The following is a 458259-nucleotide window of genomic DNA, read 5'->3' as shown; positions in this document are numbered from 1 at the left end:
GCTCCGGGCGGCTTGGCCGCCTCCCAGGTGCCCCTGCCGGCCTCCGTCGCCTCCAGCCAGAGGCGGGCCTCCGTAGGAGTACGGTCGCCGCACGCCTGGGCGCGATAGGCGTACAGGGCGGCGCGGTGGCCGTAGAAGGTGAAACCGTCCTCGATCTGCCGGTCGGCGGCGCGGCACATCCGCCCCGGGACACCGCCGTAGCCCGCCTCGGGCCGGTAGTCGGCGTAAGCCTCCAGTTCCGCGTCGGTGGCCACTCCCCAGGACGGGTCGCACAGGTCGGGGTTGCTCGCGAGGAACGCGTCGACCTCGACCCGCCACGCGGGGACCGGGCTCATCCGGAGCCTGGGCCAGACCACAGCTCCGGAGGGCGCGAAGGCGTAGGTGGCGGCCTGCTCGATGTCGTCCCAGGCGGTGGCGGCCTCGGCGGACCACTCCAGTTCGCCGGCCGGTCCCGTACGGTGTATCGAGTCCACGAGCCGCTGTACGGCGGGCAGTATGCGCAGCGCGAGCGCATGCAGTTCCTCGGCGGTGAAGAAGCGCCAGGAGTAGCCGAGCTGCTCGTCGTGCGCCAGGTGGGTCAGCAGGTACACGAGAACGCCGGGCGCCGGCAGCGTCCCGTCGCCGAGTGCGCTGCGCGGGACACCGGGGAGCTGGCGCTCCAGGTGCTCGCGCGAGGCCCGCCAGTCGACGTCCCCGAACCAGACCGCACCGCTCTGCGCGTCGATGGCCAACCACTGGTGGTATCCCACGCCCGGGCCGTACCGCTCCTCTTGCTGCTCGGCGTCTTCGTCGTGCCAGACGTACTCGGCGGGGGGCGGGTTCAGCTCCACGGCCACGAAGCCGTCCTCCGGGCGGTAGCCGGTGAGGACGCGGGCCGTGATCGGTGCACTGTCGGCGGCGGTCATGAGGGGTTTCCTCTCGGTGGAACAGCAACCGCCGCAAACCGTAGTGCGCCCGTCGGCCATTAGTTCAATTTTCAGTCATTCACGCCTGGCTCGACACGGCAGGCGCGCACCGCCGGGGCCTCGGCGTCACGCGAGGTCTACGCGCGTGCAAGTGGCCATCAGGTTGGCCACATTTCACGCGGCCTCCACGTTTCGCTCACTTCACGGGATGCTTTCGCGGCCCGCCCTCGATCGATTCGAAGACACGTCGGGCGCATGCGGCCGCATTGGACACCGGTCGCCAGGTCGGCAACACCCTGCTAGTTTAACATTCTACTACTTACCGGTGCGGCACGCTCCCCGCGAACGCGACGTGCTCGACGCCAGCCGCCGCCGACCCGGCGCAACCTTTCACCACCGGCATCCCCCGAAAGGCTCCGACCCTGAACACCGCACTCGCAGAAGCCCTCTCCGTCGCCCTGCTCCTGGCGGTGTTGGCATGTGCGGTGATCCGGCCGTGGGGCTGGCCGGAAGCGGTCGTGGCCGTCCCTGCCGCCGGAGTGGTCATCGCCACCGGCGCGATCTCCCTCGACCACGCGGCAGTCGAGGCAGTCCGGCTGGGCCCGGTGATCGGCTTCCTCGCGGCCGTCCTGGTCCTGGCCCAGCTGTGCGACGACGAAGGGCTGTTCCACGCCTGCGGCGCCTGGATGGCCCGCAGGGCGGCCGGCCGCCCCCGTCGTCTGCTGGTGCTGGTGTTCGTGATCGCCTCGCTGATCACCGCGGTGCTCAGCCTGGACGCCACGGTGGTGCTGCTGACCCCGGTGGTGTTCGCCACCGCCGCCCGACTGGGCGCCCGCGCCAAACCGCACGTATACGCCTGCACCCACCTCTCCAACACCGCCTCGCTGCTGCTGCCCGTCTCCAATCTCACCAACCTGCTGGCGTTCGCCGCCAGCGGCCTGAGCTTCACCCGCTTCGCCGCCCTGATGGCGCTGCCCTGGCTGGTCGCGATCGGTGCCGAGTACGTCGTCATCCGCCGCTTCTTCGCCACCGACCTGGACGCCGGCGCCCAGGCCCCGCCCACCGACGAACGCCGCGAACTGCCGCTGTTCGCCCTGGTGACAGTGGCGGGCACCCTTGCGGGCTTCGTGTTGACCTCGGCGGTCGGCATCAACCCGGCCTGGGCCGCCGCCGCGGGCGCGGCCGTTCTGGCGGCCCGCGCACTGGCCCGGCGCCGCACCACACCCACCGCGATCGTCCGGTCCGCCGCCCTGCCGTTCTGCGCCTTCGTCCTGGCCCTGGGCATCGTGGTCCGGGCCGTGGTCGACAACGGACTCGCCGACGCGCTGGGCCACCTGGTACCCGGCGGCACAAGCCTCCCGGCCCTCCTGGCCATCGCGGCCCTGGCAGCCGTACTGGCCAACATCATCAACAACCTGCCCGCCGTCCTGGTCCTGCTCCCCCTGACCGCCCCCACCGGCCCCGGCGCCGTCCTGGCCGTCCTCCTCGGGGTCAACATCGGCCCGAACCTCACCTACGCCGGCTCGCTGGCCACCCTGCTGTGGCGGCGCATCGTGCGCGAACACGACACCGACGTGGCCCTGGGCGAGTTCACCCGCCTCGGCCTGCTCGCCGTACCGGCCGCCCTGCTGCTCGCGGTGGTGGCACTGTGGACCTCACTCCGAACCATCGGAGGCTGACCACCGTGAGCGTCATCGCCTGGATCGTCGAGGGCACCTGGCCCGCCTGCGTCGACGCCGCACGCACCCACGCGCCCGCGGGCGCCGACACGGTGCTGCTCCACGTCACCGGCCACGAGGCGCCGGACGCCGCGCACGGCGCCTACGCCGGACTGCTGGGCCGCGCACGCCCCGACCGCGACCCCGGCACCGCCGTGGAACACCTGGCCGCCGCCTCCGCCGAACAACTCCTGGCCAGCGCGGCCGCACGACTGGGACGCCCCTGCACCCGGCAGGAACGCTCCGGCCGAGCCGAACACGAGGTCGTGGCCGCCGCAGAAGGCGCCGACCTGCTGATCCTCGCCCGCGACGGCGACCGCACCCACCTCGGCCCCCGCAGCCTGGCCCCCACCAGCCGCTTCATCGTCGACCACGCCCCCTGCCCCGTCCTCCTCGTCTGGCCGGAGACCGCGCCCAGCACCGCCACCGTCCCTCCACACCGCCGCTAGTACTCCTAGTACTCCAGCTGGTAGGAGACGTCACCTGAGCTGGCTCTCCTTTTGTTGCTCGTCGTCCCATCCCATGGCGGACTCGATCGGGCTGGTGAGCTGCTTCGCCTCCTCAGCCGGGGCGTCGGACGACGCCGACCGATGACCGCGGCTGACACAGCGTTGCTCATCTACGACTGGTTCATCGACGGCGCAGGGGCCGACGGCAACCGGCTCACTCGCGCCGGGCCTGAGCCCGGCGCCACGCCGTCGACCTGCGGTCCTCCCGATCGCCTGGTCCCCGGTCCGCGATCCGCCGCAACCCGGCGGCCCTGGCGGGCCGGGCGCGGTCGTTGCGCGGCCCGAGCGCGGTCGTGGCGCGCAGGTGGCGATAGCCCCGTGCTATAAGCCCCTGACGCCTCAGCCGCCGGGGGTCAGCATGCCGCCGTGCCGGACCAGCCAGTCGTGGTACGCCTCGCTGGCCCAGGCGATCTCCGTGTACGCGGCGGTGAGGTCGACGAACAGGTCGCGGGCGGAGGCGGCCGGCGGGCCGTCCACGCGACAGGCCATGAAGAGCCGGACCGCCAGCGGGTCGCCGTGCAGCGGGCGGATCGCCATGCCGGGGCGGGAGCGGGCGGTGGGCTGGCAGGGGGTGACCACCTCACCGGCCATGACGAGGTCCACGGCGGTGAGGTAGTCGCCGTGCACCACCCGGGGATTGATGCCGGCGGCGGCCCAGATGCGGCGCAGCCCGGCCCACTCGCCGTCCACCGTCGGATCGACCATCCACTGGTCGGTGGCCAGGTCGGCCACCCGGACGACGCTGCGCCCGGCCGCCGGGTGGTTCTCCGCCAGGGCGATGAACTGCGGCTCCCGGGCGAGGAGTTCGAACTCCGCCACGCCGTCGGGGACGCGCAGCGGGGCGCCCTCGACCTCGTGCACGAAGGCCGCGTCCAGCTGCCCCATCGCCACCATGTGGAGCAGGGCGTTGGCGGACACATCGGTACGTATCGTGGTGTCGGTCTCGGGCAGTCGGGCGCGCAGCCGGCGCAACCAGCCCGCGACGGCCGGGCTGTTGGTGCTGCCGATCCGCAGCCGGGTGCCCTCCTCCCTGACCGAGACCGAGGCGATGTCCTCGACAAGTGCCCGCATCTCGGCCACTATCGGCCGGGCGCGACAGAGCACGGAGTGCCCGAGCGGGGTGGGGCGGCTGCCGGTCGGCTCACGGAAGAAGAGCTGACCGCCCAGGGCCTTCTCGATGCGGTGGAGCTGGGTCGTCAAGGAAGGCTGCGTCATCCCCAGCTGGCGGGCCGCCTTGCGCACGCTGCCGGTGTCGGCGATGGCGCACAGGGCGCGAAGATGCCTTACCTCTAGCTCCACGCGGGGAGCATAAACGCGCGGGCGCGGCTGACACCAGACTCTTCGGCCGGCTCGAACTCCGGCTCTTCACCAGCACGTTGGCCCGCCGTCACCAGGGGTATTGGTTCGGGCTATCGCCACCTGGCATCTCCGTCCCACGGGTGAACTCCGTCCACACTCAACGGCACCAAGAAATCCGCAGGGCCCCGGCCGCCGCCCCACACGGCGGCCGTACGGCCCCTCGGAAATTAAGGAGCCCCCCACATGAGATCTCCCAAGACGGCGCTGTCGGCTGCGCTCGGTCTGGGCCTCGCCGCCGCGCTCGCCGCGGCCGCACCGGTGTCGGCGACCTCCCCCGCCGCACACTCCACCCCCCACCACAGCACCCCCGCCTCGATCGCCGCCTACACCGGTTCGGCGAAGGAGAAGGCGGACACCAAGGCGTTCTTCGACGCCGTCATGAAGTCGGCCAGGGCCAAGCTGAAGGCCGACCCGAACCTGAAGTCGGTGACCGTCACCTACGACGCGAGCGCCGCACCGTCCTTCGCGGACCAGATATCCCAGAGCGCCTCCATATGGAACAGCGCCGTCAAGAACGTCAAGCTCCAGGCGGGCAGCGGCGGCGACTTCCAGTACAAGGAGGGCGACGACCCGCGCGGTTCGTACGCCAGCACCGACGGCCACGGCAAGGGCTTCGTCTTCATCGACCACAGCCAGGCCCAGCAGTACAACTCCGTCCGCGTGGTCGCCCACGAGACCGGCCACGTACTGGGCCTGCCGGACCACTACGAGGGCCCCTGCAGCGAGCTGATGTCCGGCGGCGGGCCCGGCCCGTCCTGCCAGAACACCCAGCCGGACGCCAACGAGCGGGCCAAGGTGGACCAGCTCTGGGCGAACGGCCTGGCCGGGGCCCGCTCCGGCAGCTGACCCGGGCCGATCCCTGGACGCGGCACGGCGGTCGGCCCGCCGTCCCCGGCCGGGCTGACGGTGGCCGGGCAGGCGGCGGTCCGGGGCTGACGGAGCCGGTACCTGGCGGCCGGCTCCGTACCCCCCACCAGCCCTGACGTTCCGTACGTCCGCCCTTGCGGTGGGGCTCCTTCCCGAGCCCCACCGCTCGCGTGTGTACGGGCAGTCGGGCCGGCCCCGGTGGCGGACCGCGGCGTCAGGACCAGAGGACCCGGCCGAGGGCGACGCCGGCGAAGGCGGCGGCCAGTCCGGCCGGCAGGCTCAGCGCGACGTTGAGCAGGGCGTACCGGCGCGCCCCGTCGACGGCCAGCCTGAGGGTCTCATAGGAGAACGTCGAGTACGTCGTCAGGGCCCCGCACAGGCCGGTGCCGATCAGCAGCTGGGCATGCGGGCCGGCGGCGCCGACGGCGACCGCGCCGGTCAGCAGGCCGAGGATCAGGCTGCCGACGACGTTGACGGCGAACGTCCCCCAGGGGAGGACGGTGTCGTGCCGGGCCTGGACGAAGCGGTCGGTGAGGAAGCGCAGCGGTGCCCCGACCATGGCACCGGCCACCACGAGCAGCCAGTTCACCCCTGTGTGTCCTCCCCGCCGGCGGTACGGTCCGCCCGGCCCCGGAACGCGATCATCTCGCACGGGTCGAGGGTCACCAGTCCCCCGCCCGCGAGGAGTTCGGACAGCTGCGGCAGGAACGCCCGCACCCGCTCCTCGGTGTCCACCACGACCACCGCCACCGGCAGTTCCTCGCTGAGCGACAGCAGCCGCTGGGTGTGGATCAGCGAGGTCGCCCCGAAGCCCTCGACGCCGCGGAAGACGCTCGCCCCGGCCAGGCCCGCGGCGCGGGCGCGGTGCACGATCTCCGCGTAGAGCGGCCGGTGGTGCCAGACGTCCTGCTCGCCGACGAGGACGGTCATCCGCAGGGCCGGGCGGCCGGCGGGAGGCGCCGGTGTGTGCGCCGCGCGATCGGTCATGCCGGCCGCCGCAGTCCGAGGAGCGCCCGGGTGGCGGCCCCGGCCAGCGCCACCGCCGCCATCGCGGCGATCAGGGTGCCGGCGAGATAGGCCAGGGCGAGCGGCAGCCGTCCGGCGGACACCAGGCGCTGGACGTCCACGGCGTAGGCGGAGAAGGTGGTGAAGCCGCCGAGGATGCCGGTGCCCAGGAACGGCCGGAGCAGCCGGTGGGCGGTCCACACCTCGGAGATCAGCACCATCAGGACGCCCATCAGCGCACAGCCGACCACGTTGATCACGAGGGTGGTCCAGGGGAAGCCGGCGTCGGCGGTCGGCCGGAGCAGGCCGGCGCCGTAGCGGGCGGCGGCGCCGAGGGCACCGCCCACGGCCACCGCGCCGATCACCGGCCACTCGCCCTGCCAGGGCATCGGCCGGCGGGCTCGCTCGTCCATCGTCCGCGGCTCTCCCTGTCTGTGTGTCCAGGTCTGCGTGTCCGTCCGCCGAGGGGCGTCACCGCCCTCAGGCTAAGCCCCGCCATTTGACAGCGCTAAACATGGGATGTTCCCATCACCGGTGGAATCGCTGGTGGAGACACCGGAGAAAACGAGGTGCCCGGTCGGCGGGCACCGGCGGACGCAGACCCGCGGAGCGCGGGCGAGAGGACGGCGCCGATGCCGCTGCGCAGCACCGCCCGCACCAGCCTCGTCGAGCTGGTCATCGAGCAGATGGAGCGGCTGATCGCCGACGGCGAGTGGCCGGTCGACACGAAGATCCCGGCCGAGCCGGTGCTCGTCACACAGCTGGACGTCGGCCGGAACACCGTCCGCGAGGCGGTCCGCGCCCTGGTGCACACCGGGATGCTGGAGCCCCGGCAGGGCGACGGGACGTATGTCCGCGCCCGCAGCGGCTTCGGCGCCGCGGTCCGGCGCAGGCTGCGCCGGGCCGCCAACTTGGAGGCGTACGAGGTCCGTTCGTGCCTGGAGCGGGACGCCGCCCGCCACGCGGCCGAGCGCCGCACGGACGAGGACCTGGCCGCGCTGCGGGAGGCACTGGCGGTGCGCAACCGGGCCTGGGACACCGGCGACATCGACCGCTTCGTCGACGCGGACCTGCGCTTCCACCGGGCGATCGCGGCCGCCGCGCACAACAGCCTGCTGGCCGAGCTGTACGAGCAGTTCGGCGACGCCCTGCGGGACGCCGTGGCGGCCGTGGTCGGCACGCCGCTGCTGCCCGACGCGGTCCGCCACCAGTTCGACGCGCACACCGCGATCGTCGACGCCATCGAGGCCCGGGACCCGGAAGCCGCCGAGCAGGCGGCGCTGGCGCACCTCGCCGAGGCCGCCGCCGCGCTCCGCGACCCGGCCGACGGCGGCAGCAGCGGCAGCGGCAGCGGCAGCGGCAGCGGCAGCGGCAGCAATGACGAGGAGACCGCGCCGGACGCCGGCGCGGACGGGAACGACAGGACACAGGAGGAAACCCGGCCATGAAGCACGGACCGGCATCGGGCATATCGCAGGCGCCGCCGCGGCCGGCCGGACCGGCCGCGGCGGCGGACGGGACCGGACCGGACCCGGCCGGCGGCACCGGCCGCCGCGCCCTGTACCTCGGCATCGGCGTCGTGCTGCTCGCCCTGAACCTGCGGCCCGCGCTGGTCGCGGTCTCCCCGCTGGCCGGCACCATCCGCGCGGACAGCGGGATGTCGGCGGCCGCCACCAGCCTGCTGACCGCGCTGCCGCTGCTCTGCTTCGGACTGCTGGCACCGGTCGCCCCGCGGCTGGGCCGGCGCCTGGGCATGGAGCGCTCGCTGCTCGGCACCATGGTGCTGATCTGCCTGGGCACCGGACTGCGGCTGCTGGACTCGGTGGTGGCGCTGTTCGCCGGGACCATCGTGATCGGCGCCGGCATCGCGGTCGCCAACGTCCTGCTGCCGGGCCTGATCAAGCGGGACTTCCCGGCGAAGGCCGGCCTGATGACCGGGCTGTACTCGATGTCGCTGTTCGGCGGCGCGGCGCTGGCGGCCGGCATCACCGTCCCGGTGCAGCAGGCCGCCGGGCTCTCCTGGCAGGCCACGCTGGCCTGTTGGGGCGCGCTGGCGGTGCTGGCGCTGGTCGTCTGGCTGCCGCAGGTCCGGGCCCGTACGCGGGTGTCCGGGGCCGCCGCCCGGCAGGCCGCGCACCCGGTCCGCGGCCTGTGGCGCTCACCGCTGGCCTGGCAGGTCACCGGCTTCATGGGGCTGCAGTCGCTGAGCTACTACGCGGCCGCCGCCTGGCTGCCGACGATGCTGGAGGACGCCGGAACGAGCGCGGGCGACGCCGGCTGGATGCTGTCGTTCTCCTCGCTGCTGGGGATCGCGGGCTCGTTCCTGGCGCCGGTGATCGTCGGCCGCCGGCTGCGGGCCGGCACGCTGGCGACGCTGGGCGCGGTGCTGTGCGCGGCGGGCTTCGCCGGGATGTGGGCGGCGCCGGTCGGCGGCGCGTACCTGTGGATGACGCTGCTGGGCCTGGGGCAGGGGACGGCGATCAGCCTGGCGCTGCTGTTCATCGTCCAGCGCGCCCCGGACACCCGGCACGCCGCCCAACTCTCCAGCATGGCCCAGTGCTTCGGCTACGTCCTGGCCGCCACCGGCCCGGCGGTGCTGGGCGCCGTCCATGACGCCTCGGGCAGTTGGGCCGGCCCGCTGGTGGTGCTGCTGGTGTTGCTGGTGCCGCAGGTGGCGGCGGGACTGGGCGCCGCCCGGCCCCGACACGTCGCGGGACGCTGAGCCCCGGGGCGGCACCCCGCACGGGGGCCGTCCCGCCCGGCGCACCAGGGCCTACAGCCAGCCGTTCCGCTTGAAGCCGCGGTGCATCAGCCAGCAGACCCCCACCATCACGGCCATCACCAGCGGATAGCCGAACGGCCAGCTCTTCTCCGGCATGTACTCGAAGTTCATGCCGTACACGCCGGTGACCATGGTGGGGACGGCCAGGATCGCGGCCCAGGCGGACATCCGGCGCATCGCCTCGTTCTGGGCGTTGGCGACCTGGGCAAGGTGGGCCTGGAGTATGGAGTTGAGCAGTTCGTCGAAGCCGGTGATCCGCTCGCGGACCTGGTCGAGGTGGTCGGCGACGTCCCGGAAGTAGGTCCTGGTCCGGGGGTCGATGAACGGCAGGGAGCGGTTGGCCAGTTCCTGGAGGGGGCGGTCCAGCGGGACCACCGCCCGTTTGAACTCCAGGAGTTCGCGCTTGAGCTGGTAGATCCGGTCGGCGCCGCGGCTGCCGCGGACCGAGAAGACCTCGCTCTCGACGTCGTCGATGTCGTCCTGGACGTGGCCGGCGACGTCGAGGTAGTCGTCCACGACGAGGTCGGCGATGGCGTGCAGCACGGCGGACGGGCCGAGCGCGAGCTGGTCCGGGTCGCGCTCCAGCTGCTCGCGCAGCGGGCCCAGGGAGCCGTGGCCGCCGTGCCGCACCGTGATCACGAAGTCGGCGCCGGTGAAGACCATGATCTCGCCGGTGTCGACGACCTCGCTGGTCTCGGTGAGCTGGTCGTGCTCGACATAGCGGACGGTCTTGAAGACGGTGAACAGCGAGTCGTCGTAGTGCTCCAGCTTGGGGCGCTGGTGGGCGTGGACGGCGTCCTCGACGGCGAGCGGGTGCAGCCCGAACAGCTCGACGATGCCGGCGAACTCGACGTCGGAGGGCTCGTGCAGGCCGATCCACACGAAGCCGTCGCCGGTCCGCCGGACCTGCCGGATCGCCTCCTCGGCCGGCTGGTGGCCGTCCTGGCGCACCCCGGAGACGTAGACCGCGCAGTTCACCACGGCGGTGCCGAGCGGCGACCGGGCGGGGTGGCTGAGGTCCACCCCGCCCGGTCGCGGCTGCGGCAGCCGGACGGCTTTGCGGAGGTTGCTGATCATCGACACCGGGCCAGTATCGCCCGTGGGAGCACCCCAGGGGTACGGCCGGGATGTCATTTTGCGTACTCCGCACCCCGTCGTGGTCCGGGCCGTGCTGTTCATTTGCCCGCGCGCCCCTGGGCGCGCGCCCGGCGCGCCCGGTCGGACGTCCTCGGCGCCAGAGCCGCCAAAGAAACCGCCTAGGACAGCTCCCGTCCTATTTCCTCGGTCATCATCGTCCCATGAGTGAGACATCCGCACGGCTGCTGAACCTGTTGTCCCTGCTCCAGACTCCCCGGGAGTGGCCCGGCCGGGAGCTGGCCGAGCGGCTGCGGGTGACCACCCGGACGATTCGCCGCGACATCGAGCGGCTGCGGGAGCTGGGCTACCCGGTGCACGCCACGATGGGCGCGGAGGGCGGCTACCGGCTGGCGGCGGGCACCGCCATGCCGCCGCTGCTGCTAGACGACGAGGAGGCGGTGGCCATCGCGGTGGGTCTGCGCTCGACCGCGGGGCACACCATCGCGGGCATCGAGGAGGCGTCGGTCCGGGCGCTGGCCAAGCTGGAGCAGGTGCTGCCGGCGCGGCTGCGGCGGCGGGTGGGGACGCTGGGCACCGCGACCGTCCCGATGCCGGCCGGCGACGGTCCGACCGTCGATCCGGAGCATCTGACGGTGCTGGCCGCGGCGATCGCCAACCACGAGCGGGTGCGGTTCGGCTACCGCGGCGGCGCGGGCGACCTCGGCCGGCGCCTGGTGGAGCCGCACCGGCTGGTCGCGGCGGGCCGCCGCTGGTACCTGGTGGCGTTCGACAACGACCGGGACGACTGGCGGATCTTCCGGGTGGACCGGCTGAGCGAACCGTTCGCCACCGGTGTGCGGACCCCGCCGCGCGAGCTGCCGGCCGCCGACGCCGGGGCCTACGTACGGGAGCGGATGCGCGGCATGGCGGCGACGGCGGCCACCCACCGGGCGCTGGTGACGGTGTACGGGCCGGCTCCCGAGGTGGCCGCCCGGCTCGGCGGGCCGGCGGCGGGCGAGGTGGAGCCGCTCGACGAGGGCAGCTGCCGCTGGCGCAGCGCACCCGACTCGCTGGAGTGGCTGGCGATGCGGCTGATGCTGCTGGGCCGGGAGTTCACGGTGCATGAGCCGGCCGAGCTGACCGCGTATCTCCGGGCGACGGCGGACCGGGCGCTGCGGGCGGCCGGGCACGCCGGGACGGACATCACATCGATCCCCGCTCCGGGAAATGCCCCGGGGAATACCCCAGGGGGGTAAAGTGTTGACGGGGTCGGCGGAGGGGAAGGGACGCCGACCGCCACCGGTGCCCACGGCCCGCGAAGAGGAGGAACAACCGTCATGACCACCGCGATCGACGGTCCAGTCGTCGAGCTGGAGATCGGCGGGATGACCTGCGCCTCGTGCGCCGCCCGCGTCGAGAAGAAGCTCAACCGCATGGAGGGGGTCACCGCCACCGTCAACTACGCCACCGAGCGGGCGCAGGTGACGCTCGCGGAGGACAGCGGCGTGGCCACCGCCGACCTGATCGCCACGGTGGAGAAGACCGGCTACACCGCGGCGGTGCCCCTGCCGCCCGCTCCGGAACCGCCCGCCGACGCCACCGGGGCCGGTGCCGGCCCGGAAGCGGCGGACGCGCCGCTCGCCGCCCTGCGGCAGCGGCTGCTGGTCTCCCTGGCGCTCTCCGTGCCCGTCGTCCTGATGGCGATGGTGCCGGCGCTCCAGTTCACCAACTGGCAGTGGCTGTCCCTCACTTTGACCGCCCCGGTGGTGGCCTACGGGGCCTGGCCGTTCCACCGGGCCGCCTGGACCAATCTGCGGCACGGCGCGGCCACCATGGACACCCTGATCTCGCTGGGCACCCTCGCCGCCTTCGGCTGGTCGCTGTGGGCGCTGTTCTTCGGGACGGCCGGGATGCCCGGCATGACCCACCCGTTCGAGCTGACCATCGCCCGGACCGACGGCGCCGGCAACATCTACCTGGAGGCCGCCGCCGGCGTCACCACCTTCATCCTGGCCGGCCGGTACTTCGAGGCCCGCGCCAAGCGGAAGGCCGGCGCCGCCCTGCGCGCCCTGCTGGAACTGGGCGCCAAGGACGTGGCGGTGCTCCGCGGCGGGACCGAGGTCCGGATCCCGGTCGACGGGCTGCGGGTGGGCGACCGCTTCGTCGTCCGCCCCGGGGAGAAGATCGCCACCGACGGCCGGGTGGCGGAGGGCTCCTCCGCGGTGGACGCCTCGATGCTGACCGGCGAGTCCGTCCCCGTGGAGGTCGCCCCCGGCGACACCGTCACCGGCGCCACGGTCAACGCCGGCGGCCGGCTGGTCGTCGAGGCGACCCGGATCGGCGCGGACACCCAACTGGCCCGGATGGCCAGGCTGGTGGAGGACGCGCAGAACGGCAAGGCGGCCGCGCAGCGGCTCGCCGACCGGATCTCCGCGGTCTTCGTCCCCGTCGTCATCGTGCTGGCGCTGGCCACCCTCGGCCTCTGGCTGGGCACCGGCCACGGCGCGGTCGCCGCGTTCACCGCCGCGGTCGCGGTACTGATCATCGCCTGCCCGTGCGCGCTGGGACTGGCCACGCCGACGGCCCTGATGGTCGGCACCGGGCGCGGCGCCCAACTGGGCATCCTGCTCAAGGGCCCCGAGGTGCTGGAGACCACCCGCACCGTCGACACCGTCGTCCTGGACAAGACCGGCACCGTCACCACCGGGGCGATGACGCTCACCGGCGTCCACCTCGCCGACGGGGTGGACCGCGCGCGGGCGCTGCGCCTGGCCGGCGCGCTGGAGCACTCCTCCGAGCACCCCGTCGCCCGCGCCGTCGCCACCGCCGCCCTGGAGGCCGAGCCGGCCGGCGCCCTGCCGGTCCCCGAGGACTTCGCCAACGTCCCCGGCCTGGGCGTGCGCGGCTCCGTCGAGGGGCACGCCGTGCTGGTCGGCCGGGAGCGGCTGCTCGTGGACCGCGGCCAGCCGCTGCCGCCGGCCCTGGCCGCCGCGAAGGACGAGGCCGAGCGGGCCGGGCACACCGCGGTCGCGGTCGGCTGGGACGGCGCGGCCCGCGCGGTGCTGGTGGTCTCCGACGCGGTCAAGCCGACCAGCGCCGAGGCGGTCCGCCGGCTGCGCGCGCTGGGCCTGACCCCGGTGCTGCTGACCGGCGACAACCGGGCCGTCGCCGAGTCGGTCGCCGCGGAGGTCGGCATCGACGAGGTGATCGCCGAGGTCCTGCCGGAGGACAAGGTGGCCGTCGTCGAGCGCCTCCAGGCCGAGGGCCGCTCGGTCGCCATGGTCGGCGACGGCGTCAACGACGCGGCCGCGCTGGCCCGCGCCGACCTGGGCCTGGCGATGGGCACCGGCACCGACGCCGCCATCGAGGCCGGCGACCTCACCCTCGTCCGCGGCGACCTGCGCGTGGCGGCGGACGCCATCCGGCTCGCCCGAGCCACCCTCGGCACCATCCGCGCCAACCTCTTCTGGGCGTTCGGCTACAACGTCGCCGCGCTGCCGCTGGCCGCCGCGGGCCTGCTCAACCCCATGATCGCGGGCGCCGCGATGGCCTTCTCCTCGGTCTTCGTGGTGGGCAACAGCCTCCGCCTGCGCCGCTTCCGCGCCCTGTCCTGAGCGCCCGTCGTCCCCCTGCGGCCCCGGCCGCGCCGCGCACTTCGCCGTCGCGGCCGCAGGGGTCGCCGGGGCCGACACGCGTCGGAAGCCTCCAGTTCTCAGCGCCGAACGTTGGCGGTTCGCACACCCGTCCGCCGCCCCCCGACCGGCAAGACTGTCCGGGTACCGCCCGCTCCACGTACCCCAGAGGACCTCATGACCGGGTCGCGCATCCTGGCCCTCGGCCATTACCAGCCCTCCCGCGTGCTCACCAACGACGACCTCGCCGGGATCGTCGACACCGACGACGCCTGGATCCGCAGCCGCGTCGGCATCCGCACCCGCCATGTCGCCGCCCCGGACGAGACGGTGGACGCGATGGCGGCCGCGGCCGCGGAGAAGGCGCTGGCCGCCGCCGGCCTGGCCGCCGCGGACATCGACCTGGTGCTGGTCGCCACCTGCACCGCCACCGACCGCAGCCCCAACACCGCGGCCCGGGTCGCCGCCCGTCTGGACATGGCCGCGCCGGCCACGATGGACCTCAACGTCGTCTGTGCCGGCTTCACCCACGCGCTGGCCACCGCCGACCACGCCATCCGGGCCGGCTCGGCGACGAACGCCCTGGTCATCGGGGCGGAGAAGTTCACCGACGTGGTCGACTGGACCGACCGCTCCACCTGCGTCCTGGTCGGGGACGGCGCCGCCGCCGCGGTGGTCACCGCCGCGCCCGACCCCGGGATCAGCCCGGTCCTGTGGGGCTCGGTCCCGCAGATGGGCAACGCGGTCCGCATCGAGGGCGACCCGCCCCGCTTCTCCCAGGAGGGGCAGACCGTCTACCGCTGGGCCACCACGCAGCTCCCGGCCATCGCCCGCCAGGTCTGCGACCGGGCCGGGCTGCGCCCCGAGGAGCTGGCCGGCGTCGTCCTGCACCAGGCCAACCTGCGGATCATCGAGCCGGTCGCGGAGCGCCTCGGCGCGGTCAACGCCGTGGTCGCCCGCGACGTCGTCGACTCCGGCAACACCTCGGCCGCCTCGGTCCCGCTCGCCCTCGCCAAGCTGGTGGACCGCCGCGAGGTGCCGGCCGGCGCACCGGTGCTGCTCTTCGCCTTCGGCGGCAACCTCTCGTACGCCGGCCAGGTCGTCCACTGCCCCTGACGGGCCCGGCGGCGGCCCGGCCCCGGCGGCGTCCGATTCGTTCAAGACGGCCGCCGCCGGCCGCTCCTACGCTCGCCGCCATGAACACCGCACCCGTACCCCGCCTCGACGCGATCGGCCTGGTCGTGGCCGACCTGGCCGCCTCCCTGGCGTTCTACCGCCGGCTGGGCGTCGCCGTCCCCGAGGCCGCCGGCCCCGCCCCGCACGTCGAGGCGCGGCTCCCCGGCGGCCTCCGGCTGATGTGGGACACCCACGAGACCGCCCGCGCCCTCGACCCCGCCTGGACGCCGCCCCCGCCCGGTACGCACACCGGCCTCGCCTTCGCCTGTAGGGACGCCGCCCACGTCGACGCCGTGTACGCGGAACTCACCGCCGCCGGGCATACGGGCGAGCGGGAGCCCTGGGACGCCGACTGGGGCCAGCGTTACGCCGTCGTGCGGGACCCCGACGGGCGCGGCGTCGACCTCTTCGCCGCTCCGGCCTGACCGTGCGGGCCGTCCCCGTCCCGTCCGGCCGGAGCAGGGACGGGGACGGGGACGGCCCGGCCGTGGGTCAATCGGTGTCCTGCGGGTGCTCCTCCAGGTACATCACGCCGCAGGTGCGGCAGAACGGCTGGGCCTCGGCCGTCCCCCACTTGCCGGCCGACTGGGTGGCGGCCGCCGGGGCCAGCGGCTGACCGCACATCGCGACGGTCGCGCCCACCCGGGTCATGTGCCACTTCCTGACCGGTGTGTCCTCGTGCGGCAGCACGCCCTCCGCATACTCAGCGCGCATCTCATGCTCCATGGCAGGTGCACCTCCTACCGCCCACCATGCGCCGCCGCTCCCCGCCCCACAACGCCAGCCCACCCGCCCGGAGCAGGCACGACCCGGCCCCGGCCGGTGGGACGGGGCCGTCGGACCGGCCCTAGAACACCGACCAGCCGGTGAGCGTCGTGAAGTGGTCCAGCGCCGCCATCCCGGCCACGGAGTTCCCCCGGGCGTCCAGCCCCGGGCTCCACACACACAGTGTGCAGCGGCCCGGCACCACGGCCACGATGCCGCCGCCCACCCCGCTCTTCGCCGGCAGGCCCACCCGGTAGGCGAACTCGCCGGCCGCGTCGTACGTGCCGCAGGTCAGCATCACCGCGTTGATCCGCTTGGCCTCGCGCGCCTCCAGCAGCCGGCTGCCGTCGGCCCGCAGCCCGTGCCGGGCCAGGAAGCCGCCGGCCACCGCGAGGTCCCGGCAGGACATCTCGATCGAGCACTGCCAGAAATAGTGCTCGATGACGCTCGGGACGGGGTTCTCCAGATTGCCGAACGACGCCATGAAGTGCGCCAGCGCCGCGTTGCGGTCCCCGTGGTCGGCCTCCGAGCCGGCCACCGCCTGGTCGAACGCCAGCTCCGGGTTGCCGCTCTCGGCCTGTAGGAACTCCAGCATCGAGGTGCTGGCGTCACCGGTCATGGTCAGCAGCCGGTCCGTCACCACCAGCGCGCCGGCGTTGATGAAAGGATTCCGCGGAATGCCGTTCTCCCACTCCAGCTGCACCAGGGAGTTGAACGGCGTCCCCGAGGGCTCGCGCCCGACCCGTTGCCAGATGTCGTCGTCCCCGTGGGACCCGGCCATCACCAGCGCCAGCGAGAACGCCTTGGAGATCGACTGGACCGAGAACGGTATCCCCCAGTCACCGGTCCCGTACACCTCGCCGTTGATGTCCGCCACCGCGATCCCGAAGCGGTCGGGAGGCACTTCCGCCAGCGCGGGAATGTAGTCGGCGACGTGCCCGCGCCCCACGAACGGCCTCGCATAGGCCGCTACCTCCTCGAGAACGGCCTGGTAGTCCATACCGGACACGCTATCCCGGCCCGAGGAGCGCCCCCATCGGAGCCCCCGCGAGCGACTTCACCTCGCGTGCCAGATGGGCCTGGTCCGCGTAGCCGGCGCGCGCCGCGACCTCGGCGTAGGAGACGCCGGCGCGGGCCAGTTCCAGCGCCCGCACCAGCCGCAGCACCCGGCCCAGCGTCTTCGGCCCGTACCCGAAGACCGTCAGGCTGTGCCGGTGCAGCCGCCGTTCGCCCATCCCGGCCAGGCGGGCCACCTCCGCCACCGGGCGACCGCGCCCGAGCCGGGACACGATCGCCGCGGTCCGGCCGTCCCGGCCGGGCAGCTCGCCCGGGGCCCCGTCCCCGGGAGCCCACCGCCCGGCCGCCCGCAGCGCGTCCCGCGCGGCCTCCTCCAGCACCGCCCCGGGGGCGCCGGCCGCCGCCCGCTCCGCCAGTTCCCGGGCCCGCCGGTCGCCCCACAGGTCCGCCAACGGCACCCGCCGGTCGCGCAGTTCATGGGCCGGCACCCCGAAGACCGCCGGTCCCTGCCCGGGCGCGAACCGCAGCCCCACCCAGCGCGTCCCGGCCGGCACCGCGCCGCCGGGCGCCTGCGGCCCGGTGTCCGGCCCGGCCACCAGCAGCCGCCCCGCGCCCCAGATCAGGTCCGTGCAGCCGTCGGGCAGCACCGGCCGCGCGCCGGGCACCGTGGTGGTGCGCCAGAGCACCGCCCCCGGCAGCCGCGAGGCCCGCTCCGCGTACGGTCCCGGAGCGGCCCGGCCGCCGTCCGCCCCGGCTGCGCCAACCGGCTCACCCATGTCGCGCTCCTCGCCCACATCCCCCAGCCTGGCACGGGAACCCCACGGCCGTCCCCGCCGTTGATCCCGTACGCAACCGACACCGACCGGGCCCAGCGGCCCGCACGCCAGGGAGGCAGCAATGTCAGGGTTTCTCGACCGCGCCAAGGAGCAGGCGAAGCAGGGTCTGGCCCAAGGCAAGCAGAAGGTCGACGAGTTGCAGCAGCAGCGCGCGGGCAACGACCTGCTGAGGAAGCTCGGCGCGGCCTACTACGCCGAGCGCCGCGGCAGCGGCACCCCCGATGCCACCCAGAGCGCCCTCACCGCCCTTGAGGCCCACATCAGCGCCCACGGCGACGGCTTCCTCCACGGCTGACGGCCCGCCGGCCCGCCGCACCCCCGTCCCCACCCTTCCCCGGCTCCCTCCCCACTCCCCTGTGACCCACCCCGATCCCCGGTCCCCCGATCCCCGGACACTCCGCCCCCGTCTCCCCTCCCCGCTCCAGGAGGTCGACGACGCGCCCTTCGCCCGCCGCGGCGTCCGCCTGCTGCTCAAGCGGGACGACCTCATCCACCCCGCCCTCCCGGGCAACAAGTGGCGCAAGCTGGCGCCCAATCTGCGGGCCGCGGCCGAGGCGGGCGACCGCGCGCTGCTCACCTTCGGCGGCGCGTACTCCAACCACCTGCGCGCCACGGCCGCCGCCGGCCGGCTGCTCGGCCTGGCCACCGTCGGGGTGGTCCGCGGCGACGAGCTGGCCGGCGGCCCGCTCAACTGGTCGCTGACCCGCTGTGTTGCCGACGGCATGCGGCTGCACTTCGTCGACCGCGCCACCTACCGCCGCAAGACCGACCCGGACGTCCTGGCCGCCCTCCACGACCGCTTCGGCGCCTTCCGGCTCATACCGGAGGGCGGCAGCAACGCCCTGGCCGCACAGGGCTGCACGGAGCTGGGCCGCGAGCTGCGCGGGCACGCGGACACCGTCGCGGTGGCCTGCGGCACCGGCGGCACCCTGGCCGGGCTCGCCGCCGGCCTCGACCCCGGTCAGCGGGCGCTGGGCGTCCCCGTCCTCAAGGGCGGCAGCCCGCACTTCCTCCACGAGACCGTCGCCGACCTCCAGCGGGCGGCCTTCGGCGGCGTCCGCGGCGACTGGTCGCTGGCGGAGGACTTCCACTGCGGCGGCTACGCCCGCCGCACCCCCGAACTGGACGCGTTCGCCGACGCCTTCGAGGAGCGGCACGGCCTGCCCGTCGAGCGGGTCTACGTCGCCAAGCTGCTGCTCGCCCTGACCACCCTGGCCGAGCGGGGCGCCTTCCCCTCCGGGAGCACCGTCGCCGCCGTCGTCACCGGTACCCCGTAGGCACCGGGCGCGGCGTCCGGGTCACGGCGTGCCCTCCCGGTAGGCCGTCGCCTCCTCCAGGTCCAGCCGCCGCAGCAGCGTCCGCATCATCTCGTCGTCGATCCGCCGGGCGTCCCGCAGCTCGACGAAGACCCGCCGCTCGGCATCGATCATCTCCCGGGCCAGCCGCCGGTAGGTGTCGTCGGCGGACTCCCCGGTCACCTCGTTGACCGCGCCGAGCCGCTCCCAGACCGCGTTGCGGCGCCGCTCCAGGACGGTGCGCAGCCGGTCGGCGAGCGGCCCCGGGAGGGCGTTGCGCCCGTCCTGGAGCAGGGCGTCCAGCCGGGCCTCGGCGGCCCGCGACGCCTCGTTCTGGGCCTGTGCCTCGGCCAGCGTCTCGGCCTCGGCGTCCCGGGCGGGCAGGCGCAGCGCCCGGATCAGCGGCGGCAGCGTCAGCCCCTGGACGACCAGGGTGCCGATGACGGTGGTGAAGGTCAGGAAGAGCACCAGGGTGCGGGCCGGGAAGGGGCCGCCGTCGCGCACCGTCATCGGGATGGAGAAGGCGATGGCCAGCGAGACCACCCCGCGCATCCCGGCCCAGCCGACGACGACCGGCGCCTTCCAGGTGGTGTCCGGTTCGCGGTCCCGGATCCGGGCCGACAGCAGCCGCGGCAGGTACGTCGCGGGGAAGACCCACACATAGCGCGCCAGCACCACGACGCCGAACACCAGCACCGCGTACCCGAGGGCCTGGGCCGTGCCGAACTCCCCCAGGCCGCGCAGCACGACCGGCAGTTGCAGCCCGATCAGCGCGAAGACCGCGGACTCCAGCACGAACGAGACCATCTTCCCCACGGCCTCCTCCTGGAGCCGGGTCTCGAAGTCGACCTGCCAGGAGCGGTGCCCCAGGTAGAGGCCGACGACCACGACGGCGAGCACCCCGGAGGCCCCGACCTGCTCGGCGGCGGCGTACGCGGTGAACGGGATGAGCAGCGAGAGGGTGTTCTCCAGGAGCGCCGACTCCCGCAGCCGGCGGCGGAGCCAGTGCAGCGGCACCATCAGCACCAGGCCGACCCCGACGCCGCCCAGGGACGCCACGACGAACTCCTTCAGCCCCGCGCCCCAGGTGGCGCCGGTGCCCAGCGCGGCGGCCAGCGCCACCTTGTACGCGGTGATCGCGGTGGCGTCGTTGACCAGCGACTCGCCCTGCAGGATCGTCGTGATCCGGTGCGGCAGGCCCAGTCTGCGGGCGATCGCGGTGGCCGCGACGGCGTCCGGCGGCGCGACGACGGCACCCAGCACGAGCGCGGCGGTCAGCGGCAGGCCGGGCACGACCAGGTAGGCCGCGTATCCGACGGCGAGCGTCGCGAACAGCACATAGCCGACGGAGAGCAGCCCCACCGGCCGCAGGTTGGCCCGCAGGTCCAGGTAGGAGGCTTCCAGGGCGGCGGTGTGCAGCAGCGGGGGCAGCAGCAGCGGCAGCACGATGTGCGGGTTGAGGGTGTAGTCCGGGATTCCGGGGATGTACGAGGCGCCGAGCCCCGCGGCGACCAACAGCAGCGGCGCCGGCACCGGAGTGCGCCGCGCCAGCCCGGCGACCCCCGCACTGCCCGCGACCAGCAGCAACAGCGGCATCACGTTCACACCCGCACCGTCCCCGACTTCCCCCGCCGGCCGTCCCGGCGATCTAACCTGGCCATCATGAGCGAGTGCAGCGAGCGAGTCATGGAAGGGTGCCCGCCTCGCACGTGCGCGGCCGAGCGGATCGGGGTTGCGGCATGAAGGAGTGCACGCACGTACACGCGCTCCCGCAGGGCGAGCCGACCCCGCTGAGCGAGACGTGCCTGGAGTGCCTGGCCGCCGGCAGCCACCCGGTGCAGCTGCGGCTCTGCCTGGCGTGCGGGCACGTCGGCTGCTGCGACTCCTCGCCGTACCGGCACGCCACCGGACACTACGAGCAGACCGGCCACCCGGTGATGCGGTCCTTCGAACCAGGTGCGTCGTGGCGCTGGTGCTTCGTCGACGAGACGCTGGTCTGAGCCGGGCCCACGGGATCCGACGGACCCCCGCGGGGCGGCGCGGAGGTCCGGTCTAGCCTTGCGGCATGATCCGCGAAGCCACGCCCGACGACGTCCCCGTCATCCTCGCCATGATCGGCGAACTGGCCGCCTACGAGCGGGCCCCGGAGGCCGCGCAGGCCACCGAACCACAGCTGAAGGAGGCGCTGTTCGGCCCGCAGCCGGCCGCCTTCGCGCTGATCGCCGAGGACGCCGGCGAGCCGGTCGGCTTCGCTCTGTGGTTCCGGAACTTCTCGACGTGGACGGGCACGCACGGTGTCTATCTGGAGGACCTGTACGTCCGCCCCGAGGCGCGCGGCGGCGGCCACGGCAAGGCGCTGCTGGCGGCCCTCGCCCGGATCTGCGTGGACCGCGGCTACCGGCGTTTCGAGTGGTCGGTCCTGGACTGGAATTTGTCTGCCATCGGATTCTACAAGTCGCTCGGCGCCCTCCCCCAAGAGGAGTGGACGACGTACCGCCTCACGGGTGACGCCCTGGGCAGGCTGGCCAGCGAGGCATAGCTCTCCATTTATCAGCACGGTTCAGAAGCCCCGCCCGCAGGGCCGCAGAGCAGCGGGCGGACGGGGCCGGTTGAAGCGGGTCAGTCCTCGTTGGGCGGAATGATGAAGCCTCGCGTGGGACCGGCCTGCGGCTTCCCAGGGGGCTCGGGATTGGCCTCCCGGAACTTCGCCACGACGGCCGCCAGGGCGTCAGCGGTGGTGTCCCTGCGTCGGGTCGAGTCAGCGCTGTCGTACACACGCCAGTCGCCAGCCGCGTGCTCCGGGTCTTCCGGCGCGACGACTCCCGGGATGCCGAGCCGCCGGAGCGTGACATCCACCAGGCGGGCCTCTTCCGCGTTCATGAACTCACCCTTCCATCGTGCGTCCGGGGAGCCTAGTCACCGTCGCCACCATGCGTGGCACAGTTTCCAGGGTTGATCGGGCCGCAGCCTCCCGGCTTGGGGGTGTGGGAGCAGTTGGCCGCCACGGGGACCAGGGCTTCGGTCGGCCCCGTCCACAGGTCGCGGTCCACCTGGTGTCCGGCTTCCTCGATCAGGGCCACCGTGCGCGTGAGCGCCTGCGGGTCGTGGCGTTGGGCGTCGGGTCGCTCCGGGTAGTGGTGCACGAACCGCCCCAGCCCTTCGCACAGCTTGGCGTACGGCCCGGTGTGCAGGATCAGTGCGTGCCAGCCCTCGTCCACCACGTTGGACGGCGTGATCCTCATAGTGGGGAACTTGGCCGCCGTGTGAACGAACTTCAGCGCTTCCGTGCTGATCCGGACCGCCGTAGCCTCGTCCATGCCGGGGTTGTTGTCGCGAACCGTTGCGACGACACCCCCGAACGCGGCAGGGGTGAGTAACGCGCGTACGTCTCGCATGTGCGTGCCTCCTTGTTGTGGTTCACCGATGGCCCGTCCCGGCTGCTGACCTGCCAGGGCTTCCGGCAGCCGGGCGGGCGTCTGGGTGCTTCGGCTGTCCTGGGTGCCGAAGCGGGTGCCCTCACCGCCCAGGGCGGCACCCCGGTAAAGGGGCGGACCGGAGCCGGAGCCTGAGCGCGTCCACTCAGGCCGGGCACGTCTGCCCGTGCTCGAAGGCTTGCCGATCGGGGGACTTCCGGCCGCCCGCCGCAGGGCAGTTGGGCCGGCGTATTCGGCCAGGGGAAGCGGTCCGGCGACGTTCACAACGGTTCGCCGTGCCCCCGGCGGTGATTCCTGATCTCCCGAGCAGCGGCGCAGGCAGATGCCCAATCGTTCCGCTTCCGGGCCTGGCTCCGCTGGAAGTCCAGAGCGGCGCACACCTTGCAGCTCGGCGCCGGGACGCCGTCCAACAGCCAGGCGTCCAGGTGGAGTTCCACAGGTGGTTGGCTGTACCGAATCGGGTTGCTCATGGCTTCTCGCCGTCCCCTCGCGTGTCGGTGCACGGAGCATCCCGCCGCCCAGTGACACGCCGTAGGGGCATTCCTAGGGGCAAGTGGGCTGCCAGTGGGGATTGGTGATCCACCTAGTGGCACTTGTAGGGGCACCATGGGGGCATGGCCATCGGGGAACTAATCACGGACCTCCGGAAAGCGCGCAGCTGGTCGCAGGGACGGCTGGCGTCAGCGATCAACGATGCCTTCGGCACGAATCTGGACCGGGAGTACATCAGCCGCTGGGAGCGTTCCAAGGTGACACCGGGGCCGTTCTACCTCCGGTGCCTCTCGGCCGTCCTCGACGTGCCCCTAGCCGTGCTGGAGGGTGAAGTGAAGCGACGTAAGTTCTTGTCCGATGCGGCGGCGACCGCCATAGCGCCTCTCGTGGCCTCTGACCTCCTGACCGCAGGGTTCAGTGCCCGACTCGCTGGCGGGCCTTCAGGAGACGACTGGGAAGACAAGCTGGCCACCTACGGAACCGAGTACATGAGTCTCGGCGCCGCCGACATTCAGCGACGGGTCTCCGGTGAACTCGTCGTCGTCCAACAACAACTGGACAACCCGCACCTCTGGTCCGTGGCCTCCCGCCTCATGACCCTCTACGCCAAGACGTTCCCCGGCTCCGACGGCTCCAAGGCCGTGAACTGGTACCGCATGGCCGCCAGGGCCGCCGACCAATCCGGGGACGATCAGGCTCGGGTGTGGGTCCGGGGGCGTGCGGCCATCGCACTCGGGTACGAGGGCGCCTCCCTCGGAGTCGCGGACGTACTCGCCGATCAGGCAATGGCCATCAGCGACAAGCCGTCGCTGGGGCTCCTCAACGCCATCATGGGCAAGGCCCATGCGGCGGCGATCCGTGGCGACCACGCAACGGCGCGGAAGTTGATGGACCAGGGACGCCACGCCTTCGACAAGGCCGCGTCGTACGAACAGACCTCGGACTACGCCGTTCCGTGGTGGCGCATGAACGTCTTCGTCTCGCTGCTGGCCGCGCGGCTCGGAGACGAGGGCACAGCGGTAGCGGCGCAGGACGCGGCGCGAAGGGAACTGCCCGCCACATTGCCCCGGTTCGCAACACACCTTGAGATGCACCGGGGGCTCATGCTCGCCCGCTCGGGAGACAAGGCTGGAGGCGCAGCGTACGCGAGGGGTGCCCTGAACGCCTTGCCACCCGAAAAGCACTCACTTACGTTGCGGCTCCTCATGGCGGAAGTAGAAGCTGCCTAATCGCAAGAAGGCACATTGGGCAGGCTCCGCAAATTCTTCCGGGCTTGGGCTGAAACGTGCGTTAGTAGCGCTTGAGCCCTGCCGTTTATTAGGCATCTCTGTAGGTCAACCGCCGAGTGTGGTGCACTCGGCCCCCTCTGACGACCTTGGAACCCGTACAGATTCCGAGCCGCTATCACGCTTCGGTCTTCCGTCCAGCCCAGAGGGGGATACCCCCAGGGCTTGCTTGTCAACTGCCCTGGTGGGTATCCGTGTTCTCGCGTCCAGTGCAATTGATGTCAGCCAGCATTACCTGTTGTAAGCCGCAACGGCACCTAGAATCACCAAGGCCACGAAGAACATTGCAACGCAGCCACATGCGGCGCTCCCTGCTTCCGCGATGAGCCCCTTAGGCTTCGGCCGCGTCCTCTCGTAATCCTGAATCCCCCGTGCCACGGCACGCCTGATCTCGTCTTCGTTCACGAGATTGCCCCCTGGTCGCTCAGCGTGGTTCGAACAGCTTCGGACAACCTACCCGAGGCGATGCCGGCGGAACGCCTTTACGGTGGACCTGCGTTGGGGCGAGCGAGCAAGCACCTTCCACTCGCCGGTGGACCGGTCAGGTTCTGGACCTGCCCCAATGTTGTTGGCTCAGCCCAGCTCCCCCGGATGCCGCCCCTCCGGCCTCCACCTAGACACCCGCCTCCACCTGGCCGCCGCGCCCTCCGCGCTGGACTTCCGCGCGTGATGCCACCGGCACAGAGCCTGAAGGTTCGCCGGGTCGTGATCGTCGCCCGGGATGAAAGGGAGGGAGCCGAGCCCATGGCGGATTCGGCTCCCTTTCCTTTACGCCTTGTTGAGGCTGATTCTCTGGATAGCCGCCGGATGCGGGAAGGCGTGTGCCGCTCGCATGGTGGCCTTGATGGCTACCTGGTCCCGCGTAAACCTGGCGTGCTTGGAAACGTCCAGGGTCACGTCGCGGCGCATGACAACCATCACCCGGTCCCGGGGAACCGCCCAGACGGTTCCGGCGGTCACCGCGTTGGAGACGTACATCGGAACGCCCAACACCGTGCGTCGCGTCGGCGCGGTCGGATCGGAACCCAGCAGCGGAACGTTGCTGTCCTTGGTCTGCTTGAGCTTGCCCAAAGTCAGGGCGTCTGCCGGATTCGCCGCGAACGCCGTGATGGTGGCGCCCACGTCCTCAGCACGGTTGATGGCCTCCTGGAACGCGTCCAGGTTGGTGAACTTGGCCCCAGCGTCCACGATGCCCACGCCGTCCACGGCCTCCAGGCCCGCCGGGTTCGGGGCGGAGAGGGCACCGAAGAACGAGCGGTCCAGGGCCCCGGCGATCGAGCGGGCCAGCCCATCTCCCACGAGCTTCTGCGCGTCCGGGTCGCTGTCCTCCGCCAGTTCGGACGACACGATGGACAGACCCGCGCACTTGGCGGGGACGACCTCCAGCTCTCCCAGCATGGCGTCAGTGGGGGCTATCTCTTCCCCCTCCGCCACGAACGAGGCGCCCGCGTCGGTGTGGACGATCGGGATATGAACCTTGGTGCTGCTCGTCTTCAGCGTGCTGGCGACCTGGAGGGCGACGCTTTCCCGTTCCACGGGCTGGACGATCAGCGGGCCGTAGTCGTCGGGGGTGATGCCTGCTACGCCGGGAGTGGTAGTCAGAAGAGACAAGTAGTTGTCCTTGCTTGGTAGTTGAGGTGATCAGAGTGCGGAGCGGAACAGGCCGTCCCAGGTGGCCCGGCGCTCCTCGGACGGGGTGAGGCCCCCGCGCCCGATGCCAGGCGGGTTGTGGGCCGTATGCATGGCCTGGTTGATGGCGCACGCCACGGCTTCCAGGCGGTCCGCAGGGAAGTCTTCGGGGAGAGCCTGGACGATCTCCTGCGTCACGTAGTGGTATCGGCGTACAACGGCCACCATGGCGTCCGCGCGGTCCCGCTCGGCCCTCTCGGCCGCCAGGCGGTCCCGCTCCTCCTCCAGCTCCCGGACACGCCCCTGGAGCGCTTCCGTCTCAGGTGCTGTGCCGCCGTCTGCGGGGTCCTGTGCAGTCTCGGATGCCGCCAGGGTCGCAACTGCTTCCGAAGCCGCCAGGGAGGCGCCTGCAGTCGTCTCGGTCTGCTCAGACACCGCCGTGGTGCACCTCGTTCGCCGTGGAGTAGATCGGGCGCATGGCGAACTTGGCCTCTGCCTCCGTAATGCCGCCGTTGTTGAAGGCGTTGCGGACTACTTCGCCAAGGTCCTTCGCGACCTTCTCCCGTACGGCGGAAACTTCCGAAATACCGGCATGGTCGGCATCTTCGCGTGCGAGATCCAGGGCGGCGCAAAGGGCAGCGAGGACCCGCCGGGTCAGATTGATGCGGTCAAAAATCACGGTTCCTCCAGGGGGAGTTCTAGGCATGTGAAAACCCCCCGCTCCGGGGGTACCGGAGCGCGAGGTGGGGTGGCCGGTTGGTAGCGCAGAGCGCGCACCCGGACGCCGCCGGATGGAGAACCCCCTACGTAGCGGGGCCCTGCTTCTGAAACCATTTACTGGGGGTCGTGACACCCCCTGCTGGCCCACTAGCTGAGGGCCCGCTGCAGTGGGCAAGCAGGGCACTGTCCTGTGACTCCTGAATAGGCCAGCCGGCCGGAAGTCCCTAGTTCCCTTGTCGGGTGTTCGCCAGAGGGTGTCTCCGGCGCTCCGGCCGAGCAGGGCAAAAAAGTGTCCTTTCTTCAAATCCCTCATATACACGTAAGAGGGTTTGAGAGAGGGTTACTTTTTTGCCCTGGGGTTCAGGCAGCGGGGAACACCCTTGGCGTACCGGGCGAGTTCAGAATCGCAACGGGGGCGATTCTGACCCCGGCGGTGCCCCCGTCCTCGGGAGTCAGACGTATGCCCGTGAGATGCCAGGTGCCGTCTGTCTTGACTTCCCGGACGCCGGACTCAGCTAGCCGGAACTTGGTGAACTGCGGCGTGAAGCGGTTGCGGGCAATGCCGTTGGCGTCCTTCCACTCCTTCAGTGCTTGGTTGAACTCGGACCGCCGGACCTTGGCGTCCGCGTCGAACACGAACAGGTCGTCAATCAAGGGCGCCAGCGGGTTTACAGCTTCCTTGTGCTTGCGCGTGGTAGCGCTTACTGCCTCTGGCGACTTGAGCCCGTCCCTGTGGTAGCGGACGGCTCCCCGAACGCACCATGCCGCGATCCCTTCAGCCTCTGCGGCCAGTGCTTCGTCCAGGTGGCGGTCCTCCCGTCCGGCGAACGACTCGGTGAACTCCACGGCTCGCACGCGAGACCAGATGGCCGCGCCCTGGCTTTGGAACTGGGGCAGGTAGTTGGACAGCAACACGATCAGGTACCGGGGCACGTATTCAAACGTCTCCCGGTATAGGTGCCGAGCCTGAATAGAGTCCCCGCCCGCGTGGCGCTTGAGGACTTCATCGTTCATGGGCGCGCCTTCGCTACCCTCGGACGCCGTGACAATGCGGGCGGTGCCTATCCGCGCTATGTCCTCAGTGTGAGCATTCCCGCCCCTTTCGAAAACGCTGAAATCCACGTCCTTGACGATGCTGGGGCCGAAGACATTTTTCAGAGCCCGAATAATGGTTCCCTTGCCATTGCGACCCTTGTCCCCGAACCACACGGCGAATGCGTGCTCCCGGTTGTGCCCGGTGATGCCGTACCCGATCAGGGTTTGCATGTAGTCGATGACTTCCGACTGACCGGGAAACACGCCGTTCAGGAATTGCAGCCAGCGCGGACACTCAGCGTCTGGGTTGTAGTTCGTCGGCGCGGTCTGCGTGAGTAGGCATTCCGGGTACGCGGGGCGCAGCTCGCCAGTATCCAGGTTTACGATCCCATTGGAGAACGTCAGCAAATGCGGATGCGCGTCCACGGAGGAAGCGTCAACATGCAATTCTGGGAGGGATTCCAGTTCTGTGGCGATCGCCTTGCGGTGGTGTGCTCGACGCAGGTTCATCGCTGCTTCCGCCAGCCAGTCGGCACCGCCTTGGCCTGCTTCGGCGAGTAGACCGTTGCTGACCTTTGTCATTCCATCCATGGCGGGCGCCTGCTTGTGCCCTATCTCCCATGCGGTCCCGTTCCACTGCATCCAGCCAAGTTGCGGGGAGAAGCACACGCGTCCATCGAACCGCTCCGCGCAGAAATGGGCGTAATCAACGTGACGGATTCCGTCCTTGTTCGACAGACGGTCCTGCCATTTTGAATCGGTGGTCACCACTGCTCCCCCTGGTCGCCTTTGTAAGATTCGGCAATCTTGCGACGTTGTTCTGTACGTTCCCTTTCCCGGTGGCGGCCGTTGTCGCCGCTACTGGATTCCGGGTACGGGTCCTTGAAAAATATCTGCTCGTAAATAAGGCAACCGTCTTCGGTGGTCAAATCCCCTAGTGCGTCTTCAAGCCACGCAATCATTGCCGTGATGCGTGCGTGTGCTTGTTCCACTCGGCTCGGTGGTTTCCCCGTCATTCGTCGTTCCTGTCTTCGTGTTCGCCGCCCGTACAGCGCGTACCGATGTCGTTCACTGGGGCGCGTGACACCCGGCGCCGAACGTTGGCCGGCGGCTGAATGCGCGGGCGGCGAGTTGTTCCCGCTTCTATCCCCGTACACAGGGACCCGTGACAGCCCGCCGCACGCCGCGCCCGGCGGGACGGGACACCGGGACAGCGAAAAGGGCCCACCCCCGAATGGGGCGGGCCCTTGGGCATCGTGTCGGCGCTACGCCGCTTCGCGCGCCTCATTCGGCTCTTCACGGAAGCACACCGGAACGTAAGTGTCTTCCTCGCCAGCCCACGCGGGTCGGACGCCTACCTCCTCCCGTACTACATAGACCCGCTGAAGAATCAGCCCCAACACATCCCGGCGAGCTTCCAGGACCTTGCCGTCCCCGCCCGCCAACGCCTGCTGGGCCTCCTCAGGGTCCAACAACATGGACAGGTCGATGGTCGGTTCCGGAAGTTTGGACAGCGCACCTTCCACGGCGGCCAGTTGCTCAGAGATACGTGAACGCAAGCGGTCGTAGCGGGCTGCCCCTTCCGCGTCGTCGAACTCTCCACGCTCCCATCGGGCGATCTCCAGGGCCTCCAAACGAGTGCGGAGGGAGTGGGCTTTGGCGTCGAACTCGGACCGCTCCGCGTCGTACTCCGGCGCGTAAGTCTTCAGCCATCGTTGTGCCACCGCGTGAAGCATCGGGTCATCCGGCTCCATGGCTGCCAGCTTGGACAGCACGCAGTCCGCCACCAGTGCCTCCAAGGCCGGTGCCACGACGCTCCGGCCGGAGCACGGGTGTCCGTGCAGCTGAGAGATACACCGGTAGTAGCTGCGACGCGGAGGCTTCCGCCGATTGCCGACCATGGCGCCACCGCAGTCGCCGCAGCGAATGAATCCGGCAAGGAGGAATGTCACCGACCGTCCCGGGGACGCGCCCTTGCCTGTGCGCTTACCCGGCTTCCGGATCGTGGTCTTGCGCGAGTCGAGACGGGCCAGGATGCGGCGGTGCTCCGCTGCCGTGATCAAGCCATCCGCCACGCGTATGGGTTCGCCTTCGGAGTCCTCGACGAGGTTCCCCCGGTGAACGAGGTAACCGGCCAGCACCGGTGACGCCAGGATGTGCCGGACTGTCGTCAAGCCCCACGTGTTGCGGAACGGTATGGGGGTCTCCTCGATCTTGGCGGCCTCGTCGTCCCGCCCTGCCGCGCGGAGCTTCGCCAGCAGTTCTGTCCGCTTCGCGTGCCGAAGGGATGGAACACCCTCCGCCGTGAGTCGTGCCGCGATGCCCCGCAGCGTTCCCCCGGCCAGGTACTCCTCCACCATGCCGCGCACGACAGCTGCCTCTGTCGGGTGCGGCTCCAGCCGACGGTCACGGTTGACCACGTATCCGAATGGCCGCTCCTTGGTCCACCGCCCCTTTTCCCGGTCACGGAGCTGGCGGGAGGAGACACGGAGCTGGATGTTCTTGGCTTCCTCCTTGGCCTGTTCCGCCAGGAACGACGCCAGGGTGACCCACCCGGGGTTGGCGGAGTCCAGGTTGTCCTTCAGGGAAATGAAGCGGACTCCGGTGTCCTCCACCAGCTCCACGATGTCCGCAAGCTGGCGGATGCCCTGGCGGGTCACCCGGTCGATCTTCCAGGCGATGAGGAACGCCGGGCGCTGCTCTTGGACGTAGGCCGTCATGGCGTCGAACTGCTTGCGACGTACCTTGGCCTTGGATGCGGAGACGACTTCCCTGAAGACCTTGATCTCCGCGTCCGGCCCGGCCAGGTCCCGGGCCCGCTGCACGCAGTCCGCTTCCTGGCCCTCCAGGGAGTCGGACACATGTGAATCATGAGAGAGCCGTAGGTAGAGGACGACGACCGGATGACTGTCGGTGTGAGGCATGGTTCCCGCTTCGTTCGTGCCAGGTTTCGCCTCCGTTCCCTGGGGGCCGTGACACGCAACGCAACGTGACTTTGCACGGCACACAAAGATCAGTGGTCGGTCCTGGACTGGAACGAACCGTCCATCGGTTTTTACCGGTCGATCGGTGCCCGGCCCATGGACGAATGGACGGTCTTCCGGCTCACTGGAGATGCGCTGCACGCGCTGGCGGACACCGCGCCCGCCAACGGAGCGTAATCGGCCTCGATTTGGGGGCACCGACCCCTACCACTGTCCGTGCCCGAGGTTTTACACTCTGTAACAGACGTGCTGTCGGTGAGCCGGTGGTCGTCGTCCGGACGGCTGCCCTGCTCCTTCCGGGCGACACCGGCCCGCAGATCGCGATAGCGTCACAGCCGAACCACGAGCCGCGCCGGATCGTTCTCCTTGCACCCCGCGGGAGAACCGTCCGGCACGGACACCCGAAGTACGCGAAGTATCCGAAGCGCAAGAGCTTCGACACGCATTCCAGCTCTACCAGCTTGTGCCACCTTGGAGGTGAGGGTGTCCCAGATCGCAGGCGAGCCCGGGACTCAGGACTTCGTGGAAGTCCGTCTGCCCGCTGCGGGTGCCTACCTGTCCGTGCTGCGTACGGCCACCGCCGGTCTCGCAGCCCGCTTGGACTTCACCCTCGACGAGATCGAGGATCTGCGCATCGCGGTCGACGAAGCCTGCGCGATCCTGCTGCAACAGGCCGTCCCCGGCAGCGTCCTCAGTTGCGTCTTCCAGCTCATCGACGACGCGCTGCAGGTGACGGTGTCGGCCCCGACGACCGACGGCCGCGCTCCGGAGCGCGACACCTTCGCCTGGACGGTGCTCTCGGCACTGGCCGGCAAGGTCGACTCCAGCGTCGCCGAGGACCGCACGGTCACCATCAGTCTGTACAAGGAGCGCGGCGCCGGTCCCGGACCGTCATGACCGAACAGGGGGCCCCGTGAAAGATCTCGAACGCGGCGCGAGGATGGCGGCGGGCGCGGTCATCCCCGGGCAGCATGCCCAGCCGCACCCGACGGGCGCGGACGACCACGGCGGCCGGTTGGACGCGGCGGAGCAGGCGGAGCGGGCGGACCACATGGAGCAGAGCGAGCAGCAGGGCCGGCAGGCGGACCGGCAGGTTCCGCCGACTGCCGGCGACCGGCCCGTGGAGCGGCACTCCCCGGCGCCGGAGGATCCGCACGACCGCGGCGGCGCCCGGGCGATGTTCTACGAGCTGCGCAAGCTGCCCGACGGCTCCCCGGAGCGTGCCGAGCTGCGCAACACCCTGGTGCGCATGCACCTGCCGCTGGTCGAGCACCTGGCCCGCCGCTTCCGCAATCGCGGCGAACCGCTCGACGACCTGACCCAGGTCGCCACGATCGGCCTGATCAAGTCGGTCGACCGCTTCGACCCGGAGCGCGGCGTGGAGTTCTCCACCTATGCCACGCCCACCGTCGTGGGCGAGATCAAGCGGCACTTCCGCGACAAGGGCTGGGCGGTCCGGGTCCCGCGCCGCCTCCAGGAGCTGCGGCTGTCCCTGACGACGGCGACCGCCGAGCTGTCCCAACGGCACGGCCGGGCGCCCACGGTCCATGAACTGGCCGAGCACCTGTCGATCTCCGAGGAAGAGGTCCTGGAGGGCCTGGAGTCGGCGAACGCCTACAGCACCCTCTCGCTCGACGTCCCGGACACCGACGACGAGTCCCCCGCGGTCGCCGACACCCTCGGCGCGGAGGACGAGGCGCTGGAGGGCGTGGAGTACCGCGAGTCCCTCAAGCCGCTGCTGGAGGACCTCCCGCCGCGCGAGAAGAAGATCCTGCTGCTGCGGTTCTTCGGCAACATGACCCAGTCGCAGATCGCCCAGGAGGTCGGCATCTCCCAGATGCACGTCTCCCGCCTGCTGGCCCGCACCCTGGCCCAACTCCGCGACAAGCTCCTCGTCGAGGAGTAACCCACCCCGTAGCCCATCCCGCTGGAACGCAGCCCCCTCCCCGGTGGGGCGCGGACCCCCCTCCGCCCCACCCGCGGGCCCCCTCTCACACCGCCCCGCGGGAACACCCGCCGTCCACTCCGCGGAAACGCTCACCACCCCGCGGGACGCCCGTTCGCCCCACCCCGGGACCCCCGGTCGCCCCCGCGGGGCCCACCCATGGGCAACGCGCCGCCCCGCTCCTCCCCACTCCTCGGAATATCTCGCCGCCCGACCCCGTTGTGGCCCCGTAGGGGGCGCTCGCATCCCCTACGGGATCCGTTCGCCCCTCCCCTACGTGCCTCAGCCCCCGGCCCCGCCCCGCGTCCTACGGCGTCTCGCGCGGCCCGATGCCGAGCGCCGCCGTCGCCGTCGGGTTGACCAGCAGGACGAGCACGACCACCGCCGCCACCGCCAGCGCGGCCCCGCCGGCGATCAGCGCCCCACCGCCCTTGACGAGCGTCCAGGCGACCGGCAGCGCCACGATCTGGGTGATCAGCGACGGCCCCCGGCTCCACCGCCGGCGCAGCCACAGCCCCCGCGCGGCGACCAGCGGCAGCACCGCCAGCGCCAGGATCGTCACCCCGCCCATCTCCGCCTGCTGCGGACTGTCCGGCGCCCCGACCAGGCCGTTGATCAGCATGTACGCGCCGAGGGCGGCCAGCGCCAGACCCTCGACGGCGGTGAGCGCCGCGGCGGCGCTCAGCCGGGCGGGCCGCGGGCCGTCCGGCTCGGGCACCGCAGGGGTACCGGCGGCTCGCTTCGGGGACTGCTTCTGCTGACTGGTCACCCCAGCAGGGTAGCGCCGGGCCCCTGGCGCCGGTCGCGCCCGGACCCTGGACAGGGGTGAGGCCGGTACCGGCAGGTAGGTACGCTGCTGCACATGCGCGCACTTCTCGTGGTCAATCCCGCTGCAACCACCACGAGTGCCCGTACCCGTGAAGTACTCGCCCACGCGCTGGCCAGCGATCTCAAGCTGGAGGTCGCCGAGACGCAGTACCGCGGGCACGCCCGCGACCTGGCCCGGGAGGCCGCCGAGGGCGGCGAGACCGACCTGGTGGTGGCGCTCGGCGGCGACGGCACGGTCAACGAGGTCGTCAACGGTCTGCTGACGACCGGCCCCGACCCCGAGTCGCACCCCCGGCTCGCGGTGGTCCCCGGCGGCTCCACCAACGTCTTCGCCCGCGCCCTGGGCCTGCCCAACGACGTCGTGGAGGCCACCGGCGCCCTGCTGGACGCGCTGCGCGACCGCAGCGAGCGCACCGTGGGCCTGGGCCTGGCGGCCGGAACCCCGGGCACCCCGGACGAGGGGGTGCCGTCCCGCTGGTTCACCTTCTGCGCCGGCTTCGGCTTCGACGCGGGCGTGGTCGGCCGGGTCGAGCAGCAGCGCGAGCGCGGCAAGCGGTCCACGCACTCCCTCTACGTGCGCCAGGTCGTCCGGCAGTTCCTGGGCGAGGCCAACCGCCGCCGGGGCACCATCACGCTCGAGCGACCGGGTGCGGAGCCGGGCACGACGGAGGTCACCGAGAACCTCACGATGTCCATAATCTGCAACACCGCCCCCTGGTCGTATCTGGGCAACCGTCCGATCTACCCCTCCCCCGAGGCGTCCTTCGACACCGCGCTGGACCTCTTCGCGCTGGACAAGTTCTCGGTGCCGGCGGTGACCCGTTACGCCTCCCAACTCCTCGCGTCGACACCGGAGCGCGGCCCACGGGGCAAGCACGTCCTCTCCCTCCACGACCTCACGGACTTCACCTTGCATTCGCAGGTTCCACTGCCGTTCCAGATGGACGGTGACCATCTGGGACTGCGGACGAGTGTGACGTTCACAGGCGTTCGCCGTGCACTGCGTGTGATTGTGTGAGCAGTAGGGCCTAAAGTCCTTTCACTCGAACGTTTAGACTGGCTTCCACCCCCTGGAATGACGGCTGTGAGCTAGGCGACACCAAGGAATCAAAAAAAAGTTTCCGGAAGGGGTTGTATCCGCCGCCGAGGTTTGCGAGTCTCTTCATGGCGATCGGGACGGCCGCTCTACCGGCCCCCTTGAGAGCCCGAATCCTCCTCCTCATCCCACAGGACCGCACCAGTCCTTGACTGGCTTTCGGCCCTTCCCTTGTGGAGGGATTCGTGAAAGCGTTCACATTCACAAGCACGTTCCCGTCACACGAGGAGATGGAGCAGCCATGGACTGGCGTCACCGCGCCGTTTGCCGCGAAGAAGACCCCGAGCTCTTCTTCCCCATCGGCAACACCGGTCCCGCGCTGCTGCAGATCGAGGAAGCCAAGGCCGTCTGCCGCCGCTGCCCCGTCATGGAGCAGTGCCTGCAGTGGGCGCTCGAGTCCGGCCAGGACTCGGGCGTCTGGGGTGGTCTGAGCGAGGACGAGCGCCGCGCGATGAAGCGCCGTGCAGCTCGCAACCGGGCGCGCAACGCCAGCGCCTGAGCCAGCCGCCCCGTGGCCCCCGAGAGCCGCAGCGCGCAGTACCTTCGATGCCCGCCCGGAGCTGAGACCCGGTCGTAATCGCATCGCAATAGCTTTGAGCCCCGGACCGAACCCGGTCCGGGGCTTGTTGCTGTCCGGGGTCCCCGGCCCCGCCCGACGGGCTGCCCTCAGTGCTGCTTCTCGGCGCGTACGGGGATGTCGAGGAGCACCCGGGTGCCGCCCTCGGGGCGGCGGACCATGTCGAACGTGCCGCCCAACTCCCCTTCCACCAGGGTCCGTACGATCTGTAGGCCCAGGTTGCCGGCGCGGTGCGGATCGAAGCCCTCCGGCAGGCCGCGACCGTTGTCCTGGACGGTGACCAGCAGCCGGGGCTCGGTGCGGCTGCCGCCGCGGACCGCGGCGACCTCGACGGTGCCGTGCTGCTCCTGGTCGAAGGCGTGCTCCAGGGCGTTCTGCAGCACCTCCGTGAGCACCATCGACAACGGGGTGGCCACCTCGGCGTCCAGGATGCCGAAGCGTCCGGTGCGGCGGGGGGTCACCTTGCCCGGGGCGATCTCCGCGACCATGGCCAGCACCCGGTCGGCGATCTCGTCGAACTCCACGCGTTCGTCGAGCGTCTGGGAGAGCGTCTCGTGCACGATCGCGATCGAACCGACCCGGCGCACGGCCTCGTCGAGCGCCTCGCGGCCGCGCACGGAATCCATCCGGCGGGACTGCAGCCGCAGCAGGGCGGCGACGGTCTGGAGATTGTTCTTCACCCGGTGGTGGATTTCCCGGATGGTGGCGTCCTTTGTGATCAGTTCCCGCTCGCGGCGCCGCAGTTCGGTCACATCGCGCAGCAGAACCAGCGAACCGATATGCGTGCCCTTGGGTTTGAGGGGGATGGCCCGCAATTGGATCACCCCGTCGTTTCCCTCGACCTCGAATTCCCGCGGGGCCCAGCCGCTGGCCAGTTTGACCAGTGCCTCGTCCACCGGGCCGCGGGCCGGGGCGAGTTCGGCGGTGGCCTGGCCGAGGTGGTGGCCGACGAGGTCGGCGGCGAGGCCGAGCCGGTGGTAGGCGGAGAGCGCGTTGGGGCTGGCGTACTGGACCACGCCGTCGGCGTCGAGCCGGATCAGGCCGTCGCCGGCGCGCGGCGAGGCGTCCATGTCGACCTGCTGGCCGGGGAAGGGAAACGTTCCGGCAGCGATCATCTGGGCCAGGTCGGAGGCGCTCTGGAGGTAGGTCAGCTCCAGCCGGCTGGGGGTCCGTACGGTCAGCAGATTGGTGTTGCGGGCGATCACCCCGAGCACCCGGCCCTCGCGGCGCACCGGGATGGACTCGACCCGCACCGGCACCTCCTCGCGCCACTCCGGGTCGCCCTCGCGCACGATGCGGCCCTCGTCCAGGGCGGAGTCCAGCATCGGGCGGCGGCCCCGGGGGACGAGGTGGCCGACCATGTCGTCCTGATAGGAGGTCGGTCCGGTGTTGGGACGCATCTGGGCGACCGACACGTATCGGGTGCCGTCGAGGGTGGGGACCCACAGGACGAGGTCGGCGAAGGAGAGGTCGGAGAGCAGCTGCCACTCCGACACCAGCAGATGGAGCCACTCCAGGTCGGAGTCGCTCAGGGCCGTGTGCTGGCGCACGAGATCGTTCATCGAGGGCACACCTCGGAGCCTACCGGCGTACGGTATGTGTTGTGCCTGCACGGCCATGGACAGACAAGAATGGTCCAGTCCAGAATGTGCGGTGCGGCACACTCCGGGAAGAACCGGAGTGCAGAAGCTTCCGCTCTCCCCGCACAGGAGGGCGGATCGAGGCCCACGGCGCTCTCTGCCCTGACTGCGCCCGGGCCTCCGATCGACCGGTTCCGGGACGGGGCCGTGCCCCCGACCGCACAGGGGGCACCTCCCGTCCGTAGTACGGGGCCGGCCGATGTCAGCTCCGGGCTGCGGTGCCGGACAGGTTGAGGGTCCTGTCCCGGCGCCGCGGCCCGCGGGTGTTTCCGGGGACTTCCCCCAAGGGGCCGATGCCCTAGACCCGCTCCCCCGTCCTGGACGGCCAGGCGTGCATGGCCAGTTCGGCGACCGCCTCCAGTGTCGCGCGGTCCGTGCCGTCCCGGGCGGACTGCGACATCCCCGCGATGATCGTGCTGACGTACTCGGCGAGCGCGCGGGCGTCGGTGTCGGCGGGGAGCCGGCCGGCGGCGATGTCGGCGCGGATCGCCTGCGCGATCTCCCGGGCGTTGGCCTGCCGCTTCTCCCGCAGGGAGGCGGCGACCTCGGCGGAGGAGGGCCCGGTGTTGAGTGCGGCGCTGATGACCATGCAGCCGCGCGGGCGGTCGGGGACGGTGTACTCGGCCGCGGCCTCGCGCAGGGCCCGCTCGACGCCGCGGCGGGCGGTCGGTTCCTCGGCCAGCGCACGGGAGATGAAGCCGCCGTACAGCTGTACGTACACGGCGATCGCCTCGTCGAACAGGGCCCGCTTGTCGCCGAAGGCGGCGTAGAGGCTGGGGGCGCTGATCCCCATCTCGCGGGTGAGGTCGGCGATGGACGTGGATTCGTAACCGTGCTCCCAGAACGAGCGGATCGCCTTCTCCAGGGCCGTGTCCCGGTCGAACGACCGGGGCCGGCCGCGCTGCTTGGTCTCCTTGGCCACCATGGAGTGAATTCTATAGCGGTCGATAAGAAACGCGTGCTACGGTTTTTATGTAGCAAGCACTACAGAAGTGCTTGCCGGACGACCGGCGCGCGTGCGGGTCGGAGGCACGGGCGCACAGACAAGGGGAGGGTTCACGATGGGTGCACTGAGCGGCAGGACGGCACTGGTGACGGGCGGCGGCCGGGGAATCGGCCGGGCGATCTCGGAGCGGCTGGGGCGGGACGGCGCACGGGTCGGCGTGCACTACGGGAGCGATGCGACGGCGGCGAAGGAGACGGCCGCGGCGATCGAGGCGGTGGGCGGCGAGGCGTTCACGCTGCGCGCCGAGCTGGGGGTGCCCGGCGACGCCGAGACGCTGTGGGCCGCGTTCGACGAGCAGGCCGACGGGCTGGACATCCTGGTGAACAACGCCGGGATCAACAAGGCGCTGGACGGCACGCTCCGCCCCTTCGGTGAGATCACGCGCGACGACGTCGAGCACCTCTTCGCGGTCAACACCACCGCACCGTTCTTCGTGATCCAGCAGGGGCTGTCCCGGCTGCGGGACGGCGGACGGATCGTCAACGTCTCCACCGGGCTCACGCACACCGCCGCCAAGTCGGAACTGCTCGCCTATGCGATGTCCAAGGGCGGGGTCGATGTGCTGACCCGTTCGCTGGCGCTGGAGCTCGGCCCCCGCGGCATCACGGTCAACACGGTGGCCCCCGGCGCGGTCGACACCGACATGAACGCCGCCTGGCTGCGCGGCGAGGAGAACGCCGTGGCGCGCACGGCGACCGGTGCACGCTCTCCGCTGGGGCGGGTGGCGGACCCGACCGACATCGGCGACATCGTGGCGTTCCTCGCCTCGGACGACAGCCGGTGGGTGACGAGCCAGTGGATAGACGGCAGCGGCGGCGCGCTGCTCTGACGGGGCGGCATCCCGCCGGCGGCGTCCGGTCGTGCCGGTGGCCGCGCCCGTCGCCGTACTCGCCACCGCCCCCATCGACGTTCCGGCCGTAGGTCCGGCCGTCGATCCGGTCACCTGGCCGGTCATCGGGGCGACGGGATGCGGTGGGGAAAACGTGCGGTTTTGTTCAGGGGTGCAACGGGGTCGCGTATGCCCGCCTCTGCTAGATTGGTCTATACCACATAGCCCATTCTTCAGAACGGCAGGCCAAGCGTGGAAGTTGTCATCGTCCCGGACGCCGCCGCAGGCGGCGAGCTCATCGCGGAGGCCGTCGCCACCCTGGTGCGGCGCAAGCCCGAGGCGCTGCTCGGCGTGGCCACCGGCTCGACCCCGCTGCCCGTCTACGAGGCCCTGGCGGCGAAGGTCCGGGCCGGTGCGGTGGACGCCTCGCGGGCCCGGATCTGCCAGCTCGACGAGTATGTGGGTCTGCCCGCCGGGCACCCCGAGTCGTATCGCTCGGTGGTGCTGCGCGAGGTGGTGCGGCCGCTGGGGCTCGACGAGAGCGCGTTCATGGGTCCGGACGGCACGGCGGAGGACGTCCAGGCCGCCTGCGAGGCGTACGACAGTGCGCTGCGCGACGCCGGCGGGGTGGACCTCCAGCTGCTCGGCATCGGCACCGACGGGCACATCGGCTTCAACGAGCCCTGCTCGTCGCTGGCTTCGCGGACGCGCATCAAGACCCTCACCCGGCAGACCCGGGAGGACAACGCCCGTTTCTTCGACAGCCCGGAGGAGGTGCCGCACCACGTCATCACCCAGGGCATCGGCACCATCCTGGAGGCCCGCCATCTGGTGCTGCTCGCCACCGGCGAGGGCAAGGCCGACGCCGTGGCCCAGGCCGTGGAGGGCCCGGTCGCCGCGCTGGTCCCGGCCTCCGCGCTGCAGCTGCACCGGCACGCGACGGTGGTCGTCGACGAGGCCGCGGCGTCCAAGCTGAAGCTGGCCGAGTACTTCCGTGCGACCTACGCCGCCAAGCCGGAGTGGCAGGGGCTCTGAGGGGAACCGCCGCGGCCCGAGGGCCCGTACCGGTGCCGGGCCCTGGCGGGAGCGGCGCGGGTGCGGGCCCTCGTCGCATCGCGGGGCGGGGCGACACGCCCCACGCGGTCGCCCCGCCCCGCCGGGCGGCGCCCCGCAGCCGTGGCGCGTCCGCCCGTAGGGGGCAGCCGGTGCGGACGCACGGCCCGTCGGAACGGCTGCCCGTCAAGGGGTGGGTGCCCGCGTCAAGGGCCGCCCTTCGGGGGCACCCCCCGACGCGGGCGGGGAGTGAGGGGTTGAGGGGATAGGAGGGGCAAGAGGGTTTGTTGCTTATGGCACTTGGGGTGCTTCCCGGGGCGCCCGGCCCGTGAGGGCTTCTGCTGCGGCCTGGGCGCAGACGCGGGCGGCGCCGTGGGTGGCGAGGTGCGGGGTGCCCTGGGGCGGGGCCTGGGGGACGCCCATCTCGACGACGGCGGTGCGGGGGCGGGCGGCCAGCAGGGTGTGCACGGCGTCGGCCATCCACGGATGGCGGTGCAGGTCGCGGACGACGGCCACGACGGGGCGGTCGCCGGCGGCGGTGAGCAGGGTGTCGACGAGGGCGCGGGTCCCGGCCTCGGCGTCCGCGGCCGTGCAGGCGGCGGTCCCGGTGCCGGGGAGGAGCCGGGTCAGTTCGGCGGCGACGCCCCAGGGGGTCTCGTCCCCGACGGCGATGTTGGCGAGGGGGGTGAAGGCGGCCACGTAGGCGGGTTCGGTGAGCGGCTCGTACGGGGTGGTGGAGGTCAGACGGAGGGCGCGGCGGGCGGCGGTCAGGCCGATCCCGGGGGCCGGCACGGGCCCCTCCCCCGTGGCCGCGTTCCGGGTCCAGCGTGCCAGGGCGCGGACGCGGGCCGCGGCGTCGGCGAGCCGTTCCTCGGGCAGCTCGCCTTCCCGAACGGCGTGCACCAGGGCGTCGCGCAGCCGCAGCACGGTGTCCTCGTCGGCCAGGCCGCCGCCGACGCAGATGGCGTCGGCGCCGGCCGCGAGGGCCAGCACGCTGCCGCGTGCGAGGCCGTAGGTGGCGGAGATGGCCCGCATCTCCATGCCGTCGGTGATGATCAGGCCGTCGAAGCCGAGGCCGCCGTCGGCGACGGGGGCGCGCAGCAGGCCGTGCAGGGCGGCCGGGCTGAGCGTGGCGGGGCGTTCGGCGTCCAGGGCGGGCAGCAGGATGTGGGCGCTCATCACGGCGCGGGTGCCGGCGGCCACCGCGGCGCGGAACGGCACCAGTTCGCGTTCCTGAAGGGTCGCCAGGTCGGCGTTGATGCGGGGGAGGTCGTGGTGGGAGTCGGTGGCGGTGTCGCCGTGGCCGGGGAAGTGCTTGGTGCAGGCGGCGACGCCGGCGGACTGCAGTCCCTCGACGTAGGCGGCGGTGTGCCGGGCGACGAGTTCGGGGTCGGCGCCGAAGGAGCGGACCCCGATGACGGGGTTGGCGGGGTTGGAGTTGACGTCGGCGGAGGGCGCCCAGTTGACGTTGATACCGCAGTCGGCCAGCCGGCGGCCGAGTTCGCGGGCGACGTCGCGGGTCAGCCGGGTGTCGTCGACGGCGCCGAGCGCGAGGTTGCCGGGGAAGGAGGAGCCGCCGCGCACTTCGAGGCGGGTGACGTCGCCGCCCTCCTCGTCGATGGCGATCAGCAGGTCCTCGCGGGCACCGCGCAACTGTGCGGTGAGCGCGGCGAGTTGGGCGGGTGTGTGCACATTGCGGCCGAAGAGGGCGACGGTCGCCAGGCCCTCGTCGAGGCGGCGCAGCAGCCAGTCCGGTGCGGTGGTGCCGGTGAAGCCGGGCTGGAGCACGGCGAGCGCGTCCCGGGTGAGGGTGTCGGCGGAGCGGACGACGGTGGCCATGGGCTATCCCTTCACTGCGCCGGAGGTGAGACCGCCGACGGCCTTGCGCTGCAGGAACAGGAAGAGGACGAGGATCGGGAGAGCGAAGAGGGAGGCGGCGGCCATGGTGGCGCCCCAGTCGTCGCCGAACTGCGTCTGGAACTGCGAGAGCCACAGCGGCAGGGTGCCGGCGCCGGGTTCCTTGTTGAGCACCAGCACGAGCGGGAACTCGTTCCAGGCGGTGATGAAGCCGAAGAGGGAGGTGGCCATCAGGCCGGGTGCCAGCAGCGGCAGCACGACCCTGACGAACGCCTGGCGGCGCGAGCAGCCGTCGACCATCGCGGACTCCTCCAGCTCCTTGGGGACCGCGGCGACATAGCCGCGCAGCGTCAGGAGGGTGAAGGGGAGCACCATCAGCATGTAGAAGAAGGTGAGCGGCAGCAGGCTGTTGAGCAGGTCGGCGTCCCGGACGATCAGGTAGATCGAGATGACCATGACCTCCCAGGGTGCCATCTGGGCGACCATGAAGGTCAGCAGGATGCCCTTGCGGCCCTTGAACCGCATCCGTGCGACGGCGAACGCGCCGCACAGCGCGATCACCAGCGACAGGCCGACGGCGGCCACGGTCACCAGGACGGAGTTCCCGGCCAGCCGCCAGAAGTCGGGGGCGTTCACCGCGGTCGCGAAGTGTTCGAGGGTGCCGTGGAACGGGAACCACACCGGGTCCTCGCTGAGGATGTCCCGGGCCGGCTTGAAGGCCGTGGCGAACATCCAGTACACGGGGAAGACGAAGAGCAGGGCGAGGACGGCGGCGGTCGCGTTGGGCCAGATCCGACCGGCGAGTGGGCGCTTCACAGCGCGTCCTCCTCTTGCTTGAGCGTCAGGCGCAGGTAGTACGCGGTGAGGGCGAGCAGCACGACGATGGTCAGGACGGAGATCGCGGCGCCCATCCCGAAGTGGAGGTTGCCGACGCCCTCGGTGAAGGCGTAGATCGGCAGGGTCTCGGTGAGCCGGTCGGGGCCGCCCTGGTTGATGGCGAAGATCTGCGGGAACGCCTTGAAGACCCAGATGACTTCGAGGAACGTGGTGGCCATGAAGAAGGGCCGCAGGAAGGGGAAGGTGACGGAGGTGAAGACCTTCCAGGTGCCGGCGCCGTCCACCCGGGCCGCCTCGTAGAGCTCCTTGGGGATGGTCGTGGTGGCCGCGTAGAGGTTGAGGGCCACGAAGGGGAGCGACTGCCAGACGATCAGGACGGTGATGACGAAGAAGGTGGACAGCTGCGTGCCGACCCAGTCGTAGCGGGCCATGGAGTGCCAACCGAGGTGGTCCAGCAGCCAGTTGACGACGCCGTAGCGGGAGTCGAAGAGCCACTGGAAGACGGTGGTGGCGGCGATCGACGGCATCGCCCAGGCCAGCACCAGTGCCACCGACAGCACCAGGCGCATCCTGGTGCCGAGCCGGGCCAGCAGCAGTCCGAGCAGGGTGCCGAGCGCCATGATCAGCACGACGTTGACGGCGGTGAAGGCGATGGTGCGGACGGTGACCCGCCAGAACTGCTCGCTGCCCAGGACCTCCTGGTAGTTGCCCAGCCCCCGCCAGTCGGTGAGGTGCTGGATCAGCTCCTTCATGTTGAGGTTCTGGAAGGAGAGCACCAGGTTGCGGACGAGGGGCCAGCCCAGGAAGACCGCGGTGGCGAGCAGGGCCGGGAGCAGCAGCAGGTAGGGCGCGCCGCGGGCGGCCCGCCGGCCGCCGGGGCCGCGCCGGGCGGGCGGCCCGCCGCGCTTGCCGGTCCGCGGCGCGTTCCTCCCCGCCGCTTCGTCGAGCTGCACTGCCATGAGCGTGTGGTCCCCTCGTTCCCGTGGATGCGCCTGTGGTGCCGGTGGAGGCGGCCGCCGGCCCCGCGGGGTGCCGGCCCGGCGCGGTGGCGGCGGCCGCGGTCGCTGCCCGGGCGTACGGGCGGGGGCCGGGAGGACCGGCCGGGCCCGTACGCGTCCGGGGGCCGGCTACTGCTTGGCGAGCCGGGCGTTGATCTCGGACTCGATGTCCTTGGCGGCGTCAGCGGGCGCCTTACCGTTCAGGACCGCGGTCATGTAGTTCTTGATCGGGTTGGGCACGTTCTCCACCGCGGCCCACTGCGGGATCAGCGGGGTGGTGCCGCCGGACTTCTCGGCGGCCGGGGCGGCGGCCGTGGCGGCCGGGTTGTCCTTGGCGGCGCCGGCCAGGGCCGGGGACTTGGGCGTCCAGCCGGCCTCCTTGACCATCTGGGCGTCGTTGTCCTTGGAGAGGGCGACCTTGAGGAACTCCTTGGCGAGTTCCTGGTTCCTGCTCATTCCGGCGACCGCGAAGTTGGAGCCGCCGAGGAAGACACCCTCGGGCTTTCCGGCGGTCTCGCCCGGAATGGTGAAGTAGCCGATGTCGTCCTTGATGGCCGGGTTGGTCTTGATGGCGGTGGCGGCCTCGTAGCCCATGGCGATGAGGGCGCCGGTCTTCCCCTTGGCGAAGATCTCGGCCTGCTGCGGGGTGGCCTCGTCCTTGTTCTTCGGGGCGGTGCTGAAAGCCTGGTACTGCTTGTAGATGTCCATGGCCTTGGCGACCTTGGGGTCGGCGAAATTGGAGACCCACTTGCCGCCTTCCTTCTTCACCAGCTGGGCGCCGGTGCCGATGGTCAGGCCGTCGAGGAAGTACCAGTTCTGGCCGGGCAGGTAGAGCGGCTCGGCGTCGGTCTTCTGCTTGATGGTCTCGAAGTCGTGGAAGAGCTCGGCCCGGGTGGCGGGGGTCTTGGTGATCCCGGCCTTCGCCCAGATCTTCTTGTTGTACATCACCACGCGGTTGCCGGCGAACCACGGCAGCGCGTACTGCTTTCCGTCCACCATCGCGGCCTTGTTGAAGGCGTCGTTCCAGTCGGCGCCGATCTCCTTCTTCAGGTCGCCGAGGTCGACCAGGGCACCGGCCTTGGCGTAGGCGGCGGTCTGGGTGTTGCCGATCTCGACGACGTCCGGCGGGGTGTCCTCGGAGAGCGCGGTGCTCAGTTTCTGCTGAATTCCGTTCCACTGCTGGACCTTGAATTCCACGGTGGCGCCGGTCTTCTTCTTGAATTGCTCGGAGACCCGCTTGGTCCATTGCTCCGGATTGGATCCGGACATCACCCAGACGGTCAGCGTCTTTCCCTTGAAACCGTCGGCGCCCGCATTTCCGCTGCTCGACCCACAGGCAGCGACACTCACCAGCATTCCCGCGACCGCGGTCGCCGCTATGAGCCCACGCTTCATCGCGCTCTCCCCCTTGAGGACGGGTTTGGCTTTAATGGTTTAGACCAGTTCTCGCAGCTTGGCCTAGACCTTTAGGGGTGTCAAGGGTGTATAAGAGTCGCTGTCAGGTCCGTTACCGGACCGACATCTGACGGGCCGGGACCCGCGCCGGCGCATGGGCAACCCGTCCGTGCCACGATGTGAGCCGCTACGTACGGAGGAGCCGGTGACGGCAGCACGACAGGCATCGGAGAGGCGGGTCATGGACACCGAGGCGGGCAGCGCCGAGAACGGCGGCGGCGGCGCGCGGACCGCCCGGGTGCCCAAGTACTACCGGCTCAAGCGCCATTTGCTGGAGATCACCGAGACCCTGCCGCCGGGCACCCCCGTGCCGCCCGAGCGCACCCTCGCCGCGGAGTTCGACACCTCCCGCACCACGGTCCGCCAGGCACTCCAGGAACTGGTCGTCGAGGGCCGCCTGGAGCGCATCCAGGGCAAGGGCACCTTCGTCGCCAAGCCCAAGGTCTCCCAGGCGCTGCAACTGACCTCCTACACGGAGGACATGCGGGCCCAGGGCCTGGAGCCGACCTCCCAGCTGCTGGACATCGGCTATGTCACCGCCGACGACCGGCTGGCCGGGCTGCTGGACATCGCGCCCGGTGGCCGGGTGCTGCGCATCGAGCGGCTGCGGCTGGCCAGCGGCGAGCCGATGGCGATCGAGACCACCCATCTGTCGGCCCGGCGGTTCCCCGCGCTCCGCCGCAACCTCGTCAAGTACACGTCCCTGTACACCGCGCTGGCCGAGGTCTACGACGTGCGGCCGGCGGAGGCCGAGGAGACCATCGAGACCTCGCTGGCCACCCCGCGCGAGGCGGGCCTGCTGGGCACCGACGTCGGCCTGCCGATGCTGATGCTCTCCCGGCACTCCCTGGACGCCCAGGGGCGGCCGGTGGAGTGGGTGCGCTCGGTCTACCGCGGCGACCGCTACAAGTTCGTCGCCCGCCTCCAGCGGCCGACGGACTGAGCCGCCCGCCCGCGCCCTCCTCGCCCCCGCCGGTCCCGGGCGTCCGCATGCCGCGTTGTTCCGCGTCGTGCCGTGTTGCGCCGCGTTGTTCCGTGTCGGCCGTGTCGTGTCGTTCCGGGCTCCGCATTCCGGACGCCGTCGCCGCGGCGCACCACCGCGCCCCCTCGTGTCCCATCGCATCGCCCGCGTCGCCCACGTCGCTCGCGTCCCACGGCAGCCCGTCGAGGCGCCGGGCCGGCCCAACTCCCTTACGGCAACGGTGTCGTACCGATATGCGGACAGCTAGTGACGCGCGCCACGGCCCTGGCTTAGATTTCCAGCCGATCACCCAGCGGAATTCACCGAGTTCACCAGGGACGGGAGCCACGGTCATGGCCGAAAACGCCGCATCACCGGACCGCAGACCGGTCGTCACCCCCACACGGGTGGTGGCCGGACTGTGTCTGCTCGCCCCGTTCGTCGCGATGCTGTGGGTGAGTTCGTACGCCCGGATCGAGCCGACGCTGATCGGGGTCCCGTTCTTCTACTGGTACCAGATGGCGTGGGTGCTGATCTCGACGGCGCTGACGACCCTGGCCTACCGGCTCGTCCGGCGCGAGCAGCGCGCCCGCAAGGATGGTGCGGCCCGATGACGACCTCCGTCACCACCCTCGCCGCCGCCTCCCGGGGCGTCGACGGCGTGGCCCTCGCCGTCTTCGTCTTCTTCTTCCTCGCCGTGACGGTCATGGGCTTCCTGGCCGCGCGCTGGCGCCGGGCCGAGCACTCCGCCAGCCTCGACGAATGGGGCCTGGGCGGGCGCAGCTTCGGCACCTGGATCACGTGGTTCCTGCTCGGCGGCGACCTCTACACCGCGTACACCTTCGTGGCGGTGCCGGCGGCGATCTACACGGCGGGCGCGTCCGGCTTCTTCGCCGTCCCGTACACCATCCTGGTCTACCCGCTGATCTTCACCTTCCTGCCCCGGCTGTGGTCGGTCTCGCACCGGCACGGGTACGTCACCACCTCCGACTTCGTCCGCGGCCGCTTCGGCTCCAAGGGCCTGTCACTGGCGGTGGCGCTCACCGGGCTGCTCGCCACGATGCCGTACATCGCGCTCCAACTCGTCGGCATCCAGGCCGTGCTGGACGTGCTGGGCGTCGGCGGCGGCGAGCACGCCGGCTGGTTCGTCAAGGACCTTCCGCTGCTGATCGCGTTCGCGGTGCTGGCCGCCTACACCTACTCCTCGGGGCTGCGGGCGCCCGCGCTGATCGCGTTCGTCAAGGACGGGCTGATCTACCTCGTCATCGCGGTGGCGATCATCTACATCCCGATCAAGCTGGGCGGCTTCGGCGAGATCTTCCACTCGGCCAAGGACGCACTCGCCGTGCACGGGCCGACCGGCAAACCGCGCGGCGAACTGACCAGCGGCCCCAACGCCCAGTGGGCGTACGCCACGCTGGCGCTCGGCTCGGCGCTGGCGCTGTTCATGTACCCGCACTCGATCACCGCGACGCTCTCCTCGCGCAGCCGCAACGTCATCCGCCGCAACACCACCATCCTCCCGCTCTATTCCCTGATGCTGGGCCTCCTCGCGCTGCTCGGCTTCATGGCGCTCAAGGCCGGGACGGACACCCGGGGCAACGCGCAGCTGGCGATCCCGCAGCTCTTCGAGGACATGTTCCCCAGCTGGTTCGCGGGCGTGGCCTTCGCCGCGATCGGCATCGGCGCGCTGGTGCCGGCCGCGATCATGTCGATCGCCGCCGCCAACCTCTTCACCCGGAACGTCTACAAGGACTTCCTCAAGCCGGGCGCCACGCCCGAGCAGGAGCACAAGGTCGCCAAACTGGTCTCCCTCCTGGTCAAGGTCGGTGCGCTGATCTTCGTCCTCACCATGGACAAGACCGTCGCCATCAACTTCCAGCTGCTGGGCGGCATCTGGATCCTGCAGACCATGCCGGCGCTGGTCGGCGGCCTGTTCACCCGCTGGTTCCACCGCTGGGCGCTGCTGGCCGGCTGGGCGATCGGCATGGTCTACGGCACCCTCGCGGCATACGGGGTGGCCAGCCCGACCCAGAAGCACTTCGGCGGCTCCAGTGCGGAGATCCCCGGCATCGGCCAGATCGGCTACATCGGCCTGACCGCGTTCGTCCTGAACGTCGTGGTGACGGTCGTCCTGACGGTCGTCCTGAAGGCCCTCAAGGCCCCGGAGGGCGCCGACGAGACCTCCCCCGACGACTACACCGCCGACCTCGGCGACCGGGGCGTCACCGCCGACCTGCCCCCGGCTACGGCGGGGGCGCCGGCGGGGCACTGACCGTCGTCGACCACGGCGGAGGGCCGTCGCGTTCCTCCGGAGCGCGACGGCCCTTTCGTGGTCAGTTCACCCAGTCCTTCAGCGGCTCGGTCTCAAGCGTGATGCCCACCGGGTCCGGAAGGTGGAGGGACTTGCCGAACGGCACGGTGTGCACGATCTCGTAGCGCTCACCGTCAGGCTCGCTGTACACCGATACCTGGCCGGACTTCCGGTCGATCAACAGGTAGAGGGGAATACCGGTTTCAGCGTACGCACGGGGCTTCTCGACCCGGTCGCGCTGCTCGGTATCGGAGTCGTGGGAAGTGACCTCGACAGCCATCATCACTGGCTCGGGGTCCGCCCATTCGCCCTGTCCACCGAAGGAACCGGTAGGGGCGAGGGAACCGTCTGGCTGGGCGCGGCCATTGCGGTATGTCTGCACCTTGAGCCCCTGGTCGTAGAGCCAGAGTTCGGGGCGTGCCTGGATGCAGATACGCATCAACCACTCGATGATCAGCCCGTGGTCCCCGTCCGGCATGGGCTTGCTCCTGACCTTCCCGTCGATGAGTTCCAACCGTGCGCCCTCCTCCAGGCGGGCGAGTATCCGGGCGGCCTCTTCGAAATGCTCGGGAACAGTGATGTGCGGCGGGTCGGCGAGCGCGGTCATGGCGCCTTCTCCTTGCTGTCGGACCGAGCAGGGAACGTAAGACCGACGATAGCCGAGCCCACTGACAGTCACATGATGATCGCCATTCGTCACATCGACCGTGCTGTCGGGCGGGCGCCGCCACACTGGACCCCATGGACCTCACGATCAGACCCATACGCCAGGCGGAGTTCGAGACGGTCGGGGAGCTGGTGGCGGAGGTGTATCTGGCCGACGGGCTGCTGCACGGCGGGGCCGGCGATCCGTACGCGGCGGTGCTGCGGAACGTGGCGCACCGGGCGGAGCACGCCGAGGTGCTGGTGGCCGCGGACGGGGCGGGCGGGGCGACGGGCACGGTGCTGGGCGCGGTGACGTTCGCGGCGCACGGGAGTCCGTACGCGGAGCTGGCCGGGCCAGGGGAGGGCGAGTTCCGGATGCTGGCGGTGCGCCCCGAGGGGCGCGGGCGCGGCATCGGGGAGGCGCTGGTGCGGGCCTGCCTGGAGCGGGCGCGGGCGCTGGGGCTGCGGGGCATGGTGCTGTCGAGCCAGCGTCATCTGCTGCCGGCGCACCGGCTGTACGGGCGGCTGGGGTTCGCACGGGCGGCCGAGCGGGACTGGGAGCCGGTCCCCGGACTCGCTCTGTGGGCGTTCGCCCGCGAGCTGGCCTGAGCGGCGCCTGAAGGGCCTTTCCGGGGCGCCGAGGGGCCCTTCCAGAGGCGTTCCGGGCGCCCTCCGGCAGGTCGGGGTCTCGCACACCCGTGGGAATGGTATGAGGCGGCGACACAAGATGTGGGGGTGCACGCGGGGAGCAACACAAGATGTATGCTCGTCCTCGCTGTCGCCGCAGGGGAATCCGGTGCGAATCCGGAACTGCCCCGCAACGGTGTGCGAGCGTGATCCACGGGCCCGTTTCCCACGTGCCCCGCGGCCCGCTCCCGAGTCCGAGGACCTGCCGACGGTACGCCCGCACCGCCATCGGTGCGGCGTCGATACGTCCGGGCCCCGAGGGATGGGCCGACTGGACGCCGCGCGGCCGGCCCGCGCACCCCCGGCTCGCCGCGGGGTGCCCCCTTGCCCGCACGGCTCCCGTCGCACCACCGCCCCTCCCGGCCCCCGCCGAGTGAGGGAGAGCATCAGGTGACCATCGCGCCAACGGAGCCCGCGTCAGACGCCGAGGTCGTGCAGCCCACGGTGGCCACGCCTCCCACCAACGAGGACGGCCCGGGCGTCGCCCTGCTGCGCACGCTGACCGAGCTGACCGCGGACCTGACCGCGACCGACCCCGGCAAGGTGGCGGCCGCGGCGCTGCGCGGCCGGCACCCCGGTTCCGACGCGGCCGAACTGCGGTCGCTGGCCATCGAGGCGGCGGCCGGCCTGATCGGCGACGAGCCGCAGTACTCCCGGCTCGCGGCCCGCCTGCTCACCCTCGCCATCGCCGAGGAGGCCGCCGGGCAGGGCGCCACCTCCTTCTCCGCCTCGATCGCGGTCGGCCATCAGGAGGGCCTGATCGCGGACGTCACCGCCGAGTTCGTCGGCACGCACGCCGCGGGGCTGGACGCGCTGGTGGACGGGGCCCTGGCGGCCGGCGCCGACGACCGGTTCGGCTACTTCGGGCTGCGCACCCTGCACTCGCGCTACCTGCTGCGCCACCCCACCACCCGCAAGGTGATCGAGACGCCCCAGCACTTCCTGCTGCGGGTGGCCTGCGGTCTGGCCGAGGACAGCTCCGCGCGGGCGCTCGCGGACGTCGCCGAGCTGTACCGGCTGACCAGCACGCTCTCCTACCTGCCGTCCTCCCCCACGCTCTTCAACTCCGGCACCCGCCACCCGCAGATGTCCTCCTGCTATCTGCTGGACTCCCCGCTGGACGAGCTGGATTCGATCTACGACCGCTACCACCAGGTGGCCCGGCTCTCCAAGCACGCCGGCGGCATCGGGCTGTCGTACTCCCGGATCCGCGCCCGGGGTTCGCTGATCCGCGGCACCAACGGGCACTCCAACGGCATCGTGCCGTTCCTGCGCACCCTGGACGCGTCGGTGGCGGCGGTCAACCAGGGCGGCCGCCGCAAGGGCGCGGCCTGCGTCTACCTGGAGACCTGGCACGCCGACATCGAGGAGTTCCTGGAACTGCGGGACAACACCGGCGAGGAGGCCCGCCGGACCCACAACCTCAACATCGCGCACTGGATCCCGGACGAGTTCATGCGCCGGGTGGAGGCGGACGCGGACTGGTCGCTGTTCTCCCCCTCGGACGTGCCGGAGCTGGTCGACCTGTGGGGCGCGGAGTTCGACGCCGCCTACCGGGCCGCGGAGGCCGCGGGCAAGGCCCTCAAGCAGGTGCCGGCCCGGGTCCTGTACTCCCGGATGATGCGCACCCTGGCGCAGACCGGCAACGGCTGGATGACGTTCAAGGACGCCGCCAACCGCACCGCCAACCAGACCGCCGAGCCCGGCCGGGTCGTGCACTCCTCCAACCTGTGCACGGAGATCCTGGAGGTCACCGACGACGGGGAGACCGCGGTCTGCAACCTGGGCTCGGTCAACCTCGCGGCCCACCTGGGCGAGGACGGCGAGATGGACTGGGAGCGGCTGGACGCCACCGTCCGCACCGCCGTGACCTTCCTGGACCGGGTGGTGGACATCAACTTCTACCCGACCGAGCAGGCCGCCGCCTCCAACTCCCGCTGGCGGCCGGTCGGTCTGGGCCTGATGGGCCTGCAGGACGTCTTCTTCCGGCTGCGGCTGCCGTTCGACTCGGCCGAGGCCCGGGAGCTGTCCACCCGTATCTCCGAGCGGATCATGCTCGCCGCCTACGAGGCGTCCGCCGACCTCGCCGAGCGGCACGGGCCGCACGCGAACTGGTCCGCGACCCGCACGGCGCGCGGGGTGCTGCACCCCGACCACTACCCGAACGCCGAGCCGCGGTGGGCGGACCGCTGGGCGGCGCTGCGCACCCGGATCGCCGCGACCGGGATGCGCAACTCCCTTCTGCTGGCCATCGCGCCGACGGCCACCATCGCCTCCATCGCCGGCGTCTACGAGTGCATCGAGCCGCAGGTCTCCAACCTCTTCAAGCGCGAGACGCTCTCCGGCGAGTTCCTACAGGTCAACACGTACCTGATCGAGGAGTTGAAGGAGCTGGGCCTGTGGGACGCGCGGACCCGGGACGCGCTCCGCGAGGCCAACGGCTCCGTCCAGGAGCTGGCCCGGATCCCCGCGGACGTGCGGCACCGCTACCGCACCGCCTGGGAGATCCCGCAGCGCGCCCTGATCGACATGGCCGCGGACCGCACGCCGTTCCTGGACCAGAGCCAGTCGCTCAACCTCTTCATGGCGTCGCCGACCATCGGCAAGCTCAGCTCGATGTACGCCTACGCCTGGAAGCGCGGCATCAAGACCACCTACTACCTGCGCTCGCGGCCGGCGACCCGGATCGCCCAGTCTGCCCGCGCCGCGTCCGTTCCCGCGCAGCTTCCGGTGACCGACCCCGAGGCGGTCGCCTGCTCCCTGGAAAACCCCGAGTCCTGCGAGGCATGCCAGTAATGTCCCACCCGTCGCCTGAAACGAACGCCGCGGCCGCGCACACCGCCACCACCGACGGCAAGAAGAACCTCCTCGACCCGGGCTTCGAGCTGACCCTGCGCCCCATGCGGTACCCGGACTTCTACGACCGCTACCGCGACGCGATCAAGAACACCTGGACCGTGGAGGAGGTCGACCTCCACTCCGACGTGGCCGACCTCGCCAAGCTCTCCCCCGGTGAGCAGCACCTCATCGGCCGCCTGGTGGCGTTCTTCGCCACCGGTGACTCGATCGTCGCCAACAACCTGGTGCTGACGCTGTACAAGCACATCAACTCCCCCGAGGCGCGGCTCTACCTGAGCCGGCAGCTCTTCGAGGAGGCGGTGCACGTCCAGTTCTATCTGACGCTGCTGGACACCTACCTCCCCGACCCGGACGACCGGGCCGCCGCCTTCGCCGCGGTGGAGAACATCCCGTCCATCCGCGAGAAGGCGGAGTTCTGCTTCAAGTGGATGGACTCGGTGGACCGGCTGGACCGGCTGGAGTCCAAGGCCGACCGCCGCCGCTTCCTGCTCAACCTCATCTGCTTCGCGGCGTGCATCGAGGGCCTGTTCTTCTACGGCGCCTTCGCGTACGTCTACTGGTTCCGGTCGCGCGGCCTGCTGCACGGTCTGGCCACCGGCACCAACTGGGTGTTCCGCGACGAGTCGATGCACATGGAGTTCGCCTTCTCCGTGGTGGACACCGTCCGCGAGGAGGAGCCGGACCTCTTCGACGACGCCCTCCAGCAGCAGGTCACCGACATGCTGAAGGAGGCCGTGGAGGCCGAGCTGCAGTTCGCCCGCGACCTGTGCGGTGACGGCCTGCCCGGCATGAACACCGAGTCGATGCGCGAGTACCTCCAGTGCGTCGCCGACCAGCGGCTGCGCCGGCTCGGCTTCTCCCCCGTCTTCGGCGCGGAGAACCCGTTCTCCTTCATGGAGCTCCAGAACGTCCAGGAGCTGACCAACTTCTTCGAGCGGCGCGCCTCGGCCTACCAGGTCGCCGTCGAGGGCTCGGTCTCGTTCGACGACGACTTCTGATCCCGGCCGCCGGACCTGCCGTTCCGGCCGCCCGCCGAATGTGAGCGTTCGATTAGCGGGCGGCCGGAGCGGCAACCGGAGCCCTGCCCACCACATCTACGCAGACATGGAGGGCAGGAAAAGAAGTCGCCGGTACATCGACTACCCCCGTCTGGGCCGCAAGGGGGTGCGCCGCTGGCTGCCGTCGTGGCGCCTGTGGCTGGGCACGTTCACGTTCGTCCTCGCCTGTCTGGCGGGGCTGTTCGCGTTCGTCTACGCGAACGTCGACGTCCCCAACGAGAACGCCCTTGCCGCCCGCGAGGCCACCGTCTACTACTGGGCGGACGGCAGTCAGATGGTGAGCGTCGGCGCCGTCAACCGGCAGAACATCTCCCTCGACAAGGTGCCGAAACACGTCCAGAACGCGGTGATAGCGGCGGAGAACGCCACGTTCTACGAGGACCATGGGGTGTCGCTCACGGGAATCGCCCGGGCCGCGGTGAACATGCTCTCCGGCGGGGACACCCAGGGCGGTTCGACCATCACCCAGCAATACGTGAAGAACACGTATCTCTCGCCGGACCAGACCGCCACCCGCAAGGTGAAGGAATTCGTCATCTCGCTGAAGGTCAACAACCTGAAGTCGAAGGCGGAGATCCTGCGCGGCTATCTCAACACCAGCTGGTTCGGCCGTGGTTCGAACGGGATACAGGCGGCCGCGCACGCCTATTACGGCATCGACGCCAAGGACCTGGACCCCAGCCAGGGCGCGATGCTGGCCGCGCTGCTGAAGGGCGCCGAGCAGTACGATCCGGGGCTGGGCAAGGCCAACCACCAGCGGGCCGAGGCCCGTTGGAAATGGATACTCGACCGGCTCGTCGGCACCGGCGCGATGAGCAAGGAGGAACGGGCGAAGTACCGGGAATTCCCCGAGCCGCGCCCGGTCGCCAAGCCCACCAGCCAGGCCGGCCAGATCGGCTATCTCGTCGACGTCGCCAACAAGTTCGTGAAGAGCGCCACCGGGCTGACCGACAAGGACCTGGCCCGCGGCGGCTACCGCATCCACACCACCTTCGACAAACAGCGCACCCGGCGCCTGGAGAAGGCGGTCGACGAGGTCCGCGGAAAGAACCTCGACCCGAAGAAACGCGCCGCGGACACCTACACGGAATTCGGCGCGGCCTCGGTGCGCCCCGGTGACGGCGCGATCGTGGCGCTCTACGGCGGCGCGGACGCCACCCGCCACTTCAGCAACAACGCGGACACCACCGCGGTCCCGGCCGGCTCCGCGTTCAAGCCGTTCGTGCTGGCCGCCGCCCTCCAGCAGGAGGCCGAGCAGTACGGCGACCAGCCGCGCCCGGTGGACGCCCCCAGCCGGGCCGAGGAGCTGCGCGGCGCCCTGATGGAGGGTTCGAACGTGCCGTTCGTCCAGGCCGGGAAGCAGCTCGGGCTGGACCGGATCCGGGACCTGGCGCTCGGCCTCGGGCTGCGCAAGGAGAGCCTGGCGCAGCTGGAGCAGACCTTCCCGCTGGGCACCTCGGCGCCCAGCGCCGTCCGGCTGGCCAGCGCGTACACCACGTTCGCCAACGGCGGGCTGCACGCCGAGCCGTACGCGGTGGCGAAGATGACCTACCAGGGCGGGAGCGTGGCGGGCTTCGAGCGCCCCGAGCCCCGGCAGGTGGTGACCCCGGCGGTGGCGCAGGAGATGACCAACACGCTGTCGGGGCTGGGCTGGCGGGCGCTGGGCACGCCCGGCGGCAAGCCGGTGCGGCAGCCGGTCGCGGCCGCGGTGAGCGAGGCCGGGGACCGGATGAAGTCGGCGTGGTTCGTCGGCACCCCGCCGCGGGCCGGCACCTTCGACTGGGGCCCCGGGCCGCGCGCCGGCGCCGGTTCCGGCGTGCGCGCCGAGCGGGCGCCCGGTGGCGGGGACGGCGCCGAGCCCACCACCGCGATCGCCCTCTTCCGCAACAAACCGGGCGCACCCCAGCTGCTGCCCCTGAACGGCGTCGGCGGCCCCGACACCGGGCTGGGCACCTCGCTCCCGCCGCAGGTCTGGGCCGCCTACCAGGGCACCGACTGACGGACGCGCCCCGTCCGTCCCGGACGCGTCAGTCGTTGGGGACGACGGGGTAGCGGGGCTCCCGCTCGGCCATCTGCTTCAGCGCGTCCTTGCGGTCCCGCTTGGAGAGCCGGTCGATGTAGAGGTAGCCGTAGAGGTGGTCGGTCTCGTGCTGGAGGCAGCGCGCGAAGTAGCCGGTGCCCTCGACCACGATCGGCTCGCCCTGGGAGTTCTGCCCGCGCACCACCGCGTAGTCGGGGCGGGGCAGCTCGGCGTACGCGCCGGGGACGGACAGGCAGCCCTCGTTGGAGTCGTCCAGCACCCGGCGCGCGGCGGGCAGCTCGTCCAGGACGGGGTTGCAGACGTGGCCGACGTGCCGGACGCCCTCGTCGTCCAGGCAGTCGTAGACGAAGACCTTGAGGTCCACGCCGATCTGGTTGGCGGCCAGGCCCACGCCCTCGGCGGTGCGCTGGCTGGCGAACATGTCGTCGATCAGCTGCGCCAGCTCGCCGTCGAACGCGGTGACGTCCTTGCACTCCTTGTGGAGGACCGGGTTGCCGACCACGGTGATCGGGCGGGAGGTGCCCCGCTCCCGGTGGGCCGCCTCACGCTCCTCGGCGTCCGTGACGTCGTCGACGAACGCGACGCTCTCCTGCTGATCACTGTCCTGCTGGGCCATCTCCGCCGTACGCCTTCCTGCAAAACCCTCGGGTAACGCCCCAAGCCTACGGGGACCCGGCGGCCGGCAGGGCCCGGCCGCCCTACTCCCGCCCTCCGCCGGCCGGCGGCCCGGCGGTCGGGCCTCAGCAGACCTCTTCGAGATCGCGCCATTCGCGGGTGTCCGGGCTGTCCGCGACCCAGCCGTCCAGCAGGCCGCGCACCAGGGCCGCGGGCGCCGCGATGCCGCACTCGCGCTCGGGCACCCAGAGCGAGCCGGAGCCGGCGGTGCGGTGGCCCAGCGGGCCGGGGTGGCCCGGCTCGCTGTGGTCGTGCGGGTCCAGGTGCTCGCCGTCGCCCTCGTCGCTGGGCATCCGGCTCTCCGAGCACGTCCGGCACAGCAGCCGCACCGACGACGACCAGTCCTCCGCGGCGAAACCGGCGTCGGCCGCCAGCTGCTCCAGCGCGTCCCGGTCGGCCTCGGTGGCGGCCTCCAGCAGCACCACCCAGGTGGGCACCGGCGAGGGCGCCCACAGCTCGATCTCGTCGAAGACCGGGAACGTCCGGGTCTCGCCGCCGACGCCGGTGGTGGTCCGCTCGCCGTGCGGGACGCCGTCGTGCAGCACCACCTCGCCCCAGCGCCGCCCGGAGGACGGCAGCGGGATGGAGAGCACCTCGATCCGGGCCGGGTCCAGCCGGCGGCCCCAGACCACCTCGGCCTCGCCCTCGGGCGAGAGCCGGACCGCGGCGCTGCCCAGCGCCATGCCCAGCGGCTCCCCGTTGGGCGAGCCCTCGCCGGGGACCTTCAGGCCGTACGCCTGCCAGGCACGGCGGGCCAGCGGCCAGTCCTGGAGGGCGGTGGCGGCGATGCCGACGTTCCACCAGTCGGGGGCCCCGGCCTCGCGGTCCAGCAGTGCCACCGCGCGCAGTCCGGCGGCCCGGGCCTGCTCCCAGTCGTGCCGGAACTTGTGCAGCAGCGCGAGGTTGAACCAGGACTCCGACAGCCAGGGCTCCATGTCCGCCGCGCGGGTCAGCAGCGCCCCGGCGTCCTCGTAACGGCCGTCGCCGATCAGCGTGAAAGCGCGGTCGGTCGCCTGCCGCCACGAGGCGGAGGGCCGGTGCCGTACCTTGCCGAAGATCTTCACGATTCCCGCCTGCTGGTTGCTCTTGTGCCACTCCGGAGGTGTCCCGGGCGGCGCCCGGGGCCTTCTGGGGGCCCACTCGACAACCTGCCACAGATTGCCGTCGAGTTCAGCCCGGTGTGCTGCGCCCCCGTGCGGCTCATGCCCTGCGCCGACCCCCTGAACCCCCCTTCAGGGGGCTACCTTCGCATCCAACCATGCCCATCTCGTGGGGCGCTCATTACCCATGGGTTCCCGGGCGGTGGACGGGCCGGGAACGCCGGGCGGCGAAGGTGTGCGGAGCTTGTACCGGGGCGTGCGAAGCCGTTCCGCGCCCCGGCGCGCACACCGCTTGCGATCAGCCGGCCCGGCCGCCGCGCGCCAGCACCCGGGCGAGCGCCGCGACGACCGCGGGCTCGTGGTCCCGGGCGGTGGCCAGCCGCAGCCGTTCCAGGGCGCGCAGCCGCCCGGCGGGCCCGGCGGCGCCCGCCACCAGGTCGTCGTAGGCGTTGACGGTGCGGACGATACGGGCGGTGACCGGCTGCTCGCGGTACGGGTCGGCCTGCCGCTCGACGATCACCGCGACCTCCGGCGGGGCACCGGTCTGCCGGGCCACGGCGCCGCCCAGCAGCGCGATCCGGCGCTGTTCGGCGGGCGGCAGCGGGGCGGTGGCGCCGTCCGGCACCGGGTCGACGAGCGAGAGCTGGCCGATGTCGTGCATCAGGGCGGCGTGTTCCAGGACGTCCAAGTCCGGTCCGCCGAGGCCGAGTTCACGGCCGACCTCGCGGCTGAGCGCGGCGACCCGGCGGGCGTGGCCGGGCGGGGTGCAGCCGGCGATCTCGGTGGCGCGGGCCAGCGAGGCGATGGTCTGGCGGTAGGTGGCGCGCACCGCCGCGTACCGGCGGAAGGCGATCTGGGTGAGCAGCAGCGGCAGGCAGAACACCGGCAGCGCCCACAGCCCGGCGGCGGCGACGGCCAGCGCGATCACCACGCCGGTGGCGCAGATGGCGGTGCCGATGCCGGACAGCGCCCGCAACTCGTCGCGCAGCAGCGGCCCGTACGGCCAGCCGGTACGGGCCCGCGCCAGCGCGGCCGCCAGCACCGCGTCGCACAGCGCGGCGAGCGCCAGCAGGACGGCCAGGCAGAGCGGGCGGAGCGGGCCGTCCGCCCCCCAGGCGCGCAAGGCGCCGGTGTGGCACAGGGGTTGGCAGCAGGTGGCGGCGAAGCCGACGGTCAGCACCCGGCGGGCCAGCGGGTCCCACGCCGGCCCGCCGCCGCGCGCCAGATACGGGACCAGTCCGACGAGCCCGGCGGCCACCACCACGGCCACGGTCTGCGGGACCCCGTGCGCGGCCGGGCGGCCGCCGGCCGCGTCGAGCAGCGCGTAACCGAGCGCCCCGGCGGCGCCGAGCGGTGCGCCCTCCCGCGGGCCGGGGCCCGGCGCCGCGGCGTCGGGGGCGCGCGGGAGGCGCGCGGCGGGATGCCGGTCGGGCCGGGCGGCGGCCGGGCGGACGGGGATCCGGCGCACCGCCTCACCGGCCGCGATCAGCACCCCGAAGGCCAGCGCGGTGCGCGGTGCGGCGAGCCCGTGCCACAGGGTGTGGCCGAGGCTCCAGCAGGCCAGTACGGCGGCCGGCCCGTGCACCCAGGCGGTCGCGCGGCGGCTCATCGGGCGGCGCCGCGGCCCGCGCCCGGCCGGTGGGCCCGGGCCGGAGGGACGTTTCGGCGCCCCGCCGGGGCCGGGTCCGGCGCCCGCTCCTCCCCCGCGGTCACCTGCTCCGGCCGCCAGCCGTGCCGGTCGAGGGCGGCGGCCAGCGCCCGGACCATCCGCGGGTCGAACTGCGTCCCGGCGCACCGGCGGAGCTCGGCGACCGCGGCGGGGACCGGGCGGGCGCGCCGGTAGGAGCGGGTGGAGGTCATCGCGTCGAAGGCGTCGGCGACCGCCACCACCCGTGCGCACTCGGGAATTTGATAGGCCGTCAGGCCGTAGGGGTAGCCGCTGCCGTCCATCCGCTCGTGGTGGTGGAGGATCGCCGCCCGCGCCTCGCCCAGGAAGCCGATGCCGCGGACGATCTCGTGGCCGTACTCGGGGTGCAGCTCGATGATCCGGCGCTCCTCCGGGGTCAGCGGCCCGTCCTTGCGCAACACCCGGGTGGGGACGCCGAGTTTGCCGACGTCGTGCAGGATCCCGGCGAACCGCAGCACCTCCAGCCGGTCCTCGGCCATGCCCAGTTCCCGGGCGATCAGCACCGAGGCCCGGCCGACCCGTTCACTGTGCCCGCGGGTGTAGCGGTCCTTGATGTCGACGGCCTGCACGAGGGCGCGGACGGTGGCCTGGTGCGCGGCGCGCTCGCGTTGGTACTGCGCGGACGCCCAGCAGGACAGGTGCACCGGCAGCAGCACCAGCAGCGCCGCCGGCGGCCCGTACGCGCTGTGCCAGAGCACCGCCATCATCAGCCCGGTCAGCCCGTGGGCGAGGTGCGGCACCGGCAGCCGGGTCGCCGGGCCGCGCCAGGCGGTGCGCGGCGGATGCCGCTCGGCCAGGACCAGCACCCCGCCGCGGAGCCCGATCAGCACGGCGCAGAAGGCACCGGCCGCGGTCAGCGCCGGCACCAGCAGCTCCGGGAAGGCGGCCGCGGCCGGTGCGGCGGGGCCGACGGCCCCGAAGACCTCGGCGGCCGTCCAGGCGGCGAGGGCGAGTTCGGCGGTGTGCCAGACCCGGCGGGCGGCCGGCCAGGGCCGGGCGGCCGGGGCGAGCAGGGCGCCCGGTACGGCGGCCAGGGCGGCCAGCGGCGGCGGCAGCAGGAAGGATCCGGCGAGGACGACGGGGGTGGCCCAGCCCGGGGGGAACGTCCCTGGCTCGGTGTCGGGGCCGGTGTCGTGCCGTGCGGGGCCGTCGGTCAGCGGGCAGCGGCGCATCCGCTCGCACAGGCCGTGGAGCGCGCCGAGGGCCAGCGTGCCGGTCCACGGGACGGCGGCGCCGAGCCGGACCGCGGGGGCCGCGCAGAGCGCCGCGGCCAGGGCGGCACAGCCGATGAACAGCCGTGCGGCCGCCGGAAGTTCCCGCATCGCGCCCTCCTCGCCCTCCCCGGCCGACGCCGGGAGGTGCCCCCGGCCGACGCACCCGCCGGCACGGCGGGAGGCCGCGCACCACGGGGGTCCGGCGAGAATAGAGGGGCCGGGGCGCCGGAGGAGACCCATCGGCGGATGGAGCGGGGCGGATCGCCCCGCCCCTCACCCTGAGGAGTGAGAGAACTGCACGCCCGTTCGACGCATGGGCGAGCCGCCGCACGGAGACGGCGCCGTGCGGGCTGCTACTCGGCGTGCGCGGTGTTGTCGGCCGCGCCGGCCTCGGAGGGCGCAGCGGCGGCGTCCCGGGCGTCCGCCGCCCGCTCCCGCTGGGCCTGTTCGTGCCGGGCCTGGTCCAGGACGCTCACCTCGGGCACGGTCTCGCCGGCCCGGATCAGCTCGATCCGGCCCATGACCTTGGACCGGAGGTCCGTGGGCACGTCGTCGTGTCCGCAGCAGCGCTTGACGAGCTTCTTGACGGCCTGCTCCAGGCCGTACTTCTCCAGGCACGGCGAGCACTCGTCGAGATGGACCTGGAACTCGGCGCACTCCCCGGCCGGCATCTCCCGGTCGAGGTACTCGTAAAGGTGGTCAAGGACCTCTGAGCAGTCCTTCTCGTGCGGCTCTCCGCAGCTCATGATCCCGAGCCTTTCCGGTCGTGCGACTCCGGCGTCCGCGCGGAATCCGTCTGGGCGGACGCCCCCGCCGGGACCAGCCCGCGCTCGCGGGCGTAGTCCTCCAGCATGCCGCGCAGTTGGCGCCGGCCACGGTGGAGACGAGACATCACCGTGCCGATGGGTGTCCCCATGATGTCCGCGATCTCCTTGTACGCAAAGCCCTCGACGTCCGCGAGATAGACGGCGATCCGGAACTCCTCGGGGATCGCCTGGAGCGCGGCCTTCACGTCCGAGTCGGGGAGGTGGTCGAGCGCCTGCGACTCGGCGGAGCGCAGCCCCGTCGACATGTGGGACTCGGCGCGGGCGAGCTGCCAGTCCTCGATCTCGTCGGCGGCGCTGCGCTGCGGCTCACGCTGCTTCTTGCGGTAGGAGTTGATGAAGGTGTTGGTGAGGATCCGGTACAGCCATGCCTTGAGGTTGGTGCCCTCCCGGAACTGGTGGAAGGACGCGTACGCCTTGGCGTACGTCTCCTGGACCAGGTCCTCCGCGTCGGCCGGATTGCGCGTCATGCGCAGGGCGGCGGAGTACATCTGGTCGAGGTAGACGAGGGCGTCCCGCTCGAAGCGCGCGCTGCGCTCGACGTCGCTCTCCGTCCGGCCCCCGGTCTGCTCCGCAGCCGAGCCGTCGGTCCCTGCGTCGGTTCCGGTGACCGGACCCACCTCCTCCAACACCGTGGCGGATCCCGCGGCTGCCGCCGCGGTCCCTCTCGATTCGGAGAATAGACGACGATCCGGTGCCACCGCCGCTCCAGCCAGGGCCGACTGCGTCCCGTGCATCTGCGGCCACTGCAGGTCGGCGGCCGGGCGGGCCGGGCAAGCGATTCCCATGCGGCGGACTCCCATTCCTCATGCGCGCTGGCTGTACTCCACTGCCTTCGCCTGGCACAACAGCGGCGCCGCTCCGGATCATTCCCGGCCGGGCAGGCCATTTCCGCGCGCGCCGGAGCGGCGCGCGTCCGGGCCCCGCGCGGGAACCCTCGGTGCCGTCAGCCGAACATCCCGTCCAGCCACGCCGCCACCGCTTCGGTGAGCGCCGCCATCGACTCCGCCTCCGTCACCCCCGCCGACTTCGGCACCGCGAAGCCGTGGTCGCCGTGGGCCACCTCGGTGAGCTCGGTGCCCGCGGGGAACTCCGCCGGCCGCCCGAACGGGTCCCGCCCGCCCTGGACGACCAGGGTCGGCACCCCGGCGCCGGTCAGCTCCTCGGCCCGGGACTTCTCCGGCTTCCCCGGCGGGTGCAGCGGGAAGCTCAGCGCGAGCACGGCGTGCGCGCCCAGCTCGCGCGCGGTCCGGCAGGCCACCCGGGCACCGGCGCTCCGGCCGCCCGCGACCACCGGCAGGCCGGGCTTCTCCAGCGCCGGCCAGAGCGCGGTCCACCCGGCGTCCAGCGTCTTCGGAGCGGGCGCCAGCTTCCGGCCGGCGACCCGCCACGGCTGCTCGACCAGCGCCACGGTGTAGCCGCGGGCCGGCAGCGCCGCCGCCAGGGCCCGCAGGTCGCGGGCCTCGATGCCGCCGCCCGCGCCGTGGCTGACGGCGACCACGGCCCGGGCCGGCTCGGCGTCGCGGTACCAGGAGATCCGGGCGTCGCCCGCCGGCGTCGCGACCGTCTCGCTCTCGTTCGCCCTCGTACTCATACGCCCATCCTGCCCGGGGCGGGCCGGGGGCGGCGGCGCGGCCCGCCCGGACGGTCAGAACAGCGTGCCGACCTCGGGGCCGTCGAGTTCGGTGACCAGCTCCGGCCCGTTGTTGCGGACGTTGCTGACACCGGTGGGGACGGGGAAGGCCCGCATCAGCCCGGGCGGCGGCGGGGCCAGCAGCGCGCGGAGCTCGTCGGGGTCGGTGCGGGACGGGTCGAGCCAGGCGTCCCAGCGGTCCGGCGGCAGTACCAGCGGCATCCGCGGGTGGATGTCGGCGAGCGCCTGCGGGCCCTCGCCGCCGTCGGCCCCGGCAAGCGGGGTGGTCTCGGCCTCGGTGGTGACGACCGTGCAGGTCACCCACCAGGCCAGCGGGTGGTCGGCGGGCAGCGTGCGGTCCCGCCAGAACTCGTAGAGCCCGGCCATCGCCATCACCGAGCCGTCCGCGGGCGTGACGAAGTACGGCTGCTTGCGGGGCCGCTTCCTCCGGCCCTGCTCCTCCAGCTCCCGCTCGTCGGCCCCGGTGACCCACTCGAAGTAGCCGTCCCCGGGGATCAGGCAGCGGCGGGCCCCGAAAGCCTGCCGGAAGGACGGCTTCTCGTGCACCGTCTCGGACCGGGCGTTGATCATCCGTGCGGCGCCCTCGGGCGACTTCGCCCACGACGGGACCAGGCCCCACTTGAGCGTCCGCAGCTGGCGCACCGGGCCGGGCGGGAAGGCGGCGGCGCCCGCGCCCTTGAGGGGACGTTCCAGCACCACCCGGACGTTGTCGGTCGGGGCGATGTTCCAACTGGGCGCCAGCGTCTCGGTCGGCTCCCAATGCCCGACGCCGAAGGTCCCCACCAGTTCCTCGGCCTGTCGGCTCGCTGCATACCTACCGCACATGCATGCCACACTGCCATGCACGCCGAAGGGAGACGCGGAGAGCATGGACGCCCACCACTACACCGACGTCTGGGACCGGATCTTCTCGCCCCAGCCCGGTCCCTCGCTCTGGCTGGTGATCGTCACCGGCGTACTGGCCCTGGGCGCGGTCGTCCCGCACACCGCCTGGCGGCTGTCGCGGAACGCGGTCACCATCGCGCACGAGGGCGGCCACGGGCTGATCGCCCTGCTGACCGGCCGCCGCCTGGACGGCATCCGGCTGCACTCGGACACCTCGGGGCTGACCGTCTCACGCGGCAAACCGCACGGCCCGGGCATGATCCTGACCGCCGCGGCCGGCTATCTCGCCCCCTCGCTGCTGGGTCTGGCGGGCGCCGCGCTGCTGGCCGCCGGGCACACCACGGCCCTGCTGTGGGGGGCCACCGCGCTGCTGCTGGCGATGCTGGTGATGATCCGCAACGCCTACGGCGTGCTCACCGTCGTGCTGGCGGGCGGCACCTTCCTCCTGGTGTCGTGGCTGACGGCGCCCGAGGTGCAGGCCGGGTTCGCGTACGCGGTGGTGTGGTTCCTGCTGCTGGGCGGGGTGCGGCCGCCGTTCGAACTCCAGGGGAAGCGGCGGCGCGGCGGGGCTGCGGATTCCGACCCGGACCAGCTCGCGCGGCTCACCCATGTCCCGGCCGGTGTCTGGCTCGGCTTCTTCCATGTGGTGACGGTGTGCTCCCTGATGGGCGGCGGTCGCTGGCTGCTCGGCATATGAGGAGCGGATGTCCGGGCCGACGGCATCTGGTAACCCACATTCCGTATGTCGGTGTGGCCACTGTTGCCCCCGAGAGGCCCGCTGCCTGCGGTTGCACCACGAGAGCCGTGTTTCGCACAGGTTGCGCCGCTTTTGATCAAGATCGGCACCCTTGTCCAGCCATTAAAGTAAGGGCATGACCGAGAGCCCCGCCCTCCCTGCCCTGTGGCCTGCCCCCGTCGCTCCCGGGGCGGTCGATGCGACCGTCACCGTGCCCGGCTCCAAATCGGTCACGAACCGCGGCCTGGTGCTGGCCGCCCTGTCCTCCGAGCCGGGCTGGCTGCGCCGCCCGCTGCGTTCCCGGGACACCCTGCTGATGGCCGAGGCGCTGCGCGCCCTGGGCGTCGGCATCGAGGAGACCGCCTCCTCCAGCTCCGCCGGCACCTCCGGCGGCGAGGCGTGGCGGATCATCCCCGCCGGCCTGCACGGCCCGGCCACCGTCGACGTGGGCAACGCCGGCACGGTCATGCGCTTCCTCCCGCCGGTCGCCGCGCTCGCCGACGGCCCGATCCGCTTCGACGGCGACCCGCGCTCCTACGAGCGCCCGCTGGGCGGCGTCATCGACGCGCTGCGCGCCCTGGGCGCCCGGATCGACGACGACAACCGCGGCGCGCTGCCGATGACGGTCTTCGGCGGCGGCGCCCTGGAGGGCGGCGCGGTGGAGATCGACGCCTCCTCGTCCTCCCAGTTCGTCAGCGCCCTGCTGCTGTCCGCGCCGCGCTTCAACCAAGGCGTCGAGGTCCGGCACGTCGGCGCGGCGCTGCCCTCGATGCCGCACATCCGGATGACCGTCGACATGCTGCGCAGCGTCGGCGCCCAGGTGGACACCCCCGAGGCGGGCGGCGAGCCGAACGTCTGGCGGGTCACCCCCGGCGCCCTGCTCGGCCGTGACCTGGTCGTCGAGCCGGACCTCTCCAACGCCCAGCCGTTCCTGGCCGCGGCGCTGGTCACCGGCGGCCGGGTCACCATCCCGGACTGGCCCGAGCACACCACCCAGCCCGGCGACGCACTGCGCGAGATCTTCACCGCCATGGGCGGCTCCTGCGAGCTGACCGAGGACGGCCTGACCCTCACCGGCAGCGGCCGGATCCACGGCATCGACGTCGACCTCGGCGAGGTCGGCGAGCTGACCCCGGGCATCGCCGCGGTCGCCGCGCTCGCCGACTCGCCCTCCACGCTGCGCGGGGTGGCGCACCTGCGGCTGCACGAGACCGACCGGCTGGCCGCCCTCACCAAGGAGCTCAACGAACTCGGCGGCGACGTCACCGAGACCGCCGACGGCCTGCACATCCGGCCGCGTCCGCTGCACGGCGGGATCTTCCACACCTACGAGGACCACCGGCTGGCCACCGCCGCCGCGATCGTCGGCCTGGCCGTCGAGGGCGTGGAGGTGGAGAACGTCGCCACCACCGCCAAGACCCTGCCCGACTTCCCCGCGCTGTGGACGCAGATGCTCGATCCGGCGTCCCCCGCCGCCCGGCGAGTCTGAGGGCCACCGCACCATGCGCCGCTACGGCAAGAACCCCGATGAGGACGACGTCCGCGTCCGGCCCAACCGCAAGGGCAACCGGCCGCGGACGAACATCCGCCCCAAGCACGAGGACGCCCGCGAGGGCCTGGTCCTGACCGTCGACCGGGGCCGTCTGACGTGCCTGATCGACGACCGCAAGGTCACCGCGATGAAGGCCCGCGAGCTGGGCCGCAAGAGCGCGGTGGTCGGCGACCGGGTCGCCGTCGTCGGCGACCTCAGCGGCGCCAAGGACACCCTGGCCCGGATAGTCCGGGTCGAGCCGCGCAGCTCCACGCTGCGCCGGACCGCCGACGACACCGACCCGTACGAGCGGGTGGTGGTCGCCAACGCCGACCAGCTCGCCATCGTCACCGCGCTCGCCGACCCCGAGCCGCGGCCCCGGCTGATCGACCGCTGCCTGGTCGCCGCCTACGACGCCGGGCTGGACCCGCTGCTGGTGCTCACCAAGTCCGACCTGGCCGCGCCGGACGCACTGCTGGAGTCCTACGGCACACTCGGCGTGCCGTACGTCGTCACCAACCGCGAGGAACTCGCCGACGGCAGCGCCGCCGAGCGGGTCCGGGAGAAGCTGACCGGCCGGATGACGGCGTTCGTGGGGCACTCCGGGGTGGGCAAGACGACCCTGGTCAACGCCCTGGTGCCGGAGCGGCGCCGGGCCACCGGCCATGTCAACGCGGTCACCGGCCGCGGCCGGCACACCACCACCTCGGCGCTCGCCCTGCCGCTGCCCGGCGACGCCGGCTGGGTCATCGACACCCCCGGCGTGCGGTCCTTCGGGCTGGCCCACATCGACCCGACCCGGGTCATCCACGCCTTCCCGGACCTGGAGCCCGGCACCGGCGAGTGCCCCCGGGCGTGCAGCCACGACGAGCCGGACTGCGCGCTGGACGCGTGGGTGGCCGAGGGGCACGCCGACCCGGCCCGGCTGGACTCGCTGCGGCGGCTGCTGGCGACCCGTGAGCGACGCGAGGGCGACTGATCGGACCAATGCCCCTGCCGCCCGTCCGGGGCACGGGCATAATCGCCCTCACACCAGTACCGGTCCCATCCGGTCCGATCCGGTCGTGACAGGTCGCCTGGCTGAAGCAGTCACCGAGCTGACGGAGGCAATGGGATATGGCGTGGCTGCTGGTCGTGGTGGCCGGTCTGCTGGAGACCGGCTTCGCGGTCTGCCTCAAGCTCTCGCACGGCTTCACCCGCCTCTACCCGACCGCCGCCTTCGCGGTCTTCGCCCTGGGCAGCTTCGGCCTGCTGACGCTGGCACTGCGCAAGCTCGACGTCGGCCCGGCGTACGCGGTCTGGACCGGCATCGGCGCGGCCGGCACCGCGATCTACGGCATGGTCTTCCTCGGCGACCTGGTCTCCACGCTGAAGATCATCTCCATCACGCTGGTGGTCGTCGGGGTGATCGGACTCCAGCTGTCCGGCTCGGCGCACTGAAGCGCCCGGGGCGGCCGCACCGCCCGTGAGCCCGGCGAAGGCGCTCCGCACCAGCCGGGCGACCACCTCGCCCTCGGCCTCCGTTTCCCGCCGCCGGCTCCGCTGCCGGGGCACCGCCACCCGCGCACCGGCCGGCGGCCGTACCGCGCCGGGCCCCACCGGGGCGACCACGCACGACAGCGTCAACCGGGCCGCGGCCTCGCAGGCGGCGTCCAGGGCGGGCAGCTCCTCCCGGGGCCGACCGGGCGCCAGCGCCGCCACCGCCCGGTCGCGGAACCGGCCGAGCAGTTCGGCGGGCCGGTCCTGACCGGCCGGCAGCCGGTCGCCCCAGCAGCCCGTCAGTGCGGCCCTGACCAGCGGGTTCGCCCGTGCCCTGCGCAGCGTCCAGGCGGCCGCGGCGGCCACCCGGGCACCCGCGTCGGCCGCCGGCCCGGCAGCGCCGGCGGCCAGCGCCCGCTCCACCCCGGCCAGATACGTCTCGATCTCCCGGTGGACGAGGGCGTGGGCCAGCCCCTCCTTGCCGCCGAACTCGTTGTAGAGCGTCTGCCGGGACACCCCGGCGGCGGCCGCCACCTCCACCATCCGGACGGCCGCCCAGGGCCGGGTGAGCAGTGCCGTATAGGCCGCGTCCAGCAGGGCCTCCCGCACCGAGGGCATCGGCCACCTCCCGGCTCCACTCGAACAGTGGTCCAGGTCACAGAATTGACGCGCCGTCAAGAACTGTCAAGGCCGGCCGCGGACGCCCCGGGCGGCTCGGCGGCGGCTCCGGCCGGCACTCCGCGAGAGACCACCCGGAGGCCACGGCATGGCCCTGTGGCTCCGGTGAATACCAGTGGATACTGTTCGCACATGCCCGACTATCACGATGATCTCCGCTTGGCGCACGTCCTGGCGGACGCCGCCGACGCCGCCACCATGGAACGGTTCAAGGCCCTCGACCTCAAGGTGGAGACCAAACCGGACATGACCCCGGTCAGCGAGGCGGACAAGTCCGCCGAGGAGCTGATCCGTGCCCAGCTGCAGCGCGCCCGGCCGCGGGACGCGGTGCTCGGCGAGGAGTTCGGCAGCGAGGGCTCGGGGCCGCGCCGCTGGATCATCGACCCGATCGACGGCACCAAGAACTACGTCCGCGGCGTGCCGGTGTGGGCGACCCTGATCGCCCTGATGGAGCGCGGCGAGGGCGGCGACCGCCCGGTGGTCGGCCTCGTCTCCGCCCCGGCGCTGAACCGCCGCTGGTGGGCCGCCGAGGGCCTGGGCGCCTTCACCGGCCGCAGCCTGACCTCGGCGTCCCGGCTGCACGTCTCCGAGGTCGGCCGCATCCAGGACGCGTCGTTCGCGTACTCGTCGCTGACCGGCTGGGAGGAGCGCGGCCGGCTCTCCGGCTTCCTCGACCTCTCCCGCGACTGCTGGCGGACCCGGGCCTACGGCGACTTCTGGCCCTACATGATGGTCGCCGAGGGGACGGTCGACATCTGCGCGGAGCCGGAGCTGTCGCTGTGGGACATGGCGGCCTGCGCGGTGATCGTCCAGGAGGCCGGCGGGCGCTTCACCGGTCTGGACGGCCGGCCCGGTCCGCACAGCGGCAACGCCACGGCCTCCAACGGCCTGCTCCACGAGGACCTGCTGGCGTATCTCGGCGACGACCGGAGCTGACCACCACCGGGCGAAATCCAGCGGTGCGGCCCCACCCCGCAACCCCGCTGACCTGCACAGGGGCAGATGTTCGGACTGACGTCCACCATCTGCCCCTTGTTGTGCGACCGGGGGCATGTGAGCATGAAAATCCCCCAGTTTGTGAATTTGTGAATCGTTTCGCAATTTCACTGCACGTTCAAGGAGGTGGCTCCCCTTCATGCCCATGCTCGTCAAAGACGCCATGAGCACGGTGGTCCTCACCATCGGGCCGGCTCACACCCTCCGCCAGGCGGCGCGACTGATGGCGGCCCGCCGCATCGGCGCGGCCGTGGTCCTCGACAGCGACACCTACGGCATCGGCATCCTCACCGAGCGCGACATCCTCAACTCCCTGGGCGCGGGCGAGAATCCCGACCGGGAGACCGCCCACAGCCACACCACCACCGACGTGGTCTTCGCGACCCCGAACTGGACCCTGGACGAGGCGGCGGGCGCCATGGTGCGCGGCGGCTTCCGCCACCTCGTCGTCCTCGACAACCTCGAACCGGTCGGCATCGTCTCGGTCCGCGACATCATGCGCTGCTGGTCCGCCGTCCCCGAACGGACCCCGGCGGCGGCGTGACCGTCCCCCGGGGGCGCATCCGCGGGAGCAGGCACGCCCGCGGGCGCACGAAGAGGCCGGGCCCCATGGCATCCGGCCTCTTCGGCTCTCACGGCAGCGACAGTTGAGCAACCCCCACGGCGCTCGGCCACCTCCGCGAAAGCGGCGTCGGTTCAGGCGCGAAGGGCCGCCTGGACCGCGACCTCCAGCCGCTTGCCGTAGTCCGCGTCCGCCCTGCGGAAGTTCTCGATCGCGCGCTGGGCGATCTCGTCGCGGGAGACCTTGGCGAGGAAGCCCGCCAGGTTGTCGATCAGGCGCTCCCGCTCCGCCTCCGACATCAGGCGGTAGAGGTTGCCGGCCTGGACGAAGTCGTCGTCCTCGGCGTGCGAGGACGTCGCGGTCTCACCGGTGTCACCGGTCACCGGGAGCGGCTGCCACAGCGGCCGGCCGGTCTGGGCCGGACCGCCGAAGCTGTTGGGCTCGTAGTTCTTCCGGCGTCCGTGGCGGCCGTCGTAGAGGGCGCCGTCCCGGCCGTGGCTGCGGGCCTCGGTGGCGTGCGGGCGGTTGACCGGCAGGTGGTCGGCGTTGATGCCGACGCGGTAGCGGTGGGCGTCGCCGTACGCGAAGAGGCGGCCCTGGAGCATCTTGTCGGGGGACGGGCCGATGCCCGGCACGAAGTGGTGCGGGGAGAAGATCGACTGCTCGACCTCGGCGAAGATGTTCTCCGGGTTGCGGTTGAGCTCCAGCTTGCCGATCTCGATCGGCGGGTAGTCCGCGTGCGGCCAGACCTTGGTCAGGTCGAACGGGTTGAAGCGGTAGCCGGCCGCATCGGCCGCCGGCATGATCTGCACCTGGACGCTCCAGGTCGGGAAGTCGCCGCGCTCTATGGACTCGCGCAGGTCGCGCTGGTGACTGTCCGGGTCCTCGCCGGCGAGCCGGTTGGCCTCGTCCTGGGTGAGGTTCTTGATGCCCTGGTCGGTCTTGAAGTGGTACTTGACCCAGAAGACCTCGCCCGCTTCGTTGTTCCACTGGAAGGTGTGCGAGCCGAAGCCGTCCATGTGACGGTACGAGGCGGGGATGCCGCGGTCGCCGAACAGCCAGGTCACCTGGTGGGTCGCCTCGGGCGACAGGCCCCAGAAGTCCCAGACGTTGTCCGCCTCCTGGGACCCGGTGTACGGGTCGCGCTTCTGGGTGTGGATGAAGTCGGGGAACTTGATGGCGTCCCTGATGAAGAACACCGGGGTGTTGTTGCCGACGAGGTCGTAGTTGCCCTCCTCGGTGTAGAACTTCAGCGCGAAGCCGCGCGGGTCGCGCACCGCGTCGGCCGCACCGAGACTGCCTGCGACGGTGGAGAACCGCAGGAACACCTCGGTCTGCTTGCCGATCTCGGAGAGGAACTTCGCACGGGTGTGCTTCGTCACGTCGGCGGTGACCGTGAAGGTGCCGTAGGCGCCGGCGCCGCGGGCGTGGACGATGCGCTCCGGGATGCGCTCGCGGTTGAAGTGCGCGAGCTTCTCGATCAGGAGCTGGTCCTGGATCAGACCGGGGCCGCCGACGCCGGCCGTCTCGCTGTTCTGGTTGTCCGCGACCGGGGCCCCGGTCTCCGTGGTCAGCGGTCCGGTGGTGGTCTCTACCGACACGTGCGCCTCCTGATTCGTCCGTACACCTGCCCTTGGCTTGCGCCGTACCCGATCCTACATTGGACATTGTCCAAGTCAAGAAGAGTCCGAAACTCGTACCCGATCCGGCGATGGACGGCCGCTGCTACCCTGGTGACTATCTGACTGATAGGTGATTGGCATGAGTGACCTGCTGGAACGACTCCGGGGACGCGGCTGGCGGCTGACCGCACAGCGCCGCGTCGTCGCCGAGGTGCTGGACGGGGACCACGTCCACTACACCGCCGACGAAGTGCACGCCAAGGCGTCCGAACGGCTCCCCGAGATCTCCCGCGCCACGGTCTACAACACCCTGGGCGAGCTGGTCTCGCTCGGTGAGGTGATCGAGGTGAGCACCGACGGCCGCGCCAAGCGGTACGACCCCAACGCCCACCACGACCACCAGCACCTGGTCTGCTCGCGCTGCGGGACGATCCGCGACGTGCACCTCCACGGCGACCCGCTCTCCGCGCTGCCCGAACCGGAGCGCTACGGCTTCGAGGTCTCCGAGGTCACCGTGACGTACCGGGGCGTGTGCCCCAACTGCAGCGGCCGGTCCTGATCCCGGCCCGGATCCCGTCCGGGCCGCAGCCGACGCCACCAGCCCCCGCGGCCGCACAGCGGCCCGGGGGCCATTGCCATCGCCGCGCACCCGCCGGCCCGGACATGCCGAAGGCCCGGATCCTTAAGGATCCGGGCCTTCGGTTTCAGTAGCGGGGACAGGATTTGAACCTGCGACCTCTGGGTTATGAGCCCAGCGAGCTACCGAGCTGCTCCACCCCGCGTCGTTGTGTCCCAACTCTAACCCCACGCCGACGACCAGCGCAAATCCGTTCCGGCCGGCCCCGGGACCGGTCCACGGGACCGGGGCCGGGGCACCGGGATCGGCGCCCCCGCCGGCCGGCCGTCACGCGCTCAGCTCCTCCTGGAGCGCGGTCCACAGCCGGGCCGCCCGCTCCGCCACCTCGGGCGGACCCAGCTCCACCGCCCGCGCGCACCAGCGCTGGGCCTCGGCGAGCGCCCCGCGGCGGGCGGCGATCAGCGCCAGCCGCAGCGCCGCCCGGCCGTGGCCGCTCTCGGCAGCACGCTGCCACCACAGGGCGGCCTCGGGCAGGCTGCCCTCGCGGGCCAGCAGCAGGCCGAGGTTGAAGGCGCCGTTGCGGCTGCCGGCCTCGGCGGCCGCGCGGTACCACGTCGCCGCCTCGACCGCGTCCCCGCGGGCCGCCGCGAACATGCCAACCCGGACCTGGGCGCGGCGGTGCCCCTGCCGGGCCGCGCGCTCGTACCACTGTCGGCTCTCGTCCTCCTCGGACCGCTCGGCGTCCGCCTCCGCGGACCGCCGGTCGAGGAGGTCGGCGAGCCGGAACGCCGCTTCGGCGCTGCCGCCGCCGGCCGCGCAGCGGAGGTTGCCCTCCGCTTCCCGGAGGTCACCGTCGCGCAGCTGCGCTATGGCGACCTGGAGCGCCGCGTCGGTGTGCCCGGCGGCGGCCGCCCGCTCGTACCAGGAGCGCGCCAGCCGCTCCTCGCCGCGGCCGGTGAACAGGATGCCGAGGTTGAACGCGGCGTCCACGCTGCCCGCCTCGGCCGCCTTGGAGAACCACGGCTCGGCCCCGGAGGCGTCGCCGCGCTGGAGCAGCATGATGGCCAGCGCGTTGGCGGCCTCGCGGTGGCCGGCGTAGGCGGCGCGGCGGTACCACTGCTCGCCCCGGCCGGGCCGGCCCTGCTCGGTGCAGAGCAGGCCGAGGTTGTAGGCGCCGTTGACGTCGCCGGCGTCCAGTGCGGCGCGGTACCAGCGCTCGGCGGTCTGGAGCTCGCCGCGGTCGGCGTGCAGCGCACCGAGGGCGTTGGCGGCGTTGCCGTCGCCGTCCTGGGCGGCTCGTCGCCACCACTCCGCCGCGCTCTCCTCGTCCCCGGCGTCGCGGAGCAGGAAGCCCAGCGCGCAGGCGGCCCGGGCCTCGCCGTCCTTGGCCGCGGAGAGGTACCAGCGGCCGGCCTCCTGGATGTCGCCGCGGTCCTCCAGCAGCGCGCCGAGCTGGAGCGCTGCCCGCCGGTGGCCGCGGGCCGCGGCCTGGCGGTACCACTGCTCGGCCTCGGCCTGCTGCTTCAGCTCCCCGTAGGCGGGCGTCGTACGGCGGTCGGCGTCGCGGCCGTCCTCGATGAGCCGGGCGAGGCGGTAAGCGGCCTCGCGGTGGCCGCGCTCGGCGGCGGCCCGGAACCAGCGTTCGGCACCGATGTCGCCGCGGTGCTCCAGGAGGTCGGCGAGGGCGTACGCGCCCAGGCAGTGGCCGGACTCGGCGGACTGGCGCAGCCAGTACTCGGCGGCCGGCTCGTCGCCGCGCTCGCGGTAGTGGCGGCCCAGGGCGTGCGCGGCGGCGGCGGAACCGGCGACGGCGGCGATTCGCCACCAGCCGGCGGCCTCCTCGGCGTAGCCCCGCTGGTGGAGGAGGACGCCGAGGTTGTTGGCCGCGGCCCGGTCGCCGGCTGCGGCCGCGGAGCGGAGGTGCGGCTCGGCGCCGTCGAGGTCGGCGCGGCGCAGCAGCATCGCCCCCAGCGCGCTCATGGCGGCGGTGTCGCCCGCCTCGGCGGCGCGGCGGTAGCCGGACTCGGTCACCGCGTCGGACGCCTCGGCCGTGCCGTCGGCCTCCATCGCGTCCATCGACATTTCGGAACCGCGCCCGTCGTCGGGCGCCTGCACAAACCGGTCCGTCTCCAACAACCTTGCCTTGTCCCCCATAAGAACCATCGTCGCATCACCTGTAACCCGCGTACACCTGGTATACCGCAGCCAGTGAGGTCACTTCAGCGGTTTGTCGACTTCCCGACACGGCGACATGCCAAACTCAAGCACACAGCTTTCCCACATGGGTTGTCCGACCCGCCCCTGATCGGCATTGACCGGAACGCATGACGAAGGCCCGGATTCAAGGAATCCGGGCCTTGGTCTTCAGTAGCGGGGACAGGATTTGAACCTGCGACCTCTGGGTTATGAGCCCAGCGAGCTACCGAGCTGCTCCACCCCGCGTCGTTGTGACTCCAACGTATCACGTCGCGGGGCCGCGGTTGACTCCCGGCCCCGGTGGCCGCCGGTTCACGCCGGCGGCCACCGGGCCGCGGGGCCCGCTGCGGCGGCTCAGTCGCCCGGCTTGCCGCCCTTCTCGGACGCCTTGGCCGCCTGGTCCAGCGCGGCCTTCAGCTTCTTCTGGGCCTCGCCGTACGCGGCCCAGTCGCCGGCCACCCGTGCCTTCTCGCCCTCGTCGTACGCCTTTTCGGCGTCCGCCAGGGCCTGCTGCACGGTCTTGTCGGACGGTGGCGGCTGCTCACCGGTCTGCCCGCCGCCGGGCGGCGGGTTCTCCGAGCCGGTGCTCGGCGCCTTCTTTCCGAAGACCACGTCGAGCGCGTCCTTGAGGCTGTTCTCCAGGACCGGCTGCTTGCTGTCGCCGTAGCTCACCAACACCTTCTTCAGGAGCGGGTAGTTGGTGTTGGCGCCGCGCAGGTAGACCGGTTCGACGTAGAGCAGACCGCCGCTGAGGGGCACGGTCAGCAGGTTGCCGTACTCGATCTCCGAGTCGCCGAACTTCTTGAGGATGTTGAGCTCGTTGGCGATCGTGGGGTCGGAGTTGAACTTCGACTGGGCCAGCTGCGGGCCCGGCACCGGTGTCTGCGCGGGCAGCTTCAGCAGTCTGATCCGGCCGTAGTCACCGCTCGTCGCGTCCGCGTCGACGGCCATGAAGGCGCCCAGGTTGTCCTTCTTGTTGGGCGTGAAGGTCGTCGTCAGCGAGAACGCCTGGTCCTTCTGGCCGGGCATCTTCATGCTGAGGTAGTACGGCGGCACCGCGTTGCCCGACTTGGTGGTCGGGTCGCTGGGGATCTGCCAGCGCTCCGAGCCGGTGTAGAAGGTGCCCGGGTCGGTGACGTGGTACGTGGTCAGCAGCTGGCGCTGGACCTTGAAGAGGTCCTGCGGGTAGCGCAGGTGGGCCTTCAGCTCGGGGCTGATGTCGCTCTTCTTCTCGACCGTGCCGGGGAACGCCTTCATCCAGGTCTTCAGGACCGGGTCCTTGGTGTCCCACTGGTAGAGCTTGACCGTGCCGTCGTAGGCGTCGACCGTGGCCTTGACGGAGTTGCGGATGTAGTTGACCTGGTTCTGCTGGGCCACCACCGCGCGCTGGCCGTTGGTGAGCGAGTCGGCGGTGCTGTCCCCGAGGGTGGTGCGCGAGGCGTACGGGTAGCCGTTGCTGGTGGTGTACGCGTCCACGATCCACTGGATCCGGCCGTTGATCACCGCCGGGTAGGCGTCGCCGTCGATGGTCAGCCAGGGGGCGACGGACTCGACGCGCTCCTTGGGCGTGCGGTTGTAGAGGATCCGCGACTTGTCCCCGATGGCGCCGGAGTAGAGGATCTGCGGCTCCCCGAACGCCACCGCGTACGCGGCGCGGTTGATCGGGTTGGACAGGCTCACCCCGCTCTTGCCCTGGTAGCGGTAGCCCTTCTCGCCGCTGTCGTCGGAGTAGTCCAGCTCCTGCTGCGGCCCGCCCACGATGGAGTACTGGGTGGTCTTCTCGCCGTAGTAGACGCGCTGTTCGTACGACGGGAGCTGGCCCTTGGTCGGCAGGTCGGACTCGGTGTACTGCGGGCCGCCGCCGTCGGCGGTCTCGGTGCCCTTGGCGGTGACCGCGCCGTAGCCGTGGGTGTACTTGAAGTGGTCGTTGATCCAGTTGCGCTCGGGGATGCCGGCGATGTTCAGCTCGCGCAGGCCGATGACGGTGTCCTGCTCCTTGCCGTCCTTGTCCTTGTACCGGTCGACGTCCAGGGTGGACGGGAACTGGTAGTAGGACCGCACCTGCTGCTGTTGCTGGAAGGCCGGCGAGACCACGTTCGGGTCGAGCAGCCGCATGCTGGCCGTGGTGTCGGCCTCGTCGCGCAGCCGCTGGGCGTCCTCCTTGGAGGCCGGCTTGTAGTTGCCCTTGTAGGGCGCCACCTCGGAGTCCTGGATGCCGTACGCGTCCCGGGTCGCCTTGATGTTCTTGTTGATGTACGGCGCTTCCTTGGCCTGCTCGTTCGGCTGGACCTGGAACTTCTGGACGATCGCCGGGTACAGCCCGCCGATCAGCACGGCGGAGAGCACCATCAGGCCGAAGCCGATCACCGGCAGCTGCCAGGTGCGCCGCCAGAGGGTGGCGAAGAACAGCACCGCGCAGATCGCCGCGATGAAGAACAGGATGGTCTTCGCCGGCAGGTAGGCGTTGGCGTCGACATAGCGCAGACCGGTCCAGTTGTCGGCCGACTTCAGGCCGCTGGACTTCACCGCGAGGCCGTACCGGTCGAGCCAGTACGCGATCGCCTTCAGGGAGACGAAGATGCCCACCAGCACCGAGAGGTGACCGGTGGCGGCGGCGGTCGCCCGCGAGCCGGGGCTGGTCAGCCGCAGCCCGCCGTAGAGGTAGTGGGTGAGCACCGCGGCCACCAGGGACAGCACCGCGCAGGCGAAGCCGAAGCTCAACAGGAAGCGGTACCACGGCAGATCGAAGGCGTAGAACGAGACGTCCTTGTGGAACTGCGGGTCCGTGGTGCCGAACGGGACGCCGTTGACCCACTGGAGCCAGGTGCGCCACTCACCGGAGGCGGAGGCCCCGGCGATCAGCCCGATCACCGCCGTGATCGCGATCAGCGCCCACTTCTTGAACGGGGCGATGCCCATGCGGTAGCGGTCCAGGCTCTGCTGCTCCACGGACATCGCGCTGAGCGGCGGCCGCAGCCGGTGCGCCAGCCAGATGTTGACGCCGACGGCGACCGCCATCACGACGCCGAAGGAGAAGAACAGTCCGATCTTGGTCCACAGGGTGGTGGTGAAGACCGACGAGAAATGGACCGAGCGGTACCAGAGCCAGTCGGTCCAGAATCCCGAGAACATCACGAAGAGCATGGCCAGCACGGCCAGCACGCCCAACGTCATGAGCAGGGTCCGCAGCCGCCGCGACGGTCGGCCTACTCTGATCCGTGGCCCGGAGGGGCCTCCGCCGCGGTCCGGCATCTGGAAAGCCAAGGTGCGCACCTCGAAGTTCGCTGTCGTGTGGGGCAGGCCCGGCGATACTAGGACCCAGTGATGCAACTTACGACGGCTTTACTCGGTTCCCGATTTCCGGGGTGCACAGGGCACGATGTTGGGCATGACCAACCTCCCCGTTGACGGCACCCCGCTGGCCGCCGACCCGCTGACCCGCGCGGTACTCGAGATCGACGAGTACGCCGCCGGCCTCGGCTGGGACCAGCCGGCCCGTCTGTTCGCCCTCGTCGACACCGACAAGCTCCGTGCACAGGAGCCCTCGCTCGCCGCCCAGCTGGGCATCGAGGAGTCCACCGACACGTCCCTGACCCCCATCGAGCAGGACGAGATCCCGGCCGGCGCCCCGCTGGACGAGTTCCTCGCCACCATCGCCTGGCCCGACGCCGTGGTCGGCTGCGCGCTGACCGTGGAGCGCCTGATGCTGCCGCCGTCCGCCGAGGACGCCGAGCCGGCGGGCATGACCGAGAAGCAGCTCGCCAAGTGGGTCGCCGAGCACCCCGAGCGCCAGGAGGTGCGGATGACGGTGGCCGTCCTCCGGGACGGCTCCCGCGAGTCGGCGCTGCGGCTGCGCGAGAAGGACTCCACCTCCGAGGTGCTGACCGGCAGGTCGCTGGTCCCCGGCCTCGCGGACGCGCTGGCGGCGACCTTCGAGGAGGAGTAGTCGCGCGGCGGGCCGGACGGGCCCGCCGCTCCCCGCTCCCGCTACCGGCCTGCCGGGCTGCAACTCGGCAGGCCGGCCAGGTCGTTCTTGCGGATCTTCTCCAGCGCCTGCACCGCGTCCCCTATGGTGTCGACCTTGACCAGCCGGAGGCCGTCGGGGGTGTCCTTCGCGGCGGCCGCGCAGTTGTCCTTGGGCGTCAGGAAGAATTCCGCGCCCTTGTCCCGCGCACCGATCGTCTTCATCGAAATGCCGCCGATCGGGCCGACCTTGCCCCGGTCGTCGATCGTGCCCGTACCCGCCACGAACCGGCCGCCGGTCAGATTGCCGCCGGGGGTGAGCTTGTCCACGATGCCGAGCGCGAACATCAGCCCGGCGCTGGGGCCGCCGACGTCGGCGAGCTTCACGTCGATGGGGAACGGGAAGATGTGGTCCACCTGGGCCTGGATGCCCACGACCGCCCGGCCGCCGGACGCCGCCGTGGTGACCGCGACCTGCTTGCCGGGGCCCTCGGGCTGCTTGCCCTGCTTCTCCGCGGCGGCCGCCTCCTTGGCGGGGATGACGGTGAAGACCACCTTCTGGCCCGGCTTGTGCCGGGTGACGAACGCGGCCACGTCGCCGGCCTGCTCGATCTTCCGGCCGTCCACCGCCTTGATCACGTCGCCGGCGTGCAGCACCCCGTCGGCCGGCTTGTCCTTGACGACGGCGCCGACGACGGTCTGGCTGGCCACCGGGATGTGCAGCTGCCGGAGCGCGGCGACCTTGGCGCTCTCCTGGGACTGGGTGAACTCCTCGGCGTTCTGCTGGTCGGCCTGCTCGGCCGTCTGCCCCTCGGGGTAGAGCGTCCGGTGCGGCACCACCGCGCTGCTCGGGTCCAGCCAGCCGTAGATCGCCTCGAGGAGGTTCATGCGGTAGTCCGGGCCGGTGACGCGGACGGTCGTCATGTTCAGATGGCCGGAGGTCTGGTAGGTCTTCCGGCCGCCGCCGATCTGCAGGACCGGCTCGCCGTTGTGGTCACCGAGGGTGTTGACCGTCGGCCCCGGCGACATCTCGGCGTACGGGACGGGAATCAGCACCCCGGCGCAGAGCAGCGCGATCAGCATCAGGGTCGAGGCGAGCAGCGTCGCGGTGCGGCGTGGCATGGAACGACAGTACGGGACGGGTATGACAACCGGCCCGCGGGGCCGTCCGTACGGGGACCGCCGTGCGGGCCGCGCCGGGCGGCGAGGTGTCAGGCCGGATCCGAGGCGTGCTCGGGGGCGGCCGCGGCGGTGGCGGGAGCGATGTGCTGCTTCTCCATCGCGGCGCGGAACCGTGCGTAGCCGGCCAGCTCGGCGACGTCCCCGCTCCGGCGGTTGCGCATGGCCCAGCTGCTCCACAGCGCGGCGACCAGTCCGGCCAGCACCGGAATCAGCAGCCAGAGGAGCGCTCCCATGGGGACCTCCCTAACACCTTGCGCGCCCACGATCGACAAATAAGCAGATTAACCATCTGCCACGTCAACGCTGGTGCCGGGGAGCCGGTTACGCAACCGGAACCCGAGGTACCGGTCCGGTCGCAGGACCCGGATCGCAAGGTCCCGACCCGCCCTCCCGTCGCCCGACCACCGCCCCCGGAAGAGGGCGCTTACGCCCCCACCCATTCTTCGGTGCCGTCCGAGAAGGTCTGGTGCTTCCAGATGGGCACCTCGTGCTTGAGGTCGTCGATGAGCTTGCGGCAGGCCGCGAACGCCTCGGCGCGGTGGGGGCAGGAGACCGCGACGACCACGGCCAGATCGCCGATGGCCAGATCCCCCACACGGTGGACGGCGGCCAGCGCGCGGACCGGGTGGTCGGCGACGACCTTCTCGGCGACCCGGCGCAGCTCCGCCGCGGCGGACGGGTGCGCGGAGTACCCCAGGCCGTCGACGTCGGCACCGCCGTCGTGCGAGCGGACGGTGCCAACGAAGAGGGCCGTGCCGCCCGCCGCCCGGTCGCCGACGGCCGCGAAGACCTCGTCCACGGAGAGGGGGGTGTCGCGGATCTCCAGGAGCCGGATCGGGTCCGCGGCGCCCTGCTCACCGGGGTGGTCGCGGTCGGTGGAGGGCCGGGAGTGCGTGCCAGACATGGTCCCATCGTGCCGCACCGGGCGGGCACCGGGAAATGGCCGAATCCACCGGGCGTCCGAGGCCCCGTATGGAGGCTCGTACAGGCGCCGGGCCTCGGGGGCGGACCCGGGGCGCGGCGGCGGCCGGTGGCGTCAGATGCGGCGGCGGGCCTTGCGGGCGCGGCGGACCAGGGCCGCGGTACCGAGGAGCGCGACGGTCGCGCCGGCGGCGCCCGCGGCGGTGGCGTCCTTGCGGCCCAGCCGGCGGCCGGCGACGGTGTGCCGGCCGGCGACCTCCGCCAGCAGCTCGGCGAGGACCTCCTCGTTGGTCCAGCGGGGCCGCCAGCCCGCGTCGTGCAGCCGGCTGCCGCTGACCACCCAGGGGTGCATGGTGTAGGCGAGGTCCCCGGCGGGCGACGGCGTCAGGCCGATCCGGTGCAGCCGGGCGGCGGCCCCCAGTGCCACGGAGGACGGCAGCTCCATGCGCCGGATACCGGAGAGCTCCTCGACCTCCTCCTGCTCCAGCCAGCCGTCGCAGCCCACCGCCAGCTCGCCCTCGACCTTCTCCAGCGCGGCGTACTCCAGGGCGCCGACCAGGTCCTCCACGTGGCAGAACTGCCAGGCCGGGCGGGAGCCGGCGACGACCAGGAGGCGCGGCGACTCGAAGTAGCGGGTGAGCGCGGTGTCGGTGCCGCCGACCAGGACGGCGGGGCGCACCACGGTGACGTTCAGGCCGGGGTGGGCGCGCGGGGCGCGGCGCGCCAGGTGCTCGATCTCCAGGAGGTCGCCGACCCCGGTGGCGTCCGCGGTGGCGCGCAGCTCGGCGTCCTCGGCGAGCGGGACGTCGTTGTCGGGCAGGGCCCCGTAGACCATGGCGGAGGTGCACAGCACGACCCGGTGGACGCCGGCGGCCGCGGCGGCGGTCAGCACGGTCTGGGTGCCGCGCACGTTGTAGGCGGTGCGGGCCGCGGCGTCGGTCTCCAGGTCGAGATCGAGGGCGAGATGGACGACGACGTCCGTTCCGCGGAGTTTGTCGGCGATGGCGGGGTCGCGGACGTCCAGGACGTGCCACTGGGCCTCGGTGACGTCACCGGGCCGTTCGTCGATGGCCACCACCTGCTTGACCTCGTCGGACTCGACCAGGGCACGGGTGAGCAGCGCGCCGACCCCGGAGGCGGCTCCGGTGACGGCGACGACGGGGCGGCGCAGCGGCCGGGCCGCGCCGGCCGGGCCGCGGTCTGCCTGTTCGGCTGTGGCGGCAGCGTTTCGCGCTGCGCGAACGGTCGGATCTGGGGAACTCACCGGGCGTCTCCAGCGGTTGTCTTCAGTGCGGGCGCGGCGAACGCGCCCGCACCAGGTGGCATCCATCCTGCCGCAGCCACCGGGACAGCGAAGCACCGAGCCCCGAGGCGGGGCGAGTGTCTACGCTGGAGGTGATGTCGGGCAGCCGCCGTCGGCGTAGGGCCGGCGGCCCTACGAGCCGAGGAAACCCGTGAGTGACACCCCATTCGGATTCGGCCTTCCGCCGGAGGAGCCGGAGGACGGCGACAACGGCAAGCAGAAGGGCGGCCAGGGAGGTAGCCAGGGCCCCGCGAACCCCTTCGGGTTCGGCGGCGGGAGCGGCGCCGCGGACAATCCGTTCGCCGCGCTCTTCGGCGGCATGGGGGGACCCGGCGGCCAGATGAACCCCGGCGACCTCGGCGCCGCCTTCCAGCGGCTCGGCCAGATGCTCTCCTACGAGGGCGGCCCGGTGAACTGGGAGATGGCCAAGGACATCGCGCGGCAGACCGTCGCGCAGGGCGCCGAGGACGGCAGCAAGGACGCCAGCGTCTCCACCGGTGAGCGGACGGCGGTCCAGGAGGCCGTGCGCCTGGCGGACCTGTGGCTGGACGGGGTGACGTCGCTCCCGTCGGGCGCCGGCTCGGTGGTGGCCTGGAGCCGCGCCGAGTGGGTCGAGGAGACCCTGCCAGTGTGGAAGGACCTGGTCGATCCGCTCGCCGAGCGGGTCGGGTCGGCGATGGGCGAGGTGCTGCCCGAGGAGATGCAGGCCATGGCCGGCCCGCTGCTCGGGATGATGCGCTCCATGGGCGGCGCGATGTTCGGCGCCCAGATCGGGCAGGCGCTGGGCGTGCTGGCCTCCGAGGTCGTCGGTTCCACCGACGTCGGGCTGCCGCTGGGCCCGGCCGGCAAGGCCGCGCTGCTGCCGGCGAACGTCACGGCGTTCGGCGCCGGACTGGGCGTCCCGGAGGAGGAGGTGCGGCTCTATCTGGCCCTGCGCGAGGCCGCCCACCAGCGGCTCTTCGCCCATGTGCCGTGGCTGCGCTCGCATCTGTTCGGTGCCGTCGAGGGCTATGCGCGCGGCATCAAGGTCGACACGACCAAGCTGGAGGACATGGTCGGCCAGATCGACCCGCAGCACCCCGAGGAGCTGCAGAACGCCCTCCAGGGAGGCATGTTCCAGCCCGAGGACACCCCGGAGCAGAAGGCCGCGCTGGCCCGCCTGGAGACCGCGCTGGCGCTCGTCGAAGGCTGGGTGGACGCGGTGGTGCACGCCGCCGCCAAGCCGCACCTGCCGTCCGCGGACAAGCTCCGCGAGACGCTGCGGCGGCGCCGGGCCACCGGCGGTCCGGCCGAGCAGACGTTCTCCACACTGATCGGGCTCCAGCTGCGCCCGCGCCGCCTGCGGGACGCCTCGCGGCTGTGGGCCTCCCTGACGGACGCGCGGGGCCTGGACGGCCGCGACGGCCTGTGGGAGCACCCGGACATGCTGCCGACGGCGGGGGATCTGGACGACCCGGACGGCTTCGTCCACCGCGAGCACGCGGACTTCTCCGAGCTCGACAAGATGCTGGGCGAGGCGGCGAGCGGCGGCGGCCCGGACCTCACCAAGCGCGGCGGTGACGCCGGCGCCGGGGGCTCCGACCCTGCCGACGGCGGCCCGCGCGGCCCCGAGGACGAGGGCAGGGGCGACGAGGGCAAGGGCGACGGCACCCGGTGAGCCTGCATGCGGACGCGGCGCGGGTGCTCAAGGAGTGGCCCGCGCCCTCGGCCGGCCAGGAGCAGTTGCGGCTGGCCTATCTGGACCATCTCGCGGCCCATCGGGACGGCATGTGGAAGCCGTGCAAGGACGGGCACCTCACGGCCAGTGCGCTGGTGATCGACCCGGCCGGCGGACGGGTGCTGCTCACCCTGCACCGCAAGCTGGAGATGTGGCTCCAGATGGGCGGGCACTGCGAGCCCGAGGACTCCTCGCTGGCCGACGCGGCGCTGCGCGAGGCACGTGAGGAGTCCGGGATCGCGCACGGACTGACGCTGCTGGGCGACGCACCGGTGCGGCTGGACCGGCACCTGACACCCTGCGCGGAGCATCTCGACGTGCAGTACGCCGCGCTGGCGCCCGCGGACGCGGTGGCGGCGATCAGCGACGAGTCGCTGGACCTGCGGTGGTTCCGCTACGACGAGGTGCCCGCGGTCGCCGACGACTCGGTGGTGCGCCTGGTGGCGGACACCCGGGCGCTGCTGGCCGCCCACTCCTGACACTTCGTCACAAACGGCGCCCGCCCCTCGTGTTGGGGCGGGCGCCGGCTGCTTGTGCGGGCGGGTGCGGGGCTGTCGGTCAGCGGCCCCGGCGGGAGTCGTCCTGCGGGGGCGCGCCGTGGGCGCCCGGTTCCTCGGGGCGGTGCCACGGTCCCGTGCCGCCGTCCTCGGGGAGGGGCACGCCCTGCCCCGGATACGGGGCGCCCGGCTGCTGTTGCCCCGGCTGCCCGTACGGAGCGGGCGGCGGGAGCGGCACGGGAGGCCCCTGGGGCGCGGCGTGTCCACCGGGCAGCGGCGGGGGCTGCTGGCCATACGGGGGCGGAGCCGACTGCTGACCGTACGGGGGCGGCGGAGGCTGCTGGCCGTACCGCGGCGGCGGGGGCGGCTGCTGGCCGTAGGGGGCCGGCGGCTGCTGGTGGCCGTACGGGAGCGGCGGGGGCGGAGGCGGCGGTCCCTGCATGCCCGGTGCCGGGGGCGGCGGGGGCGGCGGACCCGGTACGCCCGGCGGCACCGGACCACCGGGCGGGACCAGCGGCGCCACGAGCGTGGGCGCGCTGTGGATCTGCTCGGCGGCAGCGGCAGGCTGCGGCAGCGGCGGCGGGTTCTGCTGCGGGTGCGCCGGCGCGGGGGCGCGCGGGTCCGGGGCGGTGGGCACGGGCGGGGCCGGGGCGGCGGGCACGGCGGAAACGGGCGGCGCGGCGGGCGCCGGTGCCGGCGGCGGCAGCGGGAAGTCGGAGACGCCCTGCGCGGTGGCGGGCGGCGCGGTGGCGGGCGGCGTCGGCGGCCCGGCGGGCTCGTCGCCCTCCTCCAGGACCTCGCCGCCGAAGTTCGTCAGCAGTGCCTCCAGTCCGCCGTCGAAGCCCTGGCCGACCGCGGCGAACCGCCAGACGTCCTTGAGGTAGAGGTCACCGAGCATGACGGCCCGCTCGGTGCTGAACTCCCCGCCGGTGAAGGGATACCGGGCCACCTCCTGGCCACCGGCCACGACGCGCAGGCAACCGGGGCCGATCTGCGCCATCTGGCCCGCGCCGTCGAGGGCCGCGGTGAAGGTGAGCTTCCTGATGTGCGGCGGAACGCGGTCGAGGGCGACGCGGAAGGAGTCGGTGTCGCCGTCCTGCGGGCCCAGCTGCCGGACCGCCTCCTCGGGCGTCACGGGCTGGTTGTAGAAGACGAAGTAGCGGTCGTCGGAGAGCCGCTCGTCGCCGTCCAGGCCGAAACAGCTGATGTCGAAGCTCAAACCGGGGCCGGCGATCCGCACCCCGACGTAGAGGTCCCGTTCCGCCGTCAGATCGGCAAGCCTGGCCTTGTGGCCGCGCTGGAATTCCCTGGCCATGGGCTGCGCCCTCCCCCACTCGCGTCCGGTCCGTACCCGCGCCAGGCTAACCGCTGACGCCGGCGGCCCGCGGCCCCGGGGCGCACCGGGGAACGGCCGGCTGCGGCCGGCCCCTGTCGTCGGACTCCCGGCTGCCGGGCCCCGGGACGCCGCGGAGATCCGGTAGAAGCTCCCTAGCGACGGCGGGCGGCCGGTAGATGGGGCAGGCGGTCGGCGGCCACCACGCCTTCGAGATAGCCGCGGGCCCGTTCGGTGCGCGGGTAGGGCGCCAGCAGCCGCCAGAACTCCGGCCCGTGGCCCGGTACGAGGAGGTGCGCCAACTCGTGCAGCAGGACGTAGTCGATGACGTACTCGGGCATGCCCTGGAGGCGGTGCGAGAGGCGGATGCTGCCCTCGGCGGGGGTGCACGAGCCCCAGCGGGTGTTCTGGTTGGTGACCCAGCGGACCGTCGCCGGACGGGCCCGCCCGTCGAGGTACTGCGCGGAGAGCCGTTCGGCGCGCTCGGAGAGTTCGCCGTCGCCCAGCATCCGCTTGCTCTCCTGGGCGGCGAGCTTGTCCAGCATCACCGAGACCCAGCGCTGCTCCTCGGCCTGCGACATCCGGGCCGGGATCAGGACGATCGTGCGGTCGCCCTCCCGGTACGCGGAGACCGTCCGGCGCCGCCGGGTGCTGCGACGCACCTCGACCGGGCGGGCCGGCGGGCTCGGGTCGGCCCGGCGCGGGCGGTCGGCGGCGCGGCGCAGGGGCGTCTCCCCGGATCCGCGCGGGGAAGGGTCGGCGGGCACGCGCCCGACGTTACCCGCTGGCGCTGTGCGAAGTCCCGACCCGCGGACGGTTCGCCACCTGAACGCCCCCGGCGTGCACGGGTTTGTGCGACGAATGCCCGGGGCCTGTGGATAACTTCCGTGTCCGGCGCGGTTCGGGCGCATGCTGGGGGCCGGACGAGAACGAACGGGGGCGGATGGACATGCATCCGATGCTCAAGCCCGCGCTGCGGCGCGGCTGGCGGGATCGGGAGACGGTGCGGTTCGGCGTGGCACCGGCCCATGCCCGGGTGGTCGGTCCGGTCGACGTGGCGACCGGCTGTTTCATCGAGTTGCTCGACGGCACCCGCTCGCTGCCGCAACTGCTCGACGAGGCCGCGGCACTGGACGTCGCGCCGGAGCGGGCGCGCGGGGTGGTGGAGCGGCTCGGCGCGGCGGGGTTGTTGGAGGCGCCGGTGGCGAGCGGGCCGGCGGGCGGCGCCGCGGCGGCGGACGACCGGGCCGTCGAGCGGCTGCGGGCGGATCTGGCCGCGTTGTCGGTGCGGCAGCCCGGGGCGGCCGCCGGGCCGCTCGCGCAGATAGGGGTGCGCCGGTCGGTCCGGGTCAAGGTGAAGGGCGCGGGGCGGGTGGGTGCCCAGATCGCGGCGCTGCTGGCGGCCTCGGGCGTCGGCCGGGTGGACGTGGTGGACGGCGGCACCGTCGCGCCGTGGGATGTCGTCCCGGGCGGCCCGATGGCCGGTCAGATCGGCGAGCGGCGGGACGAGGCCGCGCGGCGGCTGGTCCGGGAGTCCTCCCCGTGGAGCCGCCGGTCCCGCCCCGGCGGCCCCGTCACCGAGTCCGGCGAGCCCGGTATCTCCCTCCTGGTGCTCACCCCGCGCGACGGCCTCGGCGCCTACGCACCCGATCCCGTGCTCGCCGAACCGCTCCTCACCGCCGGCATCCCGCATCTCTACGCGGGTGTGCTGGAGGGCACCGGAGTGGTGGGCCCGCTGGTGGTGCCCGGCGTCTCGGCCTGCGCCGGCTGCGACGAACTCCGGCGCACGGACGCGGAGCCGGCCTGGCCGCGGCTGCTCGCGCAGTGGCGCTCGGGCCGCGGTTCGCCGGCGGTGCCGGCCTGTGACGCCGCGCTGGCGACGACGGTCGCCGGGCTCGCGGCCGTCCAGGCGCTGGCGTTCCTCGACGGCGAGCCGCCGCCGTGCACGGGGGCCCGGATGGAGCTCCCGCTGCCGTGCGCGAGCGTCCGGACGGTGCGGATCGCCCCGCATCCGGAGTGCGGCTGCGGTGCCGCCGCCGTACGGGGCGCGGCGGACGCCTCGGTTCCGCGGCCGCGACACGCAACAATGTCGGGGTAACCCCGGTAGGGGACGGTGTGAGTTGGAGGGGCGCATGTCTGATCTTCCCCGCAAGGCGGTCACCCGGACCGCCAAGCTGGCCGCGCTGCCACTGGGGTTCGCCGGCCGTGCCACCTGGGGGCTGGGCAAACGGCTCGGCGGCAGATCCGCCGAGATCGTCGGCCGGGAGCTCCAACAGCGCACCGCGGAACAGCTCTTCAAGGTGCTCGGCGAGCTGAAGGGCGGTGCCATGAAGTTCGGCCAGGCACTGTCCGTCTTCGAGTCGGCGCTGCCCGAGGAGATCGCCGGTCCGTACCGGGCTGCGCTGACGAAGCTTCAGGAGGCCGCGCCGCCACTGCCGACGAGCACGGTGCACACCGTGCTGGCCGAGCGGCTCGGGGCGGACTGGCGGGAGCTGTTCGAGGAGTTCGAGGACAAGCCGGCCGCGGCGGCGTCGATCGGGCAGGTGCACCGGGCGGTGTGGCACGACGGCCGGGAGGTGGCCGTCAAGGTGCAGTATCCGGGCGCGGGGCCGGCGCTGCTGTCGGATCTGGCGCAGCTCAGCCGGTTCGCGCGGCTGCTCGGCCCGCTGATCCCGGGCATGGACGTCAAGCCGCTGATCACCGAGCTGCGCGACCGGGTCTCGGAGGAGCTGGACTACGCCCTGGAGGCCGAGGCCCAGCGGGCGCACGCCGCGGAGTTCGCCGGCGATCCGGAAGTGGTGGTGCCGGCCGTGGTGCACCAGAGCGACCAGGTGCTGGTGACGGAGTGGCTGGACGGGGTGCCGCTGTCCGAGGTGATCGCCGACGGCACCGAGGAGCAGCGCGACCGCGCCGGGCAGTTGCTGGCGCACTTCCTCTTCTCCGGTCCGGCGCGCACCGGCCTGCTGCACGCCGACCCGCATCCGGGCAACTTCCGGCTGCTGCCCGGGGCGGAGCCGGACGGCCCGGTGTCCGGGTGGCGACTGGGCGTGCTGGACTTCGGCACGGTCGACCGGCTGCCGGACGGGCTGCCGCCGACGATCGGCACCTCGCTGCGGATGACCCTGGACGGCGAGGCGGAGGCGGTCTACCGCATGCTGTGCGAGGAGGGCTTCGTCAAGGAGTCCATCGAGCTGGATCCGGAGGCGGTGCTGGAGTATCTGCTGCCGATCATCGAGCCCGCGCAGGTGGACGCGTTCACCTTCTCCCGGGGCTGGATGCGCCGGCAGGCGGCCCGGATCGGCGATCCGCGCTCCCCCGCACACCAGTTGGGCAAGCAGCTCAACCTGCCGCCCGCCTACCTCCTGATCCACCGTGTGACCTTGAGCACCATCGGGGTGCTGTGCCAGCTGGGGGCCACGGTCCGGCTGCGCGACGAGCTGGAGGCGTGGATGCCGGGATTCCTGCCCGGCGCGGAGGAGGACACCGAGGAGGACCCGGCCCCGGAGGCCGCGGGCATGGCAGAGCCGGGCGGGGAGGAGCCGGGCACGGAGAGTTCCGCCGGAAGTGCGACGGGAAGTCCGGCCTGATCCTCACCACCAGCTGGAGTCCAGCCGGCCCTCGATGGCACGGATGTTGTCCCGGGCGCAGCGGTCGCAGAAGTACCGGCGCTCGCCGTTCTCGACCGAGCAGGTCCAGGTCGGTGGGGTGTCCTCGGCCACTGCGCCGCAGCGCGCGCAGACCGTGGCGTCGGAGGCCAACTCCGCCTGTTGATGCGTCTTCTGGTCCACCATCCGACGATATCCCCGCAGCCGCCGCGAATCGGGACGCAACGCAGCACGGGGCCCGTCCGGTCGGACGGGCCCCGTGCTGACGGCGTCTCAGTGTGCGGTGCGGGTGTGCCCGGTCACTGCATCACGGCCATGGCCAGCGCCCGGCGGGCACGCAGCGACGCGCGCTCGGCGCGCCGCTGCATCCGCCGCGCGGCGGCGAGCCGATGTCCCCTGCGTTCGGACTCGGCCTCCTGCAGGCGTTGTTCCACATGGGCTCGGGCCAGGGCTTCTGGCATGAGTTGCATGGCGAGGTTCCTGTTCTGGCGCGATTCGAGGGCGCCGGGGTTCGCGGGTGCGGTGGTCTCGGTGAAAGTCGGGTTCATCGTGGGGTCCTGCTTCCGGGGGTCCCGGGTGAGGGGACGATCGATCGTTCCTGTGCGCGCGGTGTTCATGCCACGACCGGGTTCTTGCGCGGACGGCCCCGCGGACGCTTCCGGGGCACGACGACACCCTGGACGAAGAGCTCGCCGCCCCAGACGCCCCAGGGCTCGCGGCGCTCCTTGGCGCCGGCCAGGCAGGACTCGCGCACCGGGCAGGTCTGGCACAGCGTCTTGGCGTACTCGACGTCGGCCGGGGACTCGGCGAAGAAGACCTCGGGGTCGTAGGTGCGGCAGGGTACGGCGGTGCCGAGGCGGTCGATCTCGTCGTCGAGCTCGGTGAGGGGCAACAAGGGGTTCTCCTGGAGGTCGGGCGGAGGGATCAGGTCGGTGGCGGACGGGGTGTGCGTCTGGAGTTGCACGGTGGTGTGTTCCTCGTCTGTTACGGCCCGGCTGGTGGCGGGCGCGTTGGGCAAAACAAAAGGACCGCGGATCCCGGTGTGGGTTCCGCGGCCCTGGAAGGTGCCGACCTGATCGCCGATCAGGCTGGATCTCTCCAGGATTCTGGGCCGCGGTAGGCCCACATGGCGTGCTGGGACTGGTACTGCTTCCGGGATTCGGCACCATTGGCCGCCGTCGCGAAGGCAAGGGCGTTCGCCGCCGTCGCTACCGCTGCCGCGGGTGCCTCGGTCGGTCGCGCGATGCGCTCGCCCGCCGTCGGGACGGCGAGGGCGTCGGGACGCGCGACCTTGGTACCGGACAGGCGGCCGGAGCCGGACAGACCGGTGCCAAGGAGCGAGATGCCGAGAGCGCAGGGGGCGACGACCGAGAGATCGGTCATTTTGTTGGTCTCGATGAAGCTGATCACTGGGCTCGCCTCCTCTCGGCGTCTCGGGGGACCGGGAATACCCGGTCCGGGATGTTCAAGTACAGCACGGATCCATCGGATCTCGGAAGTTCCGTTGTCTCCGCTGCTTCCGAAGGCTATGGGGATGCGCTCCGCGGGCGCAAACTATTTTTCCGACGAGTTTTCCGCGGCGCCCTCCGCGCCCCCCGCGGCGCCCCCTCCGGGCTCCCCTTCCGGCTCCTCACCGGCGCAGATCGCCAGTACGTCGGCACCGAAGCGGTCGAGCTTGCGGCGGCCCACGCCGGGGATGACGGCGAGGTCCTCGGCGGCCGTCGGGACCGCCTCGGCGATCGCCATCAGGGTCTTGTCGGTGAAGACGCAGTAGGCGGGCTGGCGGCTGCGGGCGGCCTGGCCGGCGCGCCAGTCCCGGAGCCGTTCGTAGAGCGCCTCGTCGAGCTCCGAGGGGCAGTGCTCGCAGCGCATCAGCTTCATCTCGCCGGGGTCGGTCAGCGTGCGCCGGCAGACCCGGCAGCGGGCCGGGCTGCGGTGCGTCCGGCGGGGCCGGCCGGGGGCCGCGGAGCCGCTGCCGCGCTCGACACCGCCGGTCGCGCCCGTGCCGCGGCGGTGGCCTGCCCCGCGGGAGCCGGGCCGGAGGCCGCCGAGGAAGCGGCTGGCGCCGCGCGAGGGCCGGCCGCCGGGCGAGCGGGCCAGCGACCAGGACAGCGCCAGATGCCGCCGGGCGCGGGTGATGCCGACGTAGAGCAGCCGGCGCTCCTCCTCGATCTGCTCGTCGGTGCGGGCGTGGTGGATCGGCAGCATGCCCTCGGTGAGGCCGACCAGGAACACCGCGTCCCACTCCAGGCCCTTGGCGGCGTGCAGCGAGGCGAGGGTGACGCCCTCGACGGTCGGGGCGTGCTGGGCCGCGGCCCGCTCGTCGAGCTCGGCGACGAGGTCGGCGAGGGTGGCCGCCGGCCGGGCCCGGGCGAAGTCCTCGGCGAGCCGTACCAGGGCGGCCAGCGACTCCCAGCGGTCGCGCACCGCGCCGGAGCCGGCCGGCGGCCGGTCGGTCCAGCCCATGTCGCTGAGCACCGCGCGGACCTCGGAGGGCAGGCCGGCCGCGCCGGCGAGCAGGGTGTCGTTGCCGCCGAAGCGGGCCGCGCCGCGCAGTTTGACGCCGGCCTCGCGCACCTCGGGGCGCTCGAAGAACCGCTCGGCGCCGCGCAGCTGGTAGGGCACTCCGGCGTCGGCGAGAGCCTGCTCGTAGACCTCGGACTGGGCGTTGATGCGGAAGAGGACCGCGATCTCGCCGGCCGGGACGCCGGCGGCGATCAGATCGCGGATCCGGCGGGCGGTGCCCTCGGCCTCGGCGGGCTCGTCGGCGTACTCGGTGAACACCGGCTCGGCGTCGGGCTCGCGCTGCGAGACCAGCTCCAGGCGGTGCTCGGCGGCACGGCCCCGGGCGCCGGCGAGCAGGCCGTTGGCGAGGTGGACGACCTGGGGGGTGGAGCGGTAGTCGCGGACGAGCTTGACGACCGTGGCCCGCGGGTGGCGGATGCGGAAGTCGAGGAGGTGGTCGGGGGTGGCGCCGGTGAAGCTGTAGATCGTCTGGCTGGCGTCGCCGACCACGCAGAGGTTGTCGCGGTCGCCCATCCACAGCTCCAGCAGCCGCTGCTGGAGCGGGCTGACGTCCTGGTACTCGTCGACGACGAAGTGCTGGTACTGGGCGCGGACCTGCTCGGCGATGTCGTGCCGGTCCTGGAGCACGCCGACCGTGAGCAGCAGCACGTCCTCGAAGTCGATGGTGCCGCGGTCCCGTTTGAGCTGCTCGTAGGTGGCGTATATCTGGCCGATCTCGGCGGGGTCGCGGGGGGCCTCGCGGCCGGCCTTGACCAGCGCGGCCGGGTAGTCGGCCGGCACCGTCTGGGTGACCTTGGACCACTCGATCTCGCCGGTGACGTCGCGCAGCTCGTTGCGGTCGAGGCGGAGGCGGCAGCGGGCGGCGGCCTCGGCGACCAGCGGGCCCTTGCGGTCCAGCAGCCGCGGCAGCTCGCCGCCGACCGCCCGGGGCCAGAAGAACTGCAGCTGGCGCAGGGCGGCGGAGTGGAAGGTACGGGCCTGCACGCCGGCCGCGCCGAGCTGGCGGAGCCGGCCGCGCATCTCGCCGGCCGCGCGGGCGGTGAAGGTGACCGCGAGCACACTGGCGGGCTGGAGGATGCCGGCCCGGACGCCGTAGGCGATGCGGTGGGTGATGGCGCGGGTCTTGCCGGTGCCGGCGCCGGCCAGGACGCACACCGGTCCGTGCAGGGCCGTGGCGACCTCGCGCTGCTCGGGGTCGAGCCCGTCGAGCACCGCGTCGGCCGTCGCCGGGACCTGTGGGAAGAGGGTGGCGTCCGTTGCTGCTGTCACCCCGCCATGCTGCCAGGTCCGCCGGGGCGGGCGGGAAAGCCGTCCACACCGCCCGGGGACCGGTCGTACCGGTGTGCCCCGGCTGGGGACGGCGGGGACGGCCGGGGACGGCGGGGCGGGTGCGGTGCTGCGGGGCGTCGTCAGGCGGCCGGGAATGGTCCGGGCCGGGTGGACGTTGAGGTGGTTGGTGCCACGGCGTCGGAGCGACGCGCGTGGCACATGATCACGATCGAGACCGAGCGAAGGAGCCTGGGACGCATGGCGGGCACTGTGACGATGTACAGCACGACCTGGTGCGGTTACTGCCGTCGGCTGAAGAGCCAGATGGACCGCGAGGGCATCGCCTACACCGAGATCAACATCGAGCAGGACCCGGAGTCCGCGGCGTTCGTGGAGAAGGCCAACGGCGGCAACCAGACGGTGCCGACCGTGCTCTTCGCCGACGGCACGACGCTGACCAACCCGTCCCTGGCTCAGGTCAAGGAGAAGGTCGCCGCGGCCTGAGGGCCGGGCGCACCGCGCAGAGCCGGGCCGTCGGCCGGTCCGTGAGGGAGCCGGCCGACGGCCCCGTCCTGTCCTGGGGCCCCAGGGGTCACGGCCTGGGCAGCGGCTTGCCGTACCACCTCTCGATGAGGCGGGCGGCGATGGAGATGCCGTAGGGCGGGAGGACCTCACCGGAGGCGAAGGCGGCCTCGAGGTCGTCCCGGGAGAACCACCGGGCCTCCTCGATCTCCTCGCCGTCCACCCGGATCTCGGAGGAGGTGGCGCGGGCCATGAATCCCAACATCAGGCTGGACGGGAAGGGCCAGGGCTGGCTGGCGACGTACTCGACGTCCCCGACGACGACCCCGGCCTCCTCGAAGACCTCGCGGGCGACCGACTGCTCGATGGACTCGCCCGGCTCGACGAAGCCGGCGAGGGTCGAGAAGCGCCCCTCGGGCCAGTGCACCTGACGGCCGAGGAGGGCGCGGTCCTGGTCGTCGGTGACGAGCATGATCACAGCCGGGTCGGTGCGCGGGTAGTGCTCGGCGCCGCAGGCCGGGCAGCGGCGGATGTGGCCGGCCGCGGCGATGACCGTCCGCTCGCCGCAGCGGGAGCAGAAGCGGTGCATCCGCTGCCAGTTCTCCAGCGCCACGGCGTGGACGAGCAGGCCGGCGTCCCGGGGGGAGAGCAGCAGGCCGGCCTCGCGCAGGCCGGCGGCACGGGCGGACTGGTCCATCCGGCCGGGCAGCGAGTCCTTCTGGAGGGCGAAGTAGCTGACGCCGTCGTCGTCGGTGCCGAGGTAGTACCGGTGGGCCTCGGTCAGCGGCGCCTCGAAGGACGGCGTCATGATCAGCTCGGTGCGGCCGTCGGGGGTGTCGTCGATCAGCGCCTGGCCCCCGGACACGACGAAGACGCGCGTCGTCGGGTGGCTCCAGGCCGCCGCCAGCCATGCCTCGTCGAGACGGTGATGGGCGGAGCGGTCGATTCCGCTCGGCGCGCTGAAGGTGATCGGCCGGTCGGCCGTGTGGTCGGTCCAGGTGGTCACTGCTGTTTCCAACTCCCCCTGTGGCGTGGGTGATTGCTGCGTGCGAGCGCGGAGCGGTACGGCGGTGCGCGCGGGTCAGGACGGGCGCCAGGTGTCCGCCAGGTCGCCCCAGAGGTGCGCGGCGGTCTCGACGCCCTTCATCAGCAGGTCGAGTTCGACCTTCTCGTTCGGCGCGTGCCAGCCGTCGGAGGGCACCGAGATGCCCAGGAAGAGGACCGGGACGCCGAGGACGTCCTGGAGGTCGGCGGCCGGGCCCGAACCGCCCTCGCGGGTGAAGCGGATCTCGGTGCCGAAGGCCCGGCCCATGGCGCGGACGACGGACTGGAGCGCCGGGTGGTCGAGCGGGGTCAGGCAGGGGCGGGTGGCGCCCCAGAAGGTGATCTCGTGGCGGATGCCGGCCGGGAGCCGGTCCGCGACCCAGGTGCGGACGGCCTGCTGGACCGCCTCGGCGTCCTGGCCGGCAACCAGCCGGAAGGAGAGCTTCAGCTGGGCGGAGGCCGGGACGATGGTCTTGCCGCCGGGGCCCTGATAGCCGCCGCCGATGCCGTTGACCTCAGCGGTGGGGCGGGCCCAGATGCGCTCCAGGGTCGTGGCGCCGGCCTCGCCGAGGGGGGCGTGCGAGTGGGCGGTGCGCAGCCAGCGCTGCTCGTCGAAGGGCAGCTCGGCGAGGAGTTCGCGCTCCCGCTCGGTGAGTTCGATCACGCCGTCGTAGAAGCCGGGGACGGCGACCCGGCGGTCGTCGTCGTGGAGCGCGGCGGCGAGGCGGGCGGCCTCGGTGGCCGGGTTGGGCACCGCGCCGCCGAACGAGCCGGAGTGGATGTCCTGGTCGGGGCCGTGCAGATCGATCTGACAGTCCGTCAGGCCGCGCATGCCGGTGCAGACCGTGGGGGTGTCCTCGGACCACATCCCGGTGTCGGAGACGATCACCGCGTCGCAGGCCAGGCGGTCGGCGTGGCGGGCGATCAGGGCCGGGAAGTTCGGCGAGCCGGACTCCTCCTCGCCCTCGACGAGCAGCTTGAGGTTGACGGCGGGGGCGGTGCGGCCGGTCGCCGCCAGGTGGGCGCGGACGCCCAGGGTGTGGAAGAACACCTGGCCCTTGTCGTCCGCGGCGCCGCGGGCGTAGAGGCGGCCGTCGGCGGTCACCGGCTCGAACGGGTCGGTGTGCCAGCCGTCCTCGCGGGCGGCGGGCTGGACGTCGTGGTGGCCGTAGACCAGCACCGTCGGGGCGGACGGGTCGTCGGCCGGCCACTCGGCGAAGACCGCGGGCAGGCCCTCGGTCTCCCACACCTCGGTCACCGGGAAGCCGGTCTCCGCGAGCTTGCCGGCCAGCCACTCGGCGCTGCGGCGCACCTCGGCGGCGCAGCCGGGGTCGGCGGAGACGGAGGGGATGCGCAGCCACTCCACGAGGTCGGCGAGGAAGGCGTCGCGGTGGGTGGCGATGTACGCGCGGACGGCGTTGTCCGAGGTGGTGCTCATACGCCCGAGCCTATCGGCCTTCCGGAGGATACCGGCCGGGGGTCTCGCCCAGCAGGATCCGTTCGAGCCCGTCGCGGCCCGGCAGGCGGGCCGGTCTGACCACCTCGCCGGTGCGGACGAAGAGGAACGCGGCGCCGACCTCGGACGGGGCCAGGCCGTGGCGCTCGGCCCAGGCCAGGCGGTAGACGGCCAGCTGGAGCGGGTCCGCGCCGCCGGCGCCCGAGGGGAGGTTGCGGCCGGTCTTCCAGTCGACGATCTCGAAGCGGTCGCCGTCCGGGCCGGGCTCCCGATAGACCGCGTCGATCCGGCCGCGGATCACCCGCCCGGCGAGCGTCATCCGGAACGGCACCTCCACCCGGAACGGGGCACGGCGCGCGTACGGGGTCCGGGCGAACGCCTCCTTCAGGGCCGCCAGGTCCTGCTCGTCGGCGATCTCCGCGGCCTCGCCGGGCTCGGCGCCTGGCAGCTCGTCGGGGCCGAGCAGCGGCAGCGGGAGCCCCTCGAAGCGGGACTGGACCCAGGCGTGGAAGCGGGTGCCGCGGCGGGCCGCGGGCTGCGGCGGGCGCGGCATCGGGCGGGCCAGCTCGCGGGCGAAGCCGTCCGGGTCGGCGGCGATGTGGAGCAGCTGGGTGGCGGTGAGGGAGGCGGGCAGCGGGACGTCGCGGACCCGGGCGCGGGAGCTGCGCAGCTCGGCGGCGAGCGCCGTCAGATCGCGGTCCCAGGACGCCGCCGTGCGGCGCTCCTCGGGGAGCAGCGCCGGGGGCTCCTGTCCCGGCGGGCCGGCGGGCGCGGGGGCGTGAGCAGGGCCGGGGCCGGCGGCGAGGGTTGCCGGATCGGGCTCGGCGGAGCGCTGGGCGATGAGGCGGGGGGCCGGGGCACCGGAGGCGGCGAAGGGGGCAGCGCGGCGGGACGCGCCGTCGTGGGGCGCTCCCTCGTGGAACGCCTCGTCCTGGGGAGGCTCGTCGTACGGAGGTTCATCGGGGGCGGGCCCGCCGTAGGGGGCGTCCGCGTACGGGGGTTCGTCGTGGAACGGGTCGTCGTACGGGTCGTGGGGCGCTTCCTCGTGGACGGCGGACCAGTCCTCGTCGTCGGCCGGTGGCGGCGGCCACTCCGGGTCGTACGCGGGGGACGGGGCGGGGATGGGGACGGCGGGGACGCCGGGCGCGGCGTGGGCGGCGAGGTGGGCGCGGACGGTATCGGCGGCCCGGCGGCGGCGGGCCATGGCGGCCGGGTCCAGCGGCAGCGGCCAGGGCTGCTCGGCGGCGGACGCGGCCAGGGCCGGATTCTCGGCGCCCTCCTCGGGCGGATCGGCCCAGAACTCGATCTCGCCGTGGCCGGCCTCGCAGTGCTCGCGCAGCGCCGTCAGGAAGGCGGACGGGCCGCGGGGGCGCTTCTGGGTGGGGCCCCACCAGTGGCCGGAGCCGAGGAGGAGGGAGCGGGGGCGGGTGAAGGTGACATAGCCGAGGCGGCGCTCCTCGGTCTCCTGGTGCTGCTTCATCGCCTCCTTGAAGTCCTTGACCCCGCGGGCGGTCCACTCCGCCACCTCGGGCAGGGTGGCGGCGTCGCCGTGCAGGGCGTGCGGCAGCACCTTGGCGCGGCCGATCCAGGACTCGCGGGCCTGCTCGCTGGGGAACTGCCGGGTCACCAGGCCGGGCACCGCGACGACGTCCCACTCCAGGCCCTTGGACTTGTGGGCGGTCAGCACCTTGACGGTGTTCTCACCACCCGGGAGCGAGCTGTCCAGGCCCTTCTCGAACTGGACGGCGGTGCGCAGGAAGCCGAGGAAGGCCAGCAGGGTCGCCTCGCCGTCGAGGGCGGCGCCCCCCTCCTTGGCGGCGAACCCGGCGGCGAGGTCGAGGAAGGTGCCCAGCGTCTCCCGGCGGCGGGCGGCCAGGGCGTGCGGCGAGGCGGACAGCTCGACCTCCAGGCCGGTGACGGCGAGGATCCGGTGGAGCACGTCCATCAGCGGGTCGGCGAGCGAGCGCCGCAGGTCGCGGAGTTCGGTGGCCAGGCGGGCGAAGCGGACCCGGGCCTCCGGGGAGAACGGCAGGCCGTCGTCGGCGCCGCCGGACTCCAGGAAGGTGTCGAGCGCGTCGGCGAGCGAGACCGTCTCGGCCGGGTCGACGCCCTCGACGGCCTCGGCGAGCCGCCGCTCGGGGTCGTCCTCGGCGGAACCGCCGCGGGAGGTGTGGGCCAGGGCACGGGCCCGGCGGCCCAGCAGGGCCAGGTCGCGGGGACCGATCCGCCAGCGGGGGCCGACCAGCAGGCGGACCAGGGAGGCGTTGGCCGTCGGGTCCTGGAGGACCTCGCAGACCGCGACCAGGTCGGCGATCTCGGGGAGGTGCAGCAGACCGGAGAGGCCGACGACCTCCACCGGGACGTCCCGGGCGACCAACTCGCCCTGGATGCGGGCGAAGTCGGCGGCGGTGCGGCACAGGACCGCGATCCCGCCGGGCGGGGTGCCGGTACGGACGAGGTGGGCGACGGAGTCCGCGAGCCAGCTGAGCTCTTCGGCCTGGGTGGGCAGCAGGGCGCAGCGGACCACGCCGTCCCGCTCGGCGCCGGGGGCCGGGCGCAGCGCCTCGACGCCGGCGTGCATGGCGCGCAGCGGGGCGGCGAGGCGGTTGGCGAGCTCCAGCAGGCGGCCGCCGCTGCGGCGGTTCTCGCTGAGGGCGAAGCGGCGGGCGGGGGTGCCGTCGGCGAACGGGAAGTGGGCGGGGAAGTCGTCGAGGTTGGCGACGGAGGCGCCGCGCCAGCCGTAGATGGCCTGGCAGGGGTCGCCGACGGCGGTGACGGCGTGCCCGGTGGGGGCCCCGGTGCCGCCGGCGCCGAACAGGCCGGAGAGCAGCAGCCGTTGGGCGACGGAGGTGTCCTGGTACTCGTCGAGGAGGACGACCCGGAACTCGTCGCGGAGCAGGGCGCCGACCTCGGGGCGGGTGGTGGCCAGGGTGGCCGCGAGGGCGATCTGGTCGCCGAAGTCCAGCAGGTCGCGGCGGCGCTTCTCGCGGCGGTAGGCGCTGACCAGGTCGAGCAACTCCAGCCGGCCGCGGGCGGCCTCGGGGACCTTGCGCAGGTCGGCGTTGCTGAGCTTGGCGCCCTCCAGGGCGGCGAGCAGGGCGGTGTCGTGGGCGCGCAGGGCGGCCGGCTCGGCCAGGTGCTCGGCCAGCTCGCCGTCCAGGGCGAGGAGGTCCTCCACCAGGGTGGGCAGCGAGGTGGTCAGCGACGGATAGGGGCCGGGGGCGGCGCGCAGGGTGCGGGCGGCCAGCTGGAAGCGGGTGGCGTCGGCGAGCAGCCGGGCGCTGGGCTCCAGGCCGATGCGCAGGCCGTGGTCCTTCAGGAGCTGGCCGGCGAAGGCGTGGTACGTGGAGATCCGGGGCTCGCCGAGGGGCGGCTCGGCGCCCACGGCATCCGCGGGCCCCTCGGAGGGGTGGCGCGCAGCGCCTCCGGAAGGGGCGGTGGTCGGGCGGCCGGCGGGCGGACCGGGTTCGGCGACACCGGCCGCCAGCAGGGCGGCGCGGACGCGCTCGGCCAGCTCGCCGGCCGCCTTGTTGGTGAACGTCAGCCCGAGGACCTGCTCCGGGGCGACCTGGCCGGTGCCGACCAGCCACACCACCCGCGCGGCCATCACGGTGGTCTTGCCCGAACCGGCTCCGGCCACGATGACCTGCGGGGCGGGCGGGGCCGTGATGCACGCCGTCTGCTCCGGGGTGAACGGGATGCCGAGGAGCTGCTTGAGCTGCTCGGGGTCGGTGATACGAGCTGACACAACCGCCACCGTAACGGCCGCCACCGACATTCCCCGCGCGAGCGCTATCCGTGCAGGTCAGCGGGGGCACGGGCGGATGGAGGTCACTCCACGACCTGCCGGCCCTCCGGCTGGGCGCTGCACGAGGCCCGGAACGCGCAGTGGGTGCAGTGCGCGCCGGTGGTGGGCGTGAAGCGCTCCTCCAGGACGCGGCCGGCGGCGGTGGCGAGCAGCTCGCCGACCCAGTCGCCGTCCAGCGGGGGCTGGGCCTGGACGGCCGGCAGCGCGTCGCCGCCCTCCTTGCGGGGCGCGCCCAGCCGCAGGTGGACCAGTTCCGCGCCGCCCGGCTCCGGCCGGTCGCCGCCGAAGGCGTCGTCGAGGGCGCCCTCGCGGACCGCGAGTTGGTAGACGGCGAGCTGCGGATGGCGGGCGACCTCGGGACCGGTCGGCTTCTGCTTGCCGGTCTTGAAATCGACGACGTAGGCGCGGCCCCGGGCGTCCCGCGAGACGTGGTCCATGCTGCCGCGGATGCGGACCTCGTAGGCGCCGGCTTCGAGGGTGACGTCGAAGCCGTGCTCGGTGGCGACGGTGTCCCGGCCGAGCGTCTCGCGCTCCATGACGTGCCAGCGCAGGAAGCGCTCCAGGGCGGCGCGGGCGCTGTCCTTCTCCTGACGGGACTTCCAGGGCGCGTCGAAGGCGAGCGCGTCCCACACCGAGTCCAGCCGGGCCATCAGGACGGACAGGTCGGCCGGGGTGCGGCCGGAGGCGACCTCGTCGGCGAGGACGTGGACGACGTTGCCGAAGCCCTGGGCGGCGGTGGCCGGGGCGTCGGCCTTCACCTCGCGGCCCAGGAACCACTGGAGGGCGCAGGCGTCGGCCAGTTGGCCGAGGGCGCTGCCGGAGAGCAGTACGGGGTGGTCGCGGTCGCGCAGCGGAACGGTGTTGTGGGTGGGCTCGTGCAGGCCCCACCAGCTGTCCGGGTGGGCGGCCGGCACCAGGGGGTGCCCGTCGTCGTCGCGCAGGGCGGCCAGTCCGGCCAGCCGCCGGGCGGCGGCGTCGCGCAGCGCCGGCGACGCCTCCGGGTCGACGGTGGTGGCCCGCAGCTCGGCGACGAGCGCGGCGACGGTCAGGGGGCGGCGGGGGCGCCCGGTGACGTCCTGGGGAGTGACGCCCAGCTCGGTCAGGAACCGGGACGGCTGGTCGCCGTCCTCGGCCGCGGCCTTCACCGCCGTGACCACCAGGCGCTCCCGGGCCCGGGTCGCCGCCACATAGAACAGCCGGCGCTCCTCGGCGAGCAGGGCGCCCGGGGTGAGCGGTTCGGCCAGACCGTCCCGGCCGATCCGGTCCGCCTCCAGGAGCGAACCGCGCCGGCGCAGGTCGGGCCAGAGGCCCTCCTGGACTCCGGCGACGACCACCAGCCGCCATTCCAGGCCCTTGGCGCGGTGCGCGGTCATCAGGCGCACCGCGTCGGGGCGGACCGTACGGCGGGTGAGGGTGTCGGCGGCGATGTCCTGGGCGTCCAGCTCCTCCAGGAAGTTCAGGGCGCCGCGGCCGCCGGTGCGCTCCTCGGCGCGGGCGGCGGTCTCGAACAGCGCGACCACCGCGTCCAGATCCCGGTCGGCGTTGCGGCCGGCGGCCCCGCCGCGCCGGGCGGCCCGCTCCAGCCGGCCCGGCCAGGGAGTGCCGTCCCACAGCTCCCACAGCGCCTCCTCGGCCGTCCCGCCGCCGGCGAGCAGCTCCCGGGCCTTGCGCAGCAGCAGGCCGAGCCGCTGGGCGCCGCGGGCGTAACGGGGGTCATGGGCCACCAGGCGCTCGGGCTCGGCCAGCGCGCGGGCGATCAGCTCGTCGGAGGGCGGCGGCAGGGCGCGGCCGGCGGCCCGCTCCTCCTCGCGGAGCGCCCGGCCCAGCCTCCGCAGGTCGGCGGCGTCCATGCCGCCCAGGGGGGAGGTCAGCAGGTCGACGGCGGTCTCGGGGTCGATCCGGAGGGCGGCGGGCGCGTCGGCCGGGGCGCCGTCAGGGGTGTCGCCCCGGGCCTCGTCCGGGGCGTCGGTCGGGGCAGCGTCCAACGGGTCCGCGGGGCCGTCGTCCAGGGCGTCCTCCGGGCCGTCGGGGCCTCCCTCGTGCGGGTCCGGCGCGTCAGGGGTCCCGGTGGGTGTGCCGCGGCCGGCGGAGGGCGCGCCGGGTGCCCCCGCGGCCACCCGCAGGGCGGTCAGCAGCGGGGCGACCGCCGGTTCGTGGCGGAGCGGCAGGTCGTCGCCGTCGATGTCGAGCGGGACACCGGCGGCGGTCAGCGCCCGGCGCACGGCGGGGATCGAGCGCCCGCCGGCACGGACCAGGACGGCCATCTCGCGCCAGGGCATCCCCTGCTCCAGGTGGGCGCGGCGCAGCAGGTCCGCGATGTTGTCCAGCTCCGCGCCCGGGGTCGGGTACGTGAACACCTCGGCCCGGCCGCCGTCCCCTACGGGCGCCGGCTCCCGGTGGGCGCGGACCGCGTCGGCCGGAAGACGGGTGAGCGGCATCCGGCGGGTGATCTGCCGGGTGGCGGCGAGCAGGTCGGCGCCGGCCCGGCGGGAGGTGCGCAGGACGGCCACCGGGGCGGGGGTGCCGTCGGCGCGCCGGAAGGTGTCCGGGAAGTCGAGGATGCCGTTGACGTCGGCGCCGCGGAAGGCGTAGATCGACTGGTCCGGGTCACCGAAGGCGAGCAGTGTACGGCCCGGGGAACCGGGGGCGGCCGGTGCGCCCCGGTTGCCGGCCAACGCCCGCAGCAGCCGCACCTGGGCGGCGTCGGTGTCCTGGTACTCGTCCACGTAGACCGCGTCGTAGGCGCCGGCCAGCCGGGCGGCGGCCTCCGGGCGCTCGGCCAGCAGCACCGCACGGTGCACCAACTCGGCGTAGTCCAGCACCCCTTGGGCGTCCAGGACGTCGAGGTACTCGGCGAGGAAGGCGGCCGCGGCCTGCCAGTCCGGGCGGCCGGTGCGGCGGGCGAAGGCGCCCAGCGCGTCCGGGCCCAGGCCCAGTTCGCGGCTGCGGGCGAGCACCGCGCGGACCTCGTCGGCGAAGCCGCGGGTGGTCAGACAGGCCCGCAGCTCGTCCGGCCAGCCCACCCGGGCGCGTCCGTCGCCGGCCAGCTCCGCCTGGCCCTCCAGGAGCTCGCGGACGACCAGGTCCTGCTCGGGGCCGGAGAGCAGCCGCAGCGGGTCGGCGAAGAGGTCGGCGTCCTGGTGGGCGCGGACCAGGGCGTAGCAGAAGGAGTGGAAGGTGGTGGCCTGAGGGACGCCCGGCCGGCACCCGGCGGACGGCGCGGGGGCGTCCCCGTGGTCGGCCAGGCGGGCGGCCAGCCGGTCGCGGAGGGCGACCGCGGCCTTCCGGCTGAAGGTGAGGACGAGGATCCGCTCGGGGTCGCCCCCGTCCCTTATGCGGCGCACCACGGACTCCACCAGGGTCGTGGTCTTGCCCGTGCCGGGGCCGGCGAGGACCAGCAGCGGGCCGTCCCGGTGTGCCACCACGGCGCGCTGCCCGGCGTCCAGGACGGGGGGCGCGGTCCGCTCCGGCGGGGTGCGCACCAGGCGGTACGCGCCGGGGGCGTCCCGCCGCGCGGCCTCGCGGGGCTGCGCCGGCGGAACGGCCGGAAGGGAGGAACTCACGTGGATCGCCGGTCCTGGGAGGGAGGTGCGGGTGGTGGTGCGGGGGTGCCGGCCGGGGCCTGCGGGACCGCCGGGCCGACGGGCCTTCGGGGCCCCGGGCCGTCCCGGCGTCGGCCGCGGGCCGCATCCGGGAAGGCGGTCTCCGACCGTACCGGGTCGGGAGGCCGGACAGGGACGCCCCGGACGGGGCCCGACCCTGAAAGCGCGCGTCCGCCCCTAGGGCGCGCCCCGCCCCCCGTCGTCGCCGTCCCAGCGCGCCCGCCGCATGTCGATCCTCGGTATGTGGCCCTCGGACGCCGCCGGGGCGCCCCTCAGCGGCGTGCCCTCGTCACGGTAGTGGGCCAGGGCGCGCAGCTCGCTGCCGGGGAGCAGGACGCCGTCCGCGCGCACCACCCGCCACCAGGGCACGGCCCCGCCGTAGAGAGCCATCACCCGCCCCACCTGCCGCGGGCCGCCCGGCGCCGGCCCCCGGGGGTCCTCCTCGTCCTTGAGCCACTCGGCGACGTCCCCGTACGTCATGACCTTGCCGGGCGGGATCAGCTCGGCGACGCCGAGGACCCGCTCGGCGTAGTCGGGCAGCTCCACGGCGGCCTCCACCGGGCCGTCAGGAGCGGCCCGGTCGCCGGCGGCGCCGGCACTCTCCGTGTCTCCGGTCCCCTTCATTCGGTCCATCCTGCCGCACAGCACCGACAATGGGCTTGGACGCCTGGTCCCGTGCCGGCCGGGGCAGCCCCTGAGGGGGCGGAGACCGTGTGCGGGGGCCGCGGTTCCGCTTCCCGCTGCCCCCAAATGCACCCTGATGCCTCCTCGGACCGGATGGCCGTGCCACCATCTTCCGGACGGTGACTGGTGATACGAGATCAAGACGAGACGGCCGAACAGCAGGGTGCGGCGCCTCCACGGGAGGCGGGCGCCCCTGATGTGCTGGCAGCCGGCACCGCCCCGGGACCGACCGCGGGGACCGCGCAGCCGCAGGGGCCGCGGCCGGCGGATCAGGGGAAGCAGCAACGGACGCCGGCGACGGCTTCCGCTACCGAAAAGGCGAGCACGATCGAGAAGGCCGAACGACCCGAGGCGTCCGCGAGGCCGGGCCGGCCCGCGGCGCCCGAGCCACCCGAGCGGCAGGAGCCCGAGCGGCGGACCACGGAGAGCGACCAGGGCGACCAGCCGCCGGACGAGCCCCCGCTGGAGCACCACAAGACCGCCGACGGCGCGCCCCGCACCGGTGCGCGCCGCCCCGAGGGCGTCCCCCAGGACACCGGCGAGTTCCACGTCGACCGGCTCGCGGTGGACGAGCCGCTGCTGCCCGCGCGGGTGCACCGCCCCGCCGACCTGCTGCGGCTGCTGCTCGGCATCGCCGGGATCGCGCTGGTGCTGGCGCTGGCGACGTTCGCGCACGGCACCACCCAGGGCCTGAAGAACGACATCGGGCAGAGTGCCGGGGCGGCGCCGCCGCTGCTGATCAACCTCGCGGGGCTGGCGTCCAGCGTCCTGGTGCTGATCGTGCCGGTGGCCTACGCCGTGGAGCGCCTGATCAAACGGGACGGGCTGCGGATCGCGGACGGCGTGCTGGCCGCCGTGCTGGCGCACGGGGTGTCACTCGCCACCGACCTGTGGGTGGCCGAGGGCGCCCCCGCCTCGATCCGCAGCGCGCTCACCCAGCCGCTGGCCAACGGGGCGCTCTCCCCGCCGGTGCACAGTTATCTGGCGCCGGTGATCGCCTATATGACGGCGGTGGGGATGTCCCGGCGGCCCCGTTGGCGGGTGGCGATGTGGTGCGTCCTGTTGCTGGACGCGTTCGCGGTGCTCATCGGGCGGTACACCACCCCGTTCGCGATCGTGGTGACCGTCCTCATCGGCTGGACCGTCGCCTTCGGCACGCTCTACGCCGTGGGCTCCCCCAACGTCCGCCCCACCGGCCAGAACCTCCTCGCGGGCCTGCGCCGGGTCGGCTTCCGGCCGGTCAGCGCGATGCGCGCGGAGGACACCAACAACCCCGAGCACGCCGACCGGGGCCGCCGCTACCTCGTCACCCTGGAGGACGGCCCGCCCATCGACGTCACGGTCGTCGACCGCGAGCAGCAGGCGCAGGGCTTCTTCTACCGGGTGTGGCGGCGGCTGTCGCTGCGCGGGATCAACCAGCGCCGCAGTCTGCAGTCGCTGCGCCAGGCCCTGGAGCAGGAGGCGCTGCTGGCCTACGCGGCGATCGCGGCCGGGGCCAACGCCCCCAAGCTGATCGCCACCTCCGAGCTGGGCCCCGACGCGGTGATGCTGGTCTACGAGCACATCGGCGGCCGCAGCTTCGACGCGCTGGCCGACGAGGAGATCACCGACGAGCTGATGCACAGCGCCTGGCGCCAGGTGGCCGCGCTCCAGTCGCGCCGGATCGCGCACCGGCGGCTGGTCGGGGACGCCCTGCTGGTGGATCGTTCCGGCAACATCGTGCTGACCGACCTGCGCGGCGGCGAGATCGCGGCCGGCGACGTGGTGCTGCGGATGGACATCGCCCAACTGCTCGCCACCTGCGGGCTGCGGGTCGGTGCCGAGCGGGCGGTCGCCGCGGCCGTCGAGGTGCTCGGCCCGGACGCGGTGGCCGACAGCCTGCCGCTGCTCCAGCCGATCGCGCTCAGCCGCACCACCCGGGCCACCCTGCGCCATCTGGCCAGGGAGCGGGCAAAGCGGGAGCGGGAGGCGGTGCTGGCCGCGTCGCAGGCCGCGAAGGAGGCGCGGGAGGCCCGGGAGGCCAACCGCCCCCAGGACCGCAAGGCGCAGCGGGCGGTGCGGAACGCCGAGAAGACCGCCGAGAAGCGGGCCCTGGAGGAGGCGTCGGAGGAGGCGCTGGAGGAGGATCTGCTCGCCCAGATCCGCCGGCAGGTCCTGCTGATCCGGCCGACCGCGGTGATCGAACCGGCGAAACTGGAGCGGCTGAGCCCCCGCATCCTGATCAGCTGGATCGCCGGCGCGTTCGCGGCGTATCTGCTGCTGTCGCAGCTCACCAACTTCAACCTCGGCGATGTGATCAACCAGGCCCGGTGGGTGTGGGTGCTGGTCGCGGCGTTCTTCTCGGGACTGACGTACGTCGCGGCGGCGATGAGCCTGCTGGGGTTCGTCACCGAGAAGGTCTCCTTCCTGCGGACGCTGCTCGCGCAGGTCGCGGGCGACTTCGTGAAGCTGGTGGCGCCCACGGCGATCGGCGGGGTGGCGCTGAACACCCGCTTCCTCCAGCGGGCCGGGGTGCGCCCCGGCCTGGCGGTGGCGAGCGTCGGCGCGTCCCAGCTGTTCGGGCTGGGCAGCCACATCCTGCTGCTGCTGGTGTTCGGCTATCTGACGGGCACCGAGCACGCCCCGCAGATCTCGCCGTCCCGGACGGTCATCGCCGGTCTGCTGACGGTGGCGGTGCTGGTTCTGGTCGTCACCGCGGTCCCGGCGCTGCGGAACTTCGTGGTGACCCGGATCCGGTCGTTGTTCGCCGGTGTGGTGCCGCGGATGCTGGACATCCTCCAGCGGCCGCGGAAGCTGGTCACCGGCATCGGCGGGATGCTGCTGCTGACGGGGGCGAACGTGATGTGCCTGGACGCCTCGATCCGGGCGTTCGGCGGCGGCGACCAGATCAGCTACGCCGGTATCGCGGTGGCCTTCCTGGCGGGCAACGCGCTGGGCTCGGCGGCGCCGACACCGGGCGGCGTGGGCGCCGTGGAAGGCGCCCTGATCACCGCGCTGACCTTCGGCGGACTGCCGGCCGAGACGGCGCTGCCGGCGGTGCTGCTGTTCCGGCTGATGGTCTTCTGGCTCCCGGTGCTGCCGGGCTGGATGGCCTTCAACTTGCTGAGCCGCAAGGGCGAGATCTGACACCGGCCCCGCGCCAGCGACGCCGGCATGCGTGAAGGCGCCGGTCCGTACGTCACGGACCGGCGCCTTCAGGCTTCAGGGGGCGGCTGCGCCGCCTCAGTACACCGGCTTCTCCGGTTCGACGGTGTTGACCCAGCCGATCACGCCGCCGCCGACGTGCACCGCGTCGGCGAAGCCCGCGGACTTCAGGACCGCGAGGACCTCGGCGGAGCGGACGCCGGTCTTGCAGTGCAGGACGATCTTCTTGTCCTGCGGGAGGTCCTGGAGGGCGGTGCCCATCAGGAACTCGTTCTTGGGGATCAGGCGGGCGCCGGGGATCGAGACGATCTCGAACTCGTTGGGCTCCCGGACGTCGATGATGTCGATCTTCTCGTCGTTGTCGATCCACTCCTTGAGCTGCCGCGGAGTGATCGTCGAACCGGCCGCCGCCTCCTGGGCCTCCTCGGAGACCACGCCGCAGAACGCCTCGTAGTCGATGAGCTCGGTGACGGTGGGGTGCTCGCCGCAGACCGCGCAGTCGGGGTCCTTGCGGACCTTGACCTGACGGTACGTCATCTCCAGTGCGTCGTAGATCATCAGGCGGCCGACCAGCGGCTCGCCGATGCCGGCGAGCAGCTTGATGGCCTCGTTGACCTGGATGGAGCCGATGGAGGCGCACAGCACACCGAGGACGCCGCCCTCGGCGCAGGACGGGACCATGCCCGGCGGCGGGGGCTCCGGGTACAGGCAGCGGTAGCAGGGGCCGTGCTCGCTCCAGAACACCGACGCCTGGCCGTCGAAGCGGTAGATGGAACCCCAGACGTACGGCTTGTTCAGCAGCACGCAGGCGTCGTTGACGAGGTAGCGGGTGGCGAAGTTGTCGGTGCCGTCGACGATCAGGTCGTACTGGGCGAAGAGCTCCATGACATTGGTGGAGTCCAGGCGCTCTTCGTGGAGGTTGACCGTGACGTACGGGTTGATGCCCAGCACCGTGTCCTTGGCGGAGGCCGCCTTGGAACGGCCGATGTCGGCCTGGCTGTGGATGATCTGGCGCTGCAGGTTCGACTCGTCGACCTCGTCGAACTCCACGATGCCCAGGGTGCCGACGCCGGCCGCGGCCAGGTACATCAGCGCGGGCGAACCCAGGCCGCCGGCGCCGACACACAGCACCTTGGCGTTCTTCAGCCGCTTCTGCCCGTCCATCCCGACGTCGGGGATGATCAGGTGGCGGGAGTACCTGCGGACCTCGTCGACGGTGAGCTCCGGAGCGGGCTCGACCAGGGGTGGCAGCGACACGGGGACTCCGTTGATCGGTCTCGATGGGCTTCCCCCGCTCCGGCCGGAACCGGGAACGGCGGAGAGGGTTCTCCCCGTAACACTGCCACGCCCTTCTTCATTCCGAGACACCCGGTCCGATGTGCGAGACGAAATCGTCCCAGTGACCGGGCAGCGACTTCCCGGCACCGGCGGACCGCCGGGCGGCGGGCCACCGCGCCCGATCCGTGCGTCCCAGTATGCGGACACCCGTCTCACGGACACGGGCGGCGGTCGGGAGGGAGGCGCTCAGATGCGGCACGCGGCCTCCATCCAGATGTCGGCGAGGGACTCCTCCAGGCCGATCCGCGGCCGCCAGCCGAGCCGGTCGCGGGCGGTGCGGACGTCGGCCTGCTGCCAGGTGCCGCAGCCGTCCGGATACGGGTAGGCGGTGGGCGGCGCGGCCCCCGTGTGCCCCTCGGAGGACGGGGCCGGGATCACCAACCGGGCGGGCGGGGAGTCGAGTTCGTGCAGCGAGCCGCCGAACCCGGCGACCCGGGCGAGCACCGACGCGGCCTCCCGCAGCCGCACCGCGCGCCCGGTCCCGATGTTGACCACGCCCTGGGCGGCGGACAGCGAGGCGGCGTGCACCGCCCTGGCCACGTCCCGGACGTCGACGAAGTCCCGCTGGACGCCCAGACCGCCCAGCTTGAGCTCGTTGTCCCCGGACTGCATCGCGCGCCGCATCGCCTCGGCGAGCCGCCCCAGCGGCGACCCGGCCGGGGTGCCCGGCCCGACCGGCGAGAAGACCCGCAGCACCACGGCGTCCAGCCCGGAGCCGAGCACCAGCTCGGTGGCGGCCAGCTTGCTGACGCCGTACGGGCCCCCGGGGCGCGGCACCGCGTCCTCGGCGGTGGACGAGCCGGGCTGCGAGGGCCCGTACTCGGAGGCGCAGCCGAGGTGCACCAGGCGGGCGCCGCAGCCGCTGCGGCGCAGCGACTCGCAGATGGTGGCGACCGCGACGGTGTTGTGCCGGGTCAGCTCCCGGGCGCCGCCGCGGGTGGTGCCCGCGCAGTTGACGACCACACCGGGGTGCACCGCGTCCAGGAAGCGGGTGAGCGCCCCGGGGCTGCCGGTGGCCAGGTCGAAGCGGACGTCGGCGTCGTCTCCCCGGCCGAGGGCGGTGAGCTGGACGGCGGGGTCGGCGAGCAGGCGGTCGGCGACATAGCGGCCGAGGTACCCGTTGGCGCCGATGAGCAGCACCCTCATCGTGCGGCCCCCCTGCGCGCGTGCGGTGTGATCGGGTGGAAGTTCATCGTGGTTCCTCCGTGGATACCCCCGCGCTCACGCGGGGTACGAGCGGTGCGCCCGCTCGGCGAAAGCCAAGTTGGCCGGGCCCACCGCCGGGCTGGCGGAAAGTCAGGTCTGTGGAGCTGGTGCAAGACCGGTGGACGGCACACCGCCCCTTGCCGTTGATGCGGGTCGGCGACAGGCCGTGAAGCAGAAAGGTCAACCCGCGAGGGAAGAATCCCCCTGCCTCGGCTGAGGGAGAGGCCAAGGGTCGACTCCTCATGGCGATCGAGGGGAGCGTGCCGGTGGGTTTCGTCTCGGCCGGCACACCTCTCCCACGTCGGTGGGCCCGGGCTGGTGCGCGCAGGCGTCGGTGAGCGCCCGCAGGCCCCGGACGAGGAGGCACAGCGCGGCGGCCGCGCAGGCGACGGCGGGGACCGCCGCCGGTCCGGCGACCGTGACCAGCACCTCCACCGGCCTGCCGAGCGGCGCCAGCCGGGGGAACCGGGCGGCCAGGACGAGGGCCAGCGCCACCGCCTCCAGGGCCGCGGCGCTCCCCAGCCCGACCGCGGCGGCCGCCGGGAAGCCGTGGACCGCGAGCAGCCGGGCGAGGAAGAGCAGCACCGCCAGGGCGGCCGCCGCCGGGATCGCGCAGCGGCCGCCGGGGCTCCCCGTGCGGCCGAGGAGGAGGTGGGCGCCGGTGGCCAGCGCCGCCGCGGCGACCAGGAAGAGCAGCGTCGCGGCGATGAGCAACGGCCGTACCCGGGAGGCGAGTTCGGCTAGGCCGCGGCTGGCGGCCACCCGGTGCCGGGCGCGCCGGGCGAACCAGTGGGCGCAGCCGGCCGCCGGGGCGAGCGCACAGGCCAGGGCCACGGCGGTGGCGACCGCCGGCCGCGGGAGCGGGCCGGGCACGTCGGGCCCGCCGGAGAGGAGTTGCGCCAGCAGCCAGTCACCGAGGACCGCGTACGCCACCGTCCAGAAGGCCGCCGTCGCCGCCGTACGGGAACCGGGGCCGCGCCACAGCCGCAGCGGCCCGTGCCGGAGGGCCAACCGCAGCGCGAGAACGGTCAGCAGCAGCCCGGCCGCGTCAACCGCCCGGAGAGCACGGGGGGTTGGCGCCAGGACCGCGACGTGGGCCGCGACCGTGGCCAGGCCGAGGGCGCCGGGGAGCAGCTGCACCGCGCCGCGGGCGGCCCGGGAACGGGCGCCGGGCGCGGGGCCCGGTGGTTCCGGTTCCGGATCCGGTTCGGCGGCGTCGGCCGGCTCCTCCGGCGTACGGTGCTCCGGGTCGTCGGCGCGCGGGACGCGGGCGTAGAGCTCCTCCGCCAGGGAGAAGACGTCGCGATGCCGGAAGCGGGCGGCGGCGCGGTCGGTGACGCCGTGCGCCTCCAGGCCGGCGGCGATCTCCAGCGGGTCCACCGCCCGTTCGCACAAGTCACGGTGACGGTGCATCAGAATCTTTACGGGGTCGGCCGGGCCGTGCCGGCGGACCGGCCTGGCGGGCGGGACCGCGGTGCCGCTCTCGGGGGCGGTCATGCGCGGCCCCCTCTCCCCCGGCCCCGGGGACAGCCGCCGTCGGCACAGCGGCCGTGGAGAGGCGGCCGACGGCCGGTGCGGGGGACCCGCCCGATCCGCGGACGGCCGCCCGTCCACCCCCTGGCCCAACTCCCCTCGTGTGCCACATCCGCCATCCCCGTCACCAGGGCCGCGCCCACCACACCCATGGCACAGAGCACGTCCAGCACGGCAGTCACCACTGTCGTCTCCCTCACCCTCACCGCACCTGCCCGGCGGCCGTTTCGTCGGCCGCCCCGTACCGTGTGCGCCGGTCCCGATCGGCCGGCCCGTCCGCCCGTTCGGCGCGGGCCCAGCTGGGGGTGCGGCCGGCGCCGGCCGGGACCGGCCCGCCGGACACCCGGCGCTCGGCGGGCCGGGCGAAGAGCCGCGGGCCCCCGCCCCCGGCCGCCATGCCGCCGCGCCCGGCCGGCGCGTCCGGCGTCTGCGCGATCAGCTCCAGGTAGATGCCACGAAATGCCGCGATGTTCTGCTCGACGGTGAAGAGTTCGAGGGCCCGGGCGCGGGCCGCGGCGCCCAACCGGGCGCGCCGCTCGGGGTCGGTGAGCAGCGCCCGGCAGGCGTCGGCCAGCGCGCGCGGGTTGCGCGGCGGGACCACCAGGCCGGTGCCGCCGATCACCTCGCAGACCGCGCCGGTGTCGGTGGAGACCGTGGCGCGGCCGCAGAACATCGCCTCCACCAGGGAGCGCGGGAACCCCTCCACCGCGCTGGAGAGCACCACCACCGCCGCGGAGGCGAGGACGTCCGCCGCGCTGGGCGCGGCCGGGCCGCCGATCTCCTCGAAGCTGACCGGGTTCTCCCCGGCGGTTCGGGTGTCGGCGGCCTCGTCGGGGAAGAGCTGGGCGGCCAGCGCCCGGCACTGGGCGTGGTAGGCGGCGGCCTCCGGGTCGTCGCCGGGGCCGCCGACGATCCGGAGGGTGGCGGCGGGGACGTCCCTGCGCAGGGCGGCGAAGGCGTGCAGCAGCCCGACGAGGTCCTTGTCCGGGGCGATGGCGCCGGTCCACACCAGGGTCACGGAGTCGTCCGGCGCGGCGTCCGGGACCGCCTCGAAGGGGCCCGCGTCCATGCCCGGGTGGACCGTGCGCAACCGGGCCGGGTCCGCGCCGCAGCGCTCCTGCCAGCGGCGGGCCCGGGCACCGCCGGCGGTGATCAGCGCGGCCCGGGCGTAGGTCTCGGCGGCCAGGGCGCGGTGGAAGGCGGCGAGCAGGGCGCGGACGGGCGCGGGGCGCGGCACGGCGGGATGGGCGAGATAGCGCTCGCGCAGTCGCACGTCGTGCTCGGTGACCAGCAGCGGGATACCGAAGAAGCGTTTGGCCAGCAGCCCCGGGAGGGCGGCGGTGCCGGCCGCGACGGCGTGGCAGAGGTCGACCCCGGCGAGCCCGGCGTCGCCGTACCAGTCCAGGGACAGCGGACGCAGCGCCGGTTCCAGCTCCGCGGCGGCCGCCAACAGGTCGGCGACCTGCGCGCCGCGGACGGCGGACGGCGCGCCGGGGCCGTGGCAGACCGCCTCCAGGGCGCGGACGGCCTCCTCGGAGCGGAGCAGGGCGGGCAGCGGGGCGCCGTCGCGGGCGAGGTCGGCGAGCCCGTAGAGACCACTGGCGAAACGGTCCGCCTGTCCGTCCGCGGTGGCCTCGGCGGCGGCCGCGCGCTCCCCGGCCGGCAGCGTCGCGCAGGCCGCGACCAGCTCGCCGAAGTGCTCGGCGAAGCGCCGCCGGGCCCGGCGGCCGCCGGCCCGCCGAAGCGCCCCCGGGGCCTCGCCCCACAGCGGCGCCCGGCCCGCCAGCCGGGCGTTGACCGGCAGCGCCACGGGGCCGCGGGCGTCCTGGCGGGGGTCGGTGGTCAGGGCGTGGAGCGCGAAGTCGTGGCCGGCGAGCCCGCGTACGAGGCGGTCGCACCAGCCGTGCGTCTCACCGGACGCGTAGGGATAGCCACCCTCGGTGAGCAGTCCAATGCGCACGACGGCACCCCCGTCCTCCCATATCGGCGTCCTGGCGCGGCACGACCCCCGCCACCTGCAGGAAGAAGCTACGCAAAGGGGCAGGTCGCGCGATGGACGGTTGTCCATCGCGCCACCGGAAGGGGTGAACACGCGCGACTTTCCACCCCTCGGGGCGTTTCGACGCGCTATGGGGCCGTTGGGCGGGGGTGGTCCGGCCGCCCGGCGGCGGCCCTCAGGGCCCGCTCACCCGGCGCGACCTGCGGATCGGCGCCGGGCGCCGCGCCGCCCCGGCTCAGTGCCCGGTCGGATAGGGCCAGGAGTTGGGCCGGCAGGTGACGCCGTCCGTGGTGAGGAACTTGGTCTGCTGCATCATCACCGGCGCCAGTGCGCCCTGGCGCGAGCAGACCTCGTGGTTGTGGCCGAGCCGGTGCCCGACCTCGTGGTTGATCAGCATCTGTCGGTAGGCCAGCATCTTGTCGGGGCCGTAGGTCCTGGCCCCCTGCGCCCACCGGTAGGCGTTGATCATCACGCGCTGGGTGGCCGCCGAGTCGCAGGAGACGTTGTCCTCGGTGGTGTCCAGGCCGGACTTGGCGCACCACTTGGCGGTGGTCCCGGGGCTGGCCAGCGAGATGACGAAGTCCGCGGCGCCGGAGCCCACCCGCTGGAAGGTCCGCTGCCCGCCGTGCGCCCAACTCCGGTCGTCGTTGAGGGTCTTGTGGACCGCCTCGGCGAACAGCGCGCCGTCCAGCGGCAGTCCCTCCTCGACGTCCACCCGATAGCGCAGCACCTTGCCGTGGCCGGGCGCCTCGGCGTCGCCGCCGACGGGCCGGAAGCGGCCGCTGGCGGTCAACTGCGGGTCGAGCGGGAAGACTTCGGCCATCTGCGTGGCGTAGTCGGCGGGCTTGGCGTCCTGGCCGCTCCGCGTCTGCGAGCGCGACGCCTGGTCGGTGCCGCCGTCGGTCCGGTCGTCGCCGCTGCGGGCCTGCGGTCCGCCGTCGGCCCGGTGCTGGTCGGCGACCTGGCCCGCGATGACGACGGCGAGGGCGGTGGTCACCGCCGCGGCCGCCGCACCCGTGAGGGTCCGCGCCCGGTGCCCCTTGCGGGCGCCCCGCGCCCCGGGCCCGGCCGCCTCGCGGTCACCGGCCCCTTCCTCGACGTCGGCCGGGAACCCGTCGGCCCCGCCCGCGGGCCGACGGGTTGCGAAGGCCCCTCCGGAGGCACCGTCGAGGAGACCCGCGGCGCCGTCGTCCGGGAAGCCTGCCGGGGAAGCGGCAGCGCCCCGCGGGGCCGACCGGTCCGCCCCGGCGCCGGGCCCGTTCCCGTCGAAGTTCCCGTCGAACGCCTCCAGATACTCCCGGCGCGGCCCCGGGTCGTCCGCCGGCGAGACCATCGGCACGCCGGACGCGGGCGTACCGAACGCGGGCGTACCGGCGGCCGGAGCACCGGTCGGGGTGCCGAAGGGCGGCGTGCCGCCGGAAGCGGGTGCACCGGGCTCGGCGGCCCTGGGGCGGGGGACCCTCGGCGCGGGCGCCGAGGGCTCGCCCGACGGCGGGACCGCGCCCCAGGCGCCGCCCGGCTCGTGCTGTTCGGGATGGCCGCCGCGGACCGCTCCGCCGCCCTCCGGGACGGCGGTCCCGGCGGGCCCGGTCATCCGGCGGCGGCGCCCCGTCCCCGGGGTCCGCGGCGTGCTTCCGGTGGCCCCGGCTGCTTCGGGGGCCGGGCGCTGCGGCCCGCCCCGGCGGCTGTGTCGTCCCACGGGGCCGTCAGCTCCCGGCCCCGGCCGGCCGGGCCGCGACGGAGCCGACCAGGTCACGGACGGCCCGGGCCACTGCCTCGGGATACTCCATCATCGCCACGTGCCCCGCCTCCGGAAGTGTCAGCAGCCGCGAGCCGCGGAACGCCGCGGCCGCCCGCCGTGCCATCCGGACGGAGACCAGGCGGTCGCGTCCACCGTAGACGAGAAGCGTGGGCGCCAGGACGCGTTCGGCCTGACGCCACAGACCGTGCTGGCCGCCGAGGGTGTAGGCGCCCACCACGCCGCGCGCCGAACGCTCCATCACCTCCCAGAAATACGGGAGTTCGAGCCGTCGGGCGTACTCCTCCACGGCGGACTCGAAGCCCTTGGGGGTGACCCGGGCCGGGTCGCCGTAGCAGAGCGCCAGCACCTCGCGGGTGCGCTGCTCGGGCGTCCAGTCGCGGGTGAGCCGGCCGAACAGCCGGGCCACGCCGGGGACCGCGAGCAGCGCGGTGGGCACCGCCGTCCGCTGCGGGCGGAGTTCGGGCAGCGCGGGCGAGATCAGGGTGAGGGTGCGGACCAGGTCCGGGCGCAGCGCGGCGACCCGGGTGGCGGTCGCGCCGCCCATGGAATTGCCGAGGAGGTGGACGGGGCCGCGGCCGGCCGCGTCGAGGTGCCGGATGACCGCGCGGGCCTGTGCGGAGACCGAGTAGTTGCCGTCGTCGGGCGGCGGCGACTCGCCGAAGCCGGGGAGGTCGACCGCCTCGCCGGCCAGCCGGTCGGCGAGCAGCGGCATCAGTGCCGACCAGTTGCGGGACGAGCCGCCCAGACCGTGGACGTAGAGCGCCGGTTCGCGGTCCCTCCCGGGGCCGCCGGCCGGTTCCGCGGCGGGGCTGCGGACCGCCATCGTCAGCCGCGGCGGCGAGCCCAGCGACACCCAGTCGACCACCTCGTCCACGGAGTCCGCGGCGCCGGGTCCGGCCGGCGGCACCGGGAGAGCGGCGGCGGTCGCAGTGTCCGGCGGCTCGGTCGAAGACATGCTGTCGATGTTACGAGACGATCACGCCCCCGATTGTGTGTTCGCGGTCACACACCGCATCGCGCTGCCGCAACCGCTCTCCTAGGCTCGTAGCTAGGGCGGCCGCCCACGGCGGGCCACGGCCCCGGAAAGCATCGGAAAGGGAGCCATCATGCGCGTCGACCCGACAGACCCCGACACCTTCGAGGAAGCAGCCGAAGCCCCGGCCGCCGGCCCGTTCGACGTGGAAGCGCCGGAGGCCGACGCCGCCGAGCAGCACGCCGACCTCGCGCCGCAGCGCGACGACACGATGACCGGCGGCGACTTCTCGGCCAATGAGGCGGACCGCGCCGAACAGGCCCGGGTCGTCGAGCTCAACGAAGACGAATACCGATGACCTGGGACGTTATGTCGGCTTCGGCAAGCGGTGCGGGGCAGAATTTCTCGCCGCGGACCGCGCACAGCCCCGTTACCCAAAAGTACGATGACGGCCGCGGTGCACCATCCTGTACGGCCCGCGAACGGAACGATCACTGGGAGGCAGCGTGAGCGCCATCGAGCAGACCGAGGCGGCGCGCCCGCGGGGCACACGCCTGCCACGCCGAGCCAGGCGCAACCAGCTCCTGGGCGCGGCCCAGGAGGTCTTCGTCGCGCAGGGCTACCACGCGGCCGCGATGGACGACATCGCCGAGCGGGCGGGCGTCAGCAAGCCGGTGCTCTATCAGCACTTCCCCGGCAAGCTGGAGCTCTACCTCGCCCTGCTCGACCAGCACTGCGAGGCGCTGCTGCATTCGGTGCGCACGGCGCTGGAGTCGACCACCGACAACAAGCAGCGGGTCGCGGCCACCATGGACGCCTACTTCGCCTACGTGGAGGACCCGGGCGGCGCCTTCCGGCTGGTCTTCGAGTCGGACCTGACCAACGAGCCGGCCGTCCGCGAGCGGGTGGACAAGGTGTCGCTGGAGTGCGCCGAGGCGATAAGCGCGGTGATCGCCGAGGACACCGGGCTCTCGCGCGACGAGTCGATGCTGCTGGCCGTGGGCCTGGGCGGGGTCTCCCAGGTGGTGGCGCGGTACTGGCTGTCCTCGGAGAGCGAGGTGCCGCGGGACACCGCGGTGCAGCTGCTGACCTCGCTCGCCTGGAAGGGCATCGCAGGATTCCCCCTGCACGGCAGCGACACACACTGAGCGTGTTCGCTGCTGGCGTGGTCGGTGACGTCCTGTCCGTCCCCGTACCGGGCTAATGTTTGCTGCGTACCGCGCGCCTGGCCGCGCACCCTCCCCCAGCCGACGCTGGGGGACCCGGATCATCGGAGGGACAGAAGCCGTGGAGGTCAAGATCGGCGTGCAGCACACGCCCCGCGAGATCGTTCTGGAGAGCGGGCAGTCCGCCGAGGAGGTCGAGCGCGCGGTGAGCGAGGCGCTGACCGGCAAGGCGGAGCTGCTGAGCCTCGTGGACGAGCACGGTCGCAAGATCCTCGTCGCGGCGGACCGGCTGGCCTACGTGGAGATCGGCGAGCCGAGCATCCGCCGGGTCGGCTTCGGCGCGACCTGAGCGGCCCGTCGGCGCATCGGCGCCGGCACCGAGATCGACACAGGGCGGCGGCCCCGGGAACTTCCCCCGGGCCGCCGCCCTGTTGTGTTGCGTCGTCTGCCTCGTCAGAGCCCGGAGGCCGGAGCCCCGGCGCCGGTTCCGGCGGGGCAACGGAATTCCGTCGTCCGAATTCCCTTGCCCGGCGGCCGGGCGAGGGCGCACGCTGACCGGACAAGCGGGCCCCGCCGGAGGGTTGCTGCCGGCGGCCCCTGGGTACGACCGCCTACGACCGATTTGTTTGTTTGATCGGCCTCGTCACGCGGGAGGGAACAGCATGATCTGGGAAGCGCTCGGCGCCGTGATCGTCGGATTCGCCATCGCCCTGTCCGCACGGCGCCGGCTGCCCGAGCGGTTCCCCGACCACACCCTGACGCTGGCCACGGGCCCGGTCGCGGCGCTGCTCGGCGCGCTGCTGACCCGCTCGATCCTGGGTCCCGGCCATCCGGTCCAGGTGATGGTCGCCGCGTTCGCCGTGAGCGCCGCCCTGCTCTCGGTGCTGGTCCGCCCGCCGCGCCGCCGCGTCCGCCGCCCGGCCGCCCCGCTGAAGGGCCACCGGACGGCCTGACCGTCCGGCGTCAGGCCGCCAGGCCCAGCGCCGCCATCCGCTTGGTGTGCGCCTCGGTGATCCGGGAGAACATCCGGCCGACCTCGGCCAGGTCGAAGCCGTCGGCCAGCCCGCCGACCAGCATCGTGGAGAGCGCGTCGCGGTCCGCGACCACCCGCTGGGCCTGCGAGAGCGCCTCGCCCATCAGCCGGCGGGCCCACAGCGCCAGCCGTCCGCCGACCCGCGGCTCGGCCTCGATGGCCGCCCGGACCTTCTCCACCGCGAAGGTGGCGTGGCCGGTGTCGTCCAGCACCGCGAGCACCAGGTCGCGGGTGTCGGAGTCCAGCCGGACCGCGACCTCGCGGTAGAAGTCACTGGCGATCGAGTCGCCGACGTACGCCTTGACCAGGCCCTCCAGCCAGTCCGACGGCGCGGTCTGGCGGTGGAACTCGTCCAGCGCCGCGGCGAACGGCTCCATCGCCTCGTTGGGCTCCGCCTCGATCTCGGCGAGCCGGTCCCGCAGCCGCTCGAAGTGGTGGAATTCGGCCGAGGCCATTTTGGCCAGTTCGGCCTTGTCGTCCATGGTGGGGGCGAGCTTGGCGTCCTCCGCCAGCCGCTCGAAGGCGGACAGCTCGCCGTACGCGAGGGCGCCGAGCAGATCGATCACAGCGGCCCGGTACTGCGGGTCGGCGGATGCCCGATCCCAGTCCTGGGCGGCGATTCCGGTGTGTTCCTGGGCGTCGGCAGCGGCGTTGTCAGGCGTCTCCATGACCGCACAATAGCCCGCCCGAGGGGCCACGGAAGGCCCTGGTCAGCCACGGCCCGCTCACCCGTCGGTGTGATCGCCGGGAGCGGTGCGGCGCGCCGTGATGAATTCCTCACTCATACACGCCTTCGGATTCGCACGCGACATCCGGGGTACAGTGCTAAAGGACCCGCCGAGTATCGGTGGGTCGTTCCACGAAAGCGGATGCCCGGTCGGTGGCCCGATCGGCTCCAACCGACCGCCCTCCCCCGCGGCGCGTACGAGACATACGCACAGCAGGAGGGACACCGCTCGCGGCGGGAGTGCCTGAGCGACGGCAGTGGTCCCGCGCCCGTCCGGCCCGTCAGGCCGGCGCCGTACGAACCCGTACGAAGGCGCGGTACGACCCCCTTCGCCGCCTCCCACCGCGTCTCACAGAAGAGGCAAGATTCTGTCTACGACGTTCCGAGAGCTCGGGATTTTCCCCGAGACCGCCGAGGCCCTGGAAGCCGTCGGCATCGTCCACCCCTTTCCCATCCAGGAGCTGACGCTCCCCGTCGCCCTCTCCGGCAACGACGTCATCGGCCAGGCCAAGACCGGCACCGGCAAGACGCTCGGCTTCGGCCTGCCGCTGCTGGAGCGGGTCACCGTACCCGCCGACGTCGAGGCCGGCCGGGCCACGCCCGAGCAGCTGACCGAGGCGCCGCAGGCCCTCGTGGTCGTGCCCACCCGTGAGCTGTGCCAGCAGGTCACCAACGACCTGCTGACCGCCGGCAAGGTGCGCAACGTCCGGGTCCTGGCGATCTACGGCGGCCGGGCCTACGAGCCGCAGGTCGAGGCGCTGAAGAAGGGCGTCGACGTGGTCGTCGGCACGCCCGGCCGGCTGCTCGACCTCGCGGGCCAGAAGAAGCTCAGCCTGGCCCGGGTGCGCACCCTCGTCCTGGACGAGGCCGACGAGATGCTCGACCTGGGCTTCCTGCCCGACGTCGAGAAGATCATCCAGCTGTTGCCGGCCAAGCGCCAGACCATGCTGTTCTCGGCGACCATGCCCGGCCAGGTCATCTCGCTGGCCCGCCGCTACATGTCGCAGCCGACGCACATCCGCGCCACCGCCCCGGACGACCAGGGCGCGACGGTCGCCAACATCACCCAGCACGTCTACCGTGCGCACTCCATGGACAAGCCGGAGATGGTGGCCCGCATCCTCCAGGCGGAGGGCCGCGCGCTGGCGATGGTGTTCTGCCGGACCAAGCGGACCGCCGCCGACATCTCCGACCAGCTGACCCGGCGCGGTTTCGCGGCCGGCGCGGTCCACGGCGACCTCGGCCAGGGCGCCCGCGAGCAGGCACTGCGCGCCTTCCGCAACGGCAAGGTCGACGTCCTGGTCTGCACCGACGTCGCCGCCCGCGGTATCGACGTCGAGGGCGTCACGCACGTCATCAACTACCAGTCGCCCGAGGACGAGAAGACCTATCTGCACCGCATCGGCCGCACCGGCCGGGCGGGCGCCAAGGGCACCGCGGTCACCCTCGTCGACTGGGACGACATCCCGCGCTGGAAGCTGATCAACAAGGCGCTGGAGCTGCCGTTCGACGAGCCGGAGGAGACCTACTCCACCTCGCCGCACCTCTACGAGCAGCTCCACATCCCCGAGGGCACCAAGGGCGTGCTGCCGCGCGCCGAGCGGACCCGCGCGGGGCTGGCCGCCGAGGAGGTCGAGGACCTCGGCGAGACCGGTGGCCGCGGTCGCGGCCGGCGCTCGGGCCGGCCCGAGCAGGAGTCCCGGGAGGAGTCCCGGCGGACCCGGACGCCGCGCCAGCGGCGCCGGACGCGGGGCGGCTCCCCGGTGGAGGCGCAGGCCGGCGCGGACGCGCCGGAAGCGGCGGTGGAGGCGGCCGAGGGCACCGAGGCCGCCACCGCGCCGCGGACCCCCCGGCGCCGGCGCCGCACCCGGAGCGCGGTGGCCACGGCCGCCGGTGAGGCCGCGGTGGCCGAGGCGGTCGCCGAGGCCGCAACGGTGCCGGCCCCCGCGGCCGGTCCGGACGCCGAGGCCGCCGAGGCCCCGGCCGCCAAGCCCCGCCGGCGCCGCACCCGTAGCGCCGCCCAGGCCGCGACGGACGCCGTGGAAGCCGTGGAGACCGTGGCCGCGGACGTGACCGAGGCCGCGCCCGCGGCCGAGGCCGCCGTGGCGACGGCCGAGGGCACCGAGGCGCCGGCCAAGCCGAAGCGCACCCGGACCCGTAAGGCGGCCGCCGCCAAGCCCGCGGCCGACACCCCGGCCGAGCCCGCGGCGGAGGCCGCCGTGGCGACCGCCGAGGGCGCGGACGCCGCCCCGGCGAAGCCCAAGCGGACCCGTAAGGCGGCAGCAGCCAAGACCACCGCCGCCAAGACCGCTGCCACCAAGGCCGCCAAGGCCGAGGCCGCCGACGGGGAGGCCCCCGAGGCTCCCGCCAAGCCGAAGCGGACGCGGAAGACGGCCGCCGCCAAGGCCGCCGAGGCCGCCCCCGCGGAGGCGGCGGACGCCGCGGAGAAGCCCAAGCGCACCCGCAAGCGCGTCGCCAAGAAGCCCGGTGCAGGCACCGGCTCCACCGGAGCGGCTGAGGTCGCGCCCGTCGTTGCCGAGGCACCGACCGGGAGCTGAACCGGCATCCGGTCCGGCCCGACGGCAGTCGACGACCCGGCCCCGCCTCGTGCGGGCGCCGGGTCGCCGGCGTTCCGGGCCCTCCCTCCCGCCCCCGGCCCACGTAGGCCCTCCCGTAAGGGAATTCCCCGGCCGTCCCGATAGCCTCGCCCCATGAGCAGGCCGCCCACCCTCCTACTGCCGCCGTGCGCCCGTGCGTACCGGCTCGACACCGAGCGCGGCGGGTTCGCCGTGCACGACGCCCGGCCCGACGGCGCCCCGATCGGCACCGCCCTCCTCGTCCCCGGCTTCACCGGCAGCAAGGAGGACTTCATCGCCCTGCTGGCGCCGCTCGCCGCGGCCGGGTTCCGGGCGGTCGCGGTGGACGGCCGCGGACAGCACGAGACCCCCGGCCCGCGCGACCAACGGGCTTACGCACAGCCGGAGTTGGCGCTGGACGTACTGGCCCAGGCGCGGGCCCTGGTGGAGCCGGGCGACGGTCCGCTGCACCTGCTGGGGCACTCCCTCGGCGGGCTGGTCACCCGGGCCGCGGTGCTGCGCGATCCGGCGCCGTTCCGTTCGCTGACCGCGCTCAGCTCCGGGCCGGCCGCCCTCGACCCGTCCCAGCAGCACCGGGTGCGGATGCTGATCGACGCGCTCGGCACGATGAGCATGGCGCGGGTGTGGGAGGCGATGCGGACGCTGGATCCCCCGGAGGCGGCGGACGACGCGGTGTCCCCGGAGATCGCCGGGTTCCTGCGGCAGCGCTGGCTGAACACCGTCCCCGAGCAACTGATCGCCACCGGGGGGCAGATGCTGGCGGAGCCGGACCGGGTCGCCGAGCTGGCAGGCACCGGCCTGCCGGTCCACGTCGTCTCCGGGACGGTCGACTACGCCTGGCCGCTGCCGCTGATGGACGCGATGGCCCGCCGGCTGTCGGCCCGGCGCACGGTCGTCGAGGGCGCCGGGCACTCCCCCAACGCCGAGCGCCCGCACAAGACCGCCGAGGCCCTGGCCGGCTTCTGGAGCGACGTCGGCTGACCCGGGCCCGCGGCCGCCCGGAGGGCCGGGCGGCGGCGCCGGCTAGAAGCGCCCCTGGATGTGGTCCCAGAAGCCGTCGCGCAGCACCCGGCGCAGATCGGCGTGGCCGCGCAGCGAGTGCCGCAGCAGCGCCTCCGCGGCGGTGAGCAGCTCCTGGTCGACGCCGCCGGGCAGATACGGGTGGCCGGGCAGCAGATCGGCCACCCAGGCCGGGCCGCGCTCCGACAGCCACTGGCCGGCGATCCGCGCCCCCACGAAGCGGACCTCCTCGCGGGTCGGCACCGGCCCCTCCCCGCTGCCGGGCTCGGCCCCCTCGCCGGCCGCCCGCCGGGTGACGTACGGCTTGCAGAAGTCCAGGTCGAAGGTGCGCGCGCTGTCCACCTCCCACATCAGCGGCTCGGCCTGGTTGCGGCCGGCGGGGGCCTCGATGCCCCACAGGTGGACCCGGGCGCCGTAGCCCTGGGCCGCCTCCACGGCGGAGACCAGGTCCTCGTCGCCGCCGATCAGGACGGCGTCGGTGATCGCCCGGTGCCGGGCCAGCGACTCCAGGTCGGTGCGGATCAGCGAGTCGACGCCCTTCTGCTGGTTGTGGGCGTTGAGGTTGCCGAGCCGGACCTTGACGTCGGGAAGCTCGGCGATCCGCTGCTGCTCCTGGGTGTGGATCCGGCGGCGGGCGCCGTCGTACCAGTAGACCCGCAGCAGCCGGCTGTCCGGGAAGATCGTCCGCGCCTTGTCGATGAACGCCTCGATGAGTGCCTCGGCGTCCAGCTCGAACGCCCTGCGGTCCTCCGTGCCGGCGACCAGCCGCCCGGTGGCGGCGTAGACGTATCCGGCGTCGGCGAAGACGGCGTGGGTGGAGGGCGTGGTGGCGACCTCCGCCAGGACCCTGGTGAGCAGCTCGTTGGTGCGCTCGATGCCGGCGGCGAGCGCCGCGAGGTCGGTGGTGCCCGGGGGCGGGAGGTCGTTCATTGCGGGGTCCATTGTTCCGGCGGGCGTGCGGCCGGCACAAGCAGAAGGGTTTCTCGCACCGGTTCCGAGGGCGTCCGCGCACCGGTATTGCTTAGACCATGCAAAAATTTCCTTAGCGTAGGGAATCATTTCAGCTGTAGGCTCGTTGTGCCCTACGGAACGCCCGGCAACGAAGCCGGGCGGATCCCTGTCAAAGAAGTTCTCCTCAGGAGGATCAGACGAAGGGAGAAGCCCTTATGCGCTTCGAGATCATGCGCCTGGACGATGTCGACGGCACCGCCGTGGACAGCACCGTCGTGGACGCCGCCTCCGTCAACCAGATCGTGCAGCAGGCCGCCGCCATAGGGCAGCGCATCTACATCCGCCCGGCCGACGCCGCTGCCGTCAGCTGATAGCGACACCACCGACCGCGCCCGGACGACGACGTGACGAAGACGACGTAGCACGACGCGCGAACGCCCCCGTACGGAACGGCCGTACGGGGGCGTTGTCGTGCCGGGAGCCGCTCAGCTGCTCTGGATCACCTGCGTCACACCGTTGATGATCTGCTGCACGGCGAGCGCGGAGAGCATCATCCCGGCCAGCCGGGTCACCAGGACCACCCCGCCGTCCTTGATCACGCGGATGATCACCAGCGAGAACCGCATCACCAGGTAGAGCACCACATGGATCGCCGCGATCGCCGACCACACCGCGACCTGGGACGCGACGTCCTGCGCGTGCTGCACCGCGAGGATCACCGAGACGATGGCGCCCGGCCCGGCCAGCAGCGGCATGCCCAGCGGCACCAGGGCCACATTGACGTCCTTGGTCTGGGTCGGCTCCTCGGACTTGCCGGTCAGCAGGTCCAGCGCCACCAGCAGGAGCAGCAGCCCGCCGGCGATCATCAGCGCGGGCGTGGAGATGTGCAGACGCCCCAGGATCTGCTTGCCGAAGAGGCCGAAGACGGCGATCACGCAGAACGCGACGGTGGCGGCCTGCCAGGCCATCCGGCGCTGCACCTTGGCCGGCCGGCCGGAGGTCAGGGCGAGGAAGATCGGGGTGATGCCCGGGGGGTCCATGATCACGAAAAGAGTGACAAAGAGGGTACTGAAGACGGCGACGTCGAACACAGTGCTGGCCTTGCGGTGGTACGGACGAAGGGGGGAAAGCGCACGGGACCGGACGCGGCACGGCCGGGCCGGCCCGTGGGAGGAGAAGGGGGAAGGGGGAGAAGGGGGAAGGCGTGCCGGGGCGCGCCCCGTTCACGGGAGCGCGCAGTACGGCGGGCGGCCGCGCGGCCGGTGCCTCGGGCTCAGCCGCCCGCGCCGGGGACGGGGAAGGCGCCGGTGGCCCGGCGGGTGATCTCCCCGTAGATCTCGGGGTCGGTGGTGCAGTCGCCGAGGCGACAGGTCTTGCGGCTGCCGTGGTAGTCGCTGGAGCCAGTGGTCAGCAGCCCGAGGTCGGCGGCGAGCCCGCGCAGCCGGGTGCGGGTCGCGGCGTCGTGGTCCATGTGGTCGACCTCGATGCCGTCGAGGCCGGCCGCGGCCAGCTCGGCTATCGCGCTCTCCGGGACGCAGGTGCCGCGCTTGACGGCGAGCGGGTGGGCGAAGACCGCGACCCCGCCGGCCGCCTTGACCAGCCGGATCGCGTCGAACGGATCGAGCTCGTGTTTCTCCGCGTAGGCCCGGCCGTCGTTGGCCAGCCACTCGGTGGTGAACGCGTCGGAGACCGAGCCGATCACGCCCAGCTCGACCATGGCGGTGGCGAGGTGCGGCCGCCCCACGGCGCCGTCGCCGGCGATCCGCGCCACCTGCTCCCAGGTGATCGGAACACCCAGCTCGCGCAGCTTGCCGACCATCGCCCGGGCGCGCGGCACCCGGTCGTCCCGGACCAGCTCCCGCTCGCGGGCGAGCTCCGGCTCGTCGGGATCGAAGAGGTAGGCCAGCATGTGCAGGCTGACACCGTCGAGCCGGCAGGACAGCTCGGCGCCGGTGACCAGCGTCAGCCCCTCGGGCAGCGCGGCCCGCGCCTCGGCGTGGCCGCCGACGGTGTCGTGGTCGGTCAGCGCGACGACGTCCAGCCCGGCAGCGGCGGCGTTGCGCACCAGCTCGGTGGGGGTGTCCGTGCCGTCGGATGCCGTGGAGTGGGTGTGCAGATCGATACGCACGGCACGGACTCCAGACTGCTGCGGGACGGACACGGCGGCGGCCCCGGCGGGGCGGCACCGCACCGCGGGGCACCGTAAGGACTACAGGGCACTTCCACGGACTACAGGAAGGATACCGGGCGCCCGAACATGCGCCCGCCGGACGCCGTCCCGAGCCCTGGGAAGCGCGGCCGCACCGCCCTCCTCAGCTGAGGATCCTCGGCGAGAGCGCCCCGCAGGGCAGCAGGTCCACCTCGGCGCCGGCCTCCCGCAGGTCGGTCAGCACCAGCTCGTCGTACATCAGCAGCCCGGACTGCTCGGGCCAGGCGATCGCCCACAGCCACAGCCCGCGGGCCTCACCGGCGAAGACCGCACGATCGGCCGGGGCGCCATGCACCTGCCACATGGGGGTCGGACGGCCGGCGGCCAACACCTTGGCGTTGGGCGGCCGGTCGACGCGGAGGTGCGGGCCGGGGTCGGGGCCGTCGATACCGGCATAGCGGGCACCGAGCCCGACGCCCAGTTCCTCGGCGACCAGCAGCAGCTCACCGGGGCCGCCGAGGGGGCCGGGGCCGGAGCAGGCGACGGCGGTCGCCCGGCCGCCGCCGCGGTCGTCACCTGCGCAGGCCACGCCGGTGAACAGCCAGCCGACCGGCAGCGGCCAGGGCATCCAGACCGGCACCTGCGCGCGGTGCACCACGACGCCCAGCGCCTCGACGCTCGGCGGGACGACGGGCTGGAGCGGGTGCACGGTGCCGTGAGCGGCGCACTGCCAGGTATCGGAAAAGAGACCGGGCGCCCGCACCCGGCCTCCGCACTTTGGGCAACTGGGTTCGCCCCTCATAAGGACCAACGGTCCTCCGTGGCCGCCGTCCCGTCAAGGACGATCACTCGACCGGTGTGCCCCTAATCACGTACCCGGCCGCACACTTGGCCGATTCCCGGCATCGCGCCGAATGCCCCCGAAAAAACTAGTTGCAGCGCACACCCATATGCCCTCGGGTGAGGGTCGGAACGCCTCCGCCGGGCACCGCCGGACGCCGACCCCGCGCCGAGGAGTCGGCACACCGGCACTCGACCGAGAACGGGGCCCGGCCTTCACCAACTCCCGAGCAGCGCAGGGGATCTGCAAAGAATCCGCAAGGAATCTGACGCCCCGTCCTCCTGGCCGGCGGGCGGAGTGCAAGGGCCGAGCCGTGCCGCGCCGTCCGGTCAGTCCAGCGCCACGCCCCCGCGCACCGGATCGCGCAGATCGGTGCCCCGCTCCAGCCAGCGCGCCTGCAGCGCCTCGGCGCCGTGCACCCGCTTCCAGGCGGCCTCGTTCGGCGTCATCGGCAGCAGCGGCAGGAACCGCACCGGGTCCGCGGTCCCGCCCGTCGCCCGGCCACCGCCCCTCATCGAGCCGCCGCGCGGCACCGCCTCCCCCAGGTCCAGGTCCTCGACGAGGCCGCCCGACGCCGCCACCAGCACCGAGGTGAACGGCGCCCCCGGCCACAGCGGCCCGCCCACGTCCAGCGACGCCCCGGGCGCCACGATCACGCCCTCCACCTGCGGCGACGCGGCGAGGACGGCGAGCGGGCGGAGCACCTTGTCGGTATCCGCGCGACCGGCCCGTACGGAGAGCAGCAGTTCGGCCCGCGGGCCGCGGAGCGGGTCGGCGACCACCGCGGTGGGGTCGGCCATGGGCTGGGCGGACATCCCGAGGGTGACGTAGCGGAGCACATCGCCGTCGACGAAGCGCAGCACCTCGATGCGGTCGGTGCCGAGGAAGGTGACGGCGGCTCGCGCGTCGGGCTCGCCCAGCGCCGTGCGCAACCGGGCCTCGACCAGCTCAAGAACGTCAGACATGGGCCGAGCATAGGTGCCGCGTCGGGCCCGTCCGCCTGCGCCCCGGAAGTGCGCGCGGTCGGCGCCCCGGTGTGCGCTTCGTATCGAACCGGCAAAGGGGAGCCCCGGCGGTTCGGGCGGCTGATAGCCTTGCCGTCTGGTCAGGGAATGACGAACGTCCCCCAGCGGGGACCGGCCGGAGGAGGTGGGGCTGCGGTGGATCCGAGTCGACCGTGCAGTACCGACAGTTCTCCCGTCATCCCGTTCGCACCGCGAACCTACTGATCCGAGAGCTTCCGTACCCAGCCGCACCGCGGCGAAACCGTGAAGTTCTTTTGCTCCGGACGCAGATGACGGAAGAGCGCCTTCGACTCTTCTTTCCGTGATGTCAGCGAACTGCCGTCAGCAGCCCCCGCACCGAGCGCCGCCCGCTTTGTGGACGTACGGCCTGCAGCACCCGCCGCGCACGTCCTCGTTCCGGGCCGCGTTGCGCCCGCGCGCCGCCGCTGACGGCCGGCCCGAAGGAGCCTGCCATGTCGATGATCCGCGACCTGCGTGCCGCCGTCCGTCCCGCCCGGCGCCGTGACGACTCCCCCTACCACACCGAATCCGGCGGCCCGGCCTGCGCCAACAGCGCCATCGTGGACTGCGGCGTCTACCGCGACGGCCGGCGGGTGCACGGGCACCCCTCCCCGGCCGAGGCGATCGCCGACGTGCGGGACGAGGGCGGCTTCGTCTGGATCGGCCTGCACGAGCCGAACGAGGCCGAATTCGCCGGCATCGCCCAGGAGTTCGGGCTGCACCCGCTGGCCGTGGAGGACGCCGTCCACGCCCATCAGCGCCCCAAGCTGGAGCGGTACGACGACACCCTGTTCACCGTCTTCAAGACCGTGCACTACGTGGAGCACGCCGAGCTGACCTCGACCAGCGAAGTGGTGGAGACCGGCGAGGTGATGTGCTTCACGGGCCCGAACTTCATCGTGACGGTCCGGCACGGCGGCCAGGGCTCGCTGCGCGCCCTGCGGCACCGCCTCCAGGAGGACCGGGAGCGGCTGGCCAAGGGCCCGTCCGCGGTGCTGCACGCCATCGCCGACCAGGTCGTCGACGGCTACATCGCGGTGGCCGGCGCGGTCCAGGACGACATCGACGAGGTGGAGATCGACGTCTTCAGCTCCGGCACCAACGGCAAGGGCACCGGCACCAAGGGGGCCGCGAAGGGTGGCGACGCCGGGCGGATCTACCAACTCAAGCGCGAGGTACTGGAGTTCAAGCGCGCGGTGTCCCCGCTGCTGCGGCCGATGCAGCTGCTGAGCGAGCGCCCGATGCGGCTGGTGGACAGCGACATCCAGAAGTACTTCCGGGACGTCGCCGACCACTTGGCGCGGGTCAACGAACAGGTGCTGTCCTTCGACGACCTGCTGAACTCCATCCTCCAGGCCAACCTCGCACAGGCCGCCGTCGCACAGAACGAGGACATGCGCAAGATCACCGCCTGGGCGGCGATCTTCGCCGTCCCGACGATGATCGCCGGCATCTACGGCATGAACTTCACGTACATGCCGGAGCTGCACTGGAAGTACGGCTATCCGGCGATGATGCTGGTCACGGTCACCATCTGCTTCGGAATCCACCGCGGTTTCAAGCGGAACGGCTGGCTGTAGGGGCGGTCGGCGGTCGCTCCGGCCGGGGGCCCGTCTCAGCGTGCGGGCGCGCCCGGCGCCCGTGGTCGGGCCGATTAGGCTGAGGCCCATGACGGAGGAGACCGTGTCGCAGGGCCTGCTGGATCGGGCACTCGTCGAAGAGGCCACGAAGAAGTCCGGTCTGATCTGGGTGCGGGGCACGACCGGCCCGGCCCGGGCGCTGTGGCACGTCTGGCACGACGGGGCGGCCTGCCTGGTCGGCGGGGGCGCCGGCGAGCAGCCGCTGGCCGAGCTGGGACTCGTCGACGGCGGCACCGCGACGGTCACCGTACGCAGCAAGGACAAGGGCGGCCGGCTCGTCGCCTGGCCGGCCGAGGTCCGCGAACTCCCGCCCGGCGGCGAGGAGTGGCAGGCCGCCGTCGAGGAGCTGAAGGGCAAGCGGCTCAACGCCCCGGACGCGGACAACCTCACCGAGCGCTGGGCCCGGGAGTGCCGCGTGCTGCGGTTGGCGCCGGCCGGCGGGGCGGAGCAGCGCCCCGGCCTGATGCCGGACGTTTCGCACGCCGCGCCGCCGCTGCCCTCGCCGGCGCTCACCCGCCGGCCGGTGCCGGCCGCGCTGCCGAAGCTGCTGCGCCGGGGCCGCAAGGGCTGACGCGGCCCGCGCGGCCCGGCCCGCGCCGGTCAGCCGCCGCTGCCGCCACCGCCCGTGCCGCTGCGCGTGATCTTCTGGCCGTAGTCGACGACCTGGCCCTGGTCGGGGGCCTTGAGGTCCACGCTCTTGCCCCAGTCGGCGAGCGTCAGCTCCCCCGTGCCGCCCCCGCGCCGCAGCCGCAGCGGATACGGGGTGCCCTCCAGGGAGACGTCGAGGGTGCCGCCGGAGCCGGAGCCGGCGGTGACCTGGACGGTGCGGACTCCGTTGACCGTCCCGTGGTCGCCGGTCGTCAGCTCGCCGTGCAGGCCGAGCAGTCCGGCGAGCAGGGTGTCCTTGTCGGTGAAGCCGCTGAAGCGCTGGTAGACGGGGTCGGCTGCGGGCACCTTGACGTACTTGCCGCCGAGCTTGGTGGCGCTGCCGGAGCCGGCGACGCCCTTCTCCCCGGCCCAGAAGGCCGCGTCCGCCTTCAGATAGAGCGCGCTGCCGACCCGCAGCAGCTGGAACGAGGCGGCATTGGTGGTCAGCTGGCCCCGGGCGCCGTCCTTGGCCAGCCGCATGTCGAGTGCGTAGGTCGCGCCCTGGCTGACGAGCTTGCCGGCGAGCCGGACGGTGTCGGCCCCGGTGGCGGCGGCCCGCGCCTTGGCCGCGATCTGCGGGGCGGGCAGCTTGCCCACGCCGTTGGTGCCGGCGTCCGGGTCCTCCGCGCAGCCCGCCACGGTCGCGGCCAGGGCCGCGCACACCGCCGCCACCAGCCCCGCCCGCCCCGTACGGCGGGTTCCGGCCGGGGGGCGGCGGGCGGGGTCCGGGGGGATGGCGCTCACGTCGGCTCTGCCTCCTGATGCGGGTGATCTCGACAGCTCACGGCAGCGTACCCGCGGCACCGGGGGCCGGAGACCGGATGCCGGGCGGCCACCATACGGCCGTTCCCGCCGGGCCGCGGCCCACCCCGACGGGTTAGTCTGAACCCGGATCAATACGGTGCTTTCAGGTCGATAGTTGAGCAATCCGGACTGAAAGGGAGAAGGGCGGCGCTTTCCATGGCGGTGGTCACTCCCCGGATCTTCGTCTCCCACCTCTCCGGCATCGCCGTGTTCGACCCCAACGGCGACCAGGTCGGGCGGCTGCGGGACCTGGTCGTGCTGCTCCGGGTCGGCGACCGCCCACCGCGGCTGCTGGGACTGGTCGTCGAGGTGATCAGCCGGCGCCGGATCTTCGTCCCGATGACCCGGGTGACCGGCGTGGAGTCCGGCCAGATCGTCACCACCGGCGTGGTCAACATGCGCCGCTTCGAACAGCGGGCGTCGGAGACGCTGGTCTTCGGCGAGCTGCTGGACCGGCGGGTGCGGCTGGTCGAGACCGGCGAGCAGGTCACCGTGCTCGACGTCGGCATCACCCAGCTGCCGGCCCGCCGCGACTGGGAGATCGACAAGGTCTTCGTCCGGCGCGGGAAGGGCGGGCCGCTGCGCCGCAAGGGCGAGGTGCTGACGGTCGAGTGGTCGGCCGTGACCGGCTTCTCCCTGGAGGAGCACGGGCAGGGCGCGGAGAACCTCCTGGCCACCTTCGAGCAGCTGCGCCCGGCGGACCTGGCCGGTGTGCTGCACCACCTCTCCCCCAAGCGCCGCGCCGAGGTCGCCGCCGCGCTCGACGACGACCGGCTGGCCGACGTCATGGAGGAGCTGCCGGAGGACGACCAGGTCGAGATCATCGGCAAGCTGAAGGACGAGCGGGCCGCCGACGTCCTGGAGGCGATGGACCCGGACGACGCCGCCGACCTGCTCTCCGAGCTGCCGGAGGACGAGAAGGAGCGGCTGCTGACCCTGATGCGCCCCGAGGAGGCGGCGGACGTCCGCCGGCTGATGTCCTACGAGGAGCGGACGGCGGGGGGCCTGATGACCACCGAGCCGATCGTGCTGCGCCCGGACGCCACCGTCGCGGACGCCCTGGCCCGGGTGCGCGACCCCGACCTCTCCCCCGCACTCGCCGCCCAGGTGTACGTCTGCCGGCCACCGGACGAGACGCCGACCGGCAAGTACCTGGGCCTGGTGCACTTCCAACGGCTGCTGCGGGACCCGCCGTTCACCCTCGTCGGCTTCATCGTGGACACCGATCTGCCGGCCCTGCGGCCGGACACCCCGCTGCCCGAGGTGACCGGCTACCTCGCCGCGTACAACATGGTCGCGGCGCCGGTGGTGGACGAGGGCGGGGCACTGCTGGGCGCGGTCACCGTGGACGACGTGCTCGACCATCTGCTGCCGGACGACTGGCGGGAGGCCGGGCTGCACGGCCGTACGCCCGGCGGCGGCACCGGCGGGGCGCAGGGGCAGGCCGCAGATGGGCACTGAGGACCGGGAGAGCCCCAGGGAGCGCCGGCCGCACGGCGCCTCGGCGGTGCGCCGCGGCGGCACCGGCGAGCGGTCCCGGGGCCCCGAGCCGCGGCCGCGGGTGCGGCTGGACCTGCCGAGGGTGCCGCGCCGGACGTTCTTCCCGGAGTACGACCCGGAGGCGTTCGGACGGCTGTCGGAGAAGATCGCCCGTTTCCTGGGGACCGGCCGCTTCATCGTCTGGATGACGGTCACCATCATCCTGTGGATCGGCTGGAACGTGACGGTGCCCGGCAACCTGCGGTTCGACAACTACCCGTTCATCTTCCTGACCCTGGCGCTCTCGCTCCAGGCGTCGTACGCGGCGCCGCTGATCCTGCTGGCGCAGAACCGCCAGGACAACCGCGACCGGATCACCCACGAGCAGGACCGCAAGCAGAACGAGCGCTCCATCGCCGACACCGAGTACCTGACCCGGGAGATCGCGGCGCTGCGGACGGGCCTGGGCGAGGTCGCCACCCGCGACTGGATCCGCTCCGAACTCGAAGATCTGCTGCGGGAACTGGAGCTGCGGACGCCCGACGGCGAACGCCCGGAGCGTGACGAACGCGACCGCTGAGGGCCTTTCCGGAGGCGGCCTCAACCGCCGTACGATCGAGTCATGGCAACAGACAAGCCCCACCCCGACGGCTCCGCGCCGAGCGAGGACGCGATCCGCGAGGCGCTCGCGACGGTCAACGACCCCGAGATCCACCGCCCCATCACCGAACTGGGGATGGTCAAATCGGTGGAGATCGCCGCGGACGGCTCGGTGGCGGTCGTGGTCTACCTCACGGTCTCCGGCTGCCCGATGCGCGAGACGATCATCAACAACGTCCGCGAGGCCGTGGCGCGGGTTCCCGGGGTGACCGGCGCCTCGGTCGAGCTGGACGTGATGAGCGACGAGCAGCGCCGGGAGCTGGCGGCGTCGCTGCGCGGCGGCACCGCCGAGCGCGAGGTGCCGTTCGCCAAGCCCGGCTCGCTGACCCGGGTCTACGCCGTGGCCTCCGGCAAGGGCGGCGTCGGCAAGTCCTCGGTGACGGTCAACCTCGCCGCCGCGATGGCCGCCGACGGCCTCAAGGTCGGCGTGGTCGACGCGGACATCTACGGCCACTCGGTGCCGCGGATGCTCGGCGCGGACGGCCGGCCCACCCAGGTCGAGAACATGATCATGCCCCCGTCGGCGAACGGCGTGAAGGTCATCTCGATCGGCATGTTCACGCCGGGCAACGCCCCGGTGGTCTGGCGCGGCCCGATGCTGCACCGCGCCCTCCAGCAGTTCCTCGCCGACGTCTACTGGGGCGACCTCGACGTCCTGCTGCTGGACCTGCCCCCGGGCACCGGCGACATCGCCATCTCGGTGGCCCAGCTGGTGCCGAACGCCGAGATCCTGGTGGTCACCACCCCGCAGCAGGCCGCCGCCGAGGTCGCCGAGCGGGCCGGTTCGATCGCCGTGCAGACCCACCAGAAGATCGTCGGCGTGGTCGAGAACATGTCCGGACTGCCCTGTCCGCACTGCGACGAGATGGTCGACGTCTTCGGCACCGGCGGCGGCCAGCGGGTCGCCGAGGGCCTGACGAAGACCACCGGCACCCAGGTCCCGGTGCTCGGCGCCATCCCGATCGACGTCCGGCTGCGCGAGGGCGGCGACGAGGGCAAGCCGGTGGTGCTGACCGACCCGGACTCCCCCGCCGGTTCCGCGATCCGCGCCATCGCGGGCAAGCTGGGCGGCCGTCAGCGCGGGCTCGCGGGCATGTCGCTGGGGATCACCCCGCGCAACAAGTTCTGAGACGCCCGCGGGCCGGCCTCCGGCCCGTACGGCATCGGGAAGGGCGGATCCGCTGAGGTCCGCCCTTTCGCGCACGTCGCGCGCGCCGCACTACAGGGCGCACGAAATCGTGCACGCGCCCCCCTCTTCGCGCCGGCGCTCAGCCTCCGTAGAAGCTCAGGTCCTTGATCACCGAGAAGCCCAGGCCGTACGCACTCATCCCCCGCCCGTAGGCGCCCAGGTGCACCGCCTCCGGCCCGTCCTGATTCGGCGATCCCGCGAGCACCCAGCCGTACTCGGACTCCCGGTAGCAGAACGGCGTCGGCACCCCGTCCACCGGGAGCATCAGCTCGCTCCAGGTCTCCTCACCGAGGTCGTCGGCCAGCTCCCAGGCGATCGTGGTCTGCTGGTCCAGCCAGTCCTGGCGCAGCGTCCGGTCCATCTGGGTCGGCCAGGTGTGGGTGAGGAGACCGGAACCGGCGAGCCAGGCCGCCGTCGAGACCGAGGTGGCCTCCAGGACGCCGGTGCCGTCCGCGCTGCGCCGCACGGGCCGGCTGGCGACCGTCACCACCACCGCGAAACGCTCGTCCTCCAGGCTCTCCACCTTTATCGTGGGCTCCACGCCGTGGCCGGTCGCGCCGTGCTCGACGGTGCCGTCCGCGGCCGAGCCGACCTGCATCAGCCAGCGTGGTCCGGTGAACGCCTCATCGAGGCCGTACCACGGGAATGCGGCCAGCAGATAGCCGTCGACCTTCCGGCCGGTATCGGCGGACACCTCACGGGTGACTGCCCGACTCGTCGTCTCCATCTGCGCGGAGCCTCCTCGTTGCCCTGCGTCGTGGGCGGCCCGCCCCCCTCAGGCGACCTCACCCCGGACACCGGGAGCATAGCCAGTGAGGTCAACACAGCCGGGCATACGAAATACTCAGGTCGCGTCGGCGTCGAACGGCGGCGGCTCGCGCCGGGACGGGTCGGTGCTCTTGCTGAGCATGTCCGATCGGCCGGCCGACGCGGCCGGGGTTTCCTTGGAGAGGCTCAGGGGGCCGCCGGCGGACGCGGGGCGGGTCGCGGTGGTCTCCCGGACCGCCTCGGTGACCTCGGCCATCTCCTTCTTCAGATCGAAGCCCTCGCGGATCTCGGCGAGATCCCGCAGGCCGTACTCGTCCTTCTCCAGGACGTGCTTGCGGACGAAGTTCCGCGGCTTGAGGTCCTCGAACTCGAAGTCCTTGAACTCCGGACCGAGCTCGCTGCGGATGTCCTCCTTGGCGCTGTCGGAGAACGCCCGGACCTTACGGATGAACCCCGTAACGTCCTGGATGACCTTGGGCAGCTTGTCCGGCCCGAAGATGAGGACCGCGAGGACCACGAGAGCAACCAGTTCCAGGGGTCCTATGTCGAAGAACACCGTGCAGCTCCTTGGGGTATCCGCGGCCTTCGGGGGCCTTTGGGCCAAGGCCACCTATCACGGTACCTGGCCCCGGGCGCCGGGCGGGAGTCGCCCGTGCCAACACCGTACAAACGATCAGCTCCCGCCCGAGGAACCCAGTGTCAACCGGACGGACCGCTCCGCGCCGCCCCGCTGGACCGTCAGCGTGAGCGTGTCACCCGGCCGGTGGCCGCGGACCTTGATGATCAGCTCCTCGCCGCTGTGCACCGGCGCCCCGTCCACCTGGGTGATCACATCGCCCGGCCGGAGGCCCGCCCTGGCCCCCGGACCGCCGGGCGTGACCGGCTGCGCACCGGTCCGGCCGTCCCCGCTGACCTTGGCGCCGTCGCCGTCGTACTCCATCTCCAGCGTGACGCCGATGACCGGGTGGGCGGCCCGGCCGGTGTTGATCAGCTCCTCGGCCACCCACTTCGCCTGGTTGATCGGTATCGCGAAGCCCAGCCCGATGGAACCGCCCTGGCCGCCGCCGTCGAGGCCCCCGGTGCCGCTGTCGGCCGCCCGGATCGCGCTGTTGATCCCGATCACCCGGGCCTTGGCGTCCACCAGCGGGCCGCCCGAATTACCGGGGTTGATGGGTGCGTCGGTCTGCAGCGCGTCGACGTACGAGACATCGCTGCCGTCGCCCTTCTTGCCGCCCGCGGTGATCGGCCGCTGCTTGGCGCTGATGATCCCGGACGTGACGGTGTTGGCGAGGTCGTAGGGCGCGCCGATGGCCACCACCGGGTCGCCGACCTGCGCCGCGTCCGAATCGCCGAGGGTGAGCGGGTGCAGCCCGCTGACGCCCTCGACCTGCACCACCGCGAGGTCGTAACCGCCGTCCCGCCCGACGACCTTGGCCCGCGCGCTCTGCCCGCCGCTGAAGGTCACCGATATCTCGCCGCCGGTCCCGGCCGGTTCGACGACGTGGTTGTTGGTGAGGATGTGGCCCTTCCGGTCGAGCACGAAGCCGGTGCCGGTGCCCTGCTCGGCGTTGCCGCGGACGTGCAGGGTCACCACGCCGGGCAGCACCGCCCGGGCGATCCCGGCGACGCTCTCCGGGCTGCGGCCGCCACCGTCGCCGGCGACCTGCGGCAGCCGGATGTCGTCGATGCCGCCGTACCGCTCGACGTACGCGCCGACCACCCCGCCGACACCGCCCGCCAGCAGCGCCAGCGCGACGGCACCGGCCACCAGGGCCGGGCGCCGGCCGCGCCGCCGGGGCGGGTGCGCGGCCGCCGGACCGGCGGGCCGGGGCGCGCTCCAGGGGTCGTACTGCTGCCATGCGCCGGGCGCGGTGGGGGGCGGCGGGGCGAAGGCCGCGCGGGTGACGGGGGCCTCCGCGGCGCGCGCCGCTTCGAGCGCCGGGGGAACGGCGCCCGCGCCGGGAGCCGCCGGGGGCGCGGGGCGGGGCCCGCCGTCGCCCGGGTGCGGGACGAAGCCGCCCGTGGGCCGCTCCGGTGCAAGGGGGCTCCCCTGCTCGACCTGATGCGAGGGCGTGGGGAACGGTGCCTGCACCGGGGGAGCCGGCGCCCACGGACCGGGACCGCCGTACGGCGGCGTGCCGTACGGGTCCTCGGGGTGCAGCGGCTGCTGCCGGGGCGCCCGGCCACCGGACGGGGCGGGGGGCGCGGCATCGGCCGGTGCGGCCTGCGGCGCTGTGCCGGCTGCCGCGGTGGCGTCGGCCGGGACCTGTCCCAGCGTCATGGTCGCGGCGGAGCGTTCGGTGGGGGCGGGAGCAAGGGCGGGGGTGGCTGCCGTGGTGTCGTCTGCGGCGGCGGGCGCGTCGGACATCCCGGTCGCTGCGTCGGCCAACTCACGGGCGGTGCCGCCCACTTGGGTGTCAACGCCGTCGTGTCCGCTGTCGCCGGTGTGCTCGCCGCCCGCGCCGTGACCGCCGTCGTGGGCATCCCCGGTGCTGCCGGCGTCCCGGGCTCCCCGGGGGTCGTCGCCCGAGTCGGTCTCCCGGACGGCACGGGGGTCCGGGAACTCCCCGGCCGGCGCGGTCGCGTCGGCCGCGGGCTCCGGGGCCGCGTCGGGCGCCGGCCGCGGCGGGCGGACGACCCAGTCGCCCGACGTCTCCGTCCCGGACGTGTCGGGCTCCGGGGCCGCGGCCGCCGCCCCGGCGGGCTGCCCGGGTGCCGGAGCCTGCTCCGGACGGCTCCACCACTTCAGCTTGGGCCCGGCGGCCTTCGCGTCGTCCATGTTCTCCCCAACAATTCGCCCGCGGCCCTGCGCGGGCCACCGCCACCTGGAGCCTGTCCCGCGACAGGCCCGTGCGGCACGCGCCCCTGGGCAGGGGCGCGCCGCCCGAGAAGGGATTCAACCAGTTCCGGGCGGAGATGCGCAGGGCCGGTCAGTGCGGACCGGAGGCGGCCGGGCCGGTGGGGGCCGACGAGCCGAGCAGCGGCCGCATCGGCTCCAGGGGCGGCAGCGGCGGCGGGGTGCGGCGGACCGGGGCGTTGCCGCTCGCGACGGACAGCGGGGCGAAGCGGAACGCGGCCTCCGCGCCGGTGGCGGCGATCAGCGGCGAGAGGCCGAAGCGGCCGGGTGCCGGGCTGAAGGCCGGGACCGCGTCCGACGGGCGGCTCTCACCGGGCGCGAACAGCGACATCGGGCTGGGCGCGGGGGCACCCGTCGGGCCGCCGGCGGCGGGCCAGGACTCGGGACGCGGCTCACGCGTCGTCAGGAAGCCGTCGTCGCCGGAGAGCGCGCGGGGGCCCGCCGCGGGACCGGCGCCGAGCGGGGTGACGGCGGTGCCGCTGCCCTCGGCACGGGGGCCGGGGACGTCGACGGCCGCCTCCAGCGGGAGGGCTCCGCCGAGCGCGAACGCCGCCAGCGAGACCGCGCCGGCCGCCGCGAACGCCAGCCGGCGCCGCTGCGATGCACCGCGCTCCGGCTCCTGCACCCGGAAGCCGCGCGCCCGGGGCGGCGCGGAGACGGCCATGGCGCCGCCGAGATGCCGCTCCGCGGGGACATAGCCGAACGCACCGTCGCCGCGGGCGAACTCGCCGCGACCGAAGGTGCCGTTGCCCAACCGGCTGCCGGGACCGCCGGACTCGCCGCCGGGCAGCTGCTGCAGACGCGCCAGCAGCCCCTCGGAGGGCCCGGGGGGCAGCGCCTGCGCGAACACGTTCTTCAACCGACGCTGCGCGTCGGCCTCCGCCTTGCACTTCCCGCACGTGGCGAGGTGCGCCAGCACCCGCTCGCGTGCGTCGTGCCCCAGTTCACCGTCGACCAGGGCCGCCAGGCGGTCGCCGAGATGCTGCTCGGCGGGGGACGGACCGCCACTGTCGCTCACGCGATTCCGACCTCCCTACCGGGCACCACGGCCAGGGTCCGCCGCTCCTGCTGCTGCTCCCGACGCTCCTCGGCCCGGGCCTCCGGCGAGCGGTGCTTGAGCGCCTTGCGCAGGTGGGACCGGCCGCGGTGGATGCGGCTGCGGACCGTACCGAGCTTGACGCCGAGGGTCGCGGCGATCTCCTCGTACGACAGGCCCTCGATGTCGCAGAGCACCACGGCGGCGCGGAACTCGGGCGCGAGGGTGTCCAGCGCGTGCTGCACGTCGGCGTCGAAGTGGGTGTCGTCGAACTGCTGCTGGGGCGCGGGCTCCCGGCTGGGGAGCTTCTCGGCGGCGTCGTCACCGAGCGCGTCGAAGCGGATGCGCTGGCGGCGGCGGACCATGTCCAGGAAGAGATTGGTGGTGATCCGGTGCAGCCAGCCCTCGAAGGTGCCGGGGGTGTACGTCGACAACGAGCGGAAGACGCGGACGAACACCTCCTGCGTGAGGTCCTCGGCGTCGTGCTGATTGCCGGTGAGGCGGTAGGCGAGGCGGTAGACCCGCGCGCTGTGCGTGCTGACAATCTCCTCCCAGGTGGGAGGAGACCACGCCTGCGCGTCCGCGTCGGCGGCGAAGGTCGCGGTGGGCGCGTCGGCGATGGGGGCCCCTCCCCTGGCCTTGGGGCCGTGAGGGCGGAATCGGTCAGCGGTGTTGGTCACGGATTTCGGCCCGGCGAACGACCGTCGCAAGCGCCTGCGCACCCTTCGGTCACCCGCCGCAGCCGCACCTCCCCTGGTGGCTCTGGTGGTGTCCAGTAGAGCCCCTACCATATCCACCTCGCCCGTTAGCTCCGGATAAGCAGTTTTGACCAGCATTTGGTTCGACTTCTCGTCCCGCCGCGGCTCTCTCGCGGCCTCTTGCGCGGTATCCACCGGTGCGTCCCCCCGTCTCTCCCCCTGCCCTCTCCTAACGCCCGGTCCCATCTGCGGGTTCCCGCGCGCAGCGGATACAGTCACGGTTGCGTCAACTACGGGGACAGGAGAGGGCCATTACCGGCAACCGGCAGACGAGCTTGGCATTCGCCGAGGCGTACGGCGCCGGGACCATCGACGACGACGCCCACTCCGCCCTGCTCTGGTGCCGCGACCGCGCCCGGGAGCTCGGGGTCCGCGCGGTGGGCGCCGGCACCGGCGCGGCCCTGCGGATGCTGGCCGCCACCGCCGACGCCAAGGCCGTCGCCGAGATCGGCACCGGCACGGGGGTGTCGGGCATCTACCTCCTGCACGGCATGCGCCCGGACGGCGTGCTGACCACCGTGGACCTCGAACCGGAGCGCCAGGTCTTCGCCAAGCAGGCGTTCCGCGCCGCGGGCTTCGCCGGCAACCGCGCCCGCTTCATTCCCGGCCGGGCCCTGGACGTCCTGCCGCGCCTGGCGGACGGCGGCTACGACCTCGTCTTCTGCGACGGCGACCTCCTGGAGTGCCTGGAGTACCTCGCTGAATCGTTGCGTCTGTTGCGCCCCGGCGGCCTGGTCTGCTTCCAGGGCGTCTTCACCGACGGCCGGACGGTCGACTCCGCGGAGCAGCCGGCGGAGGTGCTGCGGGTCCGCGAGCTGCTGCGGGCCGTACGGGAGAGCAGCGCGCTGGTGCCCGCCCTGCTGCCGGTCGGCGACGGGCTGCTCTGCGCGGTCAAGCGCGCCTGAGCCCGCCCGGCCGGGGCGCACGGGCCCGGATGCACGGGCCCTGGGTGCACGGCCCGCCCCTGCCGGAGCACCCGGCCGCGCCCGTGCGCACGTACGCGAAACGGCCCCGGCACGCGGCGCGCCGTCGATCGGCGTGCCGCGTGCCGGGGCCGGGGTGTCCGGCTGGAGCTACCGGGGCGGGGACCCCGGAGGACCGCAGCGGTTTCTCCGCCCTCGTCAGACGGTGACCTTTTCCAGGGCCTCACCCAGGGCCTTGGCCTCGTCGGGGGTCAGCTCGACGACGAGCCGACCGCCGCCTTCGAGCGGAACGCGCATGACGATGCCCCGCCCCTCCTTGGTCACCTCGAGCGGGCCGTCGCCCGTCCGCGGCTTCATGGCCGCCATGCTCGTTCCCCTTCCTGAAACCAGCTCATCTCAGCCGACGGCCTGGATAGGCGCGTGTCACCGGCGTCGAACACATTGCTTCCAGGCCATTATCCCGCATCGAACGACCCGATGACCAACATCAGGGGGCATCCCTTTGGCAACGCGCTCCCGCAAACCCACCCAATTCGGGGAGCGGGCTGCGATACTGCGCCACTCTCCCCCGCCCGGGGCGGCCGCTTTCTTTGACGTACGTCACATGCCCACCGCGGATGATCTCCGGCATCCTGGGCGCGGGCTGCCGCTGCCGGGCAGTCCAGAGCCGCGACGGAGGGGACTCCACTATGGCCGACACCGTGCTCTACGACGTGACCGACGGACTGGCGACGGTCACTCTCAACCGCCCCGACGCGATGAACGCGATGAACACGGAGGCGAAGGTCGCCCTCCGGGACGTCCTGCGGGAGGCGGCCGCCGACCCGGCCGTGCGGGCGCTGCTGCTGACCGCCACCGGGCGCGCCTTCTGCGTCGGGCAGGACCTCAAGGAGCACATCGGACTGCTGGCCGAGGACCGCGAGACGGGCGCGGGCCGCACCATGAACACCGTCCGGGAGCACTACAACCCCATCGTCACGGCGCTGGCCGGGATGCCCAAGCCGGTGGTGGCCGGGGTCAACGGGGTCGCCGCGGGCGCCGGGGCGGGCTTCGCGCTGGCCGCCGACTACCGCGTCGTCGCCGACACCGCGTCCTTCAACACCTCGTTCGCGGGGGTGGCGCTGACCGCGGACTCCGGGATGTCCTGGACGCTGCCGCGGCTGATCGGCCACGGCCGGGCCGCCGACCTGCTGCTCTTCCCGCGCTCGGTCGGCGCCCAGGAGGCCCTGGAACTGGGCATCGCCAACAGGGTCGTACCGGCCGACGAACTGGCCACGGAGGCGGCGGCGGTGGCCCGCCGGCTGGCGGAGGGGCCGACCGCCGCGTACGCCGCGATCAAGGAGTCGCTGGCCCACGGCGCCGGGCACTCGCTCGCCGAGACCCTGGAGAAGGAGGACGAGCTGCAGGTCCGGGCCGGGGCCTCGGAGGACCACCACCGCGCCGTGGAGGCGTTCGTCAAGAAGGAGAAGCCGGTCTTCCTGGGGCGGTGATCCCGGCGCGCGGCGGCCGGGCCGGCGGTCAGGCGGCCGCCTCCTCCACCTCGGCCCGCACATGGCAGCCCGCGAGATGGTCGTTGACCAGGCCGCACGCCTGCATCATGGCGTAGGCGGTGGTGGGGCCGACGAACCGGAAGCCGCGCTTCTTGAGGTCCTTGGCGAGGGCGGTGGACTCCGGCGTCACCGGCTGGAGGTCGCCGGTGGTGCGCGGCGCCGGGCGGCCGGTCCGCGTCGGGGCGTAGGACCAGATCAGCGCGTCGAGCTCGCCGGGGGACAGCTCGGCGGCGACCCGGGCGTTGGAGAGCGTCGCGCTGATCTTGGCGCGGTTGCGGATGATGGCGGTGTCGACGAGCAGCCGCTCGGCGTCCTCGTCGGTGAACCGCGCCACCTCGGCGATGCGGAAGCCGGCGAACGCGGCGCGGAAGCCCTCGCGGCGGCGCAGGATGGTGATCCAGGACAGCCCCGACTGGAACGCCTCCAGGCTCATCCGCTCGAAGAGCGCGTCGTCGCCGTGGACCGGCCGGCCCCACTCGGTGTCGTGGTAGAAGCGGTAGTCCGCCATCTGCTCCGACTCCATGCCCCACGGGCAGCGCGGGACGCCGTCGGGCGCCGTCACCACTGTGCTCATGCCTGCTCCTCACCTTCTCCGCGCGGTGCGCGGGCGTCTCCCCGCCCGGGGGCTTCCGGGCCGCCGGTCCCCGCGGCGCCGCCCGGTGCGCCCGGCGCCGCGGCCGGTCCGGAGGCGGGCGGGGCCGGCGGGGTGTCCTCTATGAGGCCCGGCCCGCCGATCGCCGCGGCGTTGGCACCGGCCAGCGCGGCCTCCAGCTCGGCGATCCGGGCGTCCCGCTCGGCGAGCTCGGCACCGAGGCGGTCCAGGACGTCGTCGACGTCGTCCATGCGGTAGCCGCGGACGGTCACCGGCAGCCGGACGGACTCGACGTCGGCCCGGGCCAGTGGGCGGTCCTGGGGCAGCGGGTCGTGGAGCCCCGGGGGCTCGGCGTCGCGCAGCCCGCCGCCCTCCCCGCCGGCGTCTCCTCCGCCGACGACGACCAGCGTGACCGCAGCCACCACCACGACCAGCGCGATCAGCATGAACCAGAACACGACCAACTCCCCGGACTTGTGGTGCCTGCTCCGATCGTGCCACGCGGGTCCGACAGTTAGGGTCGCTCCCGAACCACGGAGAGGGAGTCAAGGGAATGCTGCGGCTGGGAAAACGCGAGTTCGGGGCCCATGAGCCGGTGATCATGGCGATCGTCAACAGGACGCCGGACTCGTTCTACGACCAGGGCGCGACCTTCCGCGACGAGCCCGCGCTGGACCGGGTGGAACAGGCGATCGCCGAGGGCGCCGCGATCATCGACGTCGGCGGTGTCAAGGCCGGCCCGGGCGAGGAGGTGAGCGCCGAGGAGGAGGCCCGGCGCACGGTCGGCTTCGTCGCCGAGGTCCGCCGCCGCCATCCCGACGTGGTGATCAGCGTCGACACCTGGCGGCACGAGGTCGCCGAGGCGGTGTGCGAGGCGGGCGCGGATCTGCTCAACGACGCCTGGGGCGGGGTCGATCCGCGGCTCGCCGAGGTCGCCGCGCGGTACGGCGCGGGCCTGGTGTGCACGCACGCGGGCGGTGCCGAACCGCGTACCCGGCCGCACCGGGTGGTGTACGACGACGTGATGGCCGACATCCTGCGGGTCACCCTCGGACTGGCCGAGCGGGCCGTCGCGTCGGGCGTCCGGCGGGACGGGATCCTGATCGACCCGGGGCACGACTTCGGGAAGAACACCCGGCACAGCCTGGAGGCGACCCGGCGGCTGGGCGAGATGGCGGAGACCGGGTGGCCGGTGCTGGTCTCGCTGTCCAACAAGGACTTCGTCGGCGAGACGCTGGACAGGCCGGTCAAGGAGCGGGTGCTGGGCACTCTGGCGACGACCGCGGTCTCCGCCTGGCTCGGCGCCCAGGTCTACCGCGTCCACGAGGTCGCCGAGACCCGGCAGGTGGTGGACATGGTGGCCTCGATCGCCGGTCACCGGCCGCCGGCGGTGGCCCGGCGCGGGCTGGCGTAGGACCTTCCCGCGCGGGCCGGGGCCACGGGGGCGGGGCGGGCGGGCCGCGGAGCCCCCAGGGGGCGGGCGAACGGATCCCGTAGGGGTCGTGCGCGCCCCCTGCGGGGCCACAACGGGCCGGGCGGGGGCGGGTATTCCCGCTGTCGCCGCGGCGGGCCGGCCCCGGGGTGTGTCCGGTGGTCGAGATCGGGGTCGGGGTCGGACGGGCCCTAGATCCCGACCTCCTTCGTCACCAGTGCGATGGCCTCGTCCACGTCGTCGCTGAGGTGGAACAGCTCCAGGTCGTGCGGGGACGCCTTGCCCTCGGCGACCACCGCCTCGCGGAGCCAGGCGAGCAGCCCGCTCCAGTAGTCGGAGCCGAACAGCACGATCGGGAAGCGGGTGACCTTGCGGGTCTGGACGAGGGTCAGCGCCTCGAAGAGCTCGTCGAGGGTGCCGAGTCCGCCGGGGAGGACGACGAACCCGCGGGCGTACTTCACAAAACAGGTCTTCCGGACGAAGAAGTAGCGGAAGTCGACCCCGAGGTTCACGTACGCGTTCATGCCCTGCTCGAAGGGCAGCTCGATGCCGAGCCCCACGGAGGTGCCGCCGGCCTCGAAGGCGCCCTTGTTGGCGGCCTCCATGGCCCCGGGGCCGCCGCCGGTGATCACCGAGAAGCCGGCCTTGACCAGCGCCGCGCCGATCCGCACGCCGGCGTCGTACTCCGCCGTGCCGCGCGGGGTGCGGGCCGAGCCGAAGACGCTGACGGCCGGGCCCAGCTCGGCCAGCGCACCGAAGCCCTCCACGAACTCCGACTGGATCCGCATCACGCGCCAGGGATCGGTGTGCACCCACTCGGAGGGGCCCTCGGAATCCAGCAGCCGCTGGTCCGTCGTCGTACCGGTCTGCACCTGGTCGTGCCGGCGCAGTACGGGACCCAGCCGCTGCTCCTCCGGGCTGTACGCTCCCTCGGGATTGGCCATGACGTGCTCCCTCCGCTGACAGATCGTTTGCCACTTCAGCCTAGATCCGCCGCCGTGAAGCGGAAGGGAATTCGCCGGGTGGACCAGGGGACCGCGACGGGACGGTCAGGCGGTCAGCCAGGCCCGCAGCCGCTCTTCGCAGTGCAGGACGCGCTCGACCGCGACCCGCTCGTCCTTCTTGTGCGCGAGCAGGGCGTCACCGGGTCCGTAGTTGACGGCCGGGACGCCGAGGGCGCTGAAGCGGGAGACGTCGGTCCAGCCGAACTTGGGCTTGGCGCTGCCGCCGACCGCCGCCATGAACGCCCGCGCCGCCGGGTGGGACAGCCCGGGCAGCGCCCCCGGGGAGTGGTCGTCGACGACGAACTCCTCGACGGGGCAGTCCGCGAAGACCTCCCGGACGTGCGCCAGCGCCTCCTCCGGGGTCCGGTCGGGCGCGTAGCGGAAGTTGACGGTGACGGTGCACTCGTCGGGGATGACGTTGCCCGCGACCCCGCCCTCGACGCGGACGGCGTTGAGGCCCTCGCGGTATTCCAGACCGTCGATGACCGGGCGGCGCGGCTCGTAGGCGGCGAGCTTCGCCAGGATGGGGGCGGCGGCGTGGACGGCGTTGGCGCCCATCCAGCTGCGCGCGGAGTGGGCGCGCTCGCCGCGGGTGCGCAGCAGGACCCGGAGGGTGCCCTGGCAGCCGCCCTCCACCTCGCCGTCGGAGGGCTCCAGGAGGACGGCGAAGTCGCCCGCGAGCCAGTCGGGGTGGGCGTCGGCGAGGTGGCCGAGGCCGTTGAGGTGCGCGGCGACCTCTTCGTTGTCGTAGAAGACGAAGGTCAGGTCCCGGTTGGGCGCGGGGACGGTGGCGGCCATCCGGAGCTGGACGGCGACCCCGGACTTCATGTCGCAGGTGCCGCAGCCCCACAGGACGCCGTCCCCGTCGAGCCGGGAGGGGACGTTGTCGGCGATCGGCACGGTGTCGAGGTGGCCGGCGAGCACCACCCGCTCGGCGCGGCCGAGCCGCGTGCGGGCGACGACGTTGTTGCCGTACCGGTCGACGGTCAGGTGCGGCAGGGCGCGCAGGGCGTCCTCGACGGCGTCGGCGAGGTCCTTCTCGTTGCCGCTCTCGGACGGGAAGTCGACGAGCTGCGCGGTCAGCGCGGCGGCGTCCAGCGACAGGTCAAGGCGGGGGTGAGTGGAGCGCTCCATGAGGCCGACCCTATCCGCCGGCCCTCGGGTACGTTGTGCTGCGTGTCCGCCCAGCCCGTTTCCCCCGCCCGCCGCGCCCGCCTGTGGCGCATCGCCGCGGCACTCGCCGTCCTTCTCGGGGTGGTCGCGTATCTCCTGGTGCAGTACGTCACCAGTGGACCGGGCGCGCCGCGCTGCTCGGTGCGCGTCCAGGGCGGCGGGGATCCCTACGAACTCACGCCCGAGCAGGCGGCGAACGCCGCGACGATCTCGGCGGTGGCGGCCTCGCGCGGGCTGCCGGAGCGGGCGGTGACGATCGCGCTGGCGACCGCCATGCAGGAATCCGGACTGCGCAACATCAATTTCGGCGACCGGGATTCGGTGGGCCTGTTCCAGCAGCGGCCGTCGCAGGACTGGGGCACCGTGCAGCAGATCATGGACCCGGTCTATTCGTCCGGGGAGTTCTACCGCCACCTGGTGAAGGTCCCCGGCTATTCCCGGCTGCCGCTGACGGTCGCCGCGCAGAAGGTGCAGCGCAGCGGCTATCCGCAGGCGTACGCCAAGCACGAGGCGAATGCGGCGCTGCTCACGGGGGCGCTGACCGGGCGGAACGGGGACGCGCTGAGCTGCACGGTGAGCCATCCCGTGGACGATGCCGGGCCGGACGGCGCGGGGAAGGTGCGGGAGAAGCTGGTGCGGGAGTTCGGGGCGTCGGTGCTGCCGCGGACGGCGGCGGCCGGGGGGCGCGGGGCCCGGCCCGGGCGCAGCCTGACGGTGCCGGTGCCGGTGGACGGCTACGGCGCGACGGCCCCGGGCGAGGCGGCGGAGCGCGGTTGGCGGCTGGCGAACTGGGCGCTGGCGCACGCCGCCGATCTGCACATCGACCGGATCTCCTATGCGGGGCGGACGTGGACGGCGGCCGACTCGGACAAGGGCTGGCAGGGCCCGGCGGCGTCCGGGGACGCGTCCCCTTCGGTGACGATCGTCACGGCCAAGTAGCGCTTCGACTCGGTCCACTTGGGGCCTGCGCGCGGCAATCCCCTTTTCCGTTCAGGCTTTTCACCTGGTTGCGGCCGTATCCTCGGCCAATTCCCGTGCGTTTAACGGGCTGTGACCTTTCCGCACGGCTTCGGCGCGCATGCATATTGCTCGTACTTATCCCGGGCAGATTATGTGACGCGTTGCCAATTCTTTACCGCATTCCACCGAAACCTTCGGGCACCTGACGCGGTATTCAGGGCGTCCGTCCGCCCGGCGGACATGGCACATCTGTCAGAAGTACGAGTTCTTCTCCGTAAAAGGAGCACCATGTCCCTCCCCGTTACGCGTCGGATCGCCCGAGCCGCCCTGCTGGTCGCGGCGGGCACCGCTCCCGTGGTCGCGGCGGCCGGAACCGCCAGCGCAGTGTCCCTGCCGCCCACGGGCAACGAGCTGGGCGGCGTGACCACCCTGGACTCCGCGAACACCAGCAAGACCGTGGACAGCACCGCTCGGAACGGCGTCGGGCTGGTCAACAGGACCGGTGCCGAGGCCGCGGAGGGCCTGGCGCCGGCGCTGGTGCGGACGCTCGCTCCGGTCGTCGAGGAGGCCGCGCCGCTCACCCAGGAGACCGCCCGCAGGGCGGAGGCCGCGGCCCGCCCGGTGGCGCGGAAGGGCATCTCCACCAACTCGGTGGCCACCGAGGCCGTCAGGCGGCTGGCCGGCGCGCCCCAGGAGGCGCACACGCCGCTGCACGGCCTGATCGGCGGGCTGCCGATCGGCCACTGACCCACCGCACGCGACGGGGCCCGGGGAGCTGTCCTCCCCGGGCCCCGCGCGTGGGAGCGGCTCGGCGGCTCAGTCGGCCAGGCGGTGCACCGCGGCGGCCACCCGCTCGTCGGTGGCGGTGAAGGCGATCCGGACGAAGTGCTCGCCCGCGGCGCCGTAGAAGTCGCCCGGGGCGACCAGGATGCCGCGCTTGGCGAGGTCGCCGACGGTGTCCCAGCAGGGCTCGTCGCGGGTCGCCCAGAGGTAGAGGGACGCCTCGCTGTGCTCGATGCGGAAGCCCGCGGCCTCGAAGGCGGTGCGCAGCGCGGTGCGCCGGCGGGCGTAGCGCTCGCGCTGCTCGGCGACGTGCGCGGTGTCGCCCAGCGCCGCGACGGTGGCGGCCTGGACGGGCGCGGCGGTCATCATGCCGCCGTGCTTGCGGATCTGCAGCAGGTCGTCGAGGACCGCGGCGTCGCCCAGCAGGAACGCGGAGCGGTAGCCGGCGAGGTTGGAGCGCTTGGACAGCGAGTGGACGGCGACGATGCCGTCGTAGGAGCCGCCGCAGACGTCCGGGTGCAGTACGGAGACCGGGTCGGCCTCCCAGCCCAGTTCGAGGTAGCACTCGTCGCTGAAGACCAGGACGCCGTGCTCGCGGGCCCAGGCGACGGTGCGGCGCAGCTCGTCGACGGTGAGCACCCGGCCGGTGGGGTTGGACGGGGAGTTGAGCCAGAGCAGCTTCAGGCCGGCCGGGTCCAGCTCGGTCGGCTCGTCGTAGACGACCGGCTCGGCGCCGGCCAGACGGGCGCCCACCTCGTAGGTGGGGTAGGCCAGGCGCGGGTAGGCCACCTTGTCGCCGGCGCCGAGGCCCAACTGGGTCGGCAGCCAGGCGACCAGTTCCTTGGAGCCGACGACCGGGAGCACGTTGGTGTGCTGCAGGCCGGGGGCGCCGAGGCGGTCGGCGCCCCAGCCGGTGAGCGCGTCCCGCAGGGCCGTGGTGCCCCACACCGTCGGATAGCCCGGGCTGTCCGCCGCGTCGATCAGGGCCCGCTGGACCAGCGCGGGGACCGGGTCGACGGGGGTGCCGACGGAGAGGTCGACGATGCCGTCCGGGTGCGCGGCGGCGGTCGCCTTGTACGGCTCCAGGCGGTCCCAGGGAAAGGCCGGAAGGCGGTCGCGCAGGGACGGGTGGCGGGAGGAGACTGCGCCCACGGTGCTCTCTTTCTCGTACGGAGTGGCGCGGAGGACGTCGGCGCGCGAAAACGCCGCGGTCCCGTACGGCGGGTGGGCCGTACGGGACCGGGCGGCGCCGTGCGACCTTCCCCAGCTCATGCCGGGGCGGTCCCCGGCGGCCTCGGAGGCAGGGGGGAGCGGGCCGGCTCCCGTCCGTCCTCCGGGCGGTGTCAGTGGTCCTGGTTCTGCGGCGGCAGCGCGGCGATGAACGGGTGGTCGCGCTCGATCAGGCCGAGCTTGCTGGCACCACCCGGGGAACCGAGCTCGTCGAAGAACTCCACGTTCGCCTTGTAGTAGTCCTTCCACTCCTCCGGGGTGTCGTCCTCGTAGAAGATCGCCTCAACCGGGCAGACCGGCTCGCAGGCACCACAGTCGACGCATTCGTCCGGGTGGATGTACAAGGACCGGGAGCCCTCGTAGATGCAGTCGACGGGGCACTCCTCGATGCATGCCTTGTCCTTGACGTCGACACAAGGCTGCGCGATGACGTAGGTCACGCTGTCGTTCCTCCTCAGTAGGGCCGGCGGCCCGATCTGCGGTACCGCCGCTGGGCGCGCGGGAGCGCGGCGTCGTCGATGCCCGCCACCTAGTATCTCCGTTCCCGGGCACGAGACGAACAAGAGGGGCGGTTAGAGGGCGATGGAATTCCTCTCCGGAGGGCGCGCGGAAGTCCGGATCACCCATGCCGATGTGGGCAAAAGGGTATCCGTCCGGCGTCTCACCGGGGCCCCGACCGGGGAGCCGGCTTTCACGGACGCGGTCGGTGTTCTCACATCATGGAACAGCGGTGTGCTGAGCATCACACGGCGGGGCGGCGAAGTGGTGCGGATCGAGGAGTCCGCGCTGGTGGCGGCCAAGGTCGTGCCGGCTGCACCAGCCCGTCGCAAGGTCCCGGCGGCCACCGTCCGCGAGCTCCAGGAGGTCGCGGCCCGCGGGTGGCCGGCCATCGAGGCGGAGCGCCTCGGGGGGTGGATCCTGCGGGCGTCCGTCCAGGAGTCGCCGGGCGGAGCGGGGCCGGGAGAGGCGGTGGCCGGGCGCCGGGCGGGATTCACCCGCCGCGCCAACTCGGTGCTGGCGGTCGGCGATCCCGGGCTCCCGTTGGACGAGGCACTGGACCGTGTCACCCGGTGGTACGCCGAGCGCGGGCTGCCCCCTCTGCTGACCGTCGCCACCGGGCGGCCGGACGCCGACGAGCGGCTGGCCGCGGAACTGGCCGCCCGCGGCTGGTCCGACGAGGCGCACACCTCCGTGCGGATCGCGGCCCTGGCGCCGCTCGCGGACACCGATACGGACACGTCGGCCGTGCTTCTCTCCCGGCGGCCGGACGCCGGCTGGCTGGGTCTGTACAACCGGACCGGCACGCCCACGGCGGCGGCGTCGGCGGTGCTGACCGGCGGGCCCTCGGTGTGGTTCGCGCGGGTGCCGGCGCCGGACGGCGGCACCGCGGCGATCGGGCGGCTGGTCGTCGACGGGCGCTGGGCGGGCTTCGCGGCGGTGGAGACCGCCGCCGGGCGGCGGCGCGCGGGGCTGGCGACACTGGTGATGGCGGCACTCGCCGAGCGGGCCCTGGAGGAGGGCGCCTCGGCGGCGTACCTCCAGGTCGAGGCGGACAACGCCGGCGCCCTCGCGCTGTACGACGGGCTGGGGTTCGTCGAGCACCACGGCTATCACTACCGACGCGGCCCGGCCGGGGCCTGAGGGGTATCGGTCCGGTATGGGCGAGCGAGCGGAACGCGGCGAACCGGGGCCCGAGCGGGACGCGGCGCGCGAGGAGCGGCGGCGGGAGTTCGCGGCCGCGGCCCGCGAGGAGCGGCCCGATCTCGCGCTGCTGTGCCTGCTGATCTGCGCCGAGGCCGATCCGGCGCTGGACCGGGCCGGGATCGACGCGGCCCAGATCGAACTGGACCGGCTGGCCGGGCTGCTCCCCTACTCCCCTGCCGGCGGCCCCGGTGCCTGGGCGCGCAACCTCGCGGAACTGCTGGGCACCCGGGAGGGCTTCGGCGGTTCGCCCGGCGACTACCGCAGGCTGGAGTCCTCGCTGCTGCACGAGGTGCTGCGGCGGCGGCACGGACTGCCGATCCTGCTGTCGGTGGTCTGGATGGAGGTCGCCCGGCGGGCCGGGGCGCCGGTGTACGGGGTGGCGCTGCCGGGGCACTTCGTCGTCGGCTTCGGGGACCCGGCCGGGCCGGATGTCGCAGGGGCCCACCGCACGTCGTCCGGGGGCGGTGGCCGGGCGGCCGGCGGGCATGTGCTGGCCGATCCGTTCGCGGGCGGGCGGCTGCTCAGCAACCAGGACGCGGCGATGCTCGTCGCGGGCGCGACGGGTGAGGCGCTGGCCCCGGGGATGCTGGTCCCGGCCGGCCCGCTGGAGATCGTCCAGCGGATCCTCAACAACATCCGGGCCTGGGCCCAGGCACGCCCGGAGCACAGCGCGGTCCATCTGTGGGCGCTGGACCTGTCGCTGCTGCTGCCGAGCCATCCTGCGCGGCTGCGCCACGAGCGGGCCCAACTCCTCGTCCAGCGGGGCGAGTTCCTGGACGGGGCGGCGGAGCTGGAGGAGTACGCGCGGGTGCTGGAGCCGGTCCAGCCGGCGGCCGCGACCGCGCTGCGCCGGGAGGCCGGGGCGGCCCGGGCCCGGCTGAACTGAGGACGCTGCGGCGCGCGGCGGGTCAGGCCGCCGCGGAACGGACCGGTGCCGCGGCGACCGCCTCCGCCGGGGTGCGCCGGACGACCAGCAGCGTGGCGTCGTCCTTCAGCCGGCCGCCGGTGAAGTCCTCCAGGTCGGCGCGGAGGGCGCGGGCCAGGTCGGCGGGCTCCAGATCGACCCGGGCGGCGATCCGCTCGGCCAGGGGGTAGAAGCGGCCGTCGCCACCGCGGGCCTCGGTGACGCCGTCCGTGCACAGCACCGCCCAGTCGCCGGGCTGCGGGCGGACCAGGACGCTGCGGCGCGGCTCGCGGTTGAGCCCGCCCAGCCCCAGCGGGAGCGCGCCCTCACCGTCCGACCGCTCGTGGACGAGGCCGTCGCGCACCAGGTAGTACGGGATGTGGCCGCAGGACAGGACCCGGGCCCGGCCGGGGGCGCGGACCTCCAGCAGCAGCGCGGTGACGAAGCGCTCGTCGGTGCCCTCCTCGGCGGAGCGGGTGTTGTAGCGGGTCAGCGCCTGCTCCATCCGGCCGGCCACGCCCTCCAGCGAGTCCTGGTACTGCGCCGCCTCCCGGAAGGACGCCAGCACCTCCAGGCCCGCGCCGATCGCCGGCATGCCCTTGCCCTGGACATCGCCGATCAGCAGCCGCAGCCCGTGCGGGGTGTCGACGGCCTCGTAGATGTCGCCGCCGACCCGGGCGCCCTCCTGGGCGGACACATAGAAGCCGTACGCCTCCAGCGTCCCGGCGCGCAGCGGCAGTTCGCGCAGCATCGCCCGCTGCATGGTGTCGGCCACCAGGCTGGTGCGGGCGTGCAGCGCCTCGCGCTGGAGCCGGGTGCGGCACAGCACCAGGGCGAAGACGCCCACCAGGAACGCCCCGAAGACACCGACGACCCGGCTCGCCGGGGCCCAGTCGGGCACCGTCAACAGATCGACGTAGGTGAGGACGACGACGTAGACCACCGCCACCAGCAGCGTGCGGCGGTAGGAGCAGCGCAGCGCGGCGACCAGCGGGGCGATCCCCATGAAGCCGGAGATGTGCAGCTCGGGGCCGGTCGTGGCGTCCAGCGTCGCGACGACCAGGATGGCGAGGATCAGCAGTACCGGGGCGAGCAGGCCGCCCTCGGTGGGGTGCGGGGCCGACATGACACTTCAAGCCTGCGGGACGTTCCACGAGCGCGCACAGGGGCGAAGGTCCGGGCGGGGGCGGACGGAGGTCCCGGGTGGGGGCGGCTGCGGTGGGACGGCCGGGCGGGGACCGGTGGCCGGGGCTTCGGGGCGGGGCGCGGTGGCGGGTGGGGCGAGCCCTGGGCGGGGCTTCGCGGGGACGCTCTAGAGCCAGCCCTTGTCGCGGGCGGTGCGGACCGCCTCGGCGCGGTTGCGGGCGCCGGTCTTCTGGATGGCGAGCGAGAGGTAGTTGCGGACCGTGCCCGCGGACAGGCCGAGGGCGGCGCCGATCTCGGCGTTGGTGGAACCGTCGGCGGCGGCCAACAGGACCTCGTGCTCGCGCTCGGTCAGCGGGTTGGCCCCGTCGGCCAGCGCGGCGGCCGCCAGCGCCGGGTCGATGACCCGCTCGCCGCGCAGTACCCGGCGCACCGCGTCCGCGAGCCGGGCCGCCGGGGCGTCCTTGACCAGGAACGCGTCCGCGCCCGCCTCCATGGCCCGGCGCAGATAGCCGGGGCGGCCGAAGGTGGTGAGGATGACGATCTTCACGCCGGGCAGCTCGCCGCGCAGCCGGGCCGCGGCGTCCAGGCCGCTCATGCCCGGCATCTCGATGTCCAGCAGCGCGACGTCGACCTGGTGGGCCCGCGCCTGGGCGACGACCTCGTCGCCACGCGCCGCCTGGGCGACGACCTCCAGATCGTCCTCCAGGGACAACAGCGCCGCCAGCGCCTCCCGGACCATCGACTGGTCCTCTGCCAGCAGCAGTCGGATCATGCGGGCCAGCATACGGCCTGATGGGGGACAGGGGGCCGGCGCCTGGGGACAACGCAGAGGCCCGGGGCGGGTCCCGGTGCCGCAGACGGGGCCTTCGCTCAGCCGGTGTGCCCTGGGGGTGGTCTAGGTCCGGTCGTCAAACCCCCGCCGTTCACCCGGAGGGCGGGCCGGACGGCAGGCGGGAGTTCGCCGACAGGGCCTGGGCCGGGCCGTTCACCGGTTGCGGGGAGGTGTTCGGCATGGGGGCGGGGGCGTCCGGGGCGGGGGTGGGGGCGGGGGTGTGCCGGGGGACGTAGGCGCGCAGGGCGAAGCCGTGGGAGCCGGGTGCCTGGCCGGTCTCCAGGCGGCCGTCGGTGAGGGCCAGGCGCTCGCGGAGGCCGTTGAGGCCGTTGCCGTCGTGCTGGGTGCGGAGCGGGCCGTTGCCGTCGTCGTTCACCGTGAGGCAGAGGTAGTGGCGGTCGTCGGCCGCCCATTCCTCGGTGAGCAGCAGTTCGCAGCGGCGGGCGCCGCTGTGCCGGACGACGTTGGTGACCGCCTCGCGCAGCGCCCAGGCCAGCGCGCCCTCGGTGTCGGCGGTCAGCCCGTGCGGCTCGTCCTCCAGGGCCGGGTCGACGGTGAGGGCGATGCCGGCGGTGCGCAGCGCGACGCGGGCACCGGCCAGCTCGACGGCGAGGCGGGGACGGCGGTAGCCGGTGACCGCCTCCCGGACGTCGACCAGGGCCTGGCGGCTGACCTGCTCGATGTCGGCGACCTGTTGGGCGGCGTCCTCGGGGCGCCCTGGCAGCATCCGGCCGGCCAGCTCGCTCTTGAGGGTTATCAGGGAGAGCGAGTGGCCCAGGAGGTCGTGCAGATCGCGGGCGAGGCGCAGCCGCTCGTCGTTGGCGGCGAGGCGGGCGACCTCCTCCCGGGCGGCGCGCAGCTCGTGGGTGGTGCGGACGAGGTTCTGCACGCCGATCATGACGAAACCGCTGCCGAGGGCAGGCAGGGCGTAGGCGAAGAGGTAGTAGTTGCGTATCTCCGGATAGCGGGCGCCGACGGCTATCACCAGCGCGGTGATCAGCGGGATGGCCCAGCGGGAGCGCCGCCAGGGCAGCACCACCGCGGAGGCCACGCTGGTGAAGATGAACAGCACCAGCCAGGAGAAGCCCAGGGTCCACGTCAGCGCGACGGACAGCGCCACCATCGCCACCAGCGGGACGTACCGTTGCAGCGGTCCGGGCTGCCGGCGCCACATGTGGTGGAAGATCAGGGCGACGTAGGAGAGAACGAAGAGCGCGAGGCCGGTGAAGCCCCAGACCCGCTGGGCGGTGCCGGCGCCGTGGCTGCTGAGCTCCCCCACCGGGCCGGCGAGGTAGAGCAGCCAGATGGCGATCCACATCGACTTGCCGGCGGCCTGGCGGCGGCTGCGCGGCCGCTGGCCGATCAGCACCGGGTTGCGGTCGTCGGGTGCGCTCTTCGTCTCCACCGGTCTCATGCCTTCCGAGTGTCCTTGCGATAGAGCCAGGCTGCACCACCCACGAAGACGAGGAGGTAGCCGAGGAGGATCGCCACGTCCTTGACGTGGGGCGCGCCGCCGGCCTCAACCGCGGTGCCCAGCGCCGCGTACGCGTGCGTCGGGAGCCACTCGGAGATGTTCTGCACCCACTGCGGCAGCAGCGTCATGGGCATCCACAGGCCGCCGAGGAAGGCCAGCGCGAAGAAGCAGAGCATGGAGACCGGGCGGACCGCGTCGCCGCTGGCCAGATAGCCGATGGCGACGCCCAGGGCGGCGAAGACGAAGCTGCCGAGCCAGGTGCCGGCGGCGATGGCGAGCCACTGCCAGGCTTCCAGGCGGACGCCCTTGACGGCCGCGGCGGCGATCATGACCAGGAGGATCGAGGGCAGGCTGACCGTCGCCGCGGCGGCTATCTTGGCGGCGACATAGCCGCGGCCGGGCAGCGCGGTGAGCCGCAGCTGGCGCACCCAGCCCTGCTCGCGCTCCTTGGCGATGCGCTCGCTGTTGCCCAGCAGGACGGCGGTCATGGCGCCGAACGCCGCCATCGAGACCATGTAGTACAGGCCCATGTCGAGACCGGTGCCGGGGATCGGCTTGCGGTCCGCGCCGCCGGCGATGATCAGGTAGAGCGCCGGCGGGTAGATCACCGAGAAGAACATGAACTTCTTGTTGCGCAGCGCGCGGAGGATCTCGAGCTTGATCAGAGTGGTCATCGGTCCGTCTCCTCGGCGGTGGTGATGGCGATGAACGCCTGCTCCAGGCCGAGGCCGGAGACTTCGAGGTTGTGCGGGTAGAGGCCGAGGGCGTAGAGGGCGTGCACGGTCGCGTCGGCGTCCTGGGACTGGATGCGGACCGTGCTCCCGGAGCCGGCGTTCGACACCGTCAGGGTGGTGAGGTGCGGCAGCGTCTCCAGGGCGGCGCGGTCGGCGGGCCCGGCGAGGTCGAAGCTGATCCGGCGGGCGCCGGCGCGGGCCTTGATCTCGGCGGAGGTGCCGTCGGCCAGCACCCGGCCGCGGTGCAGCACGATGACGCGGTCGGCTATCTCGTCGGCCTCTTCGAGGTAGTGCGTGGCGAAGAGGACCGTGCGGCCCTCGTCGGCCTGGCGGCGCATGGTGCCCCAGAAGGTCTGCCGGGAGGAGACGTCCATGCCGGTGGTGGGCTCGTCCAGCACGATGAGGTCGTTGGCGCCGGCGGTGGCGAGGGCGAACCGGACCCGCTGCTCCTGGCCGCCGGAGAGCTTGCCGACGACGCGGTCGGCGATGTCGGTGATCCCGGCGCCGGCGAGGATCTGGTCGACCGGATGGCCGCGCGGATGCAGATCGCGGGCGAGCCGGACCAGCTCGCGGACCTTGACGCCCTCCATCAGGCCGCCGCTCTGGAGCATCGCGCCGACCTTGCCCTGCTGTATGGCGCGCTGCGGGGTGGTGCCGAAGAGGGACACCGTGCCGGTGTCGGGGGTGCGCAGGCCGAGGAGGAGGTCGAGGGTGGAGGACTTGCCGGCGCCGTTGGGGCCGAGGAGGGCGACGGTCTCGCCGGGGTGCAGCTCCAGGTGCAGATCGGCCACCGCGCGCACCGCGCCGTAACTCTTGCCGACCCCCTGGAAGCTGACCACCGGGGCCCGTCCCGCGTCCTGCGCGGTGGTGGCTGGGGTGGTAGCTGTCGTCGTCATGGCATTCAGCTTCGCTGATCGCCGGACCGTCCGGCAGTGTCGCCGGGCTGCATTTCCGGGTGACAGGTGTCATGGGTGAGGCCCCCTAGGGGGAATCCCGGAGGATTCTCTCCAGAGGGCCTCTGACCTGCGCTTTCCGCATCCGCCGCGGCCGGTATGGGGCCGGCGGGCGTCAGCTGCCGTTGGTCGCGATGGTCTGGACGCGTTCGGCGGGGGTCCTGCCCTGGAGCGCCTTGCCCACCGCGCCGGCCACCTCCTCGACGCTGACCGGGTGCTTGCTGCCGTCGCCCTTGGTCACCATGACGCCGTCGAAGGTGTTGCCGTAGAGCTCCTTGAGGGCGGCCCGGTCGTAGTAGGGCACCAGATCGCCGCCGATGATCTTGAAGGACAGGAACTTCGGAATGGACTTCTGCGGGCTGAACGAGACCGCGTGCTGGGGGCCCGTGCGGACCGTGATCAGCCCGGACATCGCGGGCTCGGCGAACTGCTTGAGCGCCTTGTCGACCGCGGCCTTGCCGACCTTGGGCTGCTGGGTGGTGGCGGCGAGCACCACGGGGGCGTCGCTGCCGGTGCTGACGCGGTCGAGGTAGGCGTCGGTGATCTTGCTCTCGGAGGCCGCGGCGTCGATCGCCTTGTGGGGCACACCGTAGTGCGGCACGGCCTTGCCGTTGTCGAACGTGATCCCGCCGTCCGCCTCGGCGGCCGCGGGGCCGGCGAGGTTCTCCAGCGCGACCGCGAGCTTCTCCTTGTCGGTGATCACCGCGGGCTGGGCGGTGCGCTTGACGCCGAAGAGCGAGCCGATGACGGAGACCGGGTTGTAGTCCCGGCCGGCGGCGTTGCGGACCGTCGTCTGGAGGTCGATGTCCAGGCCCGCCCGGGAGGGCAGCAGGGTCTCGGACTTGCCGTCGACGGTGATCTTGAGCGGTGCGGTGCGGCGGTCCTTGAGGGCGGTCTCCAGCTTCTTGACCGCGTCGTCCTTGGAGCTGCCGCCGATGTCCACGCCGAGCGCGGTGGTGTTGTTGGGGACGTCGGAGTGGTCGAGCAGCAGCCCGGCGCCGTAGGCGACACCGGCCAGGACGACGACGGCGACGCCGACGAGCACCAGCTTGTTGCGGCCCTTCTTGGGCGGGTTGATCGGCTCGGGAATCTTGGGGCGCGGCTTGGGGGCGGCGCTGTCCTCGTCGCCGCCGGATGCCCCGGTGAAGGGCCCGGCGGCCGCCGGGCCGTCCGTCCCCGGCACCTTGGGGATGCCGCTGACGAGGGTGTCGCCGGAGACCCGGCCTCCGGGGCCGCCGCTCTTCGGGCCGCCCTTGGGGCCGGGCCCGGCGCCCTTACCCTTCCGGCCGCCGGCCAGGCCGCCCGCGATGCCGCCGGTGACGCCGGGGCCCGCACCGGACCCGGCGGGCGGCGCCGGGGGCTGCGGGGTGAGTTCGGCGGTGTCGTCGCTCAGCCGGCCCGCGGCGCTCTTGCCGGCGCTGGGGTCGCTGAATCCGGGCGGGAGGTCGAGCGCCGAGTCGCCGCGCGCCGGGCCGGTCGTCGGGCCGGTCGGGGAACCGCCGGCCGGGGACTCGAACGGGTTGCGGTCGCGGGCGGGCGGCGCCGGGCGGTCGAACGGCGAACCGCCGCGCGGGGCGCCGTCGAACGGGGACGCCTCGCCCCGGGGAGTGCTGTCGAACGGGGAGGCGCCGGAGAGCGGGGCGCTCCCCAGGGGGTCGCTGCCGAGCGGATCGCTCCGGAGGGGGTCGCTCCCGAGGGGATCGGCGCCGAGGGGGTCGCTCCCGGGCCGGTCGCCCGACCGCCGGTCGCCGGCCAGCGGGTCACCGGTCAGGGGGGCGCCCAGCGGATCGGCGCCGAGCGGGTCCGCGCCCAGGGGGTCGGCGCCGAGCGGATCGCTCTCGTAGGGCGAACCGCCGTGCCCGCGGGGGCCGTCGAAGGGCGCACCGCCGCTCCGCGGGGCCGGCCCGGAGGCCGCCGCGGCGTCGGAGAAGTACGGGAGGTCCGGGCGCTGCGCGGGCTTGGCGTCCGCCGCCCCGGGTGCCGCCGGCGTCGAAGGGGCACCGGCCGCCGGCGCCGGGCCGCCGCCGGGCTGCCCCTGCGCCTTGCGCGGCGAGAACCAGTCGCTGGTCGTCTTCTCCTTCGGGGCGGCGGGCACCTCGTCCGCCGCCGCCTCCGGCCGCGGCGTCTCCGCCGTCCGCTCGGCGGCCCGCTCGCCGCCGAAGGCCGGACCGGACGTTCCCCGGGAACCGGGCGAACCGGCGGAACCGCCGGATGCAGCCGATGCGTTCATGCCGGACTCCTCACCGACGGGCTTGCGCACGACGACCGGCGGGATGGGGCGGGACCCCGGAATGTTGATCTTGATCCGCGTCGTCAGCGTGGTCTCGGTTTTGGGCTCCTCCGGCCGGTCCGCGGCTCCGGGCACCGGCGCCTCGCCGGCCTCTCCCCTGGGCGAGCCGTAGGGCGGTGTCCCCGACGGGTACACGGCTCCGCCACGGCCCCGGGGGCCGGAGGACGAACTGTCAGATTCACGACTCAAAGCAGGTTCTCCCGGTTGGCTCCGCCGCTCGTCAGAGATGATCTCCGGCCTCGGGCCGGGTGGGGGAGACCCCAGCGCTGGCCGGGGGACCGCCCCCAGGGCGGCGCGGCGGCGCGCACCACCATACTGGCCGCTGCCGGACGACACCCGAGGTGCGCGGGAACAGCGCCGCACCGGCCGGTGCCCGCACATCGCGGCCGGCCGCCCGGAACCGCGCCGCATCCGTCCTGGTATGAACCACGTCATCCGCCAACTCGGCCGTGGGACACGCCGGTAGCACGCAGCTGGCTCCCGGTGGCGCAGATCACAGCGATCACGATGCCGCCCAGCAGGAAGCCGTACGAGCCGAGCCCCGGGCCGAACAGGAAGTCGCCCTCCGGCCGGACGTCGCTGAGCAGCAGGAACACCGTCACCAACCAGGCGGCACCGGGCACCAGTACGCCGCCTCCGGTACCGGTGGCGCGGGCGCCGCCGTAGAAGAGGCCGCCGAGGCCGGCCAGGGCGAGCAGCAACCCGCCCGGGAACCAGGCCGCTTGGAGAAGCGTTCCGGCGAACGCGACCAGGACGCCCGCGACCACCAGCAACACATAGAGACCCACCCGGCCCGGCGTCAGCGGCGCGCCCGGCACCGGACGGCCCGGGGGTGCCGCGGGGGTGCCGCCGCGCGCCGTCGGCGGACCGCCACCGGACGCCCGCGTCCGGCGCTTCCCGTCCGCGCCGCCGTCACGGCCGCCCTTGTCCGCGGCCCCGCCACCCTTGGACGTCGTCATTCCGCTGCCTCCTCATTTCGGGCACTCTCCTCCATACCCACCAAACCGGCCGACTCGCCGATCCCCGCGAAGAGATCGTCCTCGCGTTCCCCGGCGGCCGCGCCGGACGTACCGTGGACCAGCCGGTAGTGCTCGTCGCCGAACAGCGGCTGCCCCAGGTCGTTGGAGAGCGCGAAGAACGCCCCGTCCACCACGATCTGCGTCACATGGGCACGCATCGCCGCGGCCTTCGCATCCGCGTACCCACCCGCACCCGCGACCGTCGCGGTGACCGCGTCGTCCGGGACCACACCCGGGACGTCGTCCACCGCCGCGGCCCCGGCGAAGCCGTGCCCGGCCGCGCGCACCGCGGTCAGACCCGCCTCGACCGCCGAGCGGGGGGTGCAGTTCCAGTAAATCTTTTCGATCGCATACGCGCTGCCGAGGTCCGGCCGGAAGTCCGCCCGCGCGGCCAGCTCCGCGGCCCGCATCGCGACGCGATGGGCCTGGATGTGGTCGGGGTGGCCGTATCCGCCGTTCGGGTCATAGGTGACCAGTACCTGGGGCCGCACCTCGCGGACGACGGCCACCAGGTGGGCCGCCGCCTCGTCCACGGGGGCCCGCCAGAAGCAGCCGGGGCGGTCGTTCTGGGGCGCGCCCATCATCCCGGAGTCGCGGTAGCGGCCCGGGCCGCCGAGGAAGCGGTGGTCGGTGACCCCGAGGGCGGCCATCGCCGCGGCCAGCTCACGGACCCGGTGGGGTCCCAGGGTGTCGTCGCGGTCCGGCGTCAGGTGGGCCAGCTCGGGCGGGATGACCTCGCCCTCCTCGCCCAGGGTGCAGGTCACCAGCGTGACCAGCGCGCCCTCGGCCGCGTACCTAGCCATGGTGGCGCCGTTGTTGATCGACTCGTCGTCCGGGTGCGCGTGCACCAGGAGGAGGCGGCGGGCGGGGGCGGTGGTGTCACTGCGCTGCGCGGCAGCTCCGCTCGGGGCGACGGCGGGCGACGGCTGGGAGGTCATGCGGACAAGCCTACGAGCCGTGCGTCGCGGCCTCCGCGGCCGATCGGGGCGGCCGCCCGCGGGGCCCGCGGGAAGGCGGGACCGGGGCGGCCGGAGGCGGTCCGGCGGGGCGCCGGAGCGCGATCAGAACTTGATACCGCCGAGCATGCCCGCGACGTTGGTGGTCAGACTCTTGATCGTCGGAGCGACGGACGAACTGGCCAGATAGAAGCCCAGCAGCATGCAGACGAATGCATGCACCGCCTTCAGCCCGGACTTCTTGATCAGCAAGAAGACGATGATCGCCAGCAGCACCACCGCCGAAATCGAGAGTGCCACGGCGGCTCACCTCCAAGTACACACGGTCCGGACAGAGTTGACGGTACGGGAGCCGATGGCCCGACGCCACGTACCCGGGTATGCCAAGGGCTCTTTACCCCGTACCCACTGCGCGCAAGGGATCATAACTTTCCGTCCGTGCGCATAAGTCGGTGCACCGGAGCACGGCGGGGGCGCACGATGTTTTCCACAGACCCGCGCCGACCGGGCCGGTCCGCCGTAGGCTCGGCGCCATGACCGGACAGCTGCCCTTCCCCCGGCACTCCGCGCGCACCCAGCGCTTCACGCTCGGCGCCCCGCGCGACTTCTCCCTCTCCCCCGACGGCACCCGTGTCGTCTTCCTCCGCTCCGCCGACGGCACCGACCGCAGCCAGCGGTTGTGGGTCCTCGATCCGGCCGACGGGCGGGAGTTCACCGCCGCGGATCCGCGCGCCCTGCTGGCCGGCGCGGACGAGGAGCTCCCTCCCGAGGAGCGGGCGCGCCGTGAGCGCAGCCGCGAGGGCTCGGCCGGCATCGTCGGCTATGCCGTCGACGCCGCCGTGGAGTTGGCCGCCTTCGCGCTCTCGGGGCGGCTCTTCGTCTCCGAACTGCGGGCCGGGACCACCCGTGAACTCCGCGCGGCGGGCCCCGTGGTGGATCCCCGCCCCTCCCCCGACGGCCGCCGGGTGGCATATGTGGCGAACGGCGCGCTGCGGGTCGTCGCGGTGGACGGCGCCGGCACCGGCGACGCGAGCGGGGACCGGGCGCTGGCGGAGCCCGACGGTCCCGAGGTCACCTGGGGGCTGGCCGAGTTCGTCGCGGCCGAGGAGATGGGCCGCCACCGGGGCTTCTGGTGGTCCCCGGAGAGCGACCGGCTGCTGGCCGCGCGGGTCGACGAGGCGCCGGTGGCCCGCTGGTGGATCGCCGACCCCTCGCATCCGGACCGCGAGCCCACCGAGGTGCGGTATCCGGCGGCCGGCACCGCCAACGCCGAGGTCACACTGGCGCTGTTCGACCTGGACGGCTCCCGTACGGACGTCCGGTGGGACACCGCGCGCTATCCCTATCTGGCCCGCGTCCACTGGTCGGCGGCCGGGCCGCCGCTCCTCCTCGTCCAGACCCGGGACCAGCGCGCCCAGCGCTATCTGACGGTCGACACCGACACCGGCGCGACCACCGCGGTGCACGAGGACGAGGACGAGGTGTGGGTCGAGCCGTTCCCGGGGGCGCCGGCCTGGACGCCGGACGGGCGGCTGGTGCGGATCGCCGACGAGGGCGGCGCCCGCAAGCTCTTCGTCGGCGACCGGCCGTTGACGGGAGAGCCGCTGCACGTCCGGGCGGTCCTGGACATCGGCACGGACGACGTCCTGTTCTCGGCGAGCGGCGCGGACATGCACGACATCGGGGTCTATCGGGCGTGGTTCCGCGGCAGCGGCGACCAGGGCGGATGGGAGAGGGTCGGCGAGCGGCCGTATCCGACCGTGTCCTCGGCGGTGCGCGGCGGGGAGTTGACGGTGCTGACCCAGGCGTCAATGGAGCGGCCGGGTGCCCGCTCGGAAGTGGTGCGGCTGGATCCGGACGGCGGCGAGAAGGTACTGGCCGTCATCGGCTCGCATGCCGAGACGCCGGGTCTCACCGCCCGGCCGCGGCTGGTGCTCGCCGGGGAGCGCCGCATCCCGTGCGCGGTGCTGCTGCCGACCGGCCATCAGGAGGGCGACGGCCCGCTGCCGGTGCTGCTCGATCCCTACGGCGGCCCGCACGGCCAGCGGGTGGTCGCCGCGCACAACGCCCATCTGACGTCCCAGTGGTTCGCCGACCAGGGCTTCGCGGTGATCGTGGCGGACGGCCGGGGCACCCCGGGCCGCTCCCCCGCCTGGGAGAAGGCGGTCTCCCGGCAGGTCGGGCCGGTGGCCTTGGACGACCAGGTGCACGCCCTGGAGGCGCTGGCCGGCTCCTTCCCGCTGGATCTGGGGCGGGTGGCGATCCGCGGCTGGTCGTTCGGCGGCTATCTGGCGGGGCTGGCCGCGCTGCGCCGGCCGGACGTCTTCCACGCCGCGGTGGTGGGCGCGCCGGTCACCGATCTGCGGCTGTACGACACGCACTACCAGGAGCGGTATCTCGGCCGGCCCGAGGAGGAGCCGGCGGCCTACGCCCTGAACTCCCTGGTGACGGACGAGGGTCTGTCGGGGGCGGTGGAGCCGCACCGCCCGATGCTGATCGTGCACGGCCTGGCCGACGACAACGTGGTCGTGGCGCATTCCCTGCGGCTCTCCTCGGCGCTGCTGGCCGCGGGCCGGCCGCACGAGGTGCTGCCGCTGACGGGGGTGACGCACATGGCGTCCCAGGAGCAGGTCGCGGAGAATCTGCTGCTGCTCCAGGTGGAGTTCCTCAAGAGGTCGCTGGGGATCGGCCAGCGGTCGCCGGCCGGCGGCCCCCGCACTTGAAGTAGCGGGGCCTCCTGTACTCGGAGTACCGGGGTCGCCCGCACATGAAGTACCCCGCGGTCGTCGTCCGGTGCGGCCGGGGGATTCCCCGGCCGCACGGCTGACCGGCCGGGCGGACGGCTCACCAGCCCGGTGGGCGTGCCGAGGGCGGGGGCGGGGCGTGCCGGGGGCGTGCCGCGTCCGGTCCGTCGCCGTACGCCTCGGGCGGCCGGGCGCCGGCGGTGGCGTCCGGCAGGCCGGGAAGCGCCGCGACGAGCAGCGCGCCGAGGCCGGCGAGGGCCACCAACACCGCCGCGGCGAGCCCGATTTGGGCGGTTCCGGGCATCGCGGCGAGGCGCCCGAGGGCCCCGGTGCGGACGGCGTCGTCGAGCCGGGCGGCGCCGTGGCCGAGCAGCAGGAGCCCGGCCGTCAGGGCGGCGGGCCGGGCCCAGGGCGCCCGGCGGAGGGCGGCGACCGCGGCGGCCGCGGCCAGCACGGCCAGCGCGGCGGCCGTCCAGTGCGGCGGCGGCCGCAGAGCCGGGCCGGGGGCCGCCGCGGCGCCGAGCAGCGCCGCGCGGTAGCCGTCCGCGCCAAGGCGCCGCAGCGCGTGCAGCTCCCCGGCGGCGAGGGTCAGGGCACCGGCGCCCAGGAGGACGGCGAGAGCGGCCGCGGGTCTGCGGTACGGGCTGCCGGGGGCACCGGAGCGGGTGCCGAACCGCGGCGCCTCCTGGACCACGCCGTACGCGGCGGCCACCCCGGCCAGCGGGTCCGGTACCGGCCGCCGGCCGGCCGCGACGACCGCGAACAGTGCCGCGGCGAGCAGCAGTTCGGCCAGCGCGGTGGCCCGCGCCCAGGCCGCGAGCGCCCCGTCCGACCCGTCCGCCCCGGGCGCCCACAGGAGCGGGAGCCGCAGCAGCGCGGTGGCCGCCGCCAGGGACAGCAGGGCGCCCGGTGCGGTGGCGGCCCGGCGGCGGACGGCCAGGGCGGCGCCGAGCCCGACCGCCGCCAGCAGCGGATCGCAGACGGAGGCCGCGCGGCGGGCCGCGGTCCCGGGCGCGGTGCCGAGCGGCGCCGCCAGCACGTCGGTCGGCCGCGGGAGGGCGACCGCGTCCCGGACCAGCCAGGCCGCGCCGGAGGCGGCGAGCAGCAGGCAGGCGGATGCGGCGGTGCGGCGTGCACCGCGGGTGAGGCGACTCGACCGCACTGTGGACACGGCCCGCCCCCGTCCGTGTCGGTGACCCACGACGTCCACAGCACCCCCGCATTCGTGAAGGCGCTACCGCAGGTCTACTCCAATCTCGCCGATCGGACAACAGACACGGGGGGAGAGGGGGACGAAACACCCACAAATCGGTGGCCGGTCGGGGGTACCACTGGCGCCCCCGACCGGTCTACGGCACCCGCACGGCCGTACGCTGTTCAGCATGGAGCGTCCGTATATCGGTGATGCGACAGGCAAGTTGCCTTCACGTTAAGGCGTTTGGTACCGATTTACCCCACTTGCCGTACATGACAATCGCGTGTCAAGCACGCCATGGCGACGATCTGCGCAATCTTCGCTCAAGAAGCGGACGACCTGTGCACAACCACACCGCATACCCTTGACTCGGCCGTAAATCACTTGCGAAAGTCGCGCTCATCCAGCGGTGCGACCGGTGCCGCTTCACGTTCCAAGAGAACTCGGCGCGGGGGCACTTCGCGATGACCAGTCCATCCCAGACCGCCACAGGCGAGTCCGAAACCCCGGGGCTTGCGGCCAAGGGTCTGAAGAAGGAAAAGAAGGGCAAGGACAAGGGCGGCGGCGAGCTGGTCGGCCGTTCCCCCGGACAGTTGATGTGGGCGCGCTTCAAGCGCGACCGCACCGGCATGATCTGCGGGATCGTCGTGCTCGCCTTCTTCGTCATCGCGGCCCTGGCCCCGGTGATCGCCTCGCTCTACGGCAAGAATCCGTACACGCTGTACGGCAGCGACAACCCCAACTTGCTGGACGAGTTCAGTTACCCGGCAGGGCCCAACGGCGGCATCTCGGGCGATTTCTGGTTCGGCATCGAGCCGGGCCTCGGCCGCGATCTGTTCACCAACCTGCTGTACGGCATGCGGACATCGCTGGGCATCTCGCTGGCGGTCACCATCCTGGTGGTCATCACCGGCACCATCATCGGTATCACGGCGGGCTACCTGGGCGGCAAGACGGACTACTGGGTCGGCCGGCTGATCGACTTCCTGCTCGCCTTCCCCAGCCAGTTGACGTTCGTGGCGTTCATGCCCGCGGTGATCGCGGTCTTCGTGGCGCCGGGCGACGAGACCCCCACCTATATCCGCGTGATCGCGCTGATCCTCGTGCAGTGGGCGCTGGGCTGGATGGGGCTGGCCCGTCTGCTGCGCGGACAGGTGATGTCCCTACGAGAGCGGGACTTCGTCGAGGCCGCGAGGATCACCGGCGCCTCGCCCTGGCGCATCATCACCAAGGAGCTGCTGCCCAACGTGGTGACCCCGATCCTCGTGCAAAGCACCTACATGCTCCCGCTTTTCGTGACGGCGGAGGCCGGTCTGTCCTTCATGGGCGTCGGCATCGTGGACCCGACCCCCGACTGGGGCCGGCTGTTCAAGACGGCCGGCCAGATCTACGAGAACGACCCGACCTTCCTTCTCTTCCCGGGCGCCGCGATGGTGATCTTCGTGCTCTGCTTCAACCTGCTCGGGGACTCGGTCCGGGACGCCTTCGATCCCAAGTCCGGGCGTTGACAGCCCATTTGAGGGGGCTCGCTGTCTCCCCCGCCGCGCCGGGTTCGTACCGGATGCGTCAGACAGCACTTCGGGACAACGACTGACAGGCAGGTGCTTGGATCCTCATGAACACACTCTCCACGCGTAGAACCCGTGCGGTGATCGTGGCCCTGGCGGCCGGTTCGCTCGCGCTCACCGGTTGCAGCGGCGGCGGCCGCTCGAGCAAGGACAACGCGCAGACCGACAAGGACGCGGCCTCCCAGTCCAAGGCGGTGCCGCTCGGCACCGCGGCCCAGTCCAACGGCCCCGCGGCCGCGGTCCCGGGCGCGCAGAACGGCGGCACCATCACCGTCTACCAGCGGGACAGCTTCAACCACCTGGACCCGGCCCAGATGTACGTCAGCGACATGGGCGACCTGGCCAAGTTGATCTTCCGTGGGCTGACGACGTACACGCAGGACGACAAGGGCAACAAGACGCTCGTCGGCGACCTCGCCACCGACGCCGGAAAGATGTCCGACGGCGGCAAGACCTGGACGTACACGCTCAAGGACGGCATCAAGTTCGAGGACGGCAAGCCGATCACCTCGAAGGACATCCGCCACACCATCGAGCGCCAGTACGCGTCGTTCATCACCGAGGGCCCGACCTACATCCAGCAGTGGCTGTCGGGCGACGGCACGACCTACCGCAAGGCCCTTCCGGACGGCCCGTACAAGGGCGACCACCTGCCCAAGTCCGTGCTGGACACGCCGGACGACAAGACCGTCGTCTTCCACTTCAAGACGCCGCAGACGCAGCTGCCCTACGCGCTGGCGATGGCGGGCTACAGCGTCGTCCCGGACAGCGCCAAGGACACCAAGGACAGCTACGACGTCGCGCCGGTCACCAGCGGTCCGTACAAGATCGCGTCGTTCAAGTCCGGCAAGTCCATGACACTGGTGAAGGACCCCAACTGGGACGCCAAGACCGACCCGGCGCGCCACCAGTACGTCGACGGCTACAACATCTCCTTCAACCACCAGTTCTCCGACTCCACCAAGCGGCTGATGGCCGACCAGGGCAGCGACAAGACCGCCATCAGCTTCACCAACGCCGTGGAGCCGACGCTCACCAAGCAGGTGCTGAGCGACCCCAGCGCCAGCAAGCGCCTGGTACAGGGCTACCAGCCCTACGTGTGGCAGCTGAACATGAACATGGACCGCATCAAGGACAAGCGGGTCCGCGACGCCATCACCTACGCGATGCCGAGCCAGCAGGTCGTCCGGATCGAGGGCGGCAGCTACGGCGGAGAGATCGCCGGCGGTCTGCTCTCCCCGACCGTGGCAGGCTACGAGAAGGGCTATGACCCCTACGGCAAGCTGAAGAAGCCCAACGGCGATCCGGAGAAGGCCAAGCAGCTCCTGAAGGAAGCCGGCAAGGAGGGCATGAAGCTCGTCTACGCCTACGCCAACACCGAGATCCGGCAGAAGGAAGCGGTCGCCATCGCCGACGGCCTGGCCAAGGCCGGCTTCGACGTGCAGAAGAAGGAGATCGACTCCTCCTCCTGGTACCAGCAGATGGGCAAGGTCGACAACGGCTTCGACATCTACCTGACCGGCTGGGGCCAGGACTGGCCGGACGCCTCCACGGTGATCCCGCCGTCCTACGACGGCCGCACCATCGCGGACGGTGCCTCCAACTACTCGCACGTCCGTGACCCGAAGATCAGCCAGGAGATCGACCGCATCAAGCAGATCCCGGACGTGCAGAAGCAGACCGCGGAATGGCAGAAGCTCCACCACTACATCGTGGAGCAGGTCAACCCGGCCGCCCCGGTGTTCTTCGTCAAGTCGCTCCAGCTGTACGGCTCGAAGATCGGCGGCATCCGCTACAACACGGACACCAACTACCTCGACGTGAACACGCTGTTCATCAAGAAGTAAGCACGTAAGCGCCTGTCGAAGGCACTCCGGAGGCGCGCGCACGGCGGAGCGCGCGCCCTCCGGGTCCTTCCCGCACCTCCTCAGACCCCACTGCCGCCGCCGTCCTGAGAGCAGCGAACTGTCATGCTTCCCTTCCTCCTTCGCCGGACGATCGGCGCGGTCGTCATCCTCCTCCTACTCAGCGCCTTCACCTTCTTCGTCTTCTTCTCGGTGGGCGATCCCGCGCTGATGGCCTGTGGCAAGAACTGCACGGCCGACAACGTCGCGCTGATCCACAAGAACCTGGGACTCGACCAGCCCGTGCCGGTCCAGTACTGGCACTTCCTCGTCGGCATCTTCGCGGGCCGCGACTTCACCCTCGGCCACTGCAACGCCCCCTGCTTCGGCTACTCCTTCGCCACCAAGCAGGACGTCTGGGCCACGATGATGGACCGGCTGCCGCTCACCGCGTCGCTGGCCATCGGCGGTGTCGTGGCCTTCCTGGTGATCGGCCTGGGCACCGGCCTGCTCGCGGCCTGGAAGCGCGGCACGCTGCTGGACAAGGCGGTCACCAGTGTGTCGATGATCCTCAGCTCGGTGCAGATCTACATCCTCGGCCCCGTCGTGCTGGGCATCTTCGTCTACAGCGGCGTCATGGCCGCGCCCGCGTACGTGAACCTCACCAGCAACCCTGTCGGTTGGTTCATGGGCCTGCTGATCCCGTGGCTGGTGATGGCGACGATCTTCACCGCGCAGTACACCCGTATGGCGCGCTCGACGATGATCGAGCAGCTTCAGGAGGAGCACGTCCGCACCGCCAAGGCCAAGGGCATGCCGGCGCGTTACGTCTTCCTGCGGTACGCCTGGCGCGGTTCGCTGATCCCGATCGTCACCATCCTCGGTGTCGACCTGGGATCGCTGTTCGGCGGCGCGATGATCACCGAGTTCACCTTCCAGCTGGCGGGACTCGGCCGGCTGGCGGTCGACTCGGTCACCACCCTCGACCTGCCGATGGTGATGGGCGTGATGATCTTCAGCGCCGCCCTGATCCTGGTCTTCAACATCATCGTGGATGCGGCGTACGCGTTCATCGACCCGCGCGTACGCCTGTCCTAGGAGAGCCTGTCGTGACCACACCAACCAAGACCGCGGAGACGCCGGCCCCGAACGGATCCGGTACCGGCTCCTTCCTGTCCGTCCGCGACCTGCACATCCGGTTCTCCACCGAGGACGGCATCGTCAAGGCGGTCGACGGCCTCTCCTTCGACCTGGAGCGCGGCCAGACCCTGGGCATCGTCGGCGAGTCGGGCTCCGGCAAGTCCGTCACCAACCTGGCCGTCCTGGGGCTGCACAACCCCAAGACCACCGAGATCACCGGTGAGATCACCCTGGATGGCCAGGAGCTGACCGGCGCCAAGGAGAAGACCCTGGAGAAGCTCCGGGGCAACAAGATGGCGATGATCTTCCAGGACGCGCTGACCGCCCTGTCGCCGTACTACACCGTCGGCCGGCAGATCGCCGAGCCGTTCATGAAGCACACCGGCGCCGGCAAGCGCGAGGGCCGGCAGCGGGCGATCGAGATGCTCACCAAGGTCGGCATCCCGCAGCCCAACCTGCGGGTGGACGACTACCCGCACCAGTTCTCCGGCGGTATGCGCCAACGCGCCATGATCGCCATGGCGCTGGCCTGCAACCCCCAGCTGCTGATCGCCGACGAGCCGACCACCGCGCTGGACGTCACCGTCCAGGCGCAGATCCTGGACCTCCTCAAGGACCTCCAGCAGGAGTTCGGCTCCGCGATCATCCTGATCACCCACGACCTGGGCGTGGTCGCCGACACCGCCGACGACCTGCTGGTGATGTACGCCGGCCGGGCGGTGGAGCGCGGCTCGGTCCGGGAGATCCTCACCGAGCCCCGGCACCCGTACACCTGGGGTCTGCTCAGCTCCATGCCGCGGCTCTCCTCGGACGTCAGCGAGGAGCTGCACCCGATCCCGGGCGCGCCGCCGAGCCTGCTCAACCCGCCGTCGGGCTGCGCTTTCAACCCGCGTTGCGCGTTCACCGCGGAGGTCGACGGCGGCCGGTGCACCGGCGAGCGCCCGCCACTGGCGCTGGGCCGGGCCGCCGCCTGCCACCTGAGCGCCGAGCAGAAGCAGACCTTCTTCACCGAGCAGATCAAGCCCCGGCTGGGCTAGGGAGCTACCACGATGGCCAAGAACGACACCCTCCCCGCGCCCGGCGCCGCCGCGCCGTCCCAGGGCGAGCCCCTGCTCACCGCCGAGGGGCTGACCAAGCACTTCCCGATCTACGGCGGCTTCCCGATCAAGCGGAGGGTCGGGGCCGTCCAGGCGGTCGACGGGCTGGACCTGACCGTCCACGCCGGTGAGAGCTTCGGCCTGGTCGGCGAGTCCGGCTGCGGCAAGTCGACCACCGGCCGGCTGCTGACCCGGCTGATGGAGCCCACCTCCGGCAAGATCACCTATGCGGGCCAGGACATCACGCACGCCAACCGCAAGCAGCTGGCGCCGATCCGCTCCGAGATCCAGATGATCTTCCAGGACCCGTACGCCTCGCTGAACCCGCGGCAGACGGTCGGCACGATCATCGGCGGCCCGATGGAGATCAACGGGATCAACCCGCCCGGCGGCCGGGAGAAGAAGATCCGGGAGCTGCTGGAGACCGTCGGCCTCAACCCCGAGCACTACAACCGCTTCCCGCACGAGTTCTCCGGCGGCCAGCGGCAGCGCATCGGCGTGGCCCGCGCCCTCGCCCTGAACCCGAAGCTGATCGTCGCCGACGAGCCGGTCTCCGCGCTGGACGTCTCCATCCAGGCGCAGGTGGTCAACCTGCTCCAGGACCTCCAGCGCGAACTGGGCATCGCGTTCGTCTTCATCGCCCACGACCTGGCGATCGTCCGGCACTTCAGCGAGCGGGTCGCGGTGATGTACCTCGGCAAGATCGTCGAGGTGGGGACCCGCGACGAGATCTACCACCGGCCGCGCCACCCGTACACCCACGCCCTGCTGTCGGCCGTGCCCGAACCGAAGCTGCTGGAGGAGGGCGAGGAGGAGCGGGAGCGGATCCGGCTCGCCGGCGACGTCCCCTCCCCCGTCAACCCGCCGTCCGGCTGCCGGTTCCGCACCCGCTGCTGGAAGGCGCAGGAGAAGTGCGCGACGGAGGAGCCGCCGCTGGTCCAGCTCTCCGGGAACGCGGGCGGCCATCTGACCGCCTGCCACTTCCCCGAGGAGCCGACGACCGCGTCCCGCGGCGAGGACATCGTGCTCGACCCCGCGCTGGCGGCGATCGAGGAGGCCGCCGGCGGCGGCGAGGGCGGCGCGGCGGAGAGCTGACCGCCGCTCCTCCCAGGACGGCAGCGGAGCCCGCTTCCCTTCGGGGAGGCGGGCTCCGGTGCGTCCCGGCCGGGCCGCTACTCGCTCGGCACCACGTGTCGTTCCTCCGCGAAGTGGCAGGCGGAGGCGTGCCGTTCCGGGCCGGCGGCGTGCTGGAGGGCGGCCGGGACCGCGAGTGGCGGTTCGACGCGTGCGCACAGCTCCTGGGCCTTCCAGCAGCGGGTGCGGAAGTGGCAGCCGGACGGCGGGTTCGCCGGGGAGGGGACGTCGCCGCTCAGCAGGATGCGCTCCCGGTGGACACGCGCCTCGGGGTCGGGCACCGGGACGGCGGAGAGCAGCGCCTGGGTGTACGGGTGGGTGGGGTGGTCGTAGATCTCCTCGCCGGTGCCGGTCTCGGCGATCCTGCCGAGGTACATCACCGCGACCCGGTCGGAGAGGTGGCGGACGACGGACAGGTCGTGCGCGATGAAGACGTAGGAGAGCCCGAAGTCGTCCTGGAGACGGGCCAGGAGGTTGACGACCTGGGCCTGGACGGAGACGTCGAGGGCGGAGACCGGCTCGTCCGCGACGATGATCTCGGGGCGGAGGGCCAGGCCGCGGGCGATGCCGATGCGCTGCCGTTGGCCGCCGGAGAACTGGTGCGGATAGCGGTTGACGAACTCGGGGTTGAGGCCGACGACTTCGAGGAGTTCCTGGACCCTGCGCCGGCGGTCGCCCTTGGGGGCCACCTCGGGGTGGATCTCGTACGGCTCGCCGATGATGTCGCCGACGGTCATCCGGGGGTTGAGCGAGGTGTAGGGGTCCTGGAACACCATCTGGATGTTGCGGCGGACGGCCTTCATGGCGCGGCCGGAGAGGCGGGTGATGTCCTGGCCGCGGTAGCGGATGTGACCGGACGTCGGGTGCTCCAGCCCGACCAGCATCCGGGCGACGGTGGACTTGCCGCAGCCGGACTCCCCCACGATGCCCAGCGTCTCGCCCTGCCGGAGGTCGAAGGAGACCCCGTCGACGGCCTTGACCGCACCCACCTGCTTCCTGATCAGCACGCCCCGGGTGAGCGGGAAGTGCTTGACCAGGTCCCGGACTTCGAGGAGCGGCTCACCGGGCGCCATCGAGGGTCTCCTTCCAGAAGTGGCAGGCGCTGGTCCGGTCCGGTCCGACGTCGTAGAGGGGTGGGCGGTCGGTGCGGCAGATGTCGCGGGCCAGCGGGCAGCGGGGGTGGAAGGCGCAGCCGGGCGGGACGGCGGTGAGGTTCGGCGGCAGACCCTTGATCGCGTGCAGCTCGCGGCCCTTGTGCCCCAGGCGCGGGACGGACTCCAGCAGGCCGCGGGTGTACGGGTGGGCGGGTGCCTTGTAGAGCTGGTGGACGGGGGCGGTCTCGACGACCCGGCCCGCGTACATCACGGCGATGGTGTCGGCGACGTCGGCGACCACGCCGAGGTCGTGGGTGATCAGGATCAGGCCCATCCGGTACTCCCGGCGCAACTCCGCGAGCAGGTCCATGACCTGGGCCTGGACGGTGACGTCGAGGGCGGTGGTGGGCTCGTCCGCGATGATCAGGTCGGGCTCCAGGGCGAGCGCCATGGCGATCATGATGCGTTGGCGCATACCGCCGGAGAACTGGTGCGGGTAGTCCCCCACCCGCTCCCGGGCCGCCGGGATGCCGACCCGTTCCATCAGCTCGACGGCCCTGCCCCGGGCCTCCTTGCGGGACGCGCCGGTGTGCACCCGGAACATCTCGCCGAGCTGGACGCCGACGCTGAGCACCGGATTCAGCGCGGAGAGCGCGTCCTGGAAGATCATCGCCATCTTCGCGCCGCGGATCTTCCGGCGCTCCTCCTTGCCCAGGGTGAGCAGGTCGCGGCCCCGGAAGAGGATCCGGCCGCCGGTGACGAAGCCCGGCGGGGAGTCGAGGATGCCCATCACGGCCTGGGCGGTGACGGACTTGCCGGAGCCGGACTCGCCGAGCACCGCGAGCGTCCGGCCGGCCGCCACGGTGTAGCTGACGCCGTTGACGGCCTTGGCCACGCCGTCCCGGGTGCGGAACTCCACCTTCAGGTCCTGGACGTCGAGCAGGGGCTCCGCCGGGGGCGCGCCGCCATTGGTCATCTGCCGCCTCCTCAGCGCAGTTTGGGGTCGAGGGCGTCGCGCACCGCGTCGCCGAGCATGATGAACGCCAGCACCGTGATGCTCAGCGCGCCGGCGGGCCACAGCAGCATGTGGGGGGCGTTGCGGATGTGGGTGGAGGCGGCGGAGATGTCGATGCCCCAGGAGACGGTGGGCGGTTTCAGGCCCGCGCCGAGGTAGGACAGGGTGGCTTCGAGGGCGATGTAGGTGCCCAGCGCGATGGTGGCGACGACGATGACGGGGGCGACGGCGTTGGGCGCGATGTGCCGCAGCAGCATCCGCCCGTTGCCGGCGCCCAGTGCCCGGGCGGCCAGGACGTAGTCGTTCTGCTTGGCGGTGACGACCGAGCCGCGGGCGATCCGGGCGATCTGCGGCCAGCCGAGCAGCACGATGAAGCCGACCACCGGCCAGACGGTGGTGCTGGTGACGACGGACAGGAAGACCAGCCCGCCGAGCAGCACCGGGATGCCGAAGAAGATGTCGGCGAGGCGGGAGAGCAGGGTGTCCCACCAGCCGCCGAAGAAGCCGGCCAGGCCGCCGAGCAGGCTGCCCAGCACGGCGGCGCCGGCGGTGGCGCAGGTGCCGACGGTGATGGAGGCGCGGGCGCCGTAGACGACCCGGGTGTAGACGTCCCGGCCCTGGGTGTCGTAGCCGAAGGGGTGGCCGGGCCGGGCGCCGTCCTGGGCCCTGCCGAGGTCGGCGCGGTAGGGGTTGCCGGTGGCGATCAGCTGCGGCCAGAGGGCGATGACCACCAGGAAGACGATGACCAGCGCGGAGACCACGAAGACCGGGTTGCGGCGCAGGTCGTGCCAGGCGTCGCTCCACAGGCTGCGGGGTTTGCCGGTGGGTTCGCCGCCCGGCGGCGGGGGCGCGGCGGCGGGGGCGCGTTCGAGGGACTCGGCCTCGCCGATGGCGAGCGCGGCGGTGCCGCCGTCGCCGTGGCCGATGGCCTCCTTGGGGACGTAGCTCTCAGGCATAGCGGATCCTCGGGTCGAGGACGGCGTAGAGAAGGTCGACGAGCAGGTTGGCGATCAGGAAGACCAGCACCAGGATCGTCACGAAGCCGACCACGGTGGGCGAGTTCTGCCGGAGGATGCCCTGGTAGAGCTGGTAGCCGACGCCGTGGATGTTGAAGATGCGCTCGGTGACGATGGCGCCGCCCATCAGCGCGCCGATGTCGGTGCCGATGAAGGTGACGACCGGGATCAGGGAGTTCCGCAGCAGGTGGCGGGTGATGACCCGGTGCCGGGGCAGGCCCTTGGCGACGGCGGTGCGGACGTAGTCGGCGCGGGCGTTCTCGGCGATCGAGGTGCGGGTCAGCCGGGTGACGTAGGCGAGCGAGACCAGTGCCAACACCAGCCCGGGCAGCAGGAGTTGGCCGAGCGGCGCCTCCAGGGCGACGGTCGGCGCGGCCCACTCCCACTTCACGCCGAAGACGAACTGGAGCAGATAGCCGCTGACGAAGGTCGGCACGGAGACCACGACGAGGGTGAGGACCAGCACGGTGGTGTCGATGCCGCGGCCGCGCCGCAGCCCGCTGAAGACACCCAGCGCGACGCCGACCAGCATCTCGATGACGATCGCGACCAGGGTGAGCCGGAGGGTGACCGAGAAGGCGGACGCCATCAGCTCGGTGACCGGCCGCCCGTTGAAGGCGATGCCGAAGTTCCCCTGGAAGATCTGGCCCATGTAGTGCGGGTACTGCTTCCACAGCGGCTGGTCGAGATAGAGGTCGTGGCGGATCTGCGCCGCGGTGGCGGGGTCCGGCGCCCGGTCGCCGAACATCGCGGCGACCGGGTCGCCCAGCGCGTAGACCATGAGGAAGATCAGAAAGGTGCTGCCGACGAAGACCGGGACCATCTGGAGCAGCCGCCGGATCACATAACGTCCCATGAGCGCGCCTGCCTTCGCGGTCAGCCGACCGTGATCGCGTTGTAGACCGGAACACTGAACGGATTGAGCCGTACATTGCTGATCCGCTCCGAATAACCACCGCTGCCGTTCTGGTACCACAGCGGAATAGAGGGCATCTCGCGGGCGAGAATTCCCTCCGTCTCCTGGAATTTCGCCACCGCCCGGCGGGTGTCGGGGGCGGCGTTCGCCTCGTTGACGAGTCTGTCGAATGCGGGGTCGCTGAACTTCCCATCGTTGGAGGAGGCGTTGGTGTAGTACATCGGCTGGAGGAAGTTCTGGATCAGCGGGTAGTCCATCTGCCAGCCGGCCCGGAACGGCCCGGTCATCCGCCGGGCGGCGATCTGGTTGCGGAAGTCCGCGAAGGTGCCGACGGGATTTCCGACGCACGCCCGGTCGTTCCCCAGCGTCTTGTTGATGCTGTTGCAGACGGCGTCGACCCAGTCCTTGTGCGAGCCGGTGTCGGCGTTGTACGTGATCGTCATCCGGCCGCCGGGAATTCCGCCGCCCTCCTTGATGAGCTGCCGGGCCCCGGCCGGGTCGAAGACGCAGGCGTCGCCGCACAGGCCCGCCTTGTAGCCGCCCTTGGTGCCGAGCACGGGGGAGGTCCAGTCGGTGGCCGGGGTGCGGGTGTTCTGGAAGATCTCCTTGGTGATCTGCGCCCGGTCGATCGCCATCGACAGGCCGCGCCGCACCTTCGCCGTCTCCGGCTTTCCCCAGCGCGGGTCGTACATCGGGAAGGCGAGGGTCTGGATGATGCCGGCCGGCTGGTTCAGATAGCGGTCGCCCAGATCGGCGTGGACGTTCTTGAGCTGGGCGGCGGGAATGTCGTCGACCAGGTCGAGGTTGCCGGCCTGGAGGTCGGTGTAGGCGGTGTCGCTGTCGGTGTAGACCCGCAGGTCGATCCCGCCGTTCTGGGCCGGGTCGGGCCCCGGGTACCGCTTCCACTTCCGCATCTTGAGCACACTGCCCTTGGCGTACGAATCCACCAGATAGGGGCCGTTGCCGATCGGTTTGTGCAGCCAGCCGTCGTGGTCGCGGAAGAACGCCTGGGGAAGCGGCATGAAGGCCGCATAGCCCAGGGTGTCCGGCCAGCTGGAGAATTTCTGGTTGAGGGTCACGGTGAAGGTCCGGTCGTCCTTCACCTGGAGTCCGGAGAGGGTTTTCGCGGTCGGCCGGCCGTGGTCCGGGTGCACCTTGTCGAAGCCGTCGATGTACTGGAAGAAGGACGCGTTCTTCTGCTTGTTGTCCAGCAGCGCGCCGTAATTCCAGGCGTCCACGAAGGACTTGGCGGTGACCTTCTCGCCGTTGCTGAAGGCCCAGCCGCGCTTCAGCGTCACGGTGTAGTGCCGGGCGTCCGTGGACTCGATCCGCTCGGCGAGGACGTCCTCGGCGGCGCCGGTCCTGGGGTCGTAGCGCTTGAGGCCGCGCAGCAGCATCTCCAGGACCTTGCCGCCCTGCACCTCGTTGGTGTTGGCCGGCTCCAGCGGGTTCTGCGGGTCGCCCCAGGAGGCGCTGACCACGGCGGAGCCGCCCGGTCCGGCGGTGCCGCCCCCGCAGGCGGTGGCGGCGAGGGCCAGGCCGCCCGCGCAGACGGCCCACTTCGCGCGCACGGCTCCGCGCATGGCGCCTCCTCACGGTCCGGACTCCGAGGTCACACGTAGCCACAGGGACCACCCGTAGCCCACATCACAGCCCACCGTGGGGCCTGGTGCATCCCGGCACCGGCCGCCACTGCTCCGAACCTCCGGGAAACCCCTCGGATGACCGACGCCCCGTCACCGGCAGCGCCCCGGAAGCGTTCCGGCGGCGTCCGCGCCGCGCCCCGCCGGACCGTACGGGCATACGGCGGCGCCCCGCCGGACCGTGGGGTCCGACGGGGCGCCGGGAAGAGCCGTGGCGGGCGGCCGGGTCAGCCGTGCTTGGCGCGGGAGGCGGTGCGGCCGCGCTCCTTCTGGTCCAGGACGACCTTGCGGATGCGGACGGCCTCCGGGGTCACCTCGACGCACTCGTCGTCGCGGCAGAACTCCAGGGACTGCTCCAGCGACAGCTTCCGCGGCGGGACGATCGCCTCGAAGGAGTCGGCCGAGGAGGAGCGCATGTTGGTGAGCTTCTTCTCCTTGGTGATGTTCACGTCCATGTCGTCGGCGCGCGAGTTCTCGCCGACGATCATGCCCTCGTACACCTCGGTGCCGGGCTCGGTGAACAGCACGCCGCGCTCCTGGAGGTTCGTCATCGCGAAGGCGGTGACGGCACCGGCGCGGTCGGCGACCAGCGAGCCGTTGTTACGGGTCGTCAGCGTGCCGAACCACGGCTCGTGGCCCTCGTGGATGGAGTGCGCGATACCCGTACCGCGGGTGTTCGTCAGGAACTCCGTACGGAAGCCGATGAGGCCGCGCGAGGGGACGACGAACTCCATGCGGACCCAGCCGGAGCCGTGGTTCGACATGTTGTCCATGCGGCCCTTGCGGACGCCCATGAGCTGCGTGACGGCGCCCATGTGCTCCTCGGGCACGTCGATCGTCATGCGCTCGACCGGCTCGTGGACCTTGCCGTCGATCTCCCGGGTGACCACCTGCGGCTTGCCGATGGTCAGCTCGAAGCCCTCGCGGCGCATCTGCTCGACGAGGATGGCCAGCGCCAGCTCACCGCGGCCCTGCACCTCCCAGGCGTCGGGGCGCTCGGTGTCCAGGACGCGCAGCGAGACGTTACCGATCAGCTCGCGGTCCAGGCGGTCCTTCACCTGGCGGGCGGTGACCTTGCGGTCCTTGACCGCGGACTTGGCGGCGGCGCCCTTGCCGGTGCCGCCGCGGCCGACCAGCGGCGAGGTGTTGGTGCCGATGACCATGGAGATGGCCGGCTCGTCGACCGTGATCAGCGGCAGCGCGATCGGGTTCTCCGGGTCGGCCAGGGTCTCGCCGATCATGATGTCGGGGATACCGGCGACCGCGCAGATGTCACCGGGGCCCGCGACCTCGGCGGGCTTGCGGGTGAGCGCCTCGGTCATCATCAGCTCGGAGATGCGGACGTTCGCGACCGTGCCGTCGCGCTTGATCCAGGCCACGGTCTGGCCCTTGCGCAGCTCGCCCTGCTCGACGCGCAGCAGCGCGATACGGCCGAGGAAGTTGTCGGCGTCCAGGTTGGTGACGTGCGCCTGGAGCGGGGCCGCCGCGTCGTACGTCGGGGCCGGGACGTGCTCCAGGATCGTGGAGAAGAACGGCTCCAGGTTGGTGGAGTCGGCCGGGACGGTGCCGTCCTCCGGCTTCGTCAGCGACGCGATGCCGTCACGGCCGCAGGCGTAGACGATCGGGAACTCGATCTGCTCCTCGTCCGCGTCCAGGTCCAGGAACAGGTCGTAGGTCTCGTTGACGACCTCGTCGATGCGGGAGTCCGGGCGGTCCGTCTTGTTGATGCACAGGATGACGGGCATCCGGGCCTGCAGCGCCTTGCGCAGCACGAAGCGGGTCTGCGGGAGCGGTCCCTCGGAGGCGTCCACCAGCAGGACCACCGCGTCGACCATCGACAGACCGCGCTCGACCTCGCCACCGAAGTCGGCGTGGCCGGGGGTGTCGATGATGTTGATCGTGATGGGCTCCCCGCCGTCCTTCGGGTGATACTTCACCGCGGTGTTCTTGGCGAGGATCGTGATGCCCTTCTCACGCTCCAGGTCGTTCGAGTCCATGACGCGGTCGTCGACGGACTCCAGCTGGTGCGCGGCGAAGGCGCCGGCCTGCTTGAGCATGGCGTCGACGATGGTCGTCTTGCCGTGGTCGACGTGGGCGACGATGGCGACGTTACGGATGTCGTGGCGCGTGGCCATATTGCGGCGTACTCCCGAAGTGAGTGGTCGGCTGCGCGTACGTCTGTGTTACGCGGCCCTGCCGGGCTTGACACGCCACGGCCTCACCCCATGGTACGGGGCCGCGGCGGCAATGGCCGCCCCAGCCCGTACGAACCGCATCTGACCTGCGGTTTCTTATCGAACTTTAGCTCTGGCGCAACCTCTACTTCCGGTAACCGATGTCCTGGAAGCGGGGGGTGGCGAAGCCGAACGCGCCGATGTTGGCGAGCGACTTCCGGGTGGCCACCAGCTCCGGTCGCTGGTAGAGCGGAATCGATCCGGCGGCGGCCCAGATCCGGGCGTCGGCCTGCGCGACGAGGGTCCGCGCGGCGTCCGGGTCCAGCTCGGCGGCGGCCTGGTCGAAGAGCTGGTCGATGTGGTCGGTGCCGACCCGGGCGTAGTTCTGCTCGACGGTCAGCGAGCCGTCCGGGGCCGGCTGCGGCTTGGCGAAGATCGGCCGGGCGTCGGTCGCCGGGTAGGCGGTGCCGGGCCAGGAGTACAGCGCCAGGTCGAAGTCGCCGGCCGCGATGTGGTCCCGGAAGTAGCTCGCGTCCGGCACCCGCTGGACGGCGGTCCGCACCCCGATCTTGTTCAGCATCCCGGCGATCCGCCGGCCGACGGTGCGCAGCTGCTCGGAGCCGGGCCCGTCGGGGAGGACGAAGCGCAGCGCCAGCGGGCGGCCGTCCTTCCGCAGCACCGCGGCCTCGTCGGGTGCCCGGTGGGGTGCCCGGCCGGCCGCGGCGGCCGGGGAGTGCCCGGTGCCGGCCTGCCGGGCCTGGAAGGCGCCCAGGCCGTTGTGCAGGGTGGCGGCGTGGCCGGCGGCGGCGCCCGGCAGGTGCGGGGCCTGCCCGGTCTCGATCAGTTCGGCGGCGCCCAGCGCCTGCGCGGCCTGCTTCTTGTACCGCCGGTACTTGCCGTACGCCGTGGACTTGGTGTTCCCGGCGGCGGCCGCCTGCTCCGTGGCGGCCTCGGCCTTGTAGAACGCCGCGCTCTGCCGCAGCAGGGCGGCCTGCTGGACCTCGGAGCCGACCGCCCCGGCGGAGGACAGCGGTGCCTCGGCGGCGGCCGGGCGGACGCCGTCGTGGTCGCCGGGCCGCTGCGGGTTGCGGCCGTCGGACCGGGCGTCGCCGGAGCGGTCCGCGGCACCGTCGTCGTCGGACCGGTCCGGGGGAACCGCGCGCCCGGCGCCGGCCTGCTCCTCGCCCGCCGGCCGGTCGGCCGCCCCGGGGGCCGGCTTCCAGCCGGCGTCCGAGAGGAGCTGCTTGGCCGCCCCCGCGTCGGTGTCCCCGAGCGCGTCGCTGTGGTCCTCGTAGCCGTGCTGGCCGGCCATCAGCAGGTGATTGCCGAGCGGCCGGGCGGGCAGGTCCAGCGGTTTGAGGACGCTGTCGGCGAGCGCCTGGCGGTCGATGGCGCGGGCCACCGCGCGGCGCACCCGCGGGTCGGCGAGCGGGCCGGCGCTGCCGTTGAGGGCGAGCTGGGTGTAGGCGGGTTCGAGGGCCTTGCGGAGGACGTAGCCGCGCAGTGCTGACGACCGGGCGGGGGCGCCCTTGGCGTCCGCGCCGCCGGCGGTGGCCGGCGCGGCGGCCGGCGCCACCTGCCGGGCGGCGGCCTGGTCGACCGCGGCGACGTCGACCGTCCCGGCGGCCAGCGCCTTGGCCCGCTTGTCCCGGGGCAGCGCGGTCAGCACCAGCTTGTCGAGCCGGGCCCGGTCGCCCCACCACCGGGGGTTGCGGACGAGGGTGACGGTGCCGTGGTCGGCGTCCCGCTTCCCGACGAGGAACGGGCCCGCGCCGACCGGGAGTTTCTGCCGCACCGCGTCGTTGAAGGCGTTGGCGTCGCCCATCACGCTCTTCGGGTAGAGCGGGGTGAAGAGCGCCTGCCAGTCGGCGTACGGGCGGGCGAAGGTGACCTTGACCTCCTGCGCGGTGGCGCCGGCCTCGACCCTGGCGATCCGGTCGTAACCGGCGTTGCGGGCGGTCCAGTAGGCGTTGTCCTTGCCGCGCAGCGCCTGCCACTGGGCGACGAAGTCCGCGGCGGTGATCGGCCGTCCGTCGCTCCACCGCGCCTTGGGGTTGAGCCGGTAGGTGACGACCTGCCGGGGCTCGCGGGCACTGACGTCCGCGGCGGCGAGGTAGTCGGCGTTGCGCTGCGGCCGGCCGCCGGCGTCGAGGGTGAACAGGCTGGGCAGGACGGCGCCGGTGACCCTGGTGGTGGCCGCGTCGGCGTCGCTCTGGAAGGCGTTGAAGGTGCCGGGCAGCGCGTCGATCGCCCAGCGCACCGTGCCGCCGTCCCTGACCGATCCGCGCGGCGCCGGCGCGATGTCCTGGGTCTGCGCGACGGAGGGCGCGCCGTCGTCGCCCTGGCTGCAGCCGGCCAGCACGGGGAGCGGGAGCAGCACCCCCGCCGCGACGAGCGCGACGCCGCGGCGCCTGCGGGGTGCCGGGCCGCCTGGGCTGACGTGGTCGGTCATGACTGTTCCCTCCGGGCTCACCCGCGCCGCGCCGAGCCGCAGCGACACGTTCGGCCGACTTTGCGGCTCATCACATCTATGGGCTCCCACTGAAGGTGACCGCCCGGGCGGGGCCCGCCCGACACGTCGGCGGCCCCGTCAAGGCCACCCGCCCGGCCCAATTCCGGCTCGTCCGGCCGACGGACGCGCCTGAGGGGTGCGGGCCGCGCCGCACGCCCCGGACCGGCCCGTTCCGCACCGGAGTTCGGCGCCGCACCGGGCCCGGTCGCCGAACTCCCGTCGTTCGTACGGAGTGCGGGTAGCTCGGCTTCCGGTCGGGTGCGCGGCGCGAGGTTGACGGCGGTGCCCAGGTATGGCGGGCTCACAACGCACCGGTTCGAGTCGTACTCGCGCCTGCCCCCTTCCCAAGCCCTACTGTGACGCGCGACACTCTCGGGCGCATGAGATCGCCCGGCACACTCGCGAAGTGAGGGCATGTGATGTCCGTACAGGACGACTTGACGGCTGTGGAGCGCAGCCTGGACGGTCTGGTCCAGGCGGTCGGGAAGCTGGAGGCGCGGATCGGCGGCGGGCTGGACGTCCGCCGGGTCCGCAGCGACACGGACCATCTGCGGGAGAGCCTGGCGCTGCTCAGAGCGTCCCTGGCCGGCGGCGCGCCACCGGGCAGACCGGGCAAGGCCGAGGACGAGATGGTGGCGATCCCGGACACCCCTTACAACTCCGCGCTGTGGACGGACGCCGAGGACGAGGGCCTGGGCGCCAAGGACCGGCACGCGCCCTGAGGACGGAGACCGACGTTGGCCACTGGCATCGAACCAGCCCCGCAAAAGGGCGCGACCGGCGTGCACGACCCTTCGCGCGCCGCCATCCGGGCCCGCCACCTGCGCACCGACCGTTGGTGGTTGGCCCCGGCCGGCACCGCCGCCGGGCTGCTCGCGTTCGTCGTCTACTCGACCTGGCGGGCGTTCGCGAACGCGGACTACTACCACGCCCCCTATGTCTCGCCGTTCTACTCGCCGTGCCTGGCGGAGAACTGCCACACCATGCGCGGCGGGCCCAACTGGGCGCTCTTCGGGAGCTGGTGGGGCCTGTCCCCCGCCCTGCTGATCCTGATCTTCCCGTTGGGCTTCCGGCTGACCTGCTACTACTACCGCAAGGCGTACTACCGCGGCTTCTGGGCCTCCCCGCCGGCCTGCGCGGTCGCCGAGCCGCACGCCAAGTACACCGGTGAGACCCGCTTCCCGCTGATCCTCCAGAACATCCACCGCTACTTCTTCTACTTCGCGGTGCTGGTGGCCGGTGTCCTGACCTACGACACCGCGCTGACCTTCCGCGACGGCCACTACCGCTGGGGCCACATGGGCCTGGGCTCGCTGGTGTTCCTCGCCAACATCGTGCTGATCTGGGCGTACACCCTCTCCTGCCACTCCTGCCGGCACATCGTCGGCGGCCGGCTGCGGCACTTCTCCAAGCACCCGGTGCGGTACCGGCTGTGGGGCTGGGTCGGCCGGCTCAACGAGCGGCACATGCTGCTCGCCTGGTCCTCGCTGATCAGCGTGGCGGTGGCGGACTTCTATGTGTTCCTGCTGGCCAGCGGCGCGTTCGAGGATCCGCGCTTCTTCTGACGAACGACATCCGGGACCTCCGGGGAATCCGCGGAACCCGACGAGAACCGAGGGAAGGTGTGCCCCTGATGGCGCATGTGGACCGGCAGACCTGGGACGTGGTCGTGGTGGGCGCGGGCGGCGCCGGGCTGCGCGCCGCCATCGAGGCCCGCGAGGCGGGCATGCGGACGGCGGTGATCTGCAAGTCCCTGTTCGGCAAGGCCCATACGGTGATGGCCGAGGGCGGCATCGCGGCCAGCATGGGCAACGCCAACGAGCACGACAACTGGCAGGTCCACTTCCGGGACACCATGCGCGGCGGGAAGTTCCTCAACCACTGGCGGATGGCCGAGCTGCACGCCCGCGAGGCCCCGGACCGGGTCTGGGAACTGGAGACCTGGGGCGCCCTCTTCGACCGCACGCCGGACGGCCGGATCTCCCAGCGCAACTTCGGCGGCCACGAGTACCCGCGGCTGGCGCACGTCGGCGACCGGACCGGCCTGGAGCTGATCCGCACCCTCCAGCAGAAGATCGTCTCCCTCCAGCAGGAGGACCAGCGGGTCTCCGGCTCGTACGAGGAGGGGCTGAAGGTCTTCCAGGAGTGCACCGTCACCCGCGTCCTGAAGGCGGACGGCAAGGTCGCCGGCGTCTTCTGCTACGACCGGGAGTCGGGCCGCTTCTTCGTGCTGGAGGCGCCGGCCGTGGTGCTGGCCACCGGCGGCATCGGCAAGTCCTTCAAGGTCACCTCGAACTCCTGGGAGTACACCGGCGACGGCCACGCGCTGGCGCTGCTGGCCGGCGCGCCGCTGATCAACATGGAGTTCGTGCAGTTCCACCCGACCGGGATGGTCTGGCCGCCGTCGGTCAAGGGCATCCTCGTCACCGAGTCGGTGCGCGGCGACGGCGGGGTGCTGCGCAACAGCGACGGCAAGCGCTTCATGTTCGACTACGTCCCGGACGTCTTCAAGGAGAAGTACGCCGAGTCCGAGGCCGAGGGCGACCGCTGGTACGACGACCCCGAGCACAACCGCCGGCCGCCGGAGCTGCTGCCCCGCGACGAGGTGGCGCGGGCCATCAACGCCGAGGTCAAGGCGGGCCGCGGCTCGCCGCACGGCGGCGTCTTCCTGGACGTCTCCACGCGCATGCCCGCCGAGGTGATCAAGCGCCGACTGCCGTCCATGCACCACCAGTTCAAGGAGCTGGCGGACGTGGACATCACCGCCGAGCCGATGGAGGTCGGCCCGACCTGCCACTACGTGATGGGCGGGGTGGAGGTGGACCCGGACACCGCGGCGGCGACCGGGGTGCCGGGGCTGTTCGCCGCCGGCGAGGTGGCCGGCGGGATGCACGGCTCCAACCGGCTGGGCGGCAACTCCCTCTCCGACCTGCTGGTCTTCGGGCGCCGCGCGGGGCTGTACGCGGCCGAGTACGTCGGCGGGCTGCGCGCCCGGCCGGCACCGGAACCGCGCGAGATCGACGCCGCCGAGGCGGAGGCGCTGCGCCCGTTCAGCGCCGAGGACGGCGGCGGCCGGGCGGAGAACCCGTACGCCCTGCACCAGGAGCTCCAGCAGTCGATGAACGACCTGGTGGGCATCATCCGCCGGGCGGACGAGATGTCCGAGGCGCTGGAGCGGCTGGTGAAGCTGCGGGCGCGGGCCCGGCGGGCCGGCGTGGAGGGCCACCGGCAGTACAACCCGGGCTGGCACCTCTCTCTGGACCTGCGGAACATGCTGCTGGTCAGCGAGTGTGTGGCGCGGGCGGCCCTGGAGCGCACCGAGAGCCGGGGCGGGCACACCCGGGACGACCATCCGGAGATGGACCGGCACTGGCGCAACGTCAACCTGGTCTGCGAACTGGCCGACTACCGGGCGGAGCAGGGCGAGGCGGATCCGGTGCTGGGGCAGATCCGGCTCTCCCGCCGCGAGACCCCGCCGATCCGCCGCGATCTCCTCGAACTCTTCGACAAGGACGAGCTGGTGAAGTATCTGACGGACGAGGAGCTGAGCCGGTGAGCGAGCAGCAGACGGAGCGGCGGTCCGGCGCCTACGAGGCGCGCTTCCGGGTGTGGCGGGGCGACGCGGAGGGCGGCGCGCTGGAGGACTTCCGGGTGGAGGTGAACGAGGGCGAGGTGGTGCTGGACATCGTCCACCGCCTCCAGGCGACCCAGGCGCCCGACCTCGCGGTCCGCTGGAACTGCAAGGCGGGCAAGTGCGGTTCGTGCAGCGCGGAGATCAACGGGCGGCCGCGGCTGATGTGCATGACCCGGATGTCGGTCTTCGGCCGCTCCGAGACCGTCACCATCACCCCGATGCGGACCTTCCCGGTCCTGCGCGACCTGGTCACCGACGTCTCCTTCAACTACACCAAGGCGCGGGAAATCCCGGCGTTCGTCCCGCCCGAGGACCTGGGGCCGGGCGAGTACCGGATGAAGCAGGAGGACGTGAACCGCTCGCAGGAGTTCCGCAAGTGCATCGAGTGCTTCCTGTGCCAGAACACCTGCCATGTGGTCCGCGACCACGAGGAGAACAAGCGGGCCTTCGCCGGCCCCCGCTTCCTGATGCGGATCGCCGAGCTGGACATGCACCCGCTGGACGCCGCGCCGGCCGCCGGCCTGGACCGCAGGCGCACCGCGCAGGACGACCACGGGCTCGGCTACTGCAACATCACCAAGTGCTGCACGGAGGTCTGCCCCGAGCACATCCGGATCACCGACAACGCGCTGATCCCGCTCAAGGAGCGCGCCGCGGACCGCAAGTACGACCCTCTGGTGTGGCTCGGGAACAAGATCCGGCGCCGGACGGAGTGATCCTCCCGAGCGCCAAGTGTCCGTGGCAGCACGGCTTCTGATGCGCACTCACTTGACCGGAAACCTTCTTACGACGCATTCGAACGGCCGCGGTATAAGAGCGGAATGAATCTTCCGAAACTGAGTCGGCGGCGCGTGCTGGCCGGGCTGGGCACCGTTCCGCTGGCCGCCGCGGCCGGCTTCCCCGAACGCGGCCGGGACCGCCCCGACGAGGCCCCGGGGGAGCGCCGCACCACGCTGCTGCGCGGCGCGGACCTGGTTCTCACCATGGACCCCGAAGTGGGCCGGGGCCCGCTCGGGGAGCTGACGGACGGCGTGGACGTGCTGCTGCGGGACGGCACCGTCGCCGCCGTCGGCCGCGGCCTCGCCGCCCCGGACGGCGCCCGCGTCCTGGACAGCCGCGGCCGGATCGTGCTGCCGGGCTTCGTCGACCTGCACAACCACCTGTGGCAGTCCAGCATCCGCGGCGGCTGTGCGAACGAGGACCTCTACGGCTGGATGCGCGACTGCAGCCGCGTCGCGCTGCCCAGGATCGACCCGCAGGACATGTACCGCTTCGTCCACCTCGCCGCGCTCGACGCCCTCCAGGCGGGCGTCACCACCGTCGTCGACTGGGTCCACCCCATCCCCTACGACACCAGCGAGCGCTACGTCCGGGCACTGGACGACGCCGGGCTGCGCTTCGTCTACGCCGCCACGCAGAGCGCCGCCGACGCCCCGCTGCTCCCCAGGGTCAAGAAGGACTTCCTGGACCCGCTGCCGCTGGCCTCCGTCCAGGTCGCGGCGCAGGCCGGAATGGGCCGGCTGAAGGACCTGCGCGCGCTGTACGAGATCGCCCGCGACCTGGGCGTGATGTTCAACTCGCACGTCCTGGAGAACAAGGTCGACCGCCGGGACGACCCGATCCGCTCGCTGCGCGAGATCGGCGCGTTCGGCCCGGACCTGCTGATGAACCACGCGATCCACCTCACCGACGAGGAGATCGCGCTGACCGGCGAGCACGACGTGCGGATCGCGCACTGCCCGCTGAGCAACATGCGGCTGGCGTCCGGCATCTGCCCGCTGCCGGCGTTCCACCGGCACGGTGTCCGGGCCGGGCTCGGGCACGACGGCGGGACCAACGACACCTCGGACATGTTCAACGTGATGAAGGCGGCGGTCGGCCTCCAGCGGGCCCGCCACGAGGACGCCGGGATCCACCCGACCATCCCGGCGGTGCTGCGGATGGCGACCCTGGGCGGCGCGGAGGCCATCGGGATGGCGGACCGGGTCGGCTCGCTGACACCCGGCAAGCGCGCCGACGTCGTCGTCCTGGACCCCGGCACGCTCAACTTCGCCCCGCGCTTCGACTGGACCAGCCAGATCGTCCTCAACGGCCAGCCGCCGAACGTCGGCGAGGTCTTCGTCGACGGCCGGCTGCGCAAGGCGCACGGCGAGCTGCTGCACGTCGATGTCGAACACGTCGTCCACGAGGCGGAGTTGGCGGCCCGCCACGTCCGGGACGCCTGACGCGTCCGGGACGCCCGCCACGGCCCGCGGCCCGTACGGGGTTCCCCTACGGGGCCGCTGCCCTCTACAGGGCAGCGGCCTAGGCACTGCTCAGCAGATGCCCGTGGTCATGAAGCACGTCACGGACTTCCGGCACTTCCCCGAAACCCTGAAGCCGGCGGAGTACGACGCGGGCACGCGAAGCGATGCGGTCGCTGGTCATGTCCGCGGAAACGGACACAACGCGTCGGGCTTCCTCCGCTGCCTGCTCGGGTTCGTTGGCGTCAGCGAGAGCCATGGCGAGCCACGACCGGTACAGCGCCACCTCCCGGGCGTGCGTGGCGTCATAGCGACTGAGGGCATCGGTCAACAGCGGGACGGCTCGCAGCGGGCGGTGCAGCTCAGTGAAGACCCGGGCATCCATGACCTCCAACTCTTCCCTGCTCACCCAGTACGCCCACGCGGGCGCCTCGCCTTCGTCTGCCTCTGTCAGTGCATCGTGTGCCTGTCCGAGTGCCTGCATGGCGGGTTGTGCCTCTCCGGCGCGCGTGTGGGCCCACGCGACCCGGTCGAAGAACAGGGCACGCGCCTTGGGCGGAGCGTCGGGCCCAGCTTCGTCAAGTGCAGCACGGGAGAGATCAACACCCGCGCGTTCCTGTCCGGTGTTGCTGAACTGGTAGGCAAGACTTCCCGCTACGTTTGCGACCAAGGGGCCGTCGTTCGCCTGCCGCGCCGCTTCGATCCCGATGCGGTAAGCGCGTTCAGCCTGCGCGTGCTGCCCGGCATCGCTGGCGATCCAACCGGCGATCTGGGCCAGTTCGCCAATCTGGGACAGCAGCGCGCTGCCGACTGCTTCCCTGTGAATGCCCTCGCGATACAGCCGCAACGCGGCATTGAGTTCGCGGAACACGGGGGCCATCAGGTCGCCCCCGGCGAGCACGTCATCAGCGAGCCGAAAGCCGTGGACGCGGGCAGTAAGGCTCGCTACTTCCTCCCGGCCGACGCGGCGACCCGACCGTGCGTCGAGTGACCCCAGTGAGTCGCCTGGCGGGATCAGCTCAGCGAGGACCACGGCGGCCCCGAACGGCGGTCCGCCCGACTCGCCTCGGACGTAGCCGGCAGCCCGCTCCAGCTCCCCACGGGGGACACCCAGGACTTTCGCGATGAACTGAAGCCAGGAATCCGGGATGCGCTCTCCGCGCTCCCACCGGGACACCTCGTTCCTCGTGACGGACTGCGTGCCGGAGACCGCACACAGCATCGCAGCGAGCTGCCGTTGACTCTTGTGCGCATCCCGTCTCAGCCGTGCCAAGTACGCGCCGAACTGCCGTCGCCGGTCATCACTCACGCGCTGGCCCCCTCTCCCCTCCAGTGTGGCCCCTCCCTGGCCCCCCGTGCGGCTCCTCTCCCAGATATGCCCCCAACGGTTCGATGAGGTTTCTGCCATCAACAGACCCCCGCGACCGTCCGACCGGCCCGGGGGCATGGCCACCAACCCTGGGAGGTTGACGGCATGCGCAAACATAGCGCGTGGATCTTCGAACTGCTGTTGCGGCTGGTACTGCCCGCGCAGGGGCGTCACCGGTCCGCCGGCACCGTAACCGTCGCTGTCCGTCGGCGGAAAAGGCGGGAGCAGCGGGGGCGACGGTGCGCGCTGTGGCTCGCGGCGCACGGGATCGGCGCCGGGCCGCGCTGGATCCACGGTGTGGGGGTGGTGAGTTGATGCCCCGTAACTGCCGACCCGTTCACCTGCCGGACCCGTTTCCGGTGCCGGAGCCCGCGCCGGTTACCGGGTGCGACGTGTGCGCCGCCCTGGCCGAGCAGCGTGCGGTGGCGCGTTCCGCCGGAGACAAGGCGGCGGTGATCGACCGCAACGTCGAGATGCGCCGCCATCCCCACGCGTGGGGAGCGAAGTCGTGAGCGAGCGGGCCCGGTTGAGGCCGCCGGAGCTGCGGCCGCCGCTGGTGGCGACGGGTGACGGCGTCATCTGCGTGCCCCCTGGGGATCCGGTGCCGTCGTGTCCGGATCCGTGTGCGATCTGCCGGGCGAAGGGGCGACAGCCCACGCCGGAGAAGTGAGCCATCAGGCCGGTAGGGACGTCGCAAGGCCCCATCCCCGTCAGGGCTCTACGGAGCCTGGCCGGGGTGGGGCGGCTTCTGGGCTTCTATGACACCGGCGCCTCCCGCGCCGCCCCGTGGGTGCCCCTCAGAACAGGCTCAGCAGTGCCTCCGCCGGGTCCACCGGCGCCGCGTCGCCGTTCGGCAGCGCGAGTTCGAACCAGACGGTCTTGCCGCGCGGGGTGCGCCGGCTGCCCCAGCCCTCGCTCAGCAGCCCGACCAGCTGCAGACCGCGGCCGCCCTCGTCGGTGTCCCGGGCCCGGCGCCGCCGCGGCTGGGCCAGATCGGCGTCCCAGACCTCGCAGACCAGCGTCCGGTCCAGCAGCAGCCGCAGCCGGATCTCGCCCTGCCCGTGCCGCAGGGCGTTCGTCACCAGCTCGCTGACCAGCAGCTCGGTGGTGTCGACCAGGGCCTGCAACCCCCAGTCCGTGAGCTGGTCGCGGGCCAGCTCACGGGCCCGGGCCACCGACCGCGGCTCGGGCGCCAGGCTCCAGTCGCCCACCGCGTCCTTGGGCAGCCCGTGCACCCGGGCCATCAGCAGTGCGATGTCGTCCTCGCCGTGCCCGGTCTCCAGTGCGGACAGGACGTGGTCGCAGACGTCCTCCAGCGGCCGGCCGGAGTCCGAGAGCGCCCGCCGGAAGGCCTGCAGCCCCTCGTCCAGCGGATGGTGCCGGGACTCGACCAGACCGTCGGTGTACAGGGCGAGCAGCGCGCCGTCCGGCACCTCGACCTCGATCTCCTCGAACGGCTCCCCGCCGACGCCCAGCGGCATCCCCGGCGGCACGTCCAGCAGCAGCGCCTCCTCGCCCTCCTCGACCAGCACCGGCGGCAGATGCCCGGCGTTGGCGAAGGTGCACCGGCGGGTGATCGGGTCGTAGACGGCGTAGACGCAGGTGGCGAGGTAGACCTCGGAGAGGTCGGCGGTGCGGGCCGAGCGGTCCTGGGCGGGCCCGCCGGACGCCGCCCCGGAGCGGCTGCGCGCGGTCCGCGCCATGGCCCCCCGGTCGCCGTTGCCGCCCAGCCCGCGCGCGATCTCGTCCAGCGCCCCCAGGACCTCCGCCGGTTCCAGGTCCAGCAGCGCCAACGTGCGGACCGCGGTGCGGAGTTCGCCCATCGCGACCGCGGCGCGCAGTCCCCGGCCCATCACGTCGCCGACCACCAACGCGGTGCGGTGGCCGGGGAGTTCGATGACGTCGAACCAGTCGCCGCCGACCTCGGTGGCGGTGGTGCCGGGCAGATAGCGGCAGGCGATGTCCAGCCCGGCCGCCTCCGGGTCGCCGGGCGGCAGCAGGCTGCGCTGCAGTATCAGGGCGCGCTCGTGCTCGCGGCGGTAGAGGCGGGCGTTGTCGATGCAGACCGCGGCCCTGGCCGCCAGTTCGACCGCCAGCGCGGTGTCCCGCTCGCCGAACGGCTCGCTGCCCTTCGTCCGGGAGAACTGCACCAGGCCGACGACGGTGTCCCGGGCGACCATCGGCACCGCGAGGGTGGAGTGCACCACCGCGCCCAGCTCCGGCCCGTCGTCGCTCTCCCGGCCGGGGATGATCTGCGCCTGGGCGGTGCGCAGGGCCGCCGCGCACGGGGAGTTGAACGGGTAGCGGTGCACGGCGCCGACCGCGACCGGCGTCTCCTCGGGGGCGCCGGCCGGGAGCGGGACGTCGGAGACCGCGCTGGCGAAGGCGACCCGGCGCAGCTCCGCGCTGCCGTCGCTCATCCCGGGCTGCCCCTCGTCGCCGGCCAGCAGCCCCTGGTAGAGGTCGACCGACGCCAGGTCGCAGAACTGCGGTACCGCGACGTCGAGCAGGGTGCGGGCGGTGGTCTCCAGGTCGAGGGAGTTGCCTATCCGGGCGCCGGCCTCGTTGAGCAGCGCGAGGTTGCGGCGGGCGTTGGCGGCCTCGCGTTCGGCGCGGCGGCGGCCGGTGACGTCGGAGGCGAGCGCGGCGACGCCGATGGGGCGGCCGCTGGCGCCGTGCAGCCGGTAGAGCGAGACCGACCAGCGGCGGCGGTCGTCCTCGCCGGGCACATGGCCCACCAGCTGCATCTCGCTGACCGGTTCGCCGGTCTCCAGGACCCGGCGCAGCGCGGCGGTCATCCGCTCGGCCTCGGGACGCGGCAGGAAGTCGTGCGGGGTGCCGCCGCGGTACCTGCTCGCCGGGCCGCCGAAGACGGTGGCGAACCGCTCGTTGACCCGCAGCAGCCGCAGGTCGGTGCCGAACAGGGTGAAGCCCATGGGGGATTGACCGAAAACGGCCTGCGCGGCGGCGAGGTCGGTCTCGATGCCGCGGAGCGCCCGGACGTCGACGACCAGGCAGACCGCGCCGCGTTCGCCGTCCTCGTTCTCCGCCGGCATCACATAGATCTCGGCGAGCCCCTCGGCCGCCCGGCCCTCCTCCCTGCGGTAGGGCACCAGGCCGGTCCACTCCCGGCCGTCGAGGATCTCGGACACCTTGCGGCGCCCGGTCTCGCGGAACTCGCCGGGCACGAACGCCTCGACGGGGTCCTTGCCGAGGGCGAGGCGGGCGGGGATGCCGAGCATCTGCGCGGCCCGCTCGCTCCACTGGTCGATGCGCCCGTCGGGCCCGAGGGAGAACGAGGCGACCTTGATGTAGTCGTAGATCGATCCGGGGCGGCTGCTCTGCCATACCGGCGCACCCTGCGGCTCGCGGGCATGGCGGCGTTCGCCGGGGTCCGCCCGGTCGTCCGCACCGCCCCGGCCGCCGTTCTGCGCGGGTACCACCCCGCCGGATGACATCTCGCTCACGAGCCCCGTCCCCTCCAGCTCATCGTGCCCGGACCGGACCTGCCGAGTATTCCAGCACCTCGGCTATCCGGAACACGGTCTTCACGATCACAGCACAGTCTCGATCGCAGGCCCTCTACGAAATGTCGATGAAATGGCAACGATCAGGACTCCTCCTGACTCCTAACCAGCCACCGACAACTCGAACCACACAGTCTTGCCGCTCTTTCCCTGCCGGGTGCCCCAGCGCCGTGAACTGTGCGCGACCAGCTGGAGTCCGCGTCCCCCCTCGTCGTCGGGGGCGGCGGTGCGGGTCCGCGGCGGGTCGGGCAGCGGATCGGAGACCTCGACGAGCAGCGCCCCGGCGCCGAGCAGCACCATGCGCACGCCGATCGGCCCGCTGGCGTACCGCAGGGAGTTGGTGACCAGCTCGCTGACCAGCAGGACCGCGACATCGGCGGCGCCGTTCAGCCCCCAGTCGTCGAGCACCTGACGGACCATGGTGCGGGCGGTGCGCACCGCACCGGGGTCGGCGGGGAAGCTCCACTCGGCGCTCGGCGCGCCGGAGGCCCTGCCGCGCCTGCGGACATCGGTGGCACCGGGATCCGGGACCTCTGCCGCTGCGCCGTCGCTCACGCCGATCACTTCCCAGGCCGAGGGTTCCCCGTCGTACCCGGCCCACACCGAGGGGGCCAATCAGGACATACCCGGTATCGAACGGCGAGTACCGCCCCCAATGGCACACAGTGGCACAAATAGCGCATATATCCCGGCAAAGCGTGAGCGCGGGGCGGCACGCGGGCCACGGCGAGGACGCGTGCGGGCAACGGGCACGACGAGGGGCCCGGCGTGGCGTCGAGCGCTCCGCAGGCGGCCGTTCGGAGCGTCGTCGGCCGCCGGGGCGCACGCCTCGGCGGCGTCCCGCCTACAGCCGCGCGCCCGGGATCCCCACCGCGGGCAGGGACCCCAGCCGGCGCATCACCTCGGCGACCGCCGGCCGGTCCTGGTCCAGCCAGTCGACCTCGCGCTCCTCGCCGGGCCGCAGCCAGCGCAGCTCGTCATGGTCCTGGAGCGGCTCCGGGCGGCCGGAGACCAGCCGGGCGGTCCACACCTGAAGCACATAGCCGGGCCGCAGCACCCACTCGCCCGGAATCCGCTCCACGGGGGCGACGTCCACGCCCAGCTCCTCGTGCAGCTCGCGGACGAGCGCCTGCTCCGGCGTCTCGTCGTCCTCCACCTTGCCGCCGGGCAGCTCCCACCGGCCGGCCAACGCGGGTGGCGCGCTCCGCCGGGCGGCCAGCAACCGCCCCCGCTCGCACACCGCACCGCCCACCACTACGCGCACCGTCGTCATGCGCGGCAGCCTACGTCCCCCGCCGGTCTTCCGCTCCCCGCCCGTCTCGCCTCGCGCCGCTTCTCAGGCGGCTCCCTGCCCGACCCGCTCGACCACGTAAAGCCGCTGATTGCCACGGGTGTCGAGGCGGTCGGCGACCCGCTCCGCCTCCGCTCGGGTGGCATAGCGACCGACGCGATAGCGGTTGCCGCCTTCGTCCTGGCGGATGACGAGCCAGGGCAGCACGGTCTCGTTCTCGGTCATTGCGCCCCTCCGTCCGCCGCGCAGCGCGCCGCGGCGGCGCGCCCCTCCTCTGCTGATGCCGAAATCGCAATCCGCATATGCCCGAGCCTACGCCCGACCTTCACGCACCGGTTATGGAATTACACAAAGAGAGACCGAACCGGCCACCCGCGGGCCCTGGATCACCAGGTGCGGCCCGCGAGCGGCCGGGGTGCCCGGGGAACTCGGGCGGTTGTGCGGGGTGGGCCGGGGGCGGCCCGCGACGGCGAACGGCGCCTCAGGCGGTCGTCGGAGCCTTGTCGTCGCCGGTCTCGGCGCCCGTCTCCTCGGCGGCCTCGGCCGCGGCGAGCTCCGCCTCGACCGCGACCAGCGACGGGTTGCGCCAGGCGCTGCGCACGCCCCAGTAGTAGAAGGCCAGCGCGATCGCCGCGACGACCGCGAGGTCGATGCCCGGCGGGAGGTAGCCCTGGCCGCCGAACTCCTTGCCGCCCAGGTAGGAGACGGCCGCCATCACCACGAGGTAGATCACCATCCACGCGCCCGCCTTGAGGTGCGGCATCAGCTCGCGCAGCGGGCTGCGGCCCTGCTTCCACGGCCGGACGATCTCGTACCAGGCCCAGACCGGCAGCCCGATGGCCATGATGAAGATGACCTTGCCGGTGAGCGGCCACTTGCCCCAGTACAGGACCAGCGAACCGAAGATCATCGCGATCGGCGCGATGACCGGCATGGCGCGCAGCTGCACCGGCCGCTTCATCTGCGGCGCCAGCCGCCGCAGACCCATCACCGCGACCGGCCCGGTGATGTACGAGATGACGGTCGCGACCGAGACGATCTCGGCGAGCGAGCCCCAGCCGCGGAAGACCGCGAGGAACATGAACGCGACGACGAGGTTCAGTACCAGCGCCGGGCGCGGGATGCCGGTCTTGGGGTCCACCTTGCCGAAGACGCCCGGCAGATGACCGTTCTCCTGGACGCCCTGGATCATGCGCGAGGTGGTCGCGGCGTAGATCATGCCCGTGCCGGACGGCGAGACGAACGCGTCCGCGTACAGCAGCAGCGCCAGCCAGTTCAGGCCCCAGGCGAGGCCCAGCTCGGCGAGCGGGGAGTGGTAGGACAGACCGCCCCAGCCCTTGCTCAGGTCGGCGGCGGGCACCGCGAAGAGGAAGGCGACCTGCAACGCGAGGTAGATGACCAGCGCGATGATGATCGAGAAGGCGACGGCCTTGGGCAGCGAGCGGCCCGGGTTGCGCGCCTCACCGGCGAGGTTCAGCGGCGACTGGAAGCCGTTGTAGGCCCAGACGATGCCGGAGAGCGCCACACAGCTGAAGACCGCGCTCCAGCCGTTGGGGGCGAAGCCGCCGGCGCGCTGGATGTTGCCGGTGTCGAAGTGCGAAAAGATCAGGGCGCCCGCGGTGAGCGCCGGCACGACGATCTTGAAGACCGTGATCGCGGTGTTGGTCTTGGCGAACAGCGAGACCGCGAACCAGTTCATGAAGAAGTAGAAGATCAGCAGGACGCTGGCCACCGCGACGCCGGAGCCCGTGAGCTCCTTGCCGTCGAACAGCGCCTTGGCCCAGCCGAACTCCCACGAGCTCATGTACTGGACCGAGGCGGTCGCCTCGCCCGGGATCACGGAGACGATCGCGATCCAGTTGGCCCAGGCCGCCAGGTAGCCCGCGAGGGAACCGTGCGAGTACTGGCCGTAGCGGACCATGCCGCCCGCCTTGGGGAACATCGAGCCGAGCTCGGTGTAGGTCAGCGCGATGGTCAGGGCGACGACCGCGCCGATGACCCAGGCGAGGATCGCGGCCGGGCCGGCGATGGCCGCGGCGCGCTCGGCCCCGAACAGCCAGCCGGAACCGATGATGGATCCGAGACCAGTGGCGGTCAGGGCGATGGTCCCGAGGGACCGACGGTAATTCGACGAGTGCGAGCCCTGCTCCGCACTCGTCGTCTTCGTCGTGGTCACGTGCTGGTCTCCTGATCTTCCCCCGTGCCGTGCACAAACTTCGCCATCGTATGAGCGAATCCGAAGATCCGGTTCCCACACCGGACAAAAAATCCCGCCGAGTTGAGCCTCTGTGAGGTTTCCAACACCGATATGCGGACGGCATTCGCCAACAAACCCCTGCAAATCGGACAGATAATTCGGCTGGAAATTGCGGGCGGCAGACCCTGCGATTTGCGCAGGATCCCCACACCCGGCGTCGACTTGGCGACCACGGGGAGTCCGCGAGGGTGTCTCCGAGGGCCGCCGTGGAACGTCCGCGGAGTGCTCTCATGGCGGCCCCGGGCACCCGGCACACGCGCCAGGGGGGGAGAACGCCACGCGGGAGAACGTCGCGCCCCGCCGCTACTTCACCGGCAGGTGGTACGCCACCCGATGGCGCGCCGCGAGCGCGATCACATCCGCCGTCTCGACCGGCCGACCGCCCGCGAAGTACGTACGCGAGACGACCAGCACCGCATGCCCCGGCACCCCGCCCAGCGCCATCGCCTCCTCCGCCAGGCCCGGCCGCGCGCCGACCTCCTCGACGACGTTGTCCACCACCACGTCGATCGCGGCCATCCGCTCGACCACCCCGCGCCCGGCCAGCGGGCCCTCCTCCGGCAGCATCACCGGCGTCCGTCCGGTGATCTCCAGCGGCTCCCAGGAGGTGGAGAGCATCGACGGCTCCCCCTCCGCGCGGAACACGTAGCGCGTCCGCATCACCCTGGCGCCCACCGGGATCCGCAGCCGGGCCGCCACCGCCGAACCGGCCGCCTCCTGCTCGCTGTTGGACTCCCAGGTGCCGCGCACCCGCTCGTCCGTCTGCTCCTGGCGGAACGGCGTGCAGCCCCGGCTGTGATAGCCGCCGCGGGCGATCCGGCGCGGCACCGGCTGCTCCCGTACGTACGTCCCCGAACCGGACCGGCCCTCCACCAGGCCCTCGGCCATCAGGACCTTGCGTGCCTCCAGTGCGACGGTGTCGGAGACGCCGTACTCCTCACGGATACGCGCCTGGGAGGGGAGCCGGGTGTGCGGGGCCAGCACCCCGTCGACGATCTTCTGGCGCAGGTCACCGGCGACGCGGAGGTACGCGGGCTGCTCACCGAAAGGCACGTGCCCCTCCCAACAGCTTGACAGTCAGCGACAGCGTGACAACCCCGCGTTGCCGACCGCAAGCTTGAGCCATAGCTTTACGGATGGCGATTGCCGCAGCTCAGCTCCGTCTCCCCCGCGCCCCGCCGCACCCCAAAACACCCGTTACGCCCCTTCGCGCCGGCCTCCGTCGCGCCGCCCACGGCTGTCCGTTCGTGTCCGTCCCTGTGCGGTCGCTTCCGGCCGTGTCACCATCGCCACCGAGCAGAAAGGGACCGCGATGCCGATCGAGAACGCAGCCGTCAGCTCCCTCCGCCCGATGCCCGACGACTGGCGGCGGGCGCTGGCCGTCGTGGCCCACCCCGACGACCTCGAATACGGCGCCGCGGCAGCCGTGGCCGAATGGGCCGACGCCGGCCGGGACATCCGCTATCTCCTGGTCACCCGCGGCGAGGCCGGTATCGACGGCCTGGCGCCGCCCGAGTGCGCCGCGGTCCGCGAGGCCGAACAGCGCGCCGCCGCGGCGCACGTCGGCGTCCGCACCGTCGAGTTCCTCGACGGCCACCGGGACGGCGTGATCGAGCCCTCCATGGCGCTCCGCCGCGACCTGGCCGCCGCGGTCCGCCGGCACCGCCCCGAACTGCTGATCACCCTCAACCACCGCGACACCTGGTTCGGCACCCACTGGAACACCCCCGACCACCGGGTGGTGGGCCGCGCCGTCCTGGACGCCGCGGCCGACGCCGGCAACCGCTGGATCTTCCCCGAACTCGCCGACGCCGAGGGCCTCTCCCCGTGGACCGGCGTCCGCTGGACCGCCGTCGCCGGCTCCCCCCGGCCCACCCACGCGGCCGAAGTGGGCCCGGGCATCGACCGCGCCGTCGACTCGCTGGCCGCCCACACCACTTACATCAGGGCCCTCACCGCCCCCGACCAGGACCCGCACGCCTACGCCCGCGACTTCCTGGACCGCGCCTTCGCCACCGCCGCCGCCCGCCATCACGGCCGCCCGGCGGTGCTGTTCGAGGTGTTTGCTCACTAGGGCGGGTCCGAGGGCCGGCTCAGGAGGCGGGGCCCGGTCCGGACAGGGCGAGGGCCACGTGGAGGGCGGTGCCGGTGATCATGGCTTCCTCGTCGAGGACCATCCGGTTGGAGTGGCACGGGGCGGCCTCGCCCGGGGAAGTCCCCGGCGGGCAGGCGCCCACGAGGACGAGGGCGCCGGGGACGCGCTCCAGGAGGTAGCCGAAGTCCTCGGCGGCCATGACGGGAGCGGGCAGCTCCACGGAGCGTTCCGGGCCGAGCAGTTCGGCGGCCAGGCCGAGGACCCGGGCGGCCTTTTCGGGGGTGTTGACGGTGGGGGCGCAGCCGTAGCTGTGGCTGACGCGGCAGGTGAGGCCGTGGGCCTCGGCGGTGGACTCGGCGAGGCGGGTGATGCGGTCCCACGCCCGGGCCCTCGACTCGGGGGTGTAGGCGCGGAGCGTGCCCTTCAGGACGCCCGATTCCGGGATGACGTTGGAGGTGGTGCCGGCCGTCACCGCGCCGAGGCTCACCAGGACCGGCGAGGCCGGGTCGAAGCTCCTGGAGACCGTGCTCAACAGGCCGGTCCCCAGGGTCAGCAGGGCGGGGATGGGGTCGTTGCAGGTGTGCGGCATGGACGCGTGGCCGCCGCGGCCGGTGAGGGTGATCTCGAACTCGTCGCAGGAGGCGAAGAAGGAGCCGGGCCTGGTGGCGACGACGCCGGCGGGGAGGTTGGGGTTGACGTGCAGCGCGAACGCCGCGTCCACCGGCTCGTCCAGGAGCCCCTCCGCCAGCATCCGTTCCGCGCCTCCGCAGCCCTCCTCGCCGGGCTGGAAGACGAACTTCACGGTGCCCGCGACCTCCGCGCGCAGCTCGGTGGCCAGGAGGGTGGCGGCGCCCAGCAGCATCGCGGTGTGCGCGTCGTGGCCGCAGGCGTGGGCGGCGTCCGGGTTCCGACTGGCGAACGCGAGGCCGGTGTCCTCCGTCATGGGCAGCGCGTCGGTGTCGGCCCGCAGCAGGACGGTGGGGCCGGGGCGGCCACCGCGCAGGGTCGCGGTCACCGAGCTGCAGGTGCGGCCCCGGGCGACGTCCAGATCCAGTCCTTCGAGCGCCGTCAGGACGGCCTGCTGGGTCCGCGGGTTGTGGACTCCGGTCTCCGGGTGGGCGTGCAGGTCGCGGCGCCAGCCGACGAGTTGGGGAAGCAGCTGCGCGACGCGGTCGAGCAGGTCGGTGCGTACGGCGTCACGCATGGGCTGGTTCCGCCTTTCGCAGAGCCTTGGGCAGGGCGAGGACGACGATCAGGAAGGAGAGGCCGGCGCTGGCGGCCGCTCCGATGACGATGGGGTCGTAGGAGTGCAGGGCGTCGAAGCTCAGGCCGCCCGCCTCGCTGGCCGCGAAGGCACCGACCTGGTGGAGGCACCACATCAGCCCGAGGGCGAGGCCCTTGGCGCGCGGGTCCAGCGCGTTGAGCAGGTACATCGACCCCGCCACCACGGTGCCCATGTAGCTGATGCCGAAGAGCAGGCCGAAGATCCAGGCGGTGAGGACGGAGGGGGCCACCACCATCACGACGAGCGACAGGGCCCGGATCAGATAGCAGCCCGCCAGCACCTTCAGGCCGTGGCCGCGGTCGCACAGATACCCGGCGATGAGCGAACCGACGATCTCCGCGGCGCCCAGGATCGCCATGGTGGTGCTCGCGGTGCCGCCGCCCAGACCGTGGCTGTCGAGGCTCGCCACCAGGTGTACGTCGACGAAGGACATGGTCACGCCGCAGCCGACGAAGGCGAGGCTGATGGTCCAGAAGACCGGGGAGCGCAGTGCGGCACCGACCATGCCGCCCGTGGCCGGCGCGGCGGTCCCGCCGGTCGGCTGCTGCTCCCCCGCCGGCGCCGCCTTCCCGGGCTCCTCCGGCGTCTTGTTCTCCCCCGGCAGGAATATGAGGGCCAGCAGCATGAGGGCGACCATGACGACGCCCAGCACGATGAACACCGTGCGCCAGGAGGTGCTCTTCTCGACGTAGATCCACAGCGGGACCAGTGCGATGAAGCCGACGGCCGTGCCGTTCATGAGGATCGCGTACGTCAGACCGCGGCGGTGCGGCGGGAACAGCTCGTCGACCAGTACGCCCAGCGGAACGTAGGAGATCGCGGTGTACGCGATGGCCAGCCCCACTCCGTAGACCACCGAGAACAGCGCGAAGGAACTGATGACGCCGCCGACGAGGAACATCGCGCCGCCCAGTACCAGCCCGCCGGCCAGTGAGCGGCGGGCGCCCAACCGGTCGGCGGCGAAACCCATGACGGGCGAGGCGATCGCATAGGCCAGCATGAACACCGACGGGGCGAGGGCGAAGGTGCCACGGCTCACCGAGAAGTCGTGCGCCATCGACACATAGAACACGCTGACCGTGTTCTTGATGGCGGACGACATCAGCGCGATGACGAAACCCAGGGCGACTGCCACCAGAACGAAGGTTTTCGTGTGTGCCCCTTTCGCCGTCGATGGGGAGTCGGGGCCGGGCCGCGCCTGCGTTTCGGGCTCTGTCTCGTTGGTCGCCATGTCGTCCTTAGTCACTTGCCTTGGTGGTCGGTCGGCGCGGATCGGTCCATGAGCGGTGCGGCTCGATCCGCCCCGGCGCTCGGGGGATCAGGCTTCCGGCGTCGGGTCCGCGCGCTCGTTCAGCTCCGCGAGTCGGCTGGTGACCGTGGCGGAGAGTTCCGCCACCTGGTGCCGCATGTAATGTCCGCGGTGCCGTTGTCCGTCGACGCGGACGTAGTCGTCGAGCACACCGTACGTGGTGAATCCGAGGCGGGCCCAGACCTTATGGGCCTTGGAATCCTCCCGGACGTCGATGAGAAGCAGTTCGGTGCCGAGTTCGGTCGCCTTCAGGCAGACGTGCCGGGCGAGTTGGAAGACGGCGGTGGTACCGCGCACCCGGGGCGAGAGGAATGCCTTCTCCACCTCGGCTATATGGCGGGAGTTGGGCATCGAGCGGGTTCGGATCACGCACATGGCCACGGTGCCCTCGGCGTCCTCGCCGATGAGGACATGGCCTGTTCCCTTCGCCTGGAGTTCCTTGAGTCCGTCGACGAATCCGGTGAGTTGCTCGTCGGTCGGCCGGGCCGCGTAACCGAGGATTCCCTCGTCGGCGACGCTCGCGGCCAGCATGCCGGCCACGTCCTCGGCGTGGTCGTCCAGATCGGCGGCCCAGTGCCAGCGCAGTTCAGCAGTCATCGCGTTCACTTACCCGGGTTTCTTCGTGTGGAGGCGGTGGAGGAGATAAAGCGGGTGGTGGGGGTCGAATGCACGCGCCGTGATCAGGGCATTGTCGTGTGCCGTGGCCAGGGCGCGTGGTGTGCCGATTTCACATGGTCGGGCGTGCGGTGGACCGTGCGACGGCACGCAGCCAGTTCCCGAGGAAACTGCGGGTGTCCGACTGCCAGTCGGCCAGGATTCCCTCCGTCGCCGCCTCGGCCGGAAAGCTCGCCAGCAGGCCGGTGTCCCGCTGTTCCCGTAATTTCTCGGTGTAGCGGAGGACCAGTTCCCTTGCCGTTGCGTCCAGATAGGGTTCCGGAAGTCGCGGGAACTCCTCGGTCTCCCCGGCCAGATGCCGTCGCAGATCGCGCTGGTATTCGCGCAGCAGGGTGTCCCGACGGTATTCGGGGTGCCCCTGGCAGTAGAGGTGGCGCAGTCCGTCGGGGCTCGCCGCGAGATGCCAGTCGTCGCCGCCGGTCTCCAGGAGGGGGACGACGCCCGCGCGGTGGAGTTCCGTCGCCGGCACGCTGTTCCAGCGGGAGTGCGGCACGGGCGTACCGTCGGACATGCCGGCGGTGAGCGCGTGGTCCGGCACGCTCACCCGGTGCTCGGCCACTCCCGTGAACTTGTCGGCCAGCCGCCGGCGCCGCAGCCCGTGCAGGACGTACAGCGCGGCGTGCGCCGACTGACACGAGAAGAGGGTGGAGGGCACCCGGTCCGCGGTGTCCTCGATGATGCGGCGGACCACGGCCAGCGCCGGCTCCGACTCGATGTCCAGCCGGGTCGGTTCGCTTCCGGTGACGAGCAGGGCGTCCGCCGCGACGAGCCGCCGCCAGTCGATGCCGCAGTGCTCGGGGGCGCAGTTCGGGTCGACGGCGTGGTACTCGAAGCTGATGGGCAGTCCGCTTTCCGTGGCCGCGGACTCGACTGCGGAGCGGAACATCTTCTGTGCCGGCCTGTTCGGGACGGCCGACATGAGGTCGACCAATCCGATCCGCAGCGCTCTTCGCTCGGAATCATGGCGGGTGTGTGACATACGGTATCCATTCACTCGGACGAAACGGTCACGTTGTCGAGTGCCTTGTCCAGGTCCGTGATGATGTCGTCGATGTGTTCCAGACCGACGGAGATCCGCAGCATGTTGGCGGTGATTCCGGAGCGTTCCTTGGCCTCGGGCGACAGCCGGCCGTGGGTGGTCGACGCGGGATGCGTGATCATGGACTTTGTGTCGCCGATATTGGTCGTCAGGGAGATCAGGGAAAGACCGTCGGCGACCCGCCAGGCCGTTTCCTGGTCGCCACGGACGGTGAAACTCACCAGACCGCCCGGACCAGACTGCTGACTGACGATCAGCTCGCGCTGCGGATGCGACCGCAGGCCGGTGAAGAAGACCTGTTCCACGGCCGGATGGTGCTCCAACCACTCGGCCAGGAGCTGGCCGTTGCGGGAGTGCTCCCGCATACGGATTTCCAGCGTCTCCAGACTCTTCAGGAAAACCCAGGCGTTGAACGGGCTCAGGCCGGGACCCGCGGTACGCAGCACCCCGCCGATCTCCTTGACGAGGTCGTCACGGCCGACCACGACGCCGCCCCCGCACCTGCCCTGGCCGTCGATGTACTTGGCCGCCGAGTGGATGACGAGATCGGCGCCGAGCGGAATCGGGTTCTGCAGCGCGGGCGTGGCCAGGGTGTTGTCCACCACCAGCAGAATTCCGTGTTCGGCGGCGAGCGCGGACAGCCCGCGCAGATCCGCCACGTGCATCAGCGGATTGGTGGGGGTCTCCAGGACGAACATCACGGTGTTCGGCTGGACATGGCGGCGCCACTCCCCCAGGTCCCGCACGTCGACGATGCTGGAGGAGACCTGGAATTTCTTCAGGTAGGTCTGGAAGAAGCGGGTGGTGGTGCCGAACATCCCATCGGCCAGCACCACATGGTCGCCGGCCTTCAGCAGGCCGAGTGCGATTCCCAGATACGCGGCCATACCGGACGCCACGGCGACGCCGGACTCCGCCTGCTCCAGCGCCGCCATGCGCTCCTCGAAGGCGGTCACGGTGGGGTTGCTGAAGCGCACATACACGTTTCCGGGACGCCGCCCGGCGAACTTCTCCGCGGCGTCCTCGGCGTCGTCGAAGACATAGCTGGAGGTGAGGGCCAGTCCCTCGCTGTGGGAGTCCGAGAGGTCCTGGTACTGGCCTGCCCGTATGGCGCGGGTGGCGAAGGATTCTGAGGTGAGGGGTTGAGTCACGGCGAATTGCGCTCCTTGATCCGTCCGGCGGCGTCGGCACGCCGGAATCCGGACTGCGGCGGCGGTGTGCGCCATTCACACCGGCGCACAGGGAATTGACGCGAACGTCAGTGGGCTGCGGCGGCGGGCCACCTCGTCGGGTCGCCTCGGGAGAACGTGCGGCTCAGGCACCTGGCACCTGGCACCTGGCACCTGGCACCTGGCACGGAAATGGGGCGCGCGGTGATCCGCGTTCCGTCCCCATTTCCGTGGACCGGGTGGGCGGGCCTCAGAGCCGGCCGGCCTTGTACTCCTGGTAGATGCCCTCGTACATGTTGTAGAAGAGGTCACAGGTGTGTCCGACCGCGTAGAGCGCCTCGGACTGCTGCTCCTCGGTGGTGCAGATGTCGGCGACCAGGTCCAGGCCGTGCCGGACGTGGTGGACGTCCTCCTCCTGGTGCACCGAGAAGAACAGCAGGTCCTCGTCCTTGAGGCCGTAGACCCGCTTGAAGAGGATGTCGCGGGCGTCCGCGCCGCGGGTCTCCAGGTTCTGGCCCTCGCTCGCGATCATCACCGCGGCCGCCCCGATGTGGTAGGTCTCGGGGTTCTTCACTGCGGTCATGCGGTAGTCGATGAGTTCCTGGGTGGCCGGCAGGGCCGTTTCGGCGTCCCGCGTGGCGTCGTCGATGCCGATGGCGCGGAGGAAGTCCTCCATCAGCTGCACGTGGTTCTTGGTCTTGGAGATCCGGCCGGTCTCCTCCTCGTAGAGGTTGAAGAGGAGCCGGCGCTTGTGCTTTCCGTCCGCCTTCGGGCAGTAGTAGAAAAGCGTCTCTATGTAGTCCAGGAAGTGCTTGGTCAGCTGGTAGCCCTGCAGCGCCACCTTCTGGAGCGTGTGCCGGTCCGGGTTCTCCGGGTCGAAGAGAATGTCGAACATGGGGTGGGAGAGCGTGAGCTTGTTGTGCAGGGTACGCTCGAGCTCGTCGCGGAATGCGTCTCGTTCCATCAGCATGCCTGGACTCCTCTACCTGATTTCCGGCTATTAGCGGCGGCTAGTTGCCCAAAAGGCTAGATGAAGCCCATTTCAAAACCCTGTTATGCCGATGTCATCGCCGGACGGGCAGGCCGCGGCCGTATACGACCCCGGTCTGCCGCCCTGCTCGCGCACGGCCCGCGGGGCGTGCCCGCGGGCCGTCCCTCAGTCGCCGTGGTCGGGGTGGCCGCGCGCGCCGAACAGCCGACGGCAGGGGGCGGCCGGTTCCGAGGCGCAGGCGTCCGCGCCGCACTCGGCGGGCGGTACGGACAGCGCGGGCACCCGCGCGCGCTCCGTGTCGTAACGGCGTTGCAGCGGTGGACCGTTCGTCACCGTGGCGAAGCCGGGGCCGCGCGAGGCGTCCGCGGCACCGCGGAGGGTGGCGAACTCGCCACCGCACGCCGCGTGATGGGCGCGGACGGCGGGTGTCAGGGGCGCGCGGGCGAGGGCGCCCGCGACCGTTCGGCGTTCGGCCGCGAGGTCGCCCACGCCGCGGGGTGCGCCGGGGACGGGCCCCACGGCACCCGCGACGGCGCCCACGATACGGTTCCCGGGCCCGGCGCCGTACGCCCCCGCGCACCCCTCCTCCACGGCCGTACCGGGCTCCGTCGCCACGACCTGCTCGATCGCGTAGAGGCGCACCAGATCGTCGAGACGGTAACGGAGTTGACCGGACCGGCCGGTGTCCCGCACCTCGATGAGCCGGGCGTCGACCAGCTCCTCCAACAGGCTCTCCAGCACGGCGGCGGGCAGGCCGAGCAAGGGTGCGGCCACCCACTCCCCGAAGTCGGTCAGGGTCAGCCGGGCCAGCCCGTGCAGCAGCCGCCGGGCGGCGGGGCCGATGCTCTCGTACGACGGCCTGAGGCTGGCACGGACGGCCAGCCGGTCGTGGCACAGCTCGTCCAACCGCCGCCGCTCGTCGGCCAGTCGCGCCACGGCACGCGCCAGCGACCAGTGCGGCTTGGCCGCGAGTTTGGCGCCGACGATGCCGACCGCCAGCGGCAACCGGCCGCAGTGCCCGACCAGCTCCCGGGCGGCCTCCGGCTCGGCTCCGGTGCGGCCGACGCCCACCATGCGCCTGAGCAGTTCGACGGCCTGCTCCTCGGGGAACACGCCGAGTTCGAAGACGTTCGCCGTGGACACCACGCCGACCCTGGTGCGGCTGGTGATCAGCACGCCGCAGCTGCCCGTCCCGGGGAGCAGCGGCCGGATCTGGTCGGTGCCCGCCGCGTCGTCGAGAACGATCAGAATCCGGCGGTCGGCCAGTAACGCGCGGTAGCGCTCGGCGCGCTGCTCGACCCCCTCGGGGATCGCCGACGCGGGCAGCCCCAGCTCGCGCAACAGCCGCTCCAACGCCTCCCCCGGCGGCACCGGGCGGGCGCCCGTGCCCCGCAGGTCGATGTAGAGCTGGCCCCCGGTGAAGGCCGGACGCAGCCGGTGTGCCACGTGGACGGCCAGTGTCGACTTGCCCGTTCCTCCTGCGCCCACCACGCCGACGACCGGCACCGGCCCGGTGGCCGGCGCCAAGATGCCCTGGATGGCGGCGATTTCGGCCTCCCGCCCGACGAACTCCCCGGTTTCACCCGGCAGCAGACAGGGACCCGCCGGCGCCACGGCGGCGGCAGACGGCACGGTGGCGGCAGACGGCACGGTGGCGGCAGACGGCACGGCGACGGCCGGTGCGCTGGAAACCTCCGCAGCGGCAGGCACCGGAGCGGACCACGCACTCGAAGCATCCGTTGCGCCCGGAGCACCCGGAGCGCCCGGAGCACCCAGCACATCCGAAGTATCCAGTGCGTCCCAGGCATTCGCAGCGTCCGGGCCTCCCGAGACGCCCGACGCCGACGAGGGGACAACCGCCGCACCCTCCGCCCCCCGAACAGCCTTCGGCCCCACCGGCCGCACAGGCCGCGTTTGCCGCGTCGGCCGCACAGCCGGCAGAGTGCCGTGCAGGATGTCATGGTGGAGTTGCCGCAGCTCGGCTCCCGGAGCCACCGCGAGTTCCCGCTTCAACAGGTCGCTGGTCTCCCGGAAGACGCGCAACGCGTCGGCCTGGCGCCCGGAGTGGTAGAACGCGGTCATCAGCTGGGCCCGGGGGCGCTCGAACAGAGGGTGTTCCTGGACGAAGCTCGACAGCTCGGATATGAGGTGCTCGTACTGCCCCAACTCCAGCTGGATCTTCGAGCACATGTCCCGCAGCGCGACCCGCTTCTCTTCCCAGGCGTGGACGTCCGACTGCCACACCTGGCGCGAGATCCCGGCGAGCAGCGGGCCGCGCCAGAGCGACAGCGCCTCCCCGAGGAGTTCGACCGCCGCCTCGTCCTCACCGGCGGCGCGCCGGTCGGCGGCCTCCTTGCCCAGCTGCGTCACCCGGTGCGTATCGAGCCGGACGGCGTGGGTCTGCAGGCGGTACCCCGGCGCGTCGGTGACGATGAGGTCGCCCGCGGCGCCGGCCTGCGTCAGCTTGCGCCGCAGGAGGGAGACGCACACGGCGACCTGGTTGCTGGGATCGGCGGGCGGCCGGTCCTCCCACACGCAGTCCACCAGGCGCTGCACCGGAACCGTCTCCCCGGCGCGCAACAGCAGCGTCCCCAGTACGGATTGCAGCCGCGGGGCCGTCATCTGGAGCCGTCGGCCGCCCACTTCGACGTCCAGCGGCCCCAGTAAGCGGCATTCCAGAACGCTACTCGTCGATGCGGCCACGGCAATTCCCCCCTTGTGAGCACTTCTTACCCGCGGGGGCACACGCCCCGCGAGCCTGCGGAACTAGCGTTCACCGCACCCAGGGTAGGGGCGCGCGGCGCTCCTTGGCGGCAGTGACTTCGTGGCGAGGGCGTCGTGGCGGCGAAGTGGGCCGTGACGCAGGACGTCATGCGCCGAGGGAAGCGCCCGACCCCCGAGCGGCAAGATCATTACGCGTATTAATGCAGCCCCCGGATACCGCCTCAAGAGTCCGTCTCACCATCCGAGACAACCCTCGCCGCCCGAACATCCCCCGCCCCCACCCACGAACGCCCCGCACCAGTCCCGTCCCCCGTAGCAGCCCAACCCTGCCCGACCTGCACGTTCACCAGCTCACTACGGCCACCCCCGTCGGCGATCCCGTGGCCCGGGTCCAGTCGAGTCGCCACGGTTGCGCCATGACCGCACTGCCCGACCAAGAGGCCGGCGCCCCTGTCGTCCACGTCTACGAACGCGACGAACCGACCGGTGTCTACGCGCCCGCCGGCATCTTCCGCGGAACCCTGAAGCGCCCCGTGCCCTTCGAGATCAACGTGGATCTCGACAGGCTCACCCCTCCGCGAAGCAACTAGGGCGCTTCTGACGGATCTGCGAGACGTCGCCCGGCTCACAGACGGTGCTCGTCCATCAAACGCATCAGATTGCGCTTGCGTTTCTGGGCGGTACGCAGGGCGGTGACGTACTCGGTGAACTCCTCCGGCGATCCCAGACGCCGGTGACAGTCCCGGATGCCCAGCAGCAGGCTGACGAGCTGCTCGTAGACCGCGTTGCCGGTCTCCTTGGTCAGTGGCTCCACCAGGCGCAGGTAGACACCGAGTGCATCGGCGGGGCGGGTGGCGCGGGCCTGGTCGGCAAGGGTGAGCCACTGCCGGTCGTGGGCACCGGTCTCGGTGGCGGCCTGCCAGGCGGCGTCGACGTCCTTGTCGTCGAGCAGGGCATCGACCAGGACGGGGCCGTCGTACCAGCCCGGTCGCCGCTGCTCCGCGTCGGCCCGCAGCAGGGCCAGTGCTCCCTCGCGCTCGGCCGGCCAACAGTCCGCAGCCCGGGCGGCGACACGCAGCTGCTGGTACGCGAGCAGGGTGCGGCGGGCGCCGAAGTGGTCGCGGCGCAGGGCGACGGCATCGACGAGCCGGTCCGCCTGCGCATAGCGGTCGCAGAGGTGGTCGACGAGGGCGGTGTCGACGGCGTCGAGGTCCCCGGCCTCCCGGATGCCGCGTTCCGCCCAGCGCAGGGCCTCGTCGGGGCGCCGGGCGGTGTCCAGCTCGCGGGCGATGACCAGGTGCGTGTGACCGTTCGGTGCCAGGTCGGCCGCGTGCACCGCAATCACCGCGTCGATGTCGCCTCCCCCCTTGGCCAGACGCTCCATCAGGTACTTCTCCGCCCAGCCCCGGCGGTTGCCCTGCCACGCCTCGACCGCCAGCTGCCGCAGGACGGCCATCCCCTCTTCGCCGAGAACGTCCTCGTAGTCGAGTGGATCGATGTCCGTGAGGCCGTCGTCCAGCTCACCGAGCGCATGGCCGACCAGCCAGCGCGCGAGCTCCCCCGGGTCGGGGCGCGCCGCACGGCACGCGTCGAGATGGGCGTCGGCGAGGCCGGTGCCCACCTGGCCGAGCCATCCGTCGGAGTCGTCGACGCACTCCACCGCCCGGGCCAGCGACTTCATCGCCTCCCTCACCAGGGTGATCGCGTCGGCTGCCCGTCCGGAGCCGGTGAGCGCGCCGATCGCCGACACCGCCTGCCCGGCCTGGTCCGCGTAGGCGCGGGCATCGGCGTACTCGACATATCCGTACCGCGCGAACGGGCCGACGTCGAGCAGTTCACGGATGCGGGCCCGGACCGCGGCGAGATCCCCGCGGGCGCTCGCGGCCCGCAGCTCCAGGCGGCGCCGCAACTGCCGGTCCTCGCCGACCTGTTCCCGCACCAGAGCCAGCAACTCGTCCTTGGACAGGGCAGACAGCCATGCGTCGAAGTCCTGTGCCCGGTCCCGCGCCGCCTTCCGCTGCCGCGGCAGGCTCTCCCGTTGGGCGAGCACCGTCAGGCCGAGGGCGACCAGGTGCTTGCAGAAGTTGCCCTCAAGGCCGTACGGACAGTCGCACTCCCCGGACAGCCCGCCGGGCCCGTCCAGGGCCAGCTCCACCTCGTACCGTTCCGTGCCGTGGACGTTCGCGCTGATCCGTCCGTCACCGACCTCGACCCCGGACACCGCATCCACGTACCCGCACCCGCGCTCGAAGGAACGGACACCGGCCAGCGCCTTGAGCTTCGCCTCGCTGAAGCCACGCATGCTCTCTCCCGCCCTGCCCCTGGTCCTGCCCGTCGCGGTAGCCAGCCTATGGCTGTCAGTGAGCCTGATCCGGCACTCCAGGACTGCGGATCGACGCCGCGCGGACGTCTGGGCCCTACTGGCCGGGCTCAGGCACCTGAGGGAATCCACTCGGCGCCGACCCGGCACGGGAACGACCAAGGGCCCGACTCCAGAGAGCCGGCCCCTTGGTGACCTGCATGCCCATCAAGTCAGCGACGCGGTGTTGCCCCATCCGCTCACACGTTGAACCGGAACTCCACCACAACTACTCTGACCTGCGGTTATGCGGGCGCATCCCAGCACAATCCCAGCACGGGATTCACTGCAAAGTACAAGAAGATCCAGAAGCGCCAAGACTACGCATCAACGCCCGCCCCGGATACAGGTCGCGCAACACTCCAGGCGCTGTAATAGTTTCTGTACTAGACTTGCGGCCATGAAGTCACCCCGCCCCGGCGGCACGGAGAACATCTCCGTGTCGATGCCCTCCGAACTCCTCGGTGCTCTGCGCACCCGTACCGGTAAACGCGGCGTGTCCGCGTACGTGACGGCGGCGGTCCGGCATCAGCTCGCCATGGACGGCCTCGCCGAGATCGTGGCCGCCTACGAAGCCGAGCACGAGCCGCTGAGCGACGCCGAGGTCCAGGCTGCGCAGAGCGAACTGTTTGGTGACGCACCGGCGCCCTACGCGTCGAACGACAGCGCCGCATGAAGGAGCCCGCGGCCAGGTCCCTGGTGCTCGACTCCCAGGCGCTGTCGCTACTGCTGCGCAACGACCGCCAGATGATCACCCGGATCGAGGCCGCCCGGCGCGTAGGCGTGCCCGTCCTCGTATCGGCCCTGACTGTGGTGGAGGCCGTCTACGGGAAGACAGATACCGCCCGGCTGCGCTGGGTGCTCTCCCGCCTTCAAGTCCAAGACGTCACCCAGGCGGACAGTCTCACTGCGGTGCAGCTCCTGAGCGACGCCGGCGGCCTGCACGGCCACAAGTACGCCATCGACGCCCTCGTAGCCGCGATGGCGCTCCGCTCCCCGGCACCCGTCCTCGTAATGACCTCGGACCGCGACGACTGGTCGAAACTGTGCGGCGACGGAGTACAGATCAAGGATGTCTAACCTCGGCGTTCACTCAGCTTGAATCCACCTGCTGATTGTGACTGGATCACGACATCTGGACGACGACCTTGCCCTTGGCGTGACCCTGTTCCAGGTAGGCCAAGGCGTCGGCGATCTACTCGAAGGAGAAGACGCGGTCGGTGACGGTCTTGAGGGTGCCCTTGTCGATGAGGCCGGCCAGTACCTTGAGGTCGGCTCCGCTGGGGTGCATGAACAGGTAAGGGTAGCCGACACCCCGGCGGCGGGCCGCCCGGCGGATCTTGGCGCTCGCCGCTGCGTGGCGAAGATGCCGCAGTCGCTGGACTTCACCGAGGCGGCTGGGCTCCCGCTCGCCGGACTGACGGCCTTGCAGGCGCTGCGCGACGAACTGGCGGTCAAGGGGGGATGATGCTGCGACTTCGCTTGTCAGGATGCGAGTTGACAGCAATTCGGTGTTCGTGCTCGTTCGCTGTAATTCGTGGCCGTTGCCGTCGCTACTGCCGTCAGCGCTCTGCGCCCTCCGGCGAATTCCAGGAACGCCGAAATTCCGTCAAGCGGCTTTGTCGTGCGGGGTGGGGCTGATGGTGAGGTCTGCGCCGAGGGCGTGGGCCAGGCGTCGCAGGAGAGGAAGCGTCGGCACGGTCCCGCCACCTTCGAAGCGGCAGATCTGGGGTTGCTTCATCCCACACCGCTCGGCCAGCTCCGCCTGGGATAGGTCGAGTTGGATACGACGGGCCTGGACGAGTTGTCCGAGCTCGCGCGCGAGTGCGGAAGATGGGTCCTGCATAACTCCTCCCCGGCTCAGGCTGCCGAGGCGGCGATCATGACGGTGGGCTCGTCTCCGCCGGCAAGGTGCAACGTCCAGGGCGCGGGCCAGGCGCATGACGACTGCGATGGGCGGCGGCTCGGTGGCCGTCTCGATGCCCTCGATGTCATCGACGCTGACGTGCATTCGCTCGGCCAGGTCAGTCTCGCTCAGGCCCAACTGCATGCGTCGGTCGTAGATGGCTTTGCCCAGCGTCATGGCGAGGCCTGCCTCTTCGTAGACCCGGTCGTACTCGGGGTCAGCGTCGAGGTGTTCACCCAGCATCTGACGGTGACGACGGGTCCTCCATTCGCTGTGGTTCATCGGTTCTCCTTGAGGTTGCGGCTGTAGAGGGCGTGTTCGGCTGCGGCTTCGTGCTCGGCCTCACACAAGCGCTCTGCGGCGCGGGCGCGGTCCGCTTCGGCCTCCTCGCACATCTTCGTCTTACGGAAGCCTGTCAGCAGCACGACGCGTCGGCCAGGCGCGGGCGTGGCCGCCCTGCACGGCCTGCAGGCCGCCGAAGAGGCCCGCGCGGAGTTCGCCGCCCGCTTAAAGCGGTCCTTCGGCGACACCCAGAACCTCCCGGTCGTCTCCCTCCCGGAGCACGGTGAGGCCACCCTGGGCCAACTGATAAGTCAAACCCTGGAGTTCACGCCCAGTGTCTCCGCAGTTCGTCGGGTCGCCCAGCAGAACGGCCTTCGGTTGATAGCCGAGGCCGACGGTGAGCAGCAGACCACGATACTCACCCAGCCCTCGGTGCAGGAGACCCTGACCACCGTGGTGGCGAAGGCCGACGTCGGCGAGGGCGCGGAATTGTACCTGAAGGTGGGCCGGAAGGTCGCACGCGTAGAACGCTGAGAACCGGTTCGGGGAGGTGTGCGCACGCCTCCCCGAACCGGTCGGCGCAGTGTTACTCGGCCGTCGCCGCTTGAGTGGAGCGCCGAGTGAGCAAGGACCGCACGCGCTTCAGGTTCGCGATCGCGCACTAGGTGTGCTGTCCGGGGACGTTGGTGACGCGGCTGGGCCCAACGAACCCCGTGGGGTCTTTTTGAAGGGCCCGGGAGGGGCAAGGTTCAGTGAGCGGTGCCACGGTCGGCTGCGCGAGTCATACCGGATGAGCGGTGGCGGAGTACACGAGTTGCGCGACGGTGCAGCTCCTCTGGCGATGGGGACCTTGGACCGTCTCCTCAGCGCGAGTAGTCCGCGAGGGTGAGTAGCAGGTGTGCCGACTCAGCGCGCACGTGATCGGAATGGGCACCTGCCGGATTGAGGTGGCGCCCGCGAACATACACGTCGGAGGCGTCGATGTTGACGAAACGGTGGTCGAGCGCAGAGTGCGGATACCGCTCGTCCAGTGGCAACAGGGGTGTGGTGAACATGGGCGCTGGGGCCGGACCAATTCCGGAGTGTCCGATGCCGGGTTGCTGCTCGGCCCGCAGGTGCCAAAACCCCGTCGCCCGGTCGTGACGGGAGTAAGTGGCGACGACGGGGCCCCTCAGCGGAGCGCCGTCATGCGCCTTGCTCGGCAGGATGTTCGGAAAGAGCGAGAGGAACGCATCCCGGCTTGCGGCCATCTGGAATAGCAGCATGCTGTCGGCGGTGAACGGGCGGGATGGCGAGTGGTCTGTCACGCTCCAGCCGAGTGTGTCATCAAGGCGGGCATCTGCCGACCATTGGACCGCCTCGCACAGGAAGCGGCAGCCGAAGGAGTGCCCGACGAGGTGGAGGTACTGACCATCTCGGTTGGCGAGCACGGGCGCTGCTCCAGGGTCGGCGCGCTCGGCGTCCAGATAGCCGAGGAGTCGGCCCAGGATGTGGGCGGCGTGGCCTCCTCCGTCGCGTGCGCCCATCGCGTGCGCCCGGTCCCGGATCCTGCGGTAGCCGGTGGGGGTGATCAGGCTGGAAGATGGCCAGCGCACGACGACACACCATGGGTCGAAGCCCTTGGCCGCTAGGGCCGGATACCGGGCCGGAGCTGTCGCACGGACGCCCTGCATCAGAGCCAACAGTCGCTCGGCGGTGCGGTAGGCGGAGTCGGGCGAGGTCTGCCAACCGTGAACATAGACGAATATGTCCGTCGCCCAGACAGGCGGGGCGAGGCGCTCCGCGAAGTAATGGCGCAGCCAGGCCTCGGGCACAGGCTCACCCGTGTCGGCGTCGAGCAGCCAGCCCGTTGCATCCAGGTCAACAACCTCCACGGTGACGACACGGCTCATGCCTCGCCTCCACTTGTCCGATCCAGACGGGCATCCATGCCGCAGTGCAGGCCGTAGGCGAAGCCCAGGGGATTTCGGTATCGGGCGGCGAAGTGCCGGGCCAACTCATGAGTGATCTGGCCAGCGGTCGCCGCCCCGCGAAGGTAGCGGGTGACGAACTCGAGCGCGTATTCGGCGGCAAACGCCTGCGGCATCGCGATTTGCGGCCCGAGCACGCCCTGCGCGCCGTGCTCGATGAGCATGCTCCCAAGGAACGCTCGGTCCGCACTCGCCGCGGAGACTCCGGTGTGGCAGGCGTTGAGTAGGACAAGCGGTCGGAAACAACCGTGCCGGTAGTTGGCCCGTAGCTCACGTACGGTGTGGCCGTCGATGGGGGCGCCGTCGGTGAGCTTGATGACCAGGGTCGGGGGTTCGGGAGGGTTGCCGACGAACTCTCCGTGGCACCAGAAGTACATCAACTGCTCGTCCAGCTCGGGCTTCTCCAGATCGCGGACGAGTTCCTCATAGGTCGTTCGTACGGTGTACTCCGTGCCCGCCGCCAGTGCCTTCGCGACTTCATCCGCACGGGTGGCGCTGCCCACGTGGACGTCGTGGTTCAGGCTGACCGAGGGCCGTTCGTGGGCTGCTCCGGGCGGCCCGATCCACGCGTAGGCATCACTGGTGTGCTCGATCTGATGCCGATGGCCGAGGAAGCGAGTGAAAAGAACCTGCAAGGTTGCAGGCACGGTGGAATCCTCGGTTGTGCACAGCAATGGCCAGGGCAGATGTAGTTCGGAGTCGAACCGTACCCGCAGCCCCTCCTGGGACAGGGCCGAACGTAGGGAGTTGCGGAATATCTTGGTCGGTTCGTCGTCACCGCGCAGCAGAGTGCTGAACAGCAGTGATTCCCCGCTTCGAGCCAGATCGGCCACTATCCGGCGCAGCTCCTCCTCAGGTTCGGCACTGAGGTCCGCGGACGTTGCGTACGGGCGCCGTCGACCCTGTACAGAGCGACCCAGGTCGTCGACCGGCTGGAAGTCAACGAACTGTGTTTTCCACCGGGCACGGAGCCGGGCCGCTGCCCCATGGACCTCATCGGGCGTGGCATGCAAGTCAACCTTATGTTCGGTGCCGTGGAGTGCCGGAACGGCCGATCCTGACATCCGCGCCCTGATCCGGCCTCCGCCGAGGACGTCGAAGCTGACGAGGAGATCGGGAGCCTGCGTCGTCAGGTGCGGCAGGAAGCGGAAGCCGTCGCTGGGGTCCTGAACAATGCGGGTGGTCAATTCACGGGGCATCGGTCAGGCCCTCCCCGTGCGTGGCCGCAGCTGTCTATTCCCCGACCTACTGGGCTTCGTCTCCGTGAAGGACAGGTCGGACTCCACCTGCTGCAAGACGGTGCCTGTGTCGTGATGTACCAGGGTGAACCGGATCCGGTGTGTGCCGGGCTCCAGGGCCGTGAAGCGGAACTGCTCGGATTCGGCGTCTCCGGGGTGGTACATCATCGTGGCGGGTGCAACCTCCGCGCTGCTCAACGGCACTGCCACGATGTCCAGCGGGGGCCGCTCCCCCGGGCGGGCCCATGGATGCTGGGGCTCAGCAATCAGCTTCAGTGTCACGTGTACTGGAGTCCCCACAGTGGGGTTGTCGTCCAAGAGCGTCAGATGCGCGCGGCAGCGTGGCGGTGCCGAAAGCGCCGGAGGTGCCACGTCAATATCAACCACGCTGCCGGCGACTGCATAGGGGACGACTGCATGGGAGGCGACCGCTGCTTCGTAGAAGGCATCCGCGAGGGCAACGATGATCGAGTTGATCGCTGGCCCGTCGGTGAAGAAGTAGTCGGCCATCGTGTTGTGGGCGTCTTGGTTTTCTGCGACTGCCTCCGTGACGGCGGCTTGGAAGTCCTGCGACTCCAGGAACTGCTTCTTAGAGTTCACCTTGGTTTGCTGGACCAGGTTCGGGTCGGCGAGCAGCAGTTGCAAGAGGCCCTGTACGAACTCCCTGATCTGGGAAGCAGCGAACGTTTCGGCGCCGAAGAGGTCGTTCATCTTGTCTATGACGACCTGAAGTGCGACGTACTTCGGATCCTTCTTCGCTCCCGTACCGGCGGCGCTGATGCCCTTCAGCTGCCCGTCGCCCACGAGTGAGATGTCGACCGGGATCGCCTTGTTGTGCTTGACCCCGACCAAAACCACGTCGGAGAGGTCTACGTCGGCCGCCCAAGCGGACTCGGCAATCACCTTCTCCAACAGGCGCAGGAAGATCGAGAGCATCTCCATGTAGGGATCGCCGTAGTCGACGATCTGTGACATGAAGTCGTAGAGCCGTACGTAGGTGGAGACATCCTTTCGGAACAGGTCGAGCTCCTGAAGCTTTACCTGGTCTTCTTCCTCGATCGCCCGCGCGTAGCGGCGCCGGAAGTCGTGCTGCGCCGGGCTGATCGCCGCCGAGAGAGCGTTGTTGCCCTTCCGTGTCACCCACAATTCGGCGACCTTGCGGACGTCGTCCTCGGTGTAGATCCCGGTCTGGGCAAGCTTGTTGGCCAGATGGACGACGACATACGGGTCGGTCTCGGTCTCCAGAGTCGCGTTCTTGAAGTACGGCTCGAAGGCCGTCTTGATGTCCTCGGGCTTGTTGGCGAAGTCGATGACGAACGTCTTACGCTTCTGCTCCCCACCAGCGGTCCGGTGGGTACGGTTGAGACGCGAGAGCGTCTGCACTGCGGTGACCCCCGACAGCTTCTTGTCGACGTACATCGCCGAGAGCAAGGGCTGGTCGAAGCCGGTCTGGAACTTGTTGGCGACCAGCATGATCTTGTACGTGTCGCCCTTGAAGGCGGCCGCCAGATCAGCCCCGGCACCGGGGTTCATATTGGCCTCGGTGAACTCGTCGTCCTTCGATGGTTGCGGACCCCAGTCGCTGTGCCAGGTCTCGTCCTCGGGCATCGTCACCCCGCCCGAAAAAGCGACCAGGGTGCGGTAGTTGTACGAGGCGTCCTCGGCGCGGCGCTTGGCGATGTACGCATCTATCGCCAGCTTGTACTTCACCGCGGACTTGCGCGAGTCGGTCACCACCATCGCCTTCGCCTTGCCTTCGAGGAGGTAGGCGACGTTGGCATGGAAGTGCTCGACGACAATCTGCACCTTCTGGCTGACGTTCGTCGGGTGGAGCTGAACCCACCTCATCAGCCCCTTGCGGGCGGCGGCCTCCTCGACCTCGCCTCCGTCACCGGCCTCGGCCTTGCCGGCGATCTGCAGCGCAGTGTCGTAGGACTGATAGCCCTTGAGTACGTCGAGGATGTAGCCCTCCTCGATCGCCTGCTTCATCGAGTACAGGTGGAACTCGTGCGGCTTCCCGTCGGGCCCCTTGCGGCCGAACAGTTCAAGGGTCTTGTTCTTCGGCGTCGCAGTGAAAGCGAAGTAGGAGATGTTCTCCGATTCGGCCCGCTCGGTCATCTCCGAAGCCAGCACCGACTCCACATCGACCTCGCCGCCCTCCTCGATCTCCTTGACCTCCTCGGCTGTCAGCACCTGCTTCAGCTTCGAGGAGATCTGGCCCGACTGGGAGGAGTGCGCCTCATCGGCGATGACGGCGAATCGCTTGCCCTTCAGGCCGGCGTCGGTCCGGATCTCTTCCAACGCATGCGGGAAGGTCTGCACCGTCACCGCGATGATGAGCTCGCCGTTCTTCAACGCCTGTGCCAGCAGACCCGACTTCGACTTCGCGCCAGCCTTGCGAACGTCCTCGGGGCTGATCGTCGCGACAATCTTCTTGTTCCCGTCGATCTGCCGAATCGCATCCTGCAGCTGGGAGTCGAGCACGGTACGGTCCACGACCACGATGACGGAGTCGAAGACCTTCTTGTCGTCGGCATCATGTAGTCGGGCCAGCCCGTGGGCGGTCCAGGCGATGGTGTTCGTCTTCCCTGACCCGGCCGAGTGCTCGATCAAGTACCGGTGCCCGACACCCTCCTCCTTCACTGCGGCGACAATGCTCGTGACGGCCTCCCACTGGTGGAAGCGCGGGAAGAGCATGCTCGTACGTCGCACGGAGGTGCCGGTGGTGACGTCCCACTCCTCCTTGGTCTGCACGATCATCAGCCGCCCGATGACGTTCAGCCAAGCGTGCTTCTCCCAGACGCGTTCCCATAGGTACGCCGTCGCCGACCCATCGTCCGCGCCAGGCGGGTTGCCGGCACCACTGTCGAAGCCGATGTTGAACGGAAGGAAGTGGGTCTTGTCCCCCTCCAGCTTCGTGGTCATGGCCGCTAGGCCGTTGGAGACCGCGAAGTGCACCAGCGCCCGGTGACCGAACGACAGCAGCGGCTCCGGGCGCCCGTTCGTCAGCGGGTTGCGGTCATGCTTGTACTGGTTGATCGCCTCGTCCAGCGACTGGGTGAAGTCGGTCTTCAGCTCCACCGTGGCCACCGGGAGCCCGTTGACGAAGAACACCAGATCGATGGTGCGCTGGTCGGCAGTCGAGAAGTGCACCTGCCGCACCACCCGCACCCGCATCGACTCGTAATGCGACACGGTGGTTGAGTTGAGCGAGGTCTCGGGACGAAACTGCGCCATCTTCAACCGGCCGCCACCGATGTACTGGACCCCGTTGCGCAGGATGTTCAGCGTCCCGCCACCATGTTCCAGGGGCTTGTCCAACGCTGCGGCCAGCACGTCAAGAAACTTCGCCTGCGACCCCGCCGCCTTCAGCGCCTTCTCGTACGCCGGCTTCTGCGTCGCCTCCAGCCACGCGAACAGATCCGCCGGGAACAGCGCCCGCTCGCGGTCGTACTCGCCGCCGTCGTGATCGTTCACCGAGTACAGCCAGCCGCGTGCCTCGAGGTACTCGCAGATCTCCTTCTCGAAGACCGCCTCGTTGTGGTCGGCCATTACGCCGCCTCTCGTACGTCGATCTGTCCTGTCACGGCCGCCGTGATCAGTGCCGATCGGCGTTCCTTTGAGAGTTCGATGAACCGTGCGGCCTCTTCGATGAGCATGTCGATTTTCGAGGTCTCCTCGTCCAGGCATTCGACGATGCGGCGCTGCTCGTCGAGCGGTGGAAGTGGGATGCGGAAGGCTTTCAGATCTCCCATGCCGATGGTTCGGATGGTTGATCCGTTCTGGAACGAGTCGAAGAAGGGTTGCATCGCATCTTCAAACAAAACCCAGAGGTACTCGGGGTCCAGATCTGGTCCGCATACCCATGCCGCGAAGTGTTGCGACGTCGCCATCGGAACACCCATGATCGCCGTACGCCCGACAGTCGCGTCTCGTGAGAGGACGACAGTTCGTGCCGGGAGAAGACGGGCGGAGCTGTTGGCAATCCCGGCATCACTGATGCGCTGAGCCGTGTCGTGCAGGTATTTAACGCCCCGTATCATCCCAACATCGTGGAGGCTTACCCACGGGATATGACAGTCCTGCCACCAGTCCTCGCGCGAGCGGCTCGGTGTATGTCCGCTTTCAAGTTCAGCGACTGAGGTGAGCGGGACAACGCGCCAGTGTGCTGGCAGTTTCTTTGCCCAGGGAAGAGGGCTCTCGACTTCTTCGGTCTGAGCCGTTCCATGCAAGGCGACGCTGACACGGAGCGCAAACCGCCGCTCGCGGAGCATCTCGATTAGCCGCTGCTGCTCCTCGATGAGTGTGTCGATGCGGGACGTCTCGCGGTCGAGGTAGTCGGCGATGGCGCGCTGTTCTTCCAGCGGCGGCACTGGGATCGCCATGCTGAGGAAGACGTCAGGGTAGATCCGAAGGCGCGACGACCAGATGCCGCGGGAGAGGCGAGTCATCTCCATCACGTACGGCGTCGATCGGTAGAGGTAGTCGTAAAACCCAGGACAGAAGGCTGCGTTCGGACGCGGCCTGTACACACCGTACGCAGGGCTCACGATGCCAGCCTGCTTCGAGACGCCGAGCGCCCCCATCCACGCCCACATCGTATTAATGACGAGATCGCCCGCCTCCACGAGGCGGTAGCCATCGAGGCTCTCCGCAGCAGTCATCGTCACGTTCTTCTCTGACCTCGGGGTGATCCCAGTCAGATGCGACACGCTGAGAAGTTCCTCTGTGCCTTCGGGCGAGACAGACAGCGACTCTGCCAGGAGTTCTTTGTTTCTACTCCAGCGCCAGTGGGATGGGACGTTGCCGGCCCAAGCCTGCTCAAGATCAAACTGTGCTCGTGTCATCCCTCAACCTCCCGCAGCAGATCGAGGATCTTGGCAACCTGCTTCTCCAGGTCGGCGTCGATCTCCGCGAGCGGACGAGGCGGAACGTACTTGTAGAAGTGCCGCGTGAAGGGGATCTCGTAACCCGTCTTGGTCTTGGCCCAGTCGATCCAGGCGTCGGGAACGTGCGGCTTCACCTCCGCATCGAAGTACGCCTGGATGACTTCGCGCTCCGCCGCCGCGCCGGCGGTCGAGCCGCCGTAGGTGAAGGGCACGTTCTCCGTGTCGCGCTTCTTCGAATCGGGCTTCGGTTCGCCCTTGCGGTTGACGACAGGGTTCCCGCCCTCGTCCAGCAGGGGGCGCTCGACGGTGACCGTCCAGTAGCCGAACTCGTCGTTGCGCAGCACCTTGGAGAGCTCGGGATCGGCGTCCTCGAAGTCGTCGTACAGCCGCAGGACCTCGGCGCGGTCGGCGTCGCTGATCTCGCGTCCCTTGGCGCCGAGGTTCTTGCGCATCTTGGTCCAGAACGACGTGCCGTCGATCAGCTGCACCTTGCCCTGGCGGTCGGCGTGCTTGGTGTTGTCCAGAATCCAGATGTAGGTGGCGATGCCGGTGTTGAAGAACATGTTGGTCGGCAGGGCGACGATCGCCTCGACGAGGTCGTTCTCCAGCAGCCACCGGCGGATGTTGGAAGGGCCGGATTCGGCGGCGCCGTTGAAGAGCGGAGAGCCGTTCATGACGATGCCGACGCGGCCGCCACCATCCTCGGGCGCGCGCATTTTGTGGGCCAGGTGGAGCAGGAAGAGCATCTGCCCGTCGGAAGTCGCGGGGAGGCCCGGCGCGAAGCGGCCGTAGGGGCCGGCGGAGTCGCGCTCCTCCTTGACCGCCTTGGCGTACTGCTTCCAGTCCACACCGTAGGGCGGGTTGGACATGCAGTAGTCGAACTGGCGGCCCTTGAAGGCGTCGTCGGTGAGCGTGTTACCGAAGGCGATGTTGGTCGCGTCGTGGCCCTTGGCAAGCAGGTCGGACTTGCAGATGGCGTACGACTGCGGGTTGTACTCCTGACCGTACAGGCCCAGCTTCGCGTTGGGGTTCCCTGCGAGCAGGTGCTCCTCTGCCAGGGAGAGCATGCCGCCGGTGCCAGCGGTGGGGTCGTACAGCGTTCGGATGATGCCGCCCTCGGTGAGGTCGACGTCCTTCTCCGCGAAGAGCAGGTCGACCAGCAGCCGGATCGCATCGCGCGGCGTGTAGTGGTCGCCGGAGGTCTCGTTCGCTGCCTCGTTGAACTTGCGGATGATGTATTCGAAGGCGTCGCCCATGTCGGAGTTCGACACCACATCAGGGTGGAGGTCGACCTTGCCGAAGGACTTGACGATCTCGCGTAGGAGCCCGGCCTTCTCCAGAGCCAGGATCTCCTTCTTGAAGTCGAAGTACTCGAACACGTCCACATCGCTGGAGAACCGGTCGATGTAGTCGGCAAGATTGTCCGCCAGCCCGTCCGCGTCGGCTAGCAGGTTCGCGAACGAGTAGTTGGAGGTGTTGTAGAAGGTCCGCCCCGTGGCCTTCTTAACCTCGACCTTGAGCCGGTTCGGGTTCTCGAACTTCGCTGCCAGCTCTCGCACCGTCGCCTGATCGGGCTCAAGGATGCAGTCGAGCCGCCGCAGGATCGTAAACGGGAGGACCACGGTCCCGTACTGGTTGGGGCGATAGGGGCCCCGAAGTTGGTCAGCGATAGACCAGATGAAGCTACCGAGCGCGCTCACAAGTTCCTCACGAGAATCGTCTTGCAGTGCCGATCACTTTGCCAGAGCCAGCAGTCGCCGTCCCACGGTTCGGCCACTCACCAGAGCAGAACCCAGCACCGGCGCCGCATCCACGTCCCAGCACAATTCCAGCACGGTACGGATGACCAGGGATGACGACAGGTGACGAGGGGTCAGCTATCCCAGCACCATCCCAGCACGGGAAAAACTAAGGGCCCGACCCCGAAGAGCCGGACCCTCTCTGACCTGCACGTTTGCCAGATCAGCGAAGTGGTGCTAAGTCACCCGCTACACGTTGAAGCGGAACTCCACCACATCGCCGTCCTGCATGATGTAGTCCTTGCCCTCCATGCGGGCCTTGCCGGCGGCGCGGGCCTCGGCGACGGAGCCGGTTTCGACGAGGTCGGCGAAGGAGATGACCTCGGCCTTGATGAAGCCCTTCTGGAAGTCGGTGTGGATCACACCGGCGGCCTCGGGGGCGGTGGCGCCCTTCTTGATCGTCCAGGCGCGGGACTCCTTGGGACCGGCGGTCAGGTAGGTCTGCAGGCCCAGGGTGCGGAAGCCGACGTGGGCGAGGGTGGCCAGGCCCGGCTCCTCCTGGCCGACGGACTGGAGGAGCTCCAGGGCCTCCTCGTCGTCCAGCTCGGCCAGATCGGCCTCCAGCTTGGCGTTGAGGAAGATCGCCTCGGCGGGGGCGACCAGGGCGCGCTGCTCGTTCTTGAAGTCCTCGTCGGTGAGCTCTTCCTCGTCGACGTTGAAGACGTAGAGGAAGGGCTTGGTGGTGAGGAGGTGGAGGTCGTGCAGCAGCTCGGTCTTCTCGGTGCCCTGGACGTAGCCGGCGGCGAAGAGGGTGCGGCCCTCCTCCAGGATGGCCTTGGCCTCCTCGACGGCCTTGACCTTGGGGGCCACGTCCTTCTTGATGCGCGACTCCTTCTGGAGGCGCGGCAGCACCTTTTCGATGGTCTGGAGGTCGGCGAGGATCAGCTCGGTGTTGATGGTCTCGATGTCGCTCTTGGGCGAGACCTTGCCATCGACGTGGACGACGTTCTCGTCCTTGAAGGCGCGGATGACCTGGCAGATCGCGTCGGACTCGCGGATGTTGGCGAGGAACTTGTTGCCCAGGCCCTCGCCCTCGGAGGCGCCCCGGACGATGCCGGCGATGTCGACGAAGTCGACGGTGGCCGGCAGCAGCCGCGCGGAGCCGAAGATCTCGGCGAGCCTGGTGAGGCGGGGGTCGGGGACGCCGACCACGCCGACGTTCGGCTCGATGGTGGCGAACGGGTAGTTGGCCGCCAGCACGTCGTTCTTGGTCAGGGCGTTGAACAGGGTCGACTTGCCGACATTGGGCAGACCGACGATTCCGATCGTGAGCGACACGGTGGCGACTTCCCGGAGCTGGTGGTGGGCGAAGGGCGGGCCGCTCACCGGTCCGGGCCGGCGGACCGGGCCCGGCCGGGGACGGCCGATCCACCAGTCTACTGGGCGAGCCCCACCGGACCGGGCGGCCCGGACGCGGCCCCGGGGAGGGCGCCCGGCGTCCCGCGCACTCCCCCGACGTGCGCCGGGCCGCCTAACGGTGCCCCCAAGGGGGGTCAAACCGCGTGTCTCATGACCAATTAATCCCACTTAGCGGCCTACCGTGGCGGCGTGGAGCAACATGTCGAGCAACCCCAAGCGCGCACGTCCCCGCACGGCCGGCCGCGGAGCGGCGGCCCCGACACGGACACCCGGCTCCCGCGCCCCGCGGAGGCCGTGGCCCCCGATCCCGACGACGCCTTCCTGTCCGCGATGCGGGCCTCCGGCTATGCCTCCGTACCGTCCGGCACCGAGGTCACGGCCCGCGGCTACGCCCCCGGGCCGGCGGAGCACCGGGCACCGGCCCGGCCGTCGGCCGCGAGGCCGGAAACGGGAACGGAGCCGGGGGCGGGCGAGTGGATGCCGCGCCCGGCTCCCTCGCCGCCGGCCGACGGCGAGGAGGTCGCGGCCGTCTACCGCGCCGGCCCGCGGCGCCCCCCGGCGCCCGGGCTGCTCCGCCGGATGCCGGCCGCCAAGCTCACCGGCCTGGGCTGCGGGCTGCTGGCCACCGCCGCGCTGCTGCTCTTCGGTTTCCTGGACCGCTGGCTGCTGGACGGGGCGCAGGGCGCGTACGGGGCGTTCTTCCTGCTGGTCGGCGTGGCGGCCGGGGCGTGGGTGCGGCCCTTGGACCTGGCGGCCGCGCCGGTCGCGCTGCCGATCGCGTTCGCTCTCGGCACGCTGCCGGTGCAGCACGGTCCGACGGGCTTCCCCGGGCTGCTGGTCGGCGTCTTCACCGTCCTCGCGCTGAACGCCGGCTGGCTCTACGGGGGCACGCTGATCTGCGCGCTGCTGGTGCTGGTCCGCAAGGCGCTGCTCATCGCCGGCGGTCGGGCCAGCCGACCGGTGAGTCGACAACGGCGTCCCGGGCCCGGTCGGCGGGCGGCGTCCCCTCGACCGGGCGGGTCCGGGCCGCGGTCCCCGGAGCACTCCCGGGCCGGGGGCCGTCCGCGGCGGGTGGCGCGCCTGTAGGCGGCCCGGCCCCCACGGCTCCGGCGGAGCCGGGGGTGCCCGCCCCGCCCGCCCCGGAGACGTGGGCGGCCATCGCGGCGCCCACGATCCCCGCGTCGTTCTGCAGCCGCGCCGGGACGATCTCGGCCCTGATGCCCTCGATCAGCGGCAGGAACTTCTCCGCCTTGCGGCTCACCCCGCCGCCGATCACGAACAGTCCGGGCGAGAACAGCATCTCGACGTGCGCGAGGTACTTGCGGACCCGGTTCGCCCACTGCTGCCAGTTGAGGTCCTCGTCCTCCTTGGCCTTGGTGGAGGCGCGCTTCTCGGCTTCGTGGCCGTGCAGCTCCAGGTGGCCCAGCTCGGTGTTGGGGACGAGCCGGCCGTCGGTGAAGACGGCGCTGCCGATACCGGTGCCGAAGGTGAGGACGACGACCGTGCCGGCGCGGCCGCGGCCGGCACCGAACCGCATCTCGGCCAGGCCGGCCGCGTCCGCGTCGTTGAGCAGGGTGACCGGGCGGCCGCCGAGCCGGCCGGTGAGCAGCGCGGCGGCGTCCGTGCCGATCCAGCGTCTGTCGACGTTGGCGGCCGTGCGGGTGACCCCGCCGGTGACCACGCCGGGGAACGTCGCACCGACCGGGCCGGGCCACCCGAAGTGGTCCACGACCTCCTTGACGCAGTCGGCGACCGCCTCGGGGGTGGCCGGATGTGGGGTCAGCACCTTGTAGCGCTTGTCGGTCAGCTCGCCGCGCTCCAGATCGACCGGCCCGCCCTTGATGCCCGATCCGCCGATGTCCACACCGAAGACCCTCATGGGAAAAGGCTAGGCACGAACGCCGCCCGCCGCTCCCGGTATGGGGAGAGACGGCGGGCGGGGTGCCGGTGGTCGTGCCTCGGCGGCGGGGTCAGTCCTCGACGGCGGAGCGGGCCTCGGCGCGGAGGTCGCGGCGGAGCTCCTTGGGGAGCGAGAAGGCGATGGACTCCTCGGCGGCGGTGATCGTCTCGACGTCCTCGTAGCCGCGGGCGGCGAGCCATTCGAGGACGCCGTCGACGAGGATCTCGGGGACGGAGGCGCCGGAGGTGACGCCGACGGTGCCGACGCCGTCCAGCCAGCTCTCGTCGATCTCCTCGGCGTAGTCGACGAGGTACGAGGACCGGGCGCCGGCGCCGAGGGCGACCTCCACCAGGCGCTTGGAGTTCGAGGAGTTGCGGGAGCCGACGACGATCACGAGGTCGGCCTGGGCGCCCATCTGCTTGACGGCCTGCTGGCGGTTCTGGGTGGCGTAGCAGATGTCGTCGCTGGGCGGCGAGAGGAGGTTGGGGAAGCGGCCCTGGAGGGCGTCGACGGTCTCCATGGTCTCGTCCACGGAGAGCGTGGTCTGGGAGAGCCAGACGACCTTGTCCGGGTCGCGCACCTCGACGTTCGCGACGTCCTTGGGGCCGTCGACCAGCTGGATGTGCTCGGGGGCCTCGCCGCTGGTGCCGATGACCTCCTCGTGGCCCTCGTGGCCGATCAGGAGGATGTCGTAGTCCTCCTTGGCGTAGCGGACGGCTTCCTTGTGGACCTTGGTGACCAGGGGGCAGGTCGCGTCGATGGTGGCGAGCCTGCCGCGCTCGGCCTCCTCGTGGACGACGGGGGCGACGCCGTGCGCGGAGAAGATCACGATGTTGCCCTCGGGGACCTCCTCCGTCTCCTCGACGAAGATGGCGCCCTTCTTCTCCAGGGTCTTCACGACGTACTTGTTGTGGACGATCTCGTGGCGCACGTAAACGGGAGCGCCGTACTGTTCCAGGGCTTTCTCGACGGCGATCACCGCGCGGTCCACACCCGCGCAGTAGCCGCGCGGGGCGGCGAGGAGGACCTTGCGGCTGGGCTGCGGACCGGGAGTAGCAGACATGGGTCCCATCGTACGGCCGGTGCCGGGCGCGGGGCGCCCGGCACCGGTGGCCCAGACTGGTGGGGAGCACGTGAGGAGGCGGGATGCCCGAAACAGTCGGCGCGGCCGTGGGCGACGAGGCGGACAGCGGCACCGGGGAACTACGCCGGACGCTGTCGTTCCGGGATCTGGTCGTCTACGGGCTGCTGTTCATCGCGCCGATGGCGCCGGTGGGCATCTTCGGCACCCTCCAGGCCACCTCGCACGGCGCGATCACGGTCGTCTACGTGGTCGCCACGGTGGCGATGGCGTTCACGGCGTACTCCTATGCGCAGATGGTGCGGGTCGTCCCCAGGGCCGGGTCGGTGTACGCGTACGCCCGGGCCGGCCTGGGCGAGGGCGCGGGGTTCGTCGCCGGGTGGCTGGCGATGCTGGACTACCTGCTGATCCCCGCGGTGGCCTACCTCTTCTCCGGCATCGCGCTGCACGCCCTGGTGCCGCAGGTGCACCAGTGGGTGTGGACGGCGGCCGCGGTGGTGGTCACCACGCTGCTGAACCTCCGGGGGGTGCGGGCCGCGGCGGTGGTCGGGTTCGCGGTGCTGGCCCTGGAGATCGCGGCGCTGGTGGTCTTCGTGGTGGCGGCGGGATGGGCGCTGGCCGTGCACGGGGCGCAGCGCGGCTGGGCGGCGCCGCTGACCGGCGAGGGCGGCTTCTCGCTCGACGCGGTGCTGGCGGCGGTGTCGGTGGCGGTGCTGTCGTATCTGGGCTTCGACGCGATCGCCTCGTTCGCGGAGGAGGCTTCCGGAGGTTCGCGGCGGGTGGCTCGGGCCGTGGTGACGTGCCTGGTGGTGGCGGGGACGCTGTTCGCCGTGCAGACGTACCTGGCGGCGCTGTTGGCCCCGATGAGCGCCGCCGAGCTGGCCGCGAAACCGGGTGAGCAGGGGGCCGCCTTCTATACGACGGTGGACGTCGCGGTGGGCGGCTGGCTGCACGATCTGGTGGCGGTGAGCAAGGCGGTCGGGGCGGCGTTCGCGGCGCTGGCCGGGCAGGCCGCAGCCGGGCGACTGCTGTTCGCGATGGCCCGGGACCGGCGGCTGCCGGGGGCGCTGGCGAAGGTGGACCCGGGCAGCGGGGTGCCGCGCCGGGCGCTGCTGGGGGCGGCGCTGGTGACGCTGGTGGCGGCGGTCTGGGCGGCGACCCGGGACGACGGTCTGGACCGGCTGTCGTCGATCGTGAACGTCGGCGCGCTGAGCGCGTTCGCCCTGCTGCACGCCTCGGTGATCGGATGGTTCCGGATCCGCCGGCAGGCCGCGGCGCCGAGTGTGCTGCGGCATGTGGTGGTACCGCTGGCCGGGTTGGCGGTGGTGATCGCGGCGATCGTCGAGGCGTCGCCGACCGCGCAGGCCGTGGGCGGTGCCTGGCTGCTGGTGGGACTGGTGGTGCTGGCGGTACGGAAATTCGGCTCGTCCGGAGATTCCGGCTCGCCAGTAGGCCCCGGCTCGTCGGTCGGCCCCGGCCCGTCCGTCGGCCCCGGCCCGTCCGTCGGCCCCGGCCCGTCCGGAGATTCCGGCTCGTCCGGGGAGTCCCGCCCGCCCCGCGATTGAGGGCCGGGGGCGCAAGGGCCCGGTGGCAGCGGCGCGCGGGGCGGCGCCGCACGCGGCAGCGGCGGCGGGGACCGGCCACGCGACGAGCGGCCCACTGCCACCCGGCGCCCACTGTCAGTGCCCACCGCTACTCTCGCTGGCATGGCTGTCTCCACGTCTCCGGAAGCGCCGATCCCGGTCGGCGAGGTGTCCCGACTCATCGGCGGGTGGATCGACCGGCTCGGCGCGGTGTGGGTCGAGGGGCAGATCACCCAGCTCTCCCGGCGGCCGGGCGCCGGTGTGGTGTTCCTGACGCTGCGCGACCCGTCGCACGACATCTCGGTGAGCGTGACGTGCTATCGCCAGGTCTTCGACCGGGTCGCCGAGGTGGTGAGCGAGGGCGCCCGGGTGGTGGTGCACGCCAAGCCGGAGTGGTACGCCCCGCGCGGCCAGCTCTCGCTGCGGGCCGCCGAGATCCGGCCGGTCGGCGTGGGCGAACTCCTCGCCAGGCTGGAGCAGTTGAAGCGGACACTGACGGCGGAGGGGCTGTTCGCCGCGGAGCGCAAGCGGCCGCTGCCGTTCCTGCCGCAGCTGATCGGGCTGGTCTGCGGCCGGGCCAGCGCCGCCGAGCGCGACGTGCTGGAGAACGCCCGGCACCGCTGGCCGGCGGTCCGCTTCGAGGTGCGCAATGTGCCGGTGCAGGGGGTGCACGCGGTGCCCCAGGTGGTCGCGGCGGTCCAGGAGTTGGACGCGCTGCCCGAGGTGGACGTGATCATCGTGGCGCGCGGCGGCGGCAGCGTCGAGGATCTGCTGCCGTTCTCCGACGAGCAGTTGGTCCGGGCGGTGTCCGAGGTGCGCACACCGGTGGTCTCCGCGATCGGCCACGAGCCGGACAGCCCGCTGCTGGACCTGGTGGCCGATCTGCGGGCCTCGACGCCGACGGACGCCGCGAAGAAGGTGGTGCCGGACGTCGGCGAGGAGCTGGCCCGGGTGCACCAGCTGCGGGAGCGCGCCCGGCGCGCGCTCGGCGGCTTCCTGGACCGCGAGGAGCGGGGCCTGTCGGCGGCACTGCACCGCCCGTCGATACAGCACCCGCAGCGGATGGTCCAGGAGCGCGAGGAGCAGATCACCGCCCTGCTGGAGCGCGGCCGGCGGACGCTGGGGCATCTGCTGGACCGCGCCGATTCGGAGCTGGTGCACACACTGGCGCGGGTGGTGGCGCTCTCCCCGAAGGCGACGCTCCAGCGCGGCTATGCGGTGCTCCAGAAGCCGGACGGGGCGGCGGTGCGCGCGCCGTCCGAGGTGGCGGTGGACGAGGAGCTGCGGGCCAGGGTGGCCGACGGCGAGTTCCGGGTGCGGGTGGCCGCGGTCCCGGGCGCCGGTTCCGCGGAGACGGTTCCGACCAGGGCGGACTCATAGGGTGGGAGACATGGCGAAGACGGATGACGTGGTGGACGCGGCGGCCGGGGTGCCCCCGGTGGAGTCCACCCTCGGCTACGAGCAGGCACGGGACGAGCTGATCGAGGTCGTCCGCCGCCTGGAGGCGGGCGGCACGACGCTGGAGGAGTCGCTGGCCCTGTGGGAGCGCGGCGAGGAGCTGGCGAAGGTCTGCCGCCGCTGGCTGGACGGCGCCCGGGCGCGGCTGGACGCGGCGCTGGCGGAGGGCCCGGAGGAGCAGACGGAGCGGGAAGCGGAGTAGCGACGGCACCGGAGGGACGCCGTCGCCCCCGCGCCCGCCCTGCGGCCTTCCGGCTTCCGGAAGGCCGCAGCCGTTCCACGACCCGCTCGTACGAACCCACTCGCGCGAGGCCCACTCATGTGAAGCCACTCACAATGCATCACCCGTTAGTTGAACTTTAATCTATCGGGGTTAGAGTTGATCCGGTGAACAGTGCAGCCCATCCGCGTGGACAGTGCACTCCGTCCCCATGGACGGTGCACGCACGGCACGCGCTCCCGTGGACCGCGCAGTCCCCGACGATCCGTAACCACCCGAAGCCCCGAGGTGCCCCACATGTCTCTCGCCCTTGACGCCACCGCTCAGGACCTCCTGTTCCGCGAGGCCCAGACCGCCAACACGTTCACGGACGAGCCGGTGACGGACGAGCAGGTCCAGGCCATCTACGACCTGGTGAAGTACGCTCCGACCGCCTTCAACCAGTCGCCGCTGCGGATCACGCTGGTCCGCTCCGAGGACGCCCGCAAGCGCCTGGTCGCGCACGCCATGGGCGCCAACGGCCCGAAGACCCTGGCCGCGCCGCTGACCGTGATCCTCTCCGTCGACCTGGACTTCCACGAGAAGCTGCCGAAGCTCTTCCCGGCCCTGCCCAACGTCAAGGACGACTTCTTCTCCGAGCTGTCCGCCCGCGAGGCCGCCGGCACCCAGAACGCCACCCTCCAGGCCGGCTACTTCATCCTCGGCATCCGCGCCGCCGGCCTGGCCGCCGGCCCGATGACCGGCTTCGACTTCGGCGCCGTCGACAAGGAGTTCTTCGGCGACGGCAAGCAGAAGTCCTTCCTGGTCATCAACGTCGGCAAGCCGGGCCCGGACGCCTTCTTCCCGCGCTCCCCGCGCCTGGCCTTCGACGAGGCCGCGACCACCGTCTGAGCCGCCACCGGCCCCACACGACGACGAGGCCGCCGCACCCGATCCGGTGCGGCGGCCTCGTCGCGTACGTGCAGCCCTGCTTCGGCCCTTCGCGGCCTCAGCGCTTCGCGGCCTCAGCCCTTCTTCGCCACCAGCGCCGCGGCCAGCTCCGCCAGCCGCCCGAACGGCGCGGTCCCGGTGACGACCGTGGTCACCCCGGGCTCCTGGTGGACCAGCGCCTTGTAGGTGTCGCCCTGGTAGCGGTCCCACTTCTTGCTGCCGACGGCCTGCTGACCCCCGACCTTGGCGGCGCCGAGCGTGACGTCCTGGATGAACTGCTTGGCGGGCGCGTCGCTCTGCTCGACGGCCGCATACTGCTGCTCCGGGTCGAGCATCCCCAGATGCCAGGCGCCGCCCTTGCCGTCGCTGCCGGCCTTGTACGAGACGGAGGTGGCCCGCCAGTCCTTCGACAGACCCTCGGGTGCGGCGACCGGGTACGGGGCGGCACGGCGGGCGGTGATGATCTCGACGCGGGTGTCGACGGTCTGCACCGCGTTCTTCTCCGCGGTCGCGCTGTCGTCGTGCGGGATGAAGAAGTAGATCGCCCCGACCAGGACCCCGATCACCGCCAGCGACAGGACCATGTCCGTCACTCTTTGCCTGCCTCGCATACCAGCCACCTCCCTATCGTCCCCCATGCCCGCCGCCGTCCGGACACGCCCCCCTGCGACGGCGCCCATCTGCACAAACGGTTCGGCGGGCGGTGCCCCTCCGGCGCGGGCGGTACCCGGCCATGCGCTTGCTCATGCGAAGCCCCCCCTGCTCATTTTCGCGACGTACCGATAAAGTCATGGGCACCCTCATCAATCCGGCCGTCGCCGTACAGAAAGGTGCGCTCGATGACCGAGCATCATCTGCCGTCCCCGCTAGAGGTCAGCCCGGAGGCCCCGGACCGCAACCTCGCCCTGGAGCTGGTCCGGGTGACCGAGGCCGGTGCCATGGCATCGGGCCGCTGGGTCGGCCGCGGCGACAAGATCGGCGCGGACGGCGCGGCGGTCAAGGCCATGCGCGCCCTGATCCACACCGTGTCGATGAACGGCGTCGTGGTGATCGGGGAGGGCGAGAAGGACAACGCCCCGATGCTCTACAACGGCGAGCGCGTGGGCGACGGCACCGGCCCGGAGTGCGACGTGGCCGTGGACCCGGTGGACGGGACCACGCTGACCGCCAAGGGCATGGCCAACGCGGTGTCCGTGATGGCGGTCGCCGAGCGCGGCTCGATGTTCGACCCGTCCGCGGTCTTCTACATGGACAAGCTCGCCACCGGCCCGGAGGCGGCGGACTTCGTCGACATCACCGCCCCGGTCGCGGTGAACATCAAGCGGATCGCCAAGGCGAAGAAGTCCGCGGTCGAGGACGTCACCGTCGTCATCCTGGACCGGCCGCGCCACGACGGCCTGGTCAAGGAGGTCCGGGAGGCCGGCGCGCGGATCAAGTTCATCGCCGACGGCGATGTCGCCGGCGCGATCATGGCGGCCCGCGAGGGCACCGGCGTGGATCTGCTGCTGGGCATCGGCGGTACGCCCGAGGGCATCATCGCGGCCTGTGCGCTCAAGTGCATGGGCGGCACCTTCCAGGGCAAGCTGTGGCCCAAGGACGACGAGGAGCGGCAGCGCGCCCTCGACGCCGGCCACGACCTGGACAAGGTCCTGCAGATCGAGGACCTGGTCAGCGGCGACAACGTCTTCTTCGTCGCCACCGGCATCACCGACGGCGAGCTGCTGCGCGGCGTCCGCTACCGCGCGGAGACCGCCTACACCCAGTCCCTGGTCATGCGCTCCAAGTCCGGCACCATCCGCCAGATCGACTCCGAGCACCGCCTCTCCAAGCTGCGCGCCTACAGCTCGATCGACTTCGAGCGCCCGAGCTGAGCCGGCGGCGGCCGGAGTCGTCGGCACACGGCTGACCCGGCCGCGGCCGGAGTCGTCGGCGTGGCACCTCCCAGCGTCTGGCTGGGGGAGCAACTCGCCCCCGTCGGAAGCGACTTCCGGCGGGGGCGAGATGCTCCCCCAGCTGAGGCCGGGAGGGTGCCCCCGGCCTTGGGGGCAGCTGCCCGGACGGGCCCGCGGTGGGGTCAGCCGGCCGCGGGCATCGGGGCGGCGGCGCGCTGCAGTTCGCCCTCCCGGCGCCGCCGGCGGGTCAGCACCACACGGCGCTCGGCGGCGGTCAGCCCGCCCCAGACGCCGTAGGGCTCCGGCTGGAGGAGGGCGTGCTCCCGGCACTCGACCATCACCGGGCAACGGGCACAGACCCGCTTCGCGGCCTCCTCCCTGGCCAGCCGTGCGGCGGTGGGCTCCTTGGAGGGGGCGAAGAACAACCCGGCCTCGTCCCGGCGGCACACCGCCTCCGCATGCCAGGGACCGGCCTCGTCGCGAGCGTGCCCTCGCTGGGACGGAACGACAGCGGCATCCTGCAGGGGCTGATGCGGTAGCAGCACGGTCTACTCCTGACGACGGCTTCGGCGAGAGAAATCACCCTTGCCCGTCTCGCTGCGCACGGCCTTTTTTCGCACCCCGCAGCCGTACGAGAGACGATGCACCAGCCCTACCCGCTGTACGCGGGCTTATGCACACCGTGTCGATCGAGGACCGCCGACCGCCCCGCCGGCCGCCCCGACGCCCCGCTGCCGACGGGCTAGCCGAGCCAGCGACGGTCCCGCCGCTCCCGGCGCTCCTCCCAGCGCTCGCGCCGCTCCGCCCTCAACTCGTCCATCCGCTCGTGCCGTTCCGCCCGGAGCCTGTCCATCCGCTCGTGCCGCTCGGCCCGCAGCTCGTCGAACCGCTCGCGCCGCTCACCGCGCAGCCGGTCCCGCAGATCACGGATCCAGGCGCCGCGCTTGGGCTTGGCCTCCACGCTGCCCAGCAGCGTGAAGCCGTTCACGTCGACCTCGGGGGCGTTGCCGTCCTCGGCGTCGTGGGTCTCCACCTCGAAGGAGCCGAGGATGCCGGAGCCGCTGCTGCGCAGGGTGACGTTCTCCGGGACCCGGATCTCGACGCTGCCGAGGACGGAGGTGACGTTGATCTGGACCCGCTGCTGCGGGAAGACCGCCTCGGTGAGGTCGATCTCCACGCTGCCGAAGATCGCGACCGCGTTGATCCGCGGCGGGACCCGCCAACGGCCCTTGCGGTTGGCCGCGCTGAAGATCGCGACGAGGTTCTGGTCGGGCACCGGGCCGCCCGGGCCGTAGGCGTAGGACTCCGCGCCCGGCTCCGGTCGGCGGGCGGCGGCGGGCAGGTCGCGGACGACGGGCTCCAACTCGCCGACGGTCTTGGCGCGGTAGACCGCGTCGATCCGCTCGGCGTGCTCCTCGGCGTCCAGCCGGCCCTCCGCGAGGGCCTCCCGAAGGATCTCCGCGATCCGGTCGCGGTCCGCGTCCGAGGCCCGCATGTCGGCCTCCGCCACGGGCTTGGCCGGCGATTTCGCCTCGCCCTTGGTCAGTTTCACCACCTGCTGGTCGTGCTGCTCCGCAAGCGGCCCGGGCGGGGTCTCGGGGCCCGGTCGTCCCCCGTTTCCTGAAGCGTCCACGACCCCAGCGTACCGAAACGCGATAGATCGCGACTAGAGCACCGGGGACATGTCCCGGCCGACTGAGCCCTACCTCACAGCGGAGCCGGAGGCCGGGGGTTCTACGCTGGACGGGCGCTGCCACAGAAGTCAGCCACCACCCCTCCGAGTAAGGACATATCCCCCATGCCGGAATTCGCCTATACCGACCTGCTCCCCACCGGCGAGGACAACACCCCCTACCGCCTGGTGACTTCGGAGGGCGTCAGCACCTTCGAGGCGGACGGCCGGACGTTCCTCAAGGTCGAGCCGGAGGCGCTGCGCAAGCTCGCCGCCGAGGCGATGCACGACATTGCGCACTACCTGCGCCCGACCCACCTCGCCCAGCTGCGCAAGATCCTGGACGACCCGGAGGCCAGCGCCAACGACCGCTTCGTCGCCCTGGACCTGCTCAAGAACGCCAACATCGCCGCCGCCGGCGTGCTCCCGATGTGCCAGGACACCGGCACCGCGATCGTCATGGGCAAGCGCGGCCAGAACGTACTGACCGGGGGCAGCGACGAGGAGGCCCTCTCCCGCGGCATCTACGACGCCTACACCCAGCTCAACCTGCGCTACTCGCAGATGGCGCCGCTGACGATGTGGGACGAGAAGAACACCGGCTCCAACCTCCCGGCCCAGATCGAGCTGTACGCGACCGACGGCGGCGCCTACAAGTTCCTCTTCATGGCCAAGGGCGGCGGCTCGGCCAACAAGTCCTTCCTCTTCCAGGAGACCAAGGCCGTCCTCAACGAGGCGTCCATGATGAAGTTCCTGGAGCAGAAGATCCGTTCGCTGGGCACGGCCGCCTGCCCGCCGTACCACCTGGCGATCGTCGTCGGCGGCACCTCGGCCGAGTACGCGCTGAAGACCGCCAAGTACGCCTCCGCGCACTACCTCGACGAGCTGCCGGCCGAGGGCTCGCCGACCGGCCACGGCTTCCGGGACAAGGAGCTGGAGGAGAAGGTCTTCGAGCTGACCCAGAAGATCGGCATCGGCGCCCAGTTCGGCGGCAAGTACTTCTGCCACGACGTCCGCGTCGTCCGCCTCCCCCGGCACGGCGCCTCCTGCCCCGTCGCCATCGCCGTCTCCTGCTCGGCGGACCGCCAGGCCGTCGCCAAGATCACCGCCGAGGGCGTCTTCCTGGAGCAGCTGGAGACCGACCCGGCCCGCTTCCTGCCGGACACCACCGACGAGGAGCTGACCAAGGGCGCCGGCCCCGACCTCGACGCGGTCCGGATCGACCTCGACCAGCCGATGGCGGACATCCTCGCCGAGCTGACCAAGCACCCGGTCAAGACCCGGCTCTCGCTCACCGGCACGCTGGTCGTCGCCCGCGACATCGCGCACGCCAAGATCAAGGAGCGGTTGGACGCGGGCGAGGGGATGCCGCAGTACCTCAAGGACCACCCGGTCTACTACGCCGGCCCGGCCAAGACCCCCGAGGGCTACGCCTCCGGCTCCTTCGGCCCCACCACCGCGGGCCGGATGGACGCCTACGTCGAGCAGTTCCAGGCCGCCGGCGGCTCCAAGATCATGCTCGCCAAGGGCAACCGCTCCCAGCAGGTCACCGACGCCTGTGGCACGCACGGCGGCTTCTACCTGGGCTCCATCGGCGGCCCGGCCGCCCGCCTGGCGCAGGACTGCATCAAGAAGGTCGAGGTCCTCGAATACGAGGAGCTGGGCATGGAGGCCGTCTGGAAGATCGAGGTCGAGGACTTCCCGGCCTTCATCGTCGTCGACGACAAGGGCAACGACTTCTTCCAGGACCCGGCGCCGACCACGCCGACGTTCACGTCGATCCCGGTGCGCTCTTCCTGATTTCCGGCGGCCGCCCAACGGGGCGCCGCCCGCACGGCGTTACGGCCGCCATCCGCGCGAACGCGTGGGTGGCGGCCTTCTCGTTCCCCTCCCCCGTCCCCTACAGCCCCCGATGGCGGGGGCAGGCGCACGGCGGCCACGCCTGGGAGAGGCCGTAGAGGTCGAAGCGGTCGCCGGCTACGACGTGGATCTGGGCGCGTTCCTGGACGACGCTGCCGTCGCGGGTCGTGGTGTAGACGCGCAGGGTCATCAGTGATTGCCGGGACCGCGGGCCCGGTGAGGTGTGGCCGGCGCTCGTGGCCATGGTGACGCTCCTGTTCGGTGGGGGGTGTTGACGCTGTCCCGTTAGGGGGCGAGGGCGGGTTCCGGGTTTCGTCGTGGGATGCCCCTAAGTTTCAGCGGATCGTCACTTTCCGTGTTCCCATCGTTGCTCTGCGGCGTAACCTTGAGAAGGGAGTGAGAGCTGATTCCTACAGGCGTAATAATGCGAAGTGAGGCTGTGGCCAAGGAAATTGATCCAGCGTCATCCGTGGCGGCGCCGTTCGGCACGGGGGTGCGGAAACCCGATCTGATGCGTGCGCAGCTCGCACGTCTACTGGATACAGCCGACGGCCCAGCACATCACCGTCCGGGTCCTGCCGTTCAGCAGCGGCGCGCATGGTGCTGCGGAAGGGTCCATGTCTCTGCTGACGCTGCCGGACGCGCCCGAGTGCGCCTACGCCGAAAGCTCCGAATGCGGCCAACTCGCAGACGAACCAGAGGGTGTGGGCACGTTCGCGGAGTCGTACGATCACGCCCGGGCGCTGGCCCTGCCGCCGAACATGTCACTCGACATGATCCGATCCGTCATGGAGAGCATCTACCGTGCTGCGTACGTCCCGGCCCGATCTGAGCGCCGCCGAGTGACGCAAGTCCGGCTACGGCAACAAGAAGGGGGGCGACTGCGTGGAGGTGGCCGACGGCCACCCCGGCTTCGTCTCCGTTCGGGACAGCAAGGATCCCGAACGGCCGGCCCTCGTCATTGCCGCCGGCGCGTGGGACGCCTTCACAGGCGCGCTCGAAGGCTGACGGGCGGAGCCGCCGCTCGCTGAGGACGCAGGCAGGTGACATCCGTCGCGGGGCCGGGAACAGATCCCGCCTCGCGGGCACTGTCATAGGCATGAGCGAAAACAGCGCATTCAGGATCGAGCACGACTCGATGGGTGAGGTGCGGGTGCCCGCGCATGCCAAGTGGCGGGCCCAGACCCAGCGGGCCGTGGAGAACTTCCCGATCTCCGGGCAGCGGCTGGAGCGGGCGCACATCGAGGCGCTGGCCCGGATCAAGGGGGCGGCCGCCACGGTCAACGCCGAGCTGGGCGTGCTGGGCAAGGACGTCGCGGAGGCCATCGCGGAGGCGGCGGCCGAGGTGGCCGAGGGGCGGTGGGACGAGGACTTCCCGGTCGACGTGTTCCAGACCGGGTCGGGGACGTCGTCGAACATGAACGCCAACGAGGTGATCGCGACCCTGGCCAGTGAGCGGCTGGGGCGGGATGTGCACCCCAATGATCACGTCAATGCGAGTCAGTCGTCGAACGACGTGTTCCCGTCGTCGATTCATATCGCGGCGACGTCGGCCGTGCTGGGCGATCTGATCCCGGCGCTGGAGCATCTGGCGGCGGCGCTGGAGCGGAAGGCGGCGGAGTTCGCCGAGGTGGTGAAGTCGGGGCGGACGCATCTGATGGATGCCACGCCGGTGACGCTGGGGCAGGAGTTCGGGGGGTACGCGGCGCAGGTGCGGTACGGCGTCGAGCGGTTGCGGGCCTCGTTGCCGCGCCTGGCCGAACTGCCGCTGGGCGGCACGGCGGTGGGCACGGGGATCAACACCCCGCCCGGCTTCTCGGCCGCGGTGATCGCCGAGGTCGCGCGGACGACGGGGCTGCCGCTGACGGAGGCGCGCGACCACTTCGAGGCACAGGGCGCGCGGGACGGGATCGTCGAGACCAGCGGTCAGTTGCGGACCATCGCCGTGGGGCTGACGAAGATCGCCAATGATCTGCGGTGGATGGCGTCGGGGCCGCGTACGGGGCTTTCCGAGATCAACCTGCCGGATCTGCAACCGGGGTCGTCGATCATGCCGGGGAAGGTCAATCCGGTGATTCCGGAGGCGGTGCTGATGGTCGCGGCGCAGGTCACCGGAAATGACGTGACGGTGGCGACGGCCGGGGCGGCCGGCAATTTCGAGCTGAATGTGATGCTGCCGGTCATCGCGCGGAATGTACTGGAATCGGTGCGACTGCTCGCCAATGTGTCGCGGCTGCTGGCCGATCGGACGGTGGACGGGATCACCGCGAATGTGGGGCGGGCCCGGGAGTACGCCGAATCGTCGCCTTCGGTGGTGACTCCGCTGAACAAGTACCTCGGTTACGAGGAGGCCGCGAAGGTCGCCAAGCGCTCGCTGGCGGAACGGAAGACGATCCGCGAGGTGGTCGTCGAGGGCGGTTATGTCGAGCGCGGTCTGCTGACGGTGGCACAGCTCGACGAGGCGTTGGACGTGTTGCGGATGACCCGTCCGTAACCCTCTCGGTAACCAGCGGTGCGGCGCACGTCACCGCGCGCTCAACGCGGCGCCCCTAAGATCTGCTCATGACAGCGGACATGGTGGAGACGACGGAAGGCGGGACGGCCGGTGTGCCCGCGCCGGTGGCCGGGGCGGGACGGGCGGCGGAGTCGGGGCGTTGGGCGCCCGGGGACCACGTCCTGTGGCGCTATCGCGACAACACCGACCCCCGCCGGTTCCACATCTGTCGCCCGGTGACCGTCGTCCAGGACACCGAGGAACTGCTCGCGGTGTGGATGGCGCCGGGGACGCCGTGCGTCAAGCCGGTGCTCGCCGACGGCACTCCGGTGCACCGTGAGCCGCTGGCCACCCGCTACACCAAGCCGCGGCGGACGATGCGCGACCAGTGGTTCGGCAACGGTGTGCTGAAGCTGGCCCGGCCGGGAGATCCCTGGTCGGTCTGGCTGTTCTGGGAGAGCGGCTGGCACTTCAAGAATTGGTACGTCAATCTGGAGGAGCCGCGCCGTCGTTGGTCGGGTGGAATCGACTCGCTCGACCATTTCCTCGACATCTGCGTCTATCCGGACCGGCACTGGGAGTGGCGGGACGAGGACGAGTTCGCACAGGCACGGCGGGACGGGCTGATGACGGACGCGCAGGCAACCGATGTCAAGGCCGCCGGACGCGCCGCGGTCGCACAGATCTCGGCGTGGCACGGGCCGTTCTCCGACGGCTGGGAGGACTGGCGGCCCGACCCGGCCTGGGACGTTCCGTCGCTTCCGGAGGATTGGGAGCGCCTGCCGGACCGTTTGCTGCCGTGAGGAAGCAAACGCGAAAAGAAGAGCGTGGAACGAGTGAAGGGGGCGAACGGTGGAAAGGTGCGCCTACGGGCAAAACTGTTTCCCGCCGGGTTGCCCGGGCGTTCCCGCCGGACGGGAAGCGGTACCCAGCCCCCTTGCTGCGCCCTGGGCCTTCAAACGTAGGATCGTCCTCCGCAAGACTGCACAGGCGCAACTCCAGAACGGGAAAACGAACTTGACCGCGGTCGCAGGAGGGGCGAGGTCGTGAGCGCGACAAGCTACGACGCGTACGAGGGCCTGAACCGGTTAGCACTCGACCGGGCCGGACAGGCCGATGCCTTCGACGCGATCGGTGACCAGTACGAGACGGCCTTTCCGCACAAAGAAGGCCAGATCGCCTCGGGTGTGTGGCTGAGCGAGGAACTGCCGGCCGGATCCCGGATCCTCGACGCCGGTTCCGGCACCGGCCTGCCGACCGCCCGTCAACTCTGCGACGCGGGCCACCGGGTCGTGGGAATCGACCTCTCCCCCGGGATGGTCGCACTCGCCCGGGAGAACGTCCCGGGCGCCGAATTCCACCGGCTGGACATCGCCGATCTGCGCGCCGGCCGGCTGGGCGGGCGGGGTTCCTTCGACGGAATCGCCGCCTATTTCTCCCTGTTGATGATGCCCCGCGCGGAAATCCCCTGTGCCCTGGGCATGCTGCACGACCTCCTGCGACCGGGCGGGCTGATGGCCCTGGCAATGGTCGAGGCCGATATCGACGACTACCCCATTCCGTTCCTCGGCAGCACGATCCGGGTATCCGGATATCTGCGGGACGACCTGCGCCGGGTCGTGCGCGACGTGGGTTTCGACGTCGTCGGGGAGGACTCGTATGCGTATGCCCCGGCGAGTACGGACGTACCACCCGAAATCCAGCTCTTCCTGCACCTGCGACGCGCTTGAGACGCACCGCGTCAGTCGCGTCCGCTCGGGCGGCGCGCACCGAACGCGGCGCGCCGGCGCCAGCCCCGGACGGATGGAATCCCACGCGTGACGGAGCACTCCTCCTCCCACGAAACGCGGCAGTCGGCCCCGACCGCCGCGTCCTCGGCGTCCCCCGCTGCGGGGACGGCCGGGACGGCGCCGCCGGGCGGCGTCCCCGACCCGCGCAGCGCCCTCCAGCAGCCCGCCGGCACCGGCCACGACCCGGCGCCGGGGACGGGGTTCGCGGTGCGCGGCGGTGACGGCGCCGGCCTCGGTGACGCGACCGGCGAGCGTGCCGCCGCGGCCTCCGCGGGGCCGCCGGCGGGGCAGGGGGACGCCGAGCCGGCCGCCGATCACGGCCCGGCCGGCGACGGCGCGCGGGCGTACGGCGCCGCCCGCACGTCCGACAGTTCCTACGGCGGATACGCCGGGTCGTACGGGGGCTCGTACGACCCGTACGGGGAGGTGGCCATGCCCGCTGAGGGAGGGCCGGACGGGGAGCCGGGCGCGGAGCGCGCGGCGGTCCGCGCGCGCCGGCCGGTGGCGCAGGGCGCGTTGGACCGCACCGGTGCGCCGGAGCCGGACGAGGAGCCGGGGCATGCGCAGCCGCGCCCCGGCGGTGAGGGCGTCGGAAGGCCCCGGGAGGGCGATCCGGCGACCTGGGCGCACGGCGGTGAGCCGGGCGCGGGCGGACGGCCGCCGGGCCCGCCACCGGGTGTACGGGGCGGCGGGCCGGCCGACGCGGAGCTGCCGCCCCCGTCGGGGCCCTCGCAGCCGCCTTCGGTGCCGCCCGCGCGCTCGGCGCATCCCGGTGAGAGCAGCGAGGTGGCCGCGGCCCGGCAGGCCGGCGGCGACCGGCTGCGGTTCATCGGGGCGGCGACCCGGCGGATCGCCCGCGGCATAGACCTGGACGAGATCGTGCTGGGGCTGTGCCGGGCGACGGTGCCGACGTTCGCCGACGCGATCCTGGTGTATCTGCGCGATCCGCTGCCGGTGGGCGACGAGCGGCCGACCGGCCCGGTGGTGCTGCGGCTGCGCCGTACCGACCGGATCCCGGAGGAGCCGGACACCAACGGGCTGCGGCTGCCGGTGCTGCCGGCGCAGCCGGATCTGGGGCCGGCGATGGGCGGCAGCGCCGCGGAGCTGTCCGAGGTGCGCCCGGGCGGGCCGCTGGCGGAGGTGCTGCGCGGGGTGCGGCCGCTGTTCGGCGAGGCGCAGGCGGCCCGGACCGCGCTGCCGGAGCTGCTGGGGCCCGACACCCGGCTGCCGGGCGGCCACCGGGTGATCCTGGCGCCGCTGCGCGGGCGCCGCCGGGTGATCGGTGCGGCGGTGTTCCTGCGCCGCCCGGACCGCCCGGCGTTCGAGCCGGACGACCTGCTGGTGGCGGCCCAGTTGGCGACGCACACCGCGCTGGGCGTGGACAAGGCGGTGCTCTACGGCCGCGAGGCGTACATCGCCGACGCGCTGCAGCGCACCATGCTGCCGGACTCGCTGCCGCAGCCCACCGGCGTACGGCTGGCCAGCCGCTATCTGCCGGCGGCGGAGACCGCCCGGGTGGGCGGCGACTGGTACGACGCGATCCCGCTGCCGGGCAGCCGGGTGGCGCTGGTCGTCGGCGATGTGATGGGCCACTCGATGACCTCGGCCGCGATCATGGGGCAGCTGCGGACGACGGCGCAGACCCTGGCGGGGCTGGACCTGCCGCCGCAGGAGGTGCTGCACCACCTCGACGAGCAGGCCCAGCGGCTGGGCTCGGACCGGATGGCGACCTGCCTGTACGCGGTCTACGACCCGGTGGCGCACCGGATCATCGTCGCCAACGCCGGGCATCCGCCGCCGGTGATGCTGCACCGCGGCGGGCGCGCGGAGGTGCTGCGGGTGCCGCCGGGCGCGCCGATCGGCGTCGGCGGGGTGGACTTCGAGGCGGTGGAGCTGGACGCCCCGGCGGGCGCCACCCTCGTCCTGTACACCGACGGCCTGGTGGAGTCGCGGATACGGGACGTGTGGACCGGCATCGAGCAGCTGCGCGAGCGGCTGGCCGAGACGGCCCGGCTGACCGGGCCCAATCCGCCGCCGCTGGAGCCGCTGTGCGACGAGGTGCTGGACATGCTGGGCCCGGGCGACCGCGATGACGACATCGCGCTGCTGGCCGCCCGGTTCGACGGCATCGCGCCGAGCGACGTCGCGTACTGGTACCTCGACCCGAAGGCGCAGACCGCCGGGCAGGCGCGTCGGCTGGCCCGGCGGGCGCTGGCCCGCTGGGGCCTGGAGGAGCTGTCCGACCAGCTGGAGCTGCTGGTGAGCGAGGTGGTGACCAACGCCGTGCGGTACGCCGAGCGGCCGGTGACGCTGCGGCTGCTGCGCACGGACGTGCTGCGCTGCGAGGTCGGCGACGACGTGCCCCAGCTGCCGCGGCTGCGGCAGGCCCGGCCGTCGGACGAGGGCGGCCGCGGGCTGTATCTGGTCAACCGGATGGCCCGGCGCTGGGGTGCGACCCGGCTGAGCATGGGAAAGGTCGTCTGGTTCGAGCTGTCGATGCCGCCGGGGGTGCGCCTCTGAGGCGGAGCGCCGGCACACGCGAGGGGACCCCGTCCGGGATCGGGCGGGGTCCCCTCGCGTGTACGGGCCGGGCCCGTCCGATCGCCCGGGAGCCCGTGCCGACATGCCGCCGTCGGCATTGACTGGTTGGGTGGGGCAAAAGGGACCCAAGGGGCCGGCTGTCCGCGGTCGGGACCGACGGCCCCCTTGCCCGCCCCACCGCCAGTCATCGAACGGAAGGCATTCCTCCGATGTCCAGCACCGCCCGGAACGTCCCGCACACGACGACCAACACCGGCATCCCGGTGGAGAGCGACGAGCACTCGCTGACCGTGAGCCCGGACGGCCCGATCCTCCTCCAGGACCACTATCTGATCGAGAAGATGGCCCAGTTCAACCGCGAACGGGTCCCCGAGCGGGTGGTGCACGCCAAGGGCAGCGGCGCGTACGGCTCCTTCAGGGTCACCAACGACGTCAGCCAGTTCACCAAGGCGGACCTCTTCCAGCCCGGCAAGGAGACCGAGATGCTGGCCCGCTTCTCGACGGTCGCCGGCGAGCAGGGCTCCCCCGACACCTGGCGCGACCCGCGGGGCTTCGCCCTCAAGTTCTATACGGAGCAGGGCAATTACGACCTGGTGGGCAACAACACGCCGGTCTTCTTCGTCCGGGACACGATCAAGTTCCAGGACTTCATCCGCTCCCAGAAGCGCCGCCCCGACAACGGGCTGCGCGACAACGACATGCAGTGGGACTTCTGGACGCTCTCGCCGGAGTCGGCCCACCAGGTCACCTGGCTGATGGGCGACCGCGGCATCCCCAAGACGTACCGGCACATGAACGGGTACGGCTCGCACACCTACATGTGGGTCAACGGGGGCGGCGAGAAGTTCTGGATCAAGTACCACTTCAAGACCGACCAGGGCATCGACTTCCTCACCCAGGCCGACGCCGACCGGCTGGCCGGCGAGGACGCCGACTGCCACCGCCGGGACCTGCACGACGCCATCGAGAGCGGCAACGCCCCGTCCTGGACGCTGTACGTGCAGGTCATGCCGTTCGACGACGCCGCGGACTACCGCTTCAACCCGTTCGACCTGACCAAGGTGTGGCCGCACGGCGACTACCCGCTGATCGAGGTCGGCCGGATGACGCTGAACCGGAACCCGGAGGACTACTTCATCCACATCGAGCAGGCCGCGTTCGAGCCGTCCAACATGGTGCCGGGCATCGGCCCGTCCCCGGACAAGATGCTGCTCGGCCGGCTGTTCTCGTACCCGGACACCCACCGGTACCGGATCGGCCCGAACTACGCGCAGCTGCCGCCCAACCGGCCGCACGTGCCGGCCCGTTCGTACGCCAAGGACGGCCCGATGCGGTTCGACCCGGCGCGTACCGCCCGGCCGTACGCGCCGAACTCCTACGGCGGCCCGGCGGCGGACACCGCGCGGTACGGGGAGCCTGCGGGCTGGGAGTCCAGCGGCGCGATGGTGCGCGAGGCGTACACGCTGCGCCGGGACGACGACGACTTCGGTCAGCCGGGCACGATGGTCCGCGAGGTGCTGGACGACGCGGCCCGCGAACGACTGGTCGGCAACGTCGCCGGGCACCTTCTGAACGGGGTGAGCCGGCCGGTGCTGGACCGGGCGCTCCAGTACTGGCGGAACATCGACAAGAACCTCGGCGACCGGATCGCCAAGAAGGTCAACGGCGGCTGAGCCCTCGCCGCCCGCGGGAAGCACTGCGGCCCGCACCCCCCTGGGGGCGCGGGCCGCGGTGCTGCCGGGTGGCCGGGCGGGTCAGCCGCCGAAGTTGTTCGGCAGGGTGCCGCCGGTGCTGTCGCTCCCACCGGGGTTGCCGGTGGTCCCGCCGTTGCCGGTGGTGCCGCCGTTGCCGGTGGTCCCACCGTTGCCGGTGGTGCCCCCGTTTCCGGTGGTCCCACCGTTGGGCGGGCCGCCGGCGGTGCCGCCGGTCGGCGGCGTGGGCCGGCCGGTCGGACGGCCGGTGCCGCTGTCCGTCGGGGTGCCGGTGGGCGTCGGGGGGCCCGACGGCGTGTGGGTCGGCGTCGGGGTCGTCGACGGGGTGGAGCTCGGGGTGCGGCTCGGCGTCGAGGTGGGCGGCGGCGGTACCGCGGCGCCCATGTCGGTCTCCAGGTCGAACTCGGCGCCGGCGTTGTCGCCGAGCGCGGCCTGGGTGTAGTCGGCCCAGACCTTCGCCGGGTAGCCGCCGCCGTTGACCCGGCCGCCGCCTCCGGCGCCCTTGAGGGTGACCTGCTTGCCGCCGGTGGGCGACTCGCCGAACATGCCGACGGCGGTGACCAGCTTGGGCGTGTAGCCCACGAACCAGGCCGACTTGTTGTCGTCGGAGGTGCCGGTCTTGCCCGCCGCCTGGTAGGCGGTGTTCTTCACGGCGTCCGAGGCGGTGCCGTCGTTGACCACGCCGGTCAGGACGGAGGTGATGGTGTCGGCGGTGGTGCGGGAGAGCACCCGGTCGCCGATCGGGTTCTTGAGCGGGACCTCCTTGTCACTGCCGTCCTTGGCATGGACGGCCTTGACGACGAGGGTCGGGGTGACCTTGATGCCGTGGTTGTCGAAGGTCGCGTAGGCGCCGGCCATCTGGAGCGGGCTGGCGCCCATGGTGCCCAGCGTCATGGCCGGCTGGACGTCCATCTTGGAGCCGTCCATGCCCAGGTCGACCGCGGTCTTCTTGACCTGGTCCAGGCCGACGTCGGCGCCCATCTGCGCGAAGACCGCGTTGACGGAGTTGTTGGTCGCCGTCTGGACGGTGATCCGGCCGTAGGTGTGCTCGTCCTCGTTCGGCGGCGCGAAGGGCTTGGTGCCGCCGATCACGGGGCGCCGGTTGCGGCCGTCGTAGATCGCGTTGGGGGTGATCGGTGTGCCGCCCCGGGTCTCCGCGTGGTTCTCCATGGCCGACGCCAGGATGATCGGCTTGAAGGTGGAGGCCGGCTGGTAGTCGGAGCGGGTGGCGTTGTTGGTGTAGTGCTTGGGGTAGCCCGCGCCGCCGTAGAGCGCCACGACGTGCCCGTTCGACGGGTCCACCGAGGTGGCGCCGAGCTGGACGTCCTGGTCGACCGGGCGGTCGGCCTTGAGGTCGTCGGTGAGCTTCCGCTTGACCGATGCCTCCAGCTCCTTCTGGCGGTTCTTCTCGATGCCGAGGGTGACCGTCCACCCGCCGGCCTCGAACTCGTTCTCGTCGACGCCCTGGGCGAACAGCTCCTTCTTGGCCGCCTCGACGATGTAGCTGGCCTGGCCGGTCAGGCCGGGCAGCGGCTTGGGCGGCTTGGGCACCGGGAACTTCTGCTGGGCCCGCTGCTGCGGCGTCAGCCACTTCATCTCGACCATGTTGTCGAGGGTGTAGGCCCAGCGCTGCTGGACGAGCTTCTTGCCGGCGTCGGAGGCGATGGCCCAGTCGTACTGGTTGGGCGCCTGGAGCAGCGAGGCGAGGTAGGCGCCCTGGGCGACGGTGAGCTTGTCGGAGTCCACGCCGTAGTACGCCTGCGCGGCGGCCTGGATGCCGTAGGCGCCGCGGCCGTAGAAGCTGGTGTTGATGTAGCCGGCGAGGATGTCGTCCTTGGAGAACTTCTGGTCCACCTTGAGGGAGATGACGATCTCCTGGAGCTTGCGGGAGACCGTCTGCTCCTGGCTCAGGTAGTAGTTCTTGACGTACTGCTGGGTGATCGTCGAGCCACCCTGCTTGCCCTTGCCGCTCAGCGTGTTGATGACACCGCGGAGGGTGCCCTTCAGGTCCACGCCGGAGTCGTTGTAGAACGTCTTGTTCTCGGCGGCGACGAAGGTGTGCTGGACGTCCTTGGGTATCCGGCTCAGCGGGACGGTCTCGCGGTTGACCTGGCCGGTGCGCGCCATGACCGAGCCGTCCGCGTACTTGAAGACGTTGCTCTGGAGCTTGGCCTGCTGGTTGCCCTCGGGCACCCCGACGTACAGGTAGAGGCCGATGAAGCCGAGGATCCCCAGCAGGCAGACACCGAGGACGGCCCCGAGGATCTTCTTCCAGGTGAAGAAGCGGCGTATGCCGGACTTCTTCTCGTTCTTTCCGCTCCGGCGGGCGCCGCCCTGCCGCGCCCGCCTCGCGTTCGCTCGGCCCATCGCTCGTGCAACTCCAGTCGTTCCGCCCCCGGCATAACTCAGCTGTTGAAGCTAACACCGCATCTGACAACAAATACTCATCGATCAAGGCTTTTCCCTACGTGACATACAGCACGGGGAAGGCACGCAACCGTTGGGACACCTGCCCGCATCCCGCTGGACCCCAGCAGGCCAGCGCGTTAAAGTGATAACACTTTGCTAGACCAGCGAAAGCACGCACTGCGGCAGACATCACGCGCCGCACCACGCGCGTCCCGACGCGCCACCGAAGAAACGGGGACCCCATGACCGATACGACACCCCCCTCCGTCGCCTCCGCGGACGCCCCGGAGATGCCGGAGCCACAGGTCCGCGAGCGGCGTGCGCACAGCATCCCGGGCGGGCTGGCGCTGCTGCTGACCGTCCTGGGCGTCGCCCTCGGCATCGCCATGATCATCGTCGGCGCCTTCCTCGGCGACGCCGGCCGCAACGCGGTCGCCGTCCCGCTGGTGATCGCCGGGATCCTGCTCCTGGTGGGCTCGCTCTACTGCATGAAGGGCGTGAAGATGGTCGCGCCCGGCGAGGCCCAGGTGATCCAGCTCTTCGGGCGGTACGTCGGGACCGTCCGCACCGACGGCCTGCGCTGGGTCAACCCGCTCACCTCGACCCGCAAGATCTCCACCCGGGTCCGCAACCACGAGACCTCGGTCCTGAAGGTCAACGACGCCTACGGCAACCCGATCGAGCTGGCCGCGATCGTCGTCTGGAAGGTCCGGGACACCGCCCAGGCGCTCTTCGAGGTCGACGACTTCCTGGAGTTCGTCGCCACCCAGACCGAGGCGGCCGTCCGGCACATCGCCATCGAGTACCCCTACGACGCCCACGACGAGGACGGCCTCTCGCTGCGCGGCAACGCCGAGGAGATCACCGAGAAGCTGGCCGTGGAGCTGACCGCCCGGGTCCGGGCCGCCGGTGTGCAGATCATCGAGACCCGCTTCAGCCACCTCGCCTACGCCCCGGAGATCGCCTCCGCGATGCTCCAGCGGCAGCAGGCCGGTGCGGTCGTGGCGGCCCGGAAGCAGATCGTCGAGGGCGCGGTGGGCATGGTCGAGTCGGCCCTGGAGCGGATCAACGAGCAGGGCATCGTCGAACTGGACGAGGAGCGCAAGGCCGCCATGGTCAGCAATCTGATGGTGGTGCTGTGCGGCGACCGCGCCGCCCAGCCCGTCCTGAACACGGGCTCGCTCTACCAGTGAGCCAGGAAACCCCCCAGGGGCCGGGCGCCGACCGCGAACCGCCCCCCGGCCGCCGGCCGCAGCAGCGCAAGCAGGTGCTGCTGCGGCTGGACCCGCTCCTGCACGACGCCCTCAGCCGCTGGGCCAACGACGAACTCCGCAGCACCAACGCCCAGATCGAGTTCCTGCTCCGCAAGGCCCTCGCCGAAGCCGGCCGCCTCCCCCGCGGCGTGGCCGGACCGCCCCGTCGGGGACGCCCGCCGAAGGCACGCCCGGAGGAGCCGCCGGAGAGCTGACGGAGAGCCGGTGCAGAGCCGGCGGGCGGCGGGCGACCACCGGGACTTCATCTATACACGCTAGGTATACACCTCATGTAGAGTGCGGCGCATGCCCTGGCCGGCGCTGTCGTTCGCGCGGCCGGTTGTCGGCATGTCCTGTTCGCACTTCCGGAGGATCGTGGATGGCCCCGGCCGGTTTCCTGCTCGAAGCACGTGCGCTGCGCAAGGCGTACGGGCCCACACCAGCGCTCGACGGGGCGGACTTCGCCATCCGTCCCGGCGAGGTGGTCGCCGTCATGGGCCCCTCCGGGTCCGGCAAGTCGACGCTGCTGCACTGCCTCGCCGGGATCGTCCGTCCCAACTCCGGCACGGTCCGGTACGGGGAGCACGTCCTGACCGACCTCGGCGACGCGCGGTGCAGCGCACTGCGCCGCTCCGACTTCGGCTTCGTCTTCCAATTCGGCCAGCTGGTACCGGAGTTGACGTCCCTGGAGAACGTCGCACTGCCGCTGCGGCTGAACGGCACCAGGCGCAAGGAGGCCGAGCGCCGGGCCCGCGAGTGGCTGGCGCGGCTGGAGGTGGACGACGTCGCGGCCAAGCGGCCCGGTGAGATCTCCGGCGGCCAGGGCCAGCGGGTCGCGGTCGCCCGCGCGCTGGCCGCCGCGCCGCGGGTGGTCTTCGCCGACGAGCCCACCGGCGCCCTGGACTCCCTCAACGGCGAGCGGGTGATGCGACTGCTGACCGACGCCGCCCGGGACACCGACGCGGCCGTGGTGCTGGTGACGCACGAGGCGCGGGTGGCCGCGTACGCCGACCGGGAGGTCGTGGTGCGGGACGGCATCGCCCGGGAGACGGCGGGCGCGGCATGAGCGTCGGGAGCAGGACGATCACGGGGCCGCGCGGCTGGGGCCGGGACCTCTGGACGGGGGTGCGGTTCGCGGTCGGCGGAGGACGCGAGGGGTGGATCCGTACCCTGCTGACCGCGCTGGGCGTGGGGCTGGGTGTGGTGTTGCTGCTGGGCGCCGCGTCGATCCCGACCATGATGGAGATGCGGTCCCAGCGCGGCGACGCCCGGCAGCCGATGGAGAGCGAGCAGTCGCCGCCGCGGTCGGCGGCGACGCTGGTCGAGGCGCAGGCGGACACCGACTTCCGCGGCGACCCCGTACGGGGCATGCTGCTGCGGCCCGACGGCGACCGGGCGCCCGCCCCGCCGGGGGTGAGCACCCTGCCGGGACCCGGCGAGATGGTGGTCTCCCCCGCGCTGCGCGGCCTGCTCGGCTCGCCGGAGGGCCGACTGCTGCGGGAGCGGCTGCACTTCAAGGACGTGGGAACGATCGGGCAGGCCGGCCTGATCGGCCCCGGCGAGCTGATCTACTACGCCGGCAGTGCCACGCTGACCACGGACGACGGGGGCTGGCGCATCGCCGGGTTCGGCACCCGCACCAAGAGCGACCCGATGGACCCGATGCTGCTGGTCCTGATGATCGTGGGCTGTGTGGTGATGCTGATGCCGGTGGCCATCTTCATCGCCACGGCCGTGCGGTTCGGCGGCGAGCGCCGGGACCGAAGGCTGGCCGCGCTGCGGCTGATCGGCGCCGACGCCCGGATGACCCGGCGCACGGCGGCCGGTGAGGCGCTCTTCGGGGCGGTGTGCGGACTGGCGGTGGGAGCCGTGCTGTTCCTGGCGGCACGCCGGCTCGTCGGCGGCGTCGCCGTCTGGGACGTCAACGTCTTCCCGTCCGACATGACCCCGGTCCCGGGTCTGGCGGCGCTGGTCCTGCTCGCCGTACCGCTGGCCGCGATCGGTGTCACGCTCTTCGCGCTGCGCCGGGTGAGCATCGAGCCGCTGGGGGTCGCCCGGGAGGGCGCCGGACGCCGGCGCCGGCTGTGGTGGCGGCTGCCGCTGCCGGCGGTGGGGCTGGTGCTGATGCTCTTCAACGGAACGGTCAGCGGACGGGACGCCTCGGTCAACCCCTATCTGGTCGCGGGCGGCGCGACACTGTTCCTGCTGGGGGTGGCGCTGCTGCTGCCCTGGGCGGTGGACGCGGCGATGGCGCGCCTCCGGGGCGGGCCGGTGCCCTGGCAGCTGGCGGTCCGCCGGCTCCAGCTCAGCGGGGCCGCGGCGGCCCGGGCGGTCAGCGGAATCACCGTCGCGGTCGCCGGGGCGATCGCACTCCAGCTGTTCTTCGCCGCGATCCAGGGCGACTTCATGAAGGCCACCGGGCAGGACGCGAGCCGGGCCCAGCTGCACACCATGCTCCCGTCGCACGAGGTCGGCACGATCCGGAAGATGATCGAGGAGTTCCGTGCGACCGAGGGCGTCCGCGGCGTCATCGCGTCCATCGACTCGTCCGCCTCCCGGCCCGGCCCGCTCCGCCGGGGCGAGCAGTTCCGCCCCAGCACCCGGGTCACCGTCGGCGACTGCGGCAGCCTGCGCGAGATGGCGCACACCGGCCCCTGCAAGGACGGCGACGTCTTCGTCGCCGAGGACGGCAGCGGATCGGTCGACGCCGGCTACATCGCCGAGACGGCGCGTCCCGGTGCCACCGTGGACCTCGCCCCGGACGACGGGTCCGGCAAGCCGCCGCACCCGCGGCTGTGGACCGTCCCGCGATCGGCCCGCACGGTCGAGTCCCGTGTCGACCCCACCGGGCAGACGGCCTTCGGCCTGCTGGTCACCCCGGGCGCCCTGGACCTGAGGCTGCTGGACCATCCGATGGCCCGCGCCATGGTCAGGATCGACCCGGAGGTCCCGGACGCCGTCGAGCACGTCCGGAACACCGCGGCCCGGATCGACCCGCGGACCAAGGTCTTCGCGCTCCAGAACATCGCCCGCGACAAGCAGTTCACCAGCCTGCGGACCGGCCTGCTGGTCGCCGCCACCGCAACCCTCGCCCTGATCGCCGCCAGCATGCTGGTGACGATGGTGGAGCAGCTGCGCGAGCGCCGCCGGCTGCTGTCCGTCCTGGTCGCCTTCGGCACCCGGCGGGCCACGCTGGCCTGGTCGGTGCTGTGGCAGACCGCCGTCCCGGTCGCCCTGGGGCTGGCCCTGGCGGTCGCCGGCGGTGCCGGGCTGGGACTGGCGCTGCTGAGGATGGCCCACAAGACCTCCTTCGACTGGTCGGTGGTCTGGCCGCTGACCGCCACCGGGGGCGGCCTGGTCCTGGTGGTGACGCTGCTCAGCCTGCCGCCGCTGTGGCGGATGATGCGGCCGGACGGGCTGCGCACGGAGTGAGCGCCCGCGGTGCGGGGCGGTGGCCGGCAGAAGCCCGCGGCCACCGCCCCGCACCCGCGCCGACCGGCACGTTCCCCGCGCGCACCGGGCAGCTATACAACGCACGTATACACCAGCGTTACACCCCCGAGTAAGGTGGTCGGCATGTCAATCGGTCATACGCTGCTGGGCCTCCTGGAGTCCGGCCCCCGCCATGGCTACGACCTCAAGCGGGCCTTCGACGAGCACTTCGGGCAGGACCGCCCGCTCCACTACGGGCAGGTCTACTCCACGATGTCCCGGCTGCTGAAGAACGGCCTGGTCGAGGTGGACGGCGTGGAGGCCGGCGCGGGCCCGGAGCGCAAGCGGTACGCCATCACGGACGCCGGGATCACCGACGTCGCCCAGTGGCTGGCCCGGCCGGAGAAGCCCGAGCCGTACCTCCAGTCGGTCCTCTACACCAAGGTCGTACTGGCCCTGCTGACCGAACGGGACGCCGCCGAACTCCTGGACACCCAGCGCACCGAGCACCTGCGGCTGATGCGCGGCCTGACCGAGCGCAAGCGCGCCGGGGACCTCGCCGACCAGCTGATCTGCGACCACGCGCTGTTCCACCTGGAAGCCGATCTGCGCTGGCTGGAGCTGACCGCCGCCCGCCTGGACAAACTCGCGGAAACGGTCGGCGCATGACGCCCGAGGGATCCCTGCTCGCCGCCGAGGGGCTGCGCAAGGCGTACGGGCCCACGCCCGCCCTGGACGGCGCGGACTTCTCGATCCACCCCGGCGAGGTGGTCGCCGTCATGGGCCCCTCCGGGTCCGGCAAGTCGACGCTGCTGCACTGCCTCGCCGGGATCGTCCGCCCGGACTCCGGCACCGTCCGCTACGGCCCGCACACGCTCACCGACCTCGGCGACGCCCGGCGCAGCGCACTGCGCCGCACCGACTTCGGCTTCGTCTTCCAATTCGGCCAGCTGGTACCGGAGTTGACGTCCCTGGAGAACGTCGCACTGCCGCTGCGGCTGAACGGCACCAGGCGCAAGGAGGCCGAGCGCCGGGCCCGCGAGTGGCTGGCGCGGCTGGAGGTGGACGACGTCGCGGCCAAGCGGCCCGGTGAGATCTCCGGCGGCCAGGGCCAGCGGGTCGCGGTCGCCCGCGCACTGGCCACCACACCCCGGGTCGTCTTCGCCGACGAACCCACCGGCGCCCTGGACTCCCTCAACGGCGAACGGGTGCTGACCCTGCTGACCGACGCCGCCCGGGACACCAACGCGGCCGTCGTGCTCGTCACCCACGAGGCCCGGGTCGCCGCCTACTCCGACCGGGAGATCGTCGTCCGGGACGGCCGGGTGAAGGACATGGCGGGCCGGATATGACGCTGCTCCGCTCGCAGCCCCCGGGCGAGCGGGACACCGCCGTACCCGCACTCCCGCCCGCGGCCCCCCGGACCGGCCCGGCCGTCTGGGCCCGCGACCTCGCCATGGGCATGCGGTTCGCCGCCGGCAGCGGGCGGGAGGGCTGGGTCCGCACCGCGCTGACCACCGCCGGGGTCGCCCTCGGCGTGGCGGTGCTGCTGTTCTGCGCCTCCGCGCCGCACCTGATGAACGCCTGGCACGGCCGGGAGAAGGCCCGCGAGAACCTCGGCCAGCAGCACCCGCCGCCACGCGGTGACCGCACCCTCCTGTACGCCCACACGGACACCGTCTTCCGGGGCACCGCCATCCGCGGGCGGCTGGTCCGCCCGGACGGCGCGCACCCGCCGGCACCGCCCGGCGTACGACACCTCCCCGGCCCGGGCGAGGCGGTGGTCTCGCCGGCCCTGAAGGAGCTGCTGGCCGCCCCCGACAGCGCGCTGCTGCGCGAGCGCCTGAGCGGCTACCGGGTCGTCGGCGTGATCGGCGCCGAGGGCCTCAAGGGCCCTCGGGAACTCACCTACCTCGCGCACGACGACGCCCTCACCGAGCGCACCGGCTACCGCATCGACCGCTTCGGCAAGAGCTGGGAGCCACAGCCGCTGACCACCCCCGGCCTGGTCCTGGTGATCATGACGTGTGTGGCGCTGATGACACCGGTGATGGTCTTCATCGGCACCTCCGTGCGCTTCGGCAACGAACGCCGGGAACGCCGCCTGGCCGCCCTCCGCCTGGTCGGCGCCGACGTCCGCACCACCCGCCGGATCGCCTCCGGCGAGGCGCTGTTCGGCTCGCTGCTCGGGCTGCTGGGCGGCGCCGCGCTGTTCCTCGCCGGCCGCCTGCTGGCCCCGTCCATCACCCTGTGGGACATCAACGTCTACCCCTCGGACGTCACCCCCGGCCCGCTCGCCGCCCTGCTGATCGCCGTCCTGGTGCCGACCGCCGCCGTCCTGGTCACCCTGGTCGCCCAGCGCGGCGTCACCGTCGAACCGCTCGGCATCGTCCGCAACCGCCCGCCGGTCCGCCGCCGGCTGTGGTGGCGCGTCGCGCTGCCGGCCGCCGGCACGGCCCTGCTGGTCCCGATGGCGCTCCGGCCGGGCCCGGTCGACAACCCGCTGGCCACCACCTGCCTCGCCGCCGGCGCCACGCTGCTGCTGTTCGGCGTCACCGCGCTGCTGCCCTGGCTGGTCGACCGGGTCGTCGACCGGCTGCGCGGCGGCCCGGTCCCCTGGCAGCTGGCGGTCCGCCGGCTCCAGCTGAGCAGCGGCCCGGCGATCCGCGCGGTCAGCGGCATCACCGTCGCGCTGGCCGGCGCCGTCGCCATCCACATGCTGATGACCGGCTCACAGGCCGGTTTCGCCGCCGCGTACGCCGAGTCCGGGCGGGTGCCGCAGATCCGCCTCTGGGGCAACGGGGCAAGCTGGCAGCAGACCGAACGACTGCTGGACGCGCTGCGCGCCACCCCCGGGGTCACCACCGCCCGCGGCCTCCTCGACGCCAACGCCGGCCGGATGCCCACCCCGGACCACGACACCAGCCGCGACCTCCCCGGCATCATCGGCGTCGGCAGCTGCGCCGAGCTGCGCAAGGTGGCCCACCTGCCGTCCTGCCGGGACGGCGACGCCTTCGTCACCGACGGCCACCGGGACTCCGGCACCGAGAGGGGCCTCACCCCCGGCGCCACCGTCAACCTCAACCCGCCGAACGCCTACGACGATCCCGTCCCGACCCCCCGCCCCTGGACGGTTCCGCCGTCCGCCCGCGCCGCCCGGCTCGCCCCGCTCCAGGACGGCCACCGCCTCTACTACGACCTGCTCCTGACCCCCTCGGTCCTCGACGCCTCCCGCCTCACCCTGCCCAGCACGGAGGTCCTCGTCCGCTTCGACCGCGGCACCCCCGACGCCGTCGAGCACATCCGCAACACCGCGGCCCGGACCGACCCGACGATGCTGGAGGGCTCCTCCCTCGACAACCCGCACGACCGGCAGTACGACGGCATCCGCACCACGATCTTCATCGGCGCGGTGATCACCCTGCTGCTGATCGGCGCGGGCCTGATCATCTCCACCGTCGAGCAGCTCCACGAACGCCGCCGGCTGCTCTCCACCCTCGACGCGTACGGCACCCGCCGCACCACCCTGGGCTGGTCCGTCCTGTGGCAGACGGCGCTGCCGGTGGCCCTCGGCCTGACCCTGGCACTGGCCTGCGGACTGTCCCTGGGCTCCCTGCTGCTCACCATCACCGGCAGCGACGTGATCGTCGACTGGCCGGTGGTCGCCGGCATGCTCGGCATCGGCGGCGGCGTGATCCTCTTCGTCACCGCCCTGAGCCTGCCGCCGCTGTGGCGGATGATGCGGCCCGACGGCCTGCGCACGGAGTGAGCGTCCCGTGTCCCCCAACGAATGAACATTGTCGTACGGGACGAGAAGGGCCGCCGCTGCCTACGATGATGGTCTCGACACCAGCCCATGGGAGGCACGCAATGTCCGCAGCAGCTGTCGAGCGCCGCTACGCGCCGGCCCACAAGCCGCTGACGCTCCTTGAGCAGGCCGACCAGCTCATGGAGCAGCTTCCGGGGTACCGCGTCGAGATTCTCGGAGGCGTTCTCACCGTGACCCCCCCCTCGGACCCCGGCCACGCGTTCGGGTTGTCCTGCCTCAGGCGCCCCTTCGTCGCGGCAGGTCTGGACGGCGGCGACACGGCGATCCTCGAAGGGCTCGGCCTGTGGCTGGGCAGCCCTTCCGACTTCGCCGTCCCTGACCTCTCTGTCGTGGACATCGATGTCCGTGACCATGTCGTCAAGTACGAATGCTGCGACCCGGCGGTGTTCCGGATGGTCCTGGAGATCACGTCCGGGAACTACACCAACGACCTGCGTACCAAGGTAGCCGCCTACGGCGCGGCGAAGGTGCCGGTGTATGTGATCGTCGATCGCAAGCACGAGCGCCTCCACGTCCTCACCGAGCCCATCGAGGACGGCTACGGCATGCACCGCATTCATGTGCCCGGGGAGAAGGTCACCCTCCCGGAGTCGATCGGCGCCGAAGTCACCCTGGATGTCACGCAGATCCTGGACGATTCCCGGCGCGTCACCCCGCGCCGCTGACGCCCCTCACCCCTCCACAACCCGCACCGGCAACCCCCGCATGGCCCCCCGCAGCGCCGCCGCGAACTCCTCGAACTCCGGCTGCCGGGCCGAACCGCTGCGCATGGCCAGGGCGATCCGCCGGGAAGGTGCCGGGTCCGCGAAGTAGCCCGTGGTCAGCAGGTCGTTGCGGGCGGTCTCGACGCGAAGTGCCGTACGCGGCAGGAGAGTCACCCCCAGGCCACCGGCCACCAACTGCACCAGCGTGGAGAGTCCGGCCGCGCTCGTCGTCACCGGTGTGTTCTCCTCCCTTCCCGCCTCGCGGCAGATGTCCAGCGCCTGGTCGCGCAGGCAGTGCCCCTCGTCCAGCAGCAGCAGGTCCAGCTCCCTGAGCGCCTCGCGGGGGATGTCGCCGCGGCCGCCGAGCCAGTGCTCCTTGGGGGCCACCAGCACGAAGTCCTCGTCGAACAGCGGGATTTCGGTGACCTGCGGGACGCCGAGCGGCACCGCGAGCAGCAGCAGGTCCAGCCGGCCGTGCGCCAGACCGTCCAGCAGCGAGGCGGTCTGCTCCTCGTGGACCTGGAGATCGAGGTCCGGGTAGGTGTCGTGGACCAGCCGCAGGACGGCCGGCAGCAGATACGGGGCGACGGTCGGGATGACGCCGAGGCGCAGCACGCCGGTGAAGGGCGCGCGGGCCGCCTCCGCCTCCTCCATCAGCGCGCCGACCGCGTCCAGGACCGCCCGGGCGCGGGCCGCCACCCGCTCCCCCGCCGGTGAGAGCAGCACCTTGCGGGTCGTACGCTCCAGGAGCTGGACGCCGAGGGTCTCCTCCAGTGCGGAGACGGCGCCGGAGAGCGCGGGCTGGCTCATGCCGATCTCGGCCGCCGCCTCCCGGAAGTGCAGATGTTCGGCGACCGCGGCGAAGGCCCGCAGCTGGGCCAGGCTGGGCTGACGGGGCCGCCCGCCGGGGCTCGTGGGGGAAGCCACTGATAACCACCTCCGATCAACATCCACAAGTCTAACTATTTCCCTGATCAATGCCTGCTGTGGCACTGTGGATCCCGTCCAAGCCTCACAGAAAGCCCCGAAAGACCCCACGAGGGACTTTCTAGCAACAAGGAGAGCGCGTGCTCACTGTCGGTGACAAGTTCCCTGAGTTCGACCTGACCGCCTGCGTCTCGCTGGAGAAGGGCAAGGAGTTCGAGCAGATCAACCACAAGACCTACGAGGGCAAGTGGAAGATCGTGTTCGCGTGGCCCAAGGACTTCACCTTCGTGTGCCCCACCGAGATCGCCGCCTTCGGCAAGCTGAACGACGAGTTCGCCGACCGTGACGCCCAGGTCCTCGGCTTCTCCGGCGACTCCGAGTTCGTGCACCACGCCTGGCGCAAGGACCACCCGGACCTGACCGACCTGCCCTTCCCGATGCTGGCCGACTCGAAGCACGAGCTGATGCGCGCCCTGGGCATCGAGGGCGAGGACGGCTTCGCGCAGCGCGCCGTCTTCATCGTCGACCAGAACAACGAGATCCAGTTCACCATGGTGACCGCCGGCTCCGTCGGCCGTAACCCCAAGGAGGTCCTCCGGGTCCTCGACGCGCTCCAGACCGACGAGCTGTGCCCCTGCAACTGGAGCAAGGGCGAGGACACCCTGGACCCGGTCGCCCTGCTGGCTGGTGAGTGAGACCCATGGCTCTCGATGACCTCAAGTCCGCGGTTCCGGACTACGCCAAGGACCTGAAGCTGAACCTCGGTTCGGTGATCGGCAACTCCGACCTGCCGCAGCAGCAGCTGTGGGGCACGGTGCTCGCCTGCGCGATCGCCTCGCGCTCCCCGAAGGTGCTGCGCGAGCTGGAGCCGGAGGCGAAGGCCAACCTCTCCGCCGAGGCGTACACCGCCGCCAAGTCGGCCGCGGCCATCATGGCGATGAACAACGTCTTCTACCGGACGCGCCACCTGCTCTCCGACCCGGAGTACGGGAACCTGCGCGCCGGTCTGCGGATGAACGTCATCGGCAACCCGGGCGTGGACAAGGTCGACTTCGAGCTGTGGTCGCTCGCGGTCTCCGCGATCAACGGCTGCGGCATGTGCCTGGACTCGCACGAGCAGGTCCTGCGCAAGGCCGGTGTCGAGCGCGAGACGATCCAGGAGGCCGTCAAGATCGCGGCCGTCCTCCAGGCCGTCGGCGCCACCCTCGACGCCGAGGCCGCCCTCGCCGAATAAGGCGCACGGCAGCAGACCTCAGAACGAAACCCCCGCGGACCTCGTGTCCGCGGGGGTTTCGTGCGTCCGGGCGCTAGGGCGGGTCGTCAAACTCCCGTCGTCCGCCCGGAGGGCGGGCCTCGCGGCGTCTGGTGCGTGCGATCTCAAGGCGGAGGGTCATCCCGGTACTGGGCGTACCGGGATGCGCCCGACAACGCGGAGAGCGTGCGTGCCAGGCGTCGCGAGGCAGGCGGGAGTTTGACGACCCGCCCTAGTTGTCCGGCGTCCGTGAACGGCGCGGCAGGGTCGGGGCCACGTCGAGGGCGGTCGCGCCGCGGGGCGGCACCGTCATCTTCAACGCCTGCTCCCTGGAGTACGAGCGGAGATAGCCGACGACGGTGTTGCTCACCGCCACCAGCGGGACCGCCACCACCGCGCCGCCGATGCCGCCGATCAGGCTGCCCGCGGCGACCGAGAGGATCACCGCCAGCGGGTGCACCCGGACCGCCCGGCCCAGGATGAAGGGCTGGAGCACATGGCTCTCGATCTGGTTCACCGCCAGCACCACCGCCAGCACCAGCAGCGCCGTGAAGACGCCCTGGGTGACCAGCGCGACCACACACGCCAGCGCGCCGGAGACCACCGCGCCGATCAGCGGGACGAAGGCGAACAGGAAGATGAAGACGGCGAGCGGGACGGCCAGCGGCACGTCGAGGAAGTACAGCCCGACGCCGATGAAGGTGGCGTCGATCAGCGCCACCAGGACCGTGCCGCGGATGTACGCGGTCAGCGTCCGCCAGGCGCGCGGGCCGGCGCCCGCCACTCCCCCGCGGGCCGCGGCCGGCACCAGCTTGAGCGTCCACTCCCAGATGCGGCGGCCGTCGTAGAGCAGGAACAGCGTGGTGAACATCGCCAGCAGGATGCCGGTGAACATCTCCAGGACGACCGTGACGCCCTCCAGGCCGGCCGAGGTGATCGCCTCGGTGTTGGCGCCGATCGCGTCCTGGAGGTTCTTGGCGATGTGGTTGATCTGGCTCTCGGTCACATGGAACGGGCTCTTGAGCAGCCAGCCCTTCAGCTCGGTGATGCCCTCCTGGATGCGGCTGGACACCGAGTCGATGTTGTCCTGGACCTGCCATACGACGAACCAGCCGACCAGGCCCATCACCACGAAGCCGCCGATGAAGGTCAGCGCGGTGGCCGCCCCGCGCGGCACGTTGCGCTGCCGCAGCCAGGCCACCGTCGGCTGGAGCAGCGCCGTGATCAGCAGCGCCGCGACGAAGGCCAGCACCACCAGCGAGATGGTGGTGATCACCTTCGCCAGCACCCACACCGTTCCGGCCAGCACCAGCAGCCGCCAGCCGGCCTCGGCCGCGACCCGGACGCCCCAGGGGACAGCCGCCACCGGGTCCGGCGGGGCGGCGACGGCCGGCGCGTAGGACGGCGGCGCGGGGACGGACTCGGGCGCGCGGGCGGCGGGCTCCGACTCCGGCTCCTCCTGCTCCTCCGCCCGCTCCTCCGGCCGCGGCGCACTCTCCACGGCGGCCATGGTGGCCACGGCCCCGGCGGCGTCGGCGGCGGCCATCGCGTCCGGCCCCCAAGTGGCCGTCGCGGCACGCCCGCCCGGCCCGCGCTCCGCCGGGATCCGCAGGCCGTGCCCGTCCGGCTCGGCGGTGCGCCCGACCCGCCCCAGCTCGTCCGCGTCTTCGGCTGCGGCCGCAGCCGCCTCGGCGCGGCGGCGCTGTTCCTCCAGCCGCTGCGAGAGCCGCGTCAGACCGGCGCCCAGGCCACCGACCCACTGAGGCAATCTGGACATGTAGCTTCCTCTTCCCCGCCCTTGCGGCAATGTGACGCCTCGACGTTACCTGTGGCGCACGCACGAAACCCCCGACGCGTCGCGTTCGGGGGTTTCCGAGTGCTGTGGCGCGGCCCGCGAGGGCCTGGCGCGCGGCCTAGTACCAGCTGTTGGCCTGCCAGAACGACCAGGCACCGCAGGGGCTGCCGTACCGGCTGTTCATGTAGTTCAGGCCCCACTTGATCTGGGTGGCCGGGTTGGTCTGCCAGTCGGAACCGGCGGAGGACATCTTGGAGCCGGGCAGCGCCTGGACGAGGCCGTAGGCACCGGACGAGGAGTTGGTCGCCTGGTAGTTCCAACCGGACTCGCGCTCCACGATGTTGCTGAAGCACTGGAACTGGTCGGAGGCGATCATCTGCCGCGCCATCGCCTGGGTCTCGGCAATGCTGTACGAAGCCTTCGCGACGAAGTCGCTGGCGTCGCGCACGGCCGAGCGGGAGGCGGCCAGCGCCTTCTCGCGCTCCTTGGCCTGCTTCTCCGCCTTGTCCTTGTCGGCCTGGTCCTTCTTGTTCTGCGCGGTCTCCGCGGCCGCCTTGCGGGCCGACTCCTGCGCGGACTTCAGTGCCGCCGCGTCCGCCTGGGTGGACGCCGAGTCTGCCTGCTGCGTCAGCGATGCCGTCTGCACCTGGGCCTGCTGGCCCGCGGGGATGTCGGCGATCGTCGCGTCGGCGGCCGTTGCCTCGGTGTTGCCGACGGCTGCCTGGCTGCCCGATGCGACGCCGACGACGGCGCCGACGGTGGTGACCGCGGTGGCGGAGGCCACTGCGAATCCCCGGACCGAGATCCGGCTCACACGATTTCCTTCCAGCATCGCCCGCTTAGGTGACCTCGCGGACGCAATCGTGCCCCTGGCGCTGGCCTCCCCTTGTTCCGGCGCCTGTTGAGCGGTGGCGCCGACTGGTCACGGGAGGCACTGGCCCGGTGCGTACCCTCGGGGTCCGCGTGGTGCTCGGGCGGCATACGGCAACTCGCTATGAAGTTCGGGTCGTCCATACACCCCGGGGGGTGGGTCTGGGCCGTATGCGGGGCCTGACAGGACCCAGACTCTGCCCGAACGGGCTACCGGGAGGCAATTCCCCATCGGGTGTGAAAGCTCACACCCAGTTTGCCCCGCGGGATTTCCGGATATCCAAGCGCACACGAGCGCCGCCCGGCTAAGCTCCTACGCTTCTCCGGGCGGCGCACCGTTTCACAACGGGTCAGATCCTGCCGTCCTCCAGCATTTCGGTCACCAGCGCGGCGATCGGCGAGCGCTCCGAACGGTTGAGCGTGACGTGCGCGAAGAGCGGATGCCCCTTCAGTTTCTCCACGACGGCGACCACTCCGTCGTACCGACCGACCCTGAGGTTGTCCCGCTGGGCGACGTCATGGGTGAGCACGACCCGGGAATTGGCCCCGATCCGGGACAGAACGGTCAACAGGACGTTCCGTTCCAACGACTGGGCCTCGTCCACGATGACGAACGCGTCGTGCAGCGAGCGGCCGCGGATGTGGGTCAGCGGCAGCACCTCCAACATCCCGCGGGAGACCACCTCCTCGATGACGTCCTTGGTGGTCACCGCGGACAGCGTGTCGAAGACCGCCTGCGCCCAGGGGCTCATCTTCTCCGCCTCGGTGCCCGGCAGATAGCCCAGCTCCTGCCCGCCGACCGCGTACAGCGGGCGGAACACCATCACCTTGCTGTGCTGCCGGCGCTCCAGCACCGCCTCCAGACCGGCGCACAGCGCCAGCGCCGACTTGCCGGTGCCGGCCCGGCCGCCCATCGAGACGATGCCGACCTCCGGGTCGAGCAGCAGGTCCAGTGCGATCCGCTGCTCGGCGCTGCGGCCGTGGATGCCGAACGCCTCCCGGTCGCCGCGCACCAGCCGGACCGCGCCCTCCGGGGTGACCCGGCCCAGGGCCTTGCCGCGCTCGGACTGCAGCACCAGCCCGGTGTGCACCGGGAGTTCGTCCGCACCCGGGACGTGGGCGGTCTCGGCGGCGAAGAGGTCGTCCACCTGCTCCGCGGAGAGGGCGAGTTCGGCCATGCCGGTCCAGCCGGAGTCGGTGATGGCCAGCTCGGCGCGGTACTCCTCGGCCAGCAGACCCACCGAGGACGCCTTGATGCGCATCGGCAGGTCCTTGGAGACGACGGTGACGTCGAACCCCTCGGCCTGGAGGTTGCGGGCGACCGCGAGGATCCGCGAGTCGTTGTCGCCCAGCCGGCTGTGACCGTTGAGGAAGGCGGCGGGCAGCAGTCCCGGGTCGGAGTGGTTGAGCTCGACCCGGAGCGTCCCGCCGAGTTCCCCGATGGGGATGGGCGCGTCCAGCCGCCCGTACTGCACCCGGTACTCGTCCAGCCGGCGGAGTGCCTGCCGCGCGAAGTACCCGAGCTCGGGATGGTGGCGCTTGGCCTCCAACTCCGTGACCACGACGACCGGCAGCACCACCTCGTGTTCGTCGAAGCGGGACATGGCGGCCGGATCCGCCAACAGGACGCTGGTGTCGAGTACATAGGTGCGCCGGTCGCTCTCACGGCGCTTCTTGCTGTTCACCACGGGTGGACGAACCCCCTCGGATGAGGTCGGGGTGCGACGACGTCGCCGGGGACAGGGCCGGGTTCTGGCCACGCTGCGCGGGCCGAACGCCGGCCCTCCGCGTCGTCCGTGCAATACGCACGATCGTCCGTGATGCGCAAAGGGCCTCCCGGGCGGACGGCCCCATGCCGCCCGCTGAGATCCGGCGCCCGATGGCTTGTATTTCTGGGCACCGACCTGCCAGGGATATTCCCTTCAACCCCCGCACCCATGCCACGGCATATGACACACGCTCGATGAACCTTTGGTTACAGATGCCCGCTGACCGGCGGAAAGACGGGCGAAGCAGCCACCGGACGGGGACCCGGCAGCCGGAAGCACCCCCGGCGGAGAGGCGCCGGAGGGGGCGTCAGGAGAGGCACCGTCAGGGCGCGGGACGCACGGCCCGGGAGCCTGCGTCCCCGGGGCGCCGCCGGTGCCCGGCCGACGCCCCGCCACGCTCTCCCGCCCCCGAAGATGGCCGGATCACACCGCACGAAGTGGCCGGAACCCGGCCTAGCAGGTGTCCGACACCCGCCGCCCCGGAGATCGGTCCCGTACGGAGAACGGAAAGCAGGCGGAAGGCGAAGGGCGTACGACGGGCCCCGGGCGTGTTCTCCGGTGCGGGTGCGGACCGGTCTTCAGTTGCCGTAGCGGCGGTGCCGGGCCGCGTAGTCGCGCAGCGCCCGCAGGAAGTCGATCTTCCGGAACGCCGGCCAGAAGACCTCGCAGAAGTAGTACTCGGAGTGCGCGCTCTGCCAGAGCATGAAGCCGGACAGCCGCTGCTCGCCACTGGTGCGGATCACCAGGTCCGGGTCCGGCTGACCCCGGGTGTAGAGGTGCTCCGAGATCAGGTCGATGTCGACGATCTCGGCCAGCTCCTCGAAGCTCGTACCGCGCTCGGCGTGCTCCAGCAGCAGCGAGCGCACCGCGTCCGCGATCTCCTGGCGGCCGCCGTAGGCGACCGCGACGTTCACCAGGATGCCCTGGTTGTCGAGGGTGTCCTGCTCGGCCTTCTTGAGCACCCGCTGGGTCGCGTCGGGCAGCAGATCGCGGTTGCCGACGTGGTGCACCCGCCAGCGGCCGTCCGCGGCCAGATTGCGCACGGTGTTCTCGATGATCCCCAGCAGCGGGGTCAGCTCGGCCGCCGGCCGGTCGAGGTTGTCCGTCGAGAGCAGCCAGAGCGTGACGACCTCGACGTCGGTCTCCGCGCACCACCCCAGCAGCTCGCCGATCTTGGCCGCACCCGCCTGGTGGCCCTGCTCCGTCGACAGTCCGTCGGCCCGCGCCCAGCGACGGTTGCCGTCCAGGATGACGCCGATGTGTTTGGGCACCTGGGCGTGGTCCAGGCGGCCCTCCACCCGGCGGGCGTACAGCCGGTAGACAAGATCGCGCAGTGCAGGCGGATACGGGATGCGCATCCCGGAAGATCGCAGCATGTGTGGTCCAGCCCCTCCGTGCCGATGGCCATCGCCCCGTCGCCTAAGGGGGCAACTTTACTTCTCGGCTGTCTCAACAGCCCAATCAGGTATGTCACAAGTCCGTGATAGGGAGAGGACCATGACCACTGGCTCTGACTACCGCGCAGCGGATTCACGCTATGCCTCCATGGAGTACCGGCGTACCGGCCGCAGCGGCCTCAAACTCCCCGCTGTCTCCCTCGGACTCTGGCACAACTTCGGGGACGACCGCACCCTCAGCTCCCAGCGGGCCATTCTGCGTCGCGCCTTCGACCTGGGCATCACCCACTTCGACCTGGCCAACAACTACGGTCCGCCACCCGGGTCCGCCGAGCTGAACTTCGGAAAGATCTTCGCCCAGGACTTCCGCGGCTACCGCGACGAGCTGATTCTCTCGACAAAAGCCGGATATCTGATGCACCCCGGCCCTTACGGCGAATGGGGCTCCCGGAAATATCTGCTCTCGTCGCTGGATGCCTCGCTGAAGCGGATGGGCGTCGATTACGTCGATATCTTCTACTCGCACCGCTTCGATCCGGACACCCCGCTGGAGGAGACGATGGGCGCCCTGGCGTCCGCCGTCCAGCAGGGCAAGGCCCTGTACGTCGGGGTCTCCTCGTACAACACGGAGCAGACCCGCGAGGCGGTCCGCATCCTGCGCGAGATGGGGGTGCGCCCGCTGATCCACCAGCCCTCGTACTCGATGATCAACCGCTGGATCGAGGACGACGGCCTGCTGGACACGGTCGCCGACGCGGGCATGGGGTGCATCGCGTTCGCCCCGCTGGCCCAGGGCATGCTCACTGACAAGTACCTCGACGGCGTCCCCGAGGGCTCGCGGGCCGCGCAGGGCAAGTCCCTGGACCCGAACCTCCTCACCGACGAGGTCGTCCGCCGCCTCCGCGGCCTGAACGAGATCGCGGCCGGCCGCGGCCAGTCGCTGGCCCAGCTCGCGCTGAACTGGGTCCTGCGGGATCCCCGGATGACCTCCGCCCTGATCGGCGCCAGCAGCGTGGCCCAGCTGGAGACGAACGTCGCGGCCCTCGAAGCGCCCGCGATCACCGACGGGGAACTCGCCGAGATCGACAAGTTCGCCGAGACGACGGAGGGCGTCAACATCTGGGCCCGCCGTTAAGCTGGCGCTTGGCTTGCTTCCCACGTAGTCGGCTTTCCCGCCGTGCGGGTTCCTGTTTTTTTGCGCCTGGCGGCGCTTGCCTGTTGCGCTTGGCAGCGCGTTTCCGGCCCGCTTCGCGGGCATTCGATTGCCGCTGCGCGGGGCTGTTCGGCCGCGGTGCCGGGCCTGCGGGGGTGGTGTGTCGGACTGCTGCGCTTTACGTCCGACACACCACCCCCTCCGGCCCGTCCCCTCCCGTTGAGGGGTGGGAAAGACGGTCGGTGGGGGCTGGTGCGAGGGGTGCTGTGCGGGTCGTTCATTGATTGACGGGCACCCGTCAATCGCCGGTCGTCCATCACTCCGGACCCCGCGCCCGCAGGGGCCCACCGGGTGTGCAGCCCCAACCGGGTTGAAATCCACCCTCCAACGGGAGGGGACGGGTCGGAGGGGCAGGGGTGTGCCGGACGTAAAGCGAAGCAGTCCGGCACACCCCTGCCCCGGAGGCCCGGCACCGCGGCCGAACAGCCCCGCGCAGCGGCAATCGAATGCCCGCGAAGCGGGCCGGAAACGCGCCGCTAGGCGCAACGGGCAAGCGCCGCCAGGCGCAAAAAACAGGAACCCGCACGGCGGGAAAGTCAGCTACGTGGGAGGCAAGCCGAATGCAATGAAAAGCGGGCCGGTCCGTGGGGGGGATACGGACCGGCCCGAGGGGGGGCTTCCACCATAACCCCGCGGAAGGGGTGCTTTGTGCACCGCGGACCCGACGGCGTGGCTCAGGACGGATCAACCGGGCGCGACAGCGCCCGTCAGCAGGGCGCAGAAGGCCCCGATGATCATGAATGGGCCCAGGGGCAGGGTCGCCTTGCGGTCGGTGCGGCGGCTGAGCAGGAGGAGCGCCGCGTAGAGGGCGCCGATCAGCAGGCCGGCCGCGCCGCCGGTGATCAGGGTGGGCCAGCCGTACCACCCAAGGGCGACGCCCAGGCCGAGCGCCAGCTTGACGTCGCCGAGGCCCAGGCCCGTGGGGTTGAGGAGGTGCAGGAGCAGGTAGCAGGCGGCCAGGGCGAGGCCGCCGAGGAGGGCGCGCAGCCAGCTGCCGGTGGCGCCGGTGAGCCAACCGACGGCGCCGAGCGCGGCGGCCGCGGTCCCGGCCAGTGGCAGGGTCAGGACGTCGGGGAGGCGCTGCACCCGTCGGTCGACGAGCGTCAGGAGGACGGCGAGGGGGGCCATCAGCAGCCAGGCGGCGAGCTCCGGGCGGGGTCCGGCGGTCGCCGCGAGGGCCGCGCAGGCGAGGGCGGTGGCCACCGCGGTCGGCGGTGCGGCCGGCCCGTAGGGCGCCCGGCAGTCCGGGCAGTGGGCGGGACCCAGCCAGCCCCGGGCCGCGCCGGTGAGCGGATGGCCGGCCGGGCAGTGTGCGCGCCAGTTCTCGTCCGGTTCCACGGAGAGGCGGTGCGCGGGTCGCGGCAGGAGGAGTCCGGTGGCGGCTCCGTAGGCGGCGGCGAGGGCGATCAGGGTGACGGACACGGGCTCGACCCTAGAGCGCGGTGGTTGATAGAACGGCGGGCATGGGGAGTTGGGTGGATGGGCGGGGCGTCCTGGAGATTGCCGGGACGCGGGTTCCGGTGGAGATCGCGGCGTCGTACCGGGCTCGGACGCGGGGGTTGCTGCGGCGGGACGGGATCGCCGGGGCGCTGCTGCTGGCTCCGGCGAGCGGGGTGCACACGTTCGGGATGCGGTTCGCGATCGATGTGGCCTATCTGAACCGGGACTTGGTGGTGGTGGACGTGTGCACCCTGCGGCCCGGGCGGTTGGGGCGACCGCGGCTGCGGGCCCGGCACGTGCTGGAGGCGGAGGCCGGGGCGATGGCCGGGTGGGGGATGCGCCGCGGGGTGCGGGTGCGGGTGCGGACCGGGGACGAGGGCGGGCGAGTGAGCTGGTGGGGCTGATCGTCCCTCGGATCGCCCCTCGGGCATGGGGTGTCGGGGTCAGGATTTGGTGGCGCCGGCCGTGCCGACGGGGGTTCGGGGTGTGGCGGTGAGCGGGGGTGGGGCGGGGCGGTTGCGGCGTTCGAGGGTGGCGGCCCAGGCCGTGGCGGCGAGGCCGAGGAGGCCGGTGGCGGCGCCGACCCAGGCGACGGAGGGCAGGCCGAGGCCGGCGTCGATGGTCAGCCCGCCGAGGATCGGGGTGAGGGTGATCCCGACGTTGAAGGCCGAGGTGTTCACCGCGGGGACGAGGGTGGGGGCGTCGGGGGCGAGGCGGAAGACCCGGGACTGGACGACGGGGTTGACGAGGTAGGCGGTGAAGCCGAGGACGGGTACCAGGACGAGGGTGACCGGAAGGTCGTCGGCGGTGCGGGCCAGTGCGGCGGAGGCCAGGGTGAGCAGGGCGGCGCCGGCGGCGAGGGTGCGCAGCGGGGCGGAGTCGGCCAGTCGGCCGCCGACGGTGATGCCGATCAGGCCGCCGATGCCGTAGAGGGCGAGGACGGCGGGAACCCAGGCGGCGGGGAGTCCGGTCACCTCGGTCAGGAGCGGGGCGAGATAGCTGAAGGTGACCACGCCGGCCCCGAAGGTCAGGGTGGTGATGAGGTAGGAGAGCCAGAGCCGGGGGCGGGCCAGTCCGTTCAACTCGCGCCGGAGTTCGGGCAGTTGGTGGCCGTCGGCGGTGATGGGGTGGGCGGGGAGGGCGGTACGCAGGGAGAGGGCACTGAGGACGGTGAGGGCGGCGACGGCCCAGAAGGCGGTACGCCAGCCGGCGTGCTGACTGAGGACCGTTCCGGCGGGCACGCCCACGACGGTGGCGAGGGTGAGCCCCATGGCGACCACGGACATCGCCCTGCCCTTCGCTTCCTGCGGCACCAGGGACACCGCGGTCGCGGCGGCCACCGACCAGAAACCGGCGTAGGCGACGGCGCTGACGACGCGGGTCGCGAGGAGCACGCCGTAGCCGGGGGCCAGCGCGCCGACCACATGGCCCGCGGTGAAGGCCAGTTGGAAGGCGATGAGCGCGGTGCGGCGCGGGACGCGGAGGGTGGCGACGGCGAGCACGGGGGCGCCGACGACCATGCCGACGGCGAACGCGGAGATCAGCAGGCCGGCGCCGGAGAGGGGGACGCCGAGGTCGGTGGCGATGTTGGGGAGGAGGCCGGAGAGCATGAACTCGGAGGTCCCCTGGGCGAAGATCGCCAGGCCGAGGAGATGGACGGCGAGGGGCATGGGTGGATTCCCAACGGTGGGTTCAGTGGATTTGGCGGATTGGGTTGATGGGGCGGATTTGCCGGTGATGGGGAGACGGCTGGAGTGGCGGGCGTCGGTTGGTTTGGTTTTGGATGGGTCGGTTCAAAATTGGGGCATGGTGCGGCCCGGGTGGGTTGCGGGAGGGGCCGGGGCCGCCCCGTCGAGCTTGGGCGGGTGGGATCAGAAGGCCGTCAGGGCGGCGTCGGCGACGCCTTCCAGGGCGGCACGGTCGACGCCGGCGCGGGCCGAGACGCGGATGCCGCCGACGGAGGCGATGAGGAGGTGGGCGAGGGTGCGGGAGTCCTTGTCGGGGGCGATGTCGCCGTCGCGCTGACCGGACTCGATCACGGCGCGGATCATCTCCAGGCGGAGGCCGTAGTCCCGCTCCAGGGTGGCGGCCACGGGGGCGTCGTGGGCCGAGACCTCGATGGCGGTGTTGACGACCAGGCAGCCGCGGCCGTCGAGGTGGCGGGTGAACTCCTCGTCGATGATGCGCTGGAGGACGGCGCGGAGCTTCTGGCGAGGGGTGAGGGTGTCGCTTTCGAGGAGTTCGGCGAGTTCGCCGTTCTTGCACTCCATGTAGCGGGCCAGGGCCCGTTCGAAGAGGTCGTGCTTGCTCTTGAAGGTGTTGTAGATGCTGCTGCGCCCGAGACCCGTGGCGTCGCACAGGTCCTGGGTGGACGTCGCTTCATAGCCGGCGGCCCAGAACGCCTCCATCGCGGCGTCGACCGCCCGCCCCTCGTCGAACTTCCTGGGTCGGGCCATGGGAGGAACGTAACATTTATTGGATCGAGTGGTCCAATATTTGCGCCGGTGGGCGGCGGCCCGTTCCTCAGCCGCCGTTGCGCGGGAAGCTGACCTCCACACGGCGGTTCTTCCGGCGGCCGGCCTCGGTGCTGTTGTCGGCGACCGGGTACTGCTCGCCGTAGCCGCGGATCTGGAAGGTGACGGAGGAGCCGAGGTCGACGGCGAGTTCGCGCTGGACGGCGTTGGCCCGCTGCTTGGAGAGGACCAGGCCGTGCGCGACGGTGCCGAGGTTGTCGGTGAAGCCGAACACCCGCAGCTGGGTGGCGTGCTGCTTTCTGACCTCGTCGGCGATGGCGCTGATCCGGGCCAGCGAGTCCGTCGACAGCTCGGCGCTGTCCTTGCCGAAGAGGACCTCGGCCTGGAGCGAGAAGGTGATGTTGTCGTTGGTGTCCTGGCGGCTCTCGGAGCCGTCGTCGGTCTCCACCACGGACTTGATGTTGAGGACCTTGGGCGGGGCGAGGGTGGCGCCCTGGACCATCCGCAGGTTGGGGTTGGTGGGGTCGATGCGGACCGGCGCGGTGGTGTCCTCGGTGATGTCCGGCGGGTCGGCGTGGGCGGCGGGGGCCGTCAGGGCGACGGCCAGCAGGAGGGCGGCGGCGGCCGTGACGGCCGTACGGGAGGCGGTCATCGCGGCGGCTCAATCGCTGATCTTGATGGTGGCCGGCGGCAGGGTCGGCAGCAGGAAGTCGACCTCGGTGACCTTGGCGGGCGGGGCCGGGAACTGCGCGAAGATCGGGCGGCTCTGGCCCGGGAGCAGTCCGCTCAGGCCCGTCGTGCACAGGCACTCGCCGTGGGTGTCGCGGAGGACGAGGTAGCGCTTCTTGCCCGCCTTGTCGACCAGGGTGGCGCCGGAGATGGACGAGCGCGACTTCAGCTCGGTCTCACTGGAGCGCCAGTCGATGGCGTTGAAGGCGCGGGTGCCGTGGTTGGCGACGGTGCCCTCGACGGTGACGAAGCCGCCGGCGTCGCGGACCGCGGAGCTCAGGGTGACCACGACGCCGTCCGCGCCCTTCATCTCGCCGATGACCTTGTCGGCGTCGGCCGCGGGCGAGCCGTCGCCGCCGTCAGGGGTGGCGCTGTGGGAGGCCGGCTTCCGGTCGGCCGGTTTCTGCGCGGTGCCGCCGTCGCCCCCACCGCAGCCGGCCACGAGGAGGGCCAGGCCGATCGCGCTCGCCGTGGCAACCGCTCCCCTGGCGGCCTTCGTGGTGCACCGAATGCTCATGGATGCGTTCCTTCGCTGAGTGCGGTCGGGAGGTCGGTGGGGGCCATGGGGCGGCGGGGCCCGGTGGGGTGGGGGTTGAAGGGGTCGGGGTGGGGCGGCGGTCACCGGACCAGGCGTACGGAGAACAGGTCGGCGGCCGTGGGGAGGTCCTGGGGGCGGTCGGGGTCGAGCGTCCAGCCCTTGCCGTCGCAGACGAGCGTGCGGGGGGCGGGCCCGGTGTCCTTGCCGCCGGCCGGCCCGGTGGGGGTGGGGGTGGGCGTGGGTGCGGCCGAGGGGCCGCCACCGGGCGGGGCGACGGTGCAGCGGGGGGTGACGACGGCCTTCGCCGCGGCCGAGGCGTGGGTGCCGGCGGTGCCGGGGATCACCGAATCGCCCACCGTGCTCCGGGACTTCACGGTGACGGCGAACGACGTCGGCCAGGAGTCCGGGGTGCAGGAGGAGACCGCGGCGTCGTTGCGTCCGGCGTACCAGTCGGCGTTCGCGCAGGCGGCGCCGGAGGGGACGCCGCGGCCGGCGAGGAGGTCGCTCCAGGCCGTCGGGTCGCCGGCGCCGGGAGCGGCGCGGAGTCCGGCGAGGACGCCCTTGCGCAGGTCGTCGCGGTACTTCTGGCCGGCGGCCAGCGCGGCCGCGTCCGCGGCGGTCTGGGCGCCGTTGCGGGTGGCCGCCGCCTGGCCGACGGCGAAGAAGGCGAGCGCGAGGAAGAGCAGGCCCCCGATCGCGACGAGGTAGATCGGCAGGGTCTGTCCGGCGTCGCGTCGGGGGCGGCGCGTGGCGGTGGTGGCCGGCACGGGCGGAGTGGTGGGCGTCAGATGCCGACGACGTCGGAGATCTTGTTGGCGATGGCGTTGGCGATCTGGCTGCCGAAGTCCGTGGTCGACAGGACCAGGACGATCGCCACGACCACCGCGATGATGCCGAGGTACTCGATCGAGGTCTGTCCCCGGTCGTCCCGCGTGAACCGCTTCGCCATCGTCTTCCCCTCCATGGGCAGCCGTCCCGCTCTGGTCCGGCCGGTGTGTCCCCGTGGTGCGCTCGTCCGCGCTCATGACACGAGAAAAGTACGCCGGAACGGCGTTCCCGGAACAGAGGTTCCGAACCTCCCCCTCGTCCGAAACCACCAACGAGGAAACGGGCGTCACGTTTCGGCCACCGCGCGCCACCTCAGTCACCCCCGCCCCCTCCGGCATCCCCCGGCTTGCCGTCTGCGTCCCTGCCCATGCGGTCCGGTCGCCGGCGCACCGCGGTGCGCCACGGCCGGCCGGCGCCACCACTGTGGCACAACTCGTTGCGCTTGCGAAGGTGTTGACGGGAACGCGCGCCACGGACCGCGCTCATCCGGCCGGGGCGATGTGCATCCGCAAGGGCATCCCAGGTTGTCGGCCTTCCCGCCGTGGGGGTTGCTGTTTGCGCCTGCGGTGCGTTGCCGCTGCGCGGGGCTGTGGGGCGCGGTGTCGGGCTCATCTCCCCATCAGGGAGCCGAAGTCGGTGCCGGAGCCCAGGAAGAAACCGGCGATGAGCAGGATCATCGTGGCCGGAACCATGAACGTGGTGACCACCATGGTGGCCTTGGGAACCGCGCGGGCGGCCCGCCGGCGGGCGTTCTGGGCGTCGGTGCGGCGCATGTCGTCGGCGATCTGGATCAGCGTCTCGACGATCGGTGCGCCCAGTTCCTCGCCCTGCTGGAGGGCGGTGACGAACTGCGCGACCTGCTCGGAGTCGTTGCGTCGCCGCAGCTCCTCGAAGGCGGCGCGGCGGCTGACGCCCATGTCCATCTGGCGCAGGGTGATGCGGAGTTCGTCGGCCCAGGGGCCCTCGTACTTCTCGGCGACCCGGTCCAGCGCCTGGCGGAAGCCGAGCCCGGCGCTCACCACGACGGCGAGCACATCGAGAAAGTCCGGAAGCGTGCGCTCGATGGTGTCCTTCCGCTGCCGGATGGCCGCCCAGATGCCCACCTCGGTCCAGAAGAGTCCGAACAGCACCATCAGGACGCCCAGTACGGGCTGGCCCTTGAGGAACATCACCAGCGCGCCGAAGAAGCCCAGGGCGCCGTAGACCGCGCGGCGGGCGGCGTAGCGGTCGACGGTGAGGCCGCCGGGGTTGCCCGCCAGGTCGATCCGGCGGCGGACCCGCGCCACCCGCTTCTCGCCCATCAACCGCAGGACCAGGGGGGCGTAGCGCATACCGGTGCGGTCCACGGCCGAGCCGACGGCGGTGGCGCGGGTCGCGCCGACCTCCAGGGACAGCGCGAGGTCGGGGGGCAGCCGGGCCTCGCGGCGGTAGAGCGCGATCCCGCAGCAGATGCCGACGACCGACAGGGCGAGGGCGAGGGCCAGCACGATTGCGAGTGCCATCAGTCCGTCTTCTCCTTCTTCCGGCTTCGTTACGGCGGTCGACGTCCTAGACGTCGATCTTGGAGAGCCGGCGGATGAGGAAGAAGCCGAGCCCGTAGAGGACGAAGGCCACCACGACGGCGAGTTGGCCCAGGACGGACGAGGTCATCCGGTCGATGGCGCCCGGGGCGATGCGGTTCATCAGCAGCAGGGTGCCGATGCCGAGCACCGGGACGACGTAGGCGGTGACCACGACCTGGGAGAGCTGGGTGCGGACCTCGCGGCGGGTCTCCTTGCGCTCCTCCAGGGTCTTGGTGAGGTTGCGCAGCGCGCCGACGACGGTGCCGCCGGCGCGGTTGGCGAGGACCAAGGTGGTGACCAGCACGACCAGTTCGCGGGAGGGGAGGCGTTCGGCCAGCTCGCCGAGGGCGTCGTCGACGGAGTGGCCGACGGCGAGTTTCCCGGCGACCTTCGCCAGCTCCTCGCCGGCCGGGGCCTCCAGCTCCTCGGCGGCCATCGCCAGGGCGGTGCGCAGCGCCAGGCCGGCCTGGGTGGCGTTGGCGAGGATCCGGGAGAGTTCGGGGAGCTGGTTGATGAACTTCTCGATCCGCTTCTGCCGCTGCCAGTTGAGGAAGGCGAACGCCGCCCAGACCGCGATCAGCGCGGCGATCGGCCCGAAGAACGGGGCGAGGACGGCCTGGGCGGCCGCCCACAGCCCGATCACCGTGGCGAGCATGGCGACGAAGAACTCGCCGGGGGTGACGTCCAGTCCGGTGGCGGCCAGGCGGAGTGCCAGCCGACGGCCGAAGCGGGTGCCGCGCAGGGTGCGGTCGACGGACGGGAAGCGGCGGCGCCGGCCGGTCGCCGGCAGTCCGCGCTCGTCGTCGAGCCGGTCGACGATGGCCTGCCGCTGGGCGCGCCCGGAGGCGTGGACGCGGACTCCGGCGACGGCGAGGACGCCGCACAGCGCGGTGGCGCCGAGGGCGAGCAGGGCGAGGGCGTTCCCACCGGTCATCAGGTGGCCTTCCGGGTGGCGAGTTGGTCGTCGGTGGCCGCCACGCCGAAGGCGGGCGGGGCGGACTCGCCGGCCATGAAGAGGCGTTCGGCGACCCGGCGGGGCAGCGGGAAGTAGTGGAAGGCGCCGTGCACCACGCGGTCGGCGCCCATCGGCGCGGCCTCGAAGCGGCAGACCGTCACGATCCGGTAGTCCTCGTGGCCGCGGGAGTCCAGGAGGGCGATCTCGCTGATCCGGCGGGAGCCGTCGGCGTGCCGGGTGAGCTGGACGAGGCAGTCGACGGCGCTGTTGATCTGGTCGCGCAGCGCCTCGAAGGGGATGGCGACGTCCGACATGGAGGCGAGGGTCTGGAGCCGCATCAGGGCGTCCTCGGCGCTGTTGGCGTGGACGGTGGCGAGCGAGCCGTCGTGGCCGGTGGACATCGCCTGCAGCATGTCGAGGGTCTCGCCGCCGCGGACCTCGCCGACGATGATGCGGTCGGGGCGCATGCGCAGGGAGTTGCGGACCAGGTCGCGGATGGTGATCCGGCCCTTGCCCTCGACGTTGGGCGGGCGGGACTCCAGCCGGATGACGTGGCTCTGCTGGAGCTGGAGTTCGGCGGCGTCCTCGACCGTGATGATCCGCTCACCGTCCGGGATCAGCCCGGAGAGGGCGTTGAGCAGGGTGGTCTTGCCGGCTCCGGTGGCGCCGGAGACCACCACGTTGAACCTGGCGCGCACCAGGCCCGCCAACAGCATCAGCATCTGCTCGTCGAGCGTGCCGACGCCGATGAGTTCGGCGAGGGTGTAGGCGCGCGGGAAGCGGCGGATGGTGAGGGTGGCGCCGTTGAGGGCCAGCGGCGGGATGATGACGTTGACCCGCTCGCCGGTGGGCAGGCGGGCGTCGACCATCGGATGGGACTCGTCGACGCGGCGGTTGACGGTGGAGACGATCCGCTCGATGGTCTGCATGAGCTGCTCGTGGGAGGCGAAGCGGACGGGGACCGGCTCGACCCGGCCGTGCCGTTCGACGTAGACCTGGTCGGGGCCGTTGACCATGATCTCGGTGACCGAGGCGTCCTCCAGGAGGGGTTCGAGGACGCCGAGGCCGAGCGCCTCGTCGACCACCCGGCGGATCAGCTGGGCGCGTTCGGCGGTGGAGAGGACCGGGCCCTCGCGGCTGATGATGTGGCCCAGGACGCGTTCCAGCCGGGAGCGGCGCTCGGCGGCGGACAGCGAGGACATCTCGGCGAGGTCGATCTCCTCCAGCAGCTTGGCGCGGTAGACGGCGACCAGGTGGCCGTCCTGGTGGTCCTCGCCGGCCGGTTCGGGTGCGACGATCCGGGCTTTCAGACTCATCGCGACGGGGCTCCTTCGGGGCGGGGCATGGTGGCGCTGCGGCGCGCGGAGCCGAAGTCGGCGCCGGGGAGGATCGAGGGGATCGGCACGGTGGCGGTGGCGCTGACCGCGTCGCCGGAGCCGCCGACGCTGATCGAGGCGCGGCGGGCGACCCAGTCGCTGATCGCGGCCCGGCCGGCGGTCTGCGGGTCGGTCTCCTGGTCGGTGGGGTCCATCGCGGCGGTGCGGGCGGCGGCGCGGGCGGCGGTGCCGGCCTGTTGGACGGCGTAGGCGGCCAGGCCCAGTTGGACGGCGGCGAGGGCGACGAGCAGCAGGACCGGGAGGATGCCGAGGAACTCCAGGGAGGCGGAGCCGCGGTCGCGGGGGCGCCGGCGGGTCCGGGGGCGGGCGGGCGTTCGGCGGGTCATCGGGCCGCTGCCTCCTTGGCGGCGCCTGCGGTGCCGGTGACCGTCCACGGAAAGGCGCCGGCGCCGGGGAAGAGCACCGGGACCTTGATCTGGACCGTCGCCTTCCACAGGCCCGGTGCGATGCTGCAGGACGTGCTGGAGCCGCCCTGCCAGGCGTGCGGGAGCTGGTGCTCGGCGGCGGCGCGGCAGGCGCCTGCCCCGCCGCCCTCGGTGGCACCGGCGGCCCGCGCGCCCCGGTCGGCGGCGTGCGCGGCGAGCGCATAGGTGTAGCCGACCAGCACGAACTGCCAGAGCAGGGCGAGGACTACGAGGATCAGCGGGAGCAGGCCGAGGAACTCGACCGAGACCTGACCCCGGTCGCGGTCACGGACGCGGTCGCGGAAGCAGGGGCGGGGGCGGCCGCCCGGCGCCGGGCCGGGCCCTGCGGGACGCCGCATCGCTCAGCCCTCCTCGTAGGGACCGGCCGGATCGAACGTCCCGGGGGCGCCGGGGCCCGTCGGCGTGCCGTGCCGGGCGCCGAACGTCCCCGTCCCCGGTGCGGCCCCCGGCCCCTGTCCCGTCCCGGGTGCGGGCGCCGCCCCGGTGGTGAGGGCCTTGCGCTTGCGCCCGGTGAGCATGGGGCGGTTGCGGTGGCCGCCGCGGCCCGTCCGGGCGGCGGCGGACGGGCCGGCCAGACCCAGTTCGCCGGCGAGCTCCCACAGGGCCGTGCGGACCGTCGAGCGGGCGTCGAGGTCCTGCATCCGGCCCGCGTCGACGCAGGGCTGGAGTTCCTTGAAGGCGGCCGGGACCGGGGTGCGGGCGACCCGGGTGCCGGTGGCCTTGGCGACCAGCGCCGGCTGGATCTCGGTGTGCCGGGTGAGGCGGTTGACGACGGTGGTGGTGTCCTCGGCCTTGCGGATCCGCAGCCGGTCCCACAGCCGTACCTGGCGTTTGGCGGCGCGGACGCAGACCACGTCCGGGGTGGTCACCAGCAGGGCCACGTCGGCGAGTTCGACGGCGGCGGCGTTGGCGGACTGCATCTGGGAGCCGCAGTCGGCGACCACCACGTCGTAGCGGGAGCGCAGGGCGGTGACGATCTGGCGGGCCGCCCGGTCGTCGACCTCCTCGCCGCGCTCGCCCTCCTCGGGGGCGAGCAGCAGGCCGAGTCCGGTGTGGTGGGCGTGGACGGCGTCCTGGAGGACCCGGGCGGAGATGTCCTGGATCCCGGCGAGGTCCACGACCGAGCGGCGGAACTGGACGTCCAGATAGGAGCCGATGTCGCCGGACTGGAGGTCGAGGTCGACCAGCGCGACCCGGGCGCCCGCGGCCCGCGCGGCGAGCGCGAGGTGGACGGCGGTGACGGTGGTGCCGACGCCGCCCTTGGCGCCGGTGACGGTGACGAGGGTGCCGGTCGGCGCGGGAAGCGCGTCCGGGTTGCCCCCCAGGTGGACGCGCACCCCCGTCGCCCACTGGGCCGCGGCCTGCACCCGGGCGGCCAGTTCGTCGTAGCCCAGGGGCAGTCCGACGATGCCGCGGGCGCCGGCGTCCATCGCGGCGGAGTACAGCGCCGGGCCGGCGTCGGCGGTGATCAGGACGACGCCGACGGCGGGGAAGCGGAGCGCCACCTCGCGGATCAGCTCCAGCGCGGGGAGCGGGCCGATCCGCTCGTGGACGAGGACGACCTCGGGGAGCGCCTGGACGGCGGCGGCCGGTCCGCCGGGCGGGGCCCCGGCGGGGGCCGGCGACGGCTGGGCGGCCGGTCCGGCGGCCCCGGCCAGGGCGCTGAGCAGCGCGGTGCTGTCGGCGGCGGCGGGCGCCGGCTCGGCGTCCGGGAGTCGGTCGAGGAGTGCGGCGACGGCCCGGGCGGCGTCCGGGTCGCCGACTGCCGGGAGGATGCGGATGGTCACCTGGGCCTCCGGGTCACTTGTCGCCGTCGAGGGTGTAGGTGCGCTCGCCGGGCGGGATGGTGGCCTCGGTGCCGGGGGCGAGCAGGGCGAGCCGCACATGGGAGGCGAACGACTCGGCGTAGGCGACGCGTTGGGCGTCCTCGGTGTCCAGCGCGAAGGTGATCGGGACGGCCTGGCCGGGCTGGCGGCTGGTGGCGGCGGGGCTGCCGGGGTCCTTGGCCTCCAGGGGCGTCAGCTTGCCGACGTCGATGACCTGGGCGCCGGCGACGATGACCTTGGAGACCGGCTTGTCCTCGGGGCGGCGGCCGTCGAAGGTGGCGAAGATGTTGACCCGGGAGCCGGGGTTGATCTTGCCGGCCACGCCGGTGGCGGCGTCGATCATGATCGCGATCTCCTGTTGGCCGGGCTTGAGCGCCGGCCGGTCGACGACCATGTCGTCCTGGAGGAGCGACCCCTTCTTGAGCGGGGTCACCGCGATCTTGCCGCTGACCTTGTCCAGGTCGGTCACGGCGGTGGGCGGCAGCCACCGCTGCGGAATCCTCACCTCTTCGAACTGCCCCGGATCCAGCGGTTTATAGGCCGCGACATCCGTCCTGAGCCGGTAGGCGGTCCGCTCCTGCCCGATCTTGGACTCGACGTTCCTGATCACCGACAGCACGCCGACGAAGGCGCCGACCGCACACAGGACGGACAGGAGCAGCAGGATCACTCCGCGGCGCTGGCGTGAGTTCATGGGCGGGGGACCTCGATCGGGACGGGGGGGGCGGGGCGGTCGGGGCAGGCGGCGGCCGGACGCGGGGGAAACCGCGGCCGGGCACGGGGCGCGGCACGGGCTCGGGGGTCAGCGCACGTGGGCCACCGTCCGCGCGCCGCCGGGGAGGGTGCGCAGGTCGGGGTGGACCGGTTGGTCCGGGTGGCCGGGCGGGCAGACCTGCGGTCCGGCCGGCTGCGGGGCCGCGCCGGCCAGGGCGCCCGGTCCGCGGACGTCGAGCGGACCGGGCCCGCCGCGGACACCGGGGAAACCAGGGGCACCCAGGACGCCGCCACGGAGACCGGTGATGCCCGGGACGCCCGCGGTGCCGGGAACACCGGTGCCGTACGGGGCACCGTCACCGCGCTGAACGCCCGCGCCGCACGGCGCTCCAGGGACGGAGGGCGTCCCCGGGACGGAGGGTGCGCCGGTGACGAGGGGTTCCCCGGCGGCCTCGGGCGGGCCGGTGACCGGCGGGGGCCCCGGCGGCCCCGGCGTTCCCGCCATGCCGACCACCCCGGGCACGCCGGTGGGCGCCACGGGTGACAGACCGCGCCGCCGCAGCGGCGAGCCGCCGGACGGGTCGGGCGCGGGGGCCGCGGACGGGCCCGCGGCGGGGGCGGGCGCCGGCGCCGCGACCGCGGCCGGCGCCCCGGCTATGGCGGCGGGGGCCCGCCCCCCGGAGCCGCCGCCCGCCCGGTCCCGGGCCAGCGGCGCCGCGCAGAACGCGCAGCGGTCGCCGATGACCTCCTGGCCGCACCAGCCGCACTCCTCCCGCCGGACGGACGCCACCAGACGGCTGAGCAGCGCCGGATCGGGGATGGCGGCGGCGAACTCGATCAGCTTCTGGGTGCCCCACCAGCGGGCGGACTCGGTGGGCAGCCGCGCCTCGTGGACACCCTGCACCTGCCAGGCCGGGGCGAGCGCGGAGGTCACCCAGTCCGCGGTCAACTGCCCGCGGGCCACGTCGAGTCGGGTGACGAAGCCGGGCGGGCGGAGTCCGGCGTGGGTGCTGTTGCGGTCGAGGTGGAGCAGTTGCGGCTGCGGGGTCGCCAGGACCGCGAAGTGCGCGCCGGGGAGCCAGGACTTCATGTGGGAGCGCAGGTCCACCTCGACCCGGTCCAGCCCGCTGACGCTGCCGAGCAGTGCCCCGGCGTGGACGTAGTGCGCCAGCAGCCGGGCCGCGCACGCCAGCACTCCGGGGCTGAAGCCGCACACCGACAACTGCCGCAGCTGGCGGGCGAGTACGGCGACGCCGAGCGGCGGCAGGGCGCTGGGCAGGATGGCGATCCGGTCGCTCTCCAGGACGGCGCGCAGGGTGTGCAGCCGGCGGACGTGCTCCGGCGGGCAGGCGGCGGAGTACAGGACGACGAGGTGGCCGTGGTGTTCGAGGACCGCGCTGGTCTCCGTCAGCGCGTCGTCCAGCGGCTGGTGCCGCGGGGCCCGGAGGACGACCGCGGCGGGGGTCCGCCGGTCGGCGGGTGCACCGCCCCGCTCGCCCCAGGTCGACAACTCGGGGGCGGGCAGCGCGAGGTCCGGGCTGGTGACTGCAATCGCGGTCGGCACGTCGCTCCCCCACTCCTTCCGGCCTCCGGGGCACCCGGGACCGCGGATCGGCACAGCTCTGCGCCATCGGCGCCATACGTTCTGCACTTTATCTATCGGGATTCCCCTGCGGATACCCCCGGCTTGAGCCCGGGAAGAAGCGGACGCCTGCGGTGCAGGGCAAGGGAGCGCGAGCCGCCGTCGAGCACGCTCAACATCCCCTGGATCCTTACAAGTTGGCGTGCTAATTTGTGAGCGTGACCACGCGTGTGAAGCGGGCGTTCAAGTACCGCTTCTACCGCTTCTGCCCGACTGAAGCACAGGCAGCGGAGCTGTCGCGCACATTCGGATGCGTGCGGAAGGTCTACAACATGGCACTCGCCGCCCGCACGGAGGCGTGGGCGCTGCGGCATGAGCGGGTCAACTACAACGCCACCTCGGCGATGTTGACGGCGTGGAAGAAGAGCGAGGAGCTTGCATTCCTCAACGATGTGTCATCGGTTCCGCTCCAGCAGTCATTGCGGCACCTACAGACGGCGTTTACGAACTTCTTCGCCAAGCGGGCCAAGTACCCGCGCTTCAAGTCCAGGAAGAAGTCGCGGAGATCGGCGGAGTACACCACATCAGGGTTCCGCTTCCGAGACGGCAAGCTCACGCCGGCGAAGATGGCCGATCCGTTGAACATCGTGTGGTCCCGGCCGCTCCCGAAGGAGGCAAAGCCGTCCACGGTCACCGTCTCGCAGGACAGCGCGGGACGGTGGTTCGTTTCCCTGCTGTGCGAAGACCCGTCCGTCAAGCCGCTCCCGGCCATGGATGCGAAGGTCGGGATCGACGCGGGATTGAACCATCTGGTGACCCTCTCGACAGGCGAGAAGGTCACCAATCCGCGGCGTGAACGGCGTGATCGCGCCCGACTCGCCAAGGCTCAGAGGGACCTGTCCAGCAAGGCCAAGGGTGACGGCGCCAACCGGGCCAAGGCCCGACAGAGGGTCGCCCGCATTCATGCGCGGATCGCCGATCGCAGGCGGGACATGCTGCACAAGCTGACCACTCGGCTCGTTCGTGAGAACCAAACGATCGTGATCGAGAATCTGGCCGTTCGAAACATGATGAAGAACAGCAGGCTCGCCCGGGCCATCTCGGAGCGAGCTGGAGCACGCTGCGCTCCATGCTGGAATACAAGGCCGCCTGGTACGGGCGCGAGGTGGTCACCGTGGACCGGTGGTTCCCGTCATCCAAACTGTGCTCCCACTGCGGCGCCCTCGCAGCGGGGATGCCTCCGCACGTCCGCACCTGGGCGTGCGACAACTGCGGCACGACCCACGACCGGGACGTGAACGCGGCGAGGATTCTTCTGGCCGCCGGGCTGGCGGTGTCTGTCTGTGGAGCCGGTGTAAGACCCCGACGGAGATCTCCGGGCGGGCAGTCGGCGACGAAGCAGAAGACCTCACAGCGTGAGCCGTGAGGATCCCCTCAGCCACGAGGGGAGAGGCCGACCAGAGAGATACGTCCCGGGCCAGTCCGGTCCCGCGCACACGGTGCGCGGGACCGTTCATCCCGTCCGTGCGGGCTGAGTCACCTGCGGGTGGCCGCCGGCTTGGGCAGGGTGCAGCCCCCGGCGTTCAGGTCGAGCTTGTTGCCGGTGCCGAAGCACTTGGGGATGGTGTAGGTCTCCTCGGCGTAGTTGGTGCCCTTGTGGACGGTGACGTTGCCGTTCGCGTCCACCTCGCACGGGTTGTTGACGGTGCAGCGCTCACCGTTCTCGTTGCCCGTGTTGTTTATCGCCGTGACCTTGCCGGTGCCGTTGTCGATCACCGGCGATCCGGAGGTGCCGCCGATCGTCTTGCACTCGGGGGTGTAGCGGACCGAGTCCTTCCAGGTCCAGTCGCCCTCCTTGAGGGTGGGCACGAACCCGTCGATGTTGCAGGTGTAGGTCTTCTTCCAGTAGCCGGAGACGACGGTGATACCGGCACCCTTGGTGGGGTGGTCCGTGGACAGCTCCAGCGGCTTGATCCCGTACTTCTGCTGGATCTGGGCGTAGGTGGAGCCGGTCTCGTAGAACGTCACGTCGGTGTCGGTCATCGTCGAGTAGGCGACCTTGGTGGCCGTCAGCGTGCCCAGGTCGCCGGCCGACTTGTCCAGGACGGTGAAGCTGCGGCTGGAGGGCTGGTCGACTATGACCTCGCCCGGGGAGGGCATCCCGCTCTCCAGACAGTGGCCGTTGGTCAACACCAGCGCCGGGTCGTCGGGCTGCGAGGTGGGCATCTTGACGATGGAACCGGAGCAGTCGTCCAGCGCCACCGTGCCCGCGAAGTCGACGGCCTGCGTCCGCGGGGGCTTCGGCTTGTGGTGCGCGGCGGCACCGGCCGGGGCGGCGCCCGCGGGGGCGGCGGCCGTCACCAGCGCCGCGGCGCCCAGTACGGCGGTGGCCAGGGTGCCGACGAGAGGTCGATACATGTGGGGGATCCTCTCAGCTCTGTGTGCGAAGTGGCGCGGTGTCAGTTCCGCGCCACTTCGGTTTTGTCATGCGCATTGTTCGCCGGTCCCGGCCCCGCGGCAATGAATTTCCGGAAATCGGTGACGAGTTGACACCTTCACCGGTCGACGCACCGCGATGCCCTCGGACAGGGCCTAAGGCGCTTCTGACGGATCTCCGCCAGAAGCGCCCTAGACGATCAGGCTCAGCAGCGCCGCCACCGCGAAGCCGGCGAGCGAGAGGACCGACTCCAGGACCGTCCAGGTCTTCAGCGTGTCGCGTTCGGAGATCCCGAAGTACTTGCCGACCATCCAGAACCCCCCGTCGTTGACGTGCGAGGCGAAGATCGAGCCGGCCGAGATCGCCATGATGACCAGCGCCAGCTGCGCCTGGGAGAGGCCCTGCGCCTCGACCAGCGGAAGCACGATCCCGGCGGTGGTCACGATCGCCACCGTCGCCGAGCCCTGGGCCACCCGCAGCACCAGCGACAGCAGGTAGGCCAGCACGATCACCGGCAGGCCGACGTGGTGGAAGGTGTCCGACAGCGCGGTGGCCACCCCGCTGCCCTTGAGGACCGCGCCGAAGATCCCGCCCGCGCCGACGACCAGCAGGATGTTGCCGACCGGCTTCAGGGACGCGGTGGAGACCGCCTCCAGGGACCTGCGGGACCAGCCGCGCCGCACCCCCAGCAGGTAGTACGCCAGCAGCAGCGCGATCGTCAGGGCGACGAAGGGGTGGCCGAGGAACTCGACGACCGAGCGGCCGGATGGGGGTCCCCCCTGCTCGGAGCCTGTCGGAGAGCTCGGGGGAGGTGCCAGGGCTATGGAGGAGAAGGTCGCCAGCAGGATCAGCACCAGCGGGGTGCCGATGATGGCGAGCACGGTGCCCGGCGCGACCGGCTTCTCCCGCGGGCCGCCCCCGCCCGCGGCGCGCTCGGCGGCGACCGCGGCCCGGGCCTCCTCGGCGGCCTCGGCCATGTCCTGCGGGACCGGCACGAACACCCGCCCGCCGATCCAGGCCGCGTACCCCCAGGCCGCCAGCACCGCGGGCACCCCGCACAGCACGCCCATGAGGATGACCCAGCCCAGGTCGACCTTGAACAGGCCGGCCGCGGCCACCGGCCCGGGGTGCGGCGGCAGGAAGGCGTGCGTCATGGACAGCCCGGCCAGCAGCGGCATGGCGTACCGCACGATCGACCTGCCGCTCTTCCTGGCCGCGGCGTAGACGAGCGGCGCCAGCACGAAGATGCCGACGTCGAAGAAGACCGGGATGCCGAAGAGCAGGCCGGTCAGGCCCATCGCCAGCGGGGCGCGCCGCTCGCCGAAGAGGGCCAGCAGACGGGCGCTCAACACCTCGGCGCCGCCGGAGACTTCGAGGATCGCGCCGAGCATGGTGCCCAGGCCGATGATGATCGCGACATGGCCGAGGACGCCGCCCATCCCGCTCTCGATCAGGGAGACCGCGTCGGCCCGCGCGGAGTGCGCCGAAGGATGCAGCTGGACCGTGCCGAAGAGTTCGGTGACGGAGAGGCCGGCGGCCAGGCCGACCGCGATGGAGACGCCGAGCAGGGCGACGAAGGGCTGCAGCCGGACCTTGATGATCAGGAAGAGCAGCAGGGCGATGCCGAGGGCGGCGACGGTCAACAGGCCGGGCGTGCCCGGTATCAGGGCCGGCAGTCCACCCGTGTGCGGTGACGGGGGTCCCCCCTGCTCCCTGAGAGCTTGGGTGAGGGGCACGGCGGCGAGGACCATGGGTGACTCCGTTGTCGGGGTGTGTCCGGGCAGGGGGGACCGCGGCACGGCGCCCCGGTCGTACGGGGCGCCGTGCCGTGCGGCGGACGGTGCACGCGGTGGTGCGTCGACGGCGGGCGGTGCAAGGGGGTTGGTGCCTCAGCTCAGGACGGCGAGCGCGTCGATCTCGATGAGCAGGCCCTTGGGCAGGCCGACGTAGACGGTGGTCCGGGCGGCCGGGGCCTGCTTGAGTCCCTGCTCCTCGAAGTAGGCGTTGTAGATCTCGTTCATCTCGGCGAAGTGGTCCACGTCCGTGAGGTAGATGCGGATCATCATGGCGTCGTCCCAGGTGGCGCCGCCCTCTTCGAGGACCGCCCGGACGTTGTCGAGGGTCTGCAGGGTCTGCTCGCGCAGCGTCGGGCCGGCCGGCGTCGGGGGCTGGCCCTCGACGGCGGGCAGGAAGCCGACCTGGCCGGCGACCTGGAGGATGTTGCCCTTCCGGACGCCGTGCGAGAACTTCGCGGGCGGGGTGGTGTGGGTGGCCGGGGTGAGGGCGGTCTTCTCGCTCATGTGTGTCCTTCGAACGTGCTTCACGGGGCCGGCTCGTTGCCGGGGCTGGTGGTGCCGGAGTACTCCCGGCTGACGGCGTCCGCGGTGCGGCGCACCAGCGGGAGCAGGGTGAGGAGTTCCTCGGCGCTGACCACGACGTTGGGGGCGGAGATCGACATGGCGGCCGCGACCCGTCCGTCCGCACCCCGGACGGGGGCGCCGATGCAGTTGATGGACTCCTCGTGGCCACCGAGGTCGGTGGCCCAGCCCTGTTCGCGCACCTTGGCCAGCTCGGCCAGGAAGGCCGCGGCGTCGGGCGTCGAACGGGGCGTGTAGCGGGGGTAGTCGAGGCGGGCGGCGAGGGCCCGGCGCTCGGCCTCGGGCAGGTCGGCCAGGAGGAGTTTGGCGACCGCGGCGACGGTGATCGCGACCGGTTTGCCGATCCGGGAGTACATCCGGACCGGATAGCGGCTGTCGACCTTGTCGATGTAGAGGACCTCGTTCTCCTCGTGGACGGCGAGGTGGACGGTGTGGCCGCACTTCTCGTTGAGTTCGACGAGGTGGGGGTGGGCGATCTCGCGGACGTCGAGATGCTCGGCGGCCTGCTGGGCGAGGGCGAAGAGCCGGGCGCCGAGGCGGTAGCGCTGGTCGGGCTGGCGGTGGACGAGACCGTGGGCGTGCAGGGTGCGCAGCAGGCGCAGCGCGGTGGACTTGTGCACGCCGAGCCGGTCGGCGACCTGTCCCAGGTCGGCGGGGCCCTCGGCGAGCAGCGGCAGGATGCTCAGCGCGCGGTCGACGGTCTGGCTCATGCGCGGGCCTCGCTTCCGCCGGCCGGGGCCTCGCCCGGGGTGCGTCTCCGGGCGGTTCGCTCGCTGCGCTCGTTCACTGTGTGTGCACCTCCTGGTCCGTGGCCTCCATGGCGTCCGTCCAGCCCGGGCCGAGGTGCAGTGTCCCCCAGGCGTCGTCGTCGAGCGCGGCCAGGCGGTCGGCCAGCGGCCGGGCGGGGGGCGGGGCGAGGTCGCCGGGGACGGTGAGGGCGGCGGCGGCCCACAGGTGGCCGTGCCGGACCCGGGTGCGCAGCGGCAGTCCGCGCAGGGCGGCAGAGAGGAAGCCGGCGGCGAAGGCGTCACCGGCGCCGACCGCGGCGACCACGTCGACCGTGGGGGCGGGGACGAGGGTGCCGGCGGGGGCGTCGTCGCGGCCGGGGGTGCCCGGGGCGTGCCGGAAGACGCGCGCGCCGGCCCGGCCGAGCTTGACGACCAGGGTCTCCGGCTCGGGCAGCGCGGCGCGGACGGCCCGGGGATCGGGCAGGCCCCAGGCGGCCTGGGCCTCGTCGGCGCCGACGAAGACCACGTCGGCGGCACGGGCGAGGTCGAGGAGGACCCGCGGCCCCTGGGGGCCGGACCACAGACGCGGCCGGTAGTTGACGTCGAAGGAGATCAACGGGCGCCGCGGACCGCCCGGGGCGGCGGCGGGCGACGGGCGGGGACCGGCGGCGCCGCGCACGGGCGAGGAGGGGATCGGGGCCTCCCCCGTGTACGCGGATCCCCCCTGCCCGAACGAAGTCGACTGCGCGGGAGGGGAGTTGGGAGCCTGGGGAACGGCGGCCGCCGGGCCGGCCATCAGGGCGCGCAGCAGGTCGAGGCAGTCGGCGGAGAGCGCGGCGGTGATCCCGGAGAGGTGGAGCACCCGGCCGGAGCGGAGGGCGGCGAGGTCCATGGTGGCCGGGGCCATCGCGGAGGCGGCCGATCCGCCGCGGTAGTAGACGACTTCGTGGGCGTCGGTGGCCCGGTCGCCCGCGGTGCGGAAGTAGATGCCGGTGGGGCGGGCGGGGTCGCGGCGGACCGCGCGGGTGTCGACGCCGTGGCCGGCGATCTCCCGGACGAGGTGGTCGCCGAAGCCGTCGGCGCCGACCCGGGAGATCCAGCGGGTGGGGTGGCCGGCGCGGGCGAGGGCGCAGGCGACGTTGGACTCGGCGCCGCCGATGGCCCGTTCGAAGGCGGGGACGTCGGCGAGCGGGCCGGGGGCGGTGGGCAGGAAGGTGACCATGGACTCGCCGAGGCAGACGACATCGACGTCCGGGGCGGCGCCGGTCGCCGGGACGGGGGTGTCGCCGACGTTCGAGGACCTGGTCACGATCGCTTGCGCTCCTTCGCTGTGCCGTCCTGGGCCCTGCTCGTGGCCCGTCGGGGAACGTGCGGGAGGTGGCCGTACCGCGCGGTGGGGCCGTACCGCGGCCGGTGCGGCACCGGCCGCGCCGTCCGCCCGCGTTGCGTGTTTCCCACGGCCCGTCCCGGGGTTTTCTCACCATTGACCGGGCGATGGCCCGGATGTTAGACAGCGGTTAGCGATATGCGCAATGGGCGTTGCAGAGAGTGCAACACGGTCTTTGAGGAGGCTGCATGGCCGGCGAGCGGCTCGCGCGGGAACTCGGGAATCTCGCGGACGACAGGGTCGATCACCGCTTCAAGGCGCTCCCGCCGGACGCCGCCGGGCGCACCGTCGGGGAGCTGGCCGCCGAGCGCCGCAATCTCTTCACGGACGGCTTCACCACACCCGTCCTGGCCCTCTCCGCCGAGTCGGTCGAGCACAACCTCGCCCTGCTGGAGACCTACACCTCCCGGCACGGCCTGGCCTTCGCCCCGCACGGCAAGACCTGCATGGCCCCGCAGCTCTTCGCCCGCCAACTGGCGCACGGCGCCTGGGGAATCACCGCGGCCGTCCCCCACCAGGCGCGCGTCTACCGCGACTTCGGCATCCAGCGGATCTTCCTGGCCAACGAGGTCGTGGACGCCGCCGCGCTGCGCTGGCTCGCCGGCGAACTGGCCGCCGACCCGGACTTCCGCTTCGTCTGCTACGTCGACTCCCTCCGCGGCATCGCGCTGATGGACCAGGCGCTGCGCGCCGCCGAGGCCGTCCGCCCGGTGGACGTCGTCATCGAACTCGGCGCCGGCGAGGGCGCCCGGACCGGCGCCCGGAGCGAGGCCGAGTGCCGCGAACTCGCCGATGCCATCGCGGGTGTGGACACCCTCCGCCTCGTCGGCGTCGCCGGCTACGAGGGCGAGGTGCCGGACGCCGACCACGAGCGCGTCACCGCCTGGCTGCACCGGCTGGTCGCGCTCGCCGCCGACCTCGACGCCTCCGGGCGCTTCACCGACCTCGACGAGATCGTGGTCAGCGCCGGCGGCAGCGCGTGGTTCGACGCGGTCGCCGAGGTCTTCGCGGGGCTTCCCGAGCTCTCCGCGCCGGTCCTGAAACTGCTGCGCTCGGGCGCGTACGTCTCGCACGACGACGGGCACTACCGCCACCTCACTCCCTTCAACCGCGTCCCCGAGGAGGGGGCGCTGCAGCCCGCCTTCCGGCTCTGGGCACAGGTCGTCTCCCGGCCCACCCCCGAGCAGGCGTTCCTCAACGCCGGCAAGCGGGACGCGGCGTACGACCTCCACCTGCCGCAGGCGCAGGTCGTGCGCTCCGGCCGGGACGGCACCGAGCGCCCGGCGGCCGGCCTCACCGTCACCGGCCTGTCCGACCAGCACGCCTGGGTCCGCACCGAGCACGCCGGAGACCTGGAGGTCGGCGACTGGGTCGGTCTGGGTCTGTCGCACCCGTGCACCTCCTTCGACAAGTGGCAGCTGATTCCGCTGGTCGAGGAGGACGGGACGGTCGTCGATTTCATCCGCACGTTCTTCTGATACCCGCGGGGGTGCACCCCCCTCGCCGGATCACCCCGACACATCCCTGATCGCACCCTGATCCGGCCCCCGAGCCACGCCCCCGGCCCGCCCCGAGAAAGGCAGCCCCGCGCATGGACACCGTGCTCCGCGACGCCAGCGTCCTCGACGGGTCCGGCGGGGCCGCCTACCGCGCGGACGTCGCCCTGGCCGGCGGCCGGATCGCCGCGATCCACCGGGAGGCGGACGGCGGCCCCCGCCCGTCCGCCGCCCGCACCCTGGACGCCGCCGGCCTCGCCCTCGCCCCCGGCTTCATCGACATGCACGCGCACAGCGACCTGGCGCTGCTGCGCGACCCCGAGCACACCGCGAAGGCCGCCCAGGGGGTCACCCTCGAAGTCCTCGGCCAGGACGGCCTGTCCTACGCCCCGGTCGACGACCGCACGCTCGCCCAGGTGCGCCGGACCATCACCGGCTGGAACGGCGACGGCGCGGACGTCGACTTCACCTGGCGCACGGTCGGCGGCTACCTCGACGCCCTGGACGGCGCGCACGGCGGCCGCGGCATCGCCGTCAACGCCGCCTACCTCGTCCCCCAGGGCACGGTGCGCATGTACGCCATCGGCTGGGAGGACCGCGCCCCCTCCCCCGCCGAACTCGACACGATGCGGCGGCTCGTCGCCGAGGGCATGGCCGAGGGCGCCGTCGGCATGTCCTCCGGCCTGACCTACACCCCCGGCATGTACGCCACGGACGCCGAACTCACCGAACTGTGCCGGGTCGTGGCCGCGTACGACGGCTACTACTGCCCCCACCACCGCAGTTACGGCGCCGGGGCGACGGCCGCCTATGAGGAGATGGTCGCGCTCACCCGGGACGCGGGCTGCGCCCTGCACCTGGCCCACGCCACGATGAACTTCGGTGTGAACAAGGGACGGGCCGCCGACCTGCTCACCCTGCTGGACACGGCCCTCGCCGGGGGCGCCGACATCACCCTCGACACCTATCCGTACACGCCGGGCTCCACCACCCTCGTCGCGATGCTGCCGAGCTGGGCCAACGAGGGCGGCCCGGCGGCGACCCTGGCCCGCCTCCGGGACGCGGAGACCGCCGAGCGGATCCGCCGCGACGTGGAGGAGACCGGCTCGGACGGCTGCCACGGCGTACCGATCGACTGGGACGCCGTCGAGATCTCCGGGGTGACCGACGCCGGCCTCGCCTCCTGCGTCGGCCGGACCGTCGCCCGGTCCGCCACCCTGCGCGGCGAGCCCCCCTGGGCCACCGCCCGCCGCCTGCTGATCGAGGACCGCCTCGGCACGACGATCCTCCAGCACGTCGGCCACGAGGAGAACGTCCGGGCCATCATGCGGCACCCCGTGCACACCGGCGGCAGCGACGGCATCCTCCAGGGCGCCAAGCCGCACCCGCGCGCCTACGGGACGTTTCCGCACTACCTCGGCCACTACGCCCGCGACCTCGGCGTCCTCTCCCTGGAGGAGACCGTCGCCCACCTGACCTCCCGGCCCGCCGCCCGGCTCAGGCTCCCGGACCGCGGTCTCGTTCGCGAGGGGTACCGGGCCGACCTGGTCCTCTTCGACCCGGAGACGGTCGCCGCGGGCGCCACCTTCGACGCCCCGCGCACCCCGCCCACCGGCATCCCGCACGTCCTGATCGACGGCCGCTTCGTCATCGAGGACGGCCGCCGCACCGACGTCCTGGCGGGCCGCGCCGTCCGCCGTACCCCGGGGCGGCACCGCTAGGGCCTGTCCGCCGCCTCGCCGGGGCACCGCCACGAAATCAGCACCCGCCCCACCCGTCACAGCAGGTGAGCGATTCCACACCCGGCACCACCCGCGTGGCGAAAACCACCCGGCAGGCTCCCCCACGCGCCCGTAGAGTGGCCGTCATGCAGGTGATCCAGTCAACGAAGCTCGCCAACGTCTGCTACGAAATCCGCGGCCCGGTCCTTGAAGAGGCCATGCGGCTGGAGGCGGCGGGTCACCGCATCCTCAAGCTGAACACCGGCAACCCCGCCGCGTTCGGCTTCGACTGCCCGCCGGAGATCCTGGAGGACATCCTCCGCTCGGTCGGCAGCGCACACGGCTACGGCGACGCCAAGGGCCTGCTCTCGGCCCGCCGCGCGGTGGTGCAGCACTACCAGACCAAGGGCGTGGAGCTCTCCGTCGACGACGTCTATCTGGGCAACGGCGTCTCCGAACTCATCCAGATGTCGATGCAGGCACTGCTCGACGACGGCGACGAGGTCCTGGTCCCGGCCCCGGACTACCCGTTGTGGACGGCCTCGGTCTCGCTCTCCGGCGGCACCGCCGTGCACTACCGCTGCGACGAGCAGGCCGACTGGATGCCCGACCTCGCCGATATCGAGCGCAAGGTCACCGACCGCACCAAGGCCATCGTCGTCATCAACCCCAACAACCCCACCGGCGCCGTCTACGACGACGAGCTGCTGCGCGGGATCGCCGAGCTGGCCCGCCGGCACAACCTCATCGTCTGCGCCGACGAGATCTACGACAAGATCCTCTACGACGGCGTCACCCACACCCCGTTCGCCTCGCTCGCCCCGGACCTGCTGACGCTGACCTTCAACGGCCTGTCCAAGGCGTACCGCGTCGCCGGCTACCGCAGCGGCTGGCTGGCGGTCTGCGGCCCGAAGGCACACGCCTCCTCGTACATCGAGGGGCTGACGATCCTGGCGAACATGCGCCTGTGCGCCAACATGCCGGTGCAGCACGCGGTCGCCACGGCGCTGGGCGGCCGGCAGTCGATCAACGACCTGGTACTGCCCGGCGGCCGCCTGCTGGAGCAGCGCGACGCCGCCTACGAGCTGCTGACCCGGATACCGGGCGTCACCTGCGTCAAGCCCAAGGGCGCGCTCTACGCCTTCCCGCGGCTGGACCCCAAGGTGTACAAGATCAAGGACGACCGGCAGATGGTGCTGGACCTGCTGCGCGCCGAGAAGATCATGATCGTCCACGGCACCGGCTTCAACTGGCCCGAGCCGGACCACTTCCGCCTGGTCACACTGCCCAACAAGGACGATCTGACCGACGCCGTCACCCGAATCGGCGCCTTCCTCGACGGCTACGGACAGCACTGAAACGAAGCAAGCTCTGTACAGCCCTCAACTTTAGACAGCGTCTAAGCTAGGATGGCCTCCTGGACATTTTCAGGAGGCCGCCCCATGTACGAACCGATCCGCACCAAGTCGGTCCACACCATGGCCGTCGCCCCGGGGATCCCGCACCGCTCCCGTGACGAGGAGCTGGCCATCCGACTCGCCGGGCAGCTGACCGCCCTGCTCACCGTCACCGACGAGCTGCACGCACTGACCGAGTGCGCCGCCGAGCGCACCGCCCTGGCCTCGGCGGCCGACCGCATCACCGCCGAGGTCACCCGGCTGAGCGGCCACGGCCCGCTGCGCGCCGAGCCCACCGGCACCGGCGACCGGGGCCGGATTCCGGCCCTCCGGCAGCGCGCCCGCACCCTGGCCGGCAACGCCCTGGCCGTCGCCACCTCACGGGACGACACGGCAGCCATCGCACTCGCCGAGGAACTACTGGCCACCCACGACCCCAACGGCCAAGACCTCGCCACCGCCTGAAAACCACCCACGGCCCGCACAGCACCACTCACACCGGCCCCCACCCACCGCCTTCATGCCCCCCAACGGGAGGGGACGGGCCGGAGGGGGGTGTGTGTCGGACGTAAAGCGCAGCAGTCCGACACACACCCCCCGGAGGCCCGTCACCGCACCCGACAGCCCCGCGCAGCGGACCCGCGCCGCAGGCGCAAAAGGCGAACCCCTACGGCGGGAAAGCCGACTACGTGGGGAGCCGGCCAAGCGCAGCGGACCGTCAGCCCAGCCTCCGCACCAACGCCCGGTACTCGTCCCACAGCTCCTTCGGCGTGTGATCACCGAAGGTGTTGAGGTGCTCGGGGACCAGCGCCGCCTCCTCGCGCCAGACCTCCTTGTCGACGGTGAGCAGGAACTCCAGGTCGGCATCGGAGAGTTCGAGGCCCTTGGTGTCCAGCGCGCCCTTGGTGGGCAGCACGCCGATCGGCGTCTCGACGCCCTCGGCCGTGCCCTCCAGCCGCTCGACGATCCACTTGAGCACCCGGCTGTTCTCGCCGAAGCCCGGCCACACGAAGCGGCCCGCGTCGTCCTTGCGGAACCAGTTGACGTAGTAGATCTTCGGCAGCTTGGTCTGGTCCTTGTCGGCCCCGACCTTGATCCAGTGCGCCATGTAGTCGCCCATGTTGTAGCCGCAGAACGGCAGCATGGCGAACGGGTCCCGGCGCAGCTCGCCGACCTTGCCCTCGGCCGCGGCGGTCTTCTCCGACGCCACGTTGGCACCGAGGAAGACGCCGTGCTGCCAGCTCAGCGACTCGGTCACCAGCGGCACCGCGCTGGCCCGGCGGCCGCCGAAGAGGATGGCCGAGATCGGCACGCCCTTGGGGTCCTCCCACTCCGGCGCGATGGTCGGGCACTGGGCGGCGGGCACCGTGAAACGGGCGTTGGGGTGCGCGGCCGGGACGCCGGATTCCGGCGTCCAGTCGTTGCCCTTCCAGTCCGTCAGGTGGGCCGGGGTCTCCTCCGTCATGCCCTCCCACCACACGTCGCCGTCGTCGGTGAGGGCGACGTTGGTGAAGACGGAGTTGCCCCAAAGGGTCTTCATGGCATTGGCGTTGGTGTGCTCGCCGGTGCCGGGGGCGACGCCGAAGAAACCGGCCTCGGGGTTGATCGCGTAGAGCCGGCCGTCCTCGCCGAAGCGCATCCAGGCGATGTCGTCGCCGATGGTCTCGACCGTCCAGCCCGGGATCGTCGGCTCCAGCATGGCGAGGTTGGTCTTCCCGCAGGCGCTCGGGAACGCCGCGGCGACGTACTTGGCCTCGCCCTGCGGCGGGGTCAGCTTCAGGACGAGCATGTGCTCGGCCAGCCAGCCCTCGTCACGGGCCATGACGGAGGCGATCCGCAGCGCGTAGCACTTCTTGCCGAGCAGGGCGTTGCCGCCGTAGCCGGAGCCGTACGACCAGATCTCGCGGGACTCGGGGAAGTGCGAGATGTACTTGGTGGAGTTGCACGGCCACGGGACGTCCTGCTCGCCCTCGGCGAGCGGGGCGCCGAGGGTGTGCACGGCCTTGACGAAGAAGCCGTCCGTACCGAGCTCGTCGAGGACCGGGCGGCCCATCCGCGTCATGGTGCGCATCGACACGGCGACATAGGCGGAGTCGGTGATCTCCACGCCGATCGCGGAGAGCGGGGAACCCAGCGGCCCCATGCAGAACGGGACGACGTACATCGTCCGGCCCTTCATCGCACCGCGGAAGATCCCCTGCTCGCCCGAGAAGATCTCCCGCATCTCGGCGGGCGCCTTCCAGTGGTTGGTCGGGCCGGCGTCCTCTTCCTTCTCGGCGCAGATGAAGGTGCGGTCCTCGACACGCGCCACGTCCGTCGGGTCGGACGCGGCGTAGTACGAGTGCGGGCGCTTGATCGGGTCGAGCTTCTTGAAGGTGCCCTTCTCGACGAGCTCTTCGCACAGCCGCTCGTACTCCGCCTCCGAGCCGTCGCACCAGACGACCCGGTCGGGCTGGGTGATCGCCGCTATCTCTTCGACCCAGTCGAGCAGGGCCTGGTGCCGGGTCGGGGTGGGAGCCGCGTTGTCGCGCGCCACGATCGCTCCTATATGAGGGGTTTTGGTCAGCCTTCTGCCTATAAGGCCAGAAAACCGCTTCTTTAGCTTGCCTGCCCCTTGGGGGCCGCGACCCGGATGCTTCGTGACCGCTCATCCGGTGCCGACCGCACTCATTTGATCATCCGACCCCGATTCGGATCTGTCCAGGGGGCGCAGTGGTGACCGTCACCACTTCCGGTCGAATCAGTAACTTACGGTTGCGTAGGTAGCATTGCGCCATGACTTCCGCGCCTGACGCCGCCGAGAGCCGCCCCCCTGCCGCGCCGTCCAGGACCGATGCCGGTTCCGGGTCCCCGGTCGCCGCGATCGCCGCCGCTGCCGCACCGCTCAAGCCGAAGCTGCGCGGCTGGCTGCACGCCGGAATGTTCCCCGCCGTCCTGCTCTCCGGCATCGTGCTGACCGCCCTCGCCGACAGCCCGCGCGGCCGCCTGGCCTGCGCGATCTACACCATCAGCGCCTGCCTGCTGTTCGGCGTCAGCGCCCTTTACCACCGCGGCAATTGGAGTCCGCGCATAGACGGAGTCCTGCGCCGGCTCGACCACGCCAACATCTTCCTGATCATTGCCGGCACCTACACCCCGCTGACGCTGCTCCTGGTGCCGGGCACCCATGGGCAGGTGCTGCTCTGGGCCGTCTGGGCGGCCGCGCTGGCGGGCATCGCCTTCCGGGTCTTCTGGGTCGGCGCCCCGCGCTGGCTCTACACCCCCTGCTACATCGCGATGGGCTGGGCCGCCGTCTTCTTCCTGCCCGACTTCCTGCGCACCGGCGGCATCGCCGTGCTCGTCCTGGTGATCGTCGGCGGGCTGCTCTACAGCGCGGGCGGCGTGATCTACGGCATCAAGCGCCCCAACCCGTCACCGCGGTGGTTCGGCTTCCATGAGGTCTTCCACTCCTTCACGCTCGCGGCGTTCGTCGTGCACTACGTCGGCATCTCGCTCGTGGCGTATTCGCATCCCTGAGACGGGCCGGACCTGCGCGAACGACACCACGGGGCGGTGGCCCGGTCTTCCGGCCACCGCCCCGCGCCATCCCGCCCGCGGCCGCGAGGCCGCGGCCACGCACCACGTCAGGACCGTCAGCCCCGCCACCACCAGGGCCGTCACCAGCATGCCGCCGCCCAGCAGGAAACCGGCGACGCACAGCGCCGCGGCAAGAGCGGCGTACCCATGCACCACGGGTCGCATCACGAACCCCCTTTCGAAGTCACTTACAGTGACCATTCCCACGCCCCAGCGTGACACGCCCCACTGACAATCAGAGCTCCGTCAAAGCGCCGCGCGCTCGCCGTGCGGCGGTGGGGACAATGAGCCGCATGGCTCCCGCACACACCAGCGCCGCGGCGCCGCCCGGCAACCCGAAGCCCGGACTGCGCGAACGGAAGAAACTCCAGACCCGGCAGGCGATCCGCCGGGCCGCCTTCCGGCTCTTCGCCGAGCGGGGCTACGAGTCGACCCCCGTCGACCGGATCGCCGAGGCCGCGGAGGTCTCCCCCAGCACGGTCTTCCGCTACTTCCCCGCCAAGGAGGACATCGTCCTCACCGACGACTTCGGCGCCCGGCTGGAGCGCGGCATCCGCGACCGCCCGGCCGGCGAGCCGATAGCCGAGACGCTGCGGCACGTCACCGTCGGGATCATGCGCGACATCAGCGCGGCCGACCGCGCCGAACTCGTCGAGCGCATCCGACTGATCCGCGATGTGCCCGCGGTCCGCGGCCGCACCGCCGAGGTCACCGCCCGGTACATCGACACCATCAGCACCGCGCTGGCCGAGCGCACCGGCCGCCCGGCCGACGACCTGGGCATCCGGGTCGTCAGCGCGGCGGGGCTGGCCGCCCTCCAGGAGGCGCTGCTGCGCTGGGCCGAGGACCACCAGACGGTCGGCCCAGAGGTCCTGATCCGCCGCTCGATGGACGTCCTGACCGCCGGCCTCACCCTGTGAGCGAGCAGTCCCCCCGCGCCGGGCCGCCCGACCGGCCGCCCGGCTCCCCCAGACGCGCGGCCGGTCGCGCCCGCACCCGGGACAACCGCGCGATACGGCCGTCGAGTTCGGCCAGCCGGCGCCGGGCCACCGCCTCGGCCACCGCGCAGCGCTCCGCGCCCGGCCGCTTCCCCCCGATCACCTCCGGCACACCCTCCGGCGGCAGTGTGTCCAGCAGGTGCGCGAACGCCCGGACGTCGCCGACGGTCAGCCCCGCCTCGCGCAGTTCGCGCACGGCCCGGAGCCGGCGGACGTCCTCCGCGTCGTGCTCACGGTGGCCCGACGGCGCCCTGCGGGCCGTCACCAGCCCCTGCTGCTCGTAGTAGCGCAGCGCCCGCGGTGTCAGGCCGGGTGCCGCCGCCGCGTCCCCGATACGCATCCGTTCCCCCTGTGCCCCCGTGGCGCGCCGCGTCAGACCCTGGCGTGGGTGCCGGGCGTCGCGTCCAGTACGCGTTCGACGCCGGCCGCCCAGGACAGGAGTTCCTCGTCCGCGCCGGAGCGGCCCACCAACTGGAGCCCCAGCGGCAGCCCGTCGGCGGCCCGGCCGGCGGGCAGGCTCAGCGACGGCAGTCCGGCGTTGCTCCACGGCAGGCACATGATCGAGGTGCCCGTGGTGGTGAGGTCGGCGGGCGCGGGCCCGGTGGCCGCCGGGGCGATCCACAGGTCGACGCCGGCGGCCGCCCCGTCCGCCGCGAGCCGCTCACGGAAGGCGGCGCGGCGTTCCCGGGCGGCCTCGTAGGCGGCGTCCCCGATCGACTGGCCCTCCTTGATGGCCGTGGTGGTCTGCTCCCGGTAGAGGGCCCCGTGGCGGGCGAACCATCGGACGTGGGCGCGGGCGACCTCGTAGCGGTTCATGGTGAAGAGCTGCTCGACGACCTCCGCGAAGTCGGCCATCACGGGCACCTCGCGGACCTCGTAGCCGGCCGCCGCCAGGGCGTCCCGCTGGGCGGTGAAGGCCCACAGCGCCTCGCTGCCGGCGCGCTCCAGATAGGGTCCGGCCGGCACGCCCAGCACCGGTGTCCGCCCCGGCCCGGCCGCGGCCCCGGGGCCGCCGTCCGCGCGCCACCCGTCGCACAGCACCGGCGCGGCCAGCGCGATCCCCGCCACCTCGGTCGCGTAGCACCCCAGGGTGTCGAAGCTGGGCGCGTTGGGGATCACGCCGTCGAGCGGGATGCGCCCGTAGGTCGGCTTGAAACCGACCACTCCGCAGTAGGCGGCGGGCCGGATCATCGAGCCGACGGTCTGCGTCCCGATGGCCAGCGGGACGATCCCGGCGGCGACCGCCGCCGCCGATCCTCCCCCATGCCTAAAGGGCATGGGAGGTGCCCCCATCTCGAACCACCGGGCGTGTGCGCCGGGTTGTGCGGATTGCGGGTCGGCCCCGGCGCGGTCGCCGCGAACTCCGCGGTGACGGTCTTGCCCGCGATCAGCGCGCCCGCGGCACGCAGCCGGTCCACGACGGCGGCCTGCGGGCCGGCGAGTTCCCCGGGCGGCAGTGCCGAACCCGCCCGTGTGGGCAGCCCGTCGACGCGCACGATGTCCTTGACGCCGACCGGTACGCCATGGAGGGCCCGGCGCCCCGCGGGGTCCGGCGGGGCGGCCGCGGCCAGCTCCCGGGCCGCCGCCAGCAGCCGTTCGCGGCGCCCCGGTTCGGGCACGAACGCCTGGAGGACGGGGTCCACGGCGTCGATGCGGTCGCAGGTGCGGCGCACCGCGTCGAGGGGCTCGTCCGCACCGGACCGCAGCGCCGCGGCCTCCCGGACGAGGGAGCGGCTCCCGAGCAACGTGGTCACCCGTGCAGGCTACCTCCGGGACCGGGGGCCCGCCGGGGGAACGGCATCGTCATCTGCGGCCGCTTGCCGCGGCCCCCGCGCGGGCCCCCTCCCGTATGCCGCTCCCCCGGCCCTTCCGTCGGCGCGCGCCCGCCGCGGCCTACAACTCCACGATGACCGAGCCCAGATGGCGTCCGGCGATCAGCTCCTGGAGTGCCCGCGGGGCCTGCTCGATGCCGTGGAGCCGGGCGTGCGGGAAGGTGAGGGTGCCCTCGCGCAGCCCCTGGGCGAACAGCTCGTACCACTGGGGGACCAGGTCCCGGTGGTCGTGGAGGGCGACGCCGCGCATGGTGATGCCCCGGGAGACCAGCGACAGGGTGTCGACGGGCGTGGTGGTCGCCGACCCGTCGGAGAGCTGGGCGGACAGCGCGCCCACCAGGGCGAGCCGGGCGCCGCGCCTGGCGACCGCGAGCGCGGCCTGGAGCTGCTCGCCGCCCACGTTGTCGAAGAGCACGTCGATGCCCTCGGGGGCGGCCGCGCGCAGCTGCTCCTCGATGGGCCCGGCACCGCGGACGACCACCGCGTCGTAGCCGAACTCCGTGCGGAGCCGCTCGGCCTTCTCCGGGGAGCCGGTGCTGCCGATGAGCCGGGCGGCGCCGCGCAGCTTGGCCAGCTGCCCGGCCATCAGGCCGACGCCGCCCGCCGCTCCGGTGACGAACACCGTGTCGCCGGGCCGTACTTCGGCGCCGCGGTCGATGCCCATCAGGGCGGTGGGGCCCTGCGAGAGGTAGCCGGCCGGGTCGGGCAGCAGCCCGGGGTCGAGGCGCCGGACCGCCGCGGCGTCCGCCAGGGCGTACTCGCGCCAGCCGAGGTGGTGCGCCACGAGGTCGCCGGCCTTGAGGTCGGTCCCCGGGGCGGCGACCACCTCGCCGACCGCGGGGCCGTCCAGCACCTCGCCGACCACGAAGGACGGCATGGGGACGACGGTGTTCTCGTCCATCAGGGTGCGCATCACGGCGGCGACGGACATCAGGGAGTTGCGTACCAGGACCTGGCCCTCGGCCGGTGCCGGAACGGGGACCTCCACGATCTCGAAGAGGTCGTCGGTGACCGGGCCGGTGGGGCGGGCGGCCAGGCGTACTTCACGGTGTGTGCGGTTCGTCATGCCTTGAGGCTAGAACCTGACGCGCACGTCAAGTTCAACCCGGTCGCCGGTCCCAGGACTTCGGACGGGGCCGGCCCACCAACGGGCCGGGCCCCGCCGGCCGCCCTCAGGAACCCAGCCGCTCCGCCAGCTCCTCCGGGTCCGTCGTCGGCTGTTCGCAGGCGAAGCGCCGGCACACGTAGGCGGCGGGCCGGCCGTCGACCAGGGGGCGCGCCATGAGGAGCGGCACCTCGACGGCGTCGTCCTCCCCGGGGGCGCCCAGTGCCACCACCGTCCCGGGGGCGGTGCCCAGCAGTGCGGCGCGGTGCAGCGCGCGGGTGGCCGGGTCGTCCGGCGGGCCGACCACGGCGACCTCGCGCGGCCCGTCCAGCGCGGCCTCGGCGGCCGCCAGTCCCCAGCCGATGAAGCGCGGCGCCCGCCCGCCGAGGGCGGTGACGACGCCCAGGGCGCGCTCCGCGGCGTCCCGGTGGAGGGAGCTGCCGCTCAGCGCCGCGTACGAGAGCAGCGCCCCGGCCGCGGCGGTCCACCCGGAGGGCGTGGCGTTGTCGGTCGGGTCCTGAGGGCGGCGGATCAGCCGCTCGGCGTCGGCGGCGGTGTCGTAGAGCGTGCCGTCCGGGGCGGTGAACTGCACCAGGACGGTGTCCAGGAGGAAGCCCGCGAACTCCACCCAGACGCCCTCCCCGGTGACCGAGGACAGCGCCAGCAGTCCCTCGGCGACGTTGGCGTAGTCGTCCAGGACGCCGGAGTTGGTGCCGGGCGTGCCGTCCCGGGAGGTGCGGTGCAGCCGGGCCTGCCAGTCCATGTGGACGCGGATGAGCAGGTCGGCGGCGTCGGTGGCGGCCTGGACCAGGTCGGGTCGGTCGAAGTAGGCACCGGTCTCGGCGAGCGCGGCGATGGCCAGCCCGTTCCAGGAGGCGACGATCTTGTCGTCGCGCCCCGGGCGGGGGCGCTCCGCGCGCGCCGCGAGCAGCCGCTCCTTGACCGACGCCACCCGCGCGGCGTCGACCAGGCCACCGCTGTCGGGGAGTTGGAGGACGGAGGCGCCCTCCTCGAAGGTGCCCTCCTCGGTGACGCCGAAGTACAGGGCGGCGAACTCCGCGTCCCGGTCCCCCAGGGCGGCGCGCAGCTGCTCCGGTGTCCATGCGTAGTACGCGCCCTCGGCGTGCCGGCCCGTTCCGTCGTCGCTGTCGGCGTCCAGCGCGGAGGCGAAACCTCCCTGGTCGGTGCGGAGTTCGCGGACCATGAAGTCGGCGGTCTCCAGGGCGATCCGGCGGGCCAGGTCGGAGCCGGTGGCGCGCCACAGGTGGGCGTAGACGCGGCACAGCAGGGCGTTGTCGTAGAGCATCTTCTCGAAGTGCGGAACGACCCATTCCCGATCGACGGAATAGCGGGCGAAACCGCCGCCGAGCTGGTCGTAGATCCCGCCCCGGGCCATGGCCGCGCAGGTCGCCTCGACCATGTCCAGGGCGCCGACGGAGCCCGTCCGGGCGTGGTGGCGCAGCAGGAACTCCAGCACCATGGCCGGCGGGAACTTCGGCGCGTCGCCGAACCCGCCGTGCACCGCGTCGAAGGCCCGGGTCAGCCCCAACAGGGCGCCGGCCAGGTCCTCGGGGCGCGGCGGCCGCTGGTCGCCCTCGGCCAGCGACTCGGCCAGCGAGCGGCCCGAGAGGTCGGCGACGATCCGGCCGGCGACCTCGCCGACCTCGTCGCGCCGGTCGGCCCAGGCGCTGCGGACCCCTTCGAGCACCTGCCCGAAGGACGGCATGCCGTGCCGCGGCGCGGGCGGGAAGTAGGTGCCGAAGTAGAAGGGCTCGGCGTCGGGCGTGAGGAACACGGTCATCGGCCAGCCGCCCTGGCCCGTGGCGGCCTGCACCGCCTCCATGTAGACGGCGTCCACGTCCGGCCGCTCCTCGCGGTCGACCTTGACGGCCACGAAGTGCTCGTTCAGCAGCGCCGCGAGCTGCGGATCCTCGAAGCTCTCGTGCGCCATCACATGGCACCAGTGGCACGAAGAGTAGCCAACTGACAACAGAACGGGTACATCGCGCCGTCGCGCTTCCTCGAATGCCTCCGGCGTCCAGGGCCACCAGTCGACGGGATTGTCGGCGTGCTGAAGCAGATAAGGCGAGGTCACACCAGCCAACCGGTTCATACGACCCAGCCTCTCACAATGCCCAGCCCCGCCGGCGAGGCCCGCACAGGCTCTGCCTCGCTTGGCCGAGCTGGTGAACGTCGTTGGTGGCGTCGTACCAGCCGTCGGTGATGCGCTTGTCCTTCGTGCCGCCTGGGGGAGCTTGCCCACGAGACAGCGGACACCTACTTCGGGGACGGGGTCGCCTGCGACGGTAGCCACAGCAAGCGGAACGGGTCGATATCGAACATCTCCTGGCGCTCTTCCGAATCGGGCGCCCCGGCATCACAGGACAGTAGGCTGAGCCCAGCAGCGCTGGAACTTTCGAGGCTCCTCGAAGGAGGTAGATCATGACCGCCGAGATGGTGGCGCCCGCGTGGATGCATACGCAGATCAGCGCGGAGCAGTACGACTCCTGGTCCGAGGAGCAGTGTGCCGGCATTGAGATCGTGGACGGGATGGTCATTGTGAGCCCGAGCGCGTCCAAGCGGCACAACCGGCTGGCCCGAATCCTGGCCAATACCCTGGACGCCGTCGCAGGCCCGGACTGGAACGCCGACACCGACTTCGACGTCCGCCTGCAGGACATTCCACTCACCAACCGCCGTCCGGACGTCATCGTCTACCGGGCGGAGACCATTGATCTCACGCCCACCCGCCCCGAACATGTACTCCTGGTCGTCGAGGTCGTGTCGCCCGGCTCGGAAACCACCGACCGGATCGTGAAGGTGGACCAGTACGCCAAGGCCGGCATCCCCTTCTACTGGCGGGTCGAGCAGGCCGCCACCGGTGTCCCGATCATCTACACCTACGTTCTCGACCCCGCCACCAAGGCCTACAGGGACGGCGAGATGTTCACCGGCGTGATCAGGGCTGCCGCGCCCTTCTCCGTCACTGTCGACCTGGGAGCCCTCTGACAGCGCTGGAAGATCATTTACTCATGGCTGAGCACAAGGGAAAGCGGAATTTCCGGAAGCATCTGGAGGCTCTTTTCACTGCGGTTGGCTCCCCTAAACCAGCCGTCATCTCCTCTGCGAGCAGGGATCGCCTTGGGCGAACTTCCCTGTCCGTGCAGCGCATCAGCGATTGGCGAAGCGGAAAGCACGTACCGACAAATAAGCTCTTTCGAGAGTTTCTCCGTGCAGTCGACACCATGGCTCGGCAGCGAAACATCGTCCTCCCTGCCGCACTCGCCGACCCGGCAGTTTGGGATCGCTTACTGCGCGCGGCGCGGGCCAAGACTCTCACTCCGGCACAGGAAGAATCGCGTCACATCACGGTAGGGACGGTCCGGATCCCGATCCGCCCGGTGGCTGACGCCAAGCCCCTGGAACTGGGCGTACACCGAACGAGTCGCCTCGACGGTGCTCCTCCACTACCGACCTATGTGCCACGGGACGCGGACAGCACAGTCTCGGCTCAACTGGTAGAGGCCAGGGAGAACGGTGGCCTCGTCCTATTGGTCGGCGAGTCCACGGCCGGAAAATCACGGTGCGCCTTTGAGGCTGTCCGACGCGAACTGTCCGATCACTGGATCATTGCACCGCCTGCGGCAAGCGACCTGAGCCCCGTGCTATCGCATATATCCCTACCGAGGCCCGTCCGTCGGAAGTGGGTGCTCTGGCTGGATGACCTCGACCGCTTCCTCCTCCCTGGCGGCCTCGACCAAGGCATGTTGTCCGCGCTACTGGAGCAACGAGTTGTGGTCATGGCCACCATGCGTTCTGAGGTCTACCGCAATTATAGTGAGCGCGCATTGAGAAGAGGGTCGGAAGCTGGATTGGCGTCTGCGCGCCGCCTAGGATCCCGGGTCCTGAACCTCATCGAGCCCCTCGTACTGGAACGACAGTGGTCCGAGGCGGAAATGAGTAAGCTCCGCGCGCACCTAGCAAACCCGAACCCCGATATGCGTCTGGCTGATGCAGCCCGCCACCACGGCGTTCACGGAATCGCCGAATACCTCGCAGCCGGGCCGAGGCTGCTCGAAGAGTTCCTAACGACCAGACGTCAGCCGAAAGGCCATCCCCGTGGCGCGGCCTTGGTTCAGGCAGCCATCGACCTTGCGCGAGCAGGTATCTCCACTCCTCTGCCCGCTGAGACCCTGCTGGCATTGTCCACGTGTTATCTCAGTGCCGGGAACGCCTCCCGTCTCCAAGCCGAGAGCCCCGAGCAGGCTCTGATGTGGGCAACCGAGATCCAGTTCGGTGTAGCGGGAATGCTGGTTGCCACAGATACCGCAGAAGCCTGGCGGCCATTCGACTACCTCGTGGACGCCGCTGCCAGCGCCGTCGAAGCGGCGGACATTCCTGACGAGGTATGGGAGGCGGCAGTCACACACGCGAATGACGGCAGCGAGCTGCTGCCTGTCGGACGGTCTGCCTTCCGCTTCGGTCGCCTGGTGCTCGCCGAGCGCTGCTTCTCTCCACTGGCAGCCAGAGGTAACCATGCCGCTATGCACGACCTTGGGTTCGTGCAGCGCGAACGACGCCCAGAACACACCTGGTCCTCGTGGTACCGGACGGTGTCTGAGACAGGAACTCCATTGCAGGCCCGAGCCCTTGGTGCCCTGCACGAGATTGAAGGACGATGGGACGAAGCAGCGGCCTGCTACGAGAGGGCCGCAGCCCAGGGGGACGCCCTTGCCATGCGTCTCCGGGGTGTGATCGCCCAGCGGCGCCGGCAAAACCACGAAGCTCATGAGTGGTATGTCCGCGCGGCAGAGGGCGGAGATGCGGTAGCGACCGCATCTTTCAATGCACCAGGAATCTACCGGCCCGAAAAAGGCCACGAGCTAGGTTCGGAGACCTGGGACCCAGATGTCGACTGAGACGAGGAGGACGAAGAGCCATGGCGGATGACGCCCCGTACATCGCGCATCCTCAGCTGCAACCTGGAGACCCTCGCCGATATGGCTCATGACGAGTTGGATGAACTGGGTGACCAGCCAATCTCCCCGAACGGCTTTGGAATCTTCTTCGCACGCTTGCCGGCGTCCACATGGGGCCAGCCATGGCGTTGGCGGCGCAGGGTCCTAAGAGCCTTGGATGATCTCAACGAGGACATCACTCTCGGCCATTCCCCTGAACCACGCTGCACGGCAGAGGAACTGGCGCTCCACTTTGCTCTGCAGAGCGCTTCGGCAATGACATGTGATGAACCGGACCTGGTGGCTGAGTTCACTCAAGGGCTCCCCGAGCAGCAGGGCGACTACGACTGGCTCGTTTGTTCAGATCTGCTCTTTCAGGACCACGATGTACTTTTCCTCTACAACCCGATGATGCAAGGCTTGGAGCACCCCGACAACCCACTCAACCAGCACATGGGCATCGGAGATCTGCGTCCCGAAGGGTGGTTCGAGGAGTTCGGGAACGTGCCGCCTCGCGATCCGACCCGAGGGTTCATGCATTGACTCGACCTTGCTGGACCGTGTCGTCACGTGCTGATCTTGAGTGATAGATCACGGTCGGGTGCTACGTCGTCATGAACTGCATGAACTGTCCGATGTCGAGTGGATGTTCGCCCAGCAGCTGCTGGCCGAGTCCTGCGGGGTCGGAAGCGGTTTGACGACCAGGAGATGCCCGAGCGGTACGGACCAAGGACCACTCTGCACACCCGTTTCCGCCAGTAGGCCAAGGACGGCACCTTCGAGCAACCACTTCGGGCCGCGCAAACCGGGGCGGACGCGGCCGGTACATCGACTGGCTGGTGTCCGGTGGACCCCCGCCGTCGTAGACGTTCACCAGCATGCCGCCGGGGCTCGAAAGAGGGGCTCCGCGACCCAGCGCTGGGCCACTCCCGAGGCGGACTGACCACCAAGGTCCACCTGGCCTGCGATGCGCTGAGCCGTCAGCCCTCCTCGCCGTCACGGGCGGGAGCGCCAACGACTGCCGCGGTTCACCGCGGTGATGGAGGGGATAGGGATCCCACGGATCGGGCCGTGGCTCCGCGTACGGCTCGCTACGTCCTGAGCAACAAGGGCTGCACCTCCGGGGCCATTCGGACCTGGCTGCGACACCGAGACATCCCGCACACCGTTCCCGAGCGGGCCGACCAGATCCACAACCGGCTCCGGCGCGGTAGCAAGGGCGGCCGTCCGCCCCGCTACGACAAGAGAGTCGAGTCCTACCATGCAGCCATCGCTCTCGCCTCAGTCCCGATGTGGGCGTGACACGTGACGACAACTCCTAGTACGCATCCGGACCGGAAGTCCGGACACTATCTGCCTGACCAGGCACTTCAAGCACCCTGGCGCACAAGGCGCCTCGGAGTCCCGGCACCACGCAGCCTTGTATGAGCGTCAGCGCACCAGGCGGTGCGCCGTCACTCCGAAAGGGCTCTCATCGTGACCGTGGCACTGCTGTCCACCGTGATCTGCGCTGGTGCACTCACCCTCCAGCGCGCCATCTACCCGCTGACCCTTCTGGTCGGCTTCTTGTCAGCGCTGCGCGGCCTGAGTGCCCCCGAGCGGGTCTTGACCTTCCGTGCCTTTGCCCGAGCAGTTGCGGACGTGAGTAACCACCCCATGCGTGGTTCCGTACGATCGGCCCTGCGCTCTGCTTCAGCTCACCTGCATTGATGGGGCATGGAAGTGACCAGCGCGACGTCAGATGCAGGCAACTCGAAGGAACCTCAAGGGTCAGGCAAGATCGCTCTGCTCGACCGGTCGGCGCCACCACTCCGTGGATTTGAAGCACCCCATGAGCCAGTGCGCTTCCGCGCTGTTGAGGATGACACTGCCGATCATCGGGATGGGATCGAAGCGGAGCATTCCCTCCTGAACGCGCATGGGATCCCAGTCGAGATCATGATGAAGCAAGACCGCGAATGGCTCCCCACGCTGCTGCCAGAAGACCATGGGTTCGCCGTACTCGTTCTCGAAGGGTTTAACGATGTCGTTCGGAGTGAACTCGACGTCCGCCATGTCAGCCCAACGGCCAACCCCTTGACGTTCCCAAACCAGGAAGTTCCGCATGCTCTGCACGAAAGTCCCGATGGTGTCGTCATTCAGCACGGACTCCCGTGAGACGACAACAGACTTCAGCGTCTTGCGCAGCGCTTCGGCTCGGCGGAGTTGACGGGTCGCATTGGCCCAGAAGAGGCCTCCCCGCTCGGGATCATGGACTACGCAGAGCACCGGCAGGCTACCGTCGCGCCAGTTGCCCCCGTGACCCCCGACTCGGACGCGATGGCCCCTTCTGGTACGTGTCGAGACCCCACCCTTGACCTGCACGGCGATGGAGTCTGCTGTTCGCTCGCCGTTCTGCACGAAGGTGACGTGCAGGTCCTCACCGTGGTCGTTACCGCCGTCGACCTCCTGCACGATGTGCCCGTGGCGCTCCAGCAGCGCACGCACCTCATTCACGGCCATACGCCCAACGCGCCGGCTCTCAGGCACCTTCGGCATCCCGCCCCCTCTTGATCTTCGGGGACAAGGCTAGAACAGCCAACGACATACAAACAGCTTCCTAGCCAAGGACGGTACGTCCGGGAAGAACTTGTCTGTCGATCACCGTCTGACCGGCATGGAGAGGCTCGTGCGGCTGATCGCGGTGAGCCTGCGATCGCTGCTCCATGCCTGCCCGCTCCGTGCTCACGCCCTTGCACAACTACGAGACACGCGGAGGGTAGCGTCGGGCGCTCCTAGGCTGGATGCAAATCGGGAAGGAGAGCGGCTGCCGGGGACGGGCATCCATGCCTACAAGCTTGCGGGCAGTCTCCAGCAGGTCTTCTCCTGCGGCCTGTTCCGAGGTCAGGTCACTCCGGGTCGCCCGACTCTTAGATCGCCATGACGCTCGCCCACTTCTCCGTGAACCAGTCAGGTGAGGCGGCAAGCCGCTCCTGCGCCCAGGCATCGATCTTCACTTCGAGATCGTCACTATTGCCACTCCTGTCACCACTTCATGGCGTCGTACCTGGTAGGCGCTTTACGGGTTCAGTAAATGCATTGGCACCAGTGGCACGAGCTGTAGCCGACGCTGAGCAGTACCGGCACGCCGCGGCGGCGGGCCTCCTCGAACGCGTCGGTGGACCACGGCCACCAATCGACCGGGTTGTCGGCGTGCTGGAGCAGGTAGGGCGACTGCTCGTTGGCCAGTCGATTCATACCGGCATCGTCGCACAACTCGAGCGCGCTGATCAGTAGGGAGACGCCGAACCGATGCGGTTGGCCCGAAGCCCCGGCACCCGTGCTGGCCGGCGCGGTGGCCGCAGCACCGCGCCCTTCTCGGCGGGTGCCTGCACTCTGCGCGATCAGGCCCGGAAACGGAAAAAGACCCCCTGCTCATCGAGCAGGGGGTCCGTTTGGCCGGCTCGCCCCCCTTAGCGGCGGTGGCGGGCGGTCAGTTCCTCCAGTACCGGGACGAGGTCGGCAGGGGAGGGCGTCTCCTCCCACTCCCTGTGCAGCGCGGCGGCACCGTCCTGGAAGGACTGGTCCTCGAGCAGCCGGGTGAGCCCCTTCTGCAGGGCGTCCGCAGTGAACCGGTTGCTGTCGATCACCAGTCCGGCGCCGCTGTCGGCGACGTGCTTGGCGATGGTGGTCTCGCCCCAGAACAGCATCGGCGTGATCAGCTGCGGCACCCGGTGAGCCACCGAGGCCGCGAAAGTACCGCCGCCACCGTGGTAGACGACCGCCGAGCAGGTCGGCAGCAGGTAGTTGAGCGGTATGTACTCCACCAGGCGAACGTTGTCCGGCACCGCGGCGATGGAGTTCCGCTGCGCGGCGCCCACCGTGGCCACCAGCTCCACGTCCAGCTCGGCCACTGCCTCGACGACCTCGGCGAACGAGACACCGCTCTGCCGGAAGAGCTGGCGGCCGCGCCCGCCGACACCGAGGGTGAGGCAGACCCGCGGGCGCTCGGGCCGCTCGTTGACCCAACTGGGCACGGAGGCCGTCCCGTTGAAGGGAATCCGGCGCATCGAGACGAACGGCAGGTCGACCGGCAGCTGCATCCCCTTCGGCATGGGGTCGATGGTCCACTGCCCGAGCAGCAACTCCTCCTCGTACTCCAGACCGTAGGGCGTCAGCATGCCCTCCATCAGGGCGTGTACCGGGTCCTCCAGCGGCTGCGCCCCCCGCGCCGCCAGGTGCTCCCGAGACCGCGCGCGCAGCCAGCCGATGTTGTCGCGGCCCCACAGCATGCGGGCCTGGGCCGCGCCGCTGACCCGCGCGGCCACCGCGGCCGGAACGCAGAACTGGTCCCACACCACCAGGTCCGGCTTCCAACCGCGGGTGAAGTCAACCAAGTCGGGCAGGACCTGGCGGTAGAGCGACAGGACCTTGCACATCTTCTCCCACTGCTCCTCCCAGCCGGAGGTATCCGCGGTGTCCAGGAACAGGGCGTCGTCAAGGCTGTCGGTCAGGTCGGGATTCGCGTTGAACTCGACCACTGAGGCGAGCTTGTCGCGGGAGCCGAGAGGCACGGCCGCGAGGCCCGCGCTGGTGACGAGGTCCACGGCGTCGGGATGGATGGCCACCCGTACCTCGTGGCCGGCGTTCTGCAGGGCCCAGGCCAGCGGAACGATCGGGTGCACATGTGCGGTGGCGGGAAAGACGGCGAACAGAACACGCATGGGTGCTTCTCCGTTGGGGGTGTCGTGCAGGGAGGGCCGCAGGCCGCCTCACCCGGCAACGGGCGGACGAACCGGCGGTGGAGGGGCGGAGCGCAGTGGCTCGGGGCCGGGCGGGCTCACGCGGCCGCGAGGAGCGCGGTGAGTGAGGCGTCCAGGTCCCGGCGCGGTTCCCAGCCCAACAGCCGCCGCGCCAGGGAGATGTCCAGCATCTGGCAGTCCACGTCACTGCGGGAGGTGTCCGTCCGGGCACGCTCGACCAGCCGGACCGGCAGTTCGCTGAGGTGGATCAACCGCTCTGCCACTCGGCGCGCGCTGACCGCCGCTCCGCTGCCGATGTTGATGACGCGCCCCGACACGTCGGCCCGTGGCGCGCGCGCCACGGCAAGTATGGCGTCGGCGACATCGCGTACGTCGACGAAGTCACGCTCCGCGCTCAGTGGGCCGAGGACCAGTTCGCTGCCGGCGGCGTCGCCGTCCCGGGCGAACCGCTTCAGGTGCGCCGCGATGTCGCCGAGGAGACTGCCGGCCGGCAAGCCCGGGCCGATGATGTTGGCTATCCGCAGCACGACGCCGTTCAGCTCGGATGTGCCGGCCGCGTCCAGTACGCGGCGTGCCGCCTCCAGTTTCGAGCGGCCGTAGTCGTTGACCGGAGCTGGTGTCCGCTCCTCGGTGATACCGGCGTCCCTGCTGCCGGGGCCGTACTCGTGGACGCTGCCGAGCTGGATCAGCAGGGGCCGGTGCGGCAGCTTCCGCACCGCCGCCACCAGGGCGGACACCAACTCCGTGTTGGCTCCCCACATCTGCTGGCCTGTCATCTTCCAGTAGCCGCCGGCGGCATTGACGATCACATCCGCCCCGGTGTCGGCGAGCATCGCGCCGAGTTCCGCGGGTCCGTCCGCGAGCAGGTCGAAGGCGATGGAGCGCTCGCCCTCCGGATCGTCGACGCCGGCGCCGCCGGGCAGGGTCCGGGAGACGCTGACGACCCGGGCGCCCGACGACCGGAAGGCTGCGCGCAGGTTCCGGCCCACGAAACCGCTGCCTCCCAGTACCCCCACGCAAGGCTGCTCATGTGTCATGTCGAGATCTCCACACGCATGTGATCGCCCCCGATGACGCGGTGTTCCGGCGAGTGCCGGCCGCTGGGGCAGGCAACCGCCGGCTGTCCCGCTTCCCGAACGTGGCGACAGGGAGGGCATACGGGCAGGACGCTTCTTCTCCGACCACCTGCGCGGTGGACGCGTCGGCCACGGCGACTGGATCGACTGGATCCTGGGGAAGCAGGGTGTCGCCGCGGTGGAGCACGGAGTTGTCTTCGCCAGGGAAGGCGCGCGTGGAGGACGGCGCGTGGGCAGGACCGCGCGGAGAGCCTCGGGAACGCAGATGATGCGCCGGCGCGCCGCCGTTGTCCGTGCCGCCCGGCACCACACTGCTGACGGTGCTCCGCGGGGCGCCCAGGCGCCGGGAGAAGTCCGGCACGAGCTGTTCCGGGACGCCCTTGACCACCGCGCCCGCAGGGTTGACCAGGACGTCCGGGCCCCGGCTCGGCACCGTGCCCCATGCTGCCTTTGAGAGCTTGCCCATGATGTCTCCCCTGTCGGTGGTGAACGGTGTGCCCGGCCGGCTCGCGGGCCCCGGCGGCGCCGCGGCCGGCGATCGCGGCGCTCTCCACTCCGGTCCGCGCCGCCTTCGCGCGGGCAGCATGCGGCGCCGTCCGAGGGATCGGTGGGAGGGCGATCAGGCCGCCGTGGAGGGATCAGCCGTCGCGATGAAGGCGTCGAGCACCCGCCGGTAGTAGCCGGGGCCGAAGCCCATGGCCGCCGTCTCCGGGACGAGGGCGCGCAACTTCTCGGTGGAGATGACGTGATGGGCGCCCGCCTCCTCGTACCGGCGGCGGACCGACAGACCCAGTCGGGTCTCAAGGTGGTCGACGATCCGCTCCACCGGTACGGCCGTACCGGAGGCCACGTTGACGGTCTCGCCGCAGAGCCCCTGGGCGAGCAGCCGGTCGATGACGGTGACCACGTCGCGGACGTCGATCAGGTCACGGGCGGCGGCGCGCTGGATGCGCACCGCGCCCTTGCGCATCTGCTGGATGAGGGCGGGGATCAGCTGGTGCGGGGGCTGTCCGGTGCCGACGAGGTGCCCCAGACGCAGGATCAGGTGGTCGGCACCGGAGTCCTGCAACTGGCGTTCCAGCGCGAGCTTGTGTGCACCGTACGGGGTGCAGGGGGTGATCGGGCTGTCCTCCCGGCCGGGCCCGTCCACCGCGCCGTACATGCCGGTGGCCGCGGTGGAGAAGAAGAGCAGCCGGCGCCCGGTGGCACGGCACCGGTCCGCGGCCTGTGTCAGCAGTGCGGCCTCCCGGGCGAAGTCGGCGTCCGAAGTGCCGCTGGCCCAGGAGACGCCCGCCGCCATGGCGACCGTGCCCGGGTGGCGGTGCGCGAGAGGGCTCAGGTTCCGGGCGAGGAATCCGTTGCCCAAGATCTCCATGGTCATCCGCGGGCCTCCACGAATTCCTTCATCGACGATGATGACGTAGTCCAACATTCGATCGACCAGGGCCTGGGTGCACGCTGCCCCGGGAGCTGCACTCGGTGACGGTGCCGCTGTCGGCGAGGGTTCCCACGCCCGGTGCGGCCCGGCGCCGCCGGCCGGAGCCACGGGAGGAGGGGCCTCACGTCTGCGAACCGCCTCCCCGCGTGGTGCCCTTCCACCAGGCGGGGTTGTCCCTGTACCAGGCCACGGTGTCGGCGAGCCCCTGCTCGAAGGTGATCCGCGGGGCGTAGCCGAGCTCCTCGCGGATCTTCGTCTCGTCGAGGGAGTAGCGCAGGTCGTGCCCCTTGCGGTCGGCGACCCGGCGGACCCTGGACCAGTCCGAGCCGGTCAGCGCGAGCAGGCGTTCGGTGATGGCCCGGTTGGTCTGCTCGTTGCCGCCGCCGATGTTGTAGATCTCACCGGCCCGGCCCTTGTTCAGCACGAGGTCGATCGCACGGCAGTGGTCGTCCACATGGAGCCACTCGCGGATGTTGCCGCCGTCGCCGTAGAGCGGCACCTGCTTTCCTTCGAGCAGATTGGTGACGAACAGCGGGATGAGTTTCTCGGGGTGCTGGTACGGACCGTAGTTGTTGGAACAGCGGGTGATCGAGACGTTCAGCCCGTGGGTGCGCCAGTACGACCGCGCCAGCAGGTCCGATGCCGCCTTGGAGGCGGAGTACGGGGAGTTGGGCTCGAGCCGCCAGTCCTCCGTCCAGGACCCCTCGTCTATGGACCCGTAGACCTCGTCGGTGGAGACGTGGACGACGCGCTGCACACCGCTGGCGAGGACCGCGTCGAGCAGCCGCTGTGTGCCGGTCACATTGGTGTGGACGAACTCCTCGGCCGCTTCCAGGGAGCGGTCCACGTGCGACTCCGCGGCGAAGTGGACCACCGCGTCGTGGCCGGGCAGCAGTCGGCGCAGCAGATCGCTGTCGCAGATGTCGCCGCGGACGAAGGTCAGGCGCGGGTGCGTCTCGGGGAGGTTCGCGCGGTTCCCGGCATAGGTGAGCTTGTCCAGGACAGTGACATGCGCACCCTCCCACTCCGGGTAGCCTCCGCCGAGAAGCGTGCGCACATAGTGCGAGCCGATGAAACCGGCGCCGCCGGTGACCAGGATCTTCCTCATGCCGCTGCCTCGATTCGCATACGGTCACCGGCGACAGGCCGGTGGTGGGGGTGCTGGAGCCTGAGCGGCGGCGGGTCAGTTCTCCCCCCACTCCAGATAGATGATCGGGGATTCACGGTGGGGCAGCTGGCGCAGTTTCGCGTTGCCGAGCTCCATGAATTCGGCCAGCGCCTTGGTCTCGCCGGGCCATTTGGGGTGGGCAAGTTCATCGAATGCCAGAATGCTTCCCTTGACCATGTGCGGCCGGATGGCGTGAAGGATCTCCAGCGTGGGCTCATACAGATCGACATCGATGTAAGCCAGGGCGATGACCGTCTCCGGATTCTCTTCCAGATACTGGGGAAGCGTACTGCGGACATCCCCCTGCACCACGAAGCTGCGCTGGGTGTGGCCATAGGGTTCGCCCAGTTCGTGCGCGGCGAGCACTGCACGAAGGTGATCCACTTCGCCCTCGGGCACAGCGAACCGGCCGGCGACCGCGCTGGGCGTCGCACGGTCGATGTCAGCGATATCGGGAAATCCCGTAAAGGTGTCGAAGCCGACCACGCGACGGAGCGAGTTATAGGGCTCGTAGATGCTGCGAAGGGCAGTGAAGGAGGCGAGGTGGCGCCCGTGGAGAACGCCGAACTCCATGATCACCCCTGGCACATCGGTGACCATCCGGTACAGCGCGTCCATGGCCAGCAGGTCGGCCAGTTGATGGCGACGCAGGTACACCGGGAGGTTGTCGATCAGGTACTCGGGCGGGATCGGCGTCTCGGCCAGGAGCTTGGTGAGGCGCAGGCGTGATTCCCGTTCCTGCTCCGACTCGTGCGGCACGACCTTGGGGTCCTTGTAGTCACTGTTCATCGTGCTCTTCCTCTCTCGTTCTCTCTCGTTCTTCGCTCGGTTTCTGATGGCCGAAGAGCCGCGAAGCCGTGCGGGCTTGCGGGCCATGGCGTGGTGGTGAGAGGGCGTCAGCCCGTTGTCAGGCCGTTCGCAGGAGCGCGGCGGTCGCCGCTGCGACGTGGTGGCTCGCCGCGGGCCCCCTCGACAAGGCCGATGGGACGAGCCCCGTATCCGGTGCCGGCCGGCTTCCAGAAGCGAGTCGTGGGTGCCCGTGTCGAGCCGGACGCATCCGCTCCCCGGCGAGGATGACGCCTTTCATGAGCGGGGTCCGGTCAGTCCCTGATCCGCCCCTGAGCGGTGCCCAGTTGGGCCTCCAGTTCCAGGCAGAGCTCGTAGTCGGGGAGCAGCCCGCGCTCCGCGGCCTCGGCGAGGGTGGGGGCGGCGGCGTCCCGCTCGGAGAGGATCGGGTCGATGTCTTCGGGGATCGGCAGGCCGAGCGCCGGATCGAGTGGCGAGAGGGCCAGCTCCTGCTCCGCGACGTACGGGGCCGAGGTCAGGTACGACATGACGGTGTGGTCGGTGAGCGCCACGAAGGCGTGACCGACGCCGATCGGCAGGTACACGGCACGGAAGCCGGACTGGTCCAGGAGGACGGCCTCCCACTTGCCGAACGTGGGCGAGCCGCGCCGGATGTCCACGGTGAAGTCCAGGCTCCGCCCGCTCGCGCAGTAGACGTACTTGGCGGCGCCCGGAGGTGCGACGGTGTAGTGAATGCCCCGGACGACGCCTCGTCGGGACAGGCTGTGGTTGCCCTGGGCGACCGCGAACAGCGGTCCCCCTCTGGCGGTTTCGAAGACCGACTGCTGAAAAGGAGCGACGAACACGCCGCGTTCGTCGGAGAACGTCCGCGAGGTGAATTCCAGCGCGCCCTGCACAGCGAGCTTTCGCGCTTCCATGTATCCCTCCGAACAGGAGTTAAATGGGCAAGGAACATCTTCCGTGCATCACACGGCGGAGCCGGGGCATCGGTGGAGAAAGAAGTGATCAGGCGGGCCGCGCGGGCCTGGCACGGGATCGCGGACAACCGAAGCGCACGCGAGGTGAACAACCTCTCTGCGGGCACCTGGGATTCATCGAAGATGAGGTAATGCGAACCCCAAAGGGAATCTATCTTCGGCCCTGTTCGACGTCAACACCGCCACTTCAGGGCTCTTACAAGAAATGAGCGTTTTCCATCCTCACTCCGAGCTGGTCAGATGAAGGGCGAGGACGGCCTGCACGAGTTTGGTGATCCGGGTGGTCGAGCACCGCAGTTCGCGAAGGAGCCGCCACGACTTGAGCGTTGCGACGGCCCGCTCAACGAGCGCTCGGATCTTCGCGTGGGACCGGTTCGCCGCCTTCTGGCCCGCGGAAGGGGTCTCCCGTCGGCCCCGGCACGGGATACGGACCGTGCCGCCGGCGCCCCGGTGGCCTCTGTCGGCCCAGCACTTGACCCCGGACTCGGCCACGGCATCGGCCCGTGTTCACGGGATGCTGGTCGAAAACCCATCCGCCAGGGGCTTCGCCACGTTGTCAGCCCAACAGCCGGACTGGAGCGACCGGTTGGAAAGGGCTCGATGTCGAAGGAACGTTCAGCGGTGCGCCAGATCCGCCAGCGCTGCCACCATCCGGTTCGGCGACGGCATGGCCGTGATCTCGTCGCGGAGCGCCTGTGCGCGGGTGGCGTAGGAGACGTCCGAGACGGCCTCGCGGCATGCCGCACCGACGGCGTCGGGCGCGTCCTCTCCGGTCTTCAGCGTCACGGCCGCGCCGTAGCCGGCCAGGCGCTCGGCCGCGTCGGCGAGCATCTCCGCGCCCGGGACGATGACTTGGGGCGTCCCGGCGTACATGCCCGTCAGGCTGGTCACGCCGCCCCCGTGGTGCACGAGCAGATCACACGTCGGGGCCACGACGTCCAGGGGGAACCACCCGGCGCGCACATCGCCGCAGGTCTCGCGCAGGTCGGCGGCGAGGCCGTCGGGAGCGGCGATCAGGACTTCGGCGTCGAGCGGGGCCAGCTCGGCCACCGTACGCGTCAGGAACCCGAAGAGCTTGTGGTGGCCGTCGCGGGTCACCTGGCTGCCGGCGGTGAGGCAGATCCGGCGGCGGTCCCCACGGGTATACATCCACGGTTCGAGCTGCCGTTGACGATTCGCGGGGACGTACCGCATCGGTGATGCCGGGCGGGCGGCGGCGGGCCGCAGACTGGGCGGGCACACGTCGATGAACAGGTCGGGCTCGGGGAGGTGCGCCAGTCCCAGCTCGCTCAGCTCGGGTTGGAGTTCCTCGTCGGCGCCGGGGTGCACATGCGTCGCGTCGATCGCGTCCCACGCCAGCCGCACCCACGGGACCCCGAGATGCCGCGCCAGCAGCGGTGCCGCGTACGTCATGGTCCCGCCGACGACGACATCGGGGCGCCACGCCGCCGTGAACTCCTTGAGGACGCCCAGGCTCGCGGCGGCCATACGGCCGAACCAGCGGCCGGTGAACACGCCCTGCTCGGCCACCCCGGCGTCGAGTGGCGGAGGCACCGGCCGCCCCTGCCGGTCCTGGGAGATGAAGTGCCGGATCGGCAGGTCGGTCGTCGAGACCGCCGGGATCGCCGCCGCCTCGGTGGCGGACATCAGGTCGCTGTTGGCCGCCATGAAGATCTCGTGGCCCGCGCCGCGCAGGGCCGTGGCGAGCGGGGCCAGCGAGAACACGGTCGCCTGGCCGCCGCCGGTGACGAAGAGAACCCTCATCGACATGTCTCCCTAACGTGAGCGGGTTGCCAGGTCCTCGAGTACGCCGACCACTTCGCTCGGGGACGGCATGGCGGCGATCTCCCGGCCGAGCGCCTGGGACCTGTCCTTGTAAGCCGAGTCCTCGATGAGTGTCTGGAGGGCCTTCGCGACGCTGTCGGGGGTGACCTCGTCGGGCAGCAGGTTGATCGCGGCACCGTAGTCGGCGACGAGTTGCGCGGCGCGGCGGACCTTCTTCTCCTGGGGCAGGAGCAGTTGCGGCACTCCCGAGATCATCGCGGTCTGTCCGGTGAGGCCGCCGGCGTGGTGCACGATGAGGTCGCAGGTCGGCATCAGCACGTCCAGCGGAATCCAACCCGCCCGGATGCCGTCGCACTGGTTGCGCAGTTCGGCGGCGACCTCCTCCGGCGCGGGGATGACGATCTCGGCGTCGAGGACGGCGAGGCTGTCCACCATGCTCCGGATGAGCTCGAAGTTGTTGTCCCGGGCGGCCATGCTTCCGCCTGTCACACACACCCTGCGCCGCTCGCCGCGGGTGTACATCCACGGTTCGACGGGGTTCTGGGAGTTGATGGGGACCCACCGGACCTGTTGGGCGGGGGCGGCGCCGGCCCACCGGACTCCGGGCGGGCAGTTGTCGATCAGCAGATCGGGCTGCGGGATGCCGTCCAGGCCCAACTGCCTTAGTTCTGGCTGGAGTTCGCCCTCGCTGCCCACGTGGATGCCCACGGTGTCCAGCGCGGCCCAGGTGTGCCGCACCCACGGCACCGACAGTTCGTGGGCCAGGAGCGCCGCCGCGTAGGCGTGCGGGCCTCCGATCACGATGTCCGGGCGCCAGCCGGCCGCCACCTCCCGCAGCTGTACCAGGCTTTCCGCCGCCACACGTCCGAACCAGCGGCCCGTGTACTGGATGAACTCGGGGTGGTCCACGTCGTCCGGGACGATCTCCCGCTCGCCGGAGCGCCGCGTGGCCTTGATGTCGGCTATCGGACTGGTGGTGGCGGCGATGGCGGGCAGGCCGAGCCCCGCCACCACCGATGTCCGCTCCTTCAGTGTCGACATGAAAACCTGGTGCCCCTCATCACGTGCCGCGGTCGCGAGCGGGGCGAGAGCGAACGCGTTGGACGGGGTGGGGCCCGCGACGAACAGCATCTTCATGGGCGAACCGTTCTCTTCTCGTCTTGTCGGGGGGCTGCTTCCCGAAGGGGAAGTGCTGGTCAGGTGAGCAGGTGCCCAGCCAGGTGCGCGAGGGCCAGGAGCCCGCGCCTGCCGGCGAGTTCACACCGCCGGCAAGGCGAAGTTCCTTCGTGAACCACGAGCGGCGTACTGACGCGCCATTCAGCTGTGGGCGCGGGAGAGCGCGAGCTGCTCCAGATCGGAGGCGATCTGCGCGGGGGACGGCATGCCCTCCATTTCCGTGCGCAGGGACCCGGCCGCCTCGGCGTACCGGGGATCTGTGAGCAGCTGTGTCAGCGCCTCGCGGAGAAGCCCCGCATCGTCTTGGGCGGTCACGGTGTCGAAGCTGATTCCCGCGCCGGTGGCCGCCAGGCGGTCGCCGTGCGCGAAACAATCGGCCATCTGCGGAAGTACGAGCTGCGGCAGCCCGAAGAGGGTGGCGGTCATGGTGGTGGCCGCACCGCCATGGGTGATGATGGCGTCGCAGGAGCCGAGGAGCAGATGGAGCGGGACAGGGTCGACCATCCGCACGTTGGCCGGCACCGGACCGATGCGCTCCCGGTACTCCGCGCCGACGGTGGCGATCAGTTCGACGTCCGCCATCTCCGCGAACGAGCGCAGCAGCGCCCGCACGAAGGGCACCCCGTTGTAGACCAGGGTTCTTCTGCCGAGGGAGACGGCGACCCGCTTGGAGCGCGAGTCTCGCCGGTCCCACTCCGCACGCAGCCAGGAAGGCAGCATCTCGCTGCCGTTGAACGGCACATATCGCACCGGGGTCTCGGGCTTCAGTTCCGGGAGCTGTAGTGCGCCGGGGCAGGAATCAAGGACCACCGTGGGCTCAGGGAGAGTTTCCAGGCCCAGCGACCGGCAGGTCCCGCGCAGTTCTTCCCTGGCCGCGGGGAGCCGGGGCGTGCCGATCGGATCGACACCCCAACGATGGTGAACGACCGGGACGCTCAGCAAGGCTCCCAGAACGAGTGCGCTGTACTCCAGCGGATCGGAAATGATCAGTTCCGGACGGAAGGAGCGGGCAAAACCCAGGTAGTCCTCCACCATGGATTTCGCATGCTCGATCCACACACCTCCGAAGCCGCCCTTCGTGCCGCGCGGCCGGGATTCCAGTGGGCGTTTCCCTGGTGCCAGGTCACTGAGCACCATCTGTTCGGTGTCGAACGGTTCGCCGAGACTCACGAAGTTCAGCCCTGCCGTACGGGCCGGTTCCGCGCTGTCGGGTCTCCCCAGGACGAGCACCTCGTGGCCCGCGGTACGGAGAGCCCAGGCGACCGGCACCAAAGTCGCCAGGTGGCTTGGGTCAGGAGTCGTCATCACCAGGACGCGCATGCAGGTCTCCTACTCACTGAGCGAGGGCGGACAGCGAAGACACCAGCGCCGCCGGAGTGGGCTGGGACTCCATCTCGTCCCGCAGTTTCCGTGCGGCGACCGCATGGGCGGGATCCGTGAGGAGTGAAGTGACGGCCGCACGAATCGCCCCCTCGTCCGCCTGGACATTGGACAGGGACCGGGCCGCACCGGCTCCGGCGATCCGGCCGGCGATCACTTCCTGATCCAGGCCGGTGTGGATGGCCAGCTGCGGCACTCCAGCCGTCAGAGCGGTCATGGCGCAGCCGGCGCCCCCGTGGTGGATGACCACGTCGCAGCCGGGCATCAGCAAATGCAACGGCGTGCGCTCCATCAGCCGCACACCGGGTGGCAGTGCTCCCGCGCGCTCCATCCGCTCGCGGTCGGCGCCCGCGAGCAGAACGAGGACCTCGGCGCCCAGCCCTGCGAGGGCGTTCACCACGCGAGGCACCGCGAACGAAACCGGCCCGTAGATGCCGCTGACGGAGGTCCCCCAAACCACGCACACCCGCGGTCCGGCAGAGCCGCTCTCGCCGTGCGGCAGCCGCGCTCCAGGACCGTTGTACGGCACATGACGGATGGACAGCCGCTCAGCCTTCAGGGGTGGTCGCGCGCTTGTGGGAGAGGGGTCGATCACGTGCTCATAGACGTGCGGCCCCATCTGCCCCACGCCGTGCCGGGGGAACGCCCCACTGGGGTCCATGGGCACGAAGCTCGCCCCCGGCGGTGCTCCCGGTACGTCGTCGTCCGGACCGACGGGCCCCCACAGCTGCAACACGGCGGGAATGTCCAGGACCTTCCCGACGAGCGGCCCCTCGAAGCTCATGATGTCGTGGACCACGAGATCGGGACGCCACCAGCGCGCGAAATCCACCGCGGCGTCACTGCTCCGAGTCGTGACACCGATGGCCCAGTCATGGTTCTCCTGGGACCACGCACTCATATCGAATTCATCGAGCGACTCAAGCGGTTTCCCGGTGAGCGGGTGCAGCGGGAGTTCCGAAAAGGGCCAGGAGCCGAATTCGGCCATGCGGAAGTTGTGCAGCCGGCCCCGCACCGTCATGTCCATAGCCTCGAGAACCGGAACCGGCATGAGTCCTGCGCCGCTTACCGGTTGCGTCTGGCATGGCGTACACATGACGTTCACCTCGTGCCCGGCCGCCTGCAACGCCCACCCCAGGGGCACCATAGAGGCCCAGTGCCCAGGCCAGTTGGACACGGTAAACAGAACCCGCACTCGAACTCCTTTCGAATGAGCGAAGCGATCCGCATCCGCCTCGTGAAGAAGAAGTCCCGACGGGAGCGGGGCAGACATCGACGTCGGCCTGATCACGGCGCCGAGCGGTACGGAAGTCCGGCACGGGGCACTGTTGCCGCTCCTCGGCCGGCGGACCGGAGTGCGCCGCCTGCACGTTCAGCATCGCGGCGGCAGGGGCGAATCCCACCCCCGCCGCGGCCTGAAGCCGGAATGGCGGTACCGAAAGCCCGTGATGGCCGACCGAGACACTACAGCGGAAGGTAATGACGAGTTTCTTCGCTCCGGCCCACAGAAAGCAACCACGTCAGTGCGTGAATTTCATAAAGATAACCAGGAGCAAGTCAGCAATCACAGAGGAATCCAAGGGGAATGCCAAGGAACCATAAATAGTGACACCGATCACAGAGGGGCGGATCAGCGGCTGGTGGCGCCCGCATCCCACATGTCCTGTAGTGACTGCCTGAGTCCGAAGCGCGGGGCGAAGCCCAGCAGGTCGCGGGCAAGTCGGATGTCGGCCTGGATCCAGTCGGCACCCAGGCCGCGCACGCCGCCGTGCCCCGGGCGGTCCTCCTCCGTGACGCCGGAATCCGGCAGGCCGGCGGCGGCGAGGCAGTGGGCGACCAGTTCCCGCATCGGCACCGCGATCCCGCTGCCGATGTTGAACACCCGTCCGCTGACCGGCCGTTCGGCGGCCAGCACGCACGCTTCGGCGACATCGCGCACATCGATCCAGTCGCGCCGTGCGTCGACGACGCGCACGGAGAGTTCGGCGCCCTGCCGCGCGGCGCACAGCCTGGGGAGGAGCTTGCCCGGGAAACCCGCCGGGGTCGGGTAGGGGCCGCAGGTGTTGACGAGCCGGAGCGCGACGCCGTCGACGCGGCCCGCGCTGGCCGCGTCGAGGATGGTCCTGGACGCGGCCAGCTTGGCGTCCGCGTAGGCGTTCGCGGGCCGCGGCTCGATCTCCTCGTGCAACGGGACCCCTGCCTGGCCGGGCCCGTATTCGTGGATGGTGCCGAGGTGGACCAGCCGGGGCCGCCCCGGGTTGCCCTCCAGGGCCGCGACCAGCGTGCGGGCCAGCCCCTCGTTGGCGGCCAGCAGTTCGGCCGCGCGGCCCGCGCCGCCGTCCGCGGCGCTGGTCAGGTCGGTGGCACCCGCCATGTCGGTGGCGTTGACCACGACGCTCGCGCGTACGTCCGCGTCCCGGAACAGCGCGTCCAGCTCGGCGGCGGACGCCGTGAGCAGGTCCAGGGGACGGAACATGTGCTCCGCCACGTGCGGGGCGGGCCGGCGGGCCACGACGACGACGCGGTAGCCGTGCCGGGCGAAGGCGGTACAGACGTGCCGTCCGATGCAGCCGGTGCCTCCCAGCACGACCGCGGTCGGGGGCCGGGACGGTGCGGGGTCCTGCATGGGTCCTCCGGAGGTGGGTGGGCGAGGAGAAGAAGGGGTGCCGGTGCCGGGGCCCGGGCTCAGCCGGCCGGCGCGGTCCGGCGGGCCCGCGCCTCGTACACCCCGTCCCCCTCGACGAGGCTGACCAGGTAGGACCCGTAGTCGGTGCTGGACTGCTCGGTACCGAGCCGGCGGCACTGCTCCGCGCTGATGTAGCCCATCCGGAAGGCGGTCTCCTCGACGCAGCCGATGCGTATGCCCTGGCGTTGTTCGAGGATCTGGACGTAGTGGCCGGCCTCCAGCAGGGAGTCGTGGGTGCCCATGTCGAGCCAGACGAACCCGCGGCCCAGCTCGGCCAGATGGGCCCGGCCCTGTGCCAGATACGCCTTGTTCAGATCGGTGATCTCCAGCTCGCCGCGGTCGGAGGGGACCAGTTCCTGGGCCATCCGGACCACCTCGTTGCTGTACATGTACAGGCCGGTGACCGCGATGTTGGAGACCGGGTCGGTGGGCTTCTCCGTCAGGCCCGTCAGCCGTCGGTCGGCGTCCAGTTCGGCGACGCCGTACCGCCAGGGGTCGTTGACCGGGTAGCCGAAGAGCGCGCAGCCGTCGAGGCGGGCGGCGGTGGTGCGCAGCAGCTCGGAGAAGCCGTGACCGTGGAAGACGTTGTCACCGAGGATCAGCGCCACGTCGTCGTCGCCGATGTGGTCGGCGCCGATGATGAACGCCTCGGCGATGCCGTTGGGTTCCTTCTGCTCCGCGTACTCCAGCCGGATGCCGAGCCGGGAGCCGTCGCCGAGCAGGTCGCGGAACATGTCCAGGTGAGCCGGCGAGGAGATCACCAGGATGTCCCGGATGCCGGCGAGCATGAGGACGGACAGGGGGTAGTAGATCATCGGCTTGTTGTAGACCGGGAGGATCTGCTTCGAGACCACTCCGGTCAGCGGCCTGAGCCGGGTGCCGCTGCCACCAGCGAGAATGATGCCCTTCATATGCCTGTCTCCGTCGGTGTCTGTGCAGTGCCTGTGTCGGTGTCTGTGACTGTGTCGGTTTCTGTGGCTGTACCTGTGCCTGCGGCCGCGGCCGCCGATGCCGATGCGGATGCGGATGCGGATGCGGTGACGTCAACTTCCTGTCTGAAGTCACCAGTTCGACCGCCGACTCCTCCCCGCACGTGGGCGAGCCGCGGCGGGTCAGCGGGTGGCGTCCGCGCGGTTCAGCGCCGTGCCAGGTGCTCGACGGTGCCCAGGACCTCGGCGGGTGACGGCATCCGGGCGATTTCCTGGGCCAGTGCCTGGGCCCGGTCGGCGTAGGACGGGGCGGAGAGCAGCTCGCGGATGCCGTTGCCGACGCTGTCGGTGCTCACCTCGTCCGGAAGCAGGGTGATCGCGGCGCCGTACTCGGCGACGAGCCGGGCGGCCGTGTGCATCTTCTTCTCCTGTGGCATCAGCAGCTGCGGGACCCCCGAGAGCGCGGCCGTCAGGCCGGGCAGGCCGGGCACGCCACCGGCGTGGTGCACGATCAGGTCGCAGGTCGGCATCAGTACGTCCAGCGGGACCCAGCCCGCGCGGACGTCGCCGAACTCGGCGCGCAGCGCGTGAGCGACCTTCCGCGGCGCCGTGATGACGACCTCGGCGTCCAACTCGGCCAGCTGCCGCACCATGCCGCGGATCGGCTCGAAGTCGTCATCGAGGGCGGCCATGCGCCCGCCGGTGACGCACACCCGTCGGCGCTCGCCGCGGGTGTACATCCACGGCTCGGCCGGGCGCTGGGCATTGACGGGAACGTAGCGGATCTGCTGCGCGGGGGAGGCGTCCGCCGGGCGGATGCCGGGCGGACAGTTGTCGATCAGCAGGTCCGGTCCGGGAATCCGGTCGAGGCCCAGTTCGGCCAGCTCCGGCGCCAGTTCACCCTCGCTGCCGACGTGGATGCCCACGGTGTCCAGCACGGTCCAGGTGTGCCGGATCCACGGTACGGACAGCTCGTGGGCGAGGAGTGCCCCCGCGTACGCGTGCGGGCCGGTGACCACCACGTCCGGCCGCCAGGCCGCCGCCACCTCGCGCAGCCGGACGAGGGTTTCGGCGGCCAGCCGCCCGAGCCAGCGGCCGGTGTACCGGATGAACTCGGGGTGGTCCACGTCATCGGGGACCACCTCACGCTCGCCGGAGCGGCGGGTGGCCCTGATGTCGGGGATCGATGTGGTGGTCGTGGCGACGGTCGGCAGGCCGACGCCGGTGACCACCGGGGTCAGTTCCTTCGGCGTGGACATCAGCACCTGGTGCCCGTCGGCGCGCGCGGCGGTGGCGAGGGGGGCGACGGCGTAGATGTCGGACGGGGCCGGGCCCGCGACGAACAGCAGCCTCATGGGTGTTCCGGTCTCCTCCGTCGCCCGGACGGGCGACGCGCGGACTTCGGGTGGTCAGGGCATGGCGCCGTGCCGGTGGGGACGGCGCGGGGGGCCGCCCGGGGCGGCGCGCGGCGCGCCCGCTCGCGAACGCTCGGGAGAGCCGGACGGTCAGGTGAGCAGGTGCAGCTTCTCCACGCCCGTCACATTGGCCCCCGGCATGAACTCCGGGTCCCGCGCCGGGTCGCGGCGCAGCGCCGGGAAGCGGTCGAAGAGGATGTTCAGGGCGAGCACGCCTTCAAGGCGGGCCAGCGGCGCACCCATGCAGAAGTGCGCGCCTCTGCCGAACGAGAGGTGCTGGATGTTCTCCCGGTCGAGGTCGAAGGTGTGCGGGTCGCGGAACTGGCGCTCGTCGCGGGCCGCGGCGGCCGTCCACGTCATGACCACCGACCGCGGGGGGATCTCGGCGTCGCCGATCCGCGCCGCCGTAGTGGTCACCCGGCGCAGCGTGGACAGCGGGCTGAACAGCCGCAGCGACTCCTCGATCGCGGTGGGGATGCGGGCGCGGTCCCGGCGTACGGCCGCCATGGCCGAAGGGTGGGCGTCCAGGCACAGGATCGTGTTGCCCAGCAGCATCGTCGTGGTGATGTGCCCCGCCACCAGCAGGACCAGGGAGAAGTTGCCCACCTCGGCCGGGGACAGCCGCTCGCCGTCCACCTCGGCCTGGACGAGCCTGGTCAGCAGGTCCTCGCGCGGGGCGGCGCGGCGCTGTTCGACATGGTCGAGCAGGTAGTCGGAGAGGTTCCTGATCTGGGCGAGGGCCTCCTCGCGCTGCCGCTGCAGCTCCGGGGTGTCCTCGCCGGTGGAGAACGCCTGGTTGCTCTCCAGCAGCTTGCCGACCCACTCCTTGAACAGCGGGCGGTCGCTGCTGGGAACCCCGAGCAGTTCGGCGATGACGATGACGGGCAACGGGTGCGCCAGCACCTCCACGAGGTCGAACGAGTCGCCCGGCTCGACCGCGTCGAGCAGTTCGTGGGTGATCTCCTTGATACGGGGTTCGAGGCCGGCGACCACGCGGCGGGTGAACACCCCGCTGACGATCTTGCGCATCTTGGTGTGCTCGGGCGCGTCCATCGTCGTGAGGTTGCCGGGGAAGATCTGCCGTTGGCCTTCCGGCGCCAGCACGCTGAGGTCGGAGGAGAAGGTCTCCGGGTCGTTGAGCACCTGGAGCGCCTCCGCGTAGCCGTAGACGTTCCACAGCTGCTTGGCCTCGTCGTACGCGACGGGGGCCGGGGGGCGCTCACCGCGCATCCAGAACTGATCCGGGTGGAAGTTCCACTGCTGGGAGGACATGGGCACTTCGGTCCTTTCGGTTCGGAGGTGAGCATGGCGGGTGCGCCGACCCGGTGTCGGCCGTCCTCGGCGCGGAGCGAGCGCTTCGAGGTCGTCCGCGAACCGGGCCGGGGACGGCATGGCCCGCATCCCGGCGGCCGGTTCGCCCGCGGTGCCGAAGCCGATGCCCGCGCCGGGGCGCTTGCGGGCGGCGTGCCCAGGGCCGGAGGGACGCGCGGGCGATGCGCGACGCGCACACGTACACTGGGCGGCGGGTACTTGCCTGCCGACCGGTAAGTGGGTGTTCCGGCCCCAGCCGGGTGAGGACGGACCGAGGGAGAGAGCGTGGCCGGAAAAGGTACGAAGAAGGAGCGGGGGGACACCCGCAGGCGCATCCAGGACGTGGCCCTGGAGCTCTTTGTCCGAAACGGCTACGAGAAGACCTCGCTGCGTGAGATCGCGGAAATCCTGGAGGTCAGCAAACCCGCGATCTATTACCACTTCAAGTCGAAGGAGGACATTCTCCTCAGCATCTTCCAGGACCTGAGCCGCCCCGTCGACGACATCATCTCCTGGGGGCGCCAGCAGCCCCGGAACCTCGAGACCAAGCAGGAGATCCTGCGCCGCTACAGCGCCGCACTCGAAGCCTCCGTCCCGCTCGTCCGCTTCCTTCGGGAGAACGAGGCGACCCTGCGCGACCTCAAGGTCGGCAAGGAGTTCGGGCAGCAGATGACCGCCATCGGCGAGATGCTCACCGACTCGGACACCTCGCTCACCGACCAGCTGCGCTGTATGAGTGCCCTGCTGACCCTGCACTTCGGGACCTTCGCCCTGCCGAACATCGCCGGGGACGCCCAGGAGAAGCGGTCGGCGTTGCTGGAGATCACCATGGAGATGGTGGCGGCGGCGCACCCCGAAGGGGCCTGACGCGCCGGCAGGGCGGCGCGCCGGCCCGGTGGGCGCCGCCGCCCCGCTCAGGGCTTACGCGCGACGGCCGCGTACAGGTTGGAGCGCTCCTCGGCGGCGCCGGAGGCGCCGTCCGGGCGCCACTGGGGCGTGAACACCAGCCCGGGGTCGAGCAGTTCGAAGTCGCCGAGCAGCCTGCGGACCTCCTCGCCGGTGCGCGGCACGATCGGCGTGCGGCCGCTCCGCTGGAACATCTCGACCGTGTTCCGCATCGTCTCGGGGTCGTTGTCCCAGGTGAAGCAGGACAGCGCGAGATAGCTGCCGGAGGGCAGCGCCCGGCGGTAGGCCGCGGTGATGGCCCACGGGTCGTCCTCGTCGTGCAGGAACTGGGTCACGCCCAGCATCAGGAAGCCGACCGGCTGCGAGAAGTCGATCAGACGGCGGGTGGCCTCGGCGTTCAGGACGGCGTCCGGGTCACGCAGGTCCTCGCCCACCATCGCGGTGCGCTCGTCGCCGCGCAGGATCAGCTCGCTGTGCTCGATGGTGGCCCGCTCGTTGTCGACGTAGACCACCCGGCACTCGGGGGCGGCCTGCCGGGCGGTCTCGTGGACGTTGCCCATCACCGGCAGCCCGGAGCCCAGGTCGACGAACTGCCGGATGCCCCGGCCGACCATGAAGCGCACCACACGCTGGAGGAACTGCCGGTTGTGGCGGGACATGTCCCTGGCCGGCAGTACCGAGAGCACCTGGTCCCCCAGCTTCCGGTCGGCCTCGAAGTGGTGGGTGCCGCCCGCTATGTAGTCGTAGGCACGGGCTGCGCTGGGAACCTCACGGTCCATGCCCTCGGGAATCCAGTTCACGGTCGCGCTCATCGCACACTCCTCGATGCGGGTTCTGCTCGGTCTGTGTCTTCCTCGGCGGCGCGCCGCCGGATGCCGTCCAGCAGCCGCGCCTGCCGCAGCGGCGCGTCGTCGGCCGGCGCCCCGGCGCGCACGGCGGCGGCGAACGCCGCGACGGCGCTCGCCACCTGGTCCTCGGCGGGCAACCGGATCCGCTCCGTCCCCGAGGCGCGTGTCAGGCACACCACCGGTTCGTGGTCCGCGGGCGGGGTGAAGGCACGGTCGATGCGGATCCGGCCCTCGCTGCCGCACAGTTCGTACGTGGACCGGTAGGCGTGCTCCATGCCGAAGCTCAGCTGGGCGGTCACGCCCCCGTCCGCGGTCAGCAGCGCCGCACCGGAGGTCTCCACACGACGGCCGGGCCCCGCGGTCAGCACGGCACCGCGCACCGCGAGATCCGGCCCCAGGAAGTGCTGGGCGGCCCGCACGGGGTACACCCCCACGTCCGCCAGTGCTCCCCCGCCCAGGTCCGGGTCGTAGCGGATGTCGTCGTCGGGTAGTGGCGGGATGGTGAACGCCGCCTGGAAGGAGCGCAGTTGGCCGATCGCGCCGTCCTCGACCAGTGCGCGGACGGCCGCGTGCTGCCCGTGGTGCACGAACATCACGTTCTCCCGCAGCACCAGGCCCGCCGACCGGGCCGACGCCAGCAGCGCGGCGGCGCGCTCGGCGTCGTCGGCGAGCGGCTTCTCGACGAGGACGTGTTTGCCCGCCCGCAACGCGGCCTCGGTCCACCGCGCGTGCAGTGACGAGGGCAGGGGAACGTAGACGGCCTCCACGTCCGCGCGGTCGAGCAGCCGGTCGTAGCCGTGCACCGCCCGGCACCCGTAGGCGCGGGCCGCCTCCCGCGCACGGTCCGCGTCGCGGCTCGCCACCGCGACGATCTCGACGTCGGGGCAGGCCGCCATGGCGGGCAGCAGGCGCCGCCGGGCGATCGAGGCCAGGCCCATGACGGCGATCCGCACCGGTTCCATCAGCCCTGCTCCCCCATCGCGTTGAGACATGCGAGCAGGGTGCGGGCCTGGACGTTGAGGTAGTGCCCGTGCCGTACCAGGGAGGTCAGCTGGCCGGGGGTGACCCACTGGTAGCCAGGTGGCGGGTCCAGGGGTGCCTGGGACTCGTCCGCCTCGATGACCAGGTAGCGGCTCTCGGCGTTCAGGAAGCGGCCGCCCTCCTCGGAGTGCACGGCCTCGTACCGGATCCGCGACGGGTCGGCGTCGAGCACCGCGTCGAGGTACGGCGGGCGGTCCTCGGCCGGCAGGTGCCGGTAGTTCTCCGGGGTGTACTGAACGGTCGGCCCCAGTTCGACGGTGTCGAGGAAGCCGCCCTCGACCCGGGCGTGCGCCAGGACGTGCGGCACCCCGCCGATGGTGCGCCACAGGAAGGCCGCCACACCCCGGCCGACCGGCTCGAACAGTGGTTGGGTCCAGCCGGTCACCTCACGGTTGCCGGCCCGGACGGCCACCGCGACCACACGGAAGTAGCGGCCCTCGTCGTGCTCGATGGCGTCCGGGCCGCGCTTCCAGCGCGTGATGCCGTTCAGCGACACCCGCTCGGCGCTGACGGTGTGCCGCGAGCGCTCGCCGCAGAACCAGGACAGCAGTGCGGTGTCGGACAGACGGGCCTCGGTGCCGCCGGCGAGCGGGACACAGGACAGCACGGTCCGCGAGTCCATGTTCACCACGTTGTCCTGGTGCAACAGTTGGTTGATCTGCCCCAGGGTCAGCCAGCAGAAGTCGTCCAGCAGCGGCACCTCGCCGACCGCTTCGACGATCATGTTGCGGTTGCTCTTGCCGTGGAACCACGAGCCGTGCTCGGACTGTAGGACGTCGGCGAGGACCCGGCCGCGGCCGGCCCGGGTGAAGTACTCGATGTACTTCACGGCGGCGCCGCGGTGGACTCCGGTGTAGTTGCTCCGCGTGGCCTGCACGGTCGGGGACAGCTGGAGCAGGTTGGGGTTCCCCGGCTCCATCTTGGCCTGCATCAGGAAGTGCGGTACGCCGTCGAACTCCTTGACCAGCAGCCCGAGGATGCCCACTTCGGGCTGCTTGATGATGGGCTGCTGCCACTGCTGGCGCCGGTCGCCGTCCACGGCGGTGACGGACAGTCCCTCGACGGTGAAGAACTTCCCGCTGCGGTGGACCAGGTTGCCGGTACCGCCCTGGAAGGACCAGCCGTCCAACGCGTCGAAGGGCACCCGGTCGACCTGGAAGACGTTGGCCCGGGCCCGCTCGTCGAGCCAGGCTCGGACCTCGCCGGTGCGCAGCATCGCGCCCTCGGTCGCCGCGGCCGAGCGGGCCATGCGCCGTGCGGCGTCGCCGTCCGCACGGGGCGTCAGAGTCCTGGAGTCGTTGGGGGTGGCACTGGTGTGTGGCAGCATGAGCCAACTTTCCGTGTGGCACGGGCGATTGACGGTCGGACGGGCTTACGCGTCCGTGGCCGGCGGCTCTCGCCACCAGCCCGGGTTGTCCCGGTACCAGGCGACCGTGTCGGCCAGGCCCTGGTCGAAGGGGATCCGGGGTGTGTACCCCAGCTCCTCGCGGATCTTGGTCTCGTCGAGGGCGTAGCGCAGGTCGTGCCCCTTGCGGTCGGCGACCCGGCGCACCATCGACGCGTCGGCGCCGCACAGTTCGAGGAGCCGTTCGGTGATGGCGAGGTTGGTGCGCTCGTTGCCGCCGCCGACGTTGTAGACCTCGCCGGCCCGGCCGTTGTTGAGGACGAGATGGAGGGCCCGGCAGTGGTCGTCGACGTGCATCCACTCGCGGACGTTGCGGCCGTCCCCGTACAGCGGGACCGGCCTGCCCTCCAGCAGGTTGGTGATGAACAGCGGGATGAGCTTCTCCGGGTGCTGGTACGGCCCGTAGTTGTTGGAACACCGGGTGACGGAGACGTCCACGCCGTGGGTGCGCCAGTACGAGCGGGCGACCAGGTCGGAGCCCGCCTTGGAAGCGGCGTACGGGGTGTTGGGCAGCAGCGGCCATTCCTCGGTCCAGGCGCCCTCCTCGATGGAGCCGTAGACCTCGTCCGTGGAGACGTGCACCACCCGCTCGACGCCGGTCGCCAGCACCGCGTCCAGCAGTGCCTGGGTGCCCAGCACGTTGGTGCGGAAGAACTCGGCGGCCCCGGTGATGGAGCGGTCGACGTGCGACTCGGCGGCGAAGTGCACCACCGCGTCGTGCCCGGGCAGCACCTCGCGCAGCAGGGCGCTGTCGCACACGTCGCCCTGGACGAACGTCAGGCGCGGGTGCGAGGCGGGGAGGCTGGCCCGGTTGCCCGCGTAGGTGAGCTTGTCCAGGACCGTGACCCTGGCCCCCTCCCAGCCGGCGTACCGGTCGTCGAGGAGGGAGCGGACGAAGTGCGAGCCTATGAAGCCGGCCCCGCCGGTGATCAGGATTCTCATGCGGCCACCTTGGAAAGGGAGTTGCTCGCCGACCGCGCGAGGGGCGCGCGGCCGGCCGACGGGCCGGTCATCCGAGGAAGTCGGCGACGGTACGGGCGGCGGGGCGGCGGTGCTCCAGGTCCTGCCAGCGGTCCGAGAAGGCGTTGCGGGTGAACTTGGGCACCCGCATCAGTTCGTGCGGGAAGCCCATCGGCACCTGGCTCAGCTCGTCCAGCCGCCTGGTCTGCGCCTCGTCGAGGCGGACGTCGAGGCAGGCCAGGGTGTCCGCGAGCTGGGACTCCCGGGTGGCGCCGAGGATGGGCAGCGGCTGTGCGGGGCGGCCGCGCAGCCAGGCCAGCGCGACCTGCGCCGGGGTCCAGCCGCTCTCCTCGGCGATCCTGACGACCTCGCGGACGACCGCGGTGTCCCGTTCACTGTCGCCGGCCCAGTTCTCCACACTCAGGCGCCCGCTCTCGCTGCGGAGGTACTTGCCGGTCAGCCGGCCCTCCGCCAGCGGGCCCCAGGCGAACACGCTGACGTCGCACGCCCCGGCCATGGGAAGCAGGTCGCGTTCCGGGGTGCGCTCCAGGAGGTTGTAGCGCACCTGGATCCCGGCGAAGGCCGACCAGCCGCGCAGCTCGGCGAGCATGTTGGCCCGCGAGACCTCCCAGGCCGGCCAGTTGGAGGCGCCGACGTAGAGGATCTTGCCGGCCCGGATCTGGTCGTCGAGCGCCCGCATGACCTCCTCGACCGGGGTGAAGGGGTCGCGGGCGTGCAGCCAGAGCAGGTCGATCCGGTCGGTGCGCAGCCGGCGCAGGCTGGTCTCCAGCGAGCTGACCAGGTTCTTCCGGTGGTTTCCCGCGGAGTTGACGTCCCCCGGCCGGGTCATCGCGTTGTACTTCGTCGCCAGGACGAAGCGGTCGCGCCGCCCTGCCAGCACCTCGCCGACGCAGCGCTCCGACAGTCCGCCGCCGTAGACGTTGGCGGTGTCGACGAAGTTGCCGCCGGCCTCGGCGTACTGGTCGACCAGCCGGGACGCCACCGGGGTGGTGGCCCCCCACTCGCCCTCGCCGAACGTCCCGGCGCCCAGGCACAGTTCCGACACCCGTAGCCCGGTCTTTCCCAACATCGTGTACTTCATCGTCGCGTGGCCCTCTCCCTCGGCGCTCCGGCTCCCGTTCCGTCGGCTGTGCTCAGGCCCCGTACGGGCGCTTGTCGCGGGCCTCGCGCAGGGCCAGCGCCCACCAGGTGAGCTGGTCCAGCAGGGTCTTGGCGGCCGCGGCGGCGCCCTCGGCGTCCCTGGGCGTGCCGTTCTCGTCGAAGGCGGCGGCACCGCCGTGGAAGCTGACGGTGTCCCGGATACCGACGGCGTGCAGCTCCGCGAAGACCAGCCGGAGCTGCTCGACGGCGCGCAGCCCGCCGGAGAAGCCGCCGTAGCAGACGAACCCGACCGGCTTGGCCCGCCACTCCACCAGGTGCCAGTCGATGGCGTTCTTCAGGACGGCCGGGAAGCTGTGGTTGTACTCCGGCGTCACCACGACGAAGGCGTCCGCCGCGGCGATGCGCGGGCGGATCGTGTCCAGGACCGCGGTCATCTCGGGCGAGGGCTCACGGGTGGGGCCGGCCGTTCCCAGCGGGACGTCGGCGAGGTCGATGACGTCCACGTCGAGGTCGGTGCGGTGCGCCGTCTGGGCGGCGACCCAGTCGGTCACGGTGGGGCCGAACCGGCCGTCGCGGACACTGCCGGTGATGACGGCGAGGCGGATGGGCTGTTCGGACATGGCGTCGAACTCCTTCTGGAATGAGGCGAACCGGGAAGAGAACCAAGGGTGGGAAGGGGCGGGTCAGGTGTCCGCTGCCACGCCGGCGCGGGCGCCCGAGGCGGCCGGGGCCGGCCGCGACCAGCGGCGCATCGCGGGCCGTTCGAGGAGCGCGTACAGCCCCCACGCCAGGAGCACCGACACCGCGAAGCAGCCGGCGAGGAAGGCGAGGCCGGCCGGGGCGCCCCAGGCCGGGCCGGCGGGCTGCCCGAAGATGTTGGGCTGCGAGCCGAAGATCCGGTGCCCGTACGTCAGCACCAGGGAGTGGACGAGGTAGAAGGCGAAGGAGATCTCACCGAGCCAGACGAACGTCCGGGTGCTCAGCCAGGTCCGGCGCCCCCTGACGTCCGCCGCGGCGGCGGCCGGGATGAGCAGCGCGAGCGGGACGATCGTGACGGCCGCGTAGTTGTAGAGCTGGTTGAACGTCACGAAGACCGGCAGCAGGTAGGCGGCCACGGCCAGCAGGCCGGCCGGCAGCAGGCCGAGCCCGGGCCACCGGCCGGTCAGCAGGATGCGGGCCATGAACATCCCGAGCAGGAACTCCAGCAGGCGGCTGAGCGGGAAGACGTAGACGAACCAGATCTGCGTCCACGACAGCGGCAGGAAGGAGTAGTGCGGGGTGCTGGGCAGCAGGTGCTGGGCGATGACCGGCAGGAGGAGGACCAGCGCCGCGGCGCCCGCCGCCCCGTACCACAGCCGGTTCGGCCGGACCTTGTTCACCAGCCGGATCAGCAGCGGGAACGCCAGGTAGAAGAGCATCTCCACGGACAGGGACCAGCTGACCGTGTTGGCGGTCTCCACGTAGGAGACGTCCGGCAGCCAGGCGTGCAGCAGGAACAGGTTGGCGAGCGTCTGCGGGAACGCGATCTGCGCGCTGACCAGGGACATCAGCACGAGGGCGGCGGCGAAGGTCACCACGTGGTTGGGGACGATCTTGAAGAAGCGGCGCCGCCAGAACCCCCGGGTGGTGTCCCCGGTCCGCGCCGACCAGGTGAGCACGAACCCGCTGAGGAGGAAGAAGAACGACACGCCGACGGCCCCCGCGTTCCCGAAGAACGTGAAGTAGTCGGCCGCCACGGCCTGGTCCTTGAAGACCCCGGTGCTCGCCCCGTGGACGGCGAACACCAGGGCAGCGGCGATGAACCGCAGTCCGGTGAGTGAGGGGAGCCTGGACGTGGTGATCGGTTGCGCGGTCACAGGGGCGCCTTCCATGGTCGGGGACGGTGCGGGTCAGCGTGGTGGGCGGCGGCGGGAGCCGGCCGCGACGAGGCCGCCCAGTGCGATCAGCAGGCCCGCGGCGGCGACCGCGGCGACCATCAGCAGGGGCGGGCGGTACGCGGCGGCGAGCGCGTCGGCCCCGGCCGCCCGCCCGGGGTGGCCGGCGGCCAGCAGCGCCGACACCGAACCCAGCATCAGCACCGCGCCGAACTGCACGGCGGTCTGGTACAGGGCGATGGCGGTACCCCGCTGCTCCGCCGGAACGCTCCCGCCCGCCTGCGTGTTCAGGGCCACGAACGCGAAGACGAAGCCCGCCCCGACCAGCGCCGTGACGGGCAGCAGACCGGTCGGGTACGGCGCGTCCAGGGCGGCCGTGCGCAGCGCCAGCGCGTCGCCGGCGCACGCGGCGGCGGCGCCCAGCGCGATCAGCCGGGGTGTGCCGAAGCGCCGCACCAGCGGCCCCGAGCGCAGCGCGGAGACCGCGAGCGGAACGCAGGCCGGCAGGAAGGCCAGCGCGGTCTGCCACGGTGTCCAGCCCCGGACCGTCTGAAGCCGGAACGTGACGATGAACAGCAGCCCCAGGAACGTGCCGTTGAGCACCGCCGCGCCGAACGCCGACCGCATCAGCCGCCCGTTGCGCAGCAGCCGGCGCAGCGGCACGGCGGGCGACGGGACGCGCCTGCCGTCGCGGGGGATGTACCGCACGCCGAGCAGGAGCAGCAGCAGCGCCACGGGGGCCGGGAAGAGGAAGACCCAGCGCCAGCCGGCCGGTGTCAGCAGGCCGGAGAGCAGGAGTCCGGCCGTGAAGCCGACGGCTCCGAAGAACGAGTAGACCGAGATCGCCCGGCTGCGCTCGGGGCCTTCGCGGAAGGTCGTGGTGATGATGGCCAGCCCGGTGGGGGCGGTGAGCGCGGCGCACACGCCCTTGACGACCCGGGTGACTGTCAGCACCACCGGGTCGGTGGCCAGGCCGCCCGCCAGGGAGGCGGCGGTGAACGCGAGCAGCGCGGCGAGGTAGACCGGTCGCCGTCCCAGCGCGGTGGTCAGCCGGGCGCCGGGGATCAGCGCCGCGCCGAAGCCGAGCGCGAAACCGCCCATCACCCACTGTGTGGCCCACGTTGAGAGGTGGAAGGCGTGGCCGATCGTCGGCAGGGTGACGAGGACGACCGAGACTTCGAGCGCGTCGATGAGCATGTTGCCCGCGAGGACGCTCAGCAGCAGCCACTGGCCCGGCCGCCAGCGGACGGGGCCCTGCCCCGCGTGGGTCGCCGGGGCCGAGGGTGAGGAGGAGGCCGAAGCCTGCGCCATGGAGATGCACCGCCAGGGGTTCGGTCGGGACGGGGCCGGCCGCGATGCGGGGGATCATCGCGACCGGCCGGTCGGGGGCGCGGCGCACGGTCGGGCGCCGCGGGGCGGACGTCAGCCCAGCAACGTGCCACCGCTGGCGTCGATGAAGGCACCGGTGATCCAGCGGGCGTCGTCCGAGGCGAGGAAGGCCACCACGTCGCCGACGTCCCTGGGCTCGGCCACCCGGCCGAAGGTGGACATCTGGGCCATCTGCTCCACGGCCTCCGGGATGTCGAACACCGGGCTGCCGTTGTTGGTGATGCCCGGGGCGACGCTGTTGACGGTGATGCCGCGCGGGCCGAGGTGCTTGGCGAAGTGCAGCGCGAGCTGTTCGACGGCCCCCTTGGTCATCGAGTACGCCACTTCCTGCGGGTTGGCGAAGCGGGTGAGCCCGGAGGAGATGTTGATGACGCGGCCGCCGTCGGGCATGAGGGTGAGGGCACGCTGCAGGACGAAGAACGGCGCCTTGGCGTTGACGGCGACCAGCCGGTCGAAGAGTTCGGGGGTGACCTCTTCGGGGGCGACCCCGCCCATGATCGCGGCGTTGTTGACCAGGATGTCCAGGGCGGTGCCGCCGGTACGTTCCTTCAGGCCGCTCTCCAGGGCCCCGAACAGCGTGTCGACATCGCCCGCGACGCCCAGTTCGGCCTGGACGGCGAACGCCTTGCCACCGGCCGCCTCGATGGCGGCGACGGTCTCCTGGGCGGCCTCGGCCCGGGAGGCGTAATGCACGGCGACGAGCGCGCCCTCGCGCGCCAGGCGCTCGGCGGTCGCCCGCCCGATGCCCCGGCTCGAACCGGTCACGAGTGCCGTCTTGCCCGCGAGCTTGGTCACGGTGTCCTCCTGTAGGGATGTGGTGTGGTGGGGCCTGGGGGGGGGAAGTCCCGGCCGGCCGCCCGAAGGGCGGGCCGGTTCAGGCCCGGTGTCGTGGTGCCGGCGTGCCGGTGCCCGGGTCCGGCGCGCCGAACCAGCGGCGCAGGGCCGCGTCCAGGTCGGCCGGTGTGCCGTCGATCCAGGCGAGGTGGCCGTCCGGGCGGACCAGTGCCGCGCCGAACTCCGGGCCCTGGCAGCCGGGTTCGGCCTCGGCCCGGACGTGGGTCACACGGCCGTCCGCCCACCGCCGCGCGGCCGCGGCGAGCGCGGGGTCTTTGCCGAGATCCAGCAGGACGCCCCGGCCGGACCGCAGCAACCCGAGGGTGCCGGCCGGTCCGGCCGCCGTGCGCAGCCGGTACGCGGGCAACCGGGCGCCCAGCAGCGGGTGTTCGCCTTCGCCGCCACCCGCCATGTCGTAGCGGACGTCCAGTCCGCTGATCATGCCCGCCAGGTGGGCGCGCGCTTCCGGCAGCCCGATCAGCTGGCGGAAGACCGACCGCAGCTCCTCGACGTCCTGGCCGCCCAGGAGCAGCAGCGCCTGGGCGGCGATGTTGCCCAGTACCCGCCGCCCCACGGGGTGGCGCTCGGCGTGGTAGCTGTCGAGCAGTCCGGTGCCGCGCAGGTGCGCGGCGAGCTTCCAGCCGAGGTTGACGGCGTCCTGGAGGCCCAGGTTGAGCGCCTGGCCGCCCACGGGCATCTGCCGGTGGGCGGCGTCCCCGGCCAGCAGGACGCGGCCCAGGCGGTACTGGGAGACCTGCCGGCGCGCGTTGCCGAAGGCGTTCAGCCACACCGGTGTGCCGCCGGAGATGTCCTCGCCGGTGATGTCCGCCCACAGGCGGGCCACCTCCTCGAAGGAAGGAGCCTCGGTGCGGGGCCGGGCGGGGGTGCCGTAGCCGTGGGCCATGACCCGGGTGATGCCCGTGGGGCCGCGGGAGGCGATGGCCAGGCCGCGGGGGTGCCGTTCGAAACGGCGGTTGGGAACGTCGATTCCGGCGATGTCGGCCCGCAGCAGCTCCTTGGTCGCGTCCTCCCCGGGGAACGGGAAGCCGGCCAGCCGCCGGACGGTGCTCTCCTCGCCGTCGCACCCGACGACGTACTGCGCGCGGAGGCGGCGCGACGTCGGGCCACCGCCGCCCGCCGGTGGCGGCACCGCCGCCTCCACCTCCACCTCGACGTGGTCACCATGGTCGGTGATGCCCACCACCCGGTGTCCACGGCGCAGCTCGGCGCCCAGTCCCGTGGCCCATCCGGCGAGGAGCTCCTCGGTCCGGGCCTGGGGCACCTTCCACTGCCCCGGGTAGGGGCCGGGCAGCGTGAGGTCCAGCGGGATGCCTCCGAAGTGACCGGGACCGCCGTTCGGCGGATCGCCCAACTCCTCGACGAGTCCCCGCTGTTCGAGTATCTCCATGGTGCGGGCGTGGAGGGTGGACGCCCGGGACTCCGTGGTCGGCGCGGCCAGCTGTTCCAGCACGGTGACACCGGCCCCGCCGAGCCGCAGCTCGCCGGCGAGCATCAGCCCGACGGGGCCCGCGCCCACCACGACGACCTGGGTGTCGATGCCCGGTGCCGTCATGGCCGGCGACGCCGTTCGGCGTGGTCCTTGGCGTGGCCGAGGGTGGCCCGGCTGTTGGCGCCCAGCGCCCCGCGCAGGTACTCCCGGGCCTCCGCGACTCCGGCGTCCGGCCCGAGAACGGCGGAGATGTTGTCGGTGTTGACGGTCACCGTGTGCTGCGAGGTGGCGATGACGGTGCCGGCCTCCTCGTGGAACGTCCAGCGGCCGGTGTGCAGCGTCATCAGCGCGGGCAACGTGGTCTGCTTGTAGGCGATCTTGTGGTGCGGGAGGCAGACCCGGTACGACCTGGTCGTGTGCGTGGAGCCGTCCTTGGCACGGGTGTCCATCTCCAGGGTCTGCAGCCCGGGGGTGTCCTCCTCCAGGCGTACGGACGCCACGTGCGGCAGCCGCTCGGACCAGAGCTGGGCCTCGTCGATGAACGCGTAGACGTCCTCGGCGGAACCGTCGACGCGCACACTGTCCTCGAACGAGAAGGTCAGCTCCCGGCGGGCGTGCACCTGCTCGATGTTGACGCGCAGCGCCGCCAGTTCCGAGCGCGAGTTGCGGTCGACCGCGCGGTCGATCCACGCCAGACCCTCGGGGTCGTCGTCCACGGCCCGGTAGTCGTGCAGGAGCCGCACCCGGGACTTCTCGGGAGCGAGCTCCTCGATGATCCACGCCCCGCCCATGGATGCCACCGGAGGGGCGGACACCTCCTGGCGGAAGTCGATGCGCCGGGCCACGGGGTCGAGCGTGCGGCGCGAGGTCCAGCTCTTGGCCTCGTCGCCGGCGGTGGCCCAGATCCGGATGCGCTCCTGGTTCCCGGTGCTTTCCAGCTGTTCGACGTGGATGGTGGGCGGGAAGATCTGCGGCCAGTTCCCGACCTCGGCGAGCAGCCGGTAGACGTCGGCGGCCGGGGCCGAGATCGTGATGTCGTGCTCCACTTCGCGCAGAGCGGTCTGCGGCATGTGCTGTCTCCTTCTTGGCTGCTCCGTGCGGCGGCGGTGTTCCGGGTGCCGGGCGGTGGGCCCGGCCGGGTCAGAAGTTGCCCAGGCCGCCGCAGACGTTGAGGGCCTGGGCGGTGATCGAGGCGGCCGTGTCGGTGACCAGGTAGCCCACGAGGCCGGCGACCTCTTCGGGGGTGGAGTAGCGGCCGAGCGGGATCTTGGCCTGGAACTTCTGGAGGATCTGCGCCTCGTCGGTGTCGTAGGCGGCGGCGTAGCCCTGCCGCACGCGCTGCGCCATCGGCGTCTCGACGTAGCCCGGGCAGACCGCGTTGACGGTGATGCCGGTGGGCGCCAGCTCGTTGCCCAGCGCCTTGGTGAAGCCGACCACCCCGTGCTTGGACGCGGAGTAGGGGGCGCCGAGGACGACGCCCTGCTTGCCCGCCGTGGAGGCGATGTTGATGATCCGCCCGCTGCTCTTGTCGCGCATACCGCCGCTGGTCAGCACCTCGCGGGTCATCCGGAAGACGCTGTGGAGGTTGGTGTCGATGACGTCGAGCCACAGCTCGTCCGTGATGTCCGCCGTGGGGCCTCCGCCGCTGCGGCCCGCGTTGTTGACCAGGATGTCGACGGTGCCGTAGCGGTCCACGGCGGCCTGTACGAACCGCCGCACGTCGTCGGGGGAACGGACGTCGCAGTCGGTGCCGTCCACCTCCAGGCCCTCGGCGCGCAGCTCCTTGACGGTGGCGGCCACGTTCTCGGCGCTGCGGGCGCAGAAGTAGACGCGGTGGTGCTGGGCGGCCAGCAGCCGGATGACGGCCAGGCCGATGCCGCTGGTGCCGCCCGTGACGAGGGCGACCCGGCGCTCGTGGTTCGACATGTCTCTCCAATGCAGGTGTACGAGGGGCGGCGCCGTGCGGGGGCCGAAGGCGGGCGTCGGCCCCGCGTCGGCACGGCGCCGGCGGATCAGGCGGCGGACGCCCGCAGGCGGGCGTTGACGGCCTCCAGCAGGTCCCGCGGGGTCCTGGCGTCGGCCAGGGCGCTGTCGTCGAGCGCGATGTCGTATTCGCGCTCGATGCGGCTGGCGGTCTCCAGCAGGGCCAGGGACTCGTACCCCAGCTCCTCGAAGCCGGCGTCGAGGATGTCGCCGTCGAGGTCGGTGCCCTCGGCGGTGCCCGCTCCCTCGCGCAGGATCCGGCGCAGGTCGTCGAGGGTGAAGATCTCGTTCACGATGTCGCTCCTGTCAGGGTTCGGTCAGCTGTGTCAGACGCCGCCCGCCTGGGGCGCGCGCACGATCAGGGCGGAGTTGAACCCGCCGTGGCCACGTGCCACCACCAGGGCGGCCCGCACGCACGCGGGACGCGCCCGGGTCACCAGGTCGATCTGGTACGCGGGATCCGGTGTGACGTTGGGCGTCGGGGGGATCAGGCCGTCGCGGATGGCCAGCAGGGCCGCGGCCAGGTCGAGCGGGGCCCCGCCGGAGTACAGCCGGCCGGTCATCGTCTTGGGTGCGGTGACCGGTACACCCCGGCGGCCGAAGACGCCCGAGACCGCCTGGGCTTCGATGCGGTCCAGCTCCGGTACGGCGGCGGCGTCCGCGAAGACCACGTCCACCTCGTCGGGCGCCATCCCGGCGTCGTCCAGGGCGAGTTGGATGGCCCTGCGCAGGCCGGGCGGGCGCCCGCTGCCGGGGCCGGGGTCGAAGGTGGAGCCGTAGCCCGCTATCTCGCCGTAGATCCGCGCCCCGCGCTCCCGTGCGGACTCGCCGTCCTCCAGGATGTGCAGGGCACCGCCCTCACCGGGCACATGGCCGCGCGCCGCGCGGTCGAAGGGAAGATAGGCGCGGTCGGGGTCCTCGCTGGTGCTGATCCGTTCGCTGGTCAGCTGGGCGACCCAGCCCCAGGAGCAGATCGAGGCGTCCACACCGCCCGAGACGATCAGGCGGGTTCCCCGGCGGATCTGCCGGCGTGCCTGGGCGATCGCGTCCAGGCCGCCCGCCTGGTCGCTGACCAGCACGCCGCTGGGGCCCTTCATCCCGTTACGGATCGAGATCTGCCCGGAGTTGACGGCGTAGAACCAGGCGAAGGACTGGTAGGCGCTCACGTACTGCCCGCCCTTGCTCCACAGCGCCCGCAGTTCGTTCTGCCCGAACTCGAAGCCGCCGGACGCGCTGGCGGTGACCACTCCCATGTCGAACTCGGGCAGTTCGGCGGGCTTGATGCCGGCGTCGGCCAGCGCCCAGTCCGCGGCCACCAGCGCCAGGCGCGTCATGCGGTCGGTCTGCGGCAGCAGCCGGTTCGGCAGGTGCTCCTCGGCGTTGAACCCCGGAACCTCGCCGGCGAGCCGGGACGGGTAGGGGCTCGGGTCGAACCGGCTGATGCGGCCGATGCCGCTGCGGCCGATCCGGGTGGCCTCCCAGTACGGGCCTGTGCCCAGTCCGTTGGGTGCCGTGACGCCGATGCCGGTCACCACGACGGGCGCCGTCATGCCGTCCTCCTCTCGGGCCCGGTGAGCACCATGGCGCTCTGGAATCCCCCGAATCCGCTGCCTACGGTGAGCACCGTGTCGGTCTGCCAGTCGCGGGCGACCAGCGGTACGTAGTCCAGGTCGCACTGCGGATCGGGGGTGTGCAGGTTGGCTGTGGGCGGTACGACGTCGTGCTTCATCGCCAGCACGGAGGCGGCGATCTCGATCGAGCCGATGGCCCCCAGGGAGTGGCCGATCATCGACTTGATGGAGCTGACCGGGGTCCGGTACGCGTGCTCGCCCAGGCTCCGCTTGACGGCGGCGGTCTCGTGCAGGTCGTTCTGCTTGGTGCCCGACCCGTGCGCGTTGACGTAGTCGATGTCCTCGGCGGTCATCCGCGCCTCGTCGAGCGCGACCCGGATCGCCTCGGCCATCTCCGCGCCGTCCGGCCGCAGTCCGGTCATGTGGAAGGCGTTGCAGCGGGTGCCGTAGCCGGCGATCTCGGCGTGGATCTCGGCCCCGCGCTTCCGTGCGCTCTCCAGCTCCTCCAGGACGAACACCGCGGACCCCTCGCCCAGGACGAAGCCGTTGCGCGTGGCGTCGAACGGGCGGGAGGCCTGGGCGGCCTCGTCGTTGCGCGGGGTGGTGGCCTTGATCGCGTCGAAGCAGGCCACCGTGATCGGCGAGATCGGGGCTTCCGTCGCGCCGGCGATCATGACGTCAGCGGAACCCTCCCGGATCAACTCGCAGGCGTACCCCACGGAATCCAGGCCGGACGTGCAGCCGGTCGACACCACCGAGGTCGGCCCCTCGGCGCCGACCGCCCAGGCCACCTCGGCGGCGAACGAACTGGGCACGAAGGCGCCGTACAGGTGCCGGGGCGCGTAGGTGTGGTCCACCAGCTCCAGCCGTCCGCTGTCGCTGACGACGCGGTACTCCTCGTCCAGGCTCATCGTCGCGCCGACGGCGCTGCCGATGGTGACTCCCGTGCGGTAAGGGTCCAGCGCCCCGTCGTGCAGTCCGCTGTCCTCCAGGGCCTCGCGGGCCGCGACCACGGCGAACTGGGCGGCGCGGTCCATGCGCCGGACGTCCTGGGGGCCGAGCCCGTGCGCGGCGGGATCGAAGTCGATCTCGGCCGCGACGCGCGAGCGGAAGGGGGCGGGGTCGAAGAGCGTGATGCCCCGGGTGGCGGTGCGGCCCTCGCTCAGCAGGCTCCAGAAGTTCTTGACACCGAGAGCCCCTGGGGCCAGCACTCCGATGCCGGTGACGGCGACCCGTCGCCCGGTCACTGGCCCGCCTGCCAGTGGTAGAAGCGGGTCGCCATCGCGTCGGCCGGTGAGCGCCAGGTAGCCGGGTCGTACGCCTCGATGAACGGCTTGAGGTCCTCGCTGATCCGGACGAACCGCGGGTCGCTCTTCGCCTCCTCGATGCGCTCGCCCCCGTTGTCGGACTCGAAGTCCTGGAGGTGGAAGTACAGGCCGCGGTACGAGAACAGCTGCCGGCGGCGGGTCCCCATCAGGTGCGGCATCTCGGTGCCGTCGAAGGACGCGAAGAGACGGCTGACGTCCTGGCTCGCACCAGGCTCCATCCGCGCCACGATCAGCGTGCTGTGCATGATTAGCCTTTCTGCTTCGGGAGTTCACGCGCGGGACCGAACCAGCGCTCCAGGGAGGCGGCGAGCGAGTCCGTGCTCCCCGGCGCCAGCCAGGCGACGTATCCGTCGGGCCGGACGAGCACCGCCGTGGCGCCCGCCAACCGGCCCTGGCCGGGGGCCTCGTGCGTGGTGGCCGACACGATGGCCAGCCGGTCCGACCAGCCCTCGGCGCTCGCGCGCAGCGCGGCGTCACCGGCCAGGTCCAGCAGCACGCCGCGGGCGGGGTGCAGCAGTTCGGTGCTGCTCGTCTTGGTGTCGTCGACGACCAGTTCCAGGTGCGGCATGCGCATACCGAGGAGCGGGTGGTCGCCCTCGCCCACGTCGTAGCGGATCTCCAGCCCCGAGACCATCCCGGCCAGGTGACGGCTGACGACGTCGTAGCGGATCAGCTCGGCGAGCACGTCCCGCACCGGCTGCATCTCGTCGCCGCTCAGGAAGAGCTTGCCCTGCGCACTGGTGTTCATGAGGAGCCTGCGGCCGACCGGGTGCCGCTCGGAGTGATAGGTGTCGAGCAGGCTCGACGGGGCCCGCCCTGCGACCACGGCCGCGAGCTTCCACCCCAGGTTCACCGAGTCCTGAATGCTGGCGTTCATGCCCTGGCCGCCGGCCGGGAGGTGCACGTGCGCCGAGTCGCCGGCCAGCAGCACCCGGCCCCGGCGGTACTCGGTGACCTGACGGGCCGGGTCGCCGAACGCGCTGACCCACACCGGCTCACCGTGCGAGATGTCCTGCCCGGTCAGCCGTTGCCAGGCCGCCGCCACCTCTTCGTAGGCGGGCGGTTCGGTGCGCCGGCGCGGCGGGGCCCCCTGCTCGCACACGATGATGCGGTCCACCCCGTCGCCGAGCGGCGCGGACATCACCATGCCGCGTGCCACCGTCTCCCCGATCGGCCGGGGCTCGATCTCGCAACCGCGCACGTCCGCCAGGAACATCTCGCGGGTCGCCGAGGTGCCCGGGAAGTCGAAGCCGCCGGACTTGCGGATGGTGCTGCGCCCGCCGTCGCAGCCGACCAGGAACCGGGCCCGCAGGGTGTACGTGCCCTCCGGGCCGGCCACCTCGACGTCCACACCCTCACCGTCATCGGTGAACGACACGACCTCGTGGCCTCGTCGGAGGTCCGTGCCGAGCCCGGCCGCCCACTCCTCCAGGATCGCCTCGGTCCGCGACTGCGGAACGGCCTTCACGCCGTAGTGCGCGCCGTCGAGAATCGAGAAGTCCACGGGCTGGCCGCCGAAGTGGCCCTGGGCACTGGTCTCGATCTCGCCGAACCTGGGCAGCAGACCGCGCTGGTCGAACACCTCCATCGTGCGGGCGGTGAAACCCAGTCCCCGCGATTCACCGGTGGGCGCGGGCAGCCGCTCCAGAACGATGACGTCGGTACCCGCGAGACGGAGTTCCCCGGCGAGCATCAGCCCGGCCGGACCAGCGCCCACGACAATGACAGATGCATCCATATATCTCTCCCTGAACGTGTCCGAACTGATTCCACCGAGAACGCGGTTCACCTGACACGCCCAGCCACGCACGCCAAGGAAGGAAGGCGTTGGGAAGTGCCGCGCAAGAAGGTGGCGTCTTCCTCTCGGGAAACGCACTCAGATGGGATCCGACATGCATGTGACGGCAGCGCGAAAGCAAAGGAAATCGCCGCGAAAACCGGACCAGGCCGGCGGAGACAGTGCATCGGAAGTTAGTGAATAGCTTCTTCGCTACCACCTACAGAGATCAACACCAGTCCTTCAAAAGCCGCACAACAAGTAGCCAGGAGACCGGCAGGATCGACAGTGGAGCGCCAGCGAAACGTCAACTGACTGACAACTTGTGATGGGGGCCACAGCCTGGCGTGACGGCACGGACGGGACTTCACACACCACAGGACGTCAGCTTGCAGAAACTTGGAATGCACGAGGAGATCGCACGGTGACCGCAAAGATTCCACGGACTTCTTGCCTTCGGCTCCGGGGCTCGCATTAGCTGAAGGAGTAGTCGACGAGGGGAATCGGTGGATGACCACGGAAACATCCTGTGCGGCCGCGACGACCACCGTGTGCGGGGGAACCGCGTGCCGGGAGACGCACACCGCCGAACGTGCCGCGTGCCGGGTGGCGAGCGGATACCGGCTGTGCCCGCGCTGTCAGGCCGGGCTGCGCTCCGCCCTGCGGAACCTCCCCGCGCTGTACGAGGAGTGCGGCCTTCTGCTGACCGGTTCCCGCACTCCGCAGGAGAAGACCTCCGGCGGCCCGCTCCCCGGAATGCGGCTCAACGGCCGCGCGGTCGAGGCGCGGTCCGCGGTACTGAGGGGGCTGGCGAGCTGGGCGGGCCTGGTCGCCGGGGAGCGGACGCTGACCGCCCCGCGGCGGACCGTGCCGGCGCTGGCGATGTTCCTGGAGCATCACCTGGACTGGCTCTGCCGCCACCCGGCCGCCGCCGACTTCTCGTACGAGCTCGGCCGTCTGGAGCGGGCCGCGCGCCGGATCGCCTCCCCCGCCCAGCCGCGCCGGGTGCCGGTCGGCAGATGCGTCGAACCGGGCTGTCCCGGCACGCTCAGCACGACGGTGGACACCGGCCGCTCCGAGGGGCGCGGTATCCGCTGCGACGCGGTCCCCGAGCACCGCTGGGAGGAGCACCAGTGGCTCCACCTGCGCGAACGCATGAGGCAGCCCGGGCACCCCGGGCAGTCGGCGCACGGGGGGAACCACCCACCGCGCTGGCTCAGCCCGCAGGCCGTCTCACGGCTCTGGGGCATTCCGTCGGGCAGCGTCTACCGACTGGCCAGTCAGCACAAGTGGGAACGCCACCGGAAGGACGGCCGGACGTACTACGCCGAGGCGGATGTCCGGCGCGCTCTGAGCCCCCGGAAGGACCCTCGTACGGAACCCTGAACGACGGCCGCCAGGGCGGGCCTTCACCAACGAAGGAAACGGAAGCGGCGCCGACAAGGGAAAGGGCAGCGGTGAACGTCACGCCACCGCTGCCCCAGCCCGTCAACTCGGCTTCGTCGTCAACTCCATATGTTCGTCAACTCTGTTGTGCGCCGCCGAACCGGAATCCGACTCCGCGCACGGTGATGATCCATTCACTTGAACCGAGCTTGTTGCGCAGGGTTCCGACGTGCGTGTCGATGGTGCGGGCGATATTGGAACCCAGGGCTCCGCCGGGGAGTGACGCTCCCCAGACCTCGGTCATCAACTGCTCCCGCGAGAACACGGTCGTCGGCTGCGAGGCCAGGAACTGAAGAAGGTCGAACTCCTTGCGCGTCACCTTGACCTGGGTGTCGTGCAGATAGACCTCGCGACGGTCCCGGTCGATGTGCAGTGGACCGTGGGAGAGGCGCCGGCTGCGTATGGCCCTCGGCCGGATACGACGCATGATCGCCTCGATCCGGGCGACGAGTTCGCGGAATCCGAACGGCTTGACGAGGCAGTCGTCGCAGCCCGCCTGAAGGCACAGCACCCGGTCGAGTTCGGTGCCGTGGGAGGTGAAGGCGATGATGGGCATGTCGCTCGTGGTGCGTATGCTGCGGCAGACCTCCAGGCCATCGACATCGGGAAGCTCAAGATCAAGAATCAGGAGATCGTATTCCTGGTAGGAACCCAGGGTGCCGGCGCCCGTATCGGCTATCTCCGTCTCATATCCGTGGCGTCGCATGTGCTGACGGAGTGATTTCGCGGATTCGCAATCAGGTTCCGCTACTAATACCCGCATCTGACCCCCGGTTTCTTGGTGCTCTGTTCGCGCGTCAACTGTGAGAAGAGCGTCGGAGCGCATGGAGATAGCGGATAGGACCCCGCGAGAGAACGTCAGGGAAGACGGACCGACACAATTCCGACATTGATTCCGCCCCCGTTCACGCCAGATCCCCGTGTGTCGCATTTCACTTGCGCAGCCATCGGGCCGCGCGACCCGCGCCCCATGAGCTCGCGTATCCCACAACCCGCTGATCAACATAACAAGCAGGCTTGTCTATTTGTCAAGGAAGATTCTCGATGCACGCAGGTGACGGGCCAGCGTTTTTGATGCTCCGTTAGGAGTGTGCACGCACTACTCGGTGGCGTGATGACATCTCACTGGCGCGATCACGTCGAATTACGACGTTGGGATTCGTCTCATGTGGCGAGTCCGGTGTCGCTCGCGACAGGCCGGGGCGCCCGCGAGGTCGTCGTTCCCCCGGGACCGCGCCGCGCGGCCGACGAAGTCGTCGGTTAACAAGCGACTCTGTATGTCTCTACAGTGAGTAACGCGCGACAGGTGGCGATAGGCGCGACAGGTAGCGGTACGCGGAATCCGGGCCGCTGATGTTCCGTCAGCCTATGAGTGTCGCGGGCCGCGCCCAGCCGGGGCGGGCTTCCTGCGGACCGTCGGCCGGCGGCTCGGTCGCCTCTTCGCCCCGCCCCCCGGCGGGCATCCCCGCGAGCCGTTCCCGCAGCCGGCGTTCGGCCTGGTCCAGGACGAGCTGCAGGGACATCAGCAGCCCGGGAACCGCCACGGCGGGCAGCAGGTACCTCCAGAGCGTGGCCACGCGTCGGGTCAGCCCGGACTCCTGGCCCACCCGGAACAGGCTCACGGACGCGCACGACCCCACCAGCACATCCGCGACCTCACCGGGGTCGGCGCTGGGCACGATCTCGCCGGCCTCCTCCGCCTCACGCAGCAGCCCCAGGATCACCTCACGCACATCGCCCCCCTCGGGCAGCACCGCGCCCTGGTACTCCAGCTCCGTTCGCAGGCGTACGGAGGCGCGCGTCACCACGTCCGTCTGCAGCCGGTACGCGTGCTCCAGGCTGAAGTCGATCAGGCTCTGCAGCACCAGCCGGCGCCGCGACGGCAGCAGGACATCGCTCCCCTCCGTGAGCACCGCGAGGGCGAGGTCCTGCTTCGAGGCGAAGTGGAAGTACAAGGCGCCCCTGGTCACATGGCACCGGGACAGGATTTCGGTGGTGCTCGTCCCTTCGTACCCCCGCTCGCAGAAGACCTGCGCCGCCGTCTCGACGATCAGGCGACTGGTCTTCAGCCCTCTGACTTGTTGTGCCATACAACCCCCACTTTCCGGTGCTCAACGACCCGTCCCAGACGTCGCCCGCGCACCGGCGGGGCTCACGACCCGTGTGGGACGGAACCACCGCCGGTGCGCGGGGCGATTCCCGGCACAGAGCATCGTCGCCCATTTCGCACGGTCAACACCACCGATGTAAACGGGCCACCGCCGGTCACAGCCGGCAACAGGCATACGCGATCGATCAGTCGAGAGCGGACGCGTCCGTCCGCGTCCCGCGCCGGTCCGGCCGCGGGGAGCCCTCCGCGCCGCGGGGTTCCGCGGCCCCGTCCTCGGCCGGGTCGCTCGAAGTGGCGTCCAGCCCCGCGGTGCCCGGGCTGTCGGCGGGTTCGGACTGCGGGCCGTTCGACGCGCGCAGCGGGACCTCGCGCACCAGAAGCGCGGCCACCACCGCGACGAGGGAGAGCACGCCGGCGAGGAGGAACACCCGTCCCGTCCCGTCGACGACCCCGTGCTCGTACGCCGTACGGGCCGCGTGCGGAAGCTTCTGCAGAACAGCCGGATCCGGCCGAGCGGCCGAGTCGCCGCCGGGCACTCGCGCCACACCGCTCGCGAACATCGTGCCGCTGACGGCGACGCCGACGGAACTGCCGAGGGTGCGGGCGAGGGTTGCCGTGGAAGAGGCCACACCGATGTTGCGGACGTCGGCGCTCTGCAGCGAGACGAGGATCGTCGTCTGCGTCAACAGGCCGATGCCCGCGCCGAGTACGGCCATGAAGACCGCGGAGAGCGCGGGGGCGGTCCCGATGGTCATGCGGCTGAGCAGCAGGGTGGCGACAGCGAGCAACCCGCCGCCCGAGACGATGAAGGCCTTGTACCTGCCCGTGTTGGTGATCGCCCGTCCCATGAACGCGCTCACGATCACCATGGAGCCGAACATGGGCAGCAGCAACAGCCCGGAGTTGGTGGCCGAGGCACCCTGGACGACCTGCTGGAAGATCGGCAGGAACGTGATGCCGCTGGTCATCACGCACCCCAGGAGGAAACCGATCACGGTGACCAGGGAGAAGTTCCGGCTGGCGAACAACCCCAGTGGAAGCATCGGTTCGGCCACCCTCCGCTCCACGTACAGGAGGGCCGCCACGGCGAGCACCGCCACGCCGATGAGCGTGAGCACCATGGGCGAGCCCCAGCTGTAGTCCCGTCCGCCCCATGTGGTCACCAGCACAGCGGCCATGATCGCGACGGTCAGCAGCATCACCCCGCCGTAGTCGATCCGGGCACGGGAGCGCTGCCTGGGCAGGCGCAGGACCGACATCATCAGTATCCCGGCGACGCCCAGCGGGACGTTCACGTAGAAGCACCAGCGCCAGCCGAGGCGGTCGGTGATGATGCCGCCGAAGAGCGGCCCACTGATCATGGCCAGACCCATCACAGCGGAGATCACGCCCTGGTACCGGCCCTGCTGACGCAGTGGGATGACGGTTCCGATGACCGCCATGGCGCCGACCATCAGGCCGCCGCCGCCCAGCCCCTGCAGCACCCGGAAGGCGACCAGCTCCATCACACTCTGGGAAAGTCCGGACAGTATCGAACCAAGCAGGAAAACGGCGACAGAGGCCATGAAAGCGCCCTTGCGCCCCCACATGTCGCTGACCTTTCCCCATACCGGGGTCGAGATGGCGATGGCGAGCATGTAGGCCGTGACCACCCACGAAAGTCGGTCGACGTCGCCCAGTTCGCCGACGATCCTGGGCATGGCCGTACCGAGGATGGTGCCGTCCAGGGAGCCCAGCAGCATGGCGATCACGGCCGCGCTCAGGACCAGGTATAACCGGCCGCCCCGCAGTTGCGGAGGCGACTCCTCCGACGGAAGTCCTTCCTCTGACCGCACTTGGTCCACAGCCTTCGCCTCCTTGCCACAGGACGAGAGTGCCCGCCCGGCTTACTTGCCAACAGGTAGGTTTGATCGTTTGAACGATAGGACCCCACCCATGGGGCGTCAACAACAAACTTGCCAACAGGTAAGTTAGCGCCGCGGCCGTTCCGTTGTGCAGGCGCGGTTCTTCCCGCCGAGCCAGTGGCCCCGCACCAGATCGCTCTGGCCGTGCTCGCTGTGCTCCACCCTGACCAACGCCTCGCGGACACAGCCGGCGCCTACGCGGTGGCGGCCTCGGCGGTGCGGCACCGGCTGTTCGAGGCCATCCACCTCCTGGCCGCCCGTGCCGAACGCCGGGAGCGCGCGCTCCAGAAGACCGCGAGACGGGGCGCCACGGTGGTGCTTGTCGACGGCACCCTCATCCCCACCCAGCGCCGCCGCGGACGCGAGGACCGCAAGAACCATTCCGGCAAGAGGAACAAGAGGAAACAACACGGGCTGCACCTGCTCGCGCCGACCGACGAACACGGCAACCTGATACGGGTTTCGGCCACCCGGCCGGGCCGCACCCACGACGTCACCGCCGCCCGCGCGCAGCCGGTCCGGCCGCCTTCGCCGACCTCGGCTCCCACGGCCTCGACGACGCCCCGGACAACCCCGTCGTCCTGACCGGCTACCGCGCAAGCCGGGGCCACCGCCTCACCAAGGCCCAGAAGGAGGCGAACAAGCTCATCGCCCGCGAACGCGCCGCGAACGAGCACGCGTTCGCCGACCTGAAGCGGTGGCGCGCCACCAGTCGACGGGGTTGTCGGCGTGCTGGAGCAGATATGGGGAAGTCTCATGAGCCAGGCGGTTCGGCATGAGGCCGTCCTCTTCCAACGGGGCCGCGGGTGCCGGGAGAGGCGGGCGTTGTCCACAGCCCTGCCGGAATCGGTCCGGGCGCGGAAGACTGTCCGTACGGCGGTGATCACGCCGGGGCGAGCCGCGGCGGCACGGGCCGGCGCGGGCGTGTTCCGGTGAGCCGCCGGCGACTGATGGTCCGCCAGGACTGCTGGCGACTGCTGGAGGGGGAAGGACATGCCGGGCGAAGGGGCAGAGCTGCGCGACGGCCACCGCAAGGACGCGGACGCGCTGCTGGTGCGGACGGTCGAGGAGGAGGTGCGCCGCTCGGGCGGCCGGCTCGACGGGCCGGCGCTGCTGGGCAGGGCCCGGGCGGCCCTGGACGAGCTGGCCGCCGCCGCGGCGGAGGAGTACGGGGCGTACTCGCGCGCGCTTGACGAGGCGGCGGCCGGCCGGCGGCCGTTGGCCCAGCGGCTGTCACGCAAGGAGCTGGCCACCCCGGTGGTGGCGTCCGCGGTGGCCGCGGCGGCCGCCCTGGGGGTGGATCTGGCGTACGGCACGGGCGGCGGGCCGGCGCTCGGTGCGGGCGCCGCGGCCCTGGTGGCGGGCGCGGCGGCCACGGTCGTGAAGCTGACCGCCGGCCACCTCCCCGCGGCCCACCGCCAGGCCGGCATGCGGGGCCAGCCCGGCGGCCCGGAGCAGTTGCGGCTCCAGTGGCTGACGGCGCTGGAGGTGCGCGGCGTCCGGCCGTTCCTGGACCAGCAGCGGATGCTGACCGCGGCGGCGCGGGGCGGTGGCCCGTCCACGGCCCAGTCGGCGGGGAAGGGCTCACGGGGCCCGCAGCTGCGCGGCGCGGACCGCAGCGCGGCGGCCCGCCGGCGGTCGGTCCTGGACCGGTCGTTCACCCAACTCCCGCAGCCGGACGGCCCGTTCGCCGGCCGCCGGGCGGAGCTGGCGCGGATCGTCCAGTGGGTGCAGGCCGGCCGGGCGAGCACAGAGACCCGGCCGACGGTGGTGGTGCTGCACGGCGAGCCCGGCTCGGGGCGGACGGCGCTGGCGGTGCGGGCGGCGCATCAGCTGCGGGATCAGTTCCGCGCCGCGTGCCTGGTGGATCTGCGCGGCGACACCCCCGGCGAGGTGCCGCTGCCGACCCGGGACGCGCTGCTGCACCTGCTCAACCGCCTCGGCGCGCCGCGCGAGCAGCTGCTCTTCCGCGAGCGCCCCTCCCAGGAGCAGCACGTCCGCCGGCTCACCGAGATCTACCACCAGCATCTGACGGGGCTCCCGGTGGCGGTGCTGCTGGACGACGCCTCGGACGCCGAGCAGGTGCGGGCCCTGGTGCCGGAGCGCTCCGACAGCCTGGTCCTGGTCACGTCCCGTACGCCGCTGGAGCTCCCCGCGGAGCTGGCGGCGCGGGTGCACCACCTCCCGGTGGCCGCGCTGGACGCGGCGGGCGTGGAGGAGCTGCTGCGGTCGGCGGCCCCCTCCGGGCCGGAGGCGGCGGACGGCGCGGGTCCGTACGACGCGCAGGCGCTCGACCGGATCTCCGAGCTGTGCGCCGGCCTGCCGCTGGCCCTGCGCGCGGCCGGTTCCGCGCTGGGCGACCGCTCCGCCGCCGCGCTGGCCGACGAGCTGGCGGCGGCCGACACCGCGGGACCGGTGGAGCGGGTGCTGGCGCTGCGCTATGCCGACCAGCCGCCGCAGGCCCGGCAGTTGCTGCGCCGGCTGGCCCTGGTGGGGCGGGCGAGCCTGGGCGTCGCCGCCGCGGCCGCGCTGCTGGGCGTCCCCGACGCTGAGGCGAAGCGCCGGCTGACGGAGCTGGCCGGGGCCGGCCTGCTGGAGCACGTCCGCGGCGCCCGCTACCGCCTGCACCCCCTGGTGCACCGCTTCGCGCACGCCCGGCTGACGGACGAGGAGGAGCCGGCCGAGCGCGCCGCCGCCCAGGAACGGCTGATCCGCGGCTATGCCGAGCTGGCCGACGCGGTGATCCGGCTGGTCGACGGCAACACCTCCACCCGCGCCGACCGCTTCGGCCCGCACGGCTTCCCGTCCCTGGACGCGGCCCTCCAGTGGCTGGACGACGAGACCAGCTTCATCACCGCCGCCCTCCGCCACGCCGACCAGGAGGTCGACCAGGACGCCGTCTCGCATCTGCTGGGCGCGCTGTGCGACTACTGCCTGCTGCGCGGCGACCTCTACCGGCTGGGCGAGCTGAGCGAGCTGACCCAGGCGGCGGGCCAGGGGCTGCTGGTGCGCTCGGTGCAGTGGCGGACCGGCGTCGCGGCCCGCCAACTGGGCGAGCTGGACCGCGCCCGGACGACGCTGTCGTCGGTGGTCGACCTCTATTTCGAGGCGCAGCACCCGGTGGGCGCGGCCCGCGCGCTGCGCGATCTGGGCATCACCCTCCAGCAGCAGGGCAGCCTCACCGAGGCCGCGGCCAAGCTGCGGGAGGCGCTGGATCTCCAGGCCGGCCCGGAGATGCGCGGCGACCGTGCCTGGACGCTGCACGCGCTGGCCGCGGTGGAGCGCGACCGGGGCCGGCTCCCCGAGGCCCTGGAGATGCTGCGGGAGTCGATGGCGCTCCATGAGGAGAGCGAGAGCCTGCACGGCCAGGCGTGGGCGCACTTCCAGCTCGGCCAGGTCCATCTGCGGCAGGGCGACGTCCCGCGCGCCGAGGAGGCGCTGACGTCCGCGCTGGAGCTGTACGGCCGCACGCACGACGACCGCGGCACGGCCTGGGCGATGACCCAGCTGGCGCGGGCCCGCCTGGTGGCCGGTGATCCCGGCCCGGCCGCCGACCAGCTGCATCGCGCGCTGCCGCTGCACCGCCAGCACGAGGACGTCCGCGGCGAGGCGTGGACGATGTACCACCTGGGCCAGGCGCTGGAGGAGCGCGGTGAGCGCGATGCGGCGCTCCGCCAGCTGGAGCGTGCGCGCAACATGTTCAGCCGCATGCAGGACGCCTACGGCCTGGCCTGCGCCCGGCACCACGCGGGCCGGGTGACCCGGGACCTGCGGGCCGAGCAGACCGGTTCGCTGCGCAACAGCGGCTTCGCCCGGCAGCTGCTCCAGGACGCCCGGAAGGACTTCCAGCGGATCGGGGTGGCGCACGGCGAGGCGTGGTCGCTGCTGGAGCTGGTGGTCGTCGACGCCGGCAACGGCCGGGCCGCCCAGGCACTGGCGCTGGCCGACGAGGCCGCGGAGCTCTTCGCCGGCTACGGCGACCGGCGCGGTGCGGACTGGGCGCGGTTCCTGCGGTGCACGCTGCTGCCGTTCGCCTCACCGGGCGGTTCGGTGATCGGCACGGCGGTGGCCCAGGAGGAGCTGGCGCAGCTGGTGCAGGAGCGGCACGACGGCCGGGACGCCAAGCTGGCGGAGTCCGCGCAGACCTTCGCGCTGCTGCTGGAGCGCGGGATCGAGCCGGAGACGGGATGGCAGGGCTGGCGGCTCGGCATGGTGCCGGACCGCCAGGCCAGGGAGATCATGGCGATAACCGCGGCGTCCGCGGCCGCGGAGTGACACCGGCGGCGCGGTGACGGCGGCCGCGGCGTGACGGCGGGGCGTGCCACCCGTCGGGGCAGGCGAGAGCCCCGGCCCGCGACACGGCTCGCCGACCGCTCGGCCCGGTGGGCCGCCGGATCGGTCCACCGGCCGCCGCCCGGTGCGCACGCCCGTGCCCCGGGACCTGGTGCCCCGGCGCCGGGCCGTCAGCTGGTCTTCGGCTTCGGGGCCGCGGCGGCCGGGGCGGTGGTGTCCGCCCGGCCGTCCTCCGGGGTCTCCTCGAAGTCCACCTTGCGCATGTGCTTGTTCATGGACTTCATCAGCAGCCACACGGCACCGCCGATGACCGCGAAGACGATGAAGCCGAGGACGCCGGGGGTCACCTTGTCCTTGTCGAAGTTGTCGGCAAGGGTGACGAAGTGCGTCAGGGCGAGGGTGCTGGTCGCGCTCATCATGGGCTCAATTGTTGCGGATGCCCGCGAAGAGGTCGTCCTCGGGGAGCGAAGTGTCCACGAGGGACTTCGCGAGCTCGTATTCCTCCGTCGGCCAGACCTCGCGCTGGATGTCCATCGGCACCCGGAACCACCCGCCGTCGGGGTCGATCTGGGTGGCGTGGGCGATCAGCGCCTTGTCACGGATCTCGAAGAAGTCGGCGCAGGGGATGTAGGTGGTCAGCGTGCGCTCGCGGCGCTCGAACTGCTTCCAGCGCTCCAGCCACTCGCCGTAGGGCGACTCCATGCCGCGCTCCAGCAGCGCCTCGTGCAGCGCGATGGTGCGCGGCTTGTTGAAGCCCTGGTTGTAGTAGAGCTTCTGCGGCTGCCAGGGCTCGCCGGCCTCCGGGTACTTCTCCGGGTCGCCGGCCGCCTCGAAGGCCACCATCGTGATCTTGTGGGTCATGATGTGGTCCGGGTGCGGGTAGCCGCCGTTCTCGTCGTAGGTGGTGATGACCTGCGGCTTGAACTCACGGATCAGCTTCACCAGGCGCTCGGCCGCGGCCTCGACGTCCTGGAGGGCGAAGCAGCCCTCGGGCAGCGGCGGCAGCGGGTCGCCCTCGGGCAGCCCGGAGTCGACGAAGCCCAGCCACTCCTGCTTGACGCCCAGGATCTCCCGGGCCTCGTCCATTTCCTTCCTGCGCACCTCGTGGATGTGCTCCTCGATGTACGGGTCCCCCTGGAGCTTGGGGTTGAGGATGGACCCCCGCTCGCCCCCTGTGCAGGTGACGACCAGCACGTCCACCCCCTCGGACACGTACTTGGCCATGGTGGCCGCACCCTTGCTCGACTCGTCGTCGGGGTGGGCGTGGACCGCCATCAATCGCAGCTGCTCAGTCAAGACTCGATCCTCAGTGAAAGGCCGGAGAAGATGCCTCCTATAGTGACCGAAGCGAGGGGGCGCTGTATTCCCTGGGGCGGGGACCCCCCGGGGGTCCGACGCTTCCCGGTCCCGAGCAGGAGGATGGATCATGACCGCGGTGCGCGAAGGGCTCCCCGAGGGACGCTACGGCCGCTCCGCGGACCAGCGCGCGGACCGCAAACTCAAGATCGTCGGCTCGGTGCTCGGTGTGCTGCTGCTCGGCGTGGTCGGCTGGCTGGGCGTCTCGTACATCTCCGGGCAGGACCTCAGCGGCCGGATCATCACCTGGGACGCGGTCTCCGACCACGAGGTCAAGGTCCACCTCGAAGTGGTCAAGGGCACGGACGACACCGGCGTGTGCACGGTCCGTTCGCAGGCCACCGACGGCTCCGAGGTCGGCCGCAAGGACGTGACCGTCGACCAGCGCTCCGGCCAGGTCGACACCGAGGTCACGCTGCGCACCACGAAGCGGGCGACCAACGCCGTCCTGGTCGGCTGCACCGGCTCCGCGGCCGGCAAGGGCTGACCCCGGCGGGGGCCGGCGCGGCCCGGCGGGACGTCGCGCCCGCGCCGTGCGGAAGGCCCTGGTGACTCGAACGGTCGACCCCCGCGCCCGGCCCGATCGCCCCTGATCAGCGACGATGCAATCGCGCGCCAACACTGTGAAATTCCTCTTCCCCCTTTTGTGCCGGAATTGTTAGGCTCGTGGTTTCGCCCACCTGTGAAGGCGCAAACCTTCCTGGTAGGGCGTTTGATTTATCCCCAGTACCGACGAGGAGCACCTGTGACCCAGACCAGCGAGAACGTCACCTGGCTGACCCAGGAGGCGTATGACCAGCTCAAGGCCGAGCTGGAGTACCTGTCTGGTCCCGCACGCGCCGAGATCACCGAGAAGATCCAGGCGGCCCGCGAGGAAGGTGACCTGAAGGAGAACGCCGGGTACCACGCGGCCAAGGAGGAGCAGGGCAAGCAGGAGCTGCGCGTCCGCCAGCTCAAGCAGCTGCTGGAGTCCGCGAAGGTCGGCGAAGCCCCCAAGGCCGACGGCACGGTCGCCCCCGGCATGGTCGTCACCATCGCGTTCGACGGAGACCCGGACGACACCCTGCGGTTCCTGCTGGCCTCGCGGGAGTACGCGAGCACGGACATCGAGACGTACTCCCCGCAGTCGCCGCTGGGGAACGGCGTGAACGGCAAGAAGATCGGCGCCGACGCCGAGTACGAGCTGCCCAACGGCAAGAAGGCGACCGTGAAGATCCTCGACGCCAAGCCCTACTCCGGCTGAGCGGCGCGGCACACGGATCCCCCAAGCCCAGCGGAAGCGGCCCGGAGCACACTGTTCCGGGCCGCTTCCGCGTGTGCGGGCGGGGCGCCGGCCGGACCTTGAGCCGGCGGCCCGGGCGTCGGGCGGTCGCCGATCAGGCGGACGCCGAGCGGTACTTGCGGACCGCCAGCGTCCGGAAGACCACGATGATCACGACGGACCAGAGCGCCGAGGCCGGCACCGGGTGCTGCATGGGCCAGGCGTCCGGCACCGGATAGCCCTGCGGGATGTTGCCGAAGAGCTCCCGCGCCGCCTGCACGGTGGAGCTGAAGGGGTTCCACTCGGCGAAGTGCCGCAGCACCGTCGGCATGTTGTCGCTGGGCACGAACGCGTTCGAGATGAACGTCAGCGGGAACAGCCAGAGCAGCCCGCCGGAGGTGGCGGCCTCGGGGGTGCGCACGCTCAGCCCGATCAGGGCGCCGATCCAGGAGAACGCGTAACCCAGCAGGAGCAGCAGGCCGAAACCGGCGAGCACGTTGCCGAAGTTCTCGTGGACGCGCCAGCCGACCAGGAGGGCGACCAGTGCGAGCACCACCAGGGTCAGCGCGGTCTGCACCAGGTCGGCGAGGGTGCGTCCGGTGAGCACCGCGCCACGGGCCATGGGCAGCGAGCGGAAGCGGTCGATCAGCCCCTTGTGCATGTCGTCGGCGATCCCCGCGCCCGCTCCGGCGGTGGCGAAGGTGACGGTCTGGGCGAAGATCCCGGCCATCAGGAACTCGCGGTATCCGGAGGGGCTGATGCCCGCGCCCGGGACGTTGATGGAGCCGCCGAACACGTAGCTGAACAGCACCACGAACATGATCGGCTGGATCAGCCCGAACACCAAGACCTCGGGAATCCGGACCATGCGAGTTACGTTCCTGCGGGCGATGACCAGGGAGTCGCTGATGCCGCTCACTTCGCCGGCTCCTTCCGGGTTCCCCGGGCGACCGCCTCGCCCGCCGTATGACCGACCGCACTCATCGCACGCCCTCCTTCGAGCCCACCGCACCGGCCTCGGCGCCGTCGGCCTCGCCGTTCGCCGTCTCCGTCTCCGTCTCGGCGGCGTGCCCGGTCAGCGCGATGAAGACGTCGTCGAGGGTCGGGCGGCGCAGCCCGATGTCGTCGATCTCCACCGCGCGGGTGTCCAGTTCGCGGATGACCTCGGCGAGCAGCTTGGCGCCGCCGGTCACCGGGAACGTGAGCTTCCGGGTGTGCTGCTCGACCGCGCCCTCGCCCTTGGCGACCGCGCGCAGCACCTCCTCCGCCACGGTCAGCTGCTCGGGCGTGTGCACCACGACCTCGATCCGCTCGCCGCCGGTGCGGGCCTTGAGCTGGTCGGAGGTGCCGCGGGCGATGACCTTGCCGTGGTCGACGACGCAGATGTCGTGCGCGAGCCGGTCGGCCTCCTCCAGATACTGGGTGGTGAGCAGCAGGGTGGTGCCGCCGGCGACCAGCTCCTGGATGACGTCCCAGAGCGCCTGGCGGTTGCGCGGGTCCAGGCCGGTGGTCGGCTCGTCCATGAACATCACGGGCGGGCTGACGACCAGCGCGGCGGCCAGGTCGAGCCGGCGGCGCATACCGCCGGAGTAGGTCTTGGCGGTGCGGTCGGCGGCGTCGGCGAGGTTGAACCGCTCCAGGAGCTCGTCGGCCCGGCGCTTGGCCGCGCGCCCGCCCATCTGGTAGAGCCGCCCGGCCATCACCAGGTTCTCCCGGCCCGTCAAGTACTCGTCGACGGCGGCGAATTGACCGGAGAGGCCGATGGAGCGGCGCACCGCGTCGGGATGCGCGAGCACGTCGATGCCGGCGACCCGCGCGGTGCCCCGGTCGGGCCGCAGCAGGGTCGTCAGGACCCGGACGGTGGTGGTCTTGCCGGCACCGTTCGGGCCGAGCAGTCCGAGGACGGTGCCTTCGGGAACGTCGAGGTCGACGCCGTCCAGCGCCCTCACCTCGCCGAACGTCTTCACCAGACCTTCGGCGTAAATGGCGCCTGGCATATGGATACCCCCATGGAGTGGGCTTGCTTCCAGGTCGGGTCGATCGGGTCGGTGGGTCGGTTGATTCGGTCGGGCCGGTGCGGTCACTGCGATCGCCGCGGCGGATTGGGCGGACATGCCGAATCGTACGTTTTGGAGGCTTACTCGGCCTGACATTCGGCTTACGGGAGCCGCACGCTTCGGCGCCGTCCCGAAACCCACCGCGAAAGCCACGCGAATCCCACCGTGGACGCGCTGCATCGCCAAGCGTGGGCGGCGGGCCGGCCGCCCCGCCGCTTCAGAGCGCGACCACGTCGTAACCGGCCTCGCGCAGCGCCTCGGTCACCTCGGCGCAGTGCTCGGGCCCCTTGGTCTCCAGGTGCAGTTCGACCTCGACCTCGGTGAGGCCGAGCCGGGGGTCGATGCGGACGTGCCCGACGTCCAGGACGTTGGCGTCGGCCACGGTGAGCACGCCGAGGAGGTTGGCCAGCGCGCCCGGGCGGTCGGTGAGGCGGACCCGGAACGAGAGATAGCGGCCGGCGGCGACCATGCCGTGGCGGAGGATCCGCTGCATCAGGAGCGGATCGACGTTGCCGCCGGAGAGCACCGCGACGACCGGGCCCTCGAAGGAGCGGGGCGCGGACAGCAGCGCCGCGACCGGGCTCGCGCCGGCCGGCTCCACCACCATCTTGGCCCGCTCCAGGCACAGCAGCAGGGCGCTGGACAGCTCGTCCTCGGTGACCGTGCGGACCTCGGCCACCAGCTCCCGCACGATGCCGAACGGCACGTCGCCGGGCCGCCCCACCTTGATCCCGTCCGCCATCGTCGCCAGCGGGTCGATCGCCACCGGGCGCCCGACGGCCAGCGACGGCGGGTAGCAGGCGGCGGCCGCGGCCTGCACCCCGACCACCCGCACGTCCGGCCGCAGCGCCCTGACCGCGAGGGCGACGCCCGCGGCCAGACCGCCGCCGCCCATCCCGACGACGACGGTGCGCACCTCCGGGCACTGTTCGAGGATCTCCAGGCCGACCGTGCCCTGACCGGCGATGATGTCGCGGTGGTCGAAGGGGTGGATGAAGACCGCGCCGGTCTTTCGCGCGTACTCCTGGGCGGCGGCCAGCGTCTCGTCCACGACCTGGCCCTGCAGCCGGACCTCGGCGCCGTACTCGCGGGTGGCGGCGACCTTCGGCAGCGGGGCGCCGACCGGCATGAAGACCGTGGAGGCCACGCCCAGCAGGGACGCCGCGAGGGCCACCCCCTGCGCGTGGTTTCCGGCGCTGGCCGCCACCACGCCGGCGGCCCGTTGCTCCGCCGAGAGCCCGGCGATCCGCACATACGCGCCGCGGATCTTGAACGAGCCGGTGCGCTGGAGGTTCTCGCACTTCAGGTGGACGGGGGCGCCCACCAGCCGCGACAGATAGCGGCTGCCCTCCATGACCGTGGTCCGTGACACCCCGGAGAGCAGTTTCTGCGCCGCGCGCACGTCGTCGACCGTGATCCCGGCGAGCGCCGCCGGTGCGGCGGTCGCGGACCCCGGAGGCTGGGACGGCGTATGCGGCGTGTGGTCGGCCATGCGGCCAGTCTCGCAGTTCGGCCACCTACCGGTCTTTTCCGGCCGGATGGCGGACACCGGGGGCCGGAAGGGCCGCCGCGGCCGTACGGAAGGAGCCGTACGCGGCAGCGCCAGTACGGGCCGGGCCGGCGCCGCGTACCCTGTCTTCCCCATCCATGCCCACTCCTTTTGAAGCGAGCCCCGGCCATGCCCACCTCTCCGGACATGACGACCCACACCGACACCGCTCTTCTCGACGCGCTGCAGCACCAAGTGGCCGTCTTCGCCCGCCGCGCCGAACAGAGCAGGCTCGGCGGCGTCGGGCAGGCGCGCAACTCCATGGACCGCGCCGCCTATCTGCTCCTCAACCGCCTCGACCAGGAAGGCCCGATGGGCGTCAAGGCCCTGGCCTGCGGGATGGGGATCGACTCCTCGACCGTTACCCGGCAGGTCGCGCCCCTGGTCGACGCCGGACTGGTCAGCCGCACCACCCACCCCGAGGACGGCCGCGCCGTGGTCCTCGAACTGTCCGAGCGCGGCCTCGCCCGCCTGGAGGAGGTACGGGCCTCCCGGCGCGCGCTGATGGCGATGGTGACGGAGAAGTGGACCGAGGAGGAGCGCGACGCGTTCACCACGCTCCTGACGCGCTTCAACACCTCCCTCGCCGAAATCACCGCCCTGTCACCGGCCGGGCCTCCTACGTCGTCCTGACGGGGGTGGCGGGCGCGTGCGGGGGCGCGGAACCGGGTGAGAACCATGGCCGGGGGCGGGGGCCCGGCCACGGCGGTGGTGCGGGCGCGCGCCGTTCCGGGCCGGGCATGTGTCACACCTCCCGGCACACCTCTTGACCCCGGCCGCGGACTGCCGTGCCATGGGGCCAGGGCGCCCTGGCGGCGGTCCGACGGGTGCTGGGTACCGGGCGCGGCGGGTGCCGCCGCCATGGAGCCGGGGCGCCGGACGTCCGTCATCCAGGAGGGCGCGGTGGGAGAGCGACGGTGGGCGCGGGAGCGGCACCGGGCCCGGGAGTTCGAGGCGTTCACCGCGGGCGCGGCGGGCCGACTGCTGCACGCCGCCGCGCTGCTCACCGGCGAGCCCGCGGGCCGACCGGCCCCGGTGGCCGAGGAGTTGCTGCTCGTCGCGCTGGCGCGGACGTACGCCGGCTGGGACCGGCTGTGCGGCGAAGATCCCTACGAGTTGGCCCGGCGGGAGCTTGCCACATCCTTCGCGCACACCGCGTGGCGGCATCGCCGGCCGCGGGGCGGGCTGCTCGCCCGGCTGACTCCGCGCGAGCGCCTGGTGCTCGTACTCCGGCTCCACGAGGACGTGGCCGAGGAGCAGACCGCGGCCCAACTCGGGCTGCCCGCAGAGCGGGTGAGCACCCTCTGCCGGCACGCCGTCGCCGAACTGCGCAGCCACGGACCGGAACCGGCCACGGCACTGCCATGAGCGGACCGGAGGGGGACGCGACACGGCGGGAGGCGGCGCCGCGTGGTGCGGCTTCGAGGGACTCCGCGTCGAGGGACGCGATGTGGCGTGACACGGTGCGGTCGGGCGGCGCCGAGCCGGACATGACGCGGTCGGGCGCCCCCGTGACCGGATGGAGCACGCCGCCGCAGGAGACCGGGCGGCCGGAGTGGCGGGCACCGGACCGCAAGGAGACCGAGGCCCGCCGGATGCTGCGGGCCGGGCCGTATCCGTCCGTTCCCCCGGACCTGGCCGCACGGGCCGCCGCCCGGGGCCACCGACTGCTGGTCCGGCGGCGCCTGTTGCACCGCGGCGGATCGCTGCTCGTCCTGCTGGCGCTGCTGGCCCTCCTCACCTGGGCGGGAGTCGACCAGCCCTGGCGCCCACCACCGGCCCGCACCACCCCACCGGTCGAGGGGTATTGACGGGTGGGCCGGGGTGGCGCCGGCGCGCCACCCGGGCCCACGGGCCGGGGTGGCGCGGGACGACGTCCCCGGAGCAGGGCGCGCCTCCGAGGCCGGCCCGCGCCCCGGACCGGCTCAGCCCAGCGCCTGCGTGAGGTCGGCCAGCAGGTCGTCGGCGGACTCGATGCCGACCGAGAGGCGCACCAGGTCGGCCGGGACCTCCAGCGCCGAACCGGCCGTCGAGGCGTGCGTCATCCGCCCCGGGTGCTCGATCAGCGACTCCACGCCGCCCAGCGACTCCCCGAGGGTGAACAGCTTGGCGCGGTTGCAGACCTCCACCGCCGCCTCCTCGCCGCCCGCCACCTGGAACGACACCATGCCGCCGAAGGACCGCATCTGCTTGGCGGCGATCTCGTGGCCGGGGTGCTCGGGCAGCCCCGGGTAGTAGACCCGGGTGACCTTCTCGTGGGAGGTCAGCAGCTCGGCGACGCGCGCCGCGTTGGCACTGTGCCGGTCCATCCGGACGGCCAGCGTCTTGATGCCGCGCATCACCAGCCAGGCGTCGAACGGCCCGGCGATCGCACCCATCGCGTTCTGGTGGTAGGCCAGCTCCTCGCCGAGGGTGTCGTCGTTGACGACCAGCGCGCCGCCGACCACGTCCGAGTGGCCGCCCATGTACTTGGTGGTGGAGTAGACCACCACGTCGGCTCCGAGGGCCAGCGGCTGCTGGAGGTAGGGGCTGGCGAAGGTGTTGTCGACCACCAGGCGGGCCCCGGCGTCGCGGGCGACCCCGGCGAGCGCCGCGATGTCGCTGATGCCGAGCAGCGGGTTGCTGGGCGTCTCCACCCAGATCGCCTTCGTACGGGGCCGCAGCGCGTCCCGGACGGCCTGCGGGTCGGAGGTGTCGGCCACCGACCACTCCACGCCCCACCGCTCGACGACCTTCGCGAACAGGCGGAACGTGCCGCCGTAGGCGTCGTTCGGGATCACGACGTGGTCGCCCGGCGCGAGCAGGGTGCGCAGCAGGCAGTCCTCGGCGGCGAGGCCGGAGGCGAAGGCCAGGCCGCGGCGGCCGCCGTCGAGGGCGGCGAGGTTCTCCTCCAGGGCGGTGCGGGTCGGGTTGGCGCTGCGGCTGTACTCGTAGCCGCCGCGGAGGCCGCCCACGCCGTCCTGCTTGTAAGTGGAAACCTGGTAAATGGGCGGTACCACCGCGCCGGTCGCCTGGTCGGGCTCCTGACCTGCATGGATGGCAAGGGTTTCGAAGTGCTGGTGGCGCTTGTCGCGCTGATCGCTCATGCCTGCCGAGGGTAGTCGGCCGCGCGACCGAACTTTCCGGAACTTATCGCTTCACTCGATAGTGGATACATACGAGAGAACGAGACAACGGGAGACCGCTCGGCGGCCGGCACGTGCGGGCCGCGCACCGGGCTGCGGCCATACCGCCGCCGCACCGTCCGCCCGGCGGTCTCCCACCCGCCACCCCGCCCCCCGACAGAACCGACGGAACACCCACGTACCGCCCCTACCGGGACACACCACCTACCGGGACACCACATGGACGCTCTACTGCTGCTCTTCGCCGCGATCGCCATCGGCGGTCTGGTCTTCCTCCCCTGGATGCGGCGCCGGAGGGCCGTCCAGCACACCGAACGGGGCCTCGCGGTGGCCGCCGACCCGATGGCCGGCTACGGCTTCGTGCCCCTGGAGCAGCTCGACGCCCGGCTGCCCGGCCCCGACGAGGAGCTGGCCGGGGCGCTCGCCGAGATGCGCCGCACGCACGACTGGCGGCCGGCCGCCGAGCTGCTCCGGGCCACCGGGGACGACTGGGAGCTGCGTTGGCAGCGGGTGCAGACGCTGGCCGGCGCGGCCGCGTTCGAGCTCGCGGAGACGCCCCCGGACCCCGCCGCCCCCGGCGGTGTCCGGACCGGCGGCATCTGGCTGCGCACCTGGCGCGCCGAGGCCCCCAAGGACCCCGGCGGCGCCCAGACCCACGCCCAGTTCCTGGTCGTCCAGGCGCTGCGGGACCCCGGCTCGCAGGACTTCCGCATGATCCTGGAGGAGGCCCGTACGGTCTGCCGGGACGCGGCGCTGCTGGCCCCCGGCAGCCCGATCCCGTACATCACGGAGCTGGCCGTCGCCCGCGGCCTGGGCGAGCGCCGCGCCGACTACGAAGAGCTCTGGGCCAAGGTCCGCCAGCGGGCGCCGCACCACATGGGCGCGCATCTGGCGGCGCTCCCGTACTGGTCGGAGAAGTGGCACGGCTCCCGTGCGGACGCCGAGGACTTCGCCGCGCGTGCGGCCGCCGACGCCCCGGCGAAGAGCCTGCTGCCGGCCCTGCCGCTCTTCGCGGTCTACGAGCACCTCCCCGAGGCCAACATGGTCCGCAGCCTCTTCCAGAGCGCGGTCGTCGAGCGCGCCATCGAGGGCGCCCACTTCGCCCTCCGGGAGGCCCCCGCCGACCACCCCATGGCGCCGCACGTCCGCCATCTGCTCGTCTGGTTCCTGGTCCGCGCCGAGCGCTACGCCGAGGCGATGGAGCAGCTCCGCCTCGTCGACGGCCACGTGGGCGCCGTCCCGTGGTCCTACGGCCGCAGCCCCGCCGCCGAGTACGCCGCCTACCGCGCCCTGGCCATCGCCGGCTGGGAACAGCTCGGCGGCACCTCGGCGGGCTTCCGCCCCCACAACTGACACCCGCATCCGCCACTCCGGCCCCACATCACACGGCGTCCCCGCCTGCCTGCACACCGGCCTGAACGCCGGCCCCCCGGTGCCTCCCCACCGTCCGGAATGCCGACCACCCCCTGAACGTTCCACGGAACGTTCCACCGACCGTTCCCGACAACCACCGCAGCCGCCCACCTCCCGCCGCCCTCCCTGCCTTCCCTCACCTTCCCCTGGAGCGCTCAGATGCTGTTCTCCCGCTTCAAGAACCACCTCCCCACCCCCGAGGAAGCCCTGAAGGGACGCCCGGAACCGGACTTCACCGTCCCCGACCGGCACACCGTCCTCGGCAACCCGCTGCTCGGCCCGTACCCGGAGGGCCTGGAGACCGCCGACTTCGGACTGGGCTGCTTCTGGGGCGCCGAGCGGAAGTTCTGGCAGACCGAAGGCGTCTGGACCACCCTCGTCGGCTACCAGGGCGGCCACACCCCCAACCCCACCTACGACGAGGTGTGCAGCGGCCACACCGGCCACACCGAGGCCGTCCGCGTCGTCTTCGACCCGTCGGTCGTCCCGTACACCGCGCTCCTGAAGCTCTTCTGGGAGTCCCACGACCCCACCCAGGGCTTCCGCCAGGGCAACGACGTCGGCACCCAGTACCGCTCGGCGATCTACACCCACTCCCCCGCCCAGCAACAGGCCGCCGAAGCCTCCCGCGACGCCTACGGCACCGTCCTCCACGCCTCCGGCCACGGCGACATCACCACCGAAATCCTCCCCGCCGCCCCCCGCCCCTTCTACCCGGCCGAGGCGTACCACCAGCAGTACCTCGACAAGAACCCGGCGGGTTACTGCGGCCTGGGCGGGACGGGGGTGTCCTGCCCCGTGGGGGTGGCGAAAGCTGATGGCTGAGCGTGCCGCAGTCGCGGGCCTCGCGGCTGCTGCGGGGCGGGCGGGCCGGGAAGGTAGGGCTCGGAGAGAAGTTGAACGAGACGGTTCGTCTCGCATAGTGTGAGGGCATGACGACCCGAACGCACGGCGGGCGTGCCCATATCGGCATGTTCTCCATCGCCGCCTACGGGCATGTGAACCCGAGCCTCGAAGTGATCCGGGAGCTCGTCGCCCGAGGGCACCGCGTGACGTACGCGGTTCCTCCCCGCCTGAAGGAGGTGATCGCCGAGACGGGTGCCGAGCCGGTCCCGTACGGCACGACGCTGCCGTCACCCGACAGCGACCCGTCGGCGTGGGGGACCACTCTCCTCGACAACGTCGAGCCGTTCCTGGACGACGCCATCCAGGCGCTGCCGCAGCTCATCGAGGCGTATCAGGGGGACGAACCGGACCTGGTGCTGCATGACATCACCTCGTATCCGGCGCGCGTCCTCGCGCACCGCTGGGGCGTGCCCGCGATCTCCCTCTCGCCGAACCTCGTCGCGTGGGAGGGGTACGAGGAGGAGGTCGCCGAGCCGATGTGGGCGGAGGCCAAGGCGACCGAGCGCGGCCGGGCGTACTACGAGAAGTTCACCGACTGGCTTGCGGAGAACGGGATCGCGCAGCACCCCGATCCGTTCGTCGGTCGCCCCGGACGGTCGATCGTGCTCATCCCCAAGGCGCTGCAGCCGCACGCCGACCGGGTCGACGAACGCGTCCACTCCTTTGTCGGCGCCTGCCAGGGCGACCGCGCGGCGCAGGGTGCATGGGAGCGGCCCGCGGGAGCCGAGCGGGTGCTGCTCGTCTCGCTCGGTTCGTCCTTCACCAAGCAACCCGGTTTCTACCGCGAGTGCGTCAGGGCGTTCGGCGGCCTGCCGGACTGGCACGTCGTGCTCCAGGTGGGCAAGCACGTCACCGCCGACGAGCTCGGGGAGATCCCCGGGAACGTCGAAGTGCATCAGTGGGTACCGCAGTTGGCGATCCTGAAGCAGGCCGACGCCTTCATCACGCACGCCGGCGCAGGAGGCAGCCAGGAGGGCCTGGCCACCGCCACGCCCATGGTGGCGGTCCCGCAGGCCGTCGACCAGTTCAGCAATGCGGACATGCTCCAGGGGCTCGGCGTGGCCCGCCACGTGCCCATGGACCGGGCGGACGCCGCCACGCTCCGTGCGGCGGTGCTCGCGCTCGTCGCCGACCCGGAGGTGGGACGCCGCCTCGCGGCCATCCAGCGGGAGATGGCCACCGAGGGCGGCACCCGGCGGGCGGCCGACCTCATCGAGGCCGAACTGCCCGCCGGGGGCTGAGCTCCGAGCACTGAGTTCCGAGTGCGAAGTTCTCAGTTCTGCCTCGGTTCCGTCGCCTGGTGGTTCGCACCGGGGGTGCCAGGGGTGGGTTTCGGCGGGGCCAACCCACGGGATCGGTCGGTCAGTTGCCGTCCGGGGGTTGGGGGCGGGCCAGGTGGGCGCGGTCGGCGGCGGCGGTGCCCTGGTGCCAGCCGGCGGCGTCGCGGATGCCGCGGAGGCGGACCGGGGCGGTGTCGGGGAAGAGGGCGCCGGTGGTCTCCTCCACGGCGAGTTCGCGGGCGGCGAGGACCGGGAGCAGCCGGTCGGGGGCGGTGGATTCGGCGGAGGCCGCCGCAGCGGCCGTGGCGGCGGCGGTGGCCGCACTGAGACGGGTGCGGATGCGGTCCGCGTAGGCCACGAGGAAGGTCTGGCGGAAGTCGCGGGTGCGGCGGGAGCGGCCGCGGGCGTGGTACTCGTCGCCCGCGCGGTTCATCGCGGCGGTGGCCTGGAGGAGCAGCGAGGTGTAGAGGAGTTCGGTGGCCTCCAGGTCGGGCGGGAAGCCGACGACGGTGGAGAAGGCGACGTCGGCGGCCCAGACGGCCTGGCAGCGGTTGGCGGCCGCGACGGCGTCCAGGAGCAGCGCCTTGCCCTGTTCGTAGGGGCCCTCGATGCCGATGCGGATCGCCGAGGGGCCGTCGGCGGGGCTGTTCCGCTCGGGACCGCCGGCCCGGTTGTGGCTGTGGGAGTGCGCGAGGAGGGCCTCGTCGATGCTGTGACGGGCCATCAGTTCCTGGGCCTTGGCGGACAGCGCCTCGGCCTCCTCGGCGAAGGTGGTCGCCTCCGCCTTGGCGAGCAGGCCGCGGATCCGGCCGAGTATCCGGGACGCCACGGGGGTGCCGCCGGGGCCTGTGCCGCGTTCCGTACCGGATGCCGAGGACGGGGTCGGAGTCGGGGGCGGCGGCAAGGGGGTGATCCGGGGCAGCCGGGCGAGCAGCCGCAGCAGGGTCAGGACGTCGCACGCGGTCTCGAAGCGGGAGGTGCGGCGGCGGGCGGCCAGGGCGTCCAGGTAGCCGGGGTCGGAGTCCCACCAGACCCGGGCGTCGAGGCGGTCCAGCTGGGCGCGCCAGCGGGGGTCCCGGGACGGCGCCGAACGCGGCCGACGGGCCTGCTCGGCGGCCATGGCGTCGACGACCAGGGCCGCCGGCGCAGCGTCCGACGCGTCCCGCCGGACGATGCGCTCCAGGTCGGCGGGTTGCCAGCCGCCCGTCCAGCACCGCCGGACGGCCTCCACGGCGGCGCCGACCACGGCCGCACTCATCGCCTCCGGGCCGGGCGCCGCAGCGGCCAGCATCGAGGCGCCGGCCTCGACGGCGTCCTCCGCGGCCGGGCCGTCCGCCGCGTAGCGGACGGTGCCGAGGATGGTGCCGAGCAGTTCGGCGGCCTCGGCGGCCCGGCGGGCGTCGTGCTGCCGGGCCCCGGCGCCCGTTCCGCCGTCGCGGCCACGGCCCTTCCCGCTGCGCTTCCGGCCGTCGTCCCTCGTGTGCTCGCTCACCCGGCCACTTTACGAACACGAAGAACACGAAGAACGCGAAGGGGACGGGCGGCGGCGGGCCCGCCGCCCGGACGACGGACGACGGGCGGCGCACCGCGTCTCCGCAGTGTGCCGCCCGTCGTCACCGTGCCGGTGTGGCCCCGCCCCGGCCCGCTGTCGTCGCCGTCAGCGCCGCCGCGGGCCCCCGGGGATCAGACCGCGCTGCCCGCGACCCACTGGGACCAGGACATGTTCCATCCGTTGAGGCCGTTGTCCGGCTGGATGGTCTTGTCCGGGGAGTTGACCACCTTGACGACGTCACCGAGCTGCGAGTGGGCGAAGAACCACGCGCCGTCGGTGGACGGGTCGTTGCCGCCCTTGACGTCCTGCAGGCCGATGCAGCCGTGGCTGGTGTTGACCTTGCCGAAGATGCCCTTGCCCCAGTAGTTGCCGTGGATGAAGGTGCCGGAGTTCGACAGCCGCATGGCGTGCGGGACGTCCGGGATGTCGTACTCGCCCTTGCCGTCGGTCTTGGTGAAGCCGACGGTGGAGCCGTTCATCCGGGTCTGCTTGAACATCTCGGAGATGACCATCGCGCCGTTGTAGGTCGGGTGGTCGGCGCTGCCCGAGGAGATCGGGATGGTCTTGATCGTCCGGCCGTCGCGGACCACCGTCATCAGGTGCGTCTTGGCGTCGACGGTGCTGACCTGGGAGTGGCCGACGGTGAAGTGGACGGTCTTGTTCTGGATGCCCTGCACGCCCGGCGACGCCTCGACGCCGCCGAGGGCGAGCTTCATCGTGACCTGGGAGTTGGGCTTCCAGTAGTCCTTGGGGCGGAAGTCCAGCCGCTTGTCGCCGAACCAGTGGCCGACGACCTGCTGGTTGCCGCTGGCGGAGACCGTGATCGCCGACTGGACGGCCTGGCGGTTCTTGACCGGCTTGTCGAAGTTGATCGACACCGGCATGCCGACGCCGACCGTCGAACCGTCCTCGGGCGTGAAGTTCCCGATGAAGCTGTGGGTCGGGGCGACGGTGGTGAAGGTCGAGTTCTCCACCGCCACGCGGCCCTGGGCGTCCACGGCGTGCGCGGTGACCTTGTAGGTGGTCGCGCGGGACAGCGCCTGGTCGGGCTTCCAGGAGGAGCCGTCGGCGGCGAGCGTGCCCGCGACGGTCTTCGACTGCTTCGTCTCGTTCTGGTGCGCGACGACCTTGGTCATGGTGACGTCGGTGAGCTTGCCGCCGCTGGCGGTCACCTTGGCGTCGTTGAGGCCGGTGTCCGCCGCGCCGTCCGGCGGGGTGATGCTGATCTTCGCCTGCGAGGCGTCCTGGGCGGCCGCCTCGTCCACCTGCTGGGTGTTCTCGTGCCGGGCGCCGTCCGGGCTTCCGGCGCGGGCGCCGTCGCCGTGGTCGGAGGCACTGCTGGCGCCGCACGCGGCGACCGTCAGCACGCCCCCGAGCAGCGCGGCACTGGCTATGAGGCCCTTGCGGCGCTTGCGGTCCGTCATCACACGCTTCTCCATTGCTACCGATTTCGCGAAAATTCCCCGAGCGAACAGCCAGCTGAACCCAGGCATATCTGGACGCGGGCATTCCGGCCGACTCTCATTGGTAACGCCTGATCCGTTTCGCGCACCCCATTCCTGGCAGAAATGTGGGGAAGGACACGTAATAACGGGCAAAACGACCATCAGTGGTTTATGACGTAGCGCACGCATAACGCCGCGGTGTGCTGCATGACGGCACGAGCCCGGGAGAGCGCGGCGTGCGCGCCGGAAGAGCACGGCGTTCGCGCGGCGCAGCGCATGACGACGGCGGCGGGAAAGCCGAATGGCGGCCGGGGCGGCCGTGGACGGTTTGCGGCCCCCGGGCGGCGGGGAGCCGTCCGGGGGCCTGGGTGGATCGGGGTGGGGTGCGGTGGCGGTCAGTCGTCCCCGGCCGCGTCGTCCGCCAGGTCCCATTCCGCGGCGTCCCACGCGGTGTCGGGGTCGTAGTCGGTCATCTCCTCGCTGCTCCAGGAGGCGTGGGCGAGTTCGGTGCCCGGCACCCCGGTGACCAGGTCGAAGGGGTCGATGAGGTGGGCCAGGGCCTCCGCGGGGTCGTCTCTGACCGTTTCCCGCGACTGCCGGCGTTCGTCGTCGGGGAGCGCGGGGTCGCCGTCGATACGGGCGAGGGCGGCGCCGGTCAGCTCGGCGGCGTCGGTGACCTCCATGACCAGTTCGACGTGAAGCCGTACAAAGCGTGATGTCTCGCCATTGCTCATGAACGGAGGGTATGCACGTCCGGGTCCCGACTACCGCGCGACCCGCGGCGGTCACTAACATCTGCGGTCAACGGCCAATTCGCCGAACCCACAAGGGGGATCGCTTTCGTGACCGCGCGACGACCACTGCTGACCGCCGCTGCCGCGGGATCGGTGCTGTTCGCCCTGTGGTTCGTACCGTCCGCCAACGCGATCGTGGGAGCGGGCAGAGCGCCGCATTCCGGTGTCCGGGCGGAATCCGCCGCGGCCGATCGGGGGCAGGCGAATGTGGCGGGCGCGGCCCGTTCCGGGGGTCGCCTCGGCGGCACCGCCGACAACGACACCGCCGACAAAAGGAATTCCGCCGCGCGGGAATCCGGCGGCGGTTCCACGACGACCCGGCCCGGCGGCGAACCGGCCGAGGACGACGGCCCGGTGCGCTACCTCGCCGACACCGGCAGCCCGGACACCACGCCCTATGTGGTCGGCGGCGTGGCCTGCCTGGGGCTCGGGGCCGCGCTGGTCGGCTACTCCGTGCACCGCACCCGCGACGAGAGCGCCTGAGGCGCGGGCCCCGACCCGTGGGCCCTGCCGCGACCGGCCGGGGCCGGAGTCCCGGCCGGCCGGCCGATTGACGCTACGTCAGGCCAGCTCCCCGGTGACCGACTCCGCCGCCGCCACCAGCTTCCCGTCCCGGACGAAGGCGTACGCGGCCTCCAGGTCGGGCGCGAGGAAGCGGTCCTCGCCGGGGCCCTGGACGCCGGCGGCGCGCAGCGCGTCCAGCACCGCGCGGGTGGCCGGGGCGGGCGCCAGGCCCTCGCGCAGCTCGACGGCGCGGGTCGCGGCGTAGAGCTCCACGGCGATGATCCGGGTGAGGTTGTCCACCGCGGTGCGCAGTTTGCGCGCCGCCGACCAGCCCATCGAGACATGGTCCTCCTGCATGGCGGAGGACGGGATGGAGTCCACCGAGGCCGGTGCGGCCAGCCGCTTCAGCTCGCTGACCAGCGCCGCCTGGGTGTACTGGGCGATCATCAGGCCCGAGTCGACGCCCGGGTCGCCGGCGAGGAAGGCGGGCAGCCCGTGCGAGCGGTTCTTGTCCAGCAGCCGGTCGGTGCGGCGCTCGGCGATCGAGCCGAGGTCGGCCGCGGCGATGGCCAGGAAGTCCAGCGCGTAGGCGACCGGCGCGCCGTGGAAGTTGCCGTTGGACTCGACCCGGCCGTCGGGCAGTACGACGGGGTTGTCGACGGCGGCGGCCAGCTCCCGCTCGGCGACCAGGCGGGCGTGCGCGAGGGTGTCCCGGCCGGCGCCGGCGACCTGGGGGGCACAGCGGATGGAGTAGGCGTCCTGGACGCGCGGGGCGTCGTCCTGGTGGTGGCCGGTGAGGCCGGAACCCTCCAGGAACGCCAGCATGTTGGCGGCCGAGGCGGCCTGGCCCGGGTGCGGCCGGATGGCGTGCAGCTCGGGCGCCAGGACCTTGTCGGTGCCGAGCAGCGCCTCCATGGAGAGCGCGGCGGTGATGTCCGCGGAGGTGAACAGCCGGGCCAGGTCGGCACAGGCCATCACCAGCATGCCGAGCATGCCGTCGGTGCCGTTGAGGAGCGCGAGCCCCTCCTTCTCGCGGAGTTCGACGGGCGCGATGCCGTGCTCGGCGAGCAGTTCGCCGGACGGGCGGACGACGCCGTCGGGGCCCTCCGCCTCGCCCTCGCCCATCAGCGTCAGCGCGCAGTGCGAGAGCGGCGCGAGGTCGCCGGAACAGCCGAGCGAGCCGTACTCGTGGACGACCGGGGTGATCCCGGCGTTCAGGAGGGCGGCCATGGTCTCGACGACCAGCGGGCGGACGCCGGTGTGCCCGGAGGCGAGGGTCTTCAGCCGCAGGAACATCAGGGCGCGGACCACCTCGCGCTCGACCCGCGGGCCCATGCCGGCCGCGTGCGAGCGCACGATGTTGCGCTGGAGCTGGGCGCGCAGCTCCGGGCTGATGTGGCGTACGGCGAGGGCGCCGAACCCGGTGGAGACGCCGTAGACCGGGTCCGGCTTGGCGGCGAGCTCGTCGATGAAGGCGCGGGAGGTGGCGACGGCGGAGCGGGCCTCCTCGGACAGCTCGATCCGGGCCGCGCCGCGGGCCACCGCGATGACGTCCTGTGCGGTGGTGCCGGACGTCCCCAGCACCACAGTGTGCATATCCATATTCAGGCACCCTAGAGACTGAATCGCCGGATGTCACCACCGGATTTCGGGATCACCCCTTACCGATCATCACCCGCGCCACCGGAGGGCCGCACCGCCCCGTGCCCCGCTCACCTCCGGAACCTGCGCCGCTCCGGGCCGGGCGCCGGCTCCGGCGCGTCCGCCAGCCGCACCACCGGATCGTCCGCGCCGCCGCGCCGCCCGGCCACCACCGGCCCGCCGGACTTCGCCGCCTTGGCCCGGTACTGGGCGGCGTCCGCGAGCCGGAAGAGCCGGCGGGCGCTGTGCACCGGGCCGATCGGGTCGCCGGTGGAGGCGACGCCCACCGCGACCCCGTCGCCCACGTCCAGCTCCGCGGCCCGCCCGCACAGCTCGCCGGCCACCTTCACCACCTCGTCGGCGGCCGGCCCGACCGCCAACAGGCAGAACTCGTCCCCGCCCAGCCGCGCCACCAGCGTCCCCGGCAGCATCGCGCCGCACAGCGACAGCACCGACCCGAAGCGCTCCAGCAGCCGGTCGCCGACCGCGTGCCCCTGCGAGTCGTTGACCTCCTTCAGCCCGTTCAGATCGCACACCAACAGGCTGACCACCGCGCCTTCCGCGCGGTGCTGCTCCAGCGCCTCGTCCAGCCGCATGTCGACGGCCCGGCGGTTGGCCAGACCGGTCAGCGGGTCGGTGAACGCCAGCCGGCGGGCCTCCGCCAGCCGCTCGGTCTGGGCGATCCCGGCGGCGGTGACGGCGGCCAGCACCGTCGCGAACTCGGCGTCCGCCCGCCCGAACACCGGCTCCCCGGGCCGCCGCGCCACATACAGCTCGCCCCACGCCCGGCCGTGCAGCACGATCGGGGCCACCAGGCAGCACCCCCGGCCGCGCCGGCGCAGCGCGGCCACCCGCTGGTGGTTGTAGAAGCCGCCCGCGCCCCCGCCGCCCGCCTCGCCCTCGGCGACCTCCACCCAGGCGCCCGGCTCCCGGCCGCCGGCCCACTGCTCGTGCAGGAACCCGACGATCTCCGGGAACTCGTGCACCGGGTACGCCTCGTCCTCCGGGAACTCCCGCTCCCCCGGGGCGAGTTCGCCGACGTTCGCCAGCACCCGCAGCCGCCCGCGCTCGCGCTCCCACTTGGAGATCGCCGCGAAGGAGCCGCCCAGGGCCTGCCGCGCGCCCTGCGCCGCGGCCCGGGCCGAGTCGCGCAGCGCCGGCACGGCGGCCATCGCCTGCGCCAGTTCCACCACGGCCCGCAGTCGCGCGTCAGCCTCGCCCGTCACCGGATCCTCGCATTCCGTCACCGTGAGCACGCTCCGTCACCGCGAGCACGCTCTGCAGAACAGCGTAGGAATGTTTGACCCGATTCGCCCCTTCCGCTGGTCAGCGGCCCTCGGAAGGGACGGGCCGGTCAACCGCCCCCCGGGGGAACGGACCGAAGGTCACTCCCCCGGCCAGTCGGGGTCCCGCTTCTCGTTGAAGGCCGCGACCCCCTCGGCCCGGTCCCCCGAGAACGCCACGCTCCGCCAGGCACCGTCCTCCAGATCCAGCCCGGCCCGCAGGTCCAGTCCCTGGCCGAGCCGCATGGCGCGCTTGGCGGCGCGCAGCCCTACCGGGGAGTTGCGGGCGATCGCCGCGGCCAGCGCCAGCGCCTCCGCGCGATCCCGCCCTTCGGCCACCACCCGGTCCACCAGCCCCAGCTCGCCGGCCTCCGCCGCCGGCACCCGGCGCGCGGTGAACACCAGCTCGGCGGCGCGCGCCGCACCCACCCGGCGCGGCAGCAGCTGCGTCCCGCCCCCGCCGGGGACGACCCCCACCGACACCTCCGGCAGCCCCACCACCGCGGTGCCGTCCGCGACGATCAGATCGCAGGCCAGCGCCAACTCGTAGCCGCCGCCGAGCGCGAAGCCGTGCACCGCGGCGATCGTCGGCATCGGCAGCTCCAGCACGCCGGTGTACGCGGCCCGCGTGCGCGGCCGCTGCCGCATCAGGTCGGCGTCCGTGAAGGAGTTCCGCTCCTTCAGATCGGCACCCACGCAGAACGCCCGCTCATGGGTGGAGGTGAGGACCACCGCCCGCACCGTCCGGTCGTCGGCCAGCGCGGCGCACGCCTCCGCCAGCGCGTCGGCCATCGCCGTCGACACCGCGTTCATCGCCTTCGGCCGGTCCAGGACCAGCTCCGCCACGAAGTCGTGGCGCCGCACGCCGACCCACTCCTCCGCGCCGAAGCGCCGCATACCGTTCGTGTCGCTCATACCGCCCTCCCGATTCCGGGTTAACGATCGCTTACCCGACCGCTGAGGATCATGTCAGCTCGCGGCGGTTTGCGGCAGGGGCGGCCCGGCCGGGCGCACTCACCCGCGCCGGGTCAGCATCCACGGCTCGACGACGCCCAGACCACGCACCGGCCGCTGCCACATCGGCTGCAGCGCGAAGCGGTACGGGGGCGGCGGGCTGCCGGTGCCCTCCTGGGCGGCCTTCTCGGCGGCCGCGGCGTCCGCCTCGGACACCGGCGCGTCACCGGTGCGCCCCAGTTCCTCCGCGAACGCCTCGTCCACCAGCACGGTGTCCTTCGGCGCTATCGAGGTCAGCCGGCTGGCCAGATTGACGGTCGTCCCGAAGACATCGCCCATACGGGTCGTGACCGTGCCGAACGCGATGCCCACCCGCAGCTCGGGCATCGTCTCGTCGTGGCCCATCGTCTCGATCAGCCGCAGCCCGATCTCCGCGGCGATGCCCGCGTCGTCCGCCGCGAACAGCACCTCGTCGCCGAGGGTCTTGATGAGCCGGCCGCCGTGCGCGGCGACCAGGTCGGCGGCGGTGGTCTCGAACGCCTCGACCAGCTCGCCCAGTTCCTCCTCCTCCAGCCGCCGCGTCAGCCGGGTGAAGCCGACCAGGTCGGCGAAGCCGACCGCCAGCCGCCGGTTCACCATCTCCGCGTCGTCCTGGGCCTGGACGACGCGCCCGGTGGCCGCGGCGAGCTGCCGCCGCCAGACGTAGACCAGGAACTCCTCCAGCTCCGGCAGCAGCAGCTCGACCAGCGGATAGGTGATCTCCGTACGGGTCAGGCCGGAATCCTGGGGCTCGGTCAGCCCCTCCAGGAACGAGTCGATCTGCCAGTCGGCGAGCCGCGCCGTGGTCTGACCGGTGGAACGGGCGACCTGCACCGCCATCGCCTCGCTCAGCAGCCCCGCCTCGACGAGACCGGCGAGCCGGCGCAGGGCCAGCACATCGGCCTCGGTGAGGGCCTTGACCTGGCCGATGTCCGCAAAGCCCATGGCCCGCCAGAAGCGGGCCGCGAGGTCCATGGAGACGCCGGCGCTGCGGGCCGCCTGGAACGGCGTGTAGCGGCGCTCGGCCCCGAGGATGAGTTGTTCGAGCTTGACGGCGATGTTGTTCTCGCCGTTCTCCGCGACATCGTCGCCGCCGCCGTCGCCCTCGCCGCTCTCGACGCTGCCGCTCTCACCGCTGCCGCCGGTGGCCCCCTCAGGGGCGCCGTCGCTCCTCGCCGGGTCGCCCGCGGGCTCGCCCGCAGGGGCCTCCCCCACCGCCTCGCCCTCGGCGCCCGCGCCGCGCGGGGCGCCCCCCGACTCGTCGGCGGTCACCGGCCGCTCCCTGTCCGTTCCCTGCGCACGGCCCTTCCGATCTCGCTGCTCGCCCATGATCCGCTCCCTGCGACGGATCGCCTCAACGATACGGCAGGTGTGCTCTGCCTCACGTGGCGCTGCGCTGGGCTTGTGGCCCACGTGGTGGTGGCGGTGGGTCCCATTTCCGCCGGACGCGGGCGGTGCCGTCTGCGCGCGCCGTGTCGGCCGGGGCCTTCTTCGCCCACGCCCCGGGGTGGCAGTGACGGTCGGGGCACCGTCGGAGAGTCGGCAACGGCGTAGGCCGGAGGGGATGTCCCGGGGTGCGCCCGCAGGATCTGGAGCGAACGCCGGGGTATTCGTCATCTGACCGACCGGATGCGCCCGCACCGTGGGGGCACCTCCCGGCCGAAGGCTGGGGGAGTACCCCGGGGCAGCCCCTCCGGCCCCACCCACCGGGAGGAACCGCAAAACGCCGGCCCCCACCGGAGCCGCAGACGAAGAACCACCGCCCCCGGAAAAGACCTACGCCGGCCGCAGGTGCACGATGTCCCCGGCGTCCACCGGCTGTTGGACCCCGTCCGCCGTGGCCAGCACCAGCCGCCCGTCCGCGTCGAGCGCAACCGCCTCGCCCTCGACCGAGCGGTCGCCCGGCAGCAGCGCCCGCACCTTCCGCCCCAACGTCGCGCACCCCGCCGCATACGCCCCCTGCAGCCGGCACGCCGCCGGATCCCCGTCCGCCGCCTGCCACTCGCCGTACCACTCCTCCAGGGAGCGCAGCACGGCCCGCAGCAGCGGGTCCCGGTCGGTGTTGGCGGCGCCCGCGAGCGTCAGCGAGCCGGCGGTGGGGACGGGGAGTTCACCGGCGGTGAGCGAGATGTTGAGGCCGATGCCGAGGACGACGCCGTCCGCGGCGCGTTCGGCGAGGATGCCGCCGGCCTTCCGTTCCGCGCCGTCCACCGTGACCAGCAGGTCGTTGGGCCACTTCAGTGCTGTGTCGACACCGGCGGTGCGGGCCAGCGCGGCGGCCGTGGCCACCCCGGCGAGCAGTGGCAGCCAGCCCCAGCGCGTCGGCGGCACGGTCGGCGTGAGGTAGACGGAGAAGAAGAGGCCGGAGCGCGGCGGCGCCGACCAGCGGCGGTCCAGCCGGCCGCGGGCGGCGGACTGCTCCTCGGCGACGAGGACGGTCCCCTCGCGCAGCCCGCCGGCCGCCGCCCGCTCGGCGAGGTCGGTGTTGGTGGATCCGGTGGTGGGGACGACGTCCAGTGAGGACCAGAGCGAGCCGGGGCGGACGAGGGCCCGGCGCAGCGCGTCGGCGTTGAGCGGCGGGCGGCTCAGATCACTCCAGCGACCGGCGTCTTTGTCCCGGTTTTCCGGTGGTTGAGGCGTCATGGCTCCAGCCTAGGTGTGGTCAACGACGCAGTGCCGCAGAGCAGTCCCGCCGATACGCTACGAGTCGGTAGCCACACCCGTACCTCCCTCGGTTACGAGTGCCAGTCCAGGACGAGCAGGAGCCGCATCCCGATGTCCGAACCGGAAGCAAACATCCACACCACCGCGGGCAAATTGGCGGATCTGCAGCGGCGGATCGACGAAGCCACCCATGCCGGCTCCGCCCGTGCGGTGGAAAAGCAGCACGCCAAGGGAAAGCTGACGGCGCGTGAGCGCATCGATCTCCTTCTGGACGAGGGCTCTTTCGTCGAGCTCGACGAGTTCGCCCGGCACCGGTCGACGAATTTCGGGATCGAGAAGAACCGGCCGTACGGGGACGGTGTCGTCACGGGATACGGGACGGTCGACGGGCGGCCGGTCTGCGTGTATTCGCAGGACTTCACGATCTTCGGCGGCTCGCTGGGCGAGGTCTACGGCGAGAAGATCGTCAAGGTGATGGACTTCGCGCTGAAGAACGGCTGCCCGGTCATCGGGATCAATGACGGCGGCGGGGCGCGCATTCAGGAGGGCGTGGCCGCGCTCGGGCTGTTCGCGGAGATTTTCCGGCGGAATGTGCACGCGTCGGGTGTGGTGCCGCAGATTTCCCTGATCGTGGGGCCGTGCGCGGGCGGCGCGGTCTATTCGCCGGCCATCACGGATTTCACGGTGATGGTCGACCAGACGTCGCACATGTTCATCACCGGGCCGGATGTCATCAAGACGGTGACGGGCGAGGACGTCGGCTTCGAGGAGCTGGGCGGGGCCCGTACGCACAACACCACCTCGGGTGTGGCGCACCATATGGCGGGCGACGAGAAGGACGCCATCGAGTACGTCAAGGGCCTGCTGTCGTACCTGCCGTCCAACAACCTCTCCGATCCGCCGGCCTTCCCGGAGGAGGCGGACCTGGCGGTCTCCGACGCGGACCACGAGCTGGACACCCTGATCCCGGACTCCGCCAACCAGCCGTACGACATGCACTCCGCGATCGAGCATGTGCTGGACGACGGTGAATTCCTGGAGACCCAGGCGCTGTTCGCGCCGAACATCCTCACCGGGTTCGGGCGGGTCGAGGGGCACTCGGTCGGCGTGGTGGCGAACCAGCCGATGCAGTTCGCGGGCTGTCTGGACATCAAGGCGAGCGAGAAGGCCGCGCGGTTCGTACGCACCTGCGACGCGTTCAACATCCCGGTGCTGACGTTCGTCGACGTCCCGGGCTTCCTGCCGGGGACGGACCAGGAGTACGACGGGATCATCCGGCGCGGCGCCAAGCTGATCTACGCCTACGCGGAGGCGACGGTCCCGCTGATCACCGTGATCACCCGGAAGGCGTTCGGCGGCGCGTACGACGTCATGGGCTCCAAGCACCTGGGCGCCGACCTGAACCTCGCGTGGCCGACCGCACAGATCGCGGTGATGGGCGCGCAGGGCGCGGTGAACATCCTGCACCGCCGGACGCTGGCGGCGATCGAGGACCCGGCCGCGCTGGAGACCCGCCGCCAGGAGCTGATCCAGGAGTACGAGGACACCCTGCTGAACCCGTACGTCGCGGCCGAGCGGGGCTATGTCGACGCGGTGATCATGCCCTCCGAGACCCGGCGGCACATCGTCCGCGGGCTGCGCACGCTGCGCAACAAGCGGGAGGCACTGCCGCCGAAGAAGCACGGCAACATCCCGCTGTAGTCCCGCCGCAGGGCCGTAGGAGGTCGGTTGACGATGATCAAGGTCGTACGGGGCAATCCCACACCCGAGGAGTTGGCCGCCGCACTGGCGGTGGTGCAGGCCCGGGCGGCGGCGGTGGCTGCCGGCGTCGCCCCCGAGGAGCGCGGGCACGGCGGCGAGTGGTCGGATCCGGCGGCGACGGTTCCCAGCCGGTCCCGGATTCCCCATCCGGGACCGCGGGCCTGGCGGACCAGCTTCTGGCCGCGGTGACCTGGCGGAACGGGGTCGGTGCACGGTGCACTGACTAGTCCTTCGCGAGGCGGCGCCTGAGTACGCGTACTCAGGCGCCGTCGCCGTGAGGGGCGGGAGGATCGAGGTCATGCTGTGGTCCGATCCGCCCGACGAACCGCCCGAGGAGCTGCACGAGGTGCAGGCGAAGCTCCGTCGGATGGGCTTCGTGCTGGCCACGGCGATCATGGTGGGGACACTGGTGCTCCTGATCCGATGACGTCGGCCGGGGTTCCCGCGGTTCCCGGCACGTCCGTTGCGTCCGGTGCGCAAGGCGGGTCGGCGGCACGCCTGTCACTCCAAGACCGTCTCCCCCACGGCCACCTCCCGCCCCATGGCCCTCGTCACCCCCTGCAACCGCAGCGGCCGAAAAAGCATCTTTCTCTCTCGACAGTGCAATTCGGGCAGGCGGCCGCGCGGTGACCGGCCGGACCGCGGTGCCGCTGCGGAGGGGAGACCATGAACAGGCCGCTCAGACACATAGCCGTCTTCTGCGGGGTGCTGATACTCGCCCTGCTGGTCCGGGTGACCTGGGTGCAGTTCGTGCAGGCCGACCAGCTCGCGAACGACGACAACAACCGCCGGGTCAAGATCGAGGCGTACTCGTACCCGCTCGGCAACATCATCGTGGACGGCAAGCCGATCACCGGGTCCACCGAGACCAGTGGCGACTTCAAGTACAAGCGCACCTACACCGACGGCGCCATGTACGCGCCGATCACCGGCTACGCCCGGCAGGCCGCGGGCGAGACCATGCTGGAGGGCGTCTACCGCAAGGTGCTCAGCGGCAAGGACGACCGGCTGTTCTTCAACCGGGCGCGCGGGATGCTGACCGGCGAGAAGCCGCGCGGCGGCGACGTCCTGACCACCATCAGCGAGAAGGCGCAGAAGGCCGCCTACAAGGGGCTGACCGATCTGCACGCGACCGGCGCGGTGGTCGCCCTCGACCCGCGCAGCGGCAAGATCCTGGCGATGGCGAGCACGCCGTCCTACGACCCGTCGACCTTCGCCGGGCTGACCGGCGCGGAGGGGAAGAAGTACCTCGCCCTGGAGGGCGACAAGTCCAAGCCGATGAACAACCGGGCGATGCGCGAGATCTACCCGCCCGGCTCCACCTTCAAGGTGCTCACCGCGGCCGCCGCCCTGGAGCACGGCACGGTCACCGACATCAACGCCTCCTCCGGCGCCCCCGCCCCGTACACCCTGCCGCAGACCCGCACCCAGGTCGGCAACGACGTCGCCGGGGCGCCGTGCGACAAGGCGTCGCTGAAGACGGGTATGCAGTGGTCCTGCAACAACGTCTTCCTGGACGCCGCGCACAAACTGGGCACGGACAAGATGCGGGAGACGGCGGAGAAATTCGGATTCAACGCCGAGCAGTTCGTTCCGGTGCGTTCCGCGGTGAGCGGATATCCGAAGAAGCTCGACCAGCCGCAGACCGCGCTGACCGGTATGGGCCAGGGCAGCGTGACCAGCACGCCGCTGCAGATGGCGATGGTCGCCGCCGGTATCGCCAACAACGGCAAGGTGATGAAGCCGTACATGGTCGAGGAGCTGCGCGGCCCGGATCTGTCCACGATCGAGAAGTTCGACCCGGAACCGCTGCACGCGGACGATCCGCAGGCGGTTTCCGAGGGCACCGCGAAGAAGGTGCAGGAAATGATGGAGTACACCGTTTCGGACGGCACCGCGTCGAAGGCGAAGATCGACGGGGTGACGGTCGGCGGCAAGACCGGTACGGCGCAGCACGGCGCGAATGTGAACGACGAGCGGCCGTACGCCTGGTTCGTCTCCTACGCGAAGCTGCCCGACGGGAGTTCGCCGGTGGCGGTGGCGGTCTTCGTCGACCCGAAGGACATGGACATCCCGCGTTCGGAGATCGCCGGCGGAAAGCTGGGCGGCCCGATCGCGAAGTCGGTGATGCAGGCGGTGCTCAACCAGTAGAGAGCCGCGGCCCGCGGACTGGGCGCACGACACCCTGGGCGTCGCGCTCGGGGCGCTCCTGGGGTGGCCGGCACTGCGGGCCGGGGGCCGGCGCCGGCCCCCGGCCCGCTGACCGCCGCCGCGTCCGTACGATGGCGGGCATGACCGACGCTCCCCGCCGCCTCGTCCTCGCCTCCCAGTCCCCGGCCCGTCTCGATCTGCTCCGGCAGGCCGGGCTGGCCCCCGAGGTCGTGGTGAGCGGCGTCGACGAGGACTCGCTCACCGCCGCCACCCCGGAGGAGCTGGCCCGTGTGCTGGCCGAGGCGAAGGCCGCCTCGGTGGCGGCCCGGCCGGAGGCCGCGGACGCGCTGGTCGTCGGCTGCGACTCGGTGCTGGAGCTGGACGGGCGGGCGCTCGGCAAGCCGGCGGACGCCGAGGACGCCACGGCCCGCTGGAAGTCGATGCGCGGCCGGTCCGGGATCCTGCGCACCGGCCACTGCGTGATCGACACCGCCTCGGGCCGGCGGGTCTCGGCGACCGCGTCCACCACGGTCCGGTTCGGCGAGCCGAGCGACGCCGAGATCGCCGCCTACGTGGCGAGCGGCGAACCGCTCTACGTGGCGGGGGCGTTCACCCTCGACGGCCGCTCGGCGCCGTTCATCGACGGCATCGACGGCGACCCGGGCAACGTCATCGGCCTCTCGCTGCCGCTCTTCCGTCGCCTGCTGGCCAACCTGGACGTGACCATCACCGACCTGTGGACGTGAGCGGCCGGCGAGTCAGCGGTTGAGGTCGAACACGGCCACTCCGCGGCCCTCGTACGCCTTCGGCTCGACTGTGGCCACCAGCGCGTCCGCGCCCCATTCGGGAAGGTGCCGGGCGGCGTGGATTGCGGCGCCGATGCCCGGCGGTACGCCGTCACGGTGCAGTTGCGCCACGGCGAGCGCCGCCGAGTAGTCCAGATCGAGGGTGTGGATGACCTCCAGTTGCCCGACGTGCTCGGCGATTCCCAAGTGCTCCCGGTCGGCCTCCAGGATGCACAGCACCGGCGCCCATGAGCGGGTGTCCGTCTCCACGTGCGCCCGGTGGATCAACGCTGACACCTGACGGTTCCCAGCGAGTGCCCCGAGGGTCGGCGCATCGAGAACGAGGTGGTGCAGGATCACGCGGCCGCTCTCTGCTGCCCCACGAACGCCGCTCGAAGCCGCGCTCCCATCGCTTCGCTCTCCTCCTCGCTGACGTCGACACCGAAGTGCTCGGCCAGATACGCGCGGGCCCGCTCCGCCCGCTCCCGCCGCTCCTCTTCCGTGAGCGTCGACTCGGCGAACTCCTGCACCAGGGAGCGGATCGACGTCCCCCGGGACTCTGCGAGCACCGCCAGGCGATCGCGCACCTCGGCGGACACCCGAATCATCGCATCAGACATGTCCGCAGTATACGTCCATGTATACATCGAGCGCGGGCGTGCGGGCAGACCGTCAACCACTGCGGGCGCGGGTGGCGATGACCATGGCCCGCGAACCGGCGACGGGGCGGAACGGCGCCCAACCAAGCCCGCAGCGGCCGGAGTTGCCCCGGCCTGGGCGGCGCACGGACGCCGGGCTCAGGCCGGCGCACCGCCCCCCGCCGGCCCCTCGGTCGGCCTCCCCACCGGGTCCGGGATCCGGTCCCCGTAGGCGATCAAGATGAAGACCAGGAGCGCGAGCAGTACGGCCATGCCGGCGAACGCCGGCCAGCCGACCAGGCCGACGCAGAGCGCGCCGACCACGCCCTGCACCACCGCGCAGCAGATCAGCGCGATCCGCGCCAGGCGGCCGGGGGCCCGGTCGCGCAGCGCGCCGTACGCCAGCACCGCGGCGCAGCAGAGCAGGAAGAGGGCGAGGACCGCGCCGCCGGCCCAGGCGCCGACGGACATGGCGCCCGGCCGCAGCCCGGCCAGGGACATCTGCTGCCGGTCGACCACGATGCTCAGGATCCAGTTCAGCAGCAGGACCCCGGCCGCTTCCAGGACCAGGAGCACCGCCACCACCAGAGCCGCCGGTCTGCGCGCCGCCACCACCCCGCCCACCCCACTTCCGCCGTCATGCGCGGTCGTGCGCCGCCCTGCGCCGCCGCGCGCCGTCGTTACGAGCTGTTACCAGGAGTACAGAAGGCATCAGGCACGCTACTGCCGGGTAATAGTCACGGCAAGGGGTCTGCACCACCGCATCCGACCCCCTTCCGGCATGCCTCCGCCCGCCGCGCCCACCCGAAAACTTTCACTCGCCCATTCGTAGGGACTCCACAAAGAATTGACGGTCCGCCGGGTGTCCGCAGTTCGAGACCTAGGCCACATCGTGCCGCGCGCCGGAGCCCTGGAATCCGGGCCTACCCTGGGATTCCAACGGACTTTGGTCCCTCACCATCGCCGCGTGCACGCTCCGTGTGGGCAAGCTCACCCCTGGGAACGGGTCGGCACGCGGTGTCGCCAGTCCCTAAACTCGCTGCGTTCAGTGTGTTGCGGCGTAGCGCCAAGGAAGGACCCATCGTGCGCAAGGTGCTCATCGCCAACCGTGGCGAAATCGCTGTCCGCGTTGCCCGTGCATGCCGGGATGCCGGCATCGGGAGCGTAGCGGTCTACGCCGACCCGGACCGGGACGCTCTGCACGTCCGGGCCGCGGACGAGGCATACGCCCTGGGCGGTGACACCCCTGCCACCAGCTACCTGGACATCGCCAAGGTCCTCCAGGCGGCGGCCGATTCCGGCGCGGACGCCGTCCACCCCGGCTACGGCTTCCTCTCCGAGAACGCCGAGTTCGCGCAGGCCGTGCTCGACGCCGGCCTGACCTGGATCGGCCCGCCGCCGCACGCCATCCGCGACCTCGGCGACAAGGTCGCGGCCCGGCACATCGCCCAGCGCGCCGGCGCCCCGCTGGTCGCCGGCACCCCGGACCCGGTCTCCGGCTCCGACGAGGTCGTCGCGTTCGCCCAGGAGCACGGCCTGCCGATCGCGATCAAGGCGGCGTTCGGCGGCGGCGGCCGCGGCCTGAAGGTCGCCCGCACCCTGGAAGAGGTCCCCGAGCTCTACGACTCCGCGGTCCGCGAGGCGGTCGCCGCGTTCGGCCGGGGCGAGTGCTTCGTCGAGCGCTACCTCGACCGCCCGCGGCACGTCGAGACCCAGTGCCTGGCCGACAAGCACGGCAACGTGGTCGTCGTCTCCACCCGTGACTGCTCGCTCCAGCGCCGCCACCAGAAGCTCGTCGAGGAGGCCCCCGCGCCGTTCCTGAGCGAGGAGCAGAACGCCGAGCTGTACCGCGCCTCGAAGGCCATCCTCAAGGAGGCCGGCTACGAGGGCGCCGGCACCTGCGAGTTCCTCGTCGGCCAGGACGGCACCATCTCCTTCCTGGAGGTCAACACCCGCCTCCAGGTCGAGCACCCGGTCACCGAGGAGGTCACCGGCCTGGACCTGGTCCGCGAGATGTTCCGGATCGCCGACGGCGAGGAGCTGGGCTACGACGACCCGGCGGTGCGCGGCCACTCCTTCGAGTTCCGCATCAACGGCGAGGACCCGGGCCGCAACTTCCTCCCGGCGCCCGGCACGGTCACCAGGTTCGACGCGCCGGCCGGCCCGGGCGTCCGCCTGGACGCGGGCGTGGAGGCCGGCTCGGTCATCGGCCCGGCCTGGGACTCCCTGCTGGCCAAGCTGATCGTCACCGGCGCCACCCGCGAGCAGGCCCTCCAGCGGGCCGCCCGGGCGCTGAACGAGTTCCAGGTGGAGGGCATGGCCACCGCCATCCCGTTCCACCGCGCGGTCGTCAAGGACCCGGCGTTCGCCCCCGAACTCACCGGCTCCGCCGAGCCGTTCACCGTCCACACCCGGTGGATCGAGACCGGGTTCGTCAACGAGATCCCGCCGTTCACCGCACCCGGCGGCGAGGAGGGCGAGGCGGACACCCGCGAGACCGTCGTGGTCGAGGTCGGCGGCAAGCGGCTGGAGGTCTCGCTGCCGGCGTCGCTCGGCATGCCGCTGGCGCGGGCCGCGGTGGCCGGGGGTGCCAAGCCCAAGCGCAAGGCCACCAAGAAGAGCGGCAGCACGGTCTCCGGCGACACCCTGGCCTCCCCGATGCAGGGCACCATCGTCAAGGTCGCCGTCGAGGAGGGCCAGCAGGTCGCCGAGGGCGAACTGGTCGTCGTCCTGGAGGCGATGAAGATGGAGCAGCCGATCAACGCGCACCGCTCGGGCACCGTCAAGGGCCTGAGCGCCGAGGTGGGCGCGGCCCTCACCTCCGGCGCAGTGATCTGCGAGATCAAGGACTGACCGGCCCTGGGTCCTGTCGTCATAAGGGGCGGGCTCCCGGTACACCGCGTACCAGGAGCCCGCCCCTTTTCCGTCCTTCTCCTCGTCGCCGGCGGCGGCCGCCGGCGCGGGCCCTACGACTTGCCCACGACCTCCTCGGGGAACAGCAGCGTCCGGCTCATCCACTGGAGCGCGGCGGGCAGTTCGCGCCGCCAGGTGGCGAAGTTGTGGCTGCCGTGGTCCAGGACGATCGAGTCCGCCTTCATGGGCGGGCGGACCGCGGCCAGGAACGCCCGCGCCGCCGGGTAGTTCTTCTCGCCGCTGCGGCTGGTACCGATCAGGACGTTGACGTCGGGGGCCGGCAGGTGCGCCAGCCGCCACATCAGGTCGTGCTCCTCGCGCCGCTTGCCGCGGTCCTTGCCGTCGCCGAAGAGGTTGCCGGTGGTGGGGTCGGTGGAGATCTTGTAGTCGGGCGAGAGGGCGGCCGCCGCGGTGTAGGCGCGCGGGTGGCGCATGGCGAGCTGGAGGGCGCAGCTGCCGCCGGAGGAGTAGCCGAGCAGGCCCCAGGCGCCCGGGTCGTGGCCCACCCGGTAGTGCGACTTGAGGGCGTCCGGGACGTCCTGCGCGAAGAACGTCTCGGTCTGCGGGCCGCCGGGGACGTCGACGCACTCGGTGTCGCGCGGCGGCGCGATGGTGGGCCGCATCATCACGATGACCGTCGGCTGGAGGGTGCCGTTGCGGACCAGCTTCGCGGCGGTCTCCGGCAGCCGCAGGTGCTGGCCGAGCAGGAATATCCCGCCCGGGTAGCCGCTGAGCGCGACGACGACGGGGAATCTCTGGCGGGCGTACTGCTTCTGGAAGTACTGCGGCGGCAGGTAGACGTACGCCGCGTCGGCGACCCGGGTGCGCTTGCCGACGATCCGCACGGTCTCGACCTTGCCGTTCTTCTCCGGCGGGCCCTTGGGCACCCCGTGGACCTTGTCCAGGCCCTCCGGTCCGGACGCCTGCACCAGTCCCTTCGACGGGTCGCCGGCGGGCCCGGCGGTGCCCTCGTCGCCCCACTTGCCGACGGCGGCGGGCGCCCCGTCGTACAGGCCGAGGAGTTCGTGCCAGGAGGCGTAGAACTGGAAGTTGGTGTTCACCACCAGGCCGAGCGCGGCCACGACGGCCAGCTGGGTGCCGGCGATCGCGCCGAGCCGCCCCAGCACCGCGCGCGGCCCGCGCCCCGAGAACCGCGGCCAGATCCAGACGGTGAGCCCCACACAGGCCACGGCGAGGGCGATCACGGCGTACAGCAGCGGCCGGCTGGTCAGTCCCATGCGATGTTCCCCAGACGTTCCCGGACGGCTCCCGGACGACCCCGGAAGCCCCTTTGCGCCTGGTTTGATGACGGCCGGGAGGGCGGCGTTGCGGCCTTTCCCAGGAGTTCGCCGGCCCGACGGCACCGGTACGCCACCCGGTCACCGGCCGGCCGCCGGGCGTCCACCGGAGGCCGGGGGCCACGCCCCCGCCCGCCGGCCGGCACCGCGATGGCATGCTGGACGCGGGATCGAGAAAGGGCGGCGGGATGGCTACCGACACGGCAGGGCGGCGGCGGGCGGGGCGGGCTGCCGCGGCGGCGGAGCCGGAGGCCGCGGGGGCGGCCGCGGTGCGCCCCATGCGGGCCGATGCGCGCCGGAACTACGAGCGGCTGCTGGCCGAGGCCCGGACGGCGTTCACGGAGCACGGCACGGACACCTCGCTGGAGGACATCGCGCGCCGGGCCGGCGTCGGCATCGGCACCCTCTACCGCCACTTCCCCAACCGCACCGCCCTGATGGGCGCGGTCTTCCAGGGCGAGGTGGAGGCGCTGCTCGGCTACGCCCGGGAGCTGGCCGACGCCCCGCAGCCGTGCACCGCGCTGGTGGACTGGCTGCGTGCACTGATCGCCCACGCGGGCGCCTACCGGGGCCTGTCCCGGGCGCTGATGACGGCGTCGGCGGACGAGAGCTCGGGGATGGCACGGTGCCGCGTCCCGCTGGGCGAGGCCGGGGCCGCGCTGCTGACCCGGGCCCAGCAGGCCGGGGCGGTGCGCCGGGGCGTCGTCATCGGCGATCTGCTCCAGCTCACCAACGGCATCGCGCTGGCCGCCGAGGAGTCCCCGGACGATCCGGAGCTGGCCGACCGGCTGCTGACGCTGACGCTGCGCGGGCTGAAGCCGGACCCGGCGGACCGGGCGGCGGGGGCGTAGGAGCCGCCCGGCGACCGGCGGGCCGGGCGGACCGCGCCGGTCGCCGGTGCGGGCGGCACCGGGCCGGACGTTCCGGCCCGTCGGCGCCCGCGACACCGGCCCTATCGGCGCCGCGGCGCCAGGTCGGCCACCCGGCCGTCCCCGAGGGTGCCCGCCGAACGCAGCTGCGGGGCCCCGGGCGCGGCGCCCGGGTGGCTGCGGCGCTGGCCCGGCAGCGGCACGTCCCGCCGCGGGTTCCGGCGTTCCGGCGGGGCGGCGTCCATGCCCGGCTGGGCCGGTGCCGCTCCGGTGAGCGAGCCGCTGGCGACGGCGATCTGGACGCCCTGGTCGGCCAGTGCCTGCAACTCGGTGGCGGCCCGGTCGTCGTGGGCGGGCGGCTCGTCGGTCACGAGCCGGGTGATGACGTCCGTCGGCACGGTCTGGAACATGGTGTCGGAGCCGAGCTTGGTGTGGTCGGCGAGCACCACCACCTCCCCCGCGGCCTGCACCAGTGCCCGGTCGACGCTGGCGGAGAGCATGTTGGAGGTGGAGAGCCCGCGCTCGGCGGTCAGACCGCTGCCCGACAGGAAGGCGCGGGAGACCCGCAGCCCCTGGAGGGACTGTTCGGCACCGCTGCCGACCAGCGCGTAGTTGGAGCCGCGCAGGGTCCCGCCGGTCATCACCACCTCCACGCGGTTGGCGTGGGCCAGGGCCTGGGCGACGAGGAGGGAGTTGGTGACGACGGTCAGGCCGGGGACGCGGGCGAGCCGGCGGGCCAGCTCCTGGGTGGTGGTCCCGGCGCCGACCACGATGGCCTCGCCCTCCTCGACGAAGCCGGCCGCGAGATCGGCGATCGCCGTCTTCTCGGCAGTGGCGAGGTGGGACTTCTGCGGGAAGCCGGACTCCCGGGTGAAACCTCCTGGTAGGACCGCACCGCCGTGCCGGCGGTCGAGCAGTCCCTCTGCCTCCAGCGCCCGCACGTCGCGCCGTACGGTCACTTCGGAGGTCTGGACGACGCGGGCGAGCTCACGGAGCGAAACCGCTCCGTTTGCGCGCACCATTTCTAGGATCAATTGGCGACGTTCTGCAGCGAACACGAAACTGACAGTAACGCCAACGACCGTCTGTTTTCAGCAGGTTGCACCAATTAACGGAAGTTGTTCACACGGCGTCGCTTCACGTGGTATGCGGCATGCACATGCCTCGATCCCCGTCACCGTGCGTGTTCAAACCCGCTCGCTGCCTGGTCAGTTGCACTGTTGGGCAACCGACCGCGGATCCCGGCCCGAGCTGTCCGGACCCGTCCATGAAGGACCGTTTCACCCCAAGTGCCCACCGTGGGCACAAATATTCCATGGTCCGGCTTGCGGGAAACCGGTCAGTCGCCGGCCGTCTTCCGCGTGTGCAGCTGCCGGGCCACCTCGGCGATCGAACCGGACAGCGACGGGTAGACGGTGAAGGCGCTGGCGATCTGCTCGACCGTCAGGTTGTTGTCGACCGCGATCGAAATCGGGTGGATCAGCTCGCTCGCCCGCGGCGAGACCACCACACCACCGACGACGATGCCGGTGCCCGGCCGGCAGAACAGCTTCACGAAGCCGTCCCGGATGCCCTGCATCTTGGCGCGCGGGTTGCGCAGCAGCGGAAGCTTCACCGCCCGGGCGTCGATCACGCCGTTGTCGACGTCGGCCTGGGAGTAGCCGACGGTGGCGATCTCGGGGTCGGTGAAGACGTTGGCGGAGACCGTCTTGAGGTTGAGCGGGGTGACCGCGTCGCCGAGGAAGTGGTACATCGCGATCCGGCCCTGCATCGCGGCGACCGACGCCAGCGCGAGGACGCCGGTGCAGTCGCCCGCGGCGTAGACGCCGGGGGCGGTGGTGCGGGAGACCTTGTCGGTCCAGATGTGGCCGGAGTCCTTCAGCCGGACACCGGCGCCCTCCAGCCCGATCCCCTCGGTGTTCGGGATGGAGCCGACCGCCATCAGGCAGTGCGTGCCGGAGATCGTCCGGCCGTCGGCGAGGGTGACCTCGACGCGGTCGCCCACCCGCTTGGCGGACTGCGCCCGGGAGCGCGCCATGACGTTCATCCCGCGGCGGCGGAAGACGTCCTCCAGCACGGCGGCGGCGTCCGGGTCCTCGCCCGGCAGCACCCGGTCACGGGAGGAGACCAGGGTGACCCGGGACCCCAGTGCCTGGTACGCGCCGGCGAACTCGGCGCCGGTGACGCCGGAGCCGACGACGATGAGCTCCTCGGGCAGCTCGGTGAGGTCGTAGACCTGCGTCCAGTTCAGGATCCGCTCGCCGTCCGGCTGGGCGTCGGGGATCTCGCGCGGGTGGGCGCCGGTGGCGATCAGCACGGCGTCGGCGATCAGGCCCTCGGTGGAGCCGTCGGCGGCGGTGACCGTGACCTTGCGCGAGCCGTCCGGTGCCTGGCCCGGCTCCAGCCGGCCGCGGCCGCGCATCACCCGGCCGCCGGCACGGGTGACCGAGGCGGTGATGTCGTGGGACTGGGCCAGCGCCAGCCGCTTGACCCGTCGGTTGACCTTGCCGAGGTCGACGCCGACCACCCGCGCGGGACGCTCCTTGTAGGGGGTGTCGTCCTCGACGATGATGCCGAGCTCCTCGTAGGAGGAGTCGAAGGTGGTCATCACCTCGGCCGTGGCGATGAGGGTCTTCGAGGGGACGCAGTCGGTCAGCACCGACGCCCCGCCCAGACCGTCGCAGTCGACGACGGTCACCTCCGCGCCGAGCGAGGCCGCCACCAGGGCCGCTTCGTATCCGCCGGGTCCACCACCGATGATCACGATCCGAGTCACGTACTCCATTGTCCCGCACGCCCGGCGGAGGCTCTCCCCCGGGGGCGCGGAGAGCGCCGGACGGGCGCCGGGCGTGTGCTCTCGACAGCCGGTCGTACGAACCTCCGGTACCACGAGCCCAACGGGGAACCTCCCGTACCCTCGGAAGCATGTCGCTCTACGCCGCGTACGCCGGCAACCTCGACGCGCGGCTGATGTCCCGCCGCGCACCGCACTCGCCGCTGCGCGGCACCGGCTGGCTGAACGGCTGGCGGCTCACGTTCGGCGGGGAGCAGATGGGGTGGGAGGGCGCCCTGGCGACGGTCGTCGAGGACCCCGGGTCCCAGCTCTTCGTCGCGCTCTACGACATCGCCCCGATGGACGAGGAGTCCATGGACCGCTGGGAGGGCGTCGGCCTGGGCATCTACCGACGGATGCGGGTCCGGGCGCACACCCTCGACGGCGACGAGGCCGCCTGGATCTACGTCCTCAACGGCTATGAGGGCGGCCTCCCCTCGGCCCGCTATCTGGGCGAGATCGCCGATGCCGCCGAGTCCGCCGGCGCCCCGCACGACTACGTCATGGAGATCCGCAAGCGCCCGTGCTGAGGCGGCCGCTCCCGAGGGGGCGCGAGCACACCCGCCAGCCGTTTGGCGGAAGCCACAAGCCGACGCCCACAGGCCCGTGGGCAGCGACATCTACGCGCGTAGGGCATTACCGGCTACCCTCGTCCGCGTGAACGCATCTGTTACCCCGGACATCGACCCGAAGGGCGCCGCGGCCGCCGCGGCGGCCCGCCTCCGCGAGCTCACCGGCGCCGAGACCCACGACGTCGCCCTGGTCATGGGGTCGGGCTGGGCCCCGGCCGCCGAGGCCCTGGGCGCCCCCGAGCACGAGTTCCCGGTCACCGAGCTGCCCGGCTTCCCGCCGCCGGCCGTCGCCGGCCACGGCGGCAAGATCCGCTCGTACAAGATCGGTGAGAAGCGCGCCCTGGTGTTCCTGGGCCGCACCCACTACTACGAGGGCCGCGGGGTCGCCGCGGTCGCGCACGGCGTCCGCTCCGCCGTCGCCGCCGGCTGCAAGACCGTGGTGCTCACCAACGGCTGCGGCGGCCTGCGCGACGGCATGCGCCCGGGCCAGCCGGTCCTGATCAGCGACCACCTCAACCTCACCGCGACCTCCCCGATCGCCGGCGCCAACTTCGTCGACCTGACCGACCTGTACTCGCCGCGGCTGCGCGCGCTGTGCAAGGAGGTCGACGCGAGCCTGGAGGAGGGCGTCTACGCCCAGCTGCCCGGCCCGCACTACGAGACCCCGGCCGAGATCCGGATGCTCCGCACCATGGGCGCCGACCTCGTCGGCATGTCCACCGTCCTGGAGGCGATCGCCGCCCGCGAGGCCGGCGCCGAGGTGCTGGGCATCTCGCTGGTGACCAACCTCGCCGCCGGCATGACGGGCGAGCCGCTGAACCACGAGGAGGTGCTCCAGGCGGGCCGCGACTCCGCGATCGCGATGGGCACGCTGCTCGGCCGGGTCCTCAGCAAGATCTAGGCCCTGGGCAAGATCTGGTCGGAACCGGCCCCGGGCGGGCCGGCCCGTCCCGTATCCCCCCACACCGCATCCACAGGCAGGAGCATCACGTGGCTACCGTTCCCGCGGAGCTGATCAGCCGGGCACAGGCGTGGCTGGCCGAGGACCCCGACCCGGAGACCCGGGACGAACTGGCCGGCCTCATCGAGGCGGGCCGGCACGAGGAACTGGCGGCGCGGTTCGCCGGCACCCTCCAGTTCGGCACCGCCGGGCTGCGCGGCGAGCTGGGCGCCGGCCCGATGCGGATGAACCGGTCGGTGGTCATCCGGGCGGCGGCCGGCCTCGCCGCGTACCTGAAGGACAGCGGGCAGGGGGAGGGGCTCGTGGTCGTCGGTTACGACGCCCGCTACAAGAGCGCCGACTTCGCGCGGGACACCGCGGCGGTGATGGTCGGCGCCGGCCTGCGCGCCGCGGTCCTGCCCCGCCCGCTGCCGACCCCCGTCCTGGCCTTCGCCATCCGGCACCTGGGCGCGGTGGCCGGCGTCGAGGTGACCGCCAGCCACAACCCGCCGCGGGACAACGGCTACAAGGTCTACCTCGGCGACGGCTCGCAGATCGTGCCGCCCGCCGACGGCGAGATCGCCGAGCGGATCGCCGCGGTCCGCTCGCTGGCCGACGTGCCCCGCCCGGAGACCGGCTGGGAAACCCTGGACGAGTCCGTCCTGGCCGCCTATCTGGAGCGCACCGACGCGGTCCTCACCCCCGGCTCCCCCCGCTCCGTCGACGTCGTCTACACGCCGATGCACGGCGTCGGCCGGGACACCCTCGTCGCCGCCTTCGCACGGGCCGGCTTCCCGGCCCCGACGGTCGTCGCCGAACAGGCCGAGCCGGACCCGGACTTCCCCACGGTCGCCTTCCCCAACCCGGAGGAGCCGGGCGCGATGGACCTCGCGTTCGCCACCGCCCGGACGGCCGGACCCGACATCGTCATCGCCAACGACCCCGACGCGGACCGCTGCGCCGTCGCCGTCCCCGCCCCCGGTACGCCGGAGGGCTGGCGGATGCTGCGCGGCGACGAGGTCGGCGCGCTGCTCGCCGCGCACCTGGTGCGCAAGGGCGCCACCGGCGCCTTCGCGACGACCATCGTCTCCTCCCAGCTCATGTCCCGCATCGCCGGCGGCGCGAAGGGGGTCGGCTACCAGGAGACGCTCACCGGCTTCAAGTGGCTGGCCCGTACCGACGGCCTCCGCTACGCCTACGAGGAGGCGCTGGGCTACTGCGTCGACCCCGAGGGCGTCCGCGACAAGGACGGCATCACCGCCGCCCTGCTCATCGCCGAACTGGCCGCCGAGCTGAAGCAGTCCGGCCGCACCCTCTCCGACCTCCTCGACGAACTGGCCGTGGAGTTCGGCCTGCACGCCACCGACCAGCTCTCGGTGCGGGTCACGGACCTGTCGCTGATCGCCGACGCGATGCGCCGACTGCGCGCCGAGCCGCCGGTGACGCTGGCCGGCCTGAAGGTCGCCCGCGCGGACGACCTGAACGAGGGCAGCGCCGCCCTCCCGGCGACCGACGGGCTGCGCTACTACCTGTCGGGCGCGCCGGCCGACGGCATCGAGGCGGCCCGGGTCGTGGTCCGCCCCAGCGGCACCGAGCCCAAGCTCAAGTGCTATCTGGAGGTGGTGGTGCCGGTGACGGACGCCGCGGGCCTGCCCGCGGCCCGCGAGAAGGCCACGGCAACCCTGGCCGCCATCAAGCGGGATCTGTCGGCGGCGGCCGGGATCTGACGCTCCATCTGACGCATGCGTATACGCATGGGCCAAGGGCCGGACTCTTCGGAGCCCGGCCCTTGCGGGTGTTGAAGCCGGCGTGCCGCAACCAGGCCGTGGGCGAGGCGGCCACCGGGCCGCACGCCACGCCCCGGCCGCGAGAGATCCGCAAGCAGCCGCACCCCGGCATGCGGTCAGTCATCCGCCTGTTCAGGCTGCTGACGCGGCCGTTTCCAGACCCAGCGAGCGGGATCCACGGCCCGGCGGATGAACCCCTCCCGGACGGGTCTGCGATGCTTGCCGAGGCCGTTGCGCTGACGCTGAATGTTGGCGCCGGGCTCCAGTGGCGGTGGCCAGCTCCACACCTCTTCGGGGAAGTCGTCGACGATGGTCGACAGGGTTTCGGCAAGGGACAGAATGTCCTCGTACGTCTTGCGCCCGTACGTCCACCCGATGATGCGGTCGCCCTCGATGCGCCACCCCAACAGGGCGTCATGCATGAGCCGTTCCATGGCGTACGTGCTGATGAGAGCCGCGAAGTCGGGATCGTCGGCGCAGTAGCGGACCAGGTGGCTGCCGAGGCGGGGCAGATCCCTGCCGCGGCCGGTGACGCGGTTCAGCGCGGGAATGCTTTCGTCGGGGACCCTCACCCGACGGGCCGTGACGGCGGTGGAGGGGAGGGCACGGGGCAGTGGGAGCATGACCACGGAATAGTCCCAAGCGATACTGCTCTTGCCGGCGCGCTGCCACGCAAGGACATGGAACAGGCTTACTTCCTGACCGTGAAAACTGCCCTGGAGCAGATCACGGATACCCACACCATCGCGGCCGAGGCTGAATGGGTAGCCGCGACGGTCGAACGTACCGATGTGGGGCCGGGCATGCTTGTGGTACGTCCAGGCCGGGTCCTCCCGGAAGCGCTTGATGCTTTTGCGGACCTCGAACACGATTGATCAATCGTCCTGTGCTGTTTCACTGTTGATTGTGTTGAAGTCGCCGTAGATGAGGCCGTCGATGGCGATCTGCTGAAAGGCAGGGAAGTGGGCAAGCCCGCCCTTGCGGTGTGTGCCGCTGACGGACTCGAAGGCCTTGTCCCCCGCGTGGTGTGCGCCCCCACCAACGGCTCCGCCGGCACCGCTGAAGCCCATGTCCCGCAGAACGTCCTTATCTTCGCCTTCGATCAACATTTCTCCCCCGTCCGCCGCGGCCTGCCCTGCGCCACTGCCGACCCCCTCCACGGCCATCCTGCCGAGCATGTTCTCGCTCTCCAGCCCCTTGCCGATGGCCATGCCGGGAGCCCACGCCGCTCCGTGCCCCCCGGAACTTCTCGCCCACTCCTTGACTTCGCCTCCGAGCTTCCCCGCGCCCGCTGACGCTCCCGCGCCCGCCCCGCCGGATATGACGGCGTCCTGGAGGTCCTGCCCCGTGCCCTGCCAAGTGATCTTCTGGCCGGTGACGTACTTCGAGCCGACGTTGCCGACGAGAGGACTTCGGTGGACTCGGACATCACACCGAAGGCGTCGTCCACATTCTCCGCCCGCGAGGCGAAGGCGCTGATGTGGCCGTCCAGATGGCCGGAAAAGGACGTGAAGTCCTTCGCCAGAGCCGCGACCGGCTCGGGATGAATCGAAGAATGCTCATGCACCATCGAAGTCCCCCTGATGAAGCCATCTGTGATCGGTTCGCCCAGGGAGCGTAGGCACACAGGGTTCGCACATTTGCCTGATGACCTTTGGGCTTCACGCACTCTTGACGGAGATCCGACCCTCGCCGCTTCGGGGACGGCCGCAGCGGGTGTGCCACACCGTGCGGAGGGAATGTTCCCCTGAGGGCTGTGCCGAACGCGGCCAAGCCGTTCGGTTTTGCTTCCGGTTCTTTCCGGTTGTTCCGTTCGCCCCGGGTGCGTCGGTCGTGGCCCCTACCATCGGAGCAGCCGCTGAGCTTTGAGCAACCCACCGAGGTGATCGTGAGCAACTGGGCCGACCTGACGACTGGTAAGCGCCTCAAGCACCTGCGGGGCTCCGATCTGACACAGCAGGGGCTCGCCGAAGCGGCGGGTGTCTCGCTCGCCCTCGTGCAGAAGGCCGAACAGGACCGTGGCGAGTTGTCCGTCGGTTCGCTCCTGAAGCTCGCCCATGCGCTCCGGACCGATGTCGCGGTGATCCTGGGACAGCAGGCGCCGCGTCGCGGGATGAGCGGGGACACCAGGGCTGCCGTCCGACGGATTTCCGACGCCGTGCATGACAGCGCTCTTGGGGAGTGGGACGGCGTGGAGGAACCGAGCGGGCTCGCCGACCTGTCGGCTGCTCTCGACCGTATGTGGGCCACCTACTGGCGGGGGAACTACGGAGAGCTGAGCGAACTCATCGCCAAGGTGCTCCTTGAAGGCAGCGCTCGCTACGGGCAGGCGACAGGGTACGCACGCGAACAGTTGGGCTCGGTCCTCGCAAGCACCTACCAGTCCGCCGCCTCGGCAGCGGTTCTGCTCGGGCAGCGTGATCTCGCCTTCAGCGCGATCGCCTCCGCACGTCGCCTGGCCGAACAGGCCGGTGATCCGGTGCGGGCCGCGCTCGTGGAGTCGACGCTGTCCTGGATTCACCTGCGGAGCGCGCGAGTTCCCCGGGCGATGTCCATCGCGGAACGCGCGGCCGTCCAGATCGAGCCGTCGTTCAGCAAGGCACACCGCCCCCAGTTGCTGGCGTACGGACGGCTGATGATCGCTGCCGCCGTCGCGGCCTCGCGCCGGGGGGACACCGCATCCGCGAACGACTACCTGTCGCAGGCACAAGCGGCGGCGTCCCGGCTCGGCAGCGACGAGGTGCTGTACGGCACATATTTCGGCCCCACCACTGCGAACACCGAGGCCGTGGGAATCGCTGTGGCCCTCGGGAACCACGGGGCGGCGTTGAAACTGGCCGCGCGCACCACGCTGCCCCGCACCATGCTCAAAATCCCCCGGAACCGCTACAAGCTCGACGTCGCCTTGGCCCAGTGCGAGACGAAGCTCTACGACCGAGCCGCCGACACTCTGATCGAGGTAGGACTCGACGCCCCGGAGTGGGTCAAGCACCAAGCACTGCCCGGCGTCATCGGAAGGCGTCTCGCCAAGGTCTCCACCGCACGCGTGCGGAACATCAGCGAGCTGATCGGCGTACCACTGGTCGCCTAGCTCCTACGGAGCGTACGAGTCGGGGCCGGACAGCCCTGCCCAGCCCTACACCTCGTCACTTCACCATGCGTGACATGGCAGACACGATTGCTGCATGGTCAGCATCGAGCGAGGACAGCGGCAGGGGCCGGCCACGACCCGCCGAACCGAGGACGACTTACGGCGCCGACAGGCGCTCGCCAACGCAGCGGCGGGCATTCCACCGGGCGAGGTCGGCGTACCGACGAAGGCCCCGCGGATCAAGCGGTTCCGCTGTGTGATCTACCTGTGCAGCGCGCCGGGCGCGAACATCGCGGCGCTGCGAACGGACTGCACGGAATACGCCGACGCGTTCTGCTGGGAGATCACGGACGTGATCGAGGACGACGCGGAAGCACTGCCGCCCGGCGAGCGTTCGGGCCTCAGGCAGGCGGTCGAGCGCATCAGCTCCGGTGAGGCCGGTGCGGTGGTCACGGCATGGCGCTCGATGATCTCGCCTGTGGCGCAGGAGTACGACCAAGTCGCCCACGACATCGAGCAGGCCGGCGGTTTTCTGCACGTCATGGAATCCGCACCGGACAGCCCCGGCACCGAGCCCGCCTGACGACACCCTCAGAAGAGCCCACAAGACACGAGTACCCCCGCGACCGTGGCGACGGCCCGGGGGCGTGGCCATCAACTTCCAAGGAATTGACGACATGACCAACGCTATCGCGAGCTTCTTAATCCGGCTGCTGCGGCTGACGTTCCCGGCCCGGGGCCGCCATCGGTCGCCCGGTTCGCTGCCCGTCGTGCGGCGGGAACACCCACCGACCCCGTACCGGGAGCGCGTACCCGATCTCCTGCTACGAGGTGAGGACACTCCCCTGGTCCGCCCGTACGTCCTCACTGCCGAGGAACGACGTGAGCGCCGCTTGCAGCGTGAGCGGCGCCGGACGCTGTGGCTGGCCGTACACGGCATCGACGTGGGGCCCCGCCGGATTCACGGCGTGGAGGTGGCCGCGTGACCAACCCCATGGACACGGCCCGGCTGTTGCCGTGGACCAGCCCGGACGGGAAGCCGTGCTACCTCCTCGGCGGCAACGGGACCGGATACGTCTCCCGCCTCGCCGACAAGGTCGAGGCGGAACAGATGAACTCGGCGGCCAAGCTCATCGAGGAAGCCTGCGGAATCCTCACCGACTGCACCTGGAGCCCCGGTGAAATCCAACTGCTGGCCGTCGAGTTGAACCACCATCTGGCCAAGGTCCACCGAGTTTCGGAGAGTCGCGGCCCCGGTCCGTCCTGCGGGGAGCGCATCCCGGGCGCTCCCCTGAAGGATGCCGCGCAGGGTCCGCCCGCGCGGTGAGGGAAACCGGTCCCGCCCCCTGACCACAGGAGAGGGGAGGGCGGGACCACCCCGGGAGCGAAACCCACCCGTCCCGACCGCAGGACTTGGACAGTTGAGTTCCGGGGGCGGATGCACACCATCACGTTGACAGCCGCATTGGGAGGAGACAGGAATGGCATGGGGAACTGGTAAGGGCGGCGGCGGAGGCGACGGAAAACACTCCGGAGGCAAAGACCCGGGCACGGCCAAGCCGTCGTCGGACACCAAGGACCCCAACCCGGGCCCGAAGCACAGCAAGGGGAAGTAGGACTCTCCGGATGACCGACACCACCGGAGCCGCCGAGCAGGCCGCCGCGAGCGGCCTGCTCGGCAGGCTGAACACGACGCTGCCGCAGCCTCTGACACCTGAGTGGAAAAAGGCCTACCTGGGAGTGCCCCGCCACAGGTTCCTCCCGGACACGGTGTGGCTGGGCAACGACCTCACCCCATGCGACCGCCGGAAGAGCCCGGACGAATGGCTCCGCGCGGCCTACGACGACGAACCCGTCGTGACGCAGATCAACGATGGCGCGGACCCCGGCGACGACGGACGTTGGCCGTCCTGCTCCGCCTCCGCCCCCAGCATCGTCTTCCGCATGCTGCACATGCTCGACGTACGCAGCGGGGACCGCGTACTGGAGATCGGAACGGGAGTGCGACACGAGGTCGCACATTGCAAGTAGACAGGATAAGGAGGTTGGCTCTCTGAAGTAGCCAATATCACTGTCTCAGGTCAGTGCTCAAGACCTGTCCCCGCCCCAGCGCGCGTTGTGAGCAATCGCGAGGTGCGAAGCCTGGGGAATGTGGCCCAAGGGTTCCTGTTCCATCCAGGAGCTACAGGTCGGGGAAGGCCGAGCGGGTGAACGAAAGTGAATCCTTATTGATGCCTCGTTACGATTCAGGCCCGTGGATGGAGTGCACAAAGGGCCGTACAGAGCTCGCCGTTGGAAAGCGGCAGGCGGCGACCGACGATCCGGTGTCGGCCGTGCGAGCACCGCTGCTCCGGGGTATAGAGGGCACCCAAACCGGTCGCATCTTGCATGTGCGGAACGTGGAAACCCCGTTGGAGTCCAGGCGTGCACACACCTGGTAAGCCGACCGCAAGGGAGGCCCAACCCTCCAGCGGGAACAGGAAGGCCCGAGAAGCAAATGCCGGCAGCCGAAAGGAAACGGGAAACCAGACGAGGCAACGCGGCACCTCCGCCGATCGTCTGGATAACCGGCCGGATACAGGCTCCATGCCTGGCCCGAAAGGGAGCCCACGCGGGCCTGGTGAGTCTGCGAAGCAGACGATGACGACGACTCCGGAACCGATAGACAAGTTAGACGCTCCCGTAAACCGGGAAGCGAACGGACCTGAGGGCGGAATCTTCGACTGGCAGTCGATTGACTGGAACACGGTAGAAGACGACGTACGGCGCCTGCGTCAGCGAATCTTCGCGGCATCGAGGAAAGGGGACCTGAAGAAGGTCCGCAACTTGCAGAAGCTGATGCTCCGTTCACGGTCCAACGCTCTGGTAGCAGTGAGACGCGTAACGGAGATCAACGCAGGGCGCAAGACCCCAGGGGTGGACGGGTACACCGTTCTACGGGACACGTCCAAGGCGGCGCTGGCCGAGTGGACACAGTCCCGGGTGGGAACCTGGAAGCCAATGGCGGTCCGGCGCGTGTATGTGGCGAAGAGTAATGGGAAACAGCGCCCATTGGGTATTCCGGTGATCCGGGATCGGGCCATGCAGGCCCTGGTTCTGAACGCACTGGAACCTGAATGGGAGGCGCGGTTTGAGTCGAGGTCCTACGGATTCCGGCCCGGCCGCGGCTGCCACGACGCGATCGAAGCGATCTTCCGCGTGGCGAGAGGACGCCTCTCCAAACGCCGGTGGGTGCTCGACGCCGACCTGGCAGCGGCATTCGACCGCATCGACCACCAGCGGCTCATCGCCTCGCTCGCAACCTTCCCAGCCAGGGAACTTGTGCGAGCATGGCTCAAGGCCGGTGTGGTCGAGAACGGGGTATTCGCCCCGACAGTGGAAGGAACCCCGCAAGGGGGAGTTATTAGCCCTCTGCTGCTGAACATCGCTCTTCACGGAATGGAAGGGGCCGCAGGCGTCAGATACCGAACGGACGGTGTTCACACCGGAAAGACGGCACCTGGCAGCCCGGTACTGATCCGATACGCCGACGACTACGTCGCCCTGTGTCATTCCTATGCCCAGGCGCAAGAAGTCAAGGAGCGGCTTTCCGAATGGCTGGCGCCGAGGGGTTTGGCCTTCAACGAGGAGAAGACGCGAATCGTCCACCTCGACGAAGGCTTTGATTTTCTTGGGTACAACGTCCGCCGCTACAAAGGAAGCAAGCTGCTGATCAAGCCGAGTTCTGCGGCGGTGGCCCGGTTCCGCAACAGGCTGCGCACCGAACTGCGCATGCTGCGTGGGACCAACGCACTCGAAGTGATCACTGTTCTCAATCCGATCCTGAGAGGGTGGGCCGCCTATTACCGGAACGGAGTGTCCAAGCGAGTCTTCAGTGACATCGATGACTACCTCTGGTGGGCTGTCTTTCGCTGGGCGGCTCGCACGCACCCGAACAAATCGAAGAAGTGGATCAGCGATCGCTACTTCGGTGCGTTCAACTCCGCCAGCCAAGCACGGTGGATCTTCGGCGACCGAGCCACGGGCCGGTATCTCACCAAGCTTGCCTGGACACCGATCGTCCGGCACGTGATGGTCAACGGGAATGCCTCCCCGGACGACCCAGATCTTGCCGAATACTGGGCACAGCGGCGGCAGAAACACAAGCCACCGCTCAGCGACGTACGCATCCGGATGATGCAACGCCAGCGCGGAAAGTGCCCGCTCTGCGGCGAATACCTGCTCTACGCCGACACCGAGCCACAACACCCGGACGACTGGGCAACGTGGCTCACTGGAATCCGCAAAGCGATCCGCCTCCAGGCGGTCACGTCGCTCACGGGGACCACCAGGGCAAACGATCGGAAGGTTCCACGGGAACAACTCATCCACGCACATTGCGGAAAACGGCTGGAGCGGCAGCCTTCCGCACACCTGCGGGCATCGCCTTTCCCAGGCCAATAGGACTCGCTTGAGCCGTGTGCCGCGACGAGTGGCATGCACGGTTCTGAGGGGGGACCGCCGCAGTAATGCGGCGGTCCTACCTGACACCGGCTGGAACGCCGGTCTTCTGGCCCACCGGCTGGGTTCGGACCTGGTGACCACAGTGGAAGTGGACCCGGTTCTGGCCGATCGAGCCGCAGACAACCTGAAGGCCACCGGACTGACCCCACACATCGTCACCGGAGACGGGGCAGCGTTGGAAGTGGGCCACGACCTGGACCGTGTCCTGGCGACCTGTTCCGTCCGAAGGGTGCCGCCCGGCTGGGTAGCCCGCATGAAGCCCGGAGGTGTCATGCTCCTCCCCTGGGAAACACCGTGGCTCTGCTACGGCCTCCTACGCCTCGTCGGGGATTCCGACGGGAGCGCCTCCGGCACCTTCCGCCCCCACTCCGCCTTCATGCTCATGCGCGGCCAACGTACTGATCTGAGGATCTTCCGCGACGTTGTCAGGGACGATCACGTACCCGACGAAAGGTCCACCACCCTGTCTCCCTGGAGCATCACCGGGGACGACTGGGCGGCACAGTTCGCCATCGGCCTCCAACTCCCCGACGTGTGGTGGACCTGGCACGAAAACCCCGACGTTGAAGGGGTGTCCGCCCGTCTCTGGCTGGCCACCGTCGACGCCACGTCATGGGCCGCCATCGACTACGACGGAGAGACGGACGAACGGTTCACGGTTTGGGAGCACGGCAACCGGCGCCTCTGGAGCGAAGTCGAGGCGGCCCACCACTGGTGGAGAAGCCATGCCTGCCCCCGCCCGGGGCACTTCGGTATGACCGTGACCACCGACGGCCGGCACACGCCATGGCTGGAGACTCCCGCTCGGCCGATTCCGCGAGTGGAGTGAGGAAAGCAGACCGGGGTCGCGATCCGGAGGATCGAGCGCGCCGGCGCACAACGGTGCGCTCTCCATGCCAGGCATATCGCCGGACCGACACGGGCACCCCGTAGAGGCAACCACCGGGCGGCCTCAGGAGACTCCGTTCCACCCCCACCGCCGACCACGGCACATGGGGGGTTCTTCATGCAGTCCTTCATCGAGCACGCCCGTACGCTGGGCCGGCGCATCGCCCAGAACACGCAGCAGCGTGCGCAGTTCGGGCGGCTCGCGGCAGGGCAGTCGCCGATGGCGCTGTTCGTGACGTGCTCCGACTCCCGGGTCATACCGTCCCTGATAACCGGTGCCCGCCCGGGCGACCTGTTCGAGCTGCGCACGGCCGGCAACGCCGTCCCGCACTATGACGAGCGGCGGCCCAGCGGCGAGTCCGCAACCATCGAATACGCCGTGGACATGCTCGAAGTCCCGGACATCATCGTGTGCGGCCACTCGCACTGCGGAGCGGTCCGCGCCCGCGTACACGGCGAGGACCTCACCACCGTCCCGGCCGTCGCGAGCTGGCTCGACGCCCAGCTACCGCACGGCCTGGACGCCCTCGGACACGACGGGGACCCGGGCGTACACGAAGCCGTACAACGCAACGTGCGCGTACAGCTGGACCGGCTGCGCGCCTACCCCTGCGTGGACAAGCGCCTGGCCGACGGAAGGCTCCGACTGCACGGCTGGTTCTACGCGGTGGACACCGGGCTGGTCCTCACCCACCACCCCGTCCTTGACGCGTTCCTCCCGCTGTGATCCCACTACCGCCCGGTATCGGCGCCGTCACAACGCCATCATCACCACCAGCCCCACCGCCCCCACCATGCTCGGCACCAGGACCGCGTACGACCAGCGCGCCCGGGGCTCGCCCTGGGCGGACTCCCGGTGGGCCGCGCGCTCCTTGATCTCGCGGAGTTCGGCGAGGGTCTGGTCGGCCATCGCCTTCGGGACCGGGCCGGTGTCCGCGTCGAGGCCGAAGCGGGGGCGCTTCGCGCCCGCGCCGCGCGACGCCTGCCGGGCCGCCCTCTTGCGCTGGCGGAGGGAGACCGGGACGGCCCAGAGCTGGTACTTGCCGCCGCCGCTCACGAAGACCTCCGCCGAGAAGTGCGCGCGCAGCTCCTCGACGGCCGCCCAGGGCAGCGTGATCGTCCGGAACGGGTTGCGCACCAGCAGCCGGTCCTCGCTCGCCCGGACCAGCGGGCGGAAGGAGAAGGCGAAGACCAGGGGCACACCGAAGAGCAGCGCGAAGAGGGCGGTGAGCTTGGTGTGGGCGGTGCCGCGCAGCAGGGCGTCGGCGCCGAGCCACAGCCCGAGCAGGATGAGCAGCGCGCCACCGACGAGGGCCGCCGGCGAGCGGTAGCTGCGCTCCGCGTACTGCGGACGGGGCGAGGTGGACGGTTCCGGGCGCGTCATGCCGCCGATTCTGCCCGACCGTCCGGATGCCGGACACGGAGTGGATATTGCGGTACGGCATCGATGTCCGGCCGGTGCCGCACCGGGCCCCGGTCCGCCGGCAGCGCCCTATGCCGTCAGTCGGGTCGCCAGGCCGTCGAGGACCCGGTCGAGCCCGTACGCGAAGTTGTCGTCACGGATCCGCTGCGGAGGCACGTCCTGCCGGGCGGAGCTTCCCGCGCGCAGCCGGGGGTGCTCCCGCGTCGCCTCGTCGAAGGCCGGTCGCAGGCCCGCCACCCACTCCTGCTCGGTCCGGCCGCTGCGGGCGATCAGCGAGAGGTACGCGGCCTCGGCGGTCGCGATCCCGATGACGTACGCCATGAGCGTGGCCATGGCCTGGTCCATCTCGTCCGCGGGAAAGCCCGCCGCCTCGAACTGCGCGAGCAGCGCCGACGACATCCGCATGGCGTTCGGTCCGATGTGGACGAGGCCGACCTGGCCCAGTTCGGGGGCGATCCACGGGTGGCGCAGGGTCATGGCCCGCAGTTCGCCGGCGGCGTGGGTGACGGCCGCCCGCCACCGCTTCCCGTCGACGACGGTCGGTACGTCCGGTTCGCCGTAGACGTCGTCGACGACCAGCTCGATCAGCTCGTCCTTGTTGGCCACGTGCCGGTACAGCGAGGTGGCGGCCGTGCCCAGGCGGGTGCCGAGCTTGCGCATGCTGAGCTCCTCGACGCCCTCCGCGTCCAGCAGACGGATCGCTTCGGCGACGATCTGCTCGCGGGTCAGGTGTTCCCGCTTCTTGGGGCGCGGCCGGGTCCACACCGAGGTGATCGGCTTCTCGTCGTTCGGCATGCGGCCCTCGTCTCCGTTCGTCCGGCGTCGTCCCACGTCCGTCGCCCCCTCAGGTTCCCCCTCACGTTAGCGCACGCCGTACGCATCTTGCGTACAGCGTTACGTCATGCGTACGGTGTTAACATCGAGAGAACGCCGTACGCATCGAAGGGGAGTCGACATGTCCGAGAAGAACGTGAGCTGGGACGCGCAGGGCAACTGGGCGGCCAAGGGCGACTGGGGGACCAGGAACTCGGCGGGCCGGAAGCTGGACCTCGTCCACTGGCAGAACCGCCTCGACGCACTGCGCGCCCAGCACCACGTCCCGGCCGCCTCCCTCGCGATCCTCGTGGACGGGACCGTCCACGAGCTGGCCAGTGGTGTACTCCACCGCGGCACGGGAGTCACGGCGACGACCGACTCCGTCTTCCAGATGGGCTCGATCGCCAAGATCTACACCGCCACCCTGATCATGCGGCTCGTCGATGCGGGCCGGCTGGACCTGGACGCACCGGTCGTGGACGTGCTGCCGGAGTTCTCGGTCGCCGACGCCGAGGCGACCAGGACGATCACCACGCGCCAGCTCCTCAGCCACACGAGCGGTCTCACCTGCGACTTCACCTACGACAGCGGGCGCGGTGACGACTGCCTCGCCAAGTACGTGGCGGCCGCCAGGGACGTGGCGCTCGACTGCCCGCCCGGCACCGCGATCTCGTACAGCGGCATCGGATACAACGTGCTCGGCCGGATCATCGAGGTGATCACGGGCCAGGTATGGGACGAGGCGCTCAAGGACCTGCTCCTCACCCCGCTCGGCCTCACGCACACGATGACGCTTCCCGAGGAGGCGCTGCGGTTCCGGGCGGCGATGGGGCACCTGGGCGAGGCGGGCCAGGCCCCGGACCCGGCACCGTCCTGGGACCTGATGCCGCGCTCGGCCGGCCCCTACGGCAGGGTCATCGCCACGGCCGGGGACGTCGCCCGGCTCGCGCAGATGCACCTCGACGGCGGCGTGGCACAGGACGGCACGCGCATACTCTCCGAGGAGACGGTCGCACTGATGCAGCGGCGGGTGGTCGACTCCCCCGACAAGTGGACGGTCAGCGCGGACGGTTGGGGCCTGGGCTGGACCCTGTACGACTGGAACGGCGTCCGGGGTTACGGGCACGACGGCGCCTCGATCGGGCAGTACGGCTATCTGCGCGTGGTGCCGTCGGCGGGCGTCGCGGTCGCGCTGCTCACCAACGGCGGCGGTGCGCGCGAACTGTACGCGGCGCTCTACCGGGAACTCCTCGCCGAGCTGGCCGGGGTGACGATGCCGGAGCCCTTCGCCCCACCGGCCCAGCCGCCCGTGGTCGACTTCGCGCCGTTCGTCGGCACGTACCGGCGCGCGGGCGTGGTCATCACGGTGACCGAGCGGGACGGTGCGGGCCACATGGTGTACGAGTTCGTCGACGGCATGAAGGACTTCTCCGATCCGCTGGAGATAGACCTGGTCCCGGTGACGGAGACGGTCTTCGCGGGTACCGGGGTGGGCGCTGCCTTCAGCGAGGACTACATGCCCGTGGTCTTCTCCACACGGGCGGACGGCACGGCCTGCGTCTACATCGGAATGCGCTGCGGCCCCAAGGTCGCGTAGCAGGCCGCCACCGCGGCAGGCGGGCAGGCCGCCGACGTCCGGCGGCCTGCCCGGCGCCGCCCGCGCCTCCCCGTCCGGGCGCCTCCTCGCGCGGAGGAAAGAGCGGCGAAATCCAGGGGGTGACAGGAAGCTACGCGCGTAGATATGCTCCCCTCGTGACCATGCCCACCACTGTTCCCGCATACGGCAAAGAGGCCGCGGGGCGCCTGGTATCGATGGCGGACGTGACCGCCTCGGACGGGGCGCTGCGCCGCTTCCTGCACGGACTCCCCGGCGTCGACGCGGTAGGGCTCCAGGCCCGCGCCGCCACGCTCGGCACCCGCTCGATCAAGACCTCGGCGAAGGCGTACGCCATCGACCTCGCCATCTCGATGATCGACCTGACGACACTCGAAGGCGCGGACACCCCCGGCAAGGTCCGGGCGCTGTGCGCCAAGGGCGTCCACCCCGACCCCACCGACCGCACCGCACCCAAGGTCGCCGCGATCTGCGTCTACCCGGACATGGTCGGCGTCGCCAAGGAGGCGCTGGGCGACTCCGGCATCCACGTCGCCTCGGTCGCCACCGCCTTCCCGGCGGGCCGGGCCGCGCTGCCGGTCAAGCTGGCCGACACCCGGGACGCGGTGGCCGCCGGCGCCGACGAGATCGACATGGTGATCGACCGGGGCGCCTTCCTCTCCGGCCGCTACCTGTCGGTCTTCGAGGAGATCAAGGCCGTGAAGGAGGCGTGTGCCCGGCCCGACGGCAGCGCCGCGCACCTGAAGGTCATCTTCGAGACCGGCGAGCTGCAGACCTACGACAACGTCCGCCGGGCCTCCTGGCTGTCGATGCTGGCCGGCGCCGACTTCATCAAGACCTCGACGGGCAAGGTGGCGGTGAACGCCACGCCTCCGGTCACGTTGCTGATGCTGGAGGCGGTGCGGGACTTCGCCGCCGCGACCGGCGTGCAGGTCGGCGTCAAGCCGGCCGGCGGCATCCGGACGACCAAGGACGCGATCAAGTACCTGGTGATGGTCAACGAGACGCTGGGCGAGGAGTGGCTGACCGCCGACTGGTTCCGCTTCGGCGCCTCCAGCCTCCTCAACGATCTGCTGATGCAGCGTCAGAAGCTCAGCACCGGCCGCTACTCCGGCCCCGACTACGTCACGGTGGACTGACCATGACCTTTGACTACGCACCGGCGCCCGAGTCGCGCGCCGTGGTGGACCTCGCGTCCTCCTACGGGCTGTTCATCGACGGCGAGTTCGCCGACGGCGCGGGCGGCGGCCTGCGCAAGACCGTCTCGCCGGCCACCGAGGAGGTGCTGGCCGAGTACACCCAGGGCACCGCCGAGGACGTCGACCGCGCCGTGCAGGCGGCCCGCAGGGCGTTCGAGAAGTGGTCGGCGCTGCCCGGCGCCGAGCGCGCCAAGTACCTCTTCCGGATCGCCCGGATCATCCAGGAGCGCTCGCGCGAGCTGGCCGTCCTGGAGACGCTGGACAACGGCAAGCCGATCCGCGAGTCGCGGGACGCCGACCTGCCGCTGGTGGCCGCGCACTTCTTCTACTACGCGGGCTGGGCGGACAAGCTCGGCCACGCCGGCTTCGGGGCGGACCCGCGCCCGCTGGGCGTCGCCGGCCAGGTCATCCCCTGGAACTTCCCGCTGCTGATGCTGGCGTGGAAGGTCGCTCCGGCGCTGGCCTGCGGCAACACCGTCGTGCTGAAGCCGGCGGAGACCACGCCCCTGTCGGCGCTCTTCTTCGCGGACATCTGCCGCCAGGCCGGGCTCCCCAAGGGCGTCGTCAACATCGTCACCGGTGACGGTTCGACCGGCGCGGCGCTGGTGGCCCACCCCGGCATCGACAAGGTCGCCTTCACCGGCTCCACCGGCGTGGGCAAGGCGATCGCCCGCACGGTCGCCGGCACGGACAAGAAGCTCACCCTCGAACTGGGCGGCAAGGCGGCCAACATCGTCTTCGACGACGCGCCGATCGACCAGGCCGTCGAGGGGATCGTCAACGGGATCTTCTTCAACCAGGGGCACGTGTGCTGCGCGGGCTCCCGGCTGCTGGTCCAGGAGTCGGTCCAGGACGAGCTGCTGGACGCGCTCAAGCGCCGGATGTCCACCCTGCGGGTCGGCGACCCGCTGGACAAGAACACCGACATCGGCGCGATCAACTCCGCCGAGCAGCTCTCCCGGATCACCGAGCTGACCGCGGCGGGCGAGGCCGAGGGCGCCGAGCGCTGGTCCCCGGCCTGCGAACTGCCCGGCTCCGGCTACTGGTTCGCGCCGACGCTGTTCACCGGCGTCACCCAGGCGCACCGGATCGCCCGCGAGGAGATCTTCGGCCCGGTGCTGTCGGTGCTGACCTTCCGCACGCCGGAGGAGGCGGTGGCCAAGGCCAACAACACGCCGTACGGCCTGTCGGCGGGCATCTGGACGGAGAAGGGCTCGCGCATGCTGTGGATGGCGAGCAAGCTGCGGGCCGGCGTCATCTGGTCCAACACGTTCAACAAGTTCGACCCGACCTCGCCGTTCGGCGGCTACAAGGAGTCGGGCTTCGGCCGCGAGGGCGGCCGGCACGGTCTGGAGGCGTACCTCAATGTCTGACGCACGACTGGGCGTTCTCAAGACCTACAAGCTGTACGTCGGGGGCAGGTTCCCCCGGTCCGAGAGCGGGCGGGTGTACGAGGTGACCGACGTGAAGGACCGCTGGCTCGCCAACGCCCCGCTGGCCTCCCGCAAGGACGCCCGGGACGCGGTGGTCGCCGCCCGCAAGGCGTTCGGCGGCTGGTCGGGCGCCACGGCGTACAACCGGGGCCAGATCCTCTACCGCGTCGCGGAGATGCTGGAGGGCCGCCGGGAGCAGTTCGTCGCCGAGGTGGCGGACGCCGAGGGGCTCTCGAAGGCCAAGGCCGCGGCGCAGGTGGACGCGGCGATCGACCGCTGGGTCTGGTACGCGGGCTGGTCCGACAAGGTCGCCCAGATCGCCGGCTCGTCGAACCCGGTCGCGGGCCCGTACTTCAACCTCTCCGCGCCCGAGCCGACCGGTGTGGTCGCCGTGCTGGCGCCCCAGGAGTCGTCGTTCCTGGGCCTGGTCTCGGTGCTCGCCCCGGTGATCGTCACGGGGAACACCGCGGTGGTCGTGACGTCCGAGCGGGCCCCGCTGCCGGCGCTGTCGCTGGCCGAGGTGCTGGCCACCTCCGACCTGCCGGGCGGGGTGGTCAACCTCCTCTCCGGCCGTACGGCGGAGCTCGGCGCCCCGCTCGCCGCCCACCAGGACGTCAACGCCCTTGATCTGACGGGCGCCGACGCCGACCTGGCGAAGGAGCTTCAGACCGCGGCGGCCGACAACCTCAAGCGGGTGCTGCGCCCACGGGCCACGGACTGGTCCGCCGATCCGGGTACGGACCGGCTGCTGGCCTTCCTGGAGACCAAGACGGTCTGGCACCCGATGGGGGTCTGACGTCCTCCGGCCCCCGTCCGGGCCGGCAGGACGAACGGCGCGGGACCTCGCCCTCGGGGCGGGTCCCGCGCCGTCGTGCGTCCAACGGGGCGGCGGTCCGGCGGCGGTCCGTCAGCCGGGCAGCAGCCGCATCGCGGTGCCGGTCACCGGCAGGGTCCGCAGCGTGCCGCCCTTGGTGACCGGGTCCGTCACCTGCTTGGTGCTCACCGACTTGAAGTCGGCGACCTGTGTGCCGACGCCGTTGTCCAGCGGGTCGACGCCGGTGTGCGACATCGGGTCCAGCTTGAGGTTCTTGACGGGGGCCAGGCCGCGGCCGGTGGAGTCCGTCATCGCGTGGGCGATCGACTGCCCCACGACGCCTTCTTCGCTCACCGCGTGCCTCTGCGGGGCCGTGCCGGCCGGCACGGGGGCGGCCGCGCTCGCCGCCGCCGCACCGCCCGAGAGCGCGGCGCCGGCCGCGGAGATCACCAGCCCGGCGCGCAGCAGACCGCGGGGGACGCGGCTGGGCCTGGGACGTGCGTGGGAGGGCATCTGTGCCACCTGCCTGTGGTTCGGGAGCGGAGCGGAGGCGCGGGTGCGCCACCGGCCGCGCGGGCCGGATTCCGTCCACTTGGGTAATCGGTCGACTGCGTAGAGTAGTTGAGCGGTGGCGGGGGTTCCACCTCGCGCGCCAGGGGTACCTCCCACGGCGCAATGCCCGACAATGAGTGCCCGTGAACTCCCATTCGCCCTCCCCCATGCCGTCCTCGCCCGCCCGCGTCCTCCTGCTGACGGGCCCTTCCGGCTCCGGGAAGACCTCCCTGGCCGCCGCCACCGGCCTGCCGGTCCTCAATCTCGACGACTTCTACAAGGAGGGCACGGACCCGTCGCTGCCCCAACTGCCCGACGGCGGCGGCGCGGACTGGGACTCGCCGCTCTCCTGGGACGCGGACGCCGCGGTCGCGGCCGTCGAGGAGCTGTGCCGCGCGGGGCGGACCACCGTGCCCTCGTACGACATCGCGGCCAGCGCCCGGACCGGCGCCGCGGAGCTGACGCTCGACGGGGCGCCGCTGTTCCTCGCGGAGGGCGTGTTCGCCGCCGACATCATCGGGCGGTGCCGGGCGGCGGGGCTGCTGGCCGACGCGCTGTGCCTGCGCGGGCGGCCCACCACCACCTTCCGGCGGCGGCTGGCGCGGGATCTGCGGGAGGGCCGCAAACCGGCGGTGTATCTGGTGCGGCGGGGTCTGCGGCTGCTGCGCGACGAGCGGACGATCGTGGCCCGGCTCACGGCGCTGGGCGCCCATCCGTGCGCCCGGCCGGAGGCGCTGGACCGGATAGCGACGGCGCGGACGGAGGGGTTGGCGGGGGCCGCGGTGCGGTCCTGAGTCTCCCGTCCCGGCCCGGCGCCGCGCGCCGGTGACACCGCCGCCGTCCCGGGTCCGCGCACACGGACGAGCGGGCTCGGGCAGACCCCCCGGCCGCCCGAACCCGCTCGCTTCCCCGTGTTCCCCCGATATCCCCCGTGTTCCCCCGGTTTTCCCCCGTTTCCCCCCTCGGGCTGTCCCCCCGGATCCCCCTCGGGCCTTGCTCCCCCGTCCAACCCGTCCTCAGGCGACCAGCGCGCCGAAGGACTCCTCCTCGTCACGGCCGAAGCTGAGGACCTCGTCCTCGCGCAGCCGGCGCAGCGAGCGCCAGATGCTGGACTTCACCGTGCCGACACTGATGTTGAGGATGTCCGCGATCTCCGGGTCCGTGCGGCCCTCGTAGTAGCGCAGCACCAGCATGGTGCGCTGCGTCTCGGGCAGCCGGGCCAGCGCCTGCCACAGGACGGCGCGCAGCTCGGTGCCGCGCATGGCGTCCGCGTCGGCGGCGGTCTCGGGCAGTTCCTCGGTCGGGTACTCGTTGAGCCTGCGCCGGCGCCAGGCGCTGATGTGCAGGTTCGTCATGGTGCGGCGCAGATAGCCGCCGAGCGCGGCCTTGTCGCTGATCCGGTCCCAGGCCCGGTAGGTCGAGAACAGCGCGCTCTGGAGCAGGTCCTCGGCCTCGTAGCGGTCACCGGTCAGGTGGTAGGCGGTGGCGTACAGGGAGGCGCGGCGCTCCTGGACGTAGGCGGTGAAGGCCGCTTCGGCCCCGGCCGCCTCCGTCGCGGTGCGCCGGTCCCCCGTCTCCCCGTACTCCGTTCCCCCGTCGGCGCCCTTCGGACCCCCGACTCCCCCGTCGGGTCCCTGGTGGGACACCACCGTCGCGTCAATGGCCACCATGTAGGGCGGCCGCTGACGCCCGGTGCTACGAGCGCACCCCCGCCCGCTCGCAGCACCGGACTTCTCGCGCCCGACGTCGTGGAGGCGCGTGACGACTGCGCCGGAAGCCGTGCCGTGCAGGGTGTTCTTCATCGCGCTGCCCCCCGTCGATCGAGCCAGTTCGTTCGGTGTTTCCCGGTCGAGCCCCGCCTCGGCGGTGTTGATCTCTCCCGGCTGACCAAAAGACTGCCAAGCCAGTTTCATCGCGTTGTCCGCCGTCTGTCACAGACGTGTCACAGGGCCTGTCGCGGTCCGGCGCGGCTGTGTCACCCGGTCCGACCCGGCACGTGGCGGCACCCGGCGCCCACCGGTCGATCCACCCTCGTCCCATGCGCCAGAATGGCGGGCGTGCCTTTCCTGTTGCTGATCGAGGACGACGACGCCATCCGCACGGCCCTCGAACTCTCGCTGTCCCGCCAGGGTCACCGCGTGATGACCGCGGCGACGGGCGAGGACGGCCTGAAGCTGCTGCGCGAGCAGCGGCCGGACCTGATCGTGCTGGACGTCATGCTGCCGGGTATCGACGGTTTCGAGGTGTGCCGGCGGATCCGCCGGACGGACCAGCTGCCGATCATCCTGCTCACCGCGCGCAGCGACGACATCGACGTGGTGGTGGGGCTGGAGTCCGGTGCGGACGACTATGTCGTCAAGCCGGTGCAGGGCCGGGTGCTGGACGCCCGGATCCGGGCGGTGCTGCGGCGCGGGGAGCGGGAGTCCAGCGACTCGGCGACGTTCGGCTCGCTGGTGATCGACCGGTCGGCGATGACCGTCACCAAGGACGGCAAGGACCTGCAACTGACCCCGACCGAGCTGCGGTTGCTGCTGGAGCTGAGCCGGCGGCCCGGTCAGGCACTGTCCCGGCAGCAGCTGCTGCGACTGGTGTGGGAGCACGACTACCTCGGTGACTCGCGGCTGGTGGACGCCTGTGTGCAGCGGCTGCGCGCGAAGGTGGAGGACGTCCCGTCCTCGCCGACGCTGATCCGTACGGTCCGCGGTGTCGGCTACCGACTGGACGCGCCCCAGTGACGGTGGACACCCCGCACGACGGCGGGGCCGGGGAGGGGCATGCCCAGGGCGGTACCCCCGTCGGCGGCCGGCCGGTACGGCTGCTGCGCCGGGCCGCGGGCCTGCTGCGGCTGACGAGTCTGCGGCTGCGGCTGGTCGTGGTGTTCGCGCTGGTGGCGCTGACCGCGGCGGTCTCGGCGTCCGGGATCGCGTACTGGCTGAACCGCAACACCGTCCTGGACCGTACGCAGAACGCCGCCCTGAAGGACTTCCGCAAGTCGCTGGAGGACAACGCCCGCACGCTGCCGCTGCGTCCGCGGTGCGCCGAACTCCAGGACGCGGCACGGCAGATGGCGGCCGGCCCGCAGAACTACACGGTGCTGCTGATCGGCGTGGACCGCGAGGGCAAGGAGTGCGCGGCCACCACCGACAAGGACCTGCTGACGCTCACGGTCGTCCCGCAGTCGCTGCGCAACGCCGTCGACCAGGTGCGCCCGGTCGACGAGAACAACCACGCCACGCACCACCTGTACTGGCAGCGCAAGGAGGTCGGGGACGTCCCGTACCTCGTCGCCGGGGCGAAGGTGATCGGCGGCGGGCCGACCGGCTACATGATGAAGTCGCTGTCGACCGAGCGGCAGGACCTGACGTCGCTGGGCTGGTCGCTGGGGATCGCCACCGCGCTGGCGCTGGTCGGCTCGGCGCTGCTGGCGCAGGCCGCCGCGACGACCGTGCTGCGGCCGGTGCAGCGGCTCGGTCACGCGGCGCGGCAGCTGGGCGAGGGCCGGCTGGACACCCGGCTGCGGGTGACCGGCACCGACGAACTGGCGGATCTGTCGCGGACCTTCAACCGCACCGCGGAGCGGCTCCAGCAGCGGGTCGAGGAGCTGAGCGGGCGGGAGGCGGCGTCCCGCCGGTTCGTCGCCGACATGTCGCACGAGCTGCGGACGCCGCTGACGGCGATCACCGCGGTCACCGAGGTGCTGGAGGAGGAGGCGGACTCCCTCGACCCGATGATCGCGCCGGCCGTGCAGCTGGTGGTCAGCGAGACCCGGCGGCTGAACGAGCTCGTGGAGAACCTCATGGAGGTCACCCGCTTCGACGCGGGGACGGCCCGGCTGGTGCTGGACGACGTCGACGTGGCCGACCAGGTGACCGCCTGCATCGACGCCCGGGCGTGGCTGGACGCGGTGGAGCTGGACGCCGACCGCGGCGTCATGGCCCGTCTGGACCCGCGCCGGCTGGACGTGATCCTGGCGAACCTGATCGGCAACGCCCTCAAGCACGGCGGTTCGCCGGTGCGGGTGTCGGTCCGCACGGAGCCGGCGGAGGGCGCGCCGGAGGAGGCCGGGGCGGGGCCGTCGGCCGGGTCGCCGGCGGGCGACGAGCTGGTGATCCGGGTGCGGGACCACGGCCCCGGCATCCCGGAGGAGGTGCTGCCGCACGTCTTCGACCGTTTCTACAAGGCGAGCGCGTCCCGGCCGCGCTCCGAGGGCAGCGGCCTGGGCCTGTCGATCGCGCAGGAGAACGCGCACATCCACGGCGGCCGGATCAGCGCCGCCAACGACCCCGAGGGCGGCGCGGTGTTCACCCTGCGGCTGCCGAGGGACGCCTCCGGACTGGCCGACGGCGACGGGCCGTCCGCCGGCGGCCGGCGGCCCGGGGACGAGGGCGCGGAGGGCCGGCGATGATCCGCCGCGGCCGGCCGTGGCCCAGCGTGCGGCGCGCCGCGGCGGTGGCCGTCCTGGCGCTGGCCGCCGCGGGCTGCGGGATCCGCGGCACGTCCGTCCCGGTCGACGCGGGCGACGCGCCGTCGCGGGTGAGCTGCCAGGCGCCGACGCCGAACGCCCCGGCGGCGCAGCGGGCCACGGTGTATCTGGTGTGCGGCTCGTCGCTGGCCACGGTGGAGCGGGTGGTGGGCCGGCCGCAGGGGACGCCGGGGGCGGCGGTCCGGCTGCCGGCGGCCCGGGCGCTGCTGGCCGAGTTGCAGCAGCCGCCGACGGCGGAGGAGGCCCGGGCCGGGTTCAGCACCGCGCTGCCCAGGTCGCTGCGGGTGGACGGGCCGCGGGCCGGGGACGCGCCGGAGGCGCTGCGGCTGTCCGTCGAGCCGGACGACCTGCCGTCGTTCGCGCTGGCGCAGCTGGTGTGCACCTACGGCCGGAGTGCCGCGCTGGGCCGCAGCGGGGGCGCGCTGCTGGGCGGCCCGGACGACGGGGCGCCGCACCGCTACGACTGCTCGCCGGACGTGCAGGCCAACCCCGACGTCGCCGAGCGCGCGGGCTGGGGCCTGTGGTGAGCCTCCCGCCTCTTTGAGGAGAGAGGCCGCCATGAGCGCTTCCGTCCAAGACGGGCGCAACGGGGCGGAACCGCGGCTCCCGCTACCGGCGTCCTGGCCTGTGTGCAGCGTCATGGCCCCGGCAGCCCCGGCAGTACCGTCGCCCCCCGTTTGCGCGCCACCGGGGTTCTCCTCCTGGTGGCGCACCTGCTGATCGTCGGCTGGCTCACGCTGCGTCCCCGTACGGTGCCGTGGGTACCGGCCGCGAATCTGGAGCCGCTGGCGTCGATCCACGCCCAGCTGGTGCGGGGCGGCTGGTCGGCGGTGTGGCACCTGGGGGCGCCGGTGCTGCTGCTGGCGCCGCTGGGGGTGCTGCTGCCGCTGGTCGGCGGGCGCCTGAACGTTTCCCCCCTGGGGTCGATGGCCCGTACGGTCTTCGCCGGCGCGATGATCTCGCTGACGATAGAGCTGCTGCAGACCGCCGTGCCGGGCCAGGTGCCGGACGTCGACTCGGTGCTGCTGAACACGCTCGGGGTGGCGCTGGCGCATCTGCTGGTCGTCCCCGGGACCCGGTCGCGGCTCCGCCGACGGGACGAGCGGCTCAGGGGTGCGACCCCGAGAATCCCCAGGGTCGGTCTGGCCCCACAGGCTGACGTTTTCTCCGGCGGCCGGACCTACTTTTGAGATGTCGGGGCAGCCGCCCCGGATCGTCGAGAAGGAGTAGCCCGTCATGGCCGCCGCACTGGTCCGTCCCGCCAACAACCGCATGATCGCCGGTGTCTGCGCCGGCCTCGCCCGCCGCTTCGGGACGTCCCCGGCGACGATGCGGGTGATCTTCCTGCTCTCCTGCCTGCTGCCCGGTCCGCAGTTCCTGGTCTATCTGGCGCTGTGGATACTCCTCCCCTCGGAGGAGCGGTCGCGCGACGCCGCGGCCTGGTAGGCCCGCGGCCGGCCCCGGACATGGCGATGCCCCGGCCCGTACGGGATACCGCGTACGGGCCGGGGCGGTCCTGAGGGTGTCCCCTGAGGGACGGCGCGCCGGTCTGGTCAGTGGATGGGGAGCTTGACCGCCTCGGCGGGCAGGCCGCCGAGCAGCGGCGCGTTGCCCCGGCTGTTCACGTGGGTCTTGGGGACGACGCCCCCACCGCCGCCGTTGCCGGTCGCCCCGGAGATGGTCCGGGTGGCGTCCTTCACCGGCAGGCTGTGCACCACGCTGTTGGTGTCGATCGAGTTGCCCACCGGGGCGGCGGAGGCCGTGCCCGCTGCGGTGGCGGCGATGGCGGCGCCGAGCGCGACGGCACCGAGAGTCTTGACCGTTCCCTGCTTCATTGCATTACGTCCTCGTGATGGGGGCTTGACCGGCTAGGAAACCTAGTGATTCCGCCGCCACGGTCGCAAACACCCCCGGAGCACGGGGAAACGGCCGGTGGACAATCCACCGGCCGTTGCGCTAGGCACCCTCGAAACGGAACTTACTATCCGTCAGAGTCCCTGCTGTCAGCGGGAGTTGCCGCCGACTGGCGAAAGAGCCATTCCGAGCGCAATTCCGCGTATCCGGGCTTGATGACGTCATTGATCATGGCCAGACGTTCATCGAAAGGAAGGAAAGCAGACTTCATACCATTGACCGTGAACCACTGGAGATCATCCAGGGTGTAGCGGAACGTCCTGACCAGGTGCTCGAATTCGCAGGACATGGTCGTCCCGCTCATCAGGCGGTTGTCGGTGTTGACCGTGCAGCGGAACTGCAGCCGGCGCAGCAGTCCGATGGGGTGCTCCGCGTAGGAGGCGGCGGCCCCGGTCTGGAGGTTGGAGGTCGGGCACAGCTCCAGCGGGATGCGCTTGTCCCGGACGTAGGACGCGAGCCGCCCGAGGGTGACCGACCCGTCCTCGCCGACCTCGATGTCGTCGATGATGCGGACGCCGTGGCCGAGCCGGTCGGCGCCGCACCACTGGAGCGCCTGCCAGATGGACGGCAGGCCGAACGCCTCGCCGGCGTGGATGGTGAAGTGGTTGTTCTCCCGCTTGAGGTACTCGAAGGCGTCGAGGTGGCGGGTGGGAGGGTAGCCGGCCTCGGCGCCCGCGATGTCGAAGCCGACCACGCCCAGGTCGCGGTAGCGGTTGGCGAGTTCGGCGATCTCCAGGGCGCGGGCGGCGTGCCGCATCGCGGTCAGCAGGGCGCCGACGCGGATCCGGTGGCCGTTGGCGCGGGCCCGCCGCTCGCCCTCCCGGAAGCCCTCGTTGACGGCCTCGACGACCTCTTCGAGACCGAGCCCGCCCTCCAGGTGCTGCTCGGGCGCGTAGCGGACCTCGGCGTAGACGACGCCGTCCGCCGCCAGGTCCTCGGCGCACTCGGCGGCGACCCGGAAGAGCGCCTCACGGGTCTGCATGACGGCGCAGGTGTGCGCGAAGGTCTCCAGATAGCGTTCCAGCGAGCCGGAGTCGGCGGCCTCGCGGAACCAGACCCCGAGCTTCTCGGGGTCGGTCTCGGGGAGTCCGTCGTACCCGTTCTCGCGGGCCAGGTCGACGACGGTGGCGGGCCGCAGCCCGCCGTCGAGGTGATCGTGGAGCAGCACCTTGGGGGCGCGGCGGATCTGTTCTGCGGTCGGGAGGTTGCTGAACTCGCTCGTCATTTCCGCACTGTAGCCCCTACGCGCGTAGATCTCACCGAACGATACGTAACAGTGACCCGTCCGCAGGGTGGACAGGACGCCTCGTTCTGCCATCGTTCTCGTCGTGACTCCTCCCATGGCTCAGCAAGCGCTGCCGGTGCGCGAGGCCCGGCTGGGAAAACCGCTGGGAGCGGGCGGCACGGACCGGACGGTGAACGCCGTCGCCCTCCTGCTCCCCGGGTGCGGACCGAACGGGCTGCGCCGGCCGTCGCCGGTGCCGGCCCTCGCCGTCCGCCCGCTGGCCGCCCGGCTGGCGCGGGCCGGCCGCCCCGAGGGCCTGGCCGCCCACGTGGTGCACTACCGCTGCCGCGGCTGGAACGGCACCGCGGCGCACCCGGCGCAGGACGCCGCCTGGGCGGTCGACGAGGTGGTCCGCCGCTACGGCGACATCCCGGTCGCGCTGGTCGGCACCGGCATGGGCGCCCGCGCCGCCCTGCACGCCGCCGGCCACCCGGCCGTCCACGCCGTGCTGGGCCTCGCGCCCTGGCTCGCCGACCCGCACCAGTACGGCACCGACCCCGACCCGGTGAGGCAACTGGTCGGCCGGCAGGTCCTGTTGGTCCACGGCACCAACGACGAACGTGTCGACCCCGACCTCTCCTACCGCTACGCCCAGCGCGCCAAGAAGATCAACCGCGACACCTGCCGCTTCGAGGTCCACTCCGACGGCCACTCCCTCCACCAGCACCGCTCCGAGGTGCACGCCCTCGCCGCCGACTTCCTCCTCGGCGCCCTCTTCACCCACGCCTACGCCCGCCCCGTCAAGGACGCCCTGGCCGCTCCCCCGCCCCTGGGCCTCCGCATGCCCCTGGCCTCCGGCTTCGGCGCCTCCCTCCGCCACTGACGTCCACCCGCCCGGGCCGCCCGACTCCGGTACGGGGAGGGGGTGCCGGGGGTAGCCGCCGGCGCCGGAGGGAGAGCCTCCCGGGGCTCACGACAGCAAGGCCCCCCGGCGGCTCAGGAGGAACTTCTTGAAGGCGGTGACCGGTGGGGTGTCGACTCGGCCGTCGAGCCAGGCCACGCCGATTTCGCGGACGGCCCGGGGGGCGGTGACGGTCAGTTCCGCGACGCCGGGGCGGGGGACCGCGGGCGGCGGGAGCAGGGCGACGCCCAGGCCGGCGGCGACCAGGCCGCGCAGGGTCTCGGCCTCCTCGCCCTCGAACGCCACCCGCGGGGTGAAGCCGGCCTCGGCGCAGAGGGCGTCGGTGATCCGGCGGAGGCCGTAGCCCGGTTCGAGGGTGACGAAGAGTTCGCCGGCCGCCTCGGCGAGCCGGATCCGCTTGCGCCCGGCCAGCGGATGGTCGTCCGGCACGACCAGTCGGAGCTTCTGCTCGTCGAGGCGGCGGGCGGCCAGGTCCGGGTAGTCCGGGACCGGCGACGTCAGACAGAGGTCGAGGTCGCCGGCGCGGAGCCGTTCGATCATCGCCTCGCCGTAGTTCTGGACGAGTTGGAAGCGGATGCCGGGGTGGTCGGCGCGGAAGCTGCGGATCAGGCCGGGGACGGTCTCCGGGCCGAGGGTGTGCAGAAAGCCGAAGGCGACCTTGCCGGTGGCCGGGTCGGCGTCGGCGCGCAGGGATTCGGTGGCCCGTTCCAGGTCGGTCAGGGCGCGTTCGGCGGCGGTGCGGAAGGCGCGCCCGGCCGGGGTCAGGGAGAGCGTCCGGCCGTGCCGGGCGAACAGCGCCACCCCGAGGTCGTCCTCCAGCCGCACCAGGGCGCGGCTGAGGGTGGGCTGGGGCATGCCGAGTTCGTGGGCGGCGCGGGTGACGTGCTCGTGCCGGGCGACGGCGGCGAACTGGGCGAGCCGCGGGGCGAGCGCCAGCGCCCAGGAGTCGGCGCCCAGCTCGGCGGCCTCCGGCCCGCCCGGGGGGACCGTCCGGAGCCGTTCCGGCATATCTTTTCTGTTGCGGGCGTGCAACAGGGACGCTTGTGAACTGCGATCATGTGCCACGGTATCGATTATCGCGTTTTGATGCATTGGACGCATGAACCGAGCCGCTCTACCTTCGAGGCATGCCTCCCGCTGATACCGGGGCGTCCGTCACCGACCGTGCGGCCGCCTCTCTCCCGTCCTCCACAGACACCTCCTCTCCTTCCGCCGCGCCGGCCGACCCCGAGTCGGACAAGCTGCGGCCGGGCGGCCCCGGCTACCGCCGGATGAGCTTCGCCCTCTTCGCCGCCGGAGTGGCCACCTTCGCCCTCCTCTACTCCACCCAGGCGCTGCTGCCGGCCATCTCCGCGGACCTCGACGTCGCGCCGGACCAGGCCAGTTGGACGGTCTCCGCGGCCACCTTCGGACTGGCCCTGGGCGTGATCCCGCTCAGTGCGCTCTCCGAGCGGTTCGGCCGCCGCACGCTGATGACGGCCTCCCTCACCGTCGCCGCGGCGATCGCACTGCTGGTGCCGTTCGCCCCCTCCCTCGACACGCTGATCGCGCTGCGCGCCGTCCAGGGCGTCGCGCTGGCCGGGCTGCCGGCGTCGGCGATGGCGTTCCTGGCCGAGGAGGTGCGCGCCAAGGCGCTGGTGGCGGCGATCGGTCTGTTCGTGGCCGGCAACAGCATCGGCGGGATGTCGGGGCGGATCGTCACCGGCTGGGTCGCCCAGGCGTGGGGCTGGCGGGCGGCGCTCGGCGCGGTGGGGCTGATGGCCGTGGTGTGCGCGGTGGCCTTCCGGCTACTGGTGCCCCGGGCCCGGCACTTCGTCTCCCGTTCGGTGGGCCCGCGGACGCTGGCCCGTACACTCGGCGGCCACCTCTCCGACCCGCTGCTGCGCCGGCTCTACGCGATCGGCGCCCTGTTCATGACGGTCTTCGGCGCGGTCTACACGGTGATCGGCTACCGCCTGGTCGCCGAGCCGTTCCACCTCCCCCAGGGCATCGTCGGCTCGATCTTCGTGATCTACCTCGTCGGTACGGTCTCCTCGGCCGCGGCCGGGAAGCTGGTCGGCCGGGTCGGCCGCCGCGGCGCCCTCTACCTGGCCGTCGGCACCACCACCGCGGGCCTGCTGCTGACCCTGGCCGCCTCGGTGGCAGCGGTGCTGGCGGGTCTGGTCCTGATCACCGCGGGCTTCTTCGCGGGCCACGCGGTCGCCTCGTCCTCGGTCAGCCGCACCGCCAAGACCGCCCGGGCCCAGGCGTCCGCGCTCTACCAGTGCGCGTACTACATCGGCAGCAGCCTGGGCGGCGCGCTCGGCGCCGCCGCGTTCCACGCCGCCGGCTGGTCGGGCACGGTCCTCCTCGCCCTCGTGGCAATGGTCGGCGCCGCCGCCATCACCCTCTACGCCACCCGCAAGGCGATCGCCGAACGCCGGCTGCCGAGCCTGGGCAGGACCGCGTAACCCGGCCGCACAGCCCGGGAGCCGGCCGCCCGCCCGCTCCCGCGGCCCTCGGAACCGAAGGGCCCGCTCCGCCACCTGTCCTGGTGGGGCGGGCTCTTCGTCGTCCTACGCCGTCAATCGATGGGGAAGACTCCCGTGTCCAGGGTGAGTTCGAAGGGTGCGGGAAGCACCAGCTCGTCGCCGAACTTCACGGTCTGGAGGGCGCGGTAGACGTCACCCGTGGGTTCGCCGTAGAGAGTGATGGTCGGACCGGCGGGGGCCCAGCGGTCGACGAGCAGATAGAGCGGGACGCGAGCCCGGGCATAGCCCGCGGCCTTGGCGATCCGGTCGTTGCTCGCATTGGACTTCGGGGTGATCTCGACGATCAGTTTGGCGGTGGATGCCGGGACGTATTCCCCGGTCCGGTCGAGGACGACGTCGTCCGGGACCACTGCGAGGTCCGGGATGTAGAGCCCCTTCCGCCGGGGGTCCCCGTCCCGAGGGTCTGGTAGATGCCCCAGTCCTCCGGGAGCACGGAGTACAGGCGGCGCTGGATCTTCGCAGCGATGAAGTTGTGGACATTGCTGGGCGGCGGCGACATGGTGACGATCCCCTCGATGATCTCCACCTTCCAGCCCTCGGGTGCGTCCGCCTGCTCCCAGATACGGACGAGGTCGTCCCACTCGGGGCTGTTGCCCGTGGTGTGGTCGACGGTGACTGCGCCCATGGCGGTCTCCTCTATCGGTACGTCACCGATCCCAGCATGCCGAACGGGACCGGCGCCGGTCCACCGATCCCGTTCACCCGAATGGGAAACCCGCAGGTCAGCCGATCCGTTCCAGTACCACCGGGCGGGCCTCGAAGGCCGCGTCGGGCACGCTGATCTCGATGCCGCCCTCCAGGGCCTCCAACGCGTAGGCGAACTTCTCCGGGGTGTCGGTGTGGAGGGTGAGGAGGGGCCGGCCGGCGGTGACCTGGTCGCCGGGCCTGGCGTGGAGTTCGATGCCGGCGCCGGCCTGGACCGGGTCCTCCTTGCGGGCGCGGCCGGCGCCCAGGCGCCAGGCGGCGAGGCCGACGGCGTAGGCGTCGAGGGTGGTGAGGACGCCGGTCCGCTCGGCGGTGACGACATGCTGTTCGCGGGCGACGGGGAGCGCGGCGTCGGGGTCGCCGCCCTGGGCGGTGATCATGCGGCGCCAGTGGTCCATGGCGGAACCGTCGGCGAGGGCCTTGGCCGGGTCGGCGTCGGGCAGGCCGGCCGCGTCGAGCATCTCGCGGGCGAGGGCGAGGGTGAGATCGACGACGTCCTGCGGGCCGCCGCCGGCCAGGACCTCGACGGATTCGCGGACTTCGAGGGCGTTGCCGGCGGTGCGGCCGAGCGGGGTGGCCATGTCGGTGAGGAGGGCGACCGTCCTCACACCGTGGTCGGTGCCCAACTCGACCATGGTGGAGGCGAGTTCGCGGGCGTCGTCGAGGTGCTTCATGAAGGCGCCGGAGCCGACCTTGACGTCCAGGACGAGGGAGCCGGTGCCCTCGGCGATCTTCTTGGACATGATCGAGGAGGCGATGAGGGGGATGGACTCCACGGTGCCGGTGACGTCGCGGAGGGCGTAGAGCTTCTTGTCGGCGGGGGCGAGGCCGTCGCCGGCGGCGCAGATGACCGAGCCGACGTCGCGGAGGACGGCCAGCATCTCGTCGTTGCTCAGCTGCGCGCGCCAGCCGGGGATGGACTCCAGCTTGTCGAGGGTGCCGCCGGTGTGGCCGAGGCCGCGGCCGGAGAGCTGCGGGACGGCGGCGCCGCAGGCGGCGACCAGGGGGGCCAGGGGGAGGGTGATCTTGTCGCCTACGCCGCCGGTGGAGTGTTTGTCGGCGGTGGGGCGGGCCAGGGAGGAGAAGTCCATCCGCTCGCCGGAGGCGATCATGGCGGCGGTCCAGCGGGCGATCTCCCGGCGGTTCATGCCGTTGAGGAAGACGGCCATCGCCAGGGACGACATCTGTTCGTGGGCGACCTCGCCGCGGGTGTAGGCGTCGATGACCCAGTCGATCTGGGCGGGGGTCAGCTCGCCGCGGTCGCGCTTGGTGCGGATGACGGAGATGGCGTCCATGGACGGTTCCTTTCGAACGGTTGGGTCCCGTTCTACACGCATAGACGCGGCGGTTGCCAGGGCGGGCGGCGGGCGGCGCCGCCCCACGCCCGCACGGCCCCGCCCGCCGTCATTCCGCCAGGTGTCCCGGGCCGAAGGCGTCCGGCAGCAGTTCCGACAGCGGGCGGATGCCGGCGGCGGTGTCGACCAGCAGCTCCGGGCCGCCGTGCTCGTGGAGGAGCTGCCGGCAGCGGCCGCACGGGACGAGCAGCTCGCCCCTGCCGTCGACGCAGGTGAACGCGGTCAGCCGGCCCCCGCCACCGGCGAACAGGGCGGAGATCAGGCCGCATTCGGCGCACAGCGCCAGACCGTAGGAGGCGTTCTCGACGTTGCAGCCGGTGATCGTGCGGCCGTCGTCCACCAGGGCGGCGGCGCCGACGGGATAGCCGGAATAAGGGGCGTAGGCCCGGGACATCGCGTCCCGGGCCTGCGTCCGCAGTGCGGTCCAGTCGACCGGCACCTGGTGCGTCATGCGTGCGGTTCTTCCTTCGTGTCGGTCTTCGTGTCTGTCTTCGTGTCTTCCGTCAGTGCCCCTGGCCCCGGCGGTACGGCTTGCCGATCGCCTTCGGGGACCGCAGGCGCTGCGAGAAGAGCGCCAGGACCAGCAGCGTAGCGATGTACGGGCTGGCCTCGACGAGTTCCAGCGGAACGCTGTCGGAGAGGGCGTACCAGACGACCAGGACGACGGCGGCCACCGCGGCGACCGCGGCCTGGGCCCGCTTGGCGGCGCGCAGCCGCACCAGTGCCAGCCCGGCGAGCAGCGCGGCCAGGCCGAGCAGGAGGGCGTGCACGGTGGGGCCGCCGCTGCGCAGCTGCATGGCGTCCATGAAGCCGAACAGGCCCGCGCCGAGGGCGACGCCGCCCGGCCGCCAGTTGCCGAAGATCATCGTGGCCAGGCCGATGTAGCCGCGGCCGCCGGTCTGGCCGTCCTGGTAGAAGTGGACGCTTATCGCCAGGAAGGCGCCGCCCAGGCCGGCCAGCGCGCCGGAGACCAGGACCGCCGCGTACTTGTACGCGTAGACGTTGACGCCCAGGGTCTCGGCGGAGAGCGGGGCCTCGCCGCAGGACCGCAGCCGCAGGCCGAACGACGAGCGCCAGAGCAGGAAGAAGGTGCCGACGAAGAGGCCGACGGTCACCACGGTCAGCCAGGGGACGCCGGTGACCGCGGCGCCGAGCACCCCGGCGAGGTCGGAGACCAGGAACCAGTGGTGGCCCTCGATGCCGTTCAGCCAGTCCGCGAGGCCGGGGACGGTGAAGGTCGGGATGTCGGACATCGGCGGCGACTGCTTGTCGTTGCCGCCGGCCAGCATCGCGGCGCTGTGCTCCTGGCCGAACCAGAGGGTCGCCAGGTACTGGGTGGCGCCCAGCGCCAGGATGTTGATCGCGACGCCGGAGACGATGTGGTCGACGCCGAAGGTGACGGTGGCGACGGCGTGCACCAGGCCGCCGAGCGCGCCGCCGACGATGCCGGCCGCGGCCGCCAGCCAGGGGCCGTGCTGCCAGCCCACCCAGCCGGCCGCGAACGAGCCGAGCATCATCATGCCTTCGAGGCCGATGTTGATCACGCCGGCCCGCTCGGCCCACAGACCGCCCAGACCCGCCAGCCCGATCGGCACGGCAGCACTCAGCGCGGCCCCGAACTGGCCGGCGGAGGTGAGGTCCTGGGCGCCGGTGACGGCCCGCAGCGCGGAGACCGCGACCAGCGCGCCGGCGACGATCAGCAGGATCCAGTGGTAGCTCAGCTTCCGTTTCCCGGCACCCGTGCCGGGGGCCGCGGGCCGCGCCGCGGACTTGAGTTCGGTACTCACGCCGTCACCTCCGGCTTGTCACTGTCGCCGGCGGCGCCGGTCCCGTTCGTGCCGTCGCCGGTGCGGGCCAGCACGGCCAGCTCCTCGCCGACCTTGCGCTGCTGGAGGCGCAGCCCGTAGCGGCGGACGACCTCGTAGGCGATGACCACGCAGAGCACGATCACGCCCTGGATGACGCCGACGATCTCCTGGGCGTAGCCCTCGAACTCCAGCCGGGAGCCGGTGCGGTCGAGGAACGCCCACAGCAGTGCGCCGAAGGCCATCCCCGCCGGGTTGTTGCGGCCGAGCAGCGCGATGGCGATACCGGTGAAGCCGATGCCCGCCGGGAAGTCCGTGCCGTACTGGAACGATTCGCCGAGCAGGGTCGGCATGCCGACCAGGCCGGCCGCGGCACCGGACAGCAGCATGCTGATGACGACCATCCGCTTGACGCTGACGCCGCTGGCCTCGGCGGCCGGCTCGGAGGCGCCCACCGCCCGCAGGTCGAAGCCGAAGCGGGTGCGGTTGATCAGGAACCAGTACAGGGCGCCGGCGATCACCGCGACCACCACGAAGCCCTCGACCGGCTTGGGGTGGGTCGGGAAGGAGAAGAAGTGGGCGGACTCCGGCAGGAACGTGGTGTGCAGGAGGTTGCCGTCCTTGACGGCGAGCCGCCCGTCCTGGAGGAAGTAGCCGATCACGGAGGCCGCGATGGAGTTCAGCATGATCGTGGTGATCACCTCGCTGACCCCGCGGGTGGTCTTCAGCAGACCCGCGACGGCGGACCAGATCGCGCCCACCAGCATCGCGATGGCGATCAGCAGGATGATCTGGAGGGCGCCGGGCAGCGCGACGGCGCCGCCGACCGCGGCCGCGGCGAAGGCGGCCAGCCGGTACTGCCCGTCCACACCGATGTTGAACAGGTTCATCCGGAAGCCGATGGCCACCGCGAGCGCCGAAAGGTAGTACGGCACCGCCTTGTTGATGATCCAGACCTGGCTGTCGCTGTAGTGGCCGTAGTCGGCCATGATCCCGTAGGCCCGGAACGGGTTCTCGCCGGACGCCAGGAAGACCAGCGAGCTGATCACTATCGCGGCGACGATCGCCAGCACCGGCGCGGCCAGCGCCAGCAGGACCCTGTCCCGGGCGGCGCCGCGCGCGAGGGCGTCGACGGCCGGGTTCTTCCGGGCCGTCGACGTGGTGGTGGACGTGCTCACTTCTCGTCACCTCCCGGCGCGGCGACGGTCTCGTCCGACGCGCTGAGGTGGCCGCTGGCGGCACCGGTCATGGCGGAGCCCAACTCCTCCGGGGTGATCACGGCGGGGTCGGCGTCGGCGACCAGTCGGCCCCGGTACATCACCCGCAGGGTGTCGGACAGCCCGATCAGCTCGTCCAGGTCGGCAGAGATCAGCAGGACCGCCAGGCCCTCCCGGCGCGCGGCGCGGATCTGCTCCCAGATCTGCGCCTGGGCGCCGACGTCGACCCCGCGGGTGGGGTGGGCGGCGATCAGCAGCTTGGGGTGGTGGCTCATCTCGCGGCCGACGATCAGCTTCTGCTGGTTGCCGCCGGAGAGCGAGGCCGCGGTGACCTCGATGCCGGGGGTGCGGACGTCGTACTCGGCGACGATCCGCTCGGTGTCCCGGCGGGCGCCCGCCAGGTCGAGGAGCCGGCCCTTGCTGTTGGGGCGCTCGGTGACGTGGCCGAGGATGCGGTTCTCCCACAGCGGGGCGTCCAGCAGCAGGCCGTGCCGGTGGCGGTCCTCGGGGACGTAGCCGATGCCGCCCTCGCGCCGGGCGCGGGTGGAGGACCGCGAGAGGTCCTTGCCGTCCAGGGTGACGGTGCCGCCGTCCGGCGTGCGGGTGCCCATGACGGCCTCGACCAGCTCGGCCTGCCCGTTGCCCTCGACGCCGGCGACGCCCAGCACCTCGCCCTTGCGGATGGTGAACGAGATGCCGTCCAGCACCGTGCGGACCACACCGTCGGAATCGGTGGCCGACAGCCGCAGGTCGCGGACGGCGAGCATCTCCTCGTCCGTGACGGTCGACTCCCGGGTCTCCGGCGACGGCAGTTCGCTGCCGACCATCAGCTCGGCGAGCTGCTTGGGCGTGGTCGCGGCCGGTTCGACGGACGCGACGGTCGTGCCGCGCCGGATGACGGTGATGTCGTCGGCGACCGAGAGCACCTCGCCCAGCTTGTGCGAGATGAAGATGACGGTCAGGCCCTCGGCCTTCAGCTCCCGCAGGTTGTCGAAGAGCGCGTCGACCTCCTGCGGGACGAGGACCGCGGTCGGCTCGTCGAGGATCAGCGTCCGGGCGCCGCGGTAGAGGACCTTGAGGATCTCCACCCGCTGCCGGTCGGCGACGCCGAGGTCCTCGACGAGCACGTCCGGGCGGATGTTGAGGCCGTAGGCGTCGGAGAGCTCGCGTATCCGCGCGCGGGCGCCGCCGCCGATGCCGTGCAGCTTCTCCGCGCCGAGGACGGTGTTCTCCAGGACGGTGAGGTTGTCGGCGAGCATGAAGTGCTGGTGCACCATGCCGATGCCGCGGGCGATGGCGTCGCCCGGGGAGTGCAGGGCGACCTGTTCGCCGTCGAGCGCGATGGTGCCCTCGTCCGGCTTCTGCATGCCGTAGAGGATCTTCATCAGGGTCGACTTGCCGGCGCCGTTCTCGCCGCAGAGGGCGTGGACGGTGCCGCGGCGGACGGTGAGGTGGATGTCGTGGTTGGCCACGACGCCGGGGAACCTTTTGGTGATTCCCCGGAGTTCGACAGCAGGGGCCTCCGGGCGGGGCGGGCTGCTGCTGGTGGGTGCTGCGTTGATGGCGCACTCCCCTCAGGGACGAAGGAGCGGAAGCGGAAGAAGCGGACGGCCGCGGGGACGGAGCGTGGAGGGGGACGAGGGGCCGGCGGCGGCCCCGCGGGGCGCCCGGGCGCGCCCCCGGGGGGCTACGACTTCGGCGTCTCCCTGACCTTCACCTGCCCCTCGATGATCTTCTTCCGGGCCGCGTCGATCTGCGGCTGGATGTCCTTGATGAAGCCGCCGGAGGTGGCCAGCGAGACGCCGCCGTGCTTCAGGTCGTAGGTGTGGACGCCGGTCAGCGGCCGGTGCTGCTGGTAGCTCTTGATGAGGTCGAAGACCGCCACGTCCACGTTCTTCACCACGGAGGTGAGGATGTGGTTCTTGTAGCGGGCCAGGCCCGGCTGCCGGTACTGGTCGGAGTCGACGCCGATCGCCCAGGCGCCCTTGACCTTGCTGATCGCCTCGATCGAGCCGGCGCCGGACTGCCCGGCGGCGGAGTAGATGACGTCGATGCCGCTGTCGAGCATGCCCTGGGCCTTGGCCTTGGCCGCGGCCGGGTCGTTGAAGCCCTTGTCGTTGTTCGGGTACAGGTACTGCGAGACGACCTTGGCCCTGGGGTCGGTGTCGTGCACGCCCTGTTCGAAGCCGGCCTGGAACTTCTGGATCAGCGCGTTGTTCACGCCGCCGATGAAGCCGACCCTGTGCGTCCTGCTCTTCAGCGCGGCCGCGACGCCGGCCAGGTACGAACCCTCGTGCTCGGCGAAGACCATGGCGTCGACGTTCTTGCCGGTCGGCACCGCGTCGACGATGCCGAAGTTGGTGTCGGGGAAGTCCTTTGCGACGTTCTGCACGGACTGGCTGTAGGCGAAGCCGACCCCGATCACCGGGTTGTAGCCGGCCTCGGCGAAGGAGGTCAGCCGCTGCTCGCGGTCGGCCTCCGTCTCGCCGTTCTTCGCGGTGAGCATCTTGACCTTGACGCCCAGCTGCTGCTGGGCGTTCTCCGTACCGCGGGCGGCGGCCTCGTTGAACGAGTGATCGTCCCGCCCGCCGATGTCGAAGGCCAGTCCGACCCCCGCGTGTGTCGCGCGGTTGGCCTCGGCGAAGCTCTGGCCGCAGGCGGTGGCGGTGAGCGCGAGACACGCGGTGGCGGTGGCCGCGGCGACAACCCTGATGACCCGACCCACGGGGCCTTCCCTTCGCTGTAAGCGCCCCCAGTGGCGCTGGCTTGTCGGGAGATTAACGCGCGTAGACCTGGCGCAAAACCCTCCATGGCGTCGCCGTTATCGATTCGTCTCTCAGGGAACCGGCCGGAAACACGGCGGGCGGCCGACCAGTGGCCGGCCGCCCGAGGTGGCGGGGTGTGGCGCGATCTTTACGGTCGCCGCCGGGCTAGGGCGCTTCTGACGGATCTCCGTGGACGCCGCGGAGATCCGTCAGAAGCGCCCTAGGGCTCAGAGCAGCGCCGCCGCGGTGAACAGCTCCACGCCCACGGTGATCGCGTGTTCGTCGACGTCGAAGTCGCCGCGGTGCAGGTCGAGGCTGCTCAGCTCGCCGGGCGGGCGGACGCCGAGGCGGGCCATGGCGCCCGGGACGTGTTCGAGGTACCAGGAGAAGTCCTCGCCGCCGAGGGACTGCTCGGTGTCCTCGACGGCCTCGGCGCCGCGGCGGGCCGCCATCGCGTCGTGCAGCAGCTGGACGCTGTCCGGTTCGTTGACGACCGGCGGGACGCCCCGGACGTAGTCGATCTGGGACTTGGCGCCGTACAGGGTGGCGACCTCGTCGATCGCGGCGTGGACGAGGTCGGGCGCCTGCCGCCAGGCGGCCAGGTCCAGGCAGCGGACGGTGCCGGAGAGCAGGGCGCGCTGCGGGATGACGTTGCAGGCGTGGCCGGTCTCCAGGCGGCCCCAGGTGACGGCGAGGCCGGCCCGGGCGTCGACACGGCGGCCGAGCAGCGCCGGGACGTCGACGGCGACCCGGGCGGCGGCGGTGACCATGTCGGTGGTCAGGTGCGGGCGGGCGGTGTGCCCGCCGGGCCCTTCGAGGGTGATCTCCAGGCGGTCGCAGGCGGAGGTGATCGCGCCGGTGCGCAGGCCGATCCGGCCGGCGTCCACCCGCGGGTCGCAGTGCACCGCGAGGATCTGCCCGACGCCGTCCAGCACCCCGCACTCGACGGCCTCGGCGGCGCCGCCGGGCAGGACCTCCTCGGCGGGCTGGAAGAGCAGCCGCACCGGGCGGGGCAGCCGGCCCTCCCGGGCCAGCTCCGCGAGGACCAGGCCGGTGCCGAGCACGACGGTGGTGTGCACGTCGTGGCCGCAGGCGTGGGCGCGGCCGGGGATCGTGGAGGCGTAGTCGACGGTCTTGGTGTCGGGGATGGGGAGGGCGTCGATGTCCGCGCGGAAGGCCAGCCGGCCGCCGGCCGCACCCTCCGCGCCGTCCGCTCCGTCGGCGCTCGCCGTGATGCCGTCGTCCGAACCGATGTCGCATACGAGGCCGGTGCCGGTGGCGAGGGCACGGGGGCGCAGCCCGGCCTGCTCCAGGCGGTCCTTGATCGCCGCGGTGGTCCGGAACTCCTGGTTGCCGAGCTCCGGGTGCATGTGCAAGTCGCGGCGGAACGCGATGAGTTCGGCGCGTAGGGCCGCGGAGAGCGTGCCGGGCAGGACGGGGGCGTGCGGGGCTTCGACGGTGCGGGACATCAGTTGGTTCACCCGTTGAAGGTTACGGGCCCGAACGGGGCAACTGGCCCTCGATCAACAAAAGTTCAGCCCCTCAGGGGAAGAAATTTTAGGCAGCTGGGTGCATGGACAGTTTTTGGTACGGGTATGGAGCAAGGTTCCATCAAGGCTTCGTCAGGGCTTCATGGCTTGCTGTCAGGTTCGGTCGGATTCTCCCTCGCAAGCGGGCGGTGCCCCCGCCTCGGGCAGTCGCCGTACGTCCGGTGCGGTGCCGGTGACGCCGTCGAGGAAGCCCTGGGCGCGCGGGGAGGCGTGTGCGGTGAGCCAGGCGGGGTCGATGTCGCAGACCGCGACCTGGACTCCGGTGCCCTGGAGGGCCAGTGGCAGGGTGTGCACGACGGTGGAGGGGAAGCTGAGGATCAGCCGGCCCACCGGGCCGCGGCGGGCGATCAGTTCGAGCGGAAGGTCGGGGCGGACCACCTCCAGACCGGTCTCGGTGGCCAGCCGGTGGAGTTTGCCGGCGCGCTCCCGGCGGTGCGCGAAGTAGCGGGTGGCGCCGTGCGTCCGGGCCAGCCGGTCGACCGCGGCGAGATAGCGGTCGAGGTCGACGACGCCGGTCTCGACGAGCGAGGTGCCGACGATGTCGGCGGTGCGGGTCAGCCGCGGCGGGCCGAAGCGGCCGCGGGTCCAGGCGAAGTCGTTGGCGGTGACGGCCATCCCGTCGGGCGCCTGGACCGGCATCGAACTGAAGAGGGCGACGGTGCGGCGGCGCCGGGCGCCGTCGGGGCCGGGCGTGAGGCGGCGGCGGGCCGCGCCGGCGAACGGTGCGAAGAGCAGGTCGCGGGGGCCCCGCCCGGAGCCGTGCCGGTGCCAGCGCACCAGCCGTTCGCCGCGGGCGAGTTGGCCGATGAACTCCATGGTGGCGGTGCCGTCGTCGACCACGACCAGGTCACGGGCGCGGGCCAGCCCCAGCAGCAGCTGGACGTAGCGGGAGAACGGGTCGCCGAGGACGATCCGCCGGGCCCGGCGGAGCAGCGGGGCGAGGCCGCCGATGGTGCGCAGCGGGGCGGCGGTGCCACCGCGGGCGTTCTCCCAGCGCACGGTGTGGCCCTCGTCGCGGGCGAGTTCGGCCATCCGGCGCAGCTGGCCCCGGGTCATCGGGTCGTGCGGGGCGAGCACGACGACGGTGAGGGCGGCGGGCTCGCCGGCGCGGGCCGCGGTGTGCGCCCATTCGAGGACGTTCAGCAGCTGGACCGGGCTCTCGACGAAGGCGAGGGTGCCGGGGTCCGCACGAGCGGTGTCCGCAGAGGCCGTGGTCATGTCGTCACCGGTGGGTTCGGTCCGGTTGCGCTGCCGGGGGATGCCGAGGAGACGGCGGGCGGGAGTCCCCGCCGTCTCCTCGGGCGGGACCGGGGCGCCGGCGGCGCGGGTCCCTTCGGGTGAGCTCAAGTCGCGAACTCCTGTCGGCCCGGGGTCGGTCAGACGGTGGCCGGCTCGCGGTCGGCGGCCTCGGCCGCCTCCGCCTCGGCGACCACGCCGGCGACCCGGCGCAGCTTCTTCATCGGGCCGAGCTCGCTCTCGTAGACCTTCTTGACGCCGTCGCCGAGGGACTCCTCGATGGTGCGGATGTCGCGGACCAGCCGGGTCAGGCCCTGCGGCTCGACGGAGGCGGCCTGGTCGGAGCCCCACATGGCGCGGTCGAGGGTGATGTGCCGCTCGACGAAGGCGGCGCCGAGGGCGACCGCGGCGAGGGTGGTCTGCAGGCCGGTCTCGTGGCCGCTGTAGCCGATCGGGACGTTGGGGTACTCGGCCTGGAGGGTGTGGATCATGCGGAGGTTGAGTTCCTCCGCCTTGGCCGGATAGGTGCTGGTGGCGTGGCAGAGGACGATGTTGTCGCTGCCCAGGACCTCGACGGCGTGCCGGATCTGCTTCGGGGTGGACATGCCGGTCGACAGGATGACCGGGCGGCCGGTGGCGCGCATGGCGCGCAGCAGCTCGTCGTCGGTGAGCGAGGCGGAGGCGACCTTGTAGCAGGGCACGTCGAACTTCTCCAGGAAGGCGACGGACTCGACGTCCCAGGGCGAGGCGAACCACGCGATGCCGCGCTTCCCGCAGTACTCGTCGATGGCGCGGTAGCCGTCCTCTTCGAACTCCACGCGGTGGCGGTAGTCGATGTAGGTCATCCGGCCCCAGGGGGTGTCGCGTTCGATGTCCCACTGGTCGCGCGGGGTGCAGATCTCCGGGGTCCGCTTCTGGAACTTGACGGCGTCGCAGCCGGCGTCCGCCGCGGCATCGATCAACGCGAACGCGTTCTCCAGGTCGCCGTTGTGGTTGATGCCGATCTCGCCGGTGACGTAGACGGGGCGGCCGGGGCCGACCTCGCGGTCGCCGAGGGAGCGGAGGCGGGAGTTGCTGCTCATGGGAGGTTCCTTCGTTCTGTTCGGGGGACGGGTCGGGGGGTCTGGGAGCCGGGGCGGGTGCGTGGGGGCGGGCGGCTTCAGAGGGACGGGCCCAGCAGCCAGCCGGCGATCTCGCGGACGGCGCCGCTGCCGCCGGGGGTGGCGGTGACCGCGCGGGCCGCGCCGCGCACCACGTCGTGGGCGGAGGCGACCGCCACCGGCCAGCCGACGAGGTCGAAGCAGGGCAGGTCGTTGACGTCGTTGCCGACGTAGAGCACCCGCTCGGGGGTGACGCCGGCCTCCTCGCACCACTGCTTGAGGGCGATGTCCTTGCGGTCGATGCCGTGCAGGACGGGCACCTTCAGCTTGCGGGCGCGGGCGGCGACGACCGGGTTCTGCTCGGTGGAGAGGATCAGCAGCTTCAGTCCCGAGCGGCGGAGTGCGGCGATCCCCAGGCCGTCGCCGCGGTGCACGGCGACGGTCTCCCGGCCGTCGGCGTCGACCAGTACCCGGTCGTCGGTCTGGGTGCCGTCGAAGTCGAGGACCACGGCGTCGATGTCGTCACTGGTCGGGAGGGCGGTGGGAGAGGAGCCGGCCGGCGCGCCGGGGCGGGGCCCGTCCAGCAGCGGGGCGAGCGCACGGGCCCGGGCCAGGTCGTGCGGGTCGTCGATCTCCAGCACCCGGGCGGGGTCGGTGCGGACGAGTTCGGTGCGGCCGAAGAAGCGGTGGCCGGCGAGGCGGAAGCCGGCCGCGTCCATGGCGTAGGCGGCGCCGGTCTCCAGCAGGTCCTGCGGGCGGTCCTGGCGGCGCGGCCGGAAGGACTTGTCGTGGTTGACGCCGAGGCCGCCGCCGTCGGCCGGCTCCCCGGGGGCGGCGTCCTCGGCGGTCTCGGCGTCCCGCCAGACGAAGCCGTGGAACGGGGCGACGGTCAGCGCGCTGTCCGCGCCGCCCTCGACGACCGCCGCGGCCACCGCGTCGATCTCCTCGCTGACCAGGAACGGGCTGGTGCACTGGACGAGCAGCACCGCGTCGACCGGGCGGCCCGCTTGGGCCTCGTAGGCGTCCATGGCGTGCCGGACCGCGGCCTCGCTGGTGGCGGTGTCGCCGGCGATGTCGCCGGGGCGGCGTATGACCACCGCGCCGGCGCCGCGCGCGGCGGCCGCGATCCCCGCGTCGTCGGTGGAGACGACCACGTCGGTGACCAGCCGGGCGGCGCGGCACGCCCGGACCGCGCGGGCCACCAGGGGCACGCCCCCGACGGCGGCGAGGTTCTTGGCGGGGACGCCCTTGGAGCCGCCGCGGGCGGGGATGACGGCCACAACGGTGGGGGGCATGGGGCTCTCCTCGGTCGGGTGGGGACGGCTGCTCACAGTTGCCCCCAGCGGCGGATGGCCGGGGCGACGCGTTGGACGCCGTGCCGGTAGGCGCCCCGGGCGGCCTCGCGGACGGTGGTGCGGGCGAACTGCCGCAGCCCGCCGGTCTCCTGGGGCGCGTCGCGGTATCCGGCGAGCGGCGCGCCGTGCGGGTCCAGGCCGTGGCGGGCGAGGATGCCGGGCAGGTAGCCGGGGGCGGTGCGGGCCGTGTAGTACGGGGTGAGCGGCGGCAGCCGGTCGGCGGCGGCCAGCTCGGCGACCCGGTCCCGGGCGGCGTCGAAGGCGTGCTCGTAGTCCCCCGGACTTCGTCCGGGTGGTGCCCCCACGCTCCGGACGACGCCCTGGCGGGCCAGCCACTCCGGGTCGGGCTCCGGGCGGTGGCCGGCGTCGAGCTGGTCCCAGGAGGCCAGGCAGCCGGAGCCGAGGAAGTGGTGGTTGCCGAGGGCCTCGCGGATGCCGAGGTCGGTGAGGACGGCGGTGGGGATGCCGCGGTGCAGGGACTCCAGGGCGGCGGTGGAGCTGACCGTGACCATCAGGTCGGTGCGGTCCAGGACCTCGCTCATGTTCCCGTACACCAGGCGGCAGTTGGCGGGCAGTCCGCCGGGGATCCGGGCGGCGAGCTTCTGGTAGGGCAGTTCCTCGATGTGCGTGGTGTGCTCGCCGGGCTTGCTGCGGAGCTTGACCAGCACCTCGCGGTCGGGGTGTCGGCGGGCGTGCTCGACCGCCCGTCTCAGCAGGTACGTCCGCCCCTCGCGGTCCTCCGGGACGGAGGGCTGGGCGGCGAACACCACGGTGCGGGGCCGGCGTTCGCGCTCCGCGGCGGCGGGCTCCTCGTAGGGGGCGCCGCCGAGGAACGGCAGGGCGCACTCCACGACGCTGCCGTCCGGGGCGCCGACGCCGCGGTAGACCGCGCGGAACCGCTCCGCGTCATGCCGGGAGTTGGCGAGCACCACGTCCGCGCCGTGCCGCAGCAGCAGGCCGTCGGCGAGCTTCTCGTAGACCACGCCGACATAGCCGGTGACGACGACGGGGCGGCGGGCCCCGGCGGGGTCCACGGTGCGCCAGGCGTGCGCGAGGCCGTGCAGCATGGCCTGGACGGCGCCGCCGACGCAGGCCAGCACCAGCACGTCGCAGCCGGGGCGGTCCCCGTCCTTGGCGCCGCGCGCCATCAGGTCGAGGAAGTCGACGCCCCGGATCTCCCGCAGCGCGTCCGCACGGGCACCGACCTCGCCGAGTTGGCGGACGGTGGGGGTGGCGCGGCCGCGGAGGAGGTAGCCGTCGAGCCGGGCGTCCGGGCCGAGGCGGCGCGCGGTCAGCGCGCCCCACTTCCATCGGGTGTCCGAGTCGGCGAGCACCGCGATCCGCGGTGCGGAATGGGTACGTGATGGCACGTCGAAGACGCTAGGAAGGCGCGACGGTCGGCGGGCCAACTGAGGAGCAACAACGGGTTAACAGCCGACCGACGCATACCGAACCCACCCGCATACCGTCCGGTCACTGGTGCGGTTAACCATCCCGCCATTCTTCGTTCACCGCCAAGTACGCACCGTGTCAAGACGAATGCCGGGCGCCGCACCTAACGTCACGGGGGTGGTCAAGCTCTCCGTCGTCGTGCCGTTCTACAACGTGCAGACATACGCGCCCGATACTCTGAAAAGCCTGGCGGCGAACTCTCGCGGGGATTTCGAATTCCTGCTCGTCGACGACTGTTCACGCGACGAGACGCCGGAGATCCTCGCCCGCGCCGCGGCGGACCTCCCGGGTGCCCGGGTGCTGCGGCACGAGAAGAACGGCGGCCTGGCCACCGCCCGCAACACCGGCCTGGACGCGGCCCGCGGCGAGTACCTCGCCTTCCTCGACGGGGACGACTGGCTGGCCCCCGGCCACCTCCCCGAACTCCTTTCCGTCATCGAGGAGTTGGGGTGCGACTTCGTGCGGACGGACCACGTCCAGTGCACCGCCAAGGCGCGCACCGTGCACCGGGTCCCGCACGGCCGGCGGGGGGTGGTGCTGGATCCGCGGAGCGTGATCCTGCCCGCCGACCGCTCCACCTCGGTGGACTACGCCTACGCCTGGGCCGGGATCTACCACCGCCGGCTGCTCGACGACGGGCTGCTGCACTTCACCGACGGGCTGCGCACCGCGGAGGACCGGCCGTGGATCTGGCGGCTGCACCGCGAGGCGAAATCGATGGCGGTGACGGGCCTGTTGGGCGTTTTCTACCGACGCGGGGTGGCCTCCTCACTGACCCAGATCGGCGACGTCCGGCAATTGGACTTCATCCGCGCTTTCGATCAGGTGATCGAGGAAACGGCTCGGGACCGCGATGCGCAGCTGCTGCTGCCGAAGGCGGTGCGCACCTATTGCGCGATCATTTCCCACCATCTCGGTTCGATCGAACGATTCGAGCCGGCGGTCGCCCGTAAATTGCGGGCGATGAGCGCCGCGGCCATGAAACGCATGCCGCAGGACGTACTGAAGGAAGCCCTGGATTCCATGGATGTACAGCGCGCGTCCCGGCTGCGCCGACTGCGCCGCCGCCCCTCCCCCAGCGCGGAGGTCGCCGCCTGATGCCCGCCCGGCCCCGTACCCAGATCTTTCTGGCGTCCACCCTCTACGGCGCGGCGACCCTGGCCGCCGCCCTGGACGCCGACCTGTTCGCCCCGGCCGACCGCCGGCTGCTGCTGATCAGCAACAACGCGACGACTCCGGAGACCACCCCGGCGCTGGACGCGATGCCCGGTTTCGGGCGGCTGCGCGGCCGCTTCGACCGGGTGCTGTCCTGGAACGAGACGATCCGCCCGTTCCACCCCGGCGGCTGGTCCCCGCGCGCCGACGACGTCCCGCTGTGGGAGCGCCAGTTGCGGCTGCTGTGGGGGCTGGGCGACGACGAGGTCGAACTGGTCGTGGAGTCGATCCAGGTCAACCCGGCGCTGGCGCTGACCCACCTCTTCCCCGGCGCCCCCGTGGACGTCTACGCCGACGGGCTGATGAGCTACGGCCCCACCCGCAACAAGCTCGATCCTCTGGTCGGCACCCGGATCGGCCGGCTGCTCCACCTGGATCTGGTGCCGGGCCTCACGCCCCTGCTGCTCACCGAGTTCGGGGTGGAGCCGGTCGTCGTGCCCACCGACGCCTTCACCAAGGTGCTGGCCGAACTCGCCGACGACGGCGAGGCGTCGGGCGATCTGGCCGGTGTCCCGGAGGGCGCGGCGCTGCTGCTCGGCCAGTACTTGTCGGCGCTCTCCATCCTCACCCCGCAGGAGGAAGAGGAGCTGCACGTCCGGATGGTGCGCGGCGCCGCCGAACGGGGCCACCGCGAGATCGTCTTCAAGCCGCACCCGTCGGCGCCGGCCCGCTGGTCGCGGCTGCTGGAGCGGGAGGCCGAGCGGCTGGAGGTCTCGCTGACCGTGCTGGACCGGCCGGTGCTCGCCGAGGTCCTCTACCAGCGGGCCCGGCCCGCGCTGGTGGCCGGCTGCTTCTCCACCGCACTGCTGACCGCGTCCGCCTTCTACGGCCTGCCGGTCGCCCGCACCGGCACCGGACTGCTGCTGGAGCGCCTGTCGCCCTATCAGAACAGCAACCGGGTGCCGGTGACGCTGGTGGACGCGCTGGTGCCGGACCTCACCGACCGGAGCCCGGCCCCGCGCGCCACCGCCGCCCCGCAGGACGTCGGCCCGCTGGTCACCGCCGTCGGCTACGCGATGCAGCACCAGATCTACCCGCACCTGCGCCCGGCCGCCGAACGCTATCTGGCCGCGCATCTGAGCCCGCACACCCGGCGCTACTTCAAGCGCCGCCGGCTCACCGCGCTGGCGCTGCCCGGCGCGATCCCGTCCCAGCTGTCGTTCATCCCGCGCAATGCCGCCCTCCGCCGGGTGGCGCGCCGCGCCCGGGCCGTGCAGCGCCGACTGAGGCAGCGCCGTCTCAAGAAGTGGGCCGCCGCCTGATGACCACCACCTCTCCGCCGTCCGGGGCGCCCCGGACGGCACCGGACCGCGGCGCGGACGCCACCCCGGCGGACGCCACCCCGGCAGGCGGCGCGGCCACCGCGCGGAACACCCCGGTACCGGGCCGCGGCCGCACCGGCGGCGCCGCCCGCCTGCGCGCCCTGGACGGACTGCGGCTGATCGCCGCCCTCATGGTCGCCGCGTACCACTACGGCGGCCGCAACGGCGACATCTCCCGGGCCTGGGGCGGTTCCCCCGCCCACCAGTTCCCCTACCTCTCCAGCGCGTTCGCCTACGGCTGCCTGGGCGTCCAGATCTTCTTCGTCATCAGCGGCTTCGTCATCTGCCTGAGCGGCTGGGGGCGGCCCCTGCGCTCCTTCGTCGCCTCCCGCATCGGCCGCCTGTACCCCGCCTACTGGGCGGCGATCCTCCTCGTCACCGCCGTCTTCGCGCTCCCCTGGGTCGCCTTCAAGGCGCTCGCGCCCAGCGAGGTGCTGACGAACCTCACCATGCTCCAGTACCCGCTGGGCGTGCACCGGGTCCTCGGCGTCTGCTGGACGCTCTGGGCCGAGATGCGCTTCTACGCCCTCTTCGCACTGTGCGTCGTCCTGCCGGGCGCCACCCGCGGCCGGGTGGTCCTCTTCTGCGCCGGCTGGACACTGGCCGCCGCCCTGGCCCAGTCCTCCCACGAGCCGTTCCTCAACACCGTCCTGATGCCGCAGTACGCCCCGTTCTTCATCGGCGGCGTCGGCCTGTACCTGCTGCACCGCTTCGGCCACCGGGACCCGGTCGCCTGGACGATCGTGCTGGTCAGCTGGCTGATCGGACAGCACTACGCGGTCGCCGGCCTCTGGCACCCGCCGTCCGCGCACGCCTTCTCCTACCGCTCGGCGACGGTCGTCATCGCCGTCGTCACCGCCGGCTTCGCCGCGGTCGCCGCCGTCGCCCTGGGCGCGTTCCGCTGGGCGGACTGGCGCTGGCTGACCGTCGCCGGCGCGCTGACCTACCCCTTCTACCTCGTCCACGAGCACCTCGGCTGGGTCGTGATCGGCGCACTCCACCGCGGCGCCGGACTCCCCTCGTACGCCACGCTGCTGCTGACCGTCGGCCTGATGCTGCTCCTGGCGTGGGCCCTCCACCGCTGGGTCGAACGCCCCCTGACACCACGCCTGCGCGGGGCCATCGCCCCACGGCGCTGATCCCCCGGGTCGGCTCAACGCCCCTTTCGTGTGGGGTGGTTGGCGTATTCCGCCGCGATGCCCGCCACGATGATCCGCAGCCCGGCCTCGAACGCCTCCTCCGTGCCGCCGAAGAGCGTCCGGCCGGCGTGCGCGGCGAGCGGGTACGTCCCGCCGAGCCGGCGCTCGCGCGCGTCGAGGTCGTAGGCCGGGTCGCGGGCCTCCGGGTGCGCGGGGTCGGGGTGCACCGACTGCTCCTCTATGACCAGCCCGATCGTGTAGTTGTACGCGGTCCACCAGGCGCGGGCCGCCTCCTCCAGGGTGAAGCCGACCGCGGTGAAGTGGCTGAGGAAGAGTTCCATCGGGGCGGCGAAGCTGTCGTCCGTCATCCGCGTACCGGCGACGACCTTCCCGCCGTCGCGGTAGGTGAGCAGCTCCCGGCGGAGCGCGGCGCAGCTGTGCAGCAGCATCTCCTGCCACGACGGCCACCGGCCGTCCGGACCGGGTCCGCCGGCCGGCATCGCCGACCGGAAGAGCCGCCGGAAGATCTCGGTGGCCATCTCGTCCAGCAGCTCCTGCTTGTTCTTGAAGTGCCAGTAGAGCGCCGGCGCCTGGACGTCGAGCTCCTTGGCGATCCGCCGGAGCCGCAGCCCGTCCAGCCCGTCCTCGTTCAGCAGCCGCAGGGCGGTCGCCACCACCAAGTCCCGGTCAATGCGCGAAGCCATGCCCCCAACTTAACACCGTTAAGGTTGACAACTTAACGCCGTTAAGGGCAGCCTCGCGGTATGGCACTTAACAACGTTAAGGAATCCTTCGCCGGCACCTCCGCCGCCGCGGACGACCTTGAGGCCACCGCCTCGGACGCCGCCACGCCGGCCGTCGAGGTCCTGATATCCGGCGCCGGCCCCACCGGCCTCGCGCTCGCCGTCGACCTCGCCCGCCGCGGCGTGACCGCCCTGCTCGTGGAACGGCAGCCCACCCTCTCCCGGGGCGCCCGCGGCACCGGTGTCCAGCCGCGCACCCAGGAGGTCTACGACGACCTCGGCGTGCTCCCCGCCGCGCAGGCCGCCGGCGGCGACTACCCGCCCATCGGATTCTGGGAGGACGGCCGGATCGTCCGGACCCACCAGATGATCGAGCGCGTCGACCCGACCCCGTCCAGCCCCTACTCCAACGCCCTGATGCTCCCCCAGTGGCGCAACGTCGAGCTGCTCCACGACCGCCTCCGGGAGCTGGGCGGCGACGTCCAACTCTCCACCGAACTCACCGAGTTCACCCAGGACGCGGACGGCGTCACCGCCCACCTCACCGGCCCCGGCACCGTCCGTCGCACCGTCCGCGCCCGCTACCTCATCGCCTGCGACGGCGGCGCCAGCACCGTCCGCAAGCAGCTCGCCGTCCCCATGAGCGGCCCCGAACTCGCCCCCGGCCACGCGGTCCTCGCCGACGTCCGCCTCGACGGCCTGGACCGCGACCACTGGCACCGCTGGACACTGCCGACCGGAGGTTTCCTCTCCCTCCTCCCGCTGGCCGGCACCGACGGCTTCCAGATGCTCGCCGCCGCGGCCACCGCCGAACCGGACACCTCCCCCGACGCGGTCCGCGCCCTCGTCGCCGAGCACACCCACCTCACCCGCGACCAGGTCCGCGAGGTCCTGTGGACCTCCCTCTACCGCCCCAAGGCGGGCATGGCCGACGCCTACCGCCACGGCCGGGTGTTCCTCGCCGGCGACGCCGCGCACATCCACTCCCCCGCCGGCGGCCAGGGCCTCAACACCAGCGTCCAGGACGCCTACAACCTCGGCTGGAAGCTCGGCCAGGTGCTCCGGCACGGTGCCCCCGACGCCCTCCTCGACACCTACGGGACCGAGCGCCGCCCGATCGCCGCCCGCATCCTGGAGACCAGCACCGGCCTGCACCGCTCGGGCAGCCTCCACCGCGGCCGCGACCTGCACCAACTCGACATCTGCTACCCGGAAAGCCCGCTCACCCGCGAACTGCGCACCGGCCTCCCGGACGGCGCCCTCACCGCCGGCGACCGCGCCCCCGACGCCCCCTGCACCACCCCCGACGGCACCCCAACCCACCTTTTCGCCCTCTTCCGCGGCCCCCACTTCACCGTGCTCGCCGTGGACGCCCCGGACCTGGACACCAGCGCCGTCGACGAGGCCGCCGGCACCACCCCCCTCCGCATCCTCCACACCACCGGCCCCACCCCCGACCTCCTCGACATCGATGGCCACCTCCGGGCGGCCTACGGCCCGACCCCGGGCGTCTTCCTCATCCGGCCGGACGGGTACATAGCCGTGGCAGCGCCCCCGGAGTCCGCGACGGCGGCACTCACGGAAGCGCTCCTGACGCACTTCGGCGCGGCACCGGTCGCGGCCTGAGACGGCCTACCCGCAACACCGACCCGGGGCCCGAACAGCGGTCCGGCCCGCCGCTCTTCGCGAGCGACGGGCCGGACCGCACGGAACGGGTGGCGGGCGGCGGCTCGCCCCGCCGCCGCTACACCACCAACGACAGCCCCAGCACCCCCACGATCCCCACCACCGAGATCAGTGTCTCCATCAGGGACCAGGTCTTCAGGGTCTGGCCGACGGTCATGCCGAAGTACTCCTTGACCATCCAGAAGCCGGCGTCGTTGACGTGGCTGAAGAAGAGGGAGCCGGCTCCGATGGCGAGGACGAGGAGGGCGGTGTGGGTGGTGCTCATCTGGGCGGCGAGGGGGGCGACCAGGCCGGCGGCGGAGATCGTGGCGACCGTGGCGGAGCCGGTGGCGAGGCGGATCGCGACCGCGATCAGCCAGGCGAGCAGCAGCGCGGAGATGTTCCAGTGCTTGGAGACGTCCAGGATCATCTGGCCGACGCCGGAGTCCACCAGCGTCTGCTTGAAACCGCCGCCCGCGCCGACGATCAGCAGCACGCCGGCGATCGGGCCGAGCGAGGACTCGACGGTGGACGCGATCCGGCCACGGGTGAAGCCGGCCGACCGGCCGAGCGTGAACATCGCGACGACGACGGCGGTGAGCAGCGCGATCAACGGCGAGCCGACGATGTCGAAGACCCGCTGGAGGGAGTCCTTCGGGTCGTCCACCACGACGTCCACCAGGGCCTTGGCCAGCATCATCACCACCGGCAGCAGAACGGTGGCGACGGTGATGCCGAAACCCGGGCGCTTCGCCGGGTCGGCGGAGGTGGCGTCGGCCCCGGCGTCCGGGGTCCGGCCGGACGAGAACAGCATCTTCTCGGGCGGGGCGATGTCGACCCAGCGGGCGGCGTAGCGGGAGAAGAGCGGCCCGGCGATGATCGCGGCGGGGACGGCGATGACGACGCCGAGGGCCAGGGTGACGCCGAGGTTGGCCTTGACCGCGTCGATGGCGGCGAGCGGCCCGGGGTGCGGGGGGATCAGCCCGTGCATCACGGACAGGCCGGCGAGCGCCGGGATGCCGATGCGCATGAGGGAGAAGTTGCCGCGCTTGGCGACCAGCAGCACCACGGGGATCAGCAGCACGATGCCGACCTCGAAGAAGATCGGCAGCCCGATGATCCCGGCGATCAGCACCATCGCCCAGGGCATCGGCCCGCCCGTCGCCCGCCACCGCCCTTCCCCGGAAGGGCCTTCGGCCCTGCCCCTCCCGCCGGCCTTGGTCAGGATCGTGTCGACGATCTGGTCCGCGCCGCCGGAGTCGGCCAGCAGCCTGCCGAGGACGGCGCCCAGCGCGATCAGCACGCCGGTGCCCGCGACCGTCGCGCCGAGCCCGGTGGAGAAGCTGGCGATGGCCTTGTCCATCGGGGCACCGGCCACCGCGCCGAGCACCAGCGACCCGATGATCAGCGCCAGGAAGGCGTGCAGCTTGAACTTGGTGATCAGCAGGACGAGGACGGCGATGCCCGCCAGGACGGCGATGCCCAGCTGTGCGTGACCGGCCGAGGTGATGGGCGCGGTCGCGTCCGCTGCGAGCATCTCGACGCTGAGATGTGCCACGGCGATTCCCTTTGTCGGAGGGGTCCCCTTGTCGGAGGGGAGGGGAGGGGTGGCCGGGCCCCGTGGGGGAGACGGGGCCCGGCCGGCTCGGGTCCGGCCGGCGCGTCGGGGGTTACGCGGCCGGGGCCGGGCGGCGCAGGGCGGTGACGGCTCGTCCGGCGATCTGCTCGGGGGTGCCGGAGACGTCGACCACCGCGCCGGCCTCGTCCGGCCCGAGCGGTTCGAGGGTGGCGAACTGGGAGTCCAGCAGCGCCGTGGGCATGAAGTGCCCCTTGCGTTCGGCCATCCGCGCCTCGATCAGCGCGCGGTCGCCGGCGAGGTGGAGGAAGGCCACGCCCGGGGCGGCGGCCCGCAGCCGGTCGCGGTAGGCGCGCTTGAGGGCGGAGCAGCTGACCACCCCGCCGTGCCCGGCGCGGCCGTGCGCCCAGGCGCCGATCGCGTCGAGCCAGGGGCCGCGGTCGGCGTCGTCCAGGGGCGTACCGGCCGTCATCTTGGCGATGTTGGCCGGCGGGTGGAAGTCGTCGCCCTCGGCGTAGGGGACGCCCAGCGCGTCGGCCACCAGGGGGCCGATCGTCGTCTTGCCGGTCCCGGCCACACCCATCACGACGATGACGTCGGCGCTGCCCATCCCGAATACCTCGATACCTCGCGTACGGGACATCACGTGCCGGATCGCCGCCATCGGGTGGTACCGGCGGTATCGGTACGACGCTGTCCACTTCGACCTCGTGCGCCCTCCACTGAAACCCATTAGGTACGACGTATTCAAGACTCTGTGACGCAAACGTCATACTTAATTGGCCGAGAGGCAGGAACGTAGGCTTGGCCCATGGAAGCGACCGGGAACGGGGAGAAGGGGCTGCACGCCCGCGTGCTGGAGTCCCTGGGGCCCGCTATCACCGCGGGCGACCACCCTCCGGGCACGGTCCTGCGCACCGACGAGCTGGCCGAGCGGTTCGACGTCTCGCGCACGGTGATCCGCGAGGCGATCCGGGTCCTGGAGTCCATGCACCTGGTCGCCTCCCGGCGCCGGGTCGGTGTGACCGTCCGCCCCACCGAGGAGTGGAACGTCTACGACCCGCGGGTGATCGGCTGGCGGCTGGCCGGCCGGGACCGCCCCCGGCAGCTGCGTTCGCTGACGGTGCTGCGCTCGGCCGTCGAGCCGGTGGCGGCCGGGCTGGCCGCCCGCCACGCCACCCCCGCCCAGTGCGCCGAACTCACCGAGCACGCCATGGGGATGGTGGCCACCTCGCGCGGCCAGCAGCTCGACGCGTACCTCGTGCACGACATGGCGTTCCACCGGGTGGTGCTGACCGCGTCCGGCAACGAGATGTTCGCCCGCCTCGCCGAGGTGGTCGCGGCCGTGCTCACCGGCCGCACCCAGCACCATGTGATGTTCACCGACCCCGACCCGGCGGCGGTCACCCTGCACGTCCAGGTGGCCGAGGCGATCCGCACCGGCGACGCGGTCCGCGCCGAGGCCCTCACCCGGGAGATCACGACGGGCGCGATGGCCGAACTCGACGTGCTGGCGCCGTAGTCGACGTCCGCGGCCACCGGCGGCGGGCCGCGGGCGCTCCGCGGGGCGCGGTCAGAACAGCGGCTGCTGTCCCGGCATCGGCGGCTCCTCCGGGTCGAAGAGCTTCTCCGCGGGCGCCATCATGGGCGCCGTCCGCCGCGAGCCCGGGCAGGAGATCAGCTCGATCCCGGTCCGCCGCCCCGGCGGGTCGTGGCGGGCGTACCGGCCGCCGACCACGGCGATCTCTCGGGTGCAGATGGGGCAGTGGCGGCGGGGTGCGGACATGCCACCAGTGTGGCGGACGCGTTCCACGCCCGGCACCCGGCACCCGGCGGGCCCCCGGCCGCCCCTCGGAAGGCGCCACCGAAGACGGCCCCGGAGACGCCCCCGAAGACATCTCCTCAGAACGCGTCCGTAGGCACATACGTCCCCCACACCTCGCGCAGCGCGTCGCACACCTCGCCCAGCGTGGCCCGGGCGCGCAGCGCCTCCCGCATCGGGTAGAGCACGTTGTCCGGGCCCTCGGCGGCCTTGCGCACCGCGCCGAGCGCCGCGGTGACCGCGTTGCGGTTGCGGCGCTCGCGCAGCCGCGCCAGCCGTTCGGCCTGCTGCGCCTCGATGGCGGGGTCCACCCGCAGCGGCTCGTAGGACTCCTCCTCGTCGGTGCGGAAGCGGTTGACGCCGACCACCACCCGCTCGCCGGCGTCGGTCTCCTGCGCGATCCGGTAGGCGTTGCGCTCGATCTCGTCCTTCTGGAGGCCCCGTTCGATGGCGGCGACCGCGCCGCCGAGGTCCGCCACCCGCGCCATCAGCGCCAGCGCCGCCTCCTCGACGTCGTCGGTCAGCGACTCGACGGCGTAGGAGCCGGCGAACGGGTCGACGGTGGCGGTGACGTCCGTCTCGTGCGCGAGCACCTGCTGGGTGCGCAGGGCGAGCCGGGCCGCCTTCTCGGTCGGCAGCGCGATCGCCTCGTCGAAGGAGTTGGTGTGCAGCGACTGGGTCCCGCCGAGCACCGCCGCGAGCCCCTGTACGGTCACCCGCGCGAGGTTCACCTCCGGCTGCTGGGCGGTCAGTTGCACCCCGGCGGTCTGGGTGTGGAACCGCAGCATCTGCGACTTGGGGTTCCGCGCCCCGAACTCCTCGCGCATCACCCGCGCCCAGATCCGCCGCGCGGCACGGAACTTGGCGACCTCCTCCAGCAGCGTGGTCCGGGCGACGAAGAAGAACGACAGCCGCGGCGCGAAGTCGTCGACGTCCATGCCGGCGGCGAGCGCGGTGCGGACGTAGGCGATGCCGTTGGCCAGGGTGAAGGCGATCTCCTGCGCGGGCGAGGCGCCGGCCTCGGCCATGTGGTAGCCGGAGATCGAGATGGTGTTCCAGCGGGGGATCTCGGCCCGGCAGTAACGGAAGATGTCCGCGGTCAGCCGGAGCGAGGGCTGCGGCGGATAGATGTACGTGCCCCGCGCGATGTACTCCTTCAACACGTCGTTCTGCACCGTCCCGTTGAGCTGATGTCCCATCACCCCCTGTTGTTCGCCGACGAGTTGGTACATCAGCAGCAGCAGCGCGGCCGGCGCGTTGATGGTCATCGACGTCGAGACCGCCCCCAGCGGGATCCCGCCGAACAGCACCTCCATGTCCTCGACGGAGTCGATGGCCACCCCGACCTTGCCGACCTCGCCCGCGGCGATCGGGGTGTCGGAGTCGTGGCCCATCTGCGTCGGCAGGTCGAAGGCGACCGACAGCCCCGTGGTGCCGTGCTCGATCAGCTGCCGGTAGCGCGCGTTGGACTCCCGCGCCGTCCCGAACCCGGCGTACTGCCGCATCGTCCAGGGCCGCCCGGTGTACATCGTCGGATAGACCCCGCGGGTGTACGGGTACCCGCCCGGCTCGCCCAGCCGGTCGGCCGGATCCCACCCGTCGAGCGCCGCCGGCCCGTACACCGGCTCGACGGGCAGCCCGCTCTCGCTGTACCGCGCCATGTCCCCTACGCCTCCAAACAGGTGAATGGTGCCGGTTTCCACCGCATTCACAGCATGCCCGTAGGTTCGTCCCGACGCACCGTCGGGAAGGGGGTGGTTCATGCGGCGGAGCGGAAGACGAGGACCGGCGGCACTGATGGCACTGGCCGCACTGGCCCTGGCGACGGCCTGCCACCCGCCGCGCCCCGCTCCCCTACTGGCGCCCGGCGCCCATGGCCCGGCGGTCCGCGACCTCCAGACCCGCCTGTCGCAACTCGGCCTCTTCACCCGCTCCCCCACGGGCCACTACGCCGCCGAGACCGAACGCGCCCTCCGCACCTTCCAGCAACAGGCCGGACTCCCCCCAACGGGGACCTACACCACAGCAGACCGCTCAGCCCTCAACTCCCGCACCCACAGCCAGAAACCGACACTCGCCCCCAGGAGCAAGATCTTTGACGGAAGCGAAAATTGAGCAACCCCCACAGCCAGCAACCACATCCGCGAGAGCGGCGCCGGCTCAGGCGCAAAGAGGGGTGGCGCCGGCTCAGGCGCGAAGGGAGGGCGCGGGCAGGGCCGGGGGAACGAGCCCCGCCCGCGCCGGGTGCGCTGAGCCACGGGTACGGGGGGAACCCCGGCTCTTGCGCCGCCGATGACCAGTCGGCTCGTTTCTTACTGCGTCACGGGGCTGAAAAACGTCACACCCGACCGGTGGGAAGGTTTCCGCTGGGGGTCGGCGCGGCCGTGGAGGGGGCCGGTGTGGGGGTGCTGCCGGTGGTCGGCGCGCCGGGGCCGGGCGAGGCGGCCGGGGGTGAGGCGGCGCGGGGCGGGTCGCCCTCCTCGTCGCCGCTGCCGCCGCCGTTCTGGCCGCCGCCGTTGCCGCCGTTCTCGCCCTGGCCGCCGCCGTGGCCGCCCTTGCCGCCGCCTCCGCCATCGTTGTCACCCGAGCCGCCGCCCTGCTGGCCGGCCTGGGCGAGGTACTGGCGGCAGAAGGCGTGCACCCGCTCGGCGCCGCCGGCGGTGCCTTCGAGGCGCCGCAGGGTGTCGCGGTCCAGGTCGCCGCGGCGGCCGGATTCGTACTCCTTGCAGACGGCGAGCAGCAGCTTGCGCTTCTTGTTCCCGCCGCCGTCGTCGGGCAGCGGCTTGCCGTCGTCGCCGGGGGTGCCGGTGCCGGTGCCCGGCGAACGGGTGCCGGGCGCGGGGACGGTGTCGGGGCTGCCGCCGGGGGTGGGGGTGGCGCCGGGTGCGGTGGTCCGCCCGTCGGGCGGGGTGGCCGGGGTCCGGCCGGTCTCGCCGGTGGTGGTGGCGGACTCGTCGGTCTCGAAGGTGTCGGGCGTCTCGGCGGCCGGGACGCTGGCACCGGGGCGGGGCTCGCCGTCGCGGAACGGGGTGGGCAGTACGCCGGTGCCGGCGGCGACCGCGATGCCGCTGATCGCGCAGGCCGCCAGGGCGACCGCAAGGCCGCGTCTGAAGGGGCGGGCGAGCCCGGTGCGTTCGACGACGCGGTTGGTGCGGGTGGTGCGCGTGCCGGACGGTGCCGTGCCGCGAGAGCGGGCGCCGGTACCGAGCCGGGCCTGCCGGAAGGCGGCCAGTGCCGCCTCCTCGCCGGGGGCCGCGGCGGTTTCGGGCAGGCCGGAGCCGGCCGCCGCAGCGGCCTTCAGCAGCTGTTCGAGTTCGCGTGCGCCGTCGCCGACCTGGGAACCGGCCGGCTCACCACGCAGCAGTCGCTCCGCGGCTTCCTTGTCGAGCCAGCTATACCGGTCGTCGGCCATCACATGTCCTTCTGCGTTCGTGCGGCCGTTTCCGTCACACCTGGTACGTACGATTCCGCCACGCCGTCATGGCGTCTTCTGTCCTGTATGGGCAGCTCACCCACTGTTCCACCCCCCTTGCCGGCACCGGCGGACGGCCCCCGGGGTTCCCCGTCGCCGTCGTCCCCACCACCGTCCTCCCCGAGCATCTCGGCCAGCTTCTTCAGGCCGCGGTGGGCGGCGGTGCGCACCGCGCCCGGCCGTTTGCCCAGTACCTGTGCCGCGCTCTTGGCGTCCAGCCCGACGACCACCCGCAGGGTCACCGCCTCGGCCTGGTCCTGCGGCAGCCGGCCTATCAGCCGGAAGGTGTGGCCGGTGCCCAGCGCCTCCAGCGCCTCGCCCGCGGTGTCGGACGCGGCGGGGGTGTCGGTGAGTTCGGTCTCGTCGCCGCCGATGGCCGGCCGCCGGCCGCGCATCCGGATGTGGTCCAGCGCACGGTTACGGGCGATCCGGGCGGTCCAGCCGCGGAAGCGGTCCGCGTCGCCGCTGAAGCGGACGAGGTCGCGGGTGATCTGGAGCCAGGCCTCGGATGCCACGTCCTCCGCGTCCGGCTCGCCCACCAGGGTCCGGACGTAGCCGAGCAGCCGGGGGTGTATCGCGCGGTAGACGAGCCGGAACGCGGTCTCGTCGCCGTCCTGCGCCGCCTGTACGGCAACCGTCAGCCGTCCGTCGTCCGGCTGAATGTCGTCCCCTCGCACGGGTCCATCCTGTCGCACGCTGAATGTCCGCCGCCCGGTCCTTGCCGCATTGCGCTGTCGCTGTTTCTTCGCTGTCGGTTGGTCGTCGGGTCCGCCGGGGCCGCTCCGCGGCCGGGTGCGTCACCGCCGTGCCGGCCGCCGACCGCCCGGATGTCCCCGCAGACCGTAACGGGTCAGCCCCGGGGCCCGGCACCCGGGCCACCCCTGGGGCACCTCCGGGCACCGGCGCGGTGGCCGCACGACCCTTCGAACTCGCCGGTAACCGGCCGCTCTTCCGGCCGGCCGGACCACCGGGGCCGGTGCGCCCGCCGGCGCGTTCCGGCACGTTACGGGCCCTGCCGGGCCCACGTCCAGACCACTGGCCGTGCCGCCGCCCGTACCGCGTGTGACGCTTTTCGGCCCGGCGGCGCTGTATCGGTTAGGAGCCCGTCGCGGGCTCCGTGTGAGCGACGGCCGGGGCCTCTCCTGTGGGGGGTGGCGGCCCCGGCCGTCTCTTGCGCTTCTTCCGCCCGCCGGTCAGAGCCGGTTCGCCAGCGCCTCGAAGTCCGTCCAGGACTGCGCGGGGGTGCGCGGGTCCCAGGTCTTCTGCGCGAGCGCCGCGAGCGGCAGCTTGATCCCGGCCGCGATCTGCTGTGCGGTCTGCGCGTCCGCGTGGTCGCACCAGACCGCGAACCGCGCGCCCGGGATCCGGTCGGCCCCGGTCTGGCCCTCCGGTACGGCGACGGGCGAGGTGTGCCGCAGCACCCGCGGGGTCCAGCTCCGGTAGATCCGTTCGCCGGTCGGGTACGTGAAGCCGTTGGGCTCGCCGAGCACGTAGTAGAGGTACTCGTCGTTGAGGTTGAGCACGGTGCGGCCCTCGCGGAGGAACTCGGCGGGGTCGCGGGCGCCGATCTCCCGGCCGGTCCAGTAGGCGACCGCGCGGTTCGTGTCCGCGGCCACCTTGCCGCCGGCGAAGAAGCCGTCGTTCCACGCCTCGATCCGGGTCTTGCCGGCGGCCTGGACGGTCTTCTGCCGGTCGTTGAGCCAACCGGTGGCCAGGTCCTTGATGGTGGCGCCGGAGCCGTACTTGTCCTGGGCGGCCCGGGCCAGCTGCGGGTACTTCCCCGCGGGGTCCGAGGACGTCAGCGCCTGGTACTCGTCGCCGCCCAGGTGCCAGTACGGGCCGGGGAAGAGCTGTCCGAACTCCTTCAGCAGCGAGTCGACGAGTGCGCCGGCCTGGGGCTTGGAGATGTCGATGGCGCCGCGGACCACCGTGCCGGAGGCGCTGCGCAGTTGCAGGTCGGGGTGGTGGTCGAGGACGGCGCCGAGGTGGCCGGGCGAGTCGATCTCCGGGACGAGCGAGACGTGCAGGCTCTGCCCGACCTTGATCAGGTGGCGGACCTGGTCCTTGGTCAGATGGTCGGCGGAGACGATCTCGGGGTGGGTGTCGCTCTGGATGCGGAAGCCCTGGTCGTCGGAGAAGTGCAGCTGGAGCTGGTTGAGCTTGAGGTCGGCGAGCTGCCGGATGCGGTCCTCGATCCAGTCCGCGGTGAACGGCTTGCGGGCGTTGTCCAGCAGCATGCCGCGCCGGGGGCGGTCCGGGCGGTCGTCGACGGTGCCCTCGGGGAGGCCGCCGGCGGTGCGGACGGCCTGTTTGACGGTCCGGGTGCCGTTGAAGATCCCGGCGTCGGTGGGGGCGGTGAGGGTGAGCACACCGCCGTGGGCGGTGAGGGTGTAGGACTCGTCGGCGGTGCTGCCGGCCGGGGCGTTGTCGCCGCGGCCGGCACCGGCCGAACCGCTGAGCTTCACCTCGACGTCACCGGGCCGGACGTCCTGCTTTCCCCACACCACCGCCAGCCCGCCGAGATCCTTGGCCATGAGTTGCGCTTCGTCGGCGATATTGCTCTTCTCCCCCGCCGATACCACGATCCGGGCGCCCTTGGTCGGCCGCCAGCCGATTCCGTTCGCCGGGCGGAAGTCCCGTACGGCCGGGACGATGTGCGGCGGGCCGGTCACCTTGGCCCAGCTGGGGATGGGCGCGGCGGGGCTGGAAGAGCTGGGAGCCGCGCCCGGGGACCGGGAATCTGCGCCCTGTCCGCAGCCGCCGAGCGCCAGCGTGCCGACCAGCACGGGGACGGCCAGCAGCGCGCGGCGGACCTCCGGGCCGGCGGCCCGACGGCCGGTGTGCGGGGGCCGCGGGGAGGCCGGGGGCCGCGGGGAACGCGGCGGCCGCATCGGGTTCGACATCGTGCAATCCTCACTTTTCGGGGCGAAGGCATTGCCAGTAATGCGGAACAGGTCGTCCACCGAGCGCGCGAGAGCTCTCTCATCCGGGTGAAAATCGCGCATCCGTCGGACAGTGGCCGGCGAGCGTCGTTAGCGTGGCCTCGCCGCCGCTCACTCCCTGCCGGGGCGCGTGGACCGCCGGAAATCCGCCGGGTGCCACCTCTTGTGACGTATCACCACACTCACCTCTCCCTCCGTACGTATCAGACTTTTCATCCTTTTCGCCCCACCCGACGCTCGTTTTCCGCCAGTCACCACCGACTCCCCCGGCCCTCCCGAACCTTCCGCCCCTCACCGACCATCCGCATCCGACCCCCATCCGCCCGAGGAGCCCACGCTGTCCGGTGAAACCCCGGCCGTCCGCCCGCCGGCGCGGCCCCGCCCGCCCGTTCCGCGGTGCGGCATACCTTGGCAGACGCGGCCCGCTCCCGATCCGGCGGCCGGCCTCGACCGCTTCAACGCCCTCCCCCACGCCCACGCCGTGGCCGCCCTGCTGACCTGCTGCGGCTGCCGCCGCTGGGCCGAACGCCTCGCCGCCCACCGCCCCTACCCGGACCCGGAGTCCCTGATGGCCGCCGGCGACGAGGCCGGCTACGACCTCACCTCCGCCGAGCAGGGCGAGGCGCTGGCCCAGGAGCCGGCCACGCCGCTCCCGCCGGTCCGCCCCGGCCTCGGCACCCTCGCCGCCCACACCGCACTGCGCGCCGCGCACGCCGCGTACCAGCTGCGCTTCCGGCACGCCTTCGTCATCTGCCTCGACGGCTATCGCGACGACGAGCTGATGGACCAGACCCTGCACGCCATCCGCACCCGCCTGGCACACGAGCCGGACGAGGAGCGGTCGGTCGCCGCGGACGAACTGCGGCGGCTGGCCCGCACCAGACTGGGGCGACTCGCTATGAGTTGTCCTTGATGGACCGTTTCGTACTTGTGTGATAGCCCGTTGGTGCCTGTTTGATCACACCTAAGGACCCCCGCGCGAGGAACCGACAGCTCGTCGATACGATGACGAGCGGCCGGTGGACCGTACCCGGCCGGGCCCGACCGACAGAGAAGCCGGCGCGGCCCTAGTCCCCGCTCCCGGAGGGTTCTTCCGTGCCGGCTGGAACGCTGTACCGCGGCCGGGAAGGCATGTGGTCCTGGGTGGCTCACCGAGTCACCGGCGTCCTCATCTTCTTCTTCCTGTTCGTGCACGTCCTCGACACCGCACTCGTGCGCGTCTCCCCCGACGCGTACGACAACGTCGTAGCGACTTACAAGACGCCGATCGTCAACGTGATGGAGTACGGCCTGGTGGCCGCCATCCTCTTCCACGCACTCAACGGCCTGCGCGTCATCGCCGTGGACTTCTGGTCCAAGGGCCCGAAGTACCAGAAGCAGATGCTCTGGACCGTCGTCGGTGTCTGGGTCGTGCTGATGGCCGGTGCCTTCTACCCCGTGCTGCAGCACACGCTGCGCACGCTGTTCGGGAGCTGACGCGAGATGTCTGCTGAATCCACCACCGCGAGCGCCACCGCGGCGGAGAACGTCGCGCTCTACGACGCGGACCACCCCGCTCCCGTCATCGAGGCGCCCCGTAAGCGCACCGCGAAGACGCCCAAGTCGACCCGGACCAACTTCGAGCTGTACGGCTGGCTGTTCATGCGGCTGTCCGGCATCGTGCTGGTCGTCCTCGTCCTCGGCCACCTGCTGATCCAGCTGGTGCTCGACGGCGGCGTCTCCAAGATCGGCTTCGCGTTCGTCGCCGGCCGCTGGGCCTCGCCGTTCTGGCAGGTCTGGGACCTGCTGATGCTGTGGCTGGCCATGCTGCACGGCGCCAACGGCCTGCGCACCGTCATCAACGACTACGCGCAGCGGGACAACACCCGCTTCTGGCTGAAGATGCTGCTCTACACCGCCACGGTGTTCACCGTCCTTCTGGGCACGCTGGTGATCTTCACCTTCGACCCGAACATCCGCTAGGCCCCGGGCTGAGGGACTGAGGTATTCCACCCATGCAGATCCACAAGTACGACACCGTCATCGTCGGCGCCGGCGGCGCGGGCATGCGCGCGGCCATCGAGGCCACCAAGCGCAGCCGGACCGCGGTCCTGACGAAGCTCTACCCCACCCGCTCCCACACCGGTGCCGCCCAGGGCGGTATGGCCGCGGCCCTCGCCAACGTCGAGGAGGACAACTGGGAGTGGCACACCTTCGACACGGTCAAGGGCGGTGACTACCTGGTCGACCAGGACGCCGCGGAGATCCTGGCGAAGGAGGCCATCGACTCGGTCCTCGACCTGGAGAAGATGGGCCTGCCCTTCAACCGCACGCCGGAGGGCCGGATCGACCAGCGCCGGTTCGGCGGGCACTCCCGCAACCACGGCGAGGCGCCAGTCCGCCGGTCCTGCTACGCCGCGGACCGCACCGGCCACATGATCCTCCAGACGCTGTACCAGAACTGCGTCAAGGAGGGCGTGGAGTTCTTCAACGAGTTCTACGTCCTGGACCAGCTGATCACCGAGGTCGACGGCGTCAAGAAGTCGGCCGGTGTGATCGCCTACGAGCTGGCCACCGGCGAGATCCACGTCTTCCAGGCGAAGGCCGTCGTCTACGCCTCCGGCGGCTGCGGCAAGTTCTTCAAGGTGACGTCCAACGCGCACACCCTGACCGGTGACGGCCAGGCCGCCGTGTACCGCCGTGGACTGCCGCTGGAGGACATGGAGTTCTTCCAGTTCCACCCGACCGGCATCTGGCGGATGGGCATCCTGCTGACGGAGGGCGCCCGTGGTGAGGGCGGCATCCTCCGCAACAAGGACGGCGAGCGCTTCATGGAGAAGTACGCGCCGGTCATGAAGGACCTCGCCTCGCGTGACGTCGTCTCGCGCTCCATCTACACGGAGATCCGCGAGGGCCGCGGCTGCGGTCCCGACGGCGACCACGTCTACCTGGACCTGACGCACCTGCCGCCGGAGCAGCTGGACGCCAAGCTGCCCGACATCACCGAGTTCGCGCGCACCTACCTCGGCATCGAGCCCTACACGGACCCGATCCCGATCCAGCCGACCGCGCACTACGCCATGGGCGGCATCCCGACCAACGTCGAGGGCGAGGTGCTGGCCGACAACACCACCGTCGTGCCGGGCCTGTACGCCGCCGGCGAGGTCGCCTGCGTCTCCGTCCACGGCGCCAACCGCCTGGGCACCAACTCGCTGCTGGACATCAACGTCTTCGGCCGCCGGGCCGGCATCGCCGCGGCGGAGTACGCGGCCACCGCCGACTTCGTCGAGCTGCCCGAGGACCCGGCGGCGCTCGTCCAGGACCAGGTCGAGCGGCTGCGCGAGGCCACCGGCAGCGAGCGGGTCACCGAGATCCGCAAGGAGCTGCAGGAGACCATGGACGCCAACGTCATGGTCTTCCGCACCGAGCAGACGATCAAGACCGCGGTCGAGAAGATCGGCGAGCTGCGCGCCCGCTACAAGAACGTGTCCATCCAGGACAAGGGCAGGCGCTTCAACACCGACCTGCTGGAGGCCATCGAGCTGGGCAACCTGCTCGACCTGGCCGAGGTCATGGCGGTCTCCGCGCTGGCCCGCAAGGAGTCCCGCGGCGGCCACTACCGCGAGGACTACCCCAACCGCGACGACGTCAACTTCATGCGGCACACCATGGCGTACCGCGAGGTGGGCGACGACGGCGCCGAGTCGATCCGGCTCGACTACAAGCCGGTCGTGCAGACCCGCTACCAGCCGATGGAGCGTAAGTACTGATGAGCACCCCGACCATCGACAAGCACTCCGCGGCCCTGGACGCGGCCGAGAACGACGCTGCGCACCTGATCACCGTCACCTTCCGGATCCGCCGGTTCAACCCGGAGGTCTCCGAGGAGGCGCGCTGGGAGGACTTCCAGCTGGAGATCGATCCCAAGGAGCGCGTCCTGGACGCACTCCACAAGATCAAGTGGGATCTGGACGGCTCGCTCACCTTCCGCCGCTCCTGCGCGCACGGCATCTGCGGTTCGGACGCCATGCGGATCAACGGCCGCAACCGGCTGGCCTGCAAGACGCTGATCAAGGACATCAACCCCGAGAAGCCGATCACCGTCGAGGCCATCAAGGGCCTGACGGTGCTGAAGGACCTTGTCGTCGACATGGAGCCCTTCTTCCAGGCGTACCGGGACGTGATGCCGTTCCTGATCACCACCGGCAACGAGCCGACCCGCGAGCGGCTGCAGTCCTCCGAGGACCGCGAGCGCTTCGACGACACCACCAAGTGCATCCTGTGCGCGGCGTGCACCAGCTCGTGCCCCGTGTTCTGGAACGACGGCCAGTACTTCGGCCCGGCGGCGATCGTCAACGCGCACCGCTTCATCTTCGACTCGCGTGACGAGGGCGGCGAGCAGCGGCTGGAGATCCTCAACGACAAGGACGGCGTCTGGCGCTGCCGCACGACCTTCAACTGCACGGACGCCTGCCCGCGCGGTATCGAGGTCACCAAGGCGATCCAGGAAGTCAAGCGGGCGCTGATCACCCGCCGCTTCTGACGCGCGCCTGAACCGGCAGGCCCCGCCTCCTCTTTGTGGAGGCGGGGCCTTCGCCGTCTCCGGGCGCCGGGCCGCCGCTCAGCGCGACCGCAGGGCCATCGTGGCCAGCGCCTCGTCCTGGGCGCGGCGTCGCCGCATCAGTCGTGCGTAGGCGCCCAGGGCCGCGCGGCGCTGCTCCAACTCGGCCATCTCGGCGTCGAGTCGGGCCATCTGCTGCTCCACGACGCCGCACGAGAAGGTGCAGGAGACCAGCCCCGGGCCGCCCTGGGCGCAGGGCAGCAGGTCGCGGATGGACTCGGTGTTCAGGCCGGTGGCGAGCAGTTCGCGGACGCGGGCGACGGCCTCCACGGCATCGGCGCCGTAGGTGCGGTAGCCGTTGGTGTCGCGTGCGGCGCGGAGCAGGCCGCGCTGCTCGTAGTAGCGCAGGACGCGGGTGCTGACGCCGGTGCGGCGGGCCAGTTCGCCGATCCGCATCCGGCCCGCCGGCCGGGCGTCCGTCCGTGCCCCGTCCCCCATGTGAGTCCCCTCTCCCCCGCTTCTTCCCGATCCGGCTTGACCTTGACACCGGTGTCAAACGGCAACCTCGTGGGCATGACGCAGATTCCCGTGGCGCGGACTTCCGTGGCGCAGACCCCGTCCGTTTCCCTTCCGCCGCTCTCCACCACCGTCGCGGGCCCGTCCGACGGGCCCGGCGTCCTGCTGGCGCACGGCGCGACCGGCAGTGTCCGGAGCAACTACGGCACCCTGATCCCGGCCCTGACCGCCACCGGCCACCGGGTGGTGGCGCCGGACTACCCCGGTTCGGGCGAAACCCCGCGCGCCACCGGCCCGTTGGAGCTGGACGCGCTGGCCGACGCGGTGGTCGCCGAGGCCGTCGCGGCCGGCCTTACGACCTTCACCGTGATCGGCTTCTCGATGGGCACCGCGGTGTCCGTACGGGCCGCGGCCCGGCACCCGGAGCGGGTGCGGGGGCTGGTCCTGACCGCCGGGCTGGCCAGGGCGGACGCCCGCGCCCAGGTCTGGCTGGACCTGTGGCTGCGGCTCCTGGAGCGCGGCGACCACCAGGGCTTCGCCCAGGCGCGGGCGCTCAGCGGGGTGGCGCCGGAACACCTCAACGCGCTGCCGCCGGCCGAGCTGGCGGCCCTGCTGGACCCGGACCCGACGCTGCCGCCGGCCGGTTCGGCCGAGCAGGCGGCGCTGGTCAAGGTCCTGGACACCACCGCCGACCTGGCGGGCATCGCGGTCCCGACCCTGGTCGTCGCCACCACCCGGGACGCGCTGCTGGACCCGGCCAACTCCCGCTATCTTTCGGAGCACATACCGGGCGCCGAGTACGTGGAGATCGCCACCGGGCATCTGCCGATGGTCGAGCGGAACGCGGAGTGGCTGGCGCTGATCGGGGACTTCCTGGCCGCGCGGGGGCTGTGACCCGGCGGGGCGTGGCGGGGACGGCGGCGGGGGCGCTTCCGGGCCGCCGCCTCAGGCCCCTTCGCCGGACAGGACCTTGTCCAGGAAGGCGTCCAGATTGCGCAGGGTGCGCGCGATCCGGTCCGCCTCCGGCAGGGTCTCCTCGTGGCGGCCGGCGAGCTGGGAGCGCTTGCGGCCGCGGACGTAGAGGGAGCAGGCGAGGTCGGCGCAGAGGTAGGTGCCGACGGTGTTGCCCTGCCGGCCCGCGGGGCCGGCGCGACGGGCGGCGAGCAGGCTGACGCCGGAGCCCGGGTGGCCGGTCAGGCAGATCGAGCAGACCGTCGTCTTGGTGAAGCTGCGCCGCACGCCCTGCGGCACCCGCAGGGTCACGCCCATCAGGCCGTCGGGCCGCGGGGCGACCAGATAGCTGCGGTCCGGCGCTCCGGGGTCGCGCCAGCCCAGGAAGTCGAGGTGCTCCCAGGGGAGTTCGGCCAGTCCCGCGGGCAGGTGGAGCCGGCTCGCCTCCCCCTTGGAGCAGTTCACGAAGGACGCGCGTATCTGTTTCTCACCGACCGGTTCCATGGTTCCGGACGCTAACAGCGGGCTGCGGGGCGCGTCGTCCGATTTTCGGGTGCCCCGCCCCCCGCCGGGTCTCACTCGATCACGGACGGCGGGATCTGCCGCGGCGGGTGCGGGGCCTCGTCCTCGTCGAGGTGGCGGGACCGCGGGCCCGCGGAGCGGCCCCGGGCGCCCTTGTCGGGCTGCTCGCTCTTGGCCCTGCCCGGCTGGGCGGTGGCCGGGTCCGGTGCTGCGCTCGGCCGGGCGCCGCCGCGGCTGCGGTGGAGTCCGGCGCCGCCCTGCCGGGTGCCGCCCGCCGGGCCGGTCGGGCCCTGGGGCCGGGGGGCCTGCGCGGCGGGGGTGCCGGACGCCGGGGCGGCGCGGGCGGCGGCGCCGTCCGGGCTGCCGGCCGCGCCACTGGTGCTCCGGCGCGACCCGCCCGCGCCCCGCCCCTTGCCGGACGCGCCGCCGGCGGGCGTTCCGCCGCCGGTCACCCCGATGACGCCCATGACGGCGCTGCCCGGGAACCCGCCGGCGGATGCCGGGCCGCCGGGCGGGCCGGCGGCCGGGGCCGTGCCGCCGACGGCATGGCCGCCGGCGGGCGGTGCGGCGAGGGTGGCGCCGCCCATGCCCTCCAGGGTGGTCACCTGGGGGTGGAGGTCGGGCGACGGGCGGGCAGCCCGGGGGCTGTCGAAGCCGGCCGGTACCGCGCCGCCGCCCGCGCCGTTGGGCCGCTGGGCGGGCGGCGGGTGGTGTGGCCGGGGGCCGCCGGTCACCGCGGTGTCCACCGGCGGCGGGGCCGGGCTGCCGGACGGGGCGATCGGCCAGTCCCCCGTGGCGCCGGGCCCGGTGCCCTCCTTGAGGCGCCTGCCCTGCGCCTCGTAGTGGGCGGCGAGTTCGTCCATCACGACGACGGCCTCGATCTGGCACTGCTTGGCCGGCGGGAGGGAGTGGCGGTTGAGTTCCAGTGCCATCCGGGTGTCGAGCTTGGGGTTGGCCATGTCCCGCTTGAACTGGCCGTCGTCGCCGGCCTCCGCCGTCGGCACCGCGGCGGCTCCGGCGAGCTGCAGCCTGACCAGCGCCTTCTGCGCCTCGCGGAGGTTGTGCGCGACGCCGGCCTCCGGGCCCGAGGCGCGCGAACCGATCAGCGTGGACTCGACGTTGCGGGCGTGCTGGTAGCTGCGTTCGATCTTCGCCAGCACCTTGGCGGCCTCCCGGCGGAACGCCTCGGCCGCGGTGCCCTCCCAGTGCGCCGAGGCGTGCTCCACGGCGTCCTGGAACGCCTTGCGGATGCCGCCGTGGCCGTCGTCGCCGCCCAGCCGGTCGGCGGAGGACCGCCAGTGCCGGCCGGCGGTCTCGATCGTCTCGGGGCCGGCGTGCTCGATCATCGCCCGGAGGGTGGGCAGGTCGTGCTTCTGGAAGTCGGAGGGGGAGCGCGG

General features: G+C 72.0%; 402 protein-coding genes, 2 tRNA genes, 14 pseudogenes and 1 riboswitch (2 of these 419 only partly in view). Of the genes and pseudogenes, 170 read left to right on the top strand and 248 right to left on the bottom strand.

What is annotated here, in order from left to right:
• Positions 1–905, bottom strand: the 5' portion of a protein-coding gene (locus K2224_RS12490; protein ID WP_221906635.1) for a hypothetical protein. 355 nt of this gene lie to the left of the window's left edge; 905 of the gene's 1260 nt are visible here — the first part of the coding sequence; it begins with the start codon at positions 903–905; its stop codon lies off the left edge, out of view.
• 422 nt (positions 906–1327) lie between these two features.
• Here K2224_RS12490 and K2224_RS12485 point away from each other — a divergent pair, with 422 nt between their 5' ends.
• Positions 1328–2584, top strand: coding sequence for an SLC13 family permease (locus K2224_RS12485; protein ID WP_221909624.1), 1257 nt, complete (start codon positions 1328–1330; stop codon positions 2582–2584).
• 5 nt (positions 2585–2589) lie between these two features.
• Entirely contained in the window at positions 2590–3072 is a 483-nt protein-coding gene (locus K2224_RS12480) for a universal stress protein (RefSeq protein ID WP_221906634.1), read from the top strand.
• Between the two features lie 399 nt (positions 3073–3471).
• Here K2224_RS12480 and K2224_RS12475 read toward each other — a convergent pair whose 3' ends face one another.
• The gene (locus K2224_RS12475; RefSeq protein WP_260692561.1) at positions 3472–4431 is read right to left on the bottom strand and encodes a LysR family transcriptional regulator; all 960 of its coding nucleotides are present in this window, start codon (positions 4429–4431) and stop codon (positions 3472–3474) included.
• A gap of 243 nt (positions 4432–4674) precedes the next feature.
• On the opposite strand from K2224_RS12475, the gene snpA reads away from it, so the two are divergent.
• On the top strand, positions 4675–5337 hold the full coding sequence (gene snpA / locus K2224_RS12470) for a snapalysin (RefSeq protein WP_221906633.1): 663 nt from the start codon (positions 4675–4677) through the stop codon (positions 5335–5337).
• 235 nt (positions 5338–5572) lie between these two features.
• On the opposite strand, the gene crcB (K2224_RS12465) is transcribed toward snpA, so the two are convergent.
• Genes crcB (K2224_RS12465) through crcB (K2224_RS12455) form a run of 3 tightly spaced genes read right to left on the bottom strand, consistent with a single transcriptional unit; the run spans position 5573 to position 6776 of the window.
• Positions 5573–5947, bottom strand: a complete 375-nt coding sequence (crcB, locus tag K2224_RS12465) for a fluoride efflux transporter CrcB (protein ID WP_221906632.1) — start codon at positions 5945–5947, stop codon at positions 5573–5575.
• Complete coding sequence (locus K2224_RS12460; RefSeq protein WP_221906631.1) at positions 5944–6345, bottom strand: DUF190 domain-containing protein; 402 nt, start codon at positions 6343–6345, stop codon at positions 5944–5946. Before K2224_RS12460 ends, crcB (K2224_RS12465) begins: the two co-directional genes overlap by 4 nt.
• Positions 6342–6776: a fluoride efflux transporter CrcB gene (gene crcB, locus K2224_RS12455; protein ID WP_221906630.1), complete on the bottom strand. Its 435-nt coding sequence runs from the start codon at positions 6774–6776 to the stop codon at positions 6342–6344. The genes K2224_RS12460 and crcB (K2224_RS12455) overlap by 4 nt, the downstream gene beginning before the upstream one ends.
• A gap of 219 nt (positions 6777–6995) precedes the next feature.
• On the opposite strand from crcB (K2224_RS12455), the gene K2224_RS12450 reads away from it, so the two are divergent.
• On the top strand, positions 6996–7811 hold the full coding sequence (locus K2224_RS12450; protein WP_221906629.1) for a FadR/GntR family transcriptional regulator: 816 nt from the start codon (positions 6996–6998) through the stop codon (positions 7809–7811).
• Positions 7808–9085: an MFS transporter gene (locus K2224_RS12445; RefSeq protein ID WP_221906628.1), complete on the top strand. Its 1278-nt coding sequence runs from the start codon at positions 7808–7810 to the stop codon at positions 9083–9085. Before K2224_RS12450 ends, K2224_RS12445 begins: the two co-directional genes overlap by 4 nt.
• 51 nt (positions 9086–9136) lie before the next feature.
• Here K2224_RS12445 and corA read toward each other — a convergent pair whose 3' ends face one another.
• Positions 9137–10222: a magnesium/cobalt transporter CorA gene (gene corA / locus K2224_RS12440; protein WP_221909621.1), complete on the bottom strand. Its 1086-nt coding sequence runs from the start codon at positions 10220–10222 to the stop codon at positions 9137–9139.
• Between the two features lie 221 nt (positions 10223–10443).
• Between corA and K2224_RS12435 the strand changes: the two genes are divergently transcribed.
• From K2224_RS12435 to K2224_RS12420, 4 genes are all read left to right on the top strand, one after another.
• Positions 10444–11478 carry a YafY family protein gene (locus tag K2224_RS12435; protein ID WP_221906627.1) on the top strand — a complete coding sequence of 345 codons (1035 nt, stop codon included), beginning with the start codon at positions 10444–10446 and terminating at the stop codon, positions 11476–11478.
• 81 nt (positions 11479–11559) lie between these two features.
• The gene (locus K2224_RS12430; RefSeq protein ID WP_221906626.1) at positions 11560–13836 is read left to right on the top strand and encodes a cation-translocating P-type ATPase; all 2277 of its coding nucleotides are present in this window, start codon (positions 11560–11562) and stop codon (positions 13834–13836) included.
• Between the two features lie 195 nt (positions 13837–14031).
• Positions 14032–14970: a beta-ketoacyl-ACP synthase III gene (locus K2224_RS12425; RefSeq protein ID WP_221906625.1), complete on the top strand. Its 939-nt coding sequence runs from the start codon at positions 14032–14034 to the stop codon at positions 14968–14970.
• An 80-nt stretch (positions 14971–15050) separates the two neighbouring features.
• Positions 15051–15455 (top strand): VOC family protein, encoded by a 405-nt coding sequence (locus K2224_RS12420; protein WP_221906624.1) that lies wholly within the window; start codon positions 15051–15053, stop codon positions 15453–15455.
• Positions 15456–15522: 67 nt separating this feature from the next.
• Here K2224_RS12420 and K2224_RS12415 read toward each other — a convergent pair whose 3' ends face one another.
• The 3 genes from K2224_RS12415 to K2224_RS12405 form a co-directional block, all read right to left on the bottom strand.
• Complete coding sequence (locus tag K2224_RS12415) at positions 15523–15756, bottom strand: hypothetical protein (RefSeq protein ID WP_221906623.1); 234 nt, start codon at positions 15754–15756, stop codon at positions 15523–15525.
• A 121-nt stretch (positions 15757–15877) separates the two neighbouring features.
• Positions 15878–16795 (bottom strand): glutaminase, encoded by a 918-nt coding sequence (locus tag K2224_RS12410; RefSeq protein ID WP_221906622.1) that lies wholly within the window; start codon positions 16793–16795, stop codon positions 15878–15880.
• A gap of 10 nt (positions 16796–16805) precedes the next feature.
• Positions 16806–17588, bottom strand: a complete 783-nt coding sequence (locus K2224_RS12405; protein WP_221906621.1) for a helix-turn-helix domain-containing protein — start codon at positions 17586–17588, stop codon at positions 16806–16808.
• A 121-nt stretch (positions 17589–17709) separates the two neighbouring features.
• Between K2224_RS12405 and K2224_RS12400 the strand changes: the two genes are divergently transcribed.
• Complete coding sequence (locus K2224_RS12400; protein ID WP_039632879.1) at positions 17710–17943, top strand: hypothetical protein; 234 nt, start codon at positions 17710–17712, stop codon at positions 17941–17943.
• Positions 17944–18004: 61 nt separating this feature from the next.
• Entirely contained in the window at positions 18005–18925 is a 921-nt protein-coding gene (locus tag K2224_RS12395) for a 1-aminocyclopropane-1-carboxylate deaminase/D-cysteine desulfhydrase (protein WP_221906620.1), read from the top strand.
• A 21-nt stretch (positions 18926–18946) separates the two neighbouring features.
• Here the strand turns inward: K2224_RS12395 and K2224_RS12390 are convergent, their stop codons facing one another.
• Positions 18947–20539, bottom strand: coding sequence for a Na+/H+ antiporter (locus K2224_RS12390; protein ID WP_399020020.1), 1593 nt, complete (start codon positions 20537–20539; stop codon positions 18947–18949).
• Positions 20540–20682: 143 nt separating this feature from the next.
• Between K2224_RS12390 and K2224_RS12385 the strand changes: the two genes are divergently transcribed.
• Together K2224_RS12385 and K2224_RS12380 are read left to right on the top strand one after the other, a co-directional pair.
• On the top strand, positions 20683–20943 hold the full coding sequence (locus K2224_RS12385; protein ID WP_221906618.1) for a UBP-type zinc finger domain-containing protein: 261 nt from the start codon (positions 20683–20685) through the stop codon (positions 20941–20943).
• Between the two features lie 65 nt (positions 20944–21008).
• Positions 21009–21482: a GNAT family N-acetyltransferase gene (locus K2224_RS12380; RefSeq protein ID WP_221906617.1), complete on the top strand. Its 474-nt coding sequence runs from the start codon at positions 21009–21011 to the stop codon at positions 21480–21482.
• Between the two features lie 80 nt (positions 21483–21562).
• Here the strand turns inward: K2224_RS12380 and K2224_RS12375 are convergent, their stop codons facing one another.
• Positions 21563–21823: a hypothetical protein gene (locus K2224_RS12375; protein WP_221906616.1), complete on the bottom strand. Its 261-nt coding sequence runs from the start codon at positions 21821–21823 to the stop codon at positions 21563–21565.
• Positions 21824–21855: 32 nt separating this feature from the next.
• Positions 21856–22338, bottom strand: a complete 483-nt coding sequence (locus K2224_RS12370; RefSeq protein ID WP_221906615.1) for a hypothetical protein — start codon at positions 22336–22338, stop codon at positions 21856–21858.
• Between the two features lie 653 nt (positions 22339–22991).
• On the opposite strand from K2224_RS12370, the gene K2224_RS12365 reads away from it, so the two are divergent.
• Positions 22992–24098 (top strand): helix-turn-helix domain-containing protein, encoded by a 1107-nt coding sequence (locus tag K2224_RS12365; RefSeq protein WP_221906614.1) that lies wholly within the window; start codon positions 22992–22994, stop codon positions 24096–24098.
• Between the two features lie 825 nt (positions 24099–24923).
• On the opposite strand, the gene K2224_RS12360 is transcribed toward K2224_RS12365, so the two are convergent.
• The 6 genes from K2224_RS12360 to K2224_RS12335 form a co-directional block, all read right to left on the bottom strand.
• Positions 24924–25766, bottom strand: a complete 843-nt coding sequence (locus K2224_RS12360) for a phage major capsid protein (RefSeq protein WP_221906613.1) — start codon at positions 25764–25766, stop codon at positions 24924–24926.
• A 30-nt stretch (positions 25767–25796) separates the two neighbouring features.
• Entirely contained in the window at positions 25797–26219 is a 423-nt protein-coding gene (locus K2224_RS12355; RefSeq protein WP_221906612.1) for a hypothetical protein, read from the bottom strand.
• Positions 26212–26463 (bottom strand): hypothetical protein, encoded by a 252-nt coding sequence (locus tag K2224_RS12350; protein WP_221906611.1) that lies wholly within the window; start codon positions 26461–26463, stop codon positions 26212–26214. Before K2224_RS12350 ends, K2224_RS12355 begins: the two co-directional genes overlap by 8 nt.
• A 401-nt stretch (positions 26464–26864) precedes the next feature.
• Positions 26865–28307 (bottom strand): phage/plasmid primase, P4 family, encoded by a 1443-nt coding sequence (locus tag K2224_RS12345; RefSeq protein ID WP_221906610.1) that lies wholly within the window; start codon positions 28305–28307, stop codon positions 26865–26867.
• Entirely contained in the window at positions 28304–28531 is a 228-nt protein-coding gene (locus tag K2224_RS12340; RefSeq protein ID WP_221906609.1) for a hypothetical protein, read from the bottom strand. Before K2224_RS12340 ends, K2224_RS12345 begins: the two co-directional genes overlap by 4 nt.
• 273 nt (positions 28532–28804) lie before the next feature.
• Positions 28805–30463, bottom strand: coding sequence for a recombinase family protein (locus K2224_RS12335; protein WP_260692553.1), 1659 nt, complete (start codon positions 30461–30463; stop codon positions 28805–28807).
• Positions 30464–30553: 90 nt separating this feature from the next.
• Here K2224_RS12335 and K2224_RS40400 point away from each other — a divergent pair.
• The 3 genes and pseudogenes from K2224_RS40400 to K2224_RS12325 form a co-directional block, all read left to right on the top strand.
• Positions 30554–30700, top strand: a pseudogene (locus tag K2224_RS40400) (GNAT family N-acetyltransferase); the annotation flags it as partial.
• A gap of 306 nt (positions 30701–31006) precedes the next feature.
• On the top strand, positions 31007–31420 hold the full coding sequence (locus tag K2224_RS12330; RefSeq protein WP_221906607.1) for an anti-sigma regulatory factor: 414 nt from the start codon (positions 31007–31009) through the stop codon (positions 31418–31420).
• 43 nt (positions 31421–31463) lie between these two features.
• The gene (locus K2224_RS12325) at positions 31464–32429 is read left to right on the top strand and encodes an RNA polymerase sigma factor SigF (protein WP_221909620.1); all 966 of its coding nucleotides are present in this window, start codon (positions 31464–31466) and stop codon (positions 32427–32429) included.
• A gap of 346 nt (positions 32430–32775) precedes the next feature.
• On the opposite strand, the gene K2224_RS12320 is transcribed toward K2224_RS12325, so the two are convergent.
• Entirely contained in the window at positions 32776–33237 is a 462-nt protein-coding gene (locus tag K2224_RS12320) for a hypothetical protein (RefSeq protein WP_221906606.1), read from the bottom strand.
• Positions 33238–33330: 93 nt separating this feature from the next.
• On the opposite strand from K2224_RS12320, the gene K2224_RS12315 reads away from it, so the two are divergent.
• Together K2224_RS12315 and K2224_RS12310 are read left to right on the top strand one after the other, a co-directional pair.
• A complete protein-coding gene (locus K2224_RS12315) occupies positions 33331–34314 on the top strand; it encodes a diacylglycerol kinase family protein (protein ID WP_221906605.1) in 984 nt (327 codons plus the stop codon).
• Positions 34315–34633: 319 nt separating this feature from the next.
• On the top strand, positions 34634–34891 hold the full coding sequence (locus K2224_RS12310) for a WhiB family transcriptional regulator (RefSeq protein WP_003983230.1): 258 nt from the start codon (positions 34634–34636) through the stop codon (positions 34889–34891).
• Between the two features lie 167 nt (positions 34892–35058).
• Here the strand turns inward: K2224_RS12310 and K2224_RS12305 are convergent, their stop codons facing one another.
• Positions 35059–36531, bottom strand: coding sequence for a sensor histidine kinase (locus K2224_RS12305; protein ID WP_221906604.1), 1473 nt, complete (start codon positions 36529–36531; stop codon positions 35059–35061).
• A gap of 376 nt (positions 36532–36907) precedes the next feature.
• Positions 36908–37534: a TetR/AcrR family transcriptional regulator gene (locus K2224_RS12300; protein ID WP_221906603.1), complete on the bottom strand. Its 627-nt coding sequence runs from the start codon at positions 37532–37534 to the stop codon at positions 36908–36910.
• Between the two features lie 136 nt (positions 37535–37670).
• Between K2224_RS12300 and K2224_RS12295 the strand changes: the two genes are divergently transcribed.
• Both K2224_RS12295 and nagB read left to right on the top strand, forming a co-directional pair.
• The gene (locus K2224_RS12295; protein WP_221906602.1) at positions 37671–38444 is read left to right on the top strand and encodes an SDR family oxidoreductase; all 774 of its coding nucleotides are present in this window, start codon (positions 37671–37673) and stop codon (positions 38442–38444) included.
• A 252-nt stretch (positions 38445–38696) separates the two neighbouring features.
• Positions 38697–39479, top strand: a complete 783-nt coding sequence (nagB, locus tag K2224_RS12290; RefSeq protein ID WP_221906601.1) for a glucosamine-6-phosphate deaminase — start codon at positions 38697–38699, stop codon at positions 39477–39479.
• Positions 39480–39788: 309 nt separating this feature from the next.
• On the opposite strand, the gene K2224_RS12285 is transcribed toward nagB, so the two are convergent.
• From K2224_RS12285 to K2224_RS12270, 4 genes are all read right to left on the bottom strand, one after another.
• Complete coding sequence (locus K2224_RS12285) at positions 39789–41336, bottom strand: glycoside hydrolase family 3 protein (RefSeq protein WP_221906600.1); 1548 nt, start codon at positions 41334–41336, stop codon at positions 39789–39791.
• A 3-nt stretch (positions 41337–41339) separates the two neighbouring features.
• Positions 41340–42170 (bottom strand): carbohydrate ABC transporter permease, encoded by an 831-nt coding sequence (locus tag K2224_RS12280; protein WP_221906599.1) that lies wholly within the window; start codon positions 42168–42170, stop codon positions 41340–41342.
• On the bottom strand, positions 42167–43150 hold the full coding sequence (locus tag K2224_RS12275; protein ID WP_221906598.1) for a carbohydrate ABC transporter permease: 984 nt from the start codon (positions 43148–43150) through the stop codon (positions 42167–42169). The genes K2224_RS12280 and K2224_RS12275 overlap by 4 nt, the downstream gene beginning before the upstream one ends.
• 168 nt (positions 43151–43318) lie before the next feature.
• Positions 43319–44584, bottom strand: a complete 1266-nt coding sequence (locus K2224_RS12270; protein ID WP_221906597.1) for an extracellular solute-binding protein — start codon at positions 44582–44584, stop codon at positions 43319–43321.
• Between the two features lie 241 nt (positions 44585–44825).
• On the opposite strand from K2224_RS12270, the gene K2224_RS12265 reads away from it, so the two are divergent.
• From K2224_RS12265 to mctP, 3 genes are all read left to right on the top strand, one after another.
• A complete protein-coding gene (locus K2224_RS12265; RefSeq protein WP_221909618.1) occupies positions 44826–45587 on the top strand; it encodes a GntR family transcriptional regulator in 762 nt (253 codons plus the stop codon).
• A 371-nt stretch (positions 45588–45958) separates the two neighbouring features.
• Positions 45959–46219, top strand: coding sequence for a DUF3311 domain-containing protein (locus K2224_RS12260; protein WP_221906596.1), 261 nt, complete (start codon positions 45959–45961; stop codon positions 46217–46219).
• Positions 46216–47880 (top strand): monocarboxylate uptake permease MctP, encoded by a 1665-nt coding sequence (mctP, locus tag K2224_RS12255; RefSeq protein WP_221906595.1) that lies wholly within the window; start codon positions 46216–46218, stop codon positions 47878–47880. Before K2224_RS12260 ends, mctP begins: the two co-directional genes overlap by 4 nt.
• A gap of 61 nt (positions 47881–47941) precedes the next feature.
• Here mctP and K2224_RS12250 read toward each other — a convergent pair whose 3' ends face one another.
• On the bottom strand, positions 47942–48526 hold the full coding sequence (locus K2224_RS12250; RefSeq protein WP_221906594.1) for a Uma2 family endonuclease: 585 nt from the start codon (positions 48524–48526) through the stop codon (positions 47942–47944).
• 134 nt (positions 48527–48660) lie between these two features.
• Here K2224_RS12250 and K2224_RS12245 point away from each other — a divergent pair, with 134 nt between their 5' ends.
• From K2224_RS12245 to K2224_RS12230, 4 genes are all read left to right on the top strand, one after another.
• Entirely contained in the window at positions 48661–49173 is a 513-nt protein-coding gene (locus tag K2224_RS12245) for a GNAT family N-acetyltransferase (protein WP_221906593.1), read from the top strand.
• Positions 49174–49349: 176 nt separating this feature from the next.
• Positions 49350–49455: riboswitch (cobalamin riboswitch) on the top strand.
• 186 nt (positions 49456–49641) lie between these two features.
• Positions 49642–52047 (top strand): ribonucleoside-diphosphate reductase subunit alpha, encoded by a 2406-nt coding sequence (locus K2224_RS12240; RefSeq protein ID WP_221906592.1) that lies wholly within the window; start codon positions 49642–49644, stop codon positions 52045–52047.
• Positions 52047–53108 (top strand): ribonucleotide-diphosphate reductase subunit beta, encoded by a 1062-nt coding sequence (locus tag K2224_RS12235; RefSeq protein WP_221909616.1) that lies wholly within the window; start codon positions 52047–52049, stop codon positions 53106–53108. Before K2224_RS12240 ends, K2224_RS12235 begins: the two co-directional genes overlap by 1 nt.
• Positions 53109–53214: 106 nt before the next feature.
• Positions 53215–55167: a transglycosylase domain-containing protein gene (locus K2224_RS12230; RefSeq protein ID WP_221906591.1), complete on the top strand. Its 1953-nt coding sequence runs from the start codon at positions 53215–53217 to the stop codon at positions 55165–55167.
• A gap of 28 nt (positions 55168–55195) precedes the next feature.
• Here the strand turns inward: K2224_RS12230 and def are convergent, their stop codons facing one another.
• The 8 genes from def to K2224_RS12190 form a co-directional block, all read right to left on the bottom strand.
• A complete protein-coding gene (gene def, locus K2224_RS12225; RefSeq protein ID WP_221906590.1) occupies positions 55196–55825 on the bottom strand; it encodes a peptide deformylase in 630 nt (209 codons plus the stop codon).
• Between the two features lie 124 nt (positions 55826–55949).
• Positions 55950–56948: a hypothetical protein gene (locus K2224_RS12220; RefSeq protein ID WP_221906589.1), complete on the bottom strand. Its 999-nt coding sequence runs from the start codon at positions 56946–56948 to the stop codon at positions 55950–55952.
• A gap of 334 nt (positions 56949–57282) precedes the next feature.
• A complete protein-coding gene (locus K2224_RS12215; protein WP_221906588.1) occupies positions 57283–58593 on the bottom strand; it encodes an HD-GYP domain-containing protein in 1311 nt (436 codons plus the stop codon).
• Positions 58590–59993 carry an HD-GYP domain-containing protein gene (locus K2224_RS12210; protein WP_221906587.1) on the bottom strand — a complete coding sequence of 468 codons (1404 nt, stop codon included), beginning with the start codon at positions 59991–59993 and terminating at the stop codon, positions 58590–58592. The genes K2224_RS12215 and K2224_RS12210 overlap by 4 nt, the downstream gene beginning before the upstream one ends.
• A 245-nt stretch (positions 59994–60238) precedes the next feature.
• The gene (gene rsrA, locus K2224_RS12205) at positions 60239–60631 is read right to left on the bottom strand and encodes a mycothiol system anti-sigma-R factor (protein ID WP_221906586.1); all 393 of its coding nucleotides are present in this window, start codon (positions 60629–60631) and stop codon (positions 60239–60241) included.
• The gene (locus K2224_RS12200) at positions 60628–61329 is read right to left on the bottom strand and encodes a sigma-70 family RNA polymerase sigma factor (protein ID WP_221909614.1); all 702 of its coding nucleotides are present in this window, start codon (positions 61327–61329) and stop codon (positions 60628–60630) included. The genes rsrA and K2224_RS12200 overlap by 4 nt, the downstream gene beginning before the upstream one ends.
• 326 nt (positions 61330–61655) lie before the next feature.
• On the bottom strand, positions 61656–62303 hold the full coding sequence (locus tag K2224_RS12195; RefSeq protein WP_221906585.1) for an alpha/beta family hydrolase: 648 nt from the start codon (positions 62301–62303) through the stop codon (positions 61656–61658).
• A gap of 54 nt (positions 62304–62357) precedes the next feature.
• Positions 62358–63188 carry an SOS response-associated peptidase gene (locus K2224_RS12190; RefSeq protein WP_221906584.1) on the bottom strand — a complete coding sequence of 277 codons (831 nt, stop codon included), beginning with the start codon at positions 63186–63188 and terminating at the stop codon, positions 62358–62360.
• A 43-nt stretch (positions 63189–63231) separates the two neighbouring features.
• Here K2224_RS12190 and K2224_RS12185 point away from each other — a divergent pair, with 43 nt between their 5' ends.
• The 4 genes from K2224_RS12185 to K2224_RS12170 all read left to right on the top strand — a co-directional run bounded on the left by K2224_RS12185 (position 63232) and on the right by K2224_RS12170 (position 66955).
• Entirely contained in the window at positions 63232–63945 is a 714-nt protein-coding gene (locus K2224_RS12185) for a M50 family metallopeptidase (protein ID WP_221906583.1), read from the top strand.
• Positions 63946–64120: 175 nt separating this feature from the next.
• Positions 64121–65473, top strand: a complete 1353-nt coding sequence (gene aroA / locus K2224_RS12180) for a 3-phosphoshikimate 1-carboxyvinyltransferase (RefSeq protein WP_221906582.1) — start codon at positions 64121–64123, stop codon at positions 65471–65473.
• 13 nt (positions 65474–65486) lie between these two features.
• On the top strand, positions 65487–66494 hold the full coding sequence (gene rsgA / locus K2224_RS12175) for a ribosome small subunit-dependent GTPase A (protein ID WP_221906581.1): 1008 nt from the start codon (positions 65487–65489) through the stop codon (positions 66492–66494).
• Positions 66495–66631: 137 nt separating this feature from the next.
• Positions 66632–66955, top strand: a complete 324-nt coding sequence (locus tag K2224_RS12170) for a multidrug efflux SMR transporter (RefSeq protein ID WP_221906580.1) — start codon at positions 66632–66634, stop codon at positions 66953–66955.
• Positions 66956–67042: 87 nt separating this feature from the next.
• Here K2224_RS12170 and K2224_RS12165 read toward each other — a convergent pair.
• A pseudogene (locus K2224_RS12165) lies at positions 67043–67612 on the bottom strand (TetR/AcrR family transcriptional regulator); the annotation flags it as partial.
• 192 nt (positions 67613–67804) lie between these two features.
• Between K2224_RS12165 and hisN the strand changes: the two are divergent.
• Entirely contained in the window at positions 67805–68608 is an 804-nt protein-coding gene (gene hisN, locus K2224_RS12160) for a histidinol-phosphatase (protein WP_221906579.1), read from the top strand.
• Between the two features lie 205 nt (positions 68609–68813).
• Positions 68814–69212, top strand: a complete 399-nt coding sequence (locus tag K2224_RS12155; protein ID WP_221909612.1) for a cyclic nucleotide-binding/CBS domain-containing protein — start codon at positions 68814–68816, stop codon at positions 69210–69212.
• 152 nt (positions 69213–69364) lie between these two features.
• On the opposite strand, the gene K2224_RS12150 is transcribed toward K2224_RS12155, so the two are convergent.
• Positions 69365–70831 carry a catalase gene (locus tag K2224_RS12150; RefSeq protein ID WP_221906578.1) on the bottom strand — a complete coding sequence of 489 codons (1467 nt, stop codon included), beginning with the start codon at positions 70829–70831 and terminating at the stop codon, positions 69365–69367.
• Positions 70832–70991: 160 nt separating this feature from the next.
• Between K2224_RS12150 and K2224_RS12145 the strand changes: the two genes are divergently transcribed.
• Positions 70992–71411: a Fur family transcriptional regulator gene (locus K2224_RS12145; RefSeq protein WP_221906577.1), complete on the top strand. Its 420-nt coding sequence runs from the start codon at positions 70992–70994 to the stop codon at positions 71409–71411.
• Between the two features lie 149 nt (positions 71412–71560).
• Here the strand turns inward: K2224_RS12145 and K2224_RS12140 are convergent.
• The 4 genes from K2224_RS12140 to K2224_RS12125 all read right to left on the bottom strand — a co-directional run bounded on the left by K2224_RS12140 (position 71561) and on the right by K2224_RS12125 (position 76877).
• Positions 71561–71634: transfer RNA gene (locus K2224_RS12140), tRNA-Met, on the bottom strand.
• Between the two features lie 122 nt (positions 71635–71756).
• The gene (locus tag K2224_RS12135; protein ID WP_221906576.1) at positions 71757–73592 is read right to left on the bottom strand and encodes a tetratricopeptide repeat protein; all 1836 of its coding nucleotides are present in this window, start codon (positions 73590–73592) and stop codon (positions 71757–71759) included.
• 205 nt (positions 73593–73797) lie between these two features.
• Positions 73798–73871, bottom strand: a tRNA-Met gene (locus K2224_RS12130).
• 108 nt (positions 73872–73979) lie between these two features.
• Positions 73980–76877 carry a UPF0182 family protein gene (locus K2224_RS12125; RefSeq protein WP_260693446.1) on the bottom strand — a complete coding sequence of 966 codons (2898 nt, stop codon included), beginning with the start codon at positions 76875–76877 and terminating at the stop codon, positions 73980–73982.
• Positions 76878–77013: 136 nt separating this feature from the next.
• Between K2224_RS12125 and K2224_RS12120 the strand changes: the two genes are divergently transcribed.
• Positions 77014–77571 carry a PPA1309 family protein gene (locus K2224_RS12120; protein WP_221906574.1) on the top strand — a complete coding sequence of 186 codons (558 nt, stop codon included), beginning with the start codon at positions 77014–77016 and terminating at the stop codon, positions 77569–77571.
• A 41-nt stretch (positions 77572–77612) separates the two neighbouring features.
• Here K2224_RS12120 and K2224_RS12115 read toward each other — a convergent pair whose 3' ends face one another.
• The 4 genes from K2224_RS12115 to K2224_RS12100 form a co-directional block, all read right to left on the bottom strand.
• A complete protein-coding gene (locus tag K2224_RS12115; protein ID WP_221906573.1) occupies positions 77613–78710 on the bottom strand; it encodes a PDZ domain-containing protein in 1098 nt (365 codons plus the stop codon).
• An 89-nt stretch (positions 78711–78799) separates the two neighbouring features.
• Complete coding sequence (locus K2224_RS12110) at positions 78800–79003, bottom strand: hypothetical protein (RefSeq protein ID WP_221906572.1); 204 nt, start codon at positions 79001–79003, stop codon at positions 78800–78802.
• Positions 79004–79194: 191 nt separating this feature from the next.
• Positions 79195–79674 carry a molybdenum cofactor biosynthesis protein MoaE gene (locus K2224_RS12105; protein ID WP_221906571.1) on the bottom strand — a complete coding sequence of 160 codons (480 nt, stop codon included), beginning with the start codon at positions 79672–79674 and terminating at the stop codon, positions 79195–79197.
• 132 nt (positions 79675–79806) lie between these two features.
• Entirely contained in the window at positions 79807–80955 is a 1149-nt protein-coding gene (locus K2224_RS12100; protein WP_221906570.1) for an SDR family oxidoreductase, read from the bottom strand.
• Between the two features lie 190 nt (positions 80956–81145).
• Between K2224_RS12100 and K2224_RS12095 the strand changes: the two genes are divergently transcribed.
• Positions 81146–82651, top strand: a complete 1506-nt coding sequence (locus K2224_RS12095; RefSeq protein WP_221906569.1) for a zinc-dependent metalloprotease — start codon at positions 81146–81148, stop codon at positions 82649–82651.
• Entirely contained in the window at positions 82648–83190 is a 543-nt protein-coding gene (locus tag K2224_RS12090; RefSeq protein WP_221906568.1) for an NUDIX hydrolase, read from the top strand. Before K2224_RS12095 ends, K2224_RS12090 begins: the two co-directional genes overlap by 4 nt.
• Positions 83191–83389: 199 nt before the next feature.
• On the opposite strand, the pseudogene K2224_RS12085 reads toward K2224_RS12090, so the two are convergent.
• Positions 83390–84523, bottom strand: a pseudogene (locus K2224_RS12085) (TerD family protein); the annotation flags it as partial.
• A 173-nt stretch (positions 84524–84696) separates the two neighbouring features.
• On the bottom strand, positions 84697–85308 hold the full coding sequence (locus tag K2224_RS12080; protein WP_221906566.1) for a M48 family metallopeptidase: 612 nt from the start codon (positions 85306–85308) through the stop codon (positions 84697–84699).
• A gap of 182 nt (positions 85309–85490) precedes the next feature.
• On the opposite strand from K2224_RS12080, the gene K2224_RS12075 reads away from it, so the two are divergent.
• On the top strand, positions 85491–86639 hold the full coding sequence (locus K2224_RS12075; protein WP_260693445.1) for a TOMM precursor leader peptide-binding protein: 1149 nt from the start codon (positions 85491–85493) through the stop codon (positions 86637–86639).
• Between the two features lie 34 nt (positions 86640–86673).
• Positions 86674–88128, top strand: coding sequence for an AarF/ABC1/UbiB kinase family protein (locus K2224_RS12070; protein WP_221906565.1), 1455 nt, complete (start codon positions 86674–86676; stop codon positions 88126–88128).
• 3 nt (positions 88129–88131) lie between these two features.
• Here K2224_RS12070 and K2224_RS12065 read toward each other — a convergent pair whose 3' ends face one another.
• The 5 genes from K2224_RS12065 to K2224_RS12045 form a co-directional block, all read right to left on the bottom strand.
• Positions 88132–88332: a hypothetical protein gene (locus tag K2224_RS12065; RefSeq protein ID WP_221906564.1), complete on the bottom strand. Its 201-nt coding sequence runs from the start codon at positions 88330–88332 to the stop codon at positions 88132–88134.
• Between the two features lie 113 nt (positions 88333–88445).
• Positions 88446–88763 carry a hypothetical protein gene (locus tag K2224_RS12060; RefSeq protein ID WP_221906563.1) on the bottom strand — a complete coding sequence of 106 codons (318 nt, stop codon included), beginning with the start codon at positions 88761–88763 and terminating at the stop codon, positions 88446–88448.
• Positions 88760–89110, bottom strand: a complete 351-nt coding sequence (locus K2224_RS12055; RefSeq protein ID WP_026246923.1) for a WhiB family transcriptional regulator — start codon at positions 89108–89110, stop codon at positions 88760–88762. The genes K2224_RS12060 and K2224_RS12055 overlap by 4 nt, the downstream gene beginning before the upstream one ends.
• 119 nt (positions 89111–89229) lie before the next feature.
• A complete protein-coding gene (locus K2224_RS12050) occupies positions 89230–89556 on the bottom strand; it encodes a hypothetical protein (protein ID WP_221906562.1) in 327 nt (108 codons plus the stop codon).
• Positions 89557–89700: 144 nt separating this feature from the next.
• A complete protein-coding gene (locus K2224_RS12045) occupies positions 89701–91941 on the bottom strand; it encodes an ATP-dependent DNA helicase UvrD2 (protein ID WP_221906561.1) in 2241 nt (746 codons plus the stop codon).
• 258 nt (positions 91942–92199) lie between these two features.
• Between K2224_RS12045 and K2224_RS12040 the strand changes: the two genes are divergently transcribed.
• Positions 92200–92445: a mycoredoxin gene (locus K2224_RS12040; protein ID WP_018536228.1), complete on the top strand. Its 246-nt coding sequence runs from the start codon at positions 92200–92202 to the stop codon at positions 92443–92445.
• Between the two features lie 88 nt (positions 92446–92533).
• On the opposite strand, the gene nudC is transcribed toward K2224_RS12040, so the two are convergent.
• From nudC to K2224_RS12015, 5 genes are all read right to left on the bottom strand, one after another.
• Complete coding sequence (nudC, locus tag K2224_RS12035; RefSeq protein WP_221906560.1) at positions 92534–93469, bottom strand: NAD(+) diphosphatase; 936 nt, start codon at positions 93467–93469, stop codon at positions 92534–92536.
• A 75-nt stretch (positions 93470–93544) separates the two neighbouring features.
• Positions 93545–94945: a dipeptidase gene (locus tag K2224_RS12030; RefSeq protein WP_221906559.1), complete on the bottom strand. Its 1401-nt coding sequence runs from the start codon at positions 94943–94945 to the stop codon at positions 93545–93547.
• 10 nt (positions 94946–94955) lie between these two features.
• A complete protein-coding gene (locus K2224_RS12025; RefSeq protein ID WP_221906558.1) occupies positions 94956–98711 on the bottom strand; it encodes an ATP-dependent DNA helicase in 3756 nt (1251 codons plus the stop codon).
• 83 nt (positions 98712–98794) lie between these two features.
• The gene (locus K2224_RS12020; RefSeq protein WP_221906557.1) at positions 98795–102334 is read right to left on the bottom strand and encodes an ATP-dependent DNA helicase; all 3540 of its coding nucleotides are present in this window, start codon (positions 102332–102334) and stop codon (positions 98795–98797) included.
• A gap of 216 nt (positions 102335–102550) precedes the next feature.
• Positions 102551–102997, bottom strand: a complete 447-nt coding sequence (locus tag K2224_RS12015; RefSeq protein ID WP_313904771.1) for an MGMT family protein — start codon at positions 102995–102997, stop codon at positions 102551–102553.
• A gap of 186 nt (positions 102998–103183) precedes the next feature.
• Here K2224_RS12015 and K2224_RS12010 point away from each other — a divergent pair, with 186 nt between their 5' ends.
• Positions 103184–106183: a lysylphosphatidylglycerol synthase transmembrane domain-containing protein gene (locus K2224_RS12010; protein WP_221906556.1), complete on the top strand. Its 3000-nt coding sequence runs from the start codon at positions 103184–103186 to the stop codon at positions 106181–106183.
• A 96-nt stretch (positions 106184–106279) separates the two neighbouring features.
• On the opposite strand, the gene moeZ is transcribed toward K2224_RS12010, so the two are convergent.
• The 6 genes from moeZ to K2224_RS11980 form a co-directional block, all read right to left on the bottom strand.
• Positions 106280–107458, bottom strand: a complete 1179-nt coding sequence (moeZ, locus tag K2224_RS12005; RefSeq protein WP_221906555.1) for an adenylyltransferase/sulfurtransferase MoeZ — start codon at positions 107456–107458, stop codon at positions 106280–106282.
• A gap of 267 nt (positions 107459–107725) precedes the next feature.
• A complete protein-coding gene (locus tag K2224_RS12000; RefSeq protein ID WP_221906554.1) occupies positions 107726–108685 on the bottom strand; it encodes an NAD(P)-dependent oxidoreductase in 960 nt (319 codons plus the stop codon).
• 300 nt (positions 108686–108985) lie between these two features.
• Positions 108986–110242, bottom strand: coding sequence for a hypothetical protein (locus K2224_RS11995; protein WP_221906553.1), 1257 nt, complete (start codon positions 110240–110242; stop codon positions 108986–108988).
• A gap of 238 nt (positions 110243–110480) precedes the next feature.
• Positions 110481–112238 carry a DUF3492 domain-containing protein gene (locus K2224_RS11990; RefSeq protein WP_221906552.1) on the bottom strand — a complete coding sequence of 586 codons (1758 nt, stop codon included), beginning with the start codon at positions 112236–112238 and terminating at the stop codon, positions 110481–110483.
• 274 nt (positions 112239–112512) lie between these two features.
• The gene (locus K2224_RS11985; RefSeq protein WP_221906551.1) at positions 112513–113871 is read right to left on the bottom strand and encodes a DUF3152 domain-containing protein; all 1359 of its coding nucleotides are present in this window, start codon (positions 113869–113871) and stop codon (positions 112513–112515) included.
• Positions 113872–113983: 112 nt separating this feature from the next.
• Entirely contained in the window at positions 113984–114994 is a 1011-nt protein-coding gene (locus tag K2224_RS11980; protein ID WP_221906550.1) for an alpha/beta fold hydrolase, read from the bottom strand.
• Positions 114995–115145: 151 nt separating this feature from the next.
• Between K2224_RS11980 and K2224_RS11975 the strand changes: the two genes are divergently transcribed.
• The 4 genes from K2224_RS11975 to K2224_RS11960 all read left to right on the top strand — a co-directional run bounded on the left by K2224_RS11975 (position 115146) and on the right by K2224_RS11960 (position 117131).
• Complete coding sequence (locus K2224_RS11975) at positions 115146–115370, top strand: hypothetical protein (protein ID WP_221906549.1); 225 nt, start codon at positions 115146–115148, stop codon at positions 115368–115370.
• 148 nt (positions 115371–115518) lie between these two features.
• Positions 115519–116160 (top strand): TetR/AcrR family transcriptional regulator, encoded by a 642-nt coding sequence (locus K2224_RS11970; protein ID WP_221906548.1) that lies wholly within the window; start codon positions 115519–115521, stop codon positions 116158–116160.
• Between the two features lie 139 nt (positions 116161–116299).
• Positions 116300–116527 (top strand): DUF3107 domain-containing protein, encoded by a 228-nt coding sequence (locus K2224_RS11965; protein ID WP_221906547.1) that lies wholly within the window; start codon positions 116300–116302, stop codon positions 116525–116527.
• 313 nt (positions 116528–116840) lie between these two features.
• A complete protein-coding gene (locus tag K2224_RS11960) occupies positions 116841–117131 on the top strand; it encodes a hypothetical protein (protein ID WP_221906546.1) in 291 nt (96 codons plus the stop codon).
• Between the two features lie 10 nt (positions 117132–117141).
• On the opposite strand, the gene K2224_RS11955 is transcribed toward K2224_RS11960, so the two are convergent.
• Positions 117142–117879, bottom strand: a complete 738-nt coding sequence (locus K2224_RS11955) for a ferritin-like fold-containing protein (protein WP_221906545.1) — start codon at positions 117877–117879, stop codon at positions 117142–117144.
• Positions 117880–118195: 316 nt separating this feature from the next.
• Here K2224_RS11955 and K2224_RS11950 point away from each other — a divergent pair, with 316 nt between their 5' ends.
• Positions 118196–120496 (top strand): DEAD/DEAH box helicase, encoded by a 2301-nt coding sequence (locus tag K2224_RS11950; protein WP_221906544.1) that lies wholly within the window; start codon positions 118196–118198, stop codon positions 120494–120496.
• A 153-nt stretch (positions 120497–120649) separates the two neighbouring features.
• Positions 120650–121516 (top strand): alpha/beta fold hydrolase, encoded by an 867-nt coding sequence (locus tag K2224_RS11945; RefSeq protein ID WP_221906543.1) that lies wholly within the window; start codon positions 120650–120652, stop codon positions 121514–121516.
• A gap of 42 nt (positions 121517–121558) precedes the next feature.
• Here the strand turns inward: K2224_RS11945 and K2224_RS11940 are convergent, their stop codons facing one another.
• Positions 121559–122485, bottom strand: a complete 927-nt coding sequence (locus K2224_RS11940) for an NYN domain-containing protein (protein WP_221906542.1) — start codon at positions 122483–122485, stop codon at positions 121559–121561.
• A 236-nt stretch (positions 122486–122721) separates the two neighbouring features.
• Between K2224_RS11940 and K2224_RS11935 the strand changes: the two genes are divergently transcribed.
• Positions 122722–122877: a hypothetical protein gene (locus tag K2224_RS11935; RefSeq protein WP_221906541.1), complete on the top strand. Its 156-nt coding sequence runs from the start codon at positions 122722–122724 to the stop codon at positions 122875–122877.
• A gap of 114 nt (positions 122878–122991) precedes the next feature.
• On the opposite strand, the gene K2224_RS11930 is transcribed toward K2224_RS11935, so the two are convergent.
• The 4 genes from K2224_RS11930 to K2224_RS11915 form a co-directional block, all read right to left on the bottom strand.
• Entirely contained in the window at positions 122992–123597 is a 606-nt protein-coding gene (locus tag K2224_RS11930; protein WP_221906540.1) for a MarC family protein, read from the bottom strand.
• A 182-nt stretch (positions 123598–123779) separates the two neighbouring features.
• Positions 123780–124634 (bottom strand): PHP domain-containing protein, encoded by an 855-nt coding sequence (locus tag K2224_RS11925; protein ID WP_221906539.1) that lies wholly within the window; start codon positions 124632–124634, stop codon positions 123780–123782.
• A 184-nt stretch (positions 124635–124818) separates the two neighbouring features.
• Positions 124819–125457, bottom strand: a complete 639-nt coding sequence (locus K2224_RS11920; protein ID WP_221906538.1) for a DUF6758 family protein — start codon at positions 125455–125457, stop codon at positions 124819–124821.
• A 368-nt stretch (positions 125458–125825) separates the two neighbouring features.
• On the bottom strand, positions 125826–126461 hold the full coding sequence (locus K2224_RS11915; protein ID WP_221906537.1) for a suppressor of fused domain protein: 636 nt from the start codon (positions 126459–126461) through the stop codon (positions 125826–125828).
• 512 nt (positions 126462–126973) lie between these two features.
• Between K2224_RS11915 and K2224_RS11910 the strand changes: the two genes are divergently transcribed.
• Both K2224_RS11910 and K2224_RS11905 read left to right on the top strand, forming a co-directional pair.
• On the top strand, positions 126974–128101 hold the full coding sequence (locus tag K2224_RS11910) for a magnesium and cobalt transport protein CorA (RefSeq protein ID WP_221906536.1): 1128 nt from the start codon (positions 126974–126976) through the stop codon (positions 128099–128101).
• A gap of 88 nt (positions 128102–128189) precedes the next feature.
• A complete protein-coding gene (locus K2224_RS11905; RefSeq protein ID WP_221906535.1) occupies positions 128190–128732 on the top strand; it encodes a hypothetical protein in 543 nt (180 codons plus the stop codon).
• 29 nt (positions 128733–128761) lie between these two features.
• On the opposite strand, the gene K2224_RS11900 is transcribed toward K2224_RS11905, so the two are convergent.
• A complete protein-coding gene (locus tag K2224_RS11900) occupies positions 128762–129553 on the bottom strand; it encodes a hypothetical protein (RefSeq protein WP_221906534.1) in 792 nt (263 codons plus the stop codon).
• Between the two features lie 216 nt (positions 129554–129769).
• Here K2224_RS11900 and K2224_RS11895 point away from each other — a divergent pair, with 216 nt between their 5' ends.
• From K2224_RS11895 to K2224_RS11885, 3 genes are read left to right on the top strand one after another with little or no spacing between them, the layout of a single operon-like run.
• The gene (locus K2224_RS11895) at positions 129770–131074 is read left to right on the top strand and encodes a magnesium transporter MgtE N-terminal domain-containing protein (protein WP_221906533.1); all 1305 of its coding nucleotides are present in this window, start codon (positions 129770–129772) and stop codon (positions 131072–131074) included.
• Positions 131064–131672, top strand: coding sequence for a DUF1003 domain-containing protein (locus K2224_RS11890; protein WP_221906532.1), 609 nt, complete (start codon positions 131064–131066; stop codon positions 131670–131672). Before K2224_RS11895 ends, K2224_RS11890 begins: the two co-directional genes overlap by 11 nt.
• 42 nt (positions 131673–131714) lie before the next feature.
• Positions 131715–132881 carry an Mrp/NBP35 family ATP-binding protein gene (locus tag K2224_RS11885; protein WP_221906531.1) on the top strand — a complete coding sequence of 389 codons (1167 nt, stop codon included), beginning with the start codon at positions 131715–131717 and terminating at the stop codon, positions 132879–132881.
• Between the two features lie 139 nt (positions 132882–133020).
• On the opposite strand, the gene K2224_RS11880 is transcribed toward K2224_RS11885, so the two are convergent.
• The 5 genes from K2224_RS11880 to sigE form a co-directional block, all read right to left on the bottom strand.
• Positions 133021–133668 (bottom strand): hypothetical protein, encoded by a 648-nt coding sequence (locus tag K2224_RS11880; RefSeq protein WP_221906530.1) that lies wholly within the window; start codon positions 133666–133668, stop codon positions 133021–133023.
• 117 nt (positions 133669–133785) lie between these two features.
• Complete coding sequence (locus tag K2224_RS11875; protein WP_221906529.1) at positions 133786–134265, bottom strand: sec-independent translocase; 480 nt, start codon at positions 134263–134265, stop codon at positions 133786–133788.
• A gap of 117 nt (positions 134266–134382) precedes the next feature.
• Positions 134383–136488: a S1C family serine protease gene (locus K2224_RS11870; RefSeq protein ID WP_221906528.1), complete on the bottom strand. Its 2106-nt coding sequence runs from the start codon at positions 136486–136488 to the stop codon at positions 134383–134385.
• 151 nt (positions 136489–136639) lie between these two features.
• Positions 136640–137584 (bottom strand): anti-sigma factor, encoded by a 945-nt coding sequence (locus K2224_RS11865; RefSeq protein ID WP_221906527.1) that lies wholly within the window; start codon positions 137582–137584, stop codon positions 136640–136642.
• A complete protein-coding gene (gene sigE / locus K2224_RS11860) occupies positions 137581–138282 on the bottom strand; it encodes an RNA polymerase sigma factor SigE (protein ID WP_221906526.1) in 702 nt (233 codons plus the stop codon). The genes K2224_RS11865 and sigE overlap by 4 nt, the downstream gene beginning before the upstream one ends.
• Before the next feature lie 299 nt (positions 138283–138581).
• Between sigE and K2224_RS11855 the strand changes: the two genes are divergently transcribed.
• The gene (locus K2224_RS11855; protein WP_221906525.1) at positions 138582–139265 is read left to right on the top strand and encodes an O-methyltransferase; all 684 of its coding nucleotides are present in this window, start codon (positions 138582–138584) and stop codon (positions 139263–139265) included.
• A 216-nt stretch (positions 139266–139481) separates the two neighbouring features.
• Here the strand turns inward: K2224_RS11855 and K2224_RS11850 are convergent, their stop codons facing one another.
• On the bottom strand, positions 139482–139649 hold the full coding sequence (locus tag K2224_RS11850; RefSeq protein ID WP_003985072.1) for a DUF3117 domain-containing protein: 168 nt from the start codon (positions 139647–139649) through the stop codon (positions 139482–139484).
• A gap of 323 nt (positions 139650–139972) precedes the next feature.
• On the opposite strand from K2224_RS11850, the gene K2224_RS11845 reads away from it, so the two are divergent.
• Positions 139973–140773: an enoyl-CoA hydratase/isomerase family protein gene (locus K2224_RS11845; RefSeq protein ID WP_221906524.1), complete on the top strand. Its 801-nt coding sequence runs from the start codon at positions 139973–139975 to the stop codon at positions 140771–140773.
• Between the two features lie 28 nt (positions 140774–140801).
• On the opposite strand, the gene K2224_RS11840 is transcribed toward K2224_RS11845, so the two are convergent.
• Together K2224_RS11840 and K2224_RS11835 are read right to left on the bottom strand one after the other, a co-directional pair.
• Positions 140802–141407 carry a DNA-3-methyladenine glycosylase I gene (locus K2224_RS11840; protein ID WP_221906523.1) on the bottom strand — a complete coding sequence of 202 codons (606 nt, stop codon included), beginning with the start codon at positions 141405–141407 and terminating at the stop codon, positions 140802–140804.
• Positions 141404–141883: a DivIVA domain-containing protein gene (locus K2224_RS11835; RefSeq protein ID WP_221906522.1), complete on the bottom strand. Its 480-nt coding sequence runs from the start codon at positions 141881–141883 to the stop codon at positions 141404–141406. The genes K2224_RS11840 and K2224_RS11835 overlap by 4 nt, the downstream gene beginning before the upstream one ends.
• A gap of 95 nt (positions 141884–141978) precedes the next feature.
• On the opposite strand from K2224_RS11835, the gene folP reads away from it, so the two are divergent.
• The gene (gene folP, locus K2224_RS11830) at positions 141979–142839 is read left to right on the top strand and encodes a dihydropteroate synthase (protein ID WP_221906521.1); all 861 of its coding nucleotides are present in this window, start codon (positions 141979–141981) and stop codon (positions 142837–142839) included.
• 209 nt (positions 142840–143048) lie between these two features.
• Here the strand turns inward: folP and K2224_RS11825 are convergent, their stop codons facing one another.
• Positions 143049–143801, bottom strand: coding sequence for a TIGR00730 family Rossman fold protein (locus K2224_RS11825; protein ID WP_221906520.1), 753 nt, complete (start codon positions 143799–143801; stop codon positions 143049–143051).
• 105 nt (positions 143802–143906) lie between these two features.
• The gene (dapE, locus tag K2224_RS11820; RefSeq protein WP_221906519.1) at positions 143907–144995 is read right to left on the bottom strand and encodes a succinyl-diaminopimelate desuccinylase; all 1089 of its coding nucleotides are present in this window, start codon (positions 144993–144995) and stop codon (positions 143907–143909) included.
• 42 nt (positions 144996–145037) lie between these two features.
• Here dapE and K2224_RS11815 point away from each other — a divergent pair, with 42 nt between their 5' ends.
• Complete coding sequence (locus tag K2224_RS11815) at positions 145038–145973, top strand: heavy metal transporter (protein WP_221906518.1); 936 nt, start codon at positions 145038–145040, stop codon at positions 145971–145973.
• A 309-nt stretch (positions 145974–146282) separates the two neighbouring features.
• Positions 146283–146741: an ATP-binding protein gene (locus tag K2224_RS11810; protein WP_221906517.1), complete on the top strand. Its 459-nt coding sequence runs from the start codon at positions 146283–146285 to the stop codon at positions 146739–146741.
• A gap of 69 nt (positions 146742–146810) precedes the next feature.
• On the opposite strand, the gene dapC is transcribed toward K2224_RS11810, so the two are convergent.
• Both dapC and fdxA read right to left on the bottom strand, forming a co-directional pair.
• Positions 146811–147929, bottom strand: a complete 1119-nt coding sequence (gene dapC, locus K2224_RS11805) for a succinyldiaminopimelate transaminase (RefSeq protein WP_313904770.1) — start codon at positions 147927–147929, stop codon at positions 146811–146813.
• A 191-nt stretch (positions 147930–148120) separates the two neighbouring features.
• Entirely contained in the window at positions 148121–148447 is a 327-nt protein-coding gene (fdxA, locus tag K2224_RS11800; protein ID WP_016573354.1) for a ferredoxin, read from the bottom strand.
• A gap of 142 nt (positions 148448–148589) precedes the next feature.
• On the opposite strand from fdxA, the gene K2224_RS11795 reads away from it, so the two are divergent.
• Positions 148590–149648 carry a GNAT family N-acetyltransferase gene (locus K2224_RS11795; RefSeq protein ID WP_221906516.1) on the top strand — a complete coding sequence of 353 codons (1059 nt, stop codon included), beginning with the start codon at positions 148590–148592 and terminating at the stop codon, positions 149646–149648.
• 16 nt (positions 149649–149664) lie between these two features.
• Positions 149665–150597 (top strand): transglutaminase-like domain-containing protein, encoded by a 933-nt coding sequence (locus K2224_RS11790; RefSeq protein ID WP_221906515.1) that lies wholly within the window; start codon positions 149665–149667, stop codon positions 150595–150597.
• A 22-nt stretch (positions 150598–150619) separates the two neighbouring features.
• On the opposite strand, the gene K2224_RS11785 is transcribed toward K2224_RS11790, so the two are convergent.
• The 9 genes from K2224_RS11785 to K2224_RS11745 all read right to left on the bottom strand — a co-directional run bounded on the left by K2224_RS11785 (position 150620) and on the right by K2224_RS11745 (position 160319).
• Positions 150620–151741 carry a PP2C family protein-serine/threonine phosphatase gene (locus tag K2224_RS11785; RefSeq protein ID WP_221906514.1) on the bottom strand — a complete coding sequence of 374 codons (1122 nt, stop codon included), beginning with the start codon at positions 151739–151741 and terminating at the stop codon, positions 150620–150622.
• 186 nt (positions 151742–151927) lie between these two features.
• Positions 151928–152533, bottom strand: coding sequence for a response regulator transcription factor (locus K2224_RS11780; protein ID WP_221906513.1), 606 nt, complete (start codon positions 152531–152533; stop codon positions 151928–151930).
• 151 nt (positions 152534–152684) lie between these two features.
• A complete protein-coding gene (locus K2224_RS11775) occupies positions 152685–154007 on the bottom strand; it encodes a sensor histidine kinase (protein ID WP_221906512.1) in 1323 nt (440 codons plus the stop codon).
• Positions 154004–154741 carry an ABC transporter permease gene (locus tag K2224_RS11770; RefSeq protein ID WP_221906511.1) on the bottom strand — a complete coding sequence of 246 codons (738 nt, stop codon included), beginning with the start codon at positions 154739–154741 and terminating at the stop codon, positions 154004–154006. The genes K2224_RS11775 and K2224_RS11770 overlap by 4 nt, the downstream gene beginning before the upstream one ends.
• On the bottom strand, positions 154738–155697 hold the full coding sequence (locus K2224_RS11765) for an ABC transporter ATP-binding protein (RefSeq protein ID WP_221906510.1): 960 nt from the start codon (positions 155695–155697) through the stop codon (positions 154738–154740). The genes K2224_RS11770 and K2224_RS11765 overlap by 4 nt, the downstream gene beginning before the upstream one ends.
• Before the next feature lie 172 nt (positions 155698–155869).
• Positions 155870–158179, bottom strand: coding sequence for a hypothetical protein (locus K2224_RS11760; RefSeq protein WP_221906509.1), 2310 nt, complete (start codon positions 158177–158179; stop codon positions 155870–155872).
• 296 nt (positions 158180–158475) lie between these two features.
• Positions 158476–159003, bottom strand: a complete 528-nt coding sequence (locus K2224_RS11755; protein WP_221906508.1) for a DUF6113 family protein — start codon at positions 159001–159003, stop codon at positions 158476–158478.
• Complete coding sequence (gene mshB, locus K2224_RS11750; protein ID WP_260692540.1) at positions 159000–160001, bottom strand: N-acetyl-1-D-myo-inositol-2-amino-2-deoxy-alpha-D-glucopyranoside deacetylase; 1002 nt, start codon at positions 159999–160001, stop codon at positions 159000–159002. The genes K2224_RS11755 and mshB overlap by 4 nt, the downstream gene beginning before the upstream one ends.
• A 123-nt stretch (positions 160002–160124) precedes the next feature.
• Entirely contained in the window at positions 160125–160319 is a 195-nt protein-coding gene (locus tag K2224_RS11745) for a hypothetical protein (RefSeq protein ID WP_018536284.1), read from the bottom strand.
• Positions 160320–160552: 233 nt separating this feature from the next.
• Between K2224_RS11745 and K2224_RS11740 the strand changes: the two genes are divergently transcribed.
• The gene (locus tag K2224_RS11740) at positions 160553–162742 is read left to right on the top strand and encodes a prolyl oligopeptidase family serine peptidase (protein WP_221906507.1); all 2190 of its coding nucleotides are present in this window, start codon (positions 160553–160555) and stop codon (positions 162740–162742) included.
• A 121-nt stretch (positions 162743–162863) separates the two neighbouring features.
• Here K2224_RS11740 and K2224_RS11735 read toward each other — a convergent pair whose 3' ends face one another.
• Entirely contained in the window at positions 162864–163934 is a 1071-nt protein-coding gene (locus tag K2224_RS11735; protein WP_260692539.1) for a hypothetical protein, read from the bottom strand.
• Between the two features lie 488 nt (positions 163935–164422).
• On the opposite strand from K2224_RS11735, the gene K2224_RS11730 reads away from it, so the two are divergent.
• From K2224_RS11730 to K2224_RS11710, 5 genes are all read left to right on the top strand, one after another.
• A complete protein-coding gene (locus K2224_RS11730; RefSeq protein WP_260692538.1) occupies positions 164423–165466 on the top strand; it encodes an ABC transporter permease in 1044 nt (347 codons plus the stop codon).
• Positions 165467–165573: 107 nt separating this feature from the next.
• The gene (locus K2224_RS11725) at positions 165574–167373 is read left to right on the top strand and encodes an ABC transporter substrate-binding protein (protein ID WP_221906506.1); all 1800 of its coding nucleotides are present in this window, start codon (positions 165574–165576) and stop codon (positions 167371–167373) included.
• 123 nt (positions 167374–167496) lie between these two features.
• Positions 167497–168468: an ABC transporter permease gene (locus K2224_RS11720; RefSeq protein ID WP_221906505.1), complete on the top strand. Its 972-nt coding sequence runs from the start codon at positions 167497–167499 to the stop codon at positions 168466–168468.
• A gap of 11 nt (positions 168469–168479) precedes the next feature.
• Entirely contained in the window at positions 168480–169547 is a 1068-nt protein-coding gene (locus tag K2224_RS11715) for an ABC transporter ATP-binding protein (protein WP_221906504.1), read from the top strand.
• A 12-nt stretch (positions 169548–169559) separates the two neighbouring features.
• The gene (locus tag K2224_RS11710; protein WP_221906503.1) at positions 169560–170702 is read left to right on the top strand and encodes an ABC transporter ATP-binding protein; all 1143 of its coding nucleotides are present in this window, start codon (positions 169560–169562) and stop codon (positions 170700–170702) included.
• 77 nt (positions 170703–170779) lie between these two features.
• On the opposite strand, the gene K2224_RS11705 is transcribed toward K2224_RS11710, so the two are convergent.
• The 7 genes from K2224_RS11705 to K2224_RS11675 form a co-directional block, all read right to left on the bottom strand.
• Complete coding sequence (locus K2224_RS11705) at positions 170780–171814, bottom strand: ABC transporter ATP-binding protein (RefSeq protein ID WP_221906502.1); 1035 nt, start codon at positions 171812–171814, stop codon at positions 170780–170782.
• Complete coding sequence (locus K2224_RS11700) at positions 171801–172811, bottom strand: ABC transporter ATP-binding protein (RefSeq protein ID WP_221906501.1); 1011 nt, start codon at positions 172809–172811, stop codon at positions 171801–171803. Before K2224_RS11700 ends, K2224_RS11705 begins: the two co-directional genes overlap by 14 nt.
• Positions 172812–172822: 11 nt before the next feature.
• Positions 172823–173806, bottom strand: coding sequence for an ABC transporter permease (locus K2224_RS11695; RefSeq protein WP_221906500.1), 984 nt, complete (start codon positions 173804–173806; stop codon positions 172823–172825).
• Complete coding sequence (locus tag K2224_RS11690; protein WP_221906499.1) at positions 173799–174722, bottom strand: ABC transporter permease; 924 nt, start codon at positions 174720–174722, stop codon at positions 173799–173801. The genes K2224_RS11695 and K2224_RS11690 overlap by 8 nt, the downstream gene beginning before the upstream one ends.
• Before the next feature lie 20 nt (positions 174723–174742).
• Complete coding sequence (locus tag K2224_RS11685) at positions 174743–176365, bottom strand: ABC transporter substrate-binding protein (protein ID WP_221906498.1); 1623 nt, start codon at positions 176363–176365, stop codon at positions 174743–174745.
• 287 nt (positions 176366–176652) lie between these two features.
• Positions 176653–178560, bottom strand: a complete 1908-nt coding sequence (typA, locus tag K2224_RS11680) for a translational GTPase TypA (protein WP_221906497.1) — start codon at positions 178558–178560, stop codon at positions 176653–176655.
• A 184-nt stretch (positions 178561–178744) separates the two neighbouring features.
• Positions 178745–181051, bottom strand: a complete 2307-nt coding sequence (locus K2224_RS11675) for an ABC transporter family substrate-binding protein (protein WP_221906496.1) — start codon at positions 181049–181051, stop codon at positions 178745–178747.
• Positions 181052–181530: 479 nt separating this feature from the next.
• Here K2224_RS11675 and K2224_RS11670 point away from each other — a divergent pair, with 479 nt between their 5' ends.
• The 5 genes from K2224_RS11670 (at position 181531) to K2224_RS11650 (ending at position 186970) form a co-directional block, all read left to right on the top strand.
• Entirely contained in the window at positions 181531–181833 is a 303-nt protein-coding gene (locus K2224_RS11670) for a hypothetical protein (RefSeq protein WP_221906495.1), read from the top strand.
• A gap of 15 nt (positions 181834–181848) precedes the next feature.
• Positions 181849–182676, top strand: a complete 828-nt coding sequence (locus K2224_RS11665) for a hypothetical protein (protein WP_221906494.1) — start codon at positions 181849–181851, stop codon at positions 182674–182676.
• Positions 182677–182744: 68 nt separating this feature from the next.
• Entirely contained in the window at positions 182745–184667 is a 1923-nt protein-coding gene (locus K2224_RS11660; RefSeq protein WP_221906493.1) for a fumarate reductase/succinate dehydrogenase flavoprotein subunit, read from the top strand.
• Positions 184664–185461 carry a succinate dehydrogenase/fumarate reductase iron-sulfur subunit gene (locus K2224_RS11655; protein ID WP_221906492.1) on the top strand — a complete coding sequence of 266 codons (798 nt, stop codon included), beginning with the start codon at positions 184664–184666 and terminating at the stop codon, positions 185459–185461. The genes K2224_RS11660 and K2224_RS11655 overlap by 4 nt, the downstream gene beginning before the upstream one ends.
• 105 nt (positions 185462–185566) lie before the next feature.
• A complete protein-coding gene (locus tag K2224_RS11650) occupies positions 185567–186970 on the top strand; it encodes an amidohydrolase family protein (protein ID WP_221906491.1) in 1404 nt (467 codons plus the stop codon).
• 79 nt (positions 186971–187049) lie between these two features.
• Here the strand turns inward: K2224_RS11650 and K2224_RS11645 are convergent, their stop codons facing one another.
• From K2224_RS11645 to K2224_RS11615, 7 genes are all read right to left on the bottom strand, one after another.
• Complete coding sequence (locus K2224_RS11645; protein ID WP_260692534.1) at positions 187050–188297, bottom strand: helix-turn-helix transcriptional regulator; 1248 nt, start codon at positions 188295–188297, stop codon at positions 187050–187052.
• Between the two features lie 857 nt (positions 188298–189154).
• Entirely contained in the window at positions 189155–191815 is a 2661-nt protein-coding gene (locus tag K2224_RS11640; protein WP_260693441.1) for a SpoIIE family protein phosphatase, read from the bottom strand.
• 171 nt (positions 191816–191986) lie between these two features.
• On the bottom strand, positions 191987–192448 hold the full coding sequence (locus K2224_RS11635) for an ATP-binding protein (RefSeq protein ID WP_221906489.1): 462 nt from the start codon (positions 192446–192448) through the stop codon (positions 191987–191989).
• Positions 192449–192728: 280 nt separating this feature from the next.
• The gene (locus K2224_RS11630) at positions 192729–193157 is read right to left on the bottom strand and encodes a (deoxy)nucleoside triphosphate pyrophosphohydrolase (protein ID WP_221906488.1); all 429 of its coding nucleotides are present in this window, start codon (positions 193155–193157) and stop codon (positions 192729–192731) included.
• Positions 193158–193220: 63 nt separating this feature from the next.
• Positions 193221–193400 carry an SPOR domain-containing protein gene (locus K2224_RS11625; RefSeq protein WP_221906487.1) on the bottom strand — a complete coding sequence of 60 codons (180 nt, stop codon included), beginning with the start codon at positions 193398–193400 and terminating at the stop codon, positions 193221–193223.
• A gap of 256 nt (positions 193401–193656) precedes the next feature.
• Complete coding sequence (locus K2224_RS11620; RefSeq protein WP_221906486.1) at positions 193657–195351, bottom strand: APC family permease; 1695 nt, start codon at positions 195349–195351, stop codon at positions 193657–193659.
• 384 nt (positions 195352–195735) lie between these two features.
• Positions 195736–196485: a GntR family transcriptional regulator gene (locus K2224_RS11615; protein ID WP_018536309.1), complete on the bottom strand. Its 750-nt coding sequence runs from the start codon at positions 196483–196485 to the stop codon at positions 195736–195738.
• A 259-nt stretch (positions 196486–196744) separates the two neighbouring features.
• Here K2224_RS11615 and K2224_RS11610 point away from each other — a divergent pair, with 259 nt between their 5' ends.
• Entirely contained in the window at positions 196745–197506 is a 762-nt protein-coding gene (locus K2224_RS11610; RefSeq protein ID WP_221906485.1) for a PIG-L deacetylase family protein, read from the top strand.
• A gap of 19 nt (positions 197507–197525) precedes the next feature.
• Here the strand turns inward: K2224_RS11610 and K2224_RS11605 are convergent, their stop codons facing one another.
• The 7 genes from K2224_RS11605 to K2224_RS11575 form a co-directional block, all read right to left on the bottom strand.
• Positions 197526–198731, bottom strand: a complete 1206-nt coding sequence (locus tag K2224_RS11605) for a M20 family metallopeptidase (protein WP_221906484.1) — start codon at positions 198729–198731, stop codon at positions 197526–197528.
• A complete protein-coding gene (locus K2224_RS11600) occupies positions 198724–199947 on the bottom strand; it encodes an MFS transporter (RefSeq protein ID WP_221906483.1) in 1224 nt (407 codons plus the stop codon). Before K2224_RS11600 ends, K2224_RS11605 begins: the two co-directional genes overlap by 8 nt.
• A gap of 183 nt (positions 199948–200130) precedes the next feature.
• Entirely contained in the window at positions 200131–200718 is a 588-nt protein-coding gene (locus K2224_RS11595; RefSeq protein WP_221906482.1) for a hypothetical protein, read from the bottom strand.
• Between the two features lie 130 nt (positions 200719–200848).
• Complete coding sequence (locus tag K2224_RS11590) at positions 200849–201775, bottom strand: homoserine O-succinyltransferase (RefSeq protein WP_221906481.1); 927 nt, start codon at positions 201773–201775, stop codon at positions 200849–200851.
• Positions 201776–201786: 11 nt separating this feature from the next.
• Entirely contained in the window at positions 201787–202986 is a 1200-nt protein-coding gene (locus K2224_RS11585) for an O-succinylhomoserine sulfhydrylase (protein ID WP_221906480.1), read from the bottom strand.
• Between the two features lie 268 nt (positions 202987–203254).
• Positions 203255–203974 (bottom strand): TenA family transcriptional regulator, encoded by a 720-nt coding sequence (locus K2224_RS11580; RefSeq protein WP_221906479.1) that lies wholly within the window; start codon positions 203972–203974, stop codon positions 203255–203257.
• A 186-nt stretch (positions 203975–204160) separates the two neighbouring features.
• On the bottom strand, positions 204161–206698 hold the full coding sequence (locus tag K2224_RS11575) for an AfsR/SARP family transcriptional regulator (RefSeq protein ID WP_221906478.1): 2538 nt from the start codon (positions 206696–206698) through the stop codon (positions 204161–204163).
• A 452-nt stretch (positions 206699–207150) separates the two neighbouring features.
• Between K2224_RS11575 and K2224_RS11570 the strand changes: the two are divergent.
• A pseudogene (locus K2224_RS11570) lies at positions 207151–207309 on the top strand (Uma2 family endonuclease); the annotation flags it as partial.
• A gap of 35 nt (positions 207310–207344) precedes the next feature.
• Here the strand turns inward: K2224_RS11570 and K2224_RS11565 are convergent.
• Positions 207345–209021, bottom strand: coding sequence for an SWIM zinc finger domain-containing protein (locus tag K2224_RS11565; protein WP_221906477.1), 1677 nt, complete (start codon positions 209019–209021; stop codon positions 207345–207347).
• 457 nt (positions 209022–209478) lie between these two features.
• On the opposite strand from K2224_RS11565, the gene K2224_RS11560 reads away from it, so the two are divergent.
• Together K2224_RS11560 and K2224_RS11555 are read left to right on the top strand one after the other, a co-directional pair.
• Positions 209479–209754: a hypothetical protein gene (locus tag K2224_RS11560; protein ID WP_073802374.1), complete on the top strand. Its 276-nt coding sequence runs from the start codon at positions 209479–209481 to the stop codon at positions 209752–209754.
• The gene (locus K2224_RS11555; RefSeq protein WP_221906476.1) at positions 209751–210158 is read left to right on the top strand and encodes a PIN domain-containing protein; all 408 of its coding nucleotides are present in this window, start codon (positions 209751–209753) and stop codon (positions 210156–210158) included. Before K2224_RS11560 ends, K2224_RS11555 begins: the two co-directional genes overlap by 4 nt.
• Before the next feature lie 529 nt (positions 210159–210687).
• Here K2224_RS11555 and K2224_RS41585 read toward each other — a convergent pair.
• Both K2224_RS41585 and K2224_RS11535 read right to left on the bottom strand, forming a co-directional pair.
• On the bottom strand, positions 210688–211266 hold the full coding sequence (locus K2224_RS41585; protein ID WP_399018318.1) for a helix-turn-helix domain-containing protein: 579 nt from the start codon (positions 211264–211266) through the stop codon (positions 210688–210690).
• Positions 211263–211409, bottom strand: coding sequence for a hypothetical protein (locus K2224_RS11535; protein ID WP_260692531.1), 147 nt, complete (start codon positions 211407–211409; stop codon positions 211263–211265). The genes K2224_RS41585 and K2224_RS11535 overlap by 4 nt, the downstream gene beginning before the upstream one ends.
• Before the next feature lie 22 nt (positions 211410–211431).
• Here K2224_RS11535 and K2224_RS11530 point away from each other — a divergent pair, with 22 nt between their 5' ends.
• Positions 211432–211800, top strand: coding sequence for a hypothetical protein (locus K2224_RS11530; RefSeq protein ID WP_221909973.1), 369 nt, complete (start codon positions 211432–211434; stop codon positions 211798–211800).
• 329 nt (positions 211801–212129) lie between these two features.
• On the opposite strand, the gene K2224_RS11525 is transcribed toward K2224_RS11530, so the two are convergent.
• From K2224_RS11525 to ychF, 6 genes are all read right to left on the bottom strand, one after another.
• Positions 212130–213158 carry a hypothetical protein gene (locus K2224_RS11525; RefSeq protein WP_221906473.1) on the bottom strand — a complete coding sequence of 343 codons (1029 nt, stop codon included), beginning with the start codon at positions 213156–213158 and terminating at the stop codon, positions 212130–212132.
• Positions 213155–214435, bottom strand: coding sequence for a CHAT domain-containing protein (locus K2224_RS11520; protein WP_221906472.1), 1281 nt, complete (start codon positions 214433–214435; stop codon positions 213155–213157). The genes K2224_RS11525 and K2224_RS11520 overlap by 4 nt, the downstream gene beginning before the upstream one ends.
• Before the next feature lie 3 nt (positions 214436–214438).
• A complete protein-coding gene (locus K2224_RS11515) occupies positions 214439–218026 on the bottom strand; it encodes a type I restriction endonuclease subunit R (RefSeq protein WP_260692530.1) in 3588 nt (1195 codons plus the stop codon).
• Positions 218026–219321, bottom strand: coding sequence for a restriction endonuclease subunit S (locus K2224_RS11510; RefSeq protein WP_221906471.1), 1296 nt, complete (start codon positions 219319–219321; stop codon positions 218026–218028). Before K2224_RS11510 ends, K2224_RS11515 begins: the two co-directional genes overlap by 1 nt.
• Positions 219318–221063, bottom strand: coding sequence for a class I SAM-dependent DNA methyltransferase (locus tag K2224_RS11505; protein WP_221906470.1), 1746 nt, complete (start codon positions 221061–221063; stop codon positions 219318–219320). The genes K2224_RS11510 and K2224_RS11505 overlap by 4 nt, the downstream gene beginning before the upstream one ends.
• Positions 221064–221351: 288 nt before the next feature.
• Positions 221352–222440 carry a redox-regulated ATPase YchF gene (gene ychF, locus K2224_RS11500; RefSeq protein WP_221906469.1) on the bottom strand — a complete coding sequence of 363 codons (1089 nt, stop codon included), beginning with the start codon at positions 222438–222440 and terminating at the stop codon, positions 221352–221354.
• 270 nt (positions 222441–222710) lie between these two features.
• Here ychF and K2224_RS40380 point away from each other — a divergent pair, with 270 nt between their 5' ends.
• The gene (locus K2224_RS40380; RefSeq protein WP_260692529.1) at positions 222711–223607 is read left to right on the top strand and encodes a DUF6542 domain-containing protein; all 897 of its coding nucleotides are present in this window, start codon (positions 222711–222713) and stop codon (positions 223605–223607) included.
• 49 nt (positions 223608–223656) lie between these two features.
• On the opposite strand, the pseudogene ppgK reads toward K2224_RS40380, so the two are convergent.
• Positions 223657–224400: pseudogene (gene ppgK, locus K2224_RS11495) on the bottom strand (polyphosphate--glucose phosphotransferase); the annotation flags it as partial.
• Positions 224401–224491: 91 nt separating this feature from the next.
• A complete protein-coding gene (locus K2224_RS11490) occupies positions 224492–225493 on the bottom strand; it encodes a 4-hydroxy-3-methylbut-2-enyl diphosphate reductase (RefSeq protein WP_221906467.1) in 1002 nt (333 codons plus the stop codon).
• Between the two features lie 74 nt (positions 225494–225567).
• On the opposite strand from K2224_RS11490, the gene K2224_RS11485 reads away from it, so the two are divergent.
• The 4 genes from K2224_RS11485 (at position 225568) to K2224_RS11470 (ending at position 229654) form a co-directional block, all read left to right on the top strand.
• Positions 225568–227067 (top strand): APC family permease, encoded by a 1500-nt coding sequence (locus tag K2224_RS11485; RefSeq protein WP_221906466.1) that lies wholly within the window; start codon positions 225568–225570, stop codon positions 227065–227067.
• Positions 227068–227208: 141 nt separating this feature from the next.
• On the top strand, positions 227209–228465 hold the full coding sequence (gene xseA / locus K2224_RS11480; protein ID WP_260692526.1) for an exodeoxyribonuclease VII large subunit: 1257 nt from the start codon (positions 227209–227211) through the stop codon (positions 228463–228465).
• 10 nt (positions 228466–228475) lie between these two features.
• A complete protein-coding gene (locus tag K2224_RS11475) occupies positions 228476–228745 on the top strand; it encodes an exodeoxyribonuclease VII small subunit (protein WP_221906465.1) in 270 nt (89 codons plus the stop codon).
• A 315-nt stretch (positions 228746–229060) separates the two neighbouring features.
• Positions 229061–229654: a malonic semialdehyde reductase gene (locus K2224_RS11470; RefSeq protein ID WP_221906464.1), complete on the top strand. Its 594-nt coding sequence runs from the start codon at positions 229061–229063 to the stop codon at positions 229652–229654.
• A 113-nt stretch (positions 229655–229767) separates the two neighbouring features.
• Here the strand turns inward: K2224_RS11470 and K2224_RS11465 are convergent, their stop codons facing one another.
• The gene (locus K2224_RS11465; protein ID WP_260692525.1) at positions 229768–230277 is read right to left on the bottom strand and encodes a DUF4245 domain-containing protein; all 510 of its coding nucleotides are present in this window, start codon (positions 230275–230277) and stop codon (positions 229768–229770) included.
• A gap of 255 nt (positions 230278–230532) precedes the next feature.
• Between K2224_RS11465 and glpX the strand changes: the two genes are divergently transcribed.
• Positions 230533–231564 carry a class II fructose-bisphosphatase gene (gene glpX, locus K2224_RS11460; protein ID WP_221906462.1) on the top strand — a complete coding sequence of 344 codons (1032 nt, stop codon included), beginning with the start codon at positions 230533–230535 and terminating at the stop codon, positions 231562–231564.
• Positions 231565–231767: 203 nt separating this feature from the next.
• On the opposite strand, the gene K2224_RS11455 is transcribed toward glpX, so the two are convergent.
• Entirely contained in the window at positions 231768–232130 is a 363-nt protein-coding gene (locus K2224_RS11455; protein WP_221906461.1) for a WhiB family transcriptional regulator, read from the bottom strand.
• 359 nt (positions 232131–232489) lie between these two features.
• Positions 232490–233080 (bottom strand): annotated as a pseudogene (locus tag K2224_RS11450) (DUF1707 domain-containing protein); the annotation flags it as partial.
• 303 nt (positions 233081–233383) lie between these two features.
• Between K2224_RS11450 and K2224_RS11445 the strand changes: the two are divergent.
• Positions 233384–235057: a fumarate hydratase gene (locus K2224_RS11445; protein ID WP_221906460.1), complete on the top strand. Its 1674-nt coding sequence runs from the start codon at positions 233384–233386 to the stop codon at positions 235055–235057.
• 100 nt (positions 235058–235157) lie between these two features.
• Here K2224_RS11445 and K2224_RS11440 read toward each other — a convergent pair whose 3' ends face one another.
• Positions 235158–235361, bottom strand: a complete 204-nt coding sequence (locus K2224_RS11440; RefSeq protein ID WP_221906459.1) for a hypothetical protein — start codon at positions 235359–235361, stop codon at positions 235158–235160.
• A gap of 271 nt (positions 235362–235632) precedes the next feature.
• Here K2224_RS11440 and K2224_RS41580 point away from each other — a divergent pair.
• From K2224_RS41580 to K2224_RS11405, 7 genes and pseudogenes are all read left to right on the top strand, one after another.
• A pseudogene (locus K2224_RS41580) lies at positions 235633–235887 on the top strand (Scr1 family TA system antitoxin-like transcriptional regulator); the annotation flags it as partial.
• A gap of 88 nt (positions 235888–235975) precedes the next feature.
• Positions 235976–236125: pseudogene (locus K2224_RS11430) on the top strand (DUF397 domain-containing protein); the annotation flags it as partial.
• A gap of 91 nt (positions 236126–236216) precedes the next feature.
• A complete protein-coding gene (locus K2224_RS11425) occupies positions 236217–237611 on the top strand; it encodes an aspartate ammonia-lyase (RefSeq protein WP_221906458.1) in 1395 nt (464 codons plus the stop codon).
• Positions 237612–237679: 68 nt separating this feature from the next.
• On the top strand, positions 237680–238414 hold the full coding sequence (locus K2224_RS11420) for a DUF402 domain-containing protein (RefSeq protein ID WP_221906457.1): 735 nt from the start codon (positions 237680–237682) through the stop codon (positions 238412–238414).
• Between the two features lie 243 nt (positions 238415–238657).
• Positions 238658–239341 carry a class I SAM-dependent methyltransferase gene (locus K2224_RS11415; protein WP_221906456.1) on the top strand — a complete coding sequence of 228 codons (684 nt, stop codon included), beginning with the start codon at positions 238658–238660 and terminating at the stop codon, positions 239339–239341.
• An 87-nt stretch (positions 239342–239428) separates the two neighbouring features.
• Positions 239429–241921, top strand: coding sequence for a SpoIIE family protein phosphatase (locus K2224_RS11410; RefSeq protein ID WP_221906455.1), 2493 nt, complete (start codon positions 239429–239431; stop codon positions 241919–241921).
• Positions 241922–242151: 230 nt separating this feature from the next.
• On the top strand, positions 242152–243615 hold the full coding sequence (locus tag K2224_RS11405) for a catalase (protein ID WP_221906454.1): 1464 nt from the start codon (positions 242152–242154) through the stop codon (positions 243613–243615).
• 81 nt (positions 243616–243696) lie between these two features.
• On the opposite strand, the gene K2224_RS11400 is transcribed toward K2224_RS11405, so the two are convergent.
• Positions 243697–246021, bottom strand: a complete 2325-nt coding sequence (locus K2224_RS11400) for a transglycosylase domain-containing protein (protein ID WP_221906453.1) — start codon at positions 246019–246021, stop codon at positions 243697–243699.
• A gap of 284 nt (positions 246022–246305) precedes the next feature.
• On the opposite strand from K2224_RS11400, the gene K2224_RS11395 reads away from it, so the two are divergent.
• The 8 genes from K2224_RS11395 (at position 246306) to K2224_RS11360 (ending at position 255242) form a co-directional block, all read left to right on the top strand.
• Positions 246306–247256 (top strand): SPFH domain-containing protein, encoded by a 951-nt coding sequence (locus K2224_RS11395; protein ID WP_221906452.1) that lies wholly within the window; start codon positions 246306–246308, stop codon positions 247254–247256.
• Positions 247253–247531, top strand: a complete 279-nt coding sequence (locus tag K2224_RS11390) for a hypothetical protein (RefSeq protein WP_221906451.1) — start codon at positions 247253–247255, stop codon at positions 247529–247531. Before K2224_RS11395 ends, K2224_RS11390 begins: the two co-directional genes overlap by 4 nt.
• Before the next feature lie 164 nt (positions 247532–247695).
• Positions 247696–248382 carry an ABC transporter ATP-binding protein gene (locus K2224_RS11385; RefSeq protein WP_221906450.1) on the top strand — a complete coding sequence of 229 codons (687 nt, stop codon included), beginning with the start codon at positions 247696–247698 and terminating at the stop codon, positions 248380–248382.
• A complete protein-coding gene (locus K2224_RS11380) occupies positions 248379–250748 on the top strand; it encodes an FtsX-like permease family protein (protein WP_221906449.1) in 2370 nt (789 codons plus the stop codon). The genes K2224_RS11385 and K2224_RS11380 overlap by 4 nt, the downstream gene beginning before the upstream one ends.
• Positions 250749–250892: 144 nt before the next feature.
• Positions 250893–251417, top strand: coding sequence for a PadR family transcriptional regulator (locus K2224_RS11375; RefSeq protein WP_221906448.1), 525 nt, complete (start codon positions 250893–250895; stop codon positions 251415–251417).
• Positions 251414–252100, top strand: a complete 687-nt coding sequence (locus tag K2224_RS11370; RefSeq protein ID WP_221906447.1) for an ABC transporter ATP-binding protein — start codon at positions 251414–251416, stop codon at positions 252098–252100. The genes K2224_RS11375 and K2224_RS11370 overlap by 4 nt, the downstream gene beginning before the upstream one ends.
• Positions 252097–254517, top strand: coding sequence for an FtsX-like permease family protein (locus tag K2224_RS11365; RefSeq protein ID WP_221906446.1), 2421 nt, complete (start codon positions 252097–252099; stop codon positions 254515–254517). The genes K2224_RS11370 and K2224_RS11365 overlap by 4 nt, the downstream gene beginning before the upstream one ends.
• 101 nt (positions 254518–254618) lie before the next feature.
• Positions 254619–255242 carry a Uma2 family endonuclease gene (locus K2224_RS11360; RefSeq protein WP_221906445.1) on the top strand — a complete coding sequence of 208 codons (624 nt, stop codon included), beginning with the start codon at positions 254619–254621 and terminating at the stop codon, positions 255240–255242.
• A gap of 6 nt (positions 255243–255248) precedes the next feature.
• Here K2224_RS11360 and K2224_RS11355 read toward each other — a convergent pair whose 3' ends face one another.
• Entirely contained in the window at positions 255249–256208 is a 960-nt protein-coding gene (locus K2224_RS11355) for a hydrogen peroxide-inducible genes activator (RefSeq protein WP_221906444.1), read from the bottom strand.
• A 140-nt stretch (positions 256209–256348) separates the two neighbouring features.
• Here K2224_RS11355 and K2224_RS11350 point away from each other — a divergent pair, with 140 nt between their 5' ends.
• Entirely contained in the window at positions 256349–256903 is a 555-nt protein-coding gene (locus K2224_RS11350) for a peroxiredoxin (protein ID WP_018536446.1), read from the top strand.
• Between the two features lie 5 nt (positions 256904–256908).
• Complete coding sequence (locus tag K2224_RS11345) at positions 256909–257442, top strand: alkyl hydroperoxide reductase (RefSeq protein WP_018536447.1); 534 nt, start codon at positions 256909–256911, stop codon at positions 257440–257442.
• Between the two features lie 250 nt (positions 257443–257692).
• Here K2224_RS11345 and K2224_RS11340 read toward each other — a convergent pair whose 3' ends face one another.
• The 4 genes from K2224_RS11340 to K2224_RS11325 all read right to left on the bottom strand — a co-directional run bounded on the left by K2224_RS11340 (position 257693) and on the right by K2224_RS11325 (position 263252).
• Complete coding sequence (locus K2224_RS11340; RefSeq protein ID WP_221906443.1) at positions 257693–259237, bottom strand: AI-2E family transporter; 1545 nt, start codon at positions 259235–259237, stop codon at positions 257693–257695.
• Between the two features lie 136 nt (positions 259238–259373).
• Positions 259374–260069: a transglycosylase SLT domain-containing protein gene (locus tag K2224_RS11335; RefSeq protein WP_221906442.1), complete on the bottom strand. Its 696-nt coding sequence runs from the start codon at positions 260067–260069 to the stop codon at positions 259374–259376.
• A 406-nt stretch (positions 260070–260475) separates the two neighbouring features.
• Positions 260476–261813, bottom strand: a complete 1338-nt coding sequence (locus K2224_RS11330) for a PhoH family protein (protein WP_221906441.1) — start codon at positions 261811–261813, stop codon at positions 260476–260478.
• Positions 261814–262472: 659 nt separating this feature from the next.
• A complete protein-coding gene (locus K2224_RS11325; protein ID WP_221909588.1) occupies positions 262473–263252 on the bottom strand; it encodes an isoprenyl transferase in 780 nt (259 codons plus the stop codon).
• Positions 263253–263391: 139 nt separating this feature from the next.
• Here K2224_RS11325 and mgrA point away from each other — a divergent pair, with 139 nt between their 5' ends.
• Complete coding sequence (mgrA, locus tag K2224_RS11320; RefSeq protein ID WP_221906440.1) at positions 263392–264426, top strand: L-glyceraldehyde 3-phosphate reductase; 1035 nt, start codon at positions 263392–263394, stop codon at positions 264424–264426.
• A 762-nt stretch (positions 264427–265188) separates the two neighbouring features.
• Here mgrA and K2224_RS11315 read toward each other — a convergent pair.
• On the bottom strand, positions 265189–265926 hold the full coding sequence (locus K2224_RS11315) for a prepilin peptidase (protein WP_221906439.1): 738 nt from the start codon (positions 265924–265926) through the stop codon (positions 265189–265191).
• Between the two features lie 41 nt (positions 265927–265967).
• Here K2224_RS11315 and K2224_RS11310 point away from each other — a divergent pair, with 41 nt between their 5' ends.
• Entirely contained in the window at positions 265968–266348 is a 381-nt protein-coding gene (locus tag K2224_RS11310) for a DUF192 domain-containing protein (RefSeq protein ID WP_221906438.1), read from the top strand.
• Between the two features lie 39 nt (positions 266349–266387).
• Here the strand turns inward: K2224_RS11310 and K2224_RS11305 are convergent, their stop codons facing one another.
• The 14 genes from K2224_RS11305 to K2224_RS11240 form a co-directional block, all read right to left on the bottom strand.
• Positions 266388–267614, bottom strand: coding sequence for a Cmx/CmrA family chloramphenicol efflux MFS transporter (locus tag K2224_RS11305; protein ID WP_221906437.1), 1227 nt, complete (start codon positions 267612–267614; stop codon positions 266388–266390).
• 201 nt (positions 267615–267815) lie between these two features.
• Positions 267816–268400, bottom strand: coding sequence for a TetR/AcrR family transcriptional regulator (locus tag K2224_RS11300; RefSeq protein ID WP_221906436.1), 585 nt, complete (start codon positions 268398–268400; stop codon positions 267816–267818).
• Positions 268401–268467: 67 nt separating this feature from the next.
• Positions 268468–269070: an OmpA family protein gene (locus K2224_RS11295; protein WP_221906435.1), complete on the bottom strand. Its 603-nt coding sequence runs from the start codon at positions 269068–269070 to the stop codon at positions 268468–268470.
• Between the two features lie 9 nt (positions 269071–269079).
• The gene (locus K2224_RS11290) at positions 269080–269664 is read right to left on the bottom strand and encodes a hypothetical protein (protein ID WP_221906434.1); all 585 of its coding nucleotides are present in this window, start codon (positions 269662–269664) and stop codon (positions 269080–269082) included.
• Positions 269665–269765: 101 nt separating this feature from the next.
• Positions 269766–270452, bottom strand: a complete 687-nt coding sequence (locus K2224_RS11285; RefSeq protein WP_221906433.1) for a pilus assembly protein TadG-related protein — start codon at positions 270450–270452, stop codon at positions 269766–269768.
• 17 nt (positions 270453–270469) lie between these two features.
• Complete coding sequence (locus tag K2224_RS11280; RefSeq protein WP_221906432.1) at positions 270470–270634, bottom strand: Flp family type IVb pilin; 165 nt, start codon at positions 270632–270634, stop codon at positions 270470–270472.
• Positions 270635–271121: 487 nt separating this feature from the next.
• Entirely contained in the window at positions 271122–272015 is an 894-nt protein-coding gene (locus K2224_RS11275) for a DUF5936 domain-containing protein (RefSeq protein WP_221906431.1), read from the bottom strand.
• A gap of 46 nt (positions 272016–272061) precedes the next feature.
• Entirely contained in the window at positions 272062–273009 is a 948-nt protein-coding gene (locus K2224_RS11270; RefSeq protein WP_221906430.1) for a type II secretion system F family protein, read from the bottom strand.
• Positions 273009–274346 carry a CpaF family protein gene (locus K2224_RS11265; protein WP_221906429.1) on the bottom strand — a complete coding sequence of 446 codons (1338 nt, stop codon included), beginning with the start codon at positions 274344–274346 and terminating at the stop codon, positions 273009–273011. Before K2224_RS11265 ends, K2224_RS11270 begins: the two co-directional genes overlap by 1 nt.
• Positions 274343–274753, bottom strand: a complete 411-nt coding sequence (locus tag K2224_RS11260) for a TadE/TadG family type IV pilus assembly protein (protein WP_221906428.1) — start codon at positions 274751–274753, stop codon at positions 274343–274345. The genes K2224_RS11265 and K2224_RS11260 overlap by 4 nt, the downstream gene beginning before the upstream one ends.
• Positions 274750–275190, bottom strand: coding sequence for a TadE/TadG family type IV pilus assembly protein (locus K2224_RS11255; RefSeq protein WP_221906427.1), 441 nt, complete (start codon positions 275188–275190; stop codon positions 274750–274752). Before K2224_RS11255 ends, K2224_RS11260 begins: the two co-directional genes overlap by 4 nt.
• A gap of 3 nt (positions 275191–275193) precedes the next feature.
• Positions 275194–276639: an AAA family ATPase gene (locus tag K2224_RS11250; RefSeq protein ID WP_221906426.1), complete on the bottom strand. Its 1446-nt coding sequence runs from the start codon at positions 276637–276639 to the stop codon at positions 275194–275196.
• Between the two features lie 13 nt (positions 276640–276652).
• Positions 276653–277372: a Flp pilus assembly protein CpaB gene (gene cpaB / locus K2224_RS11245; RefSeq protein ID WP_221906425.1), complete on the bottom strand. Its 720-nt coding sequence runs from the start codon at positions 277370–277372 to the stop codon at positions 276653–276655.
• 108 nt (positions 277373–277480) lie between these two features.
• Positions 277481–278956 (bottom strand): hypothetical protein, encoded by a 1476-nt coding sequence (locus K2224_RS11240; RefSeq protein ID WP_221906424.1) that lies wholly within the window; start codon positions 278954–278956, stop codon positions 277481–277483.
• Positions 278957–279186: 230 nt separating this feature from the next.
• On the opposite strand from K2224_RS11240, the pseudogene K2224_RS11235 reads away from it, so the two are divergent.
• Positions 279187–280400: pseudogene (locus tag K2224_RS11235) on the top strand (RNA-guided endonuclease InsQ/TnpB family protein).
• A gap of 110 nt (positions 280401–280510) precedes the next feature.
• Here K2224_RS11235 and K2224_RS11230 read toward each other — a convergent pair.
• From K2224_RS11230 to K2224_RS11210, 5 genes are all read right to left on the bottom strand, one after another.
• Positions 280511–281392 (bottom strand): serine protease, encoded by an 882-nt coding sequence (locus tag K2224_RS11230; RefSeq protein WP_221906423.1) that lies wholly within the window; start codon positions 281390–281392, stop codon positions 280511–280513.
• 210 nt (positions 281393–281602) lie between these two features.
• Entirely contained in the window at positions 281603–283162 is a 1560-nt protein-coding gene (locus tag K2224_RS11225) for a GntP family permease (protein WP_221906422.1), read from the bottom strand.
• A gap of 138 nt (positions 283163–283300) precedes the next feature.
• A complete protein-coding gene (locus K2224_RS11220) occupies positions 283301–283711 on the bottom strand; it encodes a RidA family protein (RefSeq protein WP_221906421.1) in 411 nt (136 codons plus the stop codon).
• A 20-nt stretch (positions 283712–283731) separates the two neighbouring features.
• Positions 283732–284499 carry an IclR family transcriptional regulator gene (locus tag K2224_RS11215; protein ID WP_221906420.1) on the bottom strand — a complete coding sequence of 256 codons (768 nt, stop codon included), beginning with the start codon at positions 284497–284499 and terminating at the stop codon, positions 283732–283734.
• A 73-nt stretch (positions 284500–284572) separates the two neighbouring features.
• Positions 284573–285826, bottom strand: coding sequence for a sugar kinase (locus K2224_RS11210; RefSeq protein WP_221906419.1), 1254 nt, complete (start codon positions 285824–285826; stop codon positions 284573–284575).
• A gap of 266 nt (positions 285827–286092) precedes the next feature.
• On the opposite strand from K2224_RS11210, the gene K2224_RS11205 reads away from it, so the two are divergent.
• The 4 genes from K2224_RS11205 to K2224_RS11190 all read left to right on the top strand — a co-directional run bounded on the left by K2224_RS11205 (position 286093) and on the right by K2224_RS11190 (position 290983).
• Positions 286093–287382: an amino acid deaminase gene (locus K2224_RS11205; RefSeq protein WP_221906418.1), complete on the top strand. Its 1290-nt coding sequence runs from the start codon at positions 286093–286095 to the stop codon at positions 287380–287382.
• Positions 287383–287495: 113 nt separating this feature from the next.
• Entirely contained in the window at positions 287496–289121 is a 1626-nt protein-coding gene (locus K2224_RS11200; protein WP_221906417.1) for an amidohydrolase family protein, read from the top strand.
• Between the two features lie 146 nt (positions 289122–289267).
• The gene (locus K2224_RS11195) at positions 289268–290479 is read left to right on the top strand and encodes a pyridoxal phosphate-dependent aminotransferase (protein ID WP_221906416.1); all 1212 of its coding nucleotides are present in this window, start codon (positions 289268–289270) and stop codon (positions 290477–290479) included.
• An 84-nt stretch (positions 290480–290563) separates the two neighbouring features.
• On the top strand, positions 290564–290983 hold the full coding sequence (locus tag K2224_RS11190) for a hypothetical protein (protein ID WP_221906415.1): 420 nt from the start codon (positions 290564–290566) through the stop codon (positions 290981–290983).
• Positions 290984–291236: 253 nt separating this feature from the next.
• On the opposite strand, the gene K2224_RS11185 is transcribed toward K2224_RS11190, so the two are convergent.
• Positions 291237–293054, bottom strand: a complete 1818-nt coding sequence (locus tag K2224_RS11185) for a phosphoenolpyruvate carboxykinase (GTP) (RefSeq protein ID WP_221906414.1) — start codon at positions 293052–293054, stop codon at positions 291237–291239.
• A 239-nt stretch (positions 293055–293293) separates the two neighbouring features.
• Between K2224_RS11185 and K2224_RS11180 the strand changes: the two genes are divergently transcribed.
• Positions 293294–294034: a hemolysin III family protein gene (locus K2224_RS11180; RefSeq protein ID WP_221906413.1), complete on the top strand. Its 741-nt coding sequence runs from the start codon at positions 293294–293296 to the stop codon at positions 294032–294034.
• A gap of 353 nt (positions 294035–294387) precedes the next feature.
• Positions 294388–295014 carry a TetR/AcrR family transcriptional regulator gene (locus K2224_RS11175; protein ID WP_221906412.1) on the top strand — a complete coding sequence of 209 codons (627 nt, stop codon included), beginning with the start codon at positions 294388–294390 and terminating at the stop codon, positions 295012–295014.
• Here the strand turns inward: K2224_RS11175 and K2224_RS11170 are convergent.
• The 4 genes and pseudogenes from K2224_RS11170 to K2224_RS11155 form a co-directional block, all read right to left on the bottom strand.
• Positions 295004–295432, bottom strand: a complete 429-nt coding sequence (locus K2224_RS11170; RefSeq protein ID WP_221906411.1) for a MerR family transcriptional regulator — start codon at positions 295430–295432, stop codon at positions 295004–295006. The genes K2224_RS11175 and K2224_RS11170 overlap by 11 nt on opposite strands.
• 32 nt (positions 295433–295464) lie before the next feature.
• A pseudogene (locus K2224_RS11165) lies at positions 295465–296846 on the bottom strand (amidase).
• 139 nt (positions 296847–296985) lie between these two features.
• Complete coding sequence (locus K2224_RS11160; protein WP_221906410.1) at positions 296986–297990, bottom strand: NADP-dependent oxidoreductase; 1005 nt, start codon at positions 297988–297990, stop codon at positions 296986–296988.
• A 106-nt stretch (positions 297991–298096) separates the two neighbouring features.
• A complete protein-coding gene (locus tag K2224_RS11155) occupies positions 298097–300142 on the bottom strand; it encodes a thioredoxin domain-containing protein (protein ID WP_221906409.1) in 2046 nt (681 codons plus the stop codon).
• Between the two features lie 329 nt (positions 300143–300471).
• On the opposite strand from K2224_RS11155, the gene K2224_RS11150 reads away from it, so the two are divergent.
• The 5 genes from K2224_RS11150 to K2224_RS11130 all read left to right on the top strand — a co-directional run bounded on the left by K2224_RS11150 (position 300472) and on the right by K2224_RS11130 (position 304697).
• Complete coding sequence (locus K2224_RS11150) at positions 300472–301038, top strand: Uma2 family endonuclease (RefSeq protein ID WP_221906408.1); 567 nt, start codon at positions 300472–300474, stop codon at positions 301036–301038.
• Positions 301039–301736: 698 nt separating this feature from the next.
• Positions 301737–302948, top strand: coding sequence for a hypothetical protein (locus K2224_RS11145; protein ID WP_221906407.1), 1212 nt, complete (start codon positions 301737–301739; stop codon positions 302946–302948).
• A gap of 81 nt (positions 302949–303029) precedes the next feature.
• A complete protein-coding gene (locus tag K2224_RS11140) occupies positions 303030–303530 on the top strand; it encodes a hypothetical protein (protein ID WP_221906406.1) in 501 nt (166 codons plus the stop codon).
• A gap of 528 nt (positions 303531–304058) precedes the next feature.
• The gene (locus K2224_RS11135; protein WP_221906405.1) at positions 304059–304289 is read left to right on the top strand and encodes a hypothetical protein; all 231 of its coding nucleotides are present in this window, start codon (positions 304059–304061) and stop codon (positions 304287–304289) included.
• A 180-nt stretch (positions 304290–304469) separates the two neighbouring features.
• Positions 304470–304697 (top strand): hypothetical protein, encoded by a 228-nt coding sequence (locus tag K2224_RS11130; protein ID WP_221906404.1) that lies wholly within the window; start codon positions 304470–304472, stop codon positions 304695–304697.
• A 60-nt stretch (positions 304698–304757) separates the two neighbouring features.
• On the opposite strand, the gene K2224_RS11125 is transcribed toward K2224_RS11130, so the two are convergent.
• From K2224_RS11125 to K2224_RS11045, 17 genes and pseudogenes are all read right to left on the bottom strand, one after another.
• Positions 304758–305489, bottom strand: a complete 732-nt coding sequence (locus tag K2224_RS11125; protein ID WP_221906403.1) for a DUF4365 domain-containing protein — start codon at positions 305487–305489, stop codon at positions 304758–304760.
• 579 nt (positions 305490–306068) lie between these two features.
• Positions 306069–306224, bottom strand: a pseudogene (locus tag K2224_RS11120) (DUF255 domain-containing protein); the annotation flags it as partial.
• A 215-nt stretch (positions 306225–306439) separates the two neighbouring features.
• A complete protein-coding gene (locus K2224_RS11115) occupies positions 306440–307690 on the bottom strand; it encodes an activator-dependent family glycosyltransferase (protein WP_221906402.1) in 1251 nt (416 codons plus the stop codon).
• Between the two features lie 116 nt (positions 307691–307806).
• On the bottom strand, positions 307807–308766 hold the full coding sequence (locus K2224_RS11110; protein WP_221906401.1) for an NAD(P)-dependent oxidoreductase: 960 nt from the start codon (positions 308764–308766) through the stop codon (positions 307807–307809).
• A gap of 658 nt (positions 308767–309424) precedes the next feature.
• Positions 309425–310186, bottom strand: a complete 762-nt coding sequence (locus tag K2224_RS11105) for an NAD(P)-dependent oxidoreductase (RefSeq protein ID WP_260692516.1) — start codon at positions 310184–310186, stop codon at positions 309425–309427.
• Positions 310187–310364: 178 nt separating this feature from the next.
• Positions 310365–311351 (bottom strand): dTDP-glucose 4,6-dehydratase, encoded by a 987-nt coding sequence (gene rfbB / locus K2224_RS11100; RefSeq protein WP_221906400.1) that lies wholly within the window; start codon positions 311349–311351, stop codon positions 310365–310367.
• Between the two features lie 75 nt (positions 311352–311426).
• A complete protein-coding gene (locus K2224_RS11095; protein WP_221906399.1) occupies positions 311427–312200 on the bottom strand; it encodes a class I SAM-dependent methyltransferase in 774 nt (257 codons plus the stop codon).
• Positions 312201–312511: 311 nt separating this feature from the next.
• Positions 312512–313135, bottom strand: coding sequence for a dTDP-4-dehydrorhamnose 3,5-epimerase family protein (locus tag K2224_RS11090; RefSeq protein WP_221906398.1), 624 nt, complete (start codon positions 313133–313135; stop codon positions 312512–312514).
• Between the two features lie 282 nt (positions 313136–313417).
• Positions 313418–313672 (bottom strand): annotated as a pseudogene (locus tag K2224_RS11085) (transposase family protein); the annotation flags it as partial.
• 138 nt (positions 313673–313810) lie between these two features.
• Entirely contained in the window at positions 313811–314965 is a 1155-nt protein-coding gene (locus K2224_RS11080) for a nucleotide disphospho-sugar-binding domain-containing protein (protein ID WP_260692514.1), read from the bottom strand.
• A 6-nt stretch (positions 314966–314971) separates the two neighbouring features.
• Positions 314972–316117 (bottom strand): nucleotide disphospho-sugar-binding domain-containing protein, encoded by a 1146-nt coding sequence (locus tag K2224_RS11075; protein ID WP_221906397.1) that lies wholly within the window; start codon positions 316115–316117, stop codon positions 314972–314974.
• A gap of 180 nt (positions 316118–316297) precedes the next feature.
• The gene (locus tag K2224_RS11070) at positions 316298–317476 is read right to left on the bottom strand and encodes a nucleotide disphospho-sugar-binding domain-containing protein (protein ID WP_221906396.1); all 1179 of its coding nucleotides are present in this window, start codon (positions 317474–317476) and stop codon (positions 316298–316300) included.
• A 13-nt stretch (positions 317477–317489) separates the two neighbouring features.
• A complete protein-coding gene (locus K2224_RS11065) occupies positions 317490–318731 on the bottom strand; it encodes a nucleotide disphospho-sugar-binding domain-containing protein (protein ID WP_221906395.1) in 1242 nt (413 codons plus the stop codon).
• A gap of 435 nt (positions 318732–319166) precedes the next feature.
• Positions 319167–320162: an NAD(P)-dependent oxidoreductase gene (locus K2224_RS11060; protein ID WP_221906394.1), complete on the bottom strand. Its 996-nt coding sequence runs from the start codon at positions 320160–320162 to the stop codon at positions 319167–319169.
• 59 nt (positions 320163–320221) lie between these two features.
• Positions 320222–321133: a glucose-1-phosphate thymidylyltransferase RfbA gene (gene rfbA, locus K2224_RS11055; protein WP_221906393.1), complete on the bottom strand. Its 912-nt coding sequence runs from the start codon at positions 321131–321133 to the stop codon at positions 320222–320224.
• 224 nt (positions 321134–321357) lie between these two features.
• The gene (locus tag K2224_RS11050; protein WP_221906392.1) at positions 321358–322506 is read right to left on the bottom strand and encodes a nucleotide disphospho-sugar-binding domain-containing protein; all 1149 of its coding nucleotides are present in this window, start codon (positions 322504–322506) and stop codon (positions 321358–321360) included.
• Positions 322507–322656: 150 nt separating this feature from the next.
• Positions 322657–323838, bottom strand: coding sequence for a cytochrome P450 (locus K2224_RS11045; protein WP_260692512.1), 1182 nt, complete (start codon positions 323836–323838; stop codon positions 322657–322659).
• Positions 323839–324162: 324 nt separating this feature from the next.
• Between K2224_RS11045 and K2224_RS11040 the strand changes: the two genes are divergently transcribed.
• On the top strand, positions 324163–324744 hold the full coding sequence (locus K2224_RS11040) for a TetR/AcrR family transcriptional regulator (RefSeq protein ID WP_221906390.1): 582 nt from the start codon (positions 324163–324165) through the stop codon (positions 324742–324744).
• Positions 324745–324791: 47 nt separating this feature from the next.
• On the opposite strand, the gene K2224_RS11035 is transcribed toward K2224_RS11040, so the two are convergent.
• The 17 genes from K2224_RS11035 to K2224_RS10955 all read right to left on the bottom strand — a co-directional run bounded on the left by K2224_RS11035 (position 324792) and on the right by K2224_RS10955 (position 342326).
• Positions 324792–325595: an SAM-dependent methyltransferase gene (locus tag K2224_RS11035; protein WP_221906389.1), complete on the bottom strand. Its 804-nt coding sequence runs from the start codon at positions 325593–325595 to the stop codon at positions 324792–324794.
• The gene (locus K2224_RS11030) at positions 325592–326623 is read right to left on the bottom strand and encodes a Gfo/Idh/MocA family protein (RefSeq protein WP_260692510.1); all 1032 of its coding nucleotides are present in this window, start codon (positions 326621–326623) and stop codon (positions 325592–325594) included. The genes K2224_RS11035 and K2224_RS11030 overlap by 4 nt, the downstream gene beginning before the upstream one ends.
• Positions 326593–327999, bottom strand: a complete 1407-nt coding sequence (locus K2224_RS11025; protein ID WP_221906388.1) for an NDP-hexose 2,3-dehydratase family protein — start codon at positions 327997–327999, stop codon at positions 326593–326595. Before K2224_RS11025 ends, K2224_RS11030 begins: the two co-directional genes overlap by 31 nt.
• A 45-nt stretch (positions 328000–328044) precedes the next feature.
• A complete protein-coding gene (gene rfbB / locus K2224_RS11020) occupies positions 328045–329019 on the bottom strand; it encodes a dTDP-glucose 4,6-dehydratase (protein WP_221906387.1) in 975 nt (324 codons plus the stop codon).
• 67 nt (positions 329020–329086) lie between these two features.
• Positions 329087–330139 carry an aldo/keto reductase gene (locus K2224_RS11015; RefSeq protein WP_221906386.1) on the bottom strand — a complete coding sequence of 351 codons (1053 nt, stop codon included), beginning with the start codon at positions 330137–330139 and terminating at the stop codon, positions 329087–329089.
• Between the two features lie 52 nt (positions 330140–330191).
• Positions 330192–330779, bottom strand: coding sequence for an NADPH-dependent FMN reductase (locus K2224_RS11010; protein WP_221906385.1), 588 nt, complete (start codon positions 330777–330779; stop codon positions 330192–330194).
• 63 nt (positions 330780–330842) lie between these two features.
• Positions 330843–332015 carry an acyltransferase gene (locus K2224_RS11005; protein ID WP_260692509.1) on the bottom strand — a complete coding sequence of 391 codons (1173 nt, stop codon included), beginning with the start codon at positions 332013–332015 and terminating at the stop codon, positions 330843–330845.
• Positions 332016–332048: 33 nt separating this feature from the next.
• Positions 332049–333344, bottom strand: a complete 1296-nt coding sequence (locus tag K2224_RS11000; RefSeq protein WP_221906383.1) for an MFS transporter — start codon at positions 333342–333344, stop codon at positions 332049–332051.
• A 111-nt stretch (positions 333345–333455) separates the two neighbouring features.
• Positions 333456–334217 carry an SDR family oxidoreductase gene (locus K2224_RS10995; protein WP_221906382.1) on the bottom strand — a complete coding sequence of 254 codons (762 nt, stop codon included), beginning with the start codon at positions 334215–334217 and terminating at the stop codon, positions 333456–333458.
• 79 nt (positions 334218–334296) lie between these two features.
• Positions 334297–335829 (bottom strand): FAD-dependent monooxygenase, encoded by a 1533-nt coding sequence (locus K2224_RS10990; protein WP_221906381.1) that lies wholly within the window; start codon positions 335827–335829, stop codon positions 334297–334299.
• Complete coding sequence (locus K2224_RS10985; RefSeq protein ID WP_221906380.1) at positions 335826–336776, bottom strand: aromatase/cyclase; 951 nt, start codon at positions 336774–336776, stop codon at positions 335826–335828. Before K2224_RS10985 ends, K2224_RS10990 begins: the two co-directional genes overlap by 4 nt.
• 70 nt (positions 336777–336846) lie before the next feature.
• On the bottom strand, positions 336847–337632 hold the full coding sequence (locus tag K2224_RS10980; RefSeq protein WP_221906379.1) for a 3-oxoacyl-ACP reductase: 786 nt from the start codon (positions 337630–337632) through the stop codon (positions 336847–336849).
• 86 nt (positions 337633–337718) lie between these two features.
• Positions 337719–337982 (bottom strand): acyl carrier protein, encoded by a 264-nt coding sequence (locus K2224_RS10975; RefSeq protein WP_399018264.1) that lies wholly within the window; start codon positions 337980–337982, stop codon positions 337719–337721.
• Between the two features lie 33 nt (positions 337983–338015).
• The gene (locus K2224_RS10970) at positions 338016–339239 is read right to left on the bottom strand and encodes a ketosynthase chain-length factor (protein ID WP_221906378.1); all 1224 of its coding nucleotides are present in this window, start codon (positions 339237–339239) and stop codon (positions 338016–338018) included.
• A complete protein-coding gene (locus K2224_RS10965; RefSeq protein ID WP_221906377.1) occupies positions 339236–340507 on the bottom strand; it encodes a beta-ketoacyl synthase in 1272 nt (423 codons plus the stop codon). Before K2224_RS10965 ends, K2224_RS10970 begins: the two co-directional genes overlap by 4 nt.
• On the bottom strand, positions 340504–340833 hold the full coding sequence (locus K2224_RS10960) for a TcmI family type II polyketide cyclase (RefSeq protein WP_046929078.1): 330 nt from the start codon (positions 340831–340833) through the stop codon (positions 340504–340506). Before K2224_RS10960 ends, K2224_RS10965 begins: the two co-directional genes overlap by 4 nt.
• A gap of 2 nt (positions 340834–340835) precedes the next feature.
• Positions 340836–342326: an FAD-dependent monooxygenase gene (locus K2224_RS10955; protein WP_221906376.1), complete on the bottom strand. Its 1491-nt coding sequence runs from the start codon at positions 342324–342326 to the stop codon at positions 340836–340838.
• Between the two features lie 549 nt (positions 342327–342875).
• On the opposite strand from K2224_RS10955, the gene K2224_RS10950 reads away from it, so the two are divergent.
• Positions 342876–343751: a helix-turn-helix domain-containing protein gene (locus K2224_RS10950; RefSeq protein WP_221906375.1), complete on the top strand. Its 876-nt coding sequence runs from the start codon at positions 342876–342878 to the stop codon at positions 343749–343751.
• 136 nt (positions 343752–343887) lie between these two features.
• Here K2224_RS10950 and K2224_RS10945 read toward each other — a convergent pair whose 3' ends face one another.
• The 3 genes from K2224_RS10945 to K2224_RS10935 all read right to left on the bottom strand — a co-directional run bounded on the left by K2224_RS10945 (position 343888) and on the right by K2224_RS10935 (position 347663).
• Positions 343888–344574: a response regulator transcription factor gene (locus tag K2224_RS10945; RefSeq protein WP_221909582.1), complete on the bottom strand. Its 687-nt coding sequence runs from the start codon at positions 344572–344574 to the stop codon at positions 343888–343890.
• 598 nt (positions 344575–345172) lie between these two features.
• Positions 345173–345901 carry a ScbR family autoregulator-binding transcription factor gene (locus K2224_RS10940; RefSeq protein WP_221906374.1) on the bottom strand — a complete coding sequence of 243 codons (729 nt, stop codon included), beginning with the start codon at positions 345899–345901 and terminating at the stop codon, positions 345173–345175.
• A 205-nt stretch (positions 345902–346106) separates the two neighbouring features.
• The gene (locus K2224_RS10935) at positions 346107–347663 is read right to left on the bottom strand and encodes an MDR family MFS transporter (RefSeq protein WP_260693437.1); all 1557 of its coding nucleotides are present in this window, start codon (positions 347661–347663) and stop codon (positions 346107–346109) included.
• Positions 347664–347969: 306 nt separating this feature from the next.
• On the opposite strand from K2224_RS10935, the gene K2224_RS10930 reads away from it, so the two are divergent.
• Positions 347970–348410 (top strand): transposase, encoded by a 441-nt coding sequence (locus K2224_RS10930; protein WP_221906373.1) that lies wholly within the window; start codon positions 347970–347972, stop codon positions 348408–348410.
• 120 nt (positions 348411–348530) lie between these two features.
• Here K2224_RS10930 and K2224_RS10925 read toward each other — a convergent pair.
• Positions 348531–348602 (bottom strand): annotated as a pseudogene (locus K2224_RS10925) (DUF255 domain-containing protein); the annotation flags it as partial.
• A 216-nt stretch (positions 348603–348818) separates the two neighbouring features.
• Here K2224_RS10925 and K2224_RS10920 point away from each other — a divergent pair.
• Positions 348819–352100, top strand: coding sequence for a tetratricopeptide repeat protein (locus tag K2224_RS10920; protein ID WP_221906372.1), 3282 nt, complete (start codon positions 348819–348821; stop codon positions 352098–352100).
• A 188-nt stretch (positions 352101–352288) separates the two neighbouring features.
• Here K2224_RS10920 and K2224_RS10915 read toward each other — a convergent pair whose 3' ends face one another.
• Positions 352289–352537 (bottom strand): hypothetical protein, encoded by a 249-nt coding sequence (locus K2224_RS10915; protein ID WP_221906371.1) that lies wholly within the window; start codon positions 352535–352537, stop codon positions 352289–352291.
• Positions 352538–352541: 4 nt separating this feature from the next.
• Positions 352542–353414: a mycothiol conjugate amidase Mca gene (gene mca, locus K2224_RS10910; protein WP_221906370.1), complete on the bottom strand. Its 873-nt coding sequence runs from the start codon at positions 353412–353414 to the stop codon at positions 352542–352544.
• A 130-nt stretch (positions 353415–353544) separates the two neighbouring features.
• Between mca and K2224_RS10905 the strand changes: the two genes are divergently transcribed.
• Together K2224_RS10905 and greA are read left to right on the top strand one after the other, a co-directional pair.
• Complete coding sequence (locus K2224_RS10905) at positions 353545–353961, top strand: DUF4307 domain-containing protein (RefSeq protein WP_221906369.1); 417 nt, start codon at positions 353545–353547, stop codon at positions 353959–353961.
• A gap of 258 nt (positions 353962–354219) precedes the next feature.
• Positions 354220–354717 (top strand): transcription elongation factor GreA, encoded by a 498-nt coding sequence (gene greA, locus K2224_RS10900; RefSeq protein WP_221906368.1) that lies wholly within the window; start codon positions 354220–354222, stop codon positions 354715–354717.
• A 133-nt stretch (positions 354718–354850) separates the two neighbouring features.
• On the opposite strand, the gene K2224_RS10895 is transcribed toward greA, so the two are convergent.
• From K2224_RS10895 to ilvA, 3 genes are all read right to left on the bottom strand, one after another.
• Complete coding sequence (locus tag K2224_RS10895; protein ID WP_260692508.1) at positions 354851–355603, bottom strand: ABC transporter permease; 753 nt, start codon at positions 355601–355603, stop codon at positions 354851–354853.
• Between the two features lie 112 nt (positions 355604–355715).
• Positions 355716–356732, bottom strand: a complete 1017-nt coding sequence (locus tag K2224_RS10890; RefSeq protein WP_221906366.1) for an ATP-binding cassette domain-containing protein — start codon at positions 356730–356732, stop codon at positions 355716–355718.
• Between the two features lie 277 nt (positions 356733–357009).
• A complete protein-coding gene (ilvA, locus tag K2224_RS10885) occupies positions 357010–358284 on the bottom strand; it encodes a threonine ammonia-lyase (RefSeq protein ID WP_260692507.1) in 1275 nt (424 codons plus the stop codon).
• 186 nt (positions 358285–358470) lie between these two features.
• Between ilvA and K2224_RS10880 the strand changes: the two genes are divergently transcribed.
• The 3 genes from K2224_RS10880 to K2224_RS10870 all read left to right on the top strand — a co-directional run bounded on the left by K2224_RS10880 (position 358471) and on the right by K2224_RS10870 (position 360152).
• Positions 358471–358974: a MarR family winged helix-turn-helix transcriptional regulator gene (locus K2224_RS10880; RefSeq protein ID WP_221906365.1), complete on the top strand. Its 504-nt coding sequence runs from the start codon at positions 358471–358473 to the stop codon at positions 358972–358974.
• Positions 358975–359244: 270 nt separating this feature from the next.
• Positions 359245–359709 (top strand): sigma factor-like helix-turn-helix DNA-binding protein, encoded by a 465-nt coding sequence (locus tag K2224_RS10875; protein ID WP_221906364.1) that lies wholly within the window; start codon positions 359245–359247, stop codon positions 359707–359709.
• Between the two features lie 143 nt (positions 359710–359852).
• Complete coding sequence (locus K2224_RS10870) at positions 359853–360152, top strand: hypothetical protein (protein WP_260692506.1); 300 nt, start codon at positions 359853–359855, stop codon at positions 360150–360152.
• Positions 360153–360266: 114 nt separating this feature from the next.
• On the opposite strand, the gene K2224_RS10865 is transcribed toward K2224_RS10870, so the two are convergent.
• Entirely contained in the window at positions 360267–361427 is a 1161-nt protein-coding gene (locus K2224_RS10865; RefSeq protein ID WP_221906363.1) for a cystathionine gamma-synthase, read from the bottom strand.
• Positions 361428–361685: 258 nt separating this feature from the next.
• Between K2224_RS10865 and K2224_RS10860 the strand changes: the two genes are divergently transcribed.
• The 3 genes from K2224_RS10860 to mgt all read left to right on the top strand — a co-directional run bounded on the left by K2224_RS10860 (position 361686) and on the right by mgt (position 365026).
• On the top strand, positions 361686–362819 hold the full coding sequence (locus tag K2224_RS10860) for a hypothetical protein (protein WP_221906362.1): 1134 nt from the start codon (positions 361686–361688) through the stop codon (positions 362817–362819).
• A gap of 219 nt (positions 362820–363038) precedes the next feature.
• Positions 363039–363704 carry a peptide-methionine (S)-S-oxide reductase MsrA gene (gene msrA, locus K2224_RS10855; RefSeq protein WP_221906361.1) on the top strand — a complete coding sequence of 222 codons (666 nt, stop codon included), beginning with the start codon at positions 363039–363041 and terminating at the stop codon, positions 363702–363704.
• A 107-nt stretch (positions 363705–363811) separates the two neighbouring features.
• The gene (mgt, locus tag K2224_RS10850) at positions 363812–365026 is read left to right on the top strand and encodes a macrolide-inactivating glycosyltransferase (RefSeq protein ID WP_221906360.1); all 1215 of its coding nucleotides are present in this window, start codon (positions 363812–363814) and stop codon (positions 365024–365026) included.
• A 121-nt stretch (positions 365027–365147) separates the two neighbouring features.
• Here the strand turns inward: mgt and K2224_RS10845 are convergent, their stop codons facing one another.
• From K2224_RS10845 to K2224_RS10835, 3 genes are all read right to left on the bottom strand, one after another.
• The gene (locus K2224_RS10845; RefSeq protein WP_221906359.1) at positions 365148–366557 is read right to left on the bottom strand and encodes a DUF2786 domain-containing protein; all 1410 of its coding nucleotides are present in this window, start codon (positions 366555–366557) and stop codon (positions 365148–365150) included.
• A 191-nt stretch (positions 366558–366748) separates the two neighbouring features.
• On the bottom strand, positions 366749–368056 hold the full coding sequence (locus K2224_RS10840) for an Ig-like domain-containing protein (protein ID WP_221906358.1): 1308 nt from the start codon (positions 368054–368056) through the stop codon (positions 366749–366751).
• A gap of 401 nt (positions 368057–368457) precedes the next feature.
• Entirely contained in the window at positions 368458–368796 is a 339-nt protein-coding gene (locus tag K2224_RS10835) for a hypothetical protein (protein ID WP_260692503.1), read from the bottom strand.
• Positions 368797–368904: 108 nt separating this feature from the next.
• On the opposite strand from K2224_RS10835, the gene K2224_RS10830 reads away from it, so the two are divergent.
• Positions 368905–369339, top strand: coding sequence for a hypothetical protein (locus tag K2224_RS10830; protein ID WP_221906357.1), 435 nt, complete (start codon positions 368905–368907; stop codon positions 369337–369339).
• Between the two features lie 78 nt (positions 369340–369417).
• On the opposite strand, the gene hutH is transcribed toward K2224_RS10830, so the two are convergent.
• The 5 genes from hutH to K2224_RS10805 form a co-directional block, all read right to left on the bottom strand.
• The gene (hutH, locus tag K2224_RS10825; RefSeq protein ID WP_221906356.1) at positions 369418–370962 is read right to left on the bottom strand and encodes a histidine ammonia-lyase; all 1545 of its coding nucleotides are present in this window, start codon (positions 370960–370962) and stop codon (positions 369418–369420) included.
• A 110-nt stretch (positions 370963–371072) separates the two neighbouring features.
• A complete protein-coding gene (locus K2224_RS10820) occupies positions 371073–372173 on the bottom strand; it encodes a GGDEF domain-containing protein (RefSeq protein WP_221909577.1) in 1101 nt (366 codons plus the stop codon).
• A gap of 213 nt (positions 372174–372386) precedes the next feature.
• Positions 372387–373199 (bottom strand): enoyl-CoA hydratase/isomerase family protein, encoded by an 813-nt coding sequence (locus tag K2224_RS10815; RefSeq protein WP_221906355.1) that lies wholly within the window; start codon positions 373197–373199, stop codon positions 372387–372389.
• A gap of 99 nt (positions 373200–373298) precedes the next feature.
• The gene (locus tag K2224_RS10810; protein ID WP_221909576.1) at positions 373299–374549 is read right to left on the bottom strand and encodes an adenylate/guanylate cyclase domain-containing protein; all 1251 of its coding nucleotides are present in this window, start codon (positions 374547–374549) and stop codon (positions 373299–373301) included.
• Between the two features lie 504 nt (positions 374550–375053).
• Complete coding sequence (locus tag K2224_RS10805; RefSeq protein WP_221906354.1) at positions 375054–375920, bottom strand: biotin--[acetyl-CoA-carboxylase] ligase; 867 nt, start codon at positions 375918–375920, stop codon at positions 375054–375056.
• A gap of 132 nt (positions 375921–376052) precedes the next feature.
• Here K2224_RS10805 and K2224_RS10800 point away from each other — a divergent pair, with 132 nt between their 5' ends.
• From K2224_RS10800 to K2224_RS10785, 5 genes are all read left to right on the top strand, one after another.
• The gene (locus K2224_RS10800; RefSeq protein ID WP_221906353.1) at positions 376053–377642 is read left to right on the top strand and encodes an acyl-CoA carboxylase subunit beta; all 1590 of its coding nucleotides are present in this window, start codon (positions 376053–376055) and stop codon (positions 377640–377642) included.
• Positions 377643–377675: 33 nt separating this feature from the next.
• A complete protein-coding gene (locus tag K2224_RS10795) occupies positions 377676–377891 on the top strand; it encodes an acyl-CoA carboxylase epsilon subunit (RefSeq protein ID WP_221909575.1) in 216 nt (71 codons plus the stop codon).
• A gap of 109 nt (positions 377892–378000) precedes the next feature.
• The gene (gene mmpB, locus K2224_RS40375) at positions 378001–378129 is read left to right on the top strand and encodes a morphogenic membrane protein MmpB (RefSeq protein WP_260692502.1); all 129 of its coding nucleotides are present in this window, start codon (positions 378001–378003) and stop codon (positions 378127–378129) included.
• A 239-nt stretch (positions 378130–378368) separates the two neighbouring features.
• Complete coding sequence (locus tag K2224_RS10790) at positions 378369–379853, top strand: penicillin-binding protein 2 (RefSeq protein ID WP_221906352.1); 1485 nt, start codon at positions 378369–378371, stop codon at positions 379851–379853.
• A gap of 140 nt (positions 379854–379993) precedes the next feature.
• On the top strand, positions 379994–380599 hold the full coding sequence (locus K2224_RS10785; protein WP_221906351.1) for a nucleoside triphosphate pyrophosphatase: 606 nt from the start codon (positions 379994–379996) through the stop codon (positions 380597–380599).
• 12 nt (positions 380600–380611) lie between these two features.
• Here the strand turns inward: K2224_RS10785 and K2224_RS10780 are convergent, their stop codons facing one another.
• The 3 genes from K2224_RS10780 to K2224_RS10770 all read right to left on the bottom strand — a co-directional run bounded on the left by K2224_RS10780 (position 380612) and on the right by K2224_RS10770 (position 381900).
• Complete coding sequence (locus tag K2224_RS10780; RefSeq protein WP_260692501.1) at positions 380612–380935, bottom strand: hypothetical protein; 324 nt, start codon at positions 380933–380935, stop codon at positions 380612–380614.
• A gap of 59 nt (positions 380936–380994) precedes the next feature.
• Positions 380995–381258: a hypothetical protein gene (locus tag K2224_RS10775; protein ID WP_221906349.1), complete on the bottom strand. Its 264-nt coding sequence runs from the start codon at positions 381256–381258 to the stop codon at positions 380995–380997.
• Positions 381259–381435: 177 nt separating this feature from the next.
• Positions 381436–381900 (bottom strand): hypothetical protein, encoded by a 465-nt coding sequence (locus K2224_RS10770; protein ID WP_221906348.1) that lies wholly within the window; start codon positions 381898–381900, stop codon positions 381436–381438.
• Between the two features lie 459 nt (positions 381901–382359).
• On the opposite strand from K2224_RS10770, the gene K2224_RS10765 reads away from it, so the two are divergent.
• Positions 382360–384129: a biotin carboxylase N-terminal domain-containing protein gene (locus tag K2224_RS10765; protein ID WP_221906347.1), complete on the top strand. Its 1770-nt coding sequence runs from the start codon at positions 382360–382362 to the stop codon at positions 384127–384129.
• A 113-nt stretch (positions 384130–384242) separates the two neighbouring features.
• On the opposite strand, the gene K2224_RS10760 is transcribed toward K2224_RS10765, so the two are convergent.
• Complete coding sequence (locus K2224_RS10760) at positions 384243–385427, bottom strand: esterase family protein (protein ID WP_221906346.1); 1185 nt, start codon at positions 385425–385427, stop codon at positions 384243–384245.
• 338 nt (positions 385428–385765) lie between these two features.
• Here K2224_RS10760 and K2224_RS10755 point away from each other — a divergent pair, with 338 nt between their 5' ends.
• Complete coding sequence (locus K2224_RS10755) at positions 385766–386338, top strand: TetR/AcrR family transcriptional regulator (protein ID WP_221909574.1); 573 nt, start codon at positions 385766–385768, stop codon at positions 386336–386338.
• Between the two features lie 101 nt (positions 386339–386439).
• Here the strand turns inward: K2224_RS10755 and K2224_RS10750 are convergent, their stop codons facing one another.
• Entirely contained in the window at positions 386440–387414 is a 975-nt protein-coding gene (locus K2224_RS10750; RefSeq protein WP_221906345.1) for a DeoR/GlpR family DNA-binding transcription regulator, read from the bottom strand.
• A 281-nt stretch (positions 387415–387695) separates the two neighbouring features.
• Positions 387696–389141, bottom strand: a complete 1446-nt coding sequence (locus K2224_RS10745; RefSeq protein ID WP_221906344.1) for an NAD(P)H-quinone dehydrogenase — start codon at positions 389139–389141, stop codon at positions 387696–387698.
• Between the two features lie 140 nt (positions 389142–389281).
• Between K2224_RS10745 and K2224_RS10740 the strand changes: the two genes are divergently transcribed.
• The 3 genes from K2224_RS10740 to K2224_RS10730 all read left to right on the top strand — a co-directional run bounded on the left by K2224_RS10740 (position 389282) and on the right by K2224_RS10730 (position 392428).
• Positions 389282–389719 (top strand): gamma-glutamylcyclotransferase, encoded by a 438-nt coding sequence (locus K2224_RS10740; RefSeq protein WP_018541767.1) that lies wholly within the window; start codon positions 389282–389284, stop codon positions 389717–389719.
• A 127-nt stretch (positions 389720–389846) separates the two neighbouring features.
• Positions 389847–390662: a purine-nucleoside phosphorylase gene (locus K2224_RS10735; protein WP_221906343.1), complete on the top strand. Its 816-nt coding sequence runs from the start codon at positions 389847–389849 to the stop codon at positions 390660–390662.
• An 89-nt stretch (positions 390663–390751) separates the two neighbouring features.
• A complete protein-coding gene (locus K2224_RS10730) occupies positions 390752–392428 on the top strand; it encodes a phospho-sugar mutase (RefSeq protein WP_221906342.1) in 1677 nt (558 codons plus the stop codon).
• A gap of 176 nt (positions 392429–392604) precedes the next feature.
• On the opposite strand, the gene K2224_RS10725 is transcribed toward K2224_RS10730, so the two are convergent.
• Both K2224_RS10725 and K2224_RS10720 read right to left on the bottom strand, forming a co-directional pair.
• On the bottom strand, positions 392605–393357 hold the full coding sequence (locus K2224_RS10725; protein ID WP_221906341.1) for a hypothetical protein: 753 nt from the start codon (positions 393355–393357) through the stop codon (positions 392605–392607).
• A 6-nt stretch (positions 393358–393363) separates the two neighbouring features.
• A complete protein-coding gene (locus tag K2224_RS10720; protein ID WP_221906340.1) occupies positions 393364–393699 on the bottom strand; it encodes a hypothetical protein in 336 nt (111 codons plus the stop codon).
• Between the two features lie 677 nt (positions 393700–394376).
• On the opposite strand from K2224_RS10720, the gene K2224_RS10715 reads away from it, so the two are divergent.
• The 8 genes from K2224_RS10715 (at position 394377) to K2224_RS10680 (ending at position 401697) form a co-directional block, all read left to right on the top strand.
• The gene (locus tag K2224_RS10715) at positions 394377–395579 is read left to right on the top strand and encodes a helix-turn-helix domain-containing protein (protein WP_221909573.1); all 1203 of its coding nucleotides are present in this window, start codon (positions 394377–394379) and stop codon (positions 395577–395579) included.
• A 94-nt stretch (positions 395580–395673) separates the two neighbouring features.
• Complete coding sequence (locus K2224_RS10710; protein WP_221906339.1) at positions 395674–396162, top strand: recombinase family protein; 489 nt, start codon at positions 395674–395676, stop codon at positions 396160–396162.
• A 94-nt stretch (positions 396163–396256) separates the two neighbouring features.
• Entirely contained in the window at positions 396257–396565 is a 309-nt protein-coding gene (locus K2224_RS10705) for a hypothetical protein (RefSeq protein ID WP_221909972.1), read from the top strand.
• On the top strand, positions 396562–396906 hold the full coding sequence (locus tag K2224_RS10700; protein ID WP_221906338.1) for a hypothetical protein: 345 nt from the start codon (positions 396562–396564) through the stop codon (positions 396904–396906). Before K2224_RS10705 ends, K2224_RS10700 begins: the two co-directional genes overlap by 4 nt.
• A gap of 299 nt (positions 396907–397205) precedes the next feature.
• Positions 397206–397610 (top strand): hypothetical protein, encoded by a 405-nt coding sequence (locus tag K2224_RS10695; RefSeq protein WP_221906337.1) that lies wholly within the window; start codon positions 397206–397208, stop codon positions 397608–397610.
• 609 nt (positions 397611–398219) lie between these two features.
• Positions 398220–400022 (top strand): group II intron reverse transcriptase/maturase, encoded by a 1803-nt coding sequence (gene ltrA, locus K2224_RS10690; RefSeq protein ID WP_221906336.1) that lies wholly within the window; start codon positions 398220–398222, stop codon positions 400020–400022.
• 16 nt (positions 400023–400038) lie between these two features.
• Positions 400039–400911 (top strand): methyltransferase, encoded by an 873-nt coding sequence (locus K2224_RS10685; RefSeq protein WP_313904797.1) that lies wholly within the window; start codon positions 400039–400041, stop codon positions 400909–400911.
• Positions 400912–401088: 177 nt separating this feature from the next.
• Positions 401089–401697 carry a carbonic anhydrase gene (locus K2224_RS10680; RefSeq protein WP_221906335.1) on the top strand — a complete coding sequence of 203 codons (609 nt, stop codon included), beginning with the start codon at positions 401089–401091 and terminating at the stop codon, positions 401695–401697.
• 27 nt (positions 401698–401724) lie between these two features.
• On the opposite strand, the gene K2224_RS10675 is transcribed toward K2224_RS10680, so the two are convergent.
• Entirely contained in the window at positions 401725–402354 is a 630-nt protein-coding gene (locus tag K2224_RS10675) for a PH domain-containing protein (RefSeq protein ID WP_221906334.1), read from the bottom strand.
• Positions 402355–402462: 108 nt separating this feature from the next.
• The gene (locus K2224_RS10670; protein ID WP_221906333.1) at positions 402463–403188 is read right to left on the bottom strand and encodes a TetR/AcrR family transcriptional regulator; all 726 of its coding nucleotides are present in this window, start codon (positions 403186–403188) and stop codon (positions 402463–402465) included.
• A gap of 160 nt (positions 403189–403348) precedes the next feature.
• Between K2224_RS10670 and K2224_RS10665 the strand changes: the two genes are divergently transcribed.
• The 4 genes from K2224_RS10665 (at position 403349) to K2224_RS10650 (ending at position 408252) form a co-directional block, all read left to right on the top strand.
• A complete protein-coding gene (locus tag K2224_RS10665; protein ID WP_221906332.1) occupies positions 403349–404806 on the top strand; it encodes a serine hydrolase in 1458 nt (485 codons plus the stop codon).
• Positions 404807–404967: 161 nt separating this feature from the next.
• A complete protein-coding gene (gene deoC / locus K2224_RS10660; RefSeq protein ID WP_221909571.1) occupies positions 404968–405963 on the top strand; it encodes a deoxyribose-phosphate aldolase in 996 nt (331 codons plus the stop codon).
• Positions 405964–405965: 2 nt separating this feature from the next.
• Positions 405966–407396 carry an aldehyde dehydrogenase family protein gene (locus tag K2224_RS10655; RefSeq protein WP_221906331.1) on the top strand — a complete coding sequence of 477 codons (1431 nt, stop codon included), beginning with the start codon at positions 405966–405968 and terminating at the stop codon, positions 407394–407396.
• Positions 407389–408252, top strand: coding sequence for an aldehyde dehydrogenase family protein (locus K2224_RS10650; protein WP_221906330.1), 864 nt, complete (start codon positions 407389–407391; stop codon positions 408250–408252). Before K2224_RS10655 ends, K2224_RS10650 begins: the two co-directional genes overlap by 8 nt.
• A gap of 111 nt (positions 408253–408363) precedes the next feature.
• On the opposite strand, the gene K2224_RS10645 is transcribed toward K2224_RS10650, so the two are convergent.
• Positions 408364–408783 carry a hypothetical protein gene (locus K2224_RS10645; protein ID WP_221906329.1) on the bottom strand — a complete coding sequence of 140 codons (420 nt, stop codon included), beginning with the start codon at positions 408781–408783 and terminating at the stop codon, positions 408364–408366.
• 182 nt (positions 408784–408965) lie between these two features.
• Here K2224_RS10645 and K2224_RS10640 point away from each other — a divergent pair, with 182 nt between their 5' ends.
• A complete protein-coding gene (locus tag K2224_RS10640) occupies positions 408966–409616 on the top strand; it encodes an ATP-binding protein (RefSeq protein WP_260692497.1) in 651 nt (216 codons plus the stop codon).
• Positions 409617–409838: 222 nt separating this feature from the next.
• On the opposite strand, the gene K2224_RS10635 is transcribed toward K2224_RS10640, so the two are convergent.
• On the bottom strand, positions 409839–410624 hold the full coding sequence (locus tag K2224_RS10635) for a SigE family RNA polymerase sigma factor (protein ID WP_221906328.1): 786 nt from the start codon (positions 410622–410624) through the stop codon (positions 409839–409841).
• Between the two features lie 255 nt (positions 410625–410879).
• Here K2224_RS10635 and afsQ1 point away from each other — a divergent pair, with 255 nt between their 5' ends.
• The 5 genes from afsQ1 (at position 410880) to K2224_RS10610 (ending at position 414751) form a co-directional block, all read left to right on the top strand.
• Positions 410880–411557, top strand: coding sequence for a two-component system response regulator AfsQ1 (gene afsQ1 / locus K2224_RS10630; protein WP_221906327.1), 678 nt, complete (start codon positions 410880–410882; stop codon positions 411555–411557).
• Positions 411554–413227, top strand: a complete 1674-nt coding sequence (locus K2224_RS10625) for a HAMP domain-containing sensor histidine kinase (RefSeq protein ID WP_313904769.1) — start codon at positions 411554–411556, stop codon at positions 413225–413227. Before afsQ1 ends, K2224_RS10625 begins: the two co-directional genes overlap by 4 nt.
• Complete coding sequence (locus K2224_RS10620; protein WP_221906326.1) at positions 413224–413832, top strand: hypothetical protein; 609 nt, start codon at positions 413224–413226, stop codon at positions 413830–413832. The genes K2224_RS10625 and K2224_RS10620 overlap by 4 nt, the downstream gene beginning before the upstream one ends.
• Positions 413833–413982: 150 nt before the next feature.
• Positions 413983–414495, top strand: coding sequence for a VanZ family protein (locus K2224_RS10615; RefSeq protein ID WP_260692496.1), 513 nt, complete (start codon positions 413983–413985; stop codon positions 414493–414495).
• A 46-nt stretch (positions 414496–414541) separates the two neighbouring features.
• Positions 414542–414751 (top strand): PspC domain-containing protein, encoded by a 210-nt coding sequence (locus K2224_RS10610; protein ID WP_221906324.1) that lies wholly within the window; start codon positions 414542–414544, stop codon positions 414749–414751.
• 107 nt (positions 414752–414858) lie between these two features.
• Here K2224_RS10610 and K2224_RS10605 read toward each other — a convergent pair whose 3' ends face one another.
• Entirely contained in the window at positions 414859–415140 is a 282-nt protein-coding gene (locus tag K2224_RS10605; protein ID WP_221906323.1) for a hypothetical protein, read from the bottom strand.
• Positions 415141–415286: 146 nt separating this feature from the next.
• Positions 415287–416444, bottom strand: coding sequence for an adenosine deaminase (locus tag K2224_RS10600; RefSeq protein WP_221906322.1), 1158 nt, complete (start codon positions 416442–416444; stop codon positions 415287–415289).
• A 115-nt stretch (positions 416445–416559) separates the two neighbouring features.
• Between K2224_RS10600 and K2224_RS10595 the strand changes: the two genes are divergently transcribed.
• Positions 416560–417327: an alpha/beta hydrolase gene (locus tag K2224_RS10595; RefSeq protein WP_221906321.1), complete on the top strand. Its 768-nt coding sequence runs from the start codon at positions 416560–416562 to the stop codon at positions 417325–417327.
• An 87-nt stretch (positions 417328–417414) separates the two neighbouring features.
• Here the strand turns inward: K2224_RS10595 and K2224_RS10590 are convergent, their stop codons facing one another.
• Positions 417415–418374, bottom strand: a complete 960-nt coding sequence (locus tag K2224_RS10590; protein WP_221906320.1) for a LysR family transcriptional regulator — start codon at positions 418372–418374, stop codon at positions 417415–417417.
• A gap of 119 nt (positions 418375–418493) precedes the next feature.
• Here K2224_RS10590 and K2224_RS10585 point away from each other — a divergent pair, with 119 nt between their 5' ends.
• Positions 418494–419816, top strand: coding sequence for an MFS transporter (locus K2224_RS10585; RefSeq protein ID WP_221906319.1), 1323 nt, complete (start codon positions 418494–418496; stop codon positions 419814–419816).
• 113 nt (positions 419817–419929) lie between these two features.
• Here K2224_RS10585 and K2224_RS10580 read toward each other — a convergent pair.
• The 12 genes and pseudogenes from K2224_RS10580 to K2224_RS10525 all read right to left on the bottom strand — a co-directional run bounded on the left by K2224_RS10580 (position 419930) and on the right by K2224_RS10525 (position 434355).
• Positions 419930–420522: pseudogene (locus tag K2224_RS10580) on the bottom strand (Uma2 family endonuclease).
• A 97-nt stretch (positions 420523–420619) separates the two neighbouring features.
• Entirely contained in the window at positions 420620–421897 is a 1278-nt protein-coding gene (locus K2224_RS10575) for a thymidine phosphorylase (RefSeq protein WP_221906318.1), read from the bottom strand.
• Between the two features lie 109 nt (positions 421898–422006).
• Positions 422007–422408 (bottom strand): cytidine deaminase, encoded by a 402-nt coding sequence (locus K2224_RS10570; RefSeq protein WP_221906317.1) that lies wholly within the window; start codon positions 422406–422408, stop codon positions 422007–422009.
• A 52-nt stretch (positions 422409–422460) separates the two neighbouring features.
• Positions 422461–423744, bottom strand: coding sequence for an ABC transporter permease (locus K2224_RS10565; protein ID WP_221906316.1), 1284 nt, complete (start codon positions 423742–423744; stop codon positions 422461–422463).
• Complete coding sequence (locus K2224_RS10560) at positions 423741–424940, bottom strand: ABC transporter permease (protein WP_260692489.1); 1200 nt, start codon at positions 424938–424940, stop codon at positions 423741–423743. Before K2224_RS10560 ends, K2224_RS10565 begins: the two co-directional genes overlap by 4 nt.
• Positions 424937–426451 carry an ABC transporter ATP-binding protein gene (locus K2224_RS10555; RefSeq protein WP_221906315.1) on the bottom strand — a complete coding sequence of 505 codons (1515 nt, stop codon included), beginning with the start codon at positions 426449–426451 and terminating at the stop codon, positions 424937–424939. The genes K2224_RS10560 and K2224_RS10555 overlap by 4 nt, the downstream gene beginning before the upstream one ends.
• A 215-nt stretch (positions 426452–426666) precedes the next feature.
• Positions 426667–427704, bottom strand: a complete 1038-nt coding sequence (locus tag K2224_RS10550) for a BMP family protein (protein WP_221906314.1) — start codon at positions 427702–427704, stop codon at positions 426667–426669.
• Between the two features lie 267 nt (positions 427705–427971).
• The gene (locus K2224_RS10545) at positions 427972–429213 is read right to left on the bottom strand and encodes an amidohydrolase (RefSeq protein WP_221909567.1); all 1242 of its coding nucleotides are present in this window, start codon (positions 429211–429213) and stop codon (positions 427972–427974) included.
• A gap of 174 nt (positions 429214–429387) precedes the next feature.
• Positions 429388–430641, bottom strand: coding sequence for a hypothetical protein (locus K2224_RS10540; RefSeq protein ID WP_399018226.1), 1254 nt, complete (start codon positions 430639–430641; stop codon positions 429388–429390).
• Positions 430642–430670: 29 nt separating this feature from the next.
• Positions 430671–431612: an N-acetylneuraminate synthase family protein gene (locus K2224_RS10535; protein ID WP_221906313.1), complete on the bottom strand. Its 942-nt coding sequence runs from the start codon at positions 431610–431612 to the stop codon at positions 430671–430673.
• A 77-nt stretch (positions 431613–431689) separates the two neighbouring features.
• Entirely contained in the window at positions 431690–432925 is a 1236-nt protein-coding gene (locus K2224_RS10530; RefSeq protein WP_221906312.1) for an acylneuraminate cytidylyltransferase, read from the bottom strand.
• 32 nt (positions 432926–432957) lie between these two features.
• A complete protein-coding gene (locus tag K2224_RS10525) occupies positions 432958–434355 on the bottom strand; it encodes a DUF6716 putative glycosyltransferase (protein ID WP_221906311.1) in 1398 nt (465 codons plus the stop codon).
• Between the two features lie 199 nt (positions 434356–434554).
• Here K2224_RS10525 and K2224_RS10520 point away from each other — a divergent pair, with 199 nt between their 5' ends.
• From K2224_RS10520 to K2224_RS10510, 3 genes are read left to right on the top strand one after another with little or no spacing between them, the layout of a single operon-like run.
• Positions 434555–435535, top strand: a complete 981-nt coding sequence (locus K2224_RS10520) for a glycosyltransferase family 2 protein (protein WP_221906310.1) — start codon at positions 434555–434557, stop codon at positions 435533–435535.
• Complete coding sequence (locus tag K2224_RS10515) at positions 435535–436914, top strand: alpha-2,8-polysialyltransferase family protein (RefSeq protein WP_221906309.1); 1380 nt, start codon at positions 435535–435537, stop codon at positions 436912–436914. Before K2224_RS10520 ends, K2224_RS10515 begins: the two co-directional genes overlap by 1 nt.
• Positions 436914–438113, top strand: coding sequence for an acyltransferase (locus K2224_RS10510; protein ID WP_221906308.1), 1200 nt, complete (start codon positions 436914–436916; stop codon positions 438111–438113). Before K2224_RS10515 ends, K2224_RS10510 begins: the two co-directional genes overlap by 1 nt.
• A gap of 14 nt (positions 438114–438127) precedes the next feature.
• On the opposite strand, the gene K2224_RS10505 is transcribed toward K2224_RS10510, so the two are convergent.
• Positions 438128–438817, bottom strand: coding sequence for a TetR/AcrR family transcriptional regulator C-terminal domain-containing protein (locus tag K2224_RS10505; RefSeq protein WP_221906307.1), 690 nt, complete (start codon positions 438815–438817; stop codon positions 438128–438130).
• A 60-nt stretch (positions 438818–438877) separates the two neighbouring features.
• Here K2224_RS10505 and K2224_RS10500 point away from each other — a divergent pair, with 60 nt between their 5' ends.
• Complete coding sequence (locus K2224_RS10500; RefSeq protein WP_221906306.1) at positions 438878–440482, top strand: FAD-dependent monooxygenase; 1605 nt, start codon at positions 438878–438880, stop codon at positions 440480–440482.
• 118 nt (positions 440483–440600) lie between these two features.
• Here the strand turns inward: K2224_RS10500 and K2224_RS10495 are convergent, their stop codons facing one another.
• Positions 440601–442079: a gluconate:H+ symporter gene (locus K2224_RS10495; protein ID WP_221906305.1), complete on the bottom strand. Its 1479-nt coding sequence runs from the start codon at positions 442077–442079 to the stop codon at positions 440601–440603.
• A gap of 112 nt (positions 442080–442191) precedes the next feature.
• A complete protein-coding gene (locus K2224_RS10490) occupies positions 442192–442707 on the bottom strand; it encodes a gluconokinase (protein WP_221909565.1) in 516 nt (171 codons plus the stop codon).
• 201 nt (positions 442708–442908) lie between these two features.
• On the opposite strand from K2224_RS10490, the gene K2224_RS10485 reads away from it, so the two are divergent.
• On the top strand, positions 442909–443619 hold the full coding sequence (locus K2224_RS10485; protein ID WP_221906304.1) for a FadR/GntR family transcriptional regulator: 711 nt from the start codon (positions 442909–442911) through the stop codon (positions 443617–443619).
• Between the two features lie 51 nt (positions 443620–443670).
• Here the strand turns inward: K2224_RS10485 and K2224_RS10480 are convergent, their stop codons facing one another.
• Both K2224_RS10480 and K2224_RS10475 read right to left on the bottom strand, forming a co-directional pair.
• The gene (locus K2224_RS10480; RefSeq protein ID WP_221906303.1) at positions 443671–443883 is read right to left on the bottom strand and encodes a hypothetical protein; all 213 of its coding nucleotides are present in this window, start codon (positions 443881–443883) and stop codon (positions 443671–443673) included.
• Positions 443884–443999: 116 nt separating this feature from the next.
• Entirely contained in the window at positions 444000–445580 is a 1581-nt protein-coding gene (locus K2224_RS10475) for a methylmalonyl-CoA mutase (protein ID WP_221906302.1), read from the bottom strand.
• Between the two features lie 136 nt (positions 445581–445716).
• Here K2224_RS10475 and K2224_RS10470 point away from each other — a divergent pair, with 136 nt between their 5' ends.
• Entirely contained in the window at positions 445717–446034 is a 318-nt protein-coding gene (locus tag K2224_RS10470) for a peptidoglycan-binding protein (protein WP_260692480.1), read from the top strand.
• A gap of 223 nt (positions 446035–446257) precedes the next feature.
• Here the strand turns inward: K2224_RS10470 and K2224_RS10465 are convergent, their stop codons facing one another.
• The 3 genes from K2224_RS10465 to K2224_RS10455 form a co-directional block, all read right to left on the bottom strand.
• Entirely contained in the window at positions 446258–447331 is a 1074-nt protein-coding gene (locus tag K2224_RS10465; protein WP_221906300.1) for a hypothetical protein, read from the bottom strand.
• Positions 447331–448053, bottom strand: coding sequence for an RNA polymerase sigma factor (locus K2224_RS10460; RefSeq protein ID WP_398195460.1), 723 nt, complete (start codon positions 448051–448053; stop codon positions 447331–447333). The genes K2224_RS10465 and K2224_RS10460 overlap by 1 nt, the downstream gene beginning before the upstream one ends.
• A 531-nt stretch (positions 448054–448584) precedes the next feature.
• Positions 448585–450294, bottom strand: a complete 1710-nt coding sequence (locus K2224_RS10455; RefSeq protein WP_221906298.1) for a glycoside hydrolase family 20 protein — start codon at positions 450292–450294, stop codon at positions 448585–448587.
• A 442-nt stretch (positions 450295–450736) separates the two neighbouring features.
• Here K2224_RS10455 and K2224_RS10450 point away from each other — a divergent pair, with 442 nt between their 5' ends.
• The 5 genes from K2224_RS10450 to K2224_RS10430 all read left to right on the top strand — a co-directional run bounded on the left by K2224_RS10450 (position 450737) and on the right by K2224_RS10430 (position 454855).
• Entirely contained in the window at positions 450737–451246 is a 510-nt protein-coding gene (locus tag K2224_RS10450) for a 2-oxo-4-hydroxy-4-carboxy-5-ureidoimidazoline decarboxylase (RefSeq protein ID WP_221909564.1), read from the top strand.
• A 182-nt stretch (positions 451247–451428) separates the two neighbouring features.
• Entirely contained in the window at positions 451429–451809 is a 381-nt protein-coding gene (gene sdhC / locus K2224_RS10445; protein WP_016574684.1) for a succinate dehydrogenase, cytochrome b556 subunit, read from the top strand.
• A 6-nt stretch (positions 451810–451815) separates the two neighbouring features.
• A complete protein-coding gene (locus K2224_RS10440; protein WP_221906297.1) occupies positions 451816–452295 on the top strand; it encodes a succinate dehydrogenase hydrophobic membrane anchor subunit in 480 nt (159 codons plus the stop codon).
• 32 nt (positions 452296–452327) lie between these two features.
• Positions 452328–454082: a succinate dehydrogenase flavoprotein subunit gene (gene sdhA / locus K2224_RS10435; protein ID WP_221906296.1), complete on the top strand. Its 1755-nt coding sequence runs from the start codon at positions 452328–452330 to the stop codon at positions 454080–454082.
• The gene (locus K2224_RS10430; protein WP_221906295.1) at positions 454082–454855 is read left to right on the top strand and encodes a succinate dehydrogenase iron-sulfur subunit; all 774 of its coding nucleotides are present in this window, start codon (positions 454082–454084) and stop codon (positions 454853–454855) included. The genes sdhA and K2224_RS10430 overlap by 1 nt, the downstream gene beginning before the upstream one ends.
• A gap of 78 nt (positions 454856–454933) precedes the next feature.
• Here K2224_RS10430 and K2224_RS10425 read toward each other — a convergent pair whose 3' ends face one another.
• Positions 454934–455371 (bottom strand): MerR family transcriptional regulator, encoded by a 438-nt coding sequence (locus tag K2224_RS10425; RefSeq protein ID WP_221906294.1) that lies wholly within the window; start codon positions 455369–455371, stop codon positions 454934–454936.
• 75 nt (positions 455372–455446) lie between these two features.
• Between K2224_RS10425 and K2224_RS10420 the strand changes: the two genes are divergently transcribed.
• The gene (locus tag K2224_RS10420; protein ID WP_221906293.1) at positions 455447–456283 is read left to right on the top strand and encodes an alpha/beta fold hydrolase; all 837 of its coding nucleotides are present in this window, start codon (positions 455447–455449) and stop codon (positions 456281–456283) included.
• Positions 456284–456334: 51 nt separating this feature from the next.
• Here the strand turns inward: K2224_RS10420 and K2224_RS10415 are convergent, their stop codons facing one another.
• Positions 456335–456844 carry an FBP domain-containing protein gene (locus K2224_RS10415; protein ID WP_221906292.1) on the bottom strand — a complete coding sequence of 170 codons (510 nt, stop codon included), beginning with the start codon at positions 456842–456844 and terminating at the stop codon, positions 456335–456337.
• Between the two features lie 71 nt (positions 456845–456915).
• Positions 456916–458259 carry the 3' portion of a hypothetical protein gene (locus K2224_RS10410; RefSeq protein WP_221906291.1) on the bottom strand. 108 nt of this gene lie beyond the right edge of the window, so only the last 1344 of its 1452 coding nucleotides appear in the window; its start codon lies beyond the right edge, outside the window; its stop codon occupies positions 456916–456918.

The sequence above is a fragment of the Streptomyces sp. BHT-5-2 genome, assembly GCF_019774615.1.
GTDB lineage: Bacteria > Actinomycetota > Actinomycetes > Streptomycetales > Streptomycetaceae > Streptomyces.
This window is presented reverse-complemented; position numbering and strand designations above follow the sequence as displayed.

Coding starts and splice junctions, on each gene's coding strand:
- K2224_RS11160 (WP_221906410.1), bottom strand. CDS start 297,990: ATGACGAACCGCACACACCGTGAAGTACGCCTGGCCGCCCGCCCCACC.
- K2224_RS10680 (WP_221906335.1), top strand. CDS start 401,089: ATGCAGTCCTTCATCGAGCACGCCCGTACGCTGGGCCGGCGCATCGCC.
- K2224_RS12460 (WP_221906631.1), bottom strand. CDS start 6,345: ATGACCGATCGCGCGGCGCACACACCGGCGCCTCCCGCCGGCCGCCCG.
- K2224_RS12390 (WP_399020020.1), bottom strand. CDS start 20,539: ATGCCGCTGTTGCTGCTGGTCGCGGGCAGTGCGGGGGTCGCCGGGCTG.
- K2224_RS11780 (WP_221906513.1), bottom strand. CDS start 152,533: ATGATCCGACTGCTGCTGGCAGAGGACCAGTCGATGGTCCGGGAGGCG.
- K2224_RS11695 (WP_221906500.1), bottom strand. CDS start 173,806: ATGCCTGAGAGCTACGTCCCCAAGGAGGCCATCGGCCACGGCGACGGC.
- folP (WP_221906521.1), top strand. CDS start 141,979: ATGCTGCGGCTGGGAAAACGCGAGTTCGGGGCCCATGAGCCGGTGATC.
- K2224_RS10670 (WP_221906333.1), bottom strand. CDS start 403,188: ATGCCGAACGACGAGAAGCCGATCACCTCGGTGTGGACCCGGCCGCGC.
- dapE (WP_221906519.1), bottom strand. CDS start 144,995: ATGGAGCGCTCCACTCACCCCCGCCTTGACCTGTCGCTGGACGCCGCC.
- K2224_RS12445 (WP_221906628.1), top strand. CDS start 7,808: ATGAAGCACGGACCGGCATCGGGCATATCGCAGGCGCCGCCGCGGCCG.
- K2224_RS11060 (WP_221906394.1), bottom strand. CDS start 320,162: ATGCAGGACCCCGCACCGTCCCGGCCCCCGACCGCGGTCGTGCTGGGA.
- K2224_RS11730 (WP_260692538.1), top strand. CDS start 164,423: ATGACCAGTCCATCCCAGACCGCCACAGGCGAGTCCGAAACCCCGGGG.
- K2224_RS11440 (WP_221906459.1), bottom strand. CDS start 235,361: ATGGCCACGAGCGCCGGCCACACCTCACCGGGCCCGCGGTCCCGGCAA.
- K2224_RS10585 (WP_221906319.1), top strand. CDS start 418,494: ATGCCTCCCGCTGATACCGGGGCGTCCGTCACCGACCGTGCGGCCGCC.
- K2224_RS11265 (WP_221906429.1), bottom strand. CDS start 274,346: ATGAGTCTGAAAGCCCGGATCGTCGCACCCGAACCGGCCGGCGAGGAC.
- K2224_RS41585 (WP_399018318.1), bottom strand. CDS start 211,266: ATGAACCACAGCGAATGGAGGACCCGTCGTCACCGTCAGATGCTGGGT.
- K2224_RS12070 (WP_221906565.1), top strand. CDS start 86,674: ATGTCTGATCTTCCCCGCAAGGCGGTCACCCGGACCGCCAAGCTGGCC.
- K2224_RS11675 (WP_221906496.1), bottom strand. CDS start 181,051: ATGACCGACCACGTCAGCCCAGGCGGCCCGGCACCCCGCAGGCGCCGC.
- K2224_RS10710 (WP_221906339.1), top strand. CDS start 395,674: ATGGTCAGCATCGAGCGAGGACAGCGGCAGGGGCCGGCCACGACCCGC.
- K2224_RS10420 (WP_221906293.1), top strand. CDS start 455,447: ATGACGCAGATTCCCGTGGCGCGGACTTCCGTGGCGCAGACCCCGTCC.
- rfbA (WP_221906393.1), bottom strand. CDS start 321,133: ATGAAGGGCATCATTCTCGCTGGTGGCAGCGGCACCCGGCTCAGGCCG.
- K2224_RS10945 (WP_221909582.1), bottom strand. CDS start 344,574: ATGCGGGTATTAGTAGCGGAACCTGATTGCGAATCCGCGAAATCACTC.
- K2224_RS11605 (WP_221906484.1), bottom strand. CDS start 198,731: ATGCGTGACGCCGTACGCACCGACCTGCTCGACCGCGTCGCGCAGCTG.
- K2224_RS11270 (WP_221906430.1), bottom strand. CDS start 273,009: ATGACCGGTGGGAACGCCCTCGCCCTGCTCGCCCTCGGCGCCACCGCG.
- K2224_RS12000 (WP_221906554.1), bottom strand. CDS start 108,685: ATGAGGGTGCTGCTCATCGGCGCCAACGGGTACCTCGGCCGCTATGTC.
- mmpB (WP_260692502.1), top strand. CDS start 378,001: ATGCTGTGGTCCGATCCGCCCGACGAACCGCCCGAGGAGCTGCACGAG.
- K2224_RS11825 (WP_221906520.1), bottom strand. CDS start 143,801: ATGGCCAATCCCGAGGGAGCGTACAGCCCGGAGGAGCAGCGGCTGGGT.
- K2224_RS11220 (WP_221906421.1), bottom strand. CDS start 283,711: ATGAGCGAGAAGACCGCCCTCACCCCGGCCACCCACACCACCCCGCCC.
- K2224_RS10835 (WP_260692503.1), bottom strand. CDS start 368,796: ATGAGCAATGGCGAGACATCACGCTTTGTACGGCTTCACGTCGAACTG.
- K2224_RS12235 (WP_221909616.1), top strand. CDS start 52,047: ATGTCCCACCCGTCGCCTGAAACGAACGCCGCGGCCGCGCACACCGCC.
- mctP (WP_221906595.1), top strand. CDS start 46,216: ATGACGACCTCCGTCACCACCCTCGCCGCCGCCTCCCGGGGCGTCGAC.
- K2224_RS10905 (WP_221906369.1), top strand. CDS start 353,545: ATGACCGCGGTGCGCGAAGGGCTCCCCGAGGGACGCTACGGCCGCTCC.
- K2224_RS11625 (WP_221906487.1), bottom strand. CDS start 193,400: ATGACCGAGAACGAGACCGTGCTGCCCTGGCTCGTCATCCGCCAGGAC.
- K2224_RS10455 (WP_221906298.1), bottom strand. CDS start 450,294: ATGTCGAACCCGATGCGGCCGCCGCGTTCCCCGCGGCCCCCGGCCTCC.
- K2224_RS10595 (WP_221906321.1), top strand. CDS start 416,560: ATGGCTCAGCAAGCGCTGCCGGTGCGCGAGGCCCGGCTGGGAAAACCG.
- K2224_RS11125 (WP_221906403.1), bottom strand. CDS start 305,489: ATGGCCGTGAATGAGGTGCGTGCGCTGCTGGAGCGCCACGGGCACATC.
- K2224_RS11310 (WP_221906438.1), top strand. CDS start 265,968: ATGGGGAGTTGGGTGGATGGGCGGGGCGTCCTGGAGATTGCCGGGACG.
- K2224_RS11035 (WP_221906389.1), bottom strand. CDS start 325,595: ATGAGCGCGACCGTGAACTGGATTCCCGAGGGCATGGACCGTGAGGTT.
- K2224_RS10745 (WP_221906344.1), bottom strand. CDS start 389,141: ATGGAGTACGTGACTCGGATCGTGATCATCGGTGGTGGACCCGGCGGA.
- K2224_RS10440 (WP_221906297.1), top strand. CDS start 451,816: ATGTCTGCTGAATCCACCACCGCGAGCGCCACCGCGGCGGAGAACGTC.
- K2224_RS11275 (WP_221906431.1), bottom strand. CDS start 272,015: ATGGCACTCGCAATCGTGCTGGCCCTCGCCCTCGCCCTGTCGGTCGTC.
- K2224_RS12265 (WP_221909618.1), top strand. CDS start 44,826: ATGGACACCGAGGCGGGCAGCGCCGAGAACGGCGGCGGCGGCGCGCGG.
- K2224_RS12285 (WP_221906600.1), bottom strand. CDS start 41,336: ATGGCCACCGTCGTCCGCTCCGCCGACACCCTCACCCGGGACGCGCTC.
- K2224_RS11630 (WP_221906488.1), bottom strand. CDS start 193,157: ATGACGACGGTGCGCGTAGTGGTGGGCGGTGCGGTGTGCGAGCGGGGG.
- K2224_RS11985 (WP_221906551.1), bottom strand. CDS start 113,871: ATGACCGGGCCCGCCGGGACCGCCGTCCCGGAGGGCGGCGGAGCGGTC.
- cpaB (WP_221906425.1), bottom strand. CDS start 277,372: ATGAACTCACGCCAGCGCCGCGGAGTGATCCTGCTGCTCCTGTCCGTC.
- K2224_RS11150 (WP_221906408.1), top strand. CDS start 300,472: ATGACCGCCGAGATGGTGGCGCCCGCGTGGATGCATACGCAGATCAGC.
- K2224_RS11740 (WP_221906507.1), top strand. CDS start 160,553: ATGACCGGACAGCTGCCCTTCCCCCGGCACTCCGCGCGCACCCAGCGC.
- K2224_RS12040 (WP_018536228.1), top strand. CDS start 92,200: ATGGCGGGCACTGTGACGATGTACAGCACGACCTGGTGCGGTTACTGC.
- K2224_RS11640 (WP_260693441.1), bottom strand. CDS start 191,815: ATGTCATCCGGCGGGGTGGTACCCGCGCAGAACGGCGGCCGGGGCGGT.
- K2224_RS11485 (WP_221906466.1), top strand. CDS start 225,568: ATGCCCGAAACAGTCGGCGCGGCCGTGGGCGACGAGGCGGACAGCGGC.
- K2224_RS10505 (WP_221906307.1), bottom strand. CDS start 438,817: ATGGCTTCGCGCATTGACCGGGACTTGGTGGTGGCGACCGCCCTGCGG.
- K2224_RS11385 (WP_221906450.1), top strand. CDS start 247,696: ATGGCCCCGGCCGGTTTCCTGCTCGAAGCACGTGCGCTGCGCAAGGCG.
- K2224_RS12310 (WP_003983230.1), top strand. CDS start 34,634: ATGGACTGGCGTCACCGCGCCGTTTGCCGCGAAGAAGACCCCGAGCTC.
- glpX (WP_221906462.1), top strand. CDS start 230,533: ATGACCGAGCATCATCTGCCGTCCCCGCTAGAGGTCAGCCCGGAGGCC.
- K2224_RS10490 (WP_221909565.1), bottom strand. CDS start 442,707: ATGGGCAGCGCCGACGTCATCGTCGTGATGGGTGTGGCCGGGACCGGC.
- K2224_RS10955 (WP_221906376.1), bottom strand. CDS start 342,326: ATGGATGCATCTGTCATTGTCGTGGGCGCTGGTCCGGCCGGGCTGATG.
- K2224_RS10790 (WP_221906352.1), top strand. CDS start 378,369: ATGAACAGGCCGCTCAGACACATAGCCGTCTTCTGCGGGGTGCTGATA.
- K2224_RS11370 (WP_221906447.1), top strand. CDS start 251,414: ATGACGCCCGAGGGATCCCTGCTCGCCGCCGAGGGGCTGCGCAAGGCG.
- K2224_RS10430 (WP_221906295.1), top strand. CDS start 454,082: ATGAGCACCCCGACCATCGACAAGCACTCCGCGGCCCTGGACGCGGCC.
- K2224_RS11595 (WP_221906482.1), bottom strand. CDS start 200,718: ATGACTGCTGAACTGCGCTGGCACTGGGCCGCCGATCTGGACGACCAC.
- K2224_RS10610 (WP_221906324.1), top strand. CDS start 414,542: ATGGCCGCCGCACTGGTCCGTCCCGCCAACAACCGCATGATCGCCGGT.
- aroA (WP_221906582.1), top strand. CDS start 64,121: ATGACCGAGAGCCCCGCCCTCCCTGCCCTGTGGCCTGCCCCCGTCGCT.
- K2224_RS11590 (WP_221906481.1), bottom strand. CDS start 201,775: ATGTCACACACCCGCCATGATTCCGAGCGAAGAGCGCTGCGGATCGGA.
- K2224_RS11980 (WP_221906550.1), bottom strand. CDS start 114,994: ATGTCTTCGACCGAGCCGCCGGACACTGCGACCGCCGCCGCTCTCCCG.
- K2224_RS10465 (WP_221906300.1), bottom strand. CDS start 447,331: ATGGCCGACGACCGGTATAGCTGGCTCGACAAGGAAGCCGCGGAGCGA.
- K2224_RS10740 (WP_018541767.1), top strand. CDS start 389,282: ATGTCGCTCTACGCCGCGTACGCCGGCAACCTCGACGCGCGGCTGATG.
- K2224_RS11095 (WP_221906399.1), bottom strand. CDS start 312,200: ATGAACAGTGACTACAAGGACCCCAAGGTCGTGCCGCACGAGTCGGAG.
- K2224_RS12275 (WP_221906598.1), bottom strand. CDS start 43,150: ATGGCAGTGCAGCTCGACGAAGCGGCGGGGAGGAACGCGCCGCGGACC.
- K2224_RS11000 (WP_221906383.1), bottom strand. CDS start 333,344: ATGGCGCAGGCTTCGGCCTCCTCCTCACCCTCGGCCCCGGCGACCCAC.
- K2224_RS11520 (WP_221906472.1), bottom strand. CDS start 214,435: ATGCCCCGTGAATTGACCACCCGCATTGTTCAGGACCCCAGCGACGGC.
- hutH (WP_221906356.1), bottom strand. CDS start 370,962: ATGGATATGCACACTGTGGTGCTGGGGACGTCCGGCACCACCGCACAG.
- K2224_RS10755 (WP_221909574.1), top strand. CDS start 385,766: ATGCGGGCCGATGCGCGCCGGAACTACGAGCGGCTGCTGGCCGAGGCC.
- K2224_RS12105 (WP_221906571.1), bottom strand. CDS start 79,674: ATGTCTGGCACGCACTCCCGGCCCTCCACCGACCGCGACCACCCCGGT.
- K2224_RS10510 (WP_221906308.1), top strand. CDS start 436,914: ATGACCACCACCTCTCCGCCGTCCGGGGCGCCCCGGACGGCACCGGAC.
- msrA (WP_221906361.1), top strand. CDS start 363,039: ATGCTGTTCTCCCGCTTCAAGAACCACCTCCCCACCCCCGAGGAAGCC.
- K2224_RS11795 (WP_221906516.1), top strand. CDS start 148,590: ATGGAATTCCTCTCCGGAGGGCGCGCGGAAGTCCGGATCACCCATGCC.
- K2224_RS10480 (WP_221906303.1), bottom strand. CDS start 443,883: ATGTCCGCACCCCGCCGCCACTGCCCCATCTGCACCCGAGAGATCGCC.
- K2224_RS11905 (WP_221906535.1), top strand. CDS start 128,190: ATGACGGAGGAGACCGTGTCGCAGGGCCTGCTGGATCGGGCACTCGTC.
- K2224_RS10590 (WP_221906320.1), bottom strand. CDS start 418,374: ATGCCGGAACGGCTCCGGACGGTCCCCCCGGGCGGGCCGGAGGCCGCC.
- corA (WP_221909621.1), bottom strand. CDS start 10,222: ATGATCAGCAACCTCCGCAAAGCCGTCCGGCTGCCGCAGCCGCGACCG.
- K2224_RS12385 (WP_221906618.1), top strand. CDS start 20,683: ATGAAGGAGTGCACGCACGTACACGCGCTCCCGCAGGGCGAGCCGACC.
- K2224_RS11510 (WP_221906471.1), bottom strand. CDS start 219,321: ATGACACGAGCACAGTTTGATCTTGAGCAGGCTTGGGCCGGCAACGTC.
- rsrA (WP_221906586.1), bottom strand. CDS start 60,631: ATGAGCTGCGGAGAGCCGCACGAGAAGGACTGCTCAGAGGTCCTTGAC.
- K2224_RS11030 (WP_260692510.1), bottom strand. CDS start 326,623: ATGTCTCAACGCGATGGGGGAGCAGGGCTGATGGAACCGGTGCGGATC.
- K2224_RS10620 (WP_221906326.1), top strand. CDS start 413,224: ATGATCCGCCGCGGCCGGCCGTGGCCCAGCGTGCGGCGCGCCGCGGCG.
- K2224_RS11175 (WP_221906412.1), top strand. CDS start 294,388: ATGGCTCCCGCACACACCAGCGCCGCGGCGCCGCCCGGCAACCCGAAG.
- K2224_RS11975 (WP_221906549.1), top strand. CDS start 115,146: ATGCGCGTCGACCCGACAGACCCCGACACCTTCGAGGAAGCAGCCGAA.
- K2224_RS10970 (WP_221906378.1), bottom strand. CDS start 339,239: ATGACGGCGCCCGTCGTGGTGACCGGCATCGGCGTCACGGCACCCAAC.
- K2224_RS10635 (WP_221906328.1), bottom strand. CDS start 410,624: ATGAAGAACACCCTGCACGGCACGGCTTCCGGCGCAGTCGTCACGCGC.
- mgt (WP_221906360.1), top strand. CDS start 363,812: ATGACGACCCGAACGCACGGCGGGCGTGCCCATATCGGCATGTTCTCC.
- K2224_RS11325 (WP_221909588.1), bottom strand. CDS start 263,252: ATGCGCATCCCGTATCCGCCTGCACTGCGCGATCTTGTCTACCGGCTG.
- K2224_RS10645 (WP_221906329.1), bottom strand. CDS start 408,783: ATGCCCTCCCACGCACGTCCCAGGCCCAGCCGCGTCCCCCGCGGTCTG.
- K2224_RS10950 (WP_221906375.1), top strand. CDS start 342,876: ATGACCACGGAAACATCCTGTGCGGCCGCGACGACCACCGTGTGCGGG.
- K2224_RS10860 (WP_221906362.1), top strand. CDS start 361,686: ATGGACGCTCTACTGCTGCTCTTCGCCGCGATCGCCATCGGCGGTCTG.
- K2224_RS11180 (WP_221906413.1), top strand. CDS start 293,294: ATGACTTCCGCGCCTGACGCCGCCGAGAGCCGCCCCCCTGCCGCGCCG.
- K2224_RS11940 (WP_221906542.1), bottom strand. CDS start 122,485: ATGAACGACCTCCCGCCCCCGGGCACCACCGACCTCGCGGCGCTCGCC.
- K2224_RS11725 (WP_221906506.1), top strand. CDS start 165,574: ATGAACACACTCTCCACGCGTAGAACCCGTGCGGTGATCGTGGCCCTG.
- K2224_RS11910 (WP_221906536.1), top strand. CDS start 126,974: ATGTCGATGATCCGCGACCTGCGTGCCGCCGTCCGTCCCGCCCGGCGC.
- K2224_RS12370 (WP_221906615.1), bottom strand. CDS start 22,338: ATGCGAGACGTACGCGCGTTACTCACCCCTGCCGCGTTCGGGGGTGTC.
- K2224_RS10795 (WP_221909575.1), top strand. CDS start 377,676: ATGATCAAGGTCGTACGGGGCAATCCCACACCCGAGGAGTTGGCCGCC.
- K2224_RS12185 (WP_221906583.1), top strand. CDS start 63,232: ATGGACGCCCACCACTACACCGACGTCTGGGACCGGATCTTCTCGCCC.
- K2224_RS11375 (WP_221906448.1), top strand. CDS start 250,893: ATGTCAATCGGTCATACGCTGCTGGGCCTCCTGGAGTCCGGCCCCCGC.
- K2224_RS10880 (WP_221906365.1), top strand. CDS start 358,471: ATGCCCACCTCTCCGGACATGACGACCCACACCGACACCGCTCTTCTC.
- K2224_RS11105 (WP_260692516.1), bottom strand. CDS start 310,186: ATGACCATGGAGATCTTGGGCAACGGATTCCTCGCCCGGAACCTGAGC.
- K2224_RS12215 (WP_221906588.1), bottom strand. CDS start 58,593: ATGAGCCGCCGCGCGACCGCCTGGGTGCACGGGCCGGCCGCCGTACTG.
- K2224_RS11425 (WP_221906458.1), top strand. CDS start 236,217: ATGAGCGAAAACAGCGCATTCAGGATCGAGCACGACTCGATGGGTGAG.
- K2224_RS11015 (WP_221906386.1), bottom strand. CDS start 330,139: ATGAAGTACACGATGTTGGGAAAGACCGGGCTACGGGTGTCGGAACTG.
- K2224_RS11290 (WP_221906434.1), bottom strand. CDS start 269,664: ATGAGCATTCGGTGCACCACGAAGGCCGCCAGGGGAGCGGTTGCCACG.
- K2224_RS12110 (WP_221906572.1), bottom strand. CDS start 79,003: ATGGGAGCGCTCCTCTGGCTGCTGATTCCGGTGCTGGCCGGACTGGTC.
- K2224_RS11465 (WP_260692525.1), bottom strand. CDS start 230,277: ATGGTCCTGTCGCTGGCGGTGATCGGGGTCCTGGTCGGGGCGATCTAC.
- K2224_RS11650 (WP_221906491.1), top strand. CDS start 185,567: ATGAATCTTCCGAAACTGAGTCGGCGGCGCGTGCTGGCCGGGCTGGGC.
- K2224_RS12030 (WP_221906559.1), bottom strand. CDS start 94,945: ATGAGCACCACCTCGGACAACGCCGTCCGCGCGTACATCGCCACCCAC.
- K2224_RS10800 (WP_221906353.1), top strand. CDS start 376,053: ATGTCCGAACCGGAAGCAAACATCCACACCACCGCGGGCAAATTGGCG.
- rfbB (WP_221906387.1), bottom strand. CDS start 329,019: ATGAGAATCCTGATCACCGGCGGGGCCGGCTTCATAGGCTCGCACTTC.
- K2224_RS12210 (WP_221906587.1), bottom strand. CDS start 59,993: ATGCGGGAACTTCCGGCGGCCGCACGGCTGTTCATCGGCTGTGCCGCC.
- K2224_RS11525 (WP_221906473.1), bottom strand. CDS start 213,158: ATGAGCCGTGTCGTCACCGTGGAGGTTGTTGACCTGGATGCAACGGGC.
- K2224_RS11885 (WP_221906531.1), top strand. CDS start 131,715: ATGGCAACAGACAAGCCCCACCCCGACGGCTCCGCGCCGAGCGAGGAC.
- K2224_RS11705 (WP_221906502.1), bottom strand. CDS start 171,814: ATGGCGCCCGGTGAGCCGCTCCTCGAAGTCCGGGACCTGGTCAAGCAC.
- K2224_RS10840 (WP_221906358.1), bottom strand. CDS start 368,056: ATGGAGAAGCGTGTGATGACGGACCGCAAGCGCCGCAAGGGCCTCATA.
- rsgA (WP_221906581.1), top strand. CDS start 65,487: ATGCGCCGCTACGGCAAGAACCCCGATGAGGACGACGTCCGCGTCCGG.
- K2224_RS10865 (WP_221906363.1), bottom strand. CDS start 361,427: ATGAGCGATCAGCGCGACAAGCGCCACCAGCACTTCGAAACCCTTGCC.
- K2224_RS12335 (WP_260692553.1), bottom strand. CDS start 30,463: ATGCCTCACACCGACAGTCATCCGGTCGTCGTCCTCTACCTACGGCTC.
- K2224_RS10985 (WP_221906380.1), bottom strand. CDS start 336,776: ATGCCGCAGACCGCTCTGCGCGAAGTGGAGCACGACATCACGATCTCG.
- K2224_RS10705 (WP_221909972.1), top strand. CDS start 396,257: ATGACCAACGCTATCGCGAGCTTCTTAATCCGGCTGCTGCGGCTGACG.
- K2224_RS10675 (WP_221906334.1), bottom strand. CDS start 402,354: ATGACGCGCCCGGAACCGTCCACCTCGCCCCGTCCGCAGTACGCGGAG.
- K2224_RS11280 (WP_221906432.1), bottom strand. CDS start 270,634: ATGGCGAAGCGGTTCACGCGGGACGACCGGGGACAGACCTCGATCGAG.
- K2224_RS11215 (WP_221906420.1), bottom strand. CDS start 284,499: ATGAGCCAGACCGTCGACCGCGCGCTGAGCATCCTGCCGCTGCTCGCC.
- K2224_RS11420 (WP_221906457.1), top strand. CDS start 237,680: ATGACAGCGGACATGGTGGAGACGACGGAAGGCGGGACGGCCGGTGTG.
- K2224_RS12170 (WP_221906580.1), top strand. CDS start 66,632: ATGGCGTGGCTGCTGGTCGTGGTGGCCGGTCTGCTGGAGACCGGCTTC.
- K2224_RS11710 (WP_221906503.1), top strand. CDS start 169,560: ATGGCCAAGAACGACACCCTCCCCGCGCCCGGCGCCGCCGCGCCGTCC.
- K2224_RS10695 (WP_221906337.1), top strand. CDS start 397,206: ATGACCGACACCACCGGAGCCGCCGAGCAGGCCGCCGCGAGCGGCCTG.
- K2224_RS12125 (WP_260693446.1), bottom strand. CDS start 76,877: ATGCCGGACCGCGGCGGAGGCCCCTCCGGGCCACGGATCAGAGTAGGC.
- K2224_RS11920 (WP_221906538.1), bottom strand. CDS start 125,457: ATGAGGGGCGAACCCAGTTGCCCAAAGTGCGGAGGCCGGGTGCGGGCG.
- K2224_RS11790 (WP_221906515.1), top strand. CDS start 149,665: ATGGGCGAGCGAGCGGAACGCGGCGAACCGGGGCCCGAGCGGGACGCG.
- K2224_RS10535 (WP_221906313.1), bottom strand. CDS start 431,612: ATGAGCAGCAACTCCCGCCTCCGCTCCCTCGGCGACCGCGAGGTCGGC.
- K2224_RS11405 (WP_221906454.1), top strand. CDS start 242,152: ATGTCCAGCACCGCCCGGAACGTCCCGCACACGACGACCAACACCGGC.
- K2224_RS11305 (WP_221906437.1), bottom strand. CDS start 267,614: ATGCCCCTCGCCGTCCATCTCCTCGGCCTGGCGATCTTCGCCCAGGGG.
- K2224_RS12435 (WP_221906627.1), top strand. CDS start 10,444: ATGAGTGAGACATCCGCACGGCTGCTGAACCTGTTGTCCCTGCTCCAG.
- K2224_RS11810 (WP_221906517.1), top strand. CDS start 146,283: ATGTCCCTCCCCGTTACGCGTCGGATCGCCCGAGCCGCCCTGCTGGTC.
- K2224_RS10515 (WP_221906309.1), top strand. CDS start 435,535: ATGCCCGCCCGGCCCCGTACCCAGATCTTTCTGGCGTCCACCCTCTAC.
- deoC (WP_221909571.1), top strand. CDS start 404,968: ATGCCCACCACTGTTCCCGCATACGGCAAAGAGGCCGCGGGGCGCCTG.
- K2224_RS11345 (WP_018536447.1), top strand. CDS start 256,909: ATGGCTCTCGATGACCTCAAGTCCGCGGTTCCGGACTACGCCAAGGAC.
- K2224_RS12270 (WP_221906597.1), bottom strand. CDS start 44,584: ATGAAGCGTGGGCTCATAGCGGCGACCGCGGTCGCGGGAATGCTGGTG.
- K2224_RS11850 (WP_003985072.1), bottom strand. CDS start 139,649: ATGGCGGCCATGAAGCCGCGGACGGGCGACGGCCCGCTCGAGGTGACC.
- K2224_RS11070 (WP_221906396.1), bottom strand. CDS start 317,476: ATGCGCGTCCTGGTGATGACGACTCCTGACCCAAGCCACCTGGCGACT.
- K2224_RS12375 (WP_221906616.1), bottom strand. CDS start 21,823: ATGAACGCGGAAGAGGCCCGCCTGGTGGATGTCACGCTCCGGCGGCTC.
- K2224_RS11365 (WP_221906446.1), top strand. CDS start 252,097: ATGACGCTGCTCCGCTCGCAGCCCCCGGGCGAGCGGGACACCGCCGTA.
- K2224_RS12135 (WP_221906576.1), bottom strand. CDS start 73,592: ATGGTTCTTATGGGGGACAAGGCAAGGTTGTTGGAGACGGACCGGTTT.
- K2224_RS10760 (WP_221906346.1), bottom strand. CDS start 385,427: ATGGGACTGACCAGCCGGCCGCTGCTGTACGCCGTGATCGCCCTCGCC.
- K2224_RS11775 (WP_221906512.1), bottom strand. CDS start 154,007: ATGAGACCGGTGGAGACGAAGAGCGCACCCGACGACCGCAACCCGGTG.
- ilvA (WP_260692507.1), bottom strand. CDS start 358,284: ATGGCCGACCACACGCCGCATACGCCGTCCCAGCCTCCGGGGTCCGCG.
- snpA (WP_221906633.1), top strand. CDS start 4,675: ATGAGATCTCCCAAGACGGCGCTGTCGGCTGCGCTCGGTCTGGGCCTC.
- K2224_RS11205 (WP_221906418.1), top strand. CDS start 286,093: ATGGCCGGCGAGCGGCTCGCGCGGGAACTCGGGAATCTCGCGGACGAC.
- K2224_RS11025 (WP_221906388.1), bottom strand. CDS start 327,999: ATGCTGCCACACACCAGTGCCACCCCCAACGACTCCAGGACTCTGACG.
- K2224_RS10915 (WP_221906371.1), bottom strand. CDS start 352,537: ATGATGAGCGCGACCAGCACCCTCGCCCTGACGCACTTCGTCACCCTT.
- K2224_RS11555 (WP_221906476.1), top strand. CDS start 209,751: ATGAAGGAGCCCGCGGCCAGGTCCCTGGTGCTCGACTCCCAGGCGCTG.
- K2224_RS11870 (WP_221906528.1), bottom strand. CDS start 136,488: ATGGACGACGCGAAGGCCGCCGGGCCCAAGCTGAAGTGGTGGAGCCGT.
- K2224_RS11190 (WP_221906415.1), top strand. CDS start 290,564: ATGTACGAACCGATCCGCACCAAGTCGGTCCACACCATGGCCGTCGCC.
- K2224_RS10935 (WP_260693437.1), bottom strand. CDS start 347,663: ATGCTGCTGGGCTCCCTGGACGGCACCATCCTCGGTACGGCCATGCCC.
- K2224_RS11295 (WP_221906435.1), bottom strand. CDS start 269,070: ATGACCGCCTCCCGTACGGCCGTCACGGCCGCCGCCGCCCTCCTGCTG.
- K2224_RS11685 (WP_221906498.1), bottom strand. CDS start 176,365: ATGCGCGGAGCCGTGCGCGCGAAGTGGGCCGTCTGCGCGGGCGGCCTG.
- K2224_RS12145 (WP_221906577.1), top strand. CDS start 70,992: ATGAGTGACCTGCTGGAACGACTCCGGGGACGCGGCTGGCGGCTGACC.
- K2224_RS12305 (WP_221906604.1), bottom strand. CDS start 36,531: ATGAACGATCTCGTGCGCCAGCACACGGCCCTGAGCGACTCCGACCTG.
- K2224_RS11765 (WP_221906510.1), bottom strand. CDS start 155,697: ATGACGACGACAGCTACCACCCCAGCCACCACCGCGCAGGACGCGGGA.
- K2224_RS12155 (WP_221909612.1), top strand. CDS start 68,814: ATGCTCGTCAAAGACGCCATGAGCACGGTGGTCCTCACCATCGGGCCG.
- K2224_RS12405 (WP_221906621.1), bottom strand. CDS start 17,588: ATGGGTGAGCCGGTTGGCGCAGCCGGGGCGGACGGCGGCCGGGCCGCT.
- K2224_RS11260 (WP_221906428.1), bottom strand. CDS start 274,753: ATGACCCGCCGAACGCCCGCCCGCCCCCGGACCCGCCGGCGCCCCCGC.
- K2224_RS11400 (WP_221906453.1), bottom strand. CDS start 246,021: ATGGGCCGAGCGAACGCGAGGCGGGCGCGGCAGGGCGGCGCCCGCCGG.
- K2224_RS11880 (WP_221906530.1), bottom strand. CDS start 133,668: ATGGAGACGACGAGTCGGGCAGTCACCCGTGAGGTGTCCGCCGATACC.
- K2224_RS11565 (WP_221906477.1), bottom strand. CDS start 209,021: ATGCGTGGCTTCAGCGAGGCGAAGCTCAAGGCGCTGGCCGGTGTCCGT.
- K2224_RS11140 (WP_221906406.1), top strand. CDS start 303,030: ATGGCTCATGACGAGTTGGATGAACTGGGTGACCAGCCAATCTCCCCG.
- K2224_RS10575 (WP_221906318.1), bottom strand. CDS start 421,897: ATGGACGCCATCTCCGTCATCCGCACCAAGCGCGACCGCGGCGAGCTG.
- K2224_RS12430 (WP_221906626.1), top strand. CDS start 11,560: ATGACCACCGCGATCGACGGTCCAGTCGTCGAGCTGGAGATCGGCGGG.
- K2224_RS10820 (WP_221909577.1), bottom strand. CDS start 372,173: ATGGCCGCCGTGCCGGCGCTGCGCGACTCGGCCCGGGCCGCGGCGCAG.
- K2224_RS10570 (WP_221906317.1), bottom strand. CDS start 422,408: ATGACGCACCAGGTGCCGGTCGACTGGACCGCACTGCGGACGCAGGCC.
- K2224_RS10920 (WP_221906372.1), top strand. CDS start 348,819: ATGCCGGGCGAAGGGGCAGAGCTGCGCGACGGCCACCGCAAGGACGCG.
- K2224_RS11960 (WP_221906546.1), top strand. CDS start 116,841: ATGATCTGGGAAGCGCTCGGCGCCGTGATCGTCGGATTCGCCATCGCC.
- K2224_RS10500 (WP_221906306.1), top strand. CDS start 438,878: ATGGCACTTAACAACGTTAAGGAATCCTTCGCCGGCACCTCCGCCGCC.
- K2224_RS11050 (WP_221906392.1), bottom strand. CDS start 322,506: ATGAGGCTGCTGTTCGTCGCGGGCCCGGCCCCGTCCGACATCTACGCC.
- K2224_RS12230 (WP_221906591.1), top strand. CDS start 53,215: ATGGAGGGCAGGAAAAGAAGTCGCCGGTACATCGACTACCCCCGTCTG.
- K2224_RS10980 (WP_221906379.1), bottom strand. CDS start 337,632: ATGTCGAACCACGAGCGCCGGGTCGCCCTCGTCACGGGCGGCACCAGC.
- K2224_RS10600 (WP_221906322.1), bottom strand. CDS start 416,444: ATGACGAGCGAGTTCAGCAACCTCCCGACCGCAGAACAGATCCGCCGC.
- K2224_RS10990 (WP_221906381.1), bottom strand. CDS start 335,829: ATGACGGCACCGGGCATCGACACCCAGGTCGTCGTGGTGGGCGCGGGC.
- K2224_RS11895 (WP_221906533.1), top strand. CDS start 129,770: ATGGCGGTGGTCACTCCCCGGATCTTCGTCTCCCACCTCTCCGGCATC.
- K2224_RS11890 (WP_221906532.1), top strand. CDS start 131,064: ATGGGCACTGAGGACCGGGAGAGCCCCAGGGAGCGCCGGCCGCACGGC.
- K2224_RS12250 (WP_221906594.1), bottom strand. CDS start 48,526: ATGACCGCGCTCGCCGACCCGCCGCACATCACTGTTCCCGAGCATTTC.
- K2224_RS12120 (WP_221906574.1), top strand. CDS start 77,014: ATGACCAACCTCCCCGTTGACGGCACCCCGCTGGCCGCCGACCCGCTG.
- mshB (WP_260692540.1), bottom strand. CDS start 160,001: ATGACCTCCCAGCCGTCGCCCGCCGTCGCCCCGAGCGGAGCTGCCGCG.
- K2224_RS12415 (WP_221906623.1), bottom strand. CDS start 15,756: ATGGAGCATGAGATGCGCGCTGAGTATGCGGAGGGCGTGCTGCCGCAC.
- K2224_RS11490 (WP_221906467.1), bottom strand. CDS start 225,493: ATGGGACCCATGTCTGCTACTCCCGGTCCGCAGCCCAGCCGCAAGGTC.
- sdhA (WP_221906296.1), top strand. CDS start 452,328: ATGCAGATCCACAAGTACGACACCGTCATCGTCGGCGCCGGCGGCGCG.
- rfbB (WP_221906400.1), bottom strand. CDS start 311,351: ATGAGGAAGATCCTGGTCACCGGCGGCGCCGGTTTCATCGGCTCGCAC.
- K2224_RS11360 (WP_221906445.1), top strand. CDS start 254,619: ATGTCCGCAGCAGCTGTCGAGCGCCGCTACGCGCCGGCCCACAAGCCG.
- K2224_RS11560 (WP_073802374.1), top strand. CDS start 209,479: ATGAAGTCACCCCGCCCCGGCGGCACGGAGAACATCTCCGTGTCGATG.
- K2224_RS12295 (WP_221906602.1), top strand. CDS start 37,671: ATGGGTGCACTGAGCGGCAGGACGGCACTGGTGACGGGCGGCGGCCGG.
- mgrA (WP_221906440.1), top strand. CDS start 263,392: ATGACCACTGGCTCTGACTACCGCGCAGCGGATTCACGCTATGCCTCC.
- K2224_RS11300 (WP_221906436.1), bottom strand. CDS start 268,400: ATGGCCCGACCCAGGAAGTTCGACGAGGGGCGGGCGGTCGACGCCGCG.
- K2224_RS10475 (WP_221906302.1), bottom strand. CDS start 445,580: ATGGCGCGGTACAGCGAGAGCGGGCTGCCCGTCGAGCCGGTGTACGGG.
- crcB (WP_221906630.1), bottom strand. CDS start 6,776: ATGGACGAGCGAGCCCGCCGGCCGATGCCCTGGCAGGGCGAGTGGCCG.
- K2224_RS11230 (WP_221906423.1), bottom strand. CDS start 281,392: ATGTATCGACCTCTCGTCGGCACCCTGGCCACCGCCGTACTGGGCGCC.
- K2224_RS11395 (WP_221906452.1), top strand. CDS start 246,306: ATGACCGATACGACACCCCCCTCCGTCGCCTCCGCGGACGCCCCGGAG.
- K2224_RS10815 (WP_221906355.1), bottom strand. CDS start 373,199: ATGAGCGACACGAACGGTATGCGGCGCTTCGGCGCGGAGGAGTGGGTC.
- ltrA (WP_221906336.1), top strand. CDS start 398,220: ATGACGACGACTCCGGAACCGATAGACAAGTTAGACGCTCCCGTAAAC.
- K2224_RS11660 (WP_221906493.1), top strand. CDS start 182,745: ATGGCGCATGTGGACCGGCAGACCTGGGACGTGGTCGTGGTGGGCGCG.
- K2224_RS12065 (WP_221906564.1), bottom strand. CDS start 88,332: ATGGTGGACCAGAAGACGCATCAACAGGCGGAGTTGGCCTCCGACGCC.
- K2224_RS12075 (WP_260693445.1), top strand. CDS start 85,491: ATGCATCCGATGCTCAAGCCCGCGCTGCGGCGCGGCTGGCGGGATCGG.
- K2224_RS10655 (WP_221906331.1), top strand. CDS start 405,966: ATGACCTTTGACTACGCACCGGCGCCCGAGTCGCGCGCCGTGGTGGAC.
- K2224_RS10785 (WP_221906351.1), top strand. CDS start 379,994: ATGACCGACGCTCCCCGCCGCCTCGTCCTCGCCTCCCAGTCCCCGGCC.
- K2224_RS11690 (WP_221906499.1), bottom strand. CDS start 174,722: ATGGGACGTTATGTGATCCGGCGGCTGCTCCAGATGGTCCCGGTCTTC.
- K2224_RS12410 (WP_221906622.1), bottom strand. CDS start 16,795: ATGGACTACCAGGCCGTTCTCGAGGAGGTAGCGGCCTATGCGAGGCCG.
- K2224_RS12300 (WP_221906603.1), bottom strand. CDS start 37,534: ATGGTGGCCAAGGAGACCAAGCAGCGCGGCCGGCCCCGGTCGTTCGAC.
- hisN (WP_221906579.1), top strand. CDS start 67,805: ATGCCCGACTATCACGATGATCTCCGCTTGGCGCACGTCCTGGCGGAC.
- K2224_RS10470 (WP_260692480.1), top strand. CDS start 445,717: ATGGCACTGGCCGCACTGGCCCTGGCGACGGCCTGCCACCCGCCGCGC.
- K2224_RS11785 (WP_221906514.1), bottom strand. CDS start 151,741: ATGTCGGCCCCGCACCCCACCGAGGGCGGCCTGCTCGCCCCGGTACTG.
- xseA (WP_260692526.1), top strand. CDS start 227,209: ATGGCTGTCTCCACGTCTCCGGAAGCGCCGATCCCGGTCGGCGAGGTG.
- K2224_RS11200 (WP_221906417.1), top strand. CDS start 287,496: ATGGACACCGTGCTCCGCGACGCCAGCGTCCTCGACGGGTCCGGCGGG.
- K2224_RS10425 (WP_221906294.1), bottom strand. CDS start 455,371: ATGGGGGACGGGGCACGGACGGACGCCCGGCCGGCGGGCCGGATGCGG.
- K2224_RS10720 (WP_221906340.1), bottom strand. CDS start 393,699: ATGGCCATCGGCAAGGGGCTGGAGAGCGAGAACATGCTCGGCAGGATG.
- K2224_RS12450 (WP_221906629.1), top strand. CDS start 6,996: ATGCCGCTGCGCAGCACCGCCCGCACCAGCCTCGTCGAGCTGGTCATC.
- K2224_RS11115 (WP_221906402.1), bottom strand. CDS start 307,690: ATGCGTGTTCTGTTCGCCGTCTTTCCCGCCACCGCACATGTGCACCCG.
- K2224_RS11110 (WP_221906401.1), bottom strand. CDS start 308,766: ATGACACATGAGCAGCCTTGCGTGGGGGTACTGGGAGGCAGCGGTTTC.
- K2224_RS11770 (WP_221906511.1), bottom strand. CDS start 154,741: ATGACCACTCTGATCAAGCTCGAGATCCTCCGCGCGCTGCGCAACAAG.
- K2224_RS11195 (WP_221906416.1), top strand. CDS start 289,268: ATGCAGGTGATCCAGTCAACGAAGCTCGCCAACGTCTGCTACGAAATC.
- K2224_RS11255 (WP_221906427.1), bottom strand. CDS start 275,190: ATGCGGCGTCCCGCAGGGCCCGGCCCGGCGCCGGGCGGCCGCCCCCGC.
- K2224_RS12260 (WP_221906596.1), top strand. CDS start 45,959: ATGGCCGAAAACGCCGCATCACCGGACCGCAGACCGGTCGTCACCCCC.
- K2224_RS11080 (WP_260692514.1), bottom strand. CDS start 314,965: ATGTCGATGAGGGTTCTCTTCGTCACCGGCGGCGGCCAGGCGACCGTG.
- K2224_RS11155 (WP_221906409.1), bottom strand. CDS start 300,142: ATGAACCGGTTGGCTGGTGTGACCTCGCCTTATCTGCTTCAGCACGCC.
- K2224_RS11995 (WP_221906553.1), bottom strand. CDS start 110,242: ATGACCGCCCCCGAGAGCGGCACCGCGGTCCCGCCCGCCAGGCCGGTC.
- K2224_RS12315 (WP_221906605.1), top strand. CDS start 33,331: ATGCGCGCACTTCTCGTGGTCAATCCCGCTGCAACCACCACGAGTGCC.
- K2224_RS10940 (WP_221906374.1), bottom strand. CDS start 345,901: ATGGCACAACAAGTCAGAGGGCTGAAGACCAGTCGCCTGATCGTCGAG.
- K2224_RS10775 (WP_221906349.1), bottom strand. CDS start 381,258: ATGTCTGATGCGATGATTCGGGTGTCCGCCGAGGTGCGCGATCGCCTG.
- K2224_RS11955 (WP_221906545.1), bottom strand. CDS start 117,879: ATGGAGACGCCTGACAACGCCGCTGCCGACGCCCAGGAACACACCGGA.
- K2224_RS11700 (WP_221906501.1), bottom strand. CDS start 172,811: ATGACCAATGGCGGCGCGCCCCCGGCGGAGCCCCTGCTCGACGTCCAG.
- K2224_RS11340 (WP_221906443.1), bottom strand. CDS start 259,237: ATGTCCAGATTGCCTCAGTGGGTCGGTGGCCTGGGCGCCGGTCTGACG.
- K2224_RS11075 (WP_221906397.1), bottom strand. CDS start 316,117: ATGAAGATGCTGTTCGTCGCGGGCCCCACCCCGTCCAACGCGTTCGCT.
- K2224_RS10895 (WP_260692508.1), bottom strand. CDS start 355,603: ATGGTCCGGATTCCCGAGGTCTTGGTGTTCGGGCTGATCCAGCCGATC.
- K2224_RS11170 (WP_221906411.1), bottom strand. CDS start 295,432: ATGCGTATCGGGGACGCGGCGGCGGCACCCGGCCTGACACCGCGGGCG.
- K2224_RS11610 (WP_221906485.1), top strand. CDS start 196,745: ATGCCGATCGAGAACGCAGCCGTCAGCTCCCTCCGCCCGATGCCCGAC.
- K2224_RS11475 (WP_221906465.1), top strand. CDS start 228,476: ATGGCGAAGACGGATGACGTGGTGGACGCGGCGGCCGGGGTGCCCCCG.
- K2224_RS12245 (WP_221906593.1), top strand. CDS start 48,661: ATGGACCTCACGATCAGACCCATACGCCAGGCGGAGTTCGAGACGGTC.
- K2224_RS11445 (WP_221906460.1), top strand. CDS start 233,384: ATGCCGGAATTCGCCTATACCGACCTGCTCCCCACCGGCGAGGACAAC.
- K2224_RS11840 (WP_221906523.1), bottom strand. CDS start 141,407: ATGAGCACAGTGGTGACGGCGCCCGACGGCGTCCCGCGCTGCCCGTGG.
- K2224_RS11755 (WP_221906508.1), bottom strand. CDS start 159,003: ATGACGACGTCCAAGGGTGGCGGGGCCGCGGACAAGGGCGGCCGTGAC.
- K2224_RS10650 (WP_221906330.1), top strand. CDS start 407,389: ATGTCTGACGCACGACTGGGCGTTCTCAAGACCTACAAGCTGTACGTC.
- K2224_RS12195 (WP_221906585.1), bottom strand. CDS start 62,303: ATGAGTACGAGGGCGAACGAGAGCGAGACGGTCGCGACGCCGGCGGGC.
- K2224_RS12015 (WP_313904771.1), bottom strand. CDS start 102,997: ATGAAGGGGACCGGAGACACGGAGAGTGCCGGCGCCGCCGGCGACCGG.
- K2224_RS10545 (WP_221909567.1), bottom strand. CDS start 429,213: ATGTCCCGCACCGTCGAAGCCCCGCACGCCCCCGTCCTGCCCGGCACG.
- K2224_RS11935 (WP_221906541.1), top strand. CDS start 122,722: ATGCGCTTCGAGATCATGCGCCTGGACGATGTCGACGGCACCGCCGTG.
- K2224_RS11045 (WP_260692512.1), bottom strand. CDS start 323,838: ATGTCCTCCCAGCAGTGGAACTTCCACCCGGATCAGTTCTGGATGCGC.
- K2224_RS12425 (WP_221906625.1), top strand. CDS start 14,032: ATGACCGGGTCGCGCATCCTGGCCCTCGGCCATTACCAGCCCTCCCGC.
- K2224_RS11380 (WP_221906449.1), top strand. CDS start 248,379: ATGAGCGTCGGGAGCAGGACGATCACGGGGCCGCGCGGCTGGGGCCGG.
- K2224_RS11670 (WP_221906495.1), top strand. CDS start 181,531: ATGTCCGTACAGGACGACTTGACGGCTGTGGAGCGCAGCCTGGACGGT.
- K2224_RS11515 (WP_260692530.1), bottom strand. CDS start 218,026: ATGGCCGACCACAACGAGGCGGTCTTCGAGAAGGAGATCTGCGAGTAC.
- K2224_RS11225 (WP_221906422.1), bottom strand. CDS start 283,162: ATGGTCCTCGCCGCCGTGCCCCTCACCCAAGCTCTCAGGGAGCAGGGG.
- K2224_RS11010 (WP_221906385.1), bottom strand. CDS start 330,779: ATGTCCGAACAGCCCATCCGCCTCGCCGTCATCACCGGCAGTGTCCGC.
- typA (WP_221906497.1), bottom strand. CDS start 178,560: ATGGCCACGCGCCACGACATCCGTAACGTCGCCATCGTCGCCCACGTC.
- K2224_RS10415 (WP_221906292.1), bottom strand. CDS start 456,844: ATGGAACCGGTCGGTGAGAAACAGATACGCGCGTCCTTCGTGAACTGC.
- K2224_RS11915 (WP_221906537.1), bottom strand. CDS start 126,461: ATGTCTGACGTTCTTGAGCTGGTCGAGGCCCGGTTGCGCACGGCGCTG.
- K2224_RS12325 (WP_221909620.1), top strand. CDS start 31,464: ATGGCGGCGGGCGCGGTCATCCCCGGGCAGCATGCCCAGCCGCACCCG.
- K2224_RS10530 (WP_221906312.1), bottom strand. CDS start 432,925: ATGCCCCCCACCGTTGTGGCCGTCATCCCCGCCCGCGGCGGCTCCAAG.
- def (WP_221906590.1), bottom strand. CDS start 55,825: ATGGCCCAGCAGGACAGTGATCAGCAGGAGAGCGTCGCGTTCGTCGAC.
- K2224_RS12365 (WP_221906614.1), top strand. CDS start 22,992: ATGGCCATCGGGGAACTAATCACGGACCTCCGGAAAGCGCGCAGCTGG.
- K2224_RS12420 (WP_221906624.1), top strand. CDS start 15,051: ATGAACACCGCACCCGTACCCCGCCTCGACGCGATCGGCCTGGTCGTG.
- K2224_RS10890 (WP_221906366.1), bottom strand. CDS start 356,732: ATGCCAGGCGCCATTTACGCCGAAGGTCTGGTGAAGACGTTCGGCGAG.
- K2224_RS11580 (WP_221906479.1), bottom strand. CDS start 203,974: ATGCTGATGGAACGAGACGCATTCCGCGACGAGCTCGAGCGTACCCTG.
- K2224_RS10605 (WP_221906323.1), bottom strand. CDS start 415,140: ATGAAGCAGGGAACGGTCAAGACTCTCGGTGCCGTCGCGCTCGGCGCC.
- K2224_RS11845 (WP_221906524.1), top strand. CDS start 139,973: ATGGCCGACACCGTGCTCTACGACGTGACCGACGGACTGGCGACGGTC.
- K2224_RS10805 (WP_221906354.1), bottom strand. CDS start 375,920: ATGACGCCTCAACCACCGGAAAACCGGGACAAAGACGCCGGTCGCTGG.
- K2224_RS12400 (WP_039632879.1), top strand. CDS start 17,710: ATGTCAGGGTTTCTCGACCGCGCCAAGGAGCAGGCGAAGCAGGGTCTG.
- K2224_RS12060 (WP_221906563.1), bottom strand. CDS start 88,763: ATGAACACCGCGCGCACAGGAACGATCGATCGTCCCCTCACCCGGGAC.
- K2224_RS12380 (WP_221906617.1), top strand. CDS start 21,009: ATGATCCGCGAAGCCACGCCCGACGACGTCCCCGTCATCCTCGCCATG.
- K2224_RS10485 (WP_221906304.1), top strand. CDS start 442,909: ATGGAAGCGACCGGGAACGGGGAGAAGGGGCTGCACGCCCGCGTGCTG.
- K2224_RS11470 (WP_221906464.1), top strand. CDS start 229,061: ATGTCTCTCGCCCTTGACGCCACCGCTCAGGACCTCCTGTTCCGCGAG.
- K2224_RS12115 (WP_221906573.1), bottom strand. CDS start 78,710: ATGCCACGCCGCACCGCGACGCTGCTCGCCTCGACCCTGATGCTGATC.
- K2224_RS10665 (WP_221906332.1), top strand. CDS start 403,349: ATGTCCGAGAAGAACGTGAGCTGGGACGCGCAGGGCAACTGGGCGGCC.
- K2224_RS11090 (WP_221906398.1), bottom strand. CDS start 313,135: ATGGAAGCGCGAAAGCTCGCTGTGCAGGGCGCGCTGGAATTCACCTCG.
- K2224_RS11945 (WP_221906543.1), top strand. CDS start 120,650: ATGAGCAGGCCGCCCACCCTCCTACTGCCGCCGTGCGCCCGTGCGTAC.
- K2224_RS10960 (WP_046929078.1), bottom strand. CDS start 340,833: ATGCACAGCACGCTGATCGTGGCGCGGATGGAGCCTGGTGCGAGCCAG.
- K2224_RS11720 (WP_221906505.1), top strand. CDS start 167,497: ATGCTTCCCTTCCTCCTTCGCCGGACGATCGGCGCGGTCGTCATCCTC.
- K2224_RS12190 (WP_221906584.1), bottom strand. CDS start 63,188: ATGTGCGGTAGGTATGCAGCGAGCCGACAGGCCGAGGAACTGGTGGGG.